This is a genomic window from Planococcus rifietoensis (assembly GCF_001465795.2).
GTDB lineage: Bacteria > Bacillota > Bacilli > Bacillales_A > Planococcaceae > Planococcus > Planococcus rifietoensis.
Genome location: NZ_CP013659.2, coordinates 57672 through 519044 on the forward strand (window position 1 = coordinate 57672; position 461373 = coordinate 519044).

Here is a 461373-nt window from a genome sequence, read left to right on the forward strand (position 1 = left end):
CGACGAATGGCGCCCAAGATACCCACCATGCCCAGTAAAAGACTGTCCAGCCGTCTACCCAGGCGCGGCGGTCACTGTTCAACGGCTCCAAATTAAAGCTCATCGATAGGAAGTTGGAGAAATAGCCGCCGAGTGAATCGGCAAACATATTCATGATGTAGAGCGTCGGTCCGACAATCAGCAGCATCCCGAGCAGGATGAATGCCAGTACCATATTGATGTTGCTTAAATACTTGATGCCCCGACCGATGCCGGACCAAGCGGAGATGATGAACAATAGCGTAGCGACCGCAAGGATCAATAGTTGAAAGGCGAACGTATTCGGTGTGCCAAATAAGAACGACAAGCCTTCGTTGATTTGCGCAGAACCGAAGCCCAGCGTAGAAGCCACACCAATGACTGTCGCGAAGACGGCGAGTGTATCGATCAGTTTGCCGAGCCAGCCGCTCATCCGTTTTTTGCCGAATAGCGGAATAAGTGTCGCGCTGATGAGGCCCGGCGAACCATTGTGGAATTTAGCGTAAGCGAGCGACAAAGCCACGAGCCCGTAAATGGCCCAGGCATGGATGCCCCAGTGGAAAAAAGAGAACTGCATCGCTTCTTTGACGGCTTCATTAGAGCCCAGTTCGGAACGCGGTGCACTGATAAATGCGTGGGAAATCGGTTCGGCGGTCGTCCAGAAAACGAGCCCCATGCCCATTCCAGCGGAAAACAACATCGCAAACCAGGAAACCAAACTGAATTCCGGTTCGTCGCCGGCTTTTCCGAGTTTAATATCGGCAAACCTAGAAAAAATTAAATAAAGGCAAAAGATAAGGATGACGAAGACAGACGCGAGATAGTACCAGCCGAATGTGGATGAGATCCACGAAGTGAGTGCGCCGGTCTGCGCTTGGAAATTTTCGGGTACGAAAAATCCCCAGGCGACCATGGCCAAGCAGATGGCGATCGAAATCCAAAAAACGATCGTAACATTTTTCAAATGAGTTCCTCCTAAATTGAAAGCTGTGCTTTTCCAGATGAATAAAGCTGTAATTAGTTATTCCCCAACATAGGGCGGCTAATCCATCCTATCGTTATTAATAGTAGAAAAAAAGGGGAGATGGGCAAAAAAAGCCTTATGCACAGCTGTAAAGAAAGAATATTCTGTTTTATTACAGGCTGTCATATTTAAAAGAATGCCGTAATGTAATTGTTAAGTTTGAACTGTCGTTCTGTCATGTTCTTGCAATGCGCACATGTTAAGCTGTGTCTTGTGTTAGTGAAAAGGAGGAATTTCAATTATGAAAAAGCAAATCGTTACACTAACTGCAATCGCGGCATTAAGTGTAGGCGCAGCTACAACAGCAAGCGCTAATTCATCGTATACAGTTCAGTCAGGTGACACTCTGTGGGGCATCTCACAAGAAAAGAACGTTTCCGTTCAAAATCTTAAAAACTGGAACGACCTATCATCAGATTTGATTTTCCCGAACGAGACGCTCTCTGTTGAAGGAAAAGAACAAGCATCCAAGAAATCATCGAACTCATCATCTACCTATACAGTTAAAAGCGGCGACACTTTGTTCAAGATCGCTTCTGCTCACGGAATCTCATTGGATCAATTGATGAGCTGGAACAACATCTCCGGCCACATGATCTACCCTGGACAAGAATTCGCAGTTAAAGGCGCAGCAGCAAAAGCGGCAGCACCTGCACCAGCAGCACCGGCAGCAAAAGCACCAGCTAAAGAAGCACCAAAATCAACTCAAGCAGCACCAACACCTGCAAGTGCACCAGCAGCAGCTAAACCAGCAGCAGCTTCTACACAATCAGGTAAAGAAATGACAGTATCCGCAACAGCTTACACAGCTTATTGCGCAGGATGCTCAGGTACAACAGCAACTGGAATCGACTTGCGTGCGAACCCGAACCAAAAAGTTATCGCAGTTGATCCATCCGTTATCCCACTCGGTTCAAAAGTATGGGTTGAAGGATACGGAACAGCTATCGCTGGCGATACTGGCGGAGCAATCAAAGGCAACAAGATCGACGTTTTCATCCCGACTCAAGGCGAAGCTTTGAACTGGGGACGCAAAAACATCACAATCAAAATTCTAGACTAATATTTTAATATGCTACAAAGCCGAGGTGTCCATTCCCTCGGCCTTTTTTTATGCCAGCCTTTGCAACTATTGCAAAGGCTTTTTTTGGGATTAATTGCACATTTTTTTAGTGAATAGTCGGAAAAGTATTGAAATCAAAGTTAGGAGGCATATAATGTGGGGTATACTTATTGAGTATTTATAATTTTTATACCTATTTTAAAGGAGGCGCATGAGATGGCAGAGAAGAAAAATGTTTCCAGACGCGATTTCCTGAAGACGTCAGGGATCGCGGCAGGCGCTCTCGTCGGTGGAGGAATCATTGGTGGGGTAATTGGCGCAAATACACGCCAGGACACGGCAGCTCCAAGTGGCGGTTCAGCTGGCCAAAGCGGCGGGGCAGAAACGACCGAAGCGGTACGCGGCTTACAATTTTTCAAGAACCAACAGGAGTTTGCTGTATTGCAGCAAGCGACCGAACGTATTTTCCCGGAAGATGATTTGGGCCCAGGCGCAATCGGGCTTGGCGTTCCGTTCTTTATCGATCACCAGTTAGCAGGGAGCTACGGCGAGAATTCACGTGAGTACATGCAGCCGCCATTTCAAGTAGGCGAAGCGACTCAAGGCTATCAAAGCCGCTTGAAGCGCAATGAACTATTCAGACAAGGCTTGCAAAAAATGCAGCAGGAAGCCCAGAGCCGCTTTGAAGCGAACTTTGTTGACCTTGAGGGAGAGCAGATGGATGAAATCCTGACAGCTTTCCAAGATGACGAAGTGGATATGCAAGGCGCAAATGCCCAATTCTTTTTCCGCCTTTTGCGACAGGCAACATTGAACGGGGCCTATGCAGATCCGATTTACGGAGGCAACCAGAATATGGACGCATGGCGCATGAAAGGATTCCCAGGACATCGTCCATCGTATATTAATGAAATCGAAAGTGAAGAATTTGTGGAATTCGATCCACACTCAGTAGGAGATATGCTGAGCTAAATAAGAAGGGGGAGTATGTATGGCGACAACGCTAGATAAAGTAGATGTAGTAACGGTAGGAGTCGGCTGGACCGGCGGAATCATTGCTGCCGAATGTGCAAAAGAAGGTTTGAAAGTTGTCGGCTTAGAGCGCGGGCAAGAGCGCTCGACAGAAGATTACTCCATGGTCCATGACGAATACCGCTATGCGATCCGTTATGAGTTGATGCAGGATTTGTCGAAAGAAACGATTACATTCCGCAACTCTAGAGACCAGAAGGCATTGCCGATGCGTCAATTGGGTTCATTCCTACTAGGGGAAGGTCTTGGGGGCGCTGGGACGCACTGGAATGGTCAAAACTGGAGATTTTTGCCATACGATTTTGAAATTAAATCTATGACCGATGCCAAATATGGCGAGAATAAATTGCCTGCAGAATATACATTGCAGGATTGGGGCATCACTTATGATGAGCTCGAGCCTTATTTTGATAAATTCGAAAAAACGGCAGGTATTTCTGGGGAAGACAAAAACCCGTTCTGGGGCAAACGTTCTTCAGATTATCCGACACCGCCGATGAAAAAGACGCCATTGCTGTCGAAGTTTGAAACTGCGACTAGCAACCTTGGCTATACGCCATTCATGATGCCTTCTGCCAACTTGTCAGAAGCATATGAAAACCCGGACGGTCAACAAATCGCGGCTTGCCAGTATTGCGGATTCTGTGAACGCTTCGGTTGCGAATACGGGGCTAAGACATCACCGGAAATCACAGTCGTTCCAGCGGCTCGTGCCACTGGAAACTACGATATCCGTTTTAATGCCAATGTAGTAGAGGTAATGAAAGAAGGCGATCGTGTAACAGGCGTGCGTTTCATCGATACAGTCACGTTCGAAGAGTTCATTCAGCCGGCGGAAGTTGTCGTGTTGACAAGTTACGTAATGAACAATGCAAAACTATTGATGGTATCAGAAATTGGTCAAATGTATGACCCAGAAACCGGAGAAGGTTCACTTGGGAAAAACTATGCATACCAAATTCTTCCAGGGGCATCTGGCTTTTTCGATGACCAGATGAACGTCTTTATGGGAGCTGGCGCACTCGGCATGACGATTGATGATTTCAACGGCGATTCTTTTGACCATAGCGATCTTGACTTTGTCCACGGAGCGAGTATTTCTATGACACAGACGGGATCACGTCCAATCGCATCCAATCCACTGCCTCCGGATACGCCATCTTGGGGAGCGGATTTTAAGAAAGCTTCCATTGAAAACTACACGCGTACATTGTCAGTGGGTGGGCAAGGTGCGTCCATGCCACACCGTGATAACTACCTATCGCTTGATGAAACGTATAAGGACGTCTATGGAGTACCACTTCTGCAACTGACCTATAACTTTACCGATCAGGATCGTGCGCTGCACAAATACCTTACGGAAAGAGCAGTTGAAATCATGGAGGAAATGGGTGCTAAAACGGTTGTCGGCAGAGCACCGATTTCAGATTACGACATCGTTCCTTACCAAACGACACACAATACGGGCGGCACAATAATGGGTGGAGATCCTGCAACGAGCGTCGTGAACAACTACTTGCAACATTGGGATATGGAAAACCTATTTGTTGTAGGCGCAGGGAATTTCGCGCACAACGGTGGCTATAACCCAACCGGAACAGTCGGTGCGCTGGCATATCGCTGTGCAGAAGGCATCATCAAATACAGCCAAGATGGCGGTTCTTTAGTTTAAATTGTGAGGAGGAAAAGATATGGGTGGATTGGCTTCAATTGGTGTACCAGGCTTGATCATCATTTTGGTTATCGTATTGATTATTTTCGGGCCGAAAAAACTTCCGGAAATCGGCGGAGCCGTCGGCAAGACTTTCTCGGAATTCAAACGTTCGACAAAAGGCTTGATGGACGACGATGATGAAGAGGACAAAGATAAAAAGGATAAAAAAGAAACAGTAGAAACGAATAAAACCGAAAGTTTATGAAGGTGGTTAAATGGATCCGTACGGAGAAAACAATCTGATCAGTCCCTTGCATAAGAAAAAGGCGAGCGAAGATCCGGCGGGACAGGAAAAGCAGAAAGCCGACTCCGGAACGGAACATGAAACCGGAGGCGTGCCTAAAGAGCCGACTCCGGGCGGGGGCCAAAAACCCCCAGAAGAGCCGGAAGATCGAGTGGAGACCTTAGTCGACCATCTAGGGGATTTGCGAAAACAATTGATCAAAAGTTCCATCGTTTTCCTATTTTTCCTCTTGCTCGTCTTTTCCACTTTGAATTTTTGGTTTCCTTATGTGGTGAAGGGGAACGAACTGGTCATTCTCGGCCCGCTTGAAGTCGTGAAATTCTATACATCGATTTCTGCCACGATGGCGCTCGGCTTGTCGCTGCCGTTTTTGATCCATTTCATTTGGCAGTTCGTCAAACCCGGCCTCGAAGAAACCGAAGCGAGATTTCTTGGCTTGTATTCGCCGGTCATGCTGCTCTTGTTTGTATTCGGCGTCGCTTTCGGCTATTTCATCGTTAACCCGTTGAGTTATCAATTCCTGATTGGCCTCGGGGCAGCAAATTTCGATGTAATGATTTCAGCGAATGAATACGTCCATTTCTTGATTATGACGACGATTCCGCTTGGCTTATTGTTCGAAATGCCGATTTTGGCATTGTTCTTGTCATCGATTGGCGTCTTGACGTCTGGGTCGATGAAGAAGGTCCGGAAATGGTCGTATCTTGGCTTGGCGATTGTTTCCGCTTTGATCACGCCGCCGGACTTTCTTAGCCAGCTGCTGGTTTTGATTCCGATGGCAGGATTATATGAAGCCAGCATTTATGTGGTGAAGAAAATGGAAGCACGGAACGAACGCATGGAAGATACGACTGTATAATGGAATGAACAAGGGCTGACCCAAAACATCATGATATGATTTGGGCCAGCCCTTTTCCTGTATCGCTTACTTGAAAAGGAGGACGTGAAAATGCCGATGGAAATCAGAGAAATCGAAGACTTGCGCGAAGTGGATGCAATGGACCTTGTAGAAGAAAGTGAATCAGAAGGGTACCGTTTCCTGAGGAGGCTCGTCGATCAGTACGAGGACGGAAGCAATCGCTTCGATCAACAAGGTGAAGTATTGTATGGTGTGTTCGACCCTCATGGCAAATTGGTCGCAATCGGAGGATTGAACCGGGATCCTTATTCCACGAAAGAAGGAATCGGCAGGCTGCGGCGTATTTATATTGCGAAAGCTGTAAGAAGAGAAGGAATCGGAACAAAATTATTGCAAGCGATCATCGATTTTGCCAAAGGCCAATTCAGTGAACTTGTGGTAAGGACGGATTCAGCTTCAGCGGATGCCTTTTACCGTGCGAATGGTTTCTCTGGAGACGTCGGCTTGCCGGATGTCACGCACCGGCTCGTTCTGGAGCAACACGCTGCTAAAAAATAAGGCCGATTTTCCAATCGAACGTTTTTGACATCATTCCTCAATTGAACGAACGGCTAAAAAGCCGTTTGCAGAATCACCTTTTCTTGTACAATGGAAGTCGGAGGGCTGCCATTTGGGAAAAGGTGATTTTTTTTTGAATTGCATCGGAGGTGGAAGAGAATGCGTAAAGTGATTGTATCGGCGTATGACGAAAGATGGCCAAATGCGTTTGAAAATGCCGCAGCAGAAATTCGCAGCATGCTCGAATCCAACTGTCTGGATGTGCAGCATATCGGCAGTACCGCAGTGCCGGGAATTGCTGCCAAACCGGTGATTGATTTGCTCGTGATCGTTTCTGATATAGAAGCTATAGACCGCTTTGAGGAGGATTTCCGAAAGCTCGGCTATCAAGCCAAAGGCGAAAACGGGCTGGCAGGGAGGCGTTATTATGAGCGAGGCGGCAATGAACGCACGCATCACGTCCATTGTTATGAACAAGGCAATCCCGAAATCTTGCGCCATTTGGCATTCCGGGATTTCTTGATGGTGAATCCGCAAGTTGCCGAAGCCTATGGTGAATTAAAGATGAAGTTAGCGAAGCAATACCCGTTGGACATCGAACAATACATAAATGGAAAACAAGCGATGGTCCAGGAAATTGAGAAAAAGGCGATAGGAGAGATTTGATGGAAATGGCGAATTGGAAAGGCGCTGCCGGCGTCTGTGTAAACGATCGAAACGAAATTTTATTGGTGCTGATGAAAGCACCGGAAGAAGACAGCAAATGGTCGGTTCCCGCAAGCGGTATTGAAGCGGGCGAGACGCTCGAACAATGCTGTGAGCGTGAGTTCGAGGAAGTGACAGGGCTTACGGTCAAGGCGGGCGAACTCCTGAAGACGCGGGACGGTAATTACGAAGATGCTGCTGTATCATTTGATTTGCATTATTTTCGGGTTGAAGTGACAGGCGGCGAACTAACCATCCCAAAAGAGGATTTTTTGATTGAAGATATCGCCTGGAAATCTATCGATGAAATTGAAAAGATCGATCTTGCCTACCCGGATGATTTGGAGCTTTTCAAATCGCTTGTTGCGGCTTGAGTTCAGCAGGATTTAAAAAATGAGGCTGGGGTAAAGAACTACAAACGAATTTTTCGGGAGGGCGATCGCATGGACAAGGAACGGAAAGACAAAGAAGGCGAGAAACTGCTGCCGGATGTGGAACCGAGACGCCATCAGCCACCTGACAAGGAATTGGATCCGATGCCGGACAGGGATTTGGAATACGAAGAAAACTCTAACGAAAAATACCGGGACCAGACACCGAATGACAACCAGAATGACTAGATTAACCGGCCGCTTGTAATAGAGCGGCATTTTTTACGTGGTTTGGATAAGGAAGGTTTCGAAGCCTGTTCATCAGGAAGAAAAGGGGGAGACTTATGCCGCGGCATCAATTTGCGAATGCAGTATGGCAAGAGGAGAACGCGATGGAGTCGGCGGATTTCCGCCAACTGCTCACAGATAACCCGAAATTGCAGCAATGGATCGATCAGTCAAAAAGCTTAACCGTCAATATTCTTCATGCCGATACTTCCCAGCTCGACAGGGAAGTTTTATGGGGCTCATTGATTTATAAGCAAAGCCGTCATGCACGCGATGCACAGGATGTCTTTCATTTTTACGTATCTTCGGAGCTATTGGTAACGAGCACGCTTGATTTTGAGGAAGACTTGGATATGCCGAGGCATTTGATGATTCAACAAATGGAAGTTGCAGAATCGCCGATCGAAGTGATGATGATCTTACTCTGGGGCATGGTCGGTTCGGTGTTGCATAAAATCGACGGGTTTGAAGAGCGTCTTCATCACTTGCTATGGAATATCAAAGAACATAATAACCGGAAAACCTTGGAAAGCATCGAGGAAGTGCGTCACGAAATCTTGTTATGGAAGCATTTGATCATGGGGTTCCGGGAAATTAGCATGGCAATTGAAGAAACCTTCGGTGGAGATATCCATGAAGGTAGAGAATATAAGCGGACCGCTAAGCGGATTGATCGCTGTGTCATGCTCGTTGAATCTTATGAAGATGAAATCAGGAACATGGTCGATATGGAAAATGTCGTCGCCAATTACCGCGGCAACGAAATTGTCAAAACGCTGACAGTGCTCACAACTTTGTTCACGCCGGTCATGGCGTGGGGCGCTTTATGGGGCATGAATTTCCGTATAATGCCGGAGCTTGATTTAAGATACGGTTATGTAATGTCGATTGCTGTCATCCTGATTTCTACATTTATGCTTTATTTGTACTTCAAACAAAAAGGCTGGACGGGCGACATTCTCCGTTCGATCGATAACAAAGGCAAAGAAAAACAAAGGCAGGACTGATTTCAGTCCTGCCTTTGTCATTTCGGTTTGTCTTTTTTCAGTTCCTCGAGCAGTTCGGTGTAGCGATGCAAGTCACGGTCGTCGTATTTGCCAATATAATTGATCAGCATTTCCTCGACATCCCGCCGTTGACGTTCGGCTGCGATGAGTTTTTCTTTCATTGACTTCTGCTTCCAAAGTATTGTATCTTCCACGTCTTCCATTTTGTTCAGCATATCGATTTCTGCGAGCAGTACCAATGCGGCGTTCTTTTTCTCTTCATACTTTTTCAATGCCTTGTCAATTTTCCGCGTGTCGTTCTCATAGGTCATATTGGAATACATCGACATATGCATGCTCCTCCTCCGCCGTTTATACTCTTACATTAACAGGTATTAGAATATTCTGTCTATAATAATAGGCAAAAAGATGGCGGAAATTCTCCTCATTATGGAGTGCTTTCCGCCTTCTCTGCAGTCTCTATCCAATTTTGTGACCAGCGTTCGATTTCCTTCATGACCGGCTGCAGCGAAGCGCCTTTTTCAGTCAACGAATATTCAATCCGCACAGGCGTTTCGGGATAGACGATGCGTTCGACCAAACCGTCTCCTTCAAGCGTTTTCAGCCGTTCGGACAGGAGGCGGCCACTGATCCCGATTTCTTCCGTTAATTGGCCAAAACGTTTGGAGCCATCCATCAATTGATAGATGATCAGGCCTGTCCAGCGCTGTCCCAATAAGGAAATAGCTGCTTCAAACCGTGGGCAAATTTCCTGGCTTTTCATGGTCACCGCTCCTTTTTCTTCATAATAGCATATCCATAAAAGAATTAAAAAACAGATGACTTGACGTAACTAGGTTATTAAAATAAAATTAGTTACAAATAGTAAGTGGATGGAGGAGTTATCATGAGTTTTCATCAAAAGCCTGTGCATTATGTCGAAAGCCTAGCATTGAAAGTTTTGGATTTGAAAGGGATGAGTCGTTTCTATACGGAAGTGTTGGGGTTTGAAACCATCGAAGAAAAGGAAAACGAGACCGTTCTCGGGGTAAGCGGGCAAGAAATTCTGACGCTTCAATCCGCGCCGGAGTTCAAGGCGAAAGCCGGCCGCTTTGCCGGATTGTATCATTTCGCGGTACTATTGCCCGACCGGAAAGAACTCGGCAAAATATTGCTCCATCTTCATGAGTTACAGATTCCGATCGGTTCTTCCGATCATCAAGTGAGCGAAGCTTTGTACCTGTCGGATCCTGAAGGGAACGGCATCGAAATCTACCGCGACCGCGAACCCGGTGAATGGGAATGGCGCGGAGACCAAGTGCATATGACGGTCGATCCGCTCGATGTTCAGGAAGTCGCACAAGCATCAAATGGCGAGAAATGGAGCGGCATGCCAGCGGGCACTGTGCTTGGGCATATTCATCTCCATGTCTCGGATCTCCAGGCAGCGCACGACTTCTATACCGGGGCGATCGGCTTTGGCCTGGTCGCGAACCTTGGCAATCAAGCGCTGTTCGTCTCGGACGGAAACTATCACCATCATATCGGATTGAATATCTGGAACGGCACAGGCATTCCGGCTTTGCCGGATCAGACGGCAGGACTCGCGCATTACGTCATCCGTGTCGCAGATGAACAAGCACAAAATGCCATGCGCGACCGCTTGCAGGCATACGGCGCTGACATTCACGTGGACGGTGCGGCGTTGGAGACAGCTGACCCATCCGGCAACCGCATTCGTATTTTAACTGCATAAAAAAATCCCCGAGACCAAGGTGTCTCGGGGATTTCTGCATTAAGGTGCCGGGCACGAAGCGGATGCATCCGCATATAATAAGGTTTGTGTGGAACGTCCAGGCGCAACGGCTTGCTGGACATTGCCCGTTTGTTCGGGCATCAGGTTATCTCTTGTTTCCGTATAAGCCTGGAGCCGTTCCTGGTTTTGCCAGTCTTCAAAAGGTTCATTATAAAAGCCCAATAGGATCAATCCGCAAAATACGGCAATCAATGTGATGCCAAGTAACGAAAGGAAACCTTTCATGATTCAATCCCGCCTTCTCATAGATGCTGGTATTAAGAACGCAAACCGTTCGGAAAAGGTTCCCGGTTGAAGAAATCGCAAAGACTGAGATACTTATAAGTAAGCAGACATACGGGAGGGGAAACCATGATTTCATTGAATACAGACATTTGCCGCTTGCTCGGGATCGAGTATCCGATCATCCAGGCAGGAATGGCGGGCGGCCCGACCACTGCCGAACTGGTAGCGGTAGTTTCGGAAGCCGGAGCCCTGGGGACGCTAGGCGCTGCCTATTTGACGCCTGGCAAGCTGAGAGAAGACATTATGGAGATACGCAAACGGACCAATAAGCCATTTGCAGTCAATTTATTCGCGCCCGTGCCAAAAGATGATTTCTCGCGCATCGATGAAGTGAAACTAGCGCTGCAGCCGATCTACGAGGAGCTGGCAATTGACGGCAAAAGCGCTGAATACAGCTCTCCGGATCACGGGGAAGAGCTGTTCCGCATTTGCCTTGAAATGAATGTGCCGATCATCAGTACAGCATTCGGTTCGCTGTCGCCTGAGCACATGGCAGAAGCCAAAGCGCAAGGTGTCACCATCATCACCATGGCGACGACAGTCAGTGAAGCAATGAAAGCGCAGGAAGCAGGAGCCGACGCTATCGTGGCACAAGGCAACGAAGCGGGAGGGCACCGTGGCAGCTTTTCGTTCGATCGCCATCCAATGGGTGCACAGGTCGGCTTGATGGCACTGCTTCCACAAATTGCAGACGCTGTGGATGTGCCGGTTATCGCGGCTGGTGGCATCGCGGACGGTCGAGGGTTAGTGGCATCGCTCACGCTCGGCGCACAAGCCGTTCAAGTCGGAACGCGTTTTGTTGCAGCGAAGGAATCGGGTGCGCATCGGGCATACAAGCAAGCGATCTTCGAAAGCGATGAAGAAAGCACCGTCGTGACGAAAAGTTTCTCAGGACGCCCGGCACGCGGCATCAAAAATTATTTCATCGAACAATTCGAATCATCGGGAACCAAACCGCTGCCATTTCCGTCCCAAAATACAGTAACAAAAGAAATACGCGGAGCAGCGGCAAAAGCCGACAATCCGGAATTCATGTCGTTATGGGCAGGACAGGCAACAAGAGGTATGACGCAGGAAGAAGGCGCGGCGGAAATCGTCTCTTCCATGATGGATCAAGCACATGCGCTCTTGCGGTAATACGGCTCGAGTTTCCTGTTTCTGCGTGCTATACTGTTAAAAGTGATTTTGAAACGAGGAGATTGAACGAATGGAATGGAAAAATATATACCGCGGTATTTTGATGGGCATCAGCGATTTGATTCCGGGGGTCAGCGGAGGGACGATTGCGTTTATCCTTGGGATTTATGATCGCCTGCTTGAATCGATCAGCGGCTTTTTCAGCCGCGAATGGAAAAAACAGCTGGGCTTTCTCGTACCTCTAGGCATGGGGATCGTTATCACCTTATTATTGTTCAGCCGATTTATCGAATTTTTGCTGGAAAACCATTACGAAGCGACGCAATTTTTCTTCATGGGGCTGATCCTTGGGGTCTTGCCTTATATTATGAAGCAAGCGGAAGTGAAAAAGAATTTCACGGCGCGCCATTTGGTCATCTTGCTGGTCATCGGGGCAGCGCTTGCTTCCATGGCCTTTATCCAGACCGATGATAATGTAGCGCCGATTACGGAATTGAGCTTGCCGACGTTCTTCCTGCTGTTTTTCTCTGGCTGGATCGCGAGCATGGCGATGCTGTTGCCTGGCATCAGCGGCTCGTTTATCTTGTTGTTGATCGGTGTTTATTCGACGGCCATCAACGCCTTATCGACATTGAACTTGCCGATCGTCTTGGCAATCGGTGCCGGCGTCATGGTTGGATTTGTCGTCTCAAGTAAAGCGATCAGCTATTTGTTGGAGCATTTCACGTATGTGACGTATGCGGCCATCATCGGCTTGATCCTTGGCTCGCTATTTGTCGTATTCCCAGGATTTGCGGCTGACCCAATGACCTTGGTGACTAGCCTGATTACATTCACGGTCGGCTTATTGTTCACACTGTGGTTCAGTTCGCCGAAGAAAACCGATATTACGAGCGAACACAATGTGGAAGCTTAACAAATGAAAATAGCAAAGCGGACGGTGAAAAGCACTCCTTTTCCCGTCCGCTTTTGGTATTTATTTAAGGAAAAAAGTAAAAAAGGCTTTTTGCTTTCCGGATTTCGCTTTTGCGATTACACTGAAATGAAGAGAAAGAGGTGATGCGTGTGCGGAAATTATTTGGCATCCTGTTGCTCATAGTCTTATTGTTTTTCACCCGCCCAGTATGGGAAGCGTCTGTCGAAGAATACGTCGACCTGGGCTTTTTGGATTCTGTAGATGAAGTGATCGGAAATGTAACAGCTGACACGGATGTTTCCAAAGCGCTCGATGAAGCCAAGTATTTCACGACGCGCATCAGCCATCAATTGCAGGCGATGGTGACAGAAAGCTCAGCTGTCTTGCCTGAAGCGGTCGCAAAACCAGAGCTATCGGATACGGATTCCATGGTGGCGGTCCATAATGTCACGCTTGGCATGAGCAAGGAGCAAGCCCAGCAAAAAGTCGGCTTGCCGCTGCGTTTGATGGAGAATGAATATGGAACCGACTGGCATAGCTACCATCAGGATTACCAAAACTATGTGTTGCTGTCCTATGACAATAACGGCGAGGTCAACGGCATGTTCACCAACCAGGATCTCATCTCTTCCACGGAAGGGTTCTCGATGGATTCGACCAAAACGCAAGTGCGCGAGTTATTCGGGACGCCGCTGACGAGCCTGCAAAAAGGGCGTGTGCAATATATTCTGGATTCGCGCGATGAGTATGACTTGTTTGAAACGGCGGATTCCTATACGACGGTTTTCTATGATGTCCACGAAGGGGATACGGTCACGGCGGTCCAGGTCATCGACAAGGATTTGGAAGAACAGCGCAGCGAAATTTACGCGGAGCCTTCACAGGAAGTGAAAGAAGGCTATGAATTGTTATTGTTCGAACTGACCAATTCAGCAAGAATCCAGCGCGAGCTACCGCTTTTGAAATGGGACGGTGAAACGATGGAAACGGCGCGTGACCATAGTCAGGAAATGGCGGATGAGCGTTATTTCAGCCATACCAACCCGGCTGGCCAATCACCTTTTGATCGCATGAAAGAAGATGGCATTACGTTCTTTATCGCCGGTGAAAACTTGGCATACGGGCAGTATAGCGCCGTATTCGCCCACGAAGGGCTCATGAATTCGATGGGCCACCGGGAAAACATCGTCAAGCCCGACTTCGGCTATCTCGGTGTCGGCGTTGCATTCAACTCGGACCAGCAGCCGTATTTCACGGCAAACTTCTTTAATCGCTAAGAAAAAATCCCTCTATTGCATCTGCGCAATAGAGGGGTTTTTCATTAGTTCAGTAAGAACCAAGCGAGCACGACGAGCGGGCCGACGATAAAGCAGTAGATCGCAAAATACTTGAGCTGGCCTTTTGCCATGATGTTCATGAACCATTTCAGCGAGAAGTACGAAGCAACGAGCGAGCCGACAAAGGCCATGATATACGGCACGGCCATTGTCGATAGATTATCGTCATTGACGATATCGGTGATGCTCAGCACAGCCCCGCCAAAACTGACCGGAATGAACAGCAGGAACGAAAAGCGCAATGCTGTCTCTTGGTTGATGCCGCGAGCCATAGCGGCAACAATTGTGGCACCGCTGCGGCTGATGCCCGGGATCAAAGCGACAGCCTGTGCGCCGCCGATGATCCAGGCATCTTTCATTGTCATATTGCCGTCTTTGCGTTGGCCTCGCATATTGCGGATGAACCAGAGCGCAAGACCGGTGACCACTAAGGTGATACCTACCGTGACGATTGTCGACAAATAGGAATCAATCGTATCCTGGAATAAGACGCCGATGATGCCTGCAGGAATGGTCGCGACGACCAAATAAACGATGAACATGAAATCGCGCCGCGTTTCCGGCGTTTTTTCTTTGAAGAATTTCAAGCCGTTAATGACCAGCCGTTTAATGTCTTCGCGGTAAATGATCAAGACGGCAATCAGGGATGCGCTATTGACGAGCAAAGCAAAAGTCGAATTGCTTCCCTCGATTTCCACATCGAGAAAATATTGCGCAATCAGCAAGTGGCCGCTCGAAGAAATCGGGATCGGTTCCGTTAGCCCTTGAAATAGCCCGAGCAGTAAAAATTTAATGGTAAGCCATAATTGTTCCATCTGTATGTATCCTCCAAATTCTATTCATTCTTGCAACTACAGTCATAAGACGTGCAGTGTTCGAAAAAGTTCACCTTACATAAAAACATATAATACCATATAATCGTGATAAACTGGGTATACACATGAAAGAAAGGAAGTGTAATAGGTGACAAATAAATTATGGTTTCAAGCGGGCGTCGGAATCATCCTGACACTGGTCATCATTCGTTTATTCATCGAAGTCCAGGGGATTTTCGACCCGCTGTTCATCATTGCGGGAACGATTTTCGTGCCGCTGCTTCTCGGGGGCGTGTTGTTTTATTTGACGCGTCCGCTGCTGTATTTTTTGGAGAAACGCAAATTCCCGAAATGGGCCGCCATTTTAACTATCGTTTTCTTGATTGTTTTGGTCTTTTATCTATTATTTGCAATGGTTGGGCCGGCGGTAACAAAGCAAGTCAACTCGCTTGTCGACAATGCCCCGGGCATTATCAATGACGTAGAAGACTACGCGCAGTATCTGCTCGCTCAGCGTGACCGCTTGCCGGATTCGCTGGAAGAGCAAATCAATGATATGAGCGGTCAAATTGGCGACCGCATCGGGGATATCGGCGGCTGGGTCGTGTCGTTCCTTACAAGTTTCATTTCGGGGGTCATTACGCTCGTTCTCGTGCCGTTCTTCTTGATTTACCTATTGATTGACCACCGCAAATTCGTGCCGTTCATTTCCGGCTTCTTTAGCGGACAGCGCAAGCTGTGGGTCATTAAGACCTTGAAAGACATTGACCACACCTTGCGTTCGTATATCCAAGGTCAGCTGTTCGTCAGCTTTTTAGTTGGAGTAATGCTGTTAATCGGATATTTAATTATCGATTTGGATTATGCGCTATTATTGGCGTTGATCGGCATGGCGACAAATGTCATCCCGTTTCTCGGGCCATATATCGCCGTCATCCCGGCGATATTGATCGCGTTGGTGCAGGATCCGATCATGGCAGTGTATGTTGCCATCATCATGTTGATTGCACAACAGATCGAGAGTAATTTCATCACGCCGAACGTCATGGGCAACGCACTCGATGTCCACCCGCTGACAGTCATCACATTGATCCTGGCAGCCGGAAACATCGCGGGCATTTGGGGAATCATCCTCGCGATTCCGTTCTACGCGGTCGTGAAAACGATCATCAAAAATATTTACGCAAGGCGTCAGGAAATCCGCTCGACCGCAACAAGAGAAGTATAAGTGAGAACCCGCAGTCCAGGCTGCGGGTTTTTCTTATGGCGAATTGCTTGACGGCAAATAGTTTACCCCCTAAACTACTATTAGTTGAGGGGGTAAACTATTTATGGATATGCGCATTAAAGAAGCAGTCGAATTGTTTCAGGAAGTATTATTTTACGGAACGGAGCGGGTCATCCGTTCAGTGGACAATCCGTTATGGGAAGAGTTTTCCCCTGAGCAGATGCAATCGCTGAAACTCATTGGCAAAGAAGGCCAAATCACATCGGCAAGACTTGCGGTGCTGCAAGGTGTACATAAAAGCGCCGTCTCGAACCGGACAAAAAAACTATTGCAAAAAGAATTGATTCAAGTGGTCCAGACGGCAGACCGGCGGGAAAAGCTGCTTGAATTGACCGATGCCGGAAAATCGGTCCTCGAGGAGTCGGATAAAATTCTAGCAGAGTACTTGGAAAAGCTGATGTCAGAACAAGTCGACGACCAGGAGATCGAGCAATTCCTGGTGATTTTCAGAAAGCTCAGCGCAATCATGAAAACGGATGGAGTGTAAAGGATGCAAACGATACTGAAATTAAAATGGCCGATCATGATCGGGCTCATCGTATTGACAGCGGCATTGTTTTTAGTGGCGCCAAATTTAACGGAACAAGCGGAAGAAGCAGGTTCGTTCCAATTGTCCGAACAAGCGGACTCGCAGCGTGCGGCAACGATACTGGAATCGGCTGATGTGTCAGGGCAGACGATTTCATTGGTGATCGAACTGGAGTCGGAACTCAATGAAACAAGCGAGCAGCAGATCGCGGACATGAGAGCGGAAATCGAAGCGCTCGGCGATCCTGTGACGACAGTGTTGGACCCATTTGAAAATGAAGAATTGGAAGCGCAGCTGGTGGCGGAAGATCGCCAGACGGTCTTGCTTCCGGTATCGATTGAAGGAACAGATGAAGAAGCGGCGGCACTCGCGGATGAAATCCGTGAAACGATTGTGCCGGACGATTTAACCGTCTACTTGACGGGTGAGGCAATCATCAACCAAGACGTTAACACCAGTGCCCAGGAAGGCCTGAAGAAAACCGAGATCATCACGGTAGTTTTGATTTTCGGCTTGCTGCTGGCGGTGTTCCGTTCGTTTATCACGCCGATCATCCCGCTGGTGGCGGTAGGGCTCAGCTATTTGCTCAGTCAATCGCTCGTGGCGTTTTTCATCGATTGGTTCGGCTTCCCGGTTTCGAATTACACGCAGATTTTCCTGGTGGCGATTCTGTTCGGTCTCGGGACCGATTACTGCATCTTGCTGCTCAGCCGCTATAAAGAAGAACTGACAGAAGGAAAAGGTGTACAGGAAGCGATTCTGAACACATACCGGACGGCAGGGAAGACTTTGTTCATCAGCGGCTTCTCCGGCTTTATTGCCTTTGCGGCTATCGGCTTTGCGGAATTCCCGATTTTCAAATCGGCAGTTGCCGTTGCGGTCGGCATCGCCGTCCTCCTCGTCGTTCTGTTTACCGTCATGCCGTTTTTCATGGCGGTGCTAAAAGACAAGCTGTTCTGGCCAAGTAAGGGCTCAGCGTCCCATAAAGACAGCAAGTTGTGGATCTGGATCGGCAAATTGTCCGTCAACCGTCCACTTTGGTCGATGCTGCTTGTGGCGGCCATCACTGTTCCTTTGCTGTTCTCTTATAACAACGACCTGTCATTCAATACAGTAGACGAGATCAGCTCGGATTATGAATCGGTGAAAGGCCTCGATGCCATTGAATCGGCATTCGGCGCAGGCAATACGATGCCGGTCCAAGTCGTCATTAAAGGCGAAGAAAGCCTGACGGCAGAAGAAACGATCCCGTATCTGGATGCTTTGGCGCAGGATATGGAAAAAGTTGAAGGTGTCGACATGGTTCGTGCCATTACTCGCCCTACCGGTTCGGTGATTGATGAATTCTTCGTCGATCATCAGCTTGGCCTCATTGCAGAAGGGCTTGAAGAGGCGAATGCTGGAATTGGCGAAGTCCAGTCCGGCCTTGGTGAAATTGAAACAAACCTGGAAACGATCAGTGGACAGGCAGGAGGCGCTGGCCTTCGCGAAGCAGCTGCAGGCTTGTCGCAAGTGAACGGGCAGCTTGAACAGATTTCAGGCGGCCTCCTGCAGACCGGCAATATTGAACAGACCGTCGGTGCGCTCGTTCAAGTGAATGCCGGGCTTTCAGAAATTGAACAAGGCTTAAACGGCGGCGCTGGCCAATACGATGAATTAGCTGCTGGCATCGGGGAACTTGCGCAAGGCGTCGGCGCTTCATCAGACGGCCTTACGGAAATCAGCGACGGCTTGACTGAAATCGCCGATACACTGACAGGCATCAGCGATAGCGAAGCGGTGCGCGGCACAGGCATTTACCTGCCTGAAGGCACTTTGGAACAAGAAGAGTTCGAACCGCTGCTTGATCGGTATGCATTTGCCGATGGCGAAGGCATGTTGATGGAAGTGGTGCTCGAAGAAGATCCCTATTCTCCGGAAGCGATCGACATCGTCACGAATTTAAAAGAAGCGGCTGAGAGAAGCATTAACGGTACGCCTCTTGAAGAAGTGGACATTGCATACGGCGGGGTGCCAAGTATCAATAGCGACTTGAAGGACATCTCCGAGAGTGACTTTACGCGTACGGTCAGCATTATGCTCATCAGTTTGTTCGTGGTATTGGCAGTGCTGTTGCGTTCTTTCATCATGCCGCTGTTTATGATCGGCTCTCTCTTATTAACCTATTACAGTTCGATTGCGATCACCGAGTTGATTTTCGTCGGATGGCTCGGTTATGACGGCATTACATGGGCCGTTCCGTTCTTTGGCTTTGTCATGCTTGTCTCGCTCGGCATCGATTACTCGATCTTCCTGCTCGATCGTTACCGTGAAGAAGCTTTAACGGCCGCAGACTTCTCGAAAGCGATGCACCGGTCGATGGCGAAAATGGGAACAGTCATCATCACGGCTGCCATTTTGCTCGCCGGAACGTTCGGCGCGATGCTGCCATCCGGAGTGCTCAGCCTGATGCAGATCGCAACCATCGTCATCACTGGCTTGCTGCTTTACGGCTTGATCGTCTTGCCGCTGCTCGTGCCGGCAATTACCGTTTCATTTGCGGGCGGCGCTTGGTGGCCATTCGGATTGAAAAAGAAAAAATAAGTTTTAAAGGCTGCCTTATAATTACCTTGAAATGTCCGGAGAAAAAGAAGTCCTTTTTCTTCGGATATTTTATTTGTATGTTCGTGTTCGTCCAATCTCTTCAATTCAGAACATGTGATGGGAATGGAGACGGTGACTCCTGCGGGAGCAGTGACGGAGCCTTGCGACGGAGCGACGCGAGCTGAAGACCCTGGACTGAGCGCAGCGAGGGAAGCGGCTGAAGCCGTGCCCGCGGAAAGCGTCCGTCGAAATGGACATCACTCATTTCTTATGGGCAGCCCTTTTTCTATTATTTCGCAAACGGCGAAGCACACCGTATGCATGTTATAATGAAGTCAGAAATCCAAAGAAGAAATGGGGATGTCCAGTGCTGACATTTGAGCAAAAACTAGAAGTGATCGAAGCGTTTCCGGAACTGACACGAAAAGAAGTATCGATGAAACGAGTTAACTTCCAATTTGAAGAAAGCCTCTACGATAAGAAAAATGTGGTCTATCATCTTCACCCGAACGGCAACGGTTTTGTCTTCGTCGGTGATTTGCCGCAATACGAAGCGGACAACCGCGGCTTGGTCAACATCCGTGATTTTTCAGCGAGCCAGTTGCGCAGCATCATCGCCGATTCGATCGATTATTTGGGCCAGGAACCAGAACCCCCTTATGATAAACGGTGGACCAATAGAGAAGGTGAAAAACTTGATCTTGTCTACGAAGAGCCTTTCTGGAATATCTATACAGGTAAAAACTTAGAAGAAAGTTTCGGCACGTTCGATGACGCTGAAGATTATCTGCTCGACCAAGGATTCAGCGAGCGAAAATAATGAACATCCGAAAATTGGGTATGTACGAGGAATTGCCGATCGGGCTGTTGCTGGAAGCGGATCCGTCTGAGCAGCTAGTCCGCGACTATTGTACTGGCGGTCATTGCTTTATCGCCGAATGGCAGGAAACCGTCGTGGGCGTGTTCGTCTTGACTGCGCTGGATTCCGAAACAGTCGAAATTAAAAACATTGCCCTTGCTGAGCGTGAGCGCGGCAAAGGGCTTGGCAAGCGCTTAGTGTTTTTGGCGCTCGAAGAAGCAAAAAAACTCGGTTTCTCGGCTGTCGAGATCGGCACCGGAAATTCGAGTTTGGCGCAATTGGCGCTCTACCAAAAATGTGGCTTCCGTATGAAATCGATTGACCGGGACTTTTTCATCCGCCATTACGAAGAGCCGATTTTTGAAAATGGCTTGCAGTGCCGGGATATGGTCCGGCTCGATTATCGGTGGTAACAGGCGAATGCAGCAGATGCATTCGCTTTTTTTGTCTTTAAATGTCAAAAGGCCGGCTTGTATGCGACGAAAAAGAGGAAAATTCTGACCATTTTCGGTATGCTGAGAGAAGAGGTGAGGACATGTTCAAGAAAGTGATACTGTACACAAACCGTTTGGATGAAATGAAAGGGTTTTACGAATACCAGTTGGGCTTCCGGATTGTTGAAGAAGACGACACCAGCTTTGCGCTTTCAATCGGCACGTCCGTTTTGGAATTCCGCCAGTCGGACAGTGCGTCTTTTTACCATTATGCAATCAATATTCCAGGCAACCAATTCAGTTTGGCCAAATTCTGGGCGCGTGCGCGCGTTGAGCTGAACCGCCAGGAAGGCATGGACGAAATTTATTATTCGAATTTCAATTCCGATGCCTTCTATTTTCAGGATCCTGCCGGCAATATCGTTGAGTTTATCGGACGCCGCCACGTCGACATCATGGATGATTTCACAATCGATTCCTTACTCGACATCAGTGAAGTCGGCATCGTTTCGCCATATGTCAAGGAAGTGGGCGAGTCATTGGAACGGATGGAAATTCCCGTACGCGGCAATAAAGGGATCGATCCGACAACGCTGAATTTTCTCGGCAAAGATCCCCATTTTCTGGTGCTCGTACCGCCAAAACGTACGTGGTTCTTCTCCAAGCTGAAAAGTGAAACGCATCCCCTGGCAATCGAACTTACGGACGGACGGATGATCGAGATCGATGCGGAAGGGCATATGGTGCAAAAGCAAGCAGATAATCCGGTTTCCGACTTAATGGAATCGGCCTCATTTTCAGGGACTGCACATATGGCCGGCAATGAAAATTGGTCGCTTGCCAAAGGATTCGCGAACCGTGCGGATGAACGGCCGATTGCTGTCGACAGCCGCTTCGGCATCGCGTCCGGCAGCAAGATCTTTACAGCTGTCGCTGTGTTGCAATTGGTGGAGCAAAACAAGCTCGAACTTTCAGCGAAGCTGTCAGAGCTATTGCCGAAGACCTTCCCGAATTTCAACGCGACGGTTCACCAACTGTTGTGCCATACATCAGGCCTTCCTGATTACTTCGACGAAGAGGCGATGGATGACTTCGAACAATTATGGCAAGAGACTCCGATGTACCGGATGGAGACGCCAGCTGATTTTGTACCATTGTTCCGCGACTTGCCACCTGTCGAAGAACCGGGGACACGTTTCCGATATAATAATGCGGGCTATATCGCACTCGGCCTGATCATCGAGCAAGTGACTGGCGAAGAATTCGCCGATTACGTCGAGCGGGAAGTGTTGGCGAAAGCGGATATGTCGGACTCGGGTTATTTCCGCCTGGATCGTTTGCCGAAAAATACGGCGTATGGATATATTGAGGAAGACGGCTCTTGGCGCACGAACCAATACGCGATTCCAGTTCGCGGTGGAGCGGACGGAGGCGCCTTCGTCACGGCAGGCGATATGGCGAAGTTCTGGAACCGGTTGATGGATGGGACTTTATTGTCTGAAGAGATGAAAAATCGCCTGCTGACGGTCCAGGCGCAACAAGGTGACGAAGCTTACGGCTACGGTGTGTGGATTGAGGAGCAAGAAGGAGTAGCGGTGAAGTATCATGTAATGGGGTACGACCCTGGCGTGAATTTCCATTCGGGCTATTATCCCCAGCAAAAATCCATCGTTACTGTATTGTCAAATGCCGGGGAAGGCGCGTATGATATAGTGAAAGCCATTGAACGCGAGAAAAAACTGAGAGGGTGAGTCGATGGACGGAAAAAAACTGGCCATGAGCGTAGTGGTCGGAACGCTCCTGTTGGTCGCGATCATTTTCCTGGTCTTCCAATTGTATTTCATCATGAATTAAAAAAAGCTGCCATTGGGCAGCTTTTTTCTTTGTGACTGATGAAATAAGGGAGGGAAGTGAGTGGAGAAAGCTTGTACTATTCGACTGCGTTGCAGGAAGCTCGCAGGGTGCGGGTCATGCAGCTGATGCGAAAGGAACTGTTAGTTAGAAAGAAGAGATTTGAAAAGCTTCCGCTTTTCGACTGCGTTGCAGGGGAGCTGCTTGCCGTGGGGCGGGTGTTGAGCCAACGTGCCAAAAGCGCGGCACGTTTGTCTCGCCAGCCCGCGCGGTCCCACAGGCGTCAGCCCCCCTTCCACTCCGTCTCTAGTTTTAGAAGGAAGAGAATTTCTTCTATCCGCTCGACTGAAAATGTGGAAATGCTTCATGCTTTGTAGCTCATATCATTTGGAACAAGAGAAGGCGATAGTGAGTACTAGTTTCACCACAAGCTTCTTAACTCAAATGCTATAGGACTAGATGCTTCATCGCAGGAAGCGATTTCCCCGCTAGCTGGCAACTAGTTACAGAAGCAGAACTGACTAAACGCATCCGAATCAATGGAATTTCTCAGTCGGCCAGCGTAAGGGGGTGAGCCGACGCAATAAGACAGGTGCTTTTCCTGGCTTGTTGCCAAAGGCCAACCCAAAGCCGGGCGGCGACTACCAAGGTGAATCCTGAATCGAATGCAGAAACACTTCGACACGCAAACCCTAGCTATCTTCACTTCTGTTCTATTCGGGAAGCGATTTCCCCGCTAGCCGGCAACTGAATACAAAAAGAAAGCTATATAAACTAGCATCATTCAATAAAATCTCTCAGCCGCCCAGCGCCAAAGGCCAACCCAAAGCAGGGCGGCGAATACTAAAGCGACGCTTATATCAATACGCCGGAACATTTCCATACACAAAAACTCGCTATCTCACCTAAAGAACGCGCTTCATTGCATGCATATATTTTTAGACAATAAAAAATGGACTCTTCCGAAGAAGAGTCCATTGAAAGTTTAAGGGTTAATTAAGCTTTTGATACGTTAGTAGCTTGAAGACCGCGTTGGCCTTGCTCGATGTCAAAAGTAACTTCTTGACCTTCGTCAAGAGTTTTGAATCCTTCGCTTTGGATAGCTGAGAAGTGTACGAATACGTCGTCTCCGCCTTCGCGCTCGATGAAGCCGAATCCTTTTTCTGAGTTAAACCATTTTACTTTACCTTGTTCCATGTGTGTTTCCTCCTCGTATGCTAATGCATACATTGTATTACTATCCTTGCTCAAATCCTTCAGATAAAATCTGATACTTAATGAAAAGCCATCGAACAAAAATAATTCTTCCTTAGAATAGCACGGTACTATTTGAAATGCAAGGATTAAGTTCGGTTGCTTCTTTTTCCCGCCATTCGTTATAGTTGAATGAAGAGGGATAGGAGGGGGATCGATGCAGCGGATTATGGTGATCGGTGTGTCAGCTGGAGCTGGCAAATCAACGTTTGCAAGACGTTTAGGAAAAGTGGCTAATCTGCCGGTGCATCATTTGGATGCGTATTACTGGAAGCCGGGCTGGGTTGAAGCAGAGGAAAAAGAATTTCAGCACAAGCAACAGGAGCTAGCGGACGAGCCGCGCTGGATCATGGAAGGGAACTATAATAGCACGGCCGCTATCCGCTTGGCAGCTTGCGATGCCCTTATCCAATTGCAGCTTCCACTGTGGCGCTGTTTATGGCGGGTATTGAAAAGGCGCATTCAATACCGTAAACAAGCTAGGCCGGATATGGCGCCAGGATGTCCTGAAAAGCTGGATTACGAGTTTTTGAAGTTTATTGTGACGACCTATCACGAGCGGCAAAAATCGCAACACCATTTAATAGAAGAATTTATTAGGAAGTATCCTGAAAAACAGGTGTATATCCTCCGTACACAAAAGGAAATTGAGGCTTTTTTGGAACAGGTCGGTAAATAGTTTCAATTTTACAGTCAATTGAAAAAACTTGGAGACGATGGATAGGGAACATGGTATTCTGATAGTACGAAAGAAACGAGGGGGAATGGGCTTTGAAAGACCGCCTATATGAAGGTACACTGACCAATGTGCGTATGCACAAACAGGTGCCAATGTATATGAAGCGCCTGTACCTGGAGGATTTGGCTGAAATCGAACGGGTTCAGCAAACGGTTATCGACTCGCTGCCAGAGAAAAATACGTTGCAGCCGTTGTCGACTGAAGAATTTCTGTTTATTTTGCAGCATAACGGGCTGATTGTCGGGGCTTTTGTAGAAGGAGAGCTAGTGGCTTTTCGGGCACTACTCGTTCCGGAAATTGACGAGGAGCATCTTGGGCGCGATATCGGGCTTTCTGAAGAAGAGCTTGGCAACATGATTTATCAGGAAATTTCGGCTGTCGCTCCCGATTACCGTGGAAACCGCCTTCAGCAGAAGTTGGCCGAAGTGGTCATGAAGGAATTGAAGAAACTGGAGAAAAAATTCCGCTACGTGGCCTGCACAGTGGCACCGATGAATATCCCGAGCCTGAAAGATAAATTTACGCAGCACATGCACATCGCTGCGCTAAAGAAGAAGTACGACGGCTTGGAACGCTATATCCTTGTAAAAGATCTCGAACAGCCAAATGCAGATTACGGCAATCAAGTCACGGCACCGATCGACGATCTACAAAAACAGCAAGAATTACTAAATGAAGGATATGTTGGAATCGGCTTCCAGATGGTCAAAGGCTTTCATGCGCTGCAATTTGCCAAACCTCTTAGTTGATCGGTAATTTTTTTTAAAAAGCGACTCGAATTGTGGAACACTCCAGCGCTTTCCTGTAAAATTATCAGAAATTCACATAAATTTATCTTCAAGAGGAGTTACGATATGAAGTTGCAATTTGCACAAATCCCCGGGGTACGCATATTAAAATCATTCGGGCCAGAGTCAGTGGACATCCAAGCGATTGTCTATAACTCTTCGGCTGCACGGAATGGTTCTGCATTTTTTTGCGTCATCGGGGAAAATACAGACGGACATCTATACATAGAGCCTGCCATCGAAAACGGTGCGCAGGCGATTATCGGCTCCAACGAGGAAATTCTATCCCATCAAGCCAAGCTTTATCCTTCTGTCAGCTTTGTGTTGGTGGCGGATGTGCGCAATGCACTCGCACACACCTCAGATTTCTTTTTCGGCTCGCCGCAGCATGATTTGTTTAAAATCGGCGTGACGGGAACAAATGGCAAGACTACAACGGCTACCTATGCCCGCAATTTATTCAATTTGCTGGGAACACCTTGTGGATTTATCGGCACAACGGGCGTCGAGACAGCTCAAGGCAAAGTGCCGTTTGAGAAAAGTACGCCAACCACGCCAATCGCTTCAGACATCCACCAGATTTTCTCCATGCTGGTCGATGCCGACACGCAGGCAGTGGCGATGGAAGTGTCTTCGACTGCGTTGGATCAGCAGCGGGTGGAAGGAATCGTTTTCGATGTAGCCATCCATACGAATTTATCCGAGGAGCACCTCGAGTATCATAAAACTTTTGAGCATTACCGGGAGTCCAAGTTGAAGTTGTTTGAACGTGCGAAAGCAGCTGTCGTCAATCTTGACGATCCCGGTTTAAGCGGGGGCATTTTAGCAGTGGCGGATTATCCGGTGCTGAGCTATAGCCAAGATCCGTCGAGCGGCGCTGACCTGATCTGGGGAAATTACAGCGCATCTGCACAAGGCATGCGCTTTGAGTTGAATTATAGAGGTGATATCCGGATCATTGAAGCTCCGCTATTTGGCGACTACAATGCCGCGAATTTGACGGCGGCGATTGCGACTGCCTTACACGCAGGGCATTCAATCGACCAAATCATTGCGGTCTTGCCGAATATGCCTCAAGTAGAAGGGCGTTTTCAAGTGATCAGAGGCCCTGAAGAACGGACCATCATTTTGGATTATGCCCATACGCCAGTCGCGATCGATGCGGTCTTGACGGAAGCCCGTAAATTGCCCCATCGCCGCCTGATTGCACTGATTGCCGGAATCGGTATCCGGGATTTTGCCAAGATGCCGAAAATGGCAAAAGCGTCTGAAGGGAAAGCAGATGTCTTGGTCGTTACAGTTGACCATCCGGGTTACAACGATCCGGAAGAAGTTGTTTCGGAAGTGATCAAGGGCTTCAGTGTCCCGTACATGCAAAAAGTGCTGAAGGCGCCAACGCGCAAACAGGCAGTGGAAAAAGCGCTCGCGGAAAGCGGGCCGGAAGACATCATCTTGCTGTCGAGCGGCTGTATCAACGGCGCCCAGATTATTAAAGGGGAACATATCCCGCATTCAGATGAAGCGATAATCGAAGCGTTTTTCTCGAGCAAAACCGGGGGATTTTAGCGGCGAGGGTCGCTTTTTTCGGGTGGAATGTGTTTAATAGAAGAGAAGCTAATTAAAGACTAAGAATTGGAGTGAATGGAATGCAGTATCGTACAGAAAAAGACACGATCGGTGAAATTCAAGTTGAAGCTGACAAAATGTGGGGCGCGCAAACTCAGCGCAGCGTCCAAAACTTTGCCATCGGAACAGAACGTATGCCCCATGAAGTGGTCATGGCATTTGCTCAATTGAAAAAAGCGACAGCTAAAGCGAACCACAAGCTCGGCAAGATGTCTGACGCAAAAATGCGCGCCATCGAAACAGCTGCGAACGAAGTGATCGAAGGCAAATGGAACGACCATTTCCCGCTCGTCGTTTGGCAGACAGGAAGCGGCACGCAGTCCAATATGAACATGAACGAAGTATTGGCACGCCGCGGAAACGAAATTTTGGCGGAACAGGGATCGGATGAAAAACTTCACCCGAACGATGATGTCAATATGTCCCAAAGCTCGAATGATACATACCCGACGGCGATGCACGTTGCGGGCGTTCTAGCGGTTACGGAGCAATTGATTCCAGCGGTCCAGAAGTTGAAAGCGACGTTGGATGAAAAAGCGAAGAAATTCGACGACGTCATCAAAATCGGCCGCACACACTTGCAAGATGCTACACCGCTGACATTGGGCCAAGAGATTAGCGGCTGGCGCCATATGTTGGAGAAAAGCGAGCGCATGATCAAAGAAAGCGTCGAGCATATGCGTGAACTTGCGATCGGCGGAACAGCTGTCGGAACGGGCATCAACGCAGACCCGAAATTCGGCGGCTATGTTGCGGAATTCATCGCAGAAGCGGTCGGCACGGAGTTCACTTCAGCGGAAAATAAATTCCATGCACTGACAAGCCACGATGAAATGGTTTATGTGCACGGTGCGGTCAAAGCGCTTGCGGCGGATGCGATGAAGATTGCCAACGACGTACGCTGGCTCGCAAGCGGTCCGCGCAGCGGCATCGGCGAAATCACGATTCCGGCAAATGAGCCGGGCAGCTCGATCATGCCGGGGAAAGTCAACCCGACGCAAAGCGAAGCCTTGACGATGGTATCGGCCCAGGTCATGGGCAACGACGCTGCGATCGGATTTGCAGCAAGCCAGGGGAACTTTGAACTCAACGTCTTCAAACCGGTCATTGCATACAATTTCCTGCAATCGGTCCGCCTGTTGACGGATTCACTTGTTTCTTTCAACGATAATTGTGCAATCGGCATCGAAGCGAACTTGGACGTCATCGAAAACCACGTGAAGAATTCCTTGATGCTCGTCACTTCGCTCAACCCGCATATCGGCTACGAAAAAGCGGCAGCGATTGCTAAACAAGCACATAACGAAGGTACGACGCTGAAAGAATCAGCAGTTAAGAGCGGCCATTTAACGGCGGAGCAATTCGACGAATGGGTTCGCCCGGAGAATATGGTAGGAAAATAATGCAAACAGCCGGGATTTTCCCGGCTGTTTTTTTTGTGGAACAAGGAGTTTGGCGGCAGGAAATAGAAGTAGAGGGAACAAGGAAATGAAAAAGTAAGACACAAGAAATTACAGAAGAGGTGCAGTATGCAAAAACCATTTATTACATCATGGAGCGGTGGCAAAGACTCCGCTTTAGCATTTTACCGCGCGGTTCAGCAAGGGCATGTGCCGATTGCGTTGTTCACCATGTTTGAAGAAGACGGAGAACGCTCGAAATCCCATGGGCTGAAAAAGCAGATCTTGGAAGCACAAGCGGAACGGATGGGCTTGCCTTTAGTGATCGGGCAAGCCGACTGGTCAGGATATGAAAAAGAATTTATTCGCCACTTGCAGCATTTCAAGGAACAAGGCATCGAAATGGGTGTGTACGGGGATATTGACCTGCAGGATCATCTTGATTGGGTTGAAAAGGTCAGCAAACAGGCAGAACTTGATGTCTTGCATCCCTTATGGCAAGAAGCCCGCCGCTCACTGTTGGAAGAACTGGTCGAAGAAGAGTTTAAAGCCGTCATTACAGTGGTGGATACTGCGCGTGTCGGGGAGGAGTTTCTCGGACGTGCTTTCACCCGTGAGCTGATTGAAGAACTCGAGGCACTCGGCATCGATGCTTGCGGAGAGGAAGGGGAATTCCATACCACATTGGTGGACGGCCCGATTTTTGTTGAACCGTTGCCAGTGGAGTTCGGAGATATCGTGCGCAACGGGCAATACGCAATGCTTGAAGTGAAACTTCAAACAGGGGAGTGATCGAATGTGATCCAGATCATCAGTGTAGAAGAAAAGCATATCCGCCAAATGTCTGCATTGCTTTCAAAACGCCAGTCGCGGGAGCGAAAGATTTTCCCGTATCTGCCGGATAAGTTCGAGGAAATCGACGAGGCGGAGATTGTCATCCGCAAATTGCTCGAGCGCCCATACGTCAGTGGCGTGGTCGCTGTCCGCGGCATTGATGTGATTGGATACCTGATTTATGAATTCAAGGAAGAAGCCCATCGCGGACGCTATGTATGGATGGATTATGAATCGATCGCCATCAGCGAGCATGAAAACCCGCGTCTGTTGCGCTTATTATATGCGGATGCTGGAGCGGAATGGGTTAAGCATGGCTATTTCCACCATGTGCTGATGGCGCCGCTTGGGGATGAAATGGTGTTCGAGCAATGGCTCGATCAAGGATTCGCGTTCGAGCAAAAATACGCGATCCTGTCCCTGGATGATTACGAACCGAAAAACGGCACGTTGCCCGAACTCGAATTTCGGCGCGGCACGAAGGCAGATGCGCCGCTTTTAAAAAAGATGGCGGTGTGGAATAGCATCCATCAGGCAGCTGCACCTTCTTGGCATCCAATTACGAGAGAAACGATGGAAAACGTTCAGAAAAGCTATGTCGCGCTGACGGAAGACGAAGAAGCCTATCTATGGCTCGTTAACCAAGGTGAACAGGCTGCCGGCTTCCATGTGTATTTCCGCAAGGAGGATCCTTTTAGTTTGGTGACGCCTGAAAATTGCGTGGAGCTGCCAGCTGCTTCGACCAACCCGGATATGCGCGGTCGCGGCATCGGCCGCGCACTGGCCAATCATTGCTTCGGTGAATTGAAGAAAGAGGGCTATGATTATATTTTTGCCGACTGGCATACACCAAACCAAATGGCTTCCTATTTCTGGCCGCGGATGGGTTTCCAGCCCGTCATGGTCAGAATGTCGCGCCAGATCGACCCACGCATTTCATGGGCGCATGGCCATGATTGAATAGTGAGCATCGCTTTACTTGCTCGTGGAAACTAGCTTCGTTATACTCGTAGGCGCGTTCGAAATGACGATATTTCCCAGGCCTTTTCTTGAAAAAACTACATTTCTGTGTAGTTTTTTCTTTTTTTACGATTACAGTGCAAAACTGTCGGGAAGGCAAGAAAGGGATTAAATAATTGAGGGGGATTCGATGAAAAAGAAAGGCTTGATCGATTACCGGATTTTTCTTCCGGCTTTGATCATCATCATCGCAATCAGTGTTCCGCTCGCACTTTATGAAAGCCGTTCACTGGAATTGCTGAATGGGATTTTTACGACAATTGTTGAAGTATTCAGCTGGGGCTATCTGTGGTACGGCATTATCCTGGTCGGGGCGGCGCTGTATTTTTCCTATTCCAAATACGGCGATATCGTTCTCGGTGACCCAGCAGAAAAGCCGCGTTTAACTTTGTTCGAGTACGCATCCATTTTGATTGCCATGGGGCTCGGTTCGACGATCATGCGCACAGGCATGTTGCAATGGACATCCGTGGCGAACAACCCGCCGGCCGGAATGGACGCGGGTTCACCGGAATCGATTTTAATGGGCAATGCCTACAGCATGTTCTTATGGGGCTTCCAAGTATTCGCGATTTTCGTCATGATCGCCCCGGCGATGGCTTATACGCTGCACGTCAAGAAAAAGCCGATGATGCGTATGTCCGAAGCGGCTCGTCCGGTTTTCGGCGATAAGTTGACGGATGGTTGGGCAGGGCGCCTGCTCGACATCCTGTTCTTGCTCAGCATCATGACAGGGGCTGCGGTAACGCTCGGCTTGGGCGCACCGATCATCACGTATAATCTTTCTGCGTTGATGAACATTGACGTAACGTTCGGGTTGACGCTCATCGTCACCATCGTCTGGGTGGCGCTGTTTTCCATCAGCGCTTATCTCGGTGTGGAAAAAGGCATCAAACGGCTCAGTACCTTCAATATCTATTTAGCTGGTGCCTTTACGCTGTTTATTCTATTGGCTGGGCCTGGTGTCTTTATCCTGAATTATTTCTCAGACAGCGTTGCGTCACTGTTCACGAATTACTTGAGTTTTTCACTCAATACGGACTCAGTTTACCAAGGTGCGGCGTCGCATGTGCAAAGCAATACGGTGTTCTGGTTTGCTTACAGCGCCACATGGGCGATGCTGCATTCGGTGTTTGCGGCCCGTATTTCAAGAGGGCGCACCATCCGTGAGATGATCATGACCTATCTATTGGCGCCGACGCTGTTGTCATGGATTGCGACGGGCGTTCTTGGCGGGCTCGGCGTCCACCGGTATTTGACGGGTGAACTGCCGATTTTGGATATGGTGAAAGAAGAGCGGATGGCGGTCATTCCTGAAATTCTTTCGACCTTGCCGCTTGGCGGATTGGCGATTGTGATTTTCATTATCGTCGCGCTCATCTTCCTGACGACTACGCTCGACTCGACGACTTACACGATTGCTGCTTATACGAGTACGCTTGATATGAGCAAAAACGAACCGCCGAAAATTTTGCGCATCCTCGTTGCCGGCATCATCACCGTCATTTCACTGGTGCTCATGAGAATCGGCGGCTTGGCACCGCTCGAAGTGGTGTCCGGCTTGATGGGCTTGCCGATCATTTTCATCACTTTCCTGATGATTTATTCGGCGAAGAAAATGATGGACCAAGACCGTGCGTGGCTCAATAATGTGCGAGACAAGGAAACGCCTTTGAAACGGTCAAAACAGAAAACGAAAAGTGAATAATTAGTCGAATGATTGAATAAACCCAGTCTTCCCCATCATGAGGGAGCTGGGTTTTTTTAATGCAAGGACTCGGATGTGCCGAGGAAATTCTGGACAAATTCGATTTTAGCGTGGAAGATAAAGGTATCGCTATCGATTTCACAGCTTGCTATCTCTGTGTTAACACACAAGCACGCCAAATTACCGACTCATTAAAGGGGAGTGTTGAGAAGTGTACAAGAAAATTTTACTTGCTGTAGATGGTTCCGACCATTCAGTCCGCGCAGCTAAAGAAGCTGTGAAATTAGCTAAAGGATCGGATGATTCGCAGATTACCATCGTCTTTGTAGCAGATCACGACAATGCAAAAAACGAAGTGCTTCATAGCGGCAGTTCAGCAGAGTTGGATTTCCAGCGCCGCAAGAAATTGCAGCCTGTAGAAGAAGCAATCGGAGCAGCCACTATCAAATACCGCGTAGAAATACTACACGGTACACCAGGACCAACAATCGTTGAGTATGCCAATAAAGAATCGTTTGACGTATTGGTTATTGGCAGCCGTGGCTTGAATTCCTTGCAGGAGATGGTGCTCGGCAGCGTCAGCCACAAAGTGGTCAAGCGCGCGAACTGCCCGGTACTGATCGTAAAATAAGAAAAAGGGCTCCCGAGTGGAGCCCTTTTTGCTGTAGCAGGCAGAAGGGAGAACAAGGTGAAACATACTGCGCCAATACATACGCCGTTTTATTATGGCTGGGTCATCGTCGCGATTTCGGCGTTATCGTATTTCTTTTCGGGACCCGGTCAAACCTTTTCCAATGCCATTTTCATCGATTATTATATTGAAGAGTTCGGATGGAGCCGCTCCACGGTGTCAGGGATTTATTCTGCGGCTACATTGCTCGCAGGTTTCCTGATTTTTATGGTCGGCAGGCTATTCGATAGCCAGGGAGCACGCAAGATGGCGGTCATCATCTCCAGCTTGCTGGGGCTCGCCTGTTTGTTTAACGGATTGATCGCCAACACTTTCATGCTGTTCATCGGCTTCTTTTTGATTCGCCTGCTCGGGCAAGGCTCGATGTCACTCACGCCGAAGTCGCTCGTGCCGCAATGGTTCATCGCCAAAAGGGGACGCGCGCTCAGCCTCGCAGCACTCGGGGCGATGGTCGGCTCTGCCGTCTTTCCATTGCTCAATGTATGGCTGATCGAAACCTTCGATTGGCGCATTGCGTGGATGTTGCTCGGCGCGTCCGTGTTGGTTATTTTTACGCCGCTTGCGTTTTTGCTGATCCGCAACAAACCCGAAGATATCGGCTTGCGTCCTGACGGGGAAGTGATTCCTGAAGGGGAAACCGCAGAGAAGAGTTTGTCGGCAGATATTAGCTGGACCGTGAAAGAAGCGCAGAAAACCCGCGCCTTTTGGTTGCTGCTGTTTTGCGTCGCCACGCCAGCCTTGGTGAACACCGGAATCACATTCCATTTAGTATCGATTTTTTCACAGCAATCGCTGACGCCTGAAGCAGCAGCGACGGTACTTAGCTTGATGGCGGTCGTCGGATTTCCGGTAACGTTTTTGGCCGGCTATTTGCTGGATAAAATCGAAGTGCGCTGGATGCTGGTTGCCTTGTTTGTTGGAGAAATCATTTTCATTTTGCTGCTCCAGCAAGCGACGGTTCTGTCGTTAGCAATCCTGTTCGGCGTCGTATGGGGAGTTGTGTCAGGGATTGAGCGGGTCACCTTAAGTATTGTCTGGCCCAATTATTACGGCCGCCAGTATATCGGCAGCATCAGCGGCATCGCGATGGCGATCATGGTCATCGGCTCTGCTTTAGGGCCTTTGCCGTTCGGCTTGTTTTACGATTTCCTTGGCGGCTACGATGAAGCATTAAGTTTTCTGCTCATCATTCCGGCCTTAGCGATCGTCGCTTCCATCCTGGCAAAACCGCCCGTGAAAGAAGAGTTGAAAACCGGACAATAAAAAAGAGCGCTCAGGCGCTCTTTTTTAATTCTCCAAATAACGATACAGAGTGGATTTGCTGATGCCGGTCTGTTCTTTGATCTCGGCCAAGCTATAGGATTTGCTTTTATACATTTCAATCGCTTTTTTGACATTGGCATCCGGCTTGCGCGGTCGCCCGGCGTGCATGCCTTTTTGCTTGGCTTCCGATAAGCCTGCTTTGGTCTTCGCGCTGATGGAATCGCTCTGGAATTCGGCGATGGATTTCGCGATTTCCAAAAATGAAAACGACGTTCCTTTCGCGGTATCGATATGTTCTTTAACGGCATGAAGGAACGCGCTTTTTTCTTCGAGCGCTTCAACCAGGTCCACCAATTGGCGGGTTGAATCTGCCAGCACATGGAGTTTCATCACGATGATGCGGTCTCCAGGGCCGACAGCTTCAAGCATGCGTTCCAGCTCAATCCGCTGTTTCGGGGAACTGTGGGATTCTATATGGATGACATCGCAGCCGAATTCTTCAAATAGGGTGCGCTGCTTTTGACAATCTAAATCTTCTTCAATGGCTCTTGCATAACCGATTCGCACGTAAAAAACTCCTCACTGTACAAAGTGAATATATTATAACATATTAATTTTTTTGTAAAAATGGACCCAAAAAGGTTCCATTAATGGAGTGTCGGTGCTAAACTGTTTTCATTGTGAAAAAATAAGGTTTTCAGGATATGGAGAAACGTTCAAATAAAGAATAGAGGAGCTCGATTACGTGAAACAAAGTCTTAAAACCCAATGGTTCGGGAATATCCGCGGCGATATATTGTCAGGGATTCTCGTCGCTATTGCACTTATTCCGGAAGCCATTGCCTTCTCCATCATTGCAGGGGTCGATCCGATGGTCGGTTTGTATGCTTCCTTCAGCATAGCGGTCATCATCGCCTTCGTCGGCGGGCGGCCCGGCATGATTTCGGCCGCTACAGGCGCGATGGCGCTATTGATGGTGCCGCTTGTCCGTGACCACGGGCTGGAATACTTGCTCGCTGCCACGATTTTGACAGGGGTCATCCAGATCCTGTTCGGCGTCTTCAAAGTGGCAAGAGTGATGAAATTCATCCCACGCGCTGTCATGATCGGCTTTGTCAACGCGCTGGCCATCTTGATATTCATGGCGCAAGTGCCGCATTTCATCGGCATCAACAATATGACCTATCTCTTCGTGGCTATCACGCTGGCCATCATCTACATCGTGCCGCGCTTTTTCAAAGCCATCCCGGCCCCGCTTATCGCGCTGGTGGTGTTGACGGCAGTGGCCATCTATTCCGGGTTCGAATTGCGCACAGTGGGCGATCTCGGCACGATCAGCCAGACGCTCCCGAGCTTCTTGTTGCCGGATGTGCCATTCAACTTGGAAACCTTGTCGATCATCTTCCCGTACTCACTTGCGCTGGCGATTGTCGGCTTGCTCGAATCGCTCTTGACGGCGAATATCGTCGATGACATGACCGATACAACAAGTGACAAGAACAAAGAAGCCAGAGGGCAAGGCATTGCCAACTTCGTCACCGGTTTCTTCGGCGGAATGGCGGGCTGTGCGATGATCGGGCAATCGGTCATCAACGTCAAATCGGGCGGCCGTGGCCGCTTGTCGGCACTCGTTGCCGGTACGTTCCTGATGTTTTTGATCATCGTTCTCGGCAATGTCGTTGTGCAAATCCCGATGCCGGTGCTTGTCGGCATCATGATCATGGTATCGATCGGGACATTCGACTGGGCTTCGTTCACTTACTTGAAAAAAGCACCGAAAACCGATTCCATCGTTATGGTCGCAACTGTCGCCATCGTCGTTTATACGCACGATTTATCGATTGGTGTACTGGCGGGCGTCTTGCTAAGCGCCATCTTCTTCGTCTCGAAGATTTCCAAGATCAAAGTGGAAAAACGCTTGTTGGATGCTACACAATACCGCGTGGAAGGGCAATTGTTCTTCGCTTCGGTTGAAGACTTCCTAGAGAAATTCGATTTCGATATCGAACGCGAGAAAGTGATTATCGATTTCACGGATGCCCATATTTGGGACGATTCCGGCGTCGGCGCCGTCGACAGGGTCGTGCTGAAGTTCCGCGAAAATGCCAATGAAGTGGAAGTGACCGGCCTGGATGCCGGAAGCCAGAAACTGATCGATCAATTGGCGATCTTTAAAAGCTCGAATGCTAAACTACCCACCCATTGATGAAATTATAGAGAAGCCCGTCCTTTCAAAAAGGACGGGCTTCTTTGCGTCTGGACACATCAGCGGAATCAAATAATAAAAAAAATGTAAAGCGTTCACCTTTTAGAAATATTTTCTATTTAAACAATTTTTTTATACTATATAATAACCGTAAATGGGTTTTACAGGAAAAGAGGAATCATTTTGAAAAAGACATTCATCGGGGCAGCAATCGTCGTGCTGTTATTGCTATCACCATTTCTTATCTGGCTGTTTCAAGGAAGCGAGCCTTTGAACGTGGCGATTGTCGACAAAACCGTCCCAACGGAAAATTACCGCGAACATAAGGGACTGACTTGGATCTTGAACCATAACCGTTATGTTAAAGAGGATGAGTCGGACTACCGCGCAGATACCGATTACTTCGGTTTTATGCCGAATGAAAACGACAAGGATTATGAAATTCGGGGCATCGAGGAACTCGGATCGGGCTATGATTTGATTTATTTGGCTGATGCCTATGGGGTATATGAAGACGATCTCCCTTGGCAAGAGGCCAAAGGTGAACGCTCCGAGCTCATCTATGGCGGCTTGGAGATGGCTGAATGGCAAGCGATCAAGCAGCAAGTAATCAATAAGGGCAGTGATTTAGTCGTTGAATTCAATACATTCGCTTCCCCGACAGATGCTGCTGTCAGCACGGATATGGAAGAATTTTTAGGCATCAAGTGGAGTGGCTGGAGTGGGCGCTATTTTCCTGACTTAGCAGGTGCCGAGGTGCCTGCATGGATTGTCCAGAATTATGAACAGGAGGCAGAAGATTGGCAGTTTACGGGCGGAGGGTTCGTGCTTGTTGAAGATGCCAGTGGCGAGATTGTTGTGTTGTCTGAAGAGCGGGGCGATATCGAAAATGCCGGACTGCACGTGAAATTCACAGAGCCTGGGCAAACGGCTTTCGGTCTTCAGGAAAGTCCGACATTCGATTATTGGTTTGATATCAATGAAGTACAAGGACAGACCGAAGTGCTTGCCGAATACGAATGGTCTCTCGGCGAAAAAGGCCAAGCGGCGCTTTCTGAACGCGGGATTCCGGAGAATTTTCCGGCCGTCATGTACACGACTGTAAATGATGCAGACGTCTATTATTTTGCTGGCGACTTTGTTGACGTCGAGGATGTGCCGTCATTCTACCAATACGGGGGGCTTGCCAAGATGCGGGATTGGATGTCATTTGGCGGCAACGATAGTTTTTATTGGAAAACGTATGTGCCAATGATGGAATCGATTCTTGCGGACAGTTCAGGAAAAGAGCGGGAAACGCCGTCACAAGTGTCGTCGGCAGCTGAAAAAGACGGGATTTCCTATCCATCGCGTGTAAACGGCGAGCAGTTTGAAGTGTTCGAAGACGGTGAGTGGAAAGAATTCACCGTCAAAGGCGTCAATATGGGCATGGCAAAACCCGGCACCTTCCCTGGCGAAGCAGCGATCACTCGCGAGGAATATGACCGCTGGTTCAAGGCAATCGGGGAAATGAACGCCAATGCGATTCGCGTCTATACGCTCCACCCGCCTGCTTTCTATGAAGCCTTGGCCAAGTACAATGAATCAGCCGAAACGCCACTCTATGTCTATCACGGTGTATGGATTGATGAAGGGCCGCTAGAAGAAACCTTGGATGCGTTCACGCCTGAAATTACGGAACGTTTCCAGCAAGAGATGAAAAAAGTGGCGGATGCCGTTCATGGTGATGCTGAAGTTGATGAAGAGCCGGGGCATGCTTCCGGAACTTACACGGCAGACATTTCCGATTACGTCATCGGCTGGATGATTGGTATTGAATGGTATCCGTTTACAGTCGACGAGATGAACCGTAAATATCCGGATCTTGGCGAGTTTTCGGGCACATATATCGAAACCGAAGATGCCAATCCGATGGAGTATTGGATTGCGGAGCAGCTGGAAGTTTTAGCTGCCTATGAATACGAAACCTATGACAGCATGCGACCGCTCAGCTTCACGAATTGGGTGACGACCGATAATGTCGACCAACCGTCAGAGCCGAGTGAACAAGAAGACTTGGCGACGGTCGATCCAAACCATATTCGTACGATCGGTGAATTGGACGAAGTAGGCATGTTTGCATCGTATCATGTCTATCCATACTATCCGGATTTCCTGAACTTAGAAGAGAAATATACGGAATTTATCGACCACCGCGGCGAACGCAATAATTACGCGGGGTATTTACGTGATTTGAACGAATCGCACGATATGCCATTGTTGATCGCGGAATTCGGTGTGCCGGCTTCAAGGGGCATGACCCATAAAAATCCTTTCGGCTGGAACCAAGGCTTTATTTCCGAGAGTGAGCAAGGGGAAATCGCCAGCCGTTTGTATGAAGATATCCTCGAAGAAGGAATGCTTGGCGGTTTGGTATTCACTTGGCAGGATGAATGGTTCAAGCGCACATGGAACACGATGGATTATGACAATCCCGATGAGCGCCCGTTCTGGTCCAATGCCCAAACAAACGAGCAGCAATTCGGCTTGCTCAGCTTTGACCGCCATAAAGTGAAAGTCGACGGCAAAGACGATTGGCAGGATGGATCACCGCTGTATGAAAAAGAGCAAGGCGCCTTGCGCTCGCTATCGATGGATTCCGATGAGCGCTATGTATACGTCAAAGCAGAGTTCGATCCACAACAGGAGTGGTGGAATGAAGACCGCTTGAACTTGTACTTCAGTGTGCGGGAAGATCAAGGAATCGAAGTGGCAGATAGTTTCCTGGCTGATTTCGAACTGACCATCGATGGGGAAGAGTCGGCGATCAATGTCGCTGGCGATTACGACACCTTCTATTACGATTACTACGAACAGCTTAAAATGATTCCAAAAGAGCCGAATATTGAAAACAACTTCCACCCAATGCGCTTAGCGCTGAATAAGGAATTCACGCGGCCAGACACAGGAGAAGTCTATCCTTTCGAGTATTATGAAACAGGGAAACTGCGCTTTGGCATAGCCGATCCTGAAGCCGATCAATACGATTCCTTAAACGACTATTACTATTCAGAAGAAACCGGGATTTTGGAAATCCGGATTCCGTGGATGCTGCTGAATGCCAAAGACCCGGCGAAAAAAGAATTCACGGGCGATTTGCAAAAAGACGGCATCGCGGCGAGCATGACCGTTGAAGGCATAAAAGCCGCAGCGGTTCTTGAGAATTCAAATGGAAAAGAACTTGAATCGATGGGACTGGACAGCAGCAAGCTTTATTCATGGGAAGCATGGGAGCTGCCGCAGACACAGGAACGCTTGAAAGAGTCCTATTACATTTTGCAAGAAACGTTCAAAAATACTGAGTGAAGAAAAGACCCAATACCGGGCTGCCCCAGAACCGTTAGGAACAACTAACGGCCTTGAGGCAGTTCGTACTGGGTCTTTTTTATGGTGAACAGCTTCGGCTATTTCATTTACGAAAAAACAATTGAAAATAATTCTCATTTAGTTATTGAAAGTGGTTTTTATTCTGCTATACTAATAAATGTGGTTAAGTGATAATGATTATCAGTATCATCTGATCATTGAAGGGAGCGATTTTTCAAGAGTTACCGAAGAAAGATTACATAATGCACAACGGATGTCCATCATCCAATAATTTCAATAGAAGAGGAGACGGAAAAAATGAAGAAATGGATAACGGCAATTTTAGTAGCAATGATGTTTGCAGTTCTTGCAGCTTGTGGGGCAGAAGAAGAGGCGACAGACAGCCAAACGGCGGATGCACAAACAACGGAAACGGTTAAAGTGACGCATGAACTGGGTGAGACGGAAGTACCGAAAAACCCTGAAAAAGTCGTCGTATTCGATTTTGGGATTCTGGATACACTTGATCAATTGGGAGTAGAATCTGTTGCAGGCGTTGCACAAGGGAATATTCCTACATATTTGGAGCAATACGAAGACACTGAGAAATACGAAAACATCGGCACATTGAAAGAAGCAGATTTTGAAGCGATCCACGCTATGGATCCGGACTTGATCATTATCTCCGGGCGCCAAGCGGAAATGTATAACGAGTTCAGCGACATCGCACCGACTATTCACTTAGGCGTAGATACAACAGATTATATGAACTCGTTCACAACGAATATGGAAACGGTCGGGGAAATTTTTGGCAAAGAAGCGGAAGTTGAAGAAGAGCTTGCAGCCATCAACGAGCAAATCGAAGGCATTAAAGAGAAAACAGCGACTTCTGATGAAAAAGGCTTGATCGTTCTGGCCAATGAAGGAAAAGTCAGCGCATACGGAGCAGCTTCACGCTTCGGTATCATCCATGACGTGTTTGGCGTCAAACAAGCGGACGAAGGCATCGAAGCGTCTACGCATGGCCAAAGCATCACGTATGAATACATCCTCGATACGAACCCGGACATGATGTTTGTCGTCGACCGCAATGCAGCAGTCGGCAATGACGCAAGCGCGAAAGATTCATTGGAAAATGAATTGGTCCAGAAAACGAATGCTTATCAAAACGATAAGATCATTTATTTGGATCCGGATTACTGGTACCTATCCGGCGGTGGGCTGCAGTCTGTCAGCGAAATGGTCAATGCCATCGAATCTGCATTTTGAGTATAAAAGCCCCGGCATTCCCGGGGCTTTTTCTCAATCATAAGGAGGAATAGAGATATGGAACAAATCAATTCTTATATCAATAAAGTGTTTGTCGAGCAAGACGAGGTGCTGGAAGGAGTGCTTGCCGCCATTAACGCACAAGGCATGCGGCCGATTTCGGTATCGCCAGCGTCCGGAAAACTGCTGACGATGCTCGTGGCGATGACGGAAGCGGAACGGGTATTGGAAATCGGCGCACTTGGCGGCTATAGTGGGATTTGCCTGGCGCGAGGCTTTGGCGAAAAAGGCCATTTGACTTCGCTGGAACTGGAGCAGGACTATGCGGAACTGGCAAGCGCCCATCTGGCAAAAGCGGGATTCAGTGGGCAAGTCGATTATTTGACTGGCCCTGCCTTGGAGAGCTTGGCGCAATTGAAAAACGACGGACGAACATTCGATTTCTTTTTCATCGATGCCGACAAGGAGAATTACGAAAATTATTTAGCCGCTTGCTTGGAGCTTGCAGAAAACGGGGCATTGATTGTCGCCGATAATGTATTAGCAGGGGGAAGTGTGGCAGATGCGGGCATTCAGCGCCAGCATACCGAAGCGATGAAGAAGTTCAACGAAACGGCTGCAAGGCATCCGCAATTGGAGTCGATCCTGCTGCCGGTCGGCGATGGATTGCTCGTGTCGAGAGTGAAAAAATGACAAAAGGACGGAAGGCGTGAGAGCCTTCCGTCCTTTGCTCGATAAATAGAGCAGAATTTATTCGTATTTGCGGAAAAAGGCGAGCGTGCCGTCGATGATCCGTTGTTGGTCGTGATCAAGCGTCGCCACATGGTAGCTATCCGGCATTTCGATAAGGTCTTTTTCTTCAGATGAAATATGCTCGAAAATGAATGTTGAATTAGCCGGTGGAACGACATGGTCTTCCGGCGAGACGAACAGCAGGGTAGGGCAATGGATGGCCGACAGGTTTTTTCGGACCAAATCCATGAAGGGCAGGATCTCCTTAACGGAAGCGACCGGTGTTTTGTCGTAGGCAAGCTCAGTGATTCCCGGTTTTTTGATATCGGATCCGATGGCGTCCAAAAAGCGCACATCCTGCAACTCCTTAACGCCCTCCATGTCTGGAACTTCAACAGCAGCGTTGATCAAGGAAATGGCAACGATCTCCGGATGGTTTTCCGCCATATAAAGTGCGAGAGTGCCGCCCATCGACAAGCCAGCCACGAAAATCTTATCGCAGCGCTCCGACAGCCAAGCGTAGGCCTCCTCGACAGAAGCGATCCAGTCCTGATACGTGCTGGTTTCCATATCTTCATAATGCGTCCCATGCCCTTTAAGGCGCGGGGCATAGACGCTATATCCTTCGTTCGCGAAAGCCTCAGCAAGCGGGCGCATGCTTTGAGTCGTGCCGGTAAAGCCGTGGGATACGAGAATCCCTGTTTTCCCGCCTTCGGAAATAAACGGCTCTGCGCCGGGAAGAACATCAAAATGGTGTGTCATCCAAAAACCTCCTTTTAGGTAGTCCTTAAGTATTCGTTGCTTTTTGGGAAAGTCCTGCCCATTCAACTGCCTCAAAAAGGAATGCTATACTAATGGAAGAATAATCAACTGGGGGAGATCGCGTGCAAAACGTACAGGAATATACGCAATTGATCGAGCAGTTCGAGAACGGCCCTTATTTCCAAATGCTCGGTTTTGAAATCGACCGGGTAGAGTATGGCAAGGCGTCCATACGTTTGAAGAAAAAACCTAAAAATGACAATATGCAAAATATGCTGCACGGCGGCGCGATCATGTCGGGAATCGATATCGTCATGGGGCTTGCCTCGCGCTCGCTCGGAAGCGATGCGGTTTCGACGATTCAAATGGAAGTTCGTTTCATCAAAAGCTTGGCGGAGGGAACGGCCATTTTCCACGCTGAAATGCTGCATCAGACGAACAGTACAGCGGTCCTCACAGGACGCGTTGTCAGTGATCAAGATGAATTATTGGCCTATAGCACAGGCACGTTCAAATTATAAATTGTGATCGCTCCTATTCGCTTCTAGCGAATAGGAGTTTTTTGATTGGCTGCAATTGGAAGCCGTTCTCTTGACCCACCAGCCGCGGCTTGTTATAATTACTTTTAATTAAAGATATTTTAATTCGAAGTAAAGAGGTGAAATATAAATGGAGTTCTCCAACCAAAACCTGAAAGCTGTAACGGTTTTGATTCGCGCTGCGGATGCGGTCCATGATGCCATTAAACGCGACGTGGCGGGATACGGCTTGAATGCGACCGAATTCTCGGTGCTCGAACTGCTCTATCATCAAGGCCGGCAACCGATACAGGCAATCGGCAAGAGAGTGTTGATTGCAAGCAGCAGCATCACCTATGTGGTCGATAAGCTGGAGCACAAGGGCTATGTCGAACGGGAAGCGTGCAAAGAAGACCGGCGCGTGACTTATGCGCTTTTGACGGACGACGGCCAGGAATTGATGAAGCGGATTTTTCCTGAACATGAACGGCAGATGGATAAAGTGTTTGCCGGACTTGGGCAAGAGGAAGTAGTGGAGTTGATTGAGAAGCTGAAAAAAGTCGGCTACGAGGCACAAGACAGTATGGAACCGAAAGATAGAATATTAAAAGACAAGGAGCGGTATGCATGAACGAATTGAAAGGGATCCACCATGTAACGGCGATTACGAGCAGCGCCGAGAAGAATTATGAATTTTTCACGTATGTATTGGGCATGAGATTGGTCAAGAAAACGGTGAACCAAGATGATATCCAAACCTATCACTTGTTTTTCGCTGACGATAAAGGCTCAGCCGGGACTGATATGACTTTCTTTGATTTTCCGGGAATCCCGAAAGGCTCTCACGGCACGAACGAAATTTACAAGACAGCTTTCCGGGTACCGACGGATGAAGCGCTTAGCTATTGGGAAAAACGTTTCGACAAATACGAAGTGCAGCATACGGCCATAACCGAGCAATTCGGCGTCAAAACTTTGTCGTTCACAGACTTCGATGACCAGCAGTATATGCTCGTATCGGATGAGAACAATGAAGGCGTACAGGCAGGCACGCCGTGGCAGCAAGGCCCGGTCCCGCTTGAATTTGCCATTACCGGCCTTGGCCCGATCCATATCCGCATCGGGCAATTCGATTACTTGAAGGAAGTGCTCGAAAAGGCGATGCATATGAAAGAAATCGCTGAAGAAGGATCGCTTCATCTGTTCGAGATGGGCGAAGGCGGCAACGGTGCGCAAGTGATTGTCGAACATAATGCAGAATTGCCATCCGGCCAGCAAGGTTTTGGCACGGTGCATCACGCCGCGTTCCGCGTGGCGGATCGCGAAGCATTGAACGAATGGACCAGCCATATGCAGGAAATCGGATTCTCGACTTCCGGCTATGTCGACCGCTTCTTCTTCGAATCATTGTATGCACGGGTCGCACCCGGTCTATTGTTCGAATGGGCAACGGATGGCCCGGGCTTCATGGGCGACGAGCCATATGAAACACTTGGGGAGAAACTCTCTTTGCCGCCGTTTTTGGAACCGAAGCGCGAACAGATCGAAAGCATGGTGCGGCCGATTGATACGGTGCGCAGCACGAAGGATATCGAAAAAGAATACCTATAAGAAAAATCCGGCACTGCTCACAATGGGCAGTGCTTTTTTATGAGAAGACAAAGAGGAAAGAATGTCCAAAAAACTGAAATAATGGGACGATTTTGGGAACTTATTCCACTTATGTTCGTAAGTATAGATAGTACAAGGGAAGGGGAGAAGGGCAATGCCGAAATGCCAAAATTGCGGAACAACATGGACATGGGGACAGACCGTCTGCCGCCTGTTCACACTTGGGGAGAGCTTACCTTGCCCGTCTTGCAGGCAGGAGCAATTCATGACGATGGAATCGCGGAAAAAGACCAGTTTGTTTGTCTTTGCCGCTCCGCTCATCATGTTTATTTCGGTCGCTTTCGGTATTGACCCGTTCGTTTCCCTCGCCCTGTTCCTGGCTTCCTTTTTAGTGATCATGGGCATCTACCCATTTTTTATCGAATTGACAGACGAGCGTGGGCCGATGTGGTGACTGGTGAAATCCGAGTTTCTTTATAGGGAATGAGTTGGCTGTGGGCGACAAATGAAGATTCTTTTCTGGACAGCCCCTGAAGCTTGCGCTAAACTTACAGATAATCATCTATAGCGTTCTTCGGGGTCGGGTGAAATTCCCAATCGACGGTAACGGAGCAATCCGAAGCCCGTGAGCCTTTCGGGGCAGGATTTGGTGCAAGTCCAAAGCCGACAGTTAAAGTCTGGATGGGAGAAGAACCGTCAAGCAGCCTACTAGCAATCGCTTAGGTTTATTTGATATGAACTTTCAAGGCCCCTTTCTTTTTATGGAAGGGGCCTTTTTTGCATACTATGGATGATCAACTGAATAGTATTCCTTCGGGGTCGGGTGAAATTCCCAATCGACGGTAACGAAGCAATTCGAAGCCCGTGAGCCTTTCGGGGCAGGATTTGGTGCAAGTCCAAAGCCGACAGTTAGAGTCTGGATGGGAGAAGGAAGAACACGGAAATTATAGAGTTTTCTATAGTTCTATTTCCTATTGTCTTCTAACCCATTGGCTAATCAATGGGTTTTTATTTTGTTCTGAAAGGTGTGATCAAGTGGACGATCAGCAAATCATGAAGCAAGCACTGGAGTTGGCGCGTTCAGCTGCCGGGCAGACGTCCCCCAACCCGCTCGTCGGATCGGTGATTATCAAAGATGGGCGCATCATCGGCATGGGCGCGCATCTAAAAGCAGGGCAAGCGCATGCAGAAATCCATGCGCTGAATATGGCAGACACTGAAGCGCGGGGCGCGGATTTATATGTGACGCTGGAGCCTTGCAGCCATCATGGCCGGACTGGGCCTTGCGCAGATGCGATTATAAAAGCCGGCATTCGCCGTGTCGTCGTCGCAGTGCTGGATCCGAATCCGCTCGTTTCGGGCCAGGGCATCCAAAAGCTTGAAAATGCCGGGGTTATTGTAGAGACCGGTGTCTGCGAGCAGGAAGCTGCGGAGTTGAACCGGATGTTCTTCACCTTTATCCGCAAAAACCGGCCGTTCGTCACATTGAAGCATGCCATCACGCTAGACGGCAAAATCGCTGTATACGGCGGCCGTTCAGAAAAGATTACGGGGCCTGAAGTGCAGCGCGATGTCCACAAACTGCGCTTGCTGCACGACGCCATCCTCGTCGGGGCCCAGACCATTGCACTCGATAACCCCCGTTTGACCAATCGGTTTGCCGGTTCCCCGAAGCAGCCGATCCGCGTCATCTTGGATCGCCACCTGCGCATCCCAATAGAGAGCCACGTCATTCAAGTACCTGATGCCCCTACTTGGATTATCGTCGGATCACAGGCCGATATCGACAGCCGCGGAACATTTCCGGATCATGTCCGCATTCTCCAACTGGACACGCCGGATGTGGAAATCGCTGCCGCATTGGAATTGCTTGCTGAGCAAAAGGTGTTGTCTGTCCTTGTGGAAGGCGGCCAAAAAATCAATACCGCTTTCTTGAAAAGCGGGCAAGTGGATGAAGTTGCTACGTATATTGCACCGATTATTCTCGGTGGCGAAGGAACCGTTTCCGTCTTCGGCGACCTGCAAACCAGTTCTGCGTCAAACGGCATTCGCTTGGAGACACAGAAGGTAGAACGCCTCGGAACGGATCTGAAGATCATCTCCACCTTAAAGGAGTGACACAAATGTTTACAGGCATTATTGAAGAAAAGGGGCAACTCGCCGGCATCAAGCGCGGCGCATCCAGCATGGAAATGACGATCCGTGCAAATGTTGTCTTAGAAGAGACGAAAATCGGCGATAGCATTTCAGTCGAAGGGGTCTGTTTGACCGTGACTTCTTTATCAAGCGGCCGTTTCACGGTGGATGTCATGCCGGAAACCTTCCACGGCACGACCCTTTCTTCACTTAGTACATCCAGTGCTGTCAATCTGGAACGTGCCATGGCGGCGAATGGCCGTTTCGGCGGACATCTTGTCGCGGGCCATATCGATGGGGTCGGCAAGATCTTGCGCAAGCGCCCACAGGAAAATGCCATGTATATCGATATAGCGGCGCCTCCTGAATTGCTTGCGCAGTCGATCGTCAAAGGGTCCGTCGCGATCGACGGCATCAGCTTAACGATTTTCGAACTCAGCGAAAATCATTTGACCGTTTCGCTTATCCCGCATACGGCAGGAGAAACGACTTTGGGCAGCAAAAAAGTAGGCGATTCGGTCAATCTTGAAACCGATATGTTCGGGAAGTACGTGCAGCGTTTTATGGAGCATGCGCCAAAACAACCGATGAACGCCGATTATTTGCGGCGCCACGGATTTTAAAGGAGCAAACCGATGCTAAATACAATCGAAGAAGCAGTAAAGGATTTGCAGGCAGGAAAAGTCATTATTCTAGTAGATGACGAATCAAGGGAGAACGAAGGCGATTTTGTCTGTCTTGCTGAACATGCGACGCCTGAAAACATCAATTTCATGGCCACTCACGGCCGGGGGCTCATCTGCACGCCGGTCTCGCCCGATATCGCCTTGCGGTTGAAACTCGACCAAATGGTCAGCCATAACACTGACCATCATGAAACAGCATTTACCGTCAGCATCGATCATAAAGATGCCAAGACGGGCATCAGTGCATTCGAACGGTCGGACACCATTTTGCAAATGCTCGACACAAAAGCCGTGCCGCAGGATTTCAAACGGCCGGGGCATGTCTTTCCGCTTGTCGCAAAATCAGGCGGCGTTTTCCAGCGCCAAGGCCATACGGAAGCGTCAGTCGATTTGGCGCGTCTCAGCGGCAGCGAACCGGCAGCGGTCATTTGTGAAATCATGAACATTGACGGCTCGATGTCGCGCATGCCGGAACTGGAAAAGCTGGCGGATGAGTTCAATTTGAAACTTATTACCATCGAGGATCTCTATGCGTATCGCGCGGAGAAAGACCCGATCCTCAAGCGGGAATCGAGTGTCCACATGCCGACCGACTTCGGTGAATTCCGCATGGTTGGCTACTCCAACCGGTTAGATACAGAAGAGCATGTCGCCATCGTCAAAGGAAATCCGGAATCGGTGGAAGCGCCGATTGTGCGCATTCACTCAGAATGCTTGACCGGCGATATTTTCCACTCGCGCCGCTGCGATTGCGGGGCGCAACTTACGAAATCGCTTGAATTGATCGAACAGGCAGGGACGGGCATCGTCCTTTACATGCGCCAGGAAGGTCGCGGCATCGGCTTGTTGAACAAACTGAAAGCGTATGAGCTGCAAGAGCAGGGCTTGGATACCGTCGAAGCCAATGAACAGCTAGGCTTCCCGGCGGAAATGCGCGATTATACATTATGCGCTTTGATGCTGAAAGATCTGGGCGTGTCGCGCGTTAGGCTGTTGACGAACAATCCAGCCAAGACAGATGCGCTTATCGAATACGGCATCGAAGTGGAAGAACGGCTCGCGCTCGTCATCCCGCCGACTGAAGACAACACACAATACATGAAAACGAAAAAACAACGGATGCATCATCTAATCGACTAAGGAGTGTTTACAATGGAAACAGTTTACGAAGCAAATTTGATTGGCTCGGATTTAAAAATAGCAATCGTTACAGGGAGATTCAATGACTTTATCACGTCTCGCCTGCTGGACGGTGCCGTCGACGGCTTGGTGCGCCACGGCGTCAATAAGGAAAACATCGATACTGCCTGGGTACCGGGAGCATTTGAATTGCCGCTGGTCGCGAAAAAAATGGCGGAAACGAAAAAATACGACGCCGTCATCGCACTTGGCACCGTGATTCGCGGTTCGACGACGCATTACGATTATGTCTGCAGCGAAGCGGCAAAAGGCATTGCGCAAGCCGGCATGTCGACAGGCGTTCCGGTCATTTTCGGTGTCTTGACGACGGAAACGATCGAGCAGGCGATTGAACGCGCTGGCACGAAAGCCGGAAACAAAGGCTACGAAGCGGCGGTTTCTGCAGTTGAAATGGGCAATTTGATGAAAGCATTCGACTGATCCCAAAGAGCTGAAAACAGGTTTTAGATTGGCGGAATGAACCAGATATTTTCTGACTATCAGTCATTTAATACAAGTGAATAAACACGATGAGCCTGCATTCTTTTATGAATGTAGGCTCATTTTTTTATGGCGTTTCGCTTGATGGCATAGCAAAGCGATAAAATTTCGACCTGTAATATATCGAGTTCAAAAGATATTTTGTTTAAATCTTATTATAATAATGCATTGACAATTAACAGAAGTTTTAGAATAATGAAAAAAGAAACCATCTATTATCCTTAAAATGGAAAGGGAGGGGGAAAGGCGAATCATTAGCTGTGATAGGCCGTCCGTAGGCATATTTGTTAGCGTTTTCAAAGAAGGAGTGAGTCGATGATTTGGGTTCTTATATTGAGCCTTATCACCATCGTGTCTGTAGTAGCAGGGTTAAGAAGGCGGAAGGTAGTCTATTTCTTCCTTCCATTTGCATCGATTTTTGCATTCATGCTCGTCAAAGTCATTATGGTGCCACTCCCATTCCTGGATACGGTCCGTTTTATTTTCCAGTTGAGGGGGTGAACTTCGCAATAGAGGAATTCGGCTTCTAAACCGGCAAAGGGGTGAGTAATTTGAGGAAAATCGATAAAAAACAAGCAGATGCGTATTTCCGGACTCGTACCACGTTGGTCACCATCTATTTACTGATCGGGTTTTCGGCATCTTTCGGGGTTGTCATGTTCGCGGAGGAATTGTCGGGCTTCAGCGTCAATGGAATGCCTTTCCATTATTTCATGGGAGCGCAAGGAGCAGTGTTGACCTTCATCATCTTGCTGTTCGTTAACGCCATCGTCAACGACCGGATCGACAAGAAATTCGGTTTGGATCAAGACTTGGAAGACAAAAAATAGCAAAGTGCTTCCGACTGACTGCAAGCGATGGATAAAATTGCATAATTGACAAGGGGGAGAAGCAGTGGATTCACAATTTCTCGTATCACTTGTATTGATCCTGGCAACATTCGGCTTGTATATCGGCATCGCCGTCTATAATATGGCCAGGCAAACATCCGACTTTTATGTAGCGGGGCGCAATGTTCCTGCTGTATTCAACGGGATGGCGATCGGTGCCGACTGGATGAGTGCCGCGTCGTTCATCGGGATGGCGGGGACGGTCATGTTGCTCGGATATGACGGCCTTGCCTATATCATGGGCTGGACAGGTGGTTATTTGCTTTTGACTTTCCTATTGGCGCCGCAGCTCCGGAAATCGGGGCGCTACACGGTGCCGGAGTTTATTGGCGACCGCTATAGCAGCAGCACCGCGCGCTTGATCGCGGCAGTTGCCACCATCATCATCAGTTTTACATATTCTATTGGGCAGCTCTCAGGGTCAGGCGTCGTAATTGGCCGGCTTTTGGAAGTGCCGACAGCTGTCGGGACGATCATCGGTGTCGTTTTGATCGCTTTCTACTCAGCACTTGGCGGGATGAAAGGGATTACGTGGACACAGGTGGCTCAATACCTGGTTTTGATCATCGCCTATTTAATTCCTGTTATTTTCATGTCGCTGCAACTGACGAGCAACCCGATTCCTTGGCTGTCTTACGGGCAGATTATCGGTGAACTCCAGCAGCTCGATCAACAGCTTGGCGTTTCTGAATACGTTGTGCCGTTTACGGAAGCGACCAAATGGCAGTTTTTGGCACTTATGTTTACATTGATGGCCGGAACAGCTGGGTTGCCTCACGTTATCGTGCGTTTCTACACGGTTTCTACAATGAAAGCAGCTCGTTGGAGCGGGGCGTGGGCATTATTGTTCATCGGTTTGCTTTACTTGTCTGCACCGGCTTACGCAGCATTCTCCCGTTTTATCCTGATGACTCAAGTAGCCGGCTCTTCGATCGCCGATCTTCCGGCTTGGACAACATCTTGGGTCAACACCGGCTCATTGTCGGTGGCGGATACAAACAGTGACGGCATCCTGCAGTGGGAAGAAATCGTTATCAGCAACGATATCGTGGTCATGGCAACGCCTGAAATCGCCAATCTCGGCGTCTTTGTTGTTGGCTTGATGGCTGCTGGTGCTATGGCCGCGGCACTCTCAACAGCAGGTGGGCTGATGATTGCCATTTCCGCCGCGTTATCACAAGATATTTATTATCGTTCAATCAACCCGAAAGCGACGGAAAGCCAGCGTTTGCTCGTAGGTCGTTCGTCAATCATCATCGCGACTGTCGCAGCCGGCATCGTGGCGTTGAATCCGCCGGGCGCGATCACGCAGATTGTGGCATGGGCATTTGCGCTTGCATCCGGCACGTTCTTCCCAGCGCTGATTCTTGGCGTATGGTGGAGACGGGCGAATGGGCCGGGCGTCATTGCCGGCATGTTGGTCGGTTTAACGGTTACCTTGACGTATATTTTCGCTGCTAAATTCGGCGGCTTTACGATTCTTGGCATTATCGATACAGGCGCCGGGGTCTTCGGAGCAACGGCGGCAATTTTGACGATCATCATCGTTTCACTGGCGACGAAGCCGCCATCGAAAGAAACGCAAGAAGAAGTGCTGGACTTGCGCTATCCAGAAGGCATGACATATAAAGACGGTGAAGTATGGCGCACCGACCCGGTCGAAACCAAACGTCCGGAGCATTGAAAAAAGAGCGGAAGCCTAAGCTTCCGCTCTTTTCATAGTGTTGAATAAGTCTAGGGTCCACTAAACTTTTAAAAACGTGATTGCGTTTTGACATTTAAAAATCAATGACCTATCTAAGTATTTGGAGAAGCGTTCGCTCGACTCCAGTGGATCAGCGAGACGACCGAGACCCCGCAGGAGCGTAGTGACGAGGAGGCTTGGGCGCGAGCCCACGGAAAGCGAGCGATAAGCTTCGGAAAATACGATTTCTTAACTTTCTCGATAAGTTGAAAAGAGCGGAAGTTCAAGCCTCCGCTCTTTTCTACGTGCGCCAAATGGGAGTGACGGTCTTTATTCTTTGCGGAAAACCCAAGCGCGCTGGGCCACGAAACCGAAGATGAACAACACCGTATCGACCATCACTTTCAAGATTACTTCTCCGCGGCCGAGCCATTCTGCATACAAGAAGTGGACCGAGGCAGCCGAAACGCCCATGATGAAAGCTGCCAATATATAATAGCGCAGCAAGGATCGCCTAGAGCCCTGCTTAAAGACTTTGTTGCGATTGATATAGTAATTGAATAGGGAAGACAGGATGCGTGCCGCCACTGTGGCGATGATGATGAACGCTTCCGGCGATTCGTCTCGCAAGAGCTGGACGAACAGCCAGAACAAGGCGATATCGAGCCCGAATGAGGCCGCGCCTGATATCCCGTAGAATATAAAGATCTTGTAAATATGGTAAGAGTCTCGGAGCGGGTGGAAATGGGACGACTTATTCTCGTCCAAATAAACGGTTTCAATCGTCACTTCCGATACCGGGATGTAATTCTTTTTCAACGCCGCGAGCATATTCATTTCATATTCAAAGCGTTCGCCGAGCACGTCGAGCAGCCTTGGCAAAAACTTCACAGGAATTCCCCGCAGGCCGGTCTGTGTATCGCTCAGGTCGGCACCGGTCGACAAGCGGAATAACAGGCGCGTAAACCGGTTGCCGAAACGGCTGCGGAACGGGATATTAGGCTGAGAAAAATCTCGAGACCCCAACACCACATGGTTCGGCGAAGCATCCAGCTCGTTGGCAATTTTGACCATATCCGACACCAAATGCTGGCCATCTGCATCAGCAGTAATGATGGCTTCGATCGGCAATTGATGATTGAGGATATAATGGAACACCGTTTTCAACGCGCGCCCTTTTCCTTGGTTGACTGCATGGGTCAATAAAGTTACTTGCGGAAACTTTTTAAGCTCATCAAAAAAGCCTTCATAGGCGGCTCCACTGCCGTCATTCACGACAATGATCCGGGAAAAGCCGGCTGATATCGCTTCTTCAATTATAAGTTTGCATGGCTCTTCCGGTTTATAAGCCGGAATGACGATAGCGAATTGTTCCACAGGCAACCTCTTTCCATTTCTGGCATCCAGAAATAAGATACTGGCATATGTTTCTATCTCTATATAATGATACTACCCCAATTCCGGTTCTTTAGTCGTGCCCTGCAGGAATTGCTTGGCGGTTTTTGGTAGGAATCGATTCATAATCCCGCATGCAACTTAATCGGAGATGACATCTTCGGGGCGGTAGCCATCCTGCAGCTGACGGATCGACAAGCCAAAATCCAGTTGAAGATGGGGATAATCTTTGAAACGTTGCCAATCACCGCCCCATTCGAAGCCGAGCTCTTTGGCCATGTCCGCTACTTCAAACCAGTCGGGACGGCCATTTTCGTTGCCGTCGCGCTCGATGTCCCAAACGACAGAACCATCAGGCAAGCGCAGCGCGAAATCGATGGCCAGTCCGTAATTATGGTAGGACTCGCCACCTTCTGCATAAGTGACGACGTTCCCGCCCCGCGAGCGGCCTTGGGCATGGATCTCGTTCTGCTCTTCAACGGAACGGAAACCGTCGGTGATGAGGATATCGATGCCGGCTTCTTCAGCTTGAGCGATGAGCTGGTCGCGTTTAGATTCGACGATCGGGTGCAGTCCAGTCGGCAGCGGCCGATCAGCGCGTTCGTTGCGCTCTTCAATTTCGCGTTCGATCCAAATGAACAAAAATGCACCGAGGATGAGCAAGAATAGCAAAGAAAAGACGGTGCGGAATGTTTTCAAGTAATTTCACCTCGTAACATGATTGTAGCAAAAATCCTTAAGCAAGTATCCGGCAGGAGTTTTTGGTACGATAAGAGAAACAGAATTTTTGGAGGGATACATAATGGTCATTGAATTAATGAAATCACATGCATCGGTCCGCGACTATAAAGACCAGCCACTAACGCGCGCGCAAGTCCATGAATTGGTCGAAGCGGCTCAATATGCGGCAACGTCCCACTTCGTGCAAGCTTATTCCATCGTTTGGGTGACGGATGAAGACAAGCGCAAACGCCTTGGTGAGCTGTCCAAAAACCCGAAACAGATGGAAGGGGCAGGAGCTGTGTTCTTAATGTGCGCAGACTACAACCGGTTGGGGCACGCCGCGAAACTGCAGGGCGAAGACATTGTCTTCGACCAGGCGGAGAACTTGTTGGTCGCGGTCACGGACGTCGGGTTGCTCGCGCAGAACTTGGCACTTGCCGCTGAATCCAAAGGCTATGGCATCTGCTATATCGGTGGAGTGCGCAACAATATGGAAGAAATCAGCAAACTTGTTGGTTTGCCAGAAGGCGTTTTCCCGGTCTACGGCTTAACGGTCGGCGTTCCGAACGAAGCCAACGAAGTGAAGCCGCGTCTTCCTGTAGAAGCTGTGCTTCATGAAAATGAATACGACGAAGCGAAATACGCAGAAATTTTGCCGGCATATGATGAAACGATCATGGCCTATTATGCTGCACGTTCAAACAATCAAAAAACTGCGAAATGGAGCGAACAGATGGCGACGTTCTTGAACAAGCCGCATCGCCCCGATTTGAAGGATGTCTTGGCGAAACGCGGATATCTATTCAAATAAGAAGTGCATTCATCAATAACTGGAATGATTGAGGAGGCTGAGAAGCAATGAAAATCGCTTTATTTGGAGCAACGGGAAGAGTCGGCAGATATGTCTTGAACATGGCGCTTCGCGACGGCCATGAAGTGAAAGCGCTGGTTCGGAGAGCAGACCTTGAACCCCATGCGAATCTGGATATGATCGTCGGAAATGTCCGCAACGAAGAGGACATTCGCCAGACGCTCGAAGGGGCGGATGCTGTGATTAGCGCAATCGGCACCGATCGCACGACTACCTTATCGGATGCGACGCCGCTGATCGTGAAGGCGATGGAAGCGGAAGGCATACGGCGCATCATCACTATCGGGACCGCCGGTATTTTGAACAGCCGCTTGAGTCCAGGGCTGCTCCGCTACCAGGGCGGCGATTCCAAGCGCCAACTGACCTTTGCGGCGGAAGAACATGAAAAAGCCTATAAATCACTGGAACAAAGTGAATTGGACTGGACAATCGTATGCCCAACGTATTTGCCGGACGGCGAACCGAAAGGCTATTTCCGTTTTGAAGAAAATTACCTGCCTGAAGACGGCAAAGAAATCACGGCCGGTGATACGGCATTATTCGCCTATGAGCAATTGGATTCGGATGATTTCCTGAAAAGCCGCGTCGGCATTGCATATTGAATGACAAAACCCCTTGAACTATGAAAAGTTCAAGGGGTTTTTGCATGCATCAGGCAGTAACGTCACGTTTTGAGAATGTCCAATAACTGATCACCATAAAGACCAGGAAATAAACAGTCAAAACGATGAGCGACATGGCCATCGTGATATCTGGGATGGGCATGAAGCCAGTATAGAATTGAGTCAAATCGGTATGTGTAAACAAATAATATTTGACGATTTCAAAGCGCTGCAACAAGAAGACGAGTTGCACGCCGACAAACATCAAGAAAATCGATACGCCGATCGCAAGCGAACTGGAGCGGAAAACCGTCCCGAGCATGAACGCGAACGTACCAATCATCCATGTGCTCGCCAAGCTAAGCACGGATAGTTTCAATGCTTCAGCCCAGTAAGAGCCTTCCACCACTTCCGATCCGTTCCACACCAGGAATGCGCCGTCTCCAACTCCAAAGAAAATCCAACTGAACAAAGCGATCGATACGAAAGTAAGAATGGCAAATAATAAGGCAAACAACATCGTTGTAATGTATTTGGATGTCAGTATTTTCCATCGTTTAACCGGGCGCGTCAACAGCATCTTGATCGTTCCTTGTGAGAACTCAGAAGCAACGATTCCCGCGCCGACGATGACCGTAAACAATGTCACGAGCGATAGCATCATATGGCCATCCAGCACTTGCTGCTGCAGACTTTCAACTTTGAAAGGCTCAGCATCATTGGCCAAGCGGTATTCTGCGATGGCTGCCTGGCCTTCGTAATAATCTTGTTGGGCAGGGCCAATGTCCGGATTTTGCAATTGATCCTCGGCTGAAGCCAAGTTCATCATTTCCATCTCCTGCCAATCCATCTCTGGCACCGGGGAGGTGGATTCGATCCATTTGGTGATGCCCGCATTTGCCAATAAGATGACAATCAATAAAACTGCCATGATCCATGTCGCTTTTTTACTCCATAATTTCATCCATTCATTTTGTATGAGCTTGAGCAATTTCGCCGCCTCCAGTCATTTCAAGGAATTGATCTTCTAAGGTGGTGCGGTGCGGCTGGACAGCGTATAGATCAACGCCTGCAGCAGTGAGCAGCTTGATGGCGCCCGGGATGTGCTCCGGTTCTGTATCGATCAAATAGCCGTTTTCATGCGGATGCACCGTGAAGCCTATTTCTTCGAGCACTTGTTTCGCCTGGTCGGCCGGCTTGGCTTCTATGTAATAGCGGGATTGCTGATGTTCGTTGACATTTTTGATGTCGATCAATTCGCCGTTCTGGATAATGGCGATGCGGTCGCACAATAATTCGATCTCTGACAATAGATGGCTGGAGACGAAAATGGCGACATCGTTCTCACGTGCCACTTTGCGCAAATACATGCGGAATTCGCGAATGCCTGCAGGGTCGAGGCCATTTGTCGGCTCATCCAAAATCAAAAACTCTGGATTGTTGAGGAGTGCTTGTGCAAGGCCAAGGCGTTGGCGCATGCCGAGTGAATACGAACCGACTTTTTCCTTGATGCGGTTTTGCATCCCGACTTGCTGGATTACTTCGTCGATGCGGGCTTTTGTCACACCTTTATGCATACGCGCGAAATGCACCAGGTTTTTGTAGCCGGACATGAATTTATACATCTCCGGATTTTCGACAATGACGCCGACTTTTTCGATGCTTCTTTCAAAATCGGTGCGGATCGATTTACCGCCAATCAGGATATCGCCTTGCGTCGGCTTCATCAATCCGACCATCATGCGGATCGTCGTCGTCTTACCTGCCCCGTTCGGCCCAAGAAACCCGGTAATTTCCCCTTTATGGAGATCCAAGTTCAAGTTTTTGATGATCTGCTTTTTGCCGATCGTCTTTGAGAGCTTGCGAATCTCAACAATTTTCTCATTGCTCATATGAGCCACCTCTTTCCGTTTTGCTTCCTTCAGTACTAACGATTCATTTCCCAGAAAGTTTCAGTTTTCTGGAAATCCGGCAGGCTTAACTATCGCCTCAACGGGAATAAACCAATTAACAACGAATATATGGAGGGTTTGGCTTTATGAATGAATTGCAGGAAAAAGAACAAGTGCTCATGGCGTATTACGCACAGTATTACAAAGGCGCATCTTTGGAGGAAATTCAAGAGCTCGACCGCCGCTTATCGCAAGGCATCGGGGTAGAGCAGTATAAAAAGGCGATGGCCGAATTGAAAGAACAAGGCCTGGTCCATGGCTTGGAAGCGGTCGAGGAAAGAAATCAAGACGGCGTCGATTCCCCGATGGCGACAAATGAAGGCATGCTCTATATCAATGATGTCCTCAATCTGCAGTCAGATGCGGTAGAAGACCACCAGCTCGATTATTTGGCGAAGCATCTGGAAACCAGCCACCTGGAACTGACGCTGGAGCCGGTGAAGAGCTATATTGAGTCGGTCGTCAAAGAACAGGCGGATGAAAAGCCGAACGACAACACGCCTTGAATAGTTGAAAGCCACTTCTTGAAAAAAAGAAGCGGCTTTTTTTGTGTGAAAAATAGTTGGCAAATATTCAACTGCAAGATGGAACGAAATTTAGGGAAGCGGAGTGGAAAAGCTTCCGCTTACGACTGCGTTACAGGAGGCTGCTTGAGGCTCACAGGATGCGAGTCATGCAGCTGATGCGACAAGAACTGTTAGATAGAAAGAAGAGATTTGAAAAGCTTCCGCTTTTCGACTTCGTTGCAGGGGGCTACTTGCCGTGGGGCGGGTGTTGAGCCAACGTGCCAAAAAGCGCGGCACGTTTGTCTCGCCAGCCCGCGCGGTCCCACAGGCGTCAGCCCCCTTCCACTGCGTCTCTAGTTTTAGAGTGGAAGGAAATTTTTTCCTGTTTACTCGACAGAAAATGTAGAAATGCTTCATGTTTTGCAGTTTAAATCATCTTTGATGCAGAGAGTCTGATTATTTCTGTTCCATCAACAAGATTTTCTACTCAAGCTATAATATGTCAGATGCTGCATCCCAGGAAGCGATTCCCCCGCTAGCCGGCAACTCCATACAGAAGCAGATCTACTTAAACAGTCAGCTTGCAATGAAATCTCTCAGCTGCCGGCGTCAAGGGTGAGCCGACGCAGTAAGACAGGTGCTCTTCCTGACTTACTGCCAAAGGCCAACCCAAAGCCGGACGGCGAATAGCAAGGTGAAGCCCGAATCGAATGCAGAAACACTTCGACACGCAAACCCTCGCTATCCTCATATGCGCTCAAACCAGGAAGCGATTCCCCCGCTAGCCGGCAACTAGTAGATGAAGCTTAAATCAACATCAGCAACAATTCCACAATCAAACTTATTCTCACAAAAAAAGAAACCAATGCTAAGCATTGATTCCTTCCACACATATCTGAAGTTAAAGTCCGAGCACAAAGAATGCAAGGAAGATGGTGACGATGACCAAAGTGTTGGTGATCAGCGAGGTCCGTTTGCTGACGGGTTCATCAAGTGCCGGGAAGCGTTCGACGAGGCGGATGCCCCCGTAGATCAGCACCATCAAAAGGGCTAAAGTCAATATGAGCGGCATATCGTAGACGCGGACGTCGATAAAACGGATAAAGATGACCGAGAAAGCAAGGATCATGCCGTTGACTAAATTTTTTCGTTTCATAGGAGCTCCTTCAATTCGTTTTCAAGAAACGGTTTGGCATTTAACAGTTTGGTGAATTCCCGGTAGCGCTCCAATTGTCCCGCTGCCGGTTTTTTGTTCGTGCGGTAAGCGCGGATCAAAATGTTTTTCGGCGTGTGCTCCATATCGATGAACTCCATCAATTGGGTTTCATAGCCGACCAAAGAAAGCAGTTCCGCACGGATGGAATCGGTCGCGAGTGCGCTAAAGCGCTCCTTGATCAAACCATGCTGCAGCATGATATCAAGCGGGGATGATTGGATTTGGCCATTGAGCTCGTGTTGACAGCACGGCACGCTCAAGATGACACCGGCATTCCATTTAACAGCACGGGCGAGCGCCATATCAGTCGCAACGTCGCATGCGTGAAGCGTGACGACCATATCGACTGCGGTGTCTTGGTCGTAATCGTTGATATCGCCGACGAGGAATTCCAGCTGCTGGTAGTCGAGGTCACGGGCGATGTTCTGGCATTCCTCGATGACGCTTTTTTTCAAGTCAAGCCCCGTGACGCGCAGGTCGAGTCCTTTTTCGATGCGCAAATAATGATACAGCGCGAAGGTCAGGTAGGATTTGCCGGAGCCGAAATCGAGTATGCGGATCGGGCGGTCTTTCGGCAAATGCTCGAGTGCATCGTCGATGAATTCGATAAAGCGGTTGATCTGGCGGAATTTATCGTATTTCTGTTTCTTGACTTTACCATCCGGTGACTGGACGCCGAGTCGCACAAGAAACGGGTACGGCTTGCCATCCGCTAGCAGATAATCTTTCTTGCGGTTGTGGGACAAATCGGCGGCAGCGTGTACGTCCGCTTCTGATTTATAGCTCACTTTGAATTTTTTGGTCAATTGGATCTGGACTTTTTCGTCGGTGAACTGGAACAAGCCTTGCCGGAAGTCGGCGAATAATTGTTCGACCTCTGCAGCTGCCTGTTCGACTGTCAGGTTTTGGTGTTTCAAGATCTGTTCATATTGATATTCGAACTGGATGCGGTAGCCTTCTTTCAGTTCGACCGGTTTTAATTTGATGCGTTTCAAGTCGTTCGATTTTTGGCGTGGCTGGCTGATGGTGGCCGTGACGAGTGCGTGGCTGTGCAGTTTTTCTGCAAGTTGGGCGTGCATAGTTTGGAGTTCCATGGAAAATCCCTTCCGTCTTTATGATAGCCTCATTTTAGCACGGCTGGCAGTCTGGGGCGACTTCGCAAGCTGGAAATGGCGCTTTCCTTTTATTTGGAATTTTGTGATAATGAAATGGATGAAACCGTTTTCAACAAGGGGGACAAAGAAATGGCAATTCTCGATCAAACAGTAGGGGAAATTGTACGGGAGCAGGCGAAAAAGTTTCCGCAGACGGAAGCGTATGTCTATCCGGAAAAAGGCATCCGCAAAACCTATGCCGAATTTGACCAAGAGACCGATGCGCTGGCGAAAGCGTTCATGGGGCTAGGCATTGAAAAAGGCGAGCATATCGCCATTTGGTCCGACAATAAACGTGAATGGCTGCTTAGCCAATATGCCACAGGCAAGATGGGCGGCGTACTGGTCACCGTCAACACGAGCTACCAGGCGAATGAGCTGGAGTATCTGCTGAAGCAATCGGATTCCACAACCTTGATTCTGGGGGAAGAATTCAAGGGGACGGATTATATCGAAGTGTTGAATCAAGTCTGCCCGGAGCTGGAACATGCAGAAAAAGGACAGCTCGATTCGCCTAAGCTTCCGCATCTGAAACGCGTCATCGTCATGAGCGAAAATAGCTATCCGGGCATCTACACATGGAGTGAATTTGAAGCATTCGCCGAAAGAGTGACGGATGAGCAGCTCGAACAGCGCTTTCGTTCGATGGCTCCGGACGAAGTCATTAACATCCAATACACATCCGGGACGACCGGATTCCCGAAAGGCGTCATGCTGACGCATCGCAACGTCGTTAACAACGGGCGTCTCGTCGGCGATATGATGAATTTGGATGAAACCGACCGCCTGTGCATCCCGGTGCCGTTTTTCCATTGCTTTGGCTGTGTGCTTGGGACGCTCGCAGCAGTGACGCACGCGACGACGATGGTCATCGCGGAACAGTTCGAGCCGAAGCGCGTATTGCAGATGGTGCAGGACGAGAAATGCACCGCGCTTCACGGCGTGCCGACGATGTTCATCGCCGAACTCAACCATCCCGATTTCGACTCGTTCGATACTTCGACATTACGCACGGGCATCATGGCAGGCTCCACTTGCCCGATCGAAGTAATGAAGAAAGTCATCAGCGATATGGGTGCAAGCGAAATCACCATCGCCTACGGGCAAACCGAATCATCGCCGGTCATCACGCAGACCGGCAAAGACGATGCCATCGAAAAACGCGTCGCGACGGTCGGCAAGCCGCATGACGACGTCGAAGTGAAAATCATCGATCCGGCGACTGACGAACGAGTCGTGAAAGGCATGCCTGGCGAATTGTGCACGAGAGGCTATTTGATCATGAAAGGCTATTACAAAAACGAAGAAGCCACGAAAGAAGCAATCGATTCTGATGGCTGGTTGCATACAGGCGACATTGCCGTTGAAGACGAAGATGGCTATATCTCGATCACGGGCCGCATCAAGGACATGGTCATCCGCGGAGGGGAAAATATCTACCCGCGTGAAATTGAGGAATTTCTCTATCAGCACCCGTCCGTACAAGATGTACAAGTGGTGGGGGTGCCGGACCCAAAATACGGCGAGGAATTGATGGCCTGGGTTATCTTGAAAGGGGGCGAGACGCTCAGTGCGGATGAACTGCGGACGTATTGCAAAGGAAAAATCGCCCATCATAAAATCCCGCGCTATATCGAATTCATCGAAGAATACCCGATGACTGCATCCGGGAAAATTCAAAAATTCAAGCTGCGCGAAATGTCGGAAGAAATCGCTGAGAACGTCAACTAATGAAAAAAATGGCCAGGTGAAGGCAATCCTTCATCTGGTTTTCTGTTGGATAGACCCTTCGACTGTTCATTTGTAAATAATCAGCGATATTCAGAAAAGAAAGTTTAATGTCGCGCCAATTAGGGCACACAAGTAAAAGAAGTTATCTTGAATATAGGATAATTCGTGCAAGCCACGGAGCAAATCGATAAAGGAGAGGTTATGACATGAGCAACGTAAACTTAGCGATTATTTATTACAGTTCGACAGGAACCAATTACCAAATGGCACAATGGGCAGAATCGGCTGCAAAAGAATCAGGAGCACAAGTGAAGATTGCAAAAGTGAAAGAAAATGCGCCGATGGGGGCGATTGAATCGAACCCCGCTTGGAAAGAGCATTACGAAGCGACGCAAGATGTGCCGGAAGCCGATAATGATTTGCTTGAGTGGGCAGACGCCATCATCTTCAGTGTGCCGACGCGTTTCGGCCATGTCTCTTCACAAGTACAGCAATTCTTTGATATGACCGGCGGCTTATGGGCACAAGGCAAATTGGCGAATAAAGTGGTAAGCGCCATGTCTTCTGCGCAAAATTCGCACGGTGGGCAAGAAGCGACCGTACTTTCGGTTTACACGACGATGCACCATTGGGGTGCGATCATTGCGGCGCCTGGCTATACAGATGAAGTATTGTTTAAAGCAGGCGGCAACCCTTATGGCACGAGCGTCACGGTCGACCAGGACGGCAATATGGTCGAAGATGTACAAGATGCCGTGGCACACCAGGCAAAACGTACGGTGCAAGTTGCTGGATGGGTTAAAAACGGCTTGAACGGGTAACTAAAAACTACACGCCAAAAAGGCGAATGCTGGCAGACAGGCGAATGCGCCTGTCTGCTTTTTTAGTCGAGGAGTGGTAGTTTGGAATGGCTTAGCTTGCTGTTTGTAATGGGATTTGTCGTTATCCATCTATTTTCGAAAAACATGAATTTCTTGAAAGCTGTACCGCGCAGCCGGTTCTTATCGATTGCAGGCGGCATTTCTGTCGCCTACGTATTTTTGCATTTATTGCCTGAGTTAGGCGAATTTCAAGAAGAGGTTCACGAGGAGTTCGGCGGCCCGGGGGAAAGCTTCCTGAGCAATCATATTTACTTAGCTGCAATGGCGGGGCTGGTCATTTTTTACGGTTTGGAGCAAATGGTGAAAAGTTCGAAGCGCCGGACAGCGGAAGGCAAGTCTTCTTCAGGCGTCTTCTGGATCCATATCGGCTCCTTTGCTATGTACAACGGGGTCATTGGCTACTTGATGATGCGCGAGGAATATGAAGGCGTGGTCGGGATGGCCCTGTTTTTCATTGCGCTCGGCGTCCATTTCATTACCAATGACAAAGGCCTCCGGGAAGCGCATAAAGGCGAGTATGACCGTTACGGCAGGTGGCTTCTCGCTGCGGCAATCGTCGCCGGCTGGTTCATTGGCTGGATGACGGAAGTGCATGAATTGATCATTGCATTTCTCATGGCCTTGATTGCGGGCGGTGTTATTCTAAACGTACTGAAAGAAGAATTGCCCGAAGAGCGTGAAAGTAGTCTAGGTGCTTTTATAATAGGACTGGCCGTATACTCTGTATTGCTATTGTTCATTTAAATAAAAAAATGATGCCATTTATAAAAAAGGGGAATAATCTTTAGGATATCGGGTAGAGTATTAGGTAATGAATCACGTGCGCAATCCTCGCGTTAGTGTCGAAAGGTGATGTTTATGCCATGATCACGAAAGAGGAAGAGGCAGTCTTTGAATATGAACTTCAGAAATTGACGGCAGAGTGCCAGGAATGCCTGGATACTTCTTTAAAGAGAAAGATCCAAGATGATGCCTTGTGGTTACAGGCAATCGTTTTCCCAAGCTCCCGAAGAAAGCCGTGAAATGAGCGAATATCCGATATTCCAGCCACGCAGCCTTGCTGCGTGGCTTTTCTTTATGAAATGTGAACCGTTTTGTAACAATTTCCCGGGAAATGGCTTTCAGGGCGTGCGTCCCCAAAGGAATCTACCTGTTGCTCCTTTATAATAGGGGTAAGTGAAAGAAAGGGCGATGGGAATGGGAAGTTTGAAGCAAATGGCCTACAGCCAGAACAATCGCATACGGTTGTTGTTTCTAGCCTCATTGGCAAAAGGGCTTGCGATGATCGGGCAGGCTTTGTTTTTTGTATGGGTAGCTGATTCAGTATTTCTGAAATCCGCCTCTTTTGAAGACGTACTGCCGTTATTGGCTGCGCTGCTGGCGGTCATTGTGCTGCGGGCTGGCGCAAGTTATGCGATCGGCCGGCTCGGCATCACGCTGTCTGTGGAAGCGAGACGCCGTTTGCGCCGGGAATTGATTGCTTCGTATAAAGAAAATCCGCTGCAAGGGTCGATTGCCGGGCAGTCGGGGCGGAAAGTCGGCTTGCTGCTCGAAGCAGTCGATGACACGGATGGTTATTTCAGTAAATATATTCCCCAGATGATCCAAAGCTATACAATTCCGCTGATGCTTCTCGGGGTGATTTTTTACCTGAACTGGACAACGGGGCTGATCATCTTGATCACCGCGCCGTTCATCCCTTTGTTCATGGCGATCGTCGGCAAAAGAACGAAACAGAAGGCAGATGAAAAAGTCGAGCAATTGGCTGGGTTTTCAGGCGCTTTTCTCGATGTCCTGCAAGGGCTGACAACGTTGCGCTTATTCGGCCAGGCGAAGCGGCAAAGCGACACGATCCGTGACAATAGCTTGAAATTCCGCGATTCGACGATGGACGTCTTGAAATCAGCTTTTCTGTCTTCTTTGACGCTTGAATACATTTCCATGCTGAGTATCGGGATTGTGGCGCTCGAAATCGGTTTGCGCCTTGTCGTTTTCGATAGCATCACCTTTTTCCCGGCTTTTCTCGTCATGCTGCTCGTGCCGGATTTCTTCAATTTATTGAAGGAGTTTGGCAGCGCTTTTCATACGGCGAGAGGCAGTGCGGCATCTGCTGAGCTGCTGGCAGAAGAATTGGCGAAAAACCATCAGCCGGTCGTGTGGGGCGAATCCCCAGTCAATGCACCGATTGAGTTGGCGTTAGAGCAAGTCGGCTTTCAGTACGGGGAAGGGTTTCAGCTCGAACCGGCAAGTTTCAAGCTCGAAGCGGGAACATCTACCGCGCTGGTCGGGGCAAGCGGTTCCGGCAAAAGCACCTTGATGAATGTTGTAGCGGGGTTATTGCCGGCTACGAGCGGGCGATTGCTGATCAACGGCCTCCCGCAAGAACAAGTGGGCGAAGATGAATGGTTCGGGCAATTGAGCTACATTACGCAAGACCCTTATTTATTTGCAGGGACGATTAAAGAAAATATCGAACTCGGGGCGAATCAAGCCGTGGCGCCACAAGAATTGATTGCAGCGGCACAGAAAGCGGGCATTCTGGAATTGATCGAGTCGCTCCCTGAAGGATTCGAAACGGTGATCGGTGAAGCGGGGCGCGGATTGTCTGGCGGCGAAAAGCAGCGGCTTGTGTTAGCGCGTGCATTTCTCAAGAAGCCGTCGTTATTGTTTTTTGATGAACCGACTGCAGGGCTCGACCTTCATACAGAGCAAGTGCTGCAAAATGCCATCGAAGAGCTGTCGAAAGAAGCTACCGTTATCACGATTGCACACCGTCTGCACACGATCCGCAACGCATCACGCATTATCGTCTTGGAAGCAGGGAAAGTGGAAGCCATCGGCACGCACGAAGAGCTAATGGACAGCTTCAGTCCGTACCGTTCCATGATTGAGGCGCAGCAAGGAGGCAAACAGGCATGGGTGAATTAAAAACGGTTTTTTGGCTGACGCTGAAAGAAAAACGGGACGTTGCTCTTGCCATAATGTTTGGCTTCCTGGCGGGGCTTGCCGGTGTGGCACTTCTCGGGTCAAGTGGGTATTTGATTTCGAAGGCAGCGCTGACTGCCCAAATGACGACTTTGGTCGTGATGGCAGCATCGCTTAAATTATTCGGCTTTGCAGCCGCCATTACCCGTTATGCGGAACGGCTGTTTTCACACCGCGCAACATTTACGATGCTCGGCCATTTGCGCAGCAGTTTCTTTGAGCGGCTGGCACCGCTCGCACCGGGCATTTTTCAGCGCCATCAGAGCGGTGATCTGTTATCGCGCATCGTTGGCGACGTGGAAAGTTTGCAAAATTTCCTGCTGCGCGTATTGTACCCACCGATTGTCGTGGGCATGGTCTTGGTGGCCACAGTGTTCTTCACTTCGTTTTATTCACTGCCCATGGCCTTGATCGTCTTGGCAGGCGCAATTTTTGTGGTCGTCGTCCTGCCGGCATTCTTCGCTCTCCGGAGACGGAAGAAAACACATGCGACAGGAGAAACCCGTGGAGAGTTTGCGGCCGCATCGGCGGAATTTCTTTACGGATTCAAGGATTTGAAAATCCATTTGGCGCTCGATCAAAAAAGCGCAGAATTACAGGAAAGCGCACACCGTTACGAACAGGCCCAGCAAAACGAAGGGCTTGAAGAAAACCGTGTCCAATCCGTGAATGCGCTTGTGGCTTTTCTGGCTTCGTTTTTCGTTTTGGCGACTGGGGCGTATTTCGTGTCCATCGGGGAATTGTCCGGTCTGTATTTGGCGATGCTTGTCATGGTATCGCTTGGGGCATTTGAAAATGTCGGTCCACTCGCTGCACTTCCGGCGTATTATGAAGAAAGCCGGATCGCTGCGCGCAGGCTTGACGAAGTGGTGGATGAAGAGCCGGATAACAGCGCCGGTACGATGCCAGAGGGGCCGGTGGATATTCAGGCCGATCGTCTAAGCTACCGCTATCCGAATGACAGCCGCTTGTCGCTTGATGAAGTCAGTTTCCAGTTGCCGCAAGGATCCAAAACGGCGATTGTCGGACCGAGCGGTTCAGGCAAGTCGACCTTATTGCAGCTATTGCTGAAAGTGGCAGTACCCGAGAATGGCGAAATCCGTTTCGGAAATGAAGCGCTTAGTGGCATGTGCCCAGAAAATGTATGGGAGCGCATGAACATCGTGCTTCAGGAGAACCATTTCTTTTCAGGGACAATCGAGAGCAATTTGCGCATTGCGAATGAGCAGGCGGACACAGAACAATTGCACGAAGCACTCAAACTCGTACGCTTGGGACATTTGGAGCTGTCTGCACCAGTTTATGAAAAGGGCCGCAATTTATCGGGCGGTGAAAAGCAGCGCCTCGCGATGGCACGGGCATTCCTGAAAGGCGAGCGGCTATGGCTGCTGGACGAACCGTTTTCATCGGTCGACGGTGTAACCGCCCAAGCGATCTACAACGAGCTGTTCGCCCGCCATCCGCAGGACACGTTCGTCATCATCAGCCACGATTTATCGGGGCTTGAAAGCATGGACCGCATCCTGGTGTTGGAAAACGGACGCTTGATCGAGCAGGGCAATTACCAGGAATTAATGGACCGCCGTGGTTATTTCTACGGTTTAAAGAAAATAGAGGAACAAGTTTTCGTCTGAGCTGTTCAGGCTGGCCGAAAACTGCGCTACAAAAAAGACGCGTCTATGCAGACGCGTCTTTTTGCCGTTCGGCTATGAGTGGTTGGTGCTTTAAGGCATCGTCGAGTTTCATTTGTTCAAGTTCCAGCCGCAGCTTTTGTGTTTCGATAAGGTAATTGTCATGCTTGAGCTTTTCGAGTTCCACTTCCGTCTCCAGCGCACGCTGGTGCATTTTCTTCTTTTTGGTCAAATAGTCCGTCCAGATAGCGACGAGGGGAATGGAAAAGACCATGATGACGGCTACCAGTCCTGTCATAGTGTTCACCTCTATTCAGATTATTCTGCATATAATTCAGTATACACGTTTTTCTTGATTTTAGAAAGTTATGGAAAAAGCAAAAACCATGACAGGTGTCATACTCAGAAACAGACGTTTATGTCTTATGAAGAAGACGGCAGGAGCGTAATATGATGATTAACAAGTACACCGATGGGCACGACGCCCATTCTAGGAGGAAGACAAGATATGAGCAAAGAAAAGACAGCGCAATTACGTAAGTTTGTCGCCCCTTTCGAAAAAGCAGATGTTAAAGCAAGTGTTCAACAAATAATTAACACGATACCCCCATTTTTCATTCTTTGGTTTTTAGCTTATCTCGCACTGGATGTTTCTGTTTGGCTAACAGTAGGGATTTCCATCGTCGCAGCTGGATTTGTCGTCCGCATGTTTATCATTTTCCATGACTGTACACACGGATCGTTCTTTAAAAACAAAAAAGCGAACGCGGTCGTCGGAACGATTACCGGCATATTGACGCTTTTCGCTTATGAAAAATGGAAACGCGAGCACGCGATTCATCACGCATCGAGCGGCAACCTCGACAAGCGCGGAGTCGGCGATATCTGGGTCATGACGATTGACGAGTACGTAGAAGCTTCCAAATGGGAACGTTTCAAATACCGTATGTATCGCAACCCTCTCGTTATGTTTGGGTTAGGGCCATTATTCCTCGTATTGATCTCAAGCCGTTTCAACCGTAAAGATGCACGCAAGAAAGAACGCAACAATACGTACTTCATTAATGCTGCATTGGTCGTTCTTTATACGATCATGATTTTGGCAATCGGCTGGCAGGCATTTGTATTGATTCAAGGTACGATCATGTTCACTGCTGGGGCGCTAGGCATTTGGTTGTTCTACATCCAGCACACATTCGAAGATTCTTATTTCGAGGATGAAAGCGAATGGGATTATGTGAAAGCAGCAATCGAAGGCAGCTCGTACTACGAATTGCCGAAAGTGCTGCAATGGGTGACTGGCAATATCGGTTTCCACCACGTCCATCACTTGAGCCCTCGCGTACCGAACTACAACTTGGAGAAAGCACATGTTTCCACGCCGCCATTGCAAAAAGCGACGACGGTCAACTTGAAGACAAGCTTTCAATCCTTGAAGTACAAAGTGTACGATGAAGAAAACAAGAGGTTTGTGACATTCGGCGCCATCAAGCACTTGCTTGGCGACTCACGGACAGTACAGCAATAAAGTAGAACTGCGTTTGCCTCAACAAAGAGGCAAGCGCAGTTTTTTCTTTGCGGCAACCCTTGTATGCAATAGGGAACTGCGCAGGTTTTCTCTTTGTCTACGAGCTTTGGTATGATGGGAACAAAGAAACTTTAGGAGGCAGTTATGCAAAACTGGTATCAAATTTTCCCCCGCAATACATGGTTGAGCATCTATGCATGGACAATCTTTTGCATTTTGCCGTTCTTTTTCATTTTTCGCTCGTCTTCCCCAACTGAAATCGCAGCAGGCATCATCCTATTGGTGGCGTTTTTCATCGCCTACCGCTTGTCGTTCAGTTCGCATTCGTTTCTCGTGTACTTATGGGTAAGCGTCGAGATGATTATCAATGTCGCGATGATCTTTTTATTCGGCTACGTCTACCTGGCGATTTTTTTGGCGTTCTTCATCGGCAATATCCGCAGCAAAGTCGGCTTTTTCATTATTTACGGCTTGCATATTGGGACTACGCTTGCCGCGATCATCTACGGCTTACTGGTCGATTTCAATCTGTATATCACGCAATTGCCGTTTATCATTTTGAGCGTTCTCGGTGTGATCTTATTGCCATTCAATACCTATAACCGGCATAAACGCGAAAAGCTTGAAGGGGCGCTCGAAGATGCCAATAAGCGGATTTCGCAGCTTGTGCTGATTGAGGAGCGTGAACGGATCGCACGCGATCTCCACGATACACTCGGCCAGAAATTGTCATTAATCGGCTTGAAAAGTGACTTGGCGGGGAAACTACTCAGTAAAGACCCGGAACGCGCCGCGGCCGAAATCCAGGATGTCCGCCAGACTGCACGCACCGCTTTGAAGGAAGTGCGGGAACTGGTGACGGATATGCGCGGCACGAAACTTGAAGATGAGTTATTGCGCATCCAACAAATTCTCCGGGCGGCGGACATCGATTTTGTCTTTTACGGCAATGCCAAACTCAACAATACGCCGCTGTTAATGGAACACGTATTGAGTATGTGCTTGAAGGAAGCGGTCACCAATGTTGTAAAGCATAGTGGAGCCTCCCGCTGCACGGTGCTAATCAAGCAGACGCCAAACGAAATTCTTGTGCAAGTGCAAGACGACGGCGTCGGATTTCCTGAAGGCAACCCACTAGTCCAGGGCAATGGGCTTGCGGGCATGCGCGAGCGTCTGGACTTCGTCAATGGGCAAGTCGATATTGAAGTGATGGATGGCACGACCTTGAATATCCGGGTGCCGAATGTCATTCTTTATCAAGATATGGAGGGGAGAAATTCATGATTCGAATTGTACTAGCGGAAGACCAGCGCATGATGCTTGGTGCGCTCGGGTCGTTACTGGACCTGGAAGATGATTTGGAAGTGGTTGGCATGGCGTCCAATGGGGAGGAAGCAATACGCTTGGTCGAGGAGCTGAACCCGGACGTCTGCATCATGGATATTGAAATGCCGGTCAAGAGCGGTTTGGACGCGGCAGAAGCCTTGAAAGACCACCCGTGTAAAACCATTATCTTGACGACTTTCGCGCGGTCAGGTTATTTCGAACGGGCACGAAAAGCAGGGGTCAGCGGCTATCTTTTAAAAGACAGCCCAAGCGAAGAACTTGGGACATCGATCCGTACCATCATGGATGGCCGCCGGATTTATGCCCCGGAACTCGTCGACCTTGCGTATGCCGGCAGCAACCCACTCACTGAACGCGAGCGGCAAGTGATGGAGTTGATCACGGAAGGGCGCAGCACGAAAGAAATCGCTAAAGAATTGTTCATCACGACAGGTACAGTGCGCAATTACATTTCCACGATTCTCGATAAACTCGAAGCGAGCAATCGGATTGAGGCCATTGCCCGCTACCGTGAAAAAAGTTGAACGACAAAACAGCAGGACAAGGAAAGCGAGGGCTTTCCTTGTCCTGCTGTTTTGGGTGTTAATCATATAATTTTTCCTGCAGTGAGTCATCTTCTCCGTAGACGTGGAGCTCACCATTATTGCGGTTGACATAGCGCTTCGCTTCGCCCATCAAGTCATCCTTTGTTTCTTCGATAAGGATGGCTTTTTTGCTGTCTTTCTTCTTCAGCTGCCAGCCTTCTGAATGCTTGCGGATTTCGTAGACCGGTGATTCGCTGTCTCCTTGGACAGTGTCACGCGCCTGATCCAAAGCAATCGGAATCGCACGCCCTTCTTCATAGCCATCGCGCAATAACGCATTGGCAATCTCGATGGCTTTGTTGCGAACGCCTTCATCCAAATTTTTGAAAGAATCCGGGTAATCATTCTTATTCCACGGCATATTTATCGCCTCCTTGCCTCTCTATCCCCATTTAAATAGGAAATAAAACGCAAAGCCCCCTTTTCATATAAGCTCATTATGTTAAAGTGTTTAATAAGGAGGAGATGTCATGACAGATACAACCTATCAAATCATAGCCTTACTCGTGTACCTCGCGGCTATGCTATTCATTGGCTGGTATGCGTATAAGAAGACAGCCGACTTATCCGATTACATGCTCGGGGGAAGGGGACTCGGACCATCCGTAGCGGCTCTCAGCGCCGGCGCATCCGATATGTCCGGATGGCTATTGCTCGGATTGCCCGGAGCGATTTATGTCGGAGGTCTCGTGGAAGTCTGGATCGCCATCGGATTAACAATCGGTGCTTTCCTAAACTGGTTCTTTGTTGCGCCTCGTCTGCGGATCTACTCATTTGTCACCAGTGATTCCATCACCATTCCAAGCTTCTTAGAAAATCGATTGAAAGACCGTTCGCGCCTTTTGCGGATCGTATCAGGTATTATCATTTTGATTTTCTTCACATTCTACGTTTCATCCGGTATGGTAGCTTCTGGCTTATTCTTCCAGAGCTCATTCGGAATGGATTACCACCTCGGCCTTATCTTGGGCTCCGTGGTAGTTGTCGCTTATACTTTATTCGGCGGATTCCTCGCCGTCAGCTACACGGACTTTGTGCAAGGGATCATGATGTTCCTGTCGCTTATTGCAGTGCCGGTCGTCGGGATTTTCGTTACCGGCGGATTCGGTGAAACGGCAGCAAGCATCCGGGAAGTCGACCCGAACATGTTGAGCCTGGTTTCAGGAGCTTCCACCATCGGCGTCATTTCTGCCGCAGCGTGGGGCCTTGGCTACTTCGGCCAGCCGCATATCATCGTCCGTTTTATGGCAATTAAAACTTTGAAGGAAGTTCGTACTGCCCGCCGCATCGGCATGGGCTGGATGATCTTGAGCCTCATTGGTGCCACGGGTACGGCTTTGGTCGGGATTGCCTATTTCCAGCAAAACCCAGAATCTACTCTCGTGGATCCGGAAGCCGTGTTCTTGGACATGAGCCAAGTGCTATTCCATCCGCTAGTTGCCGGTTTTGTCCTGGCAGCCGTTTTGGCAGCGATCATGAGTACGATTTCGTCTCAATTGCTCGTCAGTTCGTCTGCACTGATCGAAGATTTGTATAAAATCGCCTTTAAGAAAGAGTCTAGCGCCAAAGGTTATGTCATGCTCGGCCGTATCGCCGTCGCCGTCATCGCCGTTGTCGCTGCAGCGCTTGCTTGGGAGCAAAACAACACCATTCTTGGTTTGGTCGCTTATGCATGGGCTGGATTCGGCGCCGCTTTCGGCCCGATTATCCTGCTTTCCTTGTTCTGGCGCAAGCTCACGTCTAAAGGTGCGCTCGCCGGCATGATCGTCGGTGCCGTCACGGTCATCATTTGGGACCTTGTAGGGACTGTACCTGAAGATCCAGGGGCAACTGACCTGACGAACTTTATCGGCAGCATCTATGAAATCATTCCAGGATTTTTCCTCAGCTGGTTGGTTACATGGGCTGTCAGCTTGATGACTTACAAGCCGAACGCTGAAATCGAAGCCGAATTCGATGAAACAGAGCGTTTGATCCAAGAAGATAAGAACTAATCCATAAAAATAGGCTGTCCTCTTAAATGAGGGCAGCCTATTTTTTTATGCCTGATGAACAACCAGCCATGGCACAGATGGAGCGGAATCGCCGGTTCATTGCCGGCCATCGTCATGGCTGAACATCCAGACGACGCCGTATTTATCTTCCACTATGCCGTACCCGAGGCTCCAGAACGTTTCCTGCAGCTCCATCTGAACTTTTCCTTCCTGCCCCAGCTGATTGAATTCTTTCGTCATTTTGTGTAAGTCATCGGATATTACCGTTACGTTAATGTTCTTGCCGATTGCAATTGGGGCATCTGACATGGCATCTGAAAACATGACCGCGCTCCCGTGGATGTCCAAGCTTGCATGCATAATCCGGTTTTTCATTTCTTCGGGCATTTCCTGCCCAGGCTCTGGCGGCATATCCCCGAAGCGGGAAAGCTCCGCGGGACCTGTAGCGAATACTTTTGCATAATACGCAACCGCTTCTTCGCAATTGCCATTAAAGATCATATAAACATTGACGGTCATCGTGAAAACTCCTTTCTATAAGATTATGTAAAATACGAACAAATATTCCCTTTCTTTATTATAGTCCCTTAGCTGAAAAAGTAAAGGAATGTTTATTGAATAATCAGTTTTTTGGGGGCAGTATCAGTTTCGCTAAATAAAACTGCCTTAAAAGCTCTAGATCTTGAGCTTTTAAGGCAGTGATGGTTTTGTGTTTACTTATTCTGTTGTTTTCTCGCTTCGCGTTCCAAACGTCGGAAGCGGCGCAATTCGGATTTGCGGATCGGTGGCGACTCGCCACGGATGATTTTGGTGAATGACCAAAGCATCAGAAGCAAGAGCACCGTAAACGGCAAGGCCGATATGAGCGAGGCGGTTTGCAAAGCGTTAAGCCCGCCCGCGTAAAGCAGAACGGCTGCGATGGCTGACATCAAAATGCCCCAGATGACTTTGAATAAAGTCGGCGGGTTCAAGCTGCCGAAGCTTGTCATCGTCGCTAAGATGTACGTAGCAGAGTCAGCTGATGTCACAAGGAATGTGAAGATTAGCAGAATCGCCAATACGGACATGATGGTCGACAGCGGAAGAACATCAAAAGTTTGGAACAAGGCAGAAGTCAAATCCACATTGACCGCTTCCGCGATGCCCGATTGTTCGTTCAAGTCATACCATAAAGCTGTACCACCGAAGACGGCGATCCAGACACAGGCGATGGCTGGCGGAATGACCAGCACGCCAAAGACGAATTCGCGGATGGTACGCCCGCGTGATACCCGTGCAACGAACGCTCCGACAAATGGAGACCAGGCAGTTGCCCAAGCCCAGTAGAAGATGGTCCATCCGAGCACCCATTCTCCGCCGGTGTAGGGTTCCATGCGCAGGCTGTACTGAACAAAATTAGTGATGTAATCGCCGATTGCGAGCGTGAACGTGTCCATGATGAAGACTGTCGGGCCCGCAAAGAAGACGAATACCATCAATACCAGTGCCAAGCCTAAGTTCAAGTTACTTAAATAGGCAATTCCTTTATGGAGGCCAGTGGAAGAAGATAGGGTATAGGCGGCGAACATGACGCCGATAATCGCCAATTGGATCGGGAAGGCGTTGTCGATACCGAAAACGGCGTTCAAGCCGCCGTTCATTTGCAAGACCCCAAGGCCAAGTGAAGTGGCGATTCCCATGACGGTTGCAATGACCGCAAGCGAATCAATCGTGTGTTTGACCACTGGCTTCGAACCTAAGACCGGTTCGAGTGCGGTCGATACCAAGCCGGGCTTTTTGCGTCTGAACTGCAAGAAGCCAATGACCAAGCCGACGATAGCGAAGACGGACCATTGGCTGATGCCCCAGTGGAAGAACGAATAGCCCATCGCGATGCGCGCGGCTTCTTCGGTCTGCCCTTCAGTGCCGAACGGTGTCGTAAAGAAATGGCTCATCGGTTCCGCTACGCCCCAGAAGACGAGCCCGGCACCGAAGCCGGCTGAGAACAGCATGCCGATCCATGTGAAGAACGGGAATTCCGGGCGGTCGGAGTCGGCTCCGAGCCGGATGCTGCCATATTTACTAATGGCGATAACGATTAGGAAAAGGGTGATGATGAAGACAGCTAGCAAGTAGAACCAACCGAAGTTAAGAGTGGTGAAGTTAAATAGGGTGCCGGCAACATCACCGAAACGGATCGGCATAAATGCCCCAGCAACTACCAACAGCAGGATCACGGCTGTCGATATGATAAACACGGGGTTTTTCAATAATTTTTTATCCATGATGACCTCCTTTGAAATATGGTAATTATCTTTTCCTATACCCTAGCGTATCGAAAATGATGACTAAAAACCACCCATTTTCCGGAAAAATCAGAATTGACAGGGAAAAAGTGACCATATACACAGCAAATTGGCAATGCTAGAGGGTATTATATTTATATAGAAGAAAACGATCAACGAGTAATGAAAAGGAGTGCTTGCAAATGAAGTTGGATCACATCGTCCATTTTACCCACACCAACCCGGAAGCCAGCAGCCAGTTTTGGAACGAAAAAGGTTTCCATGTAGTGACAGGAGGCAGCCATAAAAACTGGGGAACTCAAAATGCTCTCATGTACGGGCCTGATTTTTATATCGAGTGGCTGACAATTGAAGACGAAAGCGTTGCAGAGCGATCCGGGCATCCGCTTGTCAAGCATTTACGCCATGACCAGAGAGGCTTTGGCACGGTTTGCCTGCGTTCTGGGAACCTGGATCTTTTGGCAAAACAAATCGAAGGACGGGGGTTCCGGACGATTGGCCCAATGGATGCTGAAAGGCTGACTGAAACAGGCGAAACTATCCGCTGGCGCTTGCTCTTTATCGATGAGCCGATATCGTCTTCTTTGCCGCTGCCGTTCTTTATTGAGTGGGAAGAGCCGGACGAGACGCGTTTTGCTGGCTTGAAACAAAAAGGCGCTATTACAGATCTTAATGAAGCACTGCGCATAGAGGCACTCGTTTTCTCGGTAGAAAATCCAGCGCAAAGTGAAGCGCGATGGAGCAGCTTGCTCGGAGGGGCCGTGGAATTGGAAAATTACCGTTTCGAGTTTGAGACGTGCAAGGGAAAAGAACGGCTGCGTGAAGTGCGTTTTGAATCAGCTGAACAGGAAGTCGTATTTGAAGAGGGCCGCTACTGGGTGCCGCGTTTCGGATAGGGGCATGGGTGGTACTGTGGTAGGATAGAAGGAAACTTCAAATTGACGAACAAAGACATAAGGGATCAGGCAGAACCCAGATTCTGCCGAGGGAGGCAACCGTAGATGGAACAATTGATTGAAAAAGCGATTATCGTGGGCGTCCAATTGCAAAAAGATACCCATTTTGAATACAGTATGGAAGAGTTGCGTAATTTGGCGGAAGCGCTGGGCGTCGAAGTCGTGGGCGAACTGCACCAGAACTTGGACCGCGTCAATCCTGCCCATTACGTCGGCACGGGAAAAGTTGACGAAGCAAAAATGTTGTACGAAGAAGCAGACGCTAACCTGATTATCTTCAACGACGAACTGTCGCCGTCTCAAATCCGCAACCTTGAAGAAGAGCTGGAATGCAAAGTGATCGATCGGACGATGCTGATCCTGGACATCTTCTCGAGGCGCGCCCGTACACGCGAAGCGCAAGTGCAAGTGGAATTGGCGCAATTACAGTACATGCTGCCGCGCCTCGTCGGCTTGCGCGCCTCGCTCGGCCGCCAAGGCGGTGCGAGCAGCGGCGGGCTCGCCAACCGTGGCGCCGGGGAAACCAAGCTAGAGCTTGACCGCCGGAAAATCGAGGACCAGATCACCAAACTAAGACGGGAACTCGACCAAGTAAAAGAACAGCGCACAACACAGCGCAAGCAGCGGCTGAAAAAAGGCATGCCGGTCGTCTCACTGGTCGGATATACCAACGCCGGCAAGTCGACCATCATGAACAGCTTGCTGTCGAAGACGGGGCAGGATGAGGACAAGCAGGTATTCGAGAAAGACATGCTTTTTGCGACTTTGGATACGTCTATCCGCCAAATCCGGCTGGAAGATAATAAGACTTTTTTGCTGTCCGATACCGTCGGGTTTGTCAGCCGTTTGCCCCACCATCTCGTTAAAGCATTCCGCTCGACACTTGAAGAAGCCCGCAATGCGGATCTATTGCTTCATGTTGTCGATGTCTCGAACGATGAGCACGATTACATGATGGAAGTGACCGATGCGACGCTGCAGGAAGTGGGCGTCGAAAACGTTCCAACTTTATATGTCTATAATAAATCGGACCTCGCGGGCGTCGTGTATCCAAGAAAGAGCGCAGATGCGGTATGGATATCCGCCAAAGAAGGAGCGGGACTCGATGAACTGGTCGAAAGCATCCGCGAACGGCTCTTTGCGAACCATGTCATGTGCCGGATGGAAATTCCGTTCGGTCGCGGGGACGTCGTCGCCTATTTGAACGACCATGCAAGCATCAAAGAGACCGAATACGGTGAAGAAGGCACGTTGATTACCGTAGAACTGAGTCGTGCAGATTATGACCGCTACGAACAATTCGTTGTCGGCAAATAAGCTATACACAAATAGGTGAAACATAAACAAGCCGGAGAAGCTCTCCGGCTTGTTTATTTGTGACCAGCAATTAACCGGCTGTAAATTGGGTAAACTGTGAGTAAAGGCAGAATGCTGTATAATGGACGACAAGTCTTTATAAGGAGAGTGAACGCCATGAGAAAATGGGTGGCAGTCATAGGCACGGGCGCCGCTGTCATCGGCCTTGGCGCATGCAGCAATGCGCAAGCACCGACGACTGAAGAAGAGAGTGAGAATCCTGCACAAGAAGCTCCCGAAGAAACGAAGAGTGCTTCGGAAGTATACGCAGAAGCGGTGGAGGCTTCGCAGCAAGTAGAAAGCTTGCGCGCGCAGTCGAACACCGAACAACAGATGAAGATGCAGCCGGATGGCATGGAGATCGACATGACGGTGGATTCTGACATGGAAATGACCTATGAGCCTTTAGCATTTCATCAGACCGGCGAAACCAGCATTGTCTCGGATGATATCGACAACAGCAATCCGATGTTGACGGAAATGTATATGACAGAAAAGGGCTTGTACATGCACGAGACATCCGTCGATATGTGGCTGAAGATGCCGGAAGAAATGCACGAAAACATGCAGTCGATTGCCGGACAGCAATCGGCTGACCCTGCGCGCCAATTGGACGAACTCGGTGATTTCGAAGAGGATTTCGTGCTGGAGGAAACGGATGAAGCCTACATCCTGACGCTCGATGCCTCGGGAGAAGAGTTCCAGGAACTGACGGATGAACAATTAGAGAAAACGCTGGGCCAAATGGAAATCGAAGCCCCTCTATCTCCGGAAGATCTGGAAGTACACGCTGTGAATTACGTCATCACGCTGGACAAGGAAACTTATTTAGCGGACCGCATGGAAGTTGATATGGAACTCGACGTCGACGTGCGCGGCGAAATGATGGCAATCGAATCGCAGATGCAAGTGGACTACAGCGACTACAATGCCATCGAGCCAATCGAAATTCCACCGGAAGTATTGGAACAAGCACAGGAAATTGAATTTTAATACACGAAACTGAAAGCAGAGGGAAGTTCCCTCTGCTTTTTTGTGCGCTGAAAGGCGTGCATAACAGAGAATCCAGAAACGTCGTCTGATGCCCGTACACATCCTGATCCCCAACCCAAGAAGCGATTCCCCAACTAGCCGGAAACCCCCTAAAGAAGCAGATCCGGCTAAACACACTTCGATCAATGAAGTGCCTCAGCCGATCTGCGTCAAGAGTGAGCCGATGCATCAAGACAGGCGCTCTTCCTGGCTTGATGCAAGAGGCCGATCCAAAGCAGAATGGCGACTCCAAAAGCGACGACAAATCCCCTCGAAACATCCAAATTCCCAACCCAAGAAGTGAGTTCCCCGCTAGCCGGAAACTGCTTAAAGAAGCAGATCTAGCTAAACAACCTACAAACAATGAAATGTCTCAGCCGATCTGCGTCAAGGGTGAGCCGAAGCACCAAGACAGGCGTTCTTCCTGGCTTGGTGCAAGAGGCCAACCCAAAGCAGGCCGGCGACTCCATAAGTGAAGCCAAAAGTCGGGCACCAAATTTGAAAAACAAGTGAACATTTCAAAGCGCCGACATTCTTAATGACAATAGTTCTCAATTATCCCTTGACGCTATTTTTTATACTGCTATACTAAAAAACAGTTAGTCATTGATAATCATTATCATTCTCAATTGGCAATAGCACTAGATAGGGAGCGGCATTACATGAAAAAACGTATTCTAATACCCATATTGATCCTTCTGTCGTTCATCTCCCTGTTTGTCGGAGTCAGCAGCATTAGCCCGCTGGATCTCCTTGATTTTCAATCGGAAGAAACACAGATTTTCCTCGTCAGCCGTTTTCCGCGACTTGTCGCAATTTTACTTGCGGGGGCTGGCATGAGCATGGCGGGGCTTATCATGCAGCAATTGAGCCGTAATAAATTCGTCTCGCCAACGACTGCCGGGACGCTCGATGCAACGCGCCTCGGGATTCTTGTTTCGATGCTGTTGTTTGCGAACGCTTCGATGATCGAGAAAATGGCTGTGGCGTTCTTGTTCGCACTCGCCGGCACTTTCTTATTCATGCAAATTCTCAACCGCATCAAATTCAAGGATGCCATCTTCATTCCGTTGATCGGCTTGATGTTCGGCAATATCCTGTCATCGATCACAACATTTTTTGCCTACCGGGCAGACGTCATCCAGAATATGTCGGCTTGGCTCCAGGGTGATTTTTCGATGGTCATGAAAGGCAGTTATGAACTTCTTTACATAAGTGTACCGGTCTTCATCATCGCCTATATGTACGCCAACCGCTTTACAGTCGCAGGGATGGGTGAGGATTTCTCGAAAAACTTGGGGCTGAAATACCGCAGTGTCGTCAATATCGGCTTGACCTTAGTGGCGCTTATTACCGCGACCGTGGTTTTGACCGTCGGCATGATTCCGTTTCTCGGCTTGATCATCCCGAATATCGTCTCCATCTTTAAGGGGGACCATCTCCAGAAAACCTTGCCGCATACCGCGATGCTTGGCGCCATCTTCCTATTGGTTTGTGACATTCTCGGGCGCGTCTTGATTTATCCGTACGAGATCACGATCAGCCTGATGGTGGGCGTTATCGGAAGCTTTATCTTCCTGATCATGTTGTTTAGGAGGAAGGCGTATGCGTGATATACATAAACTATGGATTTTGATTGTGCTTGCCGCAGCGGCATGCGGTTTGTATTTATTCGATAATTTGAATGGCAGCTTCGATTATGCGCTGCCGAGAAGAGGCGTGAAAGTCTTCGCGATGGTGCTGACGGGTGTGGCGATTGCTTATGCGACGGTGGTGTTCCAAACGATCACCCATAACCGCATTTTGACGCCGAGCATCATGGGTTTGGATTCGCTCTATATGCTGCTCCAGACGGTCTTGATTTTCTTCTTGGGATCGGGGCATATCACGATCATCAACAAGCAAGTGAATTTCTTATTGTCGATTGCGGTCATGGTCATCTTCGCTTTGTTGTTCTATAAATTGTTGTTTAAGAAAGACAACCAGCCGATTTACTTCTTATTATTGATCGGCATCATTCTCGGGACGTTTTTCGGCAGTGTCTCGACGTTCCTTCAGGTGTTGATCGACCCGAATGAATTCCAGATCGTCCAGGACCGGATGTTCGCCAGTTTCAATAATGTGAATGCCGACCTGGTCTGGCTCTCGCTGTTTTTCATTGTCGTCTTGATCGGCTTGGCCTGGCGCCACAACGCGTCGCTTGACGTGCTGTCTTTGGGGCGTGATACGGCAGTGAATCTCGGTGTTGGCTACGACGCGCTCGTCAAGAAGATGCTCGTGCTTTCTGCCGTATTGATCGCCATTGCGACGGCGCTGGTCGGGCCGATCACGTTCTTCGGCTTGATCGTCGCCAATCTGTCCTATCAATTTTTCAGATCCTATAAACATTCAGTTGTCATTGCCGGTGCGAGTATTATTAGTATCGTGGCGCTGGTCGGCGGTCAATGGGTCGTCGAACATGTCTTCACGTTTAATACGACGCTCAGCGTCATCATCAATTTTGTCGGCGGCGTCTATTTCATCTATTTGCTATTAAAGGAGAGTCGGTCTAAATGATCCAAGTCCGTGAACTGACGAAATTATATGGAAAGAAACAAGTCGTGGAAAATGTCTCCGTCGATATTCGGCGAGGGCAGATCACTTCCTTTATCGGGCCAAACGGGGCGGGGAAATCGACGCTCTTGTCGATGGTCAGCCGGCTGTTGGACGCAGACACTGGAGAAGTGTTAATCGATAAGACCAACACAAAGCAGATGAAGTCCAATGAATTCTCAAAACGTGTCTCTATCTTGAAGCAATCGAATTTCATGAACGTGCGCTTGACGATCCGTGAATTGGTGTCGTTCGGTCGCTTTCCTTATTCCAGGGGCCGCTTGAATGCGGAAGATGAGCAGATGGTCGACCAGGCGATTGAGTACATGGACCTTGGGGACATGGAGGATTCGTATTTGGATGAACTGTCAGGCGGGCAGCGGCAGCGGGCGTTTATCGCCATGGTTATCGCGCAAGACACGGATTACGTGCTGCTCGATGAACCGCTCAATAATTTGGATATGAAGCATTCCGTGCAGATCATGAAGATTTTACGCCGCTTGGTCGATGAGCTCGGCAAAACGGTCATCATCGTCCTTCACGACATCAATTTCGCATCGGTCTATTCCGACCGCATCGTCGCATTGAAAAATGGCCGCGTCGTTAAAGACGGGCCGACCGAGGAAATTATCCAATCGGATGCATTGAAGGAAATTTACGATATGGACATTCCGATTCAACAAATGAATAATTGCCGGATTTGCGTGTATTTCAATTCCTGATAGTGGAAGTTATTGGCTGCGAAAACAAGGAAATCCGGAACCCGTGTGGAAGTGTACTCCATGCGGGTTTTTTTTATTGGTTGTGGATGATTTTCTAAAATGCCTGATGGATGCGGCAAGGAAGAAGGTGCATGTATGAAGCGAATCTTTTATCCGTTGGCGATGGCGACGCTGCTCGGGTTTTTCGGCATCCTTTACTATTATCAGCAAGAATCGGTACGGGAATTGGATGAACGGGCCGCTGCGCTGTTCGGGGGAGTGGGGTGGCTTGAGGCCATGTCATTCATCGGGGAGCAGTGGATGATCTTTACTGTGAGCTTTCTGCTTTTGGTCTTCCTGTGGGCGTTCCGCCATAACTACCGGGGCATGTTTTTCGTTTTATTGGCGGTCGGGGCAGGGAATGCATTGAATCAATTGCTGCAGCAATGGTTCGGCCGCCCGCTGCCGGAATTTCCTGAAGAGGTGGCGTCCTACAGCTTCCCATCCGATCACGCGATGGTCGGCTTGTTGTACTTGTTTACGCTGGCCTATTTCCTTGGTGAAAGGGTCGCCGCAAAATCGGTTCGCCTGCTGATCTGGCTGGGCGCTGTATTGCTGACGGTGCTCACGGCTTTATCGCAAGTAGCAAGCGGCACGCATTACCTGTCGGATGTTGTGGCGGGGCTGTTTCTCGGTTATACCTTATTCGTCCTGATAGCCATCTGGTATGAAATGAGGGAGCGGCAATTCCGCAAGCGCAAGGATATGCGACTTGTTGAGCGGGAAGATATTGGTGAGCATTGAATTAGGGCAATAAAAAACGAACGGAGAAATTTTCTCCGTTCGTTTTTCTATTTAAGAACCCCCAAGTTTTTCGTTCTATCTCTCTCTATTTTATACTTTCCCTGAAGCTGGCCGTTCTTCGCCAAGCTGGTTCAGGCGGTCTGCAAAATTATCCGCTCTGCCGGATGAACCGCGCAGCACGTCTTGCATTGAATAAGCCTGTGATCCGTGTTCTGCAAAATCCAAGCCGGTTTCTTCCTCTTCGGCTGTCACACGCAACGGCGTCACGATGCTGATCAATAGAAGGACGGCGCCCGTAGACAAGGATGCCCAAGCGATGACGGCCAGTACGCCGACTGCCTGGATGCCGAGAATTTCAGCTCCTCCTCCGTAAAGCAATCCGCCGTTCACATCGAAGAATCCGATCGCGAGAGTTCCCCAAATCCCTGCGATTCCGTGAACCGATACAGCCCCCACTGGATCGTCCACGCGAATTTTCGTATCCAATAGATGGACAGCTTCCGTCATGATGATGCCGGCGATCAAGCCGATCAAAATTGCACCGAGGAAGGATACATTGGCAGCGCCGGCAGTGATGCCGACAAGCCCTGCAAGTGCACCGTTCATCGTCAATGTGCCGTCAATGCGGCCGTAGCGGAAGCGGGTGTAAAGCGCCGTAGCCAAAACACCGGCGGATGCTGCGAGCAAAGTGTTGGCAATGACGGGCGGAACGAGCGCAGGGTCTGCTGCGAGTGTGCTGCCGCCGTTAAAGCCGAACCAGCCAAGCCATAGGATGAACACGCCAAGCGCGCCAAGCGGCAAGCTGTGGCCAGGGATCGTATTGACGGTTTTGCCGGAATACTTCCCGAGACGCGGCCCAATTTTCCAAGCTGCGATAAAGGCAGCGACGGCACCCGTCAAGTGGACGACGGTGGAACCGGCGAAGTCGATAAAGCCGATTTCAGACAACCAGCCGCCTCCCCATACCCAGTGGCCGACAATCGGATAGATGATGGCTGTCATGGCAACGGTCAGCAGGATATAAGCGGTCAAGTGCATGCGTTCTGCGACAGCACCTGAGATGATTGTGGCGCAGGTGGCGGCAAAGACTGCCTGGAACACGAAGAATCCGATATCCGTGACACCCGATAAAGCGAATCCTTCTGTGCCGATCAAGCCGAACGATGACGGCCCGAACATCAATGCGTAGCCGACAATGAAATAAAGGATGGAGCCAAGTGAAATGGTGATCATGTTTTTCATCAAAATATTAAGGGTATTTTTAGAGCGAGTGAATCCTGTTTCAACCATGGCGAATCCGGCGTGCATGAAAAAGACGAGCATGGCACCGAGCATGACCCACAGCATATCGACTGAACTTTGTACAGCTTCCATAATGATCTCCCCTTATCCAATCGCGACAGTGCCGCGTTCTTTTGTTCTGATGCGGATGGCTTCTTCTACAGGAAGGATGAAGATTTTCCCGTCTCCGACTTCGCCGGTGGAGGCATAGTCAAGCAGAGCTTGGATGATGTCCTCGACTTTTTCGTCCGAGACGACCATTTCCAATTTCAGTTTCGGGGAAAATTCCATTCGGAAGGCATTCCCTCGGAACAAGCCGACGCGCCCCTCTTGTTTGCCGATTCCCGCGATTTCAGTTACGGTCAGCCCATCAATTCCTTCAAGAGCTAATGCTTGCCGGACGTCGGCGAAAACAGAAGGGCGAATGATAGTCTCAATCTTTTTCATGCTTCTTCCTCCTCGTGTTAGGTTTTCTAACATGTATTTCGTGTTAGGTTTGTTAACATATTAATCAATGTTTTCTGACAATGCAAGTTATATTTTTGATTTATGTAAGGTTTTATTACGTGAAAACGATTGCAAATGGCGGTAATAAAGAGAAAATTAAAATTTTAACTTATTTAAAGGGAGAGGTGATGAGTGTGTATCGAATTTCACAAGAACTGGCTGAACTAGGTAAAAAGCGCATTGCGGATTTTGCTGTGGAAGGTTTTGTTTGGGGGAGTGGCCCGCAATCGCCGGCGTTGATGCTGGTCGGAGAAGCGCCAGGCGAGAACGAAGTGGAAACGGGAATTCCGTTTACCGGGCGCGCCGGAAAAGAATTGATGGCTTCATTGGAAGGAATCGGACTTGAACGAGAAGATGTCTATATTACCAGCGCCGTCAGAAGTCGCCCGTATAAGTGGGGAGAAAAACGCACCCGAAGCGGTGAAGTGGTGAAGCGTAAATACAACCGGGCACCGAATAAAAAAGAAATTATTGCCCACGCCCCGATCCTTGATGAAGAAATTCGTGCGGTGAAGCCTCCATTAATCGTGACACTCGGCAATATCGGCTTGCAGCGGCTCGTCGGGCGTGAGGCGAAGATCATGCAATTGCATGGAACGCTGATGGAAACGCCGATCTTGTACTGGGATGAAGATAGCGGCGCGTTTTTGGAAACGCAGGAGAGCTATCACATCTTTCCGACCTTCCATCCGGCGAGCGTATTTTATAACCCGTCAGTCCGGGAATATAAGGATGCCGATTGGGAAAAACTGGGGCGATTGCTGCGTAATGAAGTGAATGAATAATGGAAAATCTTTCTTTGTTGAAAAAAGTTGCACAAAGGAAACTTCTGGAGTAGAATAGCTTTATTCATTACTACTGGAAGGAAGTTGGCTTTATGGATAGTACGGTTTTATTCGCGCTTGGCTTAACGCTGTTCGCGGGGCTGGCAACCGGAATCGGCAGTTTGATCGCATTTTTTGCTTCGCGCACCAACACGAAGTTTCTGTCGGTGTCGCTCGGTTTCTCGGCGGGGGTCATGATTTATGTCTCGATGATCGAGATTTTCTTTAAAGCGAAAGATTCGCTGACGGCTGCCCAAGGAGAGACGGCAGGGTACTGGTTGACGCTCGCCGGCTTTTTCGGCGGGATGGTCTTCATGGCAGTGCTTGACCGGATACTGCCGCAGATGGGGAACCCCCATGAAGTGCGCACGGTAGAAGATATGGACGAGGGCCCGACCAACGACGAGTATGCGCGACTCCGCAAGATGGGGATCTTTACGGCGCTGGCTATTGCCATCCATAATTTCCCTGAAGGCATCGCGACATTCATGTCAGCGATCCAGGACCCTGCGCTCGGCATTGCCATTGCAATTGCTGTGGCGATTCATAACATTCCTGAAGGCATCGCGGTGTCCGTGCCGATTTATTATGCGACCGGCAGCCGCAAGAAAGCGTTCCAATACAGTTTCCTCTCGGGAATATCCGAACCGATCGGGGCCATTGCCGCTTGGCTATTCTTGATGCCTTTTTTGAGCGATACATTGTTCGGCATCATCTTCGCGGGTGTTGCGGGGATCATGGTGTTCATCTCGTTGGATGAATTATTGCCGGCAGCGAAGCGTTATGACGAAGCCCATTTATCGATTTATGGATTGGTTGCCGGAATGGCGGTCATGGCTCTCAGCCTAGTCCTTCTTGCGTAACTTGAAACTTCACGCCTTCTTGACCGTATAAATGGTCAAGGAGGCGTTTTTCAATGGAAGTCAAAAAGATCGAAGAAACTTATGGGCAAGTCTCGAAAGCGCTTGGGTGGGCGACAGACAAGCAAGTGTCGCTCGCAGTCACGATGATGTATTTGAGCCGAGGGCACGAATTTGATGCAGATGCACATCTCGAAGCGTCCCAGCTCATCAAAAAGAAAGAAGGGTTCACCTCACCGCTGCGTGCGCATCTTCACCACATTGCAGCGGCATATCTGGTGCTTCGTGATGAGTCGGCTGAAGATGGGTTGGCCAAGCTCAATGCCAATCAGCAGGCACTGAACAACAGTAAGTTCTGGAAAAGTGCCTATACATATCTCGCGGGTTTGATGATGGACTCGCCTGAACAAGCGCAGCGGGCGAGAGAGTTGTATGATGCGATGAAAGCCTATCACCCATTCCTCACTTCGAGCGAAGATATTCCATACGTGGCTTTGCTTTCGAACCGGGAAGGCGGCGTACTGGAGCGTGCTGAAACGATGAACCGTTATTATAAAGAGTTGCGAACACAAGGGTTTTCAGCCGGCAATCATTTGCAATGGCTGAGCCAGGTTATGACCTTCGATTCGCCGGTATTTCAACCGGAAGTGGCGGGGCGCGTCGTTGCGATCCGTGATTTCCTCAAAGCGGAGAACATCAAAGTGCGCGGAGAGCATTATCCGGTGCTTGGTTTTTTGGCTATTGCGAATGCAGACGGACAAGCGCTGGCTGATGTTGTGGAAATGGCCCGCGCACTGGATGCGTCGAAATTGTTCCGCTGGTATGGCGGATGGATTTTGCCATCAGCAGTCCAATTGGCGATGGCGGAATCGGTAGAGCTGCGTGAAAGCGAAGCGGCAGTATTTTCGGCTTCCGTGGAAATGCTTATGCAAGCGCAACAGGCAGCGATGATGCTTGGCGTGAGTGCGGTAATCGCTTCTTCCAATAATTCCGGGAGCTGATTGCGAAGCTCTCAGACATCCCTTGTCACTTGAAGCTTGTAACGGTATAGTTAGGGTGTAAACAATAACAGACAAGTGTCAAGACAAGGGGAAAGAACATGACAACTGCCACAGAAAAAAACACAAAATCCGTATCACAACGCAAATTATTGGGCGTAGCGGGGCTCGGCTGGCTATTCGATGCCATGGACGTCGGGATCCTGGCGTTCATTATTGCTGCACTTCATGAAGATTGGGGCCTCACTTCCCAGCAGATGGGCTGGATTGGCGGCGTCAATTCCATCGGCATGGCCGTCGGGGCGTTCATTTTTGGCATTTACGCCGATCGGGTTGGCCGTAAGAAAATCTTCATCATCACCTTATTGCTGTTCTCGCTGGCAAGCGGCATCTCGGCATTCACCACAACGCTTGCTGCTTTCCTGATTCTGCGTTTCTTTGTCGGAATGGGGCTTGGCGGAGAATTGCCGGTCGCCTCGACTTTGGTATCGGAAAGTGTCCCGGCAAAAGATCGCGGGCGGGTGGTGGTGCTGCTGGAGAGTTTCTGGGCTGCGGGCTGGCTGGTGGCTGCGATCATTTCGTACTTCATCATTCCTGCATACGGCTGGCGGGTCGCGCTGTTGCTGACGGCATTGCCTGCGTTTTACGCGCTGTACCTGCGCATTAATCTGCCGGATTCGCCGCAATTCACAGCGAAAAAAGACGTGCTGCGCTCTGTTTCGACCAATATTCGTGACGTATGGTCAAAAACGTATCGGCGCCCGACGATGATGCTGTGGATCGTCTGGTTTACGGTCGTCTTCTCGTATTATGGGATGTTCCTATGGCTGCCGAGCGTTATGGTGATGAAAGGATTCCCGCTCATCCAAAGTTTCCAATATGTATTGATCATGACGCTTGCGCAATTGCCGGGTTATTTCTCGGCTGCTTGGCTCATCGAACGCGCCGGCCGGAAGTTCGTGCTGGTGACGTATCTGATCGGGACGGCTGCCTCCGCTTTAGCGTTTGGGAATGCGGACACCGTTACGACGCTATTGATATCAGGTGCCTTCCTATCATTCTTCAACCTCGGTGCTTGGGGAGCGCTCTACGCATATTCGCCTGAGCAGTATCCGACGGTCATCCGTGCGACAGGCACAGGCATGGCGGCGTCATTCGGCAGGATCGGCGGAATTCTTGGCCCGATCCTGGTTGGTTCGATGCTGACGGCGGGATTCGGCATCAATATCATTTTTGCGATTTTCTGCGTTTCGATTTTGATCGGCGCATTGGCGGTTGCCTTCCTTGGGACCGAAACGAAACAGATGGAATTGGAATGATGAAACGCGGGCCGAATAAGGCCCGCGTTTTCGTTTTCTCTAAAGTGAAAAGAGGGAATGAGCCAAAAATAGCTAATAAGTAATGAAGAAATGAATTTAATGGAAACGAGTGTGGAGACATGGAATGGAAATGGTACCAGGAGATTGGCGAATATATGGAAAAAGCAAGGCCGCTGCTTGAAAAAAGGGAAGACCTATACAGTTTATTTCTGGGTGTGCTTGGCCAAATTGAACAAGGGCGTTATGAAACTTTCTATTTAGGGCTTGCGGAAGACGCACAAGGAATTGCTGCATTGGCTTTGATGACGCCTCCACATCCTTTGCAATTGATTGCCTTGCGGGAAGACGCGAATGTTGAAACGCTGGCGGCGAATGCATTCCGTCAGGCGGAAATCGAAATTCCCGGCGTCATTGGGGATAAAAGGACCGCTGAAAGATTTGCGGAAGCGTGGGGAGAATTTGCGGAAATTGCGATGGACCAAGGCTTGTACAGAATTGACGCGGTACGGAAGAAACTGGCGAAAAGCCCAGGCAGCTGGCGTGTGGCGAACCGGCTTGATGCCCCGTTGCTCGTCGATTGGTATCAATTATTCGGTGAAGATACCGGCATCGGCAATCCATCGCAAGAGGAAGCCGAAGAAAAAATTGCCGATTTCATTTCACGTAAAGAAGTGTTTCTCTGGGAAGACGAGGGGCGTGTGGTGTCCTGCATGAAAAAAGCGCGTCCGTCCAAGCATGGCATCACCGTGTCATTTGTTTTTACGCCGAGAGAGCTTCGGAAAAAAGGCTATGCACGTACGCTTGTCGCGGAAGTTACGGAAGAGCTGCTCAATGAATATGATTTTGCGATGCTTTATACCGACTTGGCGAATGGCACCTCCAATAAGATTTACCAGGAAATCGGCTATGAACAAATCGCCAATCCAATGCACTTGAAATTTGGGCAACTGTAACGGGAGTAAAGCCCTGTGTATAAGGGTATAGAAAAACGACCAATTGAAAGGGGGCGAAGCGAATGATCCGCTTTGACAAGGTCACAAAACGATTTCCGGACGGTACGGAAGCGTTGAAAGACGTTACGCTCGATTTGCCCGCACGCCAGCTGACTGCCATCATCGGCCCCAGTGGATGCGGAAAAACGACCTTGATGAAAATGGTGAACAAGCTCGAAAATCCGACAGCAGGCGCCATATACATAGACGATGAGCCGATCACCGGCATGGATGAGGTGAAGTTAAGGCGGTCGATCGGCTATGTCATTCAGCGCATCGGCCTGTTTCCCCATATGACCATCGCTGACAATGTCTCGCTTGTCCCGAAGCTATTGAACTGGCCGGCTGATAAAACCGACGACCGCTCGAAAGAATTGCTGCAATTAGTCGGATTGGACCCTGCTGTTTTCATGGATCGCTATCCTCTGGAATTGAGTGGCGGGCAGCAGCAACGTGTCGGCGTCGTCCGTGCACTAGCGGGTGATCCGAATATCGTGCTGATGGATGAGCCTTTTTCGGCGCTCGACCCGATCAGCCGCGAACAATTGCAGGATGAGCTGCGCCATTTGCAGCAGGAAATCCATAAAACGATCATTTTCGTCACCCATGATATGGACGAGGCCTTGAAAATCGCCGATACGATCGTCGTGATGAAAGATGGGCAAGTCGAACAGATCGGGACGCCGCAGCAATTGATCGATGAACCCGCCAATGAATTTGTGCGCAACTTTATCGGCACTGAACGCATCAACCAGAAACGTTCATTTGGAGACCGGCGTTTGAAGGAATTCGCGTTTCTTTTCGATACGGACTGGGCAGGAGAAGCGGAAGAGGTGGAAGCCAAATTGTCGGTCAGCGATGCGCATCAGCTATTGGAGCAAAGCGGCAAACCGCGCTTGGCTATAATCGATGAAGGAACATTAGTCGGCTTTGCCGGAGAGCGGGAATTGCTTAGAGCTGCCCTTCATGTTGAGAAGGAGGCGACCGTATGAATGCGTTTTTCGATACACTTGTAAGCCGCCAGGACATGATTCAAGATGCTTTTATCGAACATATTTATTTATCCTTTGTCGCTGTAGCGATCGGCATTGCAATTGCTCTGCCGACAGGGATTATGATCGCCCGCTACCGGCGCTTTGCCGAACCGATCATCGGAGTCACTGCTATTTTCCAGACGATACCAAGTTTAGCTTTATTTGGATTTTTAGTGCCGATCTTGGGCATCGGTTCCCCGACGGCTTTAATTGCGCTGATTATTTATGCGCTATTGCCGATTTTGCGCAATACTTATGCCGGCATTGTCGGAGTGGATGGATCTACCATTGAAGCAGGGCGTGGAATGGGCATGACGAGAACACAAATCCTGCGCCAGATTGAATTGCCGTTGGCGCTGCCGTTCATTATGGCCGGTATCCGCACTGCGACGGTTTTGACAGTCGGCATCGCGACGCTCGCGACTTTTGTTGGTGCTGGCGGGCTTGGTGATATCATCTATCGAGGCTTGCAATCGTACAATAATTCGCTGGTTCTAGCAGGTGCACTGCCGGTTGCCTTGTTGGCGATCGGGTTTGATTTGATTTTGAAGTGGATTGAAAAACGCGCCACGCCGAAAGGCTTGAAAACCTAATTTTAACGCTTGTGGTTTGAAGCGCGGCAGCAATATGAATGAGCAAACAGGTTCGAAACGGACCGAAAAGGGGGAAACAACATTGAAAAAAACAGCATTTGGCGTATTGCTTGGCACATCTGCGATTCTTGCTGCCTGCAGCGGTGGCGCAGAGTCGGAACCGATCGTCATCGGGGGCAAGCCATGGACAGAACAGTATATCCTGCCGCATATTCTCGGGCAGTATATCGAAGCAAATTCGGATTATAGCGTGGAATACGAAGAAGGGCTAGGGGAAGTGTCGATCTTGACACCGGCACTTGAGCAAGGCGATATCGACCTGTACGTCGAATACACCGGAACTGGCCTGAAAGATGTATTGAAACGCAAGTCGACGCCAGGGCAGTCTTCGGAGGAAGTATTGGAAGAAGTGCGTGCAGGATATGAAGAGGAACTCGGCGCTACATGGCTCGAACCACTCGGGTTTGAAAATGGCTATACCTTGGCATACGCCAAAGATTACGACGCGGAAACCTATTCAGACCTTGCGGAAATCTCCCAATCCGAAGACATGACCTTCGGGGCGCCCCACCCGTTTTATGAGCGCCAAGGAGATGGCTACGATGATATGGTCGCCACATACCCGTTCGAGTTTTCAGCGACTGAAAGTTTCGACCCGGCCATTATGTATGAAGCGGTCCAAAATGGCGACGTTGATGTCATCCCGGCATTCACGACCGACAGCCGCATTGCTTTGTTCGACTTGAAGACGACAGAAGACGATCAATCATTCTTCCCGAAATACGATGCTGTTCCGGTTGTTCGGACCGAAACGCTTGAAGAATATCCAGAACTCGAAGATCTATTGAACGAACTGGCTGGGCAGATCACAGAAGAAGAGATGCTCGCGATGAACTCGCGTGTAGACGTGGACCAGGAAATCCCGAACGAAGTAGCGCGTGACTTCCTCATTGAAAAAGGCTTGATTGAAGAATAAGTGAATCCTCTGCGGCATTTTGCTGCGGAGGTTTTTTTGTTTGCGCGGAATTTCCCTTAGCGGTTTTTCGTGTAGTAATCCATGGGGGATTCTTGTACAATAAATGAAGGTGAGTGAATAGTCATTCAATTCAGTTTAATATAATGAAAGCGATTTCAAAATAGGAGTGATCAGGAATGAAAGAAGTAGTCATCGTTGAAGGTGTCCGGTCGCCAGTCGGCCGGCGAAAAGGGCAATTCCGGGAGACTCGACCGGACGAACTGGCAGCTGTCGTGCTAGAAGAATTGGTGAACCGAGCCGGTGTCGATAAAGGCATGGTCGAAGATGTTATTCTGGGCTGCGTCTCTCAATCGGGTGAGCAAGGCGGCAATATTGCCAGAACGGCGGCATTGATTGCCGGATTCCCGGACTTTGTGCCGGGCGTCACCATCGACCGCCAATGCGGATCGAGCCAGCAAGCCGTTCATTTTGGTGCACAGGCGATTCTTTCGGGCGATATGGACATTGTCATTGCGGGTGGTGTGGAAAGCATGACGCGCGTCCCGATGTTCTCCAATATGCAAGGATCAAAGCCGAGTAAAAAACTGACGGATCAATACGAAATCATCAATCAAGGGCTGTCGGCAGAACGTATTGCAGAAAAATGGGGCTTCAGCCGCGAGCAACTGGATGCTTATGCAGTAAAGAGCCATGAACGTGCGCAGCACGCGATCGATGCAGGGCTTTACGACAAGGAAATCGTCTCAATTGATGTATCGGATGAACAAGGTGATTTCCAGAAAGTCACGACAGATGAAGGGCCAAGGCCCGGAACGACCGAAGACGTGCTTGCCGGCTTAAAGCCAGCATTCGATGAACAAGGCGTCATCACAGCAGGCAACGCCAGCCAAATGAGCGATGGGGCATCCGCTGTTTTATTGATGTCAAAAGAAAAAGCGCAGGAACTTGGCTTAAAACCGAAAGCGCGCATACTTGCCCGCACGGTTGTGGGGTCAGATCCGACTTTGATGCTGACGGGGCCGATCGCCGCGACGAAAAAAGTACTGGAGAAAGCGGGACTGTCAATCGAAGATATGGACCGCTATGAAGTGAATGAAGCATTTGCGCCTGTTCCGCTCGCGTGGCTATCGGATATCGGGGGAGATCCGGACAAGCTCAATGTCAACGGCGGTGCTATTGCACTGGGACATCCTTTAGGTGCGACCGGCACGAAATTATTGGTATCGCTTGTGCATGAATTGGAACGCTCTAATAGCCGCTACGGCTTGCTGGCGATTTGCGAAGGCATGGGAATGGCCAATGCAACGATCATTGAACGGATCATTTAACTAGATAAAGACATAGCCAAAGGGGAGAATGAAATGGATTTTTCTAAAGTGACAGCCATTGTCACGGGCGGCGCATCGGGCCTTGGTGAAGCGACCGTACGCTATATCGCAAAAAGCGGCGGGCGCGCGGTGATCTTTGATTTAAACGAAGCACATGCACAACAAGTGATGGCTGATTTCGATGAAGGACAAGTCAGTTATTTCAAGACAGATGTTACAAATGCACTGCAAGTGGAAGAAAATGTAAAAATGGCAGTCAGTCAGCTTGGCACTGTCAATCTCCTGGTCAATTGTGCAGGTATTGGTACACCTGGAAAAGTCGTGTCGAAAGGAAAGCCGCTTGCACTTGAGCGGTTCGAACAAGTCATCCAAGTCAATTTGGTCGGCAGCTTCAACGTACTGCGCGCTGTGGCAGCCGCGATGCAACATAATGAACCGAATGAAAACGGTGAACGCGGCGTCATCATTTCAACGGCATCTGTCGCGGCATTTGAAGGGCAGATCGGGCAAGCGGCCTATAGCGCGTCAAAAGGCGGCATCGTCTCGATGACCTTGCCGATTGCACGTGAATTCGCACGTGACGGCATCCGCGTCATGGCCATTGCACCGGGCCTCATGAAAACGCCAATGTTCGACGGCTTGCCGGAATCCGCCATCGCTTCACTTTCTGCGACCGTGCCATTCCCGGCGCGTCTCGGACACCCTGCTGAATATGCGAAACTGGTAGAAAGCATTGTGGAAAATCCATTATTGAACGGCGAAGTGATCCGCTTGGACGGCGCGATCCGCATGCAGCCCAAATAAAGTAAGAAAAGGGGATGGGAGAAATGGCAAGATATCGTTTTGAAGAAGAAGAGCATACGATGTTCCGCAAATCCTTGCGCAAGTTTTTGGAAAAAGAGGCGGTGCCGCAGTACGAACAATGGGAAAAAGACCGGCTGATCCCGAAGTCGTTCTGGAGACAACTTGGCGATATGGGCTTTTTATGCCCCCAAGTCGAAGAGCAGTACGGCGGGCTTGGCCTTGATTTCCGTTACGGGGTCATTATCGGCGAGGAAATGGAACGGGTCGGGGCGAGTTTGACGGGTGTCGGGCTGCACAATGATATTACCGTTCCTTATATTGAAGCATACGGGACAGAGCAGCAGAAACAGGATTGGCTGCCGGGCTGCATCAGCGGTGAATACATTACCGCGATTGCGATGACGGAACCAGGCGCTGGGTCCGATCTCGCCAATATTTCGGCAACGGCTGTTAAAGATGGGGATCATTATATCGTCAACGGACAGAAAACCTTCATCACCAACGGCATCAATTCGACGCATGTCTTGGTGGTCGTGAAGACGGATTTGAAAGCGGAACCGAAGCATAAAAGCATTTCCTTGTTGATGATTGAAGAAGGGACACCAGGGTTTACGAAAGGGCGCAAGCTCGATAAAGTCGGGCTCCATGCGCAGGATACATCCGAGTTATATTTCGAGGATTGCAAAGTGCCGGTCGCCAACCTGGTTGGCGAAGAAAACAAAGGCTTTACATACTTGATGGAAAAATTGCAGCAGGAGCGGCTCGTTGTGGCGCTTGCCGCGCAAATCGCATCGGAAGACATGCTCGAGATGACGATCGACTATGTGAAATCCCGCAAAGCATTCGGCAAGCCGATTAGCGCATTCCAGAACACACAGTTCAAGCTAGTGGAAATGGCGACCGAAATCGAACTCGGCAAAGCGTTCCTGGAATCCTTAATCGAAGAGCATATGGCCGGGAAAGATGTGGTCTCGAAAGTGTCGATGGCAAAATACTGGCTGACGGATACGGCGAAGAAAATATCGGGGGAATGCATGCAATTGCACGGCGGCTACGGCTATATGGAAGAATACAAAATTGCTAGGCGCTACCGCGACATCCCGGTAGCAGCAATTTATGCCGGTTCGAATGAAATCATGAAAACCATCATCGCCAAACGGATGGGGCTCTAAATGGAAAAGGCGCTGACAGGCGTCCGTGTGCTGGATGTGACGTATTACGTGCCGGGACCATTTGCCGGCATGCGGCTAGCTGAACTTGGGGCGGACGTCCTCAAAATTGAGCCTCCCACAGGCGATCCGTCGCGCGGTATGGGTGGTGGCCTGGTGCATAGCGCACACAACGCCGGCAAACAAATCGTCCAGCTGGACTTGAAATCCGAAAGCGGCAAACGCGAGATGCTCGAGCTCGTGCGTTCTGCTGATGCCCTCATCGAAACCTTTCGTCCGGGAGTCATGAAAAAACTGGGGCTGGATTATGAAAGTGTCAAAAATTATAAAGGCGATATCGTCTATTGTTCGCTATCGGGGTATGGGCAAGCGGGCGAGCTTGCGTATCTTGGCAGCCATGACCTCAATTACCTGGCGCTTTCGGGTGCCTTGGACCAACTCCGCGATAAAGCCGGACGGCCGGTGCATCCGACCCATACGCTCGCCGATTATACCGGGGGCTTGCTTGCATCTGAACAGATTCTCGCCGCATTGATCCGGAAGTTCAGGACGGGCGATGGGGCTTATCTGGATATTGCGCTTGCAGAAGTGATGGCGGCGTTTCTGCCGAATCACGATGCTTACATGAAAGCGGGCTTGTCGGATCACGGCGTGCCGGAAATCAGCGGCGGCCGCATCAGCTATGCAATTTACGAAACGAAAGACGGGCGCTTCGTGACGCTCGGTGCTTTGGAAGAAAAGTTCTGGCGCAATTTCTGCGAACTGGCAGGACGTCCCGATTGGCTGTCTTGGGGAGAGTGCGCCCCAGGCACGCCAGAGCATGGGCAAGTCGAGGCGTTTTTCAAATCAAAAAGCTGGCAAGAGTGGTATGGGTTGTCGCTTGTCCACGATTGCTGCCTGGCACCGGTCTTGACGGCGGATGAGCGCCATCGCCACCCTTTTTTCCTAGGCCGGGCGTCTGGCGCAAAAACCAGCAAAGTGCGCGAAACGGAGGCAGCCGACAGGCGTTCCTAGAGAAGTTGGAGTTTGTCACTTGACAGAATATACAAAACCTTTTAGTATGAAGAACAACTTGTTGGTAGCGGCAAGTCTATTCGAGAGAAGAGTTAGCAGAGACGAGAACAGAAGAGTATAAATCGAGGATTGAGACGAGTAGGCAGTGGCGTCTATTTAGAGAGTCAGCGGGTGGTGGAAGCTGATTAGAAGCGCTGTGCGAATGGACTTATGAGAGCCAGCCGGAAAGCGGAAGCGAGTATGGCGGACGTATCCCTGCGTTAAAGGGAAAGGCTTAAGAAGCCTGTTTGAGTGAGTGCAAAATGCATTAATGCGTGGTGGTACCGCGGTTAAAACCGTCCCCGCAACCGGAATAGACCCCGGTTGCGGGGATTTTTGCATTTAAAAACGAGATGAGGAGAGATTGAGATGAGCAGAGCAGAGAATATGAGTGAACATACAATGAAACAGCGAGCGTTGGAATTATTGGAAGGGCGCATAGATCGCCAGCAGAGGAAAGAATTTTTGAAGGAATTGCACGAAAAAGGCGAGACGGCCGATGAATTGGTCGGCATGGTCCTGGCAATGCGTGAGAAAGCAGTGAAGCTTCCGGAAATGGCAGGCGAACTGGTGGACGTTTGCGGCACAGGCGGCGACAAATCCTTTAGCTTCAATATCAGCACATTGACGGCTTTCGTGTTGGCGGGCTGCGGCATGAGCGTTGCAAAGCACGGCAACCGGAGCGTCTCCAGCAAAACGGGCAGCTCTGATTTATTGGAAGAGATCGGGATTTCCACTCAATTGGCTGTAGAGGAACTGCCGGCACTCGTCGAACAGACAGGCATCGCCTTTTTATTCGCGCCGGCGATCCATCCGGCACTCGGTGGTTTGCGCGAAGTGCGGAAGGAAATTGGCACGCCGACCATCTTCAACTTGGTCGGCCCGCTGGCGAATCCTTTGCCGATCGCCATCCAAATGAGCGGCGTCTACCGCCCGGACATGATGGAACCGATGGCAGATGCCTTGATGCGCCTTGGCAGAAAGCGCGGGGCGATTGTCCACGGGGCAGGCGGGCTGGACGAATTGTCTCTTGCCGGGACCAACCAATTGATCGTCTTTGACGAACAAGGCAAGCGCAGCATGACGGTCCATCCTCATGAAGTCGGGCTTGAAACCGCGCCAATCGAGGCGATTCGCGGAGGTGATTCCAAGCGCAATGCGGAGATTTTCATGCAAGTGATCGACGGGACGCCGAGCGCATATTTGGACACGGTAGCGCTGAATGCGGGAACGGTGCTTTATGTGAGCGGCCGTGCCGCAAGCATTGCGGAAGGCGTGCACCAGGCAAGAAAATCAATCATTTCAGGCGAAACGGCGCGTGTGTATGAATTGCACCGCCTAGCATCGGGGGTGCTCGTATGACCATATTGGACAAAATCATGGAAACCAAACGGCAGGAAATCACTGCTTATGAAAACAGTTATCCCAAAACCGAGCGCTATCCGGACAAACCAAAACTCATCGACACCTTGCGGAAAAGCCGTGGCGTCATTTCGGAAATCAAGCGTGCATCGCCGTCAAAAGGCGCCATCCGCATGGAAGTGGATGTCGTTGAACAAGCCCGTCAATATGAAGGGGCCGGTGCAGCCGCCATTTCTGTATTGACGGATGAGCAATACTTTAAAGGATCGATTGAAGATTTGAAGAAAGTGGCGCGCGCGGTTTCGGTTCCGGTATTGTGCAAAGATTTCATGGTCAGCGAAATCCAGATCGAACGGGCGCAAGCGGCTGGAGCAACAATCATTCTATTGATTGTCGCGGCGCTTAAAGATGAGGAGCTCGAGCGATTATTCCGCTATGCGGATTCACTCGGCTTGGAAATCCTCGTGGAAGTGCATGATGCAGTAGAGCTGGAAAAAGCTGTTGCGCTCGGTGCGAAATTGATCGGCGTCAACAACCGCAATTTAAAAACTTTTGAAGTATCCTTGGAGCGGACGGCGGAGTTGGCTGAGAAATTTGCATTCGACAGCGGCTCGGTGCTAATCAGCGAGAGTGGCATGAACGATACGGCGGATGCGCACAAAGCTTACGAACTCGGCGCACAAGGTGTATTGGTCGGGGAAGCGTTGATGCGTTCGGAAAATCCGGCAGCCTGGATTCGCCAAGCCACAGGACAGGAGGCAGCGCAATGACACGTGTTAAAATCTGTGGATTGATGGAAGAGCAACATGTTAAAGCCGCATCACAAGCGGATGCAATCGGATTTGTCTTTGCCCCAAGCAAACGGCGCGTATCGATCGAACGGGCACAAGAGTTATCGCGTCTCGCAAATAATGACATGCAGCGAATCGGCGTATTCGTCAATGCTTCATACGAAGAAATCGAAAATGCCGTTAAGACGGTGCCATTGACGATGGTGCAATTACACGGCGATGAACCGGATGAATTAATACAGCGCATCGAAGTGCCGGTCATTCAGGCCTTCTCGATCCGCACGCCGGACGATGTAGAAAAGCTGAACAACTCGATTGCGGATTATATATTGGTCGATGCACCAGGCACCGACTACCGCGGAGGCAGCGGGCAAGTGTTTGATTGGAGCCTTTTGGAAAACGCGAATTTGGATCATAGCCGCCTCATTTTAGCAGGTGGATTAAATAGAGACAACGTGCAAGCGGCCATCAGCCAAACCGCTCCGTTCATGGTTGATGTATCGAGCGGCGTGGAAACCGATGGCCGAAAAGACGAAGCAAAAATCCAGCAATTCATACTACAGGCAAAGGGTGATTCGATGGAGAGAACAAAAGAAAAGACAATAGATCCAGTAGGATTTTTCGGCCGATACGGCGGACAATTTGTGCCGGAAACTTTGATGAAAGCCGTTAAAGAGTTGGAAGCGGCTTATGAAGATGCGAAGAACGACGCGGAGTTCCAAAAGGAATATCATCATTATTTAAGTGAATACGTTGGCCGTGAGCAGCCGCTGACCTTTGCTGCACGCATGACTGAAGCGTGGGGCGGGCCGAAAATTTATTTGAAGCGTGAAGATTTGAACCATACCGGTGCCCATAAGGTAAACAATGCCATTGGCCAAGCGCTGCTCGCACAGCGCATGGGCAAGCGTAAAATCGTTGCCGAAACCGGAGCCGGCCAGCACGGTGTAGCGACGGCTACCATTTGCGCCTTGTTCGATTTGGACTGTGTCGTGTTCATGGGCGAAGAAGACATCAAACGCCAGCAGCTCAATGTGTTCCGCATGAAATTATTGGGCGCGCGAGTGGAAAGTGTCTCGAAAGGCAGCGGCACATTAAAAGACGCTGTAAATGAAGCGCTGCGCTACTGGGTCACCAATGTCGAAGATACCCATTATTTGATCGGATCGGCACTAGGGCCACATCCGTTCCCAACGATGGTGCGTGATTTCCAAAGCGTCATCGGCAAGGAAACAAAGCGCCAAATCCTTGATAAGGAAGGGCGGCTTCCGGATGCCATCGTGGCATGTGTCGGAGGCGGATCCAACGCTATCGGTATGTTCCACCCGTTCGTAAGTGATGAAAAAGTGCGCTTAATCGGAGCAGAAGCAGCAGGAGAAGGTGTCGATACCGAACGCCATGCTGCGACTTTGACAAAAGGCTCAGAAGGCGTACTCCACGGGGCGATGATGAAAATTTTGCAAGACGATGCCGGGCAAGTGCAGGAAGCACATTCGATTTCCGCTGGACTTGATTACCCAGGCATTGGGCCGGAGCATGCGCATCTGGCAGATAGTGGACGCGTTACTTATCAGGCCATCACGGATGATGAGGCGCTCGCATCAGTCATTGAAATGTCCCGCCTTGAAGGCATCATTCCCGCTTTGGAATCTGCCCACGCGGTAGCAGAAGCGAAAAAACAAGCGCAGTCGATGACAGCGGATGAGTTGCTCGTCATTTGCGTATCGGGCAGAGGCGATAAAGATATGGCGACGTACGCAGAAAAAATGGAGGGGCTGTCATGAAACAATTAGCAGAACTGAAACAAGCAGGCCATAAAGCCTTTGTCGCCTATATCATGGCAGGCGATGGCGGAATTAAAAAGCTAGGCGAGCAGATCCAGCATCTGCAAGAGCGCGGGGTCACGGCGATTGAAGTCGGCATCCCGTTCTCGGACCCGGTCGCTGATGGCCCGACGATCGAAGCAGCGGGGAACCGTGCGCTTGCTGAAGGCATCACGTTAGAAAAAGTGCTTGATGAAATGCAGCGCTTTGATTTCGAAGTGAAAGTACCGCTCATCATCATGACGTATTTGAATCCGGTCATTCGCTTCGGAGCGGAGCGTTTTACACAGGAAGCGAAAAAAGCGGGGGCATCAGGCGTCATCATTCCGGACTTGCCGTTTGAGCATCGGCAATTGATCGAACCGTTCGCAAAACAACAGGAACTTGTGCTGATCCAGCTCGTCACTTTGACGACCATCGACAGTCGCCTGGAAGAAATTTTGAAACAGGCAGAAGGGTTTGTTTATGCGGTAACCGTGACTGGCATTACCGGAAGCCGTGATGAGTTGGCGGAAGAAGTAGGCGCATTCACGCGCAAAGTAAGGGAATTGAGCCCTGTCCCGGTCTATGCAGGATTCGGGATCTCGAAAGAAAGCCATGTCGAGATGCTGCGTGACGATGTCGATGGCTTTATTGTCGGCAGCGCAATCGTCCAAGCGTTCCATGAAGGCCGTATTGAAGATGTTGAACCGTTGATTGATGCAGTGACCGCCCCTCATTCGGTATAATGCCGTTAGGAGGGATTGTCATGTTTGAGCCGTTGGAAGCGAATTATTTTGAAGCGCCGACACTCGATTTGTCGCGCGACTTATTAGGGAAGATTCTGGTCCATGAACTGCCCGGTGGAATTGTCGCAGCCAGAATCGTCGAGACCGAAGCCTATATGGGCGCGGAAGACCGGGCTGCACACAGTTTCGGCAACCGCCGCACCAAACGTACCGAAGTGATGTTCGGCAAACCTGGCCTTGTATATACCTATCAGATGCACACCCATACCTTATTGAATGTCGTCAGCGGACCGGAAGAAACGCCGCGCGCCATCTTGATTCGTGCGGTCGAACCGGTCGAAGGCGTCGAATTTATGGCGGAGCGCAGAGGGCAGCACATGCCGATGAAGCAATGGACGAGCGGGCCCGGCAAGCTGACGAAAGCGATGGGCATCACAATGGACTATAACGGCCATCATTTCACTGAACGGCCGCTTTATATTGCTGAGGGCGACGCAGTGCACGCTGTGTCGACAGGGCCGCGCGTCGGCATCGGGAATTCACAGGAAGCGGTCCATTATCCATACCGCTTCTGGGAATCGGAAAATCCGTTTGTCTCGAAATTTCGTCCGTAATCCGGATGTTTAAGCTTTCCAATTCGTGGAATACTGAGAGGGAGCACATAAACAGAAGGAGTGAAGGAAAGTGGCAAAAATTGCAACGTTAATTACAGATATGTTCGAAGATGTGGAGTATACAGAACCGGCAAAAGCGTTTAACGAAGCTGGCCATGAACTGATCAATATCGAAATGGAAGCTGGCAAGAAAGTAACCGGCAAACAAGGCGAAGCCGTTGTTACCATCGATAAAGGGATCGACGACGTCAACCCGGATGAATTCGACGCGCTGCTATTGCCAGGCGGTTTCTCGCCGGACCAATTGCGTGCAGATGATCGTTTCGTGACATTCACGAAAGCGTTCATGGATGCTAAAAAACCGGTCTTCGCGATCTGCCACGGGCCGCAGCTATTGATCACAGCGAAAGCTTTGGAAGGCCGCAAAGCGACAGGATTCAAATCGATCCAAGTCGATATGGAATACGCTGGCGCAACTGTTGTGGACGAAGAAGTAGCTGTGTGCCAAGATCAATTGGTAACAAGCCGCCAACCGGATGATATCCCGGCATTTAACCGCGAATCGTTGAAATTGCTTGAAAACAAATAAAGAACTATCCAAACCGCTCCCTTTACCGGGGAGCGGTTTTTTCGTGTCAGAAATTGTTCGGAAATCGAAATGCCCTCTTGCATGCATAAGTGATTGCTTATATAATAAACCCATTGCCAAAAAGAGGTGACTGAAATGGACTATAAACAAATGGAACAAAGCTTAAAAGCGGCAAGCGACGAAACCCGCATGCTGATTTTGAAATACTTATCGAAAGAGGCATTGTGCATCTGTGAATTCACGGAGCTGCTCGATATGTCGCAGCCGGCCATCAGCCAGCATATGCGCAAACTCAAGCAGGCGGAATGGATCTGTGAAGAAAAGCGCGGGCGCTGGACGATCTGGTCGCTCAATGAAAAACATGAGCTTTTTGAAGTGCTATCAACGCTTCTGGCGATGCTGCCGGAACCCGAAAGGACGGTGGAATCGCTCGTTGCGGAAGGCAAGAAAGTGAATTGCAATTAAGGAGCTGGAATTGAAATGGATGTTTGGTTAGCGATTATTATTTTTCTGGTGACCTTGCTATTTGTCATCTGGCAGCCGCGCGGGCTGTCGATCGGCTGGTCGGCGATTGCGGGGGCAGTGGTCGCCTTGATGTTCGGCGTCGTTGACTTCGGCGATGTGTGGGACGTTACAGGGATTGTATGGAATGCGACATTGACTTTTGTTGCCTTGATCATCATTTCCTTAATTTTAGATGAAATTGGATTTTTTGAATGGGCAGCCTTACATATGGCGCGCTTTGCCAAAGGCAGTGGCTTGCGCATGTTTTTCCTCGTCACGCTTCTTGGCGCGGTCGTAGCGGCGCTTTTCGCGAATGACGGCGCAGCGCTTATTCTGACGCCGATCGTTTTGGCGATGGTAAGAGCCTTGAAATTCCGCGATACGATGATTTTGCCATTTATCATGGCATCCGGCTTTATTGCCGATACGGCGTCATTGCCGTTTGTCATCAGCAACTTGGTCAATATCGTTTCGGCTGATTTCTTCGGCATCGGCTTTACGGAATACGCGCTGCATATGGTGGTTCCGAACTTATTCAGCATACTGGCGAGCATGCTCGTGCTGTACTTATTCTTCAAAAAAGATATTCCGGGCCGTTTTGACCCTGGCGTGTTGAAAAAACCGGATACTGCGATCAAAGATATCCGTATTTTCCGCCTGTCTTGGGTCGTTCTGGCGATCTTGCTGATCGGCTACTTCATGAGCGAATCGCTTGAGATCCCGGTTTCCTTGATCGCCGGTTCCATCGCGATCATCTTCTTGGCGATTGCGCGCAACAGCAAGCATGTCGAAACGATGACGGTGCTAAAAGGCGCACCGTGGGCGATTGTCTTCTTCTCGATCGGCATGTACGTCGTTGTTTACGGATTACGCAATGTCGGCTTGACCTCGGTTCTCGCCCAGGCGATTGAATGGACAGCGGGGCATGGCCTGTATGCAGCCACGATCGGCATGGGCTTTATCGCGGCAATTCTATCGTCCGGCATGAACAATATGCCGACGGTCATGATCAATGCCTTGGCCATCGCTGAGACGAACACGAACGGCGTCATGCGCGACGCTTTGATTTATGCCAATGTCATCGGATCCGACCTCGGCCCGAAAATCACGCCGATCGGTTCGCTTGCGACACTTTTATGGCTTCATGTCTTGAAGACGAAAGGTGTCGAAATCAGCTGGGGCTATTATTTTAAAGTCGGCATCATCCTCACCGTCCCGACTTTGTTCATCACTTTGACCGGGCTGTACCTGTGGTTAACGGTGTTGAATTAATCGACACAACAAAAAATGCCCGCCATTCACTTTTGAATGGCGGGCATTTTTTAAGTTTGGCTTAGTCCAAAAACTTGGCCAAGTAGATTTCGTCGTGTTCTGTGCCGTCGATGATAAGCGAGCGGCGACGCGTGCCTTCTGCTTCAAACCCAGCTTTTTCATAGAGTTTGCGGGCGCGCTCGTTGGCTTCGAGGACCGTCAATTCCATTCGGGAGATGCCTTTTTGCTTGGCCCAGTCTTCCGCTTTTTCGAGGAGTGATTTGGCGATGCCTTTGCCTTGGGCTTCCTTTAGGAGGCCGAGGACCAACGCTGCCCGGTGCTGTGCCCGCTTTGCTTCATTGCCGATGACCATTAAGTAGCCGACGTGCTGGCCGTTCAAGATGGCGATAATGATAGCGGAATGGCCGCTTTGCTTCCATTCGATGATTTGCTTGCGGACGCGCTGCGTGGAAAGGGAGCGCTCGTCCTTGCCGTAAAGCATGAAATCCGATTCCGCCTCCACGGCTTTTTGGAGCAAGGCCAGCGACCGGGCGTCCCCGTGTTCAGCGGTGCGAATCAACAAAATGTCTTTGTCTTCGGACTCTGTATTGGCTGCTGTGTTCTTGGAATCCGCTTTTTCGAAGACGACATAGCGGTCGGGTTCGACTTCCGTAACGCGGTAGCCTGCATCCATCCAGGCATGGAAATGTTTGGCGGGGGGCTTCGACTTTTTCCACCAGCTTTTGTTCAAGTAAGCGGCATTCGGCAAGTTCTGACCCATGATCTGCTCGATTTCCGAAAAGGTCAAACGGATGCTGGAGTTTGTGGCAGCCTGAAAATAATGGGACAAGGGAATGTATTTCTTTTCCAATAATATAGTCACTGGCACCTCTTCCTTCCAAAAACATAGGATTAGTTAGTCATATAATACCATTCAAATGTGCTAAAGTACACACTAAACTTTAAAAATACTGATAATTCTAAAATCATTTCCGCATTTAGGTGGTGAAATGCTGGATAACACTAGGTTTTCAGTCGCAGATTTTTTCTAGAGAAGGAATTTGTGATAGAATAATCTCAGAAACTACACAAGCCAGGAGGCCATTATTCATGTCAAATGTTTTTGTATTAGGTCATAAAAATCCGGACACCGACTCGATCTGTTCGGCGATCGCTTATGCCCATCTGAAAAAAGAGCTCGGGATGGATGCCGAAGCCATCCGCCTCGGTGAACCGAACAACGAGACGCTTTTTGCGCTCGACCATTTCAAAGCCCCAACTCCCCGACTGGTGAAGCGTGCTTCAGATGAAGTGAAGCAAGTCATTCTCGTCGACCATAACGAGCGGCAGCAGAGCATCGACGATATCGATGAAGTCCAAGTGATCGAAGTGATCGACCATCATCGGATTGCTAATTTCGAAACAACCGACCCGCTTTATTTCCGTGCAGAACCTGTTGGATGCACAGCGACGATTTTATTGAAGCTTTATAAAGAACATGCAGTCGAAGTGCCGGCTGACATCGCCGGGTTGATGCTATCGGCGATCATTTCGGATTCATTGCTGTTCAAATCCCCGACCTGCACCGACCAGGACATTCAAGCGGCGAAGGAATTGGCAGAGATTGCCGGTGTCGATTCGCAAGAGTACGGCCTTGCCTTGCTGAAAGCCGGCGCCGATTTAAGCAATAAAACGCTGGAAGATTTGATCTCGCTTGATTCCAAGGAATTCGAAGCAGGCGACCATCGCTTTGAAGTGGCGCAAGTCAACGCTATCGATGTAGCGGAAGTACTAGATCGCCAGGCGGAATTGGAAGTATTGATCAGCAATACAGTTGCCGCCAAAGGCTTGGATCTTTTCGTCTTTGCTGTCACGGACATCCTGAATAATGACTCGGAAGCGATCGTCCTTGGACGCCGCGCAGACATTATCGAATCTGCCTTCCAGTCAAGCGTCGTCAACAACCGTGTGATTTTGCCGGGCGTCGTTTCAAGAAAAAAACAAATCGTTCCGGTCATTACCGAAGCTTTAAGCTGATTCCCCACAGGGAGTCAGTTTTTTTTTTTTGTGCTGGGAATTATTTTCAAGCAAAAAAATTGTGGCGTATCTATGTCATTGCTATAGTAAGTGGCGAGGTGAATAGTTATGAAAATTGAAGTTTGGTCAGATTACGTTTGCCCATTCTGTTATATAGGAAAGCGCACATTGGAACAAGCACTCGTACGTTCAGGCTACGAAAGCCAGGCGGAGATTACATTTAAAGCATACGAATTGGACCCGCAAGCGCCAGTGGACTCCAATAGATTTGCTTATGAACACTTGGCTGAAAAGATGGGGCAAAGCCTCGAACGAGCCAAGGAAATGACAGCGGGCGTGGCACAACAAGCGAAAGCGTTTGATTTACATTACGACGTGGAGAACATGCCCCACACCAACACATTCTCTGCACATCGACTCGTCAAATGGGCCGCCACACAAGGCGAAGAACATCAACTGACTGAATTGTTGATGCACCATTACTTCGAAAAAGCGCATAATATCAGCAATTCCGAGACCTTACTATTGATTGTTGAAAAAGCAGGCCTGGACCGTGAAAAGGCAGCGGAAGTTCTCGATTCGGATCAATTTCATGGCGAAGTCGAACGCGACATCCAAGAAGCTGGGCAGATCGGTGTACAAGGCGTTCCGTTTTTCGTCGTTAACCGAAAGTATGCGATTTCCGGCGCACAGCCGCTCGAAGCGTTCATTGAAGCGCTGGAGCAGATCGGCGAAGAGGAAGGTTTGCGTCCGGCATTGAAGCCAGTCGGAAAAGCGAAAACAAGCTTTTGTACTGGAGATTCCTGCGACGGCGAATAAGCCAGGCAAGCGCATTGACTTTGTATCTCGAATTACTTATAATTAAAAAGTCTCGAATTAAAGAATAATATTAATAGTACAAAGGAGTTTTACAAGTGGAAAATATTTTAGTCGTAAAAGCCAATAACCGTCCCGCTTCTGAGGGCGTTTCAAGTAAAATGCACGAAGTATTCATGGAGAACTTAAAAACAGATGCAGAGGTCAACACGTTTGACGTATTCGCAGAAGACATGCCGTATTTTGGCCAGGATTTCTTCGACGCCATGCAGAAATCAGCACAAGCGGAAGAATTGACTGACTTGGAGCAGCGCATCTTGACGGCAGCCAACAAAGCGATGGACGCATTCATGGATGCTGACGTAGTCGTGTTCGCATTCCCGTTGTGGAATAAAACAATTCCTGCAGCTTTGCAAACATTCATCGACTATGTCTACCGTGCAGGCATGACCTTCAAGTACACAGAAGAAGGCCCGGTTGGCTTGGTTCCAGAGAAAAAAGTCATCATCTTGAACGCACGCGGCGGCGTCTACTCGACACCAGAAATGGCGCCTAGCGAAATGAGCGTCAACTACATCCGTGCCATCATGAACTTCTTCGGCATCACAGACATCGAAGAAGTCATCATCGAAGGCCACAATATGTATCCTGACCGCGCTGAGCAAATCATCGCAGACGGCATGGAACGCGTGAAAGAAACAGCTAACACACTTTCTAAAGTAAATGCATAATGAATGATAAAGAAGGAAACGCTTCGGCGTTTCCGTCTTTTTTTTGTTTAAATTTGTTGACGCGAAGCTTTTCCAATCAAATGGATTAATTCAGCTTTTCTTTCATCAATTTATTTGCTCGACTTTCGCTATGCTCAAGCCTCGCAAACGAATGTCCGAGGCGTGCCTCGCAAGTTTGCTCCCACATCTGCGAGGCAGATGCGTCGCAAATAAATGAACTCAGCTGCCCTTCGTTCATTTATTGGTTAATGATTTCCACATAGGGGTAGACAGTCAATAAGCAAAACATTCAATAAAGGAGGGGCAGCATGTCTCAAAGTGAACAGCAAAACCGTATTCCCGAATCGAAAGAGTCTTTTTGGAGAGCGTACAAGGAATTGCCGGATTACCCGGCATTTACCGGCAATAAGTCTACGGAAGTCGCAGTAGTGGGCGCTGGAATCGCGGGCGTCATCACAGCGTATCTATTGGCGAAAGAAGGAAAGAAAGTGACACTTCTTGATGCCGGCAAATTGATCGATGGCGTCACGGGCTATACGACTGCGAAAATTTCGGCTCAGCATGGCCTGTATTACGCGCCGCTGATCAAACTGGTCGGTGAAAAACAAGCAAAGCTTTATTACGAAGCCAATATGGACGGATTGAAATTCATCGAAGAAACGGCAAAAGAACTGAACATCGATTGCGATTTTTCGCATCGCGATGCGTTCATCTATTCGACAAAAGATTCCACGGTGAAGTTATTGGAGAAAGAAGCGGAAGCATACCAGCAGCTGGGCATCGACGGGGAGCTTGCACGCGAAGAGTCAGAGCTGCCGTTCCCTGTGACAGAAGCGCTCGTCATGCGTAACCAGGCTCAATTCCATCCGGTGAAATTCTTGACCGGCCTCGTAAAAGAACTGGAGAAAATGGGCGTAGACATCCACGAACAAAGCCGCGCCATGAAAATCCTGAGCAAAAAAGACCCGGTCATCCAGACGGAAAACCTATCTCATTTATCGTGCGATAAAGTAGTCGTTGCGACGCATTATCCGTTCAACGATTTCGACGGCATGTATTTCTCCAGGCTGTCAGTCAACCGCTCCTATGCCATTGCCGTCCGGACCAATGGCAAGATTCCAGAAGGCATGTACATCAGCGCCGACAGCCCATCCCGCTCTATCCGGTTTACGCCGGGAGAGGACGGGGAAAAACTCTTGCTGCTCGGCGGAGAAGGCCATGCGACGGGCCAAAGCTCCGTCGACACGATGGAACATTACGAGAATTTGGCGAAGTTCGGCGAGGATTATTTCGCTGCAGACGAGATTCCATATCGCTGGTCGTCGCAGGATATGACGACTTTGGATAAAATCCCGTACGTCGGCACGATCACCGCGGGTTATGAAAATATCCTTGTCGCCACCGGATTCCATAAATGGGGCATGGCGAACGGCGCCATTGCCGGCCGGATTCTGACCGACCAAATCGTCGGGCGTGAAAACCCATACGCTGCGTTATTCGATCCGACGCGGCCGAAAGTGAAAACAGCCGATGCGGCGAGCTTCTTGAAAGACAATGCCTCGGTGGCAAAAGAACTGGTCAGCGGCAAACTGAAAAAAGCCTCCAAGACCATCGACGACCTTGAAAAAGGACAGGGCGGTCTTGTCAAAGTGGACGGCAAAAAAGCGGGCGGTTACCGAGATGAATATGGCCAAGTGCATCTTGTCAAACCGACCTGTACGCATATGGGCTGTGATGTGGCGTGGAACGATGCCGAAACATCATGGGATTGCCCGTGTCACGGTTCCCGCTTCTCGCATACCGGAGAAGTATTGGAAGGCCCTGCCGTGAAACCGCTGAAGAAATTAGAAGGCGGCATATAAAACGTAGAAAAAAAGAAGCAGCGACGGCTGCTTCTTTTTTTATGCTTATGCTGGGTTCGCTTGGATTTCCAAGTTCAATTTGATGTCTTCGCCGACAAGCACGCCGCCTGTTTCAAGCGCTTGGTTCCATGTCAAACCGAAATCTTTGCGGTTGATTTTGCCGTTGACGTTGTAAGCAACAACTTCAACGCCCCACGGGTTGGTAGCTTTGCCGCCGTATTCCGCTTCGAATTTCGCTGGGCGGGTCACGCCTTTGATCGTCAAATCGCCTTCAAGCTCATATTCGTCATCGTCTTTTTTGCGGATATCGGTTGCGTTGAACGTAATGTATGGATGCTGCTCAGCGTCGAAGAAATCTGCAGAGCGCAAGTGGTTGTCGCGGTCTTCATTATTGGTATCGATGCTTGTCACGTCAATTTTGAAATCGATCAATGCATTTTCAAGGTTGTTTTCATCTGCTTCCACCTGTGCTTCGTATGAAGCGAAAGAGCCTTTCACTTTTGAGATCATCATGTGTTTCACGGAAAATCCGATTTCTGAATGCGCTTGGTCTACTGTCCATTTTTTCATGAGTAATTCCTCCAATTTCGTATGTGTTAGCCTTACTATAAACAATTAATATCTCGAAGTCAATAGGTTTTAATTAAAATAGTTTTAATTAGAGATAAAATTTATCCAGACTTTAGTCCTTAACAAGGCAATATCGCTTGTCAAAACATGATGAAAAATGGATACTATTAAGAGCGAAAAGTTTAGAAGGGATTTGCTTGGAATGATGAAAGAAACTTGGTTGGCGGATTTGCGCCGTTTTGTGGCAGAAGATCACGTCAAAATGGACGAGCCTTTGCATTTGCATACATTGACGAAAATGGGCGGGCCGGCCGATATATTTGTAGCACCGACAACTGAAGATGAAGTAGCTTATACAGTAAAATACGCATATGACAATGAGATCCCGCTTTTGATGCTTGGGAACGGTTCTAATATGGTCGTCCGTGATGGCGGCGTCCGTGGAATCGTGCTGACATTCAAGAAGCTGGACGGCATCATGATCAATGGCACAACAGTAATTGCCCAAGGCGGCGCAGACATTAAGAAAGTATCGCGCGCAGCAGCTGACCGCCAGCTGACAGGCTTGGAATTCGCTTGTGGCATCCCTGGCTCGATCGGCGGCGCGATGGCGATGAACGCTGGCGCATACGGCGGCGAGATCAAAGACGTTATCGTCCGGGCGACCGTCTTGACAAAAGAAGGCGAAAAGCTGGTCTTGACGAAAGACGAGCTGGAACTCGGCTACCGGAAAAGCATCATCACGAAAAAAGGCTTTTATGTCCTGGCTGCCGAGTTCGGCCTCGAAATCGGCGAGCAGCGGGTCATTGATGCCAAAATGTCTGATTTGACTTTCCAGCGCGAAAGCAAGCAGCCGCTTGAATTCCCTTCTGCAGGAAGTGTCTTCAAACGGCCGCCTGGCAATTTTGCGGGCAAGCTGATCCAGGAAAGTGGATTGCAGGGCAGAGGGTTTGGCGGTGCGGAAGTTTCGACGAAGCACGCCGGATTTATCGTCAACAAAAACAACGCGACAGCCAATGACTATATCCAAACCATTGAAATGGTGAAAAAAGCGGTGTTCGAAAAATTCGGCATCGATTTGGAGCTGGAAGTGAAAATTGTCGGCGAAGATATGGCTTGATTTCAATGGGCGGCACTCCTTATACGGAGTGCCGCTTTTTTAATTAGAGCCATTATTATGGTATAATGAATTCAAAGTAATTTATGGAGTAGGTGGTCAATATACAGAGCTTTAGTGTAGACGGTATAATCTTGATCGGCGGGATATTCCTGCTGGCTGGCGTTTTGATGACGAAAGTATCAGCTCGCGCCGGCGTTCCCTCGCTCGTTTTGTTTATGTTCCTCGGCATGGTGCTAGGCAGTGATGTTTCAGGCCTCATTTATTTCTCCAACGCAGAAATTGCCCAGATGGTCGGAATTGTCGCCCTCATTATTATCCTCTTCGAAGGTGGTTTGCAAACCCAATGGAAGCATATCCGCCCGGTTCTTGGCGGTTCAATCGTCCTGGCGACGCTTGGGGTTTTGATCACAACAGGCATTGTAGCTGTCGCAGCGTACTATGTCTTTGATTTGACTTGGCTGCAGGCCTTGCTGCTGGGGTCTATCGTCGGGTCGACGGATGCCGCAGCGGTATTCTCGGTTCTCGCAGGCCAAAACATCAAATCCAAAATCTCCTCAACGCTCGAAGCGGAGTCAGGAACGAACGACCCGATGGCGATGTTTTTGACCATCGCGTTTGTTCAATTGATCATGATCCCGGATTCCTCGGTTTGGACAATGCTCGGCAGCTTCGTGCTTCAAATGGGGCTCGGCTTGGTTCTGGGATTGGCGCTTGGATTGTTCGCCTCGTGGACCATCAACCGGATCCGGCTGGATGCATCCGGGCTCTACGCGGTGCTTGCCGCGGGCTTTGCGATTTTCATCTATAGCTTTACAGCCGTTCTTGGCGGCAGCGGATTGCTGGCGGTTTACTTAGCAGCACTCGTAATCGGGACGCGTGATTTGACGCATAGCTATTCGATCGTTTCTTTCCATGAAGGTTTTGCTTGGCTTATGCAGATTGTCATGTTCGTCATTCTGGGGCTGCTCGTTTTCCCAAGTCAATTGGCTGACTGGGATCTCATCTGGAAAGGGCTTGTGTTGTCGTTCGTATTGATTTTCGTAGCGCGCCCGATTGCTGTCTTCGTCAGTACAGCGTTCTTCGATTATGACTTGAAAGAAAAGCTGTTCATGTCCTGGGCGGGACTGCGCGGAGCGGTTCCGATCGTTCTGGCGACGTTCCCGATGCTTGCGGGCATGGACAACAGCATCATGTTTTTCAATATCGTTTCATTTATTGTGTTGACGTCCGCATTGCTGCAAGGCTCGACAATCCCATTCTTTGCCGAGAAACTTGGATTGAACGGGCGCCCGGTTCCAAAACGCATCCATTCCTTGGAACTGGTCTCGATGGACCGTGCCAATGCAGAAATGCTCGAAGTTGAACTATCTGAGAAATCACCATTCGCAGGCCAGTTGGTGCAGACAATCGGCCTGCCGAACCAGACTTTAATCAGTGCCATCATCCGTTCGGGCAAGCTTGTCATGCCGACCGGAACGACGCGTCTCAGAAAAGGGGATGTGCTGTATGTCCTCACTGAAAAGAAACAAGTGCCGAAAGTGAAATTGGTGCTTGGAGAAGAAGATTTCGTCAACTAAGCTTGCCCTTGCGGCAGGCTTTTTTTGATGCTGAGGAAGGATTTTCCACTGGACCGGTCGAATGGAAATCACAAAGGGGGATTCAATCATGAAAAAGAAAAAATGGGTGAAATGGCTGTTGATTGCATTCGGCTCATTGCTCGGGCTGGCAATCGTTGCAGGTATCTTTGCAAACGCTTACATATCGAAGTCGAAACCAGTCATTGAAGGGGAAGTGGCTGTAGCGGTGCTGGAACAACAAGTGACAGTCGTGCGGGATGATATCGGTGTGCCCCATATCCAGGCCGGGAGCGATGCGGACCTGTACCGTGCGCAAGGCTATGTGCAGGCGCAGGACCGTTTGTTCCAAATGGATTTATCGAGGCGGCAAGCAAGCGGCCGCTTAGCTGAAGTGATTGGGGAAGCAGCCGTTGATACCGATAAATATTTCCGCACCTTCAGTTTGCGCCGCGCAGGGGAAGCATCTTGGGCCGGCTACGGGGACGAAGCAAAACAAGTGCTTGAATGGTATGCGGAAGGTGTCAACGCGTATATCGAAGAAGCGAAAGAAGAGGGCCGCCTTAGCTATGAATTCGCGCTGCTCGGCTATGAGCCTGAACCGTGGACGCCTGTCGACTCCTTGGCGATCGGCAAATTCATGGCTTATGATCTCGGCGGCCATTGGAATTCGCTCGCTGTCCGGCATTGGGCATTGAATGAATTCCCAGAAGATAAAGCGCGTGAATTGTTCATCCGCTACCCGGAAGAAGCGCCTGCCATTTTGGCGGCCAATAAAAAGCAGCCAGTGTCGGTCGCAGGCGCTTTCGATCCCTCGGTCATTCCGCCAGAGTTCAACGGCAGCAATAACTGGGTCGTGTCAGGGGATAAAACGGAAAGCGGGCTGCCGCTACTAGCAGACGATCCGCATCTCGGGCTCAGCACGCCATCCATTTGGTACCAGATGCATTTGGAGTCGCCTGAACAAAATGTCAGCGGCGTCATCTTCGCTGGCATTCCGGGAATCATTCTCGGGCATAACGAACAGATCGCGTGGGGCGTGACGAATGTCGGGCCGGATGTGCAGGATCTGTATATCGAAACGCCAAACCCTGACGATCCGACACAGTTCCGTTATGAAGGCCAGTGGGAGCAAGCAGAAGTGCTGGAAGAACCGATCCGAGTAAAAGACGGGGAGACAGTCGATTTCGAAGTGCTCGTCACCCGCCACGGGCCTATCGTGTCACCAGTCTTATATGAAGAAGAAGAGCCTTCCGCCGTCTTTTCCATGCAGTGGACCGCGCTTGAGCCGACACTTGAACTGCAGGCCGTGTTGAATTTCAATAAAGCGGAGAACTGGGAACAATTCGAAACGGCTTTGGAAGATTTCCAGGCGCCTGCACAGAATTTCGTATTTGCGTCGACTGATGGCACCATTGCCTACAAAGCGAATGGGCGTATTCCGATCCGCAAACAAGGCGACGGGCAATTGCCGGTGCCGGGTGATTCTGCTGAATATGGCTGGGATGGCTATGTGCCGTTCGATGAATTGCCGCGTTCGGTCAATCCGCAATCTGGCTTTATCGCGACCGCCAATAACCAGGTCATCGATGATAGCTATCCGTACCATATTACGGATTTCTGGGCGCAGCCTTACCGTTATGAGCGCATCGCGGAAGTGCTCGAAAGCAGCGATAAACTGACGGCGGAAGACATGATGGCCTTACAGATGGACCAGAAAAACCTGTATGCTGCGGAATTTCTCGAAAGCATGATGGCAGAAGTCGAAAAATTGACGGATGAACACGAAGAATTATTCGAGATGCTGCGGGAATGGGACCAGGTTGACAGTGCTGGCCAAGCAGCACCTTTTGTCTTCCATACCTGGATGCGCCAATTGCCGGACACTTTATTCGAGGAACAATTTCCAGAAGATGTCTACGATATGCTGTCGGGGAAGAACCATATTACCGACGCCTTATTGCGCCGGGCTTTTGAGGGAGAAGAAGGTGCATGGGTGCGTGAATACGGCGGCACAGGCAGATGGCTGGCTGACTCGCTTGATCTCGCACTCGATGATATCGAAGCTGCACAAGGCAGCGATCCGCAAGACTGGGAATGGGGCGATTACCATCAATTGACCTTCCCGCATCCCGTCGCTGGGGCATCGCCGATTCTCGAGCGATTCTTGAATCCGGACAAAGTGCCCGTGGGCGGCTCGAATATTACCGTCCAGGCAGCGGCCTTCAATGATGACGGCGAAGTCGATCACGGGGCCTCTTGGCGTTTTGTGGCTGACCTTGCCGATTTATCGAAAGCCTATCATATTGTCGGGCCAGGGCTAAGCGGCCATGTGAAATCCGACTTTTTCCATAACCAAGTCGACAAATGGGCGCAAGGCGAGTTTCATGAAACCCAAATTGAAGGCGATGTGGAAGGAGCCGAATTAACGCTCATTCCTGAATAAGGTATACTGGAGAAAAACGTTCGGGGGATTTCATGAAAAATGTATTGGCTGTAGGGTTTGGCGGCATGGCCGGATCGCTTCTCCGCACGGCCGTGTTTCAATTCGCCGGAGCGGGGCTGGGCTTGTGGCTTGTGAACATTGTCGGAAGCTTCATCATCGGCATCGCGGCTGCCCGCTTAGTAAAGCGTTCGGCGGGGACGCGGCTGTTCGTCTCGACCGGGCTGATCGGTTCGTTCACGAGTTTTTCAGCCTTTTCGGCGGATTGGTTCCGCTTGCTTGAATCGTCTTTATTAACAGGTGTTATGTATGCTCTTGGCATGACGGCTGCATCAATTGTTGCGGCAGCTTTAGGGCTGTTGGCAGGGCGCAAGGGGGCGGTCGAATGATCAGCATCGCGATATTCGGCTTTCTTGGTGCCGTGGCCCGTTATCTCTGCTATATGGCGGTGGAAAATCGTGCGCGCCAGCCAAAACTTGCGACTTGGTTCGTCAACAGTCTCGGTTCGCTCATCATCGGCGCATGCCTCGGGGCAGGTGTGCCGGCAGCTTCTGGAATCTTCGGGTTTCTCGGAGCTTTCACGACCTTTTCAACAATGGCGCTCGATAGCGTGAAGGATTTTGAAGACGGCCAGTGGAAGCGGGGCATCTTTTATATTTCTGCGACGCTTGTTTCCGGTTTGCTGCTGTTTGCTGTCGGTTATTCCATTGCTTCTATGTAAAAAAACCGTTCCGCTGAAGAAGCGGAACGGTTTTTTGTGTTGTGTTTTTATTCGAATAGGCCTTTTTCAACGACGCGTCCCATGCGCCCAGAAGTGGTTTCGGCATGGAACAGGGATTGATAGACCGCTTCTTCCGTTGATTCGATGACGCTTTGGAACAGCCCCGCCATCACTTCGTGGTCATCGCGCAATAGCCGTAAATCGGTATAAGGCGATTGCTGCTGGTGGGGAATCGTATAGGCGGTGGAGAAGGCGATGATGATGTCCCCTGATCCGTTATGGACATGCGTACCGGTTCGCCCGAGCCCGATAGCCGCACGTTTGGCGAGCCGCTTCAGCTGGCGGCTGTCGAGCGGCGCGTCGGTGGCGATGACGATGATGACGGATCCGTCCGGACGCTGTTCCGGAGTATTTTCCGGCAGCCAATTGGCGATGGCAATTTCTTCTTTGCGCCCGAAATTGGTTAAAACGAGCGCGCCGGCCGTGAACTGTTCATTCCCGTATTTCACAATGCGTGAAGAAGAGCCAATGCCCCCCTTGACGCCGTAGCAGATCATCCCTTTGCCGGCACCGACAGCCCCTTGTGCAAAGTCGGCGGAAGCTGTACGAATCGCTTGGACAGCGTGAGCCGGTCCGACCGCCATTCGCCGCATCGAATTCAAATAGCTGTCATTGCATTCGCCGACAAGCACATTCAACGAACTGGTCGAATCGCCGATCGCTGGATTTTCAGCAAGCATATAATCCATCGTTCCTTGCAGCACCGCTGCCACGCTGAACGTGTTGGTTAGCATGATCGGGGATTCGAGCACGCCAAGTTCATCAATCTGGACGAGCCCTGCGGTTTTGCCAAAGCCATTTAATACGAACGATGCAGCAGGCGTTTTTTGTTCGAACCAATTGCCGCCGTGAGGCAAGATTGCGGTGACGCCGGTGCAGACCGATTCTTCTTCATTAATTTTTTCGTCGAGTGTGACATGTCCGACGGTGACGCCCGCCACATCGGCGATGGAATTGCATTTTCCTTTATGCATCATGATCCCCATTTCCGTTTTCCTGCATGATAGGCTACGAATCCCGGTGTTGTTTAACAATGTGGAATCGAACAGCTCCGCAGAATGCAGTTTCTCTTTACTTGATGACCAATACCGGCACTTTGACGCGTTTTGCCACTTTATGGCTGACGCTGCCGAGCACAAATTCCTGAACAGGATTCAAGCCGCGGCTGCCGATGATGACGATATCGTATGGATGTTCGTTCGCGTGGGAGACGATGGCTGGTCCGGGTGCACCGTGGACAATAACGCTTTTCACGCGGACGCCTGCCTGGTGGAAGATATCTTCGAAGGGCGCAAGATAGTCGCGGGCGGCTTCGGCTATTTGCTCGCTTGTGAGCCCTCGATTGCTTTCCCTTTCGGACTTTCCGTAATCGACGGCACAGATAATGGTCACTTGTGCCTGAGGCGTGCCTTCAACGAGTTGAATCGCATGTTGTGCGGCGCGTTTTGAGTGATCAGATCCATCAATGGCGACCAATACGTGTTGGTACATAATTCGTCTCTCCTGTTCTATGGTGTCGTTGTTTTCATTAGTATAGCATTTCCTGAATTGCGAGCGGGTGGCTGCATTTTTCATTCAAATGAGCATTTGACTGTTAGGCTGGATAGCCTTATACTGAAATCAATCAAATGAAGGTTTGAATGAAGGGTGTGAACAGGATGAAAGAGACGTGCGAAATTACAAAAGTCCATCCCGAAGCGGTCGATCGGGTGCAGCAGCATATGGTGGAACTCGATGGCGTTGCGGCTTTGTTCAAAGCGCTGGCGGACGAAACGCGCTTGAAGATCGCCTATGCGCTGACGATTGAGCCCGAAATGTGCGTCTGCGACATCGCTGCGGTGATCGGTTCATCGACAGCGACAGCCTCCCACCATCTGCGGTATTTGCGCGAGCGGGATTTGGCGAAATCCGAACGCAAAGGCAAGCAGATTTATTATTCCTTGTCGGATGACCATGTGCGCCAGCTTGTGACCATCGCGAATGAACATGCGAAAGAAGGTGTTTCAGTTGAGCAAAACTTATCGTCTTGAAAACCTATCGTGTACAAGCTGTGCGGCGAAATTCGAACAGAATATCCGCAATTTGCCGGAAGCGAAACACGTTGAACTGAACTTCGGTGCTTCCAAACTGCGTGTCGATGGCAATGTATCGATCGAAGAATTGGAAAAAGCGGGCGCCTTCGACCATATTCGCGTCTATCCGGAAAAACAACGCGTGGCCCACGTGCCATTTTACAAACGGCGCCAGACAATCGAAACGGCCATTTCGTTCATCTTTCTCATCGCCGGCATCATCGCTTCATTTCAGCTTGGGGAGACGCATCCATGGTCAATCGGCTTGTTCGGCGCATCGATGTTGATCGGCGGCTATCGAATGTTTTCCACAGGAGTGAAAAACCTCAGCCACCTGGAGTTCGATATGAAAACATTGATGACCATCGCGATCATCGGCGCGGTCATTATTGGCGAGTGGCGGGAAGGAGCAGTTGTCGTATTCTTGTTCGCCATCAGTGAAGCGCTGGAATCGTTCTCGATGAACAAAGCCCGCCAATCGATTCGCTCGCTTATGGACTTGGCACCGTCACGGGCATTGATTCAGCGCGACGGCGAATTGATCGAATTGGAAACGGAAGACATCCGCATCGGCGACGTATTGATCGTCAAGCCGGGGCAAAAAATCGCGATGGATGGCACGGTGCTGCGCGGTGAATCAGCTGTCAACCAGGCAGCGATCACCGGCGAATCGATTCCTGCGACCAAACAGCCGGGGGATGAAGTGTTTGCCGGAACGATGAATGAAGAAGGCGCATTGGAAGTAACCGTCACCAAACGTGTGGAAGATACGACCATCGCGAAAATCATTCATTTGGTGGAAGAAGCGCAGGCGGAAAAAGCCCCTTCACAGCAATTTGTCGACCGCTTCGCGAAATACTACACGCCGGCAATTATTGCTGTCGCCTTTCTAGTCGCGCTCGTTCCGGGATTTGTCACGGGAAATTGGGAGTTGTGGGTGTATCAAGGATTGGCTGTGCTCGTCGTGGGATGCCCATGTGCGCTCGTCGTATCGACGCCTGTCGCGATTGTTACGGCGATCGGCAATGCGGCAAGACAGGGCGTGCTCATCAAAGGCGGCATCCATTTGGAAGAAACAGGACGCCTACAGGCTGTCGCGTTCGACAAAACCGGCACCTTGACAAAAGGCTATCCAGAAATGACCGATGTGTTGCCGGAAGAAGGCTATACAGCTGAAGAAGTGGTCAAGCTTGCGGCGTCAGTCGAAGCCTTGTCACAGCATCCGCTCGCCCGTGCCATCACCAAACAAGCACCTGAACTGTACCCATCCGAACGATTCCAATCCTTGACCGGTAAAGGCGTGTACGCAGAAATCGGCGGTACGCGCATCCGTGTCGGCAGCTTGAAATGGGCAGAAGAGCACGGATTCCATGCACCGGCCGCGGCTTATCGCCTGCAGGAAAGCGGAAAATCTGCGATGGCGGTATTTTCCAGCAAGCATCTGTTTGGGGTGATTGGCGTTGCAGATGCCATTCGGGAAGAAAGCCCGGCCATCATTGAGCGCTTGAAGGAAATCGGCATTGGCCACACCATCATGCTGACAGGGGATCACCCTGCAACAGCAAAAGCGATTGCTGCGGAAATCGGCGTGACGGATATTCGCGCCGGCTTGATGCCTGAAGATAAATTAGCGGCTGTTAAAGAACTGCAGGCGAAGTATGGCCGCGTGGCAATGGTCGGCGACGGCATCAACGACGCGCCGGCGCTTGCGGCGTCCGATATCGGCATTGCCATGGGCGGAGCTGGAACGGACGCAGCGCTGGAGACAGCCGATATCGCCTTGATGGCGGATGATTTGGAGAAACTTCCATATACTATTCGACTAAGCAGAAAAACTTTGCGTATAATAAAGGAAAATATCATCTTTGCACTGGCACTGAAAATCTTGGCGCTGCTATTGATCATTCCGGGCTGGCTCACGTTATGGATCGCGATCTTTGCGGATATGGGGGCTACGCTATTGGTCATCTTGAATGCATTGCGCTTGGTGAAAGTCCAGAAGTAAGAGGCGTTTGGAGGTTGCGATTTGAAGTTAACAGAATGGACCATGGAAGAGCACGAGAAATTGATCGAGTTTATGACGACCAACTCATGGCCTTATCATGGCCACGAACACCCGGTGCGCGCCTTGATCGAAAAGACGATCGTAGAAGGCGGTTATAAATCGGATCAGGTCAAGACCTTTTGGATTGAAAATGATGAAGGCGAACAAGTGGGCTTGGTGAAAATCTTCGACCTGCAGGATGAGATTCCGTTATTCGACTTGCGGATTGCCGATTCCTACCGCGGGCAAGGCTATGGCCCGAAAGCGCTGCGCATGATCGCTGATTTCGTCTTTTCCTTGCCGGAGAAGAAAATCCGCCTGGAAGGCCATACGCGCCACGATAATTTTGCGATGCGTAAAGCGTTTGAACGAACCGGTTTCGTGAAGGAAGCGCATTTGCGCCAAGCATGGTTCTCGCCGAAACAAAACCGTTATCATGATGCGGTAACTTACGGCATGACCCGTGAAGACTGGGAAGCGGGTGTGACGACGCCTGTGATGTGGGATGACGCGGTCAAAGCGCCGGCAGAACCCCCTTTCAATCCGTTGTTGCTGGAGTTTCCGGAAACATTCGAATCAGAACGTTTAATGATCCGAGCACCGAAAAGAGAAGATGCTGTGCTTAGTTTTGAAGCGGTGCGCCACTCACTAGAAGCATTGCGCCCGTGGATGCCTTTTGCGCAACACGAGCCGAATCTCGCGGAAATGACGGCGAATTTGATTCAAGCAGAATCGGATTTTATGTTGCGCAAAGACCTGAGGCTGCATTTCTTCGATAAGAACAGCGGGCAGTTTATCGGTTCGAGCGGATTGCACCGCATCGACTGGGAAGTGCGCAAATTCGAAATCGGTTATTGGGTGGATAGCCGTTTTGAAGGAAAAGGCTATGTAACGGAAGCGGTAGAGCGCATCACGCGTTTTGCGTTCGAAGAGCTGCAAGCGAACCGTGTCGAAATTCGCTGTGACCCGGACAATGTCCGGAGCCGTGCAGTAGCGGAGCGTCTTGGCTTTGAACTCGAAGGCATCATGCGCAAGGATAGCCTGTCGAGGCATGACGGCAAGATCCGCGATACATGCGTCTATGCGAAAGTGAGAGCATGAAAAAACCCCGGGAAGGCAGATTGCTCTGCTTTCCCGGGGTTTTTAGGGTCCGGTGTTTATCTAAACACCTTTCCTGCCTGTCACTAAGTTAACGATCAAGACGATTGCCGCGATGATCAAAAGAATGTGAATAAGTCCGCCTGCTACGTCTAATAAGAATCCGATCACCCATACCGCAAGAATTACTACCAAAATAATCCAAAGAATACGTCCCATGTTCTCCACCTGCCTTTCAGTTTCATCTATCTTTTGTGTTATATCTATCATTACCCTGAGCGAAATTCCGCTAAACCTTTCACCATTCGTTCAATGCCGTTTTTAAGAAAGTTGGAAAATTGCCTTTATTCGGCGCTTTGGAAAGCATGCAGCAAGCGCCTGTGCTCAGTTGTTCACACGGCAGCAGTATAGTAAACTGAACATAGCGACGCGAGGGAGGAACGGAATTTGCCTACTCCAAGTATGGAAGACCATATTGAAATCATTTATTCATTGATAGAGCAAAAAGGATACGCGCGCGTCTCGGATATTGCCGAGGCGCTATCGGTGCTGCCGTCATCCGTAACGAAGATGGTGCAGAAACTCGATAAGGACGGCTACTTGATTTATGAACGCTACCGGGGGCTGATGCTGACGCCTAAGGGGCAGAAACTCGGCAAGCGCTTGTTGCAGCGCCATGACCTGCTTGAGCAATTTTTGCGGCTGATCGGCGTTGATGAAGATAAGATCTACGGCGATGTAGAAGGAATCGAGCATCATTTGAGCTGGAATTCCATCGACCGCATCGCTGATCTGGTCCAGTTGCTTGAAGAAGATAAAGGTGTAGCGGAAAAATTGAAGAAGTTGAGCAATGAGCAAAAAAACAGCTAACCCAAATAGAGGAGGTATGCAGCATGGCTTTGCATCCAGGATTGAAAGCATTATTGCACATTAAAGACCGTTCCACGTCCCAGTGGATCTTAACAGATGGTTCAGGGGATGAAGTGACGATGAACGCATCGGAAATTGAAGAAGGGCAAGAGGTCGGTGAGGAGATTGAAGTCTTCTTGTACCGCAATCGCCAAGGCGGCATTTCCGCCACGCCGATGATCCCGCATATTTTGCCGAGTGAATACGGCTGGGCGAAAGTATTGAAAATTTCCCCGCGCGAAGGCGCAGTCGTCGATATCGGCACGACACGAGAAGTTTACGTCCTGCCGGCTGATCTGCCGCCGGTGCAGGAATTATGGCCAGCTCAAGGCGACCATATTTTCATGACGCTTCGGACAGACCGCTACGGCGATCTTTACGGACGCCTGGCGACGGAAGAAAAGGTGCTGGAACTTTGCGAACGTGCGCCTGCTGAAGTCTACAATAAAGATTTGAAAGCACGTGCTTACCGCCTGTTGCCAGTCGGTTCATTCATGCTGTCGGTGCCAGAAAACTACCGTGTCTTCGTCCATGAATCAGAGCGCGAAGCAGAACCGCGTCTCGGCGAAGAAAAAACGGTGCGCGTCATCGACGTCAAAGACGATGGCACGCTCAACGGGTCTCTTTTGCCGCGCAAACAGGAACGCCTGTCGGATGATTCAGAAGAAATCCTGCGTTATTTGGAAAATGCAGGTGGCCAAATGCCATTTACAGATAAATCGTCGCCCGATGAAATCATGGAAATGTTCGGCATGAGCAAAGCGGCATTCAAGCGTGCGCTCGGCAGGCTTTATAAAGAACGCCGCATCGTGCAAGAAGACGGCTGGACAAAATTGCTCGGTTAAGGAACCTTTCTGCCTCAAATGCGTACTAATATTTGAAGAAAGGGGCAAAAAAAGATGAAAAAAACAATGACACTTGCCGCATTGGCGCTTGCTTTCGTGTTGGCTTTTGCCGGCGCAGCATCCGCGAATGTCGGGATAAATGAGAAATTCGGCTTGCCGATCGTCGTCTACGGAGGCGATTTGTCCGCAGATGAAAAGGCGCAAGTCGCTGAAAGCCTGGACGTTGCAGGAGAAGCGGAAGTAGAAGAAATTGAAGTAACCGGGGAGGACCTCGTCACTTACATTACAGATGGGGACGCGCGTGCACGCATGTATTCCTCTGCCAAAATCACCCGCACCGAAGAAGGTGAAGGGCTGGTCATTGAAATCGCCACGCCGGACAATATCACCCAAGTGACGACTGATATGTATGCCAACGCCATGCTGACGGCAGGCATTGAAAATGCGACCGTTGAAGTGGCTGCGCCGAAAGCGGTAACGGGGCATTCTGCACTTGTCGGAATCTACAAAGCCTATGAAGTGAATGGGGAACAGCTGGATCCTGAACGGACAGATGTCGCCAATGACGAATTGTCCGTTGCGACGGAATTGTCCGAAGGCGGCGTCGAACAGGAAAAAGTGAGCGAATTGTTGACGGAAATCAAAAAACAGATCGCTGAACAGAATCCGGCAACGCGCGAGGATGTTGAGCAGATCGTCGAAGAGCAATTGAGCCGCCTCCAGATTGAATTAAGCCCTGAAGATCGCCAATTGCTGGTCGATTTGATGGACCGAATCCGCCAGCTCGATATCGATTTCTCGAAATGGTCAACTGAATTGGAAGACTTGAGCAACACCATCGGGGATAAAATCGGCACCGTCGTCAATGACGAAGGGTTCTGGGAAAGCGTCAAACAGTTTTTCCGTGATTTGGCCAATACCGTCCGCGGCTGGTTCAATTAAGCCATCCAATACAGGTGTAGAAAAAAACGAATAGCAAGCTGTGCTGTCCTGGAAAATCATGAAGATGATTCCCGGGACTTTTTTTTGCTTTTCACTCGCCTGGGCGTGTTAACAGAAACAGCTGTCTTGCAGAAAAACCCTGCTGAATGCTAAACTAAAGATAACAATCTCGAATTCGAGATAAAGAAAGGGTGCTTTTCATGCAAGTTGCAGGCATTCATCACGTTTCGGCGATTACAGCCAACGCAGATAAAAACCATGACTTCTTTACGCGCATTCTGGGGATGCGCCTCGTCAAAAAAAGCGTCAACCAGGATAACCCGTCTTCCTATCATTTGTTTTATGCAGACGCAGTAGGCACACCGGGAACCGATATGACTTATTTTGATATTCCGATGGCGGGCAGGACCTCCCCCGGCGTCACTTCCATCAGCAGTACAGGCTTCCGCCTCCCATCAAGCGAAGCACTTGATTATTGGTTGGAGCGGTTCCGTGAGTTCGGCGTCCCGCACGGCGAAAAAACACAGCGCTTTGGCCGGGATACCGTGGAATTTCAGGATTTTGAAGGCTCACGCCTAATGCTTGTCGTCGATGATGGAGAAGGCATTCCATTCGGCGAGCCTTGGACAAAAGCGAGCGTTCCGGAAGCGTTCGCGATTCGCGGGCTCGGTCCAGTGAGACTGACGGTACGGAAAGCGGAGCGTACAGCCAAAGTGCTGACAGATATTCTCGGGTTTTCAGAAGCCGGTGCTTATGCGCCGGAAGTGGAAGGTCAGCCTGAAATAATCGTTTTCACGACAGGAGAAGGCGGCCCTGGCGGCGAAATACATTTAGAGGAGCGCTCAGACCTCCCGCCGGAGCGTCCTGGCCGGGGAAGTGTCCATCATGTAGCGTTCCGGGTGAAAACTTACGAAGAGTATAATCAGTGGAACGAATATTTGCGTGCCAACGGCTTCCAAACCTCTGGGGAAGTGGATCGCTATTATTTCAAAGCGATTTATTTCAGGGAGCCGAACGGGATCCTGTTTGAGTTATCGACAGATGAGCCTGGCTTTGCGACTGATGAAAACGCAGACGAACTTGGTGAAGGCTTGGCCTTGCCGCCATTCCTTGAGCCGAGACGCAAGGAAATCGAAGACTCTCTCCGCCCCTTGAAGATCAACCGCTAGCTGGCGGCGAAGCTTTAAGCCGCAGAGGGTGTCGACTCGCTTGCACAGATAAAGTGGAACATAAGGAGGAATTGGATCGATGGAATTGAAATTTACAGAACTTGGGCATGATGAATTCGCTTTTCGCGAAACAGACGGCGAGACAGTGAAAGCTGAAATCACATGGACACAAATGGCTGATTTGATGGTCATGGAATATACTTATGTCGAAGAAAGCCTGCGCAATCAAGGGCTTGCCAAGAAACTGGTCGACCATGCAGCAGCTTACGCGCGTGAAAACCAGTTCAAGATGCAGCCGGTTTGTTCATATGTAGCGGAAACGTTCGAGCGTTCTGATGAATATAACGATGTCAAAGCCTGATCCAGCAAACCGTATATAGCAAGACGCAAAAAAAGCAATCCGTCTCCTCTTTGGGATGGATTGCTTTTCTATGTATTGATGAATGTTTGACTCATAAGCTCACTCCTTCTTACAGGCTTGTCATGAAGAACACGATGGCTGTAAGGATGGATGCGCCGCCTACTCCGTACATGAAATCCGCTTGGTTAAAAATTAGTTTATTTTCCATTTTTTAGAACCCCTTTTATAATTTGTCTTTTTGTTGCTGATAGTAATAAAATACCCAGCTTAATAAAACTTAAACAAGTTTTATTAATTTTTTGGCGGGAATTAAAGTAATGCGAAACTTAAACGGCATAAAAGCGTATGTATGAGGGTAGAAACATAATAAGGAAAGCGGAGAGGCTGCGCGCAATGTGGAATATCCACTGCAGCAGAATATCCAAAACAGAAATAGGAGGGTTTTTTATGAATCAAGCGTCAGAGAATTACGGGTCCATCAAAAGGACAGGAGAAAAAGCTCTTGGCATCATCGGTTCCATTTTTAATGTAATCGGCATCATTTTATCCATCATTTTCATCACCAGCTTGAGTGGTTTTGAAGGCAGCCAGATGCAAATGCAAATGGAAGAGGAATTGCGCAACGATCCGAACATCACGAATCCGCAAGATGCCGAGATGGCAGTAGATGCGTTTAATGCTGTAGTGGCAGGATTTGATGTCATTGGCTGGGTAGTGGTCATTTTGCTTGCGATCAGTACAGTCTTCGCCATTTTGGCCATCACGAAATTGAAATCATTCGATAAGGCCAACACGGCAGGTATTTTCTTCATCCTTGCCGGGATTTTTGCCGGTGTCTTGTCGCTGACATCCATTCTCTTCTACATCGCTGCGATTATGTGCTTCGTGCGCAAGCCGCCGCTACGTGAAGATGAATTGATGGGCCGCAGCAATGAACCAGTTACAAGCAATGATACAGTGACGCGTGAAGACGACACCCCGTACCGCCCGTTATAAGAATAGGAAATTTAAGACTTAACTAAACAAACCCCCCTCGAAGCGAATTCGAGGGGGTTTTTGAGTGTTTATAGATTTATTGCGCTTGGCCTGAAAGGTTGAAAACGTATTTGGCTGTTTGCAGGGGATGCCCTTCAAACAATTCTTCAAATTCTTCAAGCAACAGGAATCCGTTCGCTTCGTAGAATTTGCGGCCTTTTTGGTTTTCGCTTTCAACGTAGACGAATAATTGCTGCCCGCCTTTTAAGCGCGACAAGCCGTCCGACAGCAGCTTCTTGCCGAAACCGGAGCGTTGGTGTTCGGGCTTCATATACATGGCGATCAATTCGGCATCGCCGTCTTCATCGACTTTCGTGAAGTTTGCAAAGCCTACAGCCTGCCCGTCTTGTTCAGCAAGCAGGAGGATGGTCCGCTCCATGCGCATTTCAAGCATCGGGGTCGAGTAGGATTGCTCCAAAAACTTTTGTTGTATGGGAGATGGAATGATCCCTTCGTACGTATCATTCCAGCTGATGTGAGCGATTTCCCGTACAGATTCGATATCTGCCGGTGTACCTGTGCGAATCATGCGATCACCTCTGGAATTATTTTTGCTATCATATCAAACTCTAGCCTGAATAGCCATTGATGTGGAATAATGAAATCACAGGAGGCGATTGATTATGGCGTGGAAAAGTTATCAGTTTGACGACTTCACAGCACAAGCATTATACAATATATTGAAGCTTCGTGTCGAAGTATTTGTTGTAGAACAGAATTGCCCGTATCCCGAATTGGACGGCTTGGATGAAGTCTCAACCCATATCGTGTATGAAGAAGACGGCGAGGTGCTTGCCTATGCCCGGTTGGTGCCGGCAGGGAAGAAATACGACGTGCCATCAATCGGCCGTGTCATTGTCCGCAAACAGGCGCGCGGCCGCGGTCTGGCGAAGGAGCTCCTCGAACGCTCGATCCGCTACATTGACGAACAATGGAAAGAACCCGAGATTCAATTGCAAGGGCAAGTGTATTTGAAAGATTTTTATGGCTCATTCGGTTTTGAAGCGATCTCGGAAGTTTATAACGAGGACGGCATCCCGCATATCGACATGAAACGATCCGCGGCCGAAACAGCTGGATGATTCATGATTAGCTTTAGGCGATTAGGGTAAACAAGTGATAATAAGAAAAGTAAAAGGAGTGCTGCAAATGGCTAGGAAAAAAGGTGGCGGCAGAGGCCTGCTTTTAGCAGGACTGGCAGCCGGTGCATATGCATATTTCAAAAAACCGGAAAACCGCGAGAAAGCAACTGTTGCATTTAATGATGTGAAAGCGAAGGTGAATGAGTATATGGAATCCCAAAACTTGGACCAGAACAAAAATCAGCAAGACCAAAAGAGCGAAGGCTTGGACAAGACCGACCTGCAGGAAAACAAAATGACGGCTGAAGGCGGCACGCAAGCAACTGTCCAATACTACAACGAAAAAGAGCAGCAAGAAAAGAAAGAAGACAACGATGATGTGAAGCTTTCTTCAAACGACGACAGCAAAGAAAAATCGGAAAACACCGATTCGGTTTCATCCGAGCCGCGTCTGAATACCGACAAGCTGTAAAGTTCGAAAAGACCGCCCTGGCACGTGTGCCGAGGCGGTCTTTTTCGTTGCCAAAAAAATCAGCGTTCGAGCGTCAGCCAATTGGCCAAAGCGATCGACAGCAATAGCGACCCGCTGAACAGGAAACCGCCATCTGCAGTGAGTGCCAAAGCCCCGGTGACTCCAGAGCCTGCGACGACGCCGATGGAGAAAAAGGCGTAAAAATATCCGTAAGCGCGCCCTCTTGATGCGGGTTCTGTGGCATCGATCAATAAGGAATTGATCGAAGGGAACAACAGCGCGAAACCGAATCCATACGTGCACATTGCCGCATACAATAGCGGTTCTGTTGAGATGTTGGCGAGTGCGAACAGTGAAGTGCCCATGACCGCAAAGCCGATAATCAAAGTAATGATCGGGCGCACGGCATCGAACAGCCGATTGATCGGCAACAGAAAGACCAGAATGGCCGCCAAGCCGAACGCGCTCAGCAATAAGCCGCTCAGTTGAGTGGGAAACCCGAGCGCCTCCACTTTAAGCGGCAGCATATAAGCAAGCACGCCTTGTGAGAACATCAGGAAGAACGCGCCTGAAAACGATCGCCAAAGCCCCGCGTTCCATTCGAAATCTGGGCGTTTGGCTGGTGAACGATCCGTTTTTTTGTTCACTTGATGCGTCCGCAACAGGAAGAATGCTGCAATCGCGAGCAAGCCGATCAAGGTGCCCGTGACGGCCATGGTCTCGGGGACACTGCCACGGCTTGTATAAATCGCTCCATAGGCGGGGCCGATGATTGCCGCCAGACCAACAAATGCGCCGGAAATCGCTGCATTTTTGCCGCGGCGGCTATGGTCGGTGCGGTTCGCTAGATAAGTAAAGGCGGCCGGCACCGTCAATCCGGCGGCTAAGCCATGTAAAAAGCGGATGGCGAGGAGGCTGTAAGGGCCGTCTGCCAAGCCGTAGATGAACAGCGCGGCACTTGTCGAAGCAAGCCCAATCAGCAGGATAGCAAAGGGCCCTTTGCGGTCGGAGAAGATGCCTGAGATGATATTGCCGAATGTGTTCGACAACGAATACATTCCGACGGCAAGCCCTGCCAAAAACGGCCCCGCCCCGAGCGATACGGCAAACGGGCTGATAATCGGCAACTGGGCAAATAAATCGAAAAACGCGAAGAAGATGATAAGATAAATGAAAAAGCGCAAGGGGGTTCCCAACTTCCTTTAAAATGTGATGATGTATGGCACTTCCGACCTCGCCGGCCCGTTTGTAACCAGGTCCGGAGCAGGCGGCAGGCGCCTGGTTGAAAAGAAATAAATGCGGCAAGGTGGATTACATTCCGCGTTGTTTAGGGTATTGAAACATATGACCTTATTATAGCACCGGAGGGAAAAAGATGAAAAAAGCGATGTTCATATGGAACCCTTCCTCAGGGAAGGAAAAAGCGGCGGATTATAAAGATTTTGCAGAAAAGACCTTAACGGAAATGGGCTACGATGCCGATACACGTGAAACGACAGGGCCTGGAGACGCCACGCATTTTGCTGAGGAAGCATGCGAAAAACGTTATGACCTTGTCGTGGCAATGGGCGGCGACGGAACGATCAACGAAGCGGTATCGGGGTTGGCGGAAAAAGAACACGAACCGCTTTTCGGCTTGGTCCCGCTTGGCACAGTCAATGACTTTGCGCGCGCGCTCGGCATCTCATTGAATCCAGAAGAAGCGATCGAAGGCTTGAAAACGGGACGTGAAAAACGCGTGGATATCGGTAAAGTCGGCGACCAATACTTCATGAATATCCTGGCGATCGGTGAAATCGCCGAATCGACGTATGAAGTAGAGCCTGAGCAGAAGACTAAGCTCGGCGCATTCGCTTATTTTGTGGAAGGCGTCAAAGCGGTCGCTTCCGATGAAGTCACGACATTCGTCATCGAGCATGACCACGGCACCTGGGAAGGGGAAGCTAAGCTCGTTCTTGTAGCATTGACCAATTCGGTGGGCGGATTCGAGAAGCTGGCGCCGGAAGCATTGACTGATGACGGCTTGCTCCATTTGTATATCGTTGAAAACGCTGCGCTTCCGGCATTTGTCCGCATGGCGACGGCCTTGGTACGCGGCAAATTCGAAGAAGATCCAGCGGTGGAAGCCATCCATACGACGCGGGTTTCAATCCGCACGAGTGAGCCGTTGTCTTGTAATATCGATGGGGATGAAGGCAGCACTACGCCGTTTGATATCGAAATCATGCCGCGCCATATCCGGGCGGTTGTTCCTGGAGAAACGGACTGATAGCTGCAACAACAAAGCTGTTTGGATATAGTGGGAACATAAAGCAGGCCGTGTATCATCGACGGCCTGTTTTGAATTTTTTGTAAAAACATTGGAAATTGGAACTTTTTCGTCGCTGAAACGTACAGTTAAGTGTATAATTGGTTTTAACTGTTACCGATGTCATATGTTTGAAATATAAATTAGCTCAATTTACTTAAAAACTTGTAAATTTATCTGTAAAACGCTATTATTATTATTTATTCAAGCAGTTCATTAAATGAATAAGTTCGTTAAATTTTTTACATAGAAAGCCGGGGAGAAGATGAATATACTCGAAACGCCATCCATTCAGGAAACTATTTCCAGAATCTTTATGAACGAAACGGAAAACGTCGCGCAGCTGGAGGGGCTCGAACGTTTCTTTGAAGTGGAGACTCAATTGATGCACGAAATCCATAACCTGGAGAAAGACCGTGCCAAAGAAACATTGCGTGAATTGATCGACATGCTCGCCCTTCATGCAGGAAAAGACATCATCCGCACCGTCCGCAATTATTACATCATTTTATCGTCCGTCATGGCACGTAAATTGTATGAAATGCGCGTACCGCCGAAAAAAGCGTTCGCTTTCAATGCGGCTTGTGTCGAATTGGTCGATAAGCACATGAACGATTCGGAATTCATGTATGTTGCTGATGAATTGATCGAGTTTTTCACATCGATCATCTCGGAACGCAAACAGCCGTCATTCGGCCACCAAACCGTCAACAAAGTCGTCATTTTCATCAATGACGAAGTCGAACGCGATTTGTCAGTAGAGGAAATCGCCAAACACTTCAATATTTCGACCAGCCATCTGTCGCGCATTTTCCGTGAACATGCGGGGATTACATTGGTGGAATACTTGAACGTGCGACGCGTGGAAGAATCACAGTATTATTTGCGCCATTCCAATAAAGGGATTTCGGAAATCTCCAAGCAGTTCCATTTCTGCAACCAGAGCTATTTCACGCGGATCTTCAAAAAATATACCTCGGTGACGCCGAAGCAATTCCGCGACAGCCAGCATATTCCTTATTTCCGCTATACCTTGCCGAATGCCAAGTAAAGGAGAAGCAATTCTCCTTTTTTCTTATGCCTAATTTTTGTCACAAGAAATGAAAAAAGCGGCCAGTCCCGGGACAGTGCATTGAATTTTTGCGGCCATATCGTTATACTTCTTAGTAGTCCAAAAAGGTGAAGGTGACAAACGTGAAAAAGAAACTTACATTACTGCTCATGCTTGCGGCAACGATCGCTTTCTTGAGCGGCTGTTCAGCAGTTGAAAACAAAGAAGGATTTTTCTACACGATTTTTGTAGCGCCATTTGATTTTTCGCTCGATTATTTAGGGAACCTCTTCGGAGGAAGCTACGGCATGGCGATCGTGGTCATCACGATCATCATCCGCCTCGTCTTGATGCCGTTCATGCTGCGCACGTATAAGCGCCAGCAAGGCATGAAAGTGAAGATGGATAAGATGCGCCCGGAAATGGAAGACATCCAGAAGCGCTTGAAGGAAACAAAGGATAAAGAAGAGCAGATGAAGCTCCAGCAGGAAATGATGGGGCTCTACAAGAAACATGACGTCAATCCGCTCAATATGGGCTGTTTGCCAGTCGTCATCCAGATGCCGATCATCATGGGCTTGTATTTTGCGATTCTCTATTCGCCGGATGTGCGTTCGCATGAATTCCTCTGGTTCAACCTCGGTTCGCCGGATATTGCCATGACGTTGATTGCGGGTGCGGTGTACTTCTTCCAGGCGAAAGTGTCGCTATGGACCATGCCGGAACAGCAGCAAAAACAGATGAAGTTCTTCATCTACCTGTCTCCGATCATGATCATGTTCATCTCGTTCACATCGATGGCTGCACTGCCTGTTTACTGGGCAGTCGGCGGGATCTTGTTGATCATCCAAACGTTCATCGGCCGGAAATTCTATTCGGAACATCCGGAAAAAGCGTTGGAAGCGGTTGAAGAAACTGAAACAGCCGACAAGAACAAATAAACAAAAAAAGCCGGCGCAACTGCCGGCTTTTTTTTCAGGAGAGATCATTATGAATCCAAAGGTTTTGCAAGGCGTGTTGATTTTATTACTCAGCATATTGGCGATCGTCTTCCTGTTTATGGGCAGCATGGAAATCGCCGTATTGTTCATGACGCTCTTGTTCGTCTTGACGAACACGTTCCGCTATAGACAAATGAAAGAGCGCGGCATGGACCGGGAAGCGAAATGGATGAAAGGCATGGCGATCATTTTCGGCATTTTGTTCTTCGTCGTTCTGGGCACGATCTTCATCTAATGAAAAACAGCACAGGCTAATTAGCCTGTGCTGTTTCTGTATGATGGTGTTTATCTTTTTTGCGTTCTTCCAGAAGAAAGTCCAACTGACTCATGAGGGTCAGCAGGTCATGCTTTGATATCTCTTTCAAAATTCCCAGCTCCCTTAACAGTTATGCCAAAGTATTCGCAGCAGTGGCGGCCGTTAAGGGGGTCAGAACATTATTTTTAAATATTTTTAATAAGCAAAACGTTTGCGTGTCAACAATACCAGCACTACGGCTGGGAACGAAGACGCCGCCATCCCAAGGAATGAATAGCCCGGGGCGATTTCGTATAGGTAGCCGCCCGCGAAAGTCAAAAGAGCGACACTCAAGCTCATGCCGAGTGCAGCGTACATGCCTTGCGCTGCGGGGATATTGACCGGGTCGAGCTTTTTGAAGATATAGCGGATAAAGGCGAAATGCGCGACGCCGAAAGACAAAGCATGAAGCGTCTGTGCCAAAATAAACACCCAGACCGACGGGAACAGGAAAATCAAGATCCAACGGACGGTTGAACCGATCCCCGCCAGCAAGAACATCGACGACACCGACCATTTCTCGAACAATGTATCAGCTTTGACGAAAAAGACGATTTCAAAAATCACGGCCACATTCAAGATCAAGCCAATGTAAAAGCTATTGACGCCGATATCCTGAAGATAGATGAAGCCGTAATTATAATACGACGCATGCGCTCCCTGCAGCAGGATGGACACGACGAGAACCGTTACAAATCCTTTTGATTTCAGCAACTCCGCCGTGGCGCTCGGCCCTTTCTTCGTTCTCGGTGCGGGCCTCGATTGCAGCGGGACCGGAGAAGCGAGCGATTGAGTGACCGCCATGAACAGCAACCCCAAAAGCATGATCCACAAAATCGCATTTTCCTGCCAGACAGCGGTGGCCGCCCCGACGATCAACAAAGCGATCGTATAGCCGAGCGAACCATAGGAGCGGCTTTTTCCGTAATGGATGCGGTCGGTCTGCATCAATACGGTCGCGCCGCTTTCCATCGCAGGCAATAGATTCGGATAGATAAAGCTGAACGCAAATGTGATGATGAACAGTAAGGTATAGGAATTGGCCGGGATATAAAACGCCATTACCACAAACGAAGCGATGGCGAGAATCTGCATCAAGCGCCCAAGCGAGAAAAGCCGCGTCAGGAGTGGGAAGAAAAACAAAGTCGACAACGACCGCGCGACCATGCCGGTCCCCATGATGACGCTGGCCGCCGAAACGCTCAGCCCTTTTTCATTTGTCAGCCAGCCAGTCCAGTAAGGCAAAAAGACGCCCCATGTAAAGAAAAACGCAAAAAAGTTCAATGATAGCCATTTTTGATTGTGCATAAATAAATCTCCACTCTTTTCCAGAAGTCTGCTTAAAGTATACCGAAATATTTTCGCCCCAGGGGAATTTCCGGAAAGAAAATGATAGAATGGAAAAGGAATTGACAGGAAAGTTGGCCAGCTCATGAAACCGACAAAAAAGAAAAACGACTTTGACAAGAAATTTTATATAAAATGGATGGTGATCGCAATGACAGCAATCTGGGCAGCAATTGCCGCAGTGTGGCTCTCTATGCATAATTGGGATACAGAAGAAAGCATGAAAGCACTGGCACAGGCCTTTACCGAACAACCGGCAGAAACCGAGCAGCAAGCTCCGGCAGAACAGGAGGAACCGGCAGTGAAAGAAGAACAAGAAGCGACAGAAGAAACCGAACAGCCTGAAGCACAGCCTGAAGAGGAAACGCCCGCACCTGCTCCGACAGACGCCACTGTCTATCCGGAGATCGATCAATTGCCATCAGAACCTACAATCGTGAACGGCATCCTGCTGGCGAATAAACAGCACCCGCTGCCTGAAACGTATGCACCTGGCGAAAGTGCGGAAGCCCGCGCAGCATTTGACACGATGGCACAAGCAGCCGCCAAAGACGGCCTGCAATTGGTCGCCTTCAGCACATACCGCGAATTTGCACGCCAAAAACAACTATACGAAGGCTATGTCGCAAAAGATGGCCAGGAAGCAGCCGACCGCTACAGCGCACGCCCTGGCTACTCCGAACACCAGACAGGCCTCGCTTTTGATATCGGGGAAGCCGGCCAGGAACAGCACTGGGCCTCGTCTTCCTTCGGGGACACGCCAGGGGGCAAGTGGGTAAAAGAAAACGCCCATAATTACGGCTTCATCCTGCGCTACCCGCAAGGAAAAGAACAGATCACCGGCTATATGCACGAATCCTGGCATTTTCGCTATGTCGGAAAAGAAGCCGCCACCGCGATCTACAACCAGAACATCACCTTGGAAGAATATTTAGGAATTTGAGTGACAAGCAAATAAATGAAACCGGCCGTTTTCCTGAAAAGGGAGAGCGGCCGGTTTTTTGGATATTATTGGTGAGGAAGTGTCGCTGTTGTTTGGTTTTATCTGCCGGTGGGCATGCTTAGTTGGAATTGATAGTGAGATGAATCAGCCGATGATTATTTCATCGTGAAGCAATCGCCTCCCGCTTGGGGCATGCCTCCCGCAATAAGCCAAGAAGAACACTTGTCTTATTGCTTCGGCTCGCCAATGAATAGGCGAAAGGAAGTTGAGCCGATTCATTTGCGACGCATCTGCTCGCAGATGTGGGAGCACGGGTTTGTGCGCGGTTCGGCTTTAAGATTTCATTGGATGTGGCGTGCGAAGATGTGTCACTATTATTTGGTTTCATCCGCTGGTGGAGACACCTAACTGGGCTTGATAGTGAAATGTATCGTTCGTTATTGCGCGCCTCCCTAAGTAGCCGCCTCCCGCTTTGGGCATGCCTCTCGCAATGAGCCAAGAAGAACACTTGTCTCATTGCTTCGGCTCGCCCTTGTGCGCGGTTCGGCTTTAAGATTTCATTGGATATTGCGTGCGAAGAAGTTTCACAGTTAGTTAATTTCATCCACTGGCGGGGACGCTTAGTTAGATTTGCTGATTGCAGAAATACTTCGCGACTATTCAATTTGACCATACAAGTCTGAACAAAAATAACCACACTTATTTCAATGTGTGATGAATTTTATTTCCTCTCTAAAACTAAAGATGAAGCGGAAAGGGGCGACTCCGAGAGGATCAGCGAGACAATTGAGACCCTGCAGAGCGCGCAGCGATCGAAGCGGCTCAATGCGAGCCCTCCGGAAAGCGTCCCCTTGAAGCGTAATCTCCACCTCCATACATTTTCTATATCATTTTCCGATGAAAAGAATCCACCATATAAGCAATTCACCAAACGAAAAAACGCCCCTTCCATATGGAAAGGGCGTTCGCTGGTTTGATTAAAGAATCGGTGCCAATAGGCGGGCGATGGATTCCTTCGATTTGATCATGCGGGTTCTCGCCATATACATCTCATAAGTCAGCTCCGACGACAATTCCGTATCCTGCCTGAACAGGTCGGCCAATTCCATCGACACCTTCTCATCGTAAATGAAGGCATTCACTTCAAAATTCAACTTGAAGCTGCGGACATCGATATTCGCTGTCCCGACCGTTGACGCTTCGTCATCAATGACAATCATTTTCGTATGAAGGAATCCGTTATCGTAAATGAATACCCGCGCTCCGGCCCGCAACATCTGACCGGCGTACGAATACGTTGCCCAATAGACGAAGGGGTGGTCCGGCTTGTTCGGAATCATGATGCGCACATCGATTCCGGACAGCGCCGCGATCCGCAGCGCATCATAGAAACTCGCATCCGGAATGAAATACGGCGTCTGGATGTAAATATATTCGCGCGCCAAATGGATGAGCTTTAAATAGCCATCTTTAATTTGTTCCCATTCCTCGTCCGGGCCGCTGGAGACAATCTGCATCGAAGTCGATCCTTCTTCAGGTTGTGGCGGGAAATACGCTTCATCGTATTCAATGTCGTGCCGGGCAGAAGCCTGGTTCCAGTCGAGGATAAAACGTGTCTGGAGCGGGTAAAGGGCATTTCCTTCCAGCCGGAGATGCGTATCGCGCCAATAGCCGAAGCGGCGGTTGAGGCCGAGGTATTCCTCTCCGACGTTAAAGCCGCCGATATAGCCGACCTTTCCATCAATGACGACGATCTTTCGGTGATTTCGGTAATTCAGCCGCGGGTTGATGATCGGCATGATGGACGGGAAGAAGGTTTCGACTTCGCCGCCGGCTGCTGAAAATTCCTTGAAATGGCGCTTGCTCAAACTACGGGAACCCATATCATCATACAGCAGGCGAACTTTTACGCCTTCTTTCGCCTTGGCCAGCAAAGCGTCCATGATGCGATTGCCGAGCTGGTCCAGCCGGAAGATATAGTATTGGATGTGGATATGGTCCTGTGCCTGTTCGATATCGCGAATGAGGGCATCGAATTTTTCCCGGCCATCATTGAAGATTTTCACATGATTGTTTTGGGTCAACAAAGCACCGTTATTGCGCAAATGCAGGTAAATCAAATTGCTGTAATCCTTCGTGCTGACATCTTGAAAAGGGAAAGTGCCGTCGTGGATTTCATTCATTTGATGGGCGATCAAGCTTTCAATCCCAATCCGCTTGCGGCCTTCTTCCCATTTGAAAAGCTTTTTTTGCCGCAACTTACGCCCGAGCAACAGGTAGATGAAGAAGCCGGCAATTGGGACAAAGAATAGCACCAATAGCCATGCCCAAGTGGAAGAAGCGTCCCGGCGTTCCAGAAACACCAGTGCCGCTGCAAGGAAAATATTCAAGATGAAAATTGCAGCAGTCAACACACTGATAATGGTGACGGTCATGGCCATTCTCCTTTGTGGATAATTGTTTATTGCCTCTAGTATAGACTAGTTGTGTAATTGAAAGAAAGGGAGAGCTAGGTGTATGTTATTTCCTTATTATAACTTTTATTGTAATTAACTGCCTCTCTACTTCATTGGCTACAAAAAAACTGCACTCTGCGGATGAGAGTGCAGCTTTAATCAGCTGAGGTGTTCTTCTTCTTTTAATTGTTCAACGATGCCTTCGACTTCCTGGCGGCTCATTTTTTCCTTGCCGGACTTGAGCGCTTTCAAGGTGCTGTGGGCCAAAGCGAGCGGCACTTTACAGAACATGAGAATGCGTTTATTTTTGATGGATTTAACGTATTGATCGGCTTGCGACAGATTTTCACGTGCGTAGCTGAACATATCGTCGCGTGTCCAGCCGTCGGGGACGAACGTGACGCCGCGTTCGTAATCTTCATCGTAATTGCGCAGCATGTTGACAGCTTGCAATCCACGGCCAAATCCGATAGCAAGTTCTGTATCGGTTTCGGTGCCGTCATGCCATTTCCAAAGATCGGAAAGCATAACGCCAACGAGCCCGGCGACATAATAGGTGTAATCGTCCAGGTCTTCGCGCGTATGGATGACCCAGTCCTTTTCGACCCATTTGGCCATGCCGCCAGCCATAATGGCTGTCGATTCAAGAACTTTTCCACGGATCTCGGGCGGGCATACTTCGACCCAGTCCGGAAGCCGCATCGTCACGGATGGCAAATAGTCCGCGTATGGGGCGACGAGTGCCGCGTATTCCGTTTCGTCAATATCCGTTTCGAGCATATGTTGGATGGAGCGCAGAAGAGACGCTTTCACTTCAGCTGGAAGCTCGGGATGATCTTCAATTTCATCGATTGCACGCATGCACAAATAGGCGGAGCCGACGGTTTTTTTCAGGACAGGATCCAAAAAGCTGATCGGAATGAAAAAGGTCCGGCTCGTTTGTTTCAGCATCGCGAGTGATTCTTTTTGCAGATTGGCGACTTTGCTCATCTTCAGTCCTCCTTTATGTGGATTTTAAACGTGCTTATGTATGGGCGTGGCCCACTTGATTCGTAAAATGTCTTCCTTCTAAATATAAACGAAATGGCTGAAAAAACAAATGATTACCCATAGCGCCACAAGAAAACCCTTTGGAAGAAACAAGTTCTCCAAAGGGTTCAGTCTACATGAAAATGGTTCCATGCCTCATAAATTCCGCCAGCGCAGTGGCGATTTGCGCGGAAAATGAGCGGGTGCTCTTCATGGATTTTGAGTTCCGGCTGGGCGTTTCCAACAATAACGGAAGGGAACCCGAGCGTCAGCATTTCCAAGTCGTTTCCGGAATCACCCGCAACCAGCAGTTTAGCGTCGGAAATTCCATGGCGTTCCAACAAGTAGCGAAGCGCCTGACCTTTCCCGCTATTCGGAGGCAGGATATCCAAGTCCTTGCCGCCGCTGAAGATCAGCTTATGGGGTACTTTTTCTGCTTCGAGCAGATTGCGGAATTGTTCGACCACTTGTGCATCCGTGACATGGTAGGAACGCCGGCTTGTCACAGGCAAATCCTGCGGAGCCAAGCCGTCGATTGTCTTCGCTAGCGCTTCGACTTGCTCGGGCGCCCAATCGTCCATCAAATGGGCTTCCCAATTTTCGTCTTTCAGAAAACCGGTCCCCATATAGATTTCGGTTCCGACATCGGTGACGAGCGCTTTGGGAATCGGGAGCCCTTCATCTGCAATCAGCTGTCGTGCCGAAGCGAGATGGCGGCCGGTAATATAGATCAAACCGACTTCGTAAGGCTGCTGCTCATAAAAATCCAGCAATTCCTTCAGCCCGGCTCTATCACCGACTAAGGTTCCGTCCAGGTCGGTCGCTAGCAAGTGTGTTGCTCCGTTCACGAATAATCACCTCATACAATGTATTTATTCTTTTTGAAATGCTGACCCAGTTGAAATCTTTACGAGCGATGCGCACCGCTTGGCGGCTAAGGCGTTCAACCAGCAGCGAGTTGACGGAAAGTACTTCCATGGCAATCGCCAGGTCGATTTCGTTCTGCGATTCGACGAGCAAGCCGCTGACGCCGTCTTCAACGACATTTTTCAAGCCGCCGACTTTCGAGGCAATGACTGGGCTGCCGCAAGCTTGTGCTTCAGCTGCAACCATGCCGAACGATTCGTAGAAACTCGGGACGATGGTGGCAGTAGCTGAATTGAACAGCAGGGCCAATTGTTCTTGGTTTTTCGGTCCGACAAAACGGACATGCTGTTCAATGCCTCGCACTGCTTTGCGCAGTTCCGGGTCTTTTGGCAAGCCTGTTTCGGTATCGATAGCATCTGGTTCACCGCCGGCAATCACCAATTCAGGCGTGTAGCGGTTGCCGCTTTTTTCTGCAAGAAGCTTGAAGGCTTTCAATAAAGTGAAGATGCCTTTCGTTGCTTCTAAACGGCCAGCAAAAACGAAGAGGGGATCCTCGTAGCCGAATTTCTTGCGGATATGGTGTCGGCTGCCGCGGACGCGGAACGCCTCGTCGACTCCGATGGGGATTACTGAGATGGGAGAAGCGGCGGAAACGTTCTCTTTGATCACTTGTTTTTCTGTATTTGTCGTCGCCAAAATATGGTCGCTATGGGCAAGTACGGTTTCTTCCGCTTTTTCGCGCCGCGCGTCATGCGTGCCGGTCGCTTCTTCTTTGGCCCATCCGAGCGAGTGGGATGTATGGATATAAGGCAGCCCGAATTCTTCTTTGAGCTTTTTGCCGATCAATCCTGAAAGCCAATAATGGGTGTGGACGATATCATAAGTCGATAGCGGCAATAGCCGTTTCATTTCTTCATAAAATGCCGGAAGCATGGAGTACATTTCATTTTTTGAAACGAATCCTTTATAGCCGGCTTCTACACGGATCACGCGGCAGCGTTCGCCGAAATGTTCCACTTGTGGGGCATTTTCATCGCACCAATGGGTAACGACATCCACCTGCCACCCTCTGTTTTCAAGAGCGAGTGCCAGTTGCTTGACGTAATTGTTTTGGCCGCCTGCTTGCTTTCCGCCGAGCTTTGCCAAAGGATCGCCATGGTCTGATACAAAAAGCACTTGTTTGGTCATTGTCGTTCATCTCCGTTCATTAGTTCCTCCCCGAAAAAGGCGGGAGTGCATATTATATATACCCATATTTAGGTAATGGTAAACAGGATTTCTGAAAAGTTCCAAAACTTTTATTGGCGGTAAAAAAAAGAACGCCTGTGAAAGCGCTCTTTTGGCCGTTCATTTCGTATGGACAAACTTTCCGTAAGATGGAACAGCGAGCTCAGGGAAATGATCCGCCAACTCGACGAGGCCTTTAGCCAAGACAGAACCTTTCATCGGCTTGCCGTGCCCAGTAGCAGCGAAAGAAGGTTTCAAGTCCACAAGTTTGGACACCGATTCCCAGGCGGCGCGCCAATCGGTCGTTAAATAGACCGGCGGGCCATGCACTTCTTTTTTCTGGCGCATCACTTTGTAAAGTGAATCCTGCTTGACCGTGACAAATGCATCTCCTGCGATCAGCACGCGGCCGACGTCCTTGAAGAACGAGACATGGCCTTTTGTATGGCCGGGTGTATGGAGCCAGCGCCAATTCGGCAAATCAGGGATGCTGCCGTCAGCCGGAAGCTCCACCAAATGCTCGGAAATATCGATAGCTTTTACCGGGAAAGTCTTGGACATCTTCGCGACCATTCCGCCTTCTACAGTGGAATCGGGCTCGGGATAATCTTCTTTTCCGGTCAAGTACGGGAATTCCTCAGGATGTGCGTAGACAGGGACCGGGTGCTTTTCAAGAATATCGATGAGTGCGCCGACATGGTCGAAATGGCCGTGCGTCAGCAAGATCGACTGCAATTGCTGGTCCGGGCCGAAACGGTTTTCAGCTTCTTTTAAAATCTTTTCGGCAGAATGCGGCATGCCAGCATCCACCAATACCCAGCGCGGGCTGATGGAAGGGTTTCCGATCAAGAAGACATTGGAGATTTTCGTCGTATAGCAATACGTATCCGGAGCGATTTCGATGCCCGAGCCGCTGCGGATCGATGTCATCGGCATGATTGCCTCAGTTTCAGTGCTGCGTTCCATAAACATTGATTCCTCCTTAGGATTCGTCCATTGGATTTTCTTCATATGATTGCTTTACCCGAAATGAAGATTTCCAATCCAGCCCAGCACAATTTGAGTCTCCTGCCGCGATTCGTTAGAATGGAAAGAAGATTGTCAAGGAAGCAAGGTGCAGAAAAATGAAATCGATCATCATCATCGGCTCCGGCATCGTTGGGGCAAGTGCGGCATATTATGCGGCAAAAGCAGGGAACAGCGTCACATTGATCGACCGGGCGGACCGCGGCCAGGCGACAGGCGCGGCAGCAGGCATCGTCTGCCCGTGGATCTCCCAAAGACGCAACCAGGCCTGGTACCGTCTCGCTTCAAACGGCGCCGCCTATTACCCGGTCCTCATTGAAGAACTCGAAGCACTAGGGGAAAAAGAGACCGGCTACAAACAAGTGGGCATCGTCAGCATCCACGAAGAATCGAAACTCGACAAGATGGAACAAAAAGCGCGCGAACGCCAAGCGGGATCTCCTGAGATGGGCGAACTCGAACGGCTGACGCCGGAACAAACGAAAGCCAGGTTCCCGTATGCGGGCGATCGCTACGGCTCTTTGTATGTGAGCGGGGCGGCGCGCGTTGACGGCGGCGCCATCCGTGATGCGCTTATCCGTTCTGCCAAGCGATTGGGCGCAACATTCATCCAAGGTGACGCCAAGCTGCTGATCGAAGCAGGGCAGGCGACAGGCGTGGAAGTGAACGGGGAAAGCTTGGCTGCAGATCGCATCATCTCTGCTGGCGGTGCGTGGGCGGCGGAGCTGTTCAAACCGCTCGGGCTTCACTTGAAAGTCGTTCCGCAAAAAGCGCAGATTTTGCATCTGCAATCCGCCGACACGGGAACAGGAGACTGGCCGGTTGCGATGGTGCCGTTTGGGCAATACATCGTGCCGTTTGAGGACGGGCGCATCGTCGCCGGTGCGACACATGAGAACAACGCAGGATTTGACGACAAGCTGACGGCAGGAGGCATCTTTCATATCCTTGAGAAAACTTTGGATGTCGCGCCAGGACTTGCCGCAGCTGAGTTCACGGGAGCCGCGACCGGGTTCCGCCCGGCGACACTGAGCGCCTTGCCGTTCATCGGGCAAGTGCCAGGGCAAGCACAGCTTTTCGCGGCCAACGCACTCGGCGCATCTGGCCTCACGGCAGGTCCTTATCTCGGCATGCAGCTCGCGAAACTTGCCACTGGCGAAACAACCGACCTCGACATTGGTTTATACGATATTGAAGAAGCTTTCGAAGAAATTAAATAGGAAAAGGCAGGAGACCCGGGTCTCCTGCCTTTTCTGCATTCAAGAATCAAAGCCCTGTCTCAATATTTGAAGAAGCGTTTGCTCGTGAATGCTTTTGCTTAGTAATGCTCTGCATTACATCGCAAAGATAAGCTCTCACGTAGTTAGAGCTTATCTTCCCCACCGTTTTTATGTGGCTTGATGATCAGTCCGCCTTGCCGAAAATTTTCCGGTACGTGTCCAGGATAAACTGCTTATACGGAAGGTCCGGCATCGGTTCGATCAATTCTTTTGCTTGTTGTGCATAGATTTTCGCTTGCTCATGATCGCCTAATTGTTCATAGATCAAGGCCATATAGGCTTCTTTTTCGTAATGCATCGACAGGTCGTATGGGTGCGGCATAAAAGGGTTCATGCGATGTTGTTTAAAGCAATCCAGTGCTTCAGCATAGTGTTTCATTCCATATAATGCTTTTCCTTTTTCCAAATAGTAATAATCGTCCATCCCCATTTGCTTACGGTTTTCTTCAAGCAATTGATCTGCTTTTTCATATTCATGAGTGAAAGAATTGAAATAATGGATTTCGATGGCGTTGGCGTAAGCGGTAATTTCTTCATCCTCCGAGAACTCTGCAAACAGCCGGAGTTTGCCAATATAATAGTTTTTACGTTCCAAATCTCCCGCGAGCAAGGCTTCAAAACCAGCAAGCCGGTAAAGCGCATTAATCTGGTAAAAAATTTGGTGTTTCTTCGAATAAGTGATTGCCTCTTCCATCAGACGGCGCGCATTCACTTTATCGCCAGTAGCAGAATATAAAATCGATTCATAATAATCAAAATCGAGTTTTTTTAGCGGATCTAGCACACCAGCTTGCTCCTCAAACATCTTGCGCGATGCTTGCAAAGTCTCCAGTGCTTCTTCATATCTACGCTCACTCAATTTCATCAGCGCACGAAACATATGAAGGTCGGCGACAGAATTGATCAAATGCAATTGTTCATAAATCGCTTCTGCACGGTCGAACGCCGGTTTCCAATCGTAACGTTTCGAGTTATAGCAACAGCGGCTATAGATTTCAAGCAGCCGCGCCGATTCGTAGCGAAACGGTAATTTCTCTACATAAGGGTGAATGCGATCTGCAATTTCCTCATAGCCTGCCACCATTTCTTCGCTAGTGCCCGAAACATTCCGGCGCTTTTCTTCAATTTCATCGAGCAAAGCGCGAAGCTCCGCGGTCGGCATCTCCTGAAGCAATTCATTGCGCTCGATCCCGAGCCGCTCCGCAATGTAGGAAAGGCTCTCCATCGACGGATTCGCTTTGTTGTTCTCGATCAAACTGAGCATGCCTTTCGACAGCTCATCTCCGGCAAGCGCCTGCAAAGTCAGGCCTTGTTCTTTTCGTATTTGTTTAATCCGTTCCCCCAAAGTTGCCATAAACTCACCTGCTTTTTCTATAATGTATCATCTTGGTGCTGTTCTTTAGAGTATTTTTATTTCCATTGTAAATGAGTACAACCATCAATGTCGCTTATCTAGAAAATAATAATGGTTATTTGTTTAATTATATTAAACTTTTTATTGTAGTGCGAATAAAAGCGTGATATATTTTGTTTAATTAAATTAAACTTATTGAAAAGGGAGCGAATAACATGAACGAAGCGGGTAAAATCAAACAGGCTACGTACCATCTGTATACGTTCACCATCAGCAAACTGATTTCCACATTCGGCAGCTCGGTTTACGCATTCGGCATCAGCCTCTATGTCCTGGCTTTGACCGGTTCCGCCGCCAGTTTCGCCATCAACTTGATCTGCAGCATCCTGCCCCGGACCTTGTTTGCGCCGTTTGCCGGTTATGTCGCGGATAATTACCCGAAAAAAGCGGTCGTACTCTTGTCCCAATCGGCGAGCGTGCTGTCGGTGGGCGGGTTATTGCTCTACAGCATGTCGAACGGCTTGTCGCTGGCAGCAATTTACACGGCGACCGCATTGATTTCCGTCAGTTCCATGTTCACAAGCGTTGCCTTTTCATCCTCGATTGCCAATTTAATCGACCCGGATCGCATCCAAAAAGCGATGGGCTATAATCAATCTGCACTTGCCATCGCCACGATCGGCGGCCCGGTCATCGGCGGCATGCTGTTCGGCTTCGTGTCGATGAATGTCTTCTTGCTGATTCAAGTGGTTGCCTATGCGCTCGCTGCGGCACTTGAGGCCACGATGAACTTCCGGCTTTATACGAGACGCACCGAAACAGCGAACGCAGAAGACAAGCAAGGCGTCTGGCAAGGCATGAAAGAAGGTGCCGCCTACCTGCGGAAAAACCGAGTTATCACCGTCATTGTCACAACGGCTATCGGATTGAATTTCTTCTTCTCCGCCTTGATGATTGGCTTGCCGTTCATTGCCGTCCAGCAATTAAAGGTGCAAGCAACGCATTTTGGCTTCATTGAAGCGATGATTGCACTCGGCATGCTGCTGGCATCAATTTATTTCTCGGTGCGCAAGGAAGTCAAATTCCCGCTGCAATTTTCCAAGCGCGCCATCATCGTCATGTCGCTATTACTTGCGGCGGTCTCCCTGCCACTTATTGCGGGCTTGTCCTATTGGGGCAATGTCATCTACTTGCTCGTTTTGATGCTGGCGTTCGGCATCTCCAATGTCTTCGTCAACACGCCGATTGGAGTCATGATGCAAAAAGACGTTGACGAAGAATACCGCGGCCGCGTATTCGGCATCTTGGAATCGATGGCGATGGCCATGATGCCGCTTGGCTATTTGCTGTTCGGCTTGCTCTATGACTTGGTGCCGGCCCAATATGTATTATGGGCTTGCAGCCTATGCCTCTTAATCTTGACGGCTTACAGCATGCGTCCGGCCATCATCCGCGAAGCCTATCCAGAACTTGCGGAAAAACCGCTTGATAAGGTATTGTCCTGAATACACAACAACCGCCTTCTTCCGAATAGGCGGTTGTTTTTTGCGTCCAAGCGATTCCATGTTTTAGGAGAACGCGGAAAGGGAAAAGCGGAGGAGATATAAAACCCGAGAAAGGTGGAGATGCACGATGAAAGACAAAGTGGAAAAAGTGCCGGCGCAGCATCAGGAACGCCAGCCTGGATTTGAGAATGAAATGGAGCCGCGACCGGATTACTTGGGGAATCTGGCGGGTGCCTCGCAGCGTTTGCCTGGCAAAGCCGCGCTCATAACCGGCGGCGACAGCGGAATCGGCCGCGCCATTGCCGTCGCTTTTGCAAAAGAAGGGGCAGACGTGGCGATTTCCTATTTGGACGAACACGAAGATGCCAAGGAAACGAAGCAGCTCGTCGAAAAAGAGGGGCGCAAATGCTTGCTTATCGACGGAGACATTGGCGATGAAGCGTTCTGCAAACAAGTCATTTCACAAGTGATTGAGGAATTCGGAAAACTTGATGTGCTGGTTAACAATGCCGCAGAGCAACATGTACAGGAATCGCTTAAGGACATCACGGCAGAGCAATTGGAGAAAACATTCCGCACCAATGTCTTCAGCATGTTCCACCTGACAAAAGCGGCACTGGACCATTTGAAACCTGGCGCATCGATCATCAATACGACATCGATCACCGCGTTCCGCGGCGAGCCAAGCTTAATTGATTATTCTTCTACAAAAGGCGCGATTCTGGCATTCACCCGCGCCTTGTCCGGATCGCTCGCAAAAGAAGGCATCCGGGTTAACGGAGTCGCACCCGGCCCGATCTGGACACCGCTCATCCCGGCTTCTTTCCCAGCGGAAGAGGTCGAAGGATTCGGAAGCAGCACGCCGCTCGGACGGCCAGGGCAGCCCGACGAACTGGCCCCGGGATATGTCTATTTGGCTTCAGACGACTCATCCTATGTTACAGGCCAAGTACTCCACATCAATGGAGGTACGCCATATTAAGTATTTTCAGGCATTCGATCAGTCCAATTGATCGAATGCCTTTTTTATCCATAATAAAATTAATTTACAGGGAGGAGAGGTGCGTGACATGTCCGAGCAATTGAGAACGCCGCTAAAGAAACCGATCTGGACATTGGTCGTATTGAATTTAGCGGATGGTTTTTTAACTTACTGGGGGCTGTTGGCAGGAGCGATCGAGGAAGCGAATCCCTTGCTCAGCGGGCTGCCGCCGCTTGCGATCTTTTCGGTTAAGCTATTGTTATCCGCCTGCCTTGCCGCATTCCTCTTCACCCCGCTCGTGCGGCTTGAGTCCCGGGTCTGGCGCTATTTCCTTCTGGCTGCCAATTTCGTCTATGCTGGCATTTTGTCGCTCCATGTTATTTGGATCGCTTTATTGTATCTATAAAAAATCCCCAGACAGCCGAGCTGTCTGGGGATTTCCTATGCCGGGTTTTGGCCGGCTTGTTGTTCTGTATAGCGCAACGATTTTTTGGAAGCTTTGAACAGGACGATCAAGATGATGCTGAAAATGGCCAATCCGCCCGAAAGATAATAGATGGCGCCGGATTGCATCGTGAGCAGCCACGTGAAAAACAGCGGGCCGATAATGCGCCCGAGGTTGTCCATCGAGTAAGTCATGCCGGCCGCTGTACCGTATTTGCCGCCCGCTTCTTTCGAAGTGAGCGAGACGAGCACGGTGCGCGCAAGGGCGTTGCCGGCAGTGAAGATGCTGAGTGCGACACCTGCAAACACCAAGCTGGTCGTAAACGGCAACAGCACCAAGCCTAGCGCGGTGACGATCTGTGCGCCGATGATCCATTGCGTCTCGGTGCCGTTTTTCACACGGCGGACAACGCCGCCTTGAATCGCGGCATCCACAAAGCCAGAGGCCATGAACAAATAGCCGAGCTGGAGCGGGGTAATTTGGATTTGGTCAATCTGGAACAATTGGAACGTCGACTCCAAGCCTGCGAGCAGGAACGTCACCATGAAGGAGAACAGGAACAAATAACGGATGCGGTAATGCCAAAGCGTGCTGGCGCCTTTTGGCAACAGCTTGCGTTTGACTGCTTCGCCTTTGCGTACCGGTTCTTTCAAGACGATGCTTGCATAAACCATCAACAACAGCACAAGGGCAGCTGAAGCGGTGAATGGCAAGGACAAGGAGACCGCGCCGAGCAAGCCGCCGATCGCCGGTCCAAAAATAAAGCCGAGCCCGATCGACATGCCGAGAAGGCCCATGTACTTATTGCGCTCTTCATCAGTCGTGATGTCCGCGACATATCCTGTGACGGCTGTATAAAGCGCACCTGAGAACAAGCCGCCGATAACGCGAGACATGTACAGCAGGATAAGATTATCGAGAAACAGCGAGAACAGGAAAAAGCTGAGCGCGAATCCGGCAAGCCCGACCAAGATCAATTTTTTTCGGCCGGTGCGGTCGGATAACCTGCCCCATAACGGTGCTGTGAAAAAGGACGAGAGGGCATATATCGTAATTAGTCCTCCGACATGGATGTCCGCATATCCTTGCTGGACGATCACCTCGGGGAGTATCGGAATGATTAGGCCGAAGCCGAGATAGACGAAAAACTGGACGGACATGAGCAATAAAATGGTTTTCTTCATAAAGGAATTCCTGCTTTCTGCAAAGACTGGTGTTTTCATTTTACTCTTGTTTGCCACTCAGAACAACGGCAGCCGAAAAAAGATGGGCAACGAAAAAGCTCCCGCTTGCCTGATGGCAGCCGGGAGCATTGGGAATCGTTTACTTATTTAATTTCACGCGCTGCAGACGCAATGCGTTCATGACAACGGAAACGGAACTGAACGCCATCGCGGCGCCTGCAAGCCAAGGGGCCAGGAATCCGGCGGCAGCAATCGGAATGCCGACCGAGTTATAAGCGAGCGCCCAAAACAGGTTCTGTTTAATGTTGCGGACGGTCAGCCGGCTCATGCGGACAGCATCCGCGACGCGCATCAAATCACCTTGCATCAAAGTGATGTCGGCCGCTTCCATGGCGATCGCAGTGCCAGTGCCCATGGCCATGCCGATATCGGCGGTCGCAAGTGCCGGTGCATCGTTCAAGCCGTCTCCAGCCATCGCGACTTTGCGTCCTTGTTGTTGCAGTTTCGCGACATGTCCCGCTTTTTCTGCCGGCAGGACACCGGCGACGACTTCATCGATGCCGACTTGTCTGGCGATGGCATCGGCTGTGCGCTGCTGGTCGCCAGTCAGCATGACGACGCGCAGCCCCATGCGTTTCATTTCTTCGACCGCGGCTTTTGCAGAATCCTTGATCGTGTCAGCGACAGCGATAAGGCCCGCGTATTTTCCGTCAATGGCAATGAACATCGCGGTCTTGCCATCTTGTTCCAATTGTTCGGCCGCTTGTTCGTCAACTGCGATGCCAGCGAGCAATCGGCGGTTGCCGACCCAAACGTCCCGGCCCTCGACATGCGCTTTAATGCCGTGTCCAGGCACTGCTTCAAATCCAGTGACTGCGAGCTTTGCAGATCCGAAGTCTGAAATGGCCTGTGCAACGGGATGCTCGGATTCGCTTTCTGCGCTGGCAACAAGCTGTTTGACTTGTTCGGCATCGACATCCGGCACTGGGATAAAGTCGGTAACAACCGGTTTGCCGTTGGTGATTGTTCCAGTTTTATCAAGCACGATCGTGTCGATATGTTTCGTTGTTTCCAAGGATTCCGCTGTTTTGAACAACACGCCTTGTTCAGCGGCGCGTCCGGAACCGGCCATGATTGACGTCGGTGTCGCAAGTCCGAGCGCACAAGGGCAGGCGATGACGAGAACGGCGATCGTGCTGGTCAATGCTGACCCGAAATCTCCAGGGGAGACGAGGAAATACCAGATCAAGAACGTCACAATCGCAATGCCGACGACAATCGGAACGAAAATGCCCGAGATCTGGTCGGCAAGCCGTTGAATCGGCGCTTTCGACCCTTGCGCTTGCTCGACAACCCGGATGATATTCGAGAGCACCGTGTCTTTGCCAATCTTATCAGCGCGCACTTTCAACGAACCATTGGCATTGACGGTCGCAGCATATACCGCGTCGCCCGCCGACTTATCGACCGGCAAGCTTTCACCCGTCAGCATCGATTCGTCAACGGCGGAACTGCCGGAAACAACCGCTGCATCGACAGGGATCGAAGCGCCCGGTTTGATCAACAGGATATTGCCTTCTTTGACGTCTGCAATCGCCACGCTGATGAACTCCTCGCCGCGTTCGACGAGCGCATGCTGCGGCTGCAGCTTCATCAGTTTTTTGATGGCGTCGGACGATCGGCCTTTCGCGCGGGCTTCAAATACTTTCCCGAGAACGATTAAAGTGATCAAGACGGCACTCGTTTCGAAATACAAGCCCATATTATGGCCCATCCCTAAGTTTGCAAGGACCAGATAGACGCTGTAGAAATAGGCGGCCGATGTACCGAGTGCGACCAATACATCCATATTGGCGCTTTTGTTTTTCAATGCAAAATAGGCGCCTTTGTAGAAGGTCGCGCCGACCCAGAATTGCACCGGTGTCGCGAGCGCCCATTGCACGAACGGATTCATTAGGAATTCCGGGACATACATCCAGGACGTGAACGTGAAATGGCTGAACATCGTCCATAGGAGAGGCAGTGAGAAAGCGGCAGATATCCAGAACAGCCGGGTCTTTTTCTTGATTTCCTGTTCCTTATAATCGGTCGCTTCCTGCTGATCCTGCTCGAGCACGGCGTCATAGCCGAGCGATTGGATTTTTTGGACAAACGCTTCAGGCGTCAAGGTGCCTGGGCTGTAGACAACGTGGCCACTTTCTAGTGCCAAGTTGATCGTCGCGTTTTCGACGCCGTCCATTCGATTCAGCGCCTTTTCAATGCGCGCTGAACAGTTCGCGCACGTCATGCCCTGGATTGAGAAATCGACTTCTTCTTGCTGGATGCCATAGCCGAGCTGTTCGACTTTTTGATGCAGATCGCTCAGCTTGGATTGTTCATCATCGTAATTGACCGATGCTTTTTCGGTTGCAAAATTGACCGTCGCTTCGGACACGCCGGGAAGTTTCTGCAAGCCTTTCTCGACCCGGTTCGCACACGCGGCACAGGTCATGCCAGTGATCGGCAATTCTGTTTGCTTTGTTGCCATTGGAAATCCCACCTTCATACCTTATAGGGGTATATTTTTTTGAAAAAAATAACTGCGTTTCCGCAGTTATTCGCTTAATGCCGCTACGTCATAGCCTTGATCTTCAATAGCCGAGGCAATTTGCGCCACATCGACATTTGCGCTGTCATAGGTGACATCGACTGCGCCTTGCTCAAGTGAAACGTCCACTTTTTCGACGCCAGAAAGTGCACCGACGCTTTCTTCAACGGATTTAACGCAATGTTGGCAGCTCATGCCGCTTACTTGCAAATGAACTTGTTCTTTCATGAAAAATTCCTCCTTAGTAATATGGAAGGCAAATCGCTTCCTTTATTTATTTTCTCATCAATTTTTGAAACGTGACGAGCAGTTCGTCCAGAATCTCTTCGTCGCCTGAAGCGAGACGGTCTTTGACGCATCCTTTTAAATGGCCGTCGAGCAGCACTTTCGTCACGCTGTTCAATGCGGACTGGGTAGCTGCCAATTGCGTAATGATGTCGTCGCAATAAACATCCCGGTCCACCATGCCTTTGATGCCGCGCACTTGTCCTTCGATGCGATTCAGCCGGTTCGTCAAATCCCGTTTGACCGAAGGGGGATGGTGGCTTTTTCTGCAGGCATCAGGGGATGGCATTTCTTCGATTGCTTCACTCATTCAAAACCCCTCCATTTTTCAGCTGGCAATTTCGTTGCCGGCTTTCTCCAAATCGATAAGTGAATAGCTTTGATTACAGTTCAAGTATACCTTAAGGGGGTATGTGATTCAAGGAATTAACTCAAGCTTTGCATTTGTCATCAAATTGATACGTTTGAAACTCTGAAATGATGGTATTATATACGTAGATAAGGAAAAGTCAACTATTTCGAACGGAACAGTCACATCAGCGAGATCTGCACACGTCCAAATAGCAACAACTACTCTTAAAGAGGTGATCATGGATGATTAAAAATGGAGAGATCCGCAACATTGTATCGAATCTGGCAAAACTTGGCGTCCAAGCGACGATAACAAAATCCCGTGTAGAGCTGAGCAAAACCCTGGCATTGCCACAGCCGCCGCAAGCTTCAACGCATTCTTCATAAAAAAACTCCGACGCCCAATGCGCCGGAGTTTTTTGTTGGTCTTATGAATTTTGGCTTGAGCGGTCGAACATATAATTCTTGTGGTGGAACCGCATGCTGAAGACGACGCCGAGCGCGAGCATATTGCCGATCAAGGAACTGCCCCCATAGCTGATGAAAGGAAGCGGGATTCCGGTGATCGGCAGCAATTGGATCGTCATGCCGATGTTCTGGAAGACGTGGAATGTGATCATCGCAATAATCCCTGCGCACACGTAAGTGCTGAAGGTATCCTTGAATTGAAGCGTGATTTTCGTCAAGTGGTAAATGAGCATAAAGAACAAAATGATGACGGCACTTGCGCCGATAAAGCCGAAATCTTCCGAGATGACGGTGAAGATGAAATCGGTGTGGTTTTCAGGCACGTATACTTGGCGTCCTTGATAGCCTTTTCCGAACACTTCCCCGGAACCGATCGCATTCAAGGCAGCAATCAGGTTATAGCCGCCTGACTCTGCATAGGAATATGGATCAAGCCAGGTGTAGATCCGCTCAAACATATACGGCTTCAAACCGAAGCGTCCCAGCAACTCCTGCATATTGAGCGTCATCCACAATAAAGTGACGCCGATAAGCGCCACGCCGCCAAAGCTTGGCAAGATGATTTTCCATGAGATCCCGGAGACGACGACGATGGCCAATGTAATGGCGATAAACACGAGCGCCGTTCCAAGGTCAGGCTGGAGCAGGATAAATCCGAGCGGCACCGCAAGCATGAAGGCGATTTTCCCGAGCAGCAGCAGATCAGTTTTGATGGTGCTCAGCAAATGATGTTCATGATGCGACGAAATCATTTTCGCGAGCGCTAGAATATAGAAGGTTTTCATGAACTCGGCTGGCTGGATATTGACGAATGGCGTATGGAACCAGGCTTTTGCGCCATTGATCGGCTGTGCGATCTGGCCTTGCCCGTCCGGTGCAATCATCAAGGCGAGCAAAAGCAAAATGCCCGCTCCGTATAAATAATACGCCATTTTTTTGTATTGATCGGTATCGAAGTACATCAATACCGCGATCATCCCGGCCGACACGATGTAAAACAGCGCCTGTCGCGGGACGAAATTGGTCAAGTACTGCCCTGAAGTTTGGGCAGAAGAGATTGCGACCAAGCTGACGATGAAAAACAGGAACAATATAAAGGTGAGCGACCAATCGAAACGATCGGAAAAGCTCTTGTTAGTTTGCATATCAATTCACCCATACTTTTCTTAATCTATAACGCCCATCATTATACAGCATATGCCAAACTTGTGCGCATGCAAAAAGTAATGACGATTTGAAAACAGGAATGTTTCCTAACCGGCGCCCAAGCCGTATAATGAGAGAGGAAATGGAGTGGGGCACATGGAGAAAAAGCCGTTGAAGACGGATTTTTACATACAGCATTTATATATCTATGTGAGCGAAGCGGACCGAATGGCGCTTTTTAGCGGTTTTGGCTTCGGGCATTTTCTCGAAGCGGTCGACATGCCGGAGAATTTATTGCTTTTGAAGCATCCCTATGAGGAAGCTTCTTTTAATATGCACACCCACCTGGACTTCGCGACAAGTGAAGAATACAGCCAATTAAAAAGGGCGCGCTCCAATCGAAGAAGTGAATTCTGTTGGGTGGATTTCCGCAGTGAAAAGCAATTGAATTCACTGACGGCCCAGGAGCAGGCGGAACTTCTCTACTTAGGGCATAAAAAAGAACCGGTAAAGAGCCCATTCTTCACGACGCTGCAAAACGAATATGTGTATTTGGCAGGCGAGGAAAAAGAATGGACCAAGATCTATTTCCGGCGCATGGAAAAACTCGGTGCATTGATTGCCAATCATTTCACGCAAATTATCCGTAAAGAAACGAACGGCCAGCATTTTTTCCGCCGCCGGATGAGGGACTTGATTCCCGAGTTGCCGAAAGAGCAATTCCATAAATTACGCATGGACATGGGCGAAGGGGTGCTGCTGTCGCTGGCAGACCCTGAAAAAACGAAGAATACGATTGAACTCCACGTCCGGACCGTCGGCGAGATCGATTTTATGGACGAGTTCTGGGAAGATCTCGGGGAAACGATCCGCAAGCCGCTATCGGGACGGATTGTCTACGACCGAAAACAAAAAGGCTGGAAATGATACCCGGTAAGACGCGGGTATCATTTTTATTTGCCAAAGTTAAAAAGGATTCGTGACATGCCTATTCAAATAGGTCAGACGAAAGAGTGGAAGGCGGCGACTAATGAATAAGCGAAAGGTACTTGAGCTTGTTCATTTGCGAGGCATTTGCTCGCAAATGTGAGAGCAGCTGAGGGAATAGCTGAGTTTTAAAGTGAACCATTAGCGAAAAAAAGGCTGAGTCCATGCCCTGGCAGCTGGAAGCGCGACGTCCTGTCGCACCAGCTGCATGACCCACATCCTGTGGGCCCGAAAGCGTCCGCCTGGAGCGATTTAACTGCTTTCTTTTACGCTATCTAATTCTACAACCTAACTTAATTCAGTGCGATTTTACAGCCGCTGACAAAAAGATTTTTCGGCTGACAGCGTTCGTGATAAACTAAGCAATATGCAAAACGAAATGAGGGTCACTAATGAAAAAACGAATTGGGCTTTTATACGGCGGCAAATCCGCTGAACACGAAGTATCGTTGACAACAGCGAGCGCATTCTCTAAAGCGCTTGATTTTGATAAATACGAAGTTTACCCGATCTACATCACACAAGAAGGCGAATGGCGAAAAGGTACTCCTTTAGCTGGGCCTGTTTCTTCTATAGAAGAGCTTCAAATTGAAGGGGAAGCGGAACGTAAAAACGATATCTCCAGTTTCCTTCCAAATGGCCAAGAACCGGCGCTCGACGTCATCATTCCGCTGCTCCACGGGCCGAACGGAGAAGACGGCACGGTACAAGGTTTGCTCGAAGTGATGAATTTGCCGTATGTCGGAAACGGCGTTCTTGCATCATCAGCAGGCATGGACAAAGTCGTCATGAAGCAATTGTTCGAACAAGCCGGTCTGCACCAGACACCTTACGTCTATTTCCTGCGCCGCGATTGGAAAAACAGCCAGGATTTGTGGTTGGATAAAGTCGAGCAGGAGTTAACGTGGCCAGTATTCGTCAAGCCGGCAAACCTCGGTTCAAGTGTCGGCATCAGCAAAGCCGAATCGCGTGAAGAACTGATTGCCGCGGTGGAAGAAGCACTTAAATTCGACCGGAAGATCGTCATTGAACAAGGCGTCGTCGGCCGTGAAATCGAAGTCGGCGTGCTCGGCAACGATGAGCCGGAATGCTCGGTGGCAGGTGAAATCAAACCGTTGAAAGCTTTCTATGATTACCAGGCAAAATACAAAGATGGCAACACGGCGATGATCATCCCGGCAGAACTGCCGGAAGCGGTATATGCAGAACTCGTCGATTCTGCAAAAAAAGCGTTCAAGATCCTCGATTGCACAGGGCTTGTTCGCGCAGACTTTTTCGTGACCGATGCACATGAAATCATCATCAACGAAGTCAATACCTTGCCGGGCTTTACGCCGTATAGCATGTTCCCGCTGTTGTGGCAGCATACCGGCCTTGAGTATCCGGACCTGATCGAGAAACTTATCGCACTTGCTATTGAACGTTTTGAAGAAAAACAATTATTGCAATTTAAAATGGATTGAGTGGGGAGAACCGATGAAAAAAACGATTGAACAGATAGCCGGTTGGCTGGATATCAAGACGAATTTAAAAGGGATTGAAGTGACTGGCGTGTCGATCAATACGCGGACGCTGAAGCCGGGCGATTTGTTCATTCCGTTCCGCGGCGAAAATGCCAATGGGCATAAATATGTCCGCTATGCGATCGAAGCGGGAGCTGCCGCTGCATTATGGCAGCGCGACGAACCGGAGCCGCCGTCCGATTTGCCGTTATTGATCGTTGACGATTGCGAAAAGGCGTTGCAGGAAATGGCGCGCGCTTACCGCAACGAACTCAAGGCGACCGTGATCGGCATTACCGGATCCAACGGCAAAACTTCGACAAAAGATTTGGTCGCGAGCGTCTTGAAGCCATACTATAAAGTCCAGAAAACACAAGGCAATTTCAATAATGAACTCGGGCTGCCGCTGACGATTCTGTCGTTGGATGAAGACACCAAATACGTTGTCCTTGAGATGGGCATGAGCGGCTTCGGGCAGATTCAGTTCTTGTCTGAGCTGGCACGACCGGATTATGCGGTCATCACCAATATCGGCGAAGCGCATATGCAGGACCTCGGATCGAGAGAAGGCATCGCCGAGGCGAAGTTCGAAATCGTCGCCGGGCTCGAACAGCACGGCAAACTTTTCTATGACGGCGATGAGCCTTTGCTATTGCCGTTTGTCGAAGATTTTACACAAGCGGTATCGTTCGGCTTTGGCCCGGATAATGAATTGAGCGTGACCGATATCAAAGCGACCGAAGACGGCAGCAGCTTCTTGGTCAACGGCATTATCGACGCGAAGTTCGCCATCCCCGTGCTTGGCGAACATCAGGTGAAAAACACCTTGCCTGCGATCTTGATCGCCCTAGAAGCCGGATTGACGGAAGAAGAAATCCGCCGCTCGTTGAAAAATGCTGCGCTGACCGATATGCGCATGCAGCTGGTCCCGGCTGATAACGGGGCGATTTTCATCAACGACGCATACAATGCGGCGCCAACTTCCGTAAAAGCGGCACTGAACTTTATCCGCGAAACGACAATGAAAGAAACGAAATGGGCAGTGCTCGGCGATATGCTGGAACTTGGCGAACACGAACAGCGCTTCCACGAAGAGCTGGCAAGTTCGATCGGCCCGGAACTCGAAGGCGTTTGCTTGTTTGGCCCGCGCATGAAATGGCTGTATGATAAATTGGCCACTTCGTATGAAGGGAAATTGTTGTGGAGCGAAGACAATTACGGCCCGATCATCGACCTTTTGAAGAAGAACGTCGGTAAAGAGACTGCTGTCCTCGTCAAAGGTTCGCGCGGCATGGCGCTTGAAAAAGTCATTGAACCGTTCATCGGCCAATGAAAACCGGCGTCTTGTGCATCCATGGGTTTACCGGAGGACCTTTTGAAGTCGAGCCGTTTGCCGATTACTTGAACGAGCAGACGGATTGGGTCATTGAGATTCCGACATTGCCAGGACATGGTGAAAAGCTTGAGCTCGGTGAACAAAGTGCAGAAGTCTGGATGATGGAAGCGGAGCTGGCGTTAAAACGACTGAAGGCGAAAGCTGACCGCGTCATCATCGTCGGCTTCTCAATGGGCGGGCTGATCGCACTTTACTTGTCGATGCGCTATAAAATCGACCGGCTCGTGTTATTGAGTGCGGCCGTGAAATACATCAGCCCGGCGCAGATCCGGGAAGAAGTGCGGGATGCGATGCGCGATGTGCTCGGCAGGCGCATCAACCAAAATGCGTTGTTCCATCTATATGAATACAAATTTCGCAATACCCCGATCCGTTCAACAATCGAGTTCCTGCGCGTCGTCAAGACTGTGGAACCGTATTATCATTTGATCGATGTGCCGGCGTTCATCGTCCAAGGTGAAAAGGACAGCGTCGTTCCGCCGTCCGCGGCTCAGCATATATACGATCACCTCGGTTCAAAAGAAAAGCATCTTTATCACTCGGCAACCGGCAAGCATTTGATCTGCTATAGCGACGATGCTGCCGAATGGTTTCCGAAAGCCTTGGAATTCATGCGTCAAGGACAGTAAACTGATAATTGGAACCTTTGCATATCAATTGCATGTGCAGGTAAAGCGTGTTATTCTGTTTAGAGCAATGGATACATTTTTGAGACACTCTTCCTTCGTGAAGAGGTTTTTTTTGAGCATAAACGGTTTGTTCTACTTAATGGGGAAGACAACCCCCGCTGTGCAGACCGCTCGGCAACGACCGAGCTTTTCCTGTTCACACATCCCCTCTGACTTAAAACTCCAGAGCATGATTTTCGACGTGAAAGTTCTTAATAAAGGCTCGACCTTGTCATAAATTCATCTAAAATGTGTACCATTTGTAAATAAGATGAAGACAAAAGGAGATTGAAAAAATTTGGTTAAATTTACAGAATTAAACATCAGCGAAACAACATTGAAATCCGTAAGACGTATGGGCTTTGAGGAAGCGACACCTATCCAGGAAGGCACAATCCGCCTAGGCATGGAAGGCAAAGACATTATCGGACAAGCACAAACAGGTACTGGTAAAACAACCGCTTTCGGTATTCCGTTGATCGAGAAAATCGACACACGCGACGGAAATGTGCAAGGTTTGGTCATTGCACCGACACGCGAATTGGCGATCCAAGTTTCTGAAGAACTTTACAACCTAGGTAAAGACAAAAACGTGCGCATCTTGTCCGTATTCGGAGGCCAGGAAATCGGCCGCCAGATCCGCGCTTTGAAAAACCGCCCTCAAATCATCGTCGGCACACCTGGTCGTTTGCTTGACCATATCAACCGCCGCACGCTGAAGCTTGAAAACGTCAATACACTTGTGTTGGATGAAGCTGATGAAATGCTGAACATGGGATTCATCGAAGACATTCAGTCAATCATGTCGAATGTCCCAGATACCCGTCAGACGCTTCTGTTCTCTGCAACAATGCCGGATCCGATCCGCCGCATCGCAGAAAAATTCATGAAGACACCTGAAATTGTCAAAATCAAGTCGAAAGAAATGACTGTCGAAAACATCGAGCAGTTCTTCGTGAAATCCGTAGAACGCGAGAAGTTCGACATCCTTTCCCGCTTGTTGAATGTTCAACAGCCGGAGCTTGCGATCGTCTTCGGACGTACGAAGCGCCGCGTTGATGAATTGGCGCACGCATTGAATCTCCGCGGCTATTTGGCTGAAGGAATTCACGGCGACCTTAGCCAAGCGAAACGTATGTCTGTTTTGAAGCAATTCAAAGCAAACAAAATCGATATCCTTGTTGCGACTGACGTAGCGGCACGCGGTCTTGATATCTCAGGCGTATCTCACGTATACAACTTCGATATCCCGCAAGATCCTGAAAGCTATGTTCACCGCATTGGCCGTACTGGCCGTGCAGGCAAAAAAGGCGTAGCCGTCACTTTCGTTACACCACGCGAAATGGGCTACTTGTCGATCGTCGAAAGAACGACGAAGAAGAAAATGGAAGCTCTAGTTCCTCCGACTGCTGACGAAGCAGTTATCGGACTTCAGCGTGTTGCGATGGAACAATTGGAAACAATGACCGAGAAAAACAACCTTGGCAGCTACCGTGAACTTGCAACAGAAATGTTGGACAAGCACGATGCAGTTGATTTGGTTGCAGCAGCACTTAAAACGCTGACGAAAGATCCGGAAGATGCTCCAGTCCAAATTACTGAAGAGCGCCCATTGCCATCACGTGGCGGTGGCGGCTACAAAGGTAAAGGCGGCGGACGCTCATCCGGCGGCGGATATAAAGGCAAAGGCGGCAGCGGACGTCCATCAAGCGGTGGCTATAAAGGCCGTCGTGAGTCATCAAGCTCAAGCCGTCCTTCAGGTGGAGGGCGTCCAGGACGCACTCGTCGTCACGAATCCTAAAATCCAATCAATAAGATAACAAGACGGAGAACCGGCAGCAACTGCCGATTCTCCGTCTTTTTTGTCGTTTCGGAATAAGGTACAATGAAATGAAACGTTCCGGTTCATGAAACGTATAGATGAAAAGAGTACTCTTGATTGGAGATGACATAATGAACCATCAACCGAAAAACCGGATCTCACGAAAAGGGCTCACTGTCTGGCGCCTCTATGGAATGATCGAGACGGCGGTCGTCGCTGTACTGCTGGCAGGTGTAGGCACCCTTACATATTTCTTTGAGTGGCCCAACTGGATTTATGCAGCAGCGGGTGGCGTCTTATTGCTGTTCGCATTCCTGTTCATCTATTTGTTCCCGAAGATCCGCTGGGAAAGATGGCGCTACGAAGTGCGTGACCAGGAAATCGAATTGCAGCACGGCTTATTCATTGTCAAACGGACGCTTGTGCCGATGGTCCGCGTCCAGCATGTCGACACAGAACAAGGGCCCATCCTTAGGAAGTACGACCTGTCGGAGATCTCCATTTCGACTGCCGCAACAACCCATACCATTCCAGCATTGATAACGGAAGAAGCGGATGAATTGCGCTCCCGTATTTCCGTGCTCGCAAGGGTGGCGGAAGATGATGTCTGAGACACGCTATAAACTGCATCCGATTTCTGCACTTATTAATTTCCTGAAAGGTTTAAAAGAATTGATCTTGCCTTTCGTCATCATTTTCGGCGCGAATTTATTCCGTGAGGACGGGATCTCCGGCATGTTCAACCAAGGTTGGCAGGGTTTATTGCCGCTGCTCATCGGGGGCGTTGTGCTGTTGTTCATGTTGATTGCCGGCATCATCAAATGGAAACGCTTCGTCTATTGGTTTGAAGATGGGGAGTTGCGGATCGAGTACGGATTGTTTGTTAAAAAGAAACGCTATATCCCGTTTGAACGAATCCAAAGCTTAAATTACACGGAAGGGATTTTCCACCGTCCGCTTGGGCTCGTCAAGGTGAAAGTCGAAACTGCAGGATCCGGAAAAGCGGGGCAGTCGGAAGCGGAACTGACTGCTATTTACCGTGCGGAAGCCGACCGTATCGAACAGGAAATGCATATGGCGAAGCGGGGCTACGCGGCGCAGGGGGATGAAAAACTCTACGGGCCGGCCGAAGCAGAGCCGCTGCAAGAAGAAGTCGCTGAAGAACCGGCACGCGTATTGTACCGGATGAGCATGAAGGAATTATTGGTGCTCGCCACGACTTCCGGGGGGATCGGCGTCGTTATTTCCGGTGTCGCCTTATTCCTATCGCAGTTTGCCGAATTGATTCCCTACGACGCAATCTACGAAGAAGTCATGCTGTTCATGCGTTTCGGCTATCTAGTCGTTGCATTGACCGTATTTGCCGGGCTATTGCTTGCGTGGGTCATTTCGGTGGCCATGACACTCATCGCCAATTATCAATTCACCATCCATGCAGACGATGAACGGATTTATATTACACGCGGCTTATTGGAGAAGAAAAAAGTCTCTGTGCCATTCAACCGCGTGCAAGGCATTAAAATGACGCAAAATCCGCTGCGCCAATTATTCGGCTATGTCAACGTCACGGTCGAAAGTGCGGGGGGCACATTGGCCGATAAAGATGAGAAAATCCGTTTGTTCCCGCTGGTGAAGCAAGAGAAGATGAAGCCAGTCCTGGATGAATTGTTCCCAGATTTCGACTGGTCTCCCGAATTGACCCGCTTGCCGAAAAGAAGCCGCCCGTTCTTTTACCGTCTGTCGATCGGCTGGCTCGTGCCGGCATTCGCGGCGCTCGGCTATTTCTTCTATCCTTATGGCCTATGGGCTATTGCGGTCGTGCCGGTCATCATTGCCATTGGCCTCTGGCAGCACCGTTCAGCGGGTTATGCCATCTCTGGCCGCCAATTGACGGCGCAGTTCCGCGGCATTAGCCTGCACCGCTTCTATATGCTGAAAAAACGCATCCAAGTGGTTGCGGTGACGCGGACCATTTTCCAGCGCCGCCGCGATGTCGCGTCTGTCCATGCCACGATCAAATCGGGCATGCTCGGAGCCACGGCGCTCGTGCCGAATTTGGCGCGGGAAGATGCCGAACACATTCTTGCCTGGTATGAACCGTCCAGGCAGCGCCAGGCAATGGATCAGCAATCAGCGAAAAACCCTCAGCCGAATGAACTCGGCTGAGGGTTTTTTGTGAGAATCAGCGGCGGTTTTTTGCGCGCCAGCTGACGATGCGTTTTGGGTGGAAATAGCTAAGCCCAATCAGGAAACCGGTAATCATGCCTGCGATGTGGGCCGTAACATTGATGTTCGGCGTCACAAATGTCATGACTATACTAATGACGATAATCGGGAGTATAATTTGTTTGAGCTGCGGCAACGCACGGCCGCCGTAATAGACGAGCGCACCGAATGCACCGAAGATCCCGAAGATCGCGCCGCTTGCTCCAACATGTACATAATCGAGCGGCTGCAGGAAATATGTGGCTGCCGATGCGAAAAGCCCGGCCAGCATATAAATGGTGATGAAACGCATCTTGCCGGTCAAACGCTCAAGTTCCGGCCCGAACAGGAACAGCGAGAACATATTGAACAACAAATGCATAAATCCGCCGTGGAGGAAGATCGGCGTCACGAAGCGCCACCATTCGCCGTTTGCGATGTGGAAGTTCGACCCCACGCCATAATAGTAAATGTATTCGCCAAGCATCGGCAAAAATGTCAGCAAGTGAATGAGGACATTCAACGCAATCAATGTCGAGACGACGGGATACATTCTTAGGTACTGTGAAAAGCTTTCTCTTCTGATAAACAATAAGGTCACCTCAATTTCATAGCTTTATTATACCCGTTACCCATTTGCGAATGAAAGGAGAAACCTTTATGATAACAGGAATCGGTCTTGATATTGTCGAGCTGGAGAGAATCCGCAAGCTCGATGAAAGATCTTCGAAATTCCGCGAGCGTGTCCTGACTGAATCGGAACTTGCCGAGTATCTTCTATTAAAGAATACACGCAGAACCGAATTTTTGGCAGGGCGTTTTGCGGCGAAAGAAGCGTTCGCCAAAGCCCGCGGTACCGGAATCGGCGCAGCATGCCCTTTTTCGGATATGGAAATCAGAAAAGATGAAAATGGCAAACCCGGCATGTTTTTCCGCGGTGCGGAATGCGGGTTCGTTTCGATCACCCATTCAAAAGAATTTGCCGCCGCGCAAGTTGTTTTGCAAACCGAATGAACAGGATGTGTAGACGATGGAAATGTATCGACCGACAAAAGTAGTCATCAACTTAGAAGCAATCCGCAGTAATCTGGCGGCATTCCAAAAACGTGCTGGCGACGCCAAAGTGATCGCAGTCGTCAAAGCGGACGGCTATGGACACGGAGCAGAAGAAATTGCCCGAACTGCTGTTGATTGCGGCGTGCGCATGCTCGCGGTCGCTACGCCAGATGAAGCATTGATATTGCGCCGTGCAGGAATCGAGCAGGAACTCCTCGTAATGGGGGCAGTGCCTGCTGCATTCGTGCCTGTTGCGCAGCGCGAAAATATCATCGTCACCGCCTTGTCGCTCGAGTGGATTGAAGCGGCGGAAAAAGCAGTTGTGCCAGGAGAGCCGCTGCGCGTGCATTTAAAAGTCGATACGGGAATGGGGCGTCTTGGCATACAGCCTGAAGAAGCAGGGGCGGCATTCGCTAAACTGGCTTCGGAAAAATTTTCATTCGATGGCATCTTTACTCATTTCGCGGCAGCAGACGAGCGGGATCCGTCGCTTTTTGAACAGCAAGTTGAACGGATGAATGGCGTCTTGGAGCAATTGCCGGAAGGAGTCATGGTTCATGTGTCGAATAGCGCGGCCGCACTTATGCATCCATCTGTCGCTTGCGATGCTGTACGGATTGGCATCTCGCTTTACGGCATCGCGCCCTCGCCTTACGTCGGCGAACATTCACCGATCGCGCTTGAGCCGGCATTGAGTATGGAAACGCAAATCGTCCATATCAAGAAAGTGCAGCCCGGGGCGACAATCAGCTATGGCGCGACGTATCAGAGTGAAGAGGAAGAATGGATCGCCACGCTTCCTGTCGGCTATGCAGATGGCATGCTGCGCGGCTTGCAAGGGCAAGAAGTGCTGGTGCGCGGCGAACGGGTACCGATTGTCGGGCGCATCTGCATGGATCAATGCATGATCCGCTTGAAAGAACAGCTTCCAGTCGGAGAGCCGGTCCAGTTGATCGGCCGCCAAAGGGGCGGGGAAGTCTTGATCGACGAATGGGCCGAAAAGCTGGGCACAATCCCCTATGAGATCCCTTGTATTTTGACAAAGCGGGTTCCGCGCGTCTATGTGAATGGCACCAAAAATGCCGGATCGCCTTTTCAGTCGAACGATTCAATGGTAAGATGAGAAGGTAAACTAGACAGAGATCGGGATTTTCGGAGGTGTCGGCTGTGTACGAGAAGTCAAAGACGAAAGAAGTGGTAGTCAAGTTGCCGAAGCAATTCATGTCGGAGCTTACTGCCCATTCAGATGAACGCATTGAAGAGAACGGTGAATTCATCTACGTATCCACTCAACGGGTAACAAAAAATGTCTACGATTCATATCATATTCGGGAAGCGATGATCAAGGGCTACGTGGAAATGTCGCAGATCAACCTGTCGATTGCCTGCGAATGTTCGCACGCTGAGTACGAAGCGGAGCACACGACAGTGCAACTCGTAAGCGGAGGGTGACAACTTGATTGTAAAACGCGGGGATGTTTTTTTCGCAGAATTATCACCGGTCGTCGGGTCTGAGCAAGGCGGGACCCGTCCGGTCTTGGTGATACAAAACGATATCGGGAACCGGTTTAGTCCCACAGTGATCATTGCGGCAATCACCGCCCAGATCCAGAAAGCCAAATTGCCGACCCACGTGGAAATCAACGCCAAAAAATACGGCTTTGAGCGTGATTCTGTTATTTTGCTTGAACAATTGCGGACGATTGATAAATCGCGTTTGACCGATAAGATTACACAGCTGGACGATGCGTTGATGGAAAAGGTGGACGAAGCCTTGGAAATCAGTGTCGGACTTGTAAAGTTTTAGCATACATACTCCATGGAAATACCCCGAGATGGCTTTTCTCGGGGTGTTTTCGTATAGAAAATCATCATAATCGGGACGGTTCATCAAAAAAGATGTGAAATGCTCCGTTTTCCGATACAATGGATAGACAAGTATGAAATTGTGGCTGCAAGGGTCACCGGGAGGGTTTTACGACAAGATGAACAAACAAATGGCTACATATATACAAGAAAACATGACCGACATCATTGCCAGGTGGCAACAAATGATGAGGGATGAAAAGGATGAACCTTCATTTCAGGTGATGTCGGAAGAGATGGTGAACCAGACGAGCCGTGAATTCGCAGGGCTGATGACTTCAAGTCTTCTTGAAAGCCATCAGGTTTATGAAAACCGCTTGCAGGATTTTGCCGAGAAAGTGGTCCGCCTTGGCTGGTCCATCACGTTCATGACAAAAGCGATCGACCATTTCGCTGAAATCGTCTACGAAGGCATGCGTGAGGCCGGTACGATCCATCCCGATAATATGGATGGGTTTGTCCACGAATTTGCGAATTGGGCCACACCGATCCGCAACAGCATGATCGACACGTACTCTAAAACCTGGGAGCGCACGGTCAGCCTGCAGAAGATAGCATTGCAGGAACTATCCGCTTCCCTGATCCCGGTGTTCGATAAAGTTTCTGTCATGCCGCTCGTCGGAACGATCGATACGGAACGGGCGAAATTGATCATGGAGAATCTGCTCGATGGTGTGGTTAAACATCGTGCAGAAGTGGTGTTGCTGGATATTACTGGCGTACCGGTCGTCGATACGATGGTCGCCCATCACATTATCCAAGCCGCAGACGCAGTGCGTTTGGTCGGGGCGAAATGCATGCTCGTCGGGATCCGCCCGGAAATTGCCCAGACAATCGTAACGCTCGGCATCAATTTGAACGACTTTACGACAACGAGCACATTGCAGCGCGGCGTAGAACAGGCACTGGCGTGGACAAACCGAAAAATTGTGGAGGTTGAAGAAGTATGAATGTGAGAATCCCAATTCTAAAACTGAAAGATACATTAATCGTTTCGATCCAATGGGAGCTGGATGACCAGACGGCTTTGCAGTTCCAGGAAGATCTTTTAACTAAATTGCATGAAACCAGCGCCCGTGGGGTGGTCATCGATTTGACGTCCATCGACTTTATTGATTCATTCATTGCCAAAGTGCTGGGGGATGTCATCAGCATGTCCAGCCTGATGGGGGCAAGAGTGGTTATTACCGGTATCCAGCCGGCAGTTGCCATCACTTTAATCGAGCTCGGAATTCGACTTGAAGATGTTATGACGGCACTTGACCTAGAGAACGGCTTGGAGAAACTTCAACTGGAATTGGAGGCTTGAAGATGAGCGACCAATCCTCAGTGGAAATCTTAACGGAATGGGATATTGTAGCGGCACGGCAGCTCGGGCGCAATGTCGCCAAAGAGCTCGGCTTCGGCACCGTGGACCAAGCGCGGATCACGACAGCCATCAGCGAGCTTGCCCGCAATATCTATTTATACGCCGGTCAGGGCAGGATCGAAATCCAGCAGCTGACCGAAAATGGCATGAAGGGGATCCTGATCATCGCCGCTGATAGCGGTCCGGGAATTCCGGATGTCAGAAAAGTAATGGAAGACGGTTTTACGACATCAGGAGGATTGGGTGCAGGCCTGCCAGGTGTCAAGCGCTTAATGGACGATTTCAAGATCGAAACGATCCAAGGCGAAGGGACAGATATACGGGCTACGAAGTGGCTCCGCTAGGGGGAACGCTAAATGCCTCAACACATTGAAGCACAGTATCAGGAAATTCTGAACGAATACGTAAAAAAGCAGACGGAGCAAAATTTGTACGTCGGCCAAAATTTCAGCAGGCAACTGATTCTGGAGAACATTTCTCCGGAAGAAGTAATCAGCATGCACAAAGCAGCCATCCGGGAGCTCTATAGTGATCTCCCGGATGTTGTTTGGCATTCATTCGATTTCCTGATCGAAATGATGATCAATTACGGCTTGGCATTGCAGGAACGCCAAAGTTTATTGAAACGCCAGGAAGAATTGAAAGTAGAAATGGACTTGGCAGCAAATGTGCAGGAAACTTTGCTCAAGACGAAATTGCCGTCGCTCGACGGGCTGGATATCGGCTTGTTGTCGATTCCGGCCAAGAAGATGAACGGCGATTATATTTATTTTGTCAGTGATTACGATGGGTACGCTGGCGTAGCTGTTGCCGATGTCATCGGCAAAGGCCTGCCGGCAGCTCTTTGCATGTCCATGATCAAATTCGGCATGGACAGCTTGAACAGCTCACACGCCTTGCCAAAAGACGTGCTTGGTGTCATTAACCGGATCGTTGAAAAAAGTGTCGACGACTCGATGTTCGTGTCGATGTTCTACGCAAATTACGATGCAGGGGCAGCCAGGCTCACTTACGGGTCAGCTGGGCACGAACCTGCCATTCTTTATCGAGCAACTACAGGGGAATTCGATGAACTCGAAGCAAAAGGCTTGCTGCTCGGCGTTTCGCCGGCCGCGGTTTACGAAGAGCATTCCGTCACCTTGGATAAAGGCGATATGGTCATCATGATGACAGACGGCGTGACAGAAGGCCGTACGGAAGATGGCTTTATCGAACGCGAAGTCATTTATAAATTGATTGAGCAAAAGAAAGGCCAATCGGCGCAGGCAATTGTCCAACATGTCTACGATGAACTTGAACGAATGCAAAATGCAGAACTACAGGATGATTTCACTTTAGTGGTTTACAAGAAGGTTTAATTTGATGTTTAAAGCCATTGGATAGCGGGTAAGAAAGCTTAGAATGGCTTTTTTTCAGCCGAATTGAATCATACAAAACGGGGTGTCATATAGAGATGAATATTCAAGTTAATTTGACAGAAAATGACAATAAATTAAAAGGCGATATTCACGGGGAGATCGATGCGCATACAGCACCAGTACTCCGCGAAAAATTAGAAGCGTACCAAGCACAAGAGGGCTTGAATGCCGAATTGGACTTATCCGGTGTCGATTACATGGATAGTACAGGCTTGGGCGTTTTTGTCGCGTTCTATAAATCCATCAATGCAAAAGGCGGCCACTTGAAACTGACTGGCCTCTCGAGCCGCCTGAAGCGCCTTTTCGATATTACAGGTCTAGGCGACATTATGGATATTGAAGCAGCAGTCGGGAAGGGTGGTAATTAATCATGCGTCCTTTCGATTATGTAGAGATGCGCGTCCCGGCCAAATCCCAGTACGTAGGCGTTGCCCGTCTGACGATTTCAGGGCTGGCAAGCCGCATTGGGTTTTCATTTGATGATATTGAAGATTTGAAGATCGCTTCAAGTGAAGCAGTGACAAACGCCGTTCAACACGCTTATTCAGAAGGCGAAGAAGGCGAAGTTGTCATCGGTTGTGCGTTATATGAAGATAAAATCGAAATTATGGTAGCCGACCACGGCCAAAGCTTCAATTTTGAAGAAACTAAGGCGAAAGTGGGCCCTTATCACGATCAGGAAGAGGGAGCGTTCCTGCGCGAAGGAGGTCTCGGCCTGTATTTGATCGAAACGCTTATGGATGAAGTAAAAGTGCATCATCAGGAAGGCGTTACTGTCTTTATGACCAAGCATGTTGAAGGAGAGCGGGTGGAAGAGGATGTCGAAACAATCTCATCCTAATCAGCCAACGAAAGAACAGGTACTGGAATGGATTGAAGCTTATCAAAAAACAGAGGACGAGGAAGCACAGACAAACCTTGTCCTCAATTACCGCCGTCTTGTGGAATCGATTGCCCGCAAGTATTCAAACGGAAAATCTTACCACGAAGACATCGCACAAGTGGGCATGCTTGGCTTGCTCGGTGCGATCCGGCGCTATGACCCATCCTATGGCCGCAGCTTTGAAGCTTTTGCGGTGCCGACCATCATCGGCGAAATCAAGCGCTTTTTGCGTGACAAAACATGGGCAATCCATGTCCCGCGCCGCATAAAAGAACTGGGCCCTCGCATTAAAGCGACTGTTGAAGTGCTGACAACAGAACTTCAGCGTTCCCCGCAAGTTTGGGAAATCGCTGAATATCTGGATGTCGATGAAGACGACGTTTTGGAAGCGATGGAGATGGGCAAAAGCTATCAAGCGCTTTCCATGGACCATTCTCTCGAGGCGGATTCGGACGGCAGCACGGTTACATTGTTTGACGTAGTCGGCCAGGAAGATGACGGGTACGAAAAAGCGGATCAGCGCATGCTCGTGGCGGAAGCGATGAATGTCCTTTCCGATCGGGAAAAGCAGATCATCCAATACACCTACATAGAGCAGCTGAGCCAGAAGGAAGCGGGCGACAGACTGGGCATTTCCCAGATGCATGTTTCGCGCCTTCAACGAAAAGCTATCAAAAAGCTTCAGGAAGCTATTTTGGCTGCCGGCGGGGTTTCCTAGTGGAAGAAATTCGCCATGAAAATGTGGAAGCCTATGCCTACAACGCAGCAAAAAAAGGGAATTACGAATCCGGTGACAGTTATTTCACTGTATTGACGGACGATTACTTTATTTGCTCCGTAGCCGATGGTTTGGGAAGCGGGCCTGTAGCGCGTGAATCTTCACAGGTCATCCCGCAAATCCTGAAAGAATATCATCATGAGACAATCGATCAATTGATGAATCGCTTCAATGGTTTGATGATGCAAAAACGTGGGGCAGCAGTCGCTATCTTTAAAGTAGATTTCAAGAAACGCACCTTGGAGTACAGCTGTGTCGGGAATATCCGTTTCTATCTTTATAGAAGAGAAACCGACGAAGTGATTTATCCGCTACCTGTAATGGGCTATCTCTCGGGAAGGCCACAAAAGTTGAAAACACAGCTTTACACGTATGTAGAAAATGACTTGTTCTTGATTCACTCAGATGGCGTGGATTTACGCAATCCAAAAGCGATGATGAGAAGAGCCGGAGCGCCTAGACGGCTGTATGAAGACATTCTATCGTCCATTCAAACGGGCGACGATGCCACATTAATTTCAGGAAGCCTTCTCCATTGAGGAGAGGCTTCTTTTTTTATGGGGAAATCAATGGGGTGGCTTGTTTCTCTCATTATCCATAGGCATGTTAAAATGGAGAGGCAGAAAGGAAGTGCATACAATGGATACTCAGCAATTGCACGCATTAATCGCCAAGGAAGCCGGCGTTAAACCAAACCAGGCAAAACAAGTTATTGAGCTGCTTGAAGGCGGCAACACGGTACCTTTTATCGCCCGTTACCGAAAAGAAGCGACGGGCTCATTGGATGAAGTCCAAATAAAAGCAGTAGAAGATCGTTATACATATATCCAGAATTTGGAACAAAGGAAAGTCGATGTAATCCGTTCAATTGAAGAACAGGAGCAACTGACTCCTGAGCTTGAAAAAGCCATCAAAGGAGCTACTGTGCTTCAAAGAGTGGAAGATTTATACCGCCCATACAAACAAAAACGCCGCACAAAAGCGACCATCGCAAAAGAAAAAGGGTTGCAGGGACTGGCTGATTGGCTGTTAAAGCCCGATAACGAGCAGTTGAAAGTAGTGACGGAGCAATATATCAGCACTGAAAAGGGTGTTGAAACAGCGGAAGATGCGATTGCAGGAGCACAGGATATTTTAGCCGAGCTTTTTGCGGATGATCCGGATATTCGTGAAAAAGCCCGTCGGATGACGCGTGATACCGGACTGCTAGAGACAGCAGCCAAAAAGGGCCACGAAGACGAAAAACAAGTCTTTCAAATGTATTATGAATACAGCGAAGCGATCAAAAAGATTGTCCCGCACCGTATACTCGCCATTAACCGCGGCGAAAAAGAGGGTGTATTGAGAGTAACGGTCACACCTCCAGTCGACCGAATCATTCGTTTAATGAAAGATAAATGGATGAAAATGGGGAGTCCTGCTGCAAAACAAGTGGAAGCGGCCATAGAAGACAGTTACAAACGCCTGATCCAGCCATCCGTCGAACGTGAAATCCGGACGGAACTAAGTGAAAAAGGTGAAACGCAGGCCATACACATCTTTTCGGAAAACCTGCGCAATCTGTTATTGCAGCCTCCAATGAAAGATAAATTCGTGCTCGGCATTGATCCGGCGTACCGCACCGGCTGCAAACTAGCAGTGATAGATGCGACGGGGAAACTATTGGAAGTGGCGGTCATTTATCCGCATCCCCCAAAATCCGATCAACAAGGCGCAAAGAAAACCTTGCAGCGCTTAACCGATGCCTACCCAATTGAAATCATGGCGATCGGAAACGGCACAGCATCACGCGAAACCGAACAATTCGTTGCGGATTTCCTCAGCCAAACTGCAACGAAAGCGTCTTACGTCATCGTCAATGAAGCAGGTGCCAGTGTGTACTCGGCGTCCGATGTGGCTCGTGCGGAGTTTCCAGACTTGCAAGTAGAAGAACGCAGTGCAGCTTCCATCGCCCGCCGACTTCAAGACCCGCTTTCTGAACTTGTGAAAATCGACCCGAAAGCTGTAGGTGTTGGACAATACCAGCATGATGTCTCGCGGAAAAAGCTGGCAGACCAATTGACCTTCGTTGTTGAGACGGCGGTCAACCAAGTTGGCGTGAACGTTAACTCTGCTTCAGCCTCTCTCCTTCAATACGTTGCTGGCCTCAGTAAGACCGTCGCCGAGAACATCATTAAAGTGCGCGATGAGAACGGCCGCTTTACTTCCCGTATCCAGTTAAAGAAAATCCCTCGCCTTGGTGCCAAGACCTATGAACAAGCAGTTGGCTTCCTGCGCATAACGGAAGGAAAGAATCCGCTAGACGCCACCGGCATTCACCCAGAAAGTTATGAAGCTGCCGAAAGGATCCTCAAGTTGATCGATGCAGACAAGAAAATGATTGGGCGTCCAGAAATTATCGCGAAGCTGGAAGACTTGGACCTCGAAGCATTAAGCCAGGAGTGGGAAGTAGGCAAAGTGACACTCAAAGATATTGTGGATGCGTTGAAGAAACCGTTCCGCGACCCGCGGGATGAGTTCCCTCAACCATTGCTCAAGAGTGACGTTTTAAAAATGGAAGACTTGTCACCTGGAATGGAAGTGCAAGGGACGGTGCGCAACGTCGTCGACTTCGGAGCCTTCGTTGACATTGGCGTGAAACAGGACGGGCTGGTCCACATCTCTAAATTGAAAAAGGGATTCGTTAAACACCCGCTTGATGTCGTGGCAGTCGGAGACATCGTCACTGTCTGGGTCGACCAGGTCGAAAAACAAAAAGGCCGAATCGCTTTGACGATGCTGCCGCCAAAAGAACAACAACCGGATCTTCAGGAGAGATAAGATGACAAACGAAGAATTGACCAAGATGATTGTAGAGATTTCTCGTGACATTTTCGGTAAGCCGTTCCGCCATCAAGGTGTATTCAACAAACGCCTCCGGACGACAGGTGGCCGTTACTTGCTGAGATCGCACAACATTGAAATCAATCCGGCTTCATATGAAAAGTTCGGCGGCAACGAACTTATAGGCATCATCAAGCATGAGTTGTGCCATTATCATCTCCATCTTGAAGGAAAAGGATACAAGCATCGGGACAAGGAGTTTCGAGAATTGTTACAAGAGACAGGGTCTCCGCGCTTTTGTTCTTTGCTTGTAGAGAAGCGGCGGAAGACAGCTGGCTTTCATCTGTATGAATGCATCTCTTGTAAAACGGAATTTCCAAGAAAGATCCGCATGGACACTGACAAGTACAGATGCGGACGCTGCAGCGGCAAGCTGCGGTTGAAAAGAGAAAAGAGTTTATAAAAGAAAGAGCCGCTGATGAAGCGGCTCTTCTTTTATGTCTAGCAGCTTTCAGTAAAATTACCCTAGAAGGAGATGGATAAAAATGATGCGATTCGCATTTATTATAGAAGAAGAGTAAAAGGGGCCGGTGGAAGTTCCAAGGGACCAGCCACCGTTCATTCTAATAAACCTTCATAGGTTCTCGGCCGTTCAGAGTCTTTCAGTAAAAGAGTAAAGTGGCTCAGCTAATAGCTCCGTGAGCTTAATTGTTTTGAAGTACATTACTAAACGAAACACTGAACTCAAATTAAATTATAAAATGATGAATAAAAGTATTGACGATTCCTGTAAGGCTCTTTATAATAGAAAAAGTCGACAAGTACTTAAACATTATTCCGAAGTAGCTCAGTGGTAGAGCACCGCACTGTTAATGCGATGGTCGTAGGTTCGAGTCCTACCTTCGGAGCCATTTATTTGGCCCCTTGGTCAAGCGGTTAAGACACCGCCCTTTCACGGCGGTAACACGGGTTCGAATCCCGTAGGGGTCACCATACATATATTGAATTACTTTTTCTAATATAATACTTGTGTGCGATACAATTGAAAATATTATTATTGTCGCGGGGTGGAGCAGTTCGGTAGCTCGTTGGGCTCATAACCCAAAGGTCGCAGGTTCAAATCCTGCCCCCGCAACCAAATGGTCCCGTGGTGTAGCGGTTAACATGCCTGCCTGTCACGCAGGAGATCGCCGGTTCGATCCCGGTCGGGACCGCCATTTTTTTCAATGGGGTATAGCCAAGCGGTAAGGCAACGGGTTTTGATCCCGTCATGCCCTGGTTCGAATCCAGGTACCCCAGCCAATTTAAGGGTTACTGAGACGAACTTCAATTTAAACGAGTTGCTCTTGACAATGAAGACTAGAAGTTATATAGTAGAATTTGTCTCAAAAAATATAATATTTGCGGTCGTGGCGGAATGGCAGACGCGCTAGGTTGAGGGCCTAGTGGGAGAAATCCCGTGGAAGTTCGACTCTTCTCGGCCGCACCATACATATTCAATTATTTGCGCCCGTAGCTCAATTGGATAGAGTACTTGACTACGAATCAAGCGGTTAGAGGTTCGAGTCCTCTCGGGCGCGCCATTTATCTTCTATATATATGCGGGTGTAGTTTAGTGGTAAAACCTCAGCCTTCCAAGCTGATGATGAGGGTTCGATTCCCTTCACCCGCTCCAAATTCTTTTGAACCTTGAAAACTGAACAGCAAAACGTCAACGAAAGACGTCACGAGCGCCTTGGCGTGCGAACGGCTTTTGCGATGGTCGCCTTTGGGCGATCGGAGCAATCAGCCATTCCGACCTTCGGTGTTCGTGACTTACTTACTGATCAGCTTCGGCAGATCAAGCGAATCGCGCGTCTTCTAGACGGCGATACGCCAGCAACTATTGAGCAATCAATACTACTCTATAATGGAGAGTTTGATCCTGGCTCAGGACGAACGCTGGCGGCGTGCCTAATACATGCAAGTCGAGCGGAGATAATGGAGCTTGCTCCATTATCTTAGCGGCGGACGGGTGAGTAACACGTGGGCAACCTGCCCTGCAGATCGGGATAACTCCGGGAAACCGGTGCTAATACCGAATAGTTTGCGGCCTCTCATGAGGCTGCACGGAAAGACGGTTTCGGCTGTCACTGCAGGATGGGCCCGCGGCGCATTAGCTAGTTGGTGAGGTAACGGCTCACCAAGGCCACGATGCGTAGCCGACCTGAGAGGGTGATCGGCCACACTGGGACTGAGACACGGCCCAGACTCCTACGGGAGGCAGCAGTAGGGAATCTTCCGCAATGGACGAAAGTCTGACGGAGCAACGCCGCGTGAGTGAAGAAGGTTTTCGGATCGTAAAACTCTGTTGTGAGGGAAGAACAAGTACCAAGTAACTACTGGTACCTTGACGGTACCTCACCAGAAAGCCACGGCTAACTACGTGCCAGCAGCCGCGGTAATACGTAGGTGGCAAGCGTTGTCCGGAATTATTGGGCGTAAAGCGCGCGCAGGCGGTCCTTTAAGTCTGATGTGAAAGCCCACGGCTCAACCGTGGAGGGTCATTGGAAACTGGGGGACTTGAGTGCAGAAGAGGAAAGTGGAATTCCACGTGTAGCGGTGAAATGCGTAGAGATGTGGAGGAACACCAGTGGCGAAGGCGACTTTCTGGTCTGTAACTGACGCTGAGGCGCGAAAGCGTGGGGAGCAAACAGGATTAGATACCCTGGTAGTCCACGCCGTAAACGATGAGTGCTAAGTGTTAGGGGGTTTCCGCCCCTTAGTGCTGCAGCTAACGCATTAAGCACTCCGCCTGGGGAGTACGGCCGCAAGGCTGAAACTCAAAGGAATTGACGGGGGCCCGCACAAGCGGTGGAGCATGTGGTTTAATTCGAAGCAACGCGAAGAACCTTACCAGGTCTTGACATCCCGCTGACCGCCTAGGAGACTAGGCTTTCCCTTCGGGGACAGCGGTGACAGGTGGTGCATGGTTGTCGTCAGCTCGTGTCGTGAGATGTTGGGTTAAGTCCCGCAACGAGCGCAACCCTTGATCTTAGTTGCCAGCATTCAGTTGGGCACTCTAAGGTGACTGCCGGTGACAAACCGGAGGAAGGTGGGGATGACGTCAAATCATCATGCCCCTTATGACCTGGGCTACACACGTGCTACAATGGACGGTACAAAGGGCTGCAAACCCGCGAGGGGGAGCCAATCCCAGAAAACCGTTCTCAGTTCGGATTGCAGGCTGCAACTCGCCTGCATGAAGCCGGAATCGCTAGTAATCGCGGATCAGCATGCCGCGGTGAATACGTTCCCGGGCCTTGTACACACCGCCCGTCACACCACGAGAGTTTGTAACACCCGAAGTCGGTGGGGTAACCCTTACGGGAGCCAGCCGCCGAAGGTGGGACAGATGATTGGGGTGAAGTCGTAACAAGGTAGCCGTATCGGAAGGTGCGGCTGGATCACCTCCTTTCTAAGGATTATATCGGAACCGATCTTCGGATCGGGTTGACGTTTTGCGTTCAGTTTTGAAGGTTCACTCCGCAAGGATTGACTTTCAAACTTGTTCTTTGAAAACTGGATAGATCGACATTGATTAAGAAACAAGCATCAAGTAGCGTGATCGCTTTGCGATCAACTTATTTTTTTGACCCTCAGTGGTTAAGTTAATAAGGGCGCACGGTGGATGCCTTGGCACTAGGAGCCGAAGAAGGACGGCACTAACACCGATATGCCTCGGGGAGCTGTAAGTGAGCTGTGATCCGGGGATTTCCGAATGGGGAAACCCACTGTTCGTAATGGAGCAGTATCCATGTGTGAATACATAGCACATGAGAAGGCAGACTCAGGGAACTGAAACATCTAAGTACCTGAAGGAAGAGAAAGCAAATGCGATTCCCCAAGTAGCGGCGAGCGAAACGGGATCAGCCCAAACCAGAAGGCTTGCCTTCTGGGGTTGTAGGACACTCTATACGGAGTTACAAAGGAACGGATTAAGCGAAGCGACCTGGAACGGTCCGCAAGATAGGGTAATAGCCCCGTAGCTGAAAGTTCGTTCCCTCCAGAGTGGATCCTGAGTACGGCGGAACACGAGAAATTCCGTCGGAATCCGGGAGGACCATCTCCCAAGGCTAAATACTCCCTAGTGACCGATAGTGAACCAGTACCGTGAGGGAAAGGTGAAAAGCACCCCGGAAGGGGAGTGAAATAGATCCTGAAACCGTGTGCCTACAAGTAGTTAGAGCCCGTTAATGGGTGATAGCGTGCCTTTTGTAGAATGAACCGGCGAGTTACGATTGCATGCAAGGTTAAGGTGAGAAGCCGGAGCCGCAGCGAAAGCGAGTCTGAATAGGGCGAGTGAGTATGCAGTTGTAGACCCGAAACCAGGTGATCTACCCATGTCCAGGGTGAAGGTAAGGTAACACTTACTGGAGGCCCGAACCCACGCACGTTGAAAAGTGCGGGGATGAGGTGTGGGTAGCGGAGAAATTCCAATCGAACCTGGAGATAGCTGGTTCTCTCCGAAATAGCTTTAGGGCTAGCCTCAAGATAAGAATCCTGGAGGTAGAGCACTGTTTGGACTAGGGGCCCATCCCGGGTTACCGAATTCAGACAAACTCCGAATGCCAGTGATTTATGCTTGGGAGTCAGACTGCGAGTGATAAGATCCGTAGTCAAGAGGGAAACAGCCCAGACCACCAGCTAAGGTCCCCAAATATCCGTTAAGTGGAAAAGGATGTGGCGTTGCTTAGACAACCAGGATGTTGGCTTAGAAGCAGCCATCATTTAAAGAGTGCGTAATAGCTCACTGGTCGAGTGACACTGCGCCGAAAATGTACCGGGGCTAAACGGATTACCGAAGCTGTGGATGGACATCGTAGATGTCCGTGGTAGGAGAGCGTTCTAAGGGCGTTGAAGTCAGACCGGAAGGACTGGTGGAGCGCTTAGAAGTGAGAATGCCGGTATGAGTAACGAAAGACGGGTGAGAATCCCGTCCACCGAATGCCTAAGGTTTCCTGAGGAAGGCTCGTCCGCTCAGGGTTAGTCGGGACCTAAGTCGAGGCCGATAGGCGTAGACGATGGACAACAGGTTGATATTCCTGTACCACCTCCCCGCCGTTTGAGCAATGGGGGGACGCAGAAGGATAGGGTGAGCGTGCCGTTGGTTGTGCACGTCCAAGTTGTGAGATGAGAAACGAGGCAAATCCCGTTTCTATATAACATCAAGCAGTGATGGCAAGAGGTTTACCTCAGAGTCCCTGATTTCACACTGCCAAGAAAAGCCTCTAGCGAGGCGGGAGGTGCCCGTACCGCAAACCGACACAGGTAGGCGAGAAGAGAATTCTAAGGTGAGCGAGTGAACTCTCGTTAAGGAACTCGGCAAAATGACCCCGTAACTTCGGGAGAAGGGGTGCTCTGGTAGGGTGTTACAGCCCGAGAGAGCCGCAGTGAATAGGCCCAGGCGACTGTTTAGCAAAAACACAGGTCTCTGCAAAACCGTAAGGTGACGTATAGGGGCTGACGCCTGCCCGGTGCTGGAAGGTTAAGGGGAGTGCTTAGCGCAAGCGAAGGTGCGAACCGAAGCCCCAGTAAACGGCGGCCGTAACTATAACGGTCCTAAGGTAGCGAAATTCCTTGTCGGGTAAGTTCCGACCCGCACGAAAGGCGTAACGATCTGGGCACTGTCTCAACGAGAGACTCGGTGAAATTATAGTACCTGTGAAGATGCAGGTTACCCGCGACAGGACGGAAAGACCCCGTGGAGCTTTACTGTAGCCTGATATTGAATTTTGGTGCAACTTGTACAGGATAGGTAGGAGCCAGAGAACCCGGAGCGCCAGCTTCGGGGGAGGCGTCGGTGGGATACTACCCTGGTTGTATTGAACTTCTAACCCACAAGCCTTAGCGGCTTGGGAGACAGTGTCAGGCGGGCAGTTTGACTGGGGCGGTCGCCTCCTAAAGAGTAACGGAGGCGCTCAAAGGTTCCCTCAGAATGGTTGGAAATCATTCGCAGAGTGTAAAGGCACAAGGGAGCTTGACTGCGAGACGGACAGGTCGAGCAGGGTCGAAAGACGGACTTAGTGATCCGGTGGTTCCGCATGGAAGGGCCATCGCTCAACGGATAAAAGCTACCCCGGGGATAACAGGCTTATCTCCCCCAAGAGTCCACATCGACGGGGAGGTTTGGCACCTCGATGTCGGCTCATCGCATCCTGGGGCTGTAGTCGGTCCCAAGGGTTGGGCTGTTCGCCCATTAAAGCGGTACGCGAGCTGGGTTCAGAACGTCGTGAGACAGTTCGGTCCCTATCCGTCGCGGGCGCAGGAAATTTGAGAGGAGCTGTCCTTAGTACGAGAGGACCGGGATGGACACACCGCTGGTGTACCAGTTGTTCTGCCAAGAGCATCGCTGGGTAGCTATGTGTGGCCGGGATAAGTGCTGAAAGCATCTAAGCACGAAGCCCCCCTCAAGATGAGATTTCCCATTGCGCAAGCAAGTAAGATCCCTCAAAGACGATGAGGTAGATAGGTTCGGGGTGGAAGCGTGGCGACACGTGCAGCTGACGAATACTAATCGATCGAGGACTTAACCAACAAACTGAAACGCAAGTTTCCCCCAATGTCGATTTATCCAGTTTTGAGCGAACAAGCTCAACAAGTCCAGTGATGATGGCAAAGAGGCCACACCCGTTCCCATCCCGAACACGGAAGTTAAGCTCTTTTGCGCCGATGGTAGTTGGGGGTTTCCCCCTGTGAGAGTAGGACGTCGCTGGTCTATAATTTTGGTCCCGTGGTGTAGCGGTTAACATGCCTGCCTGTCACGCAGGAGATCGCCGGTTCGATCCCGGTCGGGACCGTCATTCCAAAAAGTGAGCACAGCGAACCCGCTGTGCTCTTTTTCTATGGAAACAATATATTTTGATTTGCACGGCTATCTCCGCTAAACTATGAAAAGACTTAAACGAGGTGAAGAGACATGAGCTTTACGATTACAGTGCAATCGCCGGAACAGACAGAGAAACTTGCCATTCGATTGGCTTTGCTTTTACAGCCTCAAGATCTCCTAACATTGGAAGGTGACTTAGGGGCAGGCAAGACGACTTTTACTAAAGGATTAGCCAAAGGGCTCGGCATCGAACGAACGGTCAATAGTCCGACTTTCACTATCCTTAAGCAATATGAAGGCCGATTAAACCTCAATCATTTTGATGTATACCGGTTGGAAAATAGTGATGAAGATATCGGTTTTGATGAATTATTTGCAGAAGAAGCTGTGTCGGTGATTGAATGGGCTCAGTTCATTGAGGATTATTTGCCGGTAGAACGCCTGGACATTGTCATTCGTCGCTTGTCTGAAGAGGGGCGTGAAGTGGAGTTTCAGCCGCATGGTGTCCGTTACGAAAACTTATGCAGGGAGCTAATGCAATGATTTTAGGAATCGATACGTCAAATTCGCCGCTAGCTATTGCTTTGGTGAAAGACGACACAGTATTAATAGAAGAAACTCAAAATCTAAAGATCAATCATTCCTTAACTGCTATGCCTGCAGTAGAGGATTTAATGAAAAAAGCTAACATTAATCCAGGTGATTTAACAGGAATTGTGGTTGCAGAAGGACCTGGATCCTACACAGGGGTTCGAATTGGCCTGACAATCGCGAAAACTCTCGCATGGTCGTTGAAAATTCCGTTGACCACTGTATCGAGTTTGAAGGTTCTTGCAGCGAACGGACAGGGATTTAATGGTCTGATTTGCCCTGTAATGGATGCAAGACGCGGTACCGCTTTTACTGCACTTTATGATGGGCGTCAGCTGTCAACGGTCCTTTCAGATCGCCATAGTGACTTCAAGACGTTTTTGGAACAAGTCCGTACACATGGACAACCTGTTTTGTTCACAGGGACTGACCTTGAAATTCATCGTTCAATAATTGAGGAACTGGTTGGGGACTTGGCCTATTTTGCACCGTACCAAAATAGACTGCCAAGAGCATCGAATTTGATTGCTTTGGCAGCGACTGAAGAAGCGAAAGAAGTACACCACACGGTTCCTGAATATCGCCGGATTACAGAGGCGGAAGCGAATCTTGCAAAAACGGATGAAGGAAAAAGCCGATGAGCGAATTAGTGACATTCCGGAAAATGACTATACATGATGTAAATGAAGTTTATGAAATTGAAAAACAATCGTTTACGCTAGCCTGGACAAAAGAGGCGTTTGAGCAAGAGATGCTGAAAAACGAATTTGCTTATTATGTGTTGGCTGAAACGCAAGAAGGAGTCGTCGGTTACTGTGGCATGTGGCTTGTCATGGACGAAGCACATATTACGAATATTGCCATCTCACCAAAAGAACGGGGCAAGAAGTTTGGGGAAGCGTTAATGAAAGAAGCAATAGAAACTGCAAAAGCGCAAGGCGCGAAATTGATGACATTAGAAGCACGTGTTAGCAATATAGCTGCGCTTAATTTATATAGGAAACTAGGATTTCAAAATGGTGGCATCCGAAAAGGTTATTATACGGATAATCAGGAAGATGCCATAGTTATGTGGGTGAATTTCGATGAATAAAGACATTTATGTATTGGGAATAGAAACGAGTTGCGACGAAACAGCAGCTTCAGTCGTAAAAAACGGGACAGAAATCATCTCCAATGTGGTGGCATCGCAAATTGAGAGCCATAAGCGCTTCGGTGGCGTTGTGCCGGAAATTGCATCGAGACATCATGTCGAGCAAATCACAATTGTAATTGAAGAAGCCTTGCAACAGGCGGAGCTAACACCATCCGAGTTGTCTGCAGTGGCGGTTACAGAAGGACCGGGCTTAGTCGGAGCCTTGCTAGTTGGTGTTAATGCAGCAAAAGCGTTTGCCTTTGCGCATAGCTTGCCGCTAGTAGGTGTTCATCATATCGCAGGCCATATCTATGCGAATAGACTGGAGCAAGAAATGGAGTTTCCGCTTTTGTCATTGGTCATTTCAGGAGGGCATACTGAGCTGATCCTCATGAAAGAACATGGTGATTTTACAGTAATCGGAGAAACTAGGGACGATGCCGCAGGAGAAGCCTACGACAAAGTGGCGCGAACATTAAACTTGCCATATCCTGGGGGGCCACATATCGACCGGTTGGCGCATCAAAGCGTGGAAGCAGTCGATTTTCCGCGGGTTTGGCTGGAAGAAGGATCTTATGACTTTAGCTTTAGCGGATTGAAATCATCTGTGCTGAATTATATGCATAATATGAAGCAGCGCGGGGAAACACCCGTACCAGAAGCTGTTGCCGCAGGATTCCAAAACAGTGTCGTGGAAGTCGTAACAGCAAAAACTCTACGTGCAGCAAGGGAATTTGGCGTTCGACAAGTGATTGCAGCCGGTGGTGTGGCAGCCAATAAAGGCTTACGCCAATCGCTGAGTGAGACTTTTGAAAAAGAGCATATCCCCTTCTTTATTCCACCGCTGCCGCTTTGTACAGATAATGCAGCGATGATTGCAGCGGCTGGAACGGTTATGTATGAAAAAGGCTTAACCGGAGATATGGCCATGAATGGGCGCCCAGGCATGCCTTTGAGTTCATGGATTTAACTGATAGCATTGCCGCAATTTATTGAGAATTGCGGCAATGCTTCTTTTTTTATGAATAATATCCAAATCTTACAAGGACATAGAAATGTATTTTCTGTCAATAGAGAACATTTGTACTTATGCACAATTTGTGAATAAGCTGTTAACAACCTATCGATAAACAGTGGATTTCCTACATATTGTGGAGTCATAGGTGGAAAACTATGTGGATAAAAGAAAACTAGCCTGTTGATAATGTTCATAACTCTGTTGATAGTTGATTTTACAACTCTTTTAATGTGTACAAATCTGTGGAAATATTTATTTCGTGAAATGGTATTGACCTATATGTAGGGAAATGAAAAACCGCATACCCAGTATGCGGTCAGGAATTCATTTCTTCAAGTTGTTCTTGCAGTTCGAGCCATTCGGCCATCGCTTCTTCATGTGATTGCTTGAGCTCTTCAAGACGCGATTGTAACGGCATAACGCGTTCATGGTCCTGGAAAATATCCGGCTCGCACAATTGTTCTTCAATCGCTGCGATTTCTTCATCGAACGATTCCATCGCTTGTTCGATTTCGGTGTTTTTCCTTACTAACTGGCGTTCGAGCTTTTTGGCTTCCTTATCGATTTGAGAAGTGGATGCAGACGTTTGGATCTCCGGCTGTTTCGCTTTTGCTTCGAGTGCATCGAGTGCCGCGAGTTCTTCAGTTTCGAGTTTTTTCTCGACGTAATAATCGTAATCGCCCAAGTACTCGGTGGTGCCGTCTCGGGACAGTTCTACCACTTTTGTGGCGATTCGATTCATGAAATAACGGTCATGGGAAACGAATAACAGTGTGCCTGGATAGTCGATCAAGGCGTTTTCCAACACTTCTTTGCTGTCGAGATCCAAATGGTTGGTCGGTTCATCGAGCAGCAGGACATTGGCTTTTTGCATCATGAGCTTGGCGAGTGCCACACGGGCTTTTTCACCGCCGGATAAAGTCGACACTGGCTTCAAGACATCGTCTCCAGTGAATAAGAAGCGTCCGAGGATGCCCCGGATGTCTTTTTCATTTACATGCGGGTAGTCGTCCCATAATTCGTTGAGGACGAGCTTATTGCCTTTTAAGTTTGCCTGTTCCTGGTCGTAATAGCCGAATTGGATGCCGGTGCCGTAATGGATATCACCTGCAAGTGCCGGCAATTCTTTCATGATGGTCTTGAGCAGCGTCGATTTACCGACACCGTTCGGCCCGACAAGTGCGAGGCTGTCGGTGCGGTAGAGTTTCAACGTGATGTTATTCGACACCGGCCGGTCGCCATAGCCGACAGACAAGGCTTGGACGTTCAAGACGTCATTGCCGCTTTGCTTTTGGATGTCGAAACCGAAGCGCGCTGATTTTTCGTCGCCTTCTGGAGCTTCCATCCAGTCGGTCTTCTCGAGCACACGGCGCCTGCTTTGCGCCATTTTCGTCGTCGAAGCACGGACCAGGTTGCGGGCGACATAGTCTTCGAGTTTGGCTTTTTCGCTTTGTTCTTTCTCGTAATGTTTGCGGTCGAGTTCATATTGTTTCGCTTTTTCACTTAAATAACGGCTGTAGTTGCCGGTGTATTTACGGACCTTCTTGCGCGACACTTCGTAGACGAGCGTGACGACTTGGTCGAGGAAATAACGGTCATGCGAGACGATGAGCAAAGCGCCCGGGTAATTCTTCAAATAGTTTTCGAGCCAGCTCAAGGTTTCGATGTCCAAATGGTTGGTCGGCTCATCGAGGATCAAGAGCTGAGGCTTTGCGAGCAGGAGCTTCGCCAGCATGAGGCGGGTTTTCTGGCCGCCTGACAGGGAAGTGATTTTCTTTTCATAGTCTTCCGCGTAGAACTTCATACCATGCAGGACCGCGCGCGTATCGGCTTCGAACTGATACCCGCCGGCATCTTTGAAATGGGTTTGGAGGAGATCATACTCTTGCATGACTTTGGCATTGCGTTCGGCATCGTTGTAGACATCAGGATCGGCCATCGCCGCTTCAAGGTGACGCAGTTTCGCTTCCTGGTCCCGGAAATGGGCGAAGATTTTCATCATTTCCTGCCATACTGTGGCGTCGGAATTCAAGTCGGTTTGCTGTTCCAAATAGCCGATCGTTAAATCTTTCGGCATGATCAAATCGCCGCTGTCGTAAGACATTTCACCGGCAATGATTTTCAATAATGTGGATTTTCCGGCACCGTTGCGGCCGACAAGTGCGACCCGGTCACGATGCTGGACTTCTAGTTTGGCGCCTGAGATGATTTCCTCGGCACCGAATGATTTATGGATTTGATTGACTTGCAATACGATCATTTAGGGTCACCTCTATTCTTCTTAAGTGTAGCTGATGGGCGTGCGCTTCGCAATTACGCAAGCCTTTACATATCAAGGCCTGTCATGTAAGATTGATACGATTTGACAACAGTTCAGAAGGAAGCGATCCCATGCTTGACGAATCCCATAAAATACCGCAAGCGACAACGAAGCGGCTGCCCTTGTATTACCGGTTTCTCCAGAATTTTGCCAATGCTGGACAAAAGCGCATTTCCTCGCAGGAGTTGAGCGAAGCGATGAAAATCGATTCGGCGACCATTCGCCGCGATTTTTCCCATCTTGGCGCACTCGGCAAAAAAGGCTATGGCTACGATGTACAGGAGCTCTTGGCATTTTTCCGCAAGACGCTTGACCAGGACGAAGCGACAAATGTCGCCTTGATCGGTGTCGGAAGCCTCGGCAGCGCGTTTCTAAAATACAATTTTCATCGCAATCACAACACGAAAATCATCCTCGCCTTTGATACGAACAGCCCCCATGAAGGCAAGAAGATCAGCGGCATCGACACGTACCATCCTGATTTGATTGAAGAGAAAATCAAGCAGTACGGTGTGGAAGTGGTCATTTTGACGGTGCCATCGCGGTCGGCACAGGAAGTCACCGACCGGCTCGCGCAGACGGACATTAAAGGCATACTCAATTTCACGCCGGTGCGCATTTCCGTACCTGAACATATCCGTGTGCAGACGATCGATTTGTCGGTTGAACTGCAAACTTTGATCTACCAGATCAAGCATGATTAACATAAAACCTTCACATTTGAACGGCCTTTGGAAATAGCCAACGGGCCGCGTTTCATGTACACTAGAAGCATACTACAGGAGGTGTCTGATATGGCTCCAGGTCCACTAAGTTTAATCATCATCGGGATTGTCGCGTTGCTGATTTTCGGCCCGAAAAAATTGCCGGAACTAGGCAAAGCATTCGGTTCTTCCCTACGCGAATTCAAAAACGCCACAAAAGGGTTGGCAGATGACGACGAAGATGATAAAAAAGTCGAAGCAACAAAGAAAAACGATCTAGACAAGAAAGACGAGCACAAGTAACACGATAGGATGTTTGTCCGATGAACCAACAAAATGAAATGACGGTAGTTGAACATATAGGTGAACTCAGAAAACGGCTGGCCTTGATAGTCGTTTTCTTTCTGTTCGCGCTCATTGCGGGATTCTTTCTCGCCGAGCCGCTGATCCGCTATTTGCAATTTAGCGAAGAGGCGCGGAATTTGACGCTGAACGCTTTTAAAATTACCGATCCGATTAAGATATATATGCAGGTCATGATGATTTTGGCATTGATTATCACGTCGCCATTGATCATGTACCAATTTTGGGCGTTCATCAGCCCCGGACTCTCTGACAGGGAGCGAAAAGTGACGCTTGGGTATATCCCGTTTTCCTTGTCGCTGTTTATCGGCGGGATTGCGTTTTCCTATTTGGTGCTGTTTCCGTATGTTATCGGGTTCATGCTCAATATTTCGGAGAACCTGGATATTCAGGAGACGATCGGGATCAATGAGTATTTCCAGTTTTTGTTCCAAATTACTTTGCCGTTCGGCTTTATCTTCCAGCTGCCGGTGTTGATGCTGTTTTTGACGCGTCTCGGTATTTTGACGCCGATGATGATGACGAAGTACCGGAAGTATGCGTATTTGGCGCTGGTGACGATTGCTGCGTTCATTACACCGCCGGATATTATTTCCCATATGATCGTGACATTGCCGCTGATCTTGTTGTATGAATTCAGTGTGGTCATTGCGCGCATCGGATATCGCAAGTTCCTGCGGGCAGAACAGCAGCAGGCAATTGAAGAACAGACAGAAGACCTTCCGCCGAAATGATGGCGGGAGGTTTTTTGTTTGGAATGAAATGTATAAACAGTTTGAGTGGGGAAAGTTTTGGTAATAGGAGACTGCGCTCCAGGGGCACGCTTGGGGCCCGCAGGATGCGGGTCATGCAGTTGAAGCGACAGGACGTCGCGTTTTCAACTGCCCGGGGATAGGGCGGGTGGTGAGCCGATGTGACAAAGAAACCCCTGCGACATACCTACAAGCAGATATGTCGCAAATGAATAAGCTCAGCTTCTCTTCACTTATTCATTCGCTCAGTCCCACAGGCGTCAGCCCCTTTTGCTCCGTCGATAGTTTTAGAGTGAAACGGACATTTTGTCACGCTCTCAATAGTATATGTGTAGATAGTCTCGGCCTTTGCAAAATGTATCGGCTGGTGGAATTAATATTCAACCAATAGGCAGACTTGCTTCATTTATTTTAATAACGCTCTTAACAATTAAGTTACTTCTCAGCCAGTTGGTGCCACCTTCAATACTATGGTATCTTCTTATTCTTCTCTTATAGAGATTAAAAACCGCCGTCCCATTAAAGGAGCGGCGATTAGTTGTTATTGCAGATTTTCCATTTGTTTGATGAAGGTTTCGATCTTGTCCATATTGAGCTGGATGAGCATGACGTAGCCGTTTAGCAGGATGTGCGCGATGATCGGGGTGATGATGCGCTTAGTCCGCTGATAAAGGGCTGCCAGGATCAATCCGGTCGTGAAGTAGAGCAGGAGATGCGTGAACTCGAGATGGACGAGTGCGAAGACGAGTGCCGAGATGGCCGTGGCGATCCAGAAGTTCATCGTTTGGTTCAAGGAGCCGAAGACGACCCGGCGGAAGACGAGTTCTTCGAGGATCGGGCCGAACAGGACGACCGCGATGATCGCGTACGGCACGACTTCAGCGATTCGAACGAGTGTCTGTGTATTGGCGGATCCTGGGTCGATGCCGATCGCCATTTCAATCATGGCAGCGATCGATTGCCCGATGATCAACAACAGAAAGCCGAGGACGCCCCAGCCGATTGCCGCGGGGAGGCTCGATTTTTTGCCTTTCCAAATATTGAAGAAGTTGCGGTCGCGCAAGATGAGAATCATTGTAACTAAAAAGCCGACGCCCATCGTCAGGAAGATCAGCCAGCCAGACGTCGAAGCGCGGGCCGTGGCATCGTCAAGTCCTTGGTCGCGGAAATAGCCGAGCGTCGGGCCGATAAAGAGAATTGGCATGAGTTGAACGGCTACGAAGACGAGCAGGACCAGGAGCGGCGTGCGCATATTTTTGCGCTTATACCCTTTCGCTTTCTGGGAAGAGGCGGTTTTATCGGTTGAGGTCATGTAGTCAAATTCCTTTCTTTTCACGTGCTCCTTTTATTGTAGGGCTTAACGGAAAAAGGCGCAAAGAATTCAAAACGCTCTAGGGTTTCTGCTTGCAATTAACTGAAGATTTTATTAAACTTATCTATGGGTTAGCACTCAAGGACAGAGAGTGCTAAACGACTAGAAGCTATTTAATTTGAGGAGGGTGTTTCAATTGTTAAGACCATTAGGAGATCGTGTCATCATTGAGCTCGTCGAAGTGGAAGAAAAGACATCTAGCGGAATCGTCTTGCCAGGAACGGCGCAGGAAAAGCCGCAGGAAGGCAAAGTGATTGCGGTAGGGAATGGACTTATCCGTGAAAACGGACAGCGCACAGAGCTGGACGTAACTGAAGGAGACCGCGTCGTCTTTTCGAAATATGCGGGCACAGAATTGAAATACGAAGGCAAAGAATACTTAATTTTACGTGAAAACGACATCCTTGCGATTGTCGGCTAAATAAGCATAAATTCTATTTATATAGGAGGAACCGAATCATGGCAAAAGATATTAAGTTCAGTGAAGATGCACGCAGCTTGATGCTGCAAGGTGTAGATAAATTAGCGGACGCAGTCAAAGTAACGCTTGGGCCAAAAGGGCGCAACGTTGTGCTTGAGAAGAAATTCGGCACGCCGCTTATCACAAACGACGGCGTAACCATCGCCAAAGAAATCGAACTTGAAAACGCGTTTGAAAACATGGGCGCGAAACTCGTAGCGGAAGTTGCTTCCAAAACGAACGATATCGCAGGTGACGGTACGACAACTGCGACAGTTCTAGCACAAGCGATGATCCGCGAAGGCTTGAAGAACGTCACAGCTGGCGCAAACCCTGTGGGCATCCGCCGCGGCATCGAACTTGCTGTGGAAAGCGCAGTCACTGGATTGCAGTCCATTTCCCAGCAAATCGAAGGCAAAGAATCGATTGCGCAAGTAGCGGCGATTTCTTCAGGCGACGAGGAAGTCGGCAAATTGATCGCAGAAGCAATGGAGCGCGTCGGCAACGATGGTGTTATCACATTGGAAGAATCGCGCGGCTTCACGACGGAACTTGACGTTGTGGAAGGGATGCAATTCGACCGTGGTTACCAGTCTCCTTACATGGTGACGGATTCCGATAAAATGGAAGCGGTTCTTGAAAACCCGTTTATCCTTGTCACTGACAAGAAAATCGGCAACATCCAGGAAATCCTTCCAGTGCTTGAGCAAGTCGTTCAGCAAAGCAAACCGCTCCTCATCATCTCTGAAGATGTTGAAGGCGAAGCGTTGGCAACACTTGTCGTGAACAAATTGCGCGGCACATTCAATGCAGTGGCTGTTAAAGCTCCTGGCTTCGGCGACCGCAGAAAAGCGATGCTCGAAGACATTGCAGCTTTGACTGGCGCTGAAGTGATCACAGAAGACCTCGGTCTTGACTTGAAATCCACAAACATCGCACAACTTGGACGCGCAGCGAAAGTCGTTGTCTCTAAAGACAACACGACAATCGTTGAAGGCAATGGCGATTCCGAGAAAATCATCGCTCGCGTGGCGCAAATCCGCAGCCAATTGGAAGAAACAACTTCTGAATTCGACCGCGAAAAACTGCAGGAGCGCCTCGCGAAACTTGCTGGCGGCGTTGCAGTCATCAAAGTCGGCGCAGCAACTGAAACAGAATTGAAAGAGCGTAAATTGCGCATCGAAGACGCATTGAATGCAACACGCGCAGCGGTTGAAGAAGGTATCGTGGCAGGCGGCGGTACAGCGCTTATCAATGTCTACAACCAAGTGGCGGAAGTTGCAGCTCAGCACGAAGGCGACGTCGCGACAGGCGTCAACATCGTTCTTCGCGCACTTGAAGAGCCGGTTCGCCAAATCGCAACGAACGCTGGCCTTGAAGGCTCGATCATCGTTCACCGCCTGAAAACGGAAGAAGTTGGCATCGGCTACAACGCAGCAACAGGCGAATGGGTCAACATGCTTGAACAAGGCATCGTAGATCCAACGAAAGTGACGCGTTCTGCATTGCAAAACGCAGCATCTGTTGCAGCTATGTTCTTGACGACTGAAGCAGTTGTCGCCGACATCCCTGAACCAGCAGGACAAGGTGGCGGCATGCCTGATATGGGCGGCATGGGCGGCATGATGTAAGTCATCAGCCCATTTAGAAAAATCCCCTCTCACATAATGTGAGAGGGGATTTTTTGTGTTTGAATCACAAGGGCAATGAATTCTACTTCCTTGAAGTATACTGAAAAACCGGATCCATCAACTCAAACTCATAGCTCTCACTATTGACCTTCCCGAGAACTTTTTCACTATCGTAAAGCTCAAGCATAAACTGTGCCATCTCTTTTGCGGTATGGAACTTTTGCACATTGTCGCCATAGCTGAAGTCATCAAGTTCCCGCGCCGTTTTCACGAATTCGGTTTCGGTCATGGATGGCGCGAGTATTTTAACTTTCAACCGAGCTCCGTTATCCTGCAGTTCCTGGGCAAGGCCTTCTGTAAATGCGCTCACGTAAAATTTGGTCGCAGCGTATGTAACGGCATTTGGCACGAGTCTGTAGCCTAAGTCAGATGATACGTTGATGAGCTGTGCGCCTTCTTGGTCCGCGTAGTCGCGTACATAAAGAGTGGAAAGCGTGGTGAGTGCTTCAACATTTACGCGCAGCATCTTTTCCGTTTTAGTTACATCCTGCTCAGCGACGGTAGCACTGTTTCCGAAGCCGGCGTTGTTGACGAAGGTTTCAATATCGTATTCTTTGAGGCTTTCGTATAGTGCATGGACCTGCTCGCTTTCGGATAGGTCGGTGGGTTTGATGACGACGTCCAGCTCAGAGTTCATGCTTTGAATCTTCTCTTTAAGATTATTGAGCTCGGCTTCCCTTCTTGCCACAAGAATAAGGTTTTTGCCGCGTGTCGCAAAAGCCAGTGCCGCTTCATATCCGATTCCTGAGCTGGCGCCTGTGATTACCGTGTACTTCATGTGAATCCCTCCATTGAAATGAATAGATAGCAAGTGTACAGAAACAATGAAACTCTCATGAGATTGTGCTGGTTCCTGAAGTGGAAGAAACATCATTTTATAAACTGAGAATTTCTTAGATTATTTGGAATTATGAGAGTTCTTAAATGAAGATTATACACTATTTTTCTACCAGCAAAGGAATTATAAAACTTATATATTTAATGGAAACTCCGCAAGCTGGACATGATGCACAGGAGGATGAAGTCCGTTATCTACAATGAATCGAAAAGGTGATCACCTTTTCTACAATCAAAAAAATAATGGATTATTTTAGTATTTGGAGAAGCGTTCGCTCGACTCCTGTGGATCAGCGAGACGACCGAGACCCCGCAAGAAGCGAAGCGACTGAGGAGGCTTGGGCGCGAGCCCACGGAAAGCGAGCGATAAGCTTCGGAAAATACGACTTCTTAACTTTCTCTACAGCCTAAAAATCCTTTCCACACTGTGAAAAGGATTTTTTTAATGAATTGATCTTCAAACAAGCTATTGCCATGAAATCAAAGCTCTGCTATTGTATTAATCATATCAAATTACTCGGCATTGATTCTGAGTACATAATTTCTTATCCAGAGAAGTGGAGGGACTGGCCCTTTGAAGCTTCGGCAGCGGAACAGATTGGATGCCCAATTTGAAACTGTGCCAAATCCAGCAGGTGCTGCTAAGCATTTGAGAGATGAGAAGAGCCGGACGGTGAGCCTCTCTTCTTTTTTTATGAAGAGGGGCTTTTTCTATTGGGCGGCAAGGATTATAGCGTTTCATTCGAAATAAAAAAGACTAAGGAGAGATGGCAGATGAACAAGCGTTGGATTGGTGTGTTGGGGATTTCTGGGTTACTACTTGCAGGATGCGGCGATAGCGGGGAAGCTTCAGGGGAGGACAAGAAAGAAGTGCGTGTCGGCTTTGGCGTCGGGACGTATGAGCAGCAATTCAAGGAAGGGATCTTGCCTATTTTGGAGGAGAAAGGGTATAAAGTGGATACAACAACTTTTTCCCAAAACATGCAGTTGAATCCGGCGATGCAGGAAGGCTCGATCGATGCGAGCATTTTCCAGAGCACGGCGTATATGGAAGGGATCAACGAGGAATTGGGCATGGACATGACGGGGATCGCTTTTGTGCCGAGCGCGCCTCAAGGCTTGTATTCGGTGCATCATCAATCCTTGGATGAGGTAAAGGACGGCTCGACTGTCGGCTTGCCGAACGATCCGGTCAACCAGGAACGCGCAGTACGCATCTTGGAGGAACTCGGATGGGTGACGGTGTCAGATGATGCAGGCGTGACGGATTTTAATTTGAACGCAGTAGAAAATGCCGATTATGATCTCGACTTGAAAGTCTTAGACCCAGCGCAGATCCTGGTGTCGCTACAGGATATCGATTTTGGCGTCGTTAACGGCAATTATATTGCCAATGCGCCGGACCGCAAGATAACGGATGCGTTGAAAATCGAGAATACGCCCGAACAGCATCGGATTGTGGTGACGATCGAAGAAGAAAACGCGGATACTCAGTGGGCGAAAGATTTGAAAGACGCTTACGAATCCGAGGAATTCCAGGAATATATCGAGTCGAATGAGCAGTACGACGGCTTCATTTTGACGGAGGAATGGACGCAATAGATAGGAGATAGGTGAAGAATGATGGATATCTTAAAAGCGAAGACATTTGAAGAACGCATGGACATATTGAAGGAAACAGTCGCGCCGTTTACGGAACGGGCCGCGCACAACGATTTGGAACGAAAATTTCCATTTGAGAATTTTGAGGAACTGAAAGCGATCAATTACCCCGCGTTGACGATTCCGAAAGAATACGGCGGAGCGGGCATTTCTTTGTCTGAGTTGCTGCGCTATCAGGAAGCAATTAGCCGCGCGGACGGGTCGACGGGATTATCGATCGGCTGGCATATGGGCATCGTTCAAGATTTGGGCGAGACCGGTAAATGGGACGAATCGGTGCTTGAAGCTTTATTCGATGACATTAAAGCACGCGGCGCCTTGATCAATAATTGCGCGACCGAAAAGCAGACCGGCAGCCCGACAAGAGGCGGAAAGCCGTCGACCACAGCCAGAAAAGTTGGCGGTTCGTGGGTCATTGATGGACGCAAATCGTTCACGTCGATGGCGCCGGTATTGGATTACTTCAACGTGACCGCTGTGATTGAAGAGACCGGAGAAGTCGGCTACTTTCTCATTCCGCGGTCGGCTGACGGTATAGCAATCGACGAAACCTGGGATAGCGTAGCGATGACCGGTACCGGAAGCCACGACTTGGTATTGACGAATGTCCATGTGGAGGAAAAAGCTTTGGTTGAAATCAGCGTGCCCGGGAAAAAGCAACCAGCGGGATGGCTGCTGCATATTCCGGCGTGCTACCTTGGGATCGCCCAAGCGGCACAGGATTACGCGATCCATTTTGCGCAAGATTATTCACCGAATAGCTTGAACGGGCCGATCATCGAGCTGCCGAACGTGAAACAAAAGATCGGCCAAATCGAATTGGAGTTGCAGCGGGCGCGGCATTTTCTTTATTCCGTCGCGAAACAATGGGATGAATCGGACGACGAACAGCGCTCGCAGATGGCTGCGGAACTCGGGGCCGTGAAAGTCGCGGTGACGAATTCAGCTGTCGATATCGTGGATCTGGCGATGCGCGTCGCAGGTGCACACAGCCTGTCGGAAAAATCGCCTTTGCAGCGCTATTACCGCGATGTGCGGGCGGGGCTTCACAACCCGCCGATGGAAGACATGCTCATTCCGTCGCTTGCAGATTTTGCGATTGGCAAAGCGAAATCGAAACAACCGGTTAAATAGGTGAAGGGCCGCGGATCTTCAGGGATCCGCGGCTTTTTCCTTTTTATAATTGGAAAGAAATAACGGATATAAGTGCAAATTATGTCGGCGCTTACATTAATTTTTCCTTATGTGACATCTGTCACTAGCCGCTATGGCCGCGCCTCCTGTACGTTAACAAGAGCAGACAACTGCTTCCGATATGGAATTCGCATCTAGAGGGGAATTTTTAGAATGAAAAAAATCGCATGGATCACGGATACAGCAGCGCAATTGGATGATGCATTCATCCAAAGGCATAATGTCTATGTATTGCCCCTTAGTGTCGTGTTTGACGACGGGTCGTACCGCGAGTCGATCGACCTGACGCAGGGAGAATTTTACGATAAATTACGAGCGGCGAAAGTGTCGCCAAAAACTTCACAGCCGGCCATTGGCGAAATGATGGCTTTATATGAAAAACTGCAGGCGGAAGGCTATGATTTTGCGGTGGCACTTCATTTGTCGAGCGGCCTGTCCGGCACATTCGACAGCGCGCAATCAGCTGCCGAGATGGCGGATTTTAAAGTGTATCCAGTCGACTCGAAAATCGGTTCGTTCCCGATGGGGAAAATGATCGAAATCGGCAATGAATTGTTCGCAGCCGGTAAAGAACCGGAAGAAGTCGTGGAGACCATCAATCAATTAACTACCAAATCGCATCTATCGTTCATTCCATCGAGTTTGAACCAATTGCATAAAAGCGGACGTGTGTCAGGGACGCAGGCGTTTCTCAGCAATATTCTCAACATCAAAGTGGTCATCACTTTCGTTGACGGCGTCACGACAATGAAAGAAAAAGTCCGTTCGAACAAGCGCGCCAAGGAAAGCGTCAATTCAGCCTTGCGCGCGGATATGGAAACTGGCATGGTGCCGGAAGTGGCGGTCATTCATTGCAATAATGAAGCCGGTGCGGAAGCGTGGAAAAATGAATTGATGAAGGAATTTTCGGGACTTAAAGTGGACGTCATCCCATTGAGCGTCTGTGTGGGCGTCCATGCCGGAGAAGGCACGACCGGCTTGAGCTGGGTCAGTTATTAAATCAGGAAAAATCACCATGAACCTTGGATGGGCTGCGTATTCATGCGCTGTCATCCGGGGTTTTTGTTGTTTTACTGTCTTTGAAGAAAGCTTCACGGGCTGCCATTCTATGTTAAACTTTAATAAATATAGTTAAATATTGGCTATTAACACGTATTGTTAGATTAATTTATCAAAAGAAAGCGAACAATAAATCTGACACTAATTGAGGTGCGTAATGATGGTGACATTTCGGGAATTGGAAATGTATAAGAATTTTGACGAACTGGCGGAAGATGTGATCGATTTGGCGAAAGAGATTTTGCCGGATCAATTGTTTTACTTGAGCTCCATCAGCGAAGCCCAGCAACTAATCTTGAAGCATTCGCCGAACGATACGGCGATCCCCATAGCGGAGGGCTTGGTGTTGAATTTGGAGGATTCGCTGTGCAGCCGCATCGATTTCAAGACCAAGCAGCCATTGGTCTATGAGGACGTCAAAGACGGGCATGCATTGGGAGCGTTTGAGGAGAAGCTCGAAGCGGCCAATGTGCGCTCGTATTTGGGCTTGCCGATTTCCTTCATTAATGGGGAGCGGTTCGGCACTTTATGTGCGGTGAACGATGAAAAAAGCCAGTTCGATACAAAAAGCATCACTTTATTGCAGCGGATTGTGCGGATGTTCACTTATTACTTGGATCTCGAGCGCTTTGCATACCGGGATTCGCTGACGGAGCTGTACAATCGCCATTTCCTCACGCGATTTTTCGAAGGAAATTCAAAGGCGGGAGGCGCAGTCTTCTTCCTCGATTTGGATGGCTTTAAAAAGGTCAATGATCTGTACGGCCATGACACAGGAGATGTGGTATTAAAAGAAGTGGCCTCAAAGCTGCAGCGATTTACCGCCGTCCATCCGGATGCTTTGGCGATCCGTCTTGGCGGGGATGAATTCCTGGTCTGTTTTACCGAACCAGCCAGTGCAACGGAATTAAGTGAATGGGCAAACCGCCTGCTCAACAGCTTGAGTGATTGGGAAGCCGATTACACGCTGTCGGCGAGCATCGGCATTGCCCAATATGCGGCCGGTGGGGATTGCAACTTGAAAGAACTTCTTCAACAAGCAGACCAAGCATTGTATCAGTCGAAAAAAGCAGGGAAGAACCGCTATACGTTCTATTAAGTTCAAAATAATGCATTTTGAGGAGTGGGGATATTGGCTGAACTCAATCGACTGCAAGCGGCCTTTAAGCAATCGACGTATCAATTGGCGAATCACGGCATGCGCAATGCGGGTGTGTTGAAACAGGCTTTTGAAGATGTCGCTCATGATGTTGAAAGTGATTTGTATGGAAGTGGGCAGGTTATTGAAGAATTTCAGGAGAAGATGGCGGCGTTTTTAGGAAAAGAGACGGCAGTCTTTTTCCCGAGCGGCACGATGGCCCAGCAGATTGCGCTGCGGATTTGGTGCGACGATAAAGGGCTGAAACGAGTGGCCTACCATCCGCTCAGCCACTTGGAAATCCATGAAGAAGATGGATTGAAAGAATTGCATGGCATTGAATCGGTGTATTTGACCGACCCGGACCGTGTCGTGGAATTGAAAGATGTGGCGGAGCTGGACGAGGAAGTGGCAGCGGTGCTGTTGGAATTGCCGCAGCGTGAAATCGGCGGGCAATTGCCAAGCTTCGAGACGCTGGAACAAATCTCGCACTATTGCCGCGAAAACCAGATCAAACTTCATCTCGACGGCGCACGCTTGCTGGAAGTCACTCCTTATTACGAAAAGTCTGCAGCGGAAATTTGTGCTTTATTCGATAGCGTCTATTTATCCTTATACAAAGGAATCGGCGGAATTGCCGGCGCCATCCTGGCTGGGGACGAAGCGTTCATGAAGCAATCGAAAGTGTGGAAGAGGCGGCATGGGGGCGATTTAATTAGCCTCTATCCGTATATCATCTCGGCCGATTATTCTTTCGACGAGCGCTCCGGGAAGATGGGGCAGTATTTCGAAGCTGCGAAGCGAGTGGCGGCGTTCTTTAATTCTTGCCAGGACATTGCGACTTTGCCGGAAGTGCCGGTTTCGAATATGTTCCATGTCCATTTCGTGCATCCTAAAGAAGAAATAGAACCGGTCATCGTGGAGCTTGAGCAAGAAACGGGGATCGGCATCACCAGTTATTTGAAAGAAATCGACAGCGGGTCGTGTTATTTTGAGATGTCGATGGGAGACCGGTACGCAGAAATACCAGCAGATTTGGTTCAACAGGCGTTCCAGCGATTGGATCAAAAGATGAAAGAACGCTTTAGTGAATAGAAGATGGTCTATTCAGCCCTTCCAGGCAATCTGCGGATTGCGGGAAGGGCTTTTGCATTCAAGCGGAAGCCAGAGCGCCTCTCTTTCCACAGCGCGTAGAATCGTGTAAACTGTATAAGGTTAAGAAAAGATAGCGAGACGTAGTGAACCATTTGATATTTTTGCATTCTTACTATAGATGACAGTGAATTTTTGGATGAAGAAATGTTTCATCCCGTAAGGAAAGGATTGGAATTGAGTTATGAAAGAGAATTTTTGGCGTGAATTGCCGAAGCCATTTTTTGTATTGGCGCCGATGGAAGATGTGACGAACGTCGTGTTTCGCCATGTCGTAGCGGCAGCGGCGAGCCCTGATGTATATTTCACGGAGTTTACAAATACGGAAAGCTATTGCCATCCGGAAGGCATCCACAGCGTGCGCGGACGTTTGACGTTCACGGAAGATGAGCAGCCGATCGTCGCCCATATCTGGGGCAACAAGCCGGAGCATTTCCGCGAGATGAGCATTGGCATGGCGGCGCAAGGCTTTAAAGGCGTCGACATCAATATGGGCTGCCCGGTACCGAACGTAGCCGCCAAAGGAAAAGGCAGCGGCTTGATCAATTATCCCGATAATGCAGCGGAGATCATCCAGGCCGCGAAAATGGGCGGATTGCCTGTCAGCGTCAAGACGCGCCTCGGTTACACAAGTGTCGACGAATGGAAAGGCTGGTTGACGCATGTCTTGGAGCAGGACATCGCCAACTTGTCGATTCATTTGCGCACGAAAAAGGAAATGAGCGCCGTGCCTGCGCACTGGGAACTCATTCCTGAGATCAAAGCGCTGCGCGACGAGATCGCACCGGATACTTTGATCACCATTAACGGTGACATCCCAGACCGCAAGACCGGCCAGGAGCTGGCAGATAAATACGGCATCGACGGCGTCATGATCGGGCGCGGGATTTTCCATAACCCGTTCGCTTTCGAGGAAGTGCCTCGTGAACACAGCACGCAGGAATTGTTCGACTTGTTGCGCTTGCATTTGGACCTTCACGATAAATACTCGACGGAAACCGAGCCGATCGCCTTCAAGCCATTGCGCCGTTTCTTCAAGATTTATGTGCGCGGCGTACGCGGTGCCGGTGAACTCCGCAATGATTTGATGCACACCGAGACAACCGATGAAGTGCGCGCTTTGCTGGATGCATTCCAGCTGGTCGCTGCAGGAAGCAGCACGCACACTGAATCGTAAAAACAAAATCCCTTCCCGCAATTTCAGCGGGAAGGGATTTTTTTAATTGGCGTCGCGGTAACGATAGATGGATTGGTAAGAAGCGGTCCGGACTTCGGTTTCAAATGAAGAGCGGCTCCAAATGCTTTCTTGGTCCGATGTTTCTTCCGTCTCAAGTAGTTTCAGTTCACCTGCTTGAAGCGTCATAATCTTGGACTCCACAGATTTCAATTCGTTTTGTTCGTAGTCGAGCGCACGTATTTGCACTTGCACTTGCTTTGTCTCGTCTAAATTATTTTTGACGAAAAAAGCGTTTTGGTAATCGCTCGAGTTGCAGTTCTCGGTTCTGCGGCGGACGCATTGTTTTTCGGAGCTCATAAACACGACAGTGATTTCCTCGCCATCTTGCTGTTCATTCGCAGTAGCAATCGCTGACTCGAGCTGTGTAATATACGATGCTTTTTCTGCCAAAGGATAAACCCAGACGATGAAAAACAGGATCGTGGCACACAGGAACATTGAAACTGTCCAAGCCACTTTTGGGTTGTGGAACGATTTGGGGGCGTTTTTATAAACGATGCCGACGATAATATTGATGATCGACAGAATCACCAGGAAGGCCCCGGCGACAATGAGGCCGACCATCAATTCAACACCGTTCTGGAAAAATGCCAGCTGGTAGGCGTTGGAATAAAAATAATTCAGCGCTGCGCTGAGGATGACCAGTAACAGTAGCGCGGCCAGCGGTTTTTTCCAGCGGTAGGTCTCCATCGTGCCGGTTTTGTTGCTGATGCCAGTCCAGAGAAACCAGACGTAAGGAAGTAAGAAAATCAAAATGACTAATGTGACAATGCCCATGAGATCATGCCTTTCATTCGTGAAATGGATGTATGTTGCTATCAGTTAAATTATACGCAGCAAATCTACAAAAAGATTCAAATTTTTTACAGATCGTATTTGGCAGAAGGTGTTTTGCCAGTCAGGCATGAACAATGCTACAGAATGGCTCGAGGCGTGCTATAATAGATGACTTAAGGCAACTATGCGTTGTCGCAAGGCAATGGATGCCCAAAAGCCTCCAGCCAATCCTAAATTGAGGTGTAACAGAATGAATAAACGATGGACGATCGATAAAATCCGGACATTCGTCAACAACAATTCCGACAGCAAATTATTGTCGACGGAATACCACGGATTCTCCCAAAAGCTCTTGTTCAAATGCGCATGCGGCAATAACTTCGAGAAGACCTTCACGAAGTTCAACAAGAACAACCAGCGCAAATGCGATACATGCCAACCGCCAAAAGCACCGCGCGGGCAGGAACAATAAGAAAACGCCAATCCCTATTTATAAAGGATTGGCGTTTTTCTGTGTGTAAAAGAAGTTATAATCCACTATAAATTAAAACAAAGATCACCTTTCCTACATTAATAAATCAATTACCTATCTCAGTATTTGGAGAAGCGTTCGCTCGACTCCTGCGGGAATAGCGGGTTTGAGAGACCCCGCAGGAACGCAGTGACGAGGAGGCTCGATTCCCGCCCGCGGAAAGCGAGCGATAAGCTTCGGAAAATATGACTTCTCGCCTTTCTAGACAAGATGAAAACGCTAATCCCCCTCACAAGGGAATTGCGTTTTTTTTCCTGGAAATATGAACGAAGAAGAGATCGATGCAGCTTCTGATACGAAAAGTTAAAAAAGTACAGATGATGTTAAAAGAGTGCTAGTGAAAGCGCTATCATTTAAGTTTTCAGAATTTATACTTAAGAAGTAATTACTTATATTTACAAAGGGAGAGGGGAAAAGATATGAAAAAGAATGTTAAAGGGTTTTTGCTGCTGACGATTCTGGTGTTGTTCGCTTTGGCTTTAACCGCATGCAATAGCGAAGGGGAAGAAGGTTCAGGATCGAGTTCAGGCTCAGGGGTGGATGTCGGAATCGTCTTGCCGACAAAAGATGAGCCGCGTTGGGTACAGGATGAGCAGCGCTTTAAAGATGCATTGGCAGAATCGGATTACTCGACTGAAATTCTCTTCAGCCAAGGATCTTCAGCTAAAGAAAAAGAGAACGTCGAAGCTTTATTGAATAAAGGCATCAAAGTCTTGATCATCACGCCGCATGACGGGGCTGCAGCAGCGGCTGCTGTAGAAGCTGCAAAAGCGGATGACGTAACGGTTATTGCATATGACCGTTTGATCACGGATACGGATGCAGTTGATTATTACGTAACTTTCGATTCATTGGCAGTAGGGGCAGCACAAGCCCAGTATTTGATCGATAATGCAGAAGGCTCTGATATCCCGTTGTACTTGTATGCAGGAGCTTCTTCAGATAACAACGCGTTCTTGTTCTTCCAAGGCGCATGGGAAGTGCTTCAGCCGAAAATCGCTGACGGCACATTCAAGATTGCCAACTCCAGCGAAGCGGAAGCTTTGTCTGATACGAAAGAATTGGACCGCGACCAGTTGAGCAAAATCATCGGCCAGGTCACAACGAACTGGGATCCAAACGAATCCAAGAACAAAGCACAGACGCATTTGACTTCAGTAGGTGAAGACTTGAAAGGCGATGTAGCGATTTTGGCGCCGAACGATGGCACTGCCCGCTCGATTGCAGACGTCTTCGGCTCGGATTCCGCTGTGACGGATTACACGATTACAGGCCAGGATGCTGAGAAAGCGTCAATTCAATACATCATCGATGAGAAACAATCGATGACGGTCTTCAAAGATGTCCGCACACTTGTACAGGATGCAATGGGCATGGCCGTTGAAGTGTTGGACGGAAACGAACCGGAAACAACAGGCTCTTACGATAACGGAGCAGGCGAAGTGAAAGCGAAACAAACAGATGTCATCGTAGTCGATAAAGAAAATGTGAAATCCGAATTGATCGACACAGAATATTACGAAGCAAGCGAGTTTACAGGCATCGAGTAAAAACAATAGGACACAGGAATAGTGATAGCGCTGTCTATCACTATTTCTCCATTCCTTGAGGTTTTTGTAGGGGAGGTAAAGAAATGAGCGATTACATTTTAGAAATGAACGGTATAACCAAAGAGTTTACGGGAATCAAAGCGCTGGATGACGTCAATTTCAAAGTCGAACGCGGAGAAATCCATTGCTTGATTGGCGAAAACGGGGCAGGGAAGTCAACACTTATGAAAGTGCTGAGCGGCGTATATCCCTATGGTACATATGAAGGGGACATCGTCTTCGAAGGAGAAGTCCAGCGGTTCAATGAAATCAACGATAGTGTCAAAGCCGGAATTGCCATCATCTATCAAGAGCTGGCATTGTTTCCGGATCTGACGGTCTACGAAAACATCTTTGCCGGAAACGAAATCCGCAAAGGCCCGTTCGTGGATTGGAATGAAACGATTGTCCAGTCGGCGAAGATGTTGAAAAAGGTCAAACTGAATGTCGACCCGGAAACCTTGATCAAGGATCTCGGAGTGGGGAAGCAGCAATTGGTAGAGATCGCCAAGACTTTGAGCAAGGACGTTAAATTGTTGATTCTTGATGAACCGACTGCTGCCTTGAACGAGAATGACAGCGAGAACTTATTAGAGCTATTGAAAGAATTAAGATCGCAAGGCATCACCTGCATTATGATTTCCCATAAATTGAAAGAAGTCATTTCAATCGCTGACAAAGCAACCATCTTGCGGGACGGAAAAACGATCGTCACCTTGGACGCGCATAAAGGCGAAATATCGGAGAGTGTCATCATCAAGAATATGGTGGGCCGTGAAATCGCGGATATTTACCCGAAACGCTTGGATCATCAATTCGGCGGAACGGTGCTCGAATTGAACGATTGGTCGGCATACGACACCCAGCTCGGCCGCCACGTCGTGAAAAAAGCGAATATCCAAGTGAAACAAGGCGAGATAATCGGAATCGCCGGCCTGATGGGATCAGGACGAACGGAACTTGCGCTGAGCATGTTCGGCAACCCGAAGAAATACAAAGTGGAAGGCGATATGCAGGTCAATGGCCAGAAAGTTCAATTCAAGCACACAAGCGATGCCATTAAAGCGGGAATCGCTTATGTGACCGAAGACCGCAAAGGCAACGGATTGTTCTTGATCAATGACATCAAGAACAATATCACAGCGGCCCATTTGAAAGGCATTTCGCAAAGCGGTGTGTTGAATTTGAACGAGGAAGTGAAAGTCGGCTCTGAGTACAGGCAATCGATGCAAATAAAAACCAGTTCGCTTGAATTGGCAGTCGGCAAGCTGAGCGGTGGCAACCAGCAGAAAGTATCGCTCGGCAAATGGCTGTTTACGGGTCCGAAAATCCTCATCCTCGACGAACCGACGCGGGGGATCGATGTCGGAGCGAAATTCGAGATCTACACGATCATGAATGAGCTGATCAAGCAAGGCATGAGCATCATCATGATCTCTTCTGAATTGAACGAAATCATCGGCATGAGCGACCGCATCTACGTGATGGCGGAAGGCGCGATCACTGGAGAATTGTCGAGAGAAAATACGACACAAGAAGCCATTATGGAATTGGCAACGCAATAGGGGGTAGGTATCCATGAGTTTTTTCAATGAAGCGCGCTTTCTCATCAAAACAAATATACGTGATTACGGCATGTACATCGCATTGTTCGTCATCATGCTCACCTTTTCGGTGATGACAGATGGTTTGTTCATGTCGTCGCGAAACATCAGCAACTTGCTCGATTCTGCCGGCTATATCGCCGTTCTGGCAGTCGGCATGACGCTCGTCATCGTCATCCGCCACATCGATTTATCGGTCGGATTTGTCGCCGGCTTCCTCGGTGCCGTGGCAGCGATTTTCCTGACACAGATGGGGTTGTCGGTATGGATCGTCATTCCGATCGTCTTGGTGTTCGGGATCATCATCGGCTTGTTCAACGGCTTTTTGGTCGCGAAAATCGGCATCCCGTCGTTTGTTGCGACACTGGCCGGCATGCTCATTTTCCGTGGGGCTTTGCTTAATGTCACGGAATCGACAGGCACGATCATCGTCAACGACGACTTGTTCAATGCACTGGGCAATGGCTTTATCCCATCGCTCGTGGAAGTGAACGGCCTTCATTTGCTGTCGGTGCTTGTCGGCGTGATCGGCATCGTCCTTTATATTTACAGCGAACTATCCACGCGCCGCAATAAAGTGAAATACGGCTTCGATGTGATTTCACTTCCAATCTTCATCCTGAAACTGGTTTTTGTCTCATTCATCATCGGCTATATCACGTGGGTGCTGGCTGGATACAACGGATTCTCATGGACGGTCGTCATCATGCTGCTTGTCGTTGTGATTTATCATTTCCTATCGACCAAAACCGTTCTCGGGCGCAATATTTACGCAGTCGGGAGCAACCCGGAAGCTGCGCATTTAAGCGGCATCAACGTCACGAAAATCACCATGATCGTCTTCGGTTCGATGGGCATGCTTGCTGCTCTGTCCGGCATCCTGTTCACGGCGCGCCTGCAATCGGCGACGACGACAGCCGGAACTTTGTTCGAGCTTGATGCTATCGCAGCTGCATATGTCGGAGGGGTTTCTTCAGCCGGCGGAGTCGGCAAGGTCACCGGCGCCATTATCGGCGCGATCGTCATGGCTTCCTTGTCGAGCGGCATGAACTTGCTCGGCGTCGGCATTTCCTATCAGTATATGATTCGCGGAGGAGTGTTGGCCGCAGCTGTTATTTTCGACGTCATGACACGAAAGCAGCGCGCTTAACTTCATCACAGACAAGCACCTTCGCTGACGAGGGTGCTTGTTTCCAGAGTGTTAAAGAGATCTATGAACTGCTATAAATTAGAACGGAAATGTTTCTTTCCACATTCAAAAATCAATGATCTTTCTAAGTATTTGGAGAAGTGTTCGCTCGACTCCAGTGGATCAGCGAGACGACCGAGACCCCGCAAGGCGCGTAGCGGCTGAGGAGGCTTGGGCGCGAGCCCACGGAAAGCGAGCGATAAGCTTCGGAAAATACGACTTCTTACCTTTCTCGACAAACTGAAACAAGCACCTTCACAACCGAAGGTGCTTGTTTCTATATAGTCCGTATTGCGAATCTTCCGACAGGTGGTAAGATGAAAACAGTTTCATTGCGAAAAGGGGAGCGAACCGTGAGAAGAAAAGTCATCTTTGTGCTGTGCTCATTATGTGCCGTGCTCGGTTTTTTTACCGTACTGTCAGTGAATAAAGTCCTGAATTCCGAATGGGATCTGCCATCAGCCGTCAGCAGCGACCAGGAACGCCAGCGGATCGTACTCATCACCCAGGAACTGGATACGCCGTTTTGGAAGCTAGTCGGAGAAGGCGCTGCCAATCAGGCAGAACGGGAAGATGTCGGATTTGAATTATGGGGAAGCTACGGAAAAAACCAGGAAGACTTCCTCAAGCAAGTGGAAATTGCACTTCATTCGAAAGTCGATGGAGTCATTGTGCAAGGCAATGACACCGATGAATTTCAGCAATTGGCGCGCATCAAAGCCGCTTCCTATGGCATCCCGATCATCACGGTCGCAAATGACGTGCCGGTCGAGAAAAGCTTGCGCAAAACCTATGTGGGCTCGGACCATTACGCAGCCGGTGAATTGCTGGTGAAGCAATTGGTCGACGATATGGGCGAATCAGGGGAAATTGTCCTACTTGGCGACGCTGAACTGGAATACAGCGAACGCCTGCGCTTGGACGGCATGCAAGACAGCTTGGATCAATTCCCTGAGATCCGCTCCACTTATATAGAAAGCGGCTCTTCTGATGAAGAAGCGGCGGATGCCGCACAGCAAGCGCTGAACGAGCATCCGGAAGTCGATGCGTTCATCTTGCTCGATATCCGTCAAGCTCGCGTAATCATGCAGGAAATCAGCAGCCGCACCGAACTCGATCCGTTTTATCTGTATTCGTTCGATGACGGTTCGGATGCTTCTGCGCTGTTAACGGAAGGCAAACTCGATGCCATCATCGAACAATCGCCGGAAGAAATGGGTGAGAAAAGCGTCGAAATGATGATGAAATGGCTTCGCAATGAAGTCGTCCCCCTTGATTCCAAAGGATATGTGACCGATATCCGCATTGTGGAGGGAAAGGATGAATTGCCGTGAATACAATCCAAAAAAAGATTTGGATGCTCGCGGGAATCGTCATCGTCATGATGTTCGCGATTTGGCTGGCATTGACGTTCTATAACCAGAAAATGCAGGACCAATACAATGACATCTTGCAGCGCTATTTGCAGATGAACGAAGTGACCGCCTCCAGCCAGCAGACCGTGACTAATTTGAACGATTACTTATCCAATCCGACAGCCCGCTCAGCGACGACACTCGCGTCCAGCCAGCAAAGGCTGCAGGATGCTCAAGCGTCGTTGATGGAATTGCGCAATGCGGACAACGAGTTTTCATTGACCAATTACAGCAATATGATCGAAAGTTTTACGGAAACCGTGGAACGTTCCGCCGCTTTCAGCGAACAAGGCGAGAATGACATCGCCGCAAGTGAATTCACGGAAGCGAACCGCATGTCGGTTTATATTTCCGAAATGACCTTGTCGATTTTCAATTCCGAACTCAGGACCTATGAACGCTTTTACCGGGACATTATCCGGCAATCACAGGAATTGAACACGATGGGCATCCTGTTGTTATCGCTTACGAGTGTCTTATTATTATTGTTCACTTATTTGTTTTCCTTGAGCATCACCAAGCCGGTCCATCAATTGACGAAAGCAGCAAATGAACTGGCCAAAGGGCGCTTCGATCAGCCGATCCGCGTGAATTCCAATGACGAAATCTCGTTTTTGGCGAAAACCTTTGACCATATGCGCGTGAATATCAATAAACTGATTCTGGAAATCCAGCAAAAAGCACAAGTGGAAAGCGAATTGCAGGAAAGCCAATTGCTGCTGCAGCAAAGCCAGATGCGCCATCTGCAAAGCCAGATCAACCCGCATTTCCTGTTCAACACCTTGAACACTTTATCGAAAAAAGCCTATCTGGACGGCGCTGAAGACACCAGTGATCTCTTGGTCAGCGTAGCGGGTTTGCTGCGTTATAATCTGAAGCGCCTCGACCATACCGTAACGCTTGAAGAAGAGGCGCATGTGCTGACGCAGTACATGGATATCCAAAAAGCCCGTTTCAGCGACCGTTTGACCTTTCATATTGATCTGGACCAATCGGCCTTACTGTATCAAATGCCGAGTCTGACGCTTCAGCCGCTTATCGAAAATGCCGTGATCCATGGCATCGAGCCGAAAGAAGAAGACGGCGAAATCTGGTTCCGCATCAAAGATGAAGAACAGTATATCCGCGTGGAAATTGAAGACAACGGCCAAGGCATGGACGGAAATAAAATCGAACAGCTATTGAAAGGCGGCATTGTTCCCCAGGAAGGGCATGCTACGGGAATCGGCTTTGCCAATGTCGCCAAACGGCTCCAGCTGTTCTATGGCAATGACGATGTTGTCGAAATCGAAAGCACACCGCACGTTGGAACGAAAATCATTTTGAAATTGCCAAAAGTAATGGAGGTTGAAAGCTATGTTTAAGCTCCTGCTCGTGGACGACGAACCGATCGAACGTGAAGGGATGAAAGCGATTCTGGAGCGTTCATTCGAGGGAATAGAAATCAAACAAGCGAAAAATGGCAAACTGGCTGTGGAAATCGCAGCCGAGTGGCAGCCGGATATCATCTTCATGGACATCATGATGCCGATCATGACTGGTTTGGAGGCGATCGAACAAATCCGCGAAACCGACCCCGATGTCGAGTTCGTCATGATGACGGCGTTCGATACTTTTGATTACGCCCAGCGAGCGATCAAATTGGGCGTGAAAGATTATTTGCTGAAACCGAGCAAAGCGGCGGAAATCGTTGCCATCGCGGAGAAGGTCTTCAGCCATTTGAGAAAGAAAGCGCAGCAATCGGCCGAACAAGAGCAGCAACAAAGCGCCTTGCAAAAAGCGATGGCGATCGTGGAGATGGATATCGTCACGCAATTATTATTCGACCAGGTCCAGGACATGCATATCGATTTGCTGGTGGAGATGAAAGGCACCGAGCCGGCTAAAGAGAAATTCGTCATGACCATCTCAGTCCCAAAAGGCGCGGAGCAAGTATGCCGTGACATCAAACGGGACATTAGCGAAAGCTCACATATTTGGATAGGTCCCTGTTACGACTGGCAACTGCCGATCATCGTCTTCCGCGACCCTGTGCATTCGCTGCGCTCGCAGGCAATCACGCTCGCTAATAGGATCTTGGCGGCATCCGGCAAGCGTGAGCAATGCTTTGTCGGGATTGGGCCGATGTGTGATTCATTGGGGCAGGTGAGGGATTCTTACCAAAAATCATTGCTCGCCATGACGGATTTAGCGGTTCCTTCGCGCTACCGTTTTTATTCAGCGGAGCTGGAACCTATCCGCTCACACGACCCCGCGCTCATCAAGCAGCAGGAAAAGAGAATGGCCGATAGTGTCCGGCGCGGCGATTGGGAAACGGCCGAAGACATCGTGGCCGGATTGATCCGACAGTCGGAGCGAGCAGGCGAAAATGTCATCAGAACCCAGCAGCGTTCGCTCGAATTATTATGGCTATCCAGCCGGATCATGGCTGAGTCAGGCATCGAGACGGAAGCGCCTTATTACGCGATCCCCGCAAAAGACTATCGCCAATTGATGTTGGCAAGCTTGGAGTTGATCGGCGGGTTGAAGGAGAAGCACAACATGCATTTCAGCCGGCTGGAATTCGATAAGATCCATAAAATCAAGCAATTCATCACCGAGCATTCCCATGAAGACATTTCATTGGAAGTGCTCGCGAAAAAAGTGGATTTGAGCCCGATCTATATCAGCAAATTGTTCAAGGAAAAGCTCGGCATCAATTACATCGACTTTCTGACGGAATGCCGGATGGGAAAAGCCAAGAAATTATTGGCGGACCCGGAAATCAGCCTGAAAACGATTGCGCTGGAAGTTGGATACCACGAACCCAATTACTTCAGCAAAGTGTTCAAGAAAATGAATGAACTGTCCCCGACTGAATATCGCTTGAAGCTGTTGAATTCAGGCCGCACGCAAGGAATCAGCACATGAAGCGCTTACTGGGGCTATTATTGCTGATGAGTGCGAGCGTTTGGCTTGCGGCGTGCCAGGAAGATTCCCAGCTGCCGGAAAAAAGCGTGTTCAAGGAAGATGAAATGCCGCAAGACGGGGAGCCGTTGAAAATCGGCTTTGCGATGGATACCTTAAAAGAAGAGCGCTGGTTGAAAGACCGGGAATTGTTCGAACAAGCGATCGAATCGCGCGGATTGGAAGTGGACATTGCGGCAGCTAACGGGGACGACGCGCTGCAAATTGCCCAAGCCGAAGAGATGATCCAGGAAGGCATCGACCTCCTCGTCATCGTGCCGCATAACGCTGAAGCGACAGCGGCAATTGTCCACAAAGCGCACGGGGCAGGCATCAAAGTGATTGCTTACGACCGTCTCGTGAAAAATGCGGAAATCGATTTATATGTTTCTTTCGACAATGAAAAAGTAGGAGAGCTGCAAGCTGAGAAAATGCTGGAACTGGTGCCAGAAGGCAACTACGTCTACATCGGCGGCGCCCCGACAGACAATAACGCGCACCTGCTGAAAAAAGGCGTGTTTGATGTGCTGCAGCCGGCGATCGAACGCGGCGACATCAATATCATTTACGATGAGTGGACAGAGGACTGGGCGCCAGAACAAGCCTTCGCCCATATGTCGCAGGCGCTCGAAATCAACGGCAATCAAATCGATGCCGTCATTGCGGCAAATGACGCAACCGCCGGCGGGGCGATCGAAGCACTTGCGCAGCAAGGGCTGGCCGGGTCTGTCCCGGTCGCAGGGCAGGATGCCGAACTGGCAGCTGTCCAGCGGATCGTCGACGGCACGCAATCGATGACCGTTTATAAACCGATCCAGCAATTGTCCGAACGCGTTGCGGCGCTTGCTGTCGAGTTGGCAGAAGGAAACGAGATCGAACCGACCGTCAGCATCAACAATGGAAAAAGCGAAGTGCCGTCCGTGCTGCTTGAACCAACCGCGGTTGATATCGGCAACCTGGAAAGCACCATATTGGCGGATAATTTCCATTCCGAAGAAGAAATCGATGGGATGGAATAATGACCTCAGTTTGAATATCTGTCAGCAAGTGAACATGCCGCTGCCCGGCTGAACGGGAAGCGGCATTTTTCAATGAGGTTAACGAGTCAATCATAAAAATCTGAAAAGAATTTTAAATATTCGGTTGACTTCTCTATTTCCTAGTATTAAGATAGGGATTAATTTAATAATCTTATCCAGAGAAGCCGAGGGACTGGCCCGATGACGCTTCAGCAACCCCTGATTTAATCAGGAAGGTGCTACTTCCAGCAAGGAGAGATTCCTTGGGAGATAAGAGAGCGGACCCGACTATTCACATAGCCCTCTTTTCTCGTTTATTGAGAAAAGAGGGCTATTTTTATTTTCCACTGAGGGCTGCGGAAATTACGATTTCAAAAGGAGGAATTTGACGATGACGAAGAAACGGATTTATTTGAACGCTTTTGAGATGGTGTGTGCAGGCGGCCACCAGTCGCCGGGGTTATGGCTCCACGAGGACGATCGGTCGCACACGTACAAGGACAGCGAATATTGGATTGAGCTTGCGAAGCTATTGGAAAAAGGGAAGTTCGACGCGGTGTTTTTGGCCGATGTGCTTGGAACCTACGACGTCTACGGCGGGACGCGCGATGCGGCGCTTCGCAATGCGGTGCAGACGCCGGTCAACGATCCGCTATTGGTCGTGCCGCTCATGTCATCGGTGACAAAGCATTTAAGTTTCGGGGTCACGGCATCTGTCAGCCACGAACATCCATACACCTTCGCACGGCGCATGTCGACACTCGACCATCTGACAAAAGGGCGCATCGGCTGGAATGTCGTCACTTCCTATTTGAAAAGTGCCGCAGTCAATATCGGGCTCGATGACCAAATGAGCCACGACGAACGCTATGAATTTGCGGCCGAGTATTTGGACGTTTGCTATAAATTATGGGAAGGCAGCTGGGAAGATGGCGCAGTCGTGCGCGACAAACAGTCGAAAGTCTATACCGACCCGTCAAAAGTGCACGATATCCGCCACGAAGGCACGTACTTTAAAGTGCCAGGCGCTCATTTATCCGAACCGTCGCCACAGCGCACGCCGGTATTGTTCCAGGCAGGAGCTTCGCCGCGCGGCCGGGAGTTCGCCTCGAAACACGCCGAATCGGTGTTTACGGCAGGGCCGACGATTCCTGTGGTGAAAAAAGGAGTCGACGCACTAAGAGAACGAATCACGGCGAATGGCCGAAATCCGGAAGATGTGTTGGTGTACACCACCTTCACCGCGATTGTCGGGAAGACCGAACAAGAAGCGCAAGAGAAATACGAAACCTTGAAAAGCCATGTCAGCTACGAAGGCGCACTCGCCTTGCTGAGTGGTTGGACCGGCATCGACTTTTCCGGATACGATCCCGAAGATACGCTTGAATACATCCAAAGCAACGCCATGCAATCGGCGGTCGAAGTGTTCACGCGTGCCGACCCAGATAGAAAATGGACCATCGGGGAACTTGCGACATTTGTGGGCATCGGCGGCAGAGGTCCGGTTGCAGTCGGAACACCGGAGCAAGTAGCCGATGAAGTCGAGCGCTGGAGAGATGAAACAGGTGTTGACGGTTTTAATTTGGCGTACACGCTCGCGCCTGGCAGCTTCGAGGACTTTGTGGAATTGGTCGTTCCGGTCTTGCAGGAGCGCGGGCTCGTGCAGAAAGAATACACGGAAGGCACGTACCGCGAGAAAATCTACGGCAAAGGCCAAGCGCAATTGAAAGACAATCATCCGGGTAGAACGTTCAAGCACTTGCACGAACCGGCTAGAAATTAAAGGAGGAATGCGCATGCTGACAGCTTATTGGATCGCCGTCGCCGTCTTTTGGATCGTCGGGCTGACCTTATGGAATAAACTTTACCCAAAACCGAAAACGAAAGGAGGCGAACGCAATGGGGGATGAAACATCTTGGCTATTGCCGCTGATTGCATTAATGCTCGTCGGCTATTTCGCCTTGACGACGTGGCTCGGCAAAAAAGGCAAAGCCCATAGCGGATCGATGAAAGGATTTGCCATCGCGAAAGGCAAAGTCAACCCGGCTGTTGTCGGCATGAGCTTCGGCGCTTCTTATGCAAGCGCCAACTTGTTTCTCGGCGTGCCGGGCTGGGCGTATACATACGGCTTGTCGACTTTGTGGTATACGATCGGCTGCTTCGGGGTCACGTGGCTCGGTTTGTTGCTGTTCACGAAAACCTTCTGGCGCTACGGGCAGAAAAATGGCGGCAGCTTGACGATTCCCCAGTGGCTCGGCAACCGTTACAACAGTAAAGCCTTGCGCGTACTCGTCGCTTTATTGGTGTTGTTCAATATCTATTACATCGTCGGACAGAATGTTGGGCTCGCGACGATGTTCGAGACGGTTATCGGCATTCCATATTTATGGGGCATCGCGATCGGCGTTATCATCACCGTCGTCTACGTGAGCCTTGGCGGCGCGTTCGCGCAGATCGTCAGCGATGGCATCCAAGGGGCGACGATGGCGATTGTGTCGCTATTATTATTCATCTCGCTATTATGGACGATCGGCGGCGGATGGAATGTGTTCGGCACGCTGCAAGCGGAACTTCGCGCAATCGATCCGGCACTTGTTTCGCCGCTGTCGACAGGCGGGCCGTTCTATAGCGGCTTCGCGATCTTGAGCATCCAGTGGCTGCTGTTTTCATTCGTGCTATTGCCGCACTTGATGAATAAAGTGCTGACGGTTGAAAAAGAAGAAGATTTGCGGACCTTCACCTTATCCGCTGGCATCTCTTTATTCACGCTGTCGATCTTCTCGGTATTCGCAGGACTTGCAGCGCGCATCATCTTGCCGGGCCTTTCGTCAGCTGACAGTGCCATTCCGGCATACATCATGGAAGCTTTCCCGGTTGTCATCGTCGCGCTGCTCGTCATGGGATTGATCTCCGCGATCCTGTCGACAACCGACAGTTTGTACCTTGGCATCACCAATAGCATCGGCAACGATTTGTTCAAAGTGCTGGCAGTGCCGGTTCTCTATAAAAACAAGCATCTGACGGAGCAGGAACTTGATGCCAAAGTGCTGAAAGCGTCGAAAGTGTCGCTGGTCTTCATCGGGCTCGTGTCGCTCTATATGTCGATCAACCGGCCGGAATCCTTGGCGCTATTGACGAACTTCGGGACCTCGGCGATCATCAGCGGCATTGCAGCCCCGATCAGCCTCGGCTATTTCTGGAAGCACGCCAATAAATCCGGCGCCATCGCTTCCGTCGTCAGCGGTGCCGGCTGCTATATGATTTTGACCGGCACCGGCATCATCGAACACGTTTTCCAGGCGATGTTTTTCAGTTCGATTCTCGGCTTCACGTCGATGATCACGGTGAGCCTACTTGCCGAAACCTTGAGAAAGCGCGAAAAGACTTCGCAGGAAGCGGTTCGTGGATTGTAAAGAAAAGCCCCGAAATCATTCGGGGCTTTTTCTGATCCTGCCAATCTTCGGGGAAAGTTCATAAATCCAAGCGTCTCGTTCTTGTTTCTTCCGTGCAAATGAAATAGACTGAAAGGAGTGGATGCAATAATTGAGTTCATCTAAAAGAAAGAAGGAATCATACCTATGAAGAAGACCTTGATTTTATTAAGTGCATTACTTGTTTTGCCGATGACAACACATGCCCATTCAGTGCTTGAATCGTCGACTCCAGCGGAAGGCGCGGTTGTGGCTGAGCCCATTGAACAAGTGGTGCTCGATTTTAGTGCCGGTATCGAACAGGGCAGTGCCATGACGATGACGATGGACGGAACCGCTGTGGATTTCAGTGAAGTGACCGTGATGGAAGACCAATTGGTCGGTACGCCGGCCGAGGATCTTGAAGATGGTTCTTATGTCGTGGAATACGATGTATTGAGTGAAGACGGCCATCCGATCCAAGGCTCGCTTGCTTTTGAGTTGCAGGCAGGTGAGGAAGAAGAGGTGACAGAAGAAGCGGCAGAAACAGCTGAACCGGAGGCCGATGAGGCCGAAGCCGAGGAAGCTGAACAAACTGAAGCTTCCGATATGGACCAAGCAGCGGCGAACGATCCGGAAGCTCCAGCAGAAAATAGCGGCTCCAGCATGACCTTGATCATCGCAGGCATTGCTATTATCTTGTTGATCGCTGCCGTTGTTTTAATGCGTAGAAAACGATGAGTTGGTTGATCGCCCTGTCGGATTTTTTTCTTTATGTGGTACTGGCGTTTCTGGCAGGAGATGTCGTCTTGCGCTGCGTCACACCCGAGAAAAAGCCGCTTGTTGAGGTTCCGAAAAAACTCGTCTTGAGTGCGCTGGCGCTGATTCCGCTCTTGCTTGCCCCGCCCGTCATCCAGCTGGTGTTATTGCTGTCGGAAAGCTTCGGTCTGATGCAAGCAGTGGTTGATGTGGCAACGGAATTTCGTGCCGGCCAAAGCTATGTGTTCGGCGTCTTGATGGCTGTGGCATGGCTGGTCGTGGTGTGGCGCGATGGATCGTGGGGGTTTCGCGCATTTTGGCTCGTCCTCAGTGTTCTCAATGTGGCATATGCGAGCCACGCAGCATCGATTGCGGACTGGCAAGGATTTGCCGGGCACGCGCTTCACTTTCTGGCGCTCGTGCTATGGGCAGGCGTCTTGATCCACATCGCCTGGTTTTTGCGGGATGGGCGCAATTGGCGTGCGTTTCTCAAATGGTTTACGCCGTTTTCTGTTGCCATGATGGTCATTTTGATCGGCAGCGGCATCTGGCTCATGCTGTTTTTTGTGGCTCCGGAAGATTACACGAGCTCGTGGATTTTGCCTTATGGGCAGCTTTTGCTGCTGAAGCATTTGAGCATCGTGCCACTGCTGCTTGCAGCGTTCATCAATGCCGCCTTATCCCGAAGCGACGTCCCGAACCGCTCATGGCTCAAAGTCGAGAGCTGGTTATTGCTGTTGGTATTATTGATTACCGCCTTCATGAGCAAGCTTGCCCCGCCGCATAATATTAACGAAACGTTCCGGATGGAAGGCAGCGCGCCGTTTGTCGAGTGGTTCGCCGGGCCGCAGTATTTGCCGGTGCACGCAGTGTGGACGCCGAATATCGATGCTTTCCTGATGATGGCAATCGGCCTAATCCTCCTGGGCTTCCAATGGTTAAGCTACCGCAAACAGCTGCCGGAATGGCTGTCGTTTATCTTTGGCCTCGGGTTTGTCGCCGCGACTTATACCGGATTGATGTTCAGTTTCTTATTTTAATGAAGAGCCTTGCCGAAAATGGCGAGGTTTTTTTCTTGCAAAGAAAATTTCGACTATCGGATAAGTTGTTGTGAGTTGCAGGGGATTGAGTTACACTTAAATTGGCAAGGAATGGATTTTAATTATTCAAAAATTTACACTTTAACAATAATTAGACAACTAGAAGTATTTTTGTATTCAGCTATTCCTTTCCCACAAAATTACAGAATGGCGAGGTACATATAATGTCAGATTTACGGGTGCCTGAAAAGCGCTTCCGGCCTGAGCTGGAAGGAATTCGCGCAGTAGCAGCGCTTTTGGTAGCAGTCTATCATATTTGGATCGGGTCGGTTTCCGGCGGGGTCGATGTCTTTTTCATCGTCTCGGGATATTTGATCACGACGTCTCTTTTGTCACGGATGGTGCGCGAAGGCCGCATCAATTATCTGGAAAATCTATTGGGGCTCGCGAAACGGTTGTTTCCGCTGGCATTTACGGTACTTGCCGTAAGCGCCGTGCTGTCGATTTTCTTGTTGCCGCTCAGCACATGGCGTCAGACAATCGCCGAATTGTTTTCGTCGATGTTCTATTTCCAGAACTGGCAGCTTGCCAATAGCGCCGTCGATTATTTGGCGCAGAACAATACTGCAAGCCCGTTCCAGCATTTCTGGGCATTGTCGATCCAGGGCCAGTTTTACGTAACGTGGCCGATCGTCATCACGCTCGTGTACCTGTTGGCGACAAAAATCCTGAAAACGCCGGTGCGCAAAACTTTGCTGGCGGTGCTATCGGTGATTTTCCTCGCTTCACTTAGCTATTCGGTTTATATTACCGCAGTCAATCAGCCGTGGGCGTATTTTGATACATTCGCCCGCGCTTGGGAATTCTCGCTCGGCGGGATGCTCGCATTATTGCTTCCTTATCTGAAATTTTCGGACCGTGCGCATCTCATCATGGGTTGGGTAGGGCTTGCGATTATCTCATTCACCGGTATGGTGCTTCCTGTATCGACGGTGTTTCCGGGATTTGCGGCATTGCTGCCGACCGGTGGCGTGATCTTGGTTATTATCGCCAGTGAAAATGGCCAGGCATTCGGTGTTCAGAAATTGCTTGGTTCGAAGCCGTTCCAGTATTTCGGCAGCATTTCCTATGGCTTTTATTTATGGCATTGGCCGTTGCTGGTGTTTTACTATGCCTATTTCAATACGGAAACGGTCACAACACTTGGCGGCATCGGCATTTTGGCCATCACGCTCGTTTTGTCGATCATGACCATCCGACTCGTCGAAAAACCGGTGCGCGAGATGCCGGTCAAGCATTCGAAAAAGCGCTTGTCGAAAGTATTGGTCGCGTTGATGACACCGGCAATTCTGGTCGGCCTTTCGTGGGGCGTCTTCGTCCAAGCGAGCAGCAGCAATAGCGAACCGGTAACAATCGAAGACAATCCCGGCGCCCGCGCCGTATTGGAAAATATCCAGCCGGCAGAAGATGCGGAACTGCAGCCAGACTTTTTATCGGCGAAAGAAGACTTGCCGACATTCTATAGCGATAAAGACTGCTTCTTGACAGGCAGTGTCAGCTCGAAACTCAAGGAATGTTCGTTTGGCGTAACGGAAAACCCTGAGCATGTCGTGGCCTTGGTCGGCGGATCGCATTCGGGGCACTGGTTCCCGGCGCTTGAAGCAGTCGCAGAAGAAATGAACATGCGCATCGATGTCTATAACAAAGATGCCTGCCGATTCTCAAGCGGCGATTTCGACGGCCAGCTGGATGAAGCGTGCATGACGTGGAATGATAATCTGCAAGAGCGCCTGATGGCAGAACCGCCTGATTTGATCTTCACGACAGCGACGGTGAATTCTGGCGATACGGTGCCAAAAGGGTATATCAATAAGTGGAAAGAGTTCGAAGGGGTCGCGGAGATTTTCGCGGTGCGCGACAACCCGCGCATGAAAGTCGACCCGACGCTCTGTCTCGATGAATTGAACGTCGACAATTGTTCGGTGGAACGCGACAAAGCTTTGGCGGATGTCGTGCCGTGGGAAAATACGGAAGGCATCCCGAACAATGTGACGTTTGCCGATATGTCCGAATATTTCTGTACGGACGATACGTGCCCGCCTGTGGTCGGCAATGTACTCGTCTACCGGGATAAGCATCATTTGACGACGCTTTATTCACAAACAATGGGGCCGGCGTTGAAAGAACATCTTGAACCGGCTCTTGAAAATTTAAACTGATGAATACCGAACGCCTCCGGAAGGACTATCTTCCGGAGGCGTTTTCTATTGCGGCGCCGAGCAGGGAAAATAAGTGCTGCGTCGAAAGAGTTACAAAGGAAACCGTTTACGGAGAACGCGCAGCAAAATCGGAGAGGGGTATGTGGCATGAAACGCAGATGGCCGGTTTTAGCATTGACAACGCTTGGGGCATACGGAGCTTACCGAAAGTACAAAGACATGACGCGGCTCGTCAAGCCGACGTGGCCGGAAGTCCGGCACGCCGGGGAAGTGGAACAGGCAAGAACGGACAATCTCCCGAAACCGATCTCCAAATGGCTGGAAGTCAGCGGCGCGGTCGGCCGTGAACAGGTGATGGGCGTTTATGTAAAGCAAGAGGGCTGGATGAAAACCAAACCCGACCAGGAAGAATGGAGCGAATCGACCGCCGAGCAATACAGTTTTGTCGACCCGCCGTCGTTTTATTGGAAAGCGCGCATGAAAGTGGACGGCTTGTTCGTCACAGGGTCTGACAGTTTTCGGGATGGCCGTGCGGGCATGCGCATCCGCTTTGCGGGGCTCGTGCCGATCAACCGGGCAATTCCCGACGGCAAGCTTGATGAATCGGCATTGCAGCGCTTTTTAATGGAAATGGCCTGGCTGCCGGGGCTAGTGTTCAGCCCGTATGTGCGGTTTTTGAACAGCAACGAACGTTCAGTGGAAGCGGAAATGACCTATAACGGGTCGACCGCCAATGTAACGTTCGAGTTTGATGAAACAGGGCGCATGAAGCGGGCGCGTGCGATGCGCTATAAAGAGGTCGGCGAAGATGCCAAGCGCTTGCCGTGCATCGCAGAAGTGCATGAATGGCAAACAGTGGACGGCATCGAAATCCCGCGGCGCATCGACATCACCTGGATCATCGACGGTCAAGCCTTCACTTGGTACAAATTCACCGTCGAAGCCGCCAAATTCAACCCGCGTGTCCCGGATGCCTGGTAGGCAGCAGAAATGTAACAGAAAGTTCTTTGTTTTTTGATAAATCACCTTGACCCAAATCACCACAGGGGGTATCATGTGGGAATACTAAAAACTGCATAGTGAATTCTTATCTAGAGAAGTCGAGGGACTGGCCCGATGACGCTTCAGCAACCAGCCGTTAGGTCAGGTGCTAATTCCAGCAGGCACACGCCTGGCAGATGAAAAGGAACGAGTCCGATATCGTAAAGCCTTCTTTTTCATGGAAGGCTTTTTTTGTTTATATCGATGCGTCCGCAGCTGCACGGCCAAACAGACAGAGGAGGACGAATCATGCTATTAGATGAACTGAAAAAACGGATGCTGACGGCGGACGGCGCTATGGGAACGCTGTTGTACTCCTACGGTATCGAATACTGCAACGAGGAATTGAACATCCAGCGCCCGGAAGTGATTGAGAAGATCCACCGCGACTATATTGCGGCCGGGGCGGACATCATCCAAACGAACACATACGGGGCGAATGCCCATAAACTGGCGCGCTATGGACTCGAAGAACAGACCGAAGCGATCAATAAAGCGGCGATTGCGATCGCCAATAAAGCCGCAAAAGACGGCGGGCAATTCGTGCTCGGCACAATCGGCGGCATCCGCGGCATCCGCAAAAGCGATGCGACTTTGGATGAAATCGTCGCCATGGTCGACCAGCAAGCACAGCATCTATTGTCCGGCGACCCGGATGGCTTGCTGCTTGAGACGTATTATGATTTCGAGGAACTGGCGGCGACCGTTAGCCATCTGAAGAAACTGACCGACGCCCCGCTAATCGCGCAATTATCGATGCACGAACCCGGCATCTTGCAAAACGGCATGAGCTTGAACGAAGGATTGAAACGGCTCGATGCGCTCGGCGCAGAAATTGTCGGCGTTAATTGCCGTCTCGGCCCGCACCATACGATCCAGGCGTTTGAAGGCGTCGAACTGCCGGAAAAAGCCTTTTTGTCCGCTTACCCGAACGCTTCGCTATTGGATATTGAAGACGGGCGCATCGTCTATGAATCGGAAGCCGATTATTTCGGCCGTGCGGCATTGCTTTTGCGCGAAGAAGGCGTGCGCCTCATTGGCGGTTGTTGCGGCACGACGCCAAAGCATATCGAAGCGGTGAAAAAACGCATTGGCCATTTGCAGCCGATCACCGAAAAGAAAGTCGAAGAGAAAAAGCCGATCGTCATCCGTGAAGCGGAAGCCTTGAAAGACAAGCCTTTGCACGAAAAAGCGAAAACCGAGCGGACCATCATCGTCGAACTCGATACGCCGCGCCATTTGGATGTCGAGAAATTCCTTGAAGGTTCAAAAGCATTGGACGCAGAAGGCATCGATGCCATCACGATGGCCGACAATTCACTGGCCTCGCCGCGCATCAGTAATATGGCGATGGGCTCGATCCTCAAGCATAAGCAGGATGTCAGACCTCTTGCGCATATTACCTGTAGAGACCGCAATTTGATCGGCCTGCAATCACATATCATGGGGCTGAACGCACTTGGTATCCACGACATACTCGCCGTTACGGGTGATCCGACAAAAGTCGGCGATTTTCCGGGTGCGACAAGCGTCTATGATGTCTCGAGCCTAGAATTGATCCAGCTCATCAAAAAGCTCAACGAAGGCATTTCATTCTCCGGGAAACCGCTCCGGAAAAAAGCGAATTTCTCGGTCGCTGCCGCGTTCAACCCGAACGTCCGCGTGGTGGAGCGAGCTGTTCAAAGGCTCGAGAAAAAAATCGAAGCCGGGGCGGATTATTTCATTTCACAACCGGTCTATACGAAAGAGAAAATCATCGAGATCCACGAGGCGACAAAGCATCTGGACACGCCGATTTTCCTTGGGGTCATGCCGCTGACGAGCATACGCAGCGCCGACTTCCTGCATAATGAAGTACCGGGCATCAAATTGTCGGAAGAGGCACTTGACCGCATGAGGGCTTGCGGCGAAGACAAAGAAAAATCGACCGCGGAAGGCATCCAAATCGCGAAAGAATTGATCGATACCGCAGCGGAATTGTTCAACGGCATTTATTTGATCACGCCATTTGTGCGCTACGACATGACGGTGGAATTGATCCGCCACATCCGACAACTAGATTTAAAGAAAGCGAGCGATCGTGCCTATGCCTAAACATTTAATTGAACAGCAGCTCGAAAAACGCATCCTCATCATCGACGGTGCAATGGGGACGATGATCCAAAATGCAGATTTGTCTGCCGAGGATTTCGGTGGCGAAGAATACGACGGCTGCAATGAATACTTGAATATTGTCCGACCCGATGTGCTTGAAGGGGTGCACGACGCTTATTTGGAAGCGGGCGCTGACATCATCTGCACAAACACATTCGGCGGCACGCCAGTCGTTTTGGATGAATACGGGCTCGGTCATCGTGCAGCGGAAATCAATCAAAAAGCGGTGGAAATCGCTAAAATCAGCCAAGCGAAATATTCGACGCCGGAATGGCCGCGCTTTGTTGCGGGCGCACTCGGCCCGACGACGAAAACTTTGTCGGTAACAGGCGGCATTACATTCGACGAATTAAAAACCGATTTCCAGGTACAGGCGAAAGCCTTAATCGAAGGGGGCGCGGATTTACTACTCCTTGAGACGAGCCAGGATATGCTCAATGTCAAAGCGGCGACGATCGCGATACGCGATGCCTTTGAAGAAACCGGAGTGGAATTGCCGGTGATGATTTCAGGGACGATCGAACCGATGGGCACAACGCTTGCTGGACAGACGATTGAAGCCTTTTACGTGTCGATCGAACATATCAAGCCGCTTTCTGTCGGTTTGAACTGTGCGACAGGGCCGGAATTCATGACCGATCATTTGCGTTCGCTGTCTGAACTGTCGACAGGCTATGTCAGCTGCTACCCGAACGCCGGACTGCCGGACGAGGAAGGGCATTACCACGAGACGCCGGAATCTTTGTCGAAAAAACTGCGCGGCTTTGCTGAAAAAGGCTGGCTCAATGTCGTCGGCGGCTGTTGCGGCACGACACCAGCACATATTGCGGCAGTGCGTGAAGCGGTCGACGGGCTGGCTCCGCGCGAGCGCAATGAAACGAGCCATGGACATGCGGTGTCAGGCATCGAAGTGCTCGAATACGACGAGTCGATGCGTCCGCTATTTGTCGGCGAACGCACGAACGTCATCGGTTCGCGCAAATTCAAGCGGCTCATTATCGAAGGGAAATTCGAGGAAGCGGCGGAAATCGCACGCGCCCAAGTGAAGAACGGTGCGCACGTCATCGATATTTGCCTGGCGAACCCGGACCGCGACGAACTTGAAGACATGGCGGCATTCATGCAGGAAGTCGTCAAAAAAGTGAAAGTGCCGCTCGTCATCGACTCCACGGATGAAGACGTTATCGAAGCGTCGCTGAAATTCTCCCAAGGCAAAGCGATCATCAACTCGATCAATTTGGAAGACGGGGAAGAACGTTTTGATGCGGTCATGCCGCTCGTGAAAAAATACGGCGCTTCGGTCGTCGTCGGCACGATTGACGAAATCGGCATGGCGGTGACGCGTGAGCGCAAACTCGAAATTGCGGAACGCTCGTATCACTTGCTGACGGAAAAATGGGGGCTCGCACCGGAAGACATCATTTTCGATCCTCTCGTGTTCCCGGTCGGAACAGGCGACGAGCAATACATCGGCTCGGCGGTTGAAACGGTCGAAGGCATCCGCCTCATCAAGGAAAAGCTGCCGCGCGCTTTGACGATTCTCGGTGTGTCGAATGTGTCGTTTGGCTTGCCGCCGGTCGGCCGCGAAGTATTGAATGCCGTTTATCTCTACCATTGCACGCAAGCCGGGCTTGATTACGCAATCGTCAACACCGAGAAGCTCGAGCGCTTTGCATCGATTCCGAAAGAAGAAGTGAAGATGGCGGAAGAGTTATTGTTCGAGACGACCGACAAAAACTTGGCGGACTTCACGGATTTCTACCGCGATAAGAAAAAGGAAAAAACCGAGGACGATATTCCGGATACCGTGCCGGAGCGCCTCGCTTACTATATTCTCGAAGGCACGAAAGAAGGGCTCATCCCCGATCTTGAGAAAGCGCGCGAGATGTACGAAGACCCGCTCGAGATCATCAACGGCCCGCTCATGGAAGGCATGGCGGAAGTCGGGCGCTTGTTCAACGACAACCAGCTGATTGTCGCAGAAGTGCTGCAATCAGCCGGCGTCATGAAAGCGGCTGTGTCCTATCTCGAAGGCTTTATGGAAAAGAAAGCGGATGATAGCGGAAAAGGCAAAGTCATTCTCGCGACTGTCAAAGGCGACGTCCACGATATTGGCAAAAACTTGGTCGACATCATCTTGTCGAACAACGGCTTTAAAGTGATCGATATCGGCATCAAAGTGACGCCAGCAGCACTCATCGAAGTGATCCGTAAAGAACAGCCGGATATCGTCGGCTTGTCGGGGCTGCTTGTGAAATCCGCCAAGCAGATGGTGTTGACGGCACAGGATTTCCGTGAAGCGGATATCGACGTGCCGATTTTAGTCGGCGGTGCGGCCTTGTCCCGCCGCTTTACCGAAACGAAAATCGCCGCGGAATACAACGGCCCTGTCATTTACGCCAAAGACGCGATGCAAGGGCTGGACCTTGCGAACCGCCTGCAAAGCGGTGCCGGAAAAGCAGTCTTGCTCGAAGAACTCGGCGCACAAAAAGAAAAGCGCCAAGCACAAGATGCCGCGCGCGCAGAAAAAGGCGCTGTCGCCATTTTGGAAAAGCCGGTCAAGACCGTTCGCGAAGATGCGCCAGTTTACGTGCCGAACGATTTGCGCAGGCATGTATCGAAAGAGTATTCAGTCGCGCATCTATACCCGTACGTCAATATGCGCACATTGATCGGCCATCACTTGGGGCTCCGAGGCTATAGCGACAAACTGTTGCAACAAGGCGATGCGCGGGCTGTGGAATTGCACGAACTCGCGACCAAGTTTCTCCAGTCAGGAATACTGAAGCCGGCAGGGATGTATCAATTCTTCCCGGCGCAATCCGACGGCGACGATGTCATCATCTACGACCCGAAAGACGCTCAAAAGGAAATCGAGCGCTTCACATTCCCGCGCCAAGCTAAAGCGCCATTCCTCTGTCTGGCTGATTACTTGAAATCAACCGCAAGCGGCGAGATGGATTATGTCGCGTTCATGCAAGTGACGGCAGGGCACGGCGTACGTGCGGAAGCGACACGCTTGAAAGAGGCGGGGCGTTTCCTCGAAAGCCATGCGCTGCAGGCGACCGCTTTGGAACTCGCGGAAGGATTTGCAGAACGCATCCATCAGGAAATCCGCGACCAATGGGGCTTCCCGGACGCGACGGATTTCTCGATGCGCGACCGATTCGCGGCGAAGTACCAAGGGCAGCGCTTCTCGTTCGGCTACCCGGCCTGCCCGAATCTGGAGGACCAGGCGAAATTGTTCGGCCTTATCAAACCAGAAGACATCGGCGTCCACTTGACGGAAGAATTCATGATGGACCCGGAAGCATCGGTATCGGCGATTGTCTTCGCCCACCCGGATGCGCGTTATTTCAATGTAGAATAAAGGAAACGGACCAGGGAAGCCTGGTCCGTTTTTTAAAATTGGACAATTAAAGTCAATGTGGCTTTCCGAAGTTTACTGCCCGCTTTCCGTGGGCTCGCGCCTAAGCCTCCTCATCCGCTTCGCTCCTTGCGGGGTCTCGGTCGTCTCGCTGATCCACTGGAAAGATAAGGTCGAACTACGTGAGTCATTATCTTTGCGAAGTAATGCGCAGCATTATTGAGCAGAAGGTTTTACGGGCAGACACTTCTCCAAGCCACTTTGCCTTTTCATTAATTTTTGAGTCTGTAAGGATACCTGCTATTTGATGAGTTTAAGTAGTCATTCCTTCTTCAATAATCTGAAAATCAACGTGAAATCAATGATCCGTTTTTTCAATGGGCTCGAGTGGTATGATGAAGATTAGAGATTAAAAGGAGGTGCGGACGTATGACCGTCTTGAATATTTTGGATTACTCGCCGATCGATGAAGGCGAAACGGCGGCTTCCGCGCTGCGCTCGACGGCGGAATTGGCGAAACTGGCGGACCGCTTAGGCTACAAGCGCTATTGGGTCGCGGAGCACCATCAAGTGTTTTCCGTTGCCGGCAGTTCACCGGAAATGCTCATGATGCATTTGGCAACGCTCACCGAACGGCTGCGCATCGGCTCGGGCGGCGTTATGCTGCCGCATTACAGCGCCTACAAAGTGGCGGAGAATTTCCGTCTGCTTGAAGCGCTGCACCCGAACCGGATCGATCTCGGCGTCGGGCGTTCACCGAGCTTCCGGCTCGTCAACCAGGCGCTCAACGAATCCAAAGGCAAGCGCGTGCCCTATGCCCAGCAGCTCATCGACCTGGAGAAATATTTCACCGATGATGTGGACAGTGAACACCGCTTCCAGAAACTAAAAGCGACACCAATCACAGAAACAGCGCCTGAACTGTGGCTTCTCGGGACAGGTGAAGGCTCGGCGAAACTTGCGGCTGAACGCGGCATGGCGTATGCCTATGCGCATTTCGCCCGCCCTGAAAAAGCGGGCATCGATGCGATCGAACGCTACCGCGAAACGTTTATCCCGTCCGGAATGCGTAAGCAGCCGCATGTCACCATCGCTGTTTTCGCCATTGTGGGCGAGACGGAAGAGCAAGCCGAACAACTCGCTAAAGCATTCGATTTATGGCTATTGTTCGTCGAATCGGATTTCCAGCCGCCGTATTACCCGTCGGTTGGAACAGCTGAAAAACGGCGCCTCAGTGCAACAGAGCAAGAGCGCGTCGAACGCAACAGAAGCCGTATGCTCGTTGGTACGGCCGAACAAGTTAAAGAGCAAATTGAAACGGTTGCCGAACAGTTCGAAGCCGATGAAATTACCATCATCCCGAATATTGCCGGCCATCAGGCGCGTATGGACACTGTGCGTTTACTGGCTGAAGCATTTAACATGAAATGAGGTAGTAAGAAATCGGAATTTCTGAGTGCTCGCTTCGTATACTAGAAATTACACTTTGAATTGTCTGAATGGACATCGACACTCAGGCACTGCCTATTGTTTGATAAACAAAACCGCCAGGAATTTTCCTGGCGGTTTTGTCTGGAAAGGCTGAGAAAGAATGGCGAAGCTGCCGGTCGAGAACAAGCGATTGTTCCTTATTCCTGCGGTTTGGTCCAAGTAACTTTCCCGTCGTCCTTGTCGAATTCAATAATGACATCTGTGACATTCTTTATCTTTTCTTTGAGTTGTTGTTCAATATAATCCCGGATATCGTCTGCTTCTTCGATTGTCATTGACGGATCTACTTCCACCTTGAGTTCGATATGCAGGCTGTCTCCTTCTTTAATAGCATACAAATCTTGAATATCCCTTATTTGTGGATGCTCCATGAGTTTGCTGCCGATGCGTGCTTGCAAGCCGAGATCTGCCACGCCGAGAACACCGGCTGCATTGTCGAGAAAGATTCGGCCGACGACTACAATAAGCGAAATCCCGATAATGATGGAAGCATAGCCAGTTGCGCTATGGAAGGGTGTGTAGGTGGAGACGACAATAGCCAATAGCGCCAATAACGCTCCGCCGACTGCCACATTGTCTTCTAGAAAAACCAGTTTGGTGGCAGGTTTTGCTTCTTTGGCATGTTTGTAACTTGCAGGAATGATTTTGAAGCCGCTCACTTGGTCTTTTGGTAAATGCTCCGTGATTTCTTTCATGGCTTTATAAAGAACGGCAGCTTCAAGAATGGCTGCTGTTCCCAAAACGCTAATGTTAAGCCAGAACCAATCCTCGGAATGGGTGGCGTTTGAAATGTGGTGGATTCCTTCTATAATCGTTTCATAGGCAAGTACCCCGACTACCAGGACCGCACCTAATAAAACCAGGTTCACTAAACGGCCAAATCCGCCCGGAAACCGTTCTGTTGGTTCTTTCTTGCTCAGTGCAGAACCTATAAAAACAAAAAATTGGTTAGCAGCATCGCCGTAACTATGCATCATTTCTGCAAACATGGCGACGTTACCGGTGATGAGGTAAGCTGCAGTTTTAATAATGGCGACAATCGTATTGACAATTGCTGCCCATAATGCCGATTTCGTACCGAATTTCAGCAACCCGATAAATTCTTTCATAATGCTTGCCTTCTTTCTAGGGAAATTATAAGATCACGTAAGTTTATTCCCTTATTAACGGGCACAAAACGTATGGCTTGCGAGAAAGAAAAGCTTGATGGAGAAAAATTTCAAGTGTTCTTAATCCGTCGGCTGTCAGTTCGCTCGTTTTTGACCGATAAGTGGCGGAGTCTGTATTTTGTGACAAAGATGCATCATTTTGCGCAATTAGTTGACCTTTGATTCGGACCATGAAACTATAGAAATAGCACAACAGAGAGGAAGATCGAGCGATGAAAAAGAACTGGTTATGGCCGGTGATGGCAGCCGGGCTGTTCATTTCAGCTTGCGGCGCAGAAACGGCAGAAGATCCAACCGACACGGCAACTGAATCCGCTGAAGAAACCGAAACCGCTTCGGCTGTGGATAGTGCAGCCATGGAGCTTGAAGTCCCGTTTGACGGCGTGATGGACCATGTCCATGGCATGGGCTATATCGAAGAAAATGGCGGATTGTATTTCGCTTCGCATCATGGATTGAAAGTGCACCGCGACGGAAAGTGGACAGAAATCGAAGACCAATACCATGATTTCATGGGCTTTAATGCGACAGCAACCGGTTTTGTAACATCAGGGCATCCTGATATGCAATCCGGCATGCAAAATCCGCTTGGTATCAAACGCAGTGATGACGGGGGAGAAACTTTCGACGACCTCGGATTTGAAGGGGAAACCGATTTTCATGAAATGGCAGTCGGCTACAATACGAACAATTTGTTCGTCTTCAACCCGCAGGCAAATTCCGAGATGGAAACCGGCTTCCACCGAAGTGACGATGCCGGAGAGACGTGGCAGCAGACAGCAGCAGAAGGGCTTGACGGCAAAGTGACCTATCTTGCAATGCATCCCGATGATTCGATGATGATCGCAGCAGCGTCGAACCAAGGCATCTTTTTGTCTGAAGATGGAGGCGAGAGCTTTTCGCGCATTACAGAAGGCGAACTCGGGACCGCAGCATTCTTCAGTGAAGATGCACTTTATTACGCCACGTACAGTGAAGAGGCAAAACTCGTGAAACGCGATTTGTCAGGCGGCGAAGAGGAGATTTCCTTGCCGGAGATGACAGAAGACGGCGTCGTTTATGTGGCGCAGCATCCGGAGAATCCGGAGCAGCTGGCAATTTATACAGCCAAAGGCCATGCATGGCAGACGCAGGATGCCGGTGAAAACTGGACGCAAATTTTGAATGCTGGGCAAGTGCAGTAAGCGGCAATAAGTGAATACCTTATCTAGTGGAAGCCTAGCATGACAAACGATCAACACCCGCCCTCAGATTTGAGGGCGGGTGCTTTTTACGTCAGCAAAGCTTTTCCGGAAATCGAGCGTGCGCAATGGATGCCGCTTGCAGCGACGCCGATCGTGCCGCCGCCCGGGAAGATGTGGTCGCCTGTCAAATACAATCCCGGCAGCCCGCTATGATGCGAAATGGATTTGAACAAAGCCGCATCCAAAGTCTGTGCGAAACCGCCGACATAGCCATTCGGCCGTCCGGTATAATGCTGCCAGGCGAGCGGGGCGCCGCTTTCGACGTGGACGATCGCCGAGCGGAAGCCCGGGATATGCTGCTCGATCAACTCCAACATGCGTTCGGAAAGTTCGGTGCGCATCGTTTCATAATCCTCTTGAGACTGCCAATACCCCGGCATCGAATGCGTCGAAATGGTCACGGTCTGGAAGCCTTCAGGTGCGCGCAGCCGGTCATCCATGCGCGAGGCCGACATGAAGAAATGATGCCCTTCATCCATGGCCGCACCGCTTGAAAGCTGGCGGAATTCAGGAAGCGGTGCTGCCAGTTTCTCCGCATCGATCGCCAAATACAAAGTCAAAGTCGTCCAGGTTTCGGTGCTGATGCCTTCTTGCAGCGGGCGCTTTAACCGGTGATGATGATCGACCGGCAACAGCTCTGTCAATAACTGGATCGGCGCATTGAAAACGACGGCATCCGCTTCGTACATGTTGCCGCGCTGGTCGCTGGCATGCCAGACACCATCTTTATGTTCGAGTGTCTGAACGGTGCGCGGCTTTTTCACTTTGCCGCCATTTTCTTTAATGCTGTCCGCCATCAATTCTGCAAACCGGTACAAGCCGCCGGGGACGTAATAAGCACCTTCGTGATAGATATCAAGCGCCACGGCCGCGAGCAAATACGAGACATCTTCCGTCGTCGTCTGCATGCTGTCGATCAACAGCCCATCGAGCACATGACGGAACGCATCGAGTTCGTGGAGGCCGTGCTTTTTCAACACTTCGCCGAGCGTCAGCTGGAATTTCGGCAGCAGGCGCAAATGAACCGGGCGCAAGGCTTTCGTGAGCGCCGCCCATTCCCGCGCATTGGCTGGCGGCAACGCAGGCAGCGGCCCCATCAAGGTGCGGGTGATACGCGCCGTCCGGTACAATTCCGCATAGAACGACAGAATCGCGGTTTTATGCTGTGGAAAATGCGCAGCGAGTTCGCGCACATGCCTCCTGCGGTCTTTATGGAAAACGAAAGTGCCTGTCGGATGAACCATTTCCATCACCCGCTCGAGCGGTTCAAGTTCCATTGGCTTTCCGAGGTGGCGGAATACGCGTTCATGAATGCCGCCGGGCTCGAGTCCCATGCCGAGCGTCGCACCGACTGGAAATAAATACGGATGGCGCTTGTATTTTCCGGCGCAGCCGCCGAGTTCTGCTGCAGCTTCGAGCACGGTCACGTCATAGCCTTCTTTTGCCAGTAAGGATCCGGCCGTCAATCCGCCGATGCCGGCACCGACGACCAATATGCGTTTTGTCATCATGTCCCCTCATTTCTCCCATGAAAAAACGCCCGGCAGATCAGCCGGACGCCTGTCTCTTATGCCACTTGTCTGCAAGCTTCTGCGCATTTCAGGCAAGCTTCCGCGCATTTTTGGCAATGGTCATGGTCATGTTGTTTGCATTCGTTTCCGCATGCTTCACAAATCTCCGCGCATACTTTCGCGAGCTGTGAGACAAACGGCGAGTTGCGTTCAATGGCTTGTGCCAAATAAGCACACATGTCTGCGCATTCGCGGTCGAGCCGGATGCACTCAGCCATCATTTTCACATCGTCTTCTTTCAGGCAAGCATCGAAGCAATGATTGCACGCCACCATGCAGTCATGGAGCGTCTTGGACAGTTCTGCGTGTTTTGCATGTTCTACCATTCCGTAAAACCTCCTATAAGAATTATGTTCATTCGCTTATTCCTTGGATTTCCCGACTGGCAGGAAAATAAACAACTAGCAGTGCAAGCTGCCAAGAAACTCTTGATAACCGTATTTTCCGAAGCTTATTGCTCGCTTTCCGTGGGGCGGGAATCGAGCCTCCTCGTCACTGCGTTCCTGCGGGGTCTCTCAAACCCGCTAGTCCCACAGGAAAGATAAGGTCGAACTACGTGAGACATTATCTTTGTGAAAGTAATGCGCAGCATTATTGAGCAGAAGGGTTTACGAGCAAACGCTTCTCCAAATACTCAGATAGGCCATTGGTTATTAAATGTCGAAAAGCAAAGGTTTTTTTGACTTATAGCGGATTGCGAACTTATTCAACACTCTGCAGCAGATGGTATTCTATCCGTTTTTGCGCAGCCCCGGCTTTTGCTCAAGTTCTTTCATGCGCGTGCGAAACTCGTCTTCCGACAGCTCGCCGCTTGAAAAACGTTCTTTCAATAATTGTGCTTCGTGGTGGGGGGCGGGCAGTTTATGTGGTTTATGGCGAATGAAAAACAGCACGAGACACAGGATGATGAGCACGACCATCAAAGCGACGAGGATAGTAAAGATCCAGAACATCAGCGTTCACTCCGTTCGCTTTCTTTTCTTCCAGTTTACGATATATAACAGAAAATTGCGTCTTTTTTAATTCGAAGAAAATAAATCCTTGTAAGATATTGGATATGCTAAGCTTATGGATAATTCAAAAAAGGGGGAAGCGGGATGTTTACACATAAAATTGATGGAGAGTTGGCGTTGAAATTGGTCGAGATGCAAGACGCAGAGCGGATTTTTGAATTGACGGACCGTTCGCGTGCTGCACTGAAGGAATGGCTGCCGTGGCTCGATCATACGAAAACCGTCGAGGATACGAAAAATTTCATCCAGTCGGGCGCTGAAAGTTTCGCGCTCGGAAAAAGCTTGAATTGCGCGATTGTCTACCAAGGCGAACTGGCAGGAATCGCCGGCTTCAACGAAATCAATGAAGCGAAACAGACGGCCTATATCGGCTATTGGCTCGACACGGAATACCAGGGACAAGGCATCATGACGCGAGTCGCAAAAGCGCTGACGGATTATGCGCTAACGGAGCGCGGGCTCAATAAAGTCGAGATCCGCGCAGCGGTCGGCAACGAGAAAAGCCGCAATATCCCGATCCGCCTCGGCTTCACGGAAGAAGGTATCATTCGCCAAGGAGAATGGCTCTACGATCATTTCGTCGACAGTGTCGTCTACGGCATGCTGAAATCGGAATGGCGTTCTGAAAAAGGTGAATGAAACTCACCTATACTTTTGAGAGTGGTGGAGAAGATCATGATTCGTTATGAATAAAAATGAAATCATCTTTCTACATTCAAAAATCAATATCGTATCTGAGTATTTGGAGAAGCGTTCGCTCGACTCCTGTGGACTAGCGAGACGACCGAGACCCCGCAAGGCGCAAGGCGACTGAGGAGGCTTGGGCGCGAGCCCACGGAAAGCGAGCGATAAGCTTCGGAAAATACGGGTTTCTGATTTTCTCGACCACACAGAAAAAGACTCGTAAAGTTCCCACATCTTTTTTTGCGCAATGTTTCCCACAGCCTTCCTCATTTAGTAAAATAAGAAGGAAACTAGAAATACAGGAGGAATACTATTATGAAGCACTTTCTACTCGGCCTTCTCGTATCAGGCCTTATCGCACTTATCGCTTTCCTGGCAGATGACTGGGCGCTATTGTTCCCGATAGCGGGCGCAGTTGCCGTTATCGCACTTGTCTGGGCGGTCATCTCGTCCATCACAGCAGGCAAGCAAGTGAAATCTTCATTCAACACGAGTTCGGAACGCCGCCGGGCACAGCAGGCGCGCAACGCCAAAGTAAAAAACCTCGTGCTGTTCGCGTTGCCGAATCTGTTGCTGGCGCTTTACGGATTGTTCATACTTTCTTAAACGAAAGAGGGGGATGTCATGCTCAGCTATTATAGTTCGTTGTCTGCGGAAGTTTATGACCTGGATAAGCCGATCGGCAAATCGTTCGGCGATGTCGAGTTCTACAGGGAGCGGCTCGCAGGAAACGAAGGGCGTATTTTAGAACCCGCCACAGGGACCGGGCGCTTGCTTGTGCCGCTATTAGAAGACGGCCTTCACATCGACGGCTTCGACAGTTCATCTGAAATGCTTGATATTTGCCGCGCCCACTGCAAAGAACGCGGCTTGCATCCGAAATTATTCGAAGCGGATATGGAAACCTTCCGCATTGATGTCGAATACGACGCCATCATTCTGCCGGCGGGGACGTTCCAGCTGCTTGCAGGACGTGAACAGGCGATCAAAGCCTTGAAGAATTTCCGCAAGCATCTGGCGCCGGGTGGGCGGTTGCTCGTCGACTTATACGTCCCGCAAGGTTTTGAGATCGACCGGCCGAGAACGCGGACTTGGCAGACGAAAGCTGGCGAAGTGATCACGCTCGAGAGCAAGACCGTCGAAGTCGATTGGATCAAGCAATGTTCCGTGTCGCATAACCGCTACGAGAAATGGCAAGGCGGTAAGCTGATCCAGACCGAACTCGAACGTTTCCCGATGCGCTGGTACGGCGTCGAGGAATTCAAGTTGCTCCTTGGCAGCCAAGGTTTCGAGGACATCATCGTGTCGTCCAATTACGAATACGGCCAGTACCCGAAAAACGCTCAGCATGCCGTCACCTTTGAAGCAATCGCACATATTTGAAGATTGAAAGCTGTTTGGAGAAAAATCCAAACAGCTTTTTGTATGGCCGAAATTCTATATATGATTGGCTGATGGTGTTTCATTCTACTCAAGAGAATCTAAAATGAAACGGCAGCTTTTCAAAAAAGTTAGATTTGCAGCTAATTCGGGTAAACTCGTAAAGGTCTGGAAGTAAAATCGCTGTAACTGCAATCATAGGAAGTTTCTAGATAAGCGAGGCTTTCAGATAGAAAGAAAAGGGGGATCGAGCATGATTACCATACATAAAACCTCTTCTGGCGGAGATTTACAAACAATTGATACCTTCGAGAAGAATAGTTGGATCAATATGGTGGCGCCTTCACAAGAGGAAATCAGGGGAATAGTAGAACGCTTCAATATTCCCATCGAATTTTTAGAAGACCCATTGGATTTAGAAGAAAGCGCACGGATTGAATATGACGAAGAGACAAATTGTACATTGATCATTAACGATCTTCCGATTGTCGATGACAACAGCCCGCAGCTCGACTCTTATATTACAATCCCCATCGGCATCATTTTAGGGGGAGATTTCATCGTCACCATATGCAGCCAAGCGACGAATTCCGTGGAAAACGTCATCAAGAAAAACGTGAATACGTCGATGAAAAATCGCTTTGCGCTTGAAGTGTTATTGTCGATTTCTACCCAGTACATAATGAAGTTGAAGAAATTGAACAAACAGCGCCTCAAAATCGAAAGCAATTTGAAGGATTCTTTAACGAACAAGCAACTATATAAGATCATGGAGATTGAAAAAAGCTTGGTGTACTTCCTGACATCATTAAAAGCGAATGGCGATGTCATCACGAAGTTGTTCCGGACGCATTCCATCAAATTGTATGAAGACGATGAAGACTTGTTGGAAGATGTGAAAATCGAAAACAACCAAGGAATTGAAACGACCGAGTTGTATACCAGAATCTTGGACAGCATCACGGGATCGTATTCTTCGCTCATATCGAATGAATTGAACAATACCATGAAAACCTTGACCCTTTTCACGGTTTTCTTGACCCTGCCGACTTTGATCTTCAGCTTCTTCGGCATGAATGTGGCTTTGCCTGTTTCCGGGCAGGAGCCTGGTTCATGGATTACGACACTGGTTCTGTCCGCCATTTTGATGCTTGTGATCGCGGTTTCTCTATGGAAAAGAAGAATATTTTAGCCGAAAACGCCTGGAGATAAATCCAGGCGTTTTTTTATATGCTTTTTAACTGGGATTCAGCAATGAAAATTAGAGGGTTAGTGGCGGGCGGGGCGAATGTATATACTAACAATCGACAGTGCGGATCTATGCCGCTTGCTATTACTGCTGCCTTGGCCATGAGAATTCATCGTCAAAAAAGGAGTGTAGAACATGGATGAAAAAGAAATGATTCCGTTCCAATCGTCTCCGGTACGCCCGATTTTCGAAAAGTTTTCAAGTGCGCGTGATGTGTCGCTCGTCTACGGCGACCCGATCGAGATGCAGGGCAGAACCATCATTCCAGTTGCGAGAATCAGGTATAGCGTAGGAGCAGGTGCTGGCGGCGGCTATGAACGGGAAGACAAAGATTCAGAATCGCCGGGCTTCGAGGAATTTGAAGGTGGCCACGGTGAAGGGGCAGGCGGATCGTTCTCAGTGAAGCCGGTCGGCATCTACGACGTGACAGCGGAAAAAACCATCTACCGGCCCATTGTCCCGATTGAGCTCATCGTGATGCTGCCGCTTATGATGACCGGCCTTGGGTTTTTGATGGCATCGAGCCAGAACAAAAGCAAAGGCGGCAAGCACAAAAAGCGCATGCAAGCCGGAAAACGCTGCGAGAAGAAAGGAAAAGGCAAGAAAATGAAAGATATGCATAGCGGCTGAAGTGAAACAAGACGGTGACGAAAGCGAAAACCACCTGGGGATTGATCTCCAGGTGGTTTTTTTGAGCTAATGCAGTCTTCTAATTCGTGCCAAGTAATTGAATAATCGGCGATTCGGAAGAAATTATATCCAATTGATGTTCCATACAGGCGAAAGAGAAATGCTGGTAGCTGATTTCTTCTTGTCTTTCCCGTTCCTTCAAATTCGTTCGGTTCTCCAAATAAGTGAGAAGATCAGATTGTTGATAAATACGAAAAGCATGTGCTGTGTCAGAGTCAGACATTCTTGTGAAATCTTCGGAAGTTACGGAATACGTGGCATATGAACGGAAATCAATATGCCATCTATCCATTGTGCCGGGAAGGTTCAAGAGCAGGTCTGTTTCATTCTTGCTACCGCGTATAGTAATACGCAATGCGGCCCCTGGAAGTCTTGTTTCTGCAAATCCTTCAAAGGCTATAAAATAATCTTCTTGTGATAGCAATCCCAAATCTGTCATCAAATCGATCCTTTCATTGGGTGTTAATAGCAGGGGAAGTAGCAAAGAGTCGGTTCGAGGCGAAAAACAACAGTACCGGAGGCAGCAAGGTGAATAAGGACAGCACACCTGCTAGCGAGAACAGTACAGCGGGCACAAAGCGGTTCAAATTGATCGTCAATAACCCGCCAACACTCAATAAGGCGGATGCGACGAGCAAATAAAAAGGATAAAAGAGCAATTGTTTTGCCCCCTCCACCACGTCGGCGGCGAATATTTCCGAATTCATCTGAGCTTCTGTACGTGTCATTTCCCGCTGGACTTTTGGGTCATTCTGGAATAGCTCTGTAAATTGGTTTCGGGCAATTTGATTGTCATCAAACGAGAAGATTAAAAAGCCTGACAATCCTGCGCATATCAGCAATAGCGCCAGAGAAGTGATTGCTAGTTTAATGGGAGTGAATAAACTTTCGATTGAGATGATTAGCCCTCCTTTAAAGAAATCGATTTTATTTCATTTCGATATAGATTTGGAAATTCCTGCTATTTTTTATAAGAAGTGAAAAGATAGATAAAATAGTTCTCTCATAGCATGACTAAATGAAAAAAATCCATATATATGCATTTTTACATGTTATATGGAAAAAATACGCTTAATAGCTTTTAGGGATCGGTGGAGGGGGTACGTGAATAACAAGGAGGCGTTATGAGTGAAGAATGTAAAGAAAATGGCTGGAATGACTTTTGCTGTACTTCTACTCGCAAGCTGCCAAGAAACTGAAGATCAACCCCCTAGCACAGAGGACACAGATTCTCCAAGTGAAACTACACCTGATGAGGAAGAAGCGGTAGAAGCAAAGGAAAGTAACGAAGATAGCCAGGACAATGGGGATGAAGAAACGTCGGATGAACCGGTCGATCAGACAGTTGACGGTGCTTCAGATGGTTTTGAAGAAACTCAGGCGAGTCCATCCTATTCTATCGAGACACATGCCTATGTCACAGAAACCGGCTATCTTACCGCATTCAATATTAAACGCGGTGAGGATGAAGAGGGCATAGCTGAAAAAAGCTTGATGCAATCTCTGATTGAAAACGATCCTACTACACTAGAAATTCTGGGATCTTATGCTGAGCTGACTGTTGATATGCCGACGCTTAACGTGAAATTTACTGAAAAGGGAGGAGGTGCATTATCCACAACTTCTGCGCAAACGACCTTTTTCTATAGCTCGTTGTTTGGAATCAGTGATCTATATGGCATTGAAGAAATTGTGTTTACCAATCCCGAGGGAGAAGAAAATGTCATTGTAGCTCAGCGCTTAGTGGACAAGCCCTTGATTGTTGAAGAAGAAAGAGGTATTTCGCGCGGTTACTATACAATGTACGACAAAGAGCTGGAGCAGACCAACTTCTTAGCTGGCGTGGATGTCGGAGAGCAAGTGGCGGATGAAAACGGTGAACCCTTGTCCTTTCCTGAAACAGTGGAAGCGATGAAGACAGTGGATCAGGAAGAGGCAACTTACTCATCAGCTATGGTGAAAGGAGTGGAAGTGGTTGACGCTTCACTCGAAAACGAGACGGCTACAGTACGCTTCACATCAGATGAAGAGACAGTCACAGAACCCGACCTGATCGTCTTTGAAAACGCAATGCAACTGGCAGCTCTTGACTTCCGTGTAGAGGAACTCCGTTTAATAAACGAAACTTTAGAAGAAAGCACCACGTACCCGTTTGCAGTGAAGTAATGATTAGTAGAGATAAAAAGTTCTAAAACATCCAGCCAGAAAAAACCCAGAGACATGATCTCTGGGTTTTTCGTATTCACGCATTATTCAGCTGGAGTACCAGGTGCAATTTCGTATGATTTCTGTACGGTTTCGTTGCGCTCGCCCAAGCCTTCAGTGGTTGTTTTGCTCCACATGGCTTCCATTCGTTCTTTTACTTGTGGAATCATTTTTTCCGGGATGACGTTGCGGTATTGATTCGTCTCGCCAAGAATCACTTTTACCGACGGTTCAGTGACTTCTTTCGGATCGAATTGCTCGTATGGGAAAGCGGCTTTCTCGTAGTCGAAGACTGTGTTCTCCGAATCAGACTGCCAGTTTTTCCATGTTTCGAACTCGCGGTCATTAAAGCCAGTTAAATATGGCCCTGGGTTAATCGTTGCTACTTCCACATTGAATTCCTGCAGCTCTTTGCTCAAGGAATCTGCGAAAGCTTCAGTCGCGTGTTTCGTGCTGCAATAAGGTCCCATTAATGGATCTGCCATCAAGCCGGATACAGAAGAGACGAAGACGATGCGGCCGGATTTTCTTTCCACCATTTGACGTGCAAAGCCTTTCGTCAATAGTACCGGGCCGAATACATTGACCTCGAATTGGTGGCGCAAGTTTTCTTCTGGGATATCGACGAGGGATCCGCCTTCAGATACTGCCGCATTGTTTACCAAGACATCAATGTCCCAGCCCCATGCTTTTTCGCGGTCTTTCGGGTTCGTGACGTCCAATTTTTCGATTTGCATTGATACGCCGCGCTCTTTCGCTTCCTGTTCCAAAGCAGAAACCTGTGAAATGATTTCAACACCCGCGATGACAGATTTGCCTTTTTCCGCCAAGCTGAACGCAATGTTTTTGCCGAATCCGGTGCCAGCACCGGTGATTAGTATTTTTTCGTTTGCCATTCTAAATTCCTCCTCGGGTTGTTTGTTGCTGTCGTTTTTACTTATACTTCCAATGCATACCCAGGATGTACCCCAACTTAAACGGAAAATGGCTAATTCAAAAAAGAGATGGACCGTTACCGGTTCATCTCTTTGAAAGTTGTAATTTAGTTATAGTGAAGAATGATTCCGTGTTTCCAAACCGTGCAATAGCTTCGCCGATGCCAAACGGTTTCTCACCGAGATGCCGATCCATGCAGCGAGCACGGCCTTGATGACGCCGACGAGGATGAACGGCGCGAATCCGCCCATAAAGGCGCCGGTCCAGGAAAGTTCCGCAAAGACCTTTAGCCAAACTGTTCCAAAGCCGAGTGCGACAAATATGCCGAGGATGTTGGCGATGACGGCGTTCATGACCGTAAAGCCCATCTTCTCGAGATAATAGCCGATGACAAAAGCGGTCGGGATGAACCCGAATAAATAGCCGCCCGTCGGCCCGAACAAGCTGCCCAAGCCTCCTGATAGTTGTGCGAATACCGGGATTCCGGCAGCGCCGATTGCGAGATACACTAAGATGGATAATGTGCCATAGCGTGCGCCTAGAATCGTGGCGGCAAGGCCGATTGCCAAAGTCTGCCCGGTAATCGGCACGAGCGGCAAAGGAATGGTGACTTGAGCGAGTATGCCGATAATGGCGGCGAACAAAGCCGTTACGATCATCATCCGCAATTTTTTGTTTGAGTGTGCCATGCGAAAACATCCCTTCAAAATTGCGTTAACTAATTTATAAATTAAGTTAACTCAATAATATCTGAACATGTCACAAAGTGTCAATAAGCTTTTCGACAATCAACGACAGATCAAATCTTCCGGCTTGCGACCATAAGTGCAAAAACGAGGACGAATGCTGGAAACTGTAATGATAAAATGAGAAGAGATAAGATAGAGAAAAGAGAGGAGGCGGCGGCTATGGAAATGGAAATGGAAATGGAAGCGAAGTTCACGTTCGATGAGATGTGGGAGAAGATCCTGGATTGCGACCGGAAATACGACGGTTTGTTTTTCACGTGCGTGAAAACGACGAAGATCTATTGCCGGCCGTCTTGCCGATCGCGCAAGCCGAAAAAGCGCAACGTGGAATTCTGTTTTTCCATTGAAGAAGCGGAGAACCGCGGATTTCGGGCATGCAAAAGATGCCAGCCGGAAATTGAACAATCGCCCTATGTAGAATTCACACAGCAAGTCATTGCTTTTTTAATGGACCACTACCAGCAAAAAATCGGCTTGGAAGAAGTGGCCGCCCATGTCGGCATGAGCTCCTCGTATGTAGACCGGCTGTTCAAGCAGGAAACGGACGAAACGCCTCGTTCATATTTGGAGAAAATCCGCATCGACAAAGCGGCGTATTTACTGGCGAACACCAATAAAACGAATTTGGAAATTTGCCTCGAGACGGGCTTTCAAAGTACGTCGCATTTCTATAAAGTGTTCCGGGATTTGAAACAGCAATCTCCGGGCCAATACCGGAAAGAGAAAGGAGCGGGGCGGAATGGATAGCGAAACGGAAACACAGCGGCTAAAAATTCCCACGCCGGCAGATTTTAATTTCACGGAATGCCTGGCCATTCTCGGGCGTTCTGATCAAGAACTGCTTCACACAATTCAGGATGAGCGCCTCACCAAGCTGTTAGCTCTTGAAGACGAAACAACCTTATTCGATTTGAGCCATTCCGGCGAGTCCTTGCATATCGAATTTCCGCATCATTCACCGTCTGAACAAGGGAGACAGGCAGTCGTCCGGTATGTGGCGGAGTGGTTCGACTTGGAAACTGACCTGCAGCCGTTTTACGCGATGGCGGCAAGCGACCCGGTCCTCCGGGAAGTCGTGGAGCAGCACGCAGGACTGCGGATAATGGGCATGCCAGATCTATTTGAGGCGTTCGTCTGGGCCATCACCGGCCAGCAAATCAATTTAACTTTCGCCTATACCTTAAAACGGCGTTTGATCGAACAGTTCGGCACTTCGCATACAGTAGGCGGAGTCGAGTATTGGGCCTTTCCATCCGCCGAAAGAATCGCTTCGCTGGAAGTGGAACAATTAAGAACGCTGCAATTTTCGGGGCGAAAAGCGGAATACATCATCCACATCGCTGAGCAAATCGCTGATGGGCGTCTCGTGAAAGATGAGCTGCTTGAGAAAACAGAGCAGCAAGTAGAAAAACAATTGTTGGCGATCAGAGGCGTCGGGCCGTGGTCTGCGCATTATGTCATGATGAAATGCCTGCGCTTCACTTCTGCCTTTCCGATATCGGACGTCGGATTGCACAATGCCTTGAAGCATCAATTGGGAATGGAGCAAAAACCGAGCATTGCCGAGATTGAGAGTTTGGCGGAAAACTGGGCAGGTTGGCAAGCGTACGCGACATTTTATTTATGGAGGGTATTATTATGACTGAACTGCATCAAGTGGATTATCCATCGCCGATTGGCGTCGTCGAAATCACCGGAACCGAACAAGCCATCGTGTCGCTTTATTTCAGCGAACGGGAACAGCCGCTGCATGCGGTTCAACCGGACACGCCTCAAGTGCTGAAAGAGTGTTTACAGCAATTGGATGAATACTTCAAAGGGCAACGAACGGAATTCACCGTGCCGTGCCTTTCTTCAGGGACCGAATTCCAGCAAAAAGTATGGGCGGCGCTGCCTGATATTCCTTACGGCGAAACGGCTTCATACCGCGATATCGCGACAGCTGTCGGCAACGAGAAATCCGTCCGGGCAGTAGGGAACGCCAATAGCAAAAACAAAATCAGCATCATCATCCCGTGCCACCGCATCATAGGGTCGAACGGCAAATTGACGGGATACGCCGGCAGCCTGACCCGCAAAGAATGGCTATTGAAGCACGAGCAATCGGTGCGAAACGGCCAATCAATAGAGTCATAAAAAAAGGGAAGCAAATCGATTGGATTTGCTTCCCTTTCCTATTTTTTTAGACTAGCTTTCGATGGTCTTGATGACGACTGCCGGATTGCCGCCGACGACGGTGTTCGCCGGCACGTCTTTCACGACGACCGCGCCGGATGCGATGACGGCATTGTCGCCGATCGTGACGCCCGGGTTGATGACGGCCCGCCCGCCGATCCAGACATTATTGCCGATGCGCACCGCTTTGCCGAATTCGACGCCGGCGAGCCGCTGTTCGATATCGAGCGGATGGGTCGCCGTATAGATATGGACGCCCGGCCCGACCAGGCAATTATCGCCGATGCGGATGTCGCAGACGTCGAGGAACACGCAGTCGAAATTGGCGAAGAAGTTATGCCCGACATGGATATTATAGCCATAATCACAGCGGAAGTTCGGCTCGATATACAAATGATCGCCGCTCGAGCCGAGCAATTGGCTCATGAAGCGCTTGCGCTCCTGGCCATCGGTTTCCATCGATTTATTGAACAAACGCAAAAGCCTTTTGGCATTGACGCGCTCGCGCACGAGTACCGGATCGTCCGCCCGGTAAAGCGCACCGGCGAGCATCTTGTCTTTTTCTGTATGCATCCAAATCCCTCTTTTCCGTTCAAATTAAAAGCCGAATAACCGCCTCGCAATAAAGGCGAATGCCGCAACTGCGGTAATGAACGCTGCGACGAAAAACGCTACGGCATAGGACACCAGATTGCCCGGCAGCACCGATTCAGCGATTTCAAAGAAATAAAAATGGATCGCGACCGGTTCTGTGGCATGGCGCATCAGCCATACTTGGACGCCTTTGACGGCAAACAGGATACTGATGGCCAAAAGGACCGAAAACGCTGTCCAGCGAATGCCTTTCCACATAGAACTGCCTCCCCTATTCATGATATGGATATTATAACAGAATAGAAAAACGAGCCGTCATGAAGTTTTCGAATTCTTTGAAAAATTTACATGCAATTAACGTGAAAGACTTTATAATATAGGAAAGGAGTGGAATCAATGAAAACGATCAACCGAACCATTAAAACGGATCAAGGCCAAGCGATCAACTACAGCCTTGTCCTGAACCAAGACCAAACGAGAAAACTCGCGATTTTCCTGCCGGGTATCGGCTATACAGCGAAAAGTCCGCTATTCCATTACACGGAGCGGCTGCTTGCGGAACAGGAATACGACATCCTGCGCATCAATTATGATTACAACAACCCGCTTTATAACGAGTACACGATGGCGGAAATCGAAGAAGCGGTCAAATACGACGTCAAGCAAGTCATCGACCGAGTGTTGAAAGGCAGCATCTACGAAAAATTCTTCCTTGTCGCCAAATCACTCGGCACGATCGCGCTTGCCAATGAGCTCGAGCGCAAGAAATTCAAAGGCGCGAAAACCGTCTGGCTGACGCCGCTCATCAAGCATGAGGACATTTTCCAGGCGATGAAAGAATGCCAGAATCCGGCGCTGAGCTTTATCGGCGACAAAGATCATTATTACGACCGCAGCCGGATGGAAGAACTCCAAGCCAATAAGGAGTTGGATTCGCACGTCCTAAAAGACGTCAACCATGGAATGGACTTCATCGGCGACCCGTTAAAATCAATCGATGTCTTAAAGGCCGTCATCACCGATATCCACGCTTTCTCGAAAAAAAGCATCGAACATGCGTAATGAACTGCCGCCCACTGAGGCGGTTTTTTTATGCCGTTTTTCAAGCAGCGCGACGGGGTATAGTTTCTCCAAAAGGAGGGTGCAGTATGGCATTCGATTACGATTTGGACTATAAGAATTTGGACTTGCGGAAAAACCCTGAACTGTACCGCGTCGGCAAAGGCGAGCAGGGCGTGTTGATGGTGGAACCGTACAAAAGTGAAATCCTCCCCCATTGGCGATTCAAGACGCCGGACATCGCCCAGGAATCGTGCGACAAAATTTCAGAGCTATTCGAAGAATACCGCGAAAAGGATGATTTCGTCGGCATGGACATGGCCCGCAAATTCATCCAAATGGGCTACACCCGCGCACGGCGCTACACGAATTACAAAGGCGGCCGCAAATACAACGAAGACGGTTCGATCAAAGACCGCGAGATCAATGAAGAAAAAGCTGAATCCGCTGCGATCTTCAAAAAACGCTGGGACGAGATTCGAGAAGACGAAGATTATTTGCGCCGCAAAAAGGAGCACCAGAAAAAATACGGCTGAAGCGGTTCAGGCGTGAAACAGAGACACTCATCAAACGTCGAATAAACGAGACGAAAGGGGGAGCGTGCGAATGAATCGGTTGTGGAAAACGATTGTCTTGATTGCCGCGATACTGCTGCTCGGGGCATGTAGCGAGCAGACTTTCAGTAATGGCGAAGAGCCCGGCTCCTATGCCGGCATTTTAATCGTTGAAGGTGAAGAATATGTGTGGGAAGGCGAACTGGAAGGCAGCGAATACAGCGAGTCGGCAAGGATCGGTGCCATCACTCAGTCGACGGCACCGGAAGTCATGCCGATCGCAGATTTTTCTTCCAACTTCCTAGCTGAAGGCGCGGAAGTTTATACAAGCAATGAAGATCCCGACGTGCTTCTCGCGAAACGGCAAGATGGCAGCTGGGATGTGTTCAGAAAAAGTGTTGAGCAAGAATAGTGAAACTGCATCCAGTTGGGTGCGGTTTTTTTTGTGGAATTAAGATGATTGGATGCTTCGTCAATTTGGACGTCGCTGCCTTGCTTTGGGTTGAGCTATGCAGCTGAGATTTTAAATGTTAAATCGTTTTGGCTTTCGATTCAGGCTTCATGATAGTAGTCGCCGCCCGGCTTTGGGTTGGCCTCTTGCAGTGAGCCAAGAAGTACACTTGTCTCACTGTATCGGCTCACCCTTGGCGCTGGGCGGCTGAGACATTTCATTGCATGCTGACTGTTTAGGTAGATCTGCTTCTTTAATCGGTTGCCGGCTAGTGGGGGAATCGCTTCCTAAGGCAGAGCACCTGATCCTACAGCGTTTAAGTCGAAAAGCTAGTGGAGAAATTAACATTCAGAATCGCATTCTCTTGGATCTAAATGATATGAGTTACAGAACAGGAAGCATCTCCACATATTCATTTCCCAGCAAACAGATGCAAAATCGCTAGGGATGGTGTAATCTGAAAGCCAAGCAGATCAACGGAAAAGGATGAACGTATATGAAATCGACTGTCAATGCCAAGGATGTCGCAAAGCTCGCAGGGGTCTCGCAGTCTTCTGTGTCCAGAGTGTTTTTCGACGGAGCGAAAGTTACAGAAAAAACGCGCCAAAAAGTGCTGGCTGCAGCCGAAGAGCTTGGCTACCGGCCGAATGAATACGCTAGAAGCCTGATCACCAACAGTTCAAAAATCATTGGGCTGGTCATGAAAGGCGTTCAGAATCCTTTCTATCCACAAGTCCTCAAGCAATTCACTACTTCATTCAAACAACACGGCTATAGCGTGTTGTTTGTCCATACCAATAATGACGAAATCCAAAGCGAAGACATCGAGACCTTGCTTAATTACAACGTGGCAGGAGTCATCATCACTGATGCGTCGATGTCGATGAACGTCGCAGAAGCATTCCAGGCGAACCATATCCCGCTGGTCTTTTTCAATCGTAAACTGACGAGCAGCCAATTCCACTCGGTGTGCTGCAATAACTTGAACGCCAGCCGGAAAATCGCAGAGTACCTGGTGGAAAGTGGAACGGGGCCGATGGTGTATATTTCCGGAAATGAAGACACTTCGACAAGCCGAGAACGTGAACAAGGCTTTGCGGAAGTGTTGGCGCAACGAGGCATCGCCTACAAAAAGTACAGCTCGGATTTCAGCTATAACGGAGGCTACGAAACCGCTCAGAACATCCTGTCGGAAGGGATGGTTCCGACTGCTGTTTTTGCGGCGAACGATATCATGGCACTCGGCGTCATGGATGCTTTCCGCAAGCAGGGAGTCAAGATTCCGGAACAGGCAAAAGTGATCGGGTTCGACAATATCGAAATGGCTTCTTGGCCAGCGTATGAACTGACGACGTGGGAGCAGCCGATCGAAAAGATGGTCGATGAAACGGTAAATTATTTGTTAGGGGAAATCAGTGAATATACAGGCCAGGCGCAGTCTGTCGAGGTCGAAGGAAGCTTTGTGGAAAGGAAAACTACGTAAACAGTGGTTGACTTTCTGAAATAATTAAAATATTCTTGTTCTTAATAACATATTTGCATACGTATTCAAGTAAGCGCTTTATTCTATTTTGAATACGTATGCAAGAAAATGAAGATGGAGGTTTTCATAATGGTCAAAGTATTGAAAGCAGGCAAATCAGCAGAAGAAGTGAGTGCAAACGATTCAAAAGTTTCGCAGATCGTTTCAGAGGCGTTAAAAGATGTGGAAACGCGCGGCGATGCGGCGGTTCGTGAACTGTCCGAGAAATTCGATAAATGGGCACCTGAATCATTCCGCTTGTCGGATGCGGAAATAAATGAAATCGTTTCCAAAGTTCCAGAGAGCGTCATCGAAGACATCAAGTTCGCACAAAAGAACATCAAAGCGTTCGCCGAAGCGCAGCTCGATTCCTTGAATGATGTGGAAGTGGAACAAATTCCAGGCGTCATTTTGGGACATAAAAACATTCCGGTCAACAGCGTCGGCTGCTACATTCCAGGAGGGCGCTATCCAATGGTCGCTTCCGCTCATATGAGCGTTTTGACGGCTAAAGTGGCAGGCGTCAAACGCGTCATCGCGTGCACACCGCCTATTAACGGCGAGATTCCACATGCGACTATCGCAGCTATGTCCCTTGCCGGAGCGGATGAAATTTACCTACTTGGCGGCATTCAGGCAATGGGCGCGATGGCGATCGGCACGGAAACGATCGAAGCGGTCGATATGATCGTCGGGCCAGGCAACGCGTTTGTTGCGGAAGCGAAGCGCCAGCTTTACGGCCGCGTTGGCATCGACTTGTTCGCAGGGCCGACCGAAACTTTGGTCGTTGCCGATCATACGGCGGATGCGGAAATGGTCGCAACGGACATTCTCGGACAAGGCGAACATGGGCCGACTTCACCAGGCGCATTAATCACGACTTCAGAACAACTCGCAAATGAAACCGTCAAAGAAATTGAACGCCAATTAGAGACTTTGCCGACAGCAGACGTCGCGCGCGTGTCATGGGACGATTACGGCCAGATCCTGCTTGTCGATTCCATCGAAGAAGCACGCATCGAAGCGGACCGTTTGGCGTTTGAGCACGTTGAGATCCTGACGGAAGACCCGGATTATTTCCTAGAGCATATGACCAATTACGGCTGCTTGTTCCTCGGGCCGGAAACGAATGTGGCATATGGCGACAAAGTCATCGGCACGAACCATACCTTGCCGACAAAAGGCGCAGCACGCTACACCGGCGGGCTATGGGTCGGGAAGTTCATCAAGACCGTCACATACCAGAAAGTAACGACACCGGAAGCGAGCGCCTATATCGGGGAATATGCCGCGCGCTTGTGCCAATTGGAGAATTTCGCAGGGCATGCCGAGCAGGCACTCCTCCGCGTCAGAAGATACGGCAAGAACTAATTCTATTTAGGTGGTATGGGAGGAATAATAGATGCTCGGTTTAATCGGCATGTTTGGTGGATTGATTTTACTCATTGTCCTGACGATGCGCGGTATGAACTTGCTGATTGCAGCGCCGCTCACGGCATTGTTTGTGGCAGTATTGAACGGTTTGCCTTTATTCCCGCAGCTGGCGGGAGAAGGGGCGGCCAATTATTTGACGAATTACATGGATGGCTTCACCGGCTTTATCGCGTCTTGGTATTTGATGTTCCTGACCGGGGCAATTTTCGGGAAAGTGATGGAAGACACGGGCGCTGCCGACAGCGTATCGCGTTGGATCGTCGGCAAAATGGGCATGAAACGCGCAGCGCTTGCGGTCGTTCTCGCCTGTGCCGTCCTTACATATGGCGGCGTCAGCTTGTTCGTCGTTGCCTTCTCGGTATATCCGATGGCACTCAGCCTCTTTAAGCAAGCGAATTTGCCGCGCCGCTTTATTCCAGCGGCACTCGCTTTTGGCTCGACGACATTCACTATGACGTCTGCCGGATCTCCGGAAATCCAAAACTGGATCCCAATTGAATTTCTTGGCACTTCGCCATATGCCGGCTGGGAAGTCAGTGCGATCGTCGCGGTCTTCATGATGGTCTTCGGTTATTGGTGGCTGACGAAAATGATCAATAAAGCGAAATCAAAAGGTGAAGAGTTCGAGTCGCGCTCGACCGACCCGAACAACGAATCACGTAAGGAGTTGCCAAACCCGCTCCTTAGCATGCTTCCACTCCTGATCGTCCTTGGCTTCTCGTATATTTTCCATGATTCGCTCGGCACTTCTGCGTTGATCATCGCCTTGACCGGCGGAATCATTTCGACGTGCTTGATCAACATCAAATTCATCCGCAATTTGAGTAAAGCACTCGGCGACGGCGCGATGGGGGCGGTCATTGCGATCGCCAACACCGCTGCGGTGGTCGGTTTCGGCGGAGTTGTCAAAGCGACGCCATCTTTTGAAGCAGCCGTCGATGTCATGACCGGCATCCCAGGCAGCCCATTGATCGGTGGGGCACTGGCCGTCGCAGTTATCGCCGGACTCACCGGATCGTCTTCCGGCGGGCAGGCGATTGCGCTTCCTTTGCTCGCGCCTCATTACCTTGATATGGGCGTCGATCCGGAAGCTTTGCACCGGACCGTGTCGATTTCATCCGGCTCGCTTGATTCCTTGCCTCAGGGCGGCTATGTCGTCACGACGATCCGCTCGATCGCAGGGGAAACCCACCGCGACGCTTATCCGGCATTCGGCGCATTGTCTGTCGTCGTGCCGCTGCTCGGGGCTGTACTTGCTGTGATTTTGTTCTCAATCGGTCTATAAGATTTATATGCCCAACAGCTGTCCCAACCGGAAGTTGTTGGGTTTCCTTATATCATTCATTCTAACAAGAGGTGAACTCATATGGAGAAATTGACAATACTCGGAGCGGGGACGATGGGGCATTCGATTGCCCTGTCCGCCGCTTGGTCCGGCCAGACGCCGACCGTTTACGGCATAAACGAACAAGACGTGGCGAACGCGGACAAAGGCTTGGCGCAGAAACTTGCCGTCATGGCCGACAATGGGTTATTTGATAAAAATGAAGCACAGGAAATCCGCAGCCGAATCCGCTTTACGACATCTCTCGAAGAAGCGATACAGCATGCAACATTCATTCTGGAAGTCGTCCCTGAAAAACTGCAATTGAAACGCGAGTTGTACAAGCAACTGGAAGGTTTGGTCGATCCGTCGGCCATTATCGCGAGCAATACGTCCGGCTTTAAGCCTTCGCTGCTCGCTGAGGAGATGGCACATCCAGGGCGCTTCATCGTCGCCCATTTCTGGAATCCAGGACATTTGATTCCGCTTGTCGAAGTTGTTAATGGCGAACAGACCGAAGTGGAGACGACCAAGCGCACGATGGCTTTATTAAAGTTGATGAATAAAAAGCCGATTTTGTTGAACAAAGAACTGCCGGGATTCATCGGCAACCGCCTGCAATACGCACTGTTTCGTGAAGCACAGGCGCTGTTGGACGCGGGCGCTGCGAGCAAGGAAGACATCGATGCCGCGGTAACATACAGCATTGGGCGGCGGCTTCCGGTGACAGGGCCTTTAATGACAGCAGACATGGGAGGACTCGACGTGTTCTCGGCCATCTCGAATTATTTATTCGAAGAGTTATCGGACGATCAGCGCTCTGGGGAAATCTTGTCGCAGTTAGTCGAACAGCGAAAGCTCGGCGATAAAACCGGCGAAGGCTTCTACAACTGGGAGCCAGAAGTGTCCGAAGAAATCAACCGCAAACGCGAACAAACCTTAATCCAGTTTTTGAAAAACGATTTGGAACAGGAGGGCTAAGATGAATAGCTATTTCTCGGAACTGAAAGGGCAGACGGTCGTCGTCACCGGCGGCAGCAAAGGCCTCGGAAAAGACATTGCGCTGACGTTCGTTGAACTCGGCGCAAACGTCGCGATTTCCGGAAGAAACCAAGAAGCGCTCGATGCCACGCTCGAAGAACTGCGCGCCCATAACCCAAACTGCCTCGCGGTCGCAGGGGATTTGAGCGATATTAGTGAAGTGAGAAAATTGATCGACACCGCTGCAACTGAGTTCGGCACAATCGATGTGCTCGTCAATAACGCCGGTGTCAATATTGCGAAGCCTGCGATGGAAGTAACGGAAGAAGATTGGGATACGGTGCTCGACTTGAACTTGAAATCCGCCTTTTTTGCGAGCCAGGCGGCAGCGAAATACATGCTTGCACAAAACAGCGGCCGCATCATCAACATCGCGTCGCAAATGGCGTTTGTCGGCTACATCAAGCGCGCCGCTTATTGCTCGAGCAAGGGCGGCATGGTGCAGATGACCAAAGCGCTTGCGGTCGAATGGGCTAAGCACGGCATCCGCGTCAACGCCGTTGCACCGACATTTGTTGAGACGGAGTTTACGGAGAAGCAATTCGAGGACGCCGCATTCAAAGAAGACGTCAACCGCCGCATCCTGTTCGACGGCCTGTCGCAGCCGAAAGATACATCCGGCGCGGTGTTGTATTTGGCGTCTAATCTATCGAACTTCGTAACTGGCGAGACGATCAAAGTCGACGGTGGCTGGACAGCGATTTAAGAAGAGTGGTTTTATACTTCTTGGGTGGCATGTAGATGAAGGTAGCTAGGGTTTGGGTGTGAAGAAATTACGATGTGCTAATTGTGCATGCTATTGGTAGTCGCTGCCTTGCTTTGGGTTGAGCTCCCGCAGTAAGCCAAGAAGGACACTTGTCTTACTGCTTCGCTTCACCCTTGACGCTCGGTAGCTGAGAGATTTCATTGCAGGCAGGCTGTTTAGATTGTTGTGCTTCTCTAATCAGTTGCCGGCTAGCGGGGGAATCGCTTCCCGGGACAGGCTTGAAGTAGATAGTGAGAGTTTGCATGTCAAACTGCTTTGGCATTCGATTTGGGTGTCATGTGGGTTGTCGCTGCCTTGCTTTGGGTTGAGCTCCCGCCGTAAGCCAAGAAGAACACTTGTCTTACGGCTTCGCTTCACCCTTGACGCTCGGCAGCTGAGACATTTCATTGCATGAGGCTGTTTAAATTATTCTGCTTCTGTAGTCAGTTGCCGGCTAGCGGGGAAATCGCTTCCTGGGATGTAGCGACCGGCACGTTGATGCTTGAGTTGAGAATTTTGGTGATGGATCATAACTAAGTATCCTCTATATACCAAAGATGACTTGAACTATAGAATGTAAGGCGATTTCACACTTTCTATCGAGTGGACAGAAGAAATTTTCTTCATCTCTAAAGCTAGAGACGGAGTGGAAGGGGGCTGACGCCTGTGGGACCGCGCGGGCTGGCGAGACAAACGTGGCGCGCTCTTCGCGGCACGTTGGCTCAACACCCGCCCCCGGGCAGCTGAAAGCGCGACGTCCTGTCGCATCAGCTGCATGACTCGCATCCTGCGAGCCCCAAGCAGCCCCCTGTAACGCAGTCGAAAAGCGGAAGCTTTTCCTATCACTTCATTTCACATGCCTGCATAGTGTTGCAGAGTCTGATGATCTATCATATCTCCACAGAAAAAGCCTCCCGACATCGCCGGGAGGCTTTTGTTAATTATGCTTCTTGTGGGTTCAAGGCTTCTTCTGTTTCCAAGCCATGCTTTTTCTCGGATTCTGCGACCATTAATGCGCAAGCCGCGTCACCGGAGATGTTGATTGCTGTGCGGGACATATCAAGCAAGCGGTCGATTCCGAGTACAAGGCCGATGCCTTCGACTGGAAGCCCGACACTCGATAAGACCATCGCGAGCATGATCAAGCCGACGCCTGGAACTCCGGCAGTCCCGATACTGGCAAGTACTGCCGTCAAGACGACCGTTAATAATTGGCCGAGCGTCAAGTCGACCATGAAGGCTTGCGCGATGAACATCGTCGCGGCACCTTGCATGATCGCCGTACCGTCCATGTTGATTGTCGCGCCGAGCGGCTGGACAAATGAACTGATCGACTTCGGAACTTTCAAGTCACGCTGCGCCACTTCCATCGAAACCGGAAGCGTGCCCGTGCTGCTTGATGTACTGAAGGCGACCGTCATGGCTGGCATAAAGGTTTTGAAAAACCAGATTGGGCTTTTCTTTGCCAGGAAATAGACAGTGCCGCCGTATGTAAAGGCTGCGTGAATTAACAAAGCACCGATAACGACGAGCATATACGAACCCATCGCTTGAATAGCGGCGAGGCCTTGCGAACCGATCGCTGTGGCAATCAAGCCGAAGGTACCGTACGGGGCAAAACGCATGACGATTCCGACGAGATACATCATCACATCATTGCCTTGTTCGACGAGGCTCAAAATGCCTTTTGTCTTGTCGCCAAGCGCTGTAAGGGCAAGCCCGACGAAGACCGCGAAGACGATAATCTGAAGCATATTGCCTTCGGTCATGGCTTCAAGCGGGTTTTTCGGAATGATATTGAGCAGCGTGTCAGCGATGGACGGCGCATCTTCCGGGCTGTAGGTTGCCGCGTCGATATCGAAATCACCTGCTGCGCCTGGCTGGACGATCGTTGCAAGCCCGAGGCCGATGACAATCGCGATGGTGGTCGTCACCAGGAAATACGAGATCGTTTTGATGCCGATGCGTCCAAGCTTCGACGGATCGCCAAGCCCAGCGGTACCGAGGACGATTGACAAGAACACAAGCGGTACGACGAGCATGCTGATGAGGGCAAGGAAAATCTGCCCGACCGGCACGAAGACGTAAGGATTGAGTATTGCGAAAACTTCCGGTGCAAAAAGATTTAAAAGCAGTCCTGTGATCGCACCTAAGATCAAAGCACTGATGACTTTAAATGTTAAGCCTCTCTTTTTCTTCAATTCATCCACCAACTTTCTTCATTTAAGGAAACGCATAAAAACAAGTGTAACCGAAGCGGAACAAAATCAACAGTTTCAACAGACCTTATAGCTTGGGAAGCGATTTCCTAAAAAACTGCAACTATTACCATAGCTCTGTCGTCAAAAATGATAGAATTACGGCGAAAAGAGGTAAAAATATGGTCAAGAAAGCAGTCATCGCAGGCGGTACAGGGTTTATCGGAACGTATTTGAAAGAAAAATACGAGCGGCTCGGCTATCTCGTTTACATCATTTCACGGCACTCGGAGCATATTCAATGGGACGACACAGACAGCATGAGAGATGCGCTTGACGGGGCGAAGTTGGTGATCAACCTTGCGGGGAAATCAGTCAATTGCCGTTACACGGAAACGAATAAACGCGAGATTTTTAATTCACGCACCGAGACGACCGAATCGCTTGGACGGGCGATCGAAGCGTGCGGCATCGCCCCTGAATTGTGGGTCAACGCCAGCACCGCAACGATTTACCGCCATGCAGAAGACCGCCCGATGACTGAGGACGGCGGTGAGATCGGGCGCGGATTTTCCGTAGAGGTCGCAAAAGCTTGGGAAGATAGCTTCTTTTCATTCCAACTGCCCGATACGCGCCAAGTCGCCTTGCGCATCGCGATTGTCCTGGGAGACGGCGGCGTCATGGAGCCGTATCGCAAGCTCGTGAAATATGGGCTCGGCGGCAAGCAAGGCAGCGGCCGCCAGATGTTCAGCTGGATCCACATTGAAGATCTGTACCGGACCGTGCGTTTCATGCAGCACCGCGATGAACTCTCGGGCGTCTTCAACGCTTCCGCTCCGAATCCTGTGGCGAATAAAGAATGGATGAAGGCGATGAGACAATCGATGAACCGCCGGACCGGTCTCCCGGCATCGAAATGGATGCTTGAAACAGGGGCGGCTGCGCTTCGGACCGAGACGGAATTGATTTTGAAAAGCCGCTGGGTCGTGCCGGAACGGCTCGTGCGGGAAGGCTTCCGATTCCGCTATCCGAGTGTCGGAAGTGCATTGGCTGATTTGAATAATTAACAGACTTGCAGACATTCAAGAGAATGTCTGTATTTTTATGCGCACTGGTGCACCAGGTAGGGTATGCTAGGAAAAGATTGATAGAAAGAGAATGTGGGGGAAAGTAATGAGACAACGTTGGGAACCGATGCACACAGCTAAAGTATTTGTCGAAACGAATTTCCGCCATTGCCGCGGTGCGCTACTGGCAGGGAGTGTGGTGCGCGGACAGGAGACGGCGACGTCGGATCTGGACATCGTCGTATTCGATGAAACTTTGATGAGTTCGTATCGTGAATCGATGATTTTTTATGGCTGGCCGATTGAAGTATTTGTCTATAATTTAAGTTCGTACAAGGAATTTTTTGAAAAAGACCGAAAAGCCGCGAAACCGAGCATGCCGCGCATGGTCAGCGAAGGCATTGTCTTGAAAGATTCCGGCATTATGGAAAGCATCCAGCAAGAAGCGAAAGCATTGCTCGAAGCAGGGCCGGAAGCGTGGAGCTCGGATACAATCCGCACGAAACGCTATTTCATCACCGATGTGCTGGACGACCTGCGGGGCAGTGACGACCGGAAAGAACGGCTGTTTTGCGTCAATACGCTTTCAGATTTGGTGAGTGAATTCATTTTGCGCACAGAACAAAAATGGATCGGCTCATCCAAATGGGTCATCCGTTCACTTGAAGCGCATGATCACGAACTGGCTGTCCGGTTTGTTGAAGCATTCGAGCATTTTTACCGGACTGATGAAACGGCGCATATTATCGAGTTCGTCGAAAGCGTGCTGGAGCCTTACGGTGGCCGCTTATTTGACGGGTTTTCGATCGGGAAAGCGGAAGCTGAGAGGAAGACGGAAAAGCTTTGAAGTTGTGATTTTGAAAGTAGATGAATCATGTAAGAAGTGATAGGAAAAGCTTTCGCTTTTCGACTGCGTTCCAGGGGCACGCTTTCCGGAGGGCTCGCATTGAGCCGCTTCGTCGCTGCGCTCCTGCAGGGTCTCAATTGTCTCGCTGGTCCTCCCGGAGTCGGCCCCCTCCACTTCGTCTCTAGTTTTAGAGTATAGGACCTCTGCTTCAGCATACTCAATATGAGATGTAGAAGAGCATCATGCTTTGCAGCTCAAGTTGCCCTAATCACAGGGCTTACAGTTATTCAATCAAGTACGTCTATAATGAAATGAAATTCGCCGTCCACTGATCATCAGGGCGGCGAATTTTAATGTAAAATAAATAAAACCTTTCTATATTAATCGAGAGCTTTCATAAAAAAACACCGCTAAAAGCGATGTCAGTTGTCAGTCGTTAATAGTAAATTTTCAGTTTGGCCATTCCATGTAATTTCTACTTCAATTTCCTCGTCCTCTTGAATAACCGCACATCCTCCACAAGAACCATTGGCAATGCTAGCAACGTTATCGGATAAAGTTATTCCAGTACCTTCTGAACCTCCTGAATTAGCTTCGAGTTTGTACTCTATTGTTTCAGGGGCTTGACCATCGCCGGTAAATTTAACTGTGCCGTCTTCTACTTGATTTGTCCCATCAGAAACGTCCACAACATAAAACACATCCCAGTTTTCACTGCTGCCCGAGAAGTTGTATCTATCGCCATCTACACATCCACTTAAAATGAATAGAAGCACCAACAGCCCGCTTATTTTTTTCACAAATATTCCCCCTATTTAGTATTTGATGTTTGTTTAATGGCATCAATTTCCTCTTCTTCATTATTATACCTTAAAATTCAGAAAACATTTACTATTATTTAAACAATAACAAGCTCTAGGTGAGGGGATTTTATAAGGAATTTTAGTATAAAGTCTATCAACAAAACCGCCCAGACGGATCTGGGCGGTTGTTTTAATACATTTCCAAACGCTGCAATTCCTGTCCGTCTGCATCGAGCAATTGGAGCGGGATCGGGCGTTCTTCTGGTGCGTTTTCGATGAACCAGACCGCTTTTCCGGCGAGTCCAGTTTCTTCCATTAATTCGCCCGGGAAGCGCTCGCCAAGCAATAGTTGATCAGCTGGAACCTCGCCGATCTGCACGTGGCGCCCGTCAGCCGGGTCAAACAGTCCGTAGACCAAGCCGTCGCTGCTCATATAGCTGTCGATGCGATCCGGGTCGTCGAGTGAGGGGATGGTAGCTTCGCTTCGCGTCTCGAGTCGCCAGCCAAACCACGATTCGGTTGCAGTCGCCGCCCCGAAATTATCGTCGCCGCGGATGAAGAAAAATAATGCGCGGCCGTTCAATTCGTAGATCGGCGTCAATACAAGGTCATCATCACCATCGCGCACTGCCTGTTCCGCTGTATCGACTGTATCCGAACTCCACACGAGCGCGATGATCAACGCTGCGGCGAGCACGAGGCCGAGCAGCACGAGCATGCGTTTTTGAATCAAATTATTCAGGGTCATTCACCATTTCCCCTTCCGTTTCACGATGCTTCCATTATACGGTATTTCGCCGGATAGGGTGAAATGAAAAAATAACACAAAACGTTTCAAACGTTTTCTGGAACGGTGAAAAACCAGCTGGCTCATTATGAATAATCAATGGTGGCACCGTTTTACATAAAAACTGAGTAGGCGGATGCAGTGGTTTGTAGAAGCGTCCGCTCGACTCCAGTGGATCAGCGAGACGACTGAGATCCCGCAAGGCGCAAAGCGACTGAGGAGGCTTGGGCGCGAGCCCACGGAAAGCGAGCGGTAAGCTTCGGAAAACCAGGTTTATCGATTGCATAAAAAACGCCCGGATGCGCCCGGGCGTTTTTCGTCAGTCTTTTTCGGTCAAGAACGTAATAACCGCAAACAATAAGAACGCGAGCAGCAAAATTGTGCCGCCTGCGATGAAGAAAATCAAGATGAAGGTTTCATTCATATTGAACGGATTCAAATTATAGAACCACATGCCGGCGGTCAAGCCGATTGCGCCGATCATCGCGAGAAAGCCGTGAATGGTGACGAGCTTTTTGTACTTGACCGTATATAAGCGGTAGAAGACGCCCCAGGCAAAAACCGAGAGCCAGCCGACGAGCAGGATGTGGGCGTGGATTGGGCGCAGCGCATAATCCATCTGTCCCGCCATATGCGATCCAAGATAGGTTCCGATAAATCCGAAGATGGCCGAAAACTGGATCAAGCGCAAGCTCCATTTTTTCTCCAAAGTATTGTTGCGCGGTGTAGCTGTGTTGTTCATGAAAATCCTCCTATAGCTTTAGGGCGCCGCGGCGAAATGGGCCGCAACATCCCTGAGTTCGTATGACTGTATCATACCGCACGAATATAAACGCTATATGAACGGGGCGTGACAGATCATCGACAATTTTCTTTACGGCGTTTCGCTTTGGGACAAGGGTTCAGCGATTTCGTGTTTCTGCTTCGTATCCTTCAATCCTTTTGTGAGGCGGTAGATGATCCAAGCGGTGAGCAGCGTGCTGATGATCAAGACGATGATATTGGCGAACGCTTTCGCTTCAATATCCGCAGCTGTGTTGACGATAAACCAGTCGATTGCGAAAAACTCATGAATTGGCACATAGATCGATAAAGCCGCGAGTGCATTATTAAGCATGTGGAAGAAAATCGGCAGCAATAAATTGCCGGTGCGCAAATACAACAGAGATGCGATGATGCCGAACAAAAATGAGCCGACAAAATCGAGATGCAACACGCCGAACATCAAACTCGAAATCAAAATGCCGCCCCACATCGAGGTTTTCGCCGCAATCCGGGTCAAGAACACGCCGCGGAAAACGAATTCTTCCACGATCGGCGCCAAGATCACGAGCGTCAGCAGCATGAAATACTCATACCCGACACCGCCCGGGGTTTCGACTGGCGTCAGCAAAAATTCCGCAAGCCACGGAAACGCCGGATAAAGTATCGCGAGCTGCAGCCAGAACATCGTCAGCGAGAACGCGATCGATACAAGCACCATGCCCGTAATGCCGGGAAGCCATGGCTTGACGCCTTTGGTCGTTAAGACTTCGCTAAGCGAAAAATCGGGGTTTTTGCTCCAATAATAATGAAAGAAAAAGTACGGGACTACAATGTAAAAGGCAATCTGTACCGCGATTTCAGTCGTAACGGGATCCGCGCCGATCAGCATGAAGATGATCAAAGTCGCGATGACGCCGAGGATAGTGAAGAGAATCAAATAACGCGATTTCATTTCAGCGAACATAAATGGCCTCCTTTTCTTCCTTAATTATACGGAAGATGGGGCGGTTTGTTTCATAATGAATGAGATTCTTCGTTTTATTAAGTGTATTTCGCAATATTTTTCCTAAAGTGAGTTGAACGAACGGAAAGCGTCTGCCCGGAGCGATTTCGAACTTTCAAACCCCTAATCCAAAAATTTCCGTATTGAAGCAAGCGGTTTCAGGGTAAGATGGTAAAAAGGGCTAAGGAGACGGAGGGGTAAAAATGGGAAGAGTGAAGCTGTGGATGATCGGAATGGGCGCTGCGCTGACGCTTGCGGCGTGTTCAGACGAGGAAGCGGAAGTGCCGGCGCCGGAAGAAGCGGAACCGGAGACGGTCGCATCGCCAGAACCGCGTGCAGAGCAATTCATGGAATTGTGGCAAGCGGGCGAATACGATACGCTGTACGAAGAATTTCTGACCGACCGGACCAAAGAAGCATTCGGCGAAGAGACGTTCATTGACTGGCAAGTGGAACTTGAAGAGCAATTGTCCTTATCGGAGCGCGAAATCGATTGGCAATTGGGCGAAGAGCCGTGGCTGAAAAACGAGCCGGCGGATATTCCTCTGACGATTTCGATGGACAGCGTCATCGGCGAAATCGAATTCGATAAGACACTGAGTTTTGTCTACGAGGAGACGGAAGAAGCTGAAGCAGGCGAATGGTTCGCAGAATGGGATCCGTCTTTCATTTTGCCAAATCTGTCTGAAGACGATAACGTATTCGTGCAAATTAGCGATACCGAGCGCGGCGAAATCGTCGACCGCAATGGCAAGGTCATCGCCGGCAATACGGATGCCTACGAAATCGGTGTCGTCCCGGGGAATTTCGACCGCGATGATTACACGGAACGGCTCGCCGGGCTTTTGGATTTGTCCGTCGAAGACATTGACGCAGAACTCGAAAAGCCATGGGTCCAGCCGCACCATTACGTGCCGCTTGGAACTGTTGGGCCAGACCGCGAGAAATTGAACCGCCTGTTTGCGATTCCCGGAACCAAGCGCACGAAAGTGACGATGCGTCATTATCCGTACGGCAAATCGATGGCACACTTGACTGGCTATATCGCGCCGATCACCGCTGAACAGTTAGAAGAGCGCAGCGGCCAAGGGTATGGCCAAGGCGATATCGTCGGCCGTGAAGGCTTGGAAGAAATCTTCGAAACTGCATTGCGCGGAAAACGAGGCGGCAAGATCTTGATTGAAAAGACCGCACAAAACGAAACGATCACCGCCGTCGACAACTCGTCGGCAGCCGGCGAGACGGTGGAACTGACAATCGATGCCGATTTGCAGCAGGACGTCTATCAGGAAATGGGTGGGGAACCGGGCGCTGCAGCCGCGATCGACCCGTACACGGGCGAGACGCATGTGCTGGTCAGTTCGCCGGCTTACGACCCGAATGATTTCATTCCAGGAATCAAGGAAACGCGCTTCCGCCAGCTCACCAATGATCCGGACCAGCCCTTCTTCAACCGGGCAGCCGCCGCATATCCGCCGTCCTACTTGATGCAGCCAGTTACTGCGGCCGTTGCTATGAAGCAGGGAACGTTGGATCCGGCGGAAGGCATCGAGATCGACGGGGAGACGTGGCAGAAATTCCCGTCATGGAATGATTTCCGCATCACCCGTCCGAATCCGGGCGTCAAAAATCCGATTGATTTGGAAAAAGCGCTCGTCCATTCCGACAGCATTTACTTTGCGATCCAGGCCACTAATATGCCAGACGATAGCTTTTTAGAAGGCTTGAATGAATTCGGCTTCGGCACTACCTTCGATTATCCGGTGCCGCTTGCAGCTTCGCAAATCTCGGAAAGCGGAACGTTCGGCTCAGAAGGCCAGCTCGCGAGTTCTGCATCCGGCGAGAGTCAAGTGCGCATGAACGTTCTCCATGCAGCGCTCATGTATGGCACATTTTTAGCAGACGGCGAAATGAAAAAGCCGATTTTGTTCGGAGACGCAGAAGAAGAAAATTTGAAACAAGAGCTCCTCAGCGCCGAACAAGCGGAAATGGTCCGCACAGCACTCGTCCAAGCCGGTGAAGAAGACGGCCACGGCCTTGCAGGCAAGACAGCTGTCATCAAAACCGATGATGGCGATATGGGCTGGTTCGCCGGCTACGACCCGAACGTCGGTAATTTAAGTGCAGCGGTCATGATGGAAGATGAGAAAGACGCAGCGGCTATCGCGGGCGCATTGTTCAGCGATGACTAAACAGGGAGAGGTGGACATGAAAAGCTTTGCGACGCACGACGAACAGCTCGCGATCTTAAAAAGCCGTGGACTCATTGTAGAAGACGAAGCAGCCGCAAGACGCGTGCTATCGCGCGACAATTATTATGCACTGATTGACGGATACAAGGAACCGTTCCTTGAGCGCGATGAAACGAAAAACCCGTACGGCCAAGAACTGTACGAAGCCGGCACGACGTTCAATCATATTCTCGCGCTGTACCAATTCGACCGCAAATTGCGCTTGTTATTGCTCGGGGAACTGTTGAAATTCGAACGCAGCATCAAATCCAAGCTCGCGTACCGGTTTTCCGAACGCTTCCAAGAAGTTGATAGCTTTCTCGACAGCGCGAATTACAGTCCGGATGAAATTCATTTCCATGAACGCGACCGCATCACCGCAACGCTCAATAACTTGATCGAAAGCCACAGAAAGCGCCACCGCGTGCGCTATCCGGAGCTTCGCGAGTTTTACGAAAAACACAAGAACTTGCCGCTATGGGTGCTGGTCAATTTCCTTTCGCTCGGCCAGATTACGAACTTTTATACGGTCATTGACCAGGACTTGCGTACGCGCATCGCGCAGGATTTCGCAGAGGACGCAAGAGAACAGGGCATCACACTGCGTGCAGCGGAGCTTGATGAGATCCTATCAATCGTCTTTCCGTTTCGCAACAAGGCGGCGCACGAAGAAGTGCTGTATTCGTTCCGCTTAAGGTCTCCGCTTGAACTGGGCAAGCTCGAAGCGCAATTGCATCAGGAAAAAGGCTATATCATACGTGGCACAACCGCTTCATTAATTAAGTTGTTGAAAGTGGTGTCACCGCCTGATGAATATGAAGCGTTCACGCGCGAACTGTTGGAATTGATCCGGAGCTTGGAAGAAGCTTTGCCGGAAAGGCCATACGTGTGGATTATGAAAGATGCGGGATTCCGTGAATAAGAAAAGGCCTGGTCCGCGGACCAGGCCTTTTGCATATTATAGACTTTGCGATTTTTGGTAGCTACGTATGCTGCGTTCAATCGCTGGGCGCGTAATCGAGAACACCGCACAGCCAAGCGCAACCAGTACAATCACCGCGCCGACCCAAGCAGTGCTGGTGACGGAGCCAGTCTGCGTCAAGGTGAGGCCGCCGACTGCGGAGCCGAGCGCGATGCCGACTTGCAGTGCGGAGTTATTGAAGCTCTGCTGGATGTCGGATGTGGCCGGGTCGGTTTCAATCAAATAACTTTGCTGCGGCGGGGCAAGTGCCCAGCTGAGCGCTGCCCAAATGACCATCACTGGCAAAAAGATGACGAGCGAGAAAGTCGTGAACGGAAGGACGAACAAAGAGACAGCGAAAGCCGAGATGACGATCAAAATGCTTTTCTTTGAACCGATCGAATCGGACAAAGAGCCGCCGATTGCGCCACCGCTCACTGCTGCGATGCCGAAGATCAAATAACAAGCACTGACCCAGAATGGGCTAAGTTGCATGGTCGTTTCCAAAAACGGCGTGAAGTACGCATAAACTGTGTAATGCCCAGCAAGCATGAATAGCGTCGCGAGGTGGGCCGTACCGATTTTCGCACTTGCGACCGCTTTTAATTGCTGCTTAAGCGGAATCGCCGTGCCTCCAGGAATCGGCTGGAGGTAAAGCGCGATCAACGCCATCGAACCGAGCGACAGGGCTGCGATCGCAAGGAAAATGACGCGCCAGCCGAATGCATCGGCAATCAAAATGCCAAGCGGAACGCCGAGCACGAGCGACGAGCTGATCCCCATAAAGATCAGGCCGATCGCTTTCGCGCGGTAAGGCGGCTCAACGATTTTCGCTGCGATCGTGAGAGATAGGACGACGATAAGCGCCGTACTCGCCGCGGTAATGACGCGCGCGATGATCATCCACGTAAAGTCTGGGCTGAAGAACGTCATGATGTTCCCGAGGAAAAAGATGAACATGGAAATCAAATACACTTTCTTGCGCTCAAAACGGCTGGTTGCAATCAGCAATACCGGTCCGGCGATTGCGTAAATCAAAGCGAACAAGGTGATCAATTGACCGGCAGCGCTCAACGACACATCGAACTCTTCGGCAATGGTTGGCAAGATGCCGCCGACAATCAGTTCGACCAGTCCAACTGCCACTGTGGCCAAGGCTAAAATATAAACTTTCAAATTCATAACATACGCTTCCTTTCGTCTATACAAGTTTTACGGGTTAGCGCCTTTTAATGGATAAGTTACATTGCTAGTACATTCATCAGATATTCCGCAAAACAGCTGGCTTTCCGGGGGGCTCGAGCTGAACTAATTCGGGCTATGCGCCCGAATGGATTTCAGCACTTCGCTGGTCCCCCAGGAGTCTGCGCTGTTTTGCTCCATATCTTTGCTTGTAAACTAAGCGTTCTTCTCATTTATAGGCTTTGTAAGTTCAACTTGTAGAAGTATCGTCAGAAAATAAAAAAATCCTGATTACAGAAAACGAGTGATCGCTTTCTGTAATCAGGATTTTTCGGTTCCTGGTAGAGACCCTTAAGCCGTATTCTTAAGGTTATACAGATAGATTATGGGGGTTATTCACTTTGAACAGCTTACTATATAAACGGGGTTTATGCAAGAAAATATACAATAGACGTCAGACCTCTCCTGAAGAAATGAAACTTAATTCCAGTTCGACCGTAGAATAGACTACCGCAACCAAATCGGTCCACGCGAAAGGAATGAGTTGATGAAAACGATTGGCTATACGTTTCTTATGCTAGGCCTCGTGTTCTCTATCCTCAGCTTCACGGGCGACCAGTCGCCGGCACTGGGCCTGATCTTTATATCAGTCGGCATTACCTATTTCTTTTTGGAGGACGAGGACGAACAAGACGATAAGGACGAAAGCAATTCTTAAGATTTTCCACTATTTCCATTCAATAGCTAGTCACTTTCAGCGAAAGCCTGTATCGTAGATGATAATAAATCTACCGGTACCGGCTTTTTTCATTTTAACAAGGATAGGGGAATACAGATGAACATACTCGTAGTCGAAGACGATCGGACGATCGCTTCCGGCCTGACATATTCTCTTGAGCAAGAAGGCTTCACCACCGTGTTATGCCACACGTCAAAAGACGCCAAGGCTACAATCGAACAACAGCTGTCCGCAATCGATTTATGCCTCTTCGATTTGTCTTTGCCCGACGGCAGCGGCTATGACTTATGCGCGCTTGTGAAAAAGAAAAGCGACATCCCGGTCATTTTCCTGACGGCGTTCGACGATGAAGTGAACGTCGTCATGGGGCTCGATATGGGCGCGGACGATTACATCACCAAACCGTTTCGAGTGCGTGAGCTGTTGTCGCGCATCAATTCCGTGCTGCGCCGCTACCAGCGCCATGCGCAGCCGAAAACGGTCGTCGAACTCGGCGATGTGCACATCAACATGTCGGACGGCAAAGTCCATAAAGCGGGCAATGAAGTTCTCCTCACTGCGTTGGAATACCGCTTGCTGCTCATTTTCGCGAACCACCTCGGCCAAGTGCTGACGCGGGCGCAATTGCTCGACCGCATCTGGGACGTCGGCGGCGATTTCGTCAACGACAATACGCTAACGGTCTACATCAAACGGCTGCGCGAAAAACTGGAAGACGATCCGGCGCGACCGGAACTCATAAAAACAGTCCGCGGCATGGGCTATAAGGCGGGTGAATAAGGATGCTGCGCAACCGCGAAATCCGCTGGCTATTTGCCGCACTCGTTACAATCAGCGCACTTGGCACAATCCTGTCAGCCATCTTCGTTTCCTCTAAAGCCGCTTGGTTCGTGCTCGGCGTCTCGCTATTGTTGAGCGCAACGGCACTCGTTTTCACTTGGTGGCGCTACCGGCAAATCGAGCGCTTATCGGGATTTCTCCAACAAATCAGCGGAGGCGATTTTCAGCTCGATGTGCGCGACAACCGCGAAGGCGAGCTGAGCCTGCTCAAAACGCAAATCTACAAAGTGACGAAAATGCTGTCGGAACACGGCGCTCTGCTTAGTGAAGACAAAGGCAAGCTGACGAACGCCATTTCGGACATTTCCCATCAATTAAAAACGCCGCTCACCTCGATGATGGTCATGGCGGATCTGTTACGCGACAGCGAGTTGGATGACGCAAAACGCACCGAATTCATCCGCAATCTCCACGTCCAGCTCGAGCGCATGGACTGGCTCGTGTCGTCGCTATTGAAACTATCGAAAATTGATGCCGGCACGATTCATTTCAAACAAGACCGCATCCCGGTATCCAAGCTCATTGAAAAAGCCGTCGAACCGCTGCTGATCCCGATGGACATCAAAATGCAGGAACTCCATATCGAAGGTGACCCAAACGCGGCGTTTACAGGCGACCTCAACTGGACCACAGAAGCGCTCATCAATATTTTGAAAAACTGCGTCGAACATACTGGGGAAGGCGGCAAGCTGACAATTAGCTACAGCGAAAACGCGCTGTACACGGATATCCGGATCGAAGACAACGGCAGCGGCATTTCCAGAAAAGACTTGCCCTACATCTTCAAGCGTTTCTATAAAGGCGAAAACGCGGGCGACGACTCAGTCGGCATCGGTCTCGCCATGGCCTATAGCATTATCACGAGCCAAAGCGGCGACATCGAAGTCGCAAGCACGCCAAACGAAGGCACCCGCTTCCATATCAAATTCTACAAGCAGGTGATCTAGCGCCTGCTTTTTTTCATGGAATGAAAAAACAGAAACTCCGCCTCGACGGAATTTCTGTTCACTATTGTTAATTAGAATCAACGCTTATCCCGATGTACTGTTAAACCACCAGAAGACCAGTGCAATACTGGCAACGCCCCAAGTAGTAACGCTCCATACCCACCAAACCAAGTGCTTGGTATCTTTTGAAACATACTCGCTGTCCGGATTTGCTTTGACATGCGCAAGCTTCGTCTCCATGCGTCTTTTCATGAAAAGGAATACAAGCAATCCGATGAGAATAAATCCGATCATAAACCACAATAATAAATCCACGTTTCCTCCTCCTCTATATGGATGAGTTGTTCACGCTAAACCTGTTTAACCAAACTGAACTAAATAGGAGTTCTATAATTAAATTGTAACATGAAATCAATATCTGGAAATTGCCTCCCACTTTCAAGTGGACTAAAACAGATCTCACTAAATTTTCGTTAAGTGACTAGATTGTCACCTAAGAGTCACCGGGCAGTCATCATGCGCCGTTATAGTAAAATCATACAGTAACCAAACGGAGGGTACACTTATGACAATCATGGAAGTGAAAAACTTATCAAAAGTATACGGCAAGGACGAAATGGCGGTCAAAGCACTCGACGATGTGTCGTTCACGGTCAATAAAGGTGAATTCATCTGCATCATCGGGCCATCCGGTTCCGGCAAATCAACTTTGCTCCACTTGCTCGGCGGCGTCGACCGACCGTCCAGCGGCAATGTGTCGATCGACGGCACCGACATCTATCAACTCGACGAAACACAGCTGGCTATTTTCCGCCGCCGCCAAATCGGTTTGATCTATCAATTCTATAACTTGATCCCGATCTTGACGGTCGAAGAAAACATCACTTTGCCGATGCTGCTCGACGAACAACGTGTCGACAAACACCAATTCCGCAAAATCACCGACACGCTCGGGCTCGACCAACGGCTGGACCATTTGCCGAATCAATTATCCGGCGGCCAGCAGCAGCGCGTGTCGATTGGCCGCGCGCTTGTCAGCAACCCGGCGATCATGCTTGCGGACGAGCCGACTGGAAACCTCGACAGCAAAAACAGCGAAGAAATCATGGAGCTTCTGAAGATGTTTAACAAAACCTTCAAGCAGACTTTGATCGTCATCACGCACGATGAGCGCATCGCCTTGCAAGCGGACCGCGTCATCTCGATCGAAGACGGCAAAATCGCCAAAGACGAGGTCATCCGCTCATGAACATCGTCAATAAAGTCACCGTCCGCCACTTGAAGGAAAACAAACGGCGCTCGCTTGTCACCATTATCGGCGCCATCATTTCCGTCGCCATGATCACCGCGGTCGCAACGCTTGGCGTGTCGTTTCTCGATCTGTTGATTCGCGGAGACATCGAAGAAAACGGCGAATGGCATGTGCAGTATCAAGACGCAAATGTCGAACAGCTTGAAGCGGTTGCTAAAGACGATAACACCGAACAGCTTATTGTCACGAGCGATGGTTTTGCCGCATTCGACAGCGCCAAAACGGAAAACAAACGTTATCTTTATTTTCGCAACTTCGAAACACAAGGCATGGATCATTTCCCGCTTGCGCTCACAGAAGGGCGCTTGCCTGAAAACGCCAATGAAGTCGTCATCTCGGAAACTTTGAATACCAATTCCGACGAAACCTACCAAGTCGGCGACACCTTGACCGCCGGCATCGGCGAACGCATGCACAGCTTGGAAAACCGCAAGCTCTCAGAGTTCGATGCCATGCAGTTCGGTGAAGGCGACACATTCAATGAAGAACTGGTTGATGTAGAAGAGAAAACCTTCGACATCGTCGGCATCATCGAGCAGCCGGGCTGGGAAGTCTCTTGGCTTCCGATAGTGAGCGTCGTCGGGTTTACCGATACCAACACGGCCGCAGCGGGTGACACTTTTGACGGTTACGTCGTCGCTTCGAAAATCAACAACGAATTATTCGATGACGCCAAAGCGTTTGCCAACGAACAGGGCATCCCATCGGTCGATTTCAATTCAGATCTCCTGCGCTTATACGGCGCCACGCAAAACGATAATTTACGGACGACCTTGTTCTCGCTCGCCGGTATCATGATGGGCATCGTCGTCATCGGTTCGGTGGCACTCATCTACAACGCGTTCGCCATCAGCGTCTCCGAACGCGCGCGTCATCTCGGCATGCTCGCAAGCGTCGGGGCGACCAAGCGCCAGAAACGCAACTCGGTATTTTTCGAAGGGGCCATCATCGGCGCCATCAGCATCCCGCTCGGCATTCTTGCAGGGCTTGGCGGCATTTGGGTAACCTTTCAGTTCGTCAACACTTTCTTGCAAGGCGCGCTCAATGTCGAGCAGGAGCTCGAAGTCGTTGTCACGCCGATGATGCTCGTCGTGGCGATTGGTGTCTCGGCACTGACGATTTTGATCTCAACGTACATCCCGGCGCAAAAAGCGTCGAAGATTTCCGCGATTGACGCCATCCGCCAAACGCAAGACATCAAACTGACGGGGAAAGCCGTGAAGACCTCGAAATGGGTGCGCAAATTATTCGGTTTGGAAGCGGAAATCGGCTTGAAAAACTTGAAGCGCAATCGCAAACGTTATTTGGCCACGGTGTTCTCACTGGTCATCTCAATCGTCTTGTTCTTGTCGGTGACCTATTTCACCAATAACTTGAAAACTTCGCTTGAAATGACGCAAAGCGAGCTGCGATACGATATCCAATTGTATGGGGGTGAACTGAACGAAGACAGTCTCGCACAATACGCAAACTTGCCGGACGTCACCGAAGCCGGCTTGATGCGCCAAGCAGGAGGCGAAGCGCATATCCCGCAAGACCGATTGCCGGAAGCATTGCTCGAAGAAATTGAACGGGGCGAAACGGAGCTCATCGACGACCGCTACCGTTATTACGTGTCGGTCTATGCGATGGACAGTGAAAACTTCGAGCAATACGCGGAACAAATCGGCGTCGATCCAGCCGATTTCGGACAGGAAACGCCGCGTGCCATCCTTATCGACAAAGTGGTCTACCAAGACGGCATGTCCGGTACGTTGAAAGAAACGGAGACTGTCAAAGTGGAGGAAGGCGAGAGTTTAGAACTTCTCGGCAGCTCCATCAATGAAATGGGTGAGGAAATCGAACCGGAAGTGCTCGCCAATGTCGAAATCGCTGCGCTGACGGACGAAACGCCAGCGGGTGTGTCCGCTTCCTATCTAGGTAATTTGGATTTGATCGTGCCAATGGATGCGCTTGATGAAATCGGCTTTATCGCTGGCGACACCTATCCGTCCATCACGCTTGCATCGAGCGATCCAATGAAAACGGAAGCCGAGATTCTGGAAATCAACGAAGCTGGCATCGACATCTCGAATGTCTTCCAGCGGCGCCAGCAAGAAGAACAGCTTGTCTTGCTTATGCAGATATTCACATATGGGTTCATCACCTTGATTTCGCTTATTTCCATCGCGAACATTTTCAACACCATCTCGACGAGCGTTCAACTCAGAAAACGCGAATTCGCCATGTTGCGCTCGGTCGGCATGACACCAAAAGGCTTCAATAAAATGATCCGCTACGAAAGCCTGTTCTACGGCGTCAAAGCCCTCGCATACGGCTTGCCGATCAGTTTCGCGGCAATGGTGGCGATGCATTTCGCACTCGGCCAGACCTTCGATTACGGATTCATCGTCCCGTGGGGCAGCGTCGCCTTTGTCATCGTCGTCATCTTCTTGATCGTCGGCGCAGCGATGCTTTACTCGATAGCGAAAATTAAGAACGACAACATCATTGAGAGTTTGAAACAGGAAAATGCATAAAGGAAACGCGCTCTGCCGGTTGGCGGAGCGCGTTTTTTGTATAGAGAGTTAAATTCTGCGAACGGTGTCTTTCTTGCGGAAGATTCCCATTAGCAATAACACCAAGCCGATGATGAACGTGCTGGGGTACAGGATAGCAAGCATCGCCACTGCAGCCCAACCGTTTCGTTCGTAATGAGCATAGCCCATACTGACGAGCCAGGAGAACAACGGGCAGATAACAAACATTGTCGTAACGCCCCAAATGATATATTTGCCTTTGCGCGAATAGCCTTTACCAAATTGATAGGCGAGAAGCAGCGAGACGAGCAAAATGCCACCGGCTGCAGCGTATTCCATGTCGGATAGCCTCCTTGTGATGGATGCCAATCTAAGATGAGCGTCTGTTTAGTTGGTTTCAGTTTAACACAAATTACCAATTTTTGAAGGTTTGCTTGAATAGCGTTCAGCTATCTTGCTGGAAAGGTTTCCCGGTATTCCCTGAGGGTAACAGGGGAGTATAGCTAGGAGGAGAAAAAATGAATAACCGATGGAAAAATGCGTTATTGGTGATACCCATTTATGGCGCAGCCGCCTTTATTATGGGTTATATCATAGAAGGAAAACCGGTTTGGAATCTGGTCATTAGTTCCGTCATTGCTGGATTTCTTCTTGTTGTATTCATTTTGCCGCGCATGGAGAAGAAGCGGCTAGAAAAAGAGAAGAAAACAAAAGCTAGCTTGGAGGAAAACGGTAATGACTAACTATGCAGTAAAGGCCATTTCATGGGCAGTGGCATACGCGGCCATCGCGTTTTTGACGAGTTACATATTCGGCAGCGAACCGGGATGGGTCTTCTTTTTCGGGTCGTTGATTGCCGGATTCATAATAGCCGGTGTGCTGCGGCCCATCGTCCTGAACAAGCGCCGCAAGAAACAGCAGCGGGCAGGTGAGCGTATATGAACTGGCCGGAGGTGAAGAAACATCTCACAGAACCGATTATTTCAAAGGAAAAAGATCCACTGATATTTTTCCCTTTAGTGTTCCTCGCTACCTGGGTCGGGACAGCTGTCTATCAAAGCAGCGGCATCTCATACCTTGAATACATACTATGGATGATTCCAGTAGCCATCGTTGTTTCTATCTTGTATATTTTATTGGTCGTCTGGCTTAAAAAAAGACGAGCGAAATACAAAAAATAAATCATTCAAGAAACGCTGATCTTCAATAGATCGGCGTTTTCTCATGCTCTTAATTGGTGTAAAGAAGCTTATCTCCTTGATTAAATTAATTTATCCCATAAGCCAAAAACCTATTCTCCAAATGAGTAGTAAGTGCTATTATATGTAAGATATTCCAAATCGAGAGGGAGAAAATGATGAGCAAGACGAATATTCAATCCAGCAGAGAGACCGTGTATTTTGTAATTAGCCTGATCTTCAGCATTCTTATTTATATTTTGGCAGCTGTCTCCATTATCGGGATCGGCATCGCCTTGACGGTGTTTGCGATTCTTTTGTTCGCCAATGTCGTCATGCTCGGGACCATCCGCGGCAACGGCGTGCGCATCCACGAGCGCCAATTCCCGGATGTCTATGAACGCGTGCAGACTTTAGCTGCGCAAATGGAATTAAAGAAAGTCCCGGACGTTTTCGTCATCCAATCCGAAGGCGCGCTCAACGCGTTTGCGACACGCTTTTTCGGGCGCGACATGGTCGTGTTGTATTCAGAAGTATTTGAACTGGCGCGCGAGCAAGGCCAAGACGAACTGGATTTTATCATCGCCCACGAACTGGCTCACGTAAAACGCCGCCACGTCTGGAAAAACTTATTGATCCTGCCGGCCGGGTTCATTCCATTCCTCAGTACGGCGTACAGCCGTTCATGTGAATACACGTGCGACCGCCACGCCGCGTACGCTATTCAAAACGCGGCAGCCGCAAAACGCGCATTGACGCTTCTTGGCATCGGCAAGAAAACCTACGCAGAAGTGAACGAAGACGCGTACCGCGAACAGATCCACACCGAGTCGAATGCATTCGTTTGGCTTGCCGAGGTATTGTCGACGCATCCGCGTCTGCCGAAGCGTATCCAGTCCATCGAGCGCTTCCATGATGGCGATGTAAGATACTACGAGCCGAACAACGGCAAAATTGCTCTGGGTGCGACATTGCTCATTGCGGGAGTCACCGCAGGCTATATCGGCCTCATCGCATTAACGACAGCCGGCACCATAGCCTTTGCAAGCTTCATGCAATTTTCAGAAGCGAGCTTCGCCGACGGGTTTTCAGTCGACGGTGAAACGCCGCTCATGGTCGCGGCCTCAGAGGGTGATGTTGCTGAAGTGGAAGCCCAACTCGCAAACGGCGCCGACATCGATGCCCGCAATGGCGGGAATGAAGACGCCTTGATGTATGCGATGTATTCAGGCGATACGGACGTTGTCACCACGCTGCTCGAAGCAGGAGCGGACCCGAACACAACAGATGACTTTGGAACGGTTCTCGCGACAGCCGTGGCTTACGGAGATTACGAAAGCGCTAAAATTCTCGTCGCAAACGGCGCCGACCCAGCACTCGAAGGACCCGATGGCCTAAGCGCCATGGATGAAATCGGCGCGAGCTCCGAAGAAGAATTCATGGAAATGCTGGAACAAGGCTATTAATAGATATCAAAAAAACAAGCGTCGATCGCTAACAGATCGACGCTTGTTTCATTTTTACGCTGCCATCATCCCCATCGACATGATCGATGCCCCATTCGCAATTCCCTTCGTTTTCCCACTCCAGCTCATAACGACCCCAGCTGTATTCGATCGAAATCACTTCGGCTGTCCCGAATGAATTGGTATTAAGCTCTTCGATGATCGCGATGGCCTCGGATTCAGTAATCTGCGGTTCTTGCATGCAGCCGAATAATAGAGGGCTTAAGAACAATACGAGCAAACTCAAGCGTTTCATGGCTTCACCCCTTTGACAGATAGACGGAATTGAGCCAACAAAAGTTACTGGAATTTTGGCTGAATATGTTATGTGATTGCGATAGGCGGGTAGGCAGGGAGTAACACACATTTATTTGGCAACTAGGAACAGCTTGGTGAATGGCAGCAAATGTCCCGGATAGTTAGCACGGAGGAAGAAGCCTCAAAATCCTTACTAGAGAGGAATGGTTGAAATGAAAAAATTCGCAGCAATCATCTTCGCGAGCGGACTGGCATTGTCTGCATGCTCAGGCGACAGTGAACCGGAAACAGAACCGCTCGAAGAAAACGACGGCGCTGATGATACGATGACTGATACGGATGATGGTGAAGAGGAAGAAGAGGATTGATATGATATCAGCGTTAATTTAAGGGTCTTTAAGGTGAAAGTGTTTTACACACTCACTTATCCCAAAACCTTGGAATAGATGAGTGAGTAATAGAATAAAAGGTATTCAAAGAAGCTCGCAGCCATTGCGAGCTTTTTATCGTTCAAAGTAACAAACTATTCATCATCGAACAAACCATCATCATCCATCTCATCTGGATCCATAGCTAAAATCTGCGCATAAGCCTGTTCTCCAACAACTTCTCTCAACGGCACCAGTTTTTCAGGAGCGGCATTTAGCTCCGAAACGCGATTGCTGATTTCAAACTTCCAAAACAGCTCCTTATAATACTCGAGCTCCTGATACAATCTCTCAAATTCTCTGTAATCCAGCATCACGGAATCGATTCGGCCATGAAAAGATAGGTATTGTGGTTTTTCTTTAGCTGCCTTACGCAAATAAGAAAAGTTCTTCGCAGCCTTAGAGACAGGTACGATTTGGTCGGAAGTAATAGAAGGTTTGGGTCCCGATTTAAGAAGCACTCGAATCATCTCCTTATCAGCTCTTTGTCTAAATATGCTCTCAAGCTAATAATCTGTCAATAATCGTAGCAATATTGCAAAAAGCATCCTCAGATTAGTTAAATAATGCTAAACTGAAAATAAGTAAGATACAGGATTTTACAACTAGAGTAGACAGGGGGCAACCGCATGATTATCTATAACGAAAGCTCTTCCAAATTCATCAGCCATGTGCTCGAGCAGCGCATTGAATCTGTTCTTCTGGATCGAGTGCAGGAGAAGATGAACCATTCGGTTTCTCCGAGTGAAATTCGTTCGTGGACCAACTCCTTGCCTCAAATGGCAAAAATTTTGAGGGATGCTGATTTGAAAGATGGCACGCATGTCTTGCTCGAATACAAATTACCATCAACTGAAAAGCGGATTGATTTTCTCATCACCGGCGAAGACAAGACTGGTAAGCAAAACGCGGTCATTGTGGAGCTAAAGCAATGGCAGAAATCCCAGCTGGCAGAAGGCGATGGCATCGTCAAAACCTATCTCGGCGGGCGCAATCGTGAAACGGTGCATCCTTCCTACCAGTCCTTATCCTATAAGCGCTTTCTCGAGAACTTCAACGAGTCCTTATATGAAGGCACTTCAATCAATTTAAGCTCTTGTGCGTATTTGCATAATTACATACCCAACCGTGAATCAGAGCCCTTGCTCGACGAACGCTACCAAAGCTATATCGAACAGTCTCCGGTCTATTTCCAATTTGATGACCTGTTGTTGCGAAAACGTATTAATGACGCGGTCTCGGAAGGAAAAGGCGACGAAATCGCACGGAGAATTGAAGAAGGACGTATCCGACCCTCAAAAAAACTGGTCGAAGCCGTTAATTCATTGTTCGAAGGCAACGAGGAATTCATCCTGCTCGACGAACAGAAAGTCGCCTACGAAAAAGTGCTATCCATTTACAATGGCTTAGATCTCGAAACCGACCAAAAGCACACAATCCTCATCAAGGGCGGACCAGGCACCGGTAAATCTGTCATCGGCTTGAACCTGATGAATTTCCTGTTAGGTGAGGAAGCAACAATTGAATACATCACGCCGAATCAATCGTTCCGTGAAATCCTGCGCAAGAAACTGATTGGCCGGAGCGGCTTCGTGGAAATCCGTAGCTTGTTCAAAGGATCCGCAGCATATGTGGATACACCAAACAACTATTACGACGTCCTCGTCTGCGATGAAGCTCACCGCCTGAAAAACCAAGGCCACATGAAACCGAAAATCGAAGGTGAAAACCAAGCGACACAAATCATCCGCTCCAGCAGACTCAGTGTCTTCTTTATCGACGACGAACAAGTCATCTCTAATAAAGATATTGGACGCTTCGAGCTGTTAAAAGAAGAAGCTGAAAAACAAAATGCCAACGTCCATGTCGTCGAACTCGACTCACAGTTCCGCTGCGCAGGCTCAGGCAATTATCTAGAATGGCTCGATAATTTGCTATACGACAAGAAACAGGACATCCCGCTCGACGGCGACTTCGACTTCCAAGTCGTCGATTCCCCGCAGGAACTGTACGACAAAATCGTCAAAGAAAAAGGCGGCCGGCTACTTGCCGGCTACGCCTGGGATTGGAATAAGAACCCTATAAACGGAAAGTTGCCAAAAGACGTTGTCGTAGAAGAACATGACTTCGCCATGCCATGGAACGACCCGAACCGCATCGACTGGGCGATCCACCCTGAAGGCTCTGAACAGATCGGCTGCATCCATACCGTTCAAGGACTCGAGATGGAATATGTAGGTGTCATTATAGGCAACGACTTGACCTATAATCCGGAAACACAATCGCTGGAAGTGAAGCGGGAGAATTTTAAAGACAAAGGGGCAAGACCGGCAAAACCGAAGGGGAAATATGCAGTCGATCCGCTTGATCAATTGGTGAGGAATACGTATAAGACCTTGATGACTCGAGGGATGAAGGGGTGCTATGTTTATTTAGTGGATAAAGATCTTAAAAATACTTATATGGGAGGTAATAATAAAGATAAAAGCCACTAAAATTAGAAAATTATTTATAACAATGTGAGGGGAGCTATATGCTCTATGGAAGAAATAAAAATGATAACAAATGTATTTACAAAAGAAGAGATAGTGAGAATTGTTGAAAATTTTAATATCAAAATACCTGGTTTCCAAAGAAGTTTCGAAAGAGTACCTATAGAGATGCTACGCTCATACCTAGCAAAAGAATTGAAAGCTAGTTTAACTCAAAAAAGAAAAGGTAGAAAACATACCACAATTTCGGAAGTTTATGAGTTCATAAGCTTTACATTTGCTAAAAATAACTCTGAAGTTCCCAATCTAACATTAGAAGAACTTAGTTTTAAAATAGGTGTAGATGTAAATTATTCAACAGGTATTGTTCTATCTTTAATTAACACTAATTTCCCCGAAGTTTATGAAAAAAACAAAGATTTACTTATTAATAATGTAATACAAAGCGAGCCTATACTAAAAAATATAATTAGATCAAGTACTACCGATGAAAAAATTGAAAATATAAAAAAGGTTCTTCTTTCCGAAAATGCCTTAGACATTAAAATAAATTCATATATTACCGAAATAAAGAGTATATATAGTATAAATTTTTACGAAGAAATCTTCTTTAAAGTCAATAATAAAGGGGCTGATAGCTTTACAAAGGAACTATTAAAAACACCAAAAGAAGATTGGTATATCCATATTTTAGCTTTCTTAAGTGAGAAAGAAAGATACTTAGAAAGTAAGTATAGTTTTCTTCTTCAATACGTCATTAGTTGTATGGAAGAGAAAATTTCAAATAGTCAGATAAAAAGAATCACTAAGCTAGTAGAAGAGAATACGCACAAGAGTAATAAGTTAAGTGCAGCATATGAGGAAAATAAAAAATTAGAAAACATTGTACAAGAATTTGAAAATGTATCAAAATCTCATAATGAACTAATGGAGGAAAATCAAAACTTAAAAATTACTTTAACGAAATTAACAGAACAAAGAAACAGAGAGGAACCTTTTCTGCAATACTATGATTTTTTACTGAAAAAACACAGGGCAATTATTATAACGAGTGATATCCGATTGTTTGAAGGAACTCAATTAAATGACTATGTACTGAGCATAGAACATTTTCATCAAATGAGAAAAGAAAAGAATGCAACATTCTTATTGAACAAAACTATTCTCATATCCAGGACTTCTTTCATATCCACTAACGAATGGTTGGTCTCTAAAAGATATTTAGAAAAAAATGACTTCCTTTTTCATGAGATATTAGGATATGAAATTGAAGATTATTTAAAACAAATTTTGAAAGTATTACAGAATGAAAGGATGAGGGAACGTTGATTAACGGATACATGAATCAGGAAATAAGCAAAGAAAATCGACAATTAATTGAAGAATGTTACATTTTAGGAAGGTTAGCAGATGATAATGACGGAGGTCATTTGCCAAGACTTGGAGCCGAATTAGACAAGGCAATAACGTACCATAAAGATGGAGATGATCGAGTTGTATTTTACCTTACAGCTTTATCAAGGGAACCAGAATTACTGAAACGCTTGTTAGGGAAAAATAGCAATGAAGTGTATATTTCATTTGACAACAAAAATAAAAGATATTTAGAAAGAATAGGTTATTACGACGAAGAGAATAGAGTAGATTTTTTACGTGAACATTTTAACGAGAAATTAATCTTATTTAAGCCGATTTTAAATTATGAAACAAAAAAAGGACGTTATCACTTTAATTTTGAAATTCTTCTAGTAGAAAAAATGGATACTGACGAGGAAAGAATCGAAACCTTTTTACCAGTTCCGATTCTGAGTCACTCTATCCCTGCAACTCGATTTGAAAGAAAGTTATTAGATGGTAAGCCTATAGAATTAAATGATTATAATCATGCATTTGATGTTCCGGAATTTATTATTTGTGATGGATACATTTATCAAATTCCTGACGAAACTGTATTTGAAAAATATAACATTAACTCTAATATGTATATTTGTCGAAAGCCCGAGCAGGTTATGCGTATTGAAATACCTGAAGATTACGAAAGAAACATGAAAATGGTGCACAAAGAAATAGCTTTCACCTCAAATAATAATCGATTAAGTTGGATAGATTTATTTAATGAAGAGGGTATTTCTGTTCAAGAAATAGAAGATAACAAGAAAGTGGAAAACGAAGAAAGAACACAATTAAAAGTAGAGAGTTCAGTTTCACAAGCTGGATCAGTAGAAATGAGTGTTGAAGAAAAGGTAAGTGAGGGGGATTTTATATTTCGTCTAGATTACTTAGCTCGAAAAAAGAAACTAAGGTACTCTGCTGATGACCTTTATAATTTTCATACCTCATTGAAGACATCTAACTTCACTATATTAGGGGGGATGAGTGGGACTGGGAAAACTCAACTAGCTATGCTGTATGCAGAGGCATTAAAAATCGAGGAAGGAGATAATTTGCTGTTTATCCCTGTAAAACCTTCATATACTGAACCAAGTGATTTGTTAGGGTTTTTAAATCCTATAACGGGTGTTTATACAGAAAGTGACGTTGGATTAGTATCCTTCATATATAACGCAAGTCAAAACCCTGAGAAAATGCATATGGTTGTGTTTGATGAAATGAATTTGGGTCAAGTTGAACATTATTTTAGTGATTTCCTATCTATTTTAGAACTTGAAGGTGATCAAAAAAAATTGCGCTTATTTAGTAAAAAAGCAATTTGTGTTCAAGAGCATTTTAGATCTGGAATTCATATCGGTGATAATATTTTATTTGTAGGAACAGCAAACTTTGATGAAACTACAAGAGATTTTTCAAATCGTATGTTGGACCGCAGTAACGTTATAATACTTGAAAAAACAACATTTACTGATGCTTACAAACATGAGGTAAACGAAAATATTGAAAATCCAAAGGATTATGAGAATCAAGAGAAGAATGAAATAAAAAATCCTGATACTGCAATTAGTTCAGATAACTACAATAGTTGGATCATACAGAGCGGAAAAAGATTAGGTTCTTTAGAAGAAAAAGAATTGTCAATTCTAGATAAGTTACATGAAGAAATGAGTAGTTTCGATTCGCAGACAGGCGTCTCTTTTAGAATTGCTGAACAAATAGGACATTATTTAGATAATATACCTAATGATGAAAAAGGAGTTCCATTTCTAACAAGAAAAACTGCATTTGATTATCAAATTAAACAAAGAATATTATCGAAAATACGTGGTCATAGAGAACAAATAGAGAAGTTAGTTGGTCGTTTTGATGAAGAAAATGGATATTCGGGAGGTAGACTAAGCATTGTATTAACAAGCGGAGAAAGGCACAATTGTGAAAAATCTATAGCATATTTAGAACAAAAAGCGAAAGAGTTGATGAGGAATGGTTATACATTATAAACAACAACCTCTGCATATAACGGGATATTTTGAAAATAGATTCCAAAAAACTCTAGATATTGTAAAGGTTTGGAAAAATGAAGAAGAAATGGAAATATCTGATTTTCCCATAGTAAGAGAAAACTCTATAATTGGTTTGCAATTTTTTGTTGATGAAGAACACCAGTACGATGATTCTGCAAACTTCAATATTCAAACGAATTTATATGAACAAGATGAGAGAAAAATGTTGAGATATAAATTAAGTTTAGGTGTCTCAGAAAAACAATGGTTGTATCAAGGTAAAGATAATGAAGAATTCCCATGGAGAATGGGAATTTACTTTTTTGAAATATATTATCGAGGAGTTAAGTATATAGGCGGTATAAACGTACTTCCTAATCACTTAGATGAAGAGCAAGTATTAACTATTCACAACTATCTTAATGAACAGGTCCAAGATATTATTTATGATTTCGTTTATAGTAATAAATCGTCTTCACATGAGAGTGATATCTTGTTGCCTAAATATTGGTACTATGATTATGCGCGTAAAGTGGCGGATAGATTGGGGGAATTTACATATTCTATGGCAGCAATTAATAAAAACCCTTCTAACCAGATTACAACTGTTTATAAACCATCAATCCATCCTGGAATAACAGATAAAAAAAGTATCGTGTGGGCATTGTCAAACAAAGGCTTGTCAAAAAATGCTGGAATTAATCGAAGTGCATTTCAATTGAATAAGAGAAAAACGGAAGACTTTGAGTCTCGGCAAAATCAGTGGATAAAAAATATATTGCTCCTTTTGAAAAGGGATGTTCACACTGTATCTAAACATATAATTAAAGATCTAAATATATATAAAGATAAATTATATAGTCAAAAAGAAGCGTACAATAAAGCACTAAAAGACAGAGATTATTTAAAAAATAAAAGGGATAGTGGAGAAAATACAATAAGAAATATTAGCAGTCAGTTGTATATGCTCGATAATGATATAAAAAATACTAATGGTAAAGTGAGCATTTTATCAAATAAATTAACTAACTTAAATAGGATGGAAAGCAGATTATCATATTATATCTCAAATACTTTTCTAGATAAGGTATCAAGAGCTAAATTAAAACCTATTTTAAAAAATTCCCAGTACTATCTTGTGGATTCAATATTTGAAGAACTTTCTAAGATCAGAGAAAATAAAGGCACCGAGAAGCATTTAACTTCGGCATTAAAGCCTACTTGGCAAATATATGAATACTTTTGTTTGTTTAAGGTTATCAAAACATTTACAGACTTAGGATATTTGTTAATTAGTGGAATAGAAGAAAATATAGGAAATGTTTATTTTGAAGATTATATTCAAGAAGGTACAAAATTCATTTTAGAAAACGATGATTATGTGATACATGTTTGGTATGACCATTACCATTCACATTCTGAAAAAGAGGCAAGGGAGAAAGAAGAGCTTTTCTATACTCCAAATCCTAAGAAAAGACCTGACCTTAAAGTTGATTACTTTAGAAAGACAATTGAAGGTGAGAAATTTTTAACATCAATAGTATTGGATGCAAAATTTAGCCAGTTAAAATCAATTTACAATGGTCAATATAGAAATAGAGTCACCGAACAATTAGTTGGCTATTATCACTATTTCTGTGTTCTTTCAGAGGCGGGACATAGACCATGCGTGGAACGTGTAATATGTCTATATGCTGGAGAAGGAAATAGAAATGTTCAGCAGATTCATGAATCAATCACGTATTTAAGATTCCATCCAGAAGTCGGAGAAAATGGCCCCTTTATAATTGGAGAAAACGAGTTGAAAGAAATTCTGAACCCTTCCAGCTATGAGTGAATTTTATTTAAGGTGACGTGATTTGATGAATTATAAAAGATTTTAATAATTGATAAGTATGTTAGTAAGATCAATGAAATTGCCTTTCTAGTAATACATATTTCTATGGAAGGTATTGATTTTGAAACAACTAAAGATATATGGATTAACATGATTGATTGAATTGTAGAAGTAAATGCCATTACTAGTGAAATGAGAGTTCGCGGATAATTCTGCGAGCTTTTTATCTTTGATTTAATAAATAGTTTGCTTCTCCTTCAGAAACTCATTACTATGAATTATTTCTCTTCAATTTATAGATAGTTTTCTAAATGATCTGCTGTTACAACTACTCAAGTGGTAAAATTAAAGGGAAATATCCCCACCTATAAGTGAGTAAATGATTATGTAAATCAAAGGAGCAATACTATGGACATGATGGATAAATTCGGTTTGGATTCAGAGCAGACGCTTTTGCTCTTTAGTTTACAAAGATACTTGGTCGCTAAAGATATTGAGAGTGAAAAAAATGTTACTACAGCAGAAAAGAAAAAGAAATGGCTCGAATTATGGGAGCAAGGGATACATGATTTACTCACTAAGTCTATAGGGGAAACAAAACTCCTGAAGGATAAAGCCTCATTAACAGAGAAATGTCTGGATATATCAAAAGAAGCAGGGCAATTGAGGACACCTCTGTACTTAATCGTGCTCGAATTATCCTTATTCTCTCCATATTTCCCTTTAGTCGAGCAAGCTTCTGGTGATAAAAAAGAGGAACAACAAATGAAATTTAATTTCTTAGAAAGAAAGTTAATGAATTTTAAAGAGCAAGAAAAGCATATAAGATATTTTTCAAACTTATTGGATATTGATGAAGACTTTGTATCTAAATATCAAAAAACATTCAAAAAATCTATTAGGATATTATCTGGAGTGCAGAAAAAATTTGCCGTCGGCGCAGGATTAGGAGCATTACTAATGATAATCACAGCAGGATTGGCGACGCCATTGATTGGTGGACTTGCTGCGCCAGCTGGTTTATTTGGTGCCGCTGCAACTAATGCAGGTCTGGCAGCTATCGGTGGAGGCGCTGTTGCTGCTGGTGGGATGGGTATGGCCGGCGGAATTGCTGTTGTGGTCGGAGGCGGCGGTATTTTCGGGGCATTGAGTGGAGGTACATTGGCTTCTATGCTAACAAAATCGGCTGACTATGCCCTTCGTGAAGGGGCCAAGTTGGAAGTCATTATGAAAGAGATTATCCTTTCAAGCCAAAAGGACATGCGCTTTGCCCAAGAAATGATTAAAGCCCAAAAACAAGTGATCGGGAAATTAGGAGAGCAATTAACAGAGTTGCAGTTAAAAGAAGGCGATAACATGGAACGTATTAAACAATTAACAAAATCTATTATGTATCTGGAAAGGTCTTTGAAGCATTCTCAAGCTGCTTATACTAGTCAAAGCAAAGCTGTTTAAATTAAGGAAGTGATGATAATGCCAAAGAAAAGAATCATCGATTTCAGTGAAGAACTAAATGATATGCAGACCTCCATTAGTGATTTATCGAGCACGATGGAGAGGCTTGATAATAATGCAGAAGAACAATCCGACCTATTAAAGGAATTAGAACGAAGACTTTCCGATATAGATCCTTCTTTTATTGCTGAACCTGCTAAATTTAGCGAACATCCTTTCAAAGTTTATTCCAGTCAATATTTCCTTGAACAGTCAGAAGAGATTGAGGAAAGAATTACGCAGGAAGTACATAGCAACTTTCAACTGCTGCCTCCAATGACCAAACTAGATTACATAGTAGCAACAATCATAGGAGCTATTGCAGCATTGGTGGATATTTTATTAGTCAAAATCCCCAAAGACGTGACCTACTTAGGAAAGTACACACAAGAAGGCGGTAGTTTGACGACTTGGTTACGAACACTAGGAGTTAATGAAGATGGGAAATTAAATGGTTTTCTATCGAACCTCGAAAAGAATAGCAAAGTCAGTTTTGATGCAAGCACAAAGAATGCTTTTACTGAATACGATAGAGAAGTTTCGGGCTTTTCCCCTAAAACACACCGCTTCATGTCACTAGGCCATGACCCTTTATTCGGTTTATTATTCGGAGTTTTAGATATAGTCAACGGACGGATCTCTCTTATCGATTCCAAAGGAGCGATCCATCTTATTCCTATTGAAAAATACCAAAATCCGACTTTTGAAAATATGATATTCGCCCCGTTTCTATGGATAAGCCATATTCTATCGGATGTGTGTACCAAAATGGGAGTCCCAGCTCCGGGGTGGGGATTGACTCAACTTCTTCAGTTCGGTGAATTCGGTGAAAAAGACAGAACAGTAGCAGACTTAGCACGCTATATGTACTTAGAAGGCTATGACTTAAGGCACTTCATTTCGATGGGGACCGTGCCTGGAATTGTTGAGTTGTGCACAAGGATATACTACAAGCTCACTTTGGAAAAAAGCGATCCATTTACACTTACTTATTCAAAAGATCTAAAAGAAATCCACAATAAAATCCGTTTGCAAAAACTCTTGTTCACTGCACATACCACTGCTACGGGTGGGAATGCATTGAAGATAGTAATGAATCAAGGGAATCCTCTTGCTTTCAACTACCCGCAATTAATCGCATTTACCAAACAAAGTATACAAATGTCTGTAATAAGCACCCGTGATAAAACGACAGAAAAGATTATAAGAAATAGGGAACAGATAAATCGAGAGTGGGGAAATAATTATATTTAAAAATTTATCCATCATATCTCAATCAATTACAGCACAGGATGAACTTCAAATATACTGAATAGAAAAATGTTCATACAAAGTTATGGAGTAAAAGTGTTCTTGAAAAATACCATGTTGACTGTAATGTAGTCTAAAGCATATGTAAAACAAGTAGGGAATAAATTGCAAGGGTTGCATTAATAGAAGATGTAATTAAGAGGAGCGCGTGAACCAATAAGGAAAAAGGATTAAAGGATTATGGAACAAGGATGGGGAAACATATTTTTATAGAGCCCAAGGTTTTTATTTAAACGCAGAGGAGCAACTTAATAATGGATATTATTGTGCAAAGATATTTCGACAAGTTTTTAAGAGAACACCAAATAACAGGAAGAAATGAAAGTAAGAAATTTGAAAAGTTTATAAATCACTGTGTACTTTCTACCCAAAATATTTCTAATCTAGAGTTATCAGCTGTCGACACTGGAGAAGGAGATGATTGTTCGACTGACGGAATTGCAATCTCAATAAATAATCGTTTCGTTTCAAACCTTAATGAAGTTACAGATATTATTAACTATAATATGGAAATCGAAGTTAAATTCTTCTTCATACAAACTAAGATGTCTTCGAGTTTTGATGGGAGTGAGATTCTTAACTTTGGTAATGGAGTTATTGATATCTTTAAACCTGAAGGGAAAAACCTCTTAAGAAGGAATGAGCAAATTAAAGAAAAAAGCAAGATGATTGAGAGTATACTAGATAACTTTGAAGCGTTAAAAGAGCAACCGAAATGTTTTTTATATTTTGTTACGACTGGAAAATGGGAAAATGATCAGAACTTAGTTGCTAACAGTACAAAAATAATTAGTGATTTGCAGAATCTAGAATTATTCAAAAGTATTGATTTTTTTCCTTACGGCAAGCAAGAAATCAGGAAACTTTATGAGTCTTCTAAACAGCAAAATTTTGCAGAATTTACTTTGCAAAGTAAATTAGAGATACCCTATATAGAAGGAATAAATGAAGGTTACTTAGCTTTAATGCCTGTTAGAGATTTAGTCAACCTTATTTCTGATGAAGACACTCTAAAAAAAGGTATTTTCGACTCTAATGTTAGAGATTTTCAAGGCTTAAGTGACAATAGAGTAAATCAAGAAATTAATGGAACTATTAATTCAGTAGATAATAATCGTTTTGGTTTACTAAACAATGGGGTAACTATTGTGGGTAAGTCTTTAAACAGAGGTCAAGGAAAGTACACGATAAAAAATTTCCAAGTAGTGAATGGTTGCCAAACAAGTAATGTGCTTTTTGCAAATAGAGAAAAATTAAACAGTGATATGTGGGTTAGCGTGAAAATAGTAATTACAGAAAATGATGAAATAATTAATAATATAGTTAAGGCTACGAATAATCAGACAGAAGTAGAAGAAATACAATTACAAGCTATGACAGAGTATCAATATCTACTAGAAAGTTTTTATAATACATATTCTTTTGAAGAAGAAAAATTATTTTATGAGCGGAGACTGGGGCAATACAATTCAAGGGCAGATATTGAACATTCAAGAGTTATTTCTTTTGAGGAGCAAATCAAATCTTTCTCTGCTGTTTTTTTAAACATTCCTCATAGGTCTAGTAGATTTTATAAAACTATTTTAGAAGAGATTGAAAAAAAGGTTTTTCTTAAAGGACATGAACCAATCACATATTTTACAGCTGCTTATTTAAGTTATCGGTTAGAAGATTGTTTTACAAATGATAGTATTGATCATAAATTTAAAAAGTACAAATATCATATAATCATGTTAATGCGGTTATTAATCACTAAAGGTGAGAAAATGCCACCTTTAAATTCAGACAAGGTAGTAAAGTATTGTGAAAACATTTTAACTAATATCTTTAATAGTTTTGAGGAGATACTTGAAGATACTCTTGAAATTATTGAAGTTGTAGTAAAGGACTTAGAGAGTTTTGAAAATAATAAATATCATCACATAGTTAATCAATTAATTATGTATAATGATACCGGTCTTACTTCTCAAGATTTACAAAGATTTAAAACCTTTACACATGAAATTGAAGGATATATCATTCCTTTCTATAATATGAGAATTGATGGAGATATGAGATATAATATTTACAAGTGGATTAACGATTTAAATGTAGTACTAAGTGAACACAACTTTTTAGAAGAAGTTAAAATTATCAAAGATCTGGAAAAGGAACTAAACGACGAGTCTAGAGAGAATAGAAAATTGTTTTCTGATTTAATTCATCAAATCGTAATTGATTTACAAACGTACTGTACGGAACAAATTGAGTATTCTAAACGTTATACAATACTAGATTAAATTAATGAATAACTACAGGCATAAAACGCCTGTTTGCTAAAATTGTTCAAAATTATTTAATTGAATTTTAGTAGACAAAAACTAAAGCTAGAAAAAGTTATCATACTGACTGCTAAATTATAGAATTATTAGTATTTTTATTAAAATAATATAGACCGAAAAAGTGAATCTCAAATTATAAAAAACTTTGAAGGATTTTAAGTGCTTACGAAGATCTTGAAGACAAGCGTTTGAAATATTGAAAGCTTGAAAGAACACGAGATGCGGCGCAAATGAGAAGATGTCCCCCTAAAAAAGTATGAGCGGCTTACCTCCCAGTGCAATACCTAGCAAAAGCTCTTGCTTCTCAATGCACAATTTATCGAGGACTACTACTGCTAGCCATATCTTTGGGCAATCCCGAATTATGACGAAGCCGATGTGAAATTGTGGAGAACCGTACCTTGATTGGGGTTATTGAAAGAAAGTGAGAAGTACCGAGAAGAACTATCAAGTGAAGGTCAGTTTCGGCATCTAGGCCTTGAAATACTACCATTTGAAAAGTATGAAAGACTTGGCCCAGAGGAAAATTAGCCAGCAGCACCTGGCAGAGTAAGAAGTTCTAACTGAGGGTTGTTGGAAGTGACGGAATATAACAGTGAATTTGTGTATATACCAAGAAAAGATGAAAAATTGAAATTATATCAAAAAACACCCTTTACTAAAACGTCAGCATGCAAATGCCGAACGCTTAGCAGAGGGTGTTTTAGACTTCGTTTCTACTTTACTTCGCTCCAAAAGCCACAATCCCAAAAACCTCCAAATACATTTTCAACACACCCAGCCATTGCTTGTCAGTCGCAGCGTCACATGGTCATCCGGACGGATTAGGTAAAGCGCTTCTTGCTTAAATCCTGCGTCTTTCATTCTAGCTTTCCAAGGAAACTCATGGAGTTCAAGCGACTGCGCGTGGGCAAAGTCGATGAGCTTAGGCTGGACTTTGCCATATATACATGAAGTTGCCAACCGACTGAGCGCAGCGGCGAGAAGTTATTGCCATTTGCGGTTTTGATCCACGATAAGCGCATGCCACTGTAGACTTTTCCGACTTTGCCTTTGCTCAAGAGGCAGCTGCAGTAATTGATTTGGATTTGAGAGCACGCTTTAAATGCATTTCTTTAAAAACAAAAGTCCGATCCGGGGGGGGGGGGGGGAAGTGTCCACACCGAATCGGGCTTTTCATTTAAACGGTAATTTTTGATTTTTGGGCGGTGAAATCGATGTCCGGGTAATAGGCATCTTTCACTAATAAATTCGGTCCGAGGCATTTGGCGGCTGGGCAGTGGCAGGCGATCGTTTTGGCTAATGGCCGCTCCAGCCAGCGGTCAAGCATAGCCGGCAGTGAATCGCGCTGGATGTTGCCCATCGCGGGTGTGTCGCCGAAATCGGTGACGATGACTTCGCCGGTGAAGATATTCACATTGAGCCGTGAGCGTCCGTCCGGATCATTGCGAACGGTGACGTTTTTGCTTGCGTGAATGCGGTTTAGGAGTTGAATGTCTTCGTCGTTTTGGCTGCACGGGTAAAACGGCAATGTACCGAAGAGCATCCAGACATTTTCATCGCGGGCATCGAGTAATTCGTGGATCGCTGTTCTCGTTTCATCGAGCGACAGCACTTCCAATTGGCTGGCGAAATCGCTTGGGTACATCGGATGCACTTCGTGGCGTGCGCATTTCATTTCTTCGATGATTTGCTTATGTATGTTCTTCAGGTGAGGCAATGTCCGCTTGTTCAGCATCGTTTCTGCCGAGACCATAACGCCTGCTTCTGCGAGCGCGCGACTGTTGTCGATCATGCGCTGGAACTGTTCGGCCCGGCGCTCACGGGAAGGCTTGCGTTCCATATTGGCAAATCCGCCATCGACAAAATCATCGATGGTGCCCCAGTTATGGGAAATGTGAAGGACATCCAAATAAGGGGCGATTTCCATATAACGGCCCAGCGGCATCGTCAGGTTCGAGTTCATCTGGGTGCGGACACCGCGTGCATGGGCGTATTTCAGGAGGGGCAAGACATAATTGGCGACCGATTTTTTCGAAAACATCGGCTCTCCGCCAGTCAAACTGATGGTCCGCAAATGAGGGATCTCATCGAGGCGCGAAAACAGCAGCTCGATCGGCAGTGCGTCCGGATCTTTGTGCTCAAGCATATAGCCGACCGCACAATGTTCACAGCGCATATTGCATAAATAAGTCGTGGTGAATTCGATGCTGGATAGGGTCAGTTTCCCGTGGTCTTCGATATCCATATACGCTTCCCATGGATCGTATTGAGGGGTGATCTTTTTAAGTGTTGTTGCCTGGTTTTCCATATGTATCGTACTCCTAATCATTTTTTCGACTCTTAAGTATGCGCTTTTCCTGTAGCTCACGCAAGAGCTTGTTTTAATGTGAAGTAAAGTAAGTGAACTACTTTAATTTATTCTTTTATCATTTTTTAACTAAATATTCTATTTTTTTGAGCTTTTTACTAGTAATCAAACACTTGTTCTGGTATATTAAAAGCATACCACTATGGAATGAGGTGCGTTTCGATGGTGCTAGCGATTAAAGAAGTGAACGGATTCGAAAAAGGGATTGAATACACGAGGGATCTTGAGTTTTTGTCATGCTTTACAAACGACGAACATCGGGTCGTCTCTTTAATAGATACAGATGGCAATGTTTTTTACTGGACGACGACGGAAGATTCACCTGAGTATCGAAACTTCCGGTTAAAAGCTACTTATACATTTAAAGTCAGTTATATATCGACCATACTGGGTCCTTCAAGCCCGAAGGTCATTATTGCCGACTTGAAGGACCTATCAGCTAGAAAAAGCATGTATGGCAAGGCAAAACGCTTTAAGTTAAATGCTTGATTCACATAAATCATCGCTCTGTGTTAAAACCGATTCAGGGTGTGAGCTGCATTTGCATGCAAAATAAGCCGTATCCAGAAACCTCAAGGGTTCATGGATACGGCTTTTTTTGTTTTCATTGCTGTCTCAATCTCATTTCGCTCCAAACGCCACAATTTCAAAAGACTCCAGGTACATGTTTAACACACGCAGCCATTGCTTATCAGTCGCAAGCGCCACGTGGCCATCCGGCCGGATCAGGTAGAGCGCATCTCGCTTAAATCCCGCGTTTTTCATTTTGGATTCCCAGGCAAACTCATGAAGCGCCAGCGACTGCGAGCGGGCAAAGTCGATGAGTTCAGGAGTCGCTTTTCCGTAGATATGGATTTGCCAATCGACTGAACGCAGCGGCGCGAAATTATCGCCGTTTGCGGTTTCGATCCATGGTAAGCGCATGCCGGCGTATACTTTGCCGGCTTTGCCTTTACTTAACAGGCTGTGGCGGTAATTGATGTGGATTTGAGACAAAATCCGAAATGCATTTTTGGAAGCGAACGGAAATGTGAAGACCGACGGCAAGACGTAAGGGACGGCGTACTCCCGGAGTAAGGTCCCGGGCAGTTTTTGGTTGACGATTGTCTGGAATGCTTTGTCGGTCGTCGCGATCAAGCGGCGCGCAAAGGCGATGCGCTCTTGTTCGTAAGTGCCCAATATGATGGGATTCGCTTTCCCTTGAACGACCGCTGCGAGTTTCCAGCCGAGGTTGATGGCGTCGCCGATGCCGGTGTTCATGCCTTGTCCGCCGGTCGGGCTGTGCAAGTGGCCGGCGTCACCCAGGATGAAGATGCGCCCTTTGGTGAATTTTTCGCTGACGCGGTTGTGGACGCGGTAAGTCGAAAACCAATTGACCTTGGCCGCGCGCACGCCGATTTTATTTTCCACATAGTCGGTGATTTCGCTGTATTCAACATCGGTGCGATCGTTGAATTCCTCTGGCACGATGCCGAGTATGCGTTTCGTGTGGGCATTGCGGACGTTCATATAGAGCATAAAGCCGTCATTGTCCATATACATGTCCATCTTTTCCATGTCATCGACCGGCTTCTCGGTTTCGATATCGGCGACGAAGAACAATTGCTTGTACGTGCCGCCCGGAAAGTCGAGATCCAGCCCTTTTCGGACCATGCTGCCGGCGCCGTCGCAGCCGCATACATAGGCGAATTCCGCTATTTCCACTGGCTCTCCAAGTTGTTGCATGACGGTGTTCACGCCATCTTCTGTGTTTTCAAATGAAATCAACTCAGTGTTCCATTCCACTTCAACGCCGATCTTGCTTAATTCGTCGACGAGAATTTCTTCGTGATCGTCTTGCGGCAAGCTCAAGATAAACGGAAACGGGCTCTGCCCTTTGCCGAGCTCATGGAATTTCACTTGGGCCCGCACTTTTTTGCCGTCGCTGACATCGAGCGATAAAATCGGATGCCCGCGTTTGATGTTGCGTTCAGCGAGGCCGAATTGCTCGTAATGCTCCAAGATGCGCGCGTGCACGGCGAGTGCACGGGATGCGGTGCCAGTTCCTGAATTTCGATCAATGATGCGAAACGGCACGCCTTGACGCGCCAGGCTATAGGCCAGAGCCAGGCCAGTGGGGCCCGCTCCAACGATTAAGATTTGTGGGTTCATGATATAGACCTCCTAATGAGTATCACGCCTGTGGATTGATTTGGTTTCAAGTATCGGGTAAAGCAATAAATTCGCGTATAAAAAAGTTGAAGCACGTGATACCGAACAAAAAAACCTTGTACAGCTACTATATCCTTAATTGAGGGGTTTCAAGCATGTCCTTTTGCAAGAAACGGTTTTAAACAAGTCCATTTATTGTCTATCCATTGCTATTTCCACTGTGTGAACATGGCGGGGATGTTTTTCATTCCTATAAAGCATGCGGAATGGGTTGAACCGAGAAATGGTTCTTCCTGTTGCTTTATGTAAGGAGGGATAAAGGTTACAGCAGATAAATACTAGAAAAGCGTATACGGTTTCCTTGGAAGGAGACCGCATACGCTCGTTTTTCGTGCCTTGAATAGGTTCTGTTCAGAAATGTTATTTATTGAAATCAAACGTGACGCCGGTCAGCTTTTCTGACACTTCCCAGAGTTTCTGGCGGACTGCCTCATCATTCACTGCCGGATCCGGTTTTTCTAACGTCGGATAGCCTCTGCGTTGGCCTTTGCCATCCGGCCCGATGTATTCGCCGCCAGTTAGGCTAGAGGCCGTAGCGGCGTAGACGGTTGGGAGCGCGCCCATCGTGGCAGGCTGCAAATAGCGGTTCATAAGGCCTTTGAAGATGCGAGGCATTTCCCGGCCGCCGATTTTAAACAGATTGGTCGAAGAAATCCCGGGGTGGCAAGCAATGCTCAGCGTCGATAAGCCATGTTGCTTGAGCCGCTTGTCGAGTTCAGTGGCAAACATTAAATTCGCCAACTTGCTTTGGCCGTAAAACTTCATCGCTTTATAGCCTTTTGAGCCGTCCAGGTTATCAAAGTCAATGGCAGCATTGCGGTGTGCCAGACTGCTGAGTGTCACCACCCGCGAATTCTCGGTGTGGATCAGCAACGGCAAGAGCAAGCCGGTCAAAGCAAAATGCCCAAGATGGTTGCTGCCGAACTGCAGCTCAAAGCCGTCTTTCGTCTTTGCATAAGGAGGCGTCATGACGCCCGCATTGTTGATCAGCAAATCGAGTGAATTGAAGCGGCTGCTGAAGGTTTCGGCAAAAGCCTGTACGCTCTCCAAATCGGACAAGTCGAGTTTCATTACTTCAATAGGTGCTTTGGGAAATTCTTCTCTAATTTCTTGTTCAGCTGCTTGTCCTTTGTCGAGATCACGGACAGCCAAGATAACACGTGCCCCTAATCGGACGAAGGTTTTAGCTGTTTCCAGTCCGAGTCCGCTATTGGCCCCTGTAATAATGGCCGTTTTTCCTGTCATTGTATTAAATTCCACAAGCTCAGCTCCTAGTGTGATAGATTCTACTTAAAATGTACCCTAATGTAGCTTTTGATAATCGGGTGAGAAAATGTCCCTGTGTACGACACAATTCTAAACGATTCTGACAATACGCTACAATTTATCGTTTATATATGAAGGATTCAGGGCGGAGCTTTCTGTATTCCTGATTGATAAAGTCGCAGAAGAAAGAGCAGCGCCGAAAAAAAGGCGCTGCTCACAGTTGTTTGGTCTGGTTAATTCCTCAAAATGATAAAGACTAAATAAACGATATAGATGGCGGCCAAGAGCCCACCTTCGATCCTCGAAACCGTGTACTTGGTTCTGGAGAGAATCATCAACAAAATAGTCACGGCGATCATCAGAAAGATGTCCGTAAAGATTTTCGAGTCGACGGTTAACGGATGAATCACGGCCGAAGTGCCCAATACAAAGAAGATGTTGAAGATATTGCTGCCGATGATATTCCCTAACGCGATGTCGACTTGTCTTTTCAGCGCGGCCGTTATTGAAGTAACCAGTTCGGGGAGCGAGGTGCCGACCGCGACGATCGTCAAGCCGACCAAGGTTTCGCTCATTCCAAGTGAAAGGGCAATTTGGACGCTGTTATCGACGACGAGGCTGCCGCCGAAGATGATGCCGGCCAGCCCGCCGATGGTTAACAGCGAATTTTTCAGCCTGGATTTGTTCGCGGTGTCAGCGTGCGTGTCTTCATTACTCCGGCGGTCTTTCCGCGCCACTTCGAAGATATAATAAAGAAAGATGGCGAAGAACAGCAACAGTACAATGCCTTCTGTTCTGGTGATGAGGTTGCTGTCCAAAGATTGGAGCTGCTGGTCGCTGATCAACACGAGCAATGCCACGGCGCTGAGCAAGGCGAATGGTATTTCTTTACGGATCGTGTCGCTCTGGACCATCAACGGGAAAACGAGCGCAGTGGCTCCTAAGATGAGCGTGATGTTGAAGATATTGCTGCCGACGACGTTCCCAATCGCGACTTCACTGCTTCCTTCCAAGGCGGCAATAAAGCTGACGGAAGCTTCCGGCGCGCTGGTACCGAACGCGACAACCGTCAAGCCGATCAATAGCGGCGAAACCCTCAAACTTTGCGCTATTTTTGACGCTCCTTCTACAAAAAAGTCGGCGCCTTTGATTAACAGAGCGAAGCCAACCAATAATAAAACGTAAGTCATCAGGCCATCACGTCCTTCCTGTTTTTCTGTTTAATATGACTCAATCCTTTCTATGACCATACCCTTTAAACGAGTTCAAATCCAATGAAAACCGACACTGTTTAACGGGATGATGTTGGAAATAAAGGATCAAATCCGCTGTCTGTTATTCGCGTAAATAGGTTGCAGGATTGAGCCGCTCCGGAGAAATGAAATTTAAACAAGGAGCAAGCAGAACAGCGTGATAGAATAACAGAGAGTGAAACAGAAAATAAACGGAGTTGCCTTGTCTAATCTGAAGTGCAGCAACCATAAATGATAGATGAGTTGAAGGGATGGATAGCAAAATGAATAAAATGGTCGAACAAAAAATGAACGAGATGACAGACGTCTTTAACAGCCTGCCGAATTGCCGGGTTGAGACAAGTGAGGACGGTAAGGTATTGATCTTAAGCGACACCCCGGTTCCGTGGAGTGACATGATTGATAAGCGTGACGCGCATTCAGAATATAAAATCGGATCCATCACGCCTCATAAAGCGGCGCTCGGCCTTTATATTGATTTCCCGCATAATCTGTTGGATATTGACCGGGTGGAAGACATCGTCGATCCCGAAATCACCTTGACTTACTTTGAGCCAGGCACGAAAACGTCCACGGCGAAAAGCTGGTGGCGGTTCCGCTCAGACGAGAAATTCGACAGTGTCCATATGGTTCTGAGAAAAACCGAACTGGAGCTGTATGATTTCACGAGAGACGACTGGGTCGGATTAATGGAAGAGATTACAGCTGTTCATAAATGAATCACCTAACAAGTATTACTTGATGAAAAAGCCGTATCCGGCAAGCTCTGAGCTTGCCAGATACGGCTTTTGTATATTCATAATAATAGAATTTATGTTAAAAGACTTATAATAGTAGATATTTTTGTTATTTTTAAATACTATAGAACTAATAAAGTTAATGATTAAGGGGGGAGAATTATGCTAGAAGAGGAATTTAAACGCATAAAAGAAGCGACGTATTTATCTGCGGAGAAAAGTGGAACATACAGAACGATTTTACGTTTCTTTTATATTCAGCATGAAAGAATGAAGGAGTTTTTACTGCCAGAGGAGGTGTTTGCGCATCTCAAAGAATATATAACTTTTGAGGATTATGCGATAGAAGAACTCCATATGGATTTGACGCAGCTGGTGAAATGGGGCAATTTATTCGCTCAACAGGAGAGTGGAAATGTTCGCACAATCGAGGAATTCAAGAAGCGCCGTTTTCGTTATCAGTGTACCCCATATACCGTGGAGTTCGAGCGTATGCTCACCGGATTGGAAAGAAGCGATACGTTTAGCGGTTCGCTAGAAAAAACGCAGTTCGATCGCTTATACAAATGCCTGAAGAGTATTGAAGTATTTTCGAAAGATGATGATGATGAAAAGTGTGCACAGTATTGGGATGATGTTCTGACTTATTTCAATAAAATCCGGCAGAACACATCTGATTATTTCGCATACCTCCGCAGTGAAGATGCGAGTGAACAAATGAAATCGGAAGCGTTTCTTCTATATAAAGATAGCTTCACAGCCTACTTGCGAGATTTTATCATTGCGCTGCAGCAAACTGCTTCACAAATACAAGGACTTTTGCAGTCACTTGATCACCGACATATGGCATCGTTTTTCGAGAAAGTCGACCGTCATGAGGGAAAAACATTCCGCTTCGAACAGAATGACACGGAAGCAATTACCGTAATGCTAGAGAAATGGGCCAACATTAGAGATTGGTTCCTTGGTGGCGAAGATAGCCAATACGAAACGATCCAACGACAGACGAACGAAGCGATCCGCCGTATCACGCGTACCGTGCAAAGATTGGGTGAGCGCAATCAGCAATTTCGGAGCAGGAAAGACGATTATTTGCATCTGGCTAATTGGTTTGCAGGAATGGAATCAGTCGATGAAGCGCATAAGTTGTCTTCAGTTGTCTTTGGTGTTTTTCACACTCGTCATTTTCATTCAGATCATATTCCTACCGATGATATCTATACAGAGACGTGGGAAGAACAACCAATGATTCACGAAACACTCCCTCGGGTTCTAAAATACGGAGAGAAAACAAAGCCGACTGAAATGTCGGATCACACAGAACGAAAGGAAGAAGCAAAGCGGCAGCATCTTAAACGTCGTAACGAGGAAAAACGGGTTATCGAGCAGTACATGAATGGCAGCGAAATTCTTCTCCACGAATTGCCCTCCGTGGAGCCATATGTTCGTAAATTGCTATTGTCATGGATTGCCAAGGCAATGGTGAGAGAAGACCGGATAATTCAAACGGAATACGGTACGAAAGTAGAAGTTACGCTTGATTCGCATGAAACGGTCTTGCTTAAATCGTCAGATGGCACGATTGAAATGCCTAATGCCCGTTTCCGCTTTATCCGGGAAGAGGTGAGGTCATGAATGTGAGAGAAGAATATTTTGACGAACAGACGGAAGAAGCACTCGGACTGTTATTTGAGAAGTTTTGGATTTTACGAGCGGAAGACCCCAATGCTTACAAGCAGATTCAGGAGCGGGAACACAAATTAAAGCGCTACATCAGCGAAAAGTTTGGCTTTGATCTAATTATTCGACAGCATTTTATCAAGATGGAGAAAGTACCGGTTGAACCGAAAAGTTGGATGGGTATTCAAGTATTCCAAGAGCCAATGGACTATGCTATTTTCTGCTGTGCACTTGCTTTTACGGAACAAAAAGCAGTAAGTGAGCAGTTTCTGCTATCAGACTTAACAGAAAGTATCCAGGAAATTTATAGTGGTGATTTTCCACTTGATTGGACAGATTATCGGCATCGCAAATCACTGGTGCGTGCATTGAAAGAAATCGCCCAGTTGAAGCTGATTCGTACAATTGACGGAAACGTAGAATTGTTTCAGTCGGATGGTGGAGAAGAAGTATTGTATGAAGTCACGATTTATGCCCGCTATTTTATGCGCTCGTATCCGGATGACCTATTCCGATTCAATTCAATTGAAGAGATTTTGGAAAGCGAATGGCAACGACATCTAGATGATCAACGGCGCAAGCGCGTCTATCGAAAGCTTATGTTTTCACCCGTGGTGCATCGCAATGGAGAGGCAGATGCAGATTTTGCTTATATCCGTAACTATCGAAACTCGCTGCGTGATGATTTAGAAGCACACCCGCCGTTTAGACTCGAAGTATTCAAGAATGCGGCAATGCTGACTTTACCTGAGCGGAAACAACGATATACATTTTTGCCGGACCAGCGTGGTATCAGTAGTGTCGCACTGCACGTGGCAGCATATTTGCGTGAAGAGGAAAATTTTGAAGTGACAGAGCTTGGCGAAGTCCGGCTGCCGCGTCAAACATTTGAAGCAATTGTGAGACAAGTTAAGGAGCGACATGGTCATGGTTGGAGTAAACAGCATCGCGATGAGACAGATAAAGAGACAGTCGCATCGCTTCTTTCCATGTGGCAGGAATGGGAACTTGCAGAAGTAGATAAGGAGCAGGAAGTAATCGTCATCCGTTCCGGCGCAGCGCGGATGATCGGCCATTACCCAAAAGACTATATGAAAGAAGTGAAGCGAAGTGACGAATAAATGGAAAATGAATCGGGCAGGATTGTTGAATTTCTGGTATTACGATGAAGAGACATTTGATTTTGAAGATGGAAAACTCTTACTACGTGGCAGTAACGGCTCGGGTAAGTCAGTCACAATGCAAAGCTTTCTACCGGTCTTACTAGATGGGAAAAAATCCCCTGACCGATTGGACCCTTTTGGATCTAGATCACGTCGAATGGAAGATTATTTACTCGGTGAAAAAGAGATAACCAACCGGGAAGAACGGACCGGCTATTTATTCCTCGAGTATAAAAGACAGGGTACGGATCAGTATGTAACGACAGGTATCGGCATGCAGGCAAAGCGTGGCAAAGAATTGAAATCATGGGGATTTGTTATTACCGATAATCGCCGAATCGGTGTCGATCTGGAACTGTTCAAGGTGGAAAATCAGAACGGGAAGTTGGCGAAAATACCAAGATCCCGCATCGAACTGGAAAATCTTATCGGCACGGGTGGAGAAGTCGTTAAGACGAATCAGGAATATATGGCACTTGTGAACAAGTACGTATTCGGCTTTTCAACAATGGATGCATATAAAGAATTGATCGAGCTGCTCCTCCAGCTTAGAAGTCCGAAACTGTCGAAGGATTTCAGGCCGACTGTCATTTATGAAATCTTGGAGAATGCCTTACCTCCTTTGACTGACGAAGACCTTCGTTATCTGTCCGATTCGATTGAGCAAATGGATCAGACGAAACAGCAAATTGAACAGCTCGATAGGGAAGTGAAAGCACTTAGCAAACTGACGAAAGCGTATGATGCTTACAACCATAGAATTTTGGCCGACCAAATTGAAGAACTGAAAAGGGCTATATTGCGAGTGAAGAAAGAAAAGGAAGACGAGAAGGCGATGGTGGCGTCACTTCGAATACTAGAGTCAGTTATTCTTTCGATTGAGCAAGAACTCAGAGAACATGAGCAGCGCGAGAAAGCGCTCAAGCAGACGAAAGACCGGCTAACAGGTCATCGGATGTGGGGGCTGGAAGCGGAACGAGAGAAATTACTGAAATCGCAGTCTGACAATCAAAATAAGTTTAAGCGCGAAAACAATCGACTTGCAACCTATGAAAATAAAGAACGACAAAGTAAACAGGTGATTGAAGATACAGAAGAAACGCTCAACGAACAGCTTGGCAGACTGAAAGACCATTTGCAGGACATGGCATATGAAGGAGAAATGAGTGGATTCGGACAGCATGAGCAGAACGCAGCAGATTTTGGACGTTATTTGGAAGAAAAATTTTCGTTTGGCACATGGGAAAGAGAAACGGCTGCTCATCATAAGCGGCTAGAGGAAGCCCGAGGTAAACTACAGACATTTGAAGCGCTGAAAGAGAAAATTGCCGAGAAGCGTAAAGAAATCAGCAATATTGAGCATCAGCGTGACGAAAAAAAGCAAGAGGCAAAAGGCTGGAACGATACATTTGAAGAAGATAAGCAAAAAAAGTTGAACGAATTCCACTTATGGGCACAAACTTATAACCAATACGGGATCGCTGGAACTGCGCACCAGCAAGCATCTCGTCTTTTGGGTGAACTGTATGTGGACAGTTCATATAGTGAGGTGAAACAATCCTATCTACCATTTGTACAAGCATATGATGATAAGCTGCAACTCAAAAGACTGAAGCAAGAAAACGAGCTGAACGTTCAAAAAGACAAACTGGCGGATAAAAAAACTGAGCTTGAAGAGAGAAAAGCACAGCGTGATCCGGAGCCGGAACGCCAGCCGGCAACGGTCGAAGCAAGGCAAGTCCTTTTGGAAAAAGGTGTGGTATTTGCACCTCTCTATGAGCTAGTGGAATTTCAACCGAATGTATCGGAGGGAATGCAAAAACGTCTGGAAGCGGCGCTTATTGATGCTGGACTGCTTGATGCATTAGTAACGGAACAGGCGGTCGATATTTTACATGACCGCGTATTGGAAGAAGCACCGGTTATGCTCGCCCACACACTCGTTGATTATCTGAAGCCGGACACTGGACAGACCGGAATATCGGTTGAACAGGTGGAAAAAGTATTGCAAAGCATACTCGTCGGTGACCACGATAGTACGACGGGGATAGGAGAAGACGGCACATACTCACTCGGTATTCTAAATGGTCACGCCGTACCAGTCGAGCATGTACGCTATATCGGACGAGAAGCACGTCGACGTTTCCGTGAGCGGCTTATCCAGGAACTGGAGCTGGAAATCGCGTCGATAAAAGAGCGGATTAATGTATTTGTAGCAAAACAGGAAGCGACAGCCACTGAACTGGCTAACTCTAAAATAGCCTGGAGTACATTTCCAGAAGACCTAGATTTAAAAACAAGTTTCAATGAAAAAAGGGAAGCAGAGCGTCAAATCCAATTCTTGGACAGTCAAATAGAGCAGGCAGCTGAGGGGCTCCGGAAGATGGACAAGGACTTTCAGCAGTTGAAACGGGATGTGTACGAAGTAACTCAAACACTTTCATTGGAAACAACAGCAGAATCGTACCGTGAAGCGCTCGGATTTTTACGGACATACGAAAAGCAATTGGCAGAGCTTAAAAATCAACATCTCATACGTCTTCATGATGCTGAAAGTTTGAGAAAAGAACAAGAGCAGCTGAAGTATTTAGTAGAGGACATTGATGAACTGAAAGGCGAACTGAATATGCTGGAAGACACTCTTGCTATTGCCAGCCAATCTCTTCAGCATCTGGATGAACAACTGGAGGAGGAAGGGGCCAACGACATACGGAAACAGATTCGCTCTGTTCAACATGAGCTACGGCAAATCGAAGAAGTTTTAGCCGATCGGCGTACTACTCTGCCGCAGCGAAAAGCCGAGAAAACAGCATTGAGTGATCAACTTTCGGTTTCCTCTAAAAGACTCGCTTTTTGGAGAAACATGCAGACGAGTTGGGAAGAAGCGGTGCGGGGAGAACTTAAGCGCGGATTTATTTCATTAAAGGAAAGCGTATGGCAAGATGTGACTAAAGTAGAAGCGGCATTATTAGTGGATGTCTCGAAAGATAAAAGCCAGATTGAACGAAAACTTACAAACGTATTTTACGAAGTGCAGACAGACCTTGCTGAACACCGCATGCGTGAGCGAAGCGTGAAGTGGGAATTAGAAGACTGGATGGCGGGCGTCGACGCAGATGAGTTGTTACCAATCATCGATCAGTGGCGTCAAAAGACATCACGCCGAATCATTGAATTCGATAATCGTGGCATATCGGTAACACCTTATTCCCTGTATAAAGAAATTGGAGATGCGCAACTCCTACAGGAAAATCGCTTGAACGAACAAGATAAAGAATTGTATGAGGAAATTCTATTCAACTCGGTTGGTCATAAACTGCGCAGCCGAATCCGCCGGGCGGAGAACTGGACTGAAGGGATGAAGAAATTAATGGAAAGTCGCGATTCGTCTTCCGGTCTAAAGTTCTCTATCCGGTGGAAACCAAGAAGCGCGGACTCTGAAAGCCAGCTAGATACAACAGACTTGGTAGCGTTACTTAAGCAGGATGCACGATTGCTCAAGGAAGAAGATATAGAACGAATTTCTACCCACTTTCGTTCGAAAATCGAAATGGCAAAGCAGTGGATGCTAGAGAAAGGAGAAGGACAGACACTCCTGCAAGTGCTGAAGCATGTCTTGGACTACCGCAAGTGGTTTTCGTTCGAACTATCGTATGAACGACCAAACGAAAAGAAACGTGAGCTCACAAACCATAAATTTTTCACATTCAGTGGCGGTGAAAAAGCGATGGCGATGTACATTCCGTTGTTCACGGCGTGCTACTCGCGATATCTTGAAGCAGCTGATAGCGCGCCGTACATCATTACGCTAGACGAAGCATTTGCGGGCGTAGATGAGAACAATATCAATGAAATGTTCGAGGTCGTCGAACAGCTAGGGTTTGACTACATCATGAATTCTCAAGTTCTATGGGGAGATTATGAGACGGTCAGCAGGCTATCGGTTTGCGAACTAGTTCGGCCTCGAAATGCAGATTTTGTGACTGTGATTCGCTATAAATGGGATGGCCGTGCACTTGTCGCAGTGACAGATACGGAAAGGGATTGGCAGAATGAATAAGGAGATAATCTGCCAAGCTGTCACTTACTTTCAAAGTACTCCTGTGTACCACAAGCTGTTTAGTGAATTTCGAGCAAAAATCGAATCGCTTGGTCGAATAGGTGGTACCGTGAATATTGAAGATTATTCTGCGGAGGAGCTGGAATCACTAACACTTTTTTTCGGAGAGATGGGAAATAAGAAAGCAATTCCCCTCATTGCATTCGATGAGCGGTTGCAGGAAACGAAGTTTGTAGACATTCATCTACCTGAATTGCTTGAAGTGTTTTTCGGTGAACCGATTCGTTTTAATAAAGATGTGCGGAAAGAGAAGAGGGACAAGGAAGAGGAAATGCTTAAGAAATTAGGAGTTACTTATCCTGTGCTGAACGGTTACTTCAATTATCTTAGTAAGCGAACAGCTGACTCCCACTGGATTATCCGACTTCTGTTAACTGACAGTTTTACTTTGAGTGCCCAATTTCTTGCGAAGGCAGCGAATGCGCTACCACAGAAGTTTGAGCGGCTCCCGTTTTTCAGTCAGAGAGTGAGCGGTAATCCACACACATTTGATTTATCGGGAATGAACGGCAAGTTGCTTATTCATTTTCTTCATTTTCGACTTTACGATGGCGGAGCACCACCTTCCGGCACGGAAGAAGTGAATGAACTCTTGCTGCAATTTCTGATTCTTCGTGATGATATTTCAAATTTTGTATCATTTGCTAATTTACTCGGAACTCAGGATGGTACAGTACATCCTGTTTGGTATGCAGCTGTTAAGACAGAAAGTGCAGTCAATATGCCACTGCGGGAACTGCTTCTGATTGATTTGGTAAAACCAGCAGTGGGGACCGATGTCTATGTCGTAGAGAATTCTGGTATTTTCTCTTCGCTGCTCGATGCGGTGCCGTCTGCTCCTCTTGTCTGTACGCATGGTCAGTTCAAGCTAGCGGGACTTCGTCTTCTCGATTTTCTTGTGGAGTCTGGGAGCTACGTTCATTATGCAGGTGACTTCGATCCAGAAGGTGTGGCAATGGCAGCCCGATTGCTTGAACGGTATCCCGAACGCGTTCGACTGTGGAAGATGGATTCAGAATCTTATGCAACTGCACTGTCGTCGTTTGAACTTGGCGACCGTGTCAAAAAAATCGGTAGTATTAAGCACCCTGATGTACAGGAAATACTGGCGATGATGCGAGAAACAAAGAAAGCGGGCTATCAAGAAGCACTGCTGGAAGAAATGGTGAATGAACTGAAAGAGAAATATTAAATATTTTAGTAATCGATTTTTGCTTTACGCCTCATAAAGCGGCGCTCGGTCTTTATATCGATTTCCCGCATAATCTGTTGGATATCGACCGAGTAGAAGACATCGTCGATCCCGAAATCACCTTGACTTACTTTGAGCCAGGCACAAAAACCTCTACCGCGAAAAGCTGGTGGCGGTTCCGGTCGGACGAGAAATTTGACAGTATCCATATGGTTTTGAGAAAAACAGAGCTGTAGTTGTATGATTTCAACAGGGAAGAATGGGTTCGATTGATGGAAGAGATCAAAGCAGTTCATAAATGATGGGGAATCGCCTCGAGATAGTTTCGTGATGAAAAAGCCGTATCCGACAAGTTTTAAACTTGTCGGATACGGCTTTTGTATTTTTAAGTAGGAACTGTTCATTGAAATTAGTGCGATTCCAGATCCGGTGCAATCAGTTTCTGCGTCGCTTGTTCATAAAAACAAGCTTTTCAATCAAGCGTGCATCGTTGAACGCCTGTGCGCTTAAGGTGACACTGACCAGATTGGCCGCTCTTGCCGGTTTCACGGCCCTCTACAGGGCTTCTAATAATAGGTAATGAACTGTTTTTAGTTATACACCATTCGGTAATTTCGTAAATTGTGATAATTTTTTAGGAGATTTAATTAAAGCTAACTTTACTTTGATAGAGGCATTCCTAAAGGTATAGGCTTCGATTTAGAAATACCGAATCAGCCATTATCTCGTCAATGACTAAAAGCCTTCCTTGAAAATGTGCTTCAAGGAGGGCTTTTGTGTATTTACGATTTTAAATAGATATCTATAACATCTGTACTTTCAATTTTGCTCCATTGAATTTCTTCAAGCAAGAAATTTTGCCCAGCAGGGATGTAAATATCTTCGTCAGTTGCAAGTTGATCCGAGGCTGTTAAACCGAAACTTTGTAAAATACGGCTATGAGATCCATCTCCTAAAATATGAGCATCATAAATTTTTGAATATGGTTTTAGATGTGGGTGACTATTTAATGTTTGATCTGATAAATCAAAAAGAGAGTGTGCTAGGTGTCTTGGTGTATTGGTATCCATAAAAATAGCAAATGCTGATTTTTTTGGAAGAGAGGCAAGTGCATCTAAGGGGAGTTGCTCATACTGAATCTTCAGGTGTAATGGCAAATTATTCTGTCTTATACCTTTCTCAATAGGAGATAGCATTAAATGGCAGAATGCTAGATAACATTTTATTGCTAAATTTTGTTGTCGTAATAAATGAGCAGTTTTCCCTAAACTTAAATAGACATTCATATTAGTTGGATCTGCATTTAAGGCTTCGATATAACAGTCTCTCGCGCCTTCTAAGTTTCCACTTCTTTTTAAAGCTACTCCTCTGTCTAGTAATTGATCAACTTGATAAGACATTTCAAATCCCCTTTAATTAATATTTTTTGTATTTCAATTTGATTATAAATCATCACTTCCATTTTTAGAATAAAATTCTAAAAAATAAAAATAAATGTAAAAATATTAATTTAACAACATAAGTTATATTGTATTAAAAAAAATATAGTTTAGAATTAAATTACACAAAACATTTCCGTTTTATGGATTTTAGTGAGGATATTGATGTTTCTTTAATTTTTAACTAACAATCGTATTTTTGTGACTTTTATCTTATGAGCTTCAAAAATACTTATATTTTGAATATGTTACTAAATATAAAATTGGAGGGAATTAGATGTACGAGAAAAGACAATTTCCCGAATATTCCTGGTCTCTATCAAGGCATAAAACGTTTTTAGAGTGTAGCCGCAAATATGCCTTTCAGTATTACATGAGTCACAACGGTTGGCTTAAAGATTCGAATGTTTTAGCAAAAGATGCATACCGCTTAAAAAATCTAACGAATCTTGAAATGTTTTTTGGGAAAATCGTTCATGAACTTATTGAAAAAATTCTTAAGAACTTTCTTGAGAATGATACAGTTCCTAATGAAGATTCGCTTAACAAAATCATTAAAAACCAGTTGAATCAAGGGTTTTGGGAGTCAATGAATAGCAAATTATTATGGGAAATGAAGCCGAAACATTATACGATGTTTCATGAAATCTACTATGAAGGGAAACTGATGTCAGAAAAAATAGAAGAAATAAAGTATCGCTTAAATGTTTGCATGAAACATTTCTTAGCAAGTCATACATTTCAAGAAATTCAAAGCAGAAACAAGACAGAAGTTTTTGAATTTGAACAATTTAGATCGATGAAATGGAACGGAATAAAGGTTTTCATTGTTATGGATATGGTATATAGAGATCTTGAAAATAATAAATGGATTATTGTTGATTGGAAAACTGGAAAAGCATCAGATGAAGATCGGGGCCAATTAGCTCTGTATGCCAAATATTTAAAAGATAAATTTAAACTCAAGGATTTTTCAGAAATAGAAGTACGTAATGAATACCTATTAGAAGGGTTCCATAAAACATACAAATTAACCCGACATGATATAGAAAATATTAATTTTGTTTTTGAATTAAGTAATGAAAAGATGAGCTTATTGTTAGAGGACCCTATTGAGAATAAACCTCTCGACTTAGAAAATTTCGAAAAAACAATTTACGAATCGAAATGTATGCGGTGTAACTTCAAAGAGCTTTGCGAGATGTATTAGGAATCAGTTATAGAAGAATATAATAGAGAAATATTGGGGGATTTAAATGTTCACAGTTATAATAATTATCATTATTTTAGTAGTGGTATTTGGAGGGGCAAGTGGAAGTGCGAGTTCGAGTCAAAATGGTTCGTCTAATTCACATGGAAACCCTACTTCTAATAAAAATACTACAGCTACTTCAGGAGAAGGCACAAGAAAAGTGAAAAATACGGTCTCTCCTACCGCAGAAAAATCTAAATCAAAAGTTATCAAAACCTTTAAAGAATGCCCGAAGTGTGCATCAAGGAACTTAATTGAAAATCTCAATAGCTCAAGTACTTGTAATAAGTGCAATTGGAGATTGTTTGAAAGTTATAATTCAAACGTAGCCAATGGGGAGAAACAAGTTAAAAGTTCTCCACACTCAAAAAGTGTTAAATCTGTAACTGATGTAAACGCCCCTATAATTGTAAGGCTTGCTGGAGTTACATACGAAGGCAGACAAGAAATTTTATCTGAAATGCGTATGACTGACAAAATTAAAATGAAAAGAGAAAAATACAACAACTACGATGAAAATGCGATTGCTGTCTATAATATTAATGACCAGAATATAGGATGGATTCCAAAGGATATAGCTACCGCTTTAGCACCAAATATTGACGCAGGGGAAAAATATAAAATCGAAATTAATAAAATTCATGGAGGTAATGGCTATAACTATGGCGTTGAAGTTCTTATTAATAAGATGGACAACACGTTGAAATCCTATCAAACACACAAACATAGTTCTAAGTCTGCTAAGACTTTCAGCGAAAATATTAACTCTAAACCAGCTAATAAGCTATTTCAAAAACCCGAATACATTTATTTGGATTCGATTTTAACAAAATCAGCGAATCAAGAATCTTTAAAAGAAGTTCACAATGTCTTAGCAGACTTTATTAAATATAGAGATAAAACTCTACCTAAGTTAGACAGGAAAAACATTGAGCATTTAGTGATTGCTGATTTGGAATCTCTATTTGATAATACAATAATGCTGGCAGCCGGAACTGAATCCAATTTTATTCATAGACATTATAAAGCAATTTTAGTACAACTTTCTTTTCAGTTAGGATTTTTAATTCACAGACTTCTACCGGGTAGCACGTATGCAAGTTATGCACAAAGTAAAATGAGTTGGTTGAGCACCATGGATGTTCGTCTTGAGACCAAAGCATTACAACCATTTTTTTATGAAAACGTAGTAGTTTCAGGGAACTCTCCGACAATTGCTGATACAACTGTAAGTGATCAAATTTACTTTTGGGATATTGAAGAAATCAATTATGTGCTGTCCAACTTAACTGACTTAGGATTTGAGTTTAAAAAGTTTATTAAACAATATTGAAGTTTAAATAAGTACGCTGAATACTTAATAATAAAGATATTGAATTGAGTAAAACTAATGTAAGAAGACATGAGATGAAATGACATAATATCTGTACACTATGCCTGTATAACAGTATGGAACAAAATATAAGAACAGATTTTAAAAATAAAAACTAGATAGATGATACAAGAAGATTAAAAGAATAATTAAAAGAAGTGGCTAACTTTTTTATAAATTATACGAGTGAAAGAGTTTTTACTTACTCAACATAGTAGTGAAATTTATTCATGTCAGTTCTCTTTTAATTAAGGCGCCTAATAATTCAATCATTTAACTGTCTTAAATCCAACCACACTTAGATAAGAAGAAAAAGTTCACCAAAGTAAATAGAATTCTTGGAATAGCTGCTACGACTTGCCCTTGTAGTAAGCCTCTTTACGTATACTAAGAGATTTTGAATGAAATTGAACCAATGATGGACATTATAAATGAAGCTTTTTGAATTATGGTTCCTTATTTGAAGGAAGGCTTGATTGCTTCCGCGCTTATGTTGGAAAAGGAATTAGGACATTTTAAGTTTAGTATAAACAATAGAAATATTCCTTTCTAACGGTAAAGGATATAAAAAAGGAGATATTTTAAATGACAATGTCAAAAGAAGAAGCTAAAAAATTCATTAATAGCGAAGAAGTTCAGGAATGTATTCTTCACCACACTGCGCTTGCGTTTGATAATATTTTAGTTTATTTTGCTACTCAGCCTGAGCTTGGTTATTTAAGAATTCAATCAGAAGATGAGGTAAATAGATTAGCTCTGTCAGACTTTTTAGAACTTTTTTATACTACTGATGACACCTTTCTTAAGTTATACCCTAAGCAGACGCTTTACGAGGAAGCATCACTAAGCAAGCATTTTCGTAGTGCAATTGGCTTTATAATAGTTTCAGCGGTTTCAGAATACTTAGAGGTTGAGGTAAACCACTTATGGAATGACGAATCTGACTTATACGAAGCGTGCTTTGAAGTTGCAGGAAAAAGATATTTTGAGTTAATGTCATTGAATGATTTGTATACTATCGAAAGAGATTATCCAACAAGATTAATGAGAATAAAACAATTCATGAAATAAATAAGATCAATATAAAATATATTCAATCTAATCGAAATTTTAAGATGTGATAGTTCAGATACAAAAAAGACCGAGTGCGCTAACACTCGTTCGATTCAGTATATGCAGTGTAAGCGCGGCTGGCCAAATTGAAGATGTTTTTTAAGCAAAGAGTGACCACATAAAATCCTGGCCGGGAATGGGTGGTTGCTTTTTTGGTGATCGCGAATCGATCGGCTAAAGCTGAAGTGAGGAATATGCTGAGTTGAAACAAGTGAAGAGGGCCGGATATTGATTGTGAGCGACACCCCGGTTCCGTGGAGTGACACGCTAGAGAAGAAGGACGCGCACTCGGAATATAAAATCGGGTCCATCACGCCTCATAAAGCGGCGCTCGGCCTCTATATCGATTTCCCGCATAATTTATTGGATATCGACCGGGTGGAAGACATCGTCGATCCCGAAATCACCTTGACTTACTTTGAGCCAGGCACGAAAACGTCCACGGCGAAAAGCTGGTGGCGGTTCCGCTCAGACGAGAAATTCGACAGTGTCCATATGGTTTTGAGAAAAACTGAACTGGAGTTGTATGATTTCACGAGAGACGACTGGGTCGGATTAATGGAAGAAATCACGGCTGTTCATAAGGGATGAGCAAGCTAGCCGCATGGCGGATCTGCAATAGCTTTTCATCAAACACATACTAGATTTCCACACTTGCCGATTCAACCTGGCAAGTGTTTTTTATTGTCCCGTATTCAGCAAGTGGCCTGAAGGAGTTAGGAAAGTATTGTGTATCCTTTCTATCTAACGGGTTAGTTATCTAGGCGCTACAGAGAAATAATGTATAAGGAATGAAGTATATTTGCACCTAATTGCTTCAATATTTTTGGTATTAATTGGCATCGTTCGTTTTATTAAAAAGAATGAACAGGCGTATGCGTATATAGTAGCACCTCCTGTGGTATAGAATAGGAAGAAACTAATCTACTGAAAGCATCGGGGGATGAAAAATGAACGAATTTATTGAGTTCAGAAATCGTGTGTATGACAAGGAAAGTAACTATAATTATCCTCTTCAATTTTTAGATGAGTACATAAATAACAGCAAGGCGATAAACTCCGATGAACAAAGAGTGGTCGAGCAAATTCGAACGATCAAGCAACTAGAGCTGGACAAGCAGCTAGGTGAACATGAAGTAGACGAATTGCTGTCGTTTTTAGGAGAGCATCCAACGACAGACCGCTTTATCGCAGATGCGATTTTACATTTGTTCCATGATGACAACAAGCAACTAATAGAGAGAAAAATAAAAGACTTACTCGTAAACCAACAATACGATAGCCAAAAGCTTTATCATGTGTTGGATATTTGCATTGAATGTGGTCTCGATATGTTAAGCGATGACGATATCTTAGTGATGCTCGAGAAATACGAACTGGATGTAGAGATCGTTTCCATCTTGCTGGACTTTATCGATCGCTTTAACAGACAGGAATTTAAAGACGCGATTTACAAAATATTAGCCATGGATTACCCGGATGGCATCAAGATCCAAGGAATCAATGCATTAATGAATTTGTATCCAACGGAAACTATCGATCAGTCCTTTATGGAGGAGCATGTAAGAAACAAGAAAAACCAGGTGTTTATTGATAGCTATATGGACTTTCTCAAGAAAGACTTCACCTTTGAAAAGCCAGGCATTTCCATTTTACAGTCGATGTTCTATGGGGATTTTGAAGATAGCGGAAAAGGGAATAATGGCGGCTTAGCCGTATTATTAAAAGGCTTGGGTGAAGAGATCTCGAAAGACAGCCGCATAGCCCATGTATTTACGATTACGATTACCCAAGAATTGAACAAGCCCTTTATCAGCTCTCATGGAGATAAACACGTCTTTATCAGGTTGCCGATTTATTTGGACCAGTCTCGATCAGACAAGTTCATCAAAAGAGAGTTGTTTATCAAACGGCAGATAGCCAGTTATTTAAAACGGTCAGCAATAAAGCCCGACGTCTTTCATATCCGGTTTTTAGACAACGCGTCTAAAGCGGTGGCTCATTTAAGTGAGGAATTAAATGGCAAACTGGTCTTTACGCTAACGCCAGACCCGCACCGGAACATGTTTGAGGGAACGGGGCAGTTAAAAGAACTTGGTTTTGACGAGCTTATTGAAAAACTGAACAAGATCAAAATAGGGGATGAATTAATCCACACAAGCAATGGAATCGTTGGGATTGGGAATGGAGATGTGAAAACAGAACTTGCGGTTTATTTCCCTCAATTCAAAGATGAAGATGTAAATGGAAAAATTAAAATGATTGGTGAAGGCATACAAACAGGCCAAACCATTGATGAGGAAGCGATCGCTGCCTATTCCAACCGCCACATCGAATGGAATGAAACCAATAAAGGCTTTTTTGAAAAACCTGTCATCTTAAACGTCGGGAGATTGGCAGTGTTAAAAGGGCAGATGGAACTGTTAAAAGCGTGGGCAAACTCCAAGCTTTCGGAAACCCATAATCTGCTCATCATCGGTGGAGATTTGGAGCGGCCGAGTAAAGAAGAAGAAATGGTGATGGAGTTTTTCGAGGATTTCCTACAACGGCATCCCGAGTTCAAAGACAGGTTCATCCATAAAGGGGCCATGTCGAATGTGGATATCAGATTGCTTGAAAGGGATATTATCAAAAGAGACTTTGACTATCCCCATATCTATCTGTGCTCCAGCGTAAAAGAAGAGTTTGGCATCGCTATTTTAGAAGCGATGTCGATCGGCTTCCTGACTCTCGGTCCGATCAAAGGCGGAGTTAAGAGTTATATGAAGAACGGAGAAAATGGATTTTTGATCGACACCAGCAATGGCGAAACGATTGCCAAAGAAACGGAAAGCCATCTGTATGATCCTAAAATTGATAAAGACGCAGTGAAACAAATTCAAGCTGCAGGACAGAAAACAGTAGATGAAAACTTTTCCATTCAAAAGATTTCACACGAGTTCGTGTCATTTTATTTGTCTTTAGAAGGAGAAAACGAAAATGAAGTATAAAAAAATCTTTGTCGTCAGTCCGCCATTTTACTCGCATTTTAATCCCTTGCTCGTATTAGCCAAAAGCTTTCAAGAACAGGGTGCACAAGTGACAGTTGGCTGCAGCATCGAATTCAAGGAACAAATCTTGAAAGAGAATTTGGCTTTTTATGAAATTGACATCAGTTCCAATAAAAATACAGGGACCAGTGAAGACACCGTGCAGCCGGATACGGAGAGAATGAGGTTGGAAGAATTCTTCGAGTCGACCAAAAAAGGGGCGGTGGAAACACTGATCACCCAGTCCCGCCACCGAAAAGCGGATATGCTTTATAATCCGCAAGAGCTGATTGATAAGATTAAGACGATAGATGATTCTATGGATGTTGACCTCTATGTGGTGGACATCTTATCGTATTCGGTTACGCTGAGCTTGTATTTCTTGGGGCTGCCTTTCGTGACGTTTTGCCCGCCTCATCCGAACACCATTCCAAGAGATGGACGGTATTTCAATGTACCGAAAAGCTGGCCAGAGGCGATAACGGTCAAGGAAGAAGATTTGAAGAAGTTAAAGCAAGTTTCCACCCAAACGCAACAGGAGTTTACTGAAGTCTTCAACAATATTATCAGTGAAAATAAATCGATTAAAAAAATCGGCAATGCGTTCAGCTTAGTCTCTGAAATCGCGGTGATCTACAATTATTTTGATTTCAACAATATCGAAAAAAGTGAAGAAAGCCCGAAAGAATTATTCATAGGGAATTCATTTGAAGCGGTTGCGTTAGATGAAGACTGGATGGAAAAGATAGAGACGAAAGAACAGAAAATCATGATCAGTTTAGGGACTTTTTTGTCGAATAGAAAAGACGTCCTGGAAAAACTCATCCTGTCGGCCAGGGAAAGCCATCCTGATGCGCTGTTGATCGTTTCGGCAGGCAGCCATGCGGAGGAACTCAAGAAGTACAGCTCGCCCAATACGATCATCGAAGGTTTTATTCCTCAAGTCGCGCTGATGCAGTATGTCGACACCGTGGTCTTTCACGGCGGCTGCAACACCTTGACTGAAGCGATGTACCATGGGAAAAAGATGGTCATCTTACCGTTCTCCAGCGATCAGTTCAATATTGCCTATGATATTGAGAAGAATAATTTGGGAAGAGTGCTGGACCCGAATAATTTCAGCACAGAACAATTGGCACAGGCGTTTACTGAGCTAGAAGAGAGTTCTAAAGACAATTTGCTGCATTGGCGCAACGTCTCAAGAGAACGAGGCGCGGATTATGCGGTGAAGAAAATATTGGAGATTGAATGACATCCAAGTATAGAGGTTGACTAATAAGTCGATATTCCGCAAAACAGCTGCGCTTTCCGCGGGCTCGCGGAAAGCGCAGCATGGAGCGCAGAGTCCTATATATCGAACATGACACGGTGGATCGAATAATAGCTGAATAAAATGGAAAAGAGGTGTTGTATGAAGGAAGTAGTTGGAGCTGATACAAAGACTAGGAATACAAACAAATACGATGTGGATGGCGTACCTCCATTAAGAGAAGCCATACCATTAGGATTGCAACATATTTTCGCGATGTTTTTAGGGAATGTTGCTGTCCCGATCATCATTGCAGGTGCGGTCGGCATCACCGGAGCGGATTTGACAATCTTGATTCAAAGCGCCATGGTCATGGCTGGAATTGCAACGATCATCCAATGTTACCCAATATGGCTGGTCGGGGCGCGGCTCCCGGTCGTGATGGGAACGAGCTTTGGATTTTTGCCGACCAATCTTGTCATCGCCGGCTCTTACGGCATAGGCGGATTATTGGGTGCCAGCCTGATCGGTGGTTTATTCGGCGGCGCCTTAGGGTTTTTCATCAGGAAAATAAGAAGATTCTTTCCGAAAATCGTCACCGGTACGGTCGTTCTGACGATCGGTTTGTCCCTGTTGCCTACAGGTATTGTCTCGATGGCTGGAGGCAGCGGATCTGAGAATTTTGGATCAGCTAAAAACTGGTTGGTGGCGTTACTCGTATTGGCCATTGTGCTGTTTCTCAATCGATATGCAACCGGAATGGCGAAAACATCCTCCATTTTAATTGGTATTATTATTGGATATTTAGTGGCTTTGCCGCTGGGGATGGTCGAATTCACCGCTATGAGAGAAGCTAGCTGGTTCTCAGTTCCGCAACCATTTTATTTCCCGATGGAATTTTACTGGGGAGCGATTCTCCCGATGATGATCATGTTTATCGTGACATCTGTTGAGACCGTTGGGGATGTGACAGCCATGACGAATGGGGGAGCCGGGCGAGAACCTACAGAAAAGGAACTTTCTGGCTCCGTCATAGCCAATGGTTTTACATCTTCGCTGGGAGCGATTTTCAACTCTCTGCCAAACACATCTTTTAGCCAAAATGTAGGGATGATCGCATTTACCAAAGTCATGAGTCGCTATGTCGTCGCTGTCGGCGCTGGTTTTCTCATTTTGGCTGGGCTGATCCCTAAGATGGGCGCGCTCATCTCCACCATGCCACCAGCCGTTATTGGTGGGGCCACGGTCATCATTTTTTCTCAGATTACCTTAACCGGCATCTCCATCTTAACTTCAGAGCCATTGACTGAAAGAGCCAAGATCATCATTGGCTTGTCTTTGGTATTTGGGCTCGGCTTAAGTCAAGTACCCGATGCAATGGCTGGCTTTCCGGAAGTGATCAAGTTATTGTTTGGCGGCTCTGGCATCACCATCGCCTGCTTTATGGCGATTGCATTGAACTTGATCATTCCTGAGGAAGCAACGAAAGAAGAAAACGCATAATCCCGAAATCACGTGCTTTTGTTAAAGGCGATTCCGTGTATTCGCAAGCATAAACCAAAAAAAGCCGTCTCCGGCAAGCTCAAAGCTTAGCGGAGACGGCTTTCATATTTTGTTAATGAACATTTCTTTAGTAAAATGGTAAATATCGAAGAAATGAGGCATGGCTAATGGAATATATGTATCTCCTGATTGCGGCAGTTTTAGTTATATTAATTGGCGTCTTTCTTTATTTCAGAAACAATAAAGACGCATCCATTCAAATAGAAGAAACACCAAGTGAAAGCATGGAAGAAGAGCTTGAAGTCGAGGAGCCTGAGCCAGAGCCGGAAGACGATGACAGCCATTTGAACCCGGTCGTGACGGAAGTGGAGGACGCCGAACTCGTCAAGAGCGGCTACAAGCGGATTGAAATCCCTGCGAATATGATTCCTGTAATCGCTGAGACCTTGAAAGACGGAGCGGTGATTTTCCATCAAAGTCGGACCTTCCGCGTGCAATTCAGCCCGGAAGTGGTGAAGGGCTTGAAGGATAAGAGCATGACGCTCATTGAGCGGGTCAACGGCAAGGGCTATATGCCGGCGGTGAAAAAAGATGGCGTGAAAGGGATATACGAGCAGGCGGTGTTGGTGAAACGGGTGAATCCTGGTCTTGTGGCCCATGCGAGCATGAGCTTGTTGACAACCGTGGTCGGCCAGCAGCAACTCATGGAAATCCAAAGTTCCTTGAAGAGCATGGAGAAAAAACTTGAGACACTCATCCAACACCGCGAACATGACTTTGCTGGGAAGATCGATGCGCGCTTTGGTTATTTCAAAGAAGTCATCGAACGCTTCCGGAGAAATGGCATCACACTAGGCGGCGTGGAAGATGCGGAAATCGAAGGCTTTTACACAGCGACGCTGCAGGATTTGAAAGTGCTGACGAAAGACTTGAAAGCCATCGTCGCGAGCGTCGTGAACTTGAAAGAGCATGAAACGCTGCGGAAATGGGGGGAGGCCCCGGTGAAAAAAGAGTACGAGCAACTCATCGGGCGCTTCAACGCAAAACAGGAATTATTGCTATTGAACGTTCAGTTTATCCAGGAATGCTACGAGCCGTATTTGCGGACCATTCGGAATTACGAAGAAGCCGACGTGAAATCGCAGACTTTGGCCGAGATCGTGACGGAGAATCATTCCTTGATCCAAAGCATTGAAGAGAAAGTGAAGAGCATTGAAGAAAACTATAAAGTTAAAATCAACTTCGGCCTGAAAGCCTTGAAGTACCGCAATTTGGAGAGCTTGAAAGAACTGGCGCCTGTGAAGATTAATGAGCAACAAGCTTCGGAACAGGAGGTTCCTTCTGAAGTGTTGGTTGAAGTGACAGAAGATGATCAGGCTTATGCTTATGTGCCGCGGAGAGAGTGAATGTCCCTGTGCACCACACAATTCTGCGGACAAAAACCTTGATGTAGAGAAGATTGTGTTGCCTAATGTCCCTGTGCATGACACAATTCATCGCGAAAAACACCCTCTACTCAGCAGAGGGTGTTTATTTTAGTTGATTAAATTCAGTGGGATTTAAAGTTTGGTGTGATCCGTTTCCGCTTTTCTTATTTACAGAAGCAGGTGAATTAAAGACAGGCTTAAAGCATTTTTAAAAGCTTATAATCACTATCGATATGAAAACCATATTTTGTATAGAAATTTTTTTGTCTAACTTTTTGTTCGTCATTTTCGAAAGACATTTCTCCAGTTATTGCAGTTAGGTTTCTTTTCTTAGCTTCTTTAATAAGGTAAGTCATAAAAATAGTTCCATAACCCTTGCCATATTTTTTAATATAAGGTTTATCACGATACTCTAATACTTGAATATCACTGATTTGTAAAGAATGTTCATTTAAAAAAAGAATCATTGATGATCGATCAATCTTTGTCCAGTGAACTGAGTACAACCAAAAATTTAATACTGGACCTTCTTTATCTTCATGGAGAGCCAGCAAAACTGGCTCTCCATGTTTTGTTTCTAAAAGGGTAGCCACAATTCCGCCTTCGCCTGGCTTATTGAATTCTTTCAACCTTGTCTTAAGTATAAAAAGTTTGAATTTGTTTATTGATTTTACCATTGCTTCCACACACCCACCCCTTTAGTTTTAATACGAGGAATATATTAAAAAGTTTCGATATATTTTTTATCAGATGAACATGAAAACGTAGGGTTGACGGAATTCAATTCTTTTCGATTTATGTGTCCATATGTAAAAGCACCTTTTCTTGTTAATTATAAATGTTGAAGATTAACAATAAAATATTTACTGAATCAGGCTGTAATTTTATGTGCTATTCTGGAATTGTCTTACAAGGGAAAGGGGAATCTAGCATGAGTACAGTTAATAGAGCGCTACAGTCTATAGGGAAATCTAATTTTGTTCACTACTTCGAGGATTATAAGCAACTGGCATTTAGCAAGGAAAAACTAAGCGGGAAAGATAAAATGCCTTTGGCTAAAAAGCTTCTAGAGGACAATCCAAATGCTTCTAAAATTTCTGGCCAATTAATGAGGATTTCTTCAGCTATTACCATTTTTAAAAATGGGTGGGAAGAAGAAGCTTTAAAAGAAGTGATTGCTTCAAAGCATCCCTCGATCAGTAAAGAGATAAAAGCAAAAGCCGCAGCATTAATTAGTATGAGATAAAATCCGAAAGAGTCTATTAATAAACTATTAAATAATAGAACCCAAAAACTTAATATGCTATAATTTAGACATAAAAAAAGACCGAGTGCGCTAACACCCGGTCGATGCAGTACATGCCGTATAAGTGCGGCTGGCCAAATTGAAGATGTTTTAAGCAAAGAGTAACTACCTACAATCCTGGCAGGGAGAAGGCGGTTACTTCTTTTTGTTCATGGCAATTGCGATGATCGCAACTCCAGCGGTCAAAGCTGAAGTGAGGAATATACCAAATTGAAATAGCATATTCATAGCATCGTAAGTTACCATATCTAAACACCCCCTTTCTCAAGGGAGTGCCAACCGCCCGTCCACTTTATGTAGCTGCATTTTTTATTTTATCACGTAGATAGAGAGTTTACTATTGCGGATAAAATGTATGGGACTTGTGCCGCTTCTTGGAGATTTTAGATAAACGTGATGGGAGTTATATAATATACTTTTTCTGTTCAGTCCGTGGGGAGATTGTTCTTATCGAAAACTGAAGCCAGATAAGTAACTCTATGTCTCGTTCTTTTCTGTGGAACTGAAAGTATTTCATGACAGAACTACTATGTTGTGTGTTCGGTAACTTGTACTTTGCGAGTTTCTATTTCAGATATTTTTTAATGGTTATAAAATGGATTATTAAAATTCATTAAACACTAAAAAGGATCAAGACGGCATACATCCAAGCCACCCCTGATCCTTTATGACGAAAACTAATACTTTAAAATAAAATTCATCAAGAAATTCTCTTAGGGCAGCGGGTGGGATGACCACACGCCCAGTATCAGGAGAAATGCTTTGACAAACAAATTGCTAAGCAAGTTTCTTACTTTCAAAATAGTTTGTTTTAGCATATACATTCCCCCTTTAAGGATTCGAACCTTGAAATAACTTCGAGTTATTAACGCAACGATGAAATCAATCACCGATATAACAAGTAGCATTTCTCCCGCTCCCCTAAAAGAATTTCAATGTAAGTATTATAACCTTCATATTTTAAGAACTCAAATGTCTTACTAATAAAAATACCCTTAACTAAATGGTGAGTGCTAAATACCAACTCTTTAGTAAAGGGTGTTTTTTTGTTGTCTTAAAAACTCAATTTGCTTTAAAATGTGGGATCTTTCGTTTAAATGATTTCTGTTCATAAGAATAAGCCAGTTCAATCAACCGCGCTTCGCTGAAGGCCTGCGCACTGAAGGTCACGCCAACCGGATGTCCGTCTTCTGTGTAACCGGCCGGCACCGTGATGGACGGATAACCCGCTTTGGCCGACATCGCCGCGCCGCGGTTGTTTTGGAAAAGAAGTGCGTCGAGTTGGTGCTGTTTCATGACGTGGTCGATGCCTTCTGTGGTAGAAGTGCGCCAATCGATTTCGCGGTGTTTCAGGTATGTCGCGTCGTTCGGATCGTCGCTCAAGCCTTGTGCTTTCTCTAGTTCGGCTTGGCCGAATTTCATGCGACGCTCGGGGTCTTGTTTGTTGAATGCGATGACGTCTGCGAGTGATTTGACCGGCACTTCGTCTGGTGTAGTCGCAAGATAGTCGTTGACGCCGCGCTTGAATTCGTACCATAAGACGTCTGATTCGAACTCCTGTTTTGGAATCGTCAATTCGACGACAGTGGCGCCGAGTGCTTTGATTTGCTCGATGGCTGCGTCCATAATGGCGCGTTCTTCCGGGGCTTCGTTGTTCAAAAACGATAAGTCCACGCCGATACGGGCGCCTTTCAAGCCATCTGATTTCAGATGCGGCGTGTAATCGGTGAGTGTGCATGCTGCGCTCCCCAGTGTCGCCGGGTCTTGTTCGTCGACGCCGGTCATCGCGCCAAGTAAGATTGCAGCATCCGTCACGGTACGTGCCATCGGTCCAGCGGTATCTTGGCTTTCGGCGATCGGGATAATGCGCGAGCGGCTGATGAGCCCGACGGTCGGCTTGATGCCGACGAGGGAATTGGCACTGGATGGGCTGAGGATCGAGCCCGAAGTTTCCGTGCCGACGCCGACCACTGCGAAGTTCGACGCGATCGCAGCACCAGTCCCCGAACTCGAGCCGCCGACGTCTTCTGGTTTGAAGATGTCGATGCCGTACGGATTTTTCACTTGTCCGGCGAGTGAGCTATAGCCGCTCGGTCCATCTTGCGACATGAAATATGCCCATTCGCTCAAATTTACTTTGCCGAGGATGATGGCGCCGGCGTTTCGCAGTTGCTTCGCCACGAACGCGTCGTCTTTCGCGAAATTGTGTTCGAGTGCGATGGCGCCGGCAGTGGTCGGCATCGGGTCTTTCGTTTCGATATTGTCTTTCAGCAACACGGGAATGCCGTAGAGCGGTCCTTGCTCAGTCTGTCCGCGTTGTTCGTCCAACTCGGCTGCAATTGCCAACGCGTGTGGATTGATCGCCCGGACGGAATTGACTTTCGGTCCGTTTTGATCGAGTGCTTCGATCCGGTCGAGATAGGCTTGGACCAATTCGACTGAGGTCAGTTTTTGGTCACGGAACGCTTGTTGAACGTCTTCGATGGTCGCTTCGATCAGTTTAAATGTGCTCGTTTCCATATGTAGGCTCCTCGCTATAATGATGTACTGTCTTTAATTGTACATGAATTCGTAATTTTGTATAAAGTTTTGGTCGATGTCCCTGTGCACGACACAATTCTCCGGGTAAAAACCTTGTTGTGGAAGGGTTTATATGTTTAGACGTCCCTGTGCATCACACAATTAACTGGAATAAAGTCCTATTTTTAAGAATTAATCCTTTCGCCTACTTCGGATTACGAAATATTCTGTTATATTAAGAGCTGGTAATAAAAATTTCAAGGTGAAGGGATGTTATGTGGATGAAGAAAGTTTTTGCAGGATGGCTCTCGGTAGTGCTGGTATTGTCAGCGTTTGTGCCGACAATGGCCGCAAATGAAACGGGGGTCAGTGCGACTGAACAAGCGACTGCGCTTGAAGTCAGCCGTTCGGTCTTTTCATTGACCGAAGCGCGCACTGTCGAAGTGTCGGCTGATTTAGGCGAAGGGGTCGACTTGGAAGATGTCGAATTCCAATTTGGCGGAAAGCCATTGTCTGAATGGCAGCAATGGACAGAAGGCCAAAACTATAATGGCGACCCGTTCATCACGGTCGTTGAAGAGCCTTCTTTTGTGGAAGGCACGAACAAAATCACTGCGGTGCTGGAATTCGGTTTATTGTACGGGACGGATGATTTATCCAACCGCACGATCCGCACTCAATACCAGCAATTTATCGGTGACTATGAACTGGCGCTGATTGATGCGGCAAGCGGCGACAAAGCGACAGCGACTGTCGAATTGAACGTCTACGATGAGTTCAAGTTTTACGATGAATTAAAACCGGCGATCGATGACATTTTCGAAGCCGCTGAACAAGATGCGGACAACGATCGCTACCTCGAATATCAGACCGTCGGCAAAACGGTGGAAGGGCGCGATATTCATTTCGTCATTTTGGCACGAGATGAAGCAGCGGTCGATCAGTATTTGAATGAAACTTTGCCGACTGCACTCGAAGATCCGGAAAGTTTAATTGAAAAACTCGAGAACGATACGATGGGCGATTACCAAGTGCCAATCTGGTTCAATAATATCCACCCGGACGAAGTGGAAGGCGTGGATGTACAAGTTGAGCTATTGGAGAAATTCGCTTTGGAAGACGAAGTGAAATTCATGAATACAGACGGCGAGACGGAATTCGAAGAGAACTTGAATGTGGACGAAGTTTTGGACGATGCGATTTTCCTCTATATGTTCACGAGCAACCCGGATGGCAGAGCGGCCAACACGCGCGCGAACGCCGAGGGCTTTGACTTGAACCGCGACAATGCGTACCAGACGCAAGTGGAAACGCAGCAAGTGAATGAAGTGCTGTCGAAATGGACGCCGCTATCATTTGTGGATTTCCACGGCTATGTAGACGGATTCTTGATCGAACCGGCAACACCGCCGCATAACCCGAACTTTGAATACGATTTGTTGATCGACAATATGATGGAACAAGCCAATGCGATGGGGCAGGCGGGCATCGCCAATTCCGAGCTGACGTCTTATTTCATTGCCAAAGACGGTTATGGTTCCGGTTGGGATGATATGACGCCAGCGTACACCGCGATTTATGCGATGCTTCACGGATCGCTCGGCCATACGATCGAAGTGCCGACACTGAGCCAGGACGGCTATAATGCGTTAGTCGGCAGTGGCCTTGGTGCGGCGAATTATGTGCATGACAATAAAGACCAATTGTACAAAGAGCAATTGGAGATTTTCAAGCGCGGCGTGGACGGGGAAGATAACCGTGCCGTCGATGAATATTACGTCAATGCGGCGGGTGAAGTGATCGGCCGTGACCGCGGAGACAATGAAAACTTTTTCCCGGATTATTACGTGATTCCGACAGATGACAAGAACCAGAAGAATGCATTGGAAGCGTATAAGATGGCGGATTATTTGATTCGCAACGGCGTGGAAGTCGAAAAGACCGTGAAACCTGTCGAAGTGGACGGTGTCACGTATCCGAAAGGCACATTCATCGTGCCGATGGACCAAGCGAAGCGCGGCTTGGCGAACGCCATGCTCTATGAAGGCGATAACGTTTCTGACTGGGACGCGATGTATGACCCGATCGTCGTCAACTTCTCCGATTTGAGAGGCTTTGATCTGGAAGAAGTTCGTGTTGAAAATGCATTCGATGGAAAGACGCAAGAACTTGAAGAAGCGGTGATTCCGACAAGCACGGTAAAAGGAAACCCGCCGAAACAAATTCTCGAGAACTCCACGAACGATGCAATCCGCGTCGTCAACGCGCTACTTGCTGACGGCAAAACAGTGGAAGTGTTGACGGAAAGTAAAGGCAAAGCGGAAGCAGGCGATTTCGTCGTCGCGACGAACGACCTTCGCGCGTATGCCGATGATTATTATTTTGAAACACAAGTATTCGGCAACGGCAAAAATGCCGAAACCGAAGTATTGGAGCAGCCGAGTGTTGCGGCAACTGGTTCTGCACAATTGAACTTCTCGTTGCGCCAGCTCGGATTTGAACTGACGGACGCTGCAGGAGCGGACGTCATCGTCAGCGATGGCGGTTCATTTAACGCAGCACAAGTCACCGGCAAAACTTTTGTCGGGATTGGTGCACCAGCACTTAATGCAGTAAGTAAGAGCGGCTTGCTTCCAGGATTTGCGTATACGAGTACCGGAAGCAGACACGAAGGACTCGTGAAAGCAGACGTCGCGGAGCATCCGCTGACTGCCGGGTACGAGCAGGAAGAAAATCTCTACGTCACAACCGGTTCATGGATTTCGGGCGTTCCGGAAGGCGCAGAAGTGCTCGCAAGTTTCCAGGACAGCGACGATTTCTATCTCGCCGGCTGGTGGCCTGGCTATGAACAGGCACAAGGCCAAACGATGGCCATCACGGCTGAGCAGGGAGAGACGACGTTTAATTTGTTTGCCAACTCTCTCGCATTCCGTGCCCATACCGAACATAGCTACCGTTTCATTGCGAATTCGATTTACGATGCGGTGAGCGTTGAAGCTGAAGTGGTAGAGAAGGGGAAAGGAAAAGGGAAAAGGAAGAAGAAGCAGTAGTTGGTGTCCCTGTGCACCACACAATTCTCCGGATAAGAAGCTTGATATAGCGGCGTTTGTGTGATGCGACGCCCCTGTGCACGACACAATTCGGGATCCGCTCCATTCGATAATGGAGCGGATCCTTTTTATTATTGGACGGAATTTCGGGAGCCGAATGATTTGAATTCATAGAGCTGTAAGAGTAATCTGAAAATAGATTTGAGAGGAGTGGAAGTAAATGGTGAAAGCAATTCCAGAAGTGACATTAAATGACGGCACGACTTTGCCGGTGACAGGGCTCGGTACATACGGACTATGGGGCAATGCCGGGGCGAACGCCGTCAGCAGTGGCATCAACGCGGGATACCGCTTGATCGATACGGCGTATAATTACGAAAACGAAGGCGCGGTCGGCGAAGGCATTCGGCGCAGCGGCATTCCACGAGAAGAGCTGTGGGTGACGTCCAAGCTGCCGGGGCGCTATCACACATACGAAAAAGCTTTGGTGGCGATTCAGGAATCGCTATTCCGTGCGCAATTGGATTATTTCGACCTCTATTTGATTCACTGGCCGTTGCCGAATCAAGATACGTACGTGGAAGCTTGGCAAGCGTTGATCGACGCACAGAAATGGGGACTCGTCCGCTCGATCGGCGTCAGCAATTTCCTGCCTGAGCATTTGGAGCGCATCATCAAAGAGACGGGCGTCACGCCGAGCGTGAACCAAGTGGAATTGCATCCGTTCTTTAACCAGGCGCATCAGCGAAAAGCGCATACCGAGCACAACATCCAAACTCAGTCGTGGAGCCCGATCGCGAGGGCGAAGGATATCATGACGAACGATACCGTCCGCCAGATTGCGGAAGCTCATCACAAAACCATCGCGCAAGTCGTCTTGCGCTGGCAATATCAAATCGGTTCGGTATCGATTCCTCGCTCTACCTCGCCTGAGCGCCAACGCGAAAACCTGGCCATTTTCGATTTTGAATTAAGCGACAGTGAAATGGCGGCGATTTCGGAATTGTCCCGTCCGGATGGAAGGTTGTTTGATATGGACCCGGCGACGCATGAGGAGTTTTAATGAAAAGCTAAGTAGCTTAAGCCATTTGAAAATGATTTGTGCTGAACTTCATTCTAAAAAATCAAGTTCTGCAACAAACTAGAAGACCCGCCAATCCGTTTAGGGATCGGCGGGTCTTTAGGCTTTTTTTGAAAATCAATATTCCCCGTACAACGCCGTCCACGTTTTGACCCCAACAATGCCATCGACGTGCAATCCCTTATCGGCCTGATATTGCCGAACGTTCCTAGTGGTTTCGGGCCCGAAGACGCCATCGACTTCCGTCTTCAATCCGTAATTGTTCAATGTCCACTGCAGCAATTCCACTTCGATGCGCTGACTGCCTTGGTGCAAGGTGTATTGGTGTTCCGGTGAGATCGCCATTACATTCTTCAGCCTGGCGGGGAGTTGGGTGTCATCCGAAGGCTGTTGATGTTCGGCGTAAATGGCGACCCACGTATACATGCCGACGATGCCGTCGACTACGAGGCCTTTATCCTGCTGGTATTGCCGGACGTTCCGGTCGGTCTTTGGCCCGAAGATACCATCGACTTCCGTTTTCAATCCGTAATCGTTCAAGGTCCATTGGAGCAGCTCGACTTCAATCCGTTTGCTTCCTTGGCGCAGCGTGAATTGATGCTCCGGGGCGATGTCCATCAGTTTCTCGAGGTTTTCGGGTAGCTGGTTTTCTGTTGCCGATCCATGGCTTGCGGCAGCGGCTGAATCAAAAGACAGGGGAAGTGCAGCGAATAATCCGAATGCGAGAAGCAGTGGAAGCCAAATTTTCTTCATGGCGGATTCCTCCCGAATGATTAGTTGCTTCATGTATACCCGCTTCATTATCAAAAACAACGAAATGTTCAGAGGCTAATGATCGCCGAGCGGTTCCGCAAGGCCGACAAGAATCCCTTCAGGCCCGCGAATATAGCATAGCCGGTACACGTCTTCGTATTGCACCACTTCGCTAACAAGCTTGGCGCCGTGTCTCGTGAGTCTAGCGACCATGTCGTCGATATTTTTGACCGCGAACATGACGCGTAAATACCCGAGTGAATTGACCGGGGCTGTCCGGTGATCGCTGGTAACAGCCGGTGTGAGAAAGCATGACAATTCAATCCGGCTGTGGCCGTCCGGCGTCACCAGCATGGCGATTTCGACTTGTTGGTCGCCAAGCCCCGTGACGCGTCCCGCCCATGTGCCTTCGACCATGCCGCGGCCTTCGAGTTCCAAGCCGATTTCTTCGAAGAATGCGATGGCGTCGTCGAGTGACTCCACGACGATACCGACGTTGTCCATGCGGAGTAATTGATTGTTCTCCATGAGATTGTCTCCTTCCTTTTGAATAGCGATGGTTCATATCCATTCTCTTTAAAGCGACGGATTCCTTCCGAATAAAAAACGGGAACGATGCCAGTAAAGCATCGTTCCCGTTTTCGTTTCCTAAACAGATTTACTTGGCTGCGTGCGCAGCGGTTTGCTGAGTCGAAACTGCCTGGGTATTTGTTTTAATGAAGATAAACAGCAGGCCGATCGCTGCGAATGATAAAAAGGCAATCGGATAGGACATGCTGTCGATCAAGATGCCCGCTGCGATCGATCCAATCGATTGGCCGATGCCGAGCGAGAAGAATGACAAGCTTACGCCGACAGAAGGCGTATCCGGGAAATGGCGCGTGCCCCAGACGATGAATAAGCCGGTCATGAAAATGAATGAGATGCCGAACAGGATTGCCGACAGGAAAATCGAAGCAGGGTGCGGAATGGTCAGGGTGACAAGAGATGCGGTCGCGACCAACACGCCGAGACGGTAAGACCAGCCGAGCCCGATGCGCTGAATGATGGTCCCGGCGATGCCGCCGATGATGCCGGCGGCGCCCATGACGATCCAGAAGACCATGCTTCCGCTTGTCGAGAAATCGTGCGTTTCGGTCAAGTAGCTTCGTGAAAAGGTCCAATAAATGGAGGAGCTGAAACCGATGCCTATTGCTGCGAGAATCATAAAGCGCGCTTGGCCGAGCAGGCTTAGTTTAAACTTGCTGCCAGTGGATTGTTCCGGTTCTTGTTTCGCTCGCTTGATCGCGCGTGCATTCCACCACAGCGTCAAAAATGCCAGAATCGCGAACAGCACATAGCCCCAGCGCCATTGCTCGGCAAATACCAATGCGACAGGGCCGCTCGCGACGACCCCGACGCTCGTTCCTGTATTAATCCACGTATTGCCTTTGTCGCGTTCGCGGCTCTCAAGTGATTGTGCAACGACTTGGCTGAAGGCGGGGGAGACCCAGCCGCTACCGAGTCCTGCGACAAATGCGCTGATGGCAAGCGTATAGAAGCCTTGCGATGCCGTCATTCCAAGCATGCCGATAAAAGCGGTCGCTCCCGAATACAACACGACGCGGCGGGCACTCATTTTATGAATGAAAATGGCCGCTGTCACCAAGGCCAGCGTATAGGCGGCGTAGGCCACCGAACCGATCAATCCCGACTGGCTTTCGGATAGGCTTAAGGTGCTGCTGATTTCCGGCAAGAACAAACCAAAACTGTATCTGGCGAATGCATAGGTGACACCAATCATGGCGATGCCGGGCAAAACGATTTTCCACATAATAGTTCACTCCTTCTTTAGATAGAACGGTCATTATATTTTTTGGCTAAAAAAATATAACTATAACATACGATCTTGACTTGATTTATAGATAGAGCGGTCACTATATTCCTAGGGTAAAAAAAGTAAGCGACCGCTTACTTATAAATGCTGGACCAAAGCCATCAAGGCATCTTCGACTTCATCCAACGGAGAAATTTCGGCTAAGGAGACGGCCCCTTCAAACAACAACGACAAGCGCGCCGCTTCGGTAGGCGTGAGCCCGTTCGACAGGAACAGCTGTCTTGTGTCTTCTTTATGATTCGTCACGAGTTGGACAATCGGATGGTCGGGCTCGCTGACGAATTCTTCTTTCGCCCGCAAGAACATGCAGCCATTGAAAGCGGTATGCTTTAGCCAATTCAAATGGCCGATTGCCAGCCGTTCTGCGACCGATCCTGTCGCTTGTTGTTTCGCCTGTTCGAGATAATCCATATAGACCTGCGATCTGCGGGTCAAGATCTCCAAGATCAGTTCGTCTTTGGAATTAAAATGATTATACAGCGTCATCAGCGCCACGTCCGCTTCCTGGACAATTGCCTTCAAGCCAATGGCATGAAAGCCGTGCTGGTAAAACAGCTGTTCTGCAGCCACCAGCAAATCTTCTTTTTTGGTGCTCATGAGCCATTCCCCCATTGGTTTAGATATAACGGTCACTCTAAAATTAACAGCTATAGTAAATGAGTGCAAGCGATAACCGTTCAAGCTGAACGAGGCGTGAGGGTTTCGCTGTCCATGCGGAGGGTAAAGAATTGGACAAAGATGGTAACGAAAAATAGAGATTGTTTTGCAGGAGTTTGATTGCCAATAGGGAAATACGCATATATCAGGAAGCCAGATGAATTCAAAGATGTAGTGGAAGACGGGGAGCAGGAGGTGTACACGATGAAACGGATCTTAGCCATTAGCGATATTCACGGAGAGCTGGACTTGTTCAATGAGTTGCTGGAGAAAGTGTCGTATGACGCATCGAATGACCAGCTGATTTTACTCGGCGATTATGTGGACCGCGGACCGGATTCCAAAGGCGTGCTGGAGCGGGTCATCGAATTGAATCAGCAGGGCGCGATTGTGCTGCGCGGCAATCACGACCAAATGATGTTGGAAGCAGCGAGAGGAGAAACCGGCGCAGCGGGAAACTGGCTGCGCAACAGGGCACTTTCCACATTGCAAAGTTATGATTCTTCCATAGAAGGCATGAAGCTCCCAGTGACGGAGCTGTTTTGGACCCATATCGAGTTTTTACGAGAAACGAAGTTCTATTATGAAACAGATGGCTACCTATTCGTGCATGCAGGTGTTCAGCCTGGTGTTCCGGTTGAAGGGACAGATCCGTACGTATTAATGTGGATCCGCGATGAATTTCATCGAGGCTATGCAGGCGATAAGAAAGTCGTCTTCGGGCACACACCGACGTTTAATTTGAGAGGGTCGAATGATACGAGCGTTTATTTTGGCGACAACCGCATCATCGGGATCGATGGGGGCGCGGTGTACGGCGGGCAGTTGAATTGCCTGGAGCTGCCGGGTGAGCAGGTTTATTTTGTGAGGAAAGAATGAAGTGTGCGTTTGTCCATAATCTGCTGTGTCCTGCGCTTTGGTTAGCGTGGGCATTTTTAATTCACCAATAAAATGTGAGCGCCTGTTCCTGAAAGTTGTTGAATTACCGAATAACCGAGCGGTGCTGTTTCAAACCTCGTGCCATCCAGCCGATTATAAGCAGCATTAGCACTGTGCTAACAATCAGCGCAACGAGGTTCGGTGTGGCTTTAGTGTACAGGTCATTAACGCTCGTCACCGTTAGCCATTCCATGAACGAGGTGTCGGCGAATGCTTGGTAAACGGCGAGTGTGTTGTTGGCGCTGTGAAGCAAAATCGGCGCGAGTAAATTGCCGCTTTTAACATACAGGAGGGACGCGATGACCGCGAACAGGAAAGCGCCAAAAAAATTGAGATGGAAGACGGCGAAGATCAAGCTCGTGATGCCGATGCCTTTCCACAAACCGAATACGTTCATCAGCTGATTCAAGAGAACGCCGCGGAAGACGAACTCTTCTGCGATCGGTGCGATGACGGCGACGATGACCCCGGTGGCGGCCAAATACCAAACAGCGTCGGGAAGCGGCTGCGGCGTGAGGAAGAGATTTACGAGCGCGGGCGCCGTTGCCATCAGCCCCCGCAATAACAGCCAATAGACGCTCATGGAAAACACCAGGAGCAAGAACGTAAGCCCGACAATCGGCAATAGCCAGCGGACGATGCCGCTGAAAAAGACGACTTCGCGCAGTTTCACGCCGCGCTTTTGGAAATAATAGCTGCAAATCCACACCGGCAGGACGATGTAGAAAACGAGCAGCATGACGATGCTATTCAGGAACGGGTTGCCGGCAGTTTGCAGTAAGAAAGAAATCAAGACGATGGATGCGACTGTCATCAAACCGAGAATAAACCGTGGCTTCTTTTCCCCGACCATCCTCATCGCCGCCTTTCGTTAAGGTGCAGAATGAATGATATTTTGACTTTATAGTAGCATGATTTGGCTTGAAGGATGGGAGAAATGAATGGACGAAGCCCCTCTAAAAAAATGTGGAGCGTAATAAAGGAATTGTTAATTGCTGAAGAGAACTTGTAATGAAACTGAACCATATTAAAAAGAATAAATGACAAAGTATTGGGGTGAGAACGATATGTCCAGGTTGGCTACTGCCATTAGCAACTTAAAGCAAAGGTTAGACGAGGGTGGCTTTCTATGGATCCAACAAGAAGACGGCTATCTAGGGAAGACTAAGGTCAAATTCAATGGCCCTGCGACGGAAAAAGAAATTGAGGAGTTCCCTTTTAAACTCCCCGCCGATTATGAAGAGTTTTTAAGGCTGCACCACGGCGGGCGTCTCTTTTTTACAGAAGACGGTGGGAATAATGGGATGGAACTGTATACTATAGAACAAATTCTGGAACACCGATCCTATTATGGTGATGACTTTCCTGATAACTGGTTTCCGGTCGCGACAGGTTATGATGGCTCGTTTTTGATTGTTACGGATCAGCATATAGGTGGCGGATACTTAAGTTGGTTTGATACGGGCAATAACTTCGAACATGACCTAGCCATCGGAATGAGCTTTGAAGAATGGCTTGAAAAATTGATTATTACTCAAGGTTCTAACTTCTGGGATTGGGATATTAGGAAGCGGACAGGGATGTGATCAAGCGCCGATAGAGACTGAGGAAGGAAGCAAGTAAGTAGTGTTGTTGAGCATCAACTGTGTAATCCAATCTAGCTATCAAGCAAAATAAAAAAAGCCGCATGTTGATATGCGGCTTTGCTGTAAATATCACTATCTCAATCAGTGCTTAGTTAGTTACTTCAAATTCAATGTTCTGTGGTTCCGAAAGTGTTTCATAAGTCTCAGTCAACATGGATTCGCTGATTACAACTCGGACTTTCTCTACTTTAGCCGGATCCGTTTTTATGACTACGCCAACTTCTCCCGCTTTGCTTACGGCGCCGTAATAATCGGGATCCTGTGCTTCATCATAGTCGATAAAGTCTTTCCAATCGTATGCGACCTCAATTTTCTCTTGCTTGCCTTCTGAGAACAAGACGATTTCATTGATTCCGCTGAAAGTAACGTCTTGATCAGAGGTGTTATCTGCAGTGTATTTAATATAGAAGTAATTAAACTCTGCTCCAATCGGTTCGTCTGTATACATATTGTTTATATCGAATTGCTGATCTTCAGAGACGTTGCTCGCTTTTTTGAATGATGCTTCTTCCAATGTAATGTTCACCGGATCAGCGTCATATGATTTATTCTCAGCTACGACAGACAACACTTCAGATGTTTGCTCAGGTTGCTCTTCCGCTTCTGCTTCTTCAGTTTCTGTCCAAGCCTCGCCGTTTTCTTCGCTGAACATATCTTCTAACTGCGACATATTGGCAAAGATAGCTTCATCCAAATTCTCGTCATCCACAATCATGTAGTTACCTTCATCGTCTTTTTCTAAGTTTAATTCGACCGACCGGGTAACGAGTGGGACGTCTTCTGCAGTCATGTATTTCACCATGGCTTTTTCAGTCATTTCTTCAAAGGCTTTTTCCGACTCCGGTGTCTCTTCTTCAAAAGCGCTAGCAAAAGCCAAGGGCATGATTTCAGCCATCGTGCTGGTCATGACACTTCCCATATCAATAGAGGTGATTTCAGTTTTAATTACTGCTTTATCCCCTTCAGCTGATACTTCTTCAGGGCTCTCAAAGTCATAATCTTTTGAGATGTTTTCAAATACAGTCATTGCCAGTTCTTCATCGGCTTCCTCGCCTGATTCTTCATTGGTCGTCAGGCTTTCAGTCCCGCCTTGAACATAAGAACCCGCTTTTTCAAAATCGTTCTTTTGGATGGCAGTTAAAAATTCATCGACAGTAGCGCTTGGATTATCGGATCCACAGCCTGCCAGAAGGCCGGTAATCATACCGACGAACATTAAACTTGCTACTTTTTTCTTTATCATTCTCATTGCACCGTCTTTCTTTTCTACTATATTTCCTAATAAATAGTATCATTATTTGGATGAATTTGGAACATGGTTTTTGTTGTTTATAACAAATATATACTTTTTTAGAAACGTGTAAAATAGCAGGATTATGCTTGAGAACGGCAACATAAAGGGAAAGGCTTCAAAAGCAGGTTTTCTAAAGAAAAAAAGAGGATATGTATGCGAGCCCCAAGTTCCATGGGAAACTGGCTAGTTAGGGAATCGGGGGTTCAGCTAGGTGATTTTTTTTCGGTTTATTATAGTAACTATACTTATTTGGATGTTCCAGTGGGGGATGTCGCTCTCTGCCAAACGTTTACAAACCCAGCCTCCATTGATATATTGAGCGAGAAGAGAGCGTTTTCTATATGCGCTTGGAAAAGGGGTTAATCAAATGGATGTAAAATTTCCGATTGGGCAAATGGAAGTTCCGGAACAAGTAACGAATGAAGATGTCAAAATATGGCTTAACGAAATCAATAGCTACACGACGCGTCTTCGCGAAGTGGTGGATTCCTTGGACGATGAAGACTTGAATAAGACCTATCGAGAAGGCAGCTGGACGGTGCGTCAGCTGGTGCACCATATTGCAGATTCGCAATTGTCTTTGTATCACCGCCTGAAAATGGCATTGACGGAATACCAACCAACAGTGTCTGAGTTCGACCAGGACAAATGGGCGTATCTGCCGGATAATCGCCTGCCGGTGGAAAGTTCAATCCGCATGCTGGAAGGGTTGAACGAACGGATCGTCGCACTTGGAAACTATGTAACGGGCACACAATTGGACCGTGTTTTCATCCACGAAACGGACGGCGAGGTTCGTGTCGCTGAAAACTTGGCGAAGCTGTCCTGGCACGAGGAGCATCATCTGGCGCATATTCGGATTGCGTTGGGGATGGATCTTTAGTTTTCCGCTTTTCTTAGTTGTCCCTGTGCATCACACAATTCTAGAGATGAGATTGTTGAAATGGCAGGGTTTCAGATGTTAGATGTCCCTGTGCGTGACACAATTTAACAGGCCGTATCGGAGACTACAGCGTTTCCGGTTCGGCCTTTTTACGTAAGGACATAAGTTTGCGTGGAATTGCATGACTACTCGACATAATCTGACAATAATAGGATACTGGAAGATGAAGATTTCAATTTAAACACAGCTTGTGCGCACGACTCATGAAGACTTGAAGTGCAACGAGCGAGGGGAGAATACATATGGAGAATTCATTAATCCAGGCTGATGACCTGCTGACATTGTGGGGCATCATCGTTATCGTCGCGGCGATGAGCATCGTGCTCGAGCAGAAATACAGCTGGGCCGGGAAGATTTCCGGCGCTGTCATTGCGCTCGTTTCTGCCATCATCTTATCGAATACCGGGATTATCCCAACGGCGTCGCCTGCGTATGACGCGGTGTGGGCATTTATCGTGCCGCTCGCAATTCCGCTGTTGTTGTTCCACGTGAACTTCAAGAAAATCTGGAAAGAAAGCGGGCGCATGCTGCTTATTTTCCTGATCAGTTCGATCGGGACCGTCGCCGGGACGATCCTCAGTTTCTTCTTATTAAAGGATACGATTCCGTTTCTTGACCGCATCGGCGGCATGATGGGCGCATCTTATGTCGGGGGCGGCGTCAATTTTGCCGCGATGACGGCGAAGTTCGATGCTCCGGAAGATCTGGTGTCTGCGACTGTGGTAGCGGACAATTTGATGATGGCGCTCGTGTTCATTACCTTGATGGCGATTCCGACATTCGGTTTCTTCCGGAAAACTTACCCGCATCCGCACGTTTTGCAAGTGGAGCGGGAAGCGGAGTCGAACGGGGGCAAGACCAACGCCGAAAACTTCTGGAAGCGCCAGGATATTTCATTGAAAGATATGGCCATGTCACTCGGGACTGCATTTTTCCTTGTCGTGGTCGCGACGAAGATCGCTGAATTTTTCGCCGGCATCATTCCGTCCGGCGAAGAAGTGGGGTTCGGCTGGAATTTACTCAGCGGCTTGATCGGCGATCAATATTTGGTGCTGACGACTTTGACCTTCCTTGCGCTTGCGTTGTTCCCGCGCTATTTTGAGGGCATCAACGGCAGCCAAGAAATCGGGACATTTTTGATTTACTTATTCTTCGTGGTCATCGGCATTCCGGCGTCAATCCCATTGATTGTCCAGAACGCGCCGCTATTGCTGGTCTTTGTTGCGGTTATTGTGATCGTTAATTTGACTGTGTCGCTGACAGCCGGGAAGTTATTGAAATACGACCTTGAAGAGATTTTATTGGTCGTTAACGCCAACGTGGGCGGCCCGACAACGGCTGCTGCGATGGCGATTGCCAAAGGCTGGCGCGAACTGATCGGGCCGATTTTGGTGGTCGGGACGATTGGCTATGTCATTGGCAACTATATTGGGACGACGCTTGGATTGTGGTTTGCGACGATGATGTGATGTGGTCGTGTCCCTGTGCAAGGCACAATTCCGGGAGGGAAATAGCTGCAGTGGCGGCATTTCAGGTGCGATGCGTCCCTGTGCGCCACACAATTCAATCAGTCGGGAGGAGTTGGAGCAATCATGGACAAGAAAGAATGCGATGTGGTGACACCAAATGGCGTAAAGGAAAAGAAGCTCGAAGTGATCGATGGCTATACGATCAAGTATCACGCCAACGGAAAAACGATATGGTCTAAAGGGAAAATTGTGGACGGCGAGCCGGAGGGTTATTGGGAATGGTACCGGGCCGACGGGACTTTAAAACGCTCTGGCCATTTTGAACAGGGCGAACCGATAGGCGAATGGATTACGTATGACAGCAAAGGCGAAACGTATAAGGTGACGAATCGGAATAGATAGTGTCCCTGTGCATCACACAATTTCAGCAGCAAGATCCTTGTCGCAGCAGGATTTTCGTTTCAGAGTGTCCCTGTGCGCCACACAATTCAATCAAAAAAGCCGTCCCGGAAACTGAAGTGTTTCCGGGACGGTTTTTTTCATGTCTTATGATTTTTCTGCTTCTTGCACAGCTTTCACGCTATTCGGGTCGAAAAACTTGTCGACCAAATCATAGATAGTGATGAGTTCGTAAAGAATCGTGAATTCCGGCGGGAACAGCGTCGGATGGAGCGCGTCGTTTGCCGGGACGCGTTTGCTGTTTTCCCAGAATAGGTCGGTGATGCTTTTTAGTTGCGCTTGATGTTTTTCGTGATCGAAATTGATGGAATGCTGAAGGTCGTTTGCGAGTGTCGCCACGGCATCCATCACAATTTCCCGCTCGGCTTGTGTCCACTGGATGTCTTGGATCGGGACGCGGAGCAAGGCGTTCAAATGGTATTCGAAATTATCGAGGAACAACAATTGCCGTTCTGCCATCTGCAACTCGGCTTCACGGTTGCGGACCCATGGATACAAGCTCGCTTCGTCGCGCTGGTAATGAACCAATTTCTCGGTCTTGCGGATTTCTGTTGTCAGCTGTTTGACGATTTTCTTATCTTCCTGGAGGGTTGCATCGCCGCCGAACAGGATGGTCTGGAAAGTGTGTTCAAGCATGCTTCCTGCGCGGCCGCTGATGCTGTGGATGCTTTTCAAAATATCCGTGCTGTAATTCGGCGGAAACACGAGCATATTAACAGCGGTCGAGACGACCAGGCCGATTGTCGTCGTTCCGAGGCGAATGAAGAACGAGAACAAGAAATGGTCGTGGATGACTTCCACCATCGCGACAGAAGTCAAAGTCGCGACGAGTAAACCGGCATGCAGCTTAAGACGATAACAAACCAAAATCGTAGCGACCGCGGCCAAGGTATAGGTGATCGGGGAATTCCCGAATAAGGTGATAAAGAGCACGGCGAAAGCCGAACCGATTGCGGATGCCGGGAAACGGACCAGGCCTTTTTTTATCGAATCGCTAACCGTCGGCTCGATCGTCACGATGGCTGTGATGACTGCGAAGACAGGCGGCCAATTGAACCAGACGCAGATCGTCGCCGTCAAAAAGATCGCGAGACCGGTTTTCACTATTCGGCTGCCGTTGAAACGCAGGGATCGCATCATAAGATAAGTACTGGCTCCTTTTCATGGAATGACTGTATTTTCAGTATATCATCCGTGTCGAGAGGGGAAACGGCTGTGTCCCTGTGCACCACACAATTCGGAGGGGCAGATCCTTGGTGTAGCAGTATTTTGGTGAAAGAACGTCCCTGTGCATCACACAATTTAAGTTGATTCCCATTAAATTGGTGAAAAGTCCCAAATTCAACCAGTTGAATGTTAGAATGAACACATAATTAGCGTGAGGGGTTTTTAGATGATAAGAGAAAATGATAAGGTACTGTCGATTCAAAATTTGACGATGACTTATGGTGGCAAAAAAGTATTGAATGGAATCAATCTTGAAGTGGCGAGAGGCGAAATCATCGGTTACATCGGGCCAAACGGTGCGGGCAAAAGCACGACGGTGAAAATCATGCTCGGGCTGATCGATGATTACCAGGGACAAGTGGTGATTTTCGGGCAGGATATTGCATCGGGGGATCCATCTTATAAAAAGAAAATCGGCTATGTGCCTGAAAATGCGGAAGCCTATGACAATTTGACGGCGATGGAGTATTTGGTCTTTACCGGAGAGCTGTACGGGATGGACCGGGACGCGGCGCAGTCGAAAGCGGAGCGGCTATTAAGGCAGTTTGAGTTGCAGGATGTCGGCCATTCCCGGTTGTCTTCTTTTTCAAAAGGCATGAAGCAAAAAGTGCTGATCATCGCGAGCCTGCTTCACGACCCGGATCTATTGTTTTGGGACGAGCCGCTCAGTGGGCTTGACGCCAATAGTATGATGGTCATCCAGGAGATCTTGGCGCAGTTGGCGGCGCAAGGAAAAACGATTTTTTATTCGTCACATATCATGGATCTCGTGGAGAAAATCAGCAACCGCATCGTGCTGTTGGTAAAAGGGGAAGTGGTGGCGGATGCGACGTTTGAAGAACTGAAGGAGATGAGCGAGGAAGGGTCGCTTTCCGGCATTTTCAATCAATTGACCGGCTTCACGGAGCATCGCAGCAAGGCCAAGGACTTCGTGTCGATCGTTCAGGGAGACGAGGAGTATGCGTGAATTCCAATCACTGAAGTTCCTCGGCTCATTTAAAAGCATTTTCACCCGTTTTGGCGTCGATTATGTGGTCATGGAAAAAATACTACGGATCAAATTGACGATGGACGAGCGGCGCGTGCCAACGATTTTCGGCGATAACGGCAAAAAGAAGAAGGAAGGCAACCAGTTCCTGAAATCGCTGTGGGTCTACGGGCTTTACAGTTTGATCTTGATCCCGTTTTTATTGCTCGGGGAAAACTATATGTATCAATTGAGCCTCGTTTTTGGCATGATCCTGTTCATCTTGATGACCTCGATGATTTCCGATTTTTCCGTCGTGCTATTGGATATTCGGGATAAGAACATCATCCAGACCAAGCCGGTCAATAAAAAGACCATCGCGGCGGCAAAAATTGTCCATATCATGATTTATATGACATTTGTGGCAGGGGCTTTTACGACGATTCCGTTTCTGGTCGGCTTGTTTCGGCACGGCATTATTTTTTCGTTGATTTTCCTCATTGAACTCGTGTTGACGATTTTATTGGTCGTCGTCTTGACGTCCTTGCTGTATTTATTCATCTTGCGCTTTTTCGACGGGGAGAAGCTGAAAGACATCATCAATTACGTTCAGATTTTGCTGTCGGTCGGAGTGGTTGTCGGCTATCAAGTATTGATCCGGTCCTTTGAATTTGTGGATTTGAATATGGAATATGCGTTCAGCTGGTGGCATTTTCTCATTCCGCCGCTTTGGTACGGAGCGCCATTTGAAGTGTTTTTGAACGGCAATACATCGAGCCATTTCATCTGGTTCACGGTGCTTGCGGTGCTGGTGCCAATTATCGCTATTTATGCTTATGCCAAACTGATGCCATCGTTTGAACGCAATCTTGAAAAGCTGTTGAGCGACACGAAAGCCCGCAAGAAATCCAGGAGTTGGCTGGACGAGGCCGGCGCTAAATTGCTATGCCGTTCGAATGAAGAACGCGTCTTTTACCGATTCGCGGCATCGATGATGAAAAAAGAACGCGAATTCAAACTGAAGGTGTTCCCGATGCTCGGGATGTCATTGTTTTTCCCGTTTCTCTTGATTTTCACCTATTCAGTCGACGGCGGCTTGGAAGAGATTTCAGGCGGTAATATGTTCATGTTCATCTATTTCTGCAACGTCATCATTCCGAGCGTCGTATTCATGCTGAAATTTTCGGAAGGCTATAAAGGCAGCTGGCTGTTCCGGGCAGCACCGATTGAACAGCCATCCAGTGCCTATAGCGGTACCTTAAAAGCTTTCTTTGTGAAAATATATTTGCCGATTTTCCTGTTCTTGTCCATCATCTTCATCTGGATTTTCTCGGTGAGAATTCTGCCGGATTTGGCAGCGGTTTTGATCGGAGGGCTTTTGCAAATATTAATCACCTATAAAATTGCGAATGAAGGCGAATTTCCGTTCTCCACTTCTTTCGAATTCACCCAAGAATCAGGCGGCGCGAAGATGTTGCTTCTGACACTGATAACGGGAGCTTTTGTGGGCATGCATTTCCTTGCGAATGCGTTCGATTCCGGTATTTATGTGTATCTCGTAGTATTATTGGTGGCTGTAGTGATTGGGTGGCGAGTGGTGTTTCCGAAAAGGAAGACAGTGGCTGCATTTTAGTGTGTCCCTGTGCACCACACAATTCGGAGGGTCAGATCCTTGGTGTAGCAGTATTTCGGTGAAAGAACGTCCCTGTGCATCACACAATTTGACGCATCCGCGCTGGCGGATGCGTCTTTTTTCTATGTCTTGATGAATTGTGTGGGAATTGTGTGGTGCACAGGGACAAGTCGGTTGTGTGAACCACCCCGAAACAGGGAACACTTTTATGTAGCAGCGTAATCCCTTGGACGGATTGGAAAAGGAGAATGTTAACATGCCAGAAAAACGAGATGAAATCATATTGCGAGGGCTTCGCGAAAATAATTTGAAAAATATCGATTTGAATATCCCGAAAGAAAAGATCAATGTGTTTACCGGCTTGTCGGGTTCCGGCAAGAGTTCGGTCGTCTTCGATACCTTAGCGACCGAAAGCAGAAGGCAGATGACCTTGAACTATCCGCTATACATCCGCCACCAGATGCCGAGATACGAGCGGCCGCATGCCGACTTGATGCAGCATTTGAGCCCGGTGGTGGTCGTGGAACAAAAGCCGGTCAGAGGCAATTCCCGTTCGACGGTCGGCACGTATATGGACATCGACCCGCTGATACGGCTGTTATTCTCGAGAATCGGCAGTCCGCCGATCGGCTCGGCGACTGAATTTTCGAGTGAAAGTTCGTTCGGCAACTGTCCGGAATGCAATGGCTTCGGGGAAGTCGTGGCGCCGGATATCCACAAGCTGATCGATCACACGAAATCGATCCGGGACTCCGCAGTGCGCTTCAAACCACTGGCGCCTCCTGGTTGGCAAGGCAGATGGATGAGGGACGGTGGATTGTTCGATCCCGATCTCCCTATCAAAGATTTCACGGAAGAAAAATACAATCTGCTCGTCTACGGGCCGCCGGAAGGAGAACGTGCATTTAGCACTTATTATTACAAAGAAGGCGATCGCGAAATCGAGTGGGACGGCCTGCTTCCGAGGTTTATTCGCCTATACATCAACCGGGACCTGACGAAACTGAAGGTCGTGTCCCAAGAAGATGTCTTGGCGTTGACGACGCGTACCCCGTGCCCGGTTTGTGAAGGTTCGGGACTCAATCCTAGAGTGTTGGAGTGCAAAATCAACGGCTTGAACATCGCGCATTACGCCCGCTTGGAATTAACGGAACTGCTCGGGGAATTGGAGAAAATCGATGACCCGATCGGCAAGTCAATTGCACAGCAAGCGCATCCGAGCGTGAAACAGCTGGTCGGTTTGGGACTCGGCTATTTGAGCTTGTCGCGAAAAATGGGCACTTTGTCCGGCGGCGAAGCACAGCGCGTGAAAATCGCGCGCCACCTCGGCAGCAGCCTCAACAACATCACCTATATTTTTGACGAGCCGAGCGCCGGTTTGCATCCCGAAGAAATCAATATGTTGACGCATATGCTGGAAAGTTTGCGGGACAACTACAATACCGTCGTCGTCATCGAACACAATCTGGCGGTCATCAAGACAGCGGATGAAATCATCGAAATGGGGCCGGGCGCAGGCAGAAGCGGCGGTGAAGTGGTCTATCAAGGCGGGCAGGAAGGCTTGAAGAAAGCTTCCGCCATCACGGATTTGGACCACACCGTAACGGTGAATGAACAGCCGAGAACAGCTGAAAACACGTTTTCGATCAAAAATGCATCGGATAATAATTTGAAAAATATCAGCGTGGAAATTCCACAGAATGCCCTCGTCTCGGTGTGCGGCGTTTCCGGTTCGGGAAAAAGCTCGTTGATGTTTGGCGCATTTACCGGCAATTATCCTGAAACGATTGCGGTCGGCCAAGGCAGCATCGGCACGTCCAGCCGTTCGACGCTCGCAACGTACATGGGCATCATGAGTGACATCCGGTCGATTCTCGCAAAACAAACCGGACAGCCGGCGGGCTTGTTCAGCTTTAATTCACTGGGCGCCTGCCCGGTATGTGAAGGCAAAGGCATCACCACGCCGAACGTCGCATTTGCGGATCCCGTGACGGTGACCTGTGAAGCATGCAAGGGCACGCGGTATTCAGATGAAGCGTTGTCGTACCGCTACAAAGGGAAAAACATTGTGGAGATTTTGGAGCTGACGATCGACGAAACGAATGAGTATTTGGAAATGCCGAAAATCGTCAAAAAAGTGGATACCTTAAAAGACGTGGGACTCGGTTACCTGACGCTTGGGCAAACGACCGGTTCATTGAGCGGCGGCGAAGTGCAGCGTTTAAAATTGGCGAGCCATCTGAAAAAAGAAGGGCAGATCTATTTATTGGATGAACCGTCACTCGGTTTGCACACCCGAGACAACGCCCATCTGTTAGACGTTTTCCAAAGGCTGGTCGACACGGGCAATTCGGTCATCCTCATCGAGCACAACCTGAACTTGATCGCAGCGAGCGACTGGGTCATCGAAATGGGCCCTGGCGGCGGCAAAAAAGGCGGCGAAGTGCTGTTTGAAGGCACGCCGCAAGAGATGCTCGAAGCGGATACTTTGACCGCGAAATGGCTGAGAGATGGTGTGAAAGGATAGAGCGGCAGCGTTCTGTCTATCCCTGTGCAAGACACAATTCGAGCACAAGAAACCTTGATATAGCAGCATTTTGTCACTAGCACGTCCCTGTGCATGACACAATTCATCCGATTCATTCCAGGAAACCGTTTCACCGGCTGGCAAAAACGGGAAGATAGAAAGAAAGAGGCACATATTGCCAGTGACTATTATCTTTCGGGAGGATGAACGCATCATGGATGAACGCACATTGAAGAAAACCCAACTGTTTACGATCTTGAACCTGGTTGCTTATTTCACGACGCTTGGCGTCAATTACCTCGGTTCGTCGGGGTTCTTTAACGGCAATACGCAAAAAGACATTTCGGATAAATACATGACGCTCATATCGCCGGCGCCGTTTACGTTTTCGATTTGGGGTGTCATTTATACGCTTGTGCTGGTGACGCTCGTTTATTTATTCATTAAACGAAAAGACGATAAGGTCAGCCGGCTGGTGCTGCTGATCTCACCGTTATTCATCGCGAGTTCGTTGTTTAATATGGGCTGGATTGTGGCATTTTCGTATGAGGCGCTTGGCATCTCGACTTTGTTGATCTTGGGGCTGTTGTTCTCCTTGCTGTTCATCGTCGAACGGATCTACAAGCATCGCTCCGAGTTTCCATCGACATTGGCAGGGCTTGCGTTCACGTTATACGGCGGCTGGGTGTTCATCGCGACAATCGTCAACATCTCGCTGTTGCTGGTGCAATTGGAATGGAGCGGCTTCGGCATTTCAGATTCGGTGTGGACCATCGTCGTCCTTGGAATCGCCATCGCGTTTGTGTTGTTCTACTTGTCACGCTTCAAAAACGCCGCGTTTCCGATTCCGCTCGCTTGGGCATTTTTCGGCATCTATAGCTCGTACGCGAACGGCCAGCTCGACCCGGCGATGGCTTCGATCATCCAAGGCGTGTTAATTGCAGGCATCGTCATTTTCGTGGCGGCGGTCGTTTGGCGTTTCATTAAAAATGGCAATGCGCTGTTCTTGAAACAGCCAGCCCGTGAATAGAATAAGCACTGATTTGAGGGAATTGTAAGTTTGTTTAAACGTGAAAACATTCGGGAACAACTAGTGTCAGAATGATTTTTCAGAGGAGGAACTATCAATGGCTAAAGTATTAGCAGTGCTATCAAGTGGACATAAAGATACGGAGAACAATTACGAAACCGGCTGGTGGGCAGAAGAACTTTTCGCACCGATGGAAATTTTAAAGAACGCAGGACATCAAGTGGAGCTCGCTTCGCCAAAAGGCGGCAAACCGACGCTTGACGAAGTCAGCATCAGTGAAGAGTATGACCCGGAAGGCAAGTACAAGAAAATGTACCAATCCGGCCTTGCGGACAACACGAAAAAATTATCGGATGTGAACGCGAAAGAATATGACGCGATTTTCATCGTCGGCGGACACGGTGCGATGTATGACCTCGCGGAAGATGAAACGCTTCACGGCATCATCAACGCTGTATACGACAACGGCAAGATCGTGTCGGCAGTGTGTCACGGACCTGCTCCGTTGATTTGGACGAAACGCCCAGACGGCCAAAGCATCATCGCTGGATTGGACGTTACTGGCTATCCGGAAGCTGTCGAACCTGAAGGTCTACCGGAAATCCTGCCGTTTAGCTTGGAAGGCAAAATGAACGAAGTGGCCAATTACACCGCAGACGAAAAAGTCGTGTGGGGCAATGAGCAAGTATTGACGGGCCGCGACCCATTTGCTTCTGAGGCATTGGCTGAGGAATTGGTCAAAGCATTGGATAACAAAAACAACTAAGTGATAGGCGACAACCGCCATCTCGATAAGCAAGGCTTTGCATCGTTCTCGTGCAAAGCCTTGTTTTTTTTATTTAAATGAAGATGCTCCTGCGCTAGCTTTTCGTGAAATCTTTTCTCAGTGCAAGATGAGCCGCAGCGAAGTTGTTTGAAGCAAGCAGGGGGAATTATTTAGGAGGCAGAGCAGGAATATTTAAACAAAAATTCAGAAAAATATATTGACAGCGCTTTCTTTTAAGTATAACTTATAGATAACAAGTTAAGAGTTGTGTTGGAGACCCGGAGATTCGCACATTAATGAGTACTTCTATCGAGGAGAACTTTCATTAATTGCGGATTTTTTTAATGGGCATTTGCACAGCTGTTGCTTTAAAAGGAAAGGAAGTGTTAAGCATGTCAGAGTTTTTAGCAGAATTGATCGGGACCATGATCTTGATTATTTTCGGCGGCGGTGTAGTGGCGGGAGTAGTCTTGAAAGATTCCAAGGCTGAAGGCAGCGGGTGGGTCGTCATCACGATTGCGTGGGGGCTGGCCGTTACGATGGCGGTGTACGCAGTGGGCAGTTTTTCAGGAGCCCACGTCAATCCGGCGGTGACGTTTGGATTGGCATCTGTAGGCGAGTTCCCGTGGTCGAAAGTTCCAATGTACATTCTCGCCCAAATGATCGGCGCGATTATCGGCGCAGTAATCGTCTTTTTGAATTACTTGCCGCATTGGAAGATTACGGAAGATCAAGGAGCGAAATTAGCTGTATTCTCCACGGGTCCCGCTGTTCGAAGCCCATTTTCGAATTTAGTCAGTGAGATTATTGGAACTGCTGTGTTGGTGATGGGGTTGCTATTCATTGGCGCCAATGACTTTACAGATGGCTTGAATCCTTTAATTGTTGGAGCTTTGATTATTGCAATCGGCATGTCGCTCGGCGGCACTACAGGCTATGCGATCAATCCGGCACGTGACCTCGGTCCTCGCATTGCACATGCTTTTCTTCCTATTCCTGGAAAAGGTAGTTCGGACTGGAGTTACGCCTGGGTTCCAGTCGTCGGGCCGATTTTCGGCGGTATTTATGGCGCGGTTTTCTATAAAGCTTTCTTCACAAGTGATTACGGCCTGCTGTTCTGGGGATTAAGCATAGTCATGGCTGTCATCTTGATCGGGGCAACAAGCGCCGAATTGAAAAAAGGGCATACGGTAGCAAATGAAATAGAAGAAACTTTAGTCGACGATAAATAAAAAATAAGCACAAGACCATTCGAGGAGGAATCATTGATGAGTAAAGATTATATTATGGCGATTGACCAAGGAACAACGAGTTCACGAGCAGTATTGTTCAACCATAAAGGGGAAATCGTGGGAACCGGCCAACAGGAGTTTGAACAATTTTTCCCGAAACCGGGCTGGGTAGAGCATGATGCGAATGAAATCTGGACATCAGTTTTAGCTTGTATGGCAGGAGCCTTGCGCACGGCGGACATTGAAGCAAATCAAGTGGCAGGGATCGGCATCACCAATCAGCGCGAAACGGCTGTTGTATGGGACCGCAACACTGGAAAACCGATCTACAAAGCGATTGTCTGGCAATCGAGACAAACGGCGGACATTTGCGGCGAGTTGAAAGCACAAGGCCACGAGGAGTTGTTCCGTAAGAAAACAGGATTATTGATTGACGCTTATTTCTCAGGAACGAAAGTGAAATGGATTTTGGATAATGTCGAAGGCGCGCGGGAAAAAGCGGAAAACGGCGATTTAATGTTCGGGACAATCGATACGTGGCTCGTTTACAAGCTATCTGGCGGCGCTGCGCATATCACCGATTACAGCAACGCTTCCCGTACGCTGATGTACAATATTTATGATTTGGAATGGGATCAGGAATTGCTGGATATTCTGACGGTGCCGAAAAGCATGCTGCCGGAAGTACGCCAATCGTCTGAAGTCTATGCCAATACAATTAACTACCATTTCTTTGGCAATGAAGTGCCGATCGCCGGCATCGCAGGTGACCAACAGGCTGCGTTATTCGGCCAAGCCTGCTTTGAAAAAGGAATGGCTAAAAACACGTATGGAACAGGCTGTTTCATGCTGATGAACACGGGGGAAGAAGGCGTCGTTTCCGAACACGGCTTGTTGACGACATTGGCGTGGGGCATCGACGGCAAAGTGGAATACGCCCTTGAAGGCAGTATCTTCGTTGCCGGTTCTGCGATTCAATGGCTGCGCGATGGCTTGAAGATTTTGGACACGGCACCGGAAAGTGAGCAATACGCCACTTCCGTCGAATCAACGGATGGCGTCTACATGGTGCCGGCATTTGTCGGACTCGGCACGCCTTACTGGGATACGGACGCTCGCGGCGCCATTTTCGGCTTGACGCGCGGCACGACACGGGCGCATCTCATCCGCGCAACGCTTGAATCACTCGCTTACCAGACGAAAGATGTCGTGAACGTCATGATCGAAGACGCGGGCATCGAACTGAAAACTTTGCGTGTGGATGGCGGAGCGGTAGCGAACGATTTCCTCGTGCAATTCCAGAGCGACATTTTGGACGTGCCAGTTGAACGTCCGGTCATCCAGGAAACGACAGCGCTCGGCGCAGCTTACTTAGCTGGATTGGCAGTTGGTTTCTGGGAAAGCAAGGAAGAGATCGCGCAGCAATGGAAAGTCGATAAAACCTTCACCAGCGAAATGCCAGCTGAACAAAGTGAAAAACTGTACGATGGCTGGAAGCAAGCGGTGGCGGCTACTAGAGCATTTAAAAACTAATACTTCGACGGCAAAAACACACGCGACTATCTGTCGCGTGTGTTTTTATGTGCGAATTGTGTGGTGCACAGGGACAACAAGCGGATTACGGAACACGAAAACCCTTGCTCTGCCTGACTTTCCAGCGAATCGAGGGTGCCGGAATTGTGTGGCGCACAGGGACACACCGGATGGTAGAATGAAAAGAGACAAGAAACAGAAAGGGATGAGCCCATGCCACTGCAAATCGTGCGCAACGATATTACCAAAATGACAACAGACGCCATCGTCAATGCCGCAAACTCCAGCCTGAAGATGGGCGGCGGCGTGTGCGGTGCGATTTTCCGGGCAGCGGGTCCGAAAGAGTTGCAGGAAGCGTGCGACCGGATCGGCCATTGTGCGGTCGGGGAAGCGGTGCATACCAACGGCTTTGAACTCGAGTCAAAGTACATCATCCATACGGTTGGACCGGTATGGGAAGGCGGCGGGCGAAACGAGGAAATGTTGCTGCGCAATTGCTACCGCAACTCGCTGGAACTTGCCATCGAGCTTGGCTGTGAGTCGATCGCGTTTCCGCTTATCTCGACCGGTATCTTCGGTTATCCGAAAGAACCAGCGTTGCGAGTGGCGACGGAAGAAATCGATGAATTTCTGAACGAGCACGATATGGATGTCTATCTGGTCGTCTTGGACAAGCAGTCGTTCGGCATCAGCCAGAAGCTTTACGCATCGATTGAAACGTTCATCGAAGAACAAGAAGCGGCGGTTTTGGAAGAACGGGCTGTCCGTTACCGCGACCATCGGCCACTGGAAATTCCGATGTACGAACCGAAAGAAACGCTGGAACCGCAAGCAAGCCTCGAAGAGCTGCTGGAAGACTTGGACGAATCCTTCTCGCAGCGGCTGTTCAGGTTTATTGACGACCGAGGCATGACCGATGCCGAGACTTATAAAAAAGCGAATCTCGACAAAAAGCTGTTTTCCAAAATCAGGAATTCTCCTGGCTACACGCCGAAGAAAAAGACCATCCTGGCATTTGCGGTCGCGCTCGAACTGGATCTCGATGAGACGGAAGAACTGCTCGGGACAGCGGGCTACCGCTTGTCGAACAGCCACAAATTCGACTTGATCGTCCGCTATTTCATCGAGCGGGAACAATACAATATATTTGAAATCAACGAAGCCTTGTTTGCATTTGACGAAGCGCTTCTTGGTTCGTAAAAGGTCGCTTTCGAAGCGACCTTTTTTCTATGCAAAAATCGTATCCTTGGGGTAGCAAGTAACCCAAAGGAGGAAACGAAGATGAAAAATGAAACGACGGAATTGGTGTTTATTCTTGATAAAAGCGGCTCGATGGCAGGTCTTGAAAAGGATACGATCGGCGGCTTTAATGCCTTGATCGACAAGCAGCGAAAGCTCCCGGGTGAGGTCCGCGTGACAACGGTACTGTTCAATCATGAATACGAGCTGCTTCACGACCGGATTTCGCTCGAAGGCATTTCGCTGATGACCGATAGCGATTATGAAGTAGGCGGCATGACGGCTTTGCTCGATGCGGTCGGCTCGACAATCCAAAAGATCAGTAATGCGCAAAACGGGACATTGAAAAAGCATCAAGCCGACAGGGTAATGTTTGTCATTACAACAGATGGCCTGGAAAACTCCAGCTGTGAATACACGTACAAGAAAATCCATGAAATGATCTCCTCGAAAAAGACGGCAGGCTGGGAATTCATATTCCTCGGTGCAAATATCGACGCGGCCGCGACGGCAAAAAAATTCGGAGTCGACGAAGATTTTGCGGTGGATTACCATGCGGATGCGGAAGGGACGGAATTGAATTATCAAGTGGTGAGCGAAGCGGTCAGTTCGTTCCGGACCGGCAAGAAGATTGACCGGGAATGGAAAAAGGAAATTGAGCGGGATTATGAGGCTCGAGGAAAGAAGAAAAAAAATAACGAGTGAACTTCATTCGAAATTAAAGGGGGATTCATCATGAAAAAAGTATTTAAGATTGGCTGTCTCGGCATCATTGGCCTATTTGTATTAATGGCGATACTGGTTGCTTTAGTTGGTGGTGGAGAAGATTCCACTGAAACCGAAGGCACGACAGAAACAGCTCCGGCAACAGAAGAAACCGCCACAGAAGAAACTTCTACGGAAGAAGCTGAGGAACCAGCTGAAACGGAAGAAGCTGCTGAAACGAAAGAGCCGGTTGAAGAAGAACCAGCTGAGCCGGAAGTATCGACGGAATTCGAATCTGCATTGAATCAAGCACAAACCTACTCAGATACCATGCATATGTCGAAAGCCGGCGTGTTTGATCAATTGACATCTGAATACGGCGGCCAGTTCCCAGAAGACGCTGCACAATACGCGATCGACAATGTGGATGCTGATTGGAAAGTGAACGCTTTGGAATCGGCCAAGACGTATCAAGAAAGCATGAGCATGTCCAAAGAAGCTATTCGCGATCAATTGACTTCGGATTATGGCGGCCAGTTCACACAAGAAGAAGCTGACTACGCCGTAGAAAATCTGGAATAAACGAAAAAGATGAGCTCCGGCAAAACTGCCAGAGCTCATCTTTTTTCATTTACTTTATAGTTCTTTCCCATTCGTGGAAATAACGTTTTGATACCAGTGGAAAGACTTTTTCTTTTTACGCTCAAGTGTGCCGCTTCCGTCGTCATGCTTGTCTACGTAGATGAAGCCGTAACGTTTGGACATTTCACCAGTGGAAGCACTTACGAGGTCGATGCAGCCCCATGGCGTGTAACCCATTAACTCTACGCCATCTTCAATCGCTTCGCCCATCGCTTCAATATGTCCCCGGAGGTAATTGATGCGGTAGTCGTCGATGATGCTGCCATCTTCTTCTAGCGTATCGTAAGCGCCAAGGCCGTTTTCGACGATGAATAAAGGCACACGATAACGGTCATACAATTGGTTTAATGAGATGCGTAAGCCAATAGGGTCAATCTCCCAGCCCCAATCGCTTGCTTCCAGGAATGGGTTTTTCACGCCTGCCATGATGTTTCCTTCTATCATGTCTTCTGGAGTTTTCTCTTTCTTTTCGGTACGCGACATATAATAGCTCAGGGAGATAAAGTCCACTGGGTATTGTTTGATCGTTTCCAGGTCGCCTTCTTGCATGTCAATTTGAATGTTGTTTTCTTTGAAGTAGCGCTTAGTGAATGCAGGGTATTCACCGCGCACTTGGACGTCTCCCGAAATATAATTGAACAGTTGTTCTTCTTTCATTGCGTGCAATACGTTGACTGGATTCGCATCGAATGAGTAGACGGGAGCATATAACAGCATGCAGCCGATTTGAGCCTCAGGAATGATTTCGTGGCAAGCTTTTACTGCCAAGCTGCTGGCCACAAATTGGTGGTGCAAGCCCTGGAACGTTTCCTGTAACCGGACCTCTTCAGTGGCTGGAGAAAAGCCGAGACTGAAAATCGGCATATGGGTGGCGCCATTGATTTCATTGAACGTCAGCCAGTACTTCACCTTGTCTTTATAACGGTTGAATAAAGTCACCGCATAGCGCTCGAAGAAAGTGATGACTTCACGGCTTCTCCAGCCGCCGTATTCTTTGATCAAGTACAACGGCATCTCATAATGGGAAATCGTCACAAGCGGTTCCATCCCATGTTTCAAGCATTCATCGAAAACACGGTCATAGAACGCAAGGCCTTCTTCGTTTGGCTCCAGTTCATCGCCATTCGGGAAAATACGTGACCAGGCAATCGACAGGCGGAAAGTTTTAAAGCCCATCTCCGCAAACAAAGCGATGTCTTCAGCGTAACGGTGGTAGAAGTCGATGGCATCGTGGTTTGGGTATGTATACTTGTTCTTGTCGATTTCAAAATCGAATCCGAGTTGGCTGATTAGTTTGAATCGGATTTTTCCACCTGGCATCACATCTGCCAAGTTCATGCCTTTGCCGCCTTCGAGGTGGGCTCCTTCTAATTGATTCGCTGCCGTCGCGCCGCCCCATAAAAAGTTCTCGGGGAATTGATATGTTTTCGTCATTTGAAAAACCTCCGATTATGTATTGTGGTGTCACGATCACATTGGCAGTAAAAAAACCTAAATCACGCTGGAGACAGATTTGTCCCGTAGCATACGCGATTTAGGTTTTGCCTGCACGACCAGTAACAACCCAGAATATTGAATTGGATTAACTGTAACACCGCTTTTTTGATTAGGCAAATAATTCACAGAAAACTTTTCCCATGTTTTATACAATTGATGGAGAAAACTTTAAGCTGGGGAAACGAAACAGGATAGCGCATGAATTATAAGTTAAGATCCCAACCGTCTGTAATCAAGAGGAGAGATGAGGAGGGCGGCTTCCGTATTTAGAATTGCATTGAGAAGAAGGCGGCTCTAGCCAATCCACAAGAGAAAGCCATAACCGAAGCGGGTTTTTAAGTGGATTCTTTTAGGTTAGTGAGTATCACTTAAGTTTTTATAAAATTAAAAAATATTAAATGAAAGCGTTGACATCCAATTTCGCTGCTGATATATTAAGCCTATCAACTACATATCAGTCCTTTAGGATTGTTACTGGTGAAGCAGGCAAAACCTAAATCATAGAAGGTGCAGAGACCGATCTCTGACCTTGTATGATTTGGGTTTTTTTGTTTCCAAAATAAACTTGGTTGAATATTGCGGGAGGTGGAGAAGATGAAGTATGAACAATTGGCAAAGGACATCATCGAAAATGTAGGAGGCCGCGAGAACATCAATAGCGTGGTGCATTGCATTACACGGCTTCGCTTTAAACTGAAGGACGAAAGCAAGGCGAACAAAGAAGTCTTGAAAGACATGGACGGCGTCGTAACAGTCATGCAAAGTGGCGGCCAGTACCAGGTGGTAATCGGCAATCATGTGCAAGACGTTTACAAGGCAGTCGTTGAAGTCGGTGGCTTTGGAGCTAATGATGCTCCGGCAGAAGAGTCAGGCAAGACCAGTTTATTCAACCGATTTATTGATATTATCTCCAGTATTTTTTCGCCGATCCTTGGTGTCCTTGCTGCAACGGGGATGATCAAAGGATTAAATGCAATGTTTGTCGCGCTTGGGTGGCTTGATCCGACGTCCGGTACATATCAGATTTTAAATGCAGTCGGTGATTCACTCTTTTACTTCTTCCCAATTTTCCTTGGCTACACTGCCATGAAGAAATTCGGGGGCAGCCCGTTTATCGGGATGGCCATCGGGGCAGCGCTTGTGTATCCTACACTATCCACCGTAACGGCAGGCGACCCGCTTTATACCTTGTTTAGTGGCACGCTGTTTGAATCCCCTGTCTATATCACGTTTTTAGGAATTCCAGTAATCCTGATGAGTTATGCGTCATCCGTTATTCCGATTATTATTGCTTCAGCAATTGGCGCTAAAGTAGAAAAGATGTTCACTAAAATCACACCTGATGTCGTCAAAACCTTCATTGTTCCATTTGCAACCTTACTGGTCGTAGTGCCGGTTACCTTCCTGTTGATTGGGCCGATTGCGACTTGGGCAGGTCAATTGCTTGGCCAAGCGACACTCTTCATCTTTAATTTAAGCCCGATCATTGCCGGCTTATTTATCGGAGGGCTTTGGCAAGTGTTCGTTATCTTCGGCTTGCATTGGGGGCTCGTACCGATCGCAATCAACAACTTGACCGTTTATGGTTCGGACCCCGTGCTGGCTATGGCATTTGCAGCTTCATTTGCACAAATTGGCGCGGTACTTGCAGTTTGGATCAGAATTAAGAATCAAAAAATGAAATCACTGAGTGCGCCGGCTTTCATTTCAGGGATTTTTGGCGTAACCGAACCGGCAATTTACGGAATTACGCTCCCATTGAAAAAGCCTTTCTTTATAAGCTGTATAGGTGGTGCGGTAGGTGGTGCAGTTTTCGCATTTGCAAATTCAGCAATTTACATGGTCGGTGGGCTCGGGATTTTCGGAATTCCGTCCTTAATTCCTCCTACTGGAGAATTGGGCTTTGCCTTTTGGGCGGTTGTGCCTGCACTCGGCATCGCCTTTGTCCTTAGTTTTGTCCTTACTTACTTCTTCGGGTTGAGTAAAGCACACACAACAGCCGATCCTGCATCAGAAAAAGTAGCTGTGCAAAAAGAAGAAGCCTTGCTTGTCGGCAACCAGATCGTCGCAAGCCCTATGGAGGGACTTATTAGACCCTTATCAGAAATCGGAGATGCCGCATTTTCGTCGGGTGCTTTAGGTCAAGGTGTAGCGATCGAGCCGACAGAAGGAAGATTATTTGCACCGGTTTCCGGAATTGTCACCGCTTTGTTCCCGACAAAGCATGCGATCGGCATTACAGCAGACAGCGGCGCAGAAATATTGATTCATATCGGCATGAACACGGTCCAGCTGGGTGGCGAGCATTTCACTGCACTTGTAGAACAAGGTGCCCGGGTTGAAAAGGGGCAATTGCTGATCGAGTTCGATATTGAAGCCATTCAAAAAGCTGGTTTTGAAATTACCACACCTGTCGTCGTTACGGATACTGGGAAATACGCTCAAGTTAACACGACAACCGATAAACAGATCAAATGGGGCGATCCGCTCATCTCACTGGATATTTAATTTCACAAAAATAAGTAGGAAGAAAAACGGAATTTCGTTTTTCTTCCATACATAAAAAAGGAGATAGACTCATGACATCTACTACATTTCCAAAAGGGTTTTTATGGGGCGGCGCAACAGCCGCGAATCAGCTAGAAGGTGCCTATAATGAAGGCGGAAAAGGGCTATCGATTTTCGATATGGTGTCATTCGTGCCAAAAGAAGAACGCGGCAAAGACATTGAAATGGATGTGAAGAGCGAAGAGGAATTGAATGCTCTTCTGGAAGAAACGGGGAAAACCAATTTTCCGAAACGCCGAGGCATCGATTTTTACCACCGTTATAAAGAAGACATCGCTCTTTTTGCAGAAATGGGTTTCAAAACCTTCCGCCTGTCGATCTCGTGGCCGCGGATTTTCCCGAATGGGGATGAGCAAACTCCAAACGAAGAAGGCTTGGCTTTCTACGATCGGGTGTTTGATGAACTGCAAGAGCACGGCATTGAACCCTTGGTGACCTTATCGCATTATGAAATGCCGCTTCATTTGGTGCAAAAATACAATGGCTGGGCTGACCGCCGCTTAGTGGACTTTTTCGTTCATTACGCGGAAACGGTATTCAACCGGTACAAGGATAAAGTCAAGTACTGGCTGACATTCAATGAAATCAATATTTCCATGTTCTCGCCGTATATTGGCAGCGGTATTTTAGTTGACCGCCTGGAACACAAAGAACAAGCGGTCTATCAAGCGCTGCATCACCAGTTTGTGGCGAGTGCGAAAGCGGTCAAAGCCTGCCACGAAATCATTCCTGGTTCACAGATCGGCTGTATGCTGGCGCGCATGGAATCCTATCCGGAAACATGCAGCCCAGACGACGTGCAGGCAGCACTGGATGAAGACCAGAAAAACTTGTTCTTTACAGATGTCCAGGTGCGCGGCTACTATCCGGGCTTCATGAAGCGATACTTTAAAGAAAATAACATTGAAATTGAAATGCTCCCGGGCGACAAAGACATCCTGCTTGAGCATACTGTCGACTTTTTGTCCTTCAGCTACTACATGTCCATTGTCGCGAGCGGGAATCCGGATAAAGCAAAAGAGAAAGGAAATTTTTCTCTTGGCATCAAAAACCCTTATTTGGAAGCGTCGGACTGGGGTTGGCAAATTGACCCGAAAGGCTTGCGCATTACCTTGAACAAAATGTATGACCGCTATCAAGTGCCGTTGTTCATCGTTGAAAATGGCTTAGGGGCATACGATGTGGTGGAAGAAGACGGCTCGATCAACGATGATTACCGCATTGATTACCTGCAGGCCCATATCGAACAAATGGGTGAAGCGATTAAAGATGGCGTTGAACTGATGGGCTATACGAGCTGGGGCTGCATCGATTTGATCTCAGCCAGCACGTCCGAAATGTCCAAGCGCTATGGCTTTATTTACGTGGACCAAGACGATTATGGCAACGGCACGCTGGAAAGAAGAAAGAAAAAGTCGTTTGACTGGTACAAAAATGTAATCGCGACGAACGGCGAAGAATTGTCTCAAAAAAGCTTAAATGAAGTAAAGTGAAGAAAAAGTGCCTTGCTCAGTAGAGTGAGGCACTTTCAGCTATATTAACCAATCTTTAAATAATTCAAAGGACAGGGCAGTCATGAAATATTGCTTTATAATGAAGAAAGATAACCGGTTTGTTTTGAGAGGAAGGGTGGACAATTATGAAACTGATTGCGATTGATTTGGACGGCACTTTGCTGTCTCATAATATGGAGATTACCGAAGAAAGCCTCGAGGCTATTCGAGAAGCACAAAACCAAGGGAATATCGTCATGATTTGCTCGGGGCGCGCTCCTGAAGATATCCAGCAGATCCTGGATAAATACGATTTGTCGATTCCGTTGGCCGGAAGCAACGGCTCCGTTGTGCACGCTCATGGACGGGTGTTGCAAAGTGTTTCCATGGACAGAAACGATGTTATCGAGACCGCAGAAAGACTGGATGCGGAGAGGTTTCCATATCGAATCTATACCAACGAAGGAATATACGTACCGGCGGATTGGTCCGAACGGGTAGAACTTGCGATGCAGCAGGAGCAGATTAAAGTCGAAGGACTGTCCGATGAAATCTATAAAAAGATTACGGAGCAGCCCCAAAAATCGAGCCTCCTCAATTTCTTTGATCATTATAGTGAGTTGTTCACGCGAGAAGAGCTGACCATTCAGAAATTCTTTGTCCTCACTTTAAACGCCAGCAGTAAAACAGCGTTAGGCAACTCGCTGGAGGAAATTTCCACTATCGGCATCACTTCTTCGAGCCCGTTGAATATTGAAGTGATGGATCAGTATGGCAATAAAGGAAGCGCATTGAAGAGAATGGCCGAGCACTTTAACATTCCATTGCACAATACCGTAGCCATTGGAGATAACTTCAATGATCTCCCAATGATGGAAGTGGCAGGGCTGTCGGTAGCGATGGGGAATGCAGAACCTGAAGTGAAAGAGCTTTGTGATGTCGTTACCCATACGAATGGCGAAAACGGCGTAGCGCATGCCATCAATAACTATCTGTTGAATATATGGGCTAAACAGTAAAAGAAGAGATGCGGAAATTCCGCATCTCTTCTTTTTGCTTTTGTTTCCGATTGATTTCATCTGTTGACGACGCGTTCAATGTGGATTGTCAGATAGAGCATTTCGTCATTGGTCAATTCCTGGCCATGCTCTTTCTTGATGTATTCCTTGATTCTGTCCGTACATTTCGCTGCGTCTGGGTGCTTTTGCTTCACCAAAAGGTATAATTCATCATCTTTTCCTTCGTAATGCGTCCCTTTGAATATCCGCTGGGCGAAGAATTTCAGATGGGTGATGAAGCGTGCATAATTCAATGAATCCTCGTCAAAGTCGACTTTGAAATGGTATTTGACGATGGTGATGATTTGGTGGATGAACTTCGTGATGCTTAAGGTGTTCGATACATCTTCATTCATTTCGGCATTGATCAAATGAATGGCGATAAAGCCGGCCTCGTCTTCCGATAAGGAGACATTGAACTTTTCATTGATATGTTCAACCGCTTTGACGCCTACCAAAAATTCTTCTTTATATAATTGCTTGATCTCCCACAACAAGGCATTTCTTATCTCGATGCCATCGCGAAAGCGTTCCATCGCAAAATTGATGTGATCCGTTAATGAAACATAAATATTCTCATTCAGTTTTTTGCCAAGCGTATTTTTCGCGTATGTAATGATTTCTTCCACTACCATCATGTGATCGACCGGTACTTCCCGAAGAAGCATCTTGAAATTATCGGTCGTTTCTTTGTTTTTTAAGGCGAATACTTTCTGGATTTTCAGCTGATCCACATCTTGGCCCGGCTTTTTCTGAAAAGCCAATCCTTTCCCCATGATCACCAGTTCCGAGCCGTCTGACTGCAGCACGCTGATGACATTATTATTAATGACTTTGGCTATTTTCATGGCTTCACCCCAGTTCTTTATCTGTCAAAATAAATAACCTAAGCCGAACTAAAACTAGATAAAATCACAGCGATTTTATCTTTTTAGCGACTTAGGTTTTGCCTGCTTTACCAGTAACAATCCTGTTTTCGAACTATTCATTTAACTTAGTATATCTTCGCTCCCTAGTCCTGTCAACGCTTTCAAAAGCATGCTCGAGGCCTTATAAGAATGCTTGTGAACACCGAAATTTCTTCAATAAAATAATGAAATAGAAAAAGATGGCCCCGGCAATGCCGAAGCCATCTTTGCAGCATTGGCTGCATGAATTGATTAAACTGTTTCGTATTTTGAATCCACTTGTTTCGCAGCGCGGTATTTCAGGATCTGCGCGATATACCAGAGAGCGACTGCCAAAGTGATGACCGAGCCGATCATGGCGGCGATGTGGTATTCCATGTTCAAGCCTTCAGGTGCATAGAAGATGTACATGGAGACGACGCCTGTCATGAACATGGCCGGCACGCCGCTGATCCAGTGCATTTTGTAGTTCTTGAGCAAATACATCGTCGCTGTCCACAGCATGAAGGTGGCGACGACTTGGTTGGTCCAGCCGACGTATCTCCACAAGAACGTGTAGTCGATTGTCGCCATATAGAACGTCGGGATGGCAAGTGGGACAGTGATCAACAGGATACGCAGCGTGCCGTCAGTTTTGGTGAACTTCGACAATAAATCAGCCAAGATCATGCGTGACGAGCGCAGCGCAGTATCACCCGTTGTGATCGGCAAGATGATGACGCCGAAGATCGCGAGGATGCCACCCAACGTGCCAAGAAGCGAAATCGAGATGTCGTTGACGACGCCAGACGGTCCGCCTGCTGCAAGTGCTGCGCCGAGCCCTTCTGTGCCGTTGAAGAAAGTCATGCCAGCTGCCGCCCAGATCAAGGCGATGATGCCTTCAATGACCATGGCGCCGTAGAAGATTTTGCGGCCGTCGGTTTCTTTTTTCATTGTGCGGGCAATGATTGGGCTTTGCGTGCTATGGAAGCCGGAGATCGCGCCGCAAGAGACGGTAACCATAAGGAGCGGCCAAATCGGCAATTCGCCTGGATGCAAATTGCTGAAGGTCAAGTTCGGCATCGGTTTGCCGGAGAACACGAGTGCTACGGCGACTGCGATGGCCATAAACAACAGGATGCCGCCGAGTAGCGGGTAGATGCGGCCGATGATGCGGTTGATCGGCAAGATTGTCGCGAGAACGAAGTAAGCAAAAATAAGTGCAAGCGCCCAGATAAACGAAATCGGCGTGATTTGGGCGATCAATTGAGCGGGGCCAGCCGTGAAGGCAGCTGCAACGAGCAGCATCAACACGAGCGACAAGCCGTTGATGAAGACTTTTGCGTTCTTTCCGAGGTAGCGCCCGACAAGCGTCGGGAATTGTGCTCCGCCGTGGCGCATCGACATCATGCCTGAGAAGTAATCGTGGACGCCGCCAGCGAAGATGCAGCCGACAACGATCCAGATGAAAGCGACGGGGCCGTACAATGCGCCAGCTACAGCGCCGTAGATCGGGCCAAGGCCTGCGATGTTCAACAGTTGGATCAAATTACCTTTCCACCAGCTCATCGGCACATAGTCGATATTATCTGCCTGCGCGTAGGCAGGGGTTGGAGTATTGTCGTCGACGCCGAATACCTTTTCGATGAATTTCGAATAAAACATGTATCCCAATATTAAAAGTGCAAGTGCTGCGAAAAATGTAATCATATGCGTCGTCCTCCTGGTGTCAGTGATATATCGTATAACACATGATAGCATCTTTTTCGGAAAATAAAAGTTAATATTTCGAAAAAACTAATATTTCTATTTATTTATGGCAAAGCGATAGATAATTGATAAGGGGAGCGTAAGTGAAAGCGTATCCAATGGGTTTTGAGGACTAAGGACTTTTTTATTGCTTCGTATATATGTCTAGGAAATCTTTAATTTCATTATCTTGAGATAAAAGTAAAATAGAATGTTCAGTCGAGACATTGGTTAGATTGGGTGGCGTGTGACACAGCCGCGCGATTGCATTATGCTTGAATTCAAGTACATAAAGAGAAGAGGGAACCAACTATGAATTTTGGAATCATTGGAACGAATTGGATCACCGATCGATTTATCAAAGCAGCGAAGCAGCATCCGGATTTCCGCATCGGCGCCGTGTATTCAAGGACGGAAGAGACCGGCCGCGCGTTTGCGGAGAAATACGGGGTGGAGGCGGTCTATACGGACATGAAAAAAATGTTCGAAGAAGGCGATATCGATGCGGTCTATATCGCTTCGCCGAATGCGTTTCACGCTGAACAAAGCTTGCTCGCGATGCAACACGGCGTGCATGTGCTATGCGAAAAGCCGGCCGTTGTCAGCCTGGATGAGATGGATAGAGTCATTGCGGCATCGAACGAAACCGGCATGACTTATATGGAAGCAATGAAATCGACCGTGACACCGACTTTCCTGCGGCTGAAAGAAGAGCTGCATAAAATTGGCCCGGTCCGCCGCTACGTATTCCATTACAACCAGTATTCATCCCGCTACGATAAATACAAAGAAGGCATCGTCGAGAACGCGTTCAAGCCGGAACTCGGCAACGGCGCGAAAACGGATCTCGGCGTTTACGGCTTGGCGCCGCTCGTCCATTTGGCGGGTGAGCCGGATGCCGTATTGCGCAACCGCTACCTGTTATCGACCGGTGCGGAAGGGCAAGGCAGCATGATTCTTGATTATGGCGAATGTGAAGCGATCGTCATGTACTCAAAGATTTCGGATTCGTATTTGCCGAGTGAAATCCAAGGCGAAAAGGGCGTCATCGAAATCGACAGAATCAGCGACCCGAAACATGTGCTGATCAAATACCGCGACGGCACAACCGAAGACATTTCCGTCCCGCAAGAGTTCGATACGATGTATTACGAACTCGACGAATTTATCCGCTGTGTGCACAAAGGCCAAATAGAGTCCCCCATCAACACGCACGAAATCTCCCGGCAAGTGACCAAGCTTTTGCTTTAATGAAAATAGCCAATGTGAAAACCGCTTTTCCCGTCCAGCATATGAGGAGGGAAAAGCGGTTTTATTTGTCTAGTTATTTTAGTTCGAGCATCACATAAAACCATTGCTCTCACATTTACTGCGTAAATGCGTCGCACATAAAAGTATTGCTCCCACATTTACTGCGTAAATGCGTCGCACATAAAAGTATTGCTCCCACATTTACTGCGTAAATGCGTCGCAAATGAATTTGCTCAGCTGACTCTTCGCTAATTCATTACCAACTGAACTTCCACACCGAAATGGTCCGACACCAGCGGCTTGTGCTCGCCGTTGAAGATGACTTTCGACGATTTGACGGTTACGGGTTCGGTGGAGAGGATCAAGTCGATGCGCAGGTCTTGCTTGTTGTCGCTCCAGCCGGCGATTTTGCCTTTGACGGTGATGCCGGCGTCTTTTTCCTCAGCCAAGGTGTACGTGTCGTGCAGCCCATTCTCCAATAAGTAAGCATAGCCTTGCTGTTCGAGCGAAGCGTCGTTGTTGAAGTCGCCCATCAAGAAGGCAGGGGCCTCCGTGTTCATTTGCTCAAGCAGCTGGTCGGCCTGGAACTTGAACGGCTCTACTGTGTCGTGCCACCAGCCGGTATGGCAGGAATAGAATGTGAAGGGCTGGTCTTCGTAATGGATAGTCGCACCGACAATCTTCCGCGTTTTCGGGGAATTCTTGTCAGTGCTTTGGCTGACGAAGAAGCTATGCTCCTCGGCGACTGGGTGGCGCGTCAAGATCACCAGCCCTTCTTCAAAGCGCCCGTAGACGAGGTGGGAGAAATCCCACACCATCGAATAGCCTGTCATGCCGAGTTGCTCCATTTCCTGAAGCAGGACCCATGCGTAATTATCGTGCTTGATAATATGTTCTGGTTCATCATCGATCGACTGGTTGACTTCCTGCAAGGCGATGACGTCGTATTGTTTTTCGGCGATGGCTCGTGCCAAATGGTGGATCTTGTCCAGTTGATTTTCTTCGTGCCATGCGTGGCAATTCAAGGTCAGTAGTTTCATTGATTGATTCCTCCAAAACGGTTTAGTGAGTGAGCTTGCTTATTTTAAAAAACCCGGCCCGATGCGAAGAGATTCGCATCGGGCCGGGTTTGAAGCTGGTAAGAAAGGAGCTTTTACACTTCTTCATTCCCGCCAGTAATTTCAATCAAGTCTTTCGTATTCGCGGCTACTCGGCCGGATGTTTTGATGTTCACTTGCTGTCCTTCTTGGAGGCTCGTGAAGACAACCGGCGTGATGATGGACGGAGCGTGTCTGCCGATATAGGAAAGGTCCATTTCCATCAATAATTGTCCTTGTTCGACAAGGTCGCCTTGCTCAACGTGGGCAGTGAAGCCTTCACCTTTCAGATGGACAGTATCGATGCCGATATGGATCAGCATTTCAGTGCCATCATCTGCTTTGAGGCCAATGGCGTGTTTCGTCGGGAACAAGGTGACGACTTCACCGTTCACTGGCGAAAATACTTTGCCTTCAGACGGTTTGATCGCAAAGCCGTCGCCGACCATTCTGCCGGAAAAGACTTGGTCCGGTACATCGGTGATCGGCAGGATGTCGCCTGTGATCGGGATGCCGAAATCAACGGTGCCGAGGCGTACCGGTGCATCTCCCGCGTCTTTCGCTTGGTCGATTATTTGGGATACATCTTGTTTCGTGCGCGGCGTTTTGCCGTTGATGATGTCTTGCATCTGACCGCGCAGATTGTCGGAAACCGGCCCGAATATTGCTTGGATGTTATTGCCGACTTCCATGACGCCGGAAGCGCCGAGTTTTTTCAATTTATTCTTATCGACTGCGCTCTTGTCTTCAACACTGACGCGCAGGCGGGTGATGCAGGCATCAAGGTGGGTGATGTTTTGCTGTCCGCCCATCGCTTGCAGGATTTCGTATGGCAATTCACCGGCAACGGCTGAATCGCCATCTTCGTCTTCTTCTTCGTCTTCACGCCCTGGCGTCATCAAATTGAATTTCGTGATGGCGAAGCGGAAGCCGAAGTAGTAAATGACGGCGAAGAACAATCCGACGACGATAACCCAGAACCATTCTGTTCTGCCCGGCATGACGCCGAACAACAGGAAGTCGATGAGGCCGCCTGAGAAAGTCATGCCGATTTTAACATCAAGAATGTGCATGATCATGAACGAGAGTCCGGCGAATACTGCGTGGATCCCGAACAATACTGGTGCTACGAAAAGGAATGCGAATTCAAGCGGTTCAGTGATCCCTGTCAAAAATGAAGTAAGGGCAGCTGAACCCATGATGCCGCCGACCACTTTCTTGCGCTCAGGGCGTGCACAGTGGTAGATCGCAAGCGCTGCTGCTGGAAGGCCGAACATCATGAATGGGAATTTCCCTGTCATGAACGTGCCGGCTGTAAACTCGACGCCGTCTTGCAGCTGTTCAAAGAAGATGCGCTGGTCGCCGCGGACGATTTCACCAGCCGCATTCGTATACGAGCCGAACTCGAACCAGAATGGCGAATAGAAAATGTGGTGAAGACCGAAAGGAATCAATGAGCGTTCCACAAGGCCGAAAACAAATGCCGCAAGCGTGCGGTTTGTTTCAAGCATGAAATAAGACAATGAGTTCAAGCCGTTCTGTGCGAAAGGCCAGACGAGGAACATCGCGACACCGAGAAACAATGCCGAGAATGCAGTAATAATCGGAACAAAGCGCTTTCCGGCGAAGAAGCCGAGAAATTGCGGCAAGTTGATATTGAAGAATTTATTGTACAAGGCCGCGGCCATTATCCCGACGATGATCCCGCCGAAGACGCCGGTCTGTAAAGTTGGAATCCCGAGAACCATGGCGTACGCAGGGTCTGAAGTGGCCATCTCTTCTGTGATGCCGCCGATTGCTTTCATCGTGACGTTCATGATCAAATAGCCAATGATCGCGGCAAGGCCTGCGACGCCGTCACCGCCGGCTAAGCCGATCGCAACGCCGACCGCAAAGAGCAGTGGCAAGTTGTCAAAGATGACACCGCCGGCTTCCGCCATGATGAAGAGCAATGACTGGACCCATGGGGTGCCGAAGAATGGTACCGCTTCCACAAATGTGTCTTGTGAAAAGCTTGTGCCGAATGCCAGCAAAATTCCTGCTGCGGGCAAGAGTGCGACAGGCAGCATCAATGCCTTACCGACTTTTTGCAATGTACCGAATACATTAGTAGACATAAAATTTCCTCCTTTATTGGTAAAAATGAATGCGGATCAAACGGGATGGAGCGTGTTTGGCGGAAGCTAAAGCATACAAAAAAGGCATGAGCGGAAAAGGCATCGGCAAAAAAGGGGAGAAATCCCCTAGATTAACCGTTGTACCTTTTCATACTCATGCCTGATCGAATCAGTAACACGTATGAATCAGTTTGTATGGGTCAAGCGCTGCAGATGAATCGTCAGATAAAGCACTTCCGCTTCGTCGACAGGCTTTTTTAATTGGTTTTGCATTACTTTAATGAGCTTCCAAGCCAGATTATAGCACACGGGGTATTCGGCTTTCAATAGCTCTTGGAGTTTATTTTCATCTCCTAGCGATTCCCCGTGATGGATGCGGTCGATCGCCCGGTGCAAATGTTGAATCAAGCGATGGTAATTCACATTGTCTTTGCTGAGGTCGACTTTCAACCCATCTTCGATCAATTCCGTCAGGCGGGAAATGAGCGCGTGGTCCCGGTTGATGTCACGCAAGGATTTGTCGGTCACGGCGCTATGGATGTGGAGCGCGATAAATCCGATTTCGCCTTCCGGAAACACAATGCCCAGCTGGCGTTCGAACTCTTTCACAACACCCTTTGCCACTTGGTATTCTTTCGGATACAAGGACTCGATTTCGAACAAAAACGAATTCGAGAACTGCATATTCTGCTGGATGCGCTTGATGGCAAAAGACAAATGATCCGTCAATGCGACGTGGATGTGTTCATTCAACTCGGTACCCATCTGTTCCTCGATATATAAGAGCTGGTCGTTGATAAACGCGATGAGGTCTTCATCGATATACGGAATCATGTTGACGTATTGTTCCTTTTCCGCCTCGTCTTTTAACAGGAACGTCTTATCGGCATGATCGAACGAAATGACGTCGCCTTTTTTCCGGTTGAAGCCAAGGCCGTTTCCGATCAAGACGACTTCCTTATAGGCATCATGGCGGGCGATCACCACGTTGTTATTCAAAACTTTCTCGATGGTCAATAGCTGTTCCATGATTTCCTCCATTCCAAAAAAACGCCTCGATGTGTTAAGCATAATTCAAGTTATACAGGAAATGGGGATAAAAAAACAAGCTCGAGATTTGGAATGGGGGGTGTGGTATCGGTTTTGTCCCTGTGCACCACACAATTCGAGCGAGGAGAATGGCGGCGGGAGTGGGTTTGGGTACGGAATCGTCCCTGTGCAAGACACAATTTAAGCAGAAAAAACGTGAAGACCCTCCGAGAATACGGCGGGTCTTCACGTTTTTTAGTATTTCTACATATATTTACAAAATGATAAAGCAAATCACACATTTAATCCGTCCAGAATGCTCTACGATTCTGGGGCTTTCATGTGTCTTTTCACCGGAATTGTGTCTTGCACAGGGACGCACTGGATCAGATATAAACAGAAAAACTCCGTCGTACCAACATTCCCGATCGTGTTCTGGCACTTGAATTGTGTGGTGCACAGGGACGGACAGAAAAGCCGGATGCCCGGTCAGCTGAACATATTAATAGAAGTGATGATGATCGGCATCGCGAATACGTCGATCAGGAAAGCGCCGACAATCGGCACGACAAGATAGGCTTTTTGCGACTGGCCGTATTTCGAGACGATGGCTTCCATATTGGCCATGGCGTTCGGCGTAGCGCCGAGGCCGTGGCCGGTGAATCCGCCAACCATTACGGCTGCGTCGTAATCTTTGCCTAATAGGCGGAACAGGACGAAGATGCCGAATAGGGCGATGAACAAAACTTGTACTACGATGATGATTAGCAGCGGAAGGGCCAGTTCAGCGACTTCCCATAGCTTGATGCTCATGAGCGCCATCGATAGGAAAATGCTTAGGGTGATGTCGCCGATGATGCCGATTGTTTTCATTTCAATGATGTTGTCGTTCATGCGGTCAAGAATATTGCGGACGATGACGGCGACGAACATGGCGCTGACATAGCCCGGCAAGGCGAAGTCTGTGACTGCCGTGAACCATTCGCCGAGGTAAGAGCCGAGCGCCATACAGAAGCCAATGACGAATAACTGAATCATGAAGACGCGCGAAGTGATTGGAGCGGCCATCGATGAAATGGGATTGTTCGGTTTTGATGATGCGAAATCCGGTTCTTCTGTTGATTTCAGATCGTACTTATTAATCAAGTGCTTGACGATCGGGCCGCCGATGAGGCCGCCAGCGACTAATCCGACAGTGGCTGCGGCAAGTCCGATAGATAAAGCACCTTCTACACCCAATTCTTCAATCGTCGTACCGAAGGCAGTGGCAGCACCATGCCCGCCTTCCATGGAGACGGCACCGACCATGACGCCAATCAATGGATCCAAGTTCAAGAGCGAGGCGAGAGAAATGCCGATGGCGCTTTGAACGAGTGCCAAGAAACCACAGGCGAGCCAATAGATGACGAGCAGCTTGCCGCCGAGTTTAACAAGTGCGAAGCTTGCCCCGATCCCGACAGTCGTGAAGAAGGTCAGCATGAACAACCCTTGCAGCGACGTGTCGAGTGTTACTTCCGCAAGCCCCGTAGCTCTAAGGGCAGTGAGCACAAGAGCGACGAGCAGCCCGCCGACGACAGGTGCAGGGATGCAGTATTTCTCCAGGATTTTGATTTTGGAATTCAAATAAGAGCCAATCATGAACACTGCGATGGCGAGGAAGATTGTGGTCACTTGGTTTAATTCGATTAGCATCGTGTCACTCCTTTTCCATTACTTTGTCAGCAAATCCATCCATGGCTTCTGCCACGAGGTAGGCTGCGAGCTTAACGGTCCTGCCATTTTCATCGAGCAGCGGATTCACTTCCGAAATATCAAAGCTCCGTATATTTGCCTTGCGGGTGATATAGCTGATTAAGTTGCGCACGAGCAAGGGATCCAAGCCGAACGGGGCGGGAGCGCTGACACCCGGTGCTGCCTGTGCTGCGATTGAATCGGTGCACAAGGTCAATAACACATAGTCATAGCGATCACAGAATTCGTCGATGACGGTTTTGGTTAAAGGATCGGTCGAGAGATTTTCTGCGAGAATGTATTGGCATCCGAGTTTATCAGCTTGTTTGAATAAAGCTTTCGTATTGCCAAAAGATTGAATGCCAAGTACCAGATAACCTGCATGGACATCATTCTCGAGAATTTGACGGAACATGGTGCCAGAGGAAGGGGCATCGGCTTCGCGTATATCAAAATGGGCGTCAATGTTGATCAAGCCGAGTGTTTTGTCAGGCCCGATAAATTGGCGCATGCCTAGATAATGGCCGTATAAAGTTTCGTGGCCGCCACCGAGAATGATCGGGGAAGCTGACTTTCTCAACAGGTGTTCGACGTGATTGCCGAGTTCCTGTTGTGCTTGTTCAAGGTTTTTGCCCACGCAGACGATATTGCCAGTGTCGGCCAGTTGCTGGTCTTGTTCAAAATGATAAGGCAAGGAAGCAAGGGTTTTGCGAATTTCATCAGGGGCATGTTTCGCGCCGAGCCGTCCTTCATTTCGGCGGACGCCTTCCTCGCATTCAAAGCCGACAATTGCAAGGGCGTGCGGTTTTACATCATCTTCAGGTTCGACGCAGTCGATAGCTTGATGAAAACGAAAACTGTCGAAATCGGTCTCGCTATCGATGCGCCCTTGCCACAACTGGCGCTTTGCTTGTTCGTGCATAGGGAACGCCTCCAAATAAAAAATGTCTGAAAATACAGTGTAATCCAAGTGTAAAAGAGTTATTCTATTATTACTAATACCAAAAATTTATATTTCTATAGTTTGAAACTATAGAGGAGGCAGCTTATGAACATTCGGCATTTAATTTATTTCACGACTTTAATTGAAGAAGGAACTTTCACGAAAGCGGCAAATGTGCTCCATATCGCACAGCCTTCACTCAGCACCGCCATCAAGAACTTAGAACAAGACTTAGGGCTTGTCTTGTTCGACCGCAAACAGCGCGAACTGACACTGACACGGGAAGGCGAAGTCCTGCATGCCGAAGCGAAAAAATTGCTCAACCACATGGGACACGTGAAAGAGGAAATGAAACGGCTCCAACATCAGGGCCCGATGGAGTTATCGATCGGCATGATCGAATCGTCGAAATTCTGGCTGCCAAAAGTACTGAAGACGATGAAGCAGGAATATCCGGAACTTCATATTGAAATCATCGAAGTGTTGGGCCTGCAAGACATCAACAAAGCCATCAAAAACTACGACATTCATTTCGCCATCACCAATCAGCTGATCTCCGAAAAGGAGGTAGAAGTGCAGCCGATCTACCAGGAGAAATTCGTCGCGTTGCTTCCACGGAGCCATGCACTCGAAAAAAACCGAAGCATCTCCGTCAAAGACCTCGACGGTGAAGACTTCATTATTTTTAAGGAAGGCTTTCAAACGCGAGAAGACATCTTGAATATTTTCCGCCAAGGCGGATCGCGGCCGAATATCCAAATCGAAGTAGAGCGCTTCGAAACAGCTTGCAGTTTTGTCGAGGAAGGACTCGGGGTGACCTTTGTGCCGGAGAGCTATCTTCGCGCAGAGCGGGAGAACGGATTCACAGTCAAGCCGATTGAAGAAAGCAACATCGCGAGGACGGTCTATCTTGCCTATGACCGCAGCCGGTATTTACCGCCGGTTGTGATGCGGGCAATGGGGCTTGTGGAGAAGTTTTTTGCGTAGTGTCCCTGTGCATGACACAATTTATGTGCGACGGAAGTTGCTGGAAGTGTTGGCCTGACTGTGTTTTATGTTTATATGTGACCCGATGCGTCCCTGTGCAAGACACAATTCCGTTGAAAAGACACATGAAAGCTCCAGAATCGCAGAGCATTCTGGACGGATGTAATGTGTGATTTTGCTTAATCATTTTGTAAATATATGTAGAAATACTAAAAAACATGAAGACCCTCTATATTCTCGGAGGTCTTCATGTTTTTTCTGCTTCAATTGTGTGGTGCACAGGGGCGAGTTCGAGTATGCGCAACAGAAAAACTCCGCTATATCAACATTCTCAGTCGTTTCCTGATGGTTGAATTGTGTCGTGCACAGGGACAGAGACAGAAATATGCCGGAAGCTCGCGACATCGAACAATCCCCGGTCGGTCAGTTTCAAATGAGGAATGACCGGCAGCGACAGAAATGACAAAGTCAGGAAGGCGTTGAAATGCGTCGGGGCGCCGATCTGAAGCAAGCTTTTATCGATTGTTTTCAGCTGCTCGTACACGGTGGCGAACGGTTCGTCGGACATCAAGCCGGCGATCGGCAGCGACAAACTCGCCAGGACTTGGCCGTTTTGGACGACGGCGAGTCCGCCTTGTAATTCTTGCAGTGCGCGGATAGCCGCCAACATATCTTCGTCATTTGTCCCGACCTCTATTATATTGTGGGAATCGTGCGCTACGGTTGTGGCGATGGCGCCGTTTTGGAGGCCTAGCCCTTTGACAATGCCGAGGCCGATATTGCCGGTCGCCCGGTGGCGTTCGATGACGGCGATTTTCAAATGTCCGCTTGCCGGATTGGAAACAAACATGCCGTCAGCGACTGGCACTTCTTCGATTAAATGCTGGGTGATTAATTTGTTCGGGTTGATGCCGATAACATGGGCGCTCGTATTTGTGCCCATTGGAATTTGCAGCTTGTCTGCGGACAGTTCGGCAATGCGTACTGTCTCCCGGACAGTGGAAGTTTCGCTTTCTTCCTGGACAGACCCTGCGTAGCGCCCGTCTTTTGCTGCCAGTTGTCCGCCTTTATAGACTTCCGCAATCGTGAAGTTTTCCAGATTATCGAGCAGCACGAAATCTGCATCGTAGCCAGGGGCGATGGCGCCTTTTTGGTGCAGCCCGAAACATTGGGCAGCATTCAGGGTCGCCATTGAAATGGCGGTGATGGGATTGATTCCGTAGCGGATCGCTGTACGGACGTTATGGTCGACGCTGCCTTCTTCGATCAGATCATCGAGATGCTTATCATCGGTGCAGAACAAGCAGCGCTGCGCGTTTTGTTCGGTCACGCCTTCAAGAACCGCGTGGAGATCTTTTGCGACTGAGCCTTCGCGCAGCATGACATAAAGGCCGCGTTCGATGCGCGCTGTCATTTCTTCTTTCGTCACACATTCGTGATCCGTCAAAATGCCGGCGGTGCCGTAGACGTTGATGTCGTTATCCGTGAGGCCTGCTGCGTGGCCGTCAATTTGCCGGCTCAGCAGGAGTTTATCGAGCATTGCGTCGTCTCCTTGAAGCACCGCAGGAAAATCCATGACTTCCGCGAGGCCGAGCACCGAATCGCGTCCGACAAAAGGCATCAAGTCTTCAGCGGACAGCCGGGCACCTGCATTTTCAAACGGCGTCGCCGGAACACAGGAAGGCAGCATCATTTTAATATCGAGCATGGCCTGCTGCGCATCTTTCAGCATGAATTCAAGTCCCGCTGTTCCGCTGACATTGGCGATTTCGTGCGGGTCGGTGATGACCGTCGTCACGCCGTGCGGCAGCACGACTTGTGAAAATTGCTGCGGTGTTACCATTGACGATTCGATATGGACATGGGCATCGATCAAGCCGGGTGCGATGAACTTGCCGGTTGCATCGATCTCCTCACTGCCTTCGTAGTCGCCGATTCCGACAATGACGCCATCGCTGATCGCAACGTCTCCAGTCGTCAAGGTTTTCGTGAAGACATTGACGATCGACGCATGGCGGATGACGAGGTCGGCTTTTTGTTCTTTATTGGCGGCGGTGATTCTGTTTTTCAGTTGGGCTTTTTTCATAGCGTTTTTCGCTCCTTTGGCTCGATCGGGAATTGAATGCGAGTTAAGTTTTGCCTTATTCTACAGCAGAGCGAGCGGAAGCTCTAGAGGAAAAGGGAAAAAACTCTGGTGCTGTCCCTGTGCATGACACAATTTCGACCACTGAAAATGCGTGGAGAGTGGAGGGGAGTGTGAAAACGTCCCTGTGCACCGCACAATTCTGCTGTCGACGACACCATTCAGCGAGCTAACTTCTCCAATTTTAAAGTCAGAATCTGGGAACTACCCCAATCCGCATAAAAGGTGGTAACATATCTACAAGAAAAAGATTCAGAGAATTGCCACGGGGATGGGCAGGTCGAGCGTGCCAAGCAAAGAGACAGATGGCGTAAGGGCTCGGAATGGACCAATGAGTTTCAGATGATGGGGGTAAAAATCATGGGAGAAGCGTGCAAAGTTCTGATTGTCGACGACGAGATGTTGATCAGACAGGGGATTATTAATTATATTGCCTGGGAACAAGAGGGCTTTCAAATTGTTGGGGAAGCTTCGAATGGCAAAGAAGCGATGCAATTGATTGCGGAATTTACGCCGCATATCGTCATCACAGACATCGTCATGCCGATCATGGACGGCATCGATTTGGTGAAAGAAGGAAAGACGGAGTTTCCCGACACCGAATTTATCGTGTTGAGCAGCTTTGAAGACTTTGAATACGTTCGGTCGATGTTCCAAAACGGCGTCGCTGATTATATTTTAAAGCCGAAGTTGAACGGTCCTGAGCTGTTGAAAATATTGAACCGCGTCGTGAACCGCATTCCGGGCCTGCAGCATTGCGTTTCGGCGTCGCAGGCGGAACCGACCACAGAAGAGCTAGTGGAAGGCGTGATTCAAGGGTATCATTTGCCTGTCGACCGGGACGGGCTATCCGATGTTTTGCCGAACAGCCATTTCGCTTTACTGGCAATCCGCGGCAAAAACGCCGCTCCGCTCCAGCTGAAAACGGCTTTGGAACGTTCCATGCTGGAAGAATTGCCGATTCTTATCTTGAATTCCAGCGATGCGGATGCGCTGCTGTTGCTGAATTTCCATCCGCATCAGCTGGAAATCGTCAAACAAGCCATCAAACAGCAGGCAGCCCACTCGCCAGACGCGGCGTGGATGATGTGCGAGCCGGTCGATGCCATCGAAGAGTTAAAGAAAGCGCATGACGAAGGATGCGCGAAGATGAAGAAATATGAATTTTATTTGCCAAAAGACAAGCTGTTCCTCTTCGGGGAATTGCCGCTGGAAAATGAAAAACAAGCGAATTTCGATTTGAATCACTTCATTGAGATGTTCAAGGACCGGCTGTTCAATGCCGCGTTCACCTATCTGGAAAACCATGTCGAGTATTTGGCTGGGCGCTACAACAACGATAGCTTTGAGTTCAAATCGTTTTTAGGCAATATCGTCTTCAATACCGTCGTGCTTTTGGATGCCATGAAATACGACACGCAAGAACTCGAACAGAAAAAATACCGCTATTTTTCGACGATTAACGAAGCCGCCGATGTCAATGAAGCGTTGGGCTTGCTCGATGAGTTCCTCGAAGAAGTGAAGCAAATCATTCATTTGGGGGATAAAGCAGGCGAATCCAATAATCTCGAGATGATTCTCGAGTATATCGAACTTCATTACACGGAGCCGCTGCGCTTGTCGGAAATCGCCAACCATTTCCATTTCAACGCGTCGTACCTGTCTTCTTATTTCAGCACGCACCACAAAGAAGGGTTCAGCGAATACTTGAACCGCGTGCGCATCAAGAAATCGATGGAGCTATTGGAAAACAGCACGGTGTCCATCTCGAACATTAGCGGCATGGTCGGCTATTCGGAGCACAGCTATTATTGCAAAGTGTTTAAGCGCATAACCGGGATGTCTCCAGGCAGCTATCGAAAGGAGCTCCAAGTCCGCAATGAACATGAAGAAAAAGGCCTTTCTCATCTTAAGAAATAACAGCTTGTTCATCAAAATGTTCTTGATCATGGTCATCAGCATCGTGGCGGTGTCCCTATTGATCACGTTCAGTTCAATCCGCATGTCGTCCGATCTGTTCATGGACACCTTCAGTATTTCGAACACAAAAGCCTTGGAGCAGATCGAAACCGAGTTCGAGGATTATAGCTTTGCCATTGTGGCGGCAACGAATGAAGTACAAAACAACGGCACCATCAAACGAGTGCTGACGCAAACAAACGCCACGACCCTGGAAACGTACAGCTCTTATCACGATATCAGCGAGCAGATCGAGCGTATTTACCGGACGGTCGAGTCGTACGATGCCAATATGATCGTGCTTGGCAATAACGAGCGCTTGTACAATGTCAATTACTCGAATTGGCCGGTGTCGTGGGAAGCGCTGCGCAACCACCCGATTTCGCAATACACGATCAACCGCCCAAACCGGCTGTTGTATCAATATTTGCCATCCACGTCGTTCGCGGATGAGCCGATGATTGTCGCGACCAAAGCGTTGATGGAGCGGTCGACCGGCGAGATTTACGGCGTCCTGTATTTCCCGATCCGTGAAGCGCAGCTCAAGCAATTTTATGAAGGCTATACGAGCGAGGAAAACGAAGTCATGCTGGTCGATGCTGAAGGGAGAATCGTTTCCGGCAATCAAGAGGCGATGATCGGCCAAGAAGCACCTGAGTTGATGTCTTTGGCAAAAGAAGTGGACGATGAGGGGTTGCAATACAAAGACGTCGAAGTGTTCGGCAAGGATTATATGCTGATGGCGCAATACTTGCCGACTTACAATATGTACTTGGTCAACCTCGTCGACAAAGATGCAGTGCTTGCCAACCTGGTCAATACGAGAGAAATCCTGCTGATCAGCCTCGGCATCGTATTGCTCGCGGTCATAGTCGTGTTCATCATTTCAAGGCGCATGACGAATTCCATCAGCCGTTTGGTCAAGCAAATCTCGACCATGGCAAAACACGATTTCAACGTGCCAGTCGCTGAAACCGGCGGCTACGAAGCGAAAAAAATTGCCAATGCGTTCAACTCGATGCTCAACGAATTGCAGGAATACGTAGATCTTGCGATACAGGCGCAGCAAAAACAGCGCAGTGCCGAATTGATGGCGCTGCAGCACCAGATCAATCCGCATTTCATTTACAATACCTTGGCGTCGATCAAGTTCATGATCCAGCAAGGCAAAAAAGAACAAGCGACCGATATGATCCATGCCTTGATTGCGCTATTGCAAAATGCCCTCAGCAATGTCGAACAGACCATTACCGTCGAGCAGGAAATAGCGGATTTGAAAAACTATGTGCTGATCAACCAATCGCGTTACGGCGACGGCATCAAAGTGAATTTCTTCATTTCGCCGGATTGCCTGGATTGCCAATTGCCAAAATTGATCCTGCAGCCATTTATCGAAAATGCGTTTTTCCATGCGTTTAATGAGAAAAAACAAGGCTTCGTGCAAATCTTGGTGTCCCAAAAAGGCGACAATTTGTTGTGCGAAATCGTCGATAATGGCGATGGCATGGAAATCAAAGGCGACCACACGAAAGAAGACATCAAGGAAAAACGCCATCTGTTCAGCGGCATCGGCATCCGTAACGTCCATGAGCGCATCCAGATGCTTTACGGCGACCAATACGGCGTAGACATCTCGAGCGTCAAAGGCGAAGGCACCAAAGTCAAAGTGGAATTGCCGCTTCAGAAAGTCATGGTGTAAGTTGAATGAATTTTTTAGATTTCTTTGTAAGCGATATTCCGCAAAACAGCTGGCTTTCCTGGGGGCTTGCGCTGAACTAATTCGGGCTAAACGCCCGAATGGATTTCAGCACTTCGCTGATCCCCAAGGAGTCTGCGCTATTTTGCTACATATCTATTCAATAGTTCATCCGAAAGAGCGGAAGGTGGCGACTCCTGCGGAAATAGCACGAGCTGAAGACCCTGGACTGAGCGTAAGCGAGGGAAGCGGCTGAAGCCGTGTCCGCGGAAAGCGCCCACCTGAAGCGATTTTAACATTCTATTTTTCTATCTCTGATTTATTTGTTCGCCAAAAGCCAACGAAATTCCAAGAACCTAACAATAATACAAGAAAAAAGAGAGAAAATTGAAATATCTAAAAATTTTCGGATAGAACACCTAAAGATTGTGCTAACAATCTTTTTTTTTTGACCGCTATACTGTTTACAAGGCGAAAAGTTAAGCGCTTACAAAAAGGGGGATTTCAAATGAAGAAGTTTAATCTTATGTTTTTGGCGGCAGCGAGCATGGCCGCATTAGCAGCTTGTTCTTCTGGGGATGAAGAGGCGAGCGGTGGCAGTGGATCAGAAGGTTCAGCTGACGTAGACGAGATTACGGCGTGGGCTTGGGATCCGGCTTTCAACATTGCAGCTCTTGAAAACGCAAAAGAAGCTTACAATGGCGATGGCGATTACGAAGTGAACATCATTGAAAATGCACAAGACGATATTATCCAAAAACTCAACACGGGCCTCAGCTCAGGGACAACAAACGGCATGCCGAACATTGTCCTGATTGAAGATTACCGTGCACAAAGTTTCTTGCAAGCTTATCCGGATGCTTTCCATCCATTGACGGACGTCATCAATTCTGACGACTTCGCAGATTACAAAATTGCCACGACCAGCTACGACGGCGAGCAATACGGATTGCCGTTCGACTCAGGCGTAGCGGCTCTCTATGTCCGTACAGACTATTTGGAAGAAGCCGGCTACTCAGTTGAAGACGTAACGGACATCACATGGCAGGAATACATCGAGATCGGGAAAGACGTCAAAGAAGCAACAGGCAAGAACATGCTGACTTTGGATCCGAACGATTTGGCGCAAGTGCGCATGATGATCCAGACAAACGGATCTTGGTATGTAGAAGAGGATGGTTCGACACCGAACATCGCCGGAAACGAAACACTTGAAGCCGGTTTTGAAACATACAAAGAAATGATGGATGCGGACATCGCGAAAATCGTTTCTGACTGGAGCCAATTTGTCGGCGCGTTCAACAGTGGCGAAGTAGCCAGTGTGCCAACAGGAAACTGGATCACGCCAAGCGTCAAGCAAGCAGCTGATCAATCCGGCAAGTGGGCAGTCGTTCCAATGCCTCGCTTGGATATGGAAGGTGCAGTTAACGCATCCAACCTAGGCGGCAGCTCATGGTACGTCTTGAACGTGGACGGCAAAGAACAAGCAGCAGATTTCCTATTGAATACATTCGGTTCAAATCCTGAGTTGTACCAAACACTTGTAGAAGATATCGGCGCTCTTGGGACTTATTCACCGGCAGCTGAAGGAGATGCATACGCAGTGGAAGACGAATTCTTCGGCGGGCAGCAGCTTCTCACAGACCTTTCTACATGGACAGACGAAATTCCAGCAGTCAACTATGGCCTTCACACATATGCGATCGAAGACATCCTGGTCACTGGAATGCAAGATTATTTGAACGGCGCAGAACTGGATACAGTACTTGAAAATGTCCAAGGGCAAGCTGAAGCACAACTCAAATAATTGATCGGAAATAAATGAAGCCTTGAGTTGACGCCGACGAACTGGTAGAAGTGCTTTATCACTTACCAGTTGGGCACAGCTCAAGGTTTTTTTATAGGAGGAATGAGAAGCATGAGCCAGCTAGGAACAAAAAAAGCCGAAGTGGATCTCCCCGTTCGTACGAAATATGAAGAGAGCAGGCGCCAAAAAACCGGTGTCTTTTTCAAGAAAAAAGTGGGTTGGCTGTTTATCATTATCTCAATCCTTGCCATCACCATTTTCAACTTTTACCCGATGGTTCAAGCGTTCCTGTTGTCTTTCCAATCCGGAATGGGCGCGAACCTGGAATATGTAGGCCTTGATAACTGGCGCCGCCTGTTCGGCGACCCAACCTTTATCGCCGCATTGACCAATACAACGATCTACTTGTTGATCCAAGTGCCGTTGATGATCATCTTGGCATTATTCTTCTCCGTATTACTGAATGACCCGAAACTGAAGTTCAAAAGTTTCTTCAGGATTGCCATTTTCCTGCCGTGTGTCACTTCACTCGTTGCCTATTCAGTCGTCTTTAAGTACTTGTTTGGCATTGATGGCATCATCAACCAATTTTTGCTGAATTTTGGCTTTATCTCCGAAACGGTCAATTTCTTGGCTGATCCGTTTTGGGCAAAAGTCGTCATCATTTTGGCCATCACATGGAGATGGACGGGCTATAACATGATTTTCTATTTGGCGGCATTGCAAAACGTCGACAAATCCATTTACGAAGCTGCCCGAATTGATGGGGCCAGCTCGCTCCAGCAGTTTTTCCAAATTACGGTCCCGATGCTTAAGCCGATCATTTTGTTCACATCCATCACATCGACGATCGGTACATTGCAAATCTTCGATGAAATCGTCAACATCACAAACGGCGGACCGGGGAATGCGACCATTTCGATTTCGCAATACATTTACAACTTGTCCTTTGAATACACGCCTGACTTTGGCTACGCATCAACCGTTTCCTACGTCATCGTAATTCTCGTAGTAATCCTTTCAATTATCCAATTCAGAGTGGCGGGTGAGAAAAAATGAACAGATTAAAACGAATCTTCATCTACACGTTTCTCAGTGTCGCAGCGATTGTTTCCATTTTCCCATTCCTATGGATGCTCACCAGCATCACCAATAAATCGGTCGATGTCACGCAAGGACGTTTGCTTCCGGGAACGCATTTGATCGAAAACTTTAAAACGCTTTTTGCGACTGTCGACATAGTGCCAGCGTTAATCAACTCATCCATTATCGCGATCATCACGACGATTTTAACGCTTCTCTTGGCATCGCTTGCCGGTTACGGGTTTGAGATTCACCGCAGCAAAGGAAAAGACATCGTCTTTACGATCTTGTTGTTGTCGATGATGATTCCGTTTGCGGCGATCATGGTGCCGCTGTACCGCATGTTCGGCAGCATCAGTGAAACGGCGCCGCTTATCGGCATCGACTCGCTTGGCGCGGTCATTTTGCCGACAGCGACTACGGCGTTCTTCATCTTCTTTTTCCGCCAAAACACCAAGATGTTTCCGAAAGATTTGGTGGAAGCGGGCCGAATCGATGGTTTGAGTGAGATCGGCGTCTTTTTCCGGATCTACATGCCAACGATGAAAACGACTTACGCAGCTGCGGCAATCATCGCTTTCATGAACAGCTGGAACAACTACTTATGGCCATTGGTCATTTTGCAGTCGCCGGAAAAACGGACGATTCCGCTGCTGATTTCCAATCTCGGCTCGAGCTACTCGCCAGACTATGGCGTCATCATGTCAGCGATCGTCATCGCAACATTGCCGACAGCGCTCGTATTCTTCCTCATGCAGAAGCACTTTGTTGCAGGCATGATGGGCTCGGTTAAGGGTTAAATGAAAGTTAGTTTAAGGGGACATGTCACTAGTTAAAGACTTGTTGAATTAAACGCCGCTTCGGCCGCTTTGGGCATGGCTCCCGCAAGAAGCCAGGAAAACCACCTGTCTTCTTGCTTCGCCTAGCCCGTGGACGCGCCGGCGCTAATGAATGCATTAAAAAAGCAACTCTACTTTTCAACTACTGCTAATTCAGATATGGAACAAGATAGCGTAGACTCTGCAAACCCGTGACGTCATTCCGCGCCAGCTGCATGATTTATATCTTGTTGCCGCGAAAACGTAGCTGCTTTGCGGAATATCAACACAACTTCTAAAAGTTCAAGTAGGAGGTAAATTGTGCCGATTTTATATAACGACGCCACACGTGAGTTTCATCTGCAAACCGAGAAGACCAGCTATATTTTCAGCATCCTGAAAAATGAACAGCTTGGCCAGTTGTATTACGGCAAAAAACTGCGCCACCGGAACTCGTTCGAGCGTTTGTTTCATATCGAGGAAATGCCGAATACCGCTTGCGTCTATGAAGGCGATTTGGTGTTCTCGCTCGATATTCTCAAACAGGAATATCCGGCATACGGAACGACGGATTTCCGCGAGCCGGCATACCAAGTGCTGCAACAAGGCGGCAGCCGCATTACAAATTTCGTCTATCAAAATCACACCATCCATCAAGGGAAAAACCAGCTCGCTGGCTTGCCCGCGACATATGTCGAGCATGACGAGGAAGCGACTACCTTGGAAATTTCGTTGTATGACGAAGCGATCGATGTGGAGATCCAGCTATCCTATAGCGTATTTGAACAACTGAACGCCATCACCCGCTCCGTCCGCTTTATCAATCACGGCCAAGGAGACGTCAATTTGACGAGAGCAATGAGTGCGAGCATCGATTTGCCGGATTCGGATTTCGAGATGGTTCAGTTGTCGGGTGCGTGGGTCAGGGAGCGCCATGTCCACAATCGCAAATTGGTGCCAGGCCTTCAAAGCATCAGCAGCACAAGGGGCACGAGTAGCGCCCATCAAAATCCATTTTTGGCATTGAAGCGCCCGTCGACTACCGAGCATCACGGCGAAGTGTACGGCGTGAGTTTGGTGTACAGCGGCAATTTCCTGGCTCAAGTCGAAGTCGACCATTACGACGTGACGCGATTGATGATCGGTATCAACCCATTTGATTTTAATTGGCTGTTGGAAAGCGGCGAAAGTTTCCAGGCACCGGAAGTGGTCATGGTCTATTCGCCGGATGGCTTGAATGATATGAGCCAGACCTATCACAAGCTGTACCGTAGCCGTTTGGCGCGCGGAACATGGCGCGACCGGGAACGCCCGGTATTGATCAACAACTGGGAAGCGACGTATTTTGATTTTGATGAAACGAAAATTTTGGAACTCGCGAAGTCTTCCAAGGAATTGGGCGTGGAGTTGTTCGTCTTGGACGACGGCTGGTTCGGCAAGCGCGATGCGGACACGACGTCTCTCGGTGACTGGTTTGAAGACAAGCGCAAATTACCGAGCGGCCTCAGTCAATTGGCGAAAAACATTGCCGATTTGGAAATGAAATTCGGTTTGTGGTTCGAACCGGAAATGGTGTCAAAGGCAAGCGAATTGTACAAAGAGCATCCGGACTGGATCCTTCATGTGCCGAATCGCAAAAGCTCGCATGGCCGCAATCAACTCGTGTTGGATTTCTCCCGCCAGGAAGTGGTGGATTATATCTACGGTTTGGTAGCTGGCGTACTGCGGGATGCGCCGATTTCCTATGTGAAATGGGACATGAACCGCTATATGACAGAAGTGGGTTCATTGGAATTGCCGGCGAACCGCCAGCGGGAAGTCGCACACCGCTATATTCTTGGCGTGTATTCCTTGTACGAACGATTGACTTCGGAATTTCCGGATGTCCTGTTCGAATCCTGTGCAGGAGGCGGCAGCCGCTTCGACCCAGGAATGCTCTATTACGCGCCGCAAGGGTGGACGAGTGATGACACCGATGCGGTCGAGCGCTTGAAGATCCAATACGGCACGTCGATGGTCTATCCGATCAGTTCGATGGGCGCGCATGTTTCAGCGGTACCGAATCATCAAGTGGGACGCATCACGAGCTTGAAGACACGGGCGGATGTCGCGTATTTCGGCGCATTCGGCTACGAACTCGATGTCACGAAGATGAACGATGATGACAAAGTTGTTGTTGCCGAGCAAATCGCTTTCTATAAAGAAAACCGTTCGCTCATTCAACAAGGCCAATTTTATCGGCTGGCCAGCCCGTTTGCAGAAGACGGCAACGTGACAAGCTGGATGGTGGTATCAGATGATCAGAGCGAAGCGATATTCGGCTATTACCAAGTCCTTGCCAAACCGAACCCAGGATATGCACGCGCATTCTTCAAAGGGCTCAACCCCGAATTCGAATACACCATCGATGGGATCGACGATACGTTTTACGGGGATGAATTGATGGGAGCAGGCGTGCAGCTCAACCGCTATCGCCAAAACCAACATCCTTCTGATTTTTCTTCTATTATTTATAAATTAACGCGAGTGTAACTGAACAGTTCCGCAAAGTTAAACGCCTTGCGGAATCTTACATAGGAGGCGTCGATGTGCTGACTGCTAAAAATGGATCGTTTTATTTTGAAGGAGAACCATTCCAAATATTGTCAGGTGGCATGCATTATTTCCGCACCGTGCCTGAACAATGGGAAGACCGCTTGCAGAAACTGAAAGCGCTCGGGCTGAACACAGTCGAAACTTATATCCCGTGGAATTTCCATGAACCGAAAAAAGGCCAATTCCACTTTTCTGGAATGGCGAATATCGAAGCCTTTATCGAGCTGGCACATCGCTTAGGGCTGTATGTCATCCTGCGCCCGGCGCCATATATTTGTGCGGAGTGGGAAATGGGCGGCTTGCCGTCCTGGCTGATGGCAGACAAAAACTTGGTGTTGCGAAGCAGCGATCCGGCTTTTCTTGGGCATGTGGAAGATTATTTCGCGGAGTTGCTGCCGAAATTCAAAAAGCATCTATATCAAAACGGTGGCCCGGTCATCGCCATGCAGATCGAAAATGAATACGGCGCATATGGCAACGATTCAGCCTACCTTGATTTCTTTAAAGCACAATACGAACAGCACGGGCTCGATACCTTCTTGTTCACCTCAGACGGCCCGGACTTTATCACGCAAGGCTCGATGCCAGATGTGACGACGACCTTGAACTTCGGGTCGCGTGTGGAAGAGTCGTTCCAAGCACTTGATGCCTTCAAGCCGGATTCACCGAAAATGGTCACCGAATTTTGGATCGGCTGGTTTGATTATTGGTCAGGAGAGCATACCGTGCGGAGCGGGGACGACGTCGCTTCGGTTTTCAAGGAAATCATGGAAAAGAACATTTCCGTCAATTTCTATATGTTCCACGGCGGAACGAACTTCGGCTTCATGAACGGCGCCAATCACTACGATGTCTATTACCCGACGATCACCAGCTACGATTACGATAGCTTGCTGACAGAAGGCGGCGCGATCACCGAGAAATACAAGGCGGTCAAAAAAGTCTTGAGTGAGTACCGGGAAGTACCTGCTGATTTTGAGGAGAGCGTTTCTGCGAAAGCCTACGGAACTGTCACGCTGGCAGAATCGGCGAGCTTGTTCGATGTGTTGGAAACGATCAGCGACAAGGTCGAGCATATTGTGCCGCGGTCCATGGAAGATATCGGCCAGGCTTACGGCTACACGCTGTACCGGACGACCGTCAATCGGCTGGGTGAATTGAAAGTCAGCTCAAAAGACATCCGTGACCGCGGGTTTATTTACATCAACGGCCGCCATGTCGCAACGACATATATCAACGACGAGGAAAAAATGCTGAAACTGGATTTCCCGGAAGCGGTAAATACGCTCGAGATTCTCGTGGAAAATATGGGGCGTGCCAATTACGGAGAGCATTTGACGGACCCGAAAGGCTTGGTCAACAATTTATGGCTCGGCGAACAGTATTTCTTCCACTGGGACATGTTCAAAGTGGAGCTCGAACAGTTGCCGGAAAGCTACGGAGCGGGAGAAAACTCACGCTTCCCGAAATTCTTCCGCGGCTCGTTTGATGCCGAAGAAGGCTTGGACACGTACGTCGACACGCAAGGATTCACGAAAGGCAATGTCTTCATTAACGGCTTTAACCTCGGCCGCTACTGGAACACCGCCGGGCCGCAGCAACGATTGTACTTGCCAGGCCCATTATTGAAAAAACAACACAACGAAATCGTCGTTTTGGAACTGGAACAGACAACAACGGATCAAATCCAATTGCTGGATGAGCCGAAGCTTGACTGAAAACTAATGCTAAGAAGATGTTGTCCGTTTTTCCCTAATTTATAAGATATGGAGCGAAACAGCGTAGAAAACCGTACTGCTCAATAATGCTGCGCATTACATCGCAAAAGAAACTGCTCCCACAGCGCTGCGCACTGCGTCGCAAAGGATTGACCTTGCAAGCTTCGGTCAACACCTTTCCCGCGGGAAAGCGAAGTGCCGAAATCCACTTGGGCGTCTAAGCCCAAGTTAGTTCGGTGCAAGCCCGCAGGAAATGAATAAGCGAAGGGAAGCTGAGTTTATTCATTTGCGATGCTCGAACATAGTGAGAGTTGAGCAAAGTGTTTTAAGAAGCTGCTTCGCGGAATATCGATGGTGAAAATTCTTGGTTCAACATACATAGAAGGGATGGAATCAAATGATCAACGATAAATTGCCGAAGATTTGGCACGGCGGGGACTATAACCCGGAACAATGGGATTCACAAGAAATCTGGGACGAAGATGTGCGCATGTTCAAGCTTGCTGGCATCGACGTCGCTACGTTAAACGTCTTTTCATGGGCGCTCAATCAGCCGAACGAAGACACATACAACTTCGACTGGCTCGATGACAAAATCAACCGCTTGTACGAAAACGGCATTTATACATGCCTCGCTACAAGCACGGCAGCGCATCCTGCGTGGATGGCGAAAAAATATCCGGACGTCTTGCGCGTTGATTTCTACGGCAGAAAACGCAAATTCGGCAGCCGCCACAACTCGTGCCCGAATAGCCCGACTTACCGCGAATATTCCGAGAAAATCGCCGACAAACTAGCCGAGCGCTACAAAGACCATCCTGCGGTCTTGATTTGGCATGTGTCGAACGAATACGGCGGCTATTGCTATTGTGATAATTGCCAGGATGCTTTCCGCGTTTGGCTGAGCGATAAATATGGCACGCTTGAAAAGCTCAACAAAGCTTGGAACACTGGATTCTGGGGCCACACATTCTACGAATGGGACGAAATCGTCGCGCCGAATATCCTCAGCGAAGAGCGTGAAGACAACGTTTCAGACTTCCAAGGGATTTCTCTTGATTACCGCCGCTTCCAGTCGGACAGCCTGCTTGATTGCTATAAGCTCGAATACAACGCAATCCGCAAGCATACGCCAAACATCCCGATCACGACGAATTTGATGGGCACGTATCCGATGCTCGATTATTTCAAATGGGCAAAAGAAATGGACGTTGTGTCGTGGGATAACTACCCGGCGATCGATACGCCGTTTAGCTATACGGCGATGACGCACGATTTGATGCGCGGTTTGAAGAGCGGGCAGCCGTTCATGCTGATGGAGCAGACGCCGAGCCAGCAAAACTGGCAGCCGTACAACTCCTTGAAGCGCCCGGGCGTCATGCGCTTGTGGAGCTACCAGGCAATCGGCCGCGGGGCGGATACGATCCTTTATTTCCAACTGCGTCGTTCAGTCGGAGCATGCGAGAAATACCACGGCGCAGTCATTGAACACGTGGGACATGAAAATACGCGCGTCTTTAACGAAGTGGCGCAAATCGGCAGTGAGTTCAACCAGTTGGGCGATACTTTGCTCGATGCGCGGGTCAACGCCAAAGTCGCAATCGTCTTTGATTGGGAAAACCGCTGGGCGACAGAACTGTCGAGCGGACCGTCCGTGTCGCTGGATTATGTCAATGAAGTCCATAAATACTACGACGCGCTGTATAAATTAAACGTCCAAGTCGACATGGTCGGCGTCGAAGAAGACTTGAGCCAATACGATGTCGTCATCGCGCCGGTCTTGTATATGGTGAAAGAAGGCTACGCAGCAAAAGTCGAGCGTTTCGTCGAAAACGGCGGCACGTTCATCACGACGTTCTTCAGCGGCATCGTCAACGAAACCGATATCGTCACACTCGGCGGCTACCCGGGCGAATTGCGCAAAGTGCTCGGCATTTGGGCAGAGGAAATCGACGCGCTGCATCCGGACGAAACGAATGAAATCGTCGTGAACGGATCACGTGGAAGCTTAAGCGGCAGTTATTCCTGCAATTTGCTGTTCGACTTGATCCACACAGAAGGCGCGCAAGCAGTCGCTGAATACGGCTCTGATTTCTACCAGGGCATGCCGGTCCTCACCGTCAATGAGTTCGGAAAAGGAAAAGCCTGGTATGTGGCCTCGAGCCCAGACGCAGAGTTCTTGGTCGATTTCCTGCAAACCGTATGCGAAGAAGCAGGCGTCGAGCCCTTGCTTTCTGTTCCGCAAGGCGTCGAAACGACCGAACGCGTCAAAGACGGCCAGACCTATTTGTTCGTATTGAATCACAACAACAAAGCAGAATCGATCGACTTGAAAGACAGCCAGTATAAAGAACTGCTGACTGCACAGCAATTGAGCGGGAGAGTGGAACTCGAAGCAAAAGGCGTCTTCATTTTAGCGAAAGTATAAGAACATATAATAGAAACAATCAAAAACCCATGCACAGTGCCCCGCTATTGGAAATCAATCCAACGGTGGGGGCGAGTGCATGGGTTTTTATTGGTGGAAATTTTCGAGGAAAAACCCGGCCAGAACTCTGGCCGGGTTTCCTTTTATTTAATACGCAATTCCGATTCACTATCGAAGAAATGGGCTTTATTCATATCGAAAGCCATGTCGATCGTCTGGCCGGATTCTACATTGAAGCGGGCATCGACGCGCGCGACGAAATCCTGTTCGTTCACATTCGAATAAAGAATGATTTCCGAGCCCATCAATTCCGCCACTTCTACATAAGCTTTCACTTTTGTATGCGGTGAATGGTCGAGGAACAAAGGTTCATCGTGGATGTCTTCCGGACGGATACCGAGAACGATTTCCTTGTCTTTATAGCCTTGGTCGCGCAGTGTCGCAAGCTTGCCTTCAGGGACGAGAACTTTGACATCGCCCATGACGAACGAATCGCCAACGATTTTCCCGCGCAGGAAGTTCATGGACGGGGAACCGATGAAACCGCCGACAAACATATTGTCCGGCTTGTCGTATACTTCTTTCGGTGAGCCGACTTGCTGGATAAAGCCATCTTTCATGACGACAAGGCGCGTCGCCATCGTCATCGCCTCTGTCTGGTCGTGTGTGACATAAATAGTTGTTGTCTGCAGGCGGCGATGGAGCTTTTGGATCTCGGTGCGCATCTGCACGCGCAGTTTGGCATCCAAGTTGGACAAAGGCTCATCCATCAAGAACACTTCTGCATCGCGTACGATGGCACGCCCGAGAGCGACACGTTGGCGCTGGCCGCCTGATAGCGCTTTCGGTTTGCGGTCCAAGTAATCGTCAAGGCCGAGGATGCTCGAGGCGTTCGCCACGCGTGTCTTGATCTCGTCTTTTTTCATTTTGCGCAGCTTCAAGCTGAACGCCATATTGTCGTAGACGCTCATATGGGGATACAATGCATAGTTCTGGAACACCATCGCGATGTCGCGGTCTTTCGGCGAGACATCGTTGACGCGTTTGTCACCGATATATAAATCGCCATCCGTGATTTCTTCCAAGCCTGCGATCATGCGCAAGGTAGTGGACTTGCCGCAGCCAGAAGGGCCTACAAGTACGAGGAACTCCTTATCGCGGATTTCCAGATTGAAGTCCTGAACGGATACAACCCCTTTTTCGTATTCTTTTCGGATATTCGTTAAAGTTAAGCCTGCCATATAAATCCCTCCCAATGTATGTAAGTGCTTTGTGTAATCGCGGTTAAATGGTTTCTGCTTTTTGTTCATTGACAGCATGGATAAATCGCTTGAATGCTTGAGGTTCTTTCAACACGCCGGCGTCTTCCAAGATCCGGACAAATTTCTTGCCCAGCTCTTCCCGCACGAGTGCTTCGGCTTGTTCGCTGTTCGCGATTGGGCCGGATTGTGCTTTTAATTGCTCCGCCCAGTTCTGGTGAGCGGGTTCTACACGGTTCGTTCCACGGAGCAGGAATTCCTGGATTTGTTCCAGTTCTTGTTTCAAGCGCGGCGGCAGGACTGCGAGCCCCATCACTTCGATCAAGCCGATATTTTCTTTTTTGATGTGATGGACGTCTGCGTGGGGATGGAAAATCCCGCCAGGATGCTGCTGTGACGTGCGGTTGTTTCGCAACACCAAATCGATTTCGAACAGCCCGTTGCGTTTTCTGGCAATCGGTGTGATCGTGTTATGCGGCGTATCGCCGGTGAAGGCGATGACGTCTGCCGCTTCATCCGAATACTGCTTCCAAATCTGCAAAATCTCATCTGCGGCATCGACCAGTTCATCGATATTGCTGCCTTTCAAGCGGATGACCGACATCGGCCAGTTGACGACAGATGCCCGGATGTCCGGGAATGAATCCAAGTGGAACGAAAACGCATCTTCAGCGCGCGTCATCGCGAATTCATAACGGCCTGCCTGGTAATGGTCGTGGCTCAGGATAGACCCGCCGACAATCGGCAAATCGGCGTTCGAACCGACGAAATAATGAGGGAATTGTTCGGTAAACTTCAGCAATCGTTCAAAGCCGCCGCGGTCGATTTTCATGTCGCGGTGTTCTTCGGATAGAAGGATGCTATGTTCATTATAATAGACATAAGGCGAGTATTGGAAATACCAATTTTCCCCGGTGAGCGGAATTTTGACGACGCGATGGTTGGCGCGTGCCGGATAGCCGATCCGTCCGGCATAGCCTTCGTTTTCCTTGCACAATAAACATTTTGGGTAGCTGAGCGTTTGCTTCATTTCGCGTTCACGTTTGATCTGTTCCGGGTCTTTTTCCGGTTTGGACAAGTTGATCGTGATGTCCATCTCGCCATAAGGGCTGTTGTGTTTATAGGAAATGTTTTTTCGGATCCGGTTCATTTGGATGTAATTGCTGTTTTGGCTCAGTTCGTAAAAATAATCGGTCGCAGCGATTGGCGATTCCGCGTATTTGTCGTTGAACGCGGCATTGATGGCGGAAGGCCTGGCGACGAAGCAGTTCATGATATTCGCCGACAGCATTTCCTTGTCATCCAACAGATTTTGGATGATGCCTTTTTTAACTGCGTAGTCGATGAGCTCTTCCAATAAATTGGGGATGCTGTCGTCTGTTGATTCGACAACGCCTTCTGGGAAGGCATCCAGTTCAAGCAAGTGCATCACCTGATTGCGAGCATAATCGATATCGTCCCCTTCAATCAATCCAGTTGCCAAAGCTTTATGGATGAGTCCGGCAAGTGTTTGATGAATCATAGCTTAACCTCTTCTCCGTAGCCTGCAGGATGAGCGGAATGCCAGTTCCAGGCATCTTCAATGATTTTCGTCACCGAAGTATGGCTTGGATTCCAGCCGAGAATCCGTGTGGCTTTTTCTGTACTGGCGACAAGAATGCTCGGGTCGCCTGCCCGGCGCGGCCCGATTTTGACGGGGATGTCTTTGCCGGTTACAGAACGGGCGGCAGAAATCATTTCATTGACCGAGAAGCCTTGGCTGCTGCCGAGGTTGAAGACATCGTTTTCTCCGCCATTGCGTAAGTAGTCGAGTGCCAACAAGTGGGCGTTGACGAGGTCTTCGATATGGACGTAGTCGCGGATGCACGTGCCGTCCGGCGTGTCGTAATCATCGCCGAAAACGGTGATTTCCTCACGCTGCCCGAGGGCTGCCTGCAAAATGATCGGCACAAGATGGGATTCAGGACGGTGATCTTCTCCGATTTCGCCTGTCGCCCGTGCGCCCGCTACATTGAAATAGCGCAAGGAAACGAATTTTAACTCATGCGCCACAGACGTCCACTTCATCATTTTTTCCATTGTCAGTTTGGTTTCGCCATATGTGTTAGTCGGCTGCGTCGGCATCGTTTCCGTGATCGGTACGGCTTCTGGCTCGCCGTAAGTGGCGGCTGTGGAAGAAAAGACGATGTTCTTGACGCCGTGTTTTGTCATGGCCTGCAACAGGACCTGAGTGCCGTAGACGTTATTGTCAAAGTACTTTAACGGATTTTCCATTGATTCGCCGACCAATGAATTGGCGGCAAAATGAAGAACTTCGTCGATCGATTCGTTTTCAAATACTGTATCCAGGAAGTTTGCGTCCCGGATATCGCCTTCGTAAAAAACCGCTTCCGGGTGGACCGCTTGCCGGTGCCCGTTCTCCAAATTGTCGACGACCACGACCTGCATGCCTTGGTCGATCAATTGATAAACCGCGTGAGAACCGATATAGCCGGCTCCGCCTAATACCAATACACTCATAATTGCCACTCCTCTACTAGCTCTTTTGCTCCGTCCGAAATTTTCGTTTCGTAAAACGATGGGGGATAGCCGAAATCTTCGCTATAGACTGTTGTCAGTGTTTTTTTGAAATTGTCGATCTGTGCTTGCTCGACGATCGCAATCGCACAGCCGCCGAATCCTGCCCCGGTCATCCGCGCGCCGATGACACCCGGATGGCTCCAGGCCGTCTCCGCAATTTTATCGAGTTCTGCGCCGGTGACTTCGTAATCGTCACGAAGCGAGACGTGGGAGGCATTCATCAAGTTTCCGAACGCTTCGATATGGCCTTGCTCCAGTTCGCTGAGCGCACGCACGGTCCGCTCATTTTCGTAGACGGCGTGCTTGGCGCGTTTCCGGTTGATATCGTTTGTGATCAAATGCTTGTGCTGTTCGAATTGCTCGCCGGACAGTTCGCCCAGGCTGTCGATCGGCAATTCTTTTTGCAAATCTGCCAAAGCCTGTTCGCATTCGCTGCGGCGTTCGTTGTACTTGGATGCGGCAAGTGTCCGTTGTTTATTGGAATTGATGATAACGATCTCGTAACCGTTCAATTCGACCGGTGCATAACTGAATTTCAGTGTTTGGCAATCCAGCAGCATCGCATGGTCTTTTTTGCCTTTGCCGATGGCGAATTGGTCCATGATGCCGCTGTTGACGCCGAGGTAATCGTTTTCCACTTTCTGCCCAAGGCGGATCATCTGCAGACGCTCAATCTCCAAATCGAATAGCTCTTCTAGCACAACGCCTGTCGCCATTTCAATGGAGGCAGAAGAGGAAAGGCCAGCGCCGTTTGGGATGTCTCCATAAAATAAGACATCCATGCCCGAAGGAATTGAAAAACCGTTTTCGATGAATGTGTGGATCATGCCTTTCGGGAAGTTCGCCCAGTCGTGATCTGAGTTGAAGGATAAATCGCTAAGTGTGCACTCGATGATGCCGGCATCCGGAAAGTTCATCGAATAAAAGCGCAATGTTTGGTCAGCGCGTTTTCTCGCGATGGCGTAAGTGCCAAGTGAGATCGCGGCTGGAAACACATGGCCACCATTGTAATCGGTATGTTCACCGATCAAATTGATGCGGCCGGGTGCGAAAAAAGAACGCGGTGTGTCAGTGGTCTGAAAGATATCCTGGTAGTTTTGCAGCAAATCTGGCTGTGTCATCATGTCCCTCCAATACTTTGTAAATTAATTTAATTAACATAAGTATATGGTATTTTGTTAAACTATTCAATAAAGAAACTGAAAACTTTAAAAACGGAGGAATTAGCATGCGCCAAGGCAGCTTTCAATGGATGAAATCGATGAACAAATCGATCATCCTCAATAAAATCAGGACGCAAGGGCCAATCTCCAGGGCGCAGATTGCGCGCGAGACCAACTTGACTCGCCCGACAGTGAGCAGCAATGTAAAAGAACTGATCGACCAAAACATTGTCGAAGAAAGCGATATTGGCCAATCGCAAGGCGGCCGCAAGCCGACGATGCTAGTCATCAATCACGGCGCTTTTTGCATTCTCGGGGTGGATGCCGGACCGGATTCGATCGAATGCATCGTGGCAGACCTCTCTGGAAAAGTGCTTGAAAGATCCGAAACCCAATTGCAATTGCCAACCGATAATGAAAAATTTCTCGACGCCTTGAAACGCTGCATCCAGAACTGCCTCGTGAAAGCAGCAGGAAAAGACGTCGTCGGCATCGGAGTTGCGATGCATGGGGTGGTGGATGTCAAAACAGGTGTATCTTTGGTGGCACCGAATTTAGGGCTTGCCGATATCCCGATCAAAGAAGAGCTTGAGAACACGTTCGGTTTGGAAGTGAAAGTGGAAAACGATGCACGCGCCATGGCGCTCGGGGAGTTTTGGTTCGGCGACCATGGTGAACTCGAGAGCATGCTTGCGGTCAATATCGGCCGTGGCGTGGGCGCAGGGATGATCATCGGCGGAAAGCTATATCATGGTTCCTCTGATATCGCCGGGGAGATCGGCCATATGACAATCGACCTGAACGGTCAGGTGTGCGAATGCGGCAACCGAGGCTGCCTGCAGACCTTTGTCGCGGGACCCGCAATCACGCGGAACATCAGCGAGAAAACAGCGCAATCACTGAGTGCAGAACAAGTTTTCGAACAAGCGCTGGATGGCAATAAAGCATGCATCGAGGTACTGACACAAGCCGGAAGGGCGATGGGCGTTGGGTTGACCAATCTGATCCATATCATCAATCCAGAAAAAATCGTTCTCGGCGGCGGCGTTTCCAAAGCACAGCAATTCATCCTGCCGGCAATCCGTGAAACGATTCAGGCGTCTGCATTGACGCAATCGGCAAGCCGGACGCAAGTGGAAATTACCAAGCTTGGCGACGACGCCACGTTAATCGGGGCAGTGACGCTGTTGTTGGTGGACGTCTTTGAACTGACGTAAAGTGAATGGTTGTGTAGGGGGATATAAACATTGGAAGGGTGATCAACAAGATGGCAATTACTAAAAAAACATTCGGCCAAATCAATGGCCATGATATCACGCGCTATACATTGACGAACGACAAGGGTTTTCAAGTCTCGTGTCTCGACTACGGCTGCATCATCACGGAAATCCTGGCGCCAGACCGAGACGGCTTGTTGGAGAATGTTGTACTCGGCTTCGATACATGGGAAGAGTACGGAAGCAATCCGCATTATTTCGGTGCCGTCGTCGGGCGTTTTGCCGGCCGTATCCAAGAAGGCGCTTTTACAATAGAAGGAACGGATTACCAGCTCGCCAAAAATTCCGATGGCCAGCATTTGCACGGCGGTCCTGGCGGCTTTCACGCGGCCGTCTGGAAAACGAAAATGATTGAAACCGAAAACGAGTCGATTGTAGAATTTACCCATTTCAGCCCGGACGGAGAAGAAGGGTTTCCCGGGAATCTAACGATGACGGTTCGCTACATCGTGAAAAACGATGAAAATCAATTGACGATTTCCTACTTCGCGAACTCCGATAAAACGACCTTGCTGAACGTCACCAACCATTCCTACTTCAATTTGAGCGGCGATTTCAAGCGGACGATTGTGGATCATCAACTGACGATCCCAAGCGGCCACTACGCAGAGTTAAACAGCGACATGCTGCCGACGGGGAAACTGGTGCCGGTAGAGGAAGATCCGCTATTTGATTTCCGCAAAGGCAGAACCATCCGCGAAGGGACAGACTCTAAGCATCCGCAAATCGAACTGGTCGGCGGCGGCTATGACCACCCATTCCTATTGGATAAAGAAGTACGACCGGTGATCGTGCTTAAAGACGAGGAAAGCGGGCGCAGTTTGCAGGTTGAAACAACAGAGCCGGCAGTCGTCTTGTACACCGCCAACCATATCGGCGGCCCGTATTCATTCAAAGGCGTGGCGGCTCAAAACCAGCTCGGGCTATGCCTCGAAACGCAAGGCATGCCAGATTCCATCCATCATCCGCATTTTCCTTCTGCGATATTGAAAGCAGAGGAAGCGTTTGAGTCGCGGACTGTGTATCGGTTTGTGTAGTAGTGCTGTCCCTGTGCACGACACAATTCGGGCAGCCGAAACCGCAGTGTGACGGACTTGGGGTATGAAATCGTCCCTGTGCACGACACAATTATAAACAAAAAGGCAAGCGCAAATTTGTGCTTGCCTTTTCTCATTCACTCTCCGAAAATCTCTTCAGAAACTTCCACGATGTAGCGCAGTTTGTCCCATTGCTGTTCTTCTGTGAGGATATTACTGTGATGGGTCGAAGCGAATCCGCATTGCGGGCTGATAAATAGCTGTTCGAGCGGCAAACTTTGGACCAACTATACTAATGTTTCCGAAGGAATTAATATAGCTTGACAATCAAGTAAAAAAGAGTAAAAATTAAGTAAAACAATTTACTTGATTTAAAAGTGGAGGTGGAATCATTGGCTACAATTAAAGATATTGGTGAAAAGACTGGATTTTCTATTTCTACGGTTTCGCGCGTACTTAGCAATGACCAAAGTTTATCAGTTCCTGAAGAAACTCGGGAAAAGATATTCGAGGCAGCGGAACAGTTGAACTATCGTAAAAAAACAGTGAAGTCACTTGTGAAAAATATCGCTTTTTTATATTGGTTGACTGAGAGAGAAGAATTGGAAGATGTCTATTTCAAGACCATGCGTATTGAAATAGAGAAAATGGCCAAGTTATCCAATGTAGAATTGACGACTTATAAAATAGATGGTGGACTCGGTCAGATTCCAGACAACATTGAGGGGTTTATCGCAGTCGGAACATTTTCGGATAAAGAAATTGCACATCTGCGACACCTCACGCCTCACGGTGTCTTTATTGATTCAACCCCTGATCCAGAACATTTCGATTCGGTTAAACCGGATTTGGCCCAAATTACTAGAAAAACGATTGATTTCATGATTGAAAAAGGCCATCAGAACATTGGATTCATCGGGGGAACTTACCATAACCCGAATACTGATGGAGACGAAATGGACATTCGTGAACAGACTTTCCGTGAGCATATGGAGAGAAAAGGTCTGCTTCAGGATCGCTTTGTATATTGTCATAGAGGGTTTTCAGTAGACAATGGCTATCACCTGATGACTAAGGCTATTGATGAGTTAGGCGATCAACTTCCAACAGCTTTCTTTATTGCAGCAGACCCGATTGCTGTAGGCTGCCTCCAGGCTTTGAATGAACGAGGAATCCAAATACCCAAAAGGGTCAGTGTCGTCAGCATCAATAACATCAGCATCGCTAAATACATCTCACCTCCCTTGACTACATTCCATATCGATATGGCGGAAATTTGTAAGAACGCGATTTCTCTATTACTTGAACAATTATTGGAAAAACGAAAATGCACGAAGACCTTGTACTTAGGGGCAAGCATGATTGTTAGAAAAAGCACCAACTAGAAAACAGCCTAGTAAATAGGCTGTTTTTATTTTCGTAAAAATATTCAATATTTTTAGTAAAATAATTGTTTACAGTTTTTTCTAACAATGCTATATTAAATTTCAGGAAGCGCTTTCAACAGAAACTTGTGAGAGAGTTTCGAAAATGACTTGAGAGGGTGTTTATTCGTGAAGAAATATACTAAGTATGCAGGGTTAATGAGTGGAGTCGCTATAAGCTTATCTTTGGCTGCGTGTGGGCCGCAAGAGAGCGGGGGAGGCACTTCTGGAACGGGCGCTGCAGAAGAACAGAACCGTGAACTAATTATTTGGGAAGACATCGAAAAAACTGACGGAATTCAAGCTGCTGTCGACCAGTTTGAAGAAGAGAATGATGTAACCATTACAATTGTCGAGAAACCCTATGCACAGCAGATAGAAGATTTGCGTTTGGATGGGCCAGGAGGAACAGGGCCGGATGTGTTGACCATGGCGGGAGATCAGATTGGCACAGCCGTCATTGAAGGGCTGGTCAAAGAAGTGGCTGTAGGAGAGGAAGTTCAATCCATTTATACTGATGCAGCAATGCAATCACAAATAGTTGATGGAAAAGTCTATGGTTTGCCTAAAGCAGTAGAGTCTACAATTCTTTACTACAACAAAGATTTGATTGCTGAAGAAGAATTGCCGGCCACGCTTGAAGAATGGTACGAATATTCGAAGGAGACTACAACGGGTGACCAGTTTGGATTCCTGGCATTATTTGACCAGATCTACTATGCACAAAGTGTTATGAGCGGTTATGGCGGCTATATCTTTGGACAGGACACCGATGGAAACTATGATCCGAGTGATATTGGTTTGAACAACGAAGGGTCTTTGGAAGGTGCAAACTACATCCAGAAGTTTTATGAAGAAGATTTGTTCCCAGCTGGAATAATTGGGGAGCAGGGTATTAACGTGTTGGAATCTTTGTTCACCGAAGGTAAGGCGACAGCCATCATTTCGGGTCCTTGGAACGTTGATCCGTTTACAGATGCCGGCGTTAACTTCGGGATGACCAAATTGCCTGAATTGGACAATGGAGAAAACATGAGTTCATTCATTGGAGTAAAGAGCTATAACGTCAGTGCTTATTCGGAGAATGCTGAACTTGCTGAAGAGCTGCTAGTATTCCTAGCGAATGAAGAAAACTCCCGGACACGTTTTGAAGAAACACAGGAAGTTCCTGCAGTAGAAGCTTTGGCTAATGATCCCGTCGTTGCTGAAAGTGAAGTTGCACAAGCGGTAGCGGAGCAATCAATCTTTGCAGAATTGACGCCGAATATTCCTGCTATGAATGAAGTATGGACGCCAGCAGATTCTGCATTGCAGACAATTGCAACTGGAAAAGCCCAGCCAGAAGAAGCACTGAACCAGGCTGTTGAAACAATAGAGGGGCAAATTGAAGCCACTCATGGCGGCAACTGATTAGCGATAGCAGCAAGAAATGGTGTCAAACGTCAAGACGGTTTGGCACCATTTGTTGTAAAGGCCGGCAAACCAGGTTGTTTACCGGCCATACATAAAAAGAGGTGAAGAAAGTGCAAGCACGCAAATTAGCCTTATTGTTATCAATTCTACCGGGATTTGGCCAATTTTATAATAAGCAGTGGATTAAAGGGCTCTTGTTTCTCGGCTTTGGCATATCTTTCTTTTTAGTGTTCGGCGATCTCTTGAACATGGGATTTTGGGGACTTGCCACACTCGGCACAGAAGTACCGCGCGACAATTCAATTTTTCTTTTGGCAGAGGGCCTTATAGCAGTGATCGTGACGATTTTTGGACTTGCTTTTTATTACGTAAATTTAAGAGATGCCTATAAAAACGGTAAATTACGTGATGAAAATAAACCGTTGAGCTCGTTGAAAAGAGATTATCAAAACTTAATTGCGCAAGGCTATCCATATTTAATCAGTGGCCCATCCTTGTTCATCCTGATTTTTGCGGTTATTTTCCCGATCCTCTTCAGTTTTGCACTGGCATTTACAAATTACGATTTGTATCATTCCCCACCGGCTAATCTAGCCGACTGGGTTGGGTTTGACACTTTTGCGAAAATTTTCACCGTCGATATTTGGCGCTCGACTTTTTTCAGTGTGCTCGGCTGGACTGTAATCTGGACGCTTGTCGCTTCAACGCTTCAAGTCGCTCTCGGAATTTTTATGGCCGTGTTGGTCAACCAAAAAGATCTTCGTTTCAAGAAGTTTTACCGGACAGTGCTGGTTTTGCCTTGGGCTGTCCCTGGATTCGTGACCATTTTAATTTTTGCCGGTTTGTTTAACGACAGCTTCGGGGCCATCAATAACGATATCTTGGCTATGGTAGGAATCGATGCAATTCCTTGGCTGACAGACGAAAACTGGAGCAAGCTAGCATTGATTCTTATGCAAGGATGGTTAGGCTTTCCATTTATTTTCTTGGTCACGACTGGGGTGCTTCAATCGATTCCGGAGGATCTTTACGAAGCTGCCCGAATTGACGGCGCGTCCATTTTTGCGCAATTCCGCAATATCACTATGCCAATGATTTTAATCGCCACGGCACCGGTTATTATTACGCAGTTCACTTTCAACTTCAATAATTTCAATATCATCTATCTCTTTAATGGCGGAGGGCCTGCTGTGCCGGGATCCACTGCCGGAGGGACCGATATACTCGTATCGTGGATCTATAAGCTGACCTTGCAATCAAGCCAATATTCACTGGCAGCTGCATTGACAATTTTGTTGTCTGTATTCGTTATCGCGATTGCGTTATGGCAGTTCAGACGGACTGATGCATTTAAGGAGGGTGCTTGAAAATGAATAAAGGAAAATTTTTTCGTCTTCTAGTTTCCCATTGTATTTTGATTGTTATGGCAGTCATTATTATTTATCCGCTACTGTGGACAGTGGGAGCAAGCTTTAACCCTGGAAATAGTTTGATCAGCACGACGATGATCCCCCAAAATCCGACATTGGATCATTACCGGGAGCTGTTTGCAGGAAGTGAGAGCTTGCAGTATGTCCAATGGTATTTAAATTCCTTAAAGATCAGCTTGTTTACCATGCTCGGTTCAGTCATCTGTGTTTCTTTTACTGCTTATGCTTTTTCGCGTTTCCGTTTTAAAGGCAGACAAAATGCGTTGACGCTGTTCCTGTTGCTGCAAATGATTCCACAGTTTTCTGCTTTGATCGCGCTTTTCGTTTTGGCGCAAATTCTGGGAATGATGAACAGCCACTGGCTATTGATCTTGCTCTATATTGGCGGATTGATTCCACTAAATACTTATTTGATGAAAGGCTATATGGACTCCATCCCGATGGATCTGGACGAAAGTGCTAAAATCGATGGCGCAAGCAACACGAGAATTTTTCTGCAGATCATCATGCCTTTATCAAAGCCGATGATCGCGGTCGTGGCGATGACAGGATTTACAGGACCTCTGGGAGACTTCATCCTGGCATCAACGATTCTGCGATCGCCTGAATATTATACATTGCCGATCGGCCTCTACAATTTGGTCAATGATGTGATGGGGGCAAGCTTTACGACTTTTGCTGCCGGTGCTATTTTGATCAGTATCCCGATCGCCATCATTTTCCTCCTGCTGCAAAAGAACTTTGTGTCAGGTTTAACGGCAGGCGGAACAAAAGGCTGACAGTCCAAACTGCAGCACCTGGAAGGAGAACATTATGTCTATAAATGAAAAAACCTATACTACTGCGGCTGATTTCATGCTGCATGGTGGAGACTACAATCCCGACCAATGGTTAGACCACCCAGAAATTTTAGAAGAAGATCTGAAGCTAATGAAGCTTTCAGGCAGCAACACGTTTTCAGTAGGCATCTTCGCCTGGAGTACGCTCGAACCGGAAGAAGGCCAGTTTCATTTTGAATGGCTGGATAGCATTATCGATAACATCCATAGCATCGGCGGCCGAGTCATTTTAGCGACGCCAAGCGGAGCGCGACCAGCGTGGATGTCGCAAACATACCCTGAAGTTTTGCGGATCGACGGATCGCGTGTACAGCAATTGCACGGAGGGCGGCACAATCATTGTTTCACTTCGCCGATTTATCGCGAAAAAACGGCTAAGATAAATCGAATGCTTGCAGAACGCTACGGCAAGCATCCGGCGTTGCTCATGTGGCACATTTCAAATGAATACGGCGGCGAATGTCATTGCGACAGATGCCAGAATGCTTTCAGAAGCTGGTTGAAAGAGAAATACAAGGGCGACTTGAAAGCTTTGAATGATTCTTGGTGGGGGCCATTTTGGAGCCATACGTTTAACGATTGGTCTCAAATCGAATCGCCATCTCCAATTGGCGAAAATATGGTGCACGGCTTGAACTTGGATTGGAAGCGGTTTGTGACAGATCAGACCATTTCTTTCTTTGAAAATGAAGTGACAGCGATCAGAGAATTGACGCCGGAAATCCCGATTACCACCAATTTTATGGCGGACACCCATGATTTGATTCCTTTTCAAAGCTTGGATTACAGCAAATTCGCCAAGCACTTGGACGTCATCAGCTGGGACGCGTACCCGGCGTGGCACAACGATTGGGAAACGACCGCCAACTTGGCGCTAAAAGTCGGCTTTATCAACGATCTGTACCGCAGCTTGAAGCAGCAGCCGTTTCTTTTAATGGAATCCACGCCAAGCGCCGTCAACTGGCATAAAGTGAACAAAGCAAAACGGCCAGGCATGCATTTGTTGTCTTCGATGCAGATGGTCGCGCACGGCTCAGACAGCATCCTGTATTTCCAATGGCGCAAATCACGCGGCTCTTCGGAAAAATTTCATGGAGCGATCGTCGACCATGACAACAGCACAGAAAACCGTGTCTTTAAAGAAGTGGCGAAAGTCGGAGAGACTTTAGGCAAGCTGTCCCAAGTGGTCGGAAGCAATCGCCCTGCAGATGTCGCCATCCTTTACGACTGGGAAAATAACTGGGCGCTTAACGATGCCCAAGGCTACGGGTCCAAAACAAAATCCTACCCTCAAACTTTGCAGGAGCATTACCGGACATTTTGGGAACAGGACATTCCGGTCGATGTGATTACGAAAGAACAAGAGTTTTCGGATTATAAATTGCTTATAGTACCGATGCTGTACTTGGTAAGTGAAGAAACAATTTCCCGGCTGAAGCGTTTTGTGGCTGACGGGGGCACTGTGGTAATGACATATATTAGCGGAATCGTCAACGAGTTCGATCTGACGTATTTGGGAGGATGGCATCAAGATTTGCAGGATGTTTTCGGTATCAACCCGGTTGAAACGGATACGCTATATCCAAGCGATAGAAATGCGGTCCAGTACGGCAATCGTTCATACGTGCTGAAGGATTACGCAACGGTTGTGGAAAATCATTCTGCAGATGTTGTCGGAACTTACGAAGAGGATTTTTATGTCGGGACTCCAGCTGTGACAAGCAATCGTTATAAAAAAGGGCGGGCTTACTATATTGGCAGCCGTTTGGAAGAGCAGTTTCACCGTGATTTCTATCAGGAATTGATTGGCGAATTGTCGCTCGAAGCAGCATTCCCGGTTACACATGGTCCAGGTGTCTCGGTTCAGGTGCGCCAGGAAGTCGATCAAGACTACGCCTTCGTCATGAATTTCACCGAGCAGCAACAAATCATATCAATCAATTCGGCAGCGAAAGATTTGGTGACAGGTGAGGATCTATCGGGCGAGCTTGCTTTGGCGCAGTATGAAGTACGGATTTTAGCGGTAAACAACTAAAACAGTTTTAGAATTGCTCCGGTGTGGAAAATCTAGTTTTTCCAAAGTGAATTATTGGGGTTTCGGTGCTAAGCGTTGGAAAGAAAGTTTAAAAAATCCCATATGTAAATGTCACTGGCATCCGCTCTTAATAGGAAATCTGTTGAGCGGATGTTTTTTGATTAAGGGTCTAATATTCAGGGTTATAAAAGGATTTCATGAAATCCTTTTTAACAATAAAATCAAAGGATGTGAAAGAGGATGGCGAAAAGTAAAACATGGAAAGCAAAACTGGCGGCTGTATCTGCAGCTGCCATCGTAATGGGTTCTCTTGGTTTAAGCACTACACCAGCAATGGCCGCGGTACCTGAACCGGTGAAGGGGGATATCTTTGTCGAGCGCGTTCCTGGAATCGATGAAGATTTTATTAAAGGGGTCGATGTTTCGAGCATACTCGCACTCGAAGACAGTGGAGTGAAATTCTACAATCAAGACGGAAAAAAGCAGGATATTTTTAAAACATTAGGACAGTCAGGCGTAAATTATGTGAGAGTGCGTGTCTGGAATGACCCTTACGACTCGGAAGGAAACGGTTATGGCGGAGGTAATAACGATATAGAAAAAGCCATTGAAATCGGTAAACGGGCCACTGCCAATGGGATGCAGGTGCTGGTGGATTTCCACTACTCCGATTTTTGGGCAGATCCTGCGAAGCAGCAAGCGCCAAAAGCTTGGAAACAGTTGAGTTTTGAAGACAAGAAAATTGCCCTTCATGACTTTACAGCAGACAGTCTTCAAGCAATGGAAGATGAAGGTGTGGACATCGGCATGGTGCAGATCGGAAATGAAACCAACGGCGCCATGGCTGGAGAAAAAGACTGGAACCGCATGAGCGAGCTATTTAACGAAGGAAGCCGAGCAGTCAGAGCACTGGATCCAGAAATTCTGGTCGCGTTGCATTTTACCAACCCAGAAACTACGGGAAGATATGCATCGATCGCCAAAACACTTGAAGACAAAAAGGTCGACTATGACGTATTCGCCAGTTCGTATTATCCATTTTGGCATGGGACATTGACTAACTTGTCCTCTGTCCTTAAAAATGTGTCTGATACCTACGGCAAAAAAGTCATGGTCGCAGAAACATCATATGCCTACACGGCAAAAGATGGTGATGGCCATGAAAACACCGCACCGAAAAGCACTGGCCAAACTTTGGACTATCCAATTACGGTCCAAGGACAAGCGCATGCAGTCAGAGATGTAGCAGCAGCTGTTGCGGAAATAGGGGATGCAGGCCTCGGCATATTTTACTGGGAACCGGCTTGGATTCCTGTAGCACCAGACAAGAAGTTGAAGAAAAGCAAAATGATTTGGGAAAAATACGGTTCCGGCTGGGCGACAAGCTATGCAGCAGAATACGATCCGGAAGATGCTGGGGAATGGTACGGCGGCAGTGCAGTTGATAATCAGGCGTTGTTCGATTTTAATGGACATCCCTTGCCATCTTTGGACGTTTTCAAGTACTTAGAGACAGGGGCAGTCGCTCCATTGAAAGTGGATGATGTGGAAAATCTGTCCATCTCGGCTGTTGCGGGGAAGGCGATTGTATTGCCTGAATTGGTGACCGTCATTTACAACGATAGGAGCGAAGGCTCAGTTCAGGTTACATGGAATGAGGAAGCATTGCAGCAGGCGGTCAGCAACGGTGCCGGCAGTTATGTGATTGATGGAGAACTGGAGAACGGCCTATCGGTCACAGCGAATCTTCAGATCAGTCCAGAGAACTTTGTGAAGAATGGAGGGTTTGAAAATAGCGACAGAAGCGTGTGGAATATCACCCACCGAAATGGTACTGCGCCTCATACGAGTTATCAAAACAAAGCATCGGATGCTAAATCTGGAAACTATTCGCTTCATTTCTACTCATCGGATGCAATCGATTTTCAGGCTGAACAAACGATAACAGGCTTGGAACCGGGATATTATAAACTTTCTGCCTTTGTGCAGGGAGGAGATGCCGAGAACTCCGAGATGTATATTTACGCTGAAACGTCTGGCGAACGCTACACAATGAACACCTCTGTTAACGGATGGGCCAATTGGAGCCAGCCTGAACTAGACGGTATCTTTGTGGTAGACGGCACAGTCACGATCGGCGGCAGCGTCAAGGCAAACGGCGGGGCTTGGGGAAGTCTGGATGACTTTTCCTTGTTCCGGATACAAGATGCTGATGCAGTGAATCAATAACTGAAAATCTGACCCAAATACTCAAGAACGATCAATGTTCATGAACAGGTTAAGCTCAACAACGAAGGGATGTGTATCCTAAAAAAGGATCATCTTATTTTGCTTGGAATTGAGTTAGGCAGATAAAATGAAAAACCGCCCAAGGGCGGTTTTTTTATTTGGAGCGAACATCTTCAAAAGCATCAAGCTTTTGAACATCCTCTGGAGAGATAGTGAAAGCCAATTGACTATTTTCAACGATGCGTTCTTTGTTCGTTGATTTCGGAAGCGGCAAAGTGCCATGCTCTAGACAATAACGAATGCACAATTGAGCAGGGGTAACGCTGTATTTAGCAGCCATTTCTTTGATTTCAGGGCTGTTCAAGATTTGGCCAGTTGCCAGCGGAGAGTACGCTTCTACGACAATATTATGTTTTTTGCAAAACTGTAGTAGACTCGCTTGATCACGGCCGATATAGAACGGGATTTGGTTCACCATCGGTACAATGTCGCAGGAATCCAAAAGCGCCTGAATATCTTTTTCCGAAAAATTCGAAACGCCGATTGCCCGAATTTTGCCGTCCTTATAAAGCTTCTCCATCGCTTTCCACGATTCAATATTGCCTTCTGTACAATCTTTGCCGACTTCGTCCCACGGCCATGGCGCATGAATCAAATAAAGATCTAATACATCGACTCCTAGATTTGTAATCGTTTCTTCAAAAGCCGCTAATGTTGCATCATAGCCTTTAATTTCAGCAGGAAGTTTGCTAGTTATAAAGACCTCTTCCCGAGAAATGTTGAAATCTCGAATCGCTTTTCCAACATTTTCCTCGTTCTGATAGGCTAAGGCCGTATCAATATGAGTATAACCATTTTCTAAAGCAGTCGTTACTGCGGCATAAGCTTCTTCATTTGGGATTTGCCAAGTGCCAAATCCGATAGTGGGAATTTCAACTCCATTGTGGGACGTGAAAAACTTTTCGTTTGCCATGGAAATATTTCCTCCTCTTTATCGAACGTTCTTTTTTATTGTACGACTTTTCTGTCAACAGGGGAACTCTAACCCCCGGTGTCCCTGTGCACCACACAATTATTCCAAACAAAAAGGCAAGCGCAAATTTGCGCTTGCCTTTTCTCATTCACTCTCCGAAAATCTCTTCAGAAACTTCCACGATGTAGCGCAGTTTGTCCCATTGCTGTTCCTCGGTGAGGAGATTGCCGTGGTGGGTTGAAGCGAAGCCGCATTGCGGGCTGATGCATAGCTGCTCGAGCGGCACGTATTTTGCGGCTTCTGCGACGCGTGCTTTGATCGCTTCTTTGTTTTCAAGTTCGCCGTTCTTCGATGTGAAGACGCCGAGCACGACTCTTGGCCCACCGTTTGGAATGTGCTCAAGTGGTTGGAAGCTGCCGGAGCGGTCGTCGTCGTATTCAAGAAAGAAGCCATCGACTTTTTCTTTGGCGAACAAGGTAGGCGCGATCAATGCATAGCTGCCTTCAAATGCCCAGTCGGATTGGTAATTGCCGCGACACAGGTGAGTCGTCACAGCGAGGTCTGCCGGCTTGCCTTCTAGCACGCCGTTTGCGACGCGAAGCGCCAAGTCGATCAAATACTCGCGATTGTATTTGCCGTCGTTGAACGGGATATCCGGTGATGACAGCCCTGCGATATAGACATCGTCGATTTGGATATAGCGTGCGCCGGCGTCATAAAACGCCTGGAAAGCGTCGCGGTAAGCTTGGATGACGTCTTTCGCGTAGTCTTCCAGGTCCGGGTAGATAGCTTCATCGCGGATGCCTTGATTGAAAAATTGGTTCGGGCTTGGAATCGTTAATTTCGGTACCGCTCGGCCGCCGACGATGTCCTTGAATTCGATGAAATCGCTGAGGAATGGGTGGTTTTCATTGAATGAAATCTTGCCGATGTTGCGGACATCATAAGCTTCGGTTTCGACGTTTTTAAACTGATAGCCTTTTTCCGGTGTGTAGCCTTCAAAGCCGTTAATATGCGCCATGAAATCGGTATGCCAGAATGTACGGCGGAATTCGCCGTCCGTCACCGCCTTCAGACCGACTTCGATTTGCTTGTCGACGATGCGCTTGATTTCCGTCGTCTCGATTTCCCGCAGTTGTTCTGATGTGATGGTGCCTTCTTTAAACTGTTTGCGGGCTTCGTGAATGCTGTCGGGGCGCAGAAGGCTCCCGACGTGATCGGCCTTGAATGGGGCTGTTGTTAGTTTAGGGTTCGTTTGAATAGTTGAATGGGTCATGTGAAATTCCTTCTTTCTATTTTTAGTGTGGGTGGTGGAAATAAAAAAACGGAGCTTTCTTCGAAAAGAAGAAAGCTCCGTTTATGGAAAATGCATTCTTCTTATCTTCTAGGCTTGCGCCTATTGGAATTAGCACCTTGTCCTGAATCAGGGCGGTTGCTGAGACTTCACAGGGCCAAATCCCTCCGTCTCTCTTGATAAGAAATCGATTATTAAGTTAATTGCTGGTTGATGTTGTTCACCTTAAAACAAATTTTAGAAAAAAGCAAGGAAAGCTTGAAAAAAATTTCCGGAAATTTGTTAATTTTAAATATTTGTCTCCACCGCAGGAGTGCTAAATTTACGTTATCTATATAAAACAGAGCTAATAACTCATTGCCGTAATAACTGATAACGATCAAATAAAATTGTAACTTTTATTCAAATATATATTTCCAAATAACTAATTATCCCTTTTTTAATTGTGATAAAATCATTATTAAAAACAATGAGTGAAAAGAGGGAATCATTTGAAAATCCATGCAAGAAAATCCATGGTTTTAGCCATGGCAACTTCTATGTTATTGATGGGAACGGCAGGCAATGTTTCAGCCCATGAATCTGCAGGAGACGCCAAAACGCAAACGCAGGAATCCTATACGCAGCAAGATGCCAAGTATTCAAAGAAAGTCGTAAAAGCTGTCAGTGAAGTATTGGAAATGAATGCCGAATCTGCTGAACTGGAAATAACTTTAAGGCAGCTGCCGAAAATAAAAGTGTTGGAGCTTTATTTAGCCTCGCTTGGCAAAAAGCTAAAGGACAACGAAATTCGCCGAGCGGTGGATGAGGTATTTGACATCGATTTGAACTATGTATCGAAAAAGGATTACGGCAGCAAACTATCGATTTATCCGGCGCCTGTCATGGAGAGCTTGCGCGTTTCGCTGAAAGAAGAACGAGATTCCACCAAAAAGGACGAGCGGATCATGGATATGTCGAAAAATGAAGTGATGGACCGCTATCTTAAGGAATTCGACTATGCGCTTAGTGGAGCAGAAGTGAACGTGTTGATCAACCAAATTTTTGGAGTGAATCTGGTAGGGATCTCGGGATTAGAAGGCAAACAGCTTGCCATCAATTCTAAAGGGCAGTGGATTGTAAAAAGCGATCGTGATGTATTCATTCTCGAATCCAGCCTTGATGATGTGGATGTATCCATTTATGCAGGTCCCTACTTTGAACAACTGACAGGCAGCAAGGAGTTGCCAGTCTCTTTAGTCGCTAAGTTGACAGCACTTGGATTTGAATACAAGGAGGAACAGCAAGTCCTCTACTACAAAAATCCAAACGGTGAATCAGTGCCAGATGCGTTTAAAGGCCAGTTGATTGGTATTTTGCTGGGTACGATTGCCGAAGAGTACGCCAAATAACAGTTAGAGCTCAATTGAAAAGAAAGCACGACAAACTCCAGAAGTGCCCGAAAGGCATCTCTGGGGTTTATTATGTTTTGGAAGTATTTTGTGTTTTTCTTGTGTTTCGGACAGTTTTCAAGTGAATTTGGCATGCATTGTGCGTTTTAGTTCCGTAAATTTTTTTAATAGCCGGGATAATAGTTGAAATGAGGGGAAATAAATCGTGGAATAAAAGTAAAAAATAACTATTTAAGCTATTTTTTTATTCGGTAATATAGTAGTAAAGTGATGCGTGTTAAAGAATTAAAAGCTCAAAAGATAGCAAAAAGATGATAAGTAAACTGCCTTGTTTTGTCACCGAATATAGTGGCGAGCGAGTTGGTATTGGAGGTTTGACCTATGGGAAAAAATCAAACGAGATACTCACGCTTGGCACATATCACAAAATTGATCAATACAAACCTGGAACTGCGCCCTTTGCTTGAACAAGTGGTCATGGCCATTTCAGAAGAAGTTGTGCGCTGTGATTCTGTCGGCATCTATTTGCCCCAGGACGATGGAAGCTTCCGTGGTTATGTCGGAAAACCGGAAGTCATCAACGGCATGACGCTCGATATGCATGTAGTGGATACAGACTATGACTTATTGGCAAAAGAAGTAATTGAAACCCAGCAAACCATTTACATTCCAAATACCGCCAATGACCCGCGCCCTGACCCACGGGCTGTTGCCGGTTTTGGGATTAAGTCTTTATTGGCACTTCCCATTTCCTATGAGGGCGAGCTATTTGGTCTTGTATTCTTATTTGATTATGGCATTCCAATGGAGCTGACAGCGGATGAAATTCAAACGGTAGAAGCCTATGTCAACATGGCTGGTGTCGCTATACGGAATGTTAATAATTTAAAACGCAAAGAAAGCCTTTTGAGTGAGAAACAGATGCTCTTGGATTTGACGCGTGATTTGTCGATGAGCTCGTCAATGACTGACGTACTGGGGATTTGCCTCTCCTATACTGGAAAGGTATTAAAAAATGACAATATCGGAGTCCATTTATTGGATCCTGTGGCTGGAGCTAAATTGAAACCATCTTATTTAAGCGCTAAAAGTGAGTGGAATGAAAATGAATGGCTGGAAAGACACGAAGAAATGGCGTTCGACCCTTCAACAGATCGCGCATTTCAAGAAGTAATGCGCTCTAAAAAGCCTTTGTACATTCTGGATGTGGAAACAGACAACCGAGTGAATCAGGAAGTTTGCCAAACATTCGGCATCGAACGAATGCTATTTCTTCCATTCGTCACGATGGGGGAAATACTGGGGGCTATGGTGCTCGTGAGTTTCGACAAAACGGAAGCGGTTTTCAGTGAGTCAGCTATTGACCTCGCACAATCCGTCACTGAGGCTACGGCTTCAACCTTATCCAATTTGCTGTATATGGAGAAACAGGAGCTATTGATACAGGAAAGAACATCAGAAATACGTGTGAAAAATATCGAATTGAATCAAGTCATTGCCCAGTTGAAGAGTCTGGGGCGTGAGAATGAACTGATTTTGAGTTCTGTAGAAGAAGGAATTTTTGGTCTGGATTTGGAAGGGAAAATCACTTTTTGCAACCGGGCAGCAGAAGCCACATTGGGATATGCAAAAGGCGAGTTGATTGGGCAGTCCGATAGCATCATCCTAAGTAAAGACATCGTATTATCAACAGCGTCATTCGCTGTGAAACAGGATTTGAAGTTCCGAAAAAAGAACGGGCTCGATTTTTCAGTGGAATATGTGGTTTCCTCTGTAAAAGAAGAAGGGGAAATTATCGGGGAAGTTGTCACGTTCCGGGATATTACAAAAAGAAAGCAATTGGAAAAGGAAATTACCCATCTTGCCTATTATGATCATTTGACCGACTTGCCTAACCGGGCATTATTGGACTATTTTTTAAATCAGGAAATCGAAAAGGCGAAACTGGCTGGACAGAAGGTAGCTGTCTTGTACTTGGATTTAGACCGCTTCAAAATCATCAACGACAGCTTGGGGCACAGCTATGGAGATATCCTATTGAAAGACGTTGCCAATCGGATCAATCGCTATGTTCCGGATCAAGCATTCGTTTCGCGGCAAGGCGGAGATGAATTCACTATTGTGTTGCCGGGTTTCGACAGTTTGGCAGAATTGATGGATCTAGTAGGGAAACTGGTGGAGTCGTTTTCCGACACCTTTGTATTGAAAGGCAATGAAGTTCATGTCAAAGCCAGCATCGGCATCAGCATGTTTCCTGAAGATGGGGAAACTGCAGAAGTGTTGATTAAAAACGCAGACGCTGCGATGTATAAATCAAAAGAGAAATCCGGCACGTACTATCATTTCTTCAGAAGTGAAATGAACACGCGTAATATGGAAAGCATATTTCTTGAGAATGCATTGTATAAAGCAATGGAGAATGATGAACTGCTGCTTCATTTCCAACCGCAAATCGATTGCAGAACGGCACGTGTGACGGGAGCTGAAGCCTTGATTCGCTGGAAGCATCCGACTCGCGGAATGATATCCCCGGTGGAATTCATTCCGACAGCCGAAGCGACAGGTTTAATAGTGCCAATCGGAAAATGGGTATTGGAAAGTGCGTGTAAACAACTGAAGAGATGGCATGACGAAGGCCGTACCGAGATGTCGGTTTCTGTGAATTTGTCCGGCAGGCAATTTGAAGAAGATGATTTGATATCGATGATTGAATGCATCTTAGCGCAAACTGGCGCACCTCCTGAGTGTCTGCATATCGAGTTGACCGAAAACCAGATTTTCAGAAATACACATATGACACTCGATAAAATGAGGGATCTCAAAATGCTGGGCATCAAAATAGCCTTGGATGATTTCGGCACGGGATACTCGTCATTAGGGTATTTGAAAAACTTCCCGATCGATACCTTGAAAATAGACCGTTCCTTTATGGTCGATATTTTAAGCGATAAAAACAATGCGGCCATTACGAGCACGATTATCACGCTCGCGCAAAACCTGGATTTGAATGTCATCGCAGAAGGCGTGGAAACAAAAGAGCAGCTGGAGTTTCTCGCTGCGAGAAATTGCTTTAACATTCAAGGGTATTATTACAGCAAACCTTTGGAAGTAGAGGAATTGGGCACGTATATGGATTGGCTTGAGCCTATTTCAACAAGCGATTCCCACCATTCATAATTCAACAGAGCCATGCGCATTTCGGCTATTCGCTGGAATTATTGCTAGCTCCGCCAGTTCTTTGCTGGCGGAGTTTTTTGGTGCACAAAAACCGGTACTTCAAAATTGACTGACTGCAGCAATCGGAGTAGCTTAAAATCAATAAAACAACTCTTTCTGTGTGAGAAGCTTCATGAATGAATGATGTCATTTGCTGAGGATTCGAGAAAATTGTGAGCTGTAGGAGGGGACAGTGAAATGATAAAAATCCTGAAAAATCTTAGTCCCTATAAATGGATCGTGTTGGGTGTCATTGCTTTGGTGTTCGCGCAGTCGATGGCAGAGCTATTTTTGCCGACTTTAATGGCTGACATCATCGACAACGGGGTCGTTCAAGGAAACATCCCGTATATTTGGCGAATCGGCGGGTGGATGCTATTGGTATCGGCACTTGGCGCTATGGCCGCTGTCTTTGCCAGTTATTATTCAGCCAAAGCGGCAATGGGGCTCGGGCGTGACCTGCGGCAAAAAGTGTTCAAGCATGTCGGCCAGTTCTCGCTTCAGGAATTTGATGAAGTGGGCACAGCCTCCCTGATCACACGGACAACGAACGACATTACGCAAGTACAACAAGTCGTCATCATGATGCTGCGCATGGTTATCAGTGCGCCGGTCATGCTCGTCGGCGGCTTGATCTTGGCGATTTCGAAAGATGCAAGATTGTCTTTGGTCATCATCGGTGCGATGCCGGTTTTAGCCGTGTCAATTCTTCTGATTCTAAAATACGGGATACCGTTGTTCCAGCAAGTGCAGAAACAACTGGACGGCTTGAACTTAGTGGTACGGGAAAATTTGACGGGCATTCGTGTCATACGGGCTTTTAACCGTGAAACGGAAGAAAAAGCGCGTCTTCAAAAAGCCAACAGGGAACTTGCGGATGTTTCCATCAAAGTCAATAAGATCATGGCGTTCCTGATGCCGGTCATGATGTTGGTCATGAACATGACCGTGGTCGCCGTCATTTGGTTCGGCGGCATCCGCATCAGCAACGGGGCGATGCAGATCGGGGATTTGATGGCATTTATCCAATACGTCATGATGATCATGTTCGCACTTGTAATGGCTTCTTTCATGTTCGTCATGATCCCGCGAGCAGCCGTATCAGCGAAACGCATCAATGAAGTACTGGAGATGCAGCCAGCATTCAAGGACGACGGCACGGAAAAAGCGGACCGTGAGCGTGGCACCTTGGAATTTGACCATGTCACATTCTACTACCCGGGAGCATCTGAGCCGGCGCTGTCAGATATCAGTTTCACTGCGAAACCTGGAGAAACTACGGCCTTGATTGGCGGGACGGGTTCTGGGAAGTCGACACTGGTCAATTTGGTGCCGCGCTTTTACGAAGTTACCAGTGGCACGATTCGCGTCAATGGGGTCGACATTCGAAAAGCCCCTCAGCAGGAGATTCGTTCGAAAATCGGCTTTGTTCCGCAAAAGTCCATTCTCTTCACGGGAACGATTGCGGACAATATCCGCTTTGGCAAGCAGGACGCCAGCCAATCGGAGTTGGATCAGGCGGCAAGCATCGCGCAGGCACAGGAATTCATCAATCGAATGGAAGGCGGCTACACAGCTGAAATCGAGCAGGGCGGGTCGAATCTGTCAGGTGGTCAGAAACAGCGTTTGTCGATTGCACGTGCGTTAATCCGTAAACCGGATTTGTATATTTTCGATGACAGTTTTTCCGCACTCGATTTTAAAACAGACGCCAAACTGCGAAAAGCGCTGAAAAATGAAACGAAAAATGCGACGGTGCTATTGGTCGCCCAGCGTGTCAGCACAGTCGTCGATGCCGACCGTATACTCGTTTTGGAGAAAGGGCGAGTGGTTGGCATGGGTACCCACGATGAGTTATTGGAGTCCAACGAAGTGTACCGGGAAATCGCCCTATCCCAGCTGTCAGAGGAGGAGATCGCATGAGCCAGATGGGACCTCCACGCCCTGGGGCAAGCATGCCGGCGGAAAAAGCAAAAGACTTCAAAGGCACTTTCCGCCGGCTCGTCTCTTATTTGAAACCGCGCAGGAAAAAATTAGCGGCGGTCTTTATCGTTGCGATTCTTAGTACCGTATTCGCCATTGTCGGGCCGAAAATCATGGGAATGGCGATTACCGAATTGTTCGAAGGTGCCTACGGACAATTGCAGGGCGTACCTGGCGGCGGCATCGATTTTGGCGTTATCGGCCAGATTCTTGCAGTGCTTGCTGGATTATATGTATTCAGCAGTTTGTTCAGTTACATCCAGCAATATATGATGTCGACGGTGGCGCAGGACACGGTTTACGATATGCGCCAAGACGTCAATAAAAAACTTGAGAAATTGCCATTGGAGTATTTTGATGGCCGGCCAAACGGAGAAACCTTGAGCCGCATGACCAATGACATCGACACCATCGGCAGCACTTTGCAGCAAAGTTTGACGCAATTCATCACTTCCATCGTAACGCTCGTCGGCATTCTCGTAATGATGCTGACAATCAGCCCTCTGCTGACTTTGATTGCAGTTGTGTCCTTGCCGCTGTCGTTGTTTGTCATCGGGCCGATTTTGAAACGCTCGCAGAAATACTTCAGCAGCCAGCAAAAAAACCTCGGCCGACTCAATGGCCATGTCGAGGAAATGTACACCGGCCATCAAGTAGTCAAAGCGTTTGGTCATGAAGCCAAATCGAACGAACAATTCGACGCAGTCAATGCTGAATTGTATGATGCTGGACGCAAAGCGCAGTTCATCTCCGGGATCATCATGCCAATGATGAGCTTGATCGGAAATTTGAGCTATGTACTAATCAGCATTGTCGGCGGTGTGCTCGTTATCCAGCGTGCCATCTCGATCGGAGATATCCAGGCATTCATCACCTATTCAAAACAATTCACCCAGCCGATCACCCAGACGGCGAACATCGCCAATATTATCCAGTCAACAGTGGCCGCCGCGGAGCGGGTATTTGAACTATTGGACGAGCAAGAAGAAGTGGAAGCGGTAACGACCTCTGTATTGGCAAGGGCAAAAGGGGCAGTGGCCTTTGAAGATGTCGACTTCGGCTATGGCGACAACTTGCTGATTGAAGGGCTGAACATCGATGTCGAGCCGGGCCAGACAGTGGCAATTGTCGGGCCGACCGGCGCTGGCAAGACGACTTTGATTAATTTATTAATGCGTTTCTACGAATTGAAAGGTGGCCGCATCACCATCGACGCTCTGGATTCGCGGGAGATGTCGCGCCATGAGCTGCGCCATAATTTCGGCATGGTGCTTCAGGACACATGGCTCTTTAACGGTACGATCCGTGACAATATTAGCTACGGCAAGACCGGTGCTTCCGAAGAGGAAATCGTTGCGGCGGCACAAGCGGCGCATGCCGATCATTTTATCCGAACTCTACCGGATGGCTATGACACTGTGCTGAATCAGGAAGTATCGAATATTTCACAAGGCCAAAAACAATTAGTGACCATTGCCCGCGCGATTCTTGCCGATCCACCGATGATGATCTTGGATGAAGCAACATCCAGTGTCGATACCCGGACAGAAATTTTGATCCAGCAGGCGATGAACCGTTTGATGGCTGGACGCACAAGCTTTGTCATTGCGCATCGATTGTCCACAATCAAGCATGCGGATTTGATCCTGGTCATGGACCAAGGGCAAGTCATCGAACAAGGCACTCATGAACAGCTACTCGACAAAGACGGATTTTATGCGGATTTGTACCGCAGCCAGTTTTCAGCGAAAGTGGCAATTTAAAATGGAAAAAGCCTTCGTGCAGAGGATGCACGAAGGCTTTTTTCGGTAGTGTGCGAAACTTGAATTAATGTGGTTTCCGGCTCTCAATGGTCAAAAACAGTCCCCCGTAGTAGGATTCCACCTTCACAATTTCGAACGGAGAGCGATTCACTAAATCGAGTGTATCGCGGTCTAAATGGCAGCCGTCGCACAGCTTTTTCCAGACGGGTGTCAAGGATTCCTGGGTTTTGCCCATGAGCGGCTGGTCCATTTTAACATGCTCGAACATGAGGATTCGGGCGCCCGGTTTTGTGACGCGGTAGATTTCTTCAAGTGCTTTGACCGGGTCCGGAATCGTACAAAACACCAAAGTCGCGACGACGGTATCGAAGCTATTATCGGCAAAAGGAAGTTCTTCTGCCACCGCTTCGTACGTATAGATCGGTGTCTTTGATTTTCGGATGCGCTTTTCCGCTTGTTTGCTCATCTCTGGGTTCGGTTCGATGGCGTCGACTCGTTCGGCATTTTCGTAATAGCGAAAGTTCGCCCCCGTCCCGAAGCCAATTTCGAGCACGCGCCCTGTTGCTTGCTGGACAAGGTTTTTGCGTATTTTCTCAAAGCGTGTCTTCTCAAGCGGCTTCATGCCCGCGTTGTATATACGCGGTAAAAATCCAGCCATAGTGATCAGCTCCTGTCTTGTGTATCGCGCTTTTCTATACCATTACTTTTTCCCGCTTAATGTCCTGTTTATTCCTAGAATGAACGGTTCGTCCATGATTATACAAAAACTATACAATCAGCGTTTTTAAGCTTATTATGAAGGGAATAACAAGGACAATGGCACGATGCTGAAGAATCTCCCTAAAAGCGATTTTAGGCAAAACAAAGCGTACATATTTCAATAAAAGGGGCGGTACATACATGGGGAAGTCTAAGAAATCCGTAATCGTAATCGGAGGTGGCCTAGGTGGTTTGTCAGCGGCAATTTCATTGCAGCAAAAAGGCTATGAGGTTTCGATATATGAAAAGAATGATCACATCGGCGGGAAAGTGAACCGCTTGGAGCGGGACGGGTTTGGGTTTGATTTGGGCCCGTCGATTTTGACGATGCCGCATATCTTTGACCGCCTGTTCCAAGGCAGCGGCAAAAACATGACGGATTATGTGCCGATGCAGCGCTTAGAGCGTGAGTGGCGCTCGTTTTTCCCGGACGGCACGGTGATCGACTTGTACCATGACCTTCATTTGATGGAACGGGCGAACCCGGCTTTGTCTAAAAAAGATATGAAAGAATATTACGCATTGCTGAAGTACGCGAAAAAGATTTATGAAACGACCGAACGCAGCTATTTGAAAGAAGGGTTTGAGTCGCCGAAAGAGGCTGTCGCACAAAACGGCATCCTTGCGACTCTGACTGGATTCGATTTGACCTCGACGATGTACAGCGCGATTTCAAAACGCATCACGAATCCGCATTTGCGCGATATGCTATCGTATTACGTGAAGTACGTTGGGTCTTCGCCGTACAGCGCACCCGCCGTGCTCAATATGATGATTTATATGCAACACGCGCAAGGCTGCTGGTATGTGCCGGGCGGCATGCACAATTTGGCAGGCGGAATGGAGAAATTAGCGCGGGAAATAGGCGTCCAGATCCATACGGGCATGGGCGTGATTCGTGCCTTAACGAGTGCGGAAGGCAAAATTACCGGCATTGAAATCGAAGACGGCAGCTTCCAAACCGCTGATTATTACGTATCGAATATGGAAGTCATTCCGTTCTATCAAAAAATGGTCAAAGCGGAGCATGAGTTTGTCGATAAGCTCGAGAAGAAATACGAACCGGCAAGTTCGGGACTCGTTTTGCATCTCGGCGTCAAGAAGACCTATCCGCAGCTGAACCACCACAATTTCTTCTTCTCTGACAATTTAAAAGAGCAGATGGACAAGGTGTTCGAACGCCACGAGCTGCCGGACGACCCGACGATCTATCTCGTCAACGTCAACAAAACCGACCCGACGCAGGCGCCGGAAGGGCATGAAAATATCAAAATCCTGCCGCATATCCCGTATATCCAAGACAATCCGTTTACGCCGGAGCAGTACAAGGAATTCGAAGAGCGTGTCATCGATAAGCTTGAACGCATGGGGCTCGACGGCTTGCGCGATAATATCGTCGTACGCGATGTTTGGACGCCACATGATATCGAGCGCATTTACGGTTCGGACCGCGGTGCGATCTACGGAACGGTTTCCGACAAAAACAAAAACGGCGGCTTCAAGCACAAGAAGCAAAGCGAACTATACGACAATCTGTATTTTGTCGGCGGTACCGTCAATCCAGGCGGCGGCATGCCAATGGTGACATTGAGCGGCCAACAAGTGAGCGATAAGATCGTCAAGCGCGATAATGAAAACAACTAAAAATCTACAGTCCTGAGACGGCTTTTCCGTTCTCACGACTTAGGCTGTTTTACAATTCAAAAGGCGATGCCAATGACTTTAACAAGTCAATGGCATCGCCTTTTGGCATATTCAGTTTCCGAGTGTGACCGGAAGTTCACGGACGCCGCGGACAATCATGCCCGGACGCCATTCGAGTTCATTTTCCGGGACAGCGAGCGCCATGCCGGGGAAGCGTTTCAATAGGCCGTCGATTGCGGTATGGCCTTCCAGCCGTGCGAGGGGAGCGCCGAGGCAGAAATGGATGCCTTTGCCAAACGCCAAATGCGCACTTTTCTCGCGGTGGATATCAAATAGCTCAGGGTTGTCGAACTGTTCGGGGTCATGGTTCGCAGCGTTCAAAGCGACGATGACCAAATCGCCCCGGTGGATGGTTTTTCCGCCAAATTCCATGTCTTCTGCGGCCCATCTGGAGGTGCTGAATTCGACCGGCCCATTCAAGCGCAGCGATTCCTCGATAGCTGGGCCGATGAGCTCAGGCTGTACACATAATTCGTGCTGTTGTTCGGGATGTTTCAATAGCGTGAGTACAGTGTTGCCGATCAAATTCACGGTCGTTTCGTGTCCTGCGATGATCAGCAAAGAGACCAGTCCGTACAGCTCTTTTTCCGTCAGCCGGTCGCCTGCTTCTTCGGCTTCGATCAATCGGCTGATTAAGTCATCGCCCGGTTGTTGGCGCACTTTTTGGAACCATTCACCGAGATAGCGGACAAATTCATTCATATGCTCATAAACGCTAACGCCTGCTTCGCCACTCGTGCCTTCGATGAGCGAGTTCGACCAGGTCCGGAATTTATCGCGATCCTGTGATGGAACGCCCAAAATTTCGCAAATGACGATGATGGGGAGCGGGAAGGCGAATTCGTCAATTAAGTTGACGTTCGATTTGCCTTCGAATCCATCGAGCAATTCGTCGGTGATTTCCTGGATGCGCGGTTTCATGCTATCGATCATTTTCGGCGTAAACGCTTTTTGGGCGAGCCCGCGCAGCCGTTTATGGTCAGGCGGGTCAGAAAATAACATGTTTTGAGTGAATACGCTCATCTCGTCCATGCTGCCGCCGAACAGCTTCGAAAAATCCTTGATGAAGCGCGGGTCTTTCAATACGGCTTCCGCATCGGTATAGCGCGTCACGAGCCACCCGAGCTGGCCGTCTGGAAAACGCACCTGATGCACAGGGTCTTCTTCACGCAGCCGTTCGTAGGCCGGATAAGGGTTTCGGGTGAATTCAGGGCTGAATAATTGCGTTTTGTCTTTGTCATGCAAGTCCATTGAAATGCCTCCTTTTTTTATCTATACCCTGAGGCGGTTGGATGTTACTCGTCTATTTTTCATATTCCTTCCTTCTCTAATGAAATTTGGAAAGACATTTTCCAGTCCAGTTGATTTGCATCGAAACAATTCATAAGCGTTTTTGAACTTCATCAGCAAAACCGGTTATGACCTTAGCAGCTTCTTTTGGTCCTTCCCAGTACAGCATATGGCCGAACTGCGGAAGGATGTGCAGCTGGGAATGTGGGATGGCAGCGGATAGCTTTTGCTGATCTTCTGGTGAAGCGAGGGTGTCTTCTTTTCCAGATATAATCAGTGCCGGCGCCGTTACTTGTTGGAGGAGGCCAGGGAATTTTTCATTCAATGCGGCTTCACTCGTTTCTCTCCATACACGGGCCGGAACTTTTTGGATCTCGAAGAACATTTTCTCTAAGAAATCGGCAGGCACCGGTGTATTGAATAGCCCTTGGGTGAATCCACGGATGAACTCTGGGCTCACGGGATCTGTTAAACGCGACAAAGTGGATTCATGAATGGCGACGATTGCCGGCTGGTTGCCGAGCTCGGAAGGGGAGCCGATTAAGATGAGCCCGACTGTGCGATCCGGATATTTCGCGGCAAAATTCCTGGCGGCAAATCCCCCACTGGAAGCACCTGCGATAAAGGCTTTTTCGATAGCTTTGGCATCCATGAACTGCAGCAAATCCGCTTCGAAATCTTCTGTTCGATACGTCATGCCCGGCAGATCGATCCCGTCATGCCCTCGCTGCGTATAGGCGAGCGTGTGCATTTGTTCGGGAAACAAGCGAATAATAAGTCGAAGGTATGGCAGGAATCGGCAAGCCCGTGCAGGAAAATCAGCGGAATGCTATGCGGGTCGCCGCGCTCAATATAGCGTAATTCCCTTGCATCCGCCAAGCGCAGCGTCGAACGTTTCAAAGTCATATTCATCCATTCCTTTCATTCGACAGTAATACTGCCATTATTCGAAGCAAGCTGGATCAGCACCTCGCCGCTGCCGAATACGGTCTCTTCATTTTCGCGCCCGTATATATCGATGCTGCCATTGTCGACGCCCGCTTCAATGCGGGCATTTACTGGTTCACTATCGGTGCGGATTTCGATTTGCCCATTGTTCGTAGCGAAATTGACAGGGAAATCAAGCGTCTCCGTGTCCAGTTCGATGCGCCCGTTATTCGCCTGCGCTTCCAGTTCACCTGAAACCTCACTAAACAGGATGCGTCCGTTGGCAGAGCGGACGCTGATGGCGGCTTCCATGTCTTCCATTTCAACTGGTCCGTTGTCTGTTTCGACCTCGACCGTCTCGCTTTCGACTGCATCCAAAGCGATGCGCCCATTGTCTGCTTCCATCAGCAACTCAGCGGCTGTGATCTCGCTCACTTTGATGCTGCCATTATCGCTATCGGCCGACAGGGAATCAAGCCCGCTCGCAGGCACGTAAACTTGCAGCGTATAGGAGCGGTTAAAGTCGAAATTGAAGAATGGAGAGCGATCTTCGACTTCAATCGCTAAGCGGCCGCCTTCGACTTCTGTGTTTAAGGTGAAGTCATCGTCATTGCCGGACATGACGATTCGGACCGTTTCGTCTTCACTTGGCATAATGGCCACACGGGAATTTTCAACGGTAATTGCCAGTGCCTCGATATTGTCATCGAAGCTTTGTTCCTCAAGCACGTCTTGCTGCGCCGGATCTGAATTGTAGACGGCATATAAAATGATGCCGACACCGACCAAGAATAAGCTTGCAATGATGATCAAAATTCTCAAGAAAGTGCCCATGAAAACATCTCCTTTATTGGGAAATATCCATAGCTTGGTAACGGAGAAACGTTTTGGATTGGAACGGATTACGCTAGGTATCATCATTTTACTATAAATATCAGAAAAGTCAGTTTATTTAACGGAAATCATGCTATATTAATAAATATAGGAAGTTCATGGAAAAACACTTGCCGCTCGCCGGCTGGATCGGAAATTTGAAGGCAAGGGAGGATGCCGATATGTGGAGTGTGAGAAATACGGTTTTCATCGACAGACGGGTGAAAGAAGTCCATCATTTTGCTACTAATCCATTGCTCTGGTATCAATGGTATGCTGGATTGTCTGAAGCGGAGAATTTGATTGGCACGGGAAAGAAAGGAACGAGCATGAACTTAAAGTATTATTTCTTCGGAAGAAGCCTCGGATTGCATGTACTGGTAGTGGAAAATGCAGCGGTAAAAGACGGCTATATATGGCGCTGCCTGATTAGCGGCGCTTTTGACGCCACTCAAACTTGGCGCTATCTCCCGAAAGATGGCGGAACCGAAATTCAATTCGAGATGGACTATGAACTGCCCGGCAGCATATTCGGTAAATTGGCCAACACGATCTACATCAAGAAGCTTATGTACAACTCGGTTGAACAGACCTTGCAAAACTTAAAAGATATCAGTGAAAGTGAGTAGCGGTTTCGGTGGCGCGAAAACCAGAGGGCGATTTAAAGTTTGCTTTTGAGGGAGGATGGCGCAATAACGTAAAGTCAGAAATGCGAGTATTCCCCACTTCCGTTTGCCGGGTTGTGCTATGTCACGGGAACGTCGGTTATCTTAGACATTGAGCTACAGAAGGGTTATGCTGAACAAAGTTAAGTTGGCCGAAAATTAGCTCAAACGGAAGGATGATCGACATGGCATTTTTGGACAAGCTGAACGCAATGAAAGACAAGGCGATCGAAAAAGGCAAAACCCATTGGGACGAAAACAAAGAGGACTATAAAGAAAAAGCCATGGTGATGAAAGACGAAGTGGAGAACAAATTGAAAGAGAGAAAAGGGAAATAGCAAGAGGCGCACTCTTTCGATAGAGTGCGCTTTTTTGTATTCTTTTCATAGAGATTTGCATACCCAGATTAATCAGGTGAACCTTTGACGGTGCATAGCGTTCTTATTCAAACAGAAGGTTTGGAAGAAGGCAAAAGGCATGGCGGATGTGAAACGGGGAAGAATTGCTAAATTTTTGTATATCGGGCTTGTCTTATTATTTTTTTATATCGTGTTTCTCCAGCCGGAAACGGTTTTCGAGGAGCAGTATTACGGCGAACAGCCCTTCAGTGTAGAAATCGAGACCTACGGAACGGGATTTTTTAATCGGGAGATTTCAGTTATCCACTAAAAGATTGATGGCAAAACGGTAGCGTCCGACAATTTCACTTTTTTCTCCCCATTTACTCGAAGCATTCATGCGACGTGGAAAGTCGATCCCGCGGAAGGTTCGTGGTGGATCGACAATACCGTGAATGTCAGCATGGAATATTGGAAGGCACGAGGCTTGCACCATGGGGAATATGAATCGATAGCTGCCGGATATGATTACGATTGGGCGGATGATTGAGGTAGATGGTGGAGCCATTTGAAGTGAACCCTAAATGCTGGTATTTTCAATAAATCAAAAACGCGTGGAGAAACGAATCTGTTTCTCCACGCGTTTTTTGTTTTAAGCGAATTCATGTTGAACGATCTAATTCCGAACGGATGCGAGAGATGTGCTCGCTCATCAATTGCTTGGCCAGCTCGGCGTTACCGCTCTCGATTGCCAAATAGATTTCTTCATGTTCATTGTACGTATCCTGGTGGCGCTCTGCGTCGGTGAATCGATGGCGCCTTGTGGCACGTATATTTTCCTCCAGCCGCTTGGCAAGAGTTTCCATCAAATCGATCAATAATTGATTTTTGGTGGCATTGGCGACTTGCAGATGGAAATCCACGTCAGCCTGGACGCCGAGTTCGGGATCGTTCGCCGCCAATGCCATTTGCCCGAGCACTTCACGGATCGCCAACAAGTTCTCTGGCGTCGCCCGCTGCGCTGCAAGTGAGGCGGCTTCGACTTCAAACGCCCGCCTGAGCTCGAGCATATCGTCGATGTATTGAATCTCCGCTGCATCGATGCGTGTGCCGAGTTCATTGCCGAGCATATCGTGCTTCGTCTCAGAGAGAAAACTGCCGCCGCCTTGGCGGATTTCAAGAAAGCCTTTGCTTTCCAGGCCTTTCAATGCTTCGCGGACGGAATTGCGGCTGACGCCGAATAAACTCGCCAAATCCCGCTCGGAAGGAAGACGGCCGCCAGGGGGGACATTGTTCTCCAGGCACAGCGTTTGGATCTGTTCGACGACTAATTCATAGGTGCGTTTTTTCGGATTCAATAACACTGAACTCTCTCCCTGCTGACTTGGTTTTTGCGTTCTCCTTTCATCATACCGAAAGAAATGCAAAATGTCTGAAAATACACATTGTAATTTTCAGATTATTATGTATAATTGGTTTAATTGGTAGGACCAATTTTCGGAGGTATGAAGATGTATCGGTGTGTATGCATGCTGTTGTAAGACTTTTGGTAAGGCATCGCAATCGATATTCCACAAAACAGCTAGCTTTCCTGGGGGCTCGCGCTGAACTAATTCGGGCTAGACGCCCGAATGGATTTCAGCACTTCGTCGAAACAAAGTTGGAAAGCCACCTCCGTTTCTGCTCCCCAAGGAGTCTGCGCTGTTTTGCTCCATATCTAATAATTAGTATTTATTAAGAGTGGAAGGCGGTGACTCCTGCGGGAGCAGTGACGGAGCATTGCGACGGAGCGACATGAGTCTGTGCCCTGGCAGCTGGCTGCGCGACGTCCTGTCGCGCCAGCTGCATGACCCACATCCTGTGGGCCCGAAAGCGTCCGCCTGGAACGATCCAATAAGCTTTTCCCTATTATAATTTTGAAATTAAGTTTAAATAGTGTGAATAACCACAAAGGAGCGATATGAAATGGCAATTCCTCATCAGGAGAAAATCCTGCACAATTTGGCGGAGTTTCTTACAAGCGAACAAGTCAGCGTCAATGCGACGATCAAGGAGCTGCACGGCAGGGATGAATCCTATCATGCCATGCAATTGCCGGACATCGTCGTGTTTCCAGAAACGGCGGAGCAAGTATCGAAAATCATGAAGCTGTCCCAGCAATACGCGATTCCGATCGTCCCGTTCGGCCTCGGATCGAGCCTTGAAGGCCATGTCATCCCGGAACAGGGCGGCATCACCGTCGATTTTTCCTTGATGAATAAGGTGCTGCATGTCGATGCGGAAGATTTTCTCGTCACGGTCCAGCCGGGTGTCACCAGGACGCAATTGAATAAGGAATTGAAAAAACACGGATTGTTTTTCAGTGTCGACCCTGGGGCGGATGCGACCCTTGGCGGCATGGCGGCGACCAATGCGAGCGGCACAACATCCGTCAAATACGGCGTCATGCGTGACCAGGTGCGCGACCTTGAAGTGGTCATGGCGGACGGCACCATTATCCATACCGGCAATAAAGCGGCGAAATCGTCTTCCGGGCTTCATTTGAACGGCTTGTTCGTCGGCTCTGAAGGGACGCTTGGCTGCTTTACGGAAATGACCTTGAAAGTGTACGGCATCCCAGAATTCGTTACGGCGGCCCGCGCTTCATTTCCGAGCGTGAAAGATGCGGTCGAAGCGGTCGTCTCGATCTTGCAAGCGGGTATTCCGATTGCCCGCGTCGAACTCGTCGATGAACAGTCGATGAGGCAAGTGAATGAATACAATGATACCGCTTACCTCGAGAAGCCGACTTTGTTCCTGGAGTTCCATGGCAATGAAGCAGGGCTCAAGCAAGACGTGGAGTTTATGGAAGAAATCGTCCAGGGGCATGCGTGCGAAGAAATCGCTTTTGAGACTGATACGGCGGCGCGCAATCAATTATGGGAAGCACGCCATACTTTGGCCTATGCCTATATCCATGGCTATCCCGGCAAAAAGATGATGGTGACGGACGTTTGCCTGCCGATTTCAGAACTTGCAAACGCAGTCGGCCATGCACGGGAAAATCTGGAGGCGCTTGGGCTTCCGGGCGGCATCGTCGGCCATGTCGGCGACGGCAATTTCCATGCTCTCATCATGATGAATATGGAAGACCCTGATGAAGTGGCGCGTGCGCAGGAGTTTAACGGGCGCATCGTCGAGTATGCACTCAAGCGCGGAGGGACTTGTACAGGCGAACACGGCGTCGGGCTCGGCAAACAGAAATACCAACAGCAAGAACACGGAGCGGCACTTGAGGTCATGGAGAAAATCAAACGGGCGCTCGACCCGAACAATCTATTGAATCCCGGCAAAAACATCAAAGTGGAGACAAAGGAGACGATCAAATGAAAGTATTGCAATCATTGAGTGCCATCGCTGGAAAGTATTTTGCTGTGTGGGTCATCCTGGCTGCCTTGCTGGCGTTTTTCCTGCCTGAAGCGTTTGTCGGATTCGGCGCCTATATCACGATTCTGCTCGGCGTCGTCATGTTCGGGATGGGCTTGACGCTCAAACCGGTGGATTTCAAAATCATCGCCAAAAGCCCGCTGCCGGTATTTGTCGGCGTGGCCGCACAGTTTCTCGTCATGCCGATCGCAGCGTTTGCCATCGCCTACGTGTTGAATCTGCCGCCTGAACTTGCGGCAGGCCTCGTGCTTCTTGGCTGTGTGCCAGGCGGAACGGCATCGAACGTCATGGTCTATTTGGCAAAAGGCAATTTGGCTTTGTCGGTCGCTATGACGTCCTTGTCGACTTTGATGGCGCCGATCATGACGCCGCTGCTTTTGTTGTTGCTTGCGGGGCAATGGCTGCCGGTTGACCCTGTCTCGATGTTCACGTCGATCATTCAAGTGATCATCCTGCCGATTGCGCTTGGAATCTTAATTCAGCGCATCTTCCCGGCAGCGGTCGCGAAAAGCATCTCGGTCGTGCCGCTCATTTCGGTGGCAGCGATCCTCATCATCGTCTCGGCTGTCACTGCAGCCAATGCGCAAAACGTCATCAGCTCCGGATTCATCGTCTTCCTTGCGGTATTCTTGCATAACGGCTTCGGCTTGATGCTCGGTTATGTGATCGCGATGCTCATGGGCCTCAGCGAAACAGACCGCCGCGCGATTTCACTCGAAGTCGGCATGCAGAACTCAGGGCTAGGTGTTGCTTTGGCCACCGCCCACTTCAGCCCGCTCGCTGCGCTGCCAAGCGTATGGGGCGCCATCTGGCACAATATCTCGGGTCCGATCTTAGCGACGATCTGGTCGAAAAAACCAGCCTCAGCGCCTAATAAGGAAAATCCGGAACTCGCCGCGCGGGTCAAACCGGCGGTAAATTCCGGATCCAAATAAGTGAATGCTATGTATGAAAAAACCACCCGTCATTTGGGTGGTTTTTTCAGAGTGTTGAAGAAATCTATAATCCGCTATGAATGAAAAATCGGGCACCTTTTCTACATTAAAAAATAAAGTTTTCTCTGAGTATCTGGAGAAGCGTTTGCTCGACTCCTGTGGGAATAGCGGGTTTGAGAGACCCCGCAGACCGCGCGAGCGGTCGAGGAGGCTCGATTCCCGCCCCACGGAAAGCGAGAAATAAGCTTAGGAAAATTCGTTTTAAGAGTTCTCCACAGTCTGGTAAAACCACCGGTCACCTGAATAGTTTTTTTGAACGAAGGAGAATGAAACGCAAGTGGCGAAATTTACCAGGTGGAAGATCATTATACGAAAAAGTGAGTGAGATATTGTGGAATTCAAATTGGGAAATGGCACGTTGATGCTGCCGGAGCTGCACATTATGGTGATGGCATTCGTCATTATTTATTTACTGGCCAAATGGAGCAAGGAATTGGAAACCGGCCGCATCAAAATTTTTATCTATTTTCTAGTCGCTGCTTATGTCATGCCGGTTCTTTCCTACAGCACTTTAGAGTACGACTTCCAGCTGTGGATTCCGGCCGGCTTCCTAGTAGTGTTCTTTTATATTTACCGGAAAGAACGATACCATCCTGCTAAAATGAAGGCCAGTGTGCTGGGGCTGTTCGTAGCGATATACCAAATCGCCGGCCATATGTTTTAAAGCCCGGCCGGCGTTTTGAAAAGAGTCAATCAATAATGATTGCTTTGCCTTGTTCGCGAAGCGATTTCAGCGAATCGAGCATATGCTTGATCTGCTCCTCGCTATGGCGTTCCCAGGAAGCAAGTTCCGCCACGATCTTCAATGGCGCCTTGGAACGATAGGAGCGTGTCGGGTTTCCAGGAAAACGCTTGTCGGTCAGGTTTGGGTCGTTTTCGAATTCGCCTGTCGGTTCGACGATGTAGATCCGTTCCGCTAAATTCCCAGCAGCGAGTTCCGCACCCCATTTCGCCGCATCGAGTGTGGCGGTGAAATAGATGTAATTGGATTTCTTGTCCTGGAAGTTGGATGGATTCTGCGCCTCCAGCAAATCCCCGACTGACAGTTGTGCTTTCGTTCCGTGGAAGAAAGGGCCGAGGTCCAAAACTTCTGTCGATTCATTCATCGTGTTGCCTCCTATTTTCAGTTTGATATCCTGAGTATAGGGCAGCCGTTGCCAAAAAAGTAGGCTGCAAATACATTTTTCTTTCAGGTATACTAATAGAAGAGAGTACCGCGCATAGTTCGGTTTTTCATGTCTGACCATGAGAAATCGGGCTATTTTTATGCCTAATTTCATTCGTTTAACGGCTTCCTCAACGGGTACACATGGGTATATGTTTTAACTACTAAAGAAGAGGTGTTCACGAATGAAAAATGATGTGACAATCAAACATAAACTCGGCCTTGGTACAGCGCCGCTTGGCAATATGTTCCGTGACGTGCCGGAAGACGAAGCGATGGCAACCATCGAGTCGGCCTGGAACGAAGGCATCCGTTATTTCGACACGGCGCCATTTTACGGGGCAGGGCTTGCAGAACTGCGTCTCGGCGAGATTTTGCCTTCCTACAACCGCGATGAATACTTGTTGAGCTCGAAAGTCGGACGCATCGTATTGGACGAAGAAGAGGAAAAAGAAGGGCTGTTCGAATTCGGCCGCAAAAATAAAATCCAGACCGATTACACGGAATCGGGCACGCTGCGTTCGATCGAAGACAGCTTGAAGCGCTTGAAAACAGACCGCTTGGATATGGTCTATGTGCACGATATCTCACCGGACTTTCTTGGCGATGAATGGGTCACGAAGTTCGATGAAGCACGAACAGGGGCTTTTAAAGTGCTCGATCGCTTAAGAGACGAAGGCATCATCAAAGCATGGGGCCTTGGGGTCAATACGACCACGCCGATCGAAGTCGCACTCGAACTGGAAGAAGCACACCCTGATTTGAGCTTGTCCGCGACGCAGTATACTTTGCTGCAGCATGAACGCGCACTTGAGCGCATGATGCCGCTTGCTGAGAAAACAGAAGGCGGCCTAGTCATCGGCTCGGCGTTCAACTCCGGCGCTTTGCTTGGCGGCGATCATTTCGATTATGCAGAAATCACGCCAGAAATCAAACAGCGGGTGGCGCGTTTCAACGAAGTTGCCCAAAACCACGGCGTGCATTTGAAAGACGCCGCGCTGCAATTTTCAACGGCGCATCCTGCGGTCAAAGCAGTCGTCACCGGTTCCACACGACCAGACCGCATCAAGGAAGACTTGGCTGCACTGAAAGCTGACATCCCGTCTGCCTTCTGGGACGAACTCGTCGACAAAGGCCTCGTTTCTCCGAAAGCCGTATTGCCGAAAAAATAGTAATAGAGAACGACAAAAGGTTCCGGTCTGCTGACCGGAACCTTTTATTGTGGATGCAACAGCAGTTTGTGCAAGAAGCCTCATTAATTGCCGGATTAGCATATCTTTAATTTTACAAATTTACCATTTGCTATAATATGGACTAGTGACAAGAACTGGAGGGCAAGAATGAAAACCTCAGCTACATTATCGCCAATAGCATTTTTATTGATCATCGTCTCCTTATTAGCTGGCTGTGGTACGGTTGGAGAAAACCCCGAAACTCTCGCGATTGAGCACCGCGGGGAATATGAAGGGGTGCTCGTTTCAAGCACCTATACTTCGGCCAAAACCGCGGGCTATGAAGAAACGTTCATCGAAGGAACGGAAAAAGCCGATGAATTGATCGACCGTTTGAATGGAGAAGAGCTGATTCAAGCGAGTGAAGCGGAACTGCAGGAAAGGGCCGATCTGCTCGAGCAGCCTGGCAGCTACCGGATGATGCTTTACAATATGCCGGCAGCTGACCGCATGGACGATCATATGTATTTGATTCAGTTCTATAAAGATGGAACGATTCAAGTGGACCAAGAAGGCGTCACGTATTTCCTTTATAATCCTCCAGAGGATTTGCTTTCGCAATTGAAACAACAGTGGAACATTAGCTTTTAAGACAAAATAAACTGCCCCGCGGTGATTAGAGCAATGTCTAATCGTCGCGGGGCAGTAGTTATTAGTTGATCTGTTTATTAGCCTTGTGGCGCGTGGTAAATTTCCTCGAACGGCTGGACGACGACGAAGCCGTTGCCGGAGAATTTCATCTGTACGGATTCTCCGCTGCCTCTCCCGAAAAAGCTTTTCAATTGCACGTCGGTGACGAAATCCGGTTCCAAATTGCCTGACCAAGCGACAGTCGCGTTCGGATCGGTGAACACCGGCGTATCCGGCGTAACGAGCAAAGTGAGCGGCTCGTAATGGGAGGTGAACGCGACGAGGCCGTGGCCTTCTAAGCGGATATTGAACAATCCGCCCGCCATCATTCCGGCGACGCGGCGCATCAATTTGATGTCCCAGTCGAGCCCGTCCTGAAACGCGAGCAAGTCGTTGCCGTTGATGAAGATGCTTTCGCCTTCAAGATCTAAAATGGTGATTTTCTTGCCGCTGTCCGCGACGTAGAGTTTGCCTTGGCCGTTCGCTTTCATTAACTGTGCGCCTTCTCCGCTGAGCGCTTTTTTGACGAATTTCCCGAGGCCGTGCTCGAGCATGCCTTCGCGCTCGAATTTGATATTGCCTTCATAGGAAATCATCGAGCCCGCTTTGGCCCATACTTGGCCATTCAAGTTCACTTCGAGCAGGCGGTCCGTTTCGAGCTCGAAAAAATCGCGCGCGCTTTCTTCCTGTTTCGTTTGCTGGACAAATTGCTTAATGGAATACTTCGACATGAATGATTCCTCCTTTAACTGGATACTATGCTATACGGACAGGCAGCAAAATCGTTTCATTTTGGCGACAGACTCTTTCTGGTTATTCGTTGATTTTCAACAAGGGAAGGAGTAGACTGTCGAAGAATGAATGTTCATTCCGCAACAGAAGGAGGAATTTTTCCAGATGCCGACATCCACCACTAAACGAGATGATATTCTCGACAGCGCGCTGACTTTGTTTGCTGAACGCGGCTTTGATGCTACGACCATCCCGATGATCGCGACCGACGCAAAAGTCGGGGCGGGGACGATTTACCGCTATTTCGCCAATAAGGAAGTGCTCGTCAACACTTTGTTCCAGCATTACGTCACCTTGTTCAAGGAGGCACTGGAGAAAGATTATCCTGAGGGAGCGGGCATTCGTGAGCAATTCCATCATCTATTCCAAGGGATGATCCGCTTTACGAACGAGCACGATCATGCCTTGTATTTCATTAAAACCCATACGTCCGCTTATTTTCTGGACGCCGAAAGCCGGGAGCAATTCGGCCATTTGCTGATGATCTTCGAAGATTTCTTCGAGGTTGGAAAACAGCATGGGCACATCCGACCGCTTCCGTCAAAGGCGCTGATCGCCATTATTTTCGGCGGCTTTTTGCAACTCTATCAATTGATCCGCGTAGGGGAACTTGAAGCCTCAGCTGAACTATTGGCAGGAGTCGAGGAAAGCTGCTGGGATGCTGTGCGTCATCATTCGTGATGATGCCAGTTTTTTTCTCATTTTATAGGAATGAATATTCATTCCGTTCTTAATTTTACAGAAGAGGTGCTAATAAATGATCCAAATGAAAAACCTTCCACAACCGAAATCTTATGGCCCGCTTGGCAATTTGCCCTTGATCGATAAAGAAAAGCCGGTGCAATCGTTCATGAAGCAAGCCCGTGAACTCGGGCCGATCTATCAATTTCATTTTCCGGGACGTGCCAGCACGTTTGTATCAAGTGCGGAACTGGCAGCGGAAATTTGTGACGAGACGCGCTTTGATAAAAAGATCGGGCCGGCTCTCCAGAAAGTCCGTGCGTTCGGGGGCGACGGCTTGTTCACGAGCGGAACCGAAGAGCCGAACTGGAAGAAAGCCCATAATATCCTGTTGCCAAGTTTCAGCCAGCAGGCGATGAAAGGCTATCACGAGAAGATGATCGACCTTGCGTCGCAATTGGTGCAGAAATGGGCACGGCTCAATCCGAACGAGGAAATCGATGTGCCGGATGACATGACGCGATTGACACTCGATACGATCGGCTTGTGCGGATTCAATTACCGCTTCAATAGCTTTTACCGTGAGGATTCCCATCCGTTTATAGAGAAGATGGTGCGTGCTTTGGATGAATCGATGAGCCAGACGCAGCGTCTTGGCATCCAGGACAAATTGATGGTGCGCTCGAAGCAGCAATTCAAGGAAGACATCGATTATATGTTTAACTTGGTCGACCAATTGATCGCAGAGCGTAAAGAAGCAGGCGACCAGGGAGAAGATGATTTGCTGGCACATATGCTAAAAGGCAAAGACCCGGAAACCGGGGAGTCCTTGGATGATGAGAACATCCGCTTCCAAATCATCACGTTCTTGATTGCGGGGCATGAAACGACGAGCGGCTTGTTGTCATTCGCGATCCAGTACCTATTAAAACATCCGGATAAATTAGCAAAAGCCTATGCCGAAGTGGACGAAGTGCTTGGCGATGCGACGCCTTCATTCAAGCAAGTGAAGCAATTGAAATACGTGCGCATGATTTTAAATGAAGCGCTGCGCCTATGGCCGACCGCGCCGGCATTTTCCGTTTATGCGAAAGAAGATACGACACTTGCCGGCAAGTATGAAGTCGGAAAAGGTGAAGCGTTCACTTTGCTCATTCCGGAACTTCACCGCGATAAAAGCGTTTGGGGACAAGACGCAGAAAGTTTCCGGCCTGAGCGCTTCGAAGACATCTCGAAAATCCCCCATCATGCATACAAGCCGTTCGGCAACGGACAACGCGCTTGCATCGGCCAGCAATTCGCACTTCACGAAGCAGTGCTCGTGCTCGGCATGGTGCTGCAGCATTTCGAATTGATCGACCATAGCGATTACCAGCTCGAAGTGAAAGAAACTTTGACCTTCAAACCGGACGGATTGACGATGAAAGTAAAACCGAGACGTAAAGTGCAGATGTTCCAGGCACCAGTTGCGGAAGAGCCAGAACAAGCGCCGGAAGCTGAGCAAGCCATCGATTCGCACGGCACGCCGCTATTGGTGCTTTACGGATCCAACCTTGGGACAGCACAAGGCGTCGCCCGGGAGCTCTCGGAAACGGCACGTTTTAAAGGCTTTGAGTCACAAGTAGCTGCGCTCGATGACTATGCCGGCAACTTGCCAACACAGGGGGCGGTCGTCATCGTATCGGCTTCGTATAACGGAAACCCGCCGGACAATGCGGTGCGCTTTATGGAATGGCTGGAAACCGCTGATTCTACTGAAGGCGTCACATACAGCGTCTTCGGCTGCGGAGACCGCAACTGGGCAACGACCTATCAGCGCGTGCCGAGCATAATTGACGAACAACTATCGGCAACAGGCGCCGCACAGCTCATCGGCCGCGGAGAAGGCGATGCCAGCGAAGATTTCGACGGAGAGCTGGAAAAATGGCAGCAAGCTTTATGGCCAGCACTCGCCGAACGTTTCGGGCTCGACCTGGAAACGAACGCACAAGCAACCAATCAGTTGACGATGGAATTCATCAGCGGTGTCAGCCATACCCCATCAGCGCGTGCATACGATGCGTTCACTGCAGTAGTTGCTGGCAATGACGAGTTATTGAAGACAGCGGAACGCAGCACACGCCATATCGAGATTCAGTTGCCTGAAGGGGCGGCGTATCAAGAAGGCGACCATCTCGGCGTGCTGCCGGAGAATTCCAAGGAATTGGTGGAGCGGGTGTTGACGCGTTTCGGCCTAAAAGGTGAAGAGCATGTAGTTCTGGAAGGAAGCTCTGGACGCGCGAACCATTTGCCGACCGGCCAGCCGGTCCAGCTCGAACAATTGCTCGCAAGCTATGTCGAGTTGCAAGAGCCGGCGACACGCGCGCAATTACGCGAACTCGCGAAAAGCAATCCGTGCCCGCCGCATAAACAGGAGCTTGAACAATTGGTGGAAGACGAGACCTATAAACGGGAAGTGCTTGCGAAGCGTTTGACGATGCTAGAATTGCTGGAACGCTTTATGTCATGCGAGATGGAATTTGAGCACTTTTTGGCTTTATTGCCGGCATTGAAAGCCCGCTACTACTCGATCTCGAGCTCACCGCGTGTCTCATCCAGCAAAGCGAGCATCACGGTCAGCGTCGTGAAAGGCGCGGCTTGGAGCGGTACAGGAGAATACGAAGGCATCGCTTCCAATTATTTGGCGAAGCGCGAGGCGGGAGATAAAATCGCTTGCTTTATCCGCACGCCTCAAACCGCTTTCCAATTGCCGGAAAACCCGGAAACACCGCTCGTCATGGTCGGCCCAGGCACCGGCATCGCACCGTTCCGCGGCTTTATCCAAGCACGAAAAGTGTTGAAAGAACAAGGAGTGCAACTCGGCGCCGCCCAGCTGTATTTCGGCTGCCGTCATGCACAAGAGGATTTCTTATATGAAGAAGAATTGAAGCAAGCCGAGCAGCTTGGCTTGATCGAGTTGCACAGCGCCTTCTCAAGACAACAGCAAGATAAAGTCTATGTACAGCACTTGATGGAACAAAATGCACAGGAAATTCTCGGGCTGTTGGAACAGGGCGGACATCTGTATATTTGCGGAGATGGCGGCAAGATGGCGCCAGCCGTGGAGCAAAGCTTGATCCGCAGCTACCAGGAATTGCGAAACACAACGCATGAACAAGCGTTGGCATGGCTCGCGGAACTTGAACAATCCGGCCGGTTTGCGAAAGACGTTTGGTCGGCTTCGTAAAAGATGGAATAATGACTAGCTTGTAAAAAACAGTAACTGAAATAGAGCCCAAGGGAAACGGCCATTTCCCTTGGGCTCTATTCGTTTATATCCATATCAATCGGCTTGCATGCCACCGTCGACATTGTAAATGGAACCAGTGACAAAAGAGGATTTATCGGAAGCCAAGAACAGCACGATTTGCGCGACTTCCATCGGTGTACCGAAACGGCCGACCGGAATGCCTTGCCGTATGGCTGCAGCAGCTGCTTCAGGGTCATCCGGAGAAATATTGCTTTGGATAGCGGTCAGCATTTGGGTATCGATAGCTGCCGGTGCGACCGCATTGACACGGATGCCTTGTGCAGCTGTTTCCAACGCAGCCGTTTTTGTCAGTCCGACGACTGCGTGTTTAGAAGCGATATAGCCCGGCATGCCAGGTGAGCCGATATAAGCCGCATTCGATGCTGTGTTGATAATGCTGCCGAATCCTTGTTTCTCCATCTGCTGGATCACATGCTTGAGTCCCAGGAAAACGCCCGTGACATTGATGCCCATGATGCTTTCGAAATGTTCTTTCTCCAAATCTTTGATCATTTTATGGGGGCCGTTGATGCCGGCGTTATTGAAAAAGACATCGATGCGCCCGAAAGCGTCTACGGTTTCCTGGACATAATTTGCCACATCGCTTTCTTCGGTGACATTTGCTTGAATGACTTTGATTTGTGCTTCGTCGGCTTCCAGTACATCTTTCGTCTTATCCAGCGCTTCCTGGTTGATGTCGACAAGGACGACGCGATCGCCCTGTTCCAAAAAGGCCTTCGCTGTATCCATGCCGATTCCGCCTGCGCCGCCTGTAATTAGCACTACTTTTTCTGCCATGATGATTCCTCCTCGAGTAATCTGATGATTAATGGGAATATTCTATCAATTATTAATGTTACAATAATGAATAACTTAGGCATATTCCCTTTTTAGCAGGAAGTGCCTCCTTCGAAAGGATGAGTGAAGATGGCTCTTGCGGATCAAGCTGGGATATTGAAGCCAGGCAGCAATCAGGAACAGTCCATGGTCGAAATGCTGAAAGTCTTTGTGAATCAATGCCAGATGGCGGAAGCTTATTTTTTCCGTTATTCGATTATCGGATTTTTAGGCGAAGGCATTATTTCATTGGAACAAGAGAAGATCAAGCACATCCCGGAATTGCGCTATGACATTCGCAGCCTGCCGACGATTGAAGCTGCCCTTCTGGAACGCAAGGCGAAATATTACGAAGGCCAGGAAATTTTCGAGAAGACCAGCAGCAATTACATCATCGATTCCACTGTCCGGTCATTTCTCGTGATGCCTGTCTTTACCGGAACTACCGTGCATGGCTTCATTTACGGCATTAATCAGGAAACCGTCTGCTCACCGGAATTATTGGATCACATGACGAAGTTTGGTGAACAAGCAGGCAAAATTTTGTGCTCTTTTTCAATATCCCAAAGCCATGCGTTATTGAGCACGCGGGAATGGGAAGTCATGAGGGAAATCGCCTGGGGAGCGGCGACGAAAGAAATCGCTGGGCGTCTGGACATCAGCGAGGCTACGGTCAAGCAATATGTGAAGCAAGCTGTGAAAAAGCTGGGCGTTTCCAATCGCACACATGCAGTAGCGGAGTTGATGAGAAGGGGAGCGATCTTTTAACTGGAGTTTAATGAAGAGAAACTTTGCGCGAGTTCTTAAACCATCGACTTTAAGGAGGAGCTAATATGAACATCGGCATCATCGGAACCGGCAACATAGCGACCTATTTGCTCGAACAGGTGAATGAAAACCGCATGGCAGATGGGCGGATCACTGCAGTGTTCGGACGCAACGTGGAAGCCGGAACGCGTTTAAAAGAGCGCTTTGGCATGGGGTTTTACACAGATTTAAACGAATTTCTATCGGGCTCTATCGATACCGTCGTGGAAGCTGTAACAGTGGATGCGGCGCAGTTGTTTTTGAAACAAGTGCTTGAACATAAAAAAGACCTCATCGTCAGCAGCATCGGCGTGTTCAAAGACTTCGCATTTTTGGATGAACTGACGCAACTTGCGGAAACGAACGGCACACATATCTATTTGCCATCGGGCGCGATCGGCGGATTGGACGTTTTGCAATCGGCAAGGGCATTGGGCGGATTGGAATCTGTCCAGCTGACGACACGGAAGTCGCCGATGTCACTAGGAATAGAGACGGACCGTGAACAAGTGCTGTTTGACGGGACGGCGTTTGATGCGGTCGATGAATTCCCGAAGAACATTAACGTCGCGCTCGTACTCGCCATTGCGGGCATCGGAGTGCACAAGACGAAAGTGCGCATCATCGTCGACCCAAATGTCGAACGCAATAAGCATATGATCGCAGCACAAGGGGTTTTTGGCAAGATGCAGTTGCAAGTTGAGAACACCCCGATGGCAGCGAACCCGAAAACCAGTTTACTCGCGGCCTTGAGCATTCTGTCAGTGCTGCAGAATAAAGGGCTTGCTTTGAGAATTGGCAATTGAAAAGAAAGACAGCAAGGAGATAGCTTTCGGTATGATGGAAGTTCAAAAATACGATGATTTGAAAGGGGTATAAAATGGAACATGTCAAAGAAGGATTCATTACCGTGACCGGGGGCAAAGTATGGTACCGCATCACCGGCAAAGGACCCGGTATTCCGCTATTGCTGCTTCATGGCGGGCCGGGAATGAAAAGCAGCGACAGCGACCCGTTGAGGCAATTAGGGACAGAGCGGCCGGTCATCCAATACGATCAGCTCGGCTGCGGGAAATCGGAGCGGCCGGAAGATGCTTCTCTTTGGACCGTGGACCGCTACGTTGAAGAGCTCGGGCAAGTGATCCGAGCGCTCGAGCTGGAAGAAATCCATTTGCTCGGCCATTCCTGGGGGACGATGCTCGCCGCGTCTTATTTATTTACAAAACCACCAGGCGTGCGCAGTGTCATATTCTCGGGGCCAGCGCTCGATGCGCAGCGCTGGGAGCGGGACCAGCGTGCTTATTTAAAGCAATTCCCAGAACAAGTGCAAAAGACGATCGAGGAGAGCGAAAGCCAAGGGACGACCGATTCAGACGATTACCAACAAGCGATGATGCAGTATTACAAAACCCATATGTGCCGCGTCGAGCCTTGGCCAGACGAGTTGTCGGATGATCTCGATCAGCTGAACCCGAATGTCTACAATTATATGTGGGGAGCTTCGGAATTCACGGTCACCGGCACCTTGAAACATTTCGATGCGACGGAGCGCCTGCATGAAATCGATATTCCGGCTTTGTTTACTTGCGGCCGTTACGATGAAGCGACACCTGAAGCGACAGAACAGTATGCGAGCCTCGTCCCGGATGCGGAATTTCACGTATTCGAAAACAGCTCGCATATGCCGCCAGTCGAAGAACCGGAAGCTTATGTGGAAACCGTGCGCGAATGGGTCAACCGCCAGGAAATGAAGCCAGGTGCGTAAACGGATTAATTGTGAAACTGATGCTATGATAATAACGAACCGCAAGCAATGGCGGTTCGTTATTTTAATGGAAAAAAGCTTTACTGACCAGAGGAGAGATAGCCATGAATGAAGACCAGTGGCAACTAGCAGCGCAAGCATTATCTACTATAACGGTGACAGCACAGCCCGATAATGAACCAGTCGTAATCACTGGCATTGCCGAAGGATTCCGCTGCATCGGCGTTGGGACAGACGCAGCCGTATTCCAGTCTGAGAACTTTCCGGAATATGCATTTAAAGTATACGCCGAAGGCAAAAAAGACAAGCTCGAAGCCGAAGCGAAGGTGTACGAACAAATCGGGCAGTCTGTTTATTTCTCGACATGCTACGGAAGAGACGAGCGCATGCTCGTATTGAAATTCGAGCAAGGCCCGACTTTATTCGATTGCTTGCTGCAAGGCGTGTACGTGCCGGAACAGGCCATCGTGGATGTGGAAAAAGCGCGCGACTATATCCGCGAAATCGGCTTGAACCCGCGGGACATCCACTTGAAAAACATCATCTTGCAGGATGGGCGCGCGAAATTGCTCGACGTGTCTGAGTACATCAAGCCGGGCAACGATTTCCGCTGGGAGCACTTGAAAAAAGCGTATCACGAATATTATCCGATCATCGACGGCAAACCGGTGCCATTCTGGCTGCTCGACACGATCCGCAAATGGTACCACCATTGGAACCGTTATTCCGCGAACTTCGAAGAATTCATGCGCATCGTGTCCAAACAATTGAATTACCGGAAATAATTTAACAAACAACAGGCTTTCTAGAAATTCAAGAAGCCGCATTTTCCGAAGCTTATCGCTCGCTTTCCGTGGGGCGGGAATCGAGCCTCCTCGGCTTGCTCCACTTTCGCTATGCTCAAGCGTCGCAAATGAATGAACTCAGCGAAGCTTCGCTCATTCATTCCCTGCGGGGTCTCTCAAACCCGCTAGTCCCACAGGAAAGATAAGGTTGAACTACGTGAGACCTTATCTTTGCGAAGTAATGCGTAGCATTATTGAGCAGAATGTTTTCCGAGCGAATGCTTCTCCAAATGCTTAGATAGAATATTGAATTTTAAATGTAGAAAAATCTCCGTTTAATCTATATCAGCTCATAGACTTTTTTAACATTTTGAACAGGCTTTCCTTAAGTGGAAAGCCTGTTGTTCTGTATAGAAATAAATAAGTGATAATATCCACTCGATTAAATTCAAAATTTTATATATTTTTCAAGAAAATTATTATTTGTATATAATAAGGGGAGGAATGCACTAGAGCGATAGACTTAGGAGGATTCATAAATGGTGAAACGAAATAAAGCTTGGGCGCTGGCAATCTCGGCCAGTTTGACTGCGATGCTTGCAGCGTGCGGCGGGGAACAGGAAACCGCGACGGACAAAGAAAGTGCTTCACAACAAGGCGAATTGGACAGTGTCCAGGAATTGCGCTTGACGACAGGGTCTGGGGTTCCGACCATGGATTCCGTAATGGCAGACGATGCGGTATCGTTCACCATGTTGAACAATGCAGGCGAAGGTCTTTACCGGCTGGATCAGCACAATACGGCCATTCCGGCGATGGCTTCAGGCGAGCCTGAAATCAGTGAAGACGGGCTGACCTATACATTTACGCTGCGCGAGGCAAACTGGTCTGACGGCTCGCCCGTGACGGCGCATGATCTTGTGTTCGCGTGGCAGCGGGCAGCCGACCCGGAAACAGGATCGACATACGGCCCGTATATGATGGCGGGAACGATTAAGAATGCTGCTGCGATTGCAGAAGGCAAGCTGGACAAGTCGGAACTCGGCATTACCGCACAAGACGATCAAACGCTCGTCGTATCACTTGAACGCCCGATTCCTTATTTCTTGTCCTTGATGGCGTTCGGTACGTTTTATCCGCAGAAGGAAGCGTACGTCACGGAACTTGGAGATCAATACGCCGTGGATTCAGAAAATCTGTTGTCGAACGGTCCGTTCATTTTGGCGAACTGGGATGCAACTGCAGCATCGTGGGAGCTGGAGAAAAACCCCGAATATTGGGATGCGGAAACGGTGAAGTTGGACAAAGTCGAATTCAATATCGTCCCGGATCCAGGAACTGGCGTTAATTTATACGAAACGGGCGAAGCAGACCGTGCTGGCTTGGCTGGTGAATTTGCCATGCAATACGCGGAAGATGAGGAAGTCGTGCGCGTTTTGAAGCCGTCTGTCTATTATTTGCAGTTCAACCAGGAGCGCGAAGGTGAACCGACGCCGCTTGCGAACCCGAAATTACGCAAAGCTTTGGCGCTGTCGTTCAATAAACAGGATTTGGCGGATATCGTTCTCGCCAACGGGTCGATCCCGGCAGATTTCTTGGTCCCGACGGAATTCACGTTTAATGCAAACAATGAAGATTTCCGCCAGGTCAATGGGGATATGATGGAATTCAATGCCGAGGAAGCGAAAGCCTTATGGGCAGAAGGCTTGGAGGAAGAAGGGCTGACGGAAGTGAGCTTGGAGTACTTGAGCGGCGATACGGAACTTTCGAAAAAGATCGATGCCTATATGAAAGACCAAATGGAAGGCACTCTGGAAGGCTTGACGCTCGAGATGAGCCAAGTGCCGTTCAACGTTCTGCTCGATAAAAACGAAGCACAGGATTACGATATCCAAAGCACAGGCTGGGGCCCGGATTTCCAGGACCCGATTACATTCCTTGATTTGTTTGCGACCGAATCGCCTCAAAACACGATGGCGTATTCCAATGAACAAGTGGATGAATTGCTGGAACAGGCGAACGGCGAACTTGCCTTGAAACCGGAAGAGCGCTGGCAAGCGTTAGCTGAAGTGGAGAAAATCCTCGTCGAAGAAGATGCGGCCATTGCCAATATGTATCAGTTCGGCAGCATGGCGCTGCAAAAACCGTATGTGCACGATGTCATCACGCATCCGTTCACGGGCGACTTCAGCTATAAATGGGCTTATATCTCAGGAAGAGAATAGCAAAAAGGAGGATGGCAGCTGCCATCCTCCTTTTGTTTTAGGTATTCATTTTAAAACGCGCCCGAGCCGCCGCCACCGCCGCCGACTCCGCCTCCAGTTCCAGCAATTCCACCGCCGCTTGCGCTGGCGCTCGAACTGGTTGTGGTGCTGGCCGAAACGAATACGGCCGTCATGAGGATCGGGTTCATCGCGAAACCAGAGACATCATTTGCCGGCTCAGCGGCTGTAAAGGCATTCGCTTTTCGCTCGGCCGTTTTCTGGTCGCTGCCGAGCAAGTACGCATAAGCGCGCTGCATTTCGTCCATTGTCAGCCGTTCCCATTGATCTGTCGGCAATTGGTCCATAGCATTTTTCATGCTGCGCCATTCGTAGCGCACACGGTGGCCTTCACGCGTGATTGGCGAATAGCCGATCGCAAAGCCGAGAGCGAGCATTCCAAGCGCAATAGAGAGGGCCATCCATGGCAAGAGCCCGTAAATGCCCGAAACGATAGCCAGGCCGATGAGGACCGCGCTCGTAATGCCGACCGCCCAGCGCAGGCCGCTGTGCTTTTCGTAAAAGTCGTGCGCTAACACTTCGGCTCTCACTTCTTTATTCCATTCAGCAGTCGCTGCATTGTAGTCTTCGTGATTAAGTTCATTTTTCGTATAAATCTCAACTTGTTCAAGCGTGAACTCCTGGCCATCTCCGATTGTATCGAACAATAGCCCAATCAAAACCGCCTCGTGTGGATGGTCAGTGTTGCGGTCAGCCAGTGCGAAATGGTCTTCTGAGAGTTGGCGAATCTTGCCCTTTCTCATCAAATCCAAAATTGCCGCCGACATGCCGTTCGCCGCTACATAGCTCGGATTCGTAAAATGAAGCAACGCAGGAATGCTCATCGAATCTTCCGGAACGAAAAATTCATAATTGCCGCTTCGGGCTTCCCGTTTACGTCTTGATGCCTTCAGCCAAGCAAATAGCACGAGCCCGATGAGGAGCGCGCCAAGTATGACGATGGCAGGAATACCAATGGATTTTGCGATTTGCTGGTTGCGGGCGAACGCTGCTGCCTCGTTTTCGAGTTCTTCACGGTCATCCGCGAGCTCATCGCGCACCGTGCCGTCTTGCGCTGTGACACCAGGGAACAAATCGGATTCAAAAATTGCACGGATATCAGCATTTTCTTCGGATGGCACATTGCCTAAATCGAAAACTACGGTGCCATCTTCCGTAACGTTCGAGGTATCAAACGCCTCGCCATATCCGAGCGCTTCGGTTTCTGCTGCCGGGGCAGGCGGAATGACCGTAATTGTCATATCGCCGTATTCGCTTTCGTTGCTTGCATCAAAGAACGGCCAGTAAAACTCGGCGCCGTCTTCAAACTTTTCGACAGCCCCGACGATCCGGTAGTTCAGCTCGACTTGGACCGAATCGCCGTCATTGCCGGAGCGGTAGATCTTGTACAGGCCATCTTCGACTTCAACTTCCAAGTCCCGGCGGCTGTCGCTCGCGGTAAACTCCTCGATCGACGTTCCTTCTTTTGGAATCAAGCTTCTCGTTATGCCTTCAAAGTCATCTTCGAATTCATACGTAAATTGTTCTGTCACGTCTGCAGTGCCGTCTTCATTTAACTGGGCCTCGATCTGCACTTCCGTAATATCGAAATCAACTGCAAACGCCTGGACCGGGACGAGCAGCAGGAAAATGAACAAAACGAATGCCAACACTTTTTTGTTCTTCACGCTTCATCACCTCTTATATAGGAGTACGGATGAGGAAGGGGAAGGTTTCAAATGAAGTGCATGTAGCGGCTGCGCTTGGCTGTACGAAAATAAAAAACCAGGCACGGGAGAAGTGCCCAGCCTAGTTTCGGTTCATGTATCAATCGCTTATTCAATTCACCAATTCAACCGTAATGCTGCCATTGTCCGACTGCAAATCTACTACATTCTCGCCGCTGCCAAACACGCTGTGGCGGTTTTTCACGCCGAATACGGAAACGGTTCCCCAATCGACATTCGCGCGGATCGTCGCATTTTTTGGCTGCGCCTGGGTCTCGACCGAGATGGCGCCATTGTCGGTTTCGAGGCTGATTGTGCGGTCAAGGTTCACAGTCGACAAGCGAATGCGCCCGTTGTCGGTTTTCGCGCGGACATTGCCTTCGATGTCTTTCAAGTCGATGGCGCCGTTGTCCGTTGATGCGTGAAGTTCGTCTGCCTGGATGTTCCGCAGTTGGAGCTGTCCGTTGTCGGTGCCGACTTTCAGTTTCTTCGCCTGTACATGTGCCAATTCGATATCACCGTTGTCCGATTCAACATTCGCCTGATCCGCCGTGATGTGCGTAAGCTCGATACGGCCGTTATCCGTTTTGATGGACAATTGGCGGCTATCGAGGCGCTCGCCAGTGATCATGCCGTGGTCAGAATCGATTTGGATTTTGTCATACAGTTTCTTCGGCAAGCGGACGTCGAGCTTCGGTGATTTCATGCTGCCGGTAAAGCTGAAGATGCCCCATTTTCTCGGCTCTTCTTTCAAGGTGATGACGAGCGTCCGGTTGAGGATATCAACAGACAGTTGCTGGCGATAGCTTTTGTCGGTGATGTCGGCATGCATCTTGCCGTCTTCTGAAGGAGCTATCGTCAGCATGCCGTTATCAATCTGGATGTCGACTTGGTCGAATTTGTCTTCGGTCAGTTCATTCGCTGCCGCGCTGATATCGTTTTGGTTGAAATCAAACGACTCGATCAGTTCATCGGCAATTTCCTGCGGCAAGCCGAGTTCATCGGCGATTTCACTATCCGTTTTGCCATCCGCCTGGCCGTTTGAAAAATACTCTTTGATGTCCTGGAGAATGTCGTTTTGTTCTTCTTTCGGCAATCGTTTCAACGCTGTTTCAAGTTCTTGCAAAAATTGGTTTTCAGTCATTTTGCACACCCTCTTCAATTAGTTGGTTGACCCCATCCGTGAAACTTTTCCATTCTTCGAGCTGTTCCTGTAAATACGTACGGCCGAGTTCAGTGAGCGAGTAATATTTCCGCGGCGGGCCTTCGCTTGATTCCTGCAAGTAAGTGGTGAAATAACCCTCCTTGGTGAGCCGCCGCAGCAGGGGATAGACCGCGCCTTCCGAGATGGCGATGCGGCTTGAGATTTTCTGGACGAGTTCATAGCCGTAGCGGTCTTGTTTATCCAACAACACCAGGACACATAAATTCAACACGCCTTTTTTAAACTGGATGTTCATATGGATTTCCTCCTTTCTTAGCTAGTGTTTTATAAACAGTAGTGATTAATGAATAATATATCATCTAGTATTGTTCAATGCAAGGTACTGACAAGAATTAATTGAAAATTATTTTTTCTTTACTCAAATCGCTGTCCATAAACACAAAAAAGCTGGCTCCCATTCATTATAAAAATGAGAACCAACTATGTGAAATTACTTCTATGGAATTACAATTTTATTAGTAATGAAAAGATATGGAGCAAAACAACGGAGACTCCCGCGGGAAAGCGAGACAGCTGAGACCCCGCAAGAAGCGAAGCGACTGAGGAGGCTTAGCGCTCGCCCGCAGGAAAGCGTAGTTGTTTTGTGGAATATCGGTTTCACAGAGGTTTTAAGATCTCTTGATTATTCAAAATCGATTTCTGAGGTCATGACGCGTCCTGTCGGGTGAGGGTCAAAGCCGGTGATATTGTCTTTGCCTGCAAGCGACGGTGACGTATGGACAAGCGGGATGATCGGCGGATCGTCATGCAGGATGACTTGCGCTTCACGATATAATTCGTTGCGCTCTTCCTGGTCAGTGATAATCCGTGCCTGATCCAATAAGGCGTTGAGCTCAGGGTTATCGTATTGCGTCGAGTTGGTCGAACCGACATTGTCACCGTGCAAAAGCGTGTAAATGAAATTATCGGCATCACCGTTCATGCCGGTCCAGCCGAGCAGGAACGTATCCGCTTCGCCATTGATCGCTTTTTCGATATACGTTGCCCATTCAAACGTGACAATTTCTGCATCGACGCCGATATCGGCAAAATTGGACTGGAGATATTCAGCGACCTTGGCGCCGTCTGGCATATACGGGCGCGATACCGGCATCGCGTAGAGTTCCATGCTGAATCCGTCGGGGAGCCCAGCTTCAGCCAGCAATTCTTTCGCTCGTTCCGGATCGTAAGCGTACGGTTCGATATCATCGTTATAGCCTTCAACAGCAGGTGGAATGACGTTTTTCGCAGGGATTGCCCCTTCGCCGAAGAATGCTTCGACCATCGCCTCTTTATTCACCGCATGGCTAAGCGCCTGGCGAACGAGTGGGTCGTCGAAGGGTTCGTGGGTCAATGTCATGCCGAGGTAGCCAAGGTTGAGAGGGGGACGGGAGTAAAGCTCGAGCCCAGCTTCTTCTTCAATCTGCTCATGGGATTCGGAATCCAAACCGGCGACCAGATCCACTTCGCCGCTCAGCAAGGCATTGAGTCGGGAAGAATTGTCCGGAATCGTGCGGAAAATAACTTCTTCGAGCTTCGGAAGCCCGTCGACCCAGTAATCGTCGTTTTTCTCAAGGGCGATCCGTTCGTTCGGCTGCCATTCCTGGAAAACGAATGGGCCTGTGCCGACCGGATTGCTTCTATAGTCATCCCCGAATTCTTCGATGGCTGCGGGGCTTGAAATCGACAGCGGCGTCAGCGCCAAGTCTTTCAATAATGTTGGTTGCGGACGCTTTAATTGAATTTCGACCATGAATTCATCAACCGCCGTGACGGATTCGATATTATGGGCTTCATCTCCTGTATAGCCGCCGAACACTGTCCCGTACATCGGGAATTGGTCCCCGCTGCCGTTCATCCAGCGGTCGAAGTTAAAGGCGACGGCGTCTGCATTAAAATCGGTGCCGTCGTGGAACTTCACGCCTTCACGGAGCGTAAAGGTATGGGTCAGCCCATCGTCTGATTCCTGCCATTCGGTCGCAAGCATCGGTTCAATGGTCGTCTCGCCTTCCGCGAAAGTCGTCAATGTTTCGAGTACGCTTTGTGCGACGTTTTCGGATTCATTATCCGTCACTTCGGAAGGATCGAGCGAGACGGCATCGCCGCCGCGCGCAAAAATAAGCGTATCTTGTTCGGTCGATTCTTCGCTTCCGGAATCACCACCGGAACACGCCATCAAGAGAAAGGGGGACATGGTCAACAGGGCAAGCATTTTCGTGGATCGTTTAATCATTGAAACACTCCTTTTGTGTAAATTATTTTTTGCAACATAAGTAAAAAAGTAATTCACTATGTATAACTGGAAGGGCGGCTTGAGAAGTATTGATAGTTCTTGTTATGCGATTCACACAGTTTTCTATGTGCCGAGCCAAGAATTAATAGGCTTTTCGTTCAATAGGCGAGGGGAAAGCTAAAGGCCGCCTTGCATAAGTATAAAGTATAATCATTTAGTTTTGTGATTATTTAAACAATTTAGTTATTTAATATCATATTAAAAAGACAATTTTGTCGAAGCAAGAAAAAGATTAAGGCGTTCAGATCGATTAATAGATTTCCATGTCCAATAAAAAAGATGGCACCAATCCAGTGGGGGATTGGTGCCATCCTTTTTCTTCAATTTCTTTTTAACTTGGCAGAGATTATCTCGTCTTGATTTTTTGTATGTCGTGTAAATCCAGTCCAGTAGCAATCGGCGATGAAGCCGAAAGCGGAATCGCGTATTTCACATCGGCCTGGGTGCCAAGAGGGTGGGGCTTCAGTTGAAAGTGATCGATGGCTGTACCGATCATGTGTGCTGCCGTTTGTAATTTTGGATCCATTAAAGGAATATAATCGATGGCAATTAATGACTCGGATACGTCAATGATTCGGACAGCCTGTTCGTCCAAAACAGCGGCTATTTGGAGGAATGTCCACTGTTCTCTTGCTGCGATGGAATTGTAATGATTGTGCCCATTTACGTACAGTCCAGCACGCTGCTTCGGTTTCAGCAATTCCCACATCGGAATATCCGGCGAAATGCAGCGTTTTTCTTTTTCGGAGTTTTTGGTGGTTCCATGGACAGGATGGTGGCCGAAGACGATGAGTGGGAGATCCCCAGACTCCTGAACGACATTTTCAAGCCATTGTTGTTGAACAAGGTCTAATGTTCCGCCCCAGTCTTCGTAGTTTTGTTCTTGGGCGGTATCTAGAAATGCCAATGTTGCATGTTCTGTTGAAATGGTATGAAAACGCTCTTGTTGTGTGATGTGGAGGACATTTTTCCGGTTCATGGCATAGACGTCATGGTTGCCGAGCACATGTACGAATGGTTTTTCATGCTGGCGGATCATGCCATATATATCTTCCAATTCGTCAGCTGAACCAAAATTCGTCAAATCACCAATAGAGACATACAAGTCTGCTGGGATTGAGAAAAACTGTTCCATGAAGGATTCAAAAAATGATTGCCGATCTTCCCGGATAAAAGCATAACTCTCTTTTACCGAAGGAAAGTGTAAATCTCCAATCACTGCAATTTTCATTCTGTTCAACAACTCCTTCTGCATTTAATAACATCAGTATCTCAAACGGCTGCTAAGCTGCGGTAAACGCAGTGTAAAGAATTGTGAAAATACGGATTCTGTACCAGGACAATAAAAAAACTACACCTATCCGCCGGTGAGACGTCTAGGTATAGCTCAGTTGAAAGTTACAGAATCGCTTCCGCAATAATCTTATCCAGTTTGCGGATATCGACTTTCTTATTCAAGTTCAGTTTGAAGTTTCCGGCTCTTGTCCAAAGTTGGATTTCGGCGTTGGCATCGAAAGTACCGGCGTTTTCAGTCGAGTACATATTGATCGAAGCGAACGGGATAGTGTAGACTTCGACTTTTTTGCCGGTCAAGCCTTGCTTGTCGGAAATGATGATGCGCTTGTTTGTCACGACAGCGGTATCACGCACCGTTTTATAAGCGACCTTGGCGACTTCGCCGTCTACCAGCAAGTCTTTGACCGAGTCTGGTACATCAATTTCCTGCAGGAAGGTCCAGCCCATCATTGCATTCAATTCTGCCATTTGAATTCCCCCTAAGTATTGTTGATATCAGTATGGCATATGTCGGAAAAGCGGGCTATAAAAATGAACAGGCTATTCGAATGATAGTCATACAATTAAATCGTTGCTCGACTTCATTGCAATTGCATCTTTCAGCAAGCTTCGCAGCAAATCGGCAAAAACTGCCACGGCAGCAGAAGCGAGTGTGCCAATGACTCCGAGCGTGATGATGTGTGTAATGTCATCATCGATGAACAAGATTGCAGCGAGCTCGCCGAGCACAATGAAGAAGATGATCGCAAGGGCGCAATACTTGATGACAGTCAAAGCTTTAAGCACCGAGTCCGAAAAGGCTTGGTCGCGGCCGATGTACCCCAGCAGCTTGAAGGTTTGGTAGAAAGCGATGAGGATGGGAGAAAAGAAGATATAAGCCACTATTAAAAAGGGGTATTGAAGATACGCCGTCTCCGGATCCTGAGCTGCTTCTGTTGCAGCCATTTCAGGCAAGCCGAATACATACAAAGCAATCATCCCAACAGTCATCAGCAGCAGAACCCCTTTCAAAAACAACGTCGCGGCATATTTAGCTCTCAATGGAACCCCTCCGTTCATGTTTGTATATTGAATTTAGCAGAATATTTATCGATTATCAATAAATAAATATTGAAATTCGATATAAAATTTAATCTATAGTATCAATAGCCAATTTTTAGATAGACATTCAGTTTTTACAGGAGCTTGATTTCTATACGTGCTGAATGGAAAATTATAGTATGTTAAAATGGCCAGACAAGAAGCTTTTGAGGGGTATTCAATTTTAAGAATCATCCTCTATGCAACGGAGGAGGAACACCATGCTTGCAGAAATGTATAAAAAACGTGAAAGACTCGCTTATTTATTTTTGGGCGGAACGTTGGTTGTGGCGCTTGTGTTTTTCTTTGTCACAACGCCAGAAACGTCTACGGAATGGATTGAACTGCTGCCTCTTTTGTTCCCGATTGGCTTGAGCGTAGCGGTTGTATTGATCAGCCGGACGCATTATAAAAAAGTGAAGGACATTGAAATTCCGCGATCCGAAAAGCAACTCTTAGACCTGAAAGACATCGTCATCAAGAAAGATGCCGCACTTATTCCGAGGCTATTATTATTCGAAAAAAGCGGTCAGTATGTCGGAAGCGTCGAAATCGCGAAAATTCCCTGGTGGATGTATCCGTTCTTGATTTTTGCTTCTTCGCTAATTAGCTTGTTACCAATGACTTATAAACTGGCAAGCAACGACGGCACAAGCGAAATAACCTTCCGAAAAACGGGATGGCTGAAGCAGTCGGAAGTTGAGATTTTCAATAAGGAACAGGAAAAAATCGGTACGTACATACAAGAAGAATTAAAAGCGCTGTTCAATATCAAAGGGGTATTGTATGACGAAAAGGAAGAAGAGCTGCTGTCCATTAAAGCATCCGGATTCTCCGGCAGTTTCAGTTGGAATGACCAACAAGGACGGCGCTTGGCTTACTTTTATAATGGCATATTTCCACATGAATATACGCATCTCTTCAGGGATACGCATAACGATATTGTCGAATTGGCGGATGATACGGCAGACAAAGACAAAGTTCGTTTGCTGGCAGTCATCGGGTTTATTTTCTTTACGCGAATCAAGCAATAAATTATATGAAGACATTGCGATGAGGGAGGTGTTTGTACAATGACTCGATCGACACGAACAGAAATGATGAACCGCTTGGATTTCTTTATAGGGACTTGGGCAATCGAAGTGGTACACCCGCATATTCAACCAACGCCGATTACCGGAGAGGCAAGTTTCGAATGGCTGGACGAGCGCTACGTTATTCAACGCACAAAAATCGACAAGCCTGAATTTCCGAGCAGCATGATCATCTATGATTGGGACGATGCGAAAGGGCAATACGTGCAGCATTATTTTGATTCGCGCGGCGTGACGCGGTTATACGAGATGAGTTTTGAAGAAGGGATTTGGAAGTTGTGGCGGAACGAGCCCGATTTCTCGCCGCTCGATTTTCATCAGCGGTTCAGTGGCATAGTGAATGAAGCAGAAAACCTTATCGAAAGTTGCTGGGAACAATCAGCGGACGGTGTTCAGTGGGAGCACGATTTCAAGTTGATTTTAAAAAAACAGTAAAGAGTGAAAGCCTTCCGGATTGCTTGGAGGGCTTTTTGACTGTGTAAATGAAAAATTTGGAAGTGATCAATGAGAGACAGGACTTTTGATGTCTTTATGAGGATTATGACAAAAATATCGAAAATGATGTTGAGTTATTTGTTAATTCAGACTATTATTTGTTGTAGCAAGAAAATAAAGGAAATGAAAGGAGAATAATATGAAAAAAGGAATTGCTGGAATTTTTATGGGTTCACTTTTAGTGATGGGGGCTTCTTTAAACGTAGCCGCCGATGAACACGACGACAAGAACTGTGATGATTTCTCAAGCCACGAAGAAGTCATGGAATTTTGGTACACAAACGGGTATAGTGCAGAAAACGACCCGCACGACCTCGACCGTGATAATGACGGACTCGCTTGTGAAGTCAGCCAATCAGAATACGATGATTATGTAGCAAGCCAAGAAGCTGCCGGATCTGATGACGAAGCTTCTGGTGATCAGGAAGAAGCTGTAGAAGAGGAAGAGGAAGAGGAAGGTGCAGCTTTGCCGGATACTGCTTCGAACGGTCCTCTTATGATGCTGTTCGGCGCTGGAATTGCCGGGGCAGGATCATTGCTCTTATTCCGTAGAAAGAACCAAACAGCCGAGCAGCAATAGGCTGTCTGATAAGCACTCATACAAAAGAGCAGCGGGATTGGATATCCGCCGCTTTATCCGAATCTAAAAAAGGACTGCCCTTGAAAGTCATGATCATGACCTTTTGGGGCAGCCTCTTTATTGCGAGGTGATGCTAAATGAAGCGTTGGTTGGGCTTGGTGCTCCTGTTTATTGGTTTAAGTATGGTCATAGTGAATTTCTTGGAATGGAATACCGGCCATACAGCAGCGCAGGACTTCACTGAGAAAGAAGCGGACGAAGTGGCGGAAGTAGCTCAGACACTGGAAAAAGAAATGATCTTTACACCGCCTTCCATTGAAGAGCCGACTCCCGTGTTCACAAGCGATATTCAAGAAGAGGCGGGTGCGAATATCGCTACACTGCTCATCCCCAAGATTGAACAAAAATATTCTATCTATTGGGGAACGGACCCTTCAACCTTGACTCAAGGCGTCGGCATGTTCGTCAGTGATTTAACGACGGTGCCCGGCGGTTATGGACATACCGTTCTAAGCGGCCATCGGGATACGGTCTTTACTAGATTAGGCGAACTTGAAAAGGCCGATTTGCTTCATGTGCAATATGACGATGAAATTTTTATCTACGAGGTCACGGATACGTGGATTACGCACGAAGACGATCGAACAGTCATAGTCGAAAAAGAGGAATCTACTCTCACTTTGACGACTTGCTATCCTTTCGACTTTATCGGCTATGCTCCGGATCGGTATATCGTCCAGGCCGAGTTGGTCGCTGAACGAAAAATTAAGAACTAATAATTGAAACGCTGCGGATACGCGTCAATGTTGCAGCCACGAAAAAAAACAGCTGTCCATCCCAATGGGCAGCTGTTTTAAATTGGCGAATGCCAAGATCAGTTGGCGGATCGGCGAACGGGGTTTCAGTCCGCATTCATGCTGTAGGTGTCGGACGTTTCGCAGACGGCTTTTAAATTGTTCAAGGTTTGCTCCATGGAATTGTTCATCAATTTTTGGATGATGAGTTTATTGGCGACCTTGCCCACCAATTTACCAGGCAGTTCATAATTCATGTCCAAAGAGATTTCGACGCCCTTTCCTTCCGGGATATAGGTCCAGAATTGATCGGACGTGATCGCTCCTTTGACAGTGCCTCTCCATGAGTATCCATTGCCATCTTTTGCCGTTTCCACGACTTCAACTTCAATCGGCAAATGCATTCCGAGCATCGTGTATTTCATGTCCATGGTCGTGCCGGTCTCTCCTTGGCCAACCAGGTTTTCGGGTTCCGAAAGGCCGACGTACCATTGGAACCAATCGCTCGGGTTGATTGCGTAATGGTAAACTTCATCAATCGACCGGTCAATATAGATACTTTTTTTGATATTCCACATACCATGCTCCTCCTCGTTCGTGCTCCGGGTACGGGAAATGAGGTTCGAATCGTTCTTCGCCTCATAGGTGTTAAAACGATGCTGGAACTCTTTTTGCCGATCACAACTGATGCTAAACAACCGCCAATTCTCCAAACTGGATGAAGTGAATGCAACAGGACAGGAAATAGAATGGCTTCGTTTTTCGATAAATTAAGCACTGCTATTATATAGGAAATAAAGCTAAATTGCAATTAGTTATTAGAATATTCAAATTAAATAAATTTGTGCTAACTAATATCAACTGCGGGCAGGAAGGACTTTAAAAGTTCCTTAGCGAATATGCTCGAAGAAATAGATTCTGCACATACCGGCAATGAAAAACATGACAGGAGGAATCGCAATGAAAATACTGATTCTCGGCGGCACCCGGTTTTTAGGGCGCTTTCTCACGGAGTCGGCGTTAAAGCGGGGGCATGAAGTGACATTATTTAACCGTGGAAAAGAAAACCCGGAACTTTTTCCAGAAGTAGAGAAATTGACCGGCGACCGTGGAGGCGATTTGTCTGAACTTGAAGAAGGCGAGTGGGACGCGGTCATCGATACATGCGGGTTTGTGCCGCGTGTGGTCCGTGAATCGGCGAAGCTTCTCGCAGATCGCGCTGGGCATTACACCTTTATCTCCAGCGCTTCTGTTTACGATGAATTGGAAAGCCCAGGAATCGACGAGCATCATCCCGTCGGCCAGATGTCTCTGTCGGATGCGGAAGAGATGACGAAAGGGATGACCAATCCGCCCGCTAATGAATACTACGGCGAACTGAAATTCTTATGCGAACAGGAAGTGGAGCGGCAATTTCCCGAGCGCAGCCTCATCGTACGCCCGGGGCTGATTGTCGGGCCATATGATTTCACGGGCCGATTCAGCTATTGGGTCAATCGCGTGGCGAAGGGCGGTAAAGTGCTAGCGCCCGGCCGTAAAGATAAACGCATCCAATTTATCGACGTCCGAGATTTGGCGGAATGGATCATCCGCATGGTCGAACAACAGAACAACGGCATCTTCAATGCGGCGGGGCCCGAATCGGCCTTGACGATGGAAGCACTTCTCGGTGAATGCAAAAGAGCATTGAAGAGCGATGCGGAATTTGTGTGGGTGGATGAAGCGTTCCTCCTTGAAAATGAGGTCGGCTATTGGATGGAGCTGCCTTTATGGATACCGGATAGCGAGCAGATGGAAGGCTTCCTGTCGCTTGATATCGATAAAGCGCTTGAGACAGGGCTCACGTTCCGCCCGCTCTCCAAAACCATCCGCGCTACACGTGAATGGGAAATCAGGCATGAAGCTTTGGAGCGTATAGCAGGGCTTGATGACGATAAGGAACAAGCGGTGCTGGGAAAATGGAAAGCAAGAAAGGCGAATACGTAAATCCCGGCATGTTTAAGACTGGATATAGCGCATACTTTTTCAGGGATTTCTTCCAAAGTTTAACGACAATTCATTGCGGGAAACTAAGAGACTGTACTTAATGAATCGCAGGTTACTAGTTGAATGGAGGAGAAAGAAGATGGCACAACAGCATACACATGAAGAAGCAGTGGAAACGGTCAAAGATCTTATCAAGGATATTAAAGTCGCGATGATGACGACAGTCGTCGACGGCAAGCCCGTATCGCGGCCGATGCAAACGCAGGAGACCGAGTTCGATGGCGATTTATGGTTCGTTACCTTGAAAGAAACGGATAAATACGATGAGATTGCATCGAACCCAACAGTCAATTTGGCGTATGCAGGAAAATCTTACGTCTCCGTCAGCGGGACGGCTGAATTTATGGAAGACCTGGAGCGCAAGAAGAAATATTGGAATCCGATCTTCGATAAAATGCTGGAGACCAGCTACGATGACCCGAATGTGGTACTGATTAAAGTAACGCCGGAAACTGCGGAATATTGGGAGTCGGGCAATACGCTGAAAACCGTGAAGAAGTTTGCGCAGAAACTGACGAGCAAAGATTCCGTAGATGATAATGACGGTGAACTGAACGACACCGTCGATTTCAACAAGCCGAATAAATAATTGAAATCACAGATTAAACAGTATCCGCTTCTAATGGGATGCTGTTTTTTATGGACGGACTATTATGATAAACTTAAAGAAGAAATGGATGATAGTGGAAGATGAATTAAATCTCCCAAGGAGGGCTTAAATGAAGAAAAGCTTCGAATTCACACATGAAGGCCGACATATCGTCATTGAGAATCGGTGGTTTGAAGGCGAAAAGTTATTCGTGGACGGCCAATTGCAGGATGAAAATCTGGGGCTCAGCTTCAGCGGGGAGTTGAACGGCAAACTGAAAACCACAGAAGGCATCAAAGACTTGAAAGCCACTGTCGGCGGTTTTTTTACGATCGAGTGCAAAGTGTTCATCGATCATCAATTGGCTTATTCCAGCAAGGCGCAGGCAATTCAATAGCTTAATTTGAGATAAGAAAAAATTGCAGCGAAAGGGGTGATATCAGATGACAATCCGTAATCAATTGTCAGCGTCAGGAACGACTCACGCAAAGCCTGTATGGAATGGCGATCCTTTGTGTGGGGCAAGCAAGAATTGAATCGCCCATCACGCGTCATTTCAGCACACGGCTTCCTTATTAGATAAGAGAATCTACTTTATAAGGAGTGTCTTACAATGACGCAAACAGAACAGAACCGTGCTGAGAACAACATCGCTGGTACTCGAGTGGAAGCATTTATCCGCAATGACCAGTTTAATTTCATCAAAAACCAAACAAAAATCCTGGTCAACGGCAAGGCAGCGAGCAATGACCGCGAAGTGGTGGATGTGCTGCGGCATTTGGCGCAGGAAAAGGTTTCCGGCTTGTTTCCATCAGTTACTGAAGAACAGTCATCGCTGCTTTCGCCATTGACGGCCATAGCAGATCAAGCGCAAGCCGATGCTTATTTGGAGCAATTGGAAGCTTACCTTGTGCCGTTTAAACAAGTGTCGCCTGCTGGATTGAAGAAGCTGTTTCCGAAAGCGAAAAAGTTGAAAGGCCCGGAGCTTGAGTCACTGGACTTTAAGCGCATATCCTATCTGGGGTGGATTGAAAGCTCGAATGTGATGTACTTGGTAACGGAACAAGACGGACAGTTGCAGGGAATCTATGGCAGCTTTACGCGCAGTTCGAAACAAGGCATCTGCTCGATCTGCAACCGCCACAGTGAGGTCGGCATGTTCATCGCGAAAACGAAAGGATCCACCCAGGGTCAGTTCATCAAGCGCGGTAATTATATTTGCCAAAACAGCGAAACCTGCAATGAACACATCGATACCATGGAGCGTCTGAATGAATTCGTCGGACGGCTGCAAAAATAAATGACCCAAAAGCTCTCCAGCAAATGCTGGGGAGCTTTTGTCTTAAAAAAGTTCTGATTCTCAACGAGCGGAGCGGTGTGAAATGGCAGGGATGGGGGTACTTTATCTGTAATCACGAACTCTGCCACTGCTGCCGGCGCACCGTGTCTGGTATAAGCCAAAACCAATTGTGTTGTTGGAGAGGGTGGGTTCGATGGGACCGGAACAGAATAAAACAGCGTTCAGCCTTGCCGCTTCCTGGTTCATGAAATGGGTGCTGAACAATAAAGCGGTATCAGTACTGATCATTTTGTTATTGATTCAATTGAATATTCTATTGGTGCCGAGAATCAGCTTCATTTTCGAGCCGCTTGTGGCCTTGTTCGGCGTCATGGGCTTGCCGCTCATCATGGCAGGAGTCCTGTATTATCTGCTCAATCCGTTGATCGACTGGATGGAGTCCAAGAAAATCCATCGCATCGGGGCGATTTCCATCGTTCTCATTGCAATCATTGGCCTGATTGTCTGGGGCATTGCCACTTTGATCCCGGTTATCCGTGAGCAGACCATCAGCCTGTTGGATAATTGGCGTGAGTATGTGGACCGTTTCATCGCACAAGTCGACGCGTTCTTCCAGAATGATTTGCTGTCGAGGCTTCAGACGCAATTGACTGGAGGGGAGGGCGATTTATCGACGTCGATTACGGAGCAAGCCGATGAAGTGGTGGGGACGACTGTCAGCGGCATCGGCAATGTCTTCGGCATCGTCTCGACGACGGTCCTGGCGTTGATCACGACGCCCTTCGTCTTGTTCTATTTGCTGAAAGACGGCCATCATCTGCCGTATCACATCATGAAATTTGTGCCGTCGCGTATGCGCGAGCAAACTTACCGCTTGCTGCGAGAAATGAATATGCAGATCAGCCAATACATTCGCGGCCAGCTGCTCGTCGCATTCTTTGTCGGTTTGATGTTCTGGATTGGCTTGAGCATCATCGGCCTCGAATACGCATTGACGCTCGGCATACTGGCAGGCGCGTTAAACCTGATTCCGTTTTTGGGAACGTTTATCGCCGTCATCCCGATCGTCGTCATCGCCATCGTGTTGCATTCTCCGTTGATGTTGTTAAAAGTACTGGCTGTCTTTACGATTGAACAAACGCTAGAAGGGCGTGTGGTGCAACCGCTCGTTCTCGGAAGTAGCTTGAATATCCATCCGGTCACGATCATCGCGGTTCTTTTGACAGCTGGTAGTTTGTTCGGGCTGCCGGGAGTGATACTGGGCATTCCAGCTTATGCGGTGCTCAAAGTGATCTTGGTTCACTTGTTCACATGGTACCAATCCTATACAGGCATGTATGCCGATGATTACAATCCGGCACCGAAGCCTTTAGTTTCCGAAAAGAAAAAGAAGAAGCTGCTGAAACGCAAGAAGAAACTGACTTAGGCATGGCTTGTGGCAAAGTCGTCAATTCGTGCGGGCAGAAAAAACTCCCAGCCAACGAAGTTAGCGGGGAGTTTTCCTGTATTAGCGAGTTTCGCTTTTGACGACCGGGCAAGACGGGTCGCTTGTCCATTCGTTCATGGAGCCGTCGTATACGGCAACATTCGGCTGTCCGAGTTTATTCAACATCAAGGCGTTCCACGTTGCCGCAATGCCGCCGCCGCAATACGTGATGACTTTTTTGCCAGGATCGAGTGCGCCGGTCTGTTCAAAAGCAGCACGCAGTTTTTCATCATCGTACAATGCTTTTGACTGTTCGTCTGCATGAACGCCGAAAAAGACGTTTTGGCTGCTTGGGATGTGGCTGCCTTCGTATTCTTCTGGCGACAGGCTGTCGATGAGAATGGTTTGTTCGTCATCGATGGCTTGTCGGACGTCTTCTTTCGTGGCGAGCATCTCGCTGCGCCGCTGACCCGAGAAGTTGGCTTTTGGATAGGACGCTTGGTCTGTTGATAGGTCGCGGCCTTCCGCTTGCCATTTCTGCAAACCGCCTTCCAAAATGGCGATTTGGTCGAATCCTTCATAACGCAATTGCCATGCGAGGCGCGAAGCCCAGTACGAAGCGGCAACCGATTCGCCGACGAGTGCGTTTTGATCATAGACGACGGTGCGTATGCCGTCGCCGATGCCGAGCTCGGTCATTTTGTCGATAAAAGCGTCGCGCGGCGGAACCGTGAACGGCAAATCCGATTCGCTATCGGTCAATTCCCCGAGCAAATCAGCATACACCGCACCCGGGATATGGCCGTGTGCAAAGTACTCTTTGCCGGATTCGACATCCGGCGGACCGCCGGCTTCCGGGAATTTCATGAAGACCGTGGCATCCACAATCCGTAAATCCGGATCATCCAAATGCTCGGCTAGCCAATCGGTTGTCACAATTAATGGAACATCATTCATCTAAGAACTCCTCCTTTGTGTAATTGTCTTTACTGTAAGCCTTGTATGAGAACTCCGTCAAAAATTAGGTTTCTAAAAAACGGATAGCATGACGACCAGCTCCATTTGTTGGTCCGCTATTGACCAAAAGGGGAAATGTCCATGATTTATGCAGCGCTGCTTCGCGGAATCAATGTCGGCGGCAACAATAAAATCAGCATGAAAGAACTGAAAGAAGTGTTCGAACAAGCAGGCATGTCGTCGGTCAAAACGTATATCAACTCAGGGAATATCGTCTTCGAAGACGCCCGTAATAAAGAGCAAGTAACGCTTGTTTTGGAAGAGGCGATTTTTGAACGTTTCGGGCTGCGCATTAAGGTGCTCGTTTATTCATTCGACGAATACAGCCGCATTGCACAAGCGGTCCCGCCAGAATGGGCTAACGACGAACGATTAAAAAGCGATGTGCTGTTTTTATGGGAGCAAGCCGATGATGAAGGCGTGCTGGAGCAATTGACTTTGAAGCCAGGCATCGATCGCGTGCAATACGTGCCCGGGGCAATTCTGTGGTCGGTCGACCGAGGGGATGTAACGAAAAGTGGAATGGCGAAAATCGTCGGGACCAAGCTGTATAAGCTGGTCACCGTCCGCAACGTCAACACTGTCCGGAAGATTTATAAGCTAATGAAGGAACTGGAGTGAAAAAACAAAATAGCTTTATTGTTGATGGATAATTCTGATAATATGAGAGTGATACAAAATATGGAAGTGGAGGCGATAGGATGGAATTGGCAGGCAAAGTGGCAGTGGTGACAGGCGGAGCTTCCGGAATCGGATTGGCGGCAGCAAAAGCATATTTGGCGAAAGGTGCAAAAGTGGTCATTGCCGACTTCAATGAAGAAGGCGGCAAACAGGCGGCAGAGAGCTTGAAGAACGACGGCGACATCCTGTTCATTAAAGTGGATGTGGCAAGCGAGGATTCGGTGAAGGAGATAATCGATTTCGCGATCGAACAATTCGGCACAATCGACCTGCTCGTAAGCAACGCCGGCATCGGCGCGTTGACGGAGACGCACGAGCTGAGCTATGAGGATTACCATAAAGTCATCGCGGTCAATCAGGACAGCATCTTCTTTGGCGCAAAGCACGCAATTCGCCATATGATGAACAATGGTGGCGGCGCCATCATCAACACTTCCTCAATTCTTGGAAGTGTCGGCGAAGGAGCAGCGTTTGCCTATAACGCATCAAAAGGCGCGGTCAACCTCATGACAAAATCCTTGGCGCTCCAATATGCACCGCATGGCATCCGCGTCAACGCTGTCGCTCCGGGTTATGTCGAATCCGGCATGGTCAGCCGTGAAGCGCTCGGCGAAGAATTCTACGGGCAGCTGGTCAGCAAGCATCCAATCGGTCGCCTCGGAAACGCGGATGAAATCGCCCACGCGATCATTTTCCTCAGTGAAAATGATTTCACCACCGGCACCACCATCCTGGTCGATGGAGGCTATACCGCGCAATAAACTGAAATGAAATAGCAGTATGTAATAGCACCCGTGCTTTGGATGGCTCGTCCAAGACACTGGTGTTTTTTGATTTTCCCGGATTGGCGGCGCAGGCAAGTTTCATCAGTGATTGGCGAGTGGAAACTAGGTGAGGCAAAAGAAGGGTTTCCTTTAAAATACATAAGTTCAGAAAACATAAAGGCCCTGCAGGTGATATGATTAGAAGATACGATCGACAGCGAAAACCCGAAGGAACAGCTAGGCTTTACGGATTTTTCAGTTTGGCGGAACAGGTGATGACACAATGGCAACGCAGACAAACACATACCAGACGTCTATACGTCTAACTAAAACCGCATCGGAAAAGATGAGAGGGTTCGGCATCAGCGAACGCTCATTTTTTATGGCGGACAAACCGTTTGAGGTATTTCTTGAACGCTATCCGTCGACTGCGGATGGCTCTCTTTCGGTTGCGTTGCTGTTCAGTGCAGAACAGACAGGACGTCTGACGGATCAGGCAAATGGACAATTGGCTGTCCTTCACTGCGTGTTTGCCAATCATCAGCTATTGGTGACCAACGTGACGCTCAGAAAAGCCTATCAGGCGCTTGGCACCAATTGGCAGCGCGAGGAGTCGATTCAGTTCAACAATTCGCGCGATCCGGTGCCGGTAGCGTTCATGAATTTGATCAACCGGATGACGCCTGCGAAAGAGCGATCGGAGTACGTGAAAAAGCGCATCTCGAGCTGGGAAGGCTATTTGAAAATCCAAGAACAGGGCATGGATATTCCGGATATCAAGACAGGCTATTCAAATCTGGCGTTCAGCCACGACTTCAGCCGCATCACCTTGACGGGCTGCCGCATGGACGACAAAGAATGGAAAAACCTGCGCAATTTGAGCGTCCGCTTGACGGGGATCGACGGCGATGTCGGCAGTGTCTTCAAGACGAAAAACCGCGCAATCGAAATCGAATTGAACCCATACATCATCAAGCAGTTGCGCGAAAAAGTGCATGCCCTGCCAAAAAAGGAAGTCGTGTTCAGCAATTTCGCGGCACTCAGCCAAATCCGGAGATTGCGCCAAGGCTTCACCAATCTCGAGAAGGGGCTCGCGGTCAACCCGCAGCTCGATCGCCTATTATTTGAGGAGCGGCCGAATGTGGCGCCGCTAAAAGAAATGCCGAAGCTCGAGTTCCACAACCGCTTGAATGAATTCCAGCAGCAAGCGGTGACAGGGGCGATGTCAGCGGAAGATCTCTACGTAATCCAAGGCCCTCCCGGAACCGGCAAGACGACGGTCATTTCGGAAATTTGTCTGCAAAATGCGAAAAAAGGTTTGCGCACGCTCGTCGCTTCCCAGTCGAATCTGGCAGTCGATAATGCGCTCGGGCGTTTGCTTGCCCATAAAGACATTCGCATCTTGCGCGTCGGGCGCACCGAAAGCATCGAAGAAGACGGACAGAAATTCATCGAAGAAAACGTCGGCCAGTATTGGAAAGACCACACCTTAAAAGAAATCACGGCGCAGTTCGAGGCGCGTAAAGTCCGCGAACAAGAAGTCGCCCACAAGCTTAAAGAAACGCAACAAGCCTACGCAGAATTGCAGCCGGTTTTTGAAAAATGGAAGCAAGCTGTAGAAGATAAAAAGACAGCCCAAGCGAAACAACGCGAATTGCAGTCGTCCATCGAACCGTTGCAAAACAAAACCCGGGCAATCGAGCTCGAACAGCGGCAAGCAATGAGCCAAAAGCACAGCAACCAAGAGAAAATGGACGCCCTGCAAACGGCAATCGACAAAGCGCAAAGTCTGATCGATAGCGGTTATGGGCCCGAATGGTTCGAACAGCAACAACAGGAAACAACTGAAACCATCGAGCAACTCGAACGCGTACGCGAGTCCACTCAGCTGACCGAACAGCTGTCAGCGCTCCGCCGCGAGATGGCATTGATTGAAGAAAAACGCGACGAAGTGATGGCGAAAGCTAAGGAAAAGCAAGCCGTGCTCGAAACAGTCGAGGGCATGAAGAAAGTCGGCAGCTTGCTTGATGTGATGAATGAACAGCAGATCGAAGAAGTGCCGGCGATCACTTTCTCACTCAGCAAACTCGACATGATCCGCGACAAGATGGCCGAGCGTAAAAAACTTGAAGCCTATAATACCAGCGTCACTTCAGCGATCGGCTATGTCGAGAAATTGCTCGGAAGTTCTGGCATCGATGCGGCGCAAGTGAAAGAACGCGCCTTGTCGCAAGCAGAATCGTTCACCTCGGCCAATATCGATGAGTTTCTGGAAAAGCTGCGCGCGGTGCTAAAAAATTCGCAGCACATCGACTCGAGCGTGCTCACGAAGGCGCTAAGCGGCTTATACAAACGGCAGAACGATGTGTGGCGGAGAGGCGCGATGCTAAAAGCCACCGATGTTTATATAGAAGAATCGCAACGTGCATTCGGCCAATTGAAAAAAGCGCTGTGCATGGAACTTGAAAAACACAGGCAGCGCTACCTGGACTTGGACGAACGAGGGCTGGAACAATTCGAACGGCAGCGTGCAGAACTTTCACGGATCGAACGGCGAGTGAGCAGTTTGTCCGTTTCAATCGAAGTGCCGGAAGATATCGAACAGGCGATTGCCGACCGGCAAACACATTTGACGCAGCTCCGGAAAGACCAAGCGGATTCCGCACGGGCGGCAGCGGATTTGGAGCAACAGAAAGCCCATTTGCTTGATGAACAAACAGCATTTGAGAAAGCCGAACAGCGAATCGTGGAGATTGCAGCGCAACTTGACGTAGCGATGCGGCGTCAAACAGAGAAAGAGCAGGAACTTCAAGCTTTGGAAACCATCCTTTCAACGGATCCGGAAGCGGCATACGAAGAAACCGCGAAACAACTCGCCAGTTTGTCATTCGATGTGGAATCGCTCAAGCAAGAGCAGAAAAACTTCCCCTTATGGCAATCAGTGCAGAAGCAATGGATCGGGCTGCTCGAGTCGGCGAACGAGCACGATTTGGATGAAATCCGCAAGCTGTATATCAAACACGCCAATGTCATCGGAACGACTTGTGTGGCATCAGCGCGCAAGGATTTCCAGGACAATTATCCGGTATTCGATGTCGTCATCGTCGATGAAGTGTCGAAAGCGACGCCTCCTGAACTATTACTGCCGATGCTCAAAGGCAAAAAGGTCATTTTGGTGGGGGATCACCACCAATTGCCGCCATTGCTCGGCAACGATACATTGGAAGAGACCTTAGAAGAAATGATTAAAGAGGGCAGCGGCTTTGAAGAAAAGCGCGAACTCGAGAAACTGCTGGAAGAATCGCTGTTCGAACGCTTGTATAAGAATCTGCCAGAATCGAACAAGACGATGCTCGCTATCCAGTACCGCATGCACGAAGACATCATGGAAACCATCTCGCCGTTCTACAAAGACGAGAATGTGCAATTGCAATGCGGCTTAGCTGATTCAGACAGAGAACGCGACCATTTCCTTGAGTCGGCATCCGTCAAACGCAACAACCATCTCATGTGGCTCGATTTGCCGAACGAACCGGCGTATTTCGAGGAGCGCATGAGCGGCGGGAAAAGCTTATTCAACCCGTCGGAACTTGCAGAAATCAGCCGCCTGCTGGTGGAACTCAACGACGCGGTGGCCGAAGCGAAAGCGGCCGGGCGGATTCCGGCGGATGAGCTGAAAACCGTCGGTGTCATTTCGTTCTACGGCGAACAAGTCAAACGGCTGCAGCGCATGATCGACCAGGAAATGCGCTTGCCGCATTTATTGATCCGCACCGGTACGGTCGACCGATTCCAAGGCAGCGAAATGGAAATTATCCTCCTGAGCATGGTCCGCAATAACCACAATGACCGCGGCGATATCGGCTTCGCAAAAGATTACCGCCGATTGAACGTCGCGTTGTCGCGTGCCAAGCAATTACTCGTGATGGTCGGCAGTTCCGCAATGTTCACGCAGCGTGCGAAAAAAGAACAGACGAAACGGATGTATCAGCATGTGCTCGATGTGGCCGAACAAAAACAAGGCGTAAAAGTGCTGCAGAAGGGGTGAGCAAGTGGACAAACTGAACAATAAGCTGCGCGCGGAAGTGGCGTCCAACAAGGACGTAACAATCGTCAAAGAACTTTCGTGGCATTTGCCGTTGGTTTCCTATGAAGTGTCGTTTGCCCGCGTCAAGCGGCTCAAAATGGACATTTTAATGAAGATGCTCTTGCTGGCGTTTCAAGAAGCAGACATCCGCCGCCCTGCAGCGCTCGCTGAGATGCTGTTTGTCGAAGAGCTGTTCATTCGCGATTTGATCGACAAAATGCACAGCACGCAGCTGATCCGCCTCGAGACAAAAGGCTACCGGCTGACCGATAAAGGCCATGGCCATTTGGAGAAAGGCATTTTCGAAGAAGCGATGGAAGGCGGAGAAGACATCATTTCATTTAGTGCTGTACACGACGCCTATAGCTTGTCGGAAGGAGTGCTTGAAGAAAATGGAAAGAACTTGCCTCCATACCGCTATGCGCTTAGCCGAAAAGCTGATACAGAGCGCATCCACGAGCTGTTAACGATAGAAAAAAACAGTGCAGAAGATGGCTATCAAGTGATCGTCGCAGACATTTCATCGTGCGAAGAAATTGGCACTGAATACATTCCTTGCGTTGAGTTTCAATTATATGACCAAAAACAGGACCTCTTTTACGCGCGTGTCTGGAATACACGGCTCGGCGCATGGGATGAGGTGCTTGAAAAGCAGATCGAAGAAAAGGAACTTGTCGAATGGCGCGAAGCGATGAAAACTGCGAAACCTTCCTAAAAAGCCGCTTTAAACTTTGAATTTCCGGAAAATGGGAGTACAATAGAGTTTGTTTCTTTAAAGGCAGGTGCGCTAGACTGCTTTCAGATAATCGATGTAGAAAAGGTGTAATGCATAATGAAAAATAAAATGAAAATGAATAACTACATGCCCTTATTTCTCTTGGCAGTTGTCATGTTGTGGGCGAAGACCTATATCTCGCAAAAAACCCAATTTACGCTTGAAGTGGAAGGGGCGCTGCAGGAATTCCTGCTAGCGATCAACCCTCTAGGTTCGGCGCTGTTACTATTGAGCTTCTCGCTATTCTTCAAAGGCACGCGGAAATACTGGGCACTGCTTTCAATTTACCTCGGCATGTCGATCCTGCTGTATGCCAATGTCGTCTATTACCGGTTCTTCAGTGACTTCATCACATTGCCGACTTTGTTCCAAACACAGAACTTCGGCGATTTGGGCGGCAGTGTCCTGACCTTGATCCAGCCGATGGATTTCCTGTTCTTTGTGGACGTCTTGATCCTCGGTGCATGGGTAATTTCCAAGCGGACGGAAAAAGACATGCGCGTAATCAAAAAGAGAATGGCCTTGCCGTTAATTGCGGCGGCTTTGTTGATTTCTCTCTTTAATTTGTCGCTCGCGGAATCGGATCGTCCAGACCTATTGACTCGCGGCTTTGACCGCGCGTACATTGTCAAATATTTAGGGATGTATAATTACGCCCTGTATGACACGGCGGAAACATTAAAAGCTTCTTCTCAGCGGGTCATGGCCGACAGCGACGACAATACGGAAGTGTTGAACTACACGAAATCCAATTATGCGAGCCCCAATGAAGAATATTTCGGTGCAGCGGAAGACATGAACGTCGTCTATCTGCATCTCGAATCGTTCCAGACTTTCCTGATGGATTATGAACTGGATGGGGAAGAAGTGACGCCGTTCTTGAATTCGATGATGGATGACCCGAATACATTGTACTTCGATAATTTCTTCCACCAGACAGCGCAAGGCAAAACTTCGGATGCGGAATTCATGCTCGAAAACTCCCTATTCGGCTTGCCGAAAGGATCAGCATTCATTACGAAAGGCCAGAACACGTACCAATCGGCTCCGGCCATCTTGAAAGATGAAGGCTATACGTCAGCTGTGTTCCACGGCAATAACGGGACGTTTTGGAACCGCTCTGAAATCTACAAATCCTTCGGTTACGACCATTTCTTCGATATCGAATCGTATCCGAATACGACAGAAGCGGATATGGCCGAATACGGCTTGATGGATAAACCGTTCTTCGAGCAGTCAGCGCCGATTTTAGAGTCGCTGCCGGAGCCGTTCTATTCGAAATTTATCACGGTGTCGCATCATTTCCCTTATAAAATGGACCAGCAACTGGCGACCATCGAAAAAGGAACGACTGGCGATGCGAGCGTCGATAATTATTTCCAGACGGCCCGTTATGCTGACGAAGCGATCAAGCAGTTCTTTGAACAGCTTGAAGCGTCTGGCCTTGCGGACAATACGATGATCGTCATGTATGGCGATCATTACGGCATTTCCGATAACCACAATGAGGCGATGTCTGAGGTATTGTCAAAAGACATCACGCCGGTGGAAAACGCCAAGCTTCAGCGCGTTCCTTTGTTCATCCACGTACCGGGCATGGAAGGCGGCATCAACAAAACGTATGGCGGCCAAATTGACCTATTGCCGACCGTGATGCATTTGCTTGGTGTGGAAACGCAGAAGTACGTGCATTTCGGAACCGATCTATTGTCGGAAGAACATGAAGAACTCGTCATGTTCCGCAATGGCGATTATGTCAGCCCCGAGGTCTATTCCATTAGTGAAGCGTTTTATGATCCCGAAACTGGCTTGCCGCTCGAAGATGAGCAGCAGCTCGAGCAAGCCGAGACCTTGAAGCAGCACGGCAGATATGAATTGCAGCTGTCGGACCAAGTGGTCAACGGTGACTTGTTGAGATTCTATACGCCGAACGGCTTCACGCCAGTCGACCCGGCGGATTATTATTACCAGCAATCTACAGACTTAACTGAATGATATGAGCAGATGCCCTGAACCGTTTATGGTTCAGGGCATCTGTGTGAAGGCGTACTGCAGCTCTGGATGCTCGTTAGTTCCCTTATGCTTTTTTCTGTGAAACAATAAACGTACGATGAATCCAAGAATAAAGGAGCGACAGCAAATGTTCTCGTTTTTCAAAAAGAAATGCGCCGTGTGCCAACAAAAAGCACGGCAGCCGCGAAAATATTACAACGACCGCAATGAAGCGGTCGTCGTCTGTGCACAATGCGCCATTTACGCCGAACGACGCGCGTTCCGGAAACGCAGTGCCTAAACAGAAAGCTTGCCGGGTTAGCGGCAGGCTTTTTCCTATTAAAAGAAGTTTTATTTTCCGTTATAATTAAAAAAACCGTCGTTACGGAAGGGGAAGCGCATGAATCACCACATTGAGCTCAAGTCCGAAAATCTCCACTCTTCGTTCAATAAAGAATATAAACCGATTTTGACTATTCAATCAGGCGATACGATCGAAACGAGGACACCCGACATCCAATGGGGCTACTCGGCACATAAAGGCGAAGAACGAGTCATTTACCATTCGCGCGAAAACGAAGAACGGCTCGGCCATCCGCTCATCGGGCCGGTTGCCATTGAAGGCGCAAAGCCTGGAATGGTGCTCGAAGTGCGCATCAATCAAAATGTCCCTGGATGGTACGGACGTAATTGGGCGGGCGGTACGCCGGCTTGGCAAAACGAGAAGCTTGGTATTGCCGACAGCGAACGCCTCCAAATCGACTGGACGCTGGACCGTGAGCAGATGACCGGTAACTGCACAATGTCCGGCAGGCAATTCAGCGTCGCCCTATCGCCGTTTCTTGGCCTCATCGGCCTGGCGCCTGGAGAGTCGGGAACGCACCGCACTTCGCCGCCGTACCGGACGGGCGGCAATATCGATTGCAAGGAACTGGTCGAAGGCAGCTCGCTGTTTTTGCCGGTCGAAGTGGAAGGGGCGCTCTTGTCGTTCGGCGATGGTCATGCGCTACAAGGCGATGGCGAGAACTCCGGAACGGCAATCGAATGTCCGATGGATCTCGTCAATTTGACAGTCGTGCTCCATGAAGAAATGGAACTTGCCATGCCGAAAGCTAAAACGCCCGCCGGCTGGGTGACATTCGGTTTCGATGAAGACTTGAACGAAGCCGCAGCGACGGCTCTCGACGAAATGGTCGGCTTGATCCAGCAGTTTCATTCGCTATCAAAAACGGAAGCGATGGCGCTCGCGAGCGTCGCTGTCGACTTGCGCGTCACACAGATTGTCAACGGCGTCAAAGGGGTGCACGCCATTTTGCCGCACGGTGCGATTCGTTAAACAATAAAAAATGCCAGGGAAGAGGAGTTGCCTCTTTCCTGGCATTTTTCTATTAGACGACGCCGACCAATACGGAGACGGCGAGCAAGACGATGCTGAAGCCCCACATAATCGGAAGGGAGTAGCGGATATGACGGCCCATCTCGAGCCCGGCCAAGCCAAGTGCGAGCCAAAGGGCCGGTGAGAACGGGCTGACGAATGTGCCGATGATATTGCCGATGATCATGGCGTAGGCAGCTGTCAGCGAGGACACGCCGGCGCCTGTGACGACTTGTTCGACAATCGGGAACAAGGCGAAATAATAAGCGTCGGTACTGAGCAATAAATCGAACGGCACGCCGAAGAATCCGATGATCAAGTGCAGGTAAGGAATGACGAATGCCGGCAGGATCGTGACCAAATCACTGGCGATCGAATCGAGCATCAAAGTGCCTTCCAGGATGCCGAGGAACGAACCGGCAGCCAAAATGATTGCCGCCATGAGAAGCGCATTCGGCGCATGGTCTTTGATGCGATCCATTTGGTCTTTCATGTCCGGGTAGTTGAGCGGCAAGGCGATGCTGACGCCAATCATAAAGGCAAGGCCTGCTGGAATGACGCCCCATACGAGCACGCCGATGACGGCCAGCGCCAAGAGCGTGTTTGCCCATAAGAGCTTCGGCCGGCGAAGGGCGGCGGCTTTTTGTGACTTTTCGTCTTGAGCCGTCACATCGAGCGGGTCAGCTTCTTCGAAGATTTCCTTATTGAAATCACCGCGTCTTGCGATGAGTCGCTTTTCACGCATTGCGAGCAAGACAGCCAGGGCGATCAACAGGATGAGCCCGATCACTTGGACTTTGATCAGCGGGCGCCATAATTCGGTTACGTCCATGCCGAGCACTGCAGCGGTGCGGCCGAGCGGTCCAGCCCACGGCAGCATGTTCATGATGCTCGCCGAAGTACCGACCAGCAATAGCAGGAGGTAAGGGTTCATTTTCAAGCGCTTATAGAGCGGAAGCAGTGCTGGAATGGTGATCAGGAAAGTGGATGCGCCCGATCCATCAAGTTGGGCAACCGCGGCGATGACGACGGTGCCGACAGCGACAGCGATGACGTTTCCTTTCGAGACAGCGATCATTTTATTGATCAATGGGTCGAACAAACCGACATCTTGCATGATGCCGAAGAAGAGAATCGCGAAGATGAACATGATGACAACACTGATGACCGATTCGACGCCGCTATTGAAGAAGTCGCCGATTTCCGCGAAGCTGAATCCTGCGACAAAGGCAGCCACAATCGGCACAAGCACAAGTGCGACGATTGGAGTGATTTTATTGCTGATAAGAAGTGCCACAATGATGATGATCGTAAATAAGGCAATAATGCTTAACATACTGGATTCCCCCTGGGTGCAAAATAGCGCGGAGGATTATTTTGTAAACGCATACATATTGGCGCAAAAAATAAATCCCCCGGTTCAAGTTATAAATAACAACTTATCACAGAGGGATTTGAAAAATAAGATTATTCACTTAAGGCGACTAAAGAGCGTTTTGGGGGTTTTGTTCATTTTGTCCACGGGACGTAACGCCGTTCAGGACGGCCGATTCCCCCGTAATTCAATTGCGCTTTCGCATCACCGCTTGCGACCAGATGCTCCAGGTAGCGCCTTGCGGTGGAGCGGCTGATGCCGACTGCTTTGCCGGCTTCCATGGCGTTGGCCCCTTCAGGTGGAGAAGCGTTCAAAAAGTCGCGGACGCCGTCCAAAGTCAATTGATCGATGCCTTTCGGAAGCTCTTCGCCATTGTCTTCTGTTTGGGCCATTTGTGCAGCGGTCACGCCGAACAGGCGGTCGAGCTCGCTTTGCTGCCAGTCTCGCGGCTCAGTGAGCAACAACCGCTGATCACGGAAGCGTTCCAAGGCTTGCGCAAACCGCCCGAAGTCGACAGGTTTCAATAAATAATCGAATATGCCGCCGCGAACGGTTGTTGCAATCGTTTCAATTTCATTGGCGGCAGTCACCATGATGATGGCGATTTGAGGATACTTAGTGCGGATTTCCCAAAACAGTTCCAGCCCCGAGCGGTCGGGGATGAAGACATCGAGCAGGATCAGATCCGGAAGCGGCGCTGCCTTCTCTAAATAGGCCATGGCTTCGTCTCCTGATTTGGCAATCGAGGCAGCTGCATACCCAGCGACTTGCCCGGTGAGTTCGGCGTTGATGTCGGCCACGCGGAAATCGTCTTCGATAATCAATACGTGAAGTGGTGCGTTCATGGGTGTATTCCTTCTTTCGGTAAAGTCAGTACAAAACAAGCGCCTCCGAGTTCACTTTCTTCGATCAGCACTTCGCCGCCAGCCGCTTTGGCGAGGCGATTCGTCGTACTCAAGCCGAAGCCACGGCCAGCAGTACTTTTCGATGATGTGCCTTCATTAAAGATGCCGCTCGCAATGGCCGGGGAGATCCCGGGACCGGAATCATCGATTTCAAAAATGATGTCATCTCCGATATCGGTAAATGTCAGGGAGATGAGCCGCTCTGATATTGGCTGTTGCTTGACGGCTTCAAAGGCATTATCGAGCAAGTTGCCGATGGCGGTCAAGAGGGCTTGTCGCTGCGGTTCAGCTACAGCTTGCTGGAGGCTACTATCCTCGCCGATTGTCAGCTGCACTTGCTGTTCACGTGCTTGATGGATCTTGCCGAGCAACAAGCCGCTGATGAGCGGGTCTTTCACTTTGCCGATCAACTGTCGCGACCATTCGAGCTGGATATGATGTTCGGTCCGGATGAATTCAAGGGCGTCTTTTCTTTTATCCAAATGGAGCAATCCGGAAATCGTGTACAGTTTATTCGAAAATTCGTGAGTTTGGGCGCGCAGCGCATTGGCGTATTGTTTTACTTGGGCAAGTTCTTTCGCCAGCTGGTCGATTTCCGTTTTGTAGCGGAAAGTCGAAACCGCCCCGACCAATGCCCCTTCGAAATGAATCGGGCTTGAGTTGACATAGACGGGATGCTCGCCGTAAAGCCGTTCCTGGTCGAAATGGCTCGTGCCACTCGCCAAAATTTCAGGCAGATCGGAAGAAGGCAGCACTTCGGTGACCGGTTGGCCAATCAATGACTGTTCGTCTTTCTCATTTCCGAACAATAATTGCTTGGCTTGGTGATTGAGCAAAGTGATGTGGCCCAGGCGATTAACGGCGATGATGCCTTCGTGGGTCGATTGCAGAATGGTTTCTTTTTGGAATAGCAGATGGGCAATTTCTTCGGGCTCAAGGCCGTGAAGTTTACGCTTGATATACGAAGCAATGGCGATTGCCATTAGGAAAGCGACAGCGCCGATGATGAGCAGCATAAGCCAGACTTCCTGCGTATAATCGCCGATCAAGCTCTGGACGTCGGTCGAAAGAAAGCCGACTGAGACGACGCCGATAATTTGCCCGTCGGAATAGATGGGCACTTTCGCGCGCAGCGAATCACCGAGTGTGCCGGCTGCTTTCGAGACATAGGATTGGCCTTCATTAAGAGCCCGTTCGTTGTCTTCGCCGACCATCCGCCCGCCGATCTGTTCGGGATTGGGATGGGAATAGCGGATTTCTTCGCGGTTCCCCACCACGATGAATTCCGCTTCGGTTGCTTGCTGAACGGGGGTGACGAGCGGCTGGATGACGGCTGCCGGGTCTGGTGCATCGAATGCTTCGATGATATCGGGGTTAAGGGCGATGGCTTCTGCGACACTGAGCGCTTGTTCCCCGAGCTGGTCTTCGGTCACAGTGCGCACAAAATAATTCGAAAACAAGCCGATCACCAAGAGAACCGCTGCGATCAACAGTGCAATCAAGGCGACCATTTTAGTTTTTAATGAAAGCGCACGGCCCGGTTCATCGTTCCAGCTGCGCTTCTTGACTGTCTTTTGTAGAAACATGTAGCAGGCTCCTTGTGGATAATTTCTGTAGACATCATACCATAGCGGGCAAGACGTAGAGGGTGCAGTTCCATCAACCGGGCATGCAAAAAGCCTTGCCGGATGAATGGGCAAGGCTTCGGTAGATTTTACATTTTGATTGTGACGCGTTTGGTCATCGATACCATGAAAACGAACAATGCAGCTATCAATAGGAGCGAGCCGGTAAGTGCTACAACGAAACTGGTGTTGGGAGTAAACTGCGGGATCCACGAAGCGAGAAGGGTGCTGTAGGCATTGCCTTCCCAGAAAAAATCGTTGAGGCTGAACCCGACAAGAGCGAGTGCGATAAAGCCAAAGCCGAGAAGCCAGCCAAACCGGTAATAGCCGATGCCGATCATCCAGCCAATCATGTAAAACGTCAGAGCATTAAAGAAAAACCCTGCAATTGAACTGAGTGATCCTTCAAATGCTCCGAAAGCAATGGCGTTATCGAGTCCGACCGGCAAGCTGATGAATTGCTGGAGGGCATACTGGATACCATTGATGAGCAATGTTACAAGAGTGATGACCAAAGCCAGACCGATAGCGGAAAGCGCCGTTCCTTTATACCATTCTTTTCGGCTGATGCCTTGATGGATATGTTGTCCCATAAAGACATAGACAATCATAATGCCGCAGACGAGCATGAAAATATTGACGGGTTGATAAGCGAAGACGAAGAATCCTTCAACTGCTTCCATGCCAGAATTCAGGAAAAAGATTCGCACAATATGAATCGCAAAGAGAATCGAGAAAAACCATAGGCTCCATTTGAATTGCTGGTAAAAGACATGGGCAGCTACTTTTGAATGGCGTTCAGATTTCATTGAACTTCCTCCTCAGTTAAATGGATGAACAGATCCTGAAGTGAGACAGGTCCGATTTCAAGCTTGCGGCTATGCGCTTCTGTTCTTTGCTGTTCGTCGAGTTCCCCATAGACCATGACGGATTTGGTACCGCCCAGCTGTTGTTCATTCAAACGTTTCATATCAGACGTGAATGCATCGACTTGTTCGGCAGATCCCGTAATCGCCGCACCGTGTGAAGAAACGGTTTCATAGGGTTCGTTCAACAATAGTCTGCCTTGGTCGATGATGATGACATGGTCGAATAAATAATCCATTTCCGATACCAAATGGGTAGAGAGGATGAATGTACGCGGATGCTCTGCTTGATCATTCAGCAATTCCTTGTAAAAGATTTCGCGTGCCGGTGCATCCATGCCGAGATAAGCTTCATCAAAAATCGTCAGCGGTGCGCGGCTGGCAAGCCCGATTACGACGTTCATCGCCGATTGCATGCCTTTCGATAGTTTATTGACGGGTTTATTGACCGGCAGTTTGAAACGCTTGGTCAATTGTTCGGCATAGTCCATGTCAAAATGAGGACGGTAATGGGAGGCAAGTGCGATTAACTTCTTCGCTTTCTCGGTTTCTTCTTTATAGTCCTTGTCATAGACGAACGCCACTTGCTCCATCTTCTCTGGATTCTCGAACACCGTGGAGCCGTCGACAAATACTTCGCCAGCAGTGGGTTCGCGGAAAGCGGCAATCAACGACAGCAATGAGGTTTTGCCGGCGCCGTTTCGGCCGATGAGGCCATGGATCTTGCCTGCTTCCAATGTCAGTGACACGTCTTTCAAGGCTTCAAACTTTTTGAATTTCAATGTTACGTGATTGAGTTGGACTGAGGCTGCCATCATGCATCACGCCCTTTCGTGGATTTGATCAATTCGATGATTTCTTGTTCCGTAATGCCGAGTTTTTCCGCTTCCTGCACGAGCCCGGTGACGTAATTATCGACAAATGCCTTTTTCCGCTGCTGGACTAAAGTTTTCTTTGCGCCTTCTGC

Annotated in this window: 411 protein-coding genes, 9 tRNA genes, 3 rRNA genes, 1 pseudogene, 7 riboswitches and 1 other annotated feature (2 of these 432 running past the window's edge); of the genes and pseudogenes, 305 read left to right on the forward strand and 119 right to left on the reverse strand. The window is 48.4% G+C overall.

The window, feature by feature from the left end; all coding sequences use genetic code 11:
* A protein-coding gene (locus AUC31_RS00290; protein ID WP_058381928.1) for a BCCT family transporter crosses the window boundary here: on the reverse strand, positions 1-982 show its 5' portion. Its footprint begins 524 nt before the window's first position; 982 of the gene's 1506 nt are visible here — the first part of the coding sequence; it begins with the start codon at positions 980-982; its stop codon lies off the left edge, out of view.
* Between the two features lie 301 nt (positions 983-1283).
* Here AUC31_RS00290 and AUC31_RS00295 point away from each other — a divergent pair, with 301 nt between their 5' ends.
* The 10 genes from AUC31_RS00295 to AUC31_RS00335 all read left to right on the forward strand — a co-directional run bounded on the left by AUC31_RS00295 (position 1284) and on the right by AUC31_RS00335 (position 8883).
* Positions 1284-2105, forward strand: a complete 822-nt coding sequence (locus AUC31_RS00295; RefSeq protein WP_058381927.1) for a LysM peptidoglycan-binding domain-containing protein — start codon at positions 1284-1286, stop codon at positions 2103-2105.
* Positions 2106-2321: 216 nt separating this feature from the next.
* Entirely contained in the window at positions 2322-3077 is a 756-nt protein-coding gene (locus AUC31_RS00300; RefSeq protein WP_058381926.1) for a gluconate 2-dehydrogenase subunit 3 family protein, read from the forward strand.
* Positions 3078-3096: 19 nt separating this feature from the next.
* Positions 3097-4809 carry a GMC family oxidoreductase gene (locus tag AUC31_RS00305; protein ID WP_058381925.1) on the forward strand — a complete coding sequence of 571 codons (1713 nt, stop codon included), beginning with the start codon at positions 3097-3099 and terminating at the stop codon, positions 4807-4809.
* 19 nt (positions 4810-4828) lie between these two features.
* Positions 4829-5056 (forward strand): twin-arginine translocase TatA/TatE family subunit, encoded by a 228-nt coding sequence (gene tatA / locus AUC31_RS00310; RefSeq protein ID WP_058381924.1) that lies wholly within the window; start codon positions 4829-4831, stop codon positions 5054-5056.
* Between the two features lie 10 nt (positions 5057-5066).
* Positions 5067-5954 carry a twin-arginine translocase subunit TatC gene (gene tatC / locus AUC31_RS00315; RefSeq protein WP_058381923.1) on the forward strand — a complete coding sequence of 296 codons (888 nt, stop codon included), beginning with the start codon at positions 5067-5069 and terminating at the stop codon, positions 5952-5954.
* A 90-nt stretch (positions 5955-6044) separates the two neighbouring features.
* Positions 6045-6512, forward strand: coding sequence for a GNAT family N-acetyltransferase (locus tag AUC31_RS00320; RefSeq protein ID WP_058381922.1), 468 nt, complete (start codon positions 6045-6047; stop codon positions 6510-6512).
* A gap of 159 nt (positions 6513-6671) precedes the next feature.
* The gene (locus AUC31_RS00325) at positions 6672-7178 is read left to right on the forward strand and encodes a GrpB family protein (RefSeq protein ID WP_058381921.1); all 507 of its coding nucleotides are present in this window, start codon (positions 6672-6674) and stop codon (positions 7176-7178) included.
* On the forward strand, positions 7178-7591 hold the full coding sequence (locus tag AUC31_RS00330) for an NUDIX hydrolase (protein WP_237150670.1): 414 nt from the start codon (positions 7178-7180) through the stop codon (positions 7589-7591). Before AUC31_RS00325 ends, AUC31_RS00330 begins: the two co-directional genes overlap by 1 nt.
* Positions 7592-7660: 69 nt before the next feature.
* Entirely contained in the window at positions 7661-7837 is a 177-nt protein-coding gene (locus tag AUC31_RS17790; RefSeq protein WP_167549914.1) for a hypothetical protein, read from the forward strand.
* 95 nt (positions 7838-7932) lie between these two features.
* A complete protein-coding gene (locus AUC31_RS00335) occupies positions 7933-8883 on the forward strand; it encodes a magnesium transporter CorA family protein (RefSeq protein WP_058381920.1) in 951 nt (316 codons plus the stop codon).
* 17 nt (positions 8884-8900) lie between these two features.
* On the opposite strand, the gene AUC31_RS00340 is transcribed toward AUC31_RS00335, so the two are convergent.
* Together AUC31_RS00340 and AUC31_RS00345 are read right to left on the reverse strand one after the other, a co-directional pair.
* On the reverse strand, positions 8901-9212 hold the full coding sequence (locus AUC31_RS00340) for a hypothetical protein (protein WP_058381919.1): 312 nt from the start codon (positions 9210-9212) through the stop codon (positions 8901-8903).
* 98 nt (positions 9213-9310) lie between these two features.
* Positions 9311-9646 carry a winged helix-turn-helix transcriptional regulator gene (locus tag AUC31_RS00345; RefSeq protein WP_058381918.1) on the reverse strand — a complete coding sequence of 112 codons (336 nt, stop codon included), beginning with the start codon at positions 9644-9646 and terminating at the stop codon, positions 9311-9313.
* 123 nt (positions 9647-9769) lie between these two features.
* On the opposite strand from AUC31_RS00345, the gene AUC31_RS00350 reads away from it, so the two are divergent.
* Positions 9770-10618, forward strand: coding sequence for a VOC family protein (locus AUC31_RS00350; RefSeq protein ID WP_058381917.1), 849 nt, complete (start codon positions 9770-9772; stop codon positions 10616-10618).
* Positions 10619-10657: 39 nt separating this feature from the next.
* On the opposite strand, the gene AUC31_RS00355 is transcribed toward AUC31_RS00350, so the two are convergent.
* Entirely contained in the window at positions 10658-10903 is a 246-nt protein-coding gene (locus AUC31_RS00355) for a hypothetical protein (protein WP_058381916.1), read from the reverse strand.
* A 126-nt stretch (positions 10904-11029) separates the two neighbouring features.
* On the opposite strand from AUC31_RS00355, the gene AUC31_RS00360 reads away from it, so the two are divergent.
* From AUC31_RS00360 to AUC31_RS00370, 3 genes are all read left to right on the forward strand, one after another.
* On the forward strand, positions 11030-12100 hold the full coding sequence (locus AUC31_RS00360; RefSeq protein WP_058381915.1) for an NAD(P)H-dependent flavin oxidoreductase: 1071 nt from the start codon (positions 11030-11032) through the stop codon (positions 12098-12100).
* A 70-nt stretch (positions 12101-12170) separates the two neighbouring features.
* Complete coding sequence (locus AUC31_RS00365; protein WP_058381914.1) at positions 12171-13016, forward strand: DUF368 domain-containing protein; 846 nt, start codon at positions 12171-12173, stop codon at positions 13014-13016.
* Positions 13017-13159: 143 nt separating this feature from the next.
* On the forward strand, positions 13160-14293 hold the full coding sequence (locus tag AUC31_RS00370) for a CAP domain-containing protein (RefSeq protein ID WP_237150672.1): 1134 nt from the start codon (positions 13160-13162) through the stop codon (positions 14291-14293).
* A gap of 44 nt (positions 14294-14337) precedes the next feature.
* Here AUC31_RS00370 and AUC31_RS00375 read toward each other — a convergent pair whose 3' ends face one another.
* Positions 14338-15168 (reverse strand): undecaprenyl-diphosphate phosphatase, encoded by an 831-nt coding sequence (locus AUC31_RS00375; protein WP_058381913.1) that lies wholly within the window; start codon positions 15166-15168, stop codon positions 14338-14340.
* Positions 15169-15316: 148 nt separating this feature from the next.
* Here AUC31_RS00375 and AUC31_RS00380 point away from each other — a divergent pair, with 148 nt between their 5' ends.
* From AUC31_RS00380 to AUC31_RS17600, 6 genes are all read left to right on the forward strand, one after another.
* On the forward strand, positions 15317-16396 hold the full coding sequence (locus tag AUC31_RS00380; RefSeq protein ID WP_058381912.1) for an AI-2E family transporter: 1080 nt from the start codon (positions 15317-15319) through the stop codon (positions 16394-16396).
* A 103-nt stretch (positions 16397-16499) separates the two neighbouring features.
* Positions 16500-16943 carry a MarR family winged helix-turn-helix transcriptional regulator gene (locus AUC31_RS00385; protein ID WP_058381911.1) on the forward strand — a complete coding sequence of 148 codons (444 nt, stop codon included), beginning with the start codon at positions 16500-16502 and terminating at the stop codon, positions 16941-16943.
* A gap of 3 nt (positions 16944-16946) precedes the next feature.
* Positions 16947-19568 carry an MMPL family transporter gene (locus AUC31_RS00390; RefSeq protein ID WP_058381910.1) on the forward strand — a complete coding sequence of 874 codons (2622 nt, stop codon included), beginning with the start codon at positions 16947-16949 and terminating at the stop codon, positions 19566-19568.
* Between the two features lie 367 nt (positions 19569-19935).
* Positions 19936-20388 (forward strand): hypothetical protein, encoded by a 453-nt coding sequence (locus tag AUC31_RS00395; RefSeq protein WP_058381909.1) that lies wholly within the window; start codon positions 19936-19938, stop codon positions 20386-20388.
* Complete coding sequence (locus AUC31_RS00400; protein ID WP_058381908.1) at positions 20388-20840, forward strand: GNAT family N-acetyltransferase; 453 nt, start codon at positions 20388-20390, stop codon at positions 20838-20840. The genes AUC31_RS00395 and AUC31_RS00400 overlap by 1 nt, the downstream gene beginning before the upstream one ends.
* Positions 20841-20962: 122 nt before the next feature.
* The gene (locus tag AUC31_RS17600; RefSeq protein WP_157073439.1) at positions 20963-22612 is read left to right on the forward strand and encodes a serine hydrolase; all 1650 of its coding nucleotides are present in this window, start codon (positions 20963-20965) and stop codon (positions 22610-22612) included.
* A gap of 1096 nt (positions 22613-23708) precedes the next feature.
* Here the strand turns inward: AUC31_RS17600 and AUC31_RS00415 are convergent.
* Positions 23709-23909 (reverse strand): cold-shock protein, encoded by a 201-nt coding sequence (locus AUC31_RS00415; protein ID WP_058381906.1) that lies wholly within the window; start codon positions 23907-23909, stop codon positions 23709-23711.
* 214 nt (positions 23910-24123) lie between these two features.
* Here AUC31_RS00415 and AUC31_RS00420 point away from each other — a divergent pair, with 214 nt between their 5' ends.
* The 9 genes from AUC31_RS00420 to AUC31_RS00460 all read left to right on the forward strand — a co-directional run bounded on the left by AUC31_RS00420 (position 24124) and on the right by AUC31_RS00460 (position 34035).
* Positions 24124-24645: a P-loop NTPase family protein gene (locus AUC31_RS00420; protein ID WP_058381905.1), complete on the forward strand. Its 522-nt coding sequence runs from the start codon at positions 24124-24126 to the stop codon at positions 24643-24645.
* Between the two features lie 134 nt (positions 24646-24779).
* The gene (locus AUC31_RS00425; protein ID WP_058383712.1) at positions 24780-25454 is read left to right on the forward strand and encodes a hypothetical protein; all 675 of its coding nucleotides are present in this window, start codon (positions 24780-24782) and stop codon (positions 25452-25454) included.
* A 105-nt stretch (positions 25455-25559) separates the two neighbouring features.
* The gene (locus AUC31_RS00430; protein ID WP_058381904.1) at positions 25560-27059 is read left to right on the forward strand and encodes a UDP-N-acetylmuramoyl-L-alanyl-D-glutamate--2,6-diaminopimelate ligase; all 1500 of its coding nucleotides are present in this window, start codon (positions 25560-25562) and stop codon (positions 27057-27059) included.
* Between the two features lie 80 nt (positions 27060-27139).
* Positions 27140-28522 (forward strand): class II fumarate hydratase, encoded by a 1383-nt coding sequence (gene fumC, locus AUC31_RS00435; RefSeq protein ID WP_058381903.1) that lies wholly within the window; start codon positions 27140-27142, stop codon positions 28520-28522.
* Positions 28523-28648: 126 nt separating this feature from the next.
* The gene (locus AUC31_RS00440; protein WP_058381902.1) at positions 28649-29311 is read left to right on the forward strand and encodes a Dph6-related ATP pyrophosphatase; all 663 of its coding nucleotides are present in this window, start codon (positions 28649-28651) and stop codon (positions 29309-29311) included.
* Positions 29312-29317: 6 nt separating this feature from the next.
* Positions 29318-30313, forward strand: a complete 996-nt coding sequence (locus AUC31_RS00445) for a GNAT family N-acetyltransferase (RefSeq protein ID WP_058381901.1) — start codon at positions 29318-29320, stop codon at positions 30311-30313.
* Positions 30314-30503: 190 nt separating this feature from the next.
* Positions 30504-32081, forward strand: coding sequence for a BCCT family transporter (locus AUC31_RS00450; protein WP_058381900.1), 1578 nt, complete (start codon positions 30504-30506; stop codon positions 32079-32081).
* A 211-nt stretch (positions 32082-32292) separates the two neighbouring features.
* Positions 32293-32712 carry a universal stress protein gene (locus AUC31_RS00455; RefSeq protein ID WP_058381899.1) on the forward strand — a complete coding sequence of 140 codons (420 nt, stop codon included), beginning with the start codon at positions 32293-32295 and terminating at the stop codon, positions 32710-32712.
* A gap of 57 nt (positions 32713-32769) precedes the next feature.
* The gene (locus AUC31_RS00460; RefSeq protein WP_058381898.1) at positions 32770-34035 is read left to right on the forward strand and encodes an MFS transporter; all 1266 of its coding nucleotides are present in this window, start codon (positions 32770-32772) and stop codon (positions 34033-34035) included.
* Between the two features lie 24 nt (positions 34036-34059).
* On the opposite strand, the gene AUC31_RS00465 is transcribed toward AUC31_RS00460, so the two are convergent.
* Complete coding sequence (locus tag AUC31_RS00465; RefSeq protein ID WP_058381897.1) at positions 34060-34602, reverse strand: recombinase family protein; 543 nt, start codon at positions 34600-34602, stop codon at positions 34060-34062.
* 178 nt (positions 34603-34780) lie between these two features.
* Here AUC31_RS00465 and AUC31_RS00470 point away from each other — a divergent pair, with 178 nt between their 5' ends.
* The 4 genes from AUC31_RS00470 (at position 34781) to AUC31_RS00485 (ending at position 41548) form a co-directional block, all read left to right on the forward strand.
* A complete protein-coding gene (locus tag AUC31_RS00470) occupies positions 34781-36241 on the forward strand; it encodes a SulP family inorganic anion transporter (RefSeq protein ID WP_058381896.1) in 1461 nt (486 codons plus the stop codon).
* A gap of 183 nt (positions 36242-36424) precedes the next feature.
* The gene (locus tag AUC31_RS17795; protein WP_058381895.1) at positions 36425-39586 is read left to right on the forward strand and encodes a glycoside hydrolase family 2 protein; all 3162 of its coding nucleotides are present in this window, start codon (positions 36425-36427) and stop codon (positions 39584-39586) included.
* Between the two features lie 318 nt (positions 39587-39904).
* On the forward strand, positions 39905-40855 hold the full coding sequence (locus AUC31_RS00480) for a siderophore ABC transporter substrate-binding protein (protein ID WP_058381894.1): 951 nt from the start codon (positions 39905-39907) through the stop codon (positions 40853-40855).
* Between the two features lie 57 nt (positions 40856-40912).
* Positions 40913-41548 carry an O-methyltransferase gene (locus AUC31_RS00485; RefSeq protein ID WP_058381893.1) on the forward strand — a complete coding sequence of 212 codons (636 nt, stop codon included), beginning with the start codon at positions 40913-40915 and terminating at the stop codon, positions 41546-41548.
* A 57-nt stretch (positions 41549-41605) separates the two neighbouring features.
* Here the strand turns inward: AUC31_RS00485 and AUC31_RS00490 are convergent, their stop codons facing one another.
* Positions 41606-42349: an alpha/beta hydrolase gene (locus AUC31_RS00490; RefSeq protein WP_058381892.1), complete on the reverse strand. Its 744-nt coding sequence runs from the start codon at positions 42347-42349 to the stop codon at positions 41606-41608.
* A 122-nt stretch (positions 42350-42471) separates the two neighbouring features.
* On the opposite strand from AUC31_RS00490, the gene AUC31_RS00495 reads away from it, so the two are divergent.
* The 10 genes from AUC31_RS00495 to AUC31_RS00545 all read left to right on the forward strand — a co-directional run bounded on the left by AUC31_RS00495 (position 42472) and on the right by AUC31_RS00545 (position 51554).
* The gene (locus tag AUC31_RS00495; protein WP_058381891.1) at positions 42472-42870 is read left to right on the forward strand and encodes a PaaI family thioesterase; all 399 of its coding nucleotides are present in this window, start codon (positions 42472-42474) and stop codon (positions 42868-42870) included.
* Positions 42871-43018: 148 nt separating this feature from the next.
* Positions 43019-43498 carry a MarR family winged helix-turn-helix transcriptional regulator gene (locus tag AUC31_RS00500; protein WP_058381890.1) on the forward strand — a complete coding sequence of 160 codons (480 nt, stop codon included), beginning with the start codon at positions 43019-43021 and terminating at the stop codon, positions 43496-43498.
* The gene (locus tag AUC31_RS00505; protein WP_058381889.1) at positions 43495-44478 is read left to right on the forward strand and encodes a ring-cleaving dioxygenase; all 984 of its coding nucleotides are present in this window, start codon (positions 43495-43497) and stop codon (positions 44476-44478) included. Before AUC31_RS00500 ends, AUC31_RS00505 begins: the two co-directional genes overlap by 4 nt.
* A gap of 154 nt (positions 44479-44632) precedes the next feature.
* On the forward strand, positions 44633-44932 hold the full coding sequence (locus AUC31_RS17540; protein WP_083509098.1) for a TIGR04104 family putative zinc finger protein: 300 nt from the start codon (positions 44633-44635) through the stop codon (positions 44930-44932).
* Between the two features lie 112 nt (positions 44933-45044).
* A riboswitch (FMN riboswitch) is annotated at positions 45045-45175 on the forward strand.
* Between the two features lie 108 nt (positions 45176-45283).
* Positions 45284-45414: riboswitch (FMN riboswitch) on the forward strand.
* 99 nt (positions 45415-45513) lie between these two features.
* Entirely contained in the window at positions 45514-46596 is a 1083-nt protein-coding gene (gene ribD / locus AUC31_RS00515; RefSeq protein ID WP_058381887.1) for a bifunctional diaminohydroxyphosphoribosylaminopyrimidine deaminase/5-amino-6-(5-phosphoribosylamino)uracil reductase RibD, read from the forward strand.
* Positions 46597-46601: 5 nt separating this feature from the next.
* A complete protein-coding gene (gene ribE, locus AUC31_RS00520) occupies positions 46602-47237 on the forward strand; it encodes a riboflavin synthase (RefSeq protein ID WP_058381886.1) in 636 nt (211 codons plus the stop codon).
* Between the two features lie 12 nt (positions 47238-47249).
* Positions 47250-48440, forward strand: coding sequence for a bifunctional 3,4-dihydroxy-2-butanone-4-phosphate synthase/GTP cyclohydrolase II (locus tag AUC31_RS00525; RefSeq protein ID WP_058381885.1), 1191 nt, complete (start codon positions 47250-47252; stop codon positions 48438-48440).
* 12 nt (positions 48441-48452) lie between these two features.
* Positions 48453-48920, forward strand: coding sequence for a 6,7-dimethyl-8-ribityllumazine synthase (gene ribH / locus AUC31_RS00530; protein WP_058381884.1), 468 nt, complete (start codon positions 48453-48455; stop codon positions 48918-48920).
* 611 nt (positions 48921-49531) lie between these two features.
* Positions 49532-49810: a DUF4212 domain-containing protein gene (locus tag AUC31_RS00540; protein ID WP_058381882.1), complete on the forward strand. Its 279-nt coding sequence runs from the start codon at positions 49532-49534 to the stop codon at positions 49808-49810.
* A 64-nt stretch (positions 49811-49874) separates the two neighbouring features.
* Entirely contained in the window at positions 49875-51554 is a 1680-nt protein-coding gene (locus tag AUC31_RS00545; RefSeq protein ID WP_058381881.1) for a sodium:solute symporter family protein, read from the forward strand.
* 330 nt (positions 51555-51884) lie between these two features.
* On the opposite strand, the gene AUC31_RS00550 is transcribed toward AUC31_RS00545, so the two are convergent.
* Entirely contained in the window at positions 51885-52931 is a 1047-nt protein-coding gene (locus AUC31_RS00550; RefSeq protein WP_058381880.1) for a bifunctional glycosyltransferase family 2/GtrA family protein, read from the reverse strand.
* 159 nt (positions 52932-53090) lie between these two features.
* On the reverse strand, positions 53091-53648 hold the full coding sequence (locus tag AUC31_RS00555) for a M15 family metallopeptidase (RefSeq protein ID WP_058381879.1): 558 nt from the start codon (positions 53646-53648) through the stop codon (positions 53091-53093).
* Between the two features lie 103 nt (positions 53649-53751).
* On the opposite strand from AUC31_RS00555, the gene nfsA reads away from it, so the two are divergent.
* Both nfsA and AUC31_RS00565 read left to right on the forward strand, forming a co-directional pair.
* Entirely contained in the window at positions 53752-54483 is a 732-nt protein-coding gene (gene nfsA / locus AUC31_RS00560) for an oxygen-insensitive NADPH nitroreductase (RefSeq protein ID WP_058381878.1), read from the forward strand.
* 47 nt (positions 54484-54530) lie between these two features.
* Positions 54531-55145: an NAD(P)-dependent oxidoreductase gene (locus AUC31_RS00565; protein ID WP_058381877.1), complete on the forward strand. Its 615-nt coding sequence runs from the start codon at positions 54531-54533 to the stop codon at positions 55143-55145.
* A 49-nt stretch (positions 55146-55194) separates the two neighbouring features.
* On the opposite strand, the gene AUC31_RS00570 is transcribed toward AUC31_RS00565, so the two are convergent.
* On the reverse strand, positions 55195-56136 hold the full coding sequence (locus tag AUC31_RS00570) for an ABC transporter permease (protein WP_058381876.1): 942 nt from the start codon (positions 56134-56136) through the stop codon (positions 55195-55197).
* On the reverse strand, positions 56114-57037 hold the full coding sequence (locus AUC31_RS00575) for an ABC transporter ATP-binding protein (protein ID WP_058381875.1): 924 nt from the start codon (positions 57035-57037) through the stop codon (positions 56114-56116). Before AUC31_RS00575 ends, AUC31_RS00570 begins: the two co-directional genes overlap by 23 nt.
* 146 nt (positions 57038-57183) lie before the next feature.
* Between AUC31_RS00575 and AUC31_RS00580 the strand changes: the two genes are divergently transcribed.
* Complete coding sequence (locus AUC31_RS00580; protein ID WP_058381874.1) at positions 57184-57603, forward strand: hypothetical protein; 420 nt, start codon at positions 57184-57186, stop codon at positions 57601-57603.
* Positions 57604-58504: 901 nt separating this feature from the next.
* On the opposite strand, the gene AUC31_RS00585 is transcribed toward AUC31_RS00580, so the two are convergent.
* Both AUC31_RS00585 and AUC31_RS00590 read right to left on the reverse strand, forming a co-directional pair.
* The gene (locus tag AUC31_RS00585) at positions 58505-58759 is read right to left on the reverse strand and encodes a hypothetical protein (RefSeq protein WP_058381873.1); all 255 of its coding nucleotides are present in this window, start codon (positions 58757-58759) and stop codon (positions 58505-58507) included.
* Positions 58756-59913, reverse strand: coding sequence for a class I SAM-dependent methyltransferase (locus AUC31_RS00590; protein WP_058381872.1), 1158 nt, complete (start codon positions 59911-59913; stop codon positions 58756-58758). The genes AUC31_RS00585 and AUC31_RS00590 overlap by 4 nt, the downstream gene beginning before the upstream one ends.
* 150 nt (positions 59914-60063) lie before the next feature.
* On the opposite strand from AUC31_RS00590, the gene AUC31_RS00595 reads away from it, so the two are divergent.
* The 5 genes from AUC31_RS00595 (at position 60064) to cydC (ending at position 67204) form a co-directional block, all read left to right on the forward strand.
* Positions 60064-61704, forward strand: a complete 1641-nt coding sequence (locus AUC31_RS00595) for an AMP-binding protein (RefSeq protein WP_058381871.1) — start codon at positions 60064-60066, stop codon at positions 61702-61704.
* 206 nt (positions 61705-61910) lie between these two features.
* Positions 61911-62525, forward strand: a complete 615-nt coding sequence (wrbA, locus tag AUC31_RS00600) for an NAD(P)H:quinone oxidoreductase (RefSeq protein WP_058381870.1) — start codon at positions 61911-61913, stop codon at positions 62523-62525.
* 81 nt (positions 62526-62606) lie between these two features.
* Entirely contained in the window at positions 62607-63329 is a 723-nt protein-coding gene (locus AUC31_RS00605) for a ZIP family transporter (RefSeq protein WP_058381869.1), read from the forward strand.
* 453 nt (positions 63330-63782) lie between these two features.
* Positions 63783-65513: a thiol reductant ABC exporter subunit CydD gene (gene cydD / locus AUC31_RS00610; RefSeq protein WP_058381868.1), complete on the forward strand. Its 1731-nt coding sequence runs from the start codon at positions 63783-63785 to the stop codon at positions 65511-65513.
* The gene (gene cydC, locus AUC31_RS00615; RefSeq protein WP_058381867.1) at positions 65501-67204 is read left to right on the forward strand and encodes a thiol reductant ABC exporter subunit CydC; all 1704 of its coding nucleotides are present in this window, start codon (positions 65501-65503) and stop codon (positions 67202-67204) included. Before cydD ends, cydC begins: the two co-directional genes overlap by 13 nt.
* 43 nt (positions 67205-67247) lie before the next feature.
* Here the strand turns inward: cydC and AUC31_RS00620 are convergent, their stop codons facing one another.
* Positions 67248-67499 (reverse strand): hypothetical protein, encoded by a 252-nt coding sequence (locus AUC31_RS00620; protein ID WP_058381866.1) that lies wholly within the window; start codon positions 67497-67499, stop codon positions 67248-67250.
* Between the two features lie 210 nt (positions 67500-67709).
* Here AUC31_RS00620 and desA point away from each other — a divergent pair, with 210 nt between their 5' ends.
* The 3 genes from desA (at position 67710) to AUC31_RS00635 (ending at position 70600) form a co-directional block, all read left to right on the forward strand.
* Positions 67710-68729 carry a Delta(5) desaturase DesA gene (gene desA / locus AUC31_RS00625; protein ID WP_058381865.1) on the forward strand — a complete coding sequence of 340 codons (1020 nt, stop codon included), beginning with the start codon at positions 67710-67712 and terminating at the stop codon, positions 68727-68729.
* Positions 68730-68873: 144 nt separating this feature from the next.
* Entirely contained in the window at positions 68874-70013 is a 1140-nt protein-coding gene (locus AUC31_RS00630; protein WP_058381864.1) for a sensor histidine kinase, read from the forward strand.
* Positions 70010-70600: a response regulator transcription factor gene (locus tag AUC31_RS00635; protein WP_058381863.1), complete on the forward strand. Its 591-nt coding sequence runs from the start codon at positions 70010-70012 to the stop codon at positions 70598-70600. The genes AUC31_RS00630 and AUC31_RS00635 overlap by 4 nt, the downstream gene beginning before the upstream one ends.
* A gap of 58 nt (positions 70601-70658) precedes the next feature.
* On the opposite strand, the gene AUC31_RS00640 is transcribed toward AUC31_RS00635, so the two are convergent.
* Positions 70659-71021, reverse strand: a complete 363-nt coding sequence (locus AUC31_RS00640) for a DUF2188 domain-containing protein (RefSeq protein WP_058381862.1) — start codon at positions 71019-71021, stop codon at positions 70659-70661.
* 109 nt (positions 71022-71130) lie between these two features.
* Between AUC31_RS00640 and putP the strand changes: the two genes are divergently transcribed.
* Positions 71131-72654 (forward strand): sodium/proline symporter PutP, encoded by a 1524-nt coding sequence (putP, locus tag AUC31_RS00645; RefSeq protein ID WP_058381861.1) that lies wholly within the window; start codon positions 71131-71133, stop codon positions 72652-72654.
* Positions 72655-72750: 96 nt separating this feature from the next.
* Here the strand turns inward: putP and AUC31_RS00650 are convergent, their stop codons facing one another.
* Positions 72751-73173 carry a VOC family protein gene (locus tag AUC31_RS00650; RefSeq protein WP_058381860.1) on the reverse strand — a complete coding sequence of 141 codons (423 nt, stop codon included), beginning with the start codon at positions 73171-73173 and terminating at the stop codon, positions 72751-72753.
* A gap of 194 nt (positions 73174-73367) precedes the next feature.
* Positions 73368-74918, reverse strand: a complete 1551-nt coding sequence (locus AUC31_RS00655) for a BCCT family transporter (protein ID WP_058381859.1) — start codon at positions 74916-74918, stop codon at positions 73368-73370.
* A 203-nt stretch (positions 74919-75121) separates the two neighbouring features.
* On the opposite strand from AUC31_RS00655, the gene AUC31_RS00660 reads away from it, so the two are divergent.
* The 7 genes from AUC31_RS00660 to AUC31_RS00695 all read left to right on the forward strand — a co-directional run bounded on the left by AUC31_RS00660 (position 75122) and on the right by AUC31_RS00695 (position 82380).
* Complete coding sequence (locus AUC31_RS00660) at positions 75122-75835, forward strand: VOC family protein (protein WP_058381858.1); 714 nt, start codon at positions 75122-75124, stop codon at positions 75833-75835.
* 105 nt (positions 75836-75940) lie between these two features.
* Positions 75941-77212, forward strand: a complete 1272-nt coding sequence (gene hflX / locus AUC31_RS00665; RefSeq protein WP_058381857.1) for a GTPase HflX — start codon at positions 75941-75943, stop codon at positions 77210-77212.
* A gap of 156 nt (positions 77213-77368) precedes the next feature.
* The gene (locus AUC31_RS00670; RefSeq protein WP_058381856.1) at positions 77369-78244 is read left to right on the forward strand and encodes a DUF6612 family protein; all 876 of its coding nucleotides are present in this window, start codon (positions 77369-77371) and stop codon (positions 78242-78244) included.
* Positions 78245-78945: 701 nt separating this feature from the next.
* Positions 78946-79896: an ABC transporter permease gene (locus AUC31_RS00680; protein ID WP_058381854.1), complete on the forward strand. Its 951-nt coding sequence runs from the start codon at positions 78946-78948 to the stop codon at positions 79894-79896.
* Complete coding sequence (locus AUC31_RS00685) at positions 79889-80839, forward strand: iron chelate uptake ABC transporter family permease subunit (protein ID WP_058381853.1); 951 nt, start codon at positions 79889-79891, stop codon at positions 80837-80839. Before AUC31_RS00680 ends, AUC31_RS00685 begins: the two co-directional genes overlap by 8 nt.
* Positions 80836-81597, forward strand: coding sequence for an iron ABC transporter ATP-binding protein (locus AUC31_RS00690; protein ID WP_058381852.1), 762 nt, complete (start codon positions 80836-80838; stop codon positions 81595-81597). Before AUC31_RS00685 ends, AUC31_RS00690 begins: the two co-directional genes overlap by 4 nt.
* A gap of 135 nt (positions 81598-81732) precedes the next feature.
* A complete protein-coding gene (locus AUC31_RS00695) occupies positions 81733-82380 on the forward strand; it encodes a phosphatase PAP2 family protein (protein ID WP_058381851.1) in 648 nt (215 codons plus the stop codon).
* Between the two features lie 90 nt (positions 82381-82470).
* Here AUC31_RS00695 and AUC31_RS00700 read toward each other — a convergent pair whose 3' ends face one another.
* Positions 82471-83754, reverse strand: a complete 1284-nt coding sequence (locus AUC31_RS00700; RefSeq protein ID WP_058381850.1) for an ammonium transporter — start codon at positions 83752-83754, stop codon at positions 82471-82473.
* A gap of 12 nt (positions 83755-83766) precedes the next feature.
* Positions 83767-84108: a P-II family nitrogen regulator gene (locus tag AUC31_RS00705; protein WP_058381849.1), complete on the reverse strand. Its 342-nt coding sequence runs from the start codon at positions 84106-84108 to the stop codon at positions 83767-83769.
* Positions 84109-84296: 188 nt separating this feature from the next.
* Here AUC31_RS00705 and AUC31_RS00710 point away from each other — a divergent pair, with 188 nt between their 5' ends.
* From AUC31_RS00710 to AUC31_RS00805, 20 genes are all read left to right on the forward strand, one after another.
* Positions 84297-84953 (forward strand): uracil-DNA glycosylase, encoded by a 657-nt coding sequence (locus AUC31_RS00710; protein ID WP_058381848.1) that lies wholly within the window; start codon positions 84297-84299, stop codon positions 84951-84953.
* A gap of 92 nt (positions 84954-85045) precedes the next feature.
* Positions 85046-85855 (forward strand): zinc transporter ZupT, encoded by an 810-nt coding sequence (zupT, locus tag AUC31_RS00715; protein ID WP_058381847.1) that lies wholly within the window; start codon positions 85046-85048, stop codon positions 85853-85855.
* A gap of 53 nt (positions 85856-85908) precedes the next feature.
* Positions 85909-86853, forward strand: coding sequence for a DUF4003 family protein (locus tag AUC31_RS00720; RefSeq protein ID WP_058381846.1), 945 nt, complete (start codon positions 85909-85911; stop codon positions 86851-86853).
* Between the two features lie 98 nt (positions 86854-86951).
* Complete coding sequence (locus AUC31_RS00725; protein ID WP_058381845.1) at positions 86952-88169, forward strand: MFS transporter; 1218 nt, start codon at positions 86952-86954, stop codon at positions 88167-88169.
* Positions 88170-88288: 119 nt separating this feature from the next.
* Positions 88289-89122, forward strand: coding sequence for a GNAT family N-acetyltransferase (locus AUC31_RS00730; protein ID WP_058381844.1), 834 nt, complete (start codon positions 88289-88291; stop codon positions 89120-89122).
* 62 nt (positions 89123-89184) lie between these two features.
* On the forward strand, positions 89185-90153 hold the full coding sequence (locus tag AUC31_RS00735; protein ID WP_058381843.1) for an ABC transporter ATP-binding protein: 969 nt from the start codon (positions 89185-89187) through the stop codon (positions 90151-90153).
* A complete protein-coding gene (locus AUC31_RS00740; protein WP_058381842.1) occupies positions 90150-90788 on the forward strand; it encodes an ABC transporter permease in 639 nt (212 codons plus the stop codon). Before AUC31_RS00735 ends, AUC31_RS00740 begins: the two co-directional genes overlap by 4 nt.
* An 82-nt stretch (positions 90789-90870) precedes the next feature.
* The gene (locus tag AUC31_RS00745; RefSeq protein WP_058381841.1) at positions 90871-91764 is read left to right on the forward strand and encodes a glycine betaine ABC transporter substrate-binding protein; all 894 of its coding nucleotides are present in this window, start codon (positions 90871-90873) and stop codon (positions 91762-91764) included.
* 176 nt (positions 91765-91940) lie between these two features.
* The gene (locus AUC31_RS00750; RefSeq protein WP_058381840.1) at positions 91941-93092 is read left to right on the forward strand and encodes a thiolase family protein; all 1152 of its coding nucleotides are present in this window, start codon (positions 91941-91943) and stop codon (positions 93090-93092) included.
* A gap of 33 nt (positions 93093-93125) precedes the next feature.
* Complete coding sequence (locus AUC31_RS00755) at positions 93126-93896, forward strand: SDR family NAD(P)-dependent oxidoreductase (protein ID WP_058381839.1); 771 nt, start codon at positions 93126-93128, stop codon at positions 93894-93896.
* Positions 93897-93919: 23 nt separating this feature from the next.
* Positions 93920-95068, forward strand: coding sequence for an acyl-CoA dehydrogenase family protein (locus tag AUC31_RS00760; RefSeq protein WP_058381838.1), 1149 nt, complete (start codon positions 93920-93922; stop codon positions 95066-95068).
* Positions 95069-96079 (forward strand): CaiB/BaiF CoA transferase family protein, encoded by a 1011-nt coding sequence (locus tag AUC31_RS00765; RefSeq protein WP_058381837.1) that lies wholly within the window; start codon positions 95069-95071, stop codon positions 96077-96079. It begins immediately after the preceding gene.
* Between the two features lie 116 nt (positions 96080-96195).
* Positions 96196-96425 (forward strand) — a binding site (T-box leader).
* 62 nt (positions 96426-96487) lie between these two features.
* Positions 96488-97480: an anthranilate phosphoribosyltransferase gene (gene trpD, locus AUC31_RS00770; RefSeq protein WP_058381836.1), complete on the forward strand. Its 993-nt coding sequence runs from the start codon at positions 96488-96490 to the stop codon at positions 97478-97480.
* Positions 97477-98250, forward strand: coding sequence for an indole-3-glycerol phosphate synthase TrpC (gene trpC / locus AUC31_RS00775; RefSeq protein WP_058381835.1), 774 nt, complete (start codon positions 97477-97479; stop codon positions 98248-98250). The genes trpD and trpC overlap by 4 nt, the downstream gene beginning before the upstream one ends.
* Entirely contained in the window at positions 98247-100055 is a 1809-nt protein-coding gene (trpB, locus tag AUC31_RS00780) for a tryptophan synthase subunit beta (RefSeq protein ID WP_083509100.1), read from the forward strand. Before trpC ends, trpB begins: the two co-directional genes overlap by 4 nt.
* Entirely contained in the window at positions 100052-100822 is a 771-nt protein-coding gene (gene trpA / locus AUC31_RS00785) for a tryptophan synthase subunit alpha (protein ID WP_058381834.1), read from the forward strand. Before trpB ends, trpA begins: the two co-directional genes overlap by 4 nt.
* Positions 100823-100842: 20 nt before the next feature.
* On the forward strand, positions 100843-101436 hold the full coding sequence (locus AUC31_RS00790; RefSeq protein ID WP_058381833.1) for a DNA-3-methyladenine glycosylase: 594 nt from the start codon (positions 100843-100845) through the stop codon (positions 101434-101436).
* Positions 101437-101506: 70 nt separating this feature from the next.
* Entirely contained in the window at positions 101507-102025 is a 519-nt protein-coding gene (locus AUC31_RS00795) for a type 1 glutamine amidotransferase domain-containing protein (protein WP_058381832.1), read from the forward strand.
* Between the two features lie 135 nt (positions 102026-102160).
* Positions 102161-102490, forward strand: a complete 330-nt coding sequence (locus tag AUC31_RS00800; RefSeq protein ID WP_058381831.1) for an ArsR/SmtB family transcription factor — start codon at positions 102161-102163, stop codon at positions 102488-102490.
* A 15-nt stretch (positions 102491-102505) separates the two neighbouring features.
* Positions 102506-103801 carry an arsenic transporter gene (locus AUC31_RS00805; protein ID WP_058381830.1) on the forward strand — a complete coding sequence of 432 codons (1296 nt, stop codon included), beginning with the start codon at positions 102506-102508 and terminating at the stop codon, positions 103799-103801.
* Between the two features lie 61 nt (positions 103802-103862).
* Here AUC31_RS00805 and AUC31_RS00810 read toward each other — a convergent pair whose 3' ends face one another.
* Entirely contained in the window at positions 103863-104663 is an 801-nt protein-coding gene (locus AUC31_RS00810; protein ID WP_058381829.1) for a GNAT family N-acetyltransferase, read from the reverse strand.
* 227 nt (positions 104664-104890) lie between these two features.
* On the opposite strand from AUC31_RS00810, the gene AUC31_RS00815 reads away from it, so the two are divergent.
* The 4 genes from AUC31_RS00815 to AUC31_RS00830 all read left to right on the forward strand — a co-directional run bounded on the left by AUC31_RS00815 (position 104891) and on the right by AUC31_RS00830 (position 109226).
* Positions 104891-105817 carry a manganese-dependent inorganic pyrophosphatase gene (locus tag AUC31_RS00815; RefSeq protein ID WP_058381828.1) on the forward strand — a complete coding sequence of 309 codons (927 nt, stop codon included), beginning with the start codon at positions 104891-104893 and terminating at the stop codon, positions 105815-105817.
* A 108-nt stretch (positions 105818-105925) separates the two neighbouring features.
* Entirely contained in the window at positions 105926-106636 is a 711-nt protein-coding gene (locus AUC31_RS00820) for a DsbA family oxidoreductase (RefSeq protein ID WP_058381827.1), read from the forward strand.
* 95 nt (positions 106637-106731) lie between these two features.
* Entirely contained in the window at positions 106732-107364 is a 633-nt protein-coding gene (locus tag AUC31_RS00825; protein ID WP_058381826.1) for an FMN-dependent NADH-azoreductase, read from the forward strand.
* A 308-nt stretch (positions 107365-107672) separates the two neighbouring features.
* Positions 107673-109226 (forward strand): FAD-dependent oxidoreductase, encoded by a 1554-nt coding sequence (locus AUC31_RS00830; protein WP_058381825.1) that lies wholly within the window; start codon positions 107673-107675, stop codon positions 109224-109226.
* A gap of 45 nt (positions 109227-109271) precedes the next feature.
* On the opposite strand, the gene AUC31_RS00835 is transcribed toward AUC31_RS00830, so the two are convergent.
* Entirely contained in the window at positions 109272-109796 is a 525-nt protein-coding gene (locus AUC31_RS00835; RefSeq protein WP_058381824.1) for a YceI family protein, read from the reverse strand.
* Positions 109797-109998: 202 nt separating this feature from the next.
* On the opposite strand from AUC31_RS00835, the gene murB reads away from it, so the two are divergent.
* The 5 genes from murB to AUC31_RS00860 all read left to right on the forward strand — a co-directional run bounded on the left by murB (position 109999) and on the right by AUC31_RS00860 (position 115654).
* Positions 109999-110916 (forward strand): UDP-N-acetylmuramate dehydrogenase, encoded by a 918-nt coding sequence (murB, locus tag AUC31_RS00840; protein WP_058381823.1) that lies wholly within the window; start codon positions 109999-110001, stop codon positions 110914-110916.
* A 101-nt stretch (positions 110917-111017) separates the two neighbouring features.
* Positions 111018-112493, forward strand: a complete 1476-nt coding sequence (locus tag AUC31_RS00845) for a potassium/proton antiporter (protein WP_058383710.1) — start codon at positions 111018-111020, stop codon at positions 112491-112493.
* An 88-nt stretch (positions 112494-112581) separates the two neighbouring features.
* A complete protein-coding gene (locus AUC31_RS00850) occupies positions 112582-114936 on the forward strand; it encodes a penicillin acylase family protein (protein ID WP_058381822.1) in 2355 nt (784 codons plus the stop codon).
* Between the two features lie 32 nt (positions 114937-114968).
* Positions 114969-115322: a fluoride efflux transporter FluC gene (locus tag AUC31_RS00855; RefSeq protein ID WP_083509101.1), complete on the forward strand. Its 354-nt coding sequence runs from the start codon at positions 114969-114971 to the stop codon at positions 115320-115322.
* Positions 115319-115654, forward strand: coding sequence for a fluoride efflux transporter FluC (locus tag AUC31_RS00860; RefSeq protein WP_058381821.1), 336 nt, complete (start codon positions 115319-115321; stop codon positions 115652-115654). The genes AUC31_RS00855 and AUC31_RS00860 overlap by 4 nt, the downstream gene beginning before the upstream one ends.
* A gap of 47 nt (positions 115655-115701) precedes the next feature.
* On the opposite strand, the gene AUC31_RS00865 is transcribed toward AUC31_RS00860, so the two are convergent.
* Complete coding sequence (locus tag AUC31_RS00865) at positions 115702-116688, reverse strand: P1 family peptidase (protein ID WP_058383708.1); 987 nt, start codon at positions 116686-116688, stop codon at positions 115702-115704.
* A gap of 97 nt (positions 116689-116785) precedes the next feature.
* A complete protein-coding gene (locus tag AUC31_RS00870; protein ID WP_058381820.1) occupies positions 116786-117205 on the reverse strand; it encodes a universal stress protein in 420 nt (139 codons plus the stop codon).
* A gap of 167 nt (positions 117206-117372) precedes the next feature.
* Between AUC31_RS00870 and AUC31_RS00875 the strand changes: the two genes are divergently transcribed.
* Genes AUC31_RS00875 through AUC31_RS00885 form a run of 3 tightly spaced genes read left to right on the forward strand, consistent with a single transcriptional unit; the run spans position 117373 to position 120931 of the window.
* Positions 117373-117744, forward strand: coding sequence for an ArsR/SmtB family transcription factor (locus tag AUC31_RS00875; RefSeq protein WP_058381819.1), 372 nt, complete (start codon positions 117373-117375; stop codon positions 117742-117744).
* Complete coding sequence (locus tag AUC31_RS00880) at positions 117701-119791, forward strand: heavy metal translocating P-type ATPase (protein ID WP_157073523.1); 2091 nt, start codon at positions 117701-117703, stop codon at positions 119789-119791. Before AUC31_RS00875 ends, AUC31_RS00880 begins: the two co-directional genes overlap by 44 nt.
* 21 nt (positions 119792-119812) lie before the next feature.
* Positions 119813-120931 (forward strand): GNAT family N-acetyltransferase, encoded by a 1119-nt coding sequence (locus AUC31_RS00885; protein WP_058381817.1) that lies wholly within the window; start codon positions 119813-119815, stop codon positions 120929-120931.
* 60 nt (positions 120932-120991) lie between these two features.
* Here AUC31_RS00885 and AUC31_RS00890 read toward each other — a convergent pair whose 3' ends face one another.
* Positions 120992-121147 (reverse strand): lmo0937 family membrane protein, encoded by a 156-nt coding sequence (locus tag AUC31_RS00890; RefSeq protein ID WP_121300999.1) that lies wholly within the window; start codon positions 121145-121147, stop codon positions 120992-120994.
* 228 nt (positions 121148-121375) lie between these two features.
* Here AUC31_RS00890 and mntR point away from each other — a divergent pair, with 228 nt between their 5' ends.
* From mntR to AUC31_RS00920, 6 genes are all read left to right on the forward strand, one after another.
* On the forward strand, positions 121376-121798 hold the full coding sequence (mntR, locus tag AUC31_RS00895) for a transcriptional regulator MntR (protein ID WP_058381815.1): 423 nt from the start codon (positions 121376-121378) through the stop codon (positions 121796-121798).
* A gap of 23 nt (positions 121799-121821) precedes the next feature.
* Positions 121822-122682: a CvfB family protein gene (locus tag AUC31_RS00900; RefSeq protein ID WP_058381814.1), complete on the forward strand. Its 861-nt coding sequence runs from the start codon at positions 121822-121824 to the stop codon at positions 122680-122682.
* A gap of 54 nt (positions 122683-122736) precedes the next feature.
* Entirely contained in the window at positions 122737-123624 is an 888-nt protein-coding gene (locus AUC31_RS00905; RefSeq protein WP_058381813.1) for a DUF1002 domain-containing protein, read from the forward strand.
* 200 nt (positions 123625-123824) lie between these two features.
* On the forward strand, positions 123825-124793 hold the full coding sequence (locus AUC31_RS00910; RefSeq protein ID WP_058381812.1) for a ring-cleaving dioxygenase: 969 nt from the start codon (positions 123825-123827) through the stop codon (positions 124791-124793).
* A 79-nt stretch (positions 124794-124872) separates the two neighbouring features.
* Entirely contained in the window at positions 124873-125154 is a 282-nt protein-coding gene (locus tag AUC31_RS00915; protein WP_058381811.1) for a GNAT family N-acetyltransferase, read from the forward strand.
* Between the two features lie 447 nt (positions 125155-125601).
* Positions 125602-126150 (forward strand): DUF4064 domain-containing protein, encoded by a 549-nt coding sequence (locus AUC31_RS00920; protein ID WP_058381810.1) that lies wholly within the window; start codon positions 125602-125604, stop codon positions 126148-126150.
* Positions 126151-126226: 76 nt separating this feature from the next.
* Here the strand turns inward: AUC31_RS00920 and AUC31_RS00925 are convergent, their stop codons facing one another.
* Entirely contained in the window at positions 126227-126718 is a 492-nt protein-coding gene (locus AUC31_RS00925) for a GNAT family N-acetyltransferase (protein ID WP_058381809.1), read from the reverse strand.
* 94 nt (positions 126719-126812) lie between these two features.
* On the opposite strand from AUC31_RS00925, the gene AUC31_RS00930 reads away from it, so the two are divergent.
* Together AUC31_RS00930 and AUC31_RS00935 are read left to right on the forward strand one after the other, a co-directional pair.
* Positions 126813-127271, forward strand: a complete 459-nt coding sequence (locus tag AUC31_RS00930; protein ID WP_058381808.1) for a GNAT family N-acetyltransferase — start codon at positions 126813-126815, stop codon at positions 127269-127271.
* A 67-nt stretch (positions 127272-127338) separates the two neighbouring features.
* Positions 127339-127743 (forward strand): hypothetical protein, encoded by a 405-nt coding sequence (locus AUC31_RS00935; RefSeq protein ID WP_058381807.1) that lies wholly within the window; start codon positions 127339-127341, stop codon positions 127741-127743.
* Positions 127744-127802: 59 nt separating this feature from the next.
* On the opposite strand, the gene AUC31_RS00940 is transcribed toward AUC31_RS00935, so the two are convergent.
* Positions 127803-128927: an MFS transporter gene (locus tag AUC31_RS00940; protein ID WP_058381806.1), complete on the reverse strand. Its 1125-nt coding sequence runs from the start codon at positions 128925-128927 to the stop codon at positions 127803-127805.
* A 191-nt stretch (positions 128928-129118) separates the two neighbouring features.
* Here AUC31_RS00940 and AUC31_RS00945 point away from each other — a divergent pair, with 191 nt between their 5' ends.
* The 4 genes from AUC31_RS00945 (at position 129119) to AUC31_RS00960 (ending at position 132338) form a co-directional block, all read left to right on the forward strand.
* Entirely contained in the window at positions 129119-130012 is an 894-nt protein-coding gene (locus AUC31_RS00945) for a diacylglycerol/lipid kinase family protein (RefSeq protein ID WP_058381805.1), read from the forward strand.
* A 304-nt stretch (positions 130013-130316) separates the two neighbouring features.
* Positions 130317-131102, forward strand: coding sequence for an AraC family transcriptional regulator (locus AUC31_RS00950; protein WP_058381804.1), 786 nt, complete (start codon positions 130317-130319; stop codon positions 131100-131102).
* Between the two features lie 143 nt (positions 131103-131245).
* The gene (gene yidC / locus AUC31_RS00955; protein ID WP_058381803.1) at positions 131246-132043 is read left to right on the forward strand and encodes a membrane protein insertase YidC; all 798 of its coding nucleotides are present in this window, start codon (positions 131246-131248) and stop codon (positions 132041-132043) included.
* 49 nt (positions 132044-132092) lie between these two features.
* Entirely contained in the window at positions 132093-132338 is a 246-nt protein-coding gene (locus AUC31_RS00960) for a hypothetical protein (RefSeq protein WP_058381802.1), read from the forward strand.
* Positions 132339-132554: 216 nt separating this feature from the next.
* Here the strand turns inward: AUC31_RS00960 and AUC31_RS00965 are convergent, their stop codons facing one another.
* Positions 132555-133706: a 3-phenylpropionate MFS transporter gene (locus AUC31_RS00965; RefSeq protein ID WP_058381801.1), complete on the reverse strand. Its 1152-nt coding sequence runs from the start codon at positions 133704-133706 to the stop codon at positions 132555-132557.
* Between the two features lie 190 nt (positions 133707-133896).
* On the opposite strand from AUC31_RS00965, the gene AUC31_RS00970 reads away from it, so the two are divergent.
* Entirely contained in the window at positions 133897-134688 is a 792-nt protein-coding gene (locus AUC31_RS00970; protein WP_237150674.1) for a M15 family metallopeptidase, read from the forward strand.
* A gap of 977 nt (positions 134689-135665) precedes the next feature.
* Here AUC31_RS00970 and cls read toward each other — a convergent pair.
* The 5 genes from cls to AUC31_RS00995 form a co-directional block, all read right to left on the reverse strand.
* Positions 135666-137123 carry a cardiolipin synthase gene (gene cls, locus AUC31_RS00975; protein ID WP_058381800.1) on the reverse strand — a complete coding sequence of 486 codons (1458 nt, stop codon included), beginning with the start codon at positions 137121-137123 and terminating at the stop codon, positions 135666-135668.
* A 180-nt stretch (positions 137124-137303) separates the two neighbouring features.
* On the reverse strand, positions 137304-138134 hold the full coding sequence (locus AUC31_RS00980; RefSeq protein WP_058381799.1) for a squalene/phytoene synthase family protein: 831 nt from the start codon (positions 138132-138134) through the stop codon (positions 137304-137306).
* 167 nt (positions 138135-138301) lie between these two features.
* Entirely contained in the window at positions 138302-139021 is a 720-nt protein-coding gene (locus tag AUC31_RS00985) for an HAD-IIB family hydrolase (protein ID WP_237150676.1), read from the reverse strand.
* Positions 138966-140228, reverse strand: coding sequence for a glycosyltransferase (locus AUC31_RS00990; protein ID WP_058381797.1), 1263 nt, complete (start codon positions 140226-140228; stop codon positions 138966-138968). The genes AUC31_RS00985 and AUC31_RS00990 overlap by 56 nt, the downstream gene beginning before the upstream one ends.
* 159 nt (positions 140229-140387) lie before the next feature.
* Positions 140388-141239, reverse strand: coding sequence for an MBL fold metallo-hydrolase (locus AUC31_RS00995; RefSeq protein WP_058381796.1), 852 nt, complete (start codon positions 141237-141239; stop codon positions 140388-140390).
* Positions 141240-141391: 152 nt separating this feature from the next.
* Here AUC31_RS00995 and AUC31_RS01000 point away from each other — a divergent pair, with 152 nt between their 5' ends.
* Positions 141392-142513 carry an NAD(P)/FAD-dependent oxidoreductase gene (locus tag AUC31_RS01000; RefSeq protein WP_058381795.1) on the forward strand — a complete coding sequence of 374 codons (1122 nt, stop codon included), beginning with the start codon at positions 141392-141394 and terminating at the stop codon, positions 142511-142513.
* A gap of 184 nt (positions 142514-142697) precedes the next feature.
* On the opposite strand, the gene AUC31_RS01005 is transcribed toward AUC31_RS01000, so the two are convergent.
* Positions 142698-143927, reverse strand: coding sequence for a helix-turn-helix domain-containing protein (locus AUC31_RS01005; protein WP_058381794.1), 1230 nt, complete (start codon positions 143925-143927; stop codon positions 142698-142700).
* A gap of 215 nt (positions 143928-144142) precedes the next feature.
* On the opposite strand from AUC31_RS01005, the gene AUC31_RS01010 reads away from it, so the two are divergent.
* The 3 genes from AUC31_RS01010 to AUC31_RS01020 all read left to right on the forward strand — a co-directional run bounded on the left by AUC31_RS01010 (position 144143) and on the right by AUC31_RS01020 (position 146820).
* Entirely contained in the window at positions 144143-145432 is a 1290-nt protein-coding gene (locus AUC31_RS01010) for an MFS transporter (RefSeq protein ID WP_058381793.1), read from the forward strand.
* A gap of 127 nt (positions 145433-145559) precedes the next feature.
* Complete coding sequence (locus AUC31_RS01015) at positions 145560-146414, forward strand: SDR family oxidoreductase (protein ID WP_058381792.1); 855 nt, start codon at positions 145560-145562, stop codon at positions 146412-146414.
* Between the two features lie 88 nt (positions 146415-146502).
* The gene (locus AUC31_RS01020; protein WP_058381791.1) at positions 146503-146820 is read left to right on the forward strand and encodes a DUF5658 family protein; all 318 of its coding nucleotides are present in this window, start codon (positions 146503-146505) and stop codon (positions 146818-146820) included.
* Positions 146821-146855: 35 nt separating this feature from the next.
* Here AUC31_RS01020 and AUC31_RS01025 read toward each other — a convergent pair whose 3' ends face one another.
* The 4 genes from AUC31_RS01025 to AUC31_RS01040 all read right to left on the reverse strand — a co-directional run bounded on the left by AUC31_RS01025 (position 146856) and on the right by AUC31_RS01040 (position 151225).
* Positions 146856-148043, reverse strand: coding sequence for an MFS transporter (locus tag AUC31_RS01025; RefSeq protein WP_058381790.1), 1188 nt, complete (start codon positions 148041-148043; stop codon positions 146856-146858).
* 139 nt (positions 148044-148182) lie between these two features.
* Positions 148183-150570 carry a heavy metal translocating P-type ATPase gene (locus AUC31_RS01030; RefSeq protein ID WP_058381789.1) on the reverse strand — a complete coding sequence of 796 codons (2388 nt, stop codon included), beginning with the start codon at positions 150568-150570 and terminating at the stop codon, positions 148183-148185.
* Between the two features lie 66 nt (positions 150571-150636).
* A complete protein-coding gene (gene copZ, locus AUC31_RS01035; protein WP_058381788.1) occupies positions 150637-150858 on the reverse strand; it encodes a copper chaperone CopZ in 222 nt (73 codons plus the stop codon).
* Positions 150859-150904: 46 nt separating this feature from the next.
* Complete coding sequence (locus AUC31_RS01040) at positions 150905-151225, reverse strand: metal-sensitive transcriptional regulator (protein ID WP_058381787.1); 321 nt, start codon at positions 151223-151225, stop codon at positions 150905-150907.
* Positions 151226-151509: 284 nt separating this feature from the next.
* On the opposite strand from AUC31_RS01040, the gene AUC31_RS17800 reads away from it, so the two are divergent.
* Positions 151510-151653: an Lmo0850 family protein gene (locus AUC31_RS17800; protein ID WP_167549916.1), complete on the forward strand. Its 144-nt coding sequence runs from the start codon at positions 151510-151512 to the stop codon at positions 151651-151653.
* A gap of 41 nt (positions 151654-151694) precedes the next feature.
* On the opposite strand, the gene AUC31_RS01045 is transcribed toward AUC31_RS17800, so the two are convergent.
* Entirely contained in the window at positions 151695-152879 is a 1185-nt protein-coding gene (locus tag AUC31_RS01045) for an FtsW/RodA/SpoVE family cell cycle protein (protein ID WP_058381786.1), read from the reverse strand.
* Positions 152880-153036: 157 nt separating this feature from the next.
* Here AUC31_RS01045 and AUC31_RS01050 point away from each other — a divergent pair, with 157 nt between their 5' ends.
* The 7 genes from AUC31_RS01050 to AUC31_RS01080 all read left to right on the forward strand — a co-directional run bounded on the left by AUC31_RS01050 (position 153037) and on the right by AUC31_RS01080 (position 161421).
* Positions 153037-153807, forward strand: a complete 771-nt coding sequence (locus AUC31_RS01050; protein WP_058381785.1) for a hypothetical protein — start codon at positions 153037-153039, stop codon at positions 153805-153807.
* Between the two features lie 452 nt (positions 153808-154259).
* A complete protein-coding gene (locus tag AUC31_RS01055; RefSeq protein WP_058381784.1) occupies positions 154260-155330 on the forward strand; it encodes a D-alanine--D-alanine ligase in 1071 nt (356 codons plus the stop codon).
* A 13-nt stretch (positions 155331-155343) separates the two neighbouring features.
* A complete protein-coding gene (locus tag AUC31_RS01060; protein ID WP_058381783.1) occupies positions 155344-156702 on the forward strand; it encodes a UDP-N-acetylmuramoyl-tripeptide--D-alanyl-D-alanine ligase in 1359 nt (452 codons plus the stop codon).
* Positions 156699-157394 carry an alpha/beta hydrolase gene (locus AUC31_RS01065; RefSeq protein ID WP_058381782.1) on the forward strand — a complete coding sequence of 232 codons (696 nt, stop codon included), beginning with the start codon at positions 156699-156701 and terminating at the stop codon, positions 157392-157394. The genes AUC31_RS01060 and AUC31_RS01065 overlap by 4 nt, the downstream gene beginning before the upstream one ends.
* 337 nt (positions 157395-157731) lie before the next feature.
* Positions 157732-159234: a degradosome RNA helicase CshA gene (gene cshA / locus AUC31_RS01070; protein ID WP_157073440.1), complete on the forward strand. Its 1503-nt coding sequence runs from the start codon at positions 157732-157734 to the stop codon at positions 159232-159234.
* A gap of 152 nt (positions 159235-159386) precedes the next feature.
* The gene (locus AUC31_RS01075) at positions 159387-159866 is read left to right on the forward strand and encodes a PH domain-containing protein (protein ID WP_058381781.1); all 480 of its coding nucleotides are present in this window, start codon (positions 159387-159389) and stop codon (positions 159864-159866) included.
* Positions 159859-161421 (forward strand): PH domain-containing protein, encoded by a 1563-nt coding sequence (locus AUC31_RS01080; protein WP_058383705.1) that lies wholly within the window; start codon positions 159859-159861, stop codon positions 161419-161421. The genes AUC31_RS01075 and AUC31_RS01080 overlap by 8 nt, the downstream gene beginning before the upstream one ends.
* 16 nt (positions 161422-161437) lie before the next feature.
* Here AUC31_RS01080 and AUC31_RS01085 read toward each other — a convergent pair whose 3' ends face one another.
* Positions 161438-162052 carry a rhomboid family intramembrane serine protease gene (locus AUC31_RS01085; RefSeq protein ID WP_058381780.1) on the reverse strand — a complete coding sequence of 205 codons (615 nt, stop codon included), beginning with the start codon at positions 162050-162052 and terminating at the stop codon, positions 161438-161440.
* Between the two features lie 68 nt (positions 162053-162120).
* On the opposite strand from AUC31_RS01085, the gene acpS reads away from it, so the two are divergent.
* From acpS to tsaD, 30 genes are all read left to right on the forward strand, one after another.
* Entirely contained in the window at positions 162121-162474 is a 354-nt protein-coding gene (acpS, locus tag AUC31_RS01090; protein WP_058381779.1) for a holo-ACP synthase, read from the forward strand.
* Positions 162475-162490: 16 nt separating this feature from the next.
* Entirely contained in the window at positions 162491-163639 is a 1149-nt protein-coding gene (gene alr / locus AUC31_RS01095) for an alanine racemase (RefSeq protein WP_058381778.1), read from the forward strand.
* A gap of 44 nt (positions 163640-163683) precedes the next feature.
* A complete protein-coding gene (locus AUC31_RS01100) occupies positions 163684-163968 on the forward strand; it encodes a hypothetical protein (protein ID WP_058381777.1) in 285 nt (94 codons plus the stop codon).
* Positions 163969-163972: 4 nt separating this feature from the next.
* A complete protein-coding gene (locus AUC31_RS01105; RefSeq protein WP_058381776.1) occupies positions 163973-164323 on the forward strand; it encodes a type II toxin-antitoxin system PemK/MazF family toxin in 351 nt (116 codons plus the stop codon).
* A 178-nt stretch (positions 164324-164501) separates the two neighbouring features.
* Positions 164502-165332 carry an RsbT co-antagonist protein RsbRA gene (locus AUC31_RS01110; RefSeq protein WP_058381775.1) on the forward strand — a complete coding sequence of 277 codons (831 nt, stop codon included), beginning with the start codon at positions 164502-164504 and terminating at the stop codon, positions 165330-165332.
* Positions 165329-165691 (forward strand): STAS domain-containing protein, encoded by a 363-nt coding sequence (locus tag AUC31_RS01115; RefSeq protein ID WP_058381774.1) that lies wholly within the window; start codon positions 165329-165331, stop codon positions 165689-165691. The genes AUC31_RS01110 and AUC31_RS01115 overlap by 4 nt, the downstream gene beginning before the upstream one ends.
* 2 nt (positions 165692-165693) lie before the next feature.
* Complete coding sequence (locus AUC31_RS01120) at positions 165694-166095, forward strand: anti-sigma regulatory factor (RefSeq protein WP_058381773.1); 402 nt, start codon at positions 165694-165696, stop codon at positions 166093-166095.
* Positions 166096-166107: 12 nt separating this feature from the next.
* Positions 166108-167109 (forward strand): PP2C family protein-serine/threonine phosphatase, encoded by a 1002-nt coding sequence (locus AUC31_RS01125; protein WP_058381772.1) that lies wholly within the window; start codon positions 166108-166110, stop codon positions 167107-167109.
* Positions 167110-167204: 95 nt separating this feature from the next.
* Entirely contained in the window at positions 167205-167537 is a 333-nt protein-coding gene (locus AUC31_RS01130; RefSeq protein WP_058381771.1) for an anti-sigma factor antagonist, read from the forward strand.
* 2 nt (positions 167538-167539) lie between these two features.
* Positions 167540-168010 carry an anti-sigma B factor RsbW gene (gene rsbW, locus AUC31_RS01135; protein ID WP_058381770.1) on the forward strand — a complete coding sequence of 157 codons (471 nt, stop codon included), beginning with the start codon at positions 167540-167542 and terminating at the stop codon, positions 168008-168010.
* Complete coding sequence (sigB, locus tag AUC31_RS01140; protein WP_058381769.1) at positions 167988-168770, forward strand: RNA polymerase sigma factor SigB; 783 nt, start codon at positions 167988-167990, stop codon at positions 168768-168770. Before rsbW ends, sigB begins: the two co-directional genes overlap by 23 nt.
* Positions 168770-169369 (forward strand): PP2C family serine/threonine-protein phosphatase, encoded by a 600-nt coding sequence (locus tag AUC31_RS01145; protein ID WP_058381768.1) that lies wholly within the window; start codon positions 168770-168772, stop codon positions 169367-169369. The genes sigB and AUC31_RS01145 overlap by 1 nt, the downstream gene beginning before the upstream one ends.
* Before the next feature lie 100 nt (positions 169370-169469).
* Complete coding sequence (locus AUC31_RS01150) at positions 169470-171650, forward strand: Tex family protein (RefSeq protein WP_058381767.1); 2181 nt, start codon at positions 169470-169472, stop codon at positions 171648-171650.
* 1 nt (position 171651) lies between these two features.
* Complete coding sequence (locus AUC31_RS01155; RefSeq protein WP_058381766.1) at positions 171652-172116, forward strand: SprT family protein; 465 nt, start codon at positions 171652-171654, stop codon at positions 172114-172116.
* Positions 172117-172489: 373 nt separating this feature from the next.
* Positions 172490-172564: transfer RNA gene (locus tag AUC31_RS01160), tRNA-Asn, on the forward strand.
* Between the two features lie 7 nt (positions 172565-172571).
* A tRNA-Glu gene (locus tag AUC31_RS01165) sits at positions 172572-172646 on the forward strand.
* A 68-nt stretch (positions 172647-172714) separates the two neighbouring features.
* Positions 172715-172791: transfer RNA gene (locus tag AUC31_RS01170), tRNA-Met, on the forward strand.
* A 3-nt stretch (positions 172792-172794) separates the two neighbouring features.
* Positions 172795-172870: transfer RNA gene (locus AUC31_RS01175), tRNA-Asp, on the forward strand.
* Between the two features lie 10 nt (positions 172871-172880).
* Positions 172881-172955, forward strand: a tRNA-Gln gene (locus AUC31_RS01180).
* 101 nt (positions 172956-173056) lie between these two features.
* A tRNA-Leu gene (locus AUC31_RS01185) sits at positions 173057-173142 on the forward strand.
* Positions 173143-173159: 17 nt separating this feature from the next.
* Positions 173160-173236, forward strand: a tRNA-Arg gene (locus AUC31_RS01190).
* A gap of 18 nt (positions 173237-173254) precedes the next feature.
* Positions 173255-173328 (forward strand) — tRNA-Gly (locus tag AUC31_RS01195).
* A gap of 231 nt (positions 173329-173559) precedes the next feature.
* Positions 173560-175110 (forward strand): 16S ribosomal RNA (locus AUC31_RS01200).
* A gap of 186 nt (positions 175111-175296) precedes the next feature.
* Positions 175297-178229: ribosomal RNA gene (locus tag AUC31_RS01205) — 23S ribosomal RNA — on the forward strand.
* 65 nt (positions 178230-178294) lie between these two features.
* Positions 178295-178410 (forward strand): 5S ribosomal RNA (gene rrf / locus AUC31_RS01210).
* The 16S, 23S and 5S rRNA genes sit together here with 9 tRNA genes alongside, the layout of an rRNA operon.
* Positions 178411-178419: 9 nt before the next feature.
* Positions 178420-178492, forward strand: a tRNA-Asp gene (locus tag AUC31_RS01215).
* A gap of 119 nt (positions 178493-178611) precedes the next feature.
* Entirely contained in the window at positions 178612-179064 is a 453-nt protein-coding gene (gene tsaE, locus AUC31_RS01220; RefSeq protein WP_058381765.1) for a tRNA (adenosine(37)-N6)-threonylcarbamoyltransferase complex ATPase subunit type 1 TsaE, read from the forward strand.
* Positions 179061-179753: a tRNA (adenosine(37)-N6)-threonylcarbamoyltransferase complex dimerization subunit type 1 TsaB gene (gene tsaB, locus AUC31_RS01225; protein WP_058381764.1), complete on the forward strand. Its 693-nt coding sequence runs from the start codon at positions 179061-179063 to the stop codon at positions 179751-179753. The genes tsaE and tsaB overlap by 4 nt, the downstream gene beginning before the upstream one ends.
* Positions 179750-180205, forward strand: a complete 456-nt coding sequence (gene rimI / locus AUC31_RS01230) for a ribosomal protein S18-alanine N-acetyltransferase (RefSeq protein ID WP_058381763.1) — start codon at positions 179750-179752, stop codon at positions 180203-180205. The genes tsaB and rimI overlap by 4 nt, the downstream gene beginning before the upstream one ends.
* Positions 180198-181217: a tRNA (adenosine(37)-N6)-threonylcarbamoyltransferase complex transferase subunit TsaD gene (gene tsaD / locus AUC31_RS01235; RefSeq protein WP_058381762.1), complete on the forward strand. Its 1020-nt coding sequence runs from the start codon at positions 180198-180200 to the stop codon at positions 181215-181217. The genes rimI and tsaD overlap by 8 nt, the downstream gene beginning before the upstream one ends.
* 364 nt (positions 181218-181581) lie before the next feature.
* Here the strand turns inward: tsaD and AUC31_RS01240 are convergent, their stop codons facing one another.
* Positions 181582-183525, reverse strand: coding sequence for an ABC-F family ATP-binding cassette domain-containing protein (locus tag AUC31_RS01240; RefSeq protein WP_058381761.1), 1944 nt, complete (start codon positions 183523-183525; stop codon positions 181582-181584).
* A gap of 131 nt (positions 183526-183656) precedes the next feature.
* Here AUC31_RS01240 and AUC31_RS01245 point away from each other — a divergent pair, with 131 nt between their 5' ends.
* The 3 genes from AUC31_RS01245 to tatC (AUC31_RS01255) all read left to right on the forward strand — a co-directional run bounded on the left by AUC31_RS01245 (position 183657) and on the right by tatC (AUC31_RS01255) (position 185386).
* Entirely contained in the window at positions 183657-184289 is a 633-nt protein-coding gene (locus AUC31_RS01245) for a redox-sensing transcriptional repressor Rex (protein WP_058381760.1), read from the forward strand.
* Positions 184290-184379: 90 nt separating this feature from the next.
* Complete coding sequence (locus AUC31_RS01250) at positions 184380-184592, forward strand: twin-arginine translocase TatA/TatE family subunit (protein WP_058381759.1); 213 nt, start codon at positions 184380-184382, stop codon at positions 184590-184592.
* Between the two features lie 20 nt (positions 184593-184612).
* Complete coding sequence (gene tatC / locus AUC31_RS01255) at positions 184613-185386, forward strand: twin-arginine translocase subunit TatC (RefSeq protein WP_058381758.1); 774 nt, start codon at positions 184613-184615, stop codon at positions 185384-185386.
* A 559-nt stretch (positions 185387-185945) separates the two neighbouring features.
* Here tatC (AUC31_RS01255) and AUC31_RS01260 read toward each other — a convergent pair.
* The gene (locus AUC31_RS01260) at positions 185946-186716 is read right to left on the reverse strand and encodes a CPBP family intramembrane glutamic endopeptidase (RefSeq protein WP_058381757.1); all 771 of its coding nucleotides are present in this window, start codon (positions 186714-186716) and stop codon (positions 185946-185948) included.
* 196 nt (positions 186717-186912) lie between these two features.
* On the opposite strand from AUC31_RS01260, the gene groES reads away from it, so the two are divergent.
* Both groES and groL read left to right on the forward strand, forming a co-directional pair.
* Entirely contained in the window at positions 186913-187197 is a 285-nt protein-coding gene (groES, locus tag AUC31_RS01265; protein WP_058381756.1) for a co-chaperone GroES, read from the forward strand.
* Between the two features lie 38 nt (positions 187198-187235).
* Entirely contained in the window at positions 187236-188867 is a 1632-nt protein-coding gene (groL, locus tag AUC31_RS01270; RefSeq protein WP_058381755.1) for a chaperonin GroEL, read from the forward strand.
* An 82-nt stretch (positions 188868-188949) separates the two neighbouring features.
* Here groL and AUC31_RS01275 read toward each other — a convergent pair whose 3' ends face one another.
* Positions 188950-189705: an SDR family NAD(P)-dependent oxidoreductase gene (locus AUC31_RS01275; protein WP_058381754.1), complete on the reverse strand. Its 756-nt coding sequence runs from the start codon at positions 189703-189705 to the stop codon at positions 188950-188952.
* Between the two features lie 601 nt (positions 189706-190306).
* Positions 190307-190427, forward strand: a riboswitch (SAM riboswitch).
* A gap of 111 nt (positions 190428-190538) precedes the next feature.
* On the opposite strand from AUC31_RS01275, the gene AUC31_RS01285 reads away from it, so the two are divergent.
* From AUC31_RS01285 to AUC31_RS01310, 6 genes are all read left to right on the forward strand, one after another.
* Positions 190539-191366, forward strand: coding sequence for a MetQ/NlpA family ABC transporter substrate-binding protein (locus AUC31_RS01285; RefSeq protein ID WP_058381752.1), 828 nt, complete (start codon positions 190539-190541; stop codon positions 191364-191366).
* Positions 191367-191387: 21 nt separating this feature from the next.
* Entirely contained in the window at positions 191388-192560 is a 1173-nt protein-coding gene (locus tag AUC31_RS01290; protein ID WP_058383704.1) for an acyl-CoA dehydrogenase family protein, read from the forward strand.
* A 213-nt stretch (positions 192561-192773) separates the two neighbouring features.
* Complete coding sequence (locus AUC31_RS01295; RefSeq protein WP_058381751.1) at positions 192774-193619, forward strand: DegV family protein; 846 nt, start codon at positions 192774-192776, stop codon at positions 193617-193619.
* Positions 193620-193836: 217 nt separating this feature from the next.
* Positions 193837-194778 carry a sensor domain-containing diguanylate cyclase gene (locus AUC31_RS01300; RefSeq protein WP_058381750.1) on the forward strand — a complete coding sequence of 314 codons (942 nt, stop codon included), beginning with the start codon at positions 193837-193839 and terminating at the stop codon, positions 194776-194778.
* 33 nt (positions 194779-194811) lie between these two features.
* Positions 194812-195912, forward strand: coding sequence for a threonine aldolase family protein (locus AUC31_RS01305; RefSeq protein WP_058381749.1), 1101 nt, complete (start codon positions 194812-194814; stop codon positions 195910-195912).
* 241 nt (positions 195913-196153) lie between these two features.
* Positions 196154-197146, forward strand: coding sequence for a tRNA dihydrouridine synthase (locus AUC31_RS01310; RefSeq protein ID WP_058381748.1), 993 nt, complete (start codon positions 196154-196156; stop codon positions 197144-197146).
* Positions 197147-197188: 42 nt separating this feature from the next.
* Here AUC31_RS01310 and AUC31_RS01315 read toward each other — a convergent pair whose 3' ends face one another.
* Complete coding sequence (locus tag AUC31_RS01315; protein ID WP_058381747.1) at positions 197189-197983, reverse strand: hypothetical protein; 795 nt, start codon at positions 197981-197983, stop codon at positions 197189-197191.
* Between the two features lie 250 nt (positions 197984-198233).
* Here AUC31_RS01315 and AUC31_RS01320 point away from each other — a divergent pair, with 250 nt between their 5' ends.
* The 17 genes from AUC31_RS01320 to AUC31_RS01400 all read left to right on the forward strand — a co-directional run bounded on the left by AUC31_RS01320 (position 198234) and on the right by AUC31_RS01400 (position 223699).
* Positions 198234-198455, forward strand: a complete 222-nt coding sequence (locus AUC31_RS01320; protein ID WP_058381746.1) for a hypothetical protein — start codon at positions 198234-198236, stop codon at positions 198453-198455.
* 479 nt (positions 198456-198934) lie between these two features.
* Positions 198935-200065: a sugar ABC transporter substrate-binding protein gene (locus AUC31_RS01325; RefSeq protein ID WP_058381745.1), complete on the forward strand. Its 1131-nt coding sequence runs from the start codon at positions 198935-198937 to the stop codon at positions 200063-200065.
* 83 nt (positions 200066-200148) lie between these two features.
* Entirely contained in the window at positions 200149-201669 is a 1521-nt protein-coding gene (locus tag AUC31_RS01330; RefSeq protein WP_058381744.1) for an ATP-binding cassette domain-containing protein, read from the forward strand.
* Positions 201670-201682: 13 nt separating this feature from the next.
* Positions 201683-202858, forward strand: a complete 1176-nt coding sequence (locus AUC31_RS01335) for a sugar ABC transporter permease (protein ID WP_058381743.1) — start codon at positions 201683-201685, stop codon at positions 202856-202858.
* Between the two features lie 392 nt (positions 202859-203250).
* Entirely contained in the window at positions 203251-204231 is a 981-nt protein-coding gene (locus AUC31_RS01340) for a sugar ABC transporter substrate-binding protein (protein ID WP_058383703.1), read from the forward strand.
* A complete protein-coding gene (locus tag AUC31_RS01345) occupies positions 204228-205676 on the forward strand; it encodes a sensor histidine kinase (RefSeq protein ID WP_058381742.1) in 1449 nt (482 codons plus the stop codon). The genes AUC31_RS01340 and AUC31_RS01345 overlap by 4 nt, the downstream gene beginning before the upstream one ends.
* Positions 205669-207222: a response regulator transcription factor gene (locus AUC31_RS01350; RefSeq protein ID WP_058381741.1), complete on the forward strand. Its 1554-nt coding sequence runs from the start codon at positions 205669-205671 to the stop codon at positions 207220-207222. The genes AUC31_RS01345 and AUC31_RS01350 overlap by 8 nt, the downstream gene beginning before the upstream one ends.
* A complete protein-coding gene (gene xylF, locus AUC31_RS01355) occupies positions 207219-208277 on the forward strand; it encodes a D-xylose ABC transporter substrate-binding protein (protein ID WP_058381740.1) in 1059 nt (352 codons plus the stop codon). The genes AUC31_RS01350 and xylF overlap by 4 nt, the downstream gene beginning before the upstream one ends.
* A 169-nt stretch (positions 208278-208446) precedes the next feature.
* Positions 208447-208554: riboswitch (SAM riboswitch) on the forward strand.
* A gap of 114 nt (positions 208555-208668) precedes the next feature.
* A complete protein-coding gene (locus AUC31_RS01360; RefSeq protein ID WP_058381739.1) occupies positions 208669-210060 on the forward strand; it encodes an LLM class flavin-dependent oxidoreductase in 1392 nt (463 codons plus the stop codon).
* A 116-nt stretch (positions 210061-210176) separates the two neighbouring features.
* Positions 210177-211691, forward strand: a complete 1515-nt coding sequence (locus AUC31_RS01365) for a sodium:solute symporter family protein (protein WP_058381738.1) — start codon at positions 210177-210179, stop codon at positions 211689-211691.
* 165 nt (positions 211692-211856) lie between these two features.
* Positions 211857-212429 (forward strand): copper resistance CopC family protein, encoded by a 573-nt coding sequence (locus AUC31_RS01370; protein ID WP_058381737.1) that lies wholly within the window; start codon positions 211857-211859, stop codon positions 212427-212429.
* Complete coding sequence (locus tag AUC31_RS01375; protein ID WP_058381736.1) at positions 212426-213487, forward strand: copper resistance D family protein; 1062 nt, start codon at positions 212426-212428, stop codon at positions 213485-213487. The genes AUC31_RS01370 and AUC31_RS01375 overlap by 4 nt, the downstream gene beginning before the upstream one ends.
* A 224-nt stretch (positions 213488-213711) precedes the next feature.
* The gene (locus AUC31_RS01380; RefSeq protein ID WP_058381735.1) at positions 213712-215706 is read left to right on the forward strand and encodes an acyltransferase family protein; all 1995 of its coding nucleotides are present in this window, start codon (positions 213712-213714) and stop codon (positions 215704-215706) included.
* Positions 215707-215853: 147 nt separating this feature from the next.
* Positions 215854-216687 (forward strand): DUF6920 family protein, encoded by an 834-nt coding sequence (locus AUC31_RS01385; RefSeq protein ID WP_058381734.1) that lies wholly within the window; start codon positions 215854-215856, stop codon positions 216685-216687.
* A gap of 103 nt (positions 216688-216790) precedes the next feature.
* Positions 216791-216891, forward strand: a riboswitch (SAM riboswitch).
* A gap of 102 nt (positions 216892-216993) precedes the next feature.
* Positions 216994-218841 carry a bifunctional homocysteine S-methyltransferase/methylenetetrahydrofolate reductase gene (locus AUC31_RS01390; RefSeq protein WP_058383702.1) on the forward strand — a complete coding sequence of 616 codons (1848 nt, stop codon included), beginning with the start codon at positions 216994-216996 and terminating at the stop codon, positions 218839-218841.
* Positions 218834-222271: a methionine synthase gene (gene metH / locus AUC31_RS01395; protein ID WP_058381733.1), complete on the forward strand. Its 3438-nt coding sequence runs from the start codon at positions 218834-218836 to the stop codon at positions 222269-222271. Before AUC31_RS01390 ends, metH begins: the two co-directional genes overlap by 8 nt.
* Before the next feature lie 426 nt (positions 222272-222697).
* A complete protein-coding gene (locus tag AUC31_RS01400; protein WP_058381732.1) occupies positions 222698-223699 on the forward strand; it encodes an LLM class flavin-dependent oxidoreductase in 1002 nt (333 codons plus the stop codon).
* Between the two features lie 197 nt (positions 223700-223896).
* Here AUC31_RS01400 and AUC31_RS01405 read toward each other — a convergent pair whose 3' ends face one another.
* Positions 223897-224868 (reverse strand): cation diffusion facilitator family transporter, encoded by a 972-nt coding sequence (locus AUC31_RS01405; RefSeq protein ID WP_058381731.1) that lies wholly within the window; start codon positions 224866-224868, stop codon positions 223897-223899.
* A gap of 272 nt (positions 224869-225140) precedes the next feature.
* On the opposite strand from AUC31_RS01405, the gene AUC31_RS01410 reads away from it, so the two are divergent.
* On the forward strand, positions 225141-226112 hold the full coding sequence (locus AUC31_RS01410) for a F510_1955 family glycosylhydrolase (protein WP_058381730.1): 972 nt from the start codon (positions 225141-225143) through the stop codon (positions 226110-226112).
* A gap of 86 nt (positions 226113-226198) precedes the next feature.
* Here the strand turns inward: AUC31_RS01410 and AUC31_RS01415 are convergent, their stop codons facing one another.
* From AUC31_RS01415 to AUC31_RS01425, 3 genes are all read right to left on the reverse strand, one after another.
* Positions 226199-227680 carry a phytoene desaturase family protein gene (locus AUC31_RS01415; RefSeq protein WP_058381729.1) on the reverse strand — a complete coding sequence of 494 codons (1482 nt, stop codon included), beginning with the start codon at positions 227678-227680 and terminating at the stop codon, positions 226199-226201.
* Positions 227681-227739: 59 nt separating this feature from the next.
* Positions 227740-228069, reverse strand: coding sequence for a four-helix bundle copper-binding protein (locus tag AUC31_RS01420; RefSeq protein WP_058381728.1), 330 nt, complete (start codon positions 228067-228069; stop codon positions 227740-227742).
* Between the two features lie 405 nt (positions 228070-228474).
* Positions 228475-228696, reverse strand: coding sequence for an SHOCT domain-containing protein (locus AUC31_RS01425; RefSeq protein ID WP_058381727.1), 222 nt, complete (start codon positions 228694-228696; stop codon positions 228475-228477).
* Between the two features lie 144 nt (positions 228697-228840).
* Here AUC31_RS01425 and AUC31_RS01430 point away from each other — a divergent pair, with 144 nt between their 5' ends.
* The 5 genes from AUC31_RS01430 (at position 228841) to AUC31_RS01450 (ending at position 232699) form a co-directional block, all read left to right on the forward strand.
* Complete coding sequence (locus AUC31_RS01430; protein ID WP_058381726.1) at positions 228841-229395, forward strand: GNAT family N-acetyltransferase; 555 nt, start codon at positions 228841-228843, stop codon at positions 229393-229395.
* Positions 229396-229755: 360 nt separating this feature from the next.
* Entirely contained in the window at positions 229756-230046 is a 291-nt protein-coding gene (locus AUC31_RS01435) for a DUF5316 family protein (protein WP_058381725.1), read from the forward strand.
* Between the two features lie 18 nt (positions 230047-230064).
* Positions 230065-230823 carry a class I SAM-dependent methyltransferase gene (locus tag AUC31_RS01440; protein ID WP_058381724.1) on the forward strand — a complete coding sequence of 253 codons (759 nt, stop codon included), beginning with the start codon at positions 230065-230067 and terminating at the stop codon, positions 230821-230823.
* A gap of 250 nt (positions 230824-231073) precedes the next feature.
* Complete coding sequence (locus AUC31_RS01445) at positions 231074-232012, forward strand: magnesium transporter CorA family protein (RefSeq protein ID WP_058381723.1); 939 nt, start codon at positions 231074-231076, stop codon at positions 232010-232012.
* A gap of 192 nt (positions 232013-232204) precedes the next feature.
* On the forward strand, positions 232205-232699 hold the full coding sequence (locus AUC31_RS01450) for a GerW family sporulation protein (protein WP_058381722.1): 495 nt from the start codon (positions 232205-232207) through the stop codon (positions 232697-232699).
* A gap of 79 nt (positions 232700-232778) precedes the next feature.
* On the opposite strand, the gene AUC31_RS01455 is transcribed toward AUC31_RS01450, so the two are convergent.
* Entirely contained in the window at positions 232779-233198 is a 420-nt protein-coding gene (locus AUC31_RS01455; RefSeq protein WP_058381721.1) for a hypothetical protein, read from the reverse strand.
* Positions 233199-233211: 13 nt separating this feature from the next.
* A complete protein-coding gene (locus AUC31_RS17915) occupies positions 233212-233418 on the reverse strand; it encodes a hypothetical protein (protein WP_157073441.1) in 207 nt (68 codons plus the stop codon).
* Between the two features lie 469 nt (positions 233419-233887).
* Here AUC31_RS17915 and AUC31_RS01465 point away from each other — a divergent pair, with 469 nt between their 5' ends.
* A complete protein-coding gene (locus AUC31_RS01465; protein WP_058381719.1) occupies positions 233888-234925 on the forward strand; it encodes a hypothetical protein in 1038 nt (345 codons plus the stop codon).
* An 83-nt stretch (positions 234926-235008) separates the two neighbouring features.
* Here the strand turns inward: AUC31_RS01465 and AUC31_RS01470 are convergent, their stop codons facing one another.
* Both AUC31_RS01470 and AUC31_RS01475 read right to left on the reverse strand, forming a co-directional pair.
* Positions 235009-235860 (reverse strand): SDR family oxidoreductase, encoded by an 852-nt coding sequence (locus tag AUC31_RS01470; RefSeq protein ID WP_058381718.1) that lies wholly within the window; start codon positions 235858-235860, stop codon positions 235009-235011.
* Positions 235861-236010: 150 nt separating this feature from the next.
* The gene (locus AUC31_RS01475; RefSeq protein WP_058381717.1) at positions 236011-236589 is read right to left on the reverse strand and encodes a biotin transporter BioY; all 579 of its coding nucleotides are present in this window, start codon (positions 236587-236589) and stop codon (positions 236011-236013) included.
* A 219-nt stretch (positions 236590-236808) separates the two neighbouring features.
* Between AUC31_RS01475 and AUC31_RS01480 the strand changes: the two genes are divergently transcribed.
* The 3 genes from AUC31_RS01480 to AUC31_RS01490 are packed head-to-tail and all read left to right on the forward strand — an operon-like array spanning position 236809 to position 238785.
* Complete coding sequence (locus AUC31_RS01480; protein ID WP_237150678.1) at positions 236809-237396, forward strand: bifunctional transcriptional activator/DNA repair enzyme AdaA; 588 nt, start codon at positions 236809-236811, stop codon at positions 237394-237396.
* A complete protein-coding gene (locus AUC31_RS01485) occupies positions 237389-238291 on the forward strand; it encodes a DNA-3-methyladenine glycosylase family protein (RefSeq protein ID WP_058381716.1) in 903 nt (300 codons plus the stop codon). The genes AUC31_RS01480 and AUC31_RS01485 overlap by 8 nt, the downstream gene beginning before the upstream one ends.
* Complete coding sequence (locus AUC31_RS01490) at positions 238288-238785, forward strand: methylated-DNA--[protein]-cysteine S-methyltransferase (protein ID WP_058381715.1); 498 nt, start codon at positions 238288-238290, stop codon at positions 238783-238785. Before AUC31_RS01485 ends, AUC31_RS01490 begins: the two co-directional genes overlap by 4 nt.
* Positions 238786-238836: 51 nt before the next feature.
* Here the strand turns inward: AUC31_RS01490 and AUC31_RS01495 are convergent, their stop codons facing one another.
* Together AUC31_RS01495 and AUC31_RS01500 are read right to left on the reverse strand one after the other, a co-directional pair.
* Entirely contained in the window at positions 238837-239397 is a 561-nt protein-coding gene (locus AUC31_RS01495) for a maltose acetyltransferase domain-containing protein (protein WP_058381714.1), read from the reverse strand.
* Between the two features lie 24 nt (positions 239398-239421).
* Positions 239422-239676: a hypothetical protein gene (locus tag AUC31_RS01500; RefSeq protein WP_058381713.1), complete on the reverse strand. Its 255-nt coding sequence runs from the start codon at positions 239674-239676 to the stop codon at positions 239422-239424.
* A 138-nt stretch (positions 239677-239814) separates the two neighbouring features.
* Here AUC31_RS01500 and AUC31_RS01505 point away from each other — a divergent pair, with 138 nt between their 5' ends.
* The 8 genes from AUC31_RS01505 (at position 239815) to AUC31_RS01540 (ending at position 247509) form a co-directional block, all read left to right on the forward strand.
* Positions 239815-240480 carry an alpha/beta family hydrolase gene (locus AUC31_RS01505; RefSeq protein ID WP_058381712.1) on the forward strand — a complete coding sequence of 222 codons (666 nt, stop codon included), beginning with the start codon at positions 239815-239817 and terminating at the stop codon, positions 240478-240480.
* 86 nt (positions 240481-240566) lie between these two features.
* The gene (locus tag AUC31_RS01510; protein WP_058381711.1) at positions 240567-241013 is read left to right on the forward strand and encodes a DUF4385 domain-containing protein; all 447 of its coding nucleotides are present in this window, start codon (positions 240567-240569) and stop codon (positions 241011-241013) included.
* 70 nt (positions 241014-241083) lie between these two features.
* Positions 241084-241443: a hypothetical protein gene (locus AUC31_RS01515; RefSeq protein ID WP_058381710.1), complete on the forward strand. Its 360-nt coding sequence runs from the start codon at positions 241084-241086 to the stop codon at positions 241441-241443.
* Positions 241444-241978: 535 nt separating this feature from the next.
* Positions 241979-242965, forward strand: a complete 987-nt coding sequence (locus AUC31_RS01520) for a LacI family DNA-binding transcriptional regulator (RefSeq protein WP_058381709.1) — start codon at positions 241979-241981, stop codon at positions 242963-242965.
* Positions 242966-243094: 129 nt separating this feature from the next.
* The gene (gene hisD / locus AUC31_RS01525) at positions 243095-244375 is read left to right on the forward strand and encodes a histidinol dehydrogenase (protein ID WP_058381708.1); all 1281 of its coding nucleotides are present in this window, start codon (positions 243095-243097) and stop codon (positions 244373-244375) included.
* A gap of 31 nt (positions 244376-244406) precedes the next feature.
* On the forward strand, positions 244407-245723 hold the full coding sequence (locus AUC31_RS01530; RefSeq protein ID WP_058381707.1) for a GntP family permease: 1317 nt from the start codon (positions 244407-244409) through the stop codon (positions 245721-245723).
* 81 nt (positions 245724-245804) lie between these two features.
* Positions 245805-246743 (forward strand): 3-hydroxyacyl-CoA dehydrogenase family protein, encoded by a 939-nt coding sequence (locus AUC31_RS01535; RefSeq protein ID WP_058381706.1) that lies wholly within the window; start codon positions 245805-245807, stop codon positions 246741-246743.
* Position 246744: 1 nt separating this feature from the next.
* Positions 246745-247509 carry an SDR family NAD(P)-dependent oxidoreductase gene (locus tag AUC31_RS01540; RefSeq protein WP_058381705.1) on the forward strand — a complete coding sequence of 255 codons (765 nt, stop codon included), beginning with the start codon at positions 246745-246747 and terminating at the stop codon, positions 247507-247509.
* Positions 247510-248489: 980 nt separating this feature from the next.
* On the opposite strand, the gene AUC31_RS01545 is transcribed toward AUC31_RS01540, so the two are convergent.
* On the reverse strand, positions 248490-249758 hold the full coding sequence (locus AUC31_RS01545; RefSeq protein ID WP_237150680.1) for a dicarboxylate/amino acid:cation symporter: 1269 nt from the start codon (positions 249756-249758) through the stop codon (positions 248490-248492).
* 170 nt (positions 249759-249928) lie between these two features.
* Here AUC31_RS01545 and AUC31_RS01550 point away from each other — a divergent pair, with 170 nt between their 5' ends.
* Both AUC31_RS01550 and AUC31_RS01555 read left to right on the forward strand, forming a co-directional pair.
* Positions 249929-250813, forward strand: a complete 885-nt coding sequence (locus AUC31_RS01550; protein WP_058381704.1) for a TIGR01777 family oxidoreductase — start codon at positions 249929-249931, stop codon at positions 250811-250813.
* 106 nt (positions 250814-250919) lie between these two features.
* Positions 250920-251660: a nucleotidyltransferase domain-containing protein gene (locus AUC31_RS01555; protein ID WP_058381703.1), complete on the forward strand. Its 741-nt coding sequence runs from the start codon at positions 250920-250922 to the stop codon at positions 251658-251660.
* A gap of 422 nt (positions 251661-252082) precedes the next feature.
* Here AUC31_RS01555 and AUC31_RS01560 read toward each other — a convergent pair whose 3' ends face one another.
* The 4 genes from AUC31_RS01560 to AUC31_RS01575 form a co-directional block, all read right to left on the reverse strand.
* Positions 252083-252460 carry a hypothetical protein gene (locus AUC31_RS01560; RefSeq protein WP_058381702.1) on the reverse strand — a complete coding sequence of 126 codons (378 nt, stop codon included), beginning with the start codon at positions 252458-252460 and terminating at the stop codon, positions 252083-252085.
* 193 nt (positions 252461-252653) lie between these two features.
* Complete coding sequence (locus tag AUC31_RS01565) at positions 252654-253211, reverse strand: hypothetical protein (protein ID WP_058381701.1); 558 nt, start codon at positions 253209-253211, stop codon at positions 252654-252656.
* Positions 253212-253569: 358 nt separating this feature from the next.
* Positions 253570-253959, reverse strand: a complete 390-nt coding sequence (locus AUC31_RS01570; RefSeq protein WP_058383699.1) for a hypothetical protein — start codon at positions 253957-253959, stop codon at positions 253570-253572.
* 165 nt (positions 253960-254124) lie between these two features.
* Complete coding sequence (locus AUC31_RS01575; RefSeq protein WP_058381700.1) at positions 254125-254979, reverse strand: CPBP family intramembrane glutamic endopeptidase; 855 nt, start codon at positions 254977-254979, stop codon at positions 254125-254127.
* Positions 254980-255221: 242 nt separating this feature from the next.
* On the opposite strand from AUC31_RS01575, the gene AUC31_RS01580 reads away from it, so the two are divergent.
* Together AUC31_RS01580 and AUC31_RS01585 are read left to right on the forward strand one after the other, a co-directional pair.
* Positions 255222-257210: a penicillin-binding transpeptidase domain-containing protein gene (locus AUC31_RS01580; RefSeq protein ID WP_058381699.1), complete on the forward strand. Its 1989-nt coding sequence runs from the start codon at positions 255222-255224 to the stop codon at positions 257208-257210.
* A gap of 16 nt (positions 257211-257226) precedes the next feature.
* Complete coding sequence (locus tag AUC31_RS01585) at positions 257227-258171, forward strand: Abi family protein (protein ID WP_058381698.1); 945 nt, start codon at positions 257227-257229, stop codon at positions 258169-258171.
* Positions 258172-258207: 36 nt separating this feature from the next.
* Here the strand turns inward: AUC31_RS01585 and AUC31_RS01590 are convergent, their stop codons facing one another.
* Complete coding sequence (locus AUC31_RS01590) at positions 258208-259392, reverse strand: MFS transporter (protein ID WP_058381697.1); 1185 nt, start codon at positions 259390-259392, stop codon at positions 258208-258210.
* A 298-nt stretch (positions 259393-259690) separates the two neighbouring features.
* Positions 259691-259790: riboswitch (purine riboswitch) on the reverse strand.
* A 149-nt stretch (positions 259791-259939) separates the two neighbouring features.
* On the opposite strand from AUC31_RS01590, the gene AUC31_RS17615 reads away from it, so the two are divergent.
* The 3 genes from AUC31_RS17615 (at position 259940) to AUC31_RS01600 (ending at position 261918) form a co-directional block, all read left to right on the forward strand.
* Positions 259940-260110 (forward strand): hypothetical protein, encoded by a 171-nt coding sequence (locus AUC31_RS17615; protein ID WP_157073442.1) that lies wholly within the window; start codon positions 259940-259942, stop codon positions 260108-260110.
* Positions 260111-260227: 117 nt separating this feature from the next.
* Positions 260228-260911, forward strand: coding sequence for a response regulator transcription factor (locus AUC31_RS01595; RefSeq protein ID WP_058381696.1), 684 nt, complete (start codon positions 260228-260230; stop codon positions 260909-260911).
* A gap of 2 nt (positions 260912-260913) precedes the next feature.
* The gene (locus AUC31_RS01600; protein WP_058381695.1) at positions 260914-261918 is read left to right on the forward strand and encodes a sensor histidine kinase; all 1005 of its coding nucleotides are present in this window, start codon (positions 260914-260916) and stop codon (positions 261916-261918) included.
* Positions 261919-262002: 84 nt separating this feature from the next.
* On the opposite strand, the gene AUC31_RS01605 is transcribed toward AUC31_RS01600, so the two are convergent.
* On the reverse strand, positions 262003-262233 hold the full coding sequence (locus tag AUC31_RS01605) for a hypothetical protein (RefSeq protein ID WP_058381694.1): 231 nt from the start codon (positions 262231-262233) through the stop codon (positions 262003-262005).
* Between the two features lie 250 nt (positions 262234-262483).
* Between AUC31_RS01605 and AUC31_RS01610 the strand changes: the two genes are divergently transcribed.
* Positions 262484-263167, forward strand: coding sequence for an ABC transporter ATP-binding protein (locus AUC31_RS01610; protein WP_058381693.1), 684 nt, complete (start codon positions 262484-262486; stop codon positions 263165-263167).
* Positions 263164-265749, forward strand: coding sequence for an ABC transporter permease (locus AUC31_RS01615; RefSeq protein ID WP_058381692.1), 2586 nt, complete (start codon positions 263164-263166; stop codon positions 265747-265749). The genes AUC31_RS01610 and AUC31_RS01615 overlap by 4 nt, the downstream gene beginning before the upstream one ends.
* Before the next feature lie 48 nt (positions 265750-265797).
* On the opposite strand, the gene AUC31_RS01620 is transcribed toward AUC31_RS01615, so the two are convergent.
* Positions 265798-266088: a hypothetical protein gene (locus tag AUC31_RS01620; protein WP_058381691.1), complete on the reverse strand. Its 291-nt coding sequence runs from the start codon at positions 266086-266088 to the stop codon at positions 265798-265800.
* Between the two features lie 179 nt (positions 266089-266267).
* Between AUC31_RS01620 and AUC31_RS01625 the strand changes: the two genes are divergently transcribed.
* The 4 genes from AUC31_RS01625 (at position 266268) to AUC31_RS01640 (ending at position 268393) form a co-directional block, all read left to right on the forward strand.
* Positions 266268-266492 carry a hypothetical protein gene (locus tag AUC31_RS01625; protein WP_058381690.1) on the forward strand — a complete coding sequence of 75 codons (225 nt, stop codon included), beginning with the start codon at positions 266268-266270 and terminating at the stop codon, positions 266490-266492.
* Entirely contained in the window at positions 266485-266691 is a 207-nt protein-coding gene (locus tag AUC31_RS01630) for a hypothetical protein (RefSeq protein ID WP_058381689.1), read from the forward strand. The genes AUC31_RS01625 and AUC31_RS01630 overlap by 8 nt, the downstream gene beginning before the upstream one ends.
* A complete protein-coding gene (locus tag AUC31_RS17810) occupies positions 266688-266930 on the forward strand; it encodes a hypothetical protein (RefSeq protein WP_058381688.1) in 243 nt (80 codons plus the stop codon). The genes AUC31_RS01630 and AUC31_RS17810 overlap by 4 nt, the downstream gene beginning before the upstream one ends.
* A gap of 176 nt (positions 266931-267106) precedes the next feature.
* Positions 267107-268393 (forward strand): M48 family metallopeptidase, encoded by a 1287-nt coding sequence (locus tag AUC31_RS01640; protein WP_058381687.1) that lies wholly within the window; start codon positions 267107-267109, stop codon positions 268391-268393.
* 28 nt (positions 268394-268421) lie between these two features.
* Here AUC31_RS01640 and AUC31_RS01645 read toward each other — a convergent pair whose 3' ends face one another.
* Positions 268422-268688, reverse strand: a complete 267-nt coding sequence (locus tag AUC31_RS01645) for a hypothetical protein (protein WP_058381686.1) — start codon at positions 268686-268688, stop codon at positions 268422-268424.
* A 214-nt stretch (positions 268689-268902) separates the two neighbouring features.
* Here AUC31_RS01645 and AUC31_RS17620 point away from each other — a divergent pair, with 214 nt between their 5' ends.
* Complete coding sequence (locus AUC31_RS17620) at positions 268903-269058, forward strand: hypothetical protein (protein ID WP_157073443.1); 156 nt, start codon at positions 268903-268905, stop codon at positions 269056-269058.
* Positions 269059-269213: 155 nt separating this feature from the next.
* On the opposite strand, the gene AUC31_RS01650 is transcribed toward AUC31_RS17620, so the two are convergent.
* Positions 269214-269579, reverse strand: coding sequence for a type II toxin-antitoxin system Phd/YefM family antitoxin (locus AUC31_RS01650; RefSeq protein ID WP_058381685.1), 366 nt, complete (start codon positions 269577-269579; stop codon positions 269214-269216).
* Between the two features lie 168 nt (positions 269580-269747).
* Between AUC31_RS01650 and AUC31_RS01655 the strand changes: the two genes are divergently transcribed.
* The 7 genes from AUC31_RS01655 (at position 269748) to AUC31_RS01685 (ending at position 281926) form a co-directional block, all read left to right on the forward strand.
* A complete protein-coding gene (locus tag AUC31_RS01655; RefSeq protein ID WP_058381684.1) occupies positions 269748-271613 on the forward strand; it encodes a DUF2075 domain-containing protein in 1866 nt (621 codons plus the stop codon).
* A gap of 45 nt (positions 271614-271658) precedes the next feature.
* A complete protein-coding gene (locus AUC31_RS01660) occupies positions 271659-272939 on the forward strand; it encodes a hypothetical protein (protein WP_058381683.1) in 1281 nt (426 codons plus the stop codon).
* Entirely contained in the window at positions 272936-275002 is a 2067-nt protein-coding gene (locus tag AUC31_RS01665) for an McrB family protein (protein WP_058381682.1), read from the forward strand. Before AUC31_RS01660 ends, AUC31_RS01665 begins: the two co-directional genes overlap by 4 nt.
* Entirely contained in the window at positions 274986-276842 is a 1857-nt protein-coding gene (locus AUC31_RS01670) for a hypothetical protein (protein ID WP_058381681.1), read from the forward strand. The genes AUC31_RS01665 and AUC31_RS01670 overlap by 17 nt, the downstream gene beginning before the upstream one ends.
* A gap of 408 nt (positions 276843-277250) precedes the next feature.
* On the forward strand, positions 277251-278297 hold the full coding sequence (locus tag AUC31_RS01675) for a hypothetical protein (protein ID WP_058381680.1): 1047 nt from the start codon (positions 277251-277253) through the stop codon (positions 278295-278297).
* A gap of 18 nt (positions 278298-278315) precedes the next feature.
* Positions 278316-279590, forward strand: coding sequence for a hypothetical protein (locus AUC31_RS01680; RefSeq protein ID WP_058381679.1), 1275 nt, complete (start codon positions 278316-278318; stop codon positions 279588-279590).
* 311 nt (positions 279591-279901) lie between these two features.
* Positions 279902-281926, forward strand: coding sequence for an AIPR family protein (locus AUC31_RS01685; RefSeq protein WP_058381678.1), 2025 nt, complete (start codon positions 279902-279904; stop codon positions 281924-281926).
* A gap of 1222 nt (positions 281927-283148) precedes the next feature.
* Here AUC31_RS01685 and yfkAB read toward each other — a convergent pair.
* On the reverse strand, positions 283149-284279 hold the full coding sequence (gene yfkAB, locus AUC31_RS01690) for a radical SAM/CxCxxxxC motif protein YfkAB (RefSeq protein WP_058381677.1): 1131 nt from the start codon (positions 284277-284279) through the stop codon (positions 283149-283151).
* Positions 284280-284501: 222 nt separating this feature from the next.
* Here yfkAB and AUC31_RS01695 point away from each other — a divergent pair, with 222 nt between their 5' ends.
* Positions 284502-284828, forward strand: a complete 327-nt coding sequence (locus AUC31_RS01695; RefSeq protein WP_058381676.1) for a hypothetical protein — start codon at positions 284502-284504, stop codon at positions 284826-284828.
* A 132-nt stretch (positions 284829-284960) separates the two neighbouring features.
* Here the strand turns inward: AUC31_RS01695 and AUC31_RS01700 are convergent, their stop codons facing one another.
* The 3 genes from AUC31_RS01700 to AUC31_RS01710 form a co-directional block, all read right to left on the reverse strand.
* Entirely contained in the window at positions 284961-286490 is a 1530-nt protein-coding gene (locus tag AUC31_RS01700) for an FAD-dependent monooxygenase (RefSeq protein ID WP_058381675.1), read from the reverse strand.
* A gap of 420 nt (positions 286491-286910) precedes the next feature.
* Entirely contained in the window at positions 286911-287795 is an 885-nt protein-coding gene (locus AUC31_RS01705) for an oxidoreductase (protein WP_058383698.1), read from the reverse strand.
* A 254-nt stretch (positions 287796-288049) separates the two neighbouring features.
* Complete coding sequence (locus AUC31_RS01710) at positions 288050-289006, reverse strand: calcium/sodium antiporter (RefSeq protein ID WP_058381674.1); 957 nt, start codon at positions 289004-289006, stop codon at positions 288050-288052.
* Between the two features lie 314 nt (positions 289007-289320).
* On the opposite strand from AUC31_RS01710, the gene AUC31_RS01715 reads away from it, so the two are divergent.
* The 5 genes from AUC31_RS01715 (at position 289321) to AUC31_RS01735 (ending at position 297961) form a co-directional block, all read left to right on the forward strand.
* Positions 289321-289788 (forward strand): hypothetical protein, encoded by a 468-nt coding sequence (locus tag AUC31_RS01715; RefSeq protein WP_237150682.1) that lies wholly within the window; start codon positions 289321-289323, stop codon positions 289786-289788.
* 180 nt (positions 289789-289968) lie between these two features.
* Entirely contained in the window at positions 289969-291441 is a 1473-nt protein-coding gene (locus tag AUC31_RS01720; protein WP_058381673.1) for a TIGR02677 family protein, read from the forward strand.
* Entirely contained in the window at positions 291438-292607 is a 1170-nt protein-coding gene (locus tag AUC31_RS01725) for a TIGR02678 family protein (RefSeq protein WP_058381672.1), read from the forward strand. Before AUC31_RS01720 ends, AUC31_RS01725 begins: the two co-directional genes overlap by 4 nt.
* Entirely contained in the window at positions 292597-296709 is a 4113-nt protein-coding gene (locus AUC31_RS01730) for a TIGR02680 family protein (RefSeq protein ID WP_058381671.1), read from the forward strand. The genes AUC31_RS01725 and AUC31_RS01730 overlap by 11 nt, the downstream gene beginning before the upstream one ends.
* The gene (locus AUC31_RS01735) at positions 296702-297961 is read left to right on the forward strand and encodes a TIGR02679 family protein (RefSeq protein WP_058381670.1); all 1260 of its coding nucleotides are present in this window, start codon (positions 296702-296704) and stop codon (positions 297959-297961) included. Before AUC31_RS01730 ends, AUC31_RS01735 begins: the two co-directional genes overlap by 8 nt.
* Before the next feature lie 782 nt (positions 297962-298743).
* On the opposite strand, the gene AUC31_RS01745 is transcribed toward AUC31_RS01735, so the two are convergent.
* Complete coding sequence (locus AUC31_RS01745; protein WP_058381668.1) at positions 298744-299361, reverse strand: tetratricopeptide repeat protein; 618 nt, start codon at positions 299359-299361, stop codon at positions 298744-298746.
* A gap of 316 nt (positions 299362-299677) precedes the next feature.
* Between AUC31_RS01745 and AUC31_RS01750 the strand changes: the two genes are divergently transcribed.
* The 8 genes from AUC31_RS01750 to AUC31_RS01785 all read left to right on the forward strand — a co-directional run bounded on the left by AUC31_RS01750 (position 299678) and on the right by AUC31_RS01785 (position 310324).
* Positions 299678-300610, forward strand: a complete 933-nt coding sequence (locus AUC31_RS01750; protein WP_083509103.1) for a PD-(D/E)XK nuclease family protein — start codon at positions 299678-299680, stop codon at positions 300608-300610.
* Between the two features lie 46 nt (positions 300611-300656).
* The gene (locus tag AUC31_RS01755; RefSeq protein WP_083509104.1) at positions 300657-301985 is read left to right on the forward strand and encodes an HIRAN domain-containing protein; all 1329 of its coding nucleotides are present in this window, start codon (positions 300657-300659) and stop codon (positions 301983-301985) included.
* 624 nt (positions 301986-302609) lie between these two features.
* On the forward strand, positions 302610-303095 hold the full coding sequence (locus AUC31_RS01760; protein ID WP_058381666.1) for a hypothetical protein: 486 nt from the start codon (positions 302610-302612) through the stop codon (positions 303093-303095).
* 270 nt (positions 303096-303365) lie between these two features.
* A complete protein-coding gene (locus AUC31_RS01765) occupies positions 303366-303728 on the forward strand; it encodes a hypothetical protein (protein ID WP_058381665.1) in 363 nt (120 codons plus the stop codon).
* A gap of 359 nt (positions 303729-304087) precedes the next feature.
* Complete coding sequence (locus AUC31_RS01770) at positions 304088-306127, forward strand: glycosyltransferase family 4 protein (protein ID WP_058381664.1); 2040 nt, start codon at positions 304088-304090, stop codon at positions 306125-306127.
* The gene (locus AUC31_RS01775; RefSeq protein ID WP_058381663.1) at positions 306117-307418 is read left to right on the forward strand and encodes a glycosyltransferase; all 1302 of its coding nucleotides are present in this window, start codon (positions 306117-306119) and stop codon (positions 307416-307418) included. Before AUC31_RS01770 ends, AUC31_RS01775 begins: the two co-directional genes overlap by 11 nt.
* Positions 307419-307577: 159 nt before the next feature.
* A complete protein-coding gene (locus AUC31_RS01780; protein WP_058381662.1) occupies positions 307578-308918 on the forward strand; it encodes a uracil-xanthine permease family protein in 1341 nt (446 codons plus the stop codon).
* Positions 308919-309085: 167 nt separating this feature from the next.
* Entirely contained in the window at positions 309086-310324 is a 1239-nt protein-coding gene (locus AUC31_RS01785) for a hypothetical protein (RefSeq protein ID WP_058381661.1), read from the forward strand.
* 218 nt (positions 310325-310542) lie between these two features.
* Here AUC31_RS01785 and AUC31_RS01790 read toward each other — a convergent pair whose 3' ends face one another.
* The gene (locus AUC31_RS01790) at positions 310543-311031 is read right to left on the reverse strand and encodes an N-acetyltransferase (protein WP_058381660.1); all 489 of its coding nucleotides are present in this window, start codon (positions 311029-311031) and stop codon (positions 310543-310545) included.
* 245 nt (positions 311032-311276) lie between these two features.
* On the opposite strand from AUC31_RS01790, the gene AUC31_RS01795 reads away from it, so the two are divergent.
* Positions 311277-311591, forward strand: coding sequence for a hypothetical protein (locus tag AUC31_RS01795; protein ID WP_058381659.1), 315 nt, complete (start codon positions 311277-311279; stop codon positions 311589-311591).
* 195 nt (positions 311592-311786) lie between these two features.
* Here the strand turns inward: AUC31_RS01795 and AUC31_RS17925 are convergent, their stop codons facing one another.
* A complete protein-coding gene (locus tag AUC31_RS17925; protein WP_237150684.1) occupies positions 311787-311897 on the reverse strand; it encodes a putative holin-like toxin in 111 nt (36 codons plus the stop codon).
* An 816-nt stretch (positions 311898-312713) separates the two neighbouring features.
* Positions 312714-314171 carry an amidase family protein gene (locus AUC31_RS01805; RefSeq protein WP_058381657.1) on the reverse strand — a complete coding sequence of 486 codons (1458 nt, stop codon included), beginning with the start codon at positions 314169-314171 and terminating at the stop codon, positions 312714-312716.
* Positions 314172-314452: 281 nt separating this feature from the next.
* Between AUC31_RS01805 and AUC31_RS01810 the strand changes: the two genes are divergently transcribed.
* Both AUC31_RS01810 and AUC31_RS01815 read left to right on the forward strand, forming a co-directional pair.
* Entirely contained in the window at positions 314453-317221 is a 2769-nt protein-coding gene (locus AUC31_RS01810) for a M14 family metallopeptidase (protein WP_237150686.1), read from the forward strand.
* A gap of 220 nt (positions 317222-317441) precedes the next feature.
* Entirely contained in the window at positions 317442-318284 is an 843-nt protein-coding gene (locus AUC31_RS01815) for an aldo/keto reductase (RefSeq protein WP_058381655.1), read from the forward strand.
* A 135-nt stretch (positions 318285-318419) separates the two neighbouring features.
* Here the strand turns inward: AUC31_RS01815 and AUC31_RS01820 are convergent, their stop codons facing one another.
* From AUC31_RS01820 to AUC31_RS01835, 4 genes are all read right to left on the reverse strand, one after another.
* On the reverse strand, positions 318420-319055 hold the full coding sequence (locus AUC31_RS01820) for a peptidoglycan-binding domain-containing protein (RefSeq protein WP_058381654.1): 636 nt from the start codon (positions 319053-319055) through the stop codon (positions 318420-318422).
* A 75-nt stretch (positions 319056-319130) separates the two neighbouring features.
* Positions 319131-319583, reverse strand: a complete 453-nt coding sequence (locus AUC31_RS01825; RefSeq protein WP_058381653.1) for a VOC family protein — start codon at positions 319581-319583, stop codon at positions 319131-319133.
* Between the two features lie 130 nt (positions 319584-319713).
* Positions 319714-320868 (reverse strand): MFS transporter, encoded by a 1155-nt coding sequence (locus AUC31_RS01830; RefSeq protein WP_058381652.1) that lies wholly within the window; start codon positions 320866-320868, stop codon positions 319714-319716.
* 141 nt (positions 320869-321009) lie between these two features.
* Positions 321010-321528 carry a TetR/AcrR family transcriptional regulator gene (locus AUC31_RS01835; protein ID WP_058381651.1) on the reverse strand — a complete coding sequence of 173 codons (519 nt, stop codon included), beginning with the start codon at positions 321526-321528 and terminating at the stop codon, positions 321010-321012.
* Positions 321529-321792: 264 nt separating this feature from the next.
* On the opposite strand from AUC31_RS01835, the gene AUC31_RS01840 reads away from it, so the two are divergent.
* Entirely contained in the window at positions 321793-322467 is a 675-nt protein-coding gene (locus tag AUC31_RS01840) for a metallophosphoesterase family protein (protein ID WP_058381650.1), read from the forward strand.
* Positions 322468-322570: 103 nt separating this feature from the next.
* On the opposite strand, the gene AUC31_RS01845 is transcribed toward AUC31_RS01840, so the two are convergent.
* Positions 322571-323380 (reverse strand): CPBP family intramembrane glutamic endopeptidase, encoded by an 810-nt coding sequence (locus tag AUC31_RS01845; RefSeq protein ID WP_058381649.1) that lies wholly within the window; start codon positions 323378-323380, stop codon positions 322571-322573.
* A 187-nt stretch (positions 323381-323567) separates the two neighbouring features.
* On the opposite strand from AUC31_RS01845, the gene AUC31_RS01850 reads away from it, so the two are divergent.
* Positions 323568-324113 (forward strand): SMI1/KNR4 family protein, encoded by a 546-nt coding sequence (locus AUC31_RS01850; protein ID WP_083509107.1) that lies wholly within the window; start codon positions 323568-323570, stop codon positions 324111-324113.
* A 148-nt stretch (positions 324114-324261) separates the two neighbouring features.
* On the opposite strand, the gene AUC31_RS01855 is transcribed toward AUC31_RS01850, so the two are convergent.
* A complete protein-coding gene (locus AUC31_RS01855) occupies positions 324262-325422 on the reverse strand; it encodes a hypothetical protein (protein WP_157073444.1) in 1161 nt (386 codons plus the stop codon).
* A 412-nt stretch (positions 325423-325834) separates the two neighbouring features.
* Here AUC31_RS01855 and AUC31_RS01865 point away from each other — a divergent pair, with 412 nt between their 5' ends.
* From AUC31_RS01865 to AUC31_RS01875, 3 genes are all read left to right on the forward strand, one after another.
* Positions 325835-326350: a YfiT family bacillithiol transferase gene (locus AUC31_RS01865; RefSeq protein ID WP_058381645.1), complete on the forward strand. Its 516-nt coding sequence runs from the start codon at positions 325835-325837 to the stop codon at positions 326348-326350.
* Between the two features lie 302 nt (positions 326351-326652).
* On the forward strand, positions 326653-327879 hold the full coding sequence (locus tag AUC31_RS01870; RefSeq protein ID WP_058381644.1) for a DUF819 family protein: 1227 nt from the start codon (positions 326653-326655) through the stop codon (positions 327877-327879).
* Positions 327880-328002: 123 nt separating this feature from the next.
* Entirely contained in the window at positions 328003-328281 is a 279-nt protein-coding gene (locus AUC31_RS01875) for a toxin-antitoxin system YwqK family antitoxin (protein WP_058381643.1), read from the forward strand.
* A gap of 144 nt (positions 328282-328425) precedes the next feature.
* Here AUC31_RS01875 and AUC31_RS01880 read toward each other — a convergent pair whose 3' ends face one another.
* On the reverse strand, positions 328426-329475 hold the full coding sequence (locus AUC31_RS01880) for an aromatic acid exporter family protein (protein ID WP_058383695.1): 1050 nt from the start codon (positions 329473-329475) through the stop codon (positions 328426-328428).
* A 256-nt stretch (positions 329476-329731) separates the two neighbouring features.
* On the opposite strand from AUC31_RS01880, the gene AUC31_RS01885 reads away from it, so the two are divergent.
* The 10 genes from AUC31_RS01885 to AUC31_RS01930 all read left to right on the forward strand — a co-directional run bounded on the left by AUC31_RS01885 (position 329732) and on the right by AUC31_RS01930 (position 341779).
* A complete protein-coding gene (locus tag AUC31_RS01885) occupies positions 329732-330532 on the forward strand; it encodes an ABC transporter ATP-binding protein (protein ID WP_058381642.1) in 801 nt (266 codons plus the stop codon).
* On the forward strand, positions 330525-332165 hold the full coding sequence (locus tag AUC31_RS01890; protein WP_058381641.1) for a hypothetical protein: 1641 nt from the start codon (positions 330525-330527) through the stop codon (positions 332163-332165). Before AUC31_RS01885 ends, AUC31_RS01890 begins: the two co-directional genes overlap by 8 nt.
* A gap of 256 nt (positions 332166-332421) precedes the next feature.
* The gene (locus tag AUC31_RS01895; protein WP_058381640.1) at positions 332422-334692 is read left to right on the forward strand and encodes an excinuclease ABC subunit UvrA; all 2271 of its coding nucleotides are present in this window, start codon (positions 332422-332424) and stop codon (positions 334690-334692) included.
* A 214-nt stretch (positions 334693-334906) separates the two neighbouring features.
* The gene (locus tag AUC31_RS01900) at positions 334907-335722 is read left to right on the forward strand and encodes a hypothetical protein (protein ID WP_058381639.1); all 816 of its coding nucleotides are present in this window, start codon (positions 334907-334909) and stop codon (positions 335720-335722) included.
* Between the two features lie 97 nt (positions 335723-335819).
* The gene (locus tag AUC31_RS01905; protein ID WP_058381638.1) at positions 335820-336488 is read left to right on the forward strand and encodes a type 1 glutamine amidotransferase domain-containing protein; all 669 of its coding nucleotides are present in this window, start codon (positions 335820-335822) and stop codon (positions 336486-336488) included.
* A gap of 392 nt (positions 336489-336880) precedes the next feature.
* Positions 336881-337720, forward strand: a complete 840-nt coding sequence (locus AUC31_RS01910; RefSeq protein WP_058383694.1) for an MIP/aquaporin family protein — start codon at positions 336881-336883, stop codon at positions 337718-337720.
* Between the two features lie 36 nt (positions 337721-337756).
* Complete coding sequence (gene glpK, locus AUC31_RS01915) at positions 337757-339253, forward strand: glycerol kinase GlpK (RefSeq protein ID WP_058381637.1); 1497 nt, start codon at positions 337757-337759, stop codon at positions 339251-339253.
* Positions 339254-339466: 213 nt separating this feature from the next.
* Entirely contained in the window at positions 339467-340453 is a 987-nt protein-coding gene (locus AUC31_RS01920) for a macro domain-containing protein (RefSeq protein WP_058381636.1), read from the forward strand.
* A gap of 81 nt (positions 340454-340534) precedes the next feature.
* On the forward strand, positions 340535-341197 hold the full coding sequence (locus tag AUC31_RS01925) for a vWA domain-containing protein (RefSeq protein ID WP_058381635.1): 663 nt from the start codon (positions 340535-340537) through the stop codon (positions 341195-341197).
* Between the two features lie 30 nt (positions 341198-341227).
* A complete protein-coding gene (locus tag AUC31_RS01930) occupies positions 341228-341779 on the forward strand; it encodes an Ltp family lipoprotein (RefSeq protein ID WP_058381634.1) in 552 nt (183 codons plus the stop codon).
* A 54-nt stretch (positions 341780-341833) separates the two neighbouring features.
* Here the strand turns inward: AUC31_RS01930 and AUC31_RS01935 are convergent, their stop codons facing one another.
* A complete protein-coding gene (locus AUC31_RS01935; protein WP_058381633.1) occupies positions 341834-343273 on the reverse strand; it encodes a glycoside hydrolase family 1 protein in 1440 nt (479 codons plus the stop codon).
* A gap of 657 nt (positions 343274-343930) precedes the next feature.
* Here AUC31_RS01935 and AUC31_RS01940 point away from each other — a divergent pair.
* From AUC31_RS01940 to AUC31_RS01950, 3 genes are all read left to right on the forward strand, one after another.
* Positions 343931-345844: a beta-glucoside-specific PTS transporter subunit IIABC gene (locus tag AUC31_RS01940; RefSeq protein ID WP_058381632.1), complete on the forward strand. Its 1914-nt coding sequence runs from the start codon at positions 343931-343933 to the stop codon at positions 345842-345844.
* Positions 345845-345915: 71 nt separating this feature from the next.
* A complete protein-coding gene (locus tag AUC31_RS01945) occupies positions 345916-347397 on the forward strand; it encodes a glycoside hydrolase family 1 protein (RefSeq protein ID WP_058381631.1) in 1482 nt (493 codons plus the stop codon).
* Positions 347398-347543: 146 nt separating this feature from the next.
* Entirely contained in the window at positions 347544-348416 is an 873-nt protein-coding gene (locus AUC31_RS01950) for a Cof-type HAD-IIB family hydrolase (protein ID WP_058381630.1), read from the forward strand.
* A 56-nt stretch (positions 348417-348472) separates the two neighbouring features.
* Here AUC31_RS01950 and licT read toward each other — a convergent pair whose 3' ends face one another.
* Both licT and AUC31_RS01960 read right to left on the reverse strand, forming a co-directional pair.
* Positions 348473-349303 (reverse strand): BglG family transcription antiterminator LicT, encoded by an 831-nt coding sequence (gene licT / locus AUC31_RS01955; protein WP_058381629.1) that lies wholly within the window; start codon positions 349301-349303, stop codon positions 348473-348475.
* Between the two features lie 312 nt (positions 349304-349615).
* Positions 349616-351052: a carbon starvation CstA family protein gene (locus tag AUC31_RS01960; RefSeq protein ID WP_058381628.1), complete on the reverse strand. Its 1437-nt coding sequence runs from the start codon at positions 351050-351052 to the stop codon at positions 349616-349618.
* A 351-nt stretch (positions 351053-351403) separates the two neighbouring features.
* On the opposite strand from AUC31_RS01960, the gene AUC31_RS01965 reads away from it, so the two are divergent.
* Entirely contained in the window at positions 351404-352342 is a 939-nt protein-coding gene (locus tag AUC31_RS01965; protein ID WP_058381627.1) for a Gfo/Idh/MocA family protein, read from the forward strand.
* 248 nt (positions 352343-352590) lie between these two features.
* On the opposite strand, the gene AUC31_RS01970 is transcribed toward AUC31_RS01965, so the two are convergent.
* The 5 genes from AUC31_RS01970 to hutG all read right to left on the reverse strand — a co-directional run bounded on the left by AUC31_RS01970 (position 352591) and on the right by hutG (position 359238).
* Positions 352591-353382, reverse strand: coding sequence for an endonuclease/exonuclease/phosphatase family protein (locus AUC31_RS01970; protein WP_058381626.1), 792 nt, complete (start codon positions 353380-353382; stop codon positions 352591-352593).
* Between the two features lie 113 nt (positions 353383-353495).
* Positions 353496-355556 (reverse strand): glucose-specific PTS transporter subunit IIBC, encoded by a 2061-nt coding sequence (gene ptsG, locus AUC31_RS01975; RefSeq protein WP_058381625.1) that lies wholly within the window; start codon positions 355554-355556, stop codon positions 353496-353498.
* 186 nt (positions 355557-355742) lie between these two features.
* Positions 355743-356585 carry a glucose PTS transporter transcription antiterminator GlcT gene (gene glcT / locus AUC31_RS01980; protein WP_058381624.1) on the reverse strand — a complete coding sequence of 281 codons (843 nt, stop codon included), beginning with the start codon at positions 356583-356585 and terminating at the stop codon, positions 355743-355745.
* A 489-nt stretch (positions 356586-357074) separates the two neighbouring features.
* Complete coding sequence (gene gltS / locus AUC31_RS01985; protein ID WP_058381623.1) at positions 357075-358277, reverse strand: sodium/glutamate symporter; 1203 nt, start codon at positions 358275-358277, stop codon at positions 357075-357077.
* 4 nt (positions 358278-358281) lie between these two features.
* Positions 358282-359238 (reverse strand): formimidoylglutamase, encoded by a 957-nt coding sequence (hutG, locus tag AUC31_RS01990; RefSeq protein ID WP_058381622.1) that lies wholly within the window; start codon positions 359236-359238, stop codon positions 358282-358284.
* 126 nt (positions 359239-359364) lie between these two features.
* Here hutG and AUC31_RS01995 point away from each other — a divergent pair, with 126 nt between their 5' ends.
* Positions 359365-360246, forward strand: coding sequence for a LysR family transcriptional regulator (locus AUC31_RS01995; protein WP_058381621.1), 882 nt, complete (start codon positions 359365-359367; stop codon positions 360244-360246).
* Positions 360247-360577: 331 nt separating this feature from the next.
* On the opposite strand, the gene ade is transcribed toward AUC31_RS01995, so the two are convergent.
* Positions 360578-362332 carry an adenine deaminase gene (ade, locus tag AUC31_RS02000; RefSeq protein WP_058381620.1) on the reverse strand — a complete coding sequence of 585 codons (1755 nt, stop codon included), beginning with the start codon at positions 362330-362332 and terminating at the stop codon, positions 360578-360580.
* Between the two features lie 417 nt (positions 362333-362749).
* On the opposite strand from ade, the gene AUC31_RS02005 reads away from it, so the two are divergent.
* From AUC31_RS02005 to AUC31_RS02040, 8 genes are all read left to right on the forward strand, one after another.
* On the forward strand, positions 362750-364309 hold the full coding sequence (locus AUC31_RS02005; RefSeq protein WP_058381619.1) for a response regulator transcription factor: 1560 nt from the start codon (positions 362750-362752) through the stop codon (positions 364307-364309).
* On the forward strand, positions 364269-366047 hold the full coding sequence (locus AUC31_RS02010; protein ID WP_058381618.1) for a sensor histidine kinase: 1779 nt from the start codon (positions 364269-364271) through the stop codon (positions 366045-366047). Before AUC31_RS02005 ends, AUC31_RS02010 begins: the two co-directional genes overlap by 41 nt.
* Before the next feature lie 505 nt (positions 366048-366552).
* Entirely contained in the window at positions 366553-367851 is a 1299-nt protein-coding gene (locus tag AUC31_RS02015; RefSeq protein ID WP_058381617.1) for an ABC transporter substrate-binding protein, read from the forward strand.
* 111 nt (positions 367852-367962) lie between these two features.
* Positions 367963-368910: a carbohydrate ABC transporter permease gene (locus AUC31_RS02020; protein ID WP_058381616.1), complete on the forward strand. Its 948-nt coding sequence runs from the start codon at positions 367963-367965 to the stop codon at positions 368908-368910.
* The gene (locus AUC31_RS02025; protein ID WP_058381615.1) at positions 368907-369734 is read left to right on the forward strand and encodes a carbohydrate ABC transporter permease; all 828 of its coding nucleotides are present in this window, start codon (positions 368907-368909) and stop codon (positions 369732-369734) included. The genes AUC31_RS02020 and AUC31_RS02025 overlap by 4 nt, the downstream gene beginning before the upstream one ends.
* A 339-nt stretch (positions 369735-370073) precedes the next feature.
* Positions 370074-372284: an alpha-galactosidase gene (locus AUC31_RS02030; RefSeq protein ID WP_058381614.1), complete on the forward strand. Its 2211-nt coding sequence runs from the start codon at positions 370074-370076 to the stop codon at positions 372282-372284.
* Between the two features lie 56 nt (positions 372285-372340).
* A complete protein-coding gene (locus AUC31_RS02035) occupies positions 372341-374065 on the forward strand; it encodes a glycoside hydrolase family 35 protein (RefSeq protein WP_058381613.1) in 1725 nt (574 codons plus the stop codon).
* Between the two features lie 397 nt (positions 374066-374462).
* Positions 374463-376493: a beta-galactosidase gene (locus AUC31_RS02040; RefSeq protein WP_058381612.1), complete on the forward strand. Its 2031-nt coding sequence runs from the start codon at positions 374463-374465 to the stop codon at positions 376491-376493.
* A gap of 143 nt (positions 376494-376636) precedes the next feature.
* Here the strand turns inward: AUC31_RS02040 and AUC31_RS02045 are convergent, their stop codons facing one another.
* Genes AUC31_RS02045 through AUC31_RS02060 form a run of 4 tightly spaced genes read right to left on the reverse strand, consistent with a single transcriptional unit; the run spans position 376637 to position 381456 of the window.
* A complete protein-coding gene (locus tag AUC31_RS02045; protein WP_058381611.1) occupies positions 376637-377734 on the reverse strand; it encodes an ABC transporter ATP-binding protein in 1098 nt (365 codons plus the stop codon).
* Positions 377735-377777: 43 nt separating this feature from the next.
* Positions 377778-379274, reverse strand: coding sequence for a UDP-glucose--hexose-1-phosphate uridylyltransferase (galT, locus tag AUC31_RS02050; protein ID WP_058381610.1), 1497 nt, complete (start codon positions 379272-379274; stop codon positions 377778-377780).
* Complete coding sequence (gene galE / locus AUC31_RS02055; protein WP_058381609.1) at positions 379271-380272, reverse strand: UDP-glucose 4-epimerase GalE; 1002 nt, start codon at positions 380270-380272, stop codon at positions 379271-379273. The genes galT and galE overlap by 4 nt, the downstream gene beginning before the upstream one ends.
* Positions 380269-381456 carry a galactokinase gene (locus AUC31_RS02060; protein ID WP_058381608.1) on the reverse strand — a complete coding sequence of 396 codons (1188 nt, stop codon included), beginning with the start codon at positions 381454-381456 and terminating at the stop codon, positions 380269-380271. The genes galE and AUC31_RS02060 overlap by 4 nt, the downstream gene beginning before the upstream one ends.
* A 104-nt stretch (positions 381457-381560) precedes the next feature.
* On the opposite strand from AUC31_RS02060, the gene AUC31_RS02065 reads away from it, so the two are divergent.
* Both AUC31_RS02065 and AUC31_RS02070 read left to right on the forward strand, forming a co-directional pair.
* The gene (locus AUC31_RS02065) at positions 381561-382712 is read left to right on the forward strand and encodes an ROK family transcriptional regulator (protein WP_058381607.1); all 1152 of its coding nucleotides are present in this window, start codon (positions 381561-381563) and stop codon (positions 382710-382712) included.
* A gap of 50 nt (positions 382713-382762) precedes the next feature.
* Positions 382763-383809, forward strand: a complete 1047-nt coding sequence (locus tag AUC31_RS02070) for an aldose epimerase family protein (protein WP_058381606.1) — start codon at positions 382763-382765, stop codon at positions 383807-383809.
* Between the two features lie 137 nt (positions 383810-383946).
* On the opposite strand, the pseudogene AUC31_RS17625 reads toward AUC31_RS02070, so the two are convergent.
* A pseudogene (locus AUC31_RS17625) lies at positions 383947-384084 on the reverse strand (5-methyltetrahydropteroyltriglutamate--homocysteine S-methyltransferase); the annotation flags it as partial.
* Positions 384085-384201: 117 nt separating this feature from the next.
* Between AUC31_RS17625 and AUC31_RS02075 the strand changes: the two are divergent.
* From AUC31_RS02075 to AUC31_RS02100, 6 genes are all read left to right on the forward strand, one after another.
* Positions 384202-385194, forward strand: coding sequence for a galactan degradation operon transcriptional regulator GanR (locus AUC31_RS02075; RefSeq protein WP_058381605.1), 993 nt, complete (start codon positions 384202-384204; stop codon positions 385192-385194).
* 198 nt (positions 385195-385392) lie between these two features.
* Positions 385393-386643, forward strand: a complete 1251-nt coding sequence (locus tag AUC31_RS02080) for an arabinogalactan oligomer ABC transporter substrate-binding protein GanS (RefSeq protein WP_058381604.1) — start codon at positions 385393-385395, stop codon at positions 386641-386643.
* Between the two features lie 113 nt (positions 386644-386756).
* A complete protein-coding gene (locus AUC31_RS02085; RefSeq protein ID WP_058381603.1) occupies positions 386757-388013 on the forward strand; it encodes a galactooligosaccharide ABC transporter permease GanP in 1257 nt (418 codons plus the stop codon).
* A gap of 2 nt (positions 388014-388015) precedes the next feature.
* On the forward strand, positions 388016-388855 hold the full coding sequence (locus AUC31_RS02090; protein WP_058381602.1) for a galactooligosaccharide ABC transporter permease GanQ: 840 nt from the start codon (positions 388016-388018) through the stop codon (positions 388853-388855).
* 34 nt (positions 388856-388889) lie between these two features.
* Positions 388890-390950: a beta-galactosidase GanA gene (locus AUC31_RS02095; protein WP_058381601.1), complete on the forward strand. Its 2061-nt coding sequence runs from the start codon at positions 388890-388892 to the stop codon at positions 390948-390950.
* A 240-nt stretch (positions 390951-391190) separates the two neighbouring features.
* Positions 391191-393179 carry a glycosyl hydrolase 53 family protein gene (locus AUC31_RS02100; RefSeq protein ID WP_058381600.1) on the forward strand — a complete coding sequence of 663 codons (1989 nt, stop codon included), beginning with the start codon at positions 391191-391193 and terminating at the stop codon, positions 393177-393179.
* 154 nt (positions 393180-393333) lie between these two features.
* Here the strand turns inward: AUC31_RS02100 and AUC31_RS02105 are convergent, their stop codons facing one another.
* Together AUC31_RS02105 and AUC31_RS02110 are read right to left on the reverse strand one after the other, a co-directional pair.
* Entirely contained in the window at positions 393334-394152 is an 819-nt protein-coding gene (locus AUC31_RS02105; protein WP_058381599.1) for an aldo/keto reductase, read from the reverse strand.
* Positions 394153-394300: 148 nt separating this feature from the next.
* Positions 394301-395428: a 5-methyltetrahydropteroyltriglutamate--homocysteine S-methyltransferase gene (locus AUC31_RS02110; RefSeq protein ID WP_058381598.1), complete on the reverse strand. Its 1128-nt coding sequence runs from the start codon at positions 395426-395428 to the stop codon at positions 394301-394303.
* Between the two features lie 98 nt (positions 395429-395526).
* Positions 395527-395632: riboswitch (SAM riboswitch) on the reverse strand.
* Between the two features lie 305 nt (positions 395633-395937).
* Here AUC31_RS02110 and AUC31_RS02115 point away from each other — a divergent pair.
* The 4 genes from AUC31_RS02115 to AUC31_RS02130 all read left to right on the forward strand — a co-directional run bounded on the left by AUC31_RS02115 (position 395938) and on the right by AUC31_RS02130 (position 403799).
* Positions 395938-396837 (forward strand): hypothetical protein, encoded by a 900-nt coding sequence (locus AUC31_RS02115; protein WP_237150688.1) that lies wholly within the window; start codon positions 395938-395940, stop codon positions 396835-396837.
* Positions 396838-397218: 381 nt separating this feature from the next.
* The gene (locus AUC31_RS02120) at positions 397219-400014 is read left to right on the forward strand and encodes a bifunctional diguanylate cyclase/phosphodiesterase (protein WP_058381597.1); all 2796 of its coding nucleotides are present in this window, start codon (positions 397219-397221) and stop codon (positions 400012-400014) included.
* Between the two features lie 237 nt (positions 400015-400251).
* On the forward strand, positions 400252-401976 hold the full coding sequence (locus AUC31_RS02125; protein ID WP_058381596.1) for an ABC transporter ATP-binding protein: 1725 nt from the start codon (positions 400252-400254) through the stop codon (positions 401974-401976).
* Positions 401973-403799 carry an ABC transporter ATP-binding protein gene (locus AUC31_RS02130; protein ID WP_058381595.1) on the forward strand — a complete coding sequence of 609 codons (1827 nt, stop codon included), beginning with the start codon at positions 401973-401975 and terminating at the stop codon, positions 403797-403799. Before AUC31_RS02125 ends, AUC31_RS02130 begins: the two co-directional genes overlap by 4 nt.
* 64 nt (positions 403800-403863) lie before the next feature.
* Here the strand turns inward: AUC31_RS02130 and AUC31_RS02135 are convergent, their stop codons facing one another.
* Positions 403864-404457, reverse strand: a complete 594-nt coding sequence (locus AUC31_RS02135; RefSeq protein WP_058381594.1) for a class I SAM-dependent methyltransferase — start codon at positions 404455-404457, stop codon at positions 403864-403866.
* A 242-nt stretch (positions 404458-404699) separates the two neighbouring features.
* Between AUC31_RS02135 and AUC31_RS02140 the strand changes: the two genes are divergently transcribed.
* Entirely contained in the window at positions 404700-406202 is a 1503-nt protein-coding gene (locus tag AUC31_RS02140; protein ID WP_058381593.1) for a phytoene desaturase family protein, read from the forward strand.
* A gap of 111 nt (positions 406203-406313) precedes the next feature.
* Here the strand turns inward: AUC31_RS02140 and AUC31_RS02145 are convergent, their stop codons facing one another.
* The 4 genes from AUC31_RS02145 to AUC31_RS02160 form a co-directional block, all read right to left on the reverse strand.
* On the reverse strand, positions 406314-407513 hold the full coding sequence (locus AUC31_RS02145) for a cytochrome P450 family protein (RefSeq protein WP_058381592.1): 1200 nt from the start codon (positions 407511-407513) through the stop codon (positions 406314-406316).
* 130 nt (positions 407514-407643) lie between these two features.
* Positions 407644-408303, reverse strand: a complete 660-nt coding sequence (locus AUC31_RS02150) for an alpha/beta fold hydrolase (RefSeq protein WP_083509108.1) — start codon at positions 408301-408303, stop codon at positions 407644-407646.
* On the reverse strand, positions 408246-408458 hold the full coding sequence (locus AUC31_RS17630; RefSeq protein WP_058381590.1) for a hypothetical protein: 213 nt from the start codon (positions 408456-408458) through the stop codon (positions 408246-408248). The genes AUC31_RS02150 and AUC31_RS17630 overlap by 58 nt, the downstream gene beginning before the upstream one ends.
* A 15-nt stretch (positions 408459-408473) precedes the next feature.
* Complete coding sequence (locus tag AUC31_RS02160) at positions 408474-409313, reverse strand: DUF4097 family beta strand repeat-containing protein (protein WP_058381589.1); 840 nt, start codon at positions 409311-409313, stop codon at positions 408474-408476.
* 158 nt (positions 409314-409471) lie between these two features.
* Here AUC31_RS02160 and AUC31_RS02165 point away from each other — a divergent pair, with 158 nt between their 5' ends.
* The 3 genes from AUC31_RS02165 to AUC31_RS02170 all read left to right on the forward strand — a co-directional run bounded on the left by AUC31_RS02165 (position 409472) and on the right by AUC31_RS02170 (position 410686).
* Complete coding sequence (locus AUC31_RS02165; RefSeq protein WP_237150690.1) at positions 409472-409981, forward strand: SRPBCC family protein; 510 nt, start codon at positions 409472-409474, stop codon at positions 409979-409981.
* 221 nt (positions 409982-410202) lie between these two features.
* On the forward strand, positions 410203-410355 hold the full coding sequence (locus tag AUC31_RS17820) for a hypothetical protein (RefSeq protein WP_167549921.1): 153 nt from the start codon (positions 410203-410205) through the stop codon (positions 410353-410355).
* 139 nt (positions 410356-410494) lie between these two features.
* Positions 410495-410686, forward strand: a complete 192-nt coding sequence (locus AUC31_RS02170; protein ID WP_058381588.1) for a hypothetical protein — start codon at positions 410495-410497, stop codon at positions 410684-410686.
* A 331-nt stretch (positions 410687-411017) separates the two neighbouring features.
* Here the strand turns inward: AUC31_RS02170 and AUC31_RS02175 are convergent, their stop codons facing one another.
* Entirely contained in the window at positions 411018-411719 is a 702-nt protein-coding gene (locus tag AUC31_RS02175; RefSeq protein WP_237150692.1) for a FadR/GntR family transcriptional regulator, read from the reverse strand.
* Positions 411720-412320: 601 nt separating this feature from the next.
* Between AUC31_RS02175 and AUC31_RS02180 the strand changes: the two genes are divergently transcribed.
* The 3 genes from AUC31_RS02180 to AUC31_RS02190 all read left to right on the forward strand — a co-directional run bounded on the left by AUC31_RS02180 (position 412321) and on the right by AUC31_RS02190 (position 415440).
* A complete protein-coding gene (locus AUC31_RS02180) occupies positions 412321-413724 on the forward strand; it encodes an FAD-binding oxidoreductase (protein ID WP_058381587.1) in 1404 nt (467 codons plus the stop codon).
* The gene (locus tag AUC31_RS02185; RefSeq protein WP_058381586.1) at positions 413721-414716 is read left to right on the forward strand and encodes a bile acid:sodium symporter family protein; all 996 of its coding nucleotides are present in this window, start codon (positions 413721-413723) and stop codon (positions 414714-414716) included. The genes AUC31_RS02180 and AUC31_RS02185 overlap by 4 nt, the downstream gene beginning before the upstream one ends.
* 391 nt (positions 414717-415107) lie before the next feature.
* Complete coding sequence (locus tag AUC31_RS02190) at positions 415108-415440, forward strand: hypothetical protein (protein WP_058381585.1); 333 nt, start codon at positions 415108-415110, stop codon at positions 415438-415440.
* A 25-nt stretch (positions 415441-415465) separates the two neighbouring features.
* On the opposite strand, the gene arr is transcribed toward AUC31_RS02190, so the two are convergent.
* Positions 415466-415882 carry an NAD(+)--rifampin ADP-ribosyltransferase gene (gene arr, locus AUC31_RS02195; RefSeq protein WP_058381584.1) on the reverse strand — a complete coding sequence of 139 codons (417 nt, stop codon included), beginning with the start codon at positions 415880-415882 and terminating at the stop codon, positions 415466-415468.
* A 244-nt stretch (positions 415883-416126) separates the two neighbouring features.
* On the opposite strand from arr, the gene AUC31_RS02200 reads away from it, so the two are divergent.
* Both AUC31_RS02200 and AUC31_RS02205 read left to right on the forward strand, forming a co-directional pair.
* The gene (locus AUC31_RS02200; RefSeq protein ID WP_058381583.1) at positions 416127-417113 is read left to right on the forward strand and encodes an aldo/keto reductase; all 987 of its coding nucleotides are present in this window, start codon (positions 416127-416129) and stop codon (positions 417111-417113) included.
* 168 nt (positions 417114-417281) lie between these two features.
* Positions 417282-417764, forward strand: coding sequence for a hypothetical protein (locus tag AUC31_RS02205; protein WP_058381582.1), 483 nt, complete (start codon positions 417282-417284; stop codon positions 417762-417764).
* Between the two features lie 77 nt (positions 417765-417841).
* On the opposite strand, the gene AUC31_RS02210 is transcribed toward AUC31_RS02205, so the two are convergent.
* Positions 417842-418534: an AIM24 family protein gene (locus AUC31_RS02210; protein WP_058381581.1), complete on the reverse strand. Its 693-nt coding sequence runs from the start codon at positions 418532-418534 to the stop codon at positions 417842-417844.
* Between the two features lie 166 nt (positions 418535-418700).
* Here AUC31_RS02210 and AUC31_RS02215 point away from each other — a divergent pair, with 166 nt between their 5' ends.
* Positions 418701-419276, forward strand: a complete 576-nt coding sequence (locus AUC31_RS02215) for a TetR/AcrR family transcriptional regulator (protein WP_058383690.1) — start codon at positions 418701-418703, stop codon at positions 419274-419276.
* 76 nt (positions 419277-419352) lie between these two features.
* Positions 419353-422502: a bifunctional cytochrome P450/NADPH--P450 reductase gene (locus AUC31_RS02220; protein WP_058381580.1), complete on the forward strand. Its 3150-nt coding sequence runs from the start codon at positions 419353-419355 to the stop codon at positions 422500-422502.
* 96 nt (positions 422503-422598) lie between these two features.
* Here AUC31_RS02220 and AUC31_RS02225 read toward each other — a convergent pair whose 3' ends face one another.
* Complete coding sequence (locus AUC31_RS02225) at positions 422599-423363, reverse strand: SDR family NAD(P)-dependent oxidoreductase (RefSeq protein WP_058381579.1); 765 nt, start codon at positions 423361-423363, stop codon at positions 422599-422601.
* 129 nt (positions 423364-423492) lie between these two features.
* On the opposite strand from AUC31_RS02225, the gene AUC31_RS02230 reads away from it, so the two are divergent.
* The 5 genes from AUC31_RS02230 (at position 423493) to AUC31_RS02250 (ending at position 428984) form a co-directional block, all read left to right on the forward strand.
* Positions 423493-424170, forward strand: a complete 678-nt coding sequence (locus tag AUC31_RS02230) for a response regulator transcription factor (protein WP_058381578.1) — start codon at positions 423493-423495, stop codon at positions 424168-424170.
* 65 nt (positions 424171-424235) lie between these two features.
* Positions 424236-425015 carry an aspartate dehydrogenase gene (nadX, locus tag AUC31_RS02235; protein ID WP_058381577.1) on the forward strand — a complete coding sequence of 260 codons (780 nt, stop codon included), beginning with the start codon at positions 424236-424238 and terminating at the stop codon, positions 425013-425015.
* A 74-nt stretch (positions 425016-425089) separates the two neighbouring features.
* Positions 425090-425974, forward strand: coding sequence for a proline iminopeptidase-family hydrolase (locus tag AUC31_RS02240; RefSeq protein WP_058381576.1), 885 nt, complete (start codon positions 425090-425092; stop codon positions 425972-425974).
* 104 nt (positions 425975-426078) lie between these two features.
* Complete coding sequence (locus tag AUC31_RS02245) at positions 426079-426759, forward strand: protein kinase family protein (RefSeq protein ID WP_058381575.1); 681 nt, start codon at positions 426079-426081, stop codon at positions 426757-426759.
* A 539-nt stretch (positions 426760-427298) separates the two neighbouring features.
* Complete coding sequence (locus tag AUC31_RS02250) at positions 427299-428984, forward strand: peptide ABC transporter substrate-binding protein (protein WP_237150693.1); 1686 nt, start codon at positions 427299-427301, stop codon at positions 428982-428984.
* A 50-nt stretch (positions 428985-429034) separates the two neighbouring features.
* Here AUC31_RS02250 and AUC31_RS02255 read toward each other — a convergent pair whose 3' ends face one another.
* The 7 genes from AUC31_RS02255 to AUC31_RS02285 all read right to left on the reverse strand — a co-directional run bounded on the left by AUC31_RS02255 (position 429035) and on the right by AUC31_RS02285 (position 436581).
* Complete coding sequence (locus AUC31_RS02255) at positions 429035-430708, reverse strand: DUF2207 domain-containing protein (RefSeq protein WP_058381574.1); 1674 nt, start codon at positions 430706-430708, stop codon at positions 429035-429037.
* 151 nt (positions 430709-430859) lie between these two features.
* Complete coding sequence (locus tag AUC31_RS02260; protein ID WP_058381573.1) at positions 430860-431891, reverse strand: DUF4097 family beta strand repeat-containing protein; 1032 nt, start codon at positions 431889-431891, stop codon at positions 430860-430862.
* Positions 431884-432207 (reverse strand): PadR family transcriptional regulator, encoded by a 324-nt coding sequence (locus AUC31_RS02265; RefSeq protein ID WP_058381572.1) that lies wholly within the window; start codon positions 432205-432207, stop codon positions 431884-431886. Before AUC31_RS02265 ends, AUC31_RS02260 begins: the two co-directional genes overlap by 8 nt.
* Before the next feature lie 387 nt (positions 432208-432594).
* Positions 432595-434184, reverse strand: a complete 1590-nt coding sequence (locus AUC31_RS02270; RefSeq protein ID WP_058381571.1) for an ABC transporter substrate-binding protein — start codon at positions 434182-434184, stop codon at positions 432595-432597.
* A gap of 406 nt (positions 434185-434590) precedes the next feature.
* On the reverse strand, positions 434591-435475 hold the full coding sequence (locus AUC31_RS02275; protein WP_058381570.1) for a metallophosphoesterase family protein: 885 nt from the start codon (positions 435473-435475) through the stop codon (positions 434591-434593).
* A 167-nt stretch (positions 435476-435642) separates the two neighbouring features.
* On the reverse strand, positions 435643-436008 hold the full coding sequence (locus AUC31_RS02280) for a PH domain-containing protein (RefSeq protein ID WP_058381569.1): 366 nt from the start codon (positions 436006-436008) through the stop codon (positions 435643-435645).
* An 87-nt stretch (positions 436009-436095) separates the two neighbouring features.
* Positions 436096-436581 (reverse strand): DUF2975 domain-containing protein, encoded by a 486-nt coding sequence (locus AUC31_RS02285; RefSeq protein ID WP_237150695.1) that lies wholly within the window; start codon positions 436579-436581, stop codon positions 436096-436098.
* Between the two features lie 260 nt (positions 436582-436841).
* Here AUC31_RS02285 and AUC31_RS02290 point away from each other — a divergent pair, with 260 nt between their 5' ends.
* From AUC31_RS02290 to AUC31_RS02305, 4 genes are all read left to right on the forward strand, one after another.
* Positions 436842-437654 (forward strand): hypothetical protein, encoded by an 813-nt coding sequence (locus AUC31_RS02290; protein WP_058381567.1) that lies wholly within the window; start codon positions 436842-436844, stop codon positions 437652-437654.
* 39 nt (positions 437655-437693) lie between these two features.
* On the forward strand, positions 437694-438149 hold the full coding sequence (locus AUC31_RS02295; RefSeq protein WP_157073446.1) for an SH2 domain-containing protein: 456 nt from the start codon (positions 437694-437696) through the stop codon (positions 438147-438149).
* A 199-nt stretch (positions 438150-438348) separates the two neighbouring features.
* Positions 438349-438789: an excalibur calcium-binding domain-containing protein gene (locus AUC31_RS02300; protein WP_058381565.1), complete on the forward strand. Its 441-nt coding sequence runs from the start codon at positions 438349-438351 to the stop codon at positions 438787-438789.
* 137 nt (positions 438790-438926) lie between these two features.
* Positions 438927-439565 (forward strand): class D sortase, encoded by a 639-nt coding sequence (locus AUC31_RS02305; RefSeq protein ID WP_058381564.1) that lies wholly within the window; start codon positions 438927-438929, stop codon positions 439563-439565.
* 125 nt (positions 439566-439690) lie between these two features.
* Here the strand turns inward: AUC31_RS02305 and AUC31_RS02310 are convergent, their stop codons facing one another.
* A complete protein-coding gene (locus AUC31_RS02310) occupies positions 439691-440161 on the reverse strand; it encodes an SRPBCC family protein (RefSeq protein ID WP_058381563.1) in 471 nt (156 codons plus the stop codon).
* Between the two features lie 382 nt (positions 440162-440543).
* On the opposite strand from AUC31_RS02310, the gene AUC31_RS02315 reads away from it, so the two are divergent.
* The 5 genes from AUC31_RS02315 to AUC31_RS02335 all read left to right on the forward strand — a co-directional run bounded on the left by AUC31_RS02315 (position 440544) and on the right by AUC31_RS02335 (position 444944).
* A complete protein-coding gene (locus AUC31_RS02315; RefSeq protein WP_058381562.1) occupies positions 440544-441569 on the forward strand; it encodes an SDR family oxidoreductase in 1026 nt (341 codons plus the stop codon).
* A 139-nt stretch (positions 441570-441708) separates the two neighbouring features.
* Positions 441709-442218, forward strand: coding sequence for a pyridoxamine 5'-phosphate oxidase family protein (locus tag AUC31_RS02320; RefSeq protein ID WP_058381561.1), 510 nt, complete (start codon positions 441709-441711; stop codon positions 442216-442218).
* Positions 442219-442348: 130 nt separating this feature from the next.
* Positions 442349-442615 (forward strand): hypothetical protein, encoded by a 267-nt coding sequence (locus tag AUC31_RS02325; protein WP_058381560.1) that lies wholly within the window; start codon positions 442349-442351, stop codon positions 442613-442615.
* A 216-nt stretch (positions 442616-442831) separates the two neighbouring features.
* On the forward strand, positions 442832-443518 hold the full coding sequence (locus tag AUC31_RS02330) for a FusB/FusC family EF-G-binding protein (protein ID WP_174519992.1): 687 nt from the start codon (positions 442832-442834) through the stop codon (positions 443516-443518).
* Between the two features lie 193 nt (positions 443519-443711).
* Positions 443712-444944 carry an AI-2E family transporter gene (locus tag AUC31_RS02335; RefSeq protein ID WP_058381559.1) on the forward strand — a complete coding sequence of 411 codons (1233 nt, stop codon included), beginning with the start codon at positions 443712-443714 and terminating at the stop codon, positions 444942-444944.
* Positions 444945-445025: 81 nt separating this feature from the next.
* On the opposite strand, the gene AUC31_RS02340 is transcribed toward AUC31_RS02335, so the two are convergent.
* Positions 445026-445901 (reverse strand): sulfurtransferase, encoded by an 876-nt coding sequence (locus AUC31_RS02340; RefSeq protein WP_058381558.1) that lies wholly within the window; start codon positions 445899-445901, stop codon positions 445026-445028.
* 141 nt (positions 445902-446042) lie between these two features.
* Here AUC31_RS02340 and AUC31_RS02345 point away from each other — a divergent pair, with 141 nt between their 5' ends.
* From AUC31_RS02345 to AUC31_RS02375, 7 genes are all read left to right on the forward strand, one after another.
* The gene (locus AUC31_RS02345; protein ID WP_058381557.1) at positions 446043-446582 is read left to right on the forward strand and encodes a DUF1697 domain-containing protein; all 540 of its coding nucleotides are present in this window, start codon (positions 446043-446045) and stop codon (positions 446580-446582) included.
* 80 nt (positions 446583-446662) lie between these two features.
* A complete protein-coding gene (locus tag AUC31_RS02350) occupies positions 446663-447403 on the forward strand; it encodes an SDR family NAD(P)-dependent oxidoreductase (RefSeq protein ID WP_058381556.1) in 741 nt (246 codons plus the stop codon).
* 286 nt (positions 447404-447689) lie between these two features.
* Positions 447690-451454, forward strand: a complete 3765-nt coding sequence (locus AUC31_RS02355; protein ID WP_058381555.1) for an AAA domain-containing protein — start codon at positions 447690-447692, stop codon at positions 451452-451454.
* Between the two features lie 4 nt (positions 451455-451458).
* Positions 451459-452208, forward strand: a complete 750-nt coding sequence (locus AUC31_RS02360) for a hypothetical protein (protein ID WP_058381554.1) — start codon at positions 451459-451461, stop codon at positions 452206-452208.
* 117 nt (positions 452209-452325) lie between these two features.
* Positions 452326-454263 carry a lipoteichoic acid synthase gene (gene ltaS / locus AUC31_RS02365; protein WP_058381553.1) on the forward strand — a complete coding sequence of 646 codons (1938 nt, stop codon included), beginning with the start codon at positions 452326-452328 and terminating at the stop codon, positions 454261-454263.
* Positions 454264-454408: 145 nt separating this feature from the next.
* Entirely contained in the window at positions 454409-454561 is a 153-nt protein-coding gene (locus AUC31_RS17825) for a hypothetical protein (RefSeq protein WP_218916837.1), read from the forward strand.
* Between the two features lie 99 nt (positions 454562-454660).
* On the forward strand, positions 454661-455596 hold the full coding sequence (locus AUC31_RS02375; protein ID WP_058381551.1) for an acetamidase/formamidase family protein: 936 nt from the start codon (positions 454661-454663) through the stop codon (positions 455594-455596).
* 52 nt (positions 455597-455648) lie between these two features.
* Here the strand turns inward: AUC31_RS02375 and AUC31_RS02380 are convergent, their stop codons facing one another.
* The 6 genes from AUC31_RS02380 to AUC31_RS02405 form a co-directional block, all read right to left on the reverse strand.
* A complete protein-coding gene (locus tag AUC31_RS02380; RefSeq protein WP_058381550.1) occupies positions 455649-456971 on the reverse strand; it encodes a CitMHS family transporter in 1323 nt (440 codons plus the stop codon).
* Positions 456972-457144: 173 nt separating this feature from the next.
* A complete protein-coding gene (locus AUC31_RS02385) occupies positions 457145-457855 on the reverse strand; it encodes a response regulator (protein WP_058381549.1) in 711 nt (236 codons plus the stop codon).
* Positions 457852-459501, reverse strand: coding sequence for an ATP-binding protein (locus tag AUC31_RS02390; RefSeq protein ID WP_058381548.1), 1650 nt, complete (start codon positions 459499-459501; stop codon positions 457852-457854). The genes AUC31_RS02385 and AUC31_RS02390 overlap by 4 nt, the downstream gene beginning before the upstream one ends.
* A 128-nt stretch (positions 459502-459629) precedes the next feature.
* Complete coding sequence (locus AUC31_RS02395; protein WP_058381547.1) at positions 459630-460349, reverse strand: hypothetical protein; 720 nt, start codon at positions 460347-460349, stop codon at positions 459630-459632.
* Positions 460346-461221: an ATP-binding cassette domain-containing protein gene (locus AUC31_RS02400; RefSeq protein ID WP_058383687.1), complete on the reverse strand. Its 876-nt coding sequence runs from the start codon at positions 461219-461221 to the stop codon at positions 460346-460348. Before AUC31_RS02400 ends, AUC31_RS02395 begins: the two co-directional genes overlap by 4 nt.
* Positions 461221-461373 carry the 3' end of a GntR family transcriptional regulator gene (locus AUC31_RS02405; RefSeq protein WP_058381546.1) on the reverse strand. Its footprint extends 222 nt past the window's final position, so only the last 153 of its 375 coding nucleotides appear in the window; its start codon lies off the right edge, out of view; it ends in the stop codon at positions 461221-461223. Before AUC31_RS02405 ends, AUC31_RS02400 begins: the two co-directional genes overlap by 1 nt.

Bases quoted from the DNA above. Each gene is read 5' to 3' on its own strand.
- AUC31_RS01285 (WP_058381752.1), top strand. From the start codon at position 190,539: ATGAACAAGCGTTGGATTGGTGTGTTGGGGATTTCTGGGTTACTACTT.
- AUC31_RS02375 (WP_058381551.1), top strand. From the start codon at position 454,661: ATGAATCACCACATTGAGCTCAAGTCCGAAAATCTCCACTCTTCGTTC.
- trpB (WP_083509100.1), top strand. From the start codon at position 98,247: ATGACACGTGTTAAAATCTGTGGATTGATGGAAGAGCAACATGTTAAA.
- AUC31_RS02260 (WP_058381573.1), bottom strand. From the start codon at position 431,891: ATGACTGAAAACCAATTTTTGCAAGAACTTGAAACAGCGTTGAAACGA.
- AUC31_RS01705 (WP_058383698.1), bottom strand. From the start codon at position 287,795: ATGACAGGAAAAACGGCCATTATTACAGGGGCCAATAGCGGACTCGGA.
- AUC31_RS00450 (WP_058381900.1), top strand. From the start codon at position 30,504: ATGAAAAAGAAAGGCTTGATCGATTACCGGATTTTTCTTCCGGCTTTG.
- AUC31_RS00300 (WP_058381926.1), top strand. From the start codon at position 2,322: ATGGCAGAGAAGAAAAATGTTTCCAGACGCGATTTCCTGAAGACGTCA.
- AUC31_RS02280 (WP_058381569.1), bottom strand. From the start codon at position 436,008: ATGGCAGAATTGAATGCAATGATGGGCTGGACCTTCCTGCAGGAAATT.
- AUC31_RS02125 (WP_058381596.1), top strand. From the start codon at position 400,252: ATGATAAAAATCCTGAAAAATCTTAGTCCCTATAAATGGATCGTGTTG.
- AUC31_RS00880 (WP_157073523.1), top strand. From the start codon at position 117,701: ATGCGAAAGAAGGTGTTTCAGTTGAGCAAAACTTATCGTCTTGAAAAC.
- AUC31_RS01420 (WP_058381728.1), bottom strand. From the start codon at position 228,069: ATGGTAGAACATGCAAAACACGCAGAACTGTCCAAGACGCTCCATGAC.
- AUC31_RS02010 (WP_058381618.1), top strand. From the start codon at position 364,269: ATGAACATGAAGAAAAAGGCCTTTCTCATCTTAAGAAATAACAGCTTG.
- AUC31_RS01410 (WP_058381730.1), top strand. From the start codon at position 225,141: ATGAAAAAGAACTGGTTATGGCCGGTGATGGCAGCCGGGCTGTTCATT.
- AUC31_RS01515 (WP_058381710.1), top strand. From the start codon at position 241,084: ATGAATCGGTTGTGGAAAACGATTGTCTTGATTGCCGCGATACTGCTG.
- AUC31_RS01970 (WP_058381626.1), bottom strand. From the start codon at position 353,382: ATGAAACTACTGACCTTGAATTGCCACGCATGGCACGAAGAAAATCAA.
- AUC31_RS02080 (WP_058381604.1), top strand. From the start codon at position 385,393: ATGAGTGGAGTCGCTATAAGCTTATCTTTGGCTGCGTGTGGGCCGCAA.
- AUC31_RS01050 (WP_058381785.1), top strand. From the start codon at position 153,037: ATGGAGAAAAAGCCGTTGAAGACGGATTTTTACATACAGCATTTATAT.
- AUC31_RS01445 (WP_058381723.1), top strand. From the start codon at position 231,074: ATGATTACCATACATAAAACCTCTTCTGGCGGAGATTTACAAACAATT.
- AUC31_RS01470 (WP_058381718.1), bottom strand. From the start codon at position 235,860: ATGGCAAACGAAAAAATACTAATCACCGGTGCTGGCACCGGATTCGGC.
- AUC31_RS01380 (WP_058381735.1), top strand. From the start codon at position 213,712: ATGTCAGATTTACGGGTGCCTGAAAAGCGCTTCCGGCCTGAGCTGGAA.
- AUC31_RS01835 (WP_058381651.1), bottom strand. From the start codon at position 321,528: ATGAGCACCAAAAAAGAAGATTTGCTGGTGGCTGCAGAACAGCTGTTT.
- AUC31_RS02145 (WP_058381592.1), bottom strand. From the start codon at position 407,513: ATGGACTTGCATGACAAAGACAAAACGCAATTATTCAGCCCTGAATTC.
- AUC31_RS00740 (WP_058381842.1), top strand. From the start codon at position 90,150: ATGAATGCGTTTTTCGATACACTTGTAAGCCGCCAGGACATGATTCAA.
- AUC31_RS01435 (WP_058381725.1), top strand. From the start codon at position 229,756: ATGAAGCACTTTCTACTCGGCCTTCTCGTATCAGGCCTTATCGCACTT.
- AUC31_RS02265 (WP_058381572.1), bottom strand. From the start codon at position 432,207: ATGAACATCCAGTTTAAAAAAGGCGTGTTGAATTTATGTGTCCTGGTG.
- AUC31_RS02090 (WP_058381602.1), top strand. From the start codon at position 388,016: ATGAATAAAGGAAAATTTTTTCGTCTTCTAGTTTCCCATTGTATTTTG.
- AUC31_RS01700 (WP_058381675.1), bottom strand. From the start codon at position 286,490: ATGAACCCACAAATCTTAATCGTTGGAGCGGGCCCCACTGGCCTGGCT.
- AUC31_RS01745 (WP_058381668.1), bottom strand. From the start codon at position 299,361: ATGTCTTATCAAGTTGATCAATTACTAGACAGAGGAGTAGCTTTAAAA.
- AUC31_RS01125 (WP_058381772.1), top strand. From the start codon at position 166,108: ATGCCTCAACACATTGAAGCACAGTATCAGGAAATTCTGAACGAATAC.
- AUC31_RS01440 (WP_058381724.1), top strand. From the start codon at position 230,065: ATGCTCAGCTATTATAGTTCGTTGTCTGCGGAAGTTTATGACCTGGAT.
- AUC31_RS00305 (WP_058381925.1), top strand. From the start codon at position 3,097: ATGGCGACAACGCTAGATAAAGTAGATGTAGTAACGGTAGGAGTCGGC.
- AUC31_RS01920 (WP_058381636.1), top strand. From the start codon at position 339,467: ATGCCACTGCAAATCGTGCGCAACGATATTACCAAAATGACAACAGAC.
- AUC31_RS01815 (WP_058381655.1), top strand. From the start codon at position 317,442: ATGGTGAAAGCAATTCCAGAAGTGACATTAAATGACGGCACGACTTTG.
- AUC31_RS01750 (WP_083509103.1), top strand. From the start codon at position 299,678: ATGTACGAGAAAAGACAATTTCCCGAATATTCCTGGTCTCTATCAAGG.
- AUC31_RS02315 (WP_058381562.1), top strand. From the start codon at position 440,544: ATGAAAATACTGATTCTCGGCGGCACCCGGTTTTTAGGGCGCTTTCTC.
- AUC31_RS01710 (WP_058381674.1), bottom strand. From the start codon at position 289,006: ATGACTTACGTTTTATTATTGGTTGGCTTCGCTCTGTTAATCAAAGGC.
- AUC31_RS01505 (WP_058381712.1), top strand. From the start codon at position 239,815: ATGAAAACGATCAACCGAACCATTAAAACGGATCAAGGCCAAGCGATC.
- AUC31_RS02105 (WP_058381599.1), bottom strand. From the start codon at position 394,152: ATGGCAAACGAAAAGTTTTTCACGTCCCACAATGGAGTTGAAATTCCC.
- AUC31_RS02020 (WP_058381616.1), top strand. From the start codon at position 367,963: ATGAGCCAGCTAGGAACAAAAAAAGCCGAAGTGGATCTCCCCGTTCGT.
- AUC31_RS01670 (WP_058381681.1), top strand. From the start codon at position 274,986: ATGGTTATACATTATAAACAACAACCTCTGCATATAACGGGATATTTT.
- AUC31_RS01275 (WP_058381754.1), bottom strand. From the start codon at position 189,705: ATGAAGTACACGGTAATCACAGGCGCCAGCTCAGGAATCGGATATGAA.
- AUC31_RS01830 (WP_058381652.1), bottom strand. From the start codon at position 320,868: ATGTGGAAAATCGTTTTGCCCGGCATCGCCATGATTGGTGTCACCTAT.
- AUC31_RS01925 (WP_058381635.1), top strand. From the start codon at position 340,535: ATGAAAAATGAAACGACGGAATTGGTGTTTATTCTTGATAAAAGCGGC.
- AUC31_RS00430 (WP_058381904.1), top strand. From the start codon at position 25,560: ATGAAGTTGCAATTTGCACAAATCCCCGGGGTACGCATATTAAAATCA.
- AUC31_RS01130 (WP_058381771.1), top strand. From the start codon at position 167,205: ATGAATATTCAAGTTAATTTGACAGAAAATGACAATAAATTAAAAGGC.
- wrbA (WP_058381870.1), top strand. From the start codon at position 61,911: ATGAGCAACGTAAACTTAGCGATTATTTATTACAGTTCGACAGGAACC.
- AUC31_RS02095 (WP_058381601.1), top strand. From the start codon at position 388,890: ATGTCTATAAATGAAAAAACCTATACTACTGCGGCTGATTTCATGCTG.
- AUC31_RS17790 (WP_167549914.1), top strand. From the start codon at position 7,661: ATGGACAAGGAACGGAAAGACAAAGAAGGCGAGAAACTGCTGCCGGAT.
- AUC31_RS01695 (WP_058381676.1), top strand. From the start codon at position 284,502: ATGGTGCTAGCGATTAAAGAAGTGAACGGATTCGAAAAAGGGATTGAA.
- AUC31_RS02015 (WP_058381617.1), top strand. From the start codon at position 366,553: ATGAAGAAGTTTAATCTTATGTTTTTGGCGGCAGCGAGCATGGCCGCA.
- AUC31_RS01045 (WP_058381786.1), bottom strand. From the start codon at position 152,879: ATGCAAACTAACAAGAGCTTTTCCGATCGTTTCGATTGGTCGCTCACC.
- AUC31_RS00355 (WP_058381916.1), bottom strand. From the start codon at position 10,903: ATGAAAGGTTTCCTTTCGTTACTTGGCATCACATTGATTGCCGTATTT.
- AUC31_RS01660 (WP_058381683.1), top strand. From the start codon at position 271,659: ATGGAAGAAATAAAAATGATAACAAATGTATTTACAAAAGAAGAGATA.
- AUC31_RS01475 (WP_058381717.1), bottom strand. From the start codon at position 236,589: ATGGCACACTCAAACAAAAAATTGCGGATGATGATCGTAACGGCTTTG.
- AUC31_RS02215 (WP_058383690.1), top strand. From the start codon at position 418,701: ATGCCGACATCCACCACTAAACGAGATGATATTCTCGACAGCGCGCTG.
- AUC31_RS00325 (WP_058381921.1), top strand. From the start codon at position 6,672: ATGCGTAAAGTGATTGTATCGGCGTATGACGAAAGATGGCCAAATGCG.
- AUC31_RS00995 (WP_058381796.1), bottom strand. From the start codon at position 141,239: ATGTTTATGGAACGCAGCACTGAAACTGAGGCAATCATGCCGATGACA.
- AUC31_RS01155 (WP_058381766.1), top strand. From the start codon at position 171,652: ATGACAAACGAAGAATTGACCAAGATGATTGTAGAGATTTCTCGTGAC.
- AUC31_RS00900 (WP_058381814.1), top strand. From the start codon at position 121,822: ATGGCTTTGCATCCAGGATTGAAAGCATTATTGCACATTAAAGACCGT.
- nfsA (WP_058381878.1), top strand. From the start codon at position 53,752: ATGGTCATTGAATTAATGAAATCACATGCATCGGTCCGCGACTATAAA.
- AUC31_RS02355 (WP_058381555.1), top strand. From the start codon at position 447,690: ATGGCAACGCAGACAAACACATACCAGACGTCTATACGTCTAACTAAA.
- AUC31_RS00360 (WP_058381915.1), top strand. From the start codon at position 11,030: ATGATTTCATTGAATACAGACATTTGCCGCTTGCTCGGGATCGAGTAT.
- AUC31_RS00820 (WP_058381827.1), top strand. From the start codon at position 105,926: ATGAAAATTGAAGTTTGGTCAGATTACGTTTGCCCATTCTGTTATATA.
- AUC31_RS01600 (WP_058381695.1), top strand. From the start codon at position 260,914: ATGCTGCGCAACCGCGAAATCCGCTGGCTATTTGCCGCACTCGTTACA.
- tsaD (WP_058381762.1), top strand. From the start codon at position 180,198: ATGAATAAAGACATTTATGTATTGGGAATAGAAACGAGTTGCGACGAA.
- AUC31_RS00970 (WP_237150674.1), top strand. From the start codon at position 133,897: ATGACAGCAATCTGGGCAGCAATTGCCGCAGTGTGGCTCTCTATGCAT.
- AUC31_RS01875 (WP_058381643.1), top strand. From the start codon at position 328,003: ATGGACAAGAAAGAATGCGATGTGGTGACACCAAATGGCGTAAAGGAA.
- desA (WP_058381865.1), top strand. From the start codon at position 67,710: ATGAGCAAAGAAAAGACAGCGCAATTACGTAAGTTTGTCGCCCCTTTC.
- AUC31_RS00690 (WP_058381852.1), top strand. From the start codon at position 80,836: ATGATCCAAGTCCGTGAACTGACGAAATTATATGGAAAGAAACAAGTC.
- AUC31_RS01870 (WP_058381644.1), top strand. From the start codon at position 326,653: ATGGAGAATTCATTAATCCAGGCTGATGACCTGCTGACATTGTGGGGC.
- AUC31_RS01885 (WP_058381642.1), top strand. From the start codon at position 329,732: ATGATAAGAGAAAATGATAAGGTACTGTCGATTCAAAATTTGACGATG.
- AUC31_RS00640 (WP_058381862.1), bottom strand. From the start codon at position 71,021: ATGCCGTGGAATAAGAATGATTACCCGGATTCTTTCAAAAATTTGGAT.
- AUC31_RS02350 (WP_058381556.1), top strand. From the start codon at position 446,663: ATGGAATTGGCAGGCAAAGTGGCAGTGGTGACAGGCGGAGCTTCCGGA.
- AUC31_RS00485 (WP_058381893.1), top strand. From the start codon at position 40,913: ATGGAACAAATCAATTCTTATATCAATAAAGTGTTTGTCGAGCAAGAC.
- rsbW (WP_058381770.1), top strand. From the start codon at position 167,540: ATGCGTCCTTTCGATTATGTAGAGATGCGCGTCCCGGCCAAATCCCAG.
- AUC31_RS00920 (WP_058381810.1), top strand. From the start codon at position 125,602: ATGAATCAAGCGTCAGAGAATTACGGGTCCATCAAAAGGACAGGAGAA.
- AUC31_RS00860 (WP_058381821.1), top strand. From the start codon at position 115,319: ATGATCAGCATCGCGATATTCGGCTTTCTTGGTGCCGTGGCCCGTTAT.
- AUC31_RS01535 (WP_058381706.1), top strand. From the start codon at position 245,805: ATGGAGAAATTGACAATACTCGGAGCGGGGACGATGGGGCATTCGATT.
- nadX (WP_058381577.1), top strand. From the start codon at position 424,236: ATGAACATCGGCATCATCGGAACCGGCAACATAGCGACCTATTTGCTC.
- tatA (WP_058381924.1), top strand. From the start codon at position 4,829: ATGGGTGGATTGGCTTCAATTGGTGTACCAGGCTTGATCATCATTTTG.
- AUC31_RS17630 (WP_058381590.1), bottom strand. From the start codon at position 408,458: ATGACTTTGAAACGTTCGACGCTGCGCTTGGCGGATGCAAGGGAATTA.
- AUC31_RS02345 (WP_058381557.1), top strand. From the start codon at position 446,043: ATGATTTATGCAGCGCTGCTTCGCGGAATCAATGTCGGCGGCAACAAT.
- AUC31_RS00440 (WP_058381902.1), top strand. From the start codon at position 28,649: ATGCAAAAACCATTTATTACATCATGGAGCGGTGGCAAAGACTCCGCT.
- AUC31_RS02385 (WP_058381549.1), bottom strand. From the start codon at position 457,855: ATGAACGCACCACTTCACGTATTGATTATCGAAGACGATTTCCGCGTG.
- AUC31_RS01020 (WP_058381791.1), top strand. From the start codon at position 146,503: ATGTCCGAGCAATTGAGAACGCCGCTAAAGAAACCGATCTGGACATTG.
- AUC31_RS01115 (WP_058381774.1), top strand. From the start codon at position 165,329: ATGAATGTGAGAATCCCAATTCTAAAACTGAAAGATACATTAATCGTT.
- AUC31_RS01805 (WP_058381657.1), bottom strand. From the start codon at position 314,171: ATGGAAACGAGCACATTTAAACTGATCGAAGCGACCATCGAAGACGTT.
- AUC31_RS01855 (WP_157073444.1), bottom strand. From the start codon at position 325,422: ATGAGAATGATAAAGAAAAAAGTAGCAAGTTTAATGTTCGTCGGTATG.
- AUC31_RS01510 (WP_058381711.1), top strand. From the start codon at position 240,567: ATGGCATTCGATTACGATTTGGACTATAAGAATTTGGACTTGCGGAAA.
- AUC31_RS01415 (WP_058381729.1), bottom strand. From the start codon at position 227,680: ATGACAAAACGCATATTGGTCGTCGGTGCCGGCATCGGCGGATTGACG.
- AUC31_RS01720 (WP_058381673.1), top strand. From the start codon at position 289,969: ATGCTAGAAGAGGAATTTAAACGCATAAAAGAAGCGACGTATTTATCT.
- AUC31_RS02060 (WP_058381608.1), bottom strand. From the start codon at position 381,456: ATGATGACACAGCCAGATTTGCTGCAAAACTACCAGGATATCTTTCAG.
- AUC31_RS00370 (WP_237150672.1), top strand. From the start codon at position 13,160: ATGCGTGTGCGGAAATTATTTGGCATCCTGTTGCTCATAGTCTTATTG.
- AUC31_RS02335 (WP_058381559.1), top strand. From the start codon at position 443,712: ATGGGACCGGAACAGAATAAAACAGCGTTCAGCCTTGCCGCTTCCTGG.
- AUC31_RS00575 (WP_058381875.1), bottom strand. From the start codon at position 57,037: ATGAGCAATGAGAAAATTGTTGAGATTCGCAAGCTCTCAAAGACGATC.
- AUC31_RS01645 (WP_058381686.1), bottom strand. From the start codon at position 268,688: ATGAAACGCTTGAGTTTGCTCGTATTGTTCTTAAGCCCTCTATTATTC.
- AUC31_RS02045 (WP_058381611.1), bottom strand. From the start codon at position 377,734: ATGGCAGGCTTAACTTTAACGAATATCCGAAAAGAATACGAAAAAGGG.
- cydD (WP_058381868.1), top strand. From the start codon at position 63,783: ATGGGAAGTTTGAAGCAAATGGCCTACAGCCAGAACAATCGCATACGG.
- AUC31_RS01615 (WP_058381692.1), top strand. From the start codon at position 263,164: ATGAACATCGTCAATAAAGTCACCGTCCGCCACTTGAAGGAAAACAAA.
- AUC31_RS17820 (WP_167549921.1), top strand. From the start codon at position 410,203: ATGGCATTTTTGGACAAGCTGAACGCAATGAAAGACAAGGCGATCGAA.
- AUC31_RS00980 (WP_058381799.1), bottom strand. From the start codon at position 138,134: ATGAGCAAAGTCGCCAATCTGCAAAAAGAATCACTCGCGATGCTGAAA.
- AUC31_RS01335 (WP_058381743.1), top strand. From the start codon at position 201,683: ATGAGTTTTTTCAATGAAGCGCGCTTTCTCATCAAAACAAATATACGT.
- AUC31_RS00350 (WP_058381917.1), top strand. From the start codon at position 9,770: ATGAGTTTTCATCAAAAGCCTGTGCATTATGTCGAAAGCCTAGCATTG.
- AUC31_RS01425 (WP_058381727.1), bottom strand. From the start codon at position 228,696: ATGTTCTGGATCTTTACTATCCTCGTCGCTTTGATGGTCGTGCTCATC.
- AUC31_RS00685 (WP_058381853.1), top strand. From the start codon at position 79,889: ATGCGTGATATACATAAACTATGGATTTTGATTGTGCTTGCCGCAGCG.
- AUC31_RS00935 (WP_058381807.1), top strand. From the start codon at position 127,339: ATGGCTAGGAAAAAAGGTGGCGGCAGAGGCCTGCTTTTAGCAGGACTG.
- AUC31_RS00590 (WP_058381872.1), bottom strand. From the start codon at position 59,913: ATGGAACTCCAAACTATGCACGCCCAACTTGCAGAAAAACTGCACAGC.
- AUC31_RS01065 (WP_058381782.1), top strand. From the start codon at position 156,699: ATGAAAACCGGCGTCTTGTGCATCCATGGGTTTACCGGAGGACCTTTT.
- AUC31_RS02040 (WP_058381612.1), top strand. From the start codon at position 374,463: ATGATCAACGATAAATTGCCGAAGATTTGGCACGGCGGGGACTATAAC.
- hflX (WP_058381857.1), top strand. From the start codon at position 75,941: ATGGAACAATTGATTGAAAAAGCGATTATCGTGGGCGTCCAATTGCAA.
- AUC31_RS02320 (WP_058381561.1), top strand. From the start codon at position 441,709: ATGGCACAACAGCATACACATGAAGAAGCAGTGGAAACGGTCAAAGAT.
- AUC31_RS00620 (WP_058381866.1), bottom strand. From the start codon at position 67,499: ATGACAGGACTGGTAGCCGTCATCATGGTCTTTTCCATTCCCCTCGTC.
- ltaS (WP_058381553.1), top strand. From the start codon at position 452,326: ATGAAAAATAAAATGAAAATGAATAACTACATGCCCTTATTTCTCTTG.
- AUC31_RS01865 (WP_058381645.1), top strand. From the start codon at position 325,835: ATGGATGTAAAATTTCCGATTGGGCAAATGGAAGTTCCGGAACAAGTA.
- AUC31_RS00340 (WP_058381919.1), bottom strand. From the start codon at position 9,212: ATGTCGATGTATTCCAATATGACCTATGAGAACGACACGCGGAAAATT.
- AUC31_RS01530 (WP_058381707.1), top strand. From the start codon at position 244,407: ATGCTCGGTTTAATCGGCATGTTTGGTGGATTGATTTTACTCATTGTC.
- AUC31_RS01890 (WP_058381641.1), top strand. From the start codon at position 330,525: ATGCGTGAATTCCAATCACTGAAGTTCCTCGGCTCATTTAAAAGCATT.
- AUC31_RS01680 (WP_058381679.1), top strand. From the start codon at position 278,316: ATGCCAAAGAAAAGAATCATCGATTTCAGTGAAGAACTAAATGATATG.
- hisD (WP_058381708.1), top strand. From the start codon at position 243,095: ATGGTCAAAGTATTGAAAGCAGGCAAATCAGCAGAAGAAGTGAGTGCA.
- AUC31_RS01480 (WP_237150678.1), top strand. From the start codon at position 236,809: ATGGAAATGGAAATGGAAATGGAAGCGAAGTTCACGTTCGATGAGATG.
- AUC31_RS02150 (WP_083509108.1), bottom strand. From the start codon at position 408,303: ATGCACACGCTCGCCTATACGCAGCGAGGGCATGACGGGATCGATCTG.
- AUC31_RS00965 (WP_058381801.1), bottom strand. From the start codon at position 133,706: ATGCACAATCAAAAATGGCTATCATTGAACTTTTTTGCGTTTTTCTTT.
- AUC31_RS01110 (WP_058381775.1), top strand. From the start codon at position 164,502: ATGAACAAACAAATGGCTACATATATACAAGAAAACATGACCGACATC.
- AUC31_RS01520 (WP_058381709.1), top strand. From the start codon at position 241,979: ATGAAATCGACTGTCAATGCCAAGGATGTCGCAAAGCTCGCAGGGGTC.
- AUC31_RS02070 (WP_058381606.1), top strand. From the start codon at position 382,763: ATGGCAATTACTAAAAAAACATTCGGCCAAATCAATGGCCATGATATC.
- AUC31_RS00650 (WP_058381860.1), bottom strand. From the start codon at position 73,173: ATGACCGTCAATGTTTATATGATCTTTAATGGCAATTGCGAAGAAGCG.
- tatC (WP_058381758.1), top strand. From the start codon at position 184,613: ATGAACCAACAAAATGAAATGACGGTAGTTGAACATATAGGTGAACTC.
- AUC31_RS01565 (WP_058381701.1), bottom strand. From the start codon at position 253,211: ATGACCCTGAATAATTTGATTCAAAAACGCATGCTCGTGCTGCTCGGC.
- AUC31_RS02170 (WP_058381588.1), top strand. From the start codon at position 410,495: ATGGCGGATGTGAAACGGGGAAGAATTGCTAAATTTTTGTATATCGGG.
- AUC31_RS00830 (WP_058381825.1), top strand. From the start codon at position 107,673: ATGTCTCAAAGTGAACAGCAAAACCGTATTCCCGAATCGAAAGAGTCT.
- AUC31_RS02025 (WP_058381615.1), top strand. From the start codon at position 368,907: ATGAACAGATTAAAACGAATCTTCATCTACACGTTTCTCAGTGTCGCA.
- AUC31_RS01310 (WP_058381748.1), top strand. From the start codon at position 196,154: ATGAAAGAGAATTTTTGGCGTGAATTGCCGAAGCCATTTTTTGTATTG.
- AUC31_RS01260 (WP_058381757.1), bottom strand. From the start codon at position 186,716: ATGACCTCAACCGATAAAACCGCCTCTTCCCAGAAAGCGAAAGGGTAT.
- ribH (WP_058381884.1), top strand. From the start codon at position 48,453: ATGGAAACAGTTTACGAAGCAAATTTGATTGGCTCGGATTTAAAAATA.
- tsaB (WP_058381764.1), top strand. From the start codon at position 179,061: ATGATTTTAGGAATCGATACGTCAAATTCGCCGCTAGCTATTGCTTTG.
- AUC31_RS02250 (WP_237150693.1), top strand. From the start codon at position 427,299: ATGGTGAAACGAAATAAAGCTTGGGCGCTGGCAATCTCGGCCAGTTTG.
- AUC31_RS01455 (WP_058381721.1), bottom strand. From the start codon at position 233,198: ATGACAGATTTGGGATTGCTATCACAAGAAGATTATTTTATAGCCTTT.
- acpS (WP_058381779.1), top strand. From the start codon at position 162,121: ATGATAACAGGAATCGGTCTTGATATTGTCGAGCTGGAGAGAATCCGC.
- AUC31_RS01365 (WP_058381738.1), top strand. From the start codon at position 210,177: ATGGGGGATGAAACATCTTGGCTATTGCCGCTGATTGCATTAATGCTC.
- AUC31_RS01490 (WP_058381715.1), top strand. From the start codon at position 238,288: ATGACTGAACTGCATCAAGTGGATTATCCATCGCCGATTGGCGTCGTC.
- AUC31_RS17620 (WP_157073443.1), top strand. From the start codon at position 268,903: ATGAAAAAATTCGCAGCAATCATCTTCGCGAGCGGACTGGCATTGTCT.
- AUC31_RS01385 (WP_058381734.1), top strand. From the start codon at position 215,854: ATGAAACGCAGATGGCCGGTTTTAGCATTGACAACGCTTGGGGCATAC.
- AUC31_RS01300 (WP_058381750.1), top strand. From the start codon at position 193,837: ATGATGGTGACATTTCGGGAATTGGAAATGTATAAGAATTTTGACGAA.
- AUC31_RS01585 (WP_058381698.1), top strand. From the start codon at position 257,227: ATGAAAAGCTTTGCGACGCACGACGAACAGCTCGCGATCTTAAAAAGC.
- AUC31_RS00910 (WP_058381812.1), top strand. From the start codon at position 123,825: ATGCAAGTTGCAGGCATTCATCACGTTTCGGCGATTACAGCCAACGCA.
- AUC31_RS02185 (WP_058381586.1), top strand. From the start codon at position 413,721: ATGAAAGTATTGCAATCATTGAGTGCCATCGCTGGAAAGTATTTTGCT.
- AUC31_RS01960 (WP_058381628.1), bottom strand. From the start codon at position 351,052: ATGATTACATTTTTCGCAGCACTTGCACTTTTAATATTGGGATACATG.
- AUC31_RS00915 (WP_058381811.1), top strand. From the start codon at position 124,873: ATGGAATTGAAATTTACAGAACTTGGGCATGATGAATTCGCTTTTCGC.
- AUC31_RS00835 (WP_058381824.1), bottom strand. From the start codon at position 109,796: ATGAAAAAATGGACAGTAGACCAAGCGCATTCAGAAATCGGATTTTCC.
- AUC31_RS00725 (WP_058381845.1), top strand. From the start codon at position 86,952: ATGACAACTGCCACAGAAAAAAACACAAAATCCGTATCACAACGCAAA.
- AUC31_RS00525 (WP_058381885.1), top strand. From the start codon at position 47,250: ATGCTAAATACAATCGAAGAAGCAGTAAAGGATTTGCAGGCAGGAAAA.
- AUC31_RS00580 (WP_058381874.1), top strand. From the start codon at position 57,184: ATGAATGAATTGCAGGAAAAAGAACAAGTGCTCATGGCGTATTACGCA.
- AUC31_RS01080 (WP_058383705.1), top strand. From the start codon at position 159,859: ATGTCTGAGACACGCTATAAACTGCATCCGATTTCTGCACTTATTAAT.
- AUC31_RS01995 (WP_058381621.1), top strand. From the start codon at position 359,365: ATGAACATTCGGCATTTAATTTATTTCACGACTTTAATTGAAGAAGGA.
- AUC31_RS02100 (WP_058381600.1), top strand. From the start codon at position 391,191: ATGGCGAAAAGTAAAACATGGAAAGCAAAACTGGCGGCTGTATCTGCA.
- hutG (WP_058381622.1), bottom strand. From the start codon at position 359,238: ATGCACGAACAAGCAAAGCGCCAGTTGTGGCAAGGGCGCATCGATAGC.
- AUC31_RS01625 (WP_058381690.1), top strand. From the start codon at position 266,268: ATGAATAACCGATGGAAAAATGCGTTATTGGTGATACCCATTTATGGC.
- metH (WP_058381733.1), top strand. From the start codon at position 218,834: ATGCCTAAACATTTAATTGAACAGCAGCTCGAAAAACGCATCCTCATC.
- tsaE (WP_058381765.1), top strand. From the start codon at position 178,612: ATGAGCTTTACGATTACAGTGCAATCGCCGGAACAGACAGAGAAACTT.
- AUC31_RS00755 (WP_058381839.1), top strand. From the start codon at position 93,126: ATGGATTTTTCTAAAGTGACAGCCATTGTCACGGGCGGCGCATCGGGC.
- AUC31_RS00390 (WP_058381910.1), top strand. From the start codon at position 16,947: ATGCAAACGATACTGAAATTAAAATGGCCGATCATGATCGGGCTCATC.
- AUC31_RS01295 (WP_058381751.1), top strand. From the start codon at position 192,774: ATGAAAAAAATCGCATGGATCACGGATACAGCAGCGCAATTGGATGAT.
- AUC31_RS02210 (WP_058381581.1), bottom strand. From the start codon at position 418,534: ATGTCGAAGTATTCCATTAAGCAATTTGTCCAGCAAACGAAACAGGAA.
- AUC31_RS01655 (WP_058381684.1), top strand. From the start codon at position 269,748: ATGATTATCTATAACGAAAGCTCTTCCAAATTCATCAGCCATGTGCTC.
- AUC31_RS01825 (WP_058381653.1), bottom strand. From the start codon at position 319,583: ATGGAGAACAATCAATTACTCCGCATGGACAACGTCGGTATCGTCGTG.
- AUC31_RS00330 (WP_237150670.1), top strand. From the start codon at position 7,178: ATGGAAATGGCGAATTGGAAAGGCGCTGCCGGCGTCTGTGTAAACGAT.
- AUC31_RS02110 (WP_058381598.1), bottom strand. From the start codon at position 395,428: ATGACCCATTCAACTATTCAAACGAACCCTAAACTAACAACAGCCCCA.
- AUC31_RS00705 (WP_058381849.1), bottom strand. From the start codon at position 84,108: ATGAAAAAGATTGAGACTATCATTCGCCCTTCTGTTTTCGCCGACGTC.
- AUC31_RS02310 (WP_058381563.1), bottom strand. From the start codon at position 440,161: ATGTGGAATATCAAAAAAAGTATCTATATTGACCGGTCGATTGATGAA.
- AUC31_RS01630 (WP_058381689.1), top strand. From the start codon at position 266,485: ATGACTAACTATGCAGTAAAGGCCATTTCATGGGCAGTGGCATACGCG.
- glpK (WP_058381637.1), top strand. From the start codon at position 337,757: ATGAGTAAAGATTATATTATGGCGATTGACCAAGGAACAACGAGTTCA.
- AUC31_RS01880 (WP_058383695.1), bottom strand. From the start codon at position 329,475: ATGCGATCCCTGCGTTTCAACGGCAGCCGAATAGTGAAAACCGGTCTC.
- AUC31_RS01775 (WP_058381663.1), top strand. From the start codon at position 306,117: ATGAAGTATAAAAAAATCTTTGTCGTCAGTCCGCCATTTTACTCGCAT.
- AUC31_RS17810 (WP_058381688.1), top strand. From the start codon at position 266,688: ATGAACTGGCCGGAGGTGAAGAAACATCTCACAGAACCGATTATTTCA.
- AUC31_RS01005 (WP_058381794.1), bottom strand. From the start codon at position 143,927: ATGGCAACTTTGGGGGAACGGATTAAACAAATACGAAAAGAACAAGGC.
- AUC31_RS01820 (WP_058381654.1), bottom strand. From the start codon at position 319,055: ATGAAGAAAATTTGGCTTCCACTGCTTCTCGCATTCGGATTATTCGCT.
- AUC31_RS01845 (WP_058381649.1), bottom strand. From the start codon at position 323,380: ATGGTCGGGGAAAAGAAGCCACGGTTTATTCTCGGTTTGATGACAGTC.
- AUC31_RS00735 (WP_058381843.1), top strand. From the start codon at position 89,185: ATGATCCGCTTTGACAAGGTCACAAAACGATTTCCGGACGGTACGGAA.
- yfkAB (WP_058381677.1), bottom strand. From the start codon at position 284,279: ATGGAAAACCAGGCAACAACACTTAAAAAGATCACCCCTCAATACGAT.
- AUC31_RS02165 (WP_237150690.1), top strand. From the start codon at position 409,472: ATGGAAAAACACTTGCCGCTCGCCGGCTGGATCGGAAATTTGAAGGCA.
- putP (WP_058381861.1), top strand. From the start codon at position 71,131: ATGACAGATACAACCTATCAAATCATAGCCTTACTCGTGTACCTCGCG.
- AUC31_RS00660 (WP_058381858.1), top strand. From the start codon at position 75,122: ATGAAGTTGGATCACATCGTCCATTTTACCCACACCAACCCGGAAGCC.
- AUC31_RS01640 (WP_058381687.1), top strand. From the start codon at position 267,107: ATGAGCAAGACGAATATTCAATCCAGCAGAGAGACCGTGTATTTTGTA.
- AUC31_RS02395 (WP_058381547.1), bottom strand. From the start codon at position 460,349: ATGAAATCTGAACGCCATTCAAAAGTAGCTGCCCATGTCTTTTACCAG.
- AUC31_RS02225 (WP_058381579.1), bottom strand. From the start codon at position 423,363: ATGGCAGAAAAAGTAGTGCTAATTACAGGCGGCGCAGGCGGAATCGGC.
- AUC31_RS02275 (WP_058381570.1), bottom strand. From the start codon at position 435,475: ATGAAAATTGCAGTGATTGGAGATTTACACTTTCCTTCGGTAAAAGAG.
- AUC31_RS01910 (WP_058383694.1), top strand. From the start codon at position 336,881: ATGTCAGAGTTTTTAGCAGAATTGATCGGGACCATGATCTTGATTATT.
- AUC31_RS02300 (WP_058381565.1), top strand. From the start codon at position 438,349: ATGAAAAAAGGAATTGCTGGAATTTTTATGGGTTCACTTTTAGTGATG.
- AUC31_RS01010 (WP_058381793.1), top strand. From the start codon at position 144,143: ATGAACGAAGCGGGTAAAATCAAACAGGCTACGTACCATCTGTATACG.
- AUC31_RS01610 (WP_058381693.1), top strand. From the start codon at position 262,484: ATGACAATCATGGAAGTGAAAAACTTATCAAAAGTATACGGCAAGGAC.
- AUC31_RS00760 (WP_058381838.1), top strand. From the start codon at position 93,920: ATGGCAAGATATCGTTTTGAAGAAGAAGAGCATACGATGTTCCGCAAA.
- AUC31_RS00345 (WP_058381918.1), bottom strand. From the start codon at position 9,646: ATGAAAAGCCAGGAAATTTGCCCACGGTTTGAAGCAGCTATTTCCTTA.
- AUC31_RS01755 (WP_083509104.1), top strand. From the start codon at position 300,657: ATGTTCACAGTTATAATAATTATCATTATTTTAGTAGTGGTATTTGGA.
- AUC31_RS01590 (WP_058381697.1), bottom strand. From the start codon at position 259,392: ATGAATTTGAAAGTTTATATTTTAGCCTTGGCCACAGTGGCAGTTGGA.
- AUC31_RS01250 (WP_058381759.1), top strand. From the start codon at position 184,380: ATGGCTCCAGGTCCACTAAGTTTAATCATCATCGGGATTGTCGCGTTG.
- AUC31_RS01075 (WP_058381781.1), top strand. From the start codon at position 159,387: ATGAACCATCAACCGAAAAACCGGATCTCACGAAAAGGGCTCACTGTC.
- AUC31_RS00420 (WP_058381905.1), top strand. From the start codon at position 24,124: ATGCAGCGGATTATGGTGATCGGTGTGTCAGCTGGAGCTGGCAAATCA.
- AUC31_RS00480 (WP_058381894.1), top strand. From the start codon at position 39,905: ATGAAGAAATGGATAACGGCAATTTTAGTAGCAATGATGTTTGCAGTT.
- AUC31_RS01715 (WP_237150682.1), top strand. From the start codon at position 289,321: ATGGATAGCAAAATGAATAAAATGGTCGAACAAAAAATGAACGAGATG.
- rimI (WP_058381763.1), top strand. From the start codon at position 179,750: ATGAGCGAATTAGTGACATTCCGGAAAATGACTATACATGATGTAAAT.
- AUC31_RS01360 (WP_058381739.1), top strand. From the start codon at position 208,669: ATGACGAAGAAACGGATTTATTTGAACGCTTTTGAGATGGTGTGTGCA.
- AUC31_RS02340 (WP_058381558.1), bottom strand. From the start codon at position 445,901: ATGAATGATGTTCCATTAATTGTGACAACCGATTGGCTAGCCGAGCAT.
- AUC31_RS00805 (WP_058381830.1), top strand. From the start codon at position 102,506: ATGGATGTTTGGTTAGCGATTATTATTTTTCTGGTGACCTTGCTATTT.
- AUC31_RS01675 (WP_058381680.1), top strand. From the start codon at position 277,251: ATGGACATGATGGATAAATTCGGTTTGGATTCAGAGCAGACGCTTTTG.
- AUC31_RS02330 (WP_174519992.1), top strand. From the start codon at position 442,832: ATGACGCAAACAGAACAGAACCGTGCTGAGAACAACATCGCTGGTACT.
- AUC31_RS01905 (WP_058381638.1), top strand. From the start codon at position 335,820: ATGGCTAAAGTATTAGCAGTGCTATCAAGTGGACATAAAGATACGGAG.
- AUC31_RS01500 (WP_058381713.1), bottom strand. From the start codon at position 239,676: ATGTGGAAAGGCATTCGCTGGACAGCGTTTTCGGTCCTTTTGGCCATC.
- AUC31_RS01030 (WP_058381789.1), bottom strand. From the start codon at position 150,570: ATGGCAACAAAGCAAACAGAATTGCCGATCACTGGCATGACCTGTGCC.
- AUC31_RS01620 (WP_058381691.1), bottom strand. From the start codon at position 266,088: ATGGAATACGCTGCAGCCGGTGGCATTTTGCTCGTCTCGCTGCTTCTC.
- AUC31_RS02140 (WP_058381593.1), top strand. From the start codon at position 404,700: ATGGGGAAGTCTAAGAAATCCGTAATCGTAATCGGAGGTGGCCTAGGT.
- AUC31_RS00865 (WP_058383708.1), bottom strand. From the start codon at position 116,688: ATGCATAAAGGAAAATGCAATTCCATCGCCGATGTGGCGGGCGTCACC.
- AUC31_RS02065 (WP_058381607.1), top strand. From the start codon at position 381,561: ATGCGCCAAGGCAGCTTTCAATGGATGAAATCGATGAACAAATCGATC.
- murB (WP_058381823.1), top strand. From the start codon at position 109,999: ATGATGAAAGAAACTTGGTTGGCGGATTTGCGCCGTTTTGTGGCAGAA.
- AUC31_RS01795 (WP_058381659.1), top strand. From the start codon at position 311,277: ATGAGTACAGTTAATAGAGCGCTACAGTCTATAGGGAAATCTAATTTT.
- AUC31_RS00595 (WP_058381871.1), top strand. From the start codon at position 60,064: ATGGCAATTCTCGATCAAACAGTAGGGGAAATTGTACGGGAGCAGGCG.
- AUC31_RS02180 (WP_058381587.1), top strand. From the start codon at position 412,321: ATGGCAATTCCTCATCAGGAGAAAATCCTGCACAATTTGGCGGAGTTT.
- AUC31_RS00490 (WP_058381892.1), bottom strand. From the start codon at position 42,349: ATGACACACCATTTTGATGTTCTTCCCGGCGCAGAGCCGTTTATTTCC.
- tatC (WP_058381923.1), top strand. From the start codon at position 5,067: ATGGATCCGTACGGAGAAAACAATCTGATCAGTCCCTTGCATAAGAAA.
- AUC31_RS01950 (WP_058381630.1), top strand. From the start codon at position 347,544: ATGAAACTGATTGCGATTGATTTGGACGGCACTTTGCTGTCTCATAAT.
- cls (WP_058381800.1), bottom strand. From the start codon at position 137,123: ATGACCGTCACCATTATCAGTGTGTTGACTGCTGCAATTTTCATCTTG.
- AUC31_RS00890 (WP_121300999.1), bottom strand. From the start codon at position 121,147: ATGGGACGTATTCTTTGGATTATTTTGGTAGTAATTCTTGCGGTATGG.
- cydC (WP_058381867.1), top strand. From the start codon at position 65,501: ATGGGTGAATTAAAAACGGTTTTTTGGCTGACGCTGAAAGAAAAACGG.
- AUC31_RS01735 (WP_058381670.1), top strand. From the start codon at position 296,702: ATGAATAAGGAGATAATCTGCCAAGCTGTCACTTACTTTCAAAGTACT.
- AUC31_RS01930 (WP_058381634.1), top strand. From the start codon at position 341,228: ATGAAAAAAGTATTTAAGATTGGCTGTCTCGGCATCATTGGCCTATTT.
- AUC31_RS00800 (WP_058381831.1), top strand. From the start codon at position 102,161: ATGGACTATAAACAAATGGAACAAAGCTTAAAAGCGGCAAGCGACGAA.
- AUC31_RS00670 (WP_058381856.1), top strand. From the start codon at position 77,369: ATGAGAAAATGGGTGGCAGTCATAGGCACGGGCGCCGCTGTCATCGGC.
- AUC31_RS01965 (WP_058381627.1), top strand. From the start codon at position 351,404: ATGAATTTTGGAATCATTGGAACGAATTGGATCACCGATCGATTTATC.
- AUC31_RS01895 (WP_058381640.1), top strand. From the start codon at position 332,422: ATGCCAGAAAAACGAGATGAAATCATATTGCGAGGGCTTCGCGAAAAT.
- AUC31_RS00415 (WP_058381906.1), bottom strand. From the start codon at position 23,909: ATGGAACAAGGTAAAGTAAAATGGTTTAACTCAGAAAAAGGATTCGGC.
- AUC31_RS02160 (WP_058381589.1), bottom strand. From the start codon at position 409,313: ATGGGCACTTTCTTGAGAATTTTGATCATCATTGCAAGCTTATTCTTG.
- AUC31_RS00870 (WP_058381820.1), bottom strand. From the start codon at position 117,205: ATGTACCAACACGTATTGGTCGCCATTGATGGATCTGATCACTCAAAA.
- AUC31_RS00710 (WP_058381848.1), top strand. From the start codon at position 84,297: ATGAGTGTGTATCGAATTTCACAAGAACTGGCTGAACTAGGTAAAAAG.
- AUC31_RS01150 (WP_058381767.1), top strand. From the start codon at position 169,470: ATGGATACTCAGCAATTGCACGCATTAATCGCCAAGGAAGCCGGCGTT.
- AUC31_RS01330 (WP_058381744.1), top strand. From the start codon at position 200,149: ATGAGCGATTACATTTTAGAAATGAACGGTATAACCAAAGAGTTTACG.
- AUC31_RS01290 (WP_058383704.1), top strand. From the start codon at position 191,388: ATGGATATCTTAAAAGCGAAGACATTTGAAGAACGCATGGACATATTG.
- AUC31_RS01375 (WP_058381736.1), top strand. From the start codon at position 212,426: ATGAGTTGGTTGATCGCCCTGTCGGATTTTTTTCTTTATGTGGTACTG.
- AUC31_RS17615 (WP_157073442.1), top strand. From the start codon at position 259,940: ATGAAAACGATTGGCTATACGTTTCTTATGCTAGGCCTCGTGTTCTCT.
- AUC31_RS00320 (WP_058381922.1), top strand. From the start codon at position 6,045: ATGCCGATGGAAATCAGAGAAATCGAAGACTTGCGCGAAGTGGATGCA.
- gltS (WP_058381623.1), bottom strand. From the start codon at position 358,277: ATGCTAATCGAATTAAACCAAGTGACCACAATCTTCCTCGCCATCGCA.
- AUC31_RS01240 (WP_058381761.1), bottom strand. From the start codon at position 183,525: ATGATCGTATTGCAAGTCAATCAAATCCATAAATCATTCGGTGCCGAG.
- AUC31_RS02230 (WP_058381578.1), top strand. From the start codon at position 423,493: ATGGCTCTTGCGGATCAAGCTGGGATATTGAAGCCAGGCAGCAATCAG.
- AUC31_RS00565 (WP_058381877.1), top strand. From the start codon at position 54,531: ATGAAAATCGCTTTATTTGGAGCAACGGGAAGAGTCGGCAGATATGTC.
- galT (WP_058381610.1), bottom strand. From the start codon at position 379,274: ATGATTCATCAAACACTTGCCGGACTCATCCATAAAGCTTTGGCAACT.
- AUC31_RS02270 (WP_058381571.1), bottom strand. From the start codon at position 434,184: ATGATTAAACGATCCACGAAAATGCTTGCCCTGTTGACCATGTCCCCC.
- AUC31_RS01245 (WP_058381760.1), top strand. From the start codon at position 183,657: ATGCTTGACGAATCCCATAAAATACCGCAAGCGACAACGAAGCGGCTG.
- AUC31_RS02245 (WP_058381575.1), top strand. From the start codon at position 426,079: ATGAATGAAGACCAGTGGCAACTAGCAGCGCAAGCATTATCTACTATA.
- AUC31_RS00730 (WP_058381844.1), top strand. From the start codon at position 88,289: ATGGAATGGAAATGGTACCAGGAGATTGGCGAATATATGGAAAAAGCA.
- AUC31_RS01760 (WP_058381666.1), top strand. From the start codon at position 302,610: ATGACAATGTCAAAAGAAGAAGCTAAAAAATTCATTAATAGCGAAGAA.
- AUC31_RS01595 (WP_058381696.1), top strand. From the start codon at position 260,228: ATGAACATACTCGTAGTCGAAGACGATCGGACGATCGCTTCCGGCCTG.
- AUC31_RS01945 (WP_058381631.1), top strand. From the start codon at position 345,916: ATGACATCTACTACATTTCCAAAAGGGTTTTTATGGGGCGGCGCAACA.
- AUC31_RS01055 (WP_058381784.1), top strand. From the start codon at position 154,260: ATGAAAAAACGAATTGGGCTTTTATACGGCGGCAAATCCGCTGAACAC.
- AUC31_RS01000 (WP_058381795.1), top strand. From the start codon at position 141,392: ATGAAATCGATCATCATCATCGGCTCCGGCATCGTTGGGGCAAGTGCG.
- AUC31_RS17925 (WP_237150684.1), bottom strand. From the start codon at position 311,897: ATGGTAACTTACGATGCTATGAATATGCTATTTCAATTTGGTATATTC.
- AUC31_RS02130 (WP_058381595.1), top strand. From the start codon at position 401,973: ATGAGCCAGATGGGACCTCCACGCCCTGGGGCAAGCATGCCGGCGGAA.
- AUC31_RS01770 (WP_058381664.1), top strand. From the start codon at position 304,088: ATGAACGAATTTATTGAGTTCAGAAATCGTGTGTATGACAAGGAAAGT.
- groL (WP_058381755.1), top strand. From the start codon at position 187,236: ATGGCAAAAGATATTAAGTTCAGTGAAGATGCACGCAGCTTGATGCTG.
- AUC31_RS01450 (WP_058381722.1), top strand. From the start codon at position 232,205: ATGGATGAAAAAGAAATGATTCCGTTCCAATCGTCTCCGGTACGCCCG.
- AUC31_RS00335 (WP_058381920.1), top strand. From the start codon at position 7,933: ATGCCGCGGCATCAATTTGCGAATGCAGTATGGCAAGAGGAGAACGCG.
- AUC31_RS00680 (WP_058381854.1), top strand. From the start codon at position 78,946: ATGAAAAAACGTATTCTAATACCCATATTGATCCTTCTGTCGTTCATC.
- AUC31_RS00750 (WP_058381840.1), top strand. From the start codon at position 91,941: ATGAAAGAAGTAGTCATCGTTGAAGGTGTCCGGTCGCCAGTCGGCCGG.
- AUC31_RS01120 (WP_058381773.1), top strand. From the start codon at position 165,694: ATGAGCGACCAATCCTCAGTGGAAATCTTAACGGAATGGGATATTGTA.
- AUC31_RS17800 (WP_167549916.1), top strand. From the start codon at position 151,510: ATGATTAAAAATGGAGAGATCCGCAACATTGTATCGAATCTGGCAAAA.
- trpC (WP_058381835.1), top strand. From the start codon at position 97,477: ATGACCATATTGGACAAAATCATGGAAACCAAACGGCAGGAAATCACT.
- AUC31_RS01840 (WP_058381650.1), top strand. From the start codon at position 321,793: ATGAAACGGATCTTAGCCATTAGCGATATTCACGGAGAGCTGGACTTG.
- glcT (WP_058381624.1), bottom strand. From the start codon at position 356,585: ATGGAACAGCTATTGACCATCGAGAAAGTTTTGAATAACAACGTGGTG.
- AUC31_RS02240 (WP_058381576.1), top strand. From the start codon at position 425,090: ATGGAACATGTCAAAGAAGGATTCATTACCGTGACCGGGGGCAAAGTA.
- AUC31_RS00720 (WP_058381846.1), top strand. From the start codon at position 85,909: ATGGAAGTCAAAAAGATCGAAGAAACTTATGGGCAAGTCTCGAAAGCG.
- AUC31_RS17825 (WP_218916837.1), top strand. From the start codon at position 454,409: ATGTTCTCGTTTTTCAAAAAGAAATGCGCCGTGTGCCAACAAAAAGCA.
- AUC31_RS01320 (WP_058381746.1), top strand. From the start codon at position 198,234: ATGAATAAACGATGGACGATCGATAAAATCCGGACATTCGTCAACAAC.
- AUC31_RS02290 (WP_058381567.1), top strand. From the start codon at position 436,842: ATGCTTGCAGAAATGTATAAAAAACGTGAAAGACTCGCTTATTTATTT.
- AUC31_RS02400 (WP_058383687.1), bottom strand. From the start codon at position 461,221: ATGGCAGCCTCAGTCCAACTCAATCACGTAACATTGAAATTCAAAAAG.
- AUC31_RS01780 (WP_058381662.1), top strand. From the start codon at position 307,578: ATGAAGGAAGTAGTTGGAGCTGATACAAAGACTAGGAATACAAACAAA.
- AUC31_RS02325 (WP_058381560.1), top strand. From the start codon at position 442,349: ATGAAGAAAAGCTTCGAATTCACACATGAAGGCCGACATATCGTCATT.
- AUC31_RS00400 (WP_058381908.1), top strand. From the start codon at position 20,388: ATGAACATCCGAAAATTGGGTATGTACGAGGAATTGCCGATCGGGCTG.
- AUC31_RS00950 (WP_058381804.1), top strand. From the start codon at position 130,317: ATGAATATACTCGAAACGCCATCCATTCAGGAAACTATTTCCAGAATC.
- licT (WP_058381629.1), bottom strand. From the start codon at position 349,303: ATGAAAATAGCCAAAGTCATTAATAATAATGTCATCAGCGTGCTGCAG.
- AUC31_RS01025 (WP_058381790.1), bottom strand. From the start codon at position 148,043: ATGAAGAAAACCATTTTATTGCTCATGTCCGTCCAGTTTTTCGTCTAT.
- AUC31_RS00375 (WP_058381913.1), bottom strand. From the start codon at position 15,168: ATGGAACAATTATGGCTTACCATTAAATTTTTACTGCTCGGGCTATTT.
- AUC31_RS00855 (WP_083509101.1), top strand. From the start codon at position 114,969: ATGAAAAATGTATTGGCTGTAGGGTTTGGCGGCATGGCCGGATCGCTT.
- AUC31_RS01810 (WP_237150686.1), top strand. From the start codon at position 314,453: ATGAAGAAAGTTTTTGCAGGATGGCTCTCGGTAGTGCTGGTATTGTCA.
- AUC31_RS01325 (WP_058381745.1), top strand. From the start codon at position 198,935: ATGAAAAAGAATGTTAAAGGGTTTTTGCTGCTGACGATTCTGGTGTTG.
- sigB (WP_058381769.1), top strand. From the start codon at position 167,988: ATGTCGAAACAATCTCATCCTAATCAGCCAACGAAAGAACAGGTACTG.
- AUC31_RS01785 (WP_058381661.1), top strand. From the start codon at position 309,086: ATGGAATATATGTATCTCCTGATTGCGGCAGTTTTAGTTATATTAATT.
- AUC31_RS01725 (WP_058381672.1), top strand. From the start codon at position 291,438: ATGAATGTGAGAGAAGAATATTTTGACGAACAGACGGAAGAAGCACTC.
- ade (WP_058381620.1), bottom strand. From the start codon at position 362,332: ATGAAAAAAGCCCAACTGAAAAACAGAATCACCGCCGCCAATAAAGAA.
- AUC31_RS00500 (WP_058381890.1), top strand. From the start codon at position 43,019: ATGGAGTTCTCCAACCAAAACCTGAAAGCTGTAACGGTTTTGATTCGC.
- AUC31_RS00630 (WP_058381864.1), top strand. From the start codon at position 68,874: ATGCAAAACTGGTATCAAATTTTCCCCCGCAATACATGGTTGAGCATC.
- AUC31_RS01430 (WP_058381726.1), top strand. From the start codon at position 228,841: ATGTTTACACATAAAATTGATGGAGAGTTGGCGTTGAAATTGGTCGAG.
- AUC31_RS02220 (WP_058381580.1), top strand. From the start codon at position 419,353: ATGATCCAAATGAAAAACCTTCCACAACCGAAATCTTATGGCCCGCTT.
- AUC31_RS01350 (WP_058381741.1), top strand. From the start codon at position 205,669: ATGTTTAAGCTCCTGCTCGTGGACGACGAACCGATCGAACGTGAAGGG.
- AUC31_RS01555 (WP_058381703.1), top strand. From the start codon at position 250,920: ATGAGACAACGTTGGGAACCGATGCACACAGCTAAAGTATTTGTCGAA.
- AUC31_RS00990 (WP_058381797.1), bottom strand. From the start codon at position 140,228: ATGACCAAACAAGTGCTTTTTGTATCAGACCATGGCGATCCTTTGGCA.
- AUC31_RS02380 (WP_058381550.1), bottom strand. From the start codon at position 456,971: ATGTTAAGCATTATTGCCTTATTTACGATCATCATCATTGTGGCACTT.
- AUC31_RS17540 (WP_083509098.1), top strand. From the start codon at position 44,633: ATGCCGAAATGCCAAAATTGCGGAACAACATGGACATGGGGACAGACC.
- AUC31_RS00875 (WP_058381819.1), top strand. From the start codon at position 117,373: ATGAAAGAGACGTGCGAAATTACAAAAGTCCATCCCGAAGCGGTCGAT.
- AUC31_RS00815 (WP_058381828.1), top strand. From the start codon at position 104,891: ATGTCAAATGTTTTTGTATTAGGTCATAAAAATCCGGACACCGACTCG.
- AUC31_RS01040 (WP_058381787.1), bottom strand. From the start codon at position 151,225: ATGAGTGAAGCAATCGAAGAAATGCCATCCCCTGATGCCTGCAGAAAA.
- zupT (WP_058381847.1), top strand. From the start codon at position 85,046: ATGGATAGTACGGTTTTATTCGCGCTTGGCTTAACGCTGTTCGCGGGG.
- AUC31_RS00850 (WP_058381822.1), top strand. From the start codon at position 112,582: ATGAAAAAGAAAAAATGGGTGAAATGGCTGTTGATTGCATTCGGCTCA.
- AUC31_RS00635 (WP_058381863.1), top strand. From the start codon at position 70,010: ATGATTCGAATTGTACTAGCGGAAGACCAGCGCATGATGCTTGGTGCG.
- AUC31_RS01315 (WP_058381747.1), bottom strand. From the start codon at position 197,983: ATGGGCATTGTCACATTAGTCATTTTGATTTTCTTACTTCCTTACGTC.
- AUC31_RS01575 (WP_058381700.1), bottom strand. From the start codon at position 254,979: ATGTTCGCTGAAATGAAATCGCGTTATTTGATTCTCTTCACTATCCTC.
- AUC31_RS00585 (WP_058381873.1), bottom strand. From the start codon at position 58,759: ATGAAACGAAAAAATTTAGTCAACGGCATGATCCTTGCTTTCTCGGTC.
- AUC31_RS02305 (WP_058381564.1), top strand. From the start codon at position 438,927: ATGAAGCGTTGGTTGGGCTTGGTGCTCCTGTTTATTGGTTTAAGTATG.
- trpA (WP_058381834.1), top strand. From the start codon at position 100,052: ATGAAACAATTAGCAGAACTGAAACAAGCAGGCCATAAAGCCTTTGTC.
- AUC31_RS02205 (WP_058381582.1), top strand. From the start codon at position 417,282: ATGAAAACCTCAGCTACATTATCGCCAATAGCATTTTTATTGATCATC.
- AUC31_RS02200 (WP_058381583.1), top strand. From the start codon at position 416,127: ATGAAAAATGATGTGACAATCAAACATAAACTCGGCCTTGGTACAGCG.
- AUC31_RS01580 (WP_058381699.1), top strand. From the start codon at position 255,222: ATGGGAAGAGTGAAGCTGTGGATGATCGGAATGGGCGCTGCGCTGACG.
- AUC31_RS00930 (WP_058381808.1), top strand. From the start codon at position 126,813: ATGGCGTGGAAAAGTTATCAGTTTGACGACTTCACAGCACAAGCATTA.
- AUC31_RS00790 (WP_058381833.1), top strand. From the start codon at position 100,843: ATGTTTGAGCCGTTGGAAGCGAATTATTTTGAAGCGCCGACACTCGAT.
- copZ (WP_058381788.1), bottom strand. From the start codon at position 150,858: ATGAAAGAACAAGTTCATTTGCAAGTAAGCGGCATGAGCTGCCAACAT.
- trpD (WP_058381836.1), top strand. From the start codon at position 96,488: ATGAGCAGAGCAGAGAATATGAGTGAACATACAATGAAACAGCGAGCG.
- arr (WP_058381584.1), bottom strand. From the start codon at position 415,882: ATGAATGAATCGACAGAAGTTTTGGACCTCGGCCCTTTCTTCCACGGA.
- ribE (WP_058381886.1), top strand. From the start codon at position 46,602: ATGTTTACAGGCATTATTGAAGAAAAGGGGCAACTCGCCGGCATCAAG.
- AUC31_RS01015 (WP_058381792.1), top strand. From the start codon at position 145,560: ATGAAAGACAAAGTGGAAAAAGTGCCGGCGCAGCATCAGGAACGCCAG.
- AUC31_RS01060 (WP_058381783.1), top strand. From the start codon at position 155,344: ATGAAAAAAACGATTGAACAGATAGCCGGTTGGCTGGATATCAAGACG.
- AUC31_RS00505 (WP_058381889.1), top strand. From the start codon at position 43,495: ATGAACGAATTGAAAGGGATCCACCATGTAACGGCGATTACGAGCAGC.
- xylF (WP_058381740.1), top strand. From the start codon at position 207,219: ATGAAGCGCTTACTGGGGCTATTATTGCTGATGAGTGCGAGCGTTTGG.
- AUC31_RS00945 (WP_058381805.1), top strand. From the start codon at position 129,119: ATGAAAAAAGCGATGTTCATATGGAACCCTTCCTCAGGGAAGGAAAAA.
- AUC31_RS00425 (WP_058383712.1), top strand. From the start codon at position 24,780: ATGCACAAACAGGTGCCAATGTATATGAAGCGCCTGTACCTGGAGGAT.
- AUC31_RS02135 (WP_058381594.1), bottom strand. From the start codon at position 404,457: ATGGCTGGATTTTTACCGCGTATATACAACGCGGGCATGAAGCCGCTT.
- AUC31_RS02120 (WP_058381597.1), top strand. From the start codon at position 397,219: ATGGGAAAAAATCAAACGAGATACTCACGCTTGGCACATATCACAAAA.
- AUC31_RS02295 (WP_157073446.1), top strand. From the start codon at position 437,694: ATGACTCGATCGACACGAACAGAAATGATGAACCGCTTGGATTTCTTT.
- AUC31_RS00295 (WP_058381927.1), top strand. From the start codon at position 1,284: ATGAAAAAGCAAATCGTTACACTAACTGCAATCGCGGCATTAAGTGTA.
- AUC31_RS01400 (WP_058381732.1), top strand. From the start codon at position 222,698: ATGACCGTCTTGAATATTTTGGATTACTCGCCGATCGATGAAGGCGAA.
- AUC31_RS00365 (WP_058381914.1), top strand. From the start codon at position 12,171: ATGGAATGGAAAAATATATACCGCGGTATTTTGATGGGCATCAGCGAT.
- AUC31_RS17600 (WP_157073439.1), top strand. From the start codon at position 20,963: ATGTTCAAGAAAGTGATACTGTACACAAACCGTTTGGATGAAATGAAA.
- AUC31_RS00905 (WP_058381813.1), top strand. From the start codon at position 122,737: ATGAAAAAAACAATGACACTTGCCGCATTGGCGCTTGCTTTCGTGTTG.
- AUC31_RS01405 (WP_058381731.1), bottom strand. From the start codon at position 224,868: ATGAAAGAATTTATCGGGTTGCTGAAATTCGGTACGAAATCGGCATTA.
- ptsG (WP_058381625.1), bottom strand. From the start codon at position 355,556: ATGTCTACTAATGTATTCGGTACATTGCAAAAAGTCGGTAAGGCATTG.
- AUC31_RS02005 (WP_058381619.1), top strand. From the start codon at position 362,750: ATGGGAGAAGCGTGCAAAGTTCTGATTGTCGACGACGAGATGTTGATC.
- AUC31_RS01370 (WP_058381737.1), top strand. From the start codon at position 211,857: ATGAAGAAGACCTTGATTTTATTAAGTGCATTACTTGTTTTGCCGATG.
- AUC31_RS01540 (WP_058381705.1), top strand. From the start codon at position 246,745: ATGAATAGCTATTTCTCGGAACTGAAAGGGCAGACGGTCGTCGTCACC.
- alr (WP_058381778.1), top strand. From the start codon at position 162,491: ATGGAAATGTATCGACCGACAAAAGTAGTCATCAACTTAGAAGCAATC.
- AUC31_RS00700 (WP_058381850.1), bottom strand. From the start codon at position 83,754: ATGGAAGCTGTACAAAGTTCAGTCGATATGCTGTGGGTCATGCTCGGT.
- AUC31_RS01485 (WP_058381716.1), top strand. From the start codon at position 237,389: ATGGATAGCGAAACGGAAACACAGCGGCTAAAAATTCCCACGCCGGCA.
- AUC31_RS01850 (WP_083509107.1), top strand. From the start codon at position 323,568: ATGACAAAGTATTGGGGTGAGAACGATATGTCCAGGTTGGCTACTGCC.
- AUC31_RS01900 (WP_058381639.1), top strand. From the start codon at position 334,907: ATGGATGAACGCACATTGAAGAAAACCCAACTGTTTACGATCTTGAAC.
- galE (WP_058381609.1), bottom strand. From the start codon at position 380,272: ATGAGTGTATTGGTATTAGGCGGAGCCGGCTATATCGGTTCTCACGCG.
- AUC31_RS00655 (WP_058381859.1), bottom strand. From the start codon at position 74,918: ATGGATAAAAAATTATTGAAAAACCCCGTGTTTATCATATCGACAGCC.
- AUC31_RS00385 (WP_058381911.1), top strand. From the start codon at position 16,500: ATGGATATGCGCATTAAAGAAGCAGTCGAATTGTTTCAGGAAGTATTA.
- AUC31_RS01935 (WP_058381633.1), bottom strand. From the start codon at position 343,273: ATGACGAAAACATATCAATTCCCCGAGAACTTTTTATGGGGCGGCGCG.
- AUC31_RS00695 (WP_058381851.1), top strand. From the start codon at position 81,733: ATGAAGCGAATCTTTTATCCGTTGGCGATGGCGACGCTGCTCGGGTTT.
- AUC31_RS01940 (WP_058381632.1), top strand. From the start codon at position 343,931: ATGAAGTATGAACAATTGGCAAAGGACATCATCGAAAATGTAGGAGGC.
- AUC31_RS02390 (WP_058381548.1), bottom strand. From the start codon at position 459,501: ATGTTTCTACAAAAGACAGTCAAGAAGCGCAGCTGGAACGATGAACCG.
- AUC31_RS01685 (WP_058381678.1), top strand. From the start codon at position 279,902: ATGGATATTATTGTGCAAAGATATTTCGACAAGTTTTTAAGAGAACAC.
- AUC31_RS00765 (WP_058381837.1), top strand. From the start codon at position 95,069: ATGGAAAAGGCGCTGACAGGCGTCCGTGTGCTGGATGTGACGTATTAC.
- AUC31_RS00960 (WP_058381802.1), top strand. From the start codon at position 132,093: ATGAATCCAAAGGTTTTGCAAGGCGTGTTGATTTTATTACTCAGCATA.
- AUC31_RS01495 (WP_058381714.1), bottom strand. From the start codon at position 239,397: ATGCATACAGAAAAAGACAAGATGCTCGCCGGTGCGCTTTACCGGGCG.
- AUC31_RS00925 (WP_058381809.1), bottom strand. From the start codon at position 126,718: ATGATTCGCACAGGTACACCGGCAGATATCGAATCTGTACGGGAAATC.
- fumC (WP_058381903.1), top strand. From the start codon at position 27,140: ATGCAGTATCGTACAGAAAAAGACACGATCGGTGAAATTCAAGTTGAA.
- AUC31_RS01550 (WP_058381704.1), top strand. From the start codon at position 249,929: ATGGTCAAGAAAGCAGTCATCGCAGGCGGTACAGGGTTTATCGGAACG.